367 protein-coding genes, 2 tRNA genes, 2 other RNA genes, 6 pseudogenes and 1 riboswitch (1 of these 378 running past the window's edge) are annotated in these 383,227 nt (G+C 60.9%); of the genes and pseudogenes, 168 read left to right on the plus strand and 209 right to left on the minus strand.

All coding sequences use genetic code 11. The annotated features are described in order from the left end of the window. On the minus strand, nt 1-17 hold the start of the coding sequence (locus GGR20_RS04865) for a peroxidase family protein (RefSeq protein WP_183310128.1). The gene continues 8,632 nt to the left of window position 1, outside the view; only the first 17 of its 8,649 coding nucleotides appear in the window; the start codon lies at nt 15-17; the stop codon falls past the left edge of the window. Between the two features lie 159 nt (nt 18-176). On the opposite strand from GGR20_RS04865, the gene GGR20_RS04870 reads away from it, so the two are divergent. Beyond that, nucleotides 177-1,607: a sensor histidine kinase gene (locus GGR20_RS04870; protein WP_183310129.1), complete on the plus strand. Its 1,431-nt coding sequence runs from the start codon at nt 177-179 to the stop codon at nt 1,605-1,607. Between the two features lie 89 nt (nt 1,608-1,696). On the opposite strand, the gene GGR20_RS04875 is transcribed toward GGR20_RS04870, so the two are convergent. Together GGR20_RS04875 and GGR20_RS18640 are read right to left on the minus strand one after the other, a co-directional pair. Beyond that, complete coding sequence (locus tag GGR20_RS04875; protein ID WP_183310130.1) at nt 1,697-2,347, minus strand: response regulator transcription factor; 651 nt, start codon at nt 2,345-2,347, stop codon at nt 1,697-1,699. A gap of 356 nt (nt 2,348-2,703) precedes the next feature. Continuing rightward, nucleotides 2,704-2,880 (minus strand): annotated as a pseudogene (locus GGR20_RS18640) (response regulator); the annotation flags it as partial. Between the two features lie 96 nt (nt 2,881-2,976). Between GGR20_RS18640 and GGR20_RS04880 the strand changes: the two are divergent. The 6 genes and pseudogenes from GGR20_RS04880 to GGR20_RS04905 all read left to right on the plus strand — a co-directional run bounded on the left by GGR20_RS04880 (nt 2,977) and on the right by GGR20_RS04905 (nt 9,324). Then, nucleotides 2,977-4,011, plus strand: coding sequence for a LacI family DNA-binding transcriptional regulator (locus GGR20_RS04880; RefSeq protein ID WP_183310131.1), 1,035 nt, complete (start codon nt 2,977-2,979; stop codon nt 4,009-4,011). Next, nucleotides 4,008-4,853, plus strand: a pseudogene (locus tag GGR20_RS04885) (FAD-dependent oxidoreductase); the annotation flags it as partial. The gene GGR20_RS04880 and the pseudogene GGR20_RS04885, both read left to right, overlap by 4 nt. A 1,232-nt stretch (nt 4,854-6,085) precedes the next feature. Then, nucleotides 6,086-6,463 (plus strand): TniQ family protein, encoded by a 378-nt coding sequence (locus tag GGR20_RS04890; protein WP_183310132.1) that lies wholly within the window; start codon nt 6,086-6,088, stop codon nt 6,461-6,463. A 15-nt stretch (nt 6,464-6,478) separates the two neighbouring features. Next, nucleotides 6,479-7,006, plus strand: a complete 528-nt coding sequence (locus GGR20_RS04895) for a hypothetical protein (protein ID WP_183310133.1) — start codon at nt 6,479-6,481, stop codon at nt 7,004-7,006. Nucleotides 7,007-7,079: 73 nt separating this feature from the next. Continuing rightward, the gene (locus GGR20_RS04900) at nt 7,080-7,907 is read left to right on the plus strand and encodes a hypothetical protein (RefSeq protein ID WP_183310134.1); all 828 of its coding nucleotides are present in this window, start codon (nt 7,080-7,082) and stop codon (nt 7,905-7,907) included. A 139-nt stretch (nt 7,908-8,046) separates the two neighbouring features. Next, nucleotides 8,047-9,324 (plus strand): FAD-binding protein, encoded by a 1,278-nt coding sequence (locus GGR20_RS04905; RefSeq protein WP_210283087.1) that lies wholly within the window; start codon nt 8,047-8,049, stop codon nt 9,322-9,324. On the opposite strand, the gene GGR20_RS04910 is transcribed toward GGR20_RS04905, so the two are convergent. From GGR20_RS04910 to xylF, 8 genes are all read right to left on the minus strand, one after another. After that, nucleotides 9,325-10,026, minus strand: coding sequence for a polysaccharide deacetylase family protein (locus GGR20_RS04910; protein WP_183310135.1), 702 nt, complete (start codon nt 10,024-10,026; stop codon nt 9,325-9,327). It abuts the gene before it with no gap. A gap of 248 nt (nt 10,027-10,274) precedes the next feature. Then, nucleotides 10,275-10,739 carry a YaiI/YqxD family protein gene (locus tag GGR20_RS04915; protein ID WP_183310136.1) on the minus strand — a complete coding sequence of 155 codons (465 nt, stop codon included), beginning with the start codon at nt 10,737-10,739 and terminating at the stop codon, nt 10,275-10,277. Next, nucleotides 10,732-11,283, minus strand: a complete 552-nt coding sequence (locus GGR20_RS04920) for an AAA family ATPase (protein WP_183310137.1) — start codon at nt 11,281-11,283, stop codon at nt 10,732-10,734. Before GGR20_RS04920 ends, GGR20_RS04915 begins: the two co-directional genes overlap by 8 nt. A gap of 72 nt (nt 11,284-11,355) precedes the next feature. After that, a complete protein-coding gene (locus tag GGR20_RS04925) occupies nt 11,356-12,483 on the minus strand; it encodes an S-(hydroxymethyl)glutathione dehydrogenase/class III alcohol dehydrogenase (RefSeq protein ID WP_183310138.1) in 1,128 nt (375 codons plus the stop codon). Between the two features lie 62 nt (nt 12,484-12,545). Then, nucleotides 12,546-13,241, minus strand: coding sequence for a DUF1345 domain-containing protein (locus GGR20_RS04930; RefSeq protein WP_183310139.1), 696 nt, complete (start codon nt 13,239-13,241; stop codon nt 12,546-12,548). A gap of 49 nt (nt 13,242-13,290) precedes the next feature. Further along, nucleotides 13,291-14,073, minus strand: coding sequence for an ATP-binding cassette domain-containing protein (locus GGR20_RS04935; protein ID WP_183310140.1), 783 nt, complete (start codon nt 14,071-14,073; stop codon nt 13,291-13,293). A 10-nt stretch (nt 14,074-14,083) separates the two neighbouring features. Further along, nucleotides 14,084-15,403 carry a sugar ABC transporter permease gene (locus tag GGR20_RS04940; RefSeq protein ID WP_183310141.1) on the minus strand — a complete coding sequence of 440 codons (1,320 nt, stop codon included), beginning with the start codon at nt 15,401-15,403 and terminating at the stop codon, nt 14,084-14,086. 112 nt (nt 15,404-15,515) lie between these two features. Further along, on the minus strand, nt 15,516-16,550 hold the full coding sequence (xylF, locus tag GGR20_RS04945; RefSeq protein ID WP_183310142.1) for a D-xylose ABC transporter substrate-binding protein: 1,035 nt from the start codon (nt 16,548-16,550) through the stop codon (nt 15,516-15,518). 228 nt (nt 16,551-16,778) lie between these two features. Here xylF and GGR20_RS04950 point away from each other — a divergent pair, with 228 nt between their 5' ends. After that, nucleotides 16,779-18,023, plus strand: a complete 1,245-nt coding sequence (locus GGR20_RS04950; protein ID WP_183310143.1) for an ROK family protein — start codon at nt 16,779-16,781, stop codon at nt 18,021-18,023. A 56-nt stretch (nt 18,024-18,079) separates the two neighbouring features. Here GGR20_RS04950 and cysN read toward each other — a convergent pair whose 3' ends face one another. The 4 genes from cysN to GGR20_RS04970 form a co-directional block, all read right to left on the minus strand. After that, nucleotides 18,080-19,966 carry a sulfate adenylyltransferase subunit CysN gene (gene cysN, locus GGR20_RS04955; RefSeq protein ID WP_183310144.1) on the minus strand — a complete coding sequence of 629 codons (1,887 nt, stop codon included), beginning with the start codon at nt 19,964-19,966 and terminating at the stop codon, nt 18,080-18,082. A gap of 2 nt (nt 19,967-19,968) precedes the next feature. After that, a complete protein-coding gene (gene cysD, locus GGR20_RS04960; RefSeq protein WP_183310145.1) occupies nt 19,969-20,877 on the minus strand; it encodes a sulfate adenylyltransferase subunit CysD in 909 nt (302 codons plus the stop codon). 442 nt (nt 20,878-21,319) lie between these two features. Beyond that, complete coding sequence (locus GGR20_RS04965; protein ID WP_183310146.1) at nt 21,320-22,525, minus strand: DUF2336 domain-containing protein; 1,206 nt, start codon at nt 22,523-22,525, stop codon at nt 21,320-21,322. Between the two features lie 370 nt (nt 22,526-22,895). Continuing rightward, nucleotides 22,896-23,705, minus strand: a complete 810-nt coding sequence (locus GGR20_RS04970; protein WP_183310147.1) for a transglycosylase SLT domain-containing protein — start codon at nt 23,703-23,705, stop codon at nt 22,896-22,898. Between the two features lie 288 nt (nt 23,706-23,993). Here GGR20_RS04970 and GGR20_RS04975 point away from each other — a divergent pair, with 288 nt between their 5' ends. Continuing rightward, nucleotides 23,994-24,956 (plus strand): RgsD C-terminal domain-containing protein, encoded by a 963-nt coding sequence (locus GGR20_RS04975; RefSeq protein ID WP_183310148.1) that lies wholly within the window; start codon nt 23,994-23,996, stop codon nt 24,954-24,956. Nucleotides 24,957-25,091: 135 nt separating this feature from the next. Next, on the plus strand, nt 25,092-26,882 hold the full coding sequence (locus tag GGR20_RS04980) for an aq_1923 C-terminal domain (RefSeq protein WP_183310149.1): 1,791 nt from the start codon (nt 25,092-25,094) through the stop codon (nt 26,880-26,882). 136 nt (nt 26,883-27,018) lie between these two features. On the opposite strand, the gene GGR20_RS04985 is transcribed toward GGR20_RS04980, so the two are convergent. From GGR20_RS04985 to GGR20_RS05020, 8 genes are all read right to left on the minus strand, one after another. Further along, nucleotides 27,019-28,020, minus strand: a complete 1,002-nt coding sequence (locus tag GGR20_RS04985) for an NAD-dependent epimerase/dehydratase family protein (protein ID WP_183310150.1) — start codon at nt 28,018-28,020, stop codon at nt 27,019-27,021. Nucleotides 28,021-28,038: 18 nt separating this feature from the next. Next, nucleotides 28,039-29,382 (minus strand): nucleotide sugar dehydrogenase, encoded by a 1,344-nt coding sequence (locus tag GGR20_RS04990; protein WP_183310151.1) that lies wholly within the window; start codon nt 29,380-29,382, stop codon nt 28,039-28,041. 143 nt (nt 29,383-29,525) lie between these two features. Further along, a complete protein-coding gene (gene arfB / locus GGR20_RS04995; protein ID WP_183310152.1) occupies nt 29,526-29,957 on the minus strand; it encodes an alternative ribosome rescue aminoacyl-tRNA hydrolase ArfB in 432 nt (143 codons plus the stop codon). A gap of 23 nt (nt 29,958-29,980) precedes the next feature. Next, entirely contained in the window at nt 29,981-30,205 is a 225-nt protein-coding gene (locus tag GGR20_RS05000) for a hypothetical protein (RefSeq protein ID WP_183310153.1), read from the minus strand. Next, nucleotides 30,205-32,196, minus strand: a complete 1,992-nt coding sequence (gene thrS / locus GGR20_RS05005) for a threonine--tRNA ligase (protein ID WP_183310154.1) — start codon at nt 32,194-32,196, stop codon at nt 30,205-30,207. Before thrS ends, GGR20_RS05000 begins: the two co-directional genes overlap by 1 nt. A gap of 97 nt (nt 32,197-32,293) precedes the next feature. Then, complete coding sequence (locus GGR20_RS05010) at nt 32,294-32,782, minus strand: GFA family protein (RefSeq protein ID WP_338084716.1); 489 nt, start codon at nt 32,780-32,782, stop codon at nt 32,294-32,296. Continuing rightward, nucleotides 32,676-33,014 carry a membrane protein insertion efficiency factor YidD gene (gene yidD, locus GGR20_RS05015; protein ID WP_183310156.1) on the minus strand — a complete coding sequence of 113 codons (339 nt, stop codon included), beginning with the start codon at nt 33,012-33,014 and terminating at the stop codon, nt 32,676-32,678. Before yidD ends, GGR20_RS05010 begins: the two co-directional genes overlap by 107 nt. Further along, the gene (locus GGR20_RS05020) at nt 33,014-33,466 is read right to left on the minus strand and encodes an iron-sulfur cluster assembly scaffold protein (protein WP_183310157.1); all 453 of its coding nucleotides are present in this window, start codon (nt 33,464-33,466) and stop codon (nt 33,014-33,016) included. Before GGR20_RS05020 ends, yidD begins: the two co-directional genes overlap by 1 nt. A gap of 151 nt (nt 33,467-33,617) precedes the next feature. Here GGR20_RS05020 and folE point away from each other — a divergent pair, with 151 nt between their 5' ends. From folE to hisI, 3 genes are all read left to right on the plus strand, one after another. Continuing rightward, nucleotides 33,618-34,238: a GTP cyclohydrolase I FolE gene (folE, locus tag GGR20_RS05025; protein ID WP_183310158.1), complete on the plus strand. Its 621-nt coding sequence runs from the start codon at nt 33,618-33,620 to the stop codon at nt 34,236-34,238. Between the two features lie 82 nt (nt 34,239-34,320). Then, nucleotides 34,321-35,154, plus strand: coding sequence for a helix-turn-helix domain-containing protein (locus GGR20_RS05030; RefSeq protein WP_183310159.1), 834 nt, complete (start codon nt 34,321-34,323; stop codon nt 35,152-35,154). Between the two features lie 64 nt (nt 35,155-35,218). Next, on the plus strand, nt 35,219-35,671 hold the full coding sequence (gene hisI / locus GGR20_RS05035; RefSeq protein WP_183310160.1) for a phosphoribosyl-AMP cyclohydrolase: 453 nt from the start codon (nt 35,219-35,221) through the stop codon (nt 35,669-35,671). Here the strand turns inward: hisI and GGR20_RS05040 are convergent. After that, entirely contained in the window at nt 35,668-36,402 is a 735-nt protein-coding gene (locus GGR20_RS05040) for a rhomboid family intramembrane serine protease (protein WP_183310161.1), read from the minus strand. The genes hisI and GGR20_RS05040 overlap by 4 nt on opposite strands. Before the next feature lie 188 nt (nt 36,403-36,590). Between GGR20_RS05040 and GGR20_RS05045 the strand changes: the two genes are divergently transcribed. From GGR20_RS05045 to GGR20_RS05055, 3 genes are all read left to right on the plus strand, one after another. Then, complete coding sequence (locus tag GGR20_RS05045; RefSeq protein ID WP_183310162.1) at nt 36,591-37,238, plus strand: PAS domain-containing protein; 648 nt, start codon at nt 36,591-36,593, stop codon at nt 37,236-37,238. Between the two features lie 104 nt (nt 37,239-37,342). Beyond that, on the plus strand, nt 37,343-37,975 hold the full coding sequence (locus GGR20_RS05050) for a PilZ domain-containing protein (RefSeq protein WP_183310163.1): 633 nt from the start codon (nt 37,343-37,345) through the stop codon (nt 37,973-37,975). A 199-nt stretch (nt 37,976-38,174) separates the two neighbouring features. Then, a complete protein-coding gene (locus GGR20_RS05055) occupies nt 38,175-38,798 on the plus strand; it encodes a transglutaminase-like cysteine peptidase (RefSeq protein ID WP_183310164.1) in 624 nt (207 codons plus the stop codon). A gap of 107 nt (nt 38,799-38,905) precedes the next feature. Here GGR20_RS05055 and GGR20_RS05060 read toward each other — a convergent pair whose 3' ends face one another. Continuing rightward, on the minus strand, nt 38,906-39,226 hold the full coding sequence (locus GGR20_RS05060) for a DUF6949 family protein (protein ID WP_183310165.1): 321 nt from the start codon (nt 39,224-39,226) through the stop codon (nt 38,906-38,908). Between the two features lie 68 nt (nt 39,227-39,294). Here GGR20_RS05060 and GGR20_RS05065 point away from each other — a divergent pair, with 68 nt between their 5' ends. Beyond that, nucleotides 39,295-40,023, plus strand: a complete 729-nt coding sequence (locus GGR20_RS05065) for a hypothetical protein (protein WP_183310166.1) — start codon at nt 39,295-39,297, stop codon at nt 40,021-40,023. On the opposite strand, the gene GGR20_RS05070 is transcribed toward GGR20_RS05065, so the two are convergent. The 3 genes from GGR20_RS05070 to GGR20_RS05080 form a co-directional block, all read right to left on the minus strand. After that, on the minus strand, nt 40,020-40,238 hold the full coding sequence (locus tag GGR20_RS05070) for a DUF3126 family protein (RefSeq protein ID WP_104894041.1): 219 nt from the start codon (nt 40,236-40,238) through the stop codon (nt 40,020-40,022). The genes GGR20_RS05065 and GGR20_RS05070 overlap by 4 nt on opposite strands. Nucleotides 40,239-40,354: 116 nt before the next feature. Beyond that, nucleotides 40,355-41,182, minus strand: a complete 828-nt coding sequence (gene cysE, locus GGR20_RS05075; protein ID WP_183310167.1) for a serine O-acetyltransferase — start codon at nt 41,180-41,182, stop codon at nt 40,355-40,357. A gap of 81 nt (nt 41,183-41,263) precedes the next feature. Then, entirely contained in the window at nt 41,264-42,034 is a 771-nt protein-coding gene (locus tag GGR20_RS05080; protein ID WP_183310168.1) for an alpha/beta fold hydrolase, read from the minus strand. A gap of 129 nt (nt 42,035-42,163) precedes the next feature. On the opposite strand from GGR20_RS05080, the gene GGR20_RS05085 reads away from it, so the two are divergent. The 4 genes from GGR20_RS05085 to GGR20_RS05100 all read left to right on the plus strand — a co-directional run bounded on the left by GGR20_RS05085 (nt 42,164) and on the right by GGR20_RS05100 (nt 45,481). Then, entirely contained in the window at nt 42,164-42,409 is a 246-nt protein-coding gene (locus tag GGR20_RS05085; protein ID WP_183310169.1) for a zinc-finger domain-containing protein, read from the plus strand. Between the two features lie 8 nt (nt 42,410-42,417). Next, nucleotides 42,418-43,596 carry an FAD-dependent monooxygenase gene (locus tag GGR20_RS05090; RefSeq protein WP_183310170.1) on the plus strand — a complete coding sequence of 393 codons (1,179 nt, stop codon included), beginning with the start codon at nt 42,418-42,420 and terminating at the stop codon, nt 43,594-43,596. 87 nt (nt 43,597-43,683) lie between these two features. Then, nucleotides 43,684-45,021, plus strand: coding sequence for an MFS transporter (locus GGR20_RS05095; protein WP_183310171.1), 1,338 nt, complete (start codon nt 43,684-43,686; stop codon nt 45,019-45,021). Further along, nucleotides 44,999-45,481, plus strand: coding sequence for a GNAT family N-acetyltransferase (locus GGR20_RS05100; protein ID WP_183310468.1), 483 nt, complete (start codon nt 44,999-45,001; stop codon nt 45,479-45,481). Before GGR20_RS05095 ends, GGR20_RS05100 begins: the two co-directional genes overlap by 23 nt. 73 nt (nt 45,482-45,554) lie before the next feature. Here the strand turns inward: GGR20_RS05100 and gndA are convergent, their stop codons facing one another. Next, nucleotides 45,555-46,973 carry an NADP-dependent phosphogluconate dehydrogenase gene (gene gndA, locus GGR20_RS05105; RefSeq protein ID WP_183310172.1) on the minus strand — a complete coding sequence of 473 codons (1,419 nt, stop codon included), beginning with the start codon at nt 46,971-46,973 and terminating at the stop codon, nt 45,555-45,557. 340 nt (nt 46,974-47,313) lie between these two features. On the opposite strand from gndA, the gene GGR20_RS05110 reads away from it, so the two are divergent. Then, complete coding sequence (locus GGR20_RS05110) at nt 47,314-48,087, plus strand: SDR family oxidoreductase (RefSeq protein WP_183310173.1); 774 nt, start codon at nt 47,314-47,316, stop codon at nt 48,085-48,087. 22 nt (nt 48,088-48,109) lie between these two features. Next, nucleotides 48,110-48,619, plus strand: coding sequence for a gluconokinase (locus GGR20_RS05115; protein WP_246349467.1), 510 nt, complete (start codon nt 48,110-48,112; stop codon nt 48,617-48,619). On the opposite strand, the gene GGR20_RS05120 is transcribed toward GGR20_RS05115, so the two are convergent. The 4 genes from GGR20_RS05120 to GGR20_RS05135 form a co-directional block, all read right to left on the minus strand. Further along, nucleotides 48,620-48,988: a DUF1622 domain-containing protein gene (locus GGR20_RS05120; protein WP_183310175.1), complete on the minus strand. Its 369-nt coding sequence runs from the start codon at nt 48,986-48,988 to the stop codon at nt 48,620-48,622. A 268-nt stretch (nt 48,989-49,256) separates the two neighbouring features. Further along, nucleotides 49,257-49,742, minus strand: coding sequence for a CYTH domain-containing protein (locus tag GGR20_RS05125; protein ID WP_183310176.1), 486 nt, complete (start codon nt 49,740-49,742; stop codon nt 49,257-49,259). 6 nt (nt 49,743-49,748) lie between these two features. Further along, nucleotides 49,749-50,636, minus strand: coding sequence for a CHAD domain-containing protein (locus GGR20_RS05130; protein ID WP_183310177.1), 888 nt, complete (start codon nt 50,634-50,636; stop codon nt 49,749-49,751). A gap of 16 nt (nt 50,637-50,652) precedes the next feature. Beyond that, complete coding sequence (locus tag GGR20_RS05135) at nt 50,653-51,189, minus strand: methylated-DNA--[protein]-cysteine S-methyltransferase (protein ID WP_183310178.1); 537 nt, start codon at nt 51,187-51,189, stop codon at nt 50,653-50,655. A gap of 123 nt (nt 51,190-51,312) precedes the next feature. On the opposite strand from GGR20_RS05135, the gene GGR20_RS05140 reads away from it, so the two are divergent. Further along, nucleotides 51,313-51,837 (plus strand): dihydrofolate reductase family protein, encoded by a 525-nt coding sequence (locus GGR20_RS05140; RefSeq protein ID WP_183310179.1) that lies wholly within the window; start codon nt 51,313-51,315, stop codon nt 51,835-51,837. 47 nt (nt 51,838-51,884) lie between these two features. On the opposite strand, the gene GGR20_RS05145 is transcribed toward GGR20_RS05140, so the two are convergent. Continuing rightward, nucleotides 51,885-52,328 carry a MarR family winged helix-turn-helix transcriptional regulator gene (locus tag GGR20_RS05145; protein WP_183310180.1) on the minus strand — a complete coding sequence of 148 codons (444 nt, stop codon included), beginning with the start codon at nt 52,326-52,328 and terminating at the stop codon, nt 51,885-51,887. Nucleotides 52,329-52,426: 98 nt separating this feature from the next. Here GGR20_RS05145 and GGR20_RS05150 point away from each other — a divergent pair, with 98 nt between their 5' ends. After that, nucleotides 52,427-52,753 (plus strand): rhodanese-like domain-containing protein, encoded by a 327-nt coding sequence (locus GGR20_RS05150; RefSeq protein ID WP_183310181.1) that lies wholly within the window; start codon nt 52,427-52,429, stop codon nt 52,751-52,753. Nucleotides 52,754-52,913: 160 nt separating this feature from the next. Continuing rightward, nucleotides 52,914-53,603, plus strand: a complete 690-nt coding sequence (locus tag GGR20_RS05155; protein WP_246349453.1) for an RluA family pseudouridine synthase — start codon at nt 52,914-52,916, stop codon at nt 53,601-53,603. 3 nt (nt 53,604-53,606) lie between these two features. Here GGR20_RS05155 and GGR20_RS05160 read toward each other — a convergent pair whose 3' ends face one another. Together GGR20_RS05160 and GGR20_RS05165 are read right to left on the minus strand one after the other, a co-directional pair. Further along, complete coding sequence (locus tag GGR20_RS05160) at nt 53,607-53,891, minus strand: ASCH domain-containing protein (RefSeq protein ID WP_183310182.1); 285 nt, start codon at nt 53,889-53,891, stop codon at nt 53,607-53,609. Further along, complete coding sequence (locus GGR20_RS05165) at nt 53,891-54,271, minus strand: RidA family protein (RefSeq protein ID WP_183310183.1); 381 nt, start codon at nt 54,269-54,271, stop codon at nt 53,891-53,893. Before GGR20_RS05165 ends, GGR20_RS05160 begins: the two co-directional genes overlap by 1 nt. Nucleotides 54,272-54,348: 77 nt before the next feature. On the opposite strand from GGR20_RS05165, the gene GGR20_RS05170 reads away from it, so the two are divergent. Both GGR20_RS05170 and GGR20_RS05175 read left to right on the plus strand, forming a co-directional pair. Next, nucleotides 54,349-54,433, plus strand: a tRNA-Leu gene (locus GGR20_RS05170). Nucleotides 54,434-54,516: 83 nt separating this feature from the next. After that, complete coding sequence (locus tag GGR20_RS05175; protein WP_183310184.1) at nt 54,517-55,116, plus strand: chemotaxis protein CheW; 600 nt, start codon at nt 54,517-54,519, stop codon at nt 55,114-55,116. A gap of 26 nt (nt 55,117-55,142) precedes the next feature. On the opposite strand, the gene GGR20_RS05180 is transcribed toward GGR20_RS05175, so the two are convergent. The 4 genes and pseudogenes from GGR20_RS05180 to GGR20_RS05195 form a co-directional block, all read right to left on the minus strand. Continuing rightward, nucleotides 55,143-55,862 carry a hypothetical protein gene (locus tag GGR20_RS05180; protein WP_183310185.1) on the minus strand — a complete coding sequence of 240 codons (720 nt, stop codon included), beginning with the start codon at nt 55,860-55,862 and terminating at the stop codon, nt 55,143-55,145. After that, nucleotides 55,859-57,223: pseudogene (locus GGR20_RS05185) on the minus strand (phage minor head protein); the annotation flags it as partial. The pseudogene GGR20_RS05185 and the gene GGR20_RS05180, both read right to left, overlap by 4 nt. A 61-nt stretch (nt 57,224-57,284) precedes the next feature. Further along, the gene (gene gpt / locus GGR20_RS05190) at nt 57,285-57,782 is read right to left on the minus strand and encodes a xanthine phosphoribosyltransferase (RefSeq protein WP_183310187.1); all 498 of its coding nucleotides are present in this window, start codon (nt 57,780-57,782) and stop codon (nt 57,285-57,287) included. Between the two features lie 75 nt (nt 57,783-57,857). After that, on the minus strand, nt 57,858-58,631 hold the full coding sequence (locus GGR20_RS05195) for a competence/damage-inducible protein A (RefSeq protein WP_183310188.1): 774 nt from the start codon (nt 58,629-58,631) through the stop codon (nt 57,858-57,860). Nucleotides 58,632-58,746: 115 nt separating this feature from the next. On the opposite strand from GGR20_RS05195, the gene map reads away from it, so the two are divergent. Continuing rightward, nucleotides 58,747-59,580: a type I methionyl aminopeptidase gene (gene map / locus GGR20_RS05200; protein ID WP_183310189.1), complete on the plus strand. Its 834-nt coding sequence runs from the start codon at nt 58,747-58,749 to the stop codon at nt 59,578-59,580. Then, nucleotides 59,580-60,308: a RadC family protein gene (radC, locus tag GGR20_RS05205; protein WP_183310190.1), complete on the plus strand. Its 729-nt coding sequence runs from the start codon at nt 59,580-59,582 to the stop codon at nt 60,306-60,308. Before map ends, radC begins: the two co-directional genes overlap by 1 nt. Here radC and GGR20_RS05210 read toward each other — a convergent pair. From GGR20_RS05210 to GGR20_RS05220, 3 genes are all read right to left on the minus strand, one after another. Further along, complete coding sequence (locus tag GGR20_RS05210; protein ID WP_183310191.1) at nt 60,294-61,532, minus strand: GNAT family N-acetyltransferase; 1,239 nt, start codon at nt 61,530-61,532, stop codon at nt 60,294-60,296. The two genes, radC and GGR20_RS05210, sit on opposite strands and share 15 nt — an antisense overlap. A gap of 158 nt (nt 61,533-61,690) precedes the next feature. Further along, a complete protein-coding gene (locus tag GGR20_RS05215) occupies nt 61,691-62,431 on the minus strand; it encodes a cytochrome c biogenesis protein CcdA (RefSeq protein ID WP_183310192.1) in 741 nt (246 codons plus the stop codon). Nucleotides 62,432-62,726: 295 nt separating this feature from the next. Further along, nucleotides 62,727-65,642, minus strand: coding sequence for a PAS domain-containing hybrid sensor histidine kinase/response regulator family protein (locus GGR20_RS05220; RefSeq protein ID WP_183310193.1), 2,916 nt, complete (start codon nt 65,640-65,642; stop codon nt 62,727-62,729). Nucleotides 65,643-66,205: 563 nt separating this feature from the next. On the opposite strand from GGR20_RS05220, the gene GGR20_RS05225 reads away from it, so the two are divergent. Genes GGR20_RS05225 through GGR20_RS05240 form a run of 4 tightly spaced genes read left to right on the plus strand, consistent with a single transcriptional unit; the run spans nt 66,206 to nt 67,257 of the window. Continuing rightward, complete coding sequence (locus tag GGR20_RS05225) at nt 66,206-66,412, plus strand: cold-shock protein (RefSeq protein WP_183310194.1); 207 nt, start codon at nt 66,206-66,208, stop codon at nt 66,410-66,412. Nucleotides 66,413-66,471: 59 nt separating this feature from the next. Next, a complete protein-coding gene (locus GGR20_RS05230) occupies nt 66,472-66,726 on the plus strand; it encodes a hypothetical protein (RefSeq protein ID WP_183310195.1) in 255 nt (84 codons plus the stop codon). Beyond that, a complete protein-coding gene (locus GGR20_RS05235) occupies nt 66,723-66,971 on the plus strand; it encodes a hypothetical protein (RefSeq protein WP_183310196.1) in 249 nt (82 codons plus the stop codon). The genes GGR20_RS05230 and GGR20_RS05235 overlap by 4 nt, the downstream gene beginning before the upstream one ends. A 34-nt stretch (nt 66,972-67,005) precedes the next feature. Then, nucleotides 67,006-67,257, plus strand: coding sequence for a hypothetical protein (locus GGR20_RS05240; RefSeq protein ID WP_116588427.1), 252 nt, complete (start codon nt 67,006-67,008; stop codon nt 67,255-67,257). Nucleotides 67,258-67,263: 6 nt separating this feature from the next. Here the strand turns inward: GGR20_RS05240 and rpsU are convergent, their stop codons facing one another. After that, nucleotides 67,264-67,530 carry a 30S ribosomal protein S21 gene (gene rpsU, locus GGR20_RS05245; protein WP_183310197.1) on the minus strand — a complete coding sequence of 89 codons (267 nt, stop codon included), beginning with the start codon at nt 67,528-67,530 and terminating at the stop codon, nt 67,264-67,266. A gap of 194 nt (nt 67,531-67,724) precedes the next feature. On the opposite strand from rpsU, the gene rpe reads away from it, so the two are divergent. From rpe to GGR20_RS05265, 3 genes are all read left to right on the plus strand, one after another. Continuing rightward, nucleotides 67,725-68,402: a ribulose-phosphate 3-epimerase gene (rpe, locus tag GGR20_RS05255; RefSeq protein ID WP_183310199.1), complete on the plus strand. Its 678-nt coding sequence runs from the start codon at nt 67,725-67,727 to the stop codon at nt 68,400-68,402. 68 nt (nt 68,403-68,470) lie between these two features. Continuing rightward, nucleotides 68,471-69,802 carry an adenylosuccinate lyase gene (purB, locus tag GGR20_RS05260; RefSeq protein ID WP_183310200.1) on the plus strand — a complete coding sequence of 444 codons (1,332 nt, stop codon included), beginning with the start codon at nt 68,471-68,473 and terminating at the stop codon, nt 69,800-69,802. Next, the gene (locus tag GGR20_RS05265; protein ID WP_183310201.1) at nt 69,799-70,350 is read left to right on the plus strand and encodes an RBBP9/YdeN family alpha/beta hydrolase; all 552 of its coding nucleotides are present in this window, start codon (nt 69,799-69,801) and stop codon (nt 70,348-70,350) included. The genes purB and GGR20_RS05265 overlap by 4 nt, the downstream gene beginning before the upstream one ends. 64 nt (nt 70,351-70,414) lie before the next feature. Here the strand turns inward: GGR20_RS05265 and GGR20_RS05270 are convergent, their stop codons facing one another. Further along, nucleotides 70,415-70,738: a DUF1476 domain-containing protein gene (locus tag GGR20_RS05270; RefSeq protein ID WP_183310202.1), complete on the minus strand. Its 324-nt coding sequence runs from the start codon at nt 70,736-70,738 to the stop codon at nt 70,415-70,417. Nucleotides 70,739-70,946: 208 nt separating this feature from the next. Between GGR20_RS05270 and purC the strand changes: the two genes are divergently transcribed. The 3 genes from purC to GGR20_RS05285 all read left to right on the plus strand — a co-directional run bounded on the left by purC (nt 70,947) and on the right by GGR20_RS05285 (nt 73,298). Continuing rightward, on the plus strand, nt 70,947-71,711 hold the full coding sequence (gene purC, locus GGR20_RS05275) for a phosphoribosylaminoimidazolesuccinocarboxamide synthase (protein WP_183310203.1): 765 nt from the start codon (nt 70,947-70,949) through the stop codon (nt 71,709-71,711). 16 nt (nt 71,712-71,727) lie between these two features. Next, on the plus strand, nt 71,728-71,970 hold the full coding sequence (gene purS, locus GGR20_RS05280; RefSeq protein WP_183310204.1) for a phosphoribosylformylglycinamidine synthase subunit PurS: 243 nt from the start codon (nt 71,728-71,730) through the stop codon (nt 71,968-71,970). Nucleotides 71,971-72,233: 263 nt separating this feature from the next. Then, the gene (locus GGR20_RS05285; RefSeq protein WP_183310205.1) at nt 72,234-73,298 is read left to right on the plus strand and encodes an acyltransferase family protein; all 1,065 of its coding nucleotides are present in this window, start codon (nt 72,234-72,236) and stop codon (nt 73,296-73,298) included. 45 nt (nt 73,299-73,343) lie between these two features. On the opposite strand, the gene GGR20_RS05290 is transcribed toward GGR20_RS05285, so the two are convergent. Beyond that, on the minus strand, nt 73,344-73,502 hold the full coding sequence (locus GGR20_RS05290; RefSeq protein WP_183310206.1) for a hypothetical protein: 159 nt from the start codon (nt 73,500-73,502) through the stop codon (nt 73,344-73,346). Nucleotides 73,503-73,677: 175 nt separating this feature from the next. Here GGR20_RS05290 and purQ point away from each other — a divergent pair, with 175 nt between their 5' ends. The 10 genes from purQ to GGR20_RS05340 all read left to right on the plus strand — a co-directional run bounded on the left by purQ (nt 73,678) and on the right by GGR20_RS05340 (nt 82,423). Next, nucleotides 73,678-74,346, plus strand: coding sequence for a phosphoribosylformylglycinamidine synthase subunit PurQ (gene purQ, locus GGR20_RS05295; RefSeq protein WP_183310207.1), 669 nt, complete (start codon nt 73,678-73,680; stop codon nt 74,344-74,346). Beyond that, nucleotides 74,343-74,990: a Pr6Pr family membrane protein gene (locus GGR20_RS05300; RefSeq protein WP_183310208.1), complete on the plus strand. Its 648-nt coding sequence runs from the start codon at nt 74,343-74,345 to the stop codon at nt 74,988-74,990. The genes purQ and GGR20_RS05300 overlap by 4 nt, the downstream gene beginning before the upstream one ends. Nucleotides 74,991-75,012: 22 nt before the next feature. Further along, entirely contained in the window at nt 75,013-77,250 is a 2,238-nt protein-coding gene (gene purL, locus GGR20_RS05305; protein ID WP_183310209.1) for a phosphoribosylformylglycinamidine synthase subunit PurL, read from the plus strand. A 75-nt stretch (nt 77,251-77,325) separates the two neighbouring features. Next, the gene (locus tag GGR20_RS05310) at nt 77,326-77,922 is read left to right on the plus strand and encodes a hypothetical protein (protein WP_183310210.1); all 597 of its coding nucleotides are present in this window, start codon (nt 77,326-77,328) and stop codon (nt 77,920-77,922) included. A 91-nt stretch (nt 77,923-78,013) separates the two neighbouring features. Next, nucleotides 78,014-78,247: a BolA/IbaG family iron-sulfur metabolism protein gene (locus tag GGR20_RS05315; RefSeq protein WP_183310211.1), complete on the plus strand. Its 234-nt coding sequence runs from the start codon at nt 78,014-78,016 to the stop codon at nt 78,245-78,247. 4 nt (nt 78,248-78,251) lie between these two features. Continuing rightward, nucleotides 78,252-78,572, plus strand: coding sequence for a DUF6665 family protein (locus GGR20_RS05320; protein WP_253560105.1), 321 nt, complete (start codon nt 78,252-78,254; stop codon nt 78,570-78,572). Then, nucleotides 78,569-79,195 carry an HAD-IA family hydrolase gene (locus GGR20_RS19075; protein WP_183310212.1) on the plus strand — a complete coding sequence of 209 codons (627 nt, stop codon included), beginning with the start codon at nt 78,569-78,571 and terminating at the stop codon, nt 79,193-79,195. Before GGR20_RS05320 ends, GGR20_RS19075 begins: the two co-directional genes overlap by 4 nt. Nucleotides 79,196-79,290: 95 nt before the next feature. Beyond that, nucleotides 79,291-79,626 carry a Grx4 family monothiol glutaredoxin gene (gene grxD / locus GGR20_RS05330; RefSeq protein ID WP_183310213.1) on the plus strand — a complete coding sequence of 112 codons (336 nt, stop codon included), beginning with the start codon at nt 79,291-79,293 and terminating at the stop codon, nt 79,624-79,626. Nucleotides 79,627-79,841: 215 nt separating this feature from the next. Continuing rightward, nucleotides 79,842-81,059 carry an MFS transporter gene (locus GGR20_RS05335; RefSeq protein ID WP_183310214.1) on the plus strand — a complete coding sequence of 406 codons (1,218 nt, stop codon included), beginning with the start codon at nt 79,842-79,844 and terminating at the stop codon, nt 81,057-81,059. A 107-nt stretch (nt 81,060-81,166) separates the two neighbouring features. Beyond that, a complete protein-coding gene (locus GGR20_RS05340; RefSeq protein WP_183310215.1) occupies nt 81,167-82,423 on the plus strand; it encodes a multidrug effflux MFS transporter in 1,257 nt (418 codons plus the stop codon). Between the two features lie 125 nt (nt 82,424-82,548). On the opposite strand, the gene GGR20_RS05345 is transcribed toward GGR20_RS05340, so the two are convergent. Together GGR20_RS05345 and ttcA are read right to left on the minus strand one after the other, a co-directional pair. Continuing rightward, a complete protein-coding gene (locus GGR20_RS05345) occupies nt 82,549-83,361 on the minus strand; it encodes an inositol monophosphatase family protein (RefSeq protein ID WP_183310216.1) in 813 nt (270 codons plus the stop codon). A gap of 4 nt (nt 83,362-83,365) precedes the next feature. Further along, a complete protein-coding gene (gene ttcA / locus GGR20_RS05350; RefSeq protein WP_420827430.1) occupies nt 83,366-84,226 on the minus strand; it encodes a tRNA 2-thiocytidine(32) synthetase TtcA in 861 nt (286 codons plus the stop codon). Nucleotides 84,227-84,403: 177 nt separating this feature from the next. Between ttcA and sbmA the strand changes: the two genes are divergently transcribed. Continuing rightward, nucleotides 84,404-85,702, plus strand: a complete 1,299-nt coding sequence (sbmA, locus tag GGR20_RS05355; RefSeq protein ID WP_183310217.1) for a peptide antibiotic transporter SbmA — start codon at nt 84,404-84,406, stop codon at nt 85,700-85,702. Between the two features lie 162 nt (nt 85,703-85,864). Here the strand turns inward: sbmA and rpsD are convergent, their stop codons facing one another. From rpsD to GGR20_RS05385, 6 genes are all read right to left on the minus strand, one after another. Next, the gene (gene rpsD / locus GGR20_RS05360; RefSeq protein WP_183310218.1) at nt 85,865-86,482 is read right to left on the minus strand and encodes a 30S ribosomal protein S4; all 618 of its coding nucleotides are present in this window, start codon (nt 86,480-86,482) and stop codon (nt 85,865-85,867) included. Between the two features lie 153 nt (nt 86,483-86,635). Then, a complete protein-coding gene (locus GGR20_RS05365) occupies nt 86,636-87,553 on the minus strand; it encodes a DMT family transporter (RefSeq protein WP_183310219.1) in 918 nt (305 codons plus the stop codon). 20 nt (nt 87,554-87,573) lie between these two features. After that, nucleotides 87,574-88,812 (minus strand): MFS transporter, encoded by a 1,239-nt coding sequence (locus GGR20_RS05370; RefSeq protein ID WP_183310220.1) that lies wholly within the window; start codon nt 88,810-88,812, stop codon nt 87,574-87,576. Between the two features lie 79 nt (nt 88,813-88,891). Continuing rightward, complete coding sequence (locus tag GGR20_RS05375; protein WP_183310221.1) at nt 88,892-89,698, minus strand: RNA methyltransferase; 807 nt, start codon at nt 89,696-89,698, stop codon at nt 88,892-88,894. Between the two features lie 59 nt (nt 89,699-89,757). After that, a complete protein-coding gene (locus tag GGR20_RS05380) occupies nt 89,758-90,354 on the minus strand; it encodes a GNAT family N-acetyltransferase (RefSeq protein WP_183310222.1) in 597 nt (198 codons plus the stop codon). 118 nt (nt 90,355-90,472) lie between these two features. After that, nucleotides 90,473-91,042, minus strand: coding sequence for a GNAT family N-acetyltransferase (locus GGR20_RS05385; protein ID WP_183310223.1), 570 nt, complete (start codon nt 91,040-91,042; stop codon nt 90,473-90,475). 90 nt (nt 91,043-91,132) lie between these two features. Between GGR20_RS05385 and GGR20_RS05390 the strand changes: the two genes are divergently transcribed. The 3 genes from GGR20_RS05390 to GGR20_RS05400 all read left to right on the plus strand — a co-directional run bounded on the left by GGR20_RS05390 (nt 91,133) and on the right by GGR20_RS05400 (nt 93,237). Beyond that, a complete protein-coding gene (locus tag GGR20_RS05390) occupies nt 91,133-91,570 on the plus strand; it encodes a GFA family protein (RefSeq protein ID WP_183310224.1) in 438 nt (145 codons plus the stop codon). Next, the gene (locus GGR20_RS05395; RefSeq protein WP_183310225.1) at nt 91,567-91,902 is read left to right on the plus strand and encodes a TfoX/Sxy family protein; all 336 of its coding nucleotides are present in this window, start codon (nt 91,567-91,569) and stop codon (nt 91,900-91,902) included. The genes GGR20_RS05390 and GGR20_RS05395 overlap by 4 nt, the downstream gene beginning before the upstream one ends. A gap of 120 nt (nt 91,903-92,022) precedes the next feature. Beyond that, entirely contained in the window at nt 92,023-93,237 is a 1,215-nt protein-coding gene (locus tag GGR20_RS05400) for an NADP-dependent isocitrate dehydrogenase (RefSeq protein ID WP_183310226.1), read from the plus strand. A 123-nt stretch (nt 93,238-93,360) separates the two neighbouring features. Here GGR20_RS05400 and GGR20_RS05405 read toward each other — a convergent pair whose 3' ends face one another. After that, nucleotides 93,361-95,022 carry a vWA domain-containing protein gene (locus GGR20_RS05405; RefSeq protein WP_183310227.1) on the minus strand — a complete coding sequence of 554 codons (1,662 nt, stop codon included), beginning with the start codon at nt 95,020-95,022 and terminating at the stop codon, nt 93,361-93,363. A gap of 263 nt (nt 95,023-95,285) precedes the next feature. Between GGR20_RS05405 and GGR20_RS05410 the strand changes: the two genes are divergently transcribed. Beyond that, nucleotides 95,286-96,170 (plus strand): DMT family transporter, encoded by an 885-nt coding sequence (locus tag GGR20_RS05410; RefSeq protein ID WP_183310228.1) that lies wholly within the window; start codon nt 95,286-95,288, stop codon nt 96,168-96,170. A 57-nt stretch (nt 96,171-96,227) separates the two neighbouring features. On the opposite strand, the gene alaS is transcribed toward GGR20_RS05410, so the two are convergent. Together alaS and recA are read right to left on the minus strand one after the other, a co-directional pair. Then, entirely contained in the window at nt 96,228-98,867 is a 2,640-nt protein-coding gene (alaS, locus tag GGR20_RS05415; protein ID WP_183310229.1) for an alanine--tRNA ligase, read from the minus strand. 162 nt (nt 98,868-99,029) lie between these two features. Next, complete coding sequence (gene recA, locus GGR20_RS05420; protein ID WP_183310230.1) at nt 99,030-100,097, minus strand: recombinase RecA; 1,068 nt, start codon at nt 100,095-100,097, stop codon at nt 99,030-99,032. Between the two features lie 272 nt (nt 100,098-100,369). Here recA and araD1 point away from each other — a divergent pair, with 272 nt between their 5' ends. Continuing rightward, a complete protein-coding gene (gene araD1, locus GGR20_RS05425; protein ID WP_183310231.1) occupies nt 100,370-101,365 on the plus strand; it encodes an AraD1 family protein in 996 nt (331 codons plus the stop codon). A 142-nt stretch (nt 101,366-101,507) separates the two neighbouring features. Continuing rightward, on the plus strand, nt 101,508-102,527 hold the full coding sequence (locus GGR20_RS05430; protein WP_183310232.1) for an aldo/keto reductase: 1,020 nt from the start codon (nt 101,508-101,510) through the stop codon (nt 102,525-102,527). Nucleotides 102,528-102,707: 180 nt separating this feature from the next. On the opposite strand, the gene GGR20_RS05435 is transcribed toward GGR20_RS05430, so the two are convergent. The 8 genes from GGR20_RS05435 to flgB all read right to left on the minus strand — a co-directional run bounded on the left by GGR20_RS05435 (nt 102,708) and on the right by flgB (nt 109,341). Continuing rightward, nucleotides 102,708-103,091, minus strand: coding sequence for a DUF2237 family protein (locus tag GGR20_RS05435; protein WP_420827431.1), 384 nt, complete (start codon nt 103,089-103,091; stop codon nt 102,708-102,710). Between the two features lie 70 nt (nt 103,092-103,161). Continuing rightward, on the minus strand, nt 103,162-105,732 hold the full coding sequence (gene cckA / locus GGR20_RS05440) for a cell cycle histidine kinase CckA (protein WP_183310234.1): 2,571 nt from the start codon (nt 105,730-105,732) through the stop codon (nt 103,162-103,164). Nucleotides 105,733-105,906: 174 nt separating this feature from the next. Next, nucleotides 105,907-106,995: a flagellar biosynthesis protein FlhB gene (gene flhB / locus GGR20_RS05445; protein WP_183310235.1), complete on the minus strand. Its 1,089-nt coding sequence runs from the start codon at nt 106,993-106,995 to the stop codon at nt 105,907-105,909. A 3-nt stretch (nt 106,996-106,998) separates the two neighbouring features. Beyond that, on the minus strand, nt 106,999-107,766 hold the full coding sequence (fliR, locus tag GGR20_RS05450) for a flagellar biosynthetic protein FliR (RefSeq protein ID WP_253560108.1): 768 nt from the start codon (nt 107,764-107,766) through the stop codon (nt 106,999-107,001). A 3-nt stretch (nt 107,767-107,769) separates the two neighbouring features. Next, nucleotides 107,770-108,036: a flagellar biosynthesis protein FliQ gene (gene fliQ, locus GGR20_RS05455; protein ID WP_183310236.1), complete on the minus strand. Its 267-nt coding sequence runs from the start codon at nt 108,034-108,036 to the stop codon at nt 107,770-107,772. A 123-nt stretch (nt 108,037-108,159) separates the two neighbouring features. Then, a complete protein-coding gene (fliE, locus tag GGR20_RS05460) occupies nt 108,160-108,495 on the minus strand; it encodes a flagellar hook-basal body complex protein FliE (protein ID WP_183310237.1) in 336 nt (111 codons plus the stop codon). A 21-nt stretch (nt 108,496-108,516) separates the two neighbouring features. Beyond that, nucleotides 108,517-108,927 (minus strand): flagellar basal body rod protein FlgC, encoded by a 411-nt coding sequence (gene flgC, locus GGR20_RS05465; RefSeq protein WP_183310238.1) that lies wholly within the window; start codon nt 108,925-108,927, stop codon nt 108,517-108,519. A gap of 9 nt (nt 108,928-108,936) precedes the next feature. Beyond that, nucleotides 108,937-109,341 (minus strand): flagellar basal body rod protein FlgB, encoded by a 405-nt coding sequence (gene flgB / locus GGR20_RS05470; RefSeq protein WP_183310239.1) that lies wholly within the window; start codon nt 109,339-109,341, stop codon nt 108,937-108,939. A gap of 223 nt (nt 109,342-109,564) precedes the next feature. Here flgB and GGR20_RS05475 point away from each other — a divergent pair, with 223 nt between their 5' ends. Both GGR20_RS05475 and fliP read left to right on the plus strand, forming a co-directional pair. Beyond that, the gene (locus GGR20_RS05475; protein WP_183310240.1) at nt 109,565-110,194 is read left to right on the plus strand and encodes a FliO/MopB family protein; all 630 of its coding nucleotides are present in this window, start codon (nt 109,565-109,567) and stop codon (nt 110,192-110,194) included. Beyond that, the gene (gene fliP, locus GGR20_RS05480) at nt 110,163-110,948 is read left to right on the plus strand and encodes a flagellar type III secretion system pore protein FliP (RefSeq protein ID WP_183310241.1); all 786 of its coding nucleotides are present in this window, start codon (nt 110,163-110,165) and stop codon (nt 110,946-110,948) included. Before GGR20_RS05475 ends, fliP begins: the two co-directional genes overlap by 32 nt. Here fliP and GGR20_RS05485 read toward each other — a convergent pair. Continuing rightward, a complete protein-coding gene (locus GGR20_RS05485; protein WP_183310242.1) occupies nt 110,945-111,205 on the minus strand; it encodes a hypothetical protein in 261 nt (86 codons plus the stop codon). The genes fliP and GGR20_RS05485 overlap by 4 nt on opposite strands. Nucleotides 111,206-111,778: 573 nt before the next feature. Between GGR20_RS05485 and GGR20_RS05490 the strand changes: the two are divergent. Next, nucleotides 111,779-112,222: pseudogene (locus GGR20_RS05490) on the plus strand (DUF4386 family protein); the annotation flags it as partial. 39 nt (nt 112,223-112,261) lie between these two features. On the opposite strand, the gene GGR20_RS05495 reads toward GGR20_RS05490, so the two are convergent. The 5 genes from GGR20_RS05495 to GGR20_RS05515 form a co-directional block, all read right to left on the minus strand. After that, nucleotides 112,262-115,603: a tetratricopeptide repeat protein gene (locus tag GGR20_RS05495; protein WP_183310243.1), complete on the minus strand. Its 3,342-nt coding sequence runs from the start codon at nt 115,601-115,603 to the stop codon at nt 112,262-112,264. A gap of 189 nt (nt 115,604-115,792) precedes the next feature. After that, nucleotides 115,793-116,746, minus strand: a complete 954-nt coding sequence (locus tag GGR20_RS05500; protein ID WP_183310244.1) for a MotE family protein — start codon at nt 116,744-116,746, stop codon at nt 115,793-115,795. Further along, on the minus strand, nt 116,743-117,174 hold the full coding sequence (locus GGR20_RS05505) for a DUF6468 domain-containing protein (RefSeq protein ID WP_183310245.1): 432 nt from the start codon (nt 117,172-117,174) through the stop codon (nt 116,743-116,745). Before GGR20_RS05505 ends, GGR20_RS05500 begins: the two co-directional genes overlap by 4 nt. Continuing rightward, nucleotides 117,171-118,361 (minus strand): flagellar motor switch protein FliM, encoded by a 1,191-nt coding sequence (fliM, locus tag GGR20_RS05510; protein ID WP_183310246.1) that lies wholly within the window; start codon nt 118,359-118,361, stop codon nt 117,171-117,173. Before fliM ends, GGR20_RS05505 begins: the two co-directional genes overlap by 4 nt. Next, entirely contained in the window at nt 118,361-118,858 is a 498-nt protein-coding gene (locus GGR20_RS05515; RefSeq protein ID WP_183310247.1) for a flagellar basal body-associated FliL family protein, read from the minus strand. Before GGR20_RS05515 ends, fliM begins: the two co-directional genes overlap by 1 nt. A gap of 286 nt (nt 118,859-119,144) precedes the next feature. Here GGR20_RS05515 and flgF point away from each other — a divergent pair, with 286 nt between their 5' ends. The 10 genes from flgF to GGR20_RS05565 all read left to right on the plus strand — a co-directional run bounded on the left by flgF (nt 119,145) and on the right by GGR20_RS05565 (nt 126,582). Continuing rightward, the gene (flgF, locus tag GGR20_RS05520; protein ID WP_183310474.1) at nt 119,145-119,882 is read left to right on the plus strand and encodes a flagellar basal-body rod protein FlgF; all 738 of its coding nucleotides are present in this window, start codon (nt 119,145-119,147) and stop codon (nt 119,880-119,882) included. Nucleotides 119,883-119,900: 18 nt separating this feature from the next. Beyond that, a complete protein-coding gene (gene flgG / locus GGR20_RS05525; protein ID WP_116588378.1) occupies nt 119,901-120,686 on the plus strand; it encodes a flagellar basal-body rod protein FlgG in 786 nt (261 codons plus the stop codon). Between the two features lie 11 nt (nt 120,687-120,697). Next, the gene (gene flgA, locus GGR20_RS05530; protein ID WP_183310248.1) at nt 120,698-121,645 is read left to right on the plus strand and encodes a flagellar basal body P-ring formation chaperone FlgA; all 948 of its coding nucleotides are present in this window, start codon (nt 120,698-120,700) and stop codon (nt 121,643-121,645) included. Nucleotides 121,646-121,661: 16 nt separating this feature from the next. Continuing rightward, the gene (gene flgH / locus GGR20_RS05535) at nt 121,662-122,408 is read left to right on the plus strand and encodes a flagellar basal body L-ring protein FlgH (RefSeq protein ID WP_183310249.1); all 747 of its coding nucleotides are present in this window, start codon (nt 121,662-121,664) and stop codon (nt 122,406-122,408) included. 231 nt (nt 122,409-122,639) lie between these two features. After that, nucleotides 122,640-122,804, plus strand: coding sequence for a glycine zipper domain-containing protein (locus tag GGR20_RS05540; protein ID WP_183310250.1), 165 nt, complete (start codon nt 122,640-122,642; stop codon nt 122,802-122,804). 52 nt (nt 122,805-122,856) lie between these two features. After that, nucleotides 122,857-124,353 carry a carboxypeptidase M32 gene (locus tag GGR20_RS05545; protein ID WP_183310251.1) on the plus strand — a complete coding sequence of 499 codons (1,497 nt, stop codon included), beginning with the start codon at nt 122,857-122,859 and terminating at the stop codon, nt 124,351-124,353. 176 nt (nt 124,354-124,529) lie between these two features. Continuing rightward, on the plus strand, nt 124,530-124,964 hold the full coding sequence (locus GGR20_RS05550; RefSeq protein ID WP_183310252.1) for a curlin: 435 nt from the start codon (nt 124,530-124,532) through the stop codon (nt 124,962-124,964). Between the two features lie 57 nt (nt 124,965-125,021). After that, complete coding sequence (gene csgH, locus GGR20_RS05555; protein WP_183310253.1) at nt 125,022-125,402, plus strand: curli-like amyloid fiber formation chaperone CsgH; 381 nt, start codon at nt 125,022-125,024, stop codon at nt 125,400-125,402. A 183-nt stretch (nt 125,403-125,585) separates the two neighbouring features. After that, nucleotides 125,586-125,999 carry a curlin gene (locus GGR20_RS05560; RefSeq protein ID WP_183310254.1) on the plus strand — a complete coding sequence of 138 codons (414 nt, stop codon included), beginning with the start codon at nt 125,586-125,588 and terminating at the stop codon, nt 125,997-125,999. A 160-nt stretch (nt 126,000-126,159) separates the two neighbouring features. Next, nucleotides 126,160-126,582 carry a YciI family protein gene (locus tag GGR20_RS05565; protein ID WP_183310255.1) on the plus strand — a complete coding sequence of 141 codons (423 nt, stop codon included), beginning with the start codon at nt 126,160-126,162 and terminating at the stop codon, nt 126,580-126,582. 62 nt (nt 126,583-126,644) lie between these two features. Here the strand turns inward: GGR20_RS05565 and dksA are convergent, their stop codons facing one another. Beyond that, nucleotides 126,645-127,061 (minus strand): RNA polymerase-binding protein DksA, encoded by a 417-nt coding sequence (dksA, locus tag GGR20_RS05570; RefSeq protein WP_086469818.1) that lies wholly within the window; start codon nt 127,059-127,061, stop codon nt 126,645-126,647. A 166-nt stretch (nt 127,062-127,227) separates the two neighbouring features. After that, the gene (locus GGR20_RS05575; RefSeq protein ID WP_183310256.1) at nt 127,228-127,647 is read right to left on the minus strand and encodes a flagellar assembly protein FliX; all 420 of its coding nucleotides are present in this window, start codon (nt 127,645-127,647) and stop codon (nt 127,228-127,230) included. A 298-nt stretch (nt 127,648-127,945) separates the two neighbouring features. Between GGR20_RS05575 and GGR20_RS05580 the strand changes: the two genes are divergently transcribed. From GGR20_RS05580 to flaF, 8 genes are all read left to right on the plus strand, one after another. Continuing rightward, nucleotides 127,946-129,004: a flagellar basal body P-ring protein FlgI gene (locus GGR20_RS05580; protein ID WP_246349471.1), complete on the plus strand. Its 1,059-nt coding sequence runs from the start codon at nt 127,946-127,948 to the stop codon at nt 129,002-129,004. Then, nucleotides 129,004-129,345, plus strand: coding sequence for a rod-binding protein (locus tag GGR20_RS05585; RefSeq protein ID WP_183310258.1), 342 nt, complete (start codon nt 129,004-129,006; stop codon nt 129,343-129,345). The genes GGR20_RS05580 and GGR20_RS05585 overlap by 1 nt, the downstream gene beginning before the upstream one ends. Further along, nucleotides 129,342-129,809 (plus strand): flagellar protein FlgN, encoded by a 468-nt coding sequence (locus tag GGR20_RS05590; protein WP_183310259.1) that lies wholly within the window; start codon nt 129,342-129,344, stop codon nt 129,807-129,809. Before GGR20_RS05585 ends, GGR20_RS05590 begins: the two co-directional genes overlap by 4 nt. A gap of 99 nt (nt 129,810-129,908) precedes the next feature. Next, nucleotides 129,909-130,259 carry a hypothetical protein gene (locus GGR20_RS05595; protein WP_183310260.1) on the plus strand — a complete coding sequence of 117 codons (351 nt, stop codon included), beginning with the start codon at nt 129,909-129,911 and terminating at the stop codon, nt 130,257-130,259. A 212-nt stretch (nt 130,260-130,471) separates the two neighbouring features. Further along, nucleotides 130,472-131,938 (plus strand): flagellin N-terminal helical domain-containing protein, encoded by a 1,467-nt coding sequence (locus GGR20_RS05600; RefSeq protein ID WP_183310261.1) that lies wholly within the window; start codon nt 130,472-130,474, stop codon nt 131,936-131,938. Between the two features lie 188 nt (nt 131,939-132,126). Then, complete coding sequence (locus GGR20_RS05605) at nt 132,127-133,593, plus strand: flagellin N-terminal helical domain-containing protein (RefSeq protein WP_183310262.1); 1,467 nt, start codon at nt 132,127-132,129, stop codon at nt 133,591-133,593. A gap of 114 nt (nt 133,594-133,707) precedes the next feature. Continuing rightward, nucleotides 133,708-134,133 carry a flagellar biosynthesis repressor FlbT gene (gene flbT, locus GGR20_RS05610; RefSeq protein WP_183310263.1) on the plus strand — a complete coding sequence of 142 codons (426 nt, stop codon included), beginning with the start codon at nt 133,708-133,710 and terminating at the stop codon, nt 134,131-134,133. Beyond that, the gene (flaF, locus tag GGR20_RS05615; protein ID WP_183310264.1) at nt 134,084-134,458 is read left to right on the plus strand and encodes a flagellar biosynthesis regulator FlaF; all 375 of its coding nucleotides are present in this window, start codon (nt 134,084-134,086) and stop codon (nt 134,456-134,458) included. The genes flbT and flaF overlap by 50 nt, the downstream gene beginning before the upstream one ends. Nucleotides 134,459-134,558: 100 nt before the next feature. On the opposite strand, the gene GGR20_RS05620 is transcribed toward flaF, so the two are convergent. The 3 genes from GGR20_RS05620 to GGR20_RS05630 form a co-directional block, all read right to left on the minus strand. Next, nucleotides 134,559-136,541 (minus strand): hypothetical protein, encoded by a 1,983-nt coding sequence (locus GGR20_RS05620; protein ID WP_183310265.1) that lies wholly within the window; start codon nt 136,539-136,541, stop codon nt 134,559-134,561. A 14-nt stretch (nt 136,542-136,555) separates the two neighbouring features. After that, a complete protein-coding gene (gene flgK, locus GGR20_RS05625) occupies nt 136,556-138,403 on the minus strand; it encodes a flagellar hook-associated protein FlgK (protein WP_183310266.1) in 1,848 nt (615 codons plus the stop codon). A 67-nt stretch (nt 138,404-138,470) separates the two neighbouring features. Then, on the minus strand, nt 138,471-140,246 hold the full coding sequence (locus tag GGR20_RS05630) for a flagellar hook protein FlgE (RefSeq protein WP_183310267.1): 1,776 nt from the start codon (nt 140,244-140,246) through the stop codon (nt 138,471-138,473). A 247-nt stretch (nt 140,247-140,493) separates the two neighbouring features. Between GGR20_RS05630 and GGR20_RS05635 the strand changes: the two genes are divergently transcribed. Together GGR20_RS05635 and GGR20_RS05640 are read left to right on the plus strand one after the other, a co-directional pair. Beyond that, on the plus strand, nt 140,494-141,360 hold the full coding sequence (locus GGR20_RS05635) for an ATPase (RefSeq protein ID WP_183310268.1): 867 nt from the start codon (nt 140,494-140,496) through the stop codon (nt 141,358-141,360). A gap of 71 nt (nt 141,361-141,431) precedes the next feature. Next, nucleotides 141,432-142,340 (plus strand): homoserine O-succinyltransferase, encoded by a 909-nt coding sequence (locus GGR20_RS05640; RefSeq protein WP_183310269.1) that lies wholly within the window; start codon nt 141,432-141,434, stop codon nt 142,338-142,340. Nucleotides 142,341-142,394: 54 nt separating this feature from the next. Here the strand turns inward: GGR20_RS05640 and GGR20_RS05645 are convergent, their stop codons facing one another. Further along, nucleotides 142,395-144,377, minus strand: coding sequence for a PhoX family protein (locus GGR20_RS05645; RefSeq protein WP_183310270.1), 1,983 nt, complete (start codon nt 144,375-144,377; stop codon nt 142,395-142,397). A 171-nt stretch (nt 144,378-144,548) separates the two neighbouring features. On the opposite strand from GGR20_RS05645, the gene GGR20_RS05650 reads away from it, so the two are divergent. Genes GGR20_RS05650 through arsH form a run of 4 tightly spaced genes read left to right on the plus strand, consistent with a single transcriptional unit; the run spans nt 144,549 to nt 148,128 of the window. Further along, the gene (locus GGR20_RS05650) at nt 144,549-145,997 is read left to right on the plus strand and encodes a YcjX family GTP-binding protein (protein WP_183310271.1); all 1,449 of its coding nucleotides are present in this window, start codon (nt 144,549-144,551) and stop codon (nt 145,995-145,997) included. Further along, on the plus strand, nt 145,994-147,013 hold the full coding sequence (locus tag GGR20_RS05655; protein ID WP_183310272.1) for a YcjF family protein: 1,020 nt from the start codon (nt 145,994-145,996) through the stop codon (nt 147,011-147,013). Before GGR20_RS05650 ends, GGR20_RS05655 begins: the two co-directional genes overlap by 4 nt. Before the next feature lie 32 nt (nt 147,014-147,045). Further along, the gene (locus GGR20_RS05660; RefSeq protein ID WP_183310273.1) at nt 147,046-147,402 is read left to right on the plus strand and encodes an ArsR/SmtB family transcription factor; all 357 of its coding nucleotides are present in this window, start codon (nt 147,046-147,048) and stop codon (nt 147,400-147,402) included. Between the two features lie 21 nt (nt 147,403-147,423). Further along, entirely contained in the window at nt 147,424-148,128 is a 705-nt protein-coding gene (gene arsH / locus GGR20_RS05665) for an arsenical resistance protein ArsH (protein ID WP_476699184.1), read from the plus strand. On the opposite strand, the gene GGR20_RS05670 is transcribed toward arsH, so the two are convergent. The 7 genes from GGR20_RS05670 to GGR20_RS18445 form a co-directional block, all read right to left on the minus strand. Next, nucleotides 148,125-148,445: a 2Fe-2S iron-sulfur cluster-binding protein gene (locus GGR20_RS05670; protein WP_183310275.1), complete on the minus strand. Its 321-nt coding sequence runs from the start codon at nt 148,443-148,445 to the stop codon at nt 148,125-148,127. The two genes, arsH and GGR20_RS05670, sit on opposite strands and share 4 nt — an antisense overlap. 78 nt (nt 148,446-148,523) lie before the next feature. Continuing rightward, entirely contained in the window at nt 148,524-149,549 is a 1,026-nt protein-coding gene (locus tag GGR20_RS05675) for an NAD(P)/FAD-dependent oxidoreductase (RefSeq protein WP_183310276.1), read from the minus strand. Nucleotides 149,550-149,704: 155 nt separating this feature from the next. Then, nucleotides 149,705-150,985: a phosphoadenylyl-sulfate reductase gene (locus tag GGR20_RS05680; protein ID WP_183310277.1), complete on the minus strand. Its 1,281-nt coding sequence runs from the start codon at nt 150,983-150,985 to the stop codon at nt 149,705-149,707. Then, nucleotides 150,972-152,630 carry a nitrite/sulfite reductase gene (locus GGR20_RS05685; RefSeq protein ID WP_183310278.1) on the minus strand — a complete coding sequence of 553 codons (1,659 nt, stop codon included), beginning with the start codon at nt 152,628-152,630 and terminating at the stop codon, nt 150,972-150,974. Before GGR20_RS05685 ends, GGR20_RS05680 begins: the two co-directional genes overlap by 14 nt. Continuing rightward, nucleotides 152,617-152,940, minus strand: a complete 324-nt coding sequence (locus GGR20_RS05690; protein WP_210283094.1) for a DUF2849 domain-containing protein — start codon at nt 152,938-152,940, stop codon at nt 152,617-152,619. The genes GGR20_RS05685 and GGR20_RS05690 overlap by 14 nt, the downstream gene beginning before the upstream one ends. 2 nt (nt 152,941-152,942) lie before the next feature. Beyond that, nucleotides 152,943-154,313: a siroheme synthase CysG gene (gene cysG / locus GGR20_RS05695; protein ID WP_183310280.1), complete on the minus strand. Its 1,371-nt coding sequence runs from the start codon at nt 154,311-154,313 to the stop codon at nt 152,943-152,945. 463 nt (nt 154,314-154,776) lie between these two features. Further along, on the minus strand, nt 154,777-155,004 hold the full coding sequence (locus GGR20_RS18445) for a hypothetical protein (protein WP_210283096.1): 228 nt from the start codon (nt 155,002-155,004) through the stop codon (nt 154,777-154,779). 8 nt (nt 155,005-155,012) lie between these two features. On the opposite strand from GGR20_RS18445, the gene GGR20_RS18450 reads away from it, so the two are divergent. Both GGR20_RS18450 and GGR20_RS18455 read left to right on the plus strand, forming a co-directional pair. Continuing rightward, the gene (locus tag GGR20_RS18450; RefSeq protein ID WP_210283097.1) at nt 155,013-155,654 is read left to right on the plus strand and encodes a metallophosphoesterase; all 642 of its coding nucleotides are present in this window, start codon (nt 155,013-155,015) and stop codon (nt 155,652-155,654) included. 13 nt (nt 155,655-155,667) lie between these two features. Next, nucleotides 155,668-156,477: a metallophosphoesterase gene (locus GGR20_RS18455; RefSeq protein ID WP_210283098.1), complete on the plus strand. Its 810-nt coding sequence runs from the start codon at nt 155,668-155,670 to the stop codon at nt 156,475-156,477. Nucleotides 156,478-156,534: 57 nt separating this feature from the next. Here the strand turns inward: GGR20_RS18455 and GGR20_RS05705 are convergent, their stop codons facing one another. Genes GGR20_RS05705 through GGR20_RS05715 form a run of 3 tightly spaced genes read right to left on the minus strand, consistent with a single transcriptional unit; the run spans nt 156,535 to nt 159,648 of the window. Beyond that, nucleotides 156,535-156,855, minus strand: coding sequence for a 2Fe-2S iron-sulfur cluster-binding protein (locus tag GGR20_RS05705; protein ID WP_183310281.1), 321 nt, complete (start codon nt 156,853-156,855; stop codon nt 156,535-156,537). A 22-nt stretch (nt 156,856-156,877) separates the two neighbouring features. Next, nucleotides 156,878-158,047: a class I SAM-dependent methyltransferase gene (locus GGR20_RS05710; protein ID WP_183310282.1), complete on the minus strand. Its 1,170-nt coding sequence runs from the start codon at nt 158,045-158,047 to the stop codon at nt 156,878-156,880. Beyond that, on the minus strand, nt 158,044-159,648 hold the full coding sequence (locus tag GGR20_RS05715; RefSeq protein ID WP_183310283.1) for a peptide chain release factor 3: 1,605 nt from the start codon (nt 159,646-159,648) through the stop codon (nt 158,044-158,046). The genes GGR20_RS05710 and GGR20_RS05715 overlap by 4 nt, the downstream gene beginning before the upstream one ends. On the opposite strand from GGR20_RS05715, the gene GGR20_RS05720 reads away from it, so the two are divergent. Beyond that, complete coding sequence (locus GGR20_RS05720) at nt 159,647-160,576, plus strand: outer membrane protein (RefSeq protein WP_183310284.1); 930 nt, start codon at nt 159,647-159,649, stop codon at nt 160,574-160,576. The two genes, GGR20_RS05715 and GGR20_RS05720, sit on opposite strands and share 2 nt — an antisense overlap. 46 nt (nt 160,577-160,622) lie before the next feature. On the opposite strand, the gene GGR20_RS05725 is transcribed toward GGR20_RS05720, so the two are convergent. Then, entirely contained in the window at nt 160,623-161,015 is a 393-nt protein-coding gene (locus tag GGR20_RS05725) for an Hpt domain-containing protein (protein WP_183310285.1), read from the minus strand. Between the two features lie 356 nt (nt 161,016-161,371). Between GGR20_RS05725 and GGR20_RS05730 the strand changes: the two genes are divergently transcribed. After that, nucleotides 161,372-167,110 carry an apolipoprotein A-IV repeat region-like domain-containing protein gene (locus tag GGR20_RS05730; protein ID WP_183310286.1) on the plus strand — a complete coding sequence of 1,913 codons (5,739 nt, stop codon included), beginning with the start codon at nt 161,372-161,374 and terminating at the stop codon, nt 167,108-167,110. A gap of 100 nt (nt 167,111-167,210) precedes the next feature. Here GGR20_RS05730 and GGR20_RS05735 read toward each other — a convergent pair whose 3' ends face one another. The 6 genes from GGR20_RS05735 to acs form a co-directional block, all read right to left on the minus strand. Beyond that, a complete protein-coding gene (locus tag GGR20_RS05735; protein ID WP_183310287.1) occupies nt 167,211-167,783 on the minus strand; it encodes a superoxide dismutase family protein in 573 nt (190 codons plus the stop codon). A 98-nt stretch (nt 167,784-167,881) separates the two neighbouring features. Then, nucleotides 167,882-169,081, minus strand: a complete 1,200-nt coding sequence (locus GGR20_RS05740; RefSeq protein WP_183310288.1) for an MFS transporter — start codon at nt 169,079-169,081, stop codon at nt 167,882-167,884. Nucleotides 169,082-169,195: 114 nt separating this feature from the next. After that, entirely contained in the window at nt 169,196-170,251 is a 1,056-nt protein-coding gene (locus GGR20_RS05745; protein ID WP_183310289.1) for a glycosyltransferase family 4 protein, read from the minus strand. A gap of 88 nt (nt 170,252-170,339) precedes the next feature. Then, nucleotides 170,340-171,140: a UDP-2,3-diacylglucosamine diphosphatase gene (locus GGR20_RS05750; RefSeq protein WP_183310290.1), complete on the minus strand. Its 801-nt coding sequence runs from the start codon at nt 171,138-171,140 to the stop codon at nt 170,340-170,342. Between the two features lie 92 nt (nt 171,141-171,232). After that, nucleotides 171,233-172,315 (minus strand): glycoside hydrolase family 3 N-terminal domain-containing protein, encoded by a 1,083-nt coding sequence (locus GGR20_RS05755; protein WP_183310291.1) that lies wholly within the window; start codon nt 172,313-172,315, stop codon nt 171,233-171,235. Between the two features lie 211 nt (nt 172,316-172,526). After that, entirely contained in the window at nt 172,527-174,479 is a 1,953-nt protein-coding gene (acs, locus tag GGR20_RS05760; RefSeq protein WP_183310292.1) for an acetate--CoA ligase, read from the minus strand. Nucleotides 174,480-174,657: 178 nt separating this feature from the next. On the opposite strand from acs, the gene GGR20_RS05765 reads away from it, so the two are divergent. Next, complete coding sequence (locus tag GGR20_RS05765) at nt 174,658-175,221, plus strand: hypothetical protein (RefSeq protein ID WP_183310293.1); 564 nt, start codon at nt 174,658-174,660, stop codon at nt 175,219-175,221. A gap of 3 nt (nt 175,222-175,224) precedes the next feature. Here the strand turns inward: GGR20_RS05765 and GGR20_RS05770 are convergent, their stop codons facing one another. Continuing rightward, on the minus strand, nt 175,225-176,547 hold the full coding sequence (locus GGR20_RS05770) for a lipopolysaccharide biosynthesis protein (RefSeq protein WP_183310294.1): 1,323 nt from the start codon (nt 176,545-176,547) through the stop codon (nt 175,225-175,227). Continuing rightward, entirely contained in the window at nt 176,544-177,716 is a 1,173-nt protein-coding gene (locus GGR20_RS05775; RefSeq protein ID WP_183310295.1) for a lipid II:glycine glycyltransferase FemX, read from the minus strand. The genes GGR20_RS05770 and GGR20_RS05775 overlap by 4 nt, the downstream gene beginning before the upstream one ends. A 487-nt stretch (nt 177,717-178,203) precedes the next feature. On the opposite strand from GGR20_RS05775, the gene GGR20_RS05780 reads away from it, so the two are divergent. Genes GGR20_RS05780 through GGR20_RS05800 form a run of 5 tightly spaced genes read left to right on the plus strand, consistent with a single transcriptional unit; the run spans nt 178,204 to nt 185,483 of the window. Further along, nucleotides 178,204-179,220 (plus strand): LacI family DNA-binding transcriptional regulator, encoded by a 1,017-nt coding sequence (locus GGR20_RS05780; protein WP_183310296.1) that lies wholly within the window; start codon nt 178,204-178,206, stop codon nt 179,218-179,220. Then, on the plus strand, nt 179,217-180,107 hold the full coding sequence (locus GGR20_RS05785) for a carbohydrate ABC transporter permease (RefSeq protein ID WP_183310297.1): 891 nt from the start codon (nt 179,217-179,219) through the stop codon (nt 180,105-180,107). Before GGR20_RS05780 ends, GGR20_RS05785 begins: the two co-directional genes overlap by 4 nt. Beyond that, a complete protein-coding gene (locus GGR20_RS05790; protein WP_183310298.1) occupies nt 180,104-180,970 on the plus strand; it encodes a carbohydrate ABC transporter permease in 867 nt (288 codons plus the stop codon). The genes GGR20_RS05785 and GGR20_RS05790 overlap by 4 nt, the downstream gene beginning before the upstream one ends. Nucleotides 180,971-180,990: 20 nt before the next feature. Further along, nucleotides 180,991-182,226 (plus strand): ABC transporter substrate-binding protein, encoded by a 1,236-nt coding sequence (locus GGR20_RS05795; RefSeq protein WP_183310299.1) that lies wholly within the window; start codon nt 180,991-180,993, stop codon nt 182,224-182,226. Between the two features lie 59 nt (nt 182,227-182,285). Then, nucleotides 182,286-185,483, plus strand: a complete 3,198-nt coding sequence (locus GGR20_RS05800; RefSeq protein ID WP_183310300.1) for a glycoside hydrolase family 31 protein — start codon at nt 182,286-182,288, stop codon at nt 185,481-185,483. Nucleotides 185,484-185,842: 359 nt separating this feature from the next. Here the strand turns inward: GGR20_RS05800 and GGR20_RS05805 are convergent. Continuing rightward, nucleotides 185,843-185,918 (minus strand) — tRNA-Lys (locus GGR20_RS05805). Between the two features lie 699 nt (nt 185,919-186,617). Between GGR20_RS05805 and GGR20_RS05810 the strand changes: the two genes are divergently transcribed. Next, on the plus strand, nt 186,618-187,727 hold the full coding sequence (locus GGR20_RS05810) for a pyridoxal phosphate-dependent aminotransferase (RefSeq protein WP_183310301.1): 1,110 nt from the start codon (nt 186,618-186,620) through the stop codon (nt 187,725-187,727). Here the strand turns inward: GGR20_RS05810 and GGR20_RS05815 are convergent. The 4 genes from GGR20_RS05815 to GGR20_RS05825 all read right to left on the minus strand — a co-directional run bounded on the left by GGR20_RS05815 (nt 187,712) and on the right by GGR20_RS05825 (nt 191,114). Then, nucleotides 187,712-188,656, minus strand: coding sequence for an endonuclease/exonuclease/phosphatase family protein (locus GGR20_RS05815; RefSeq protein WP_183310302.1), 945 nt, complete (start codon nt 188,654-188,656; stop codon nt 187,712-187,714). The two genes, GGR20_RS05810 and GGR20_RS05815, sit on opposite strands and share 16 nt — an antisense overlap. Nucleotides 188,657-188,794: 138 nt before the next feature. Next, nucleotides 188,795-190,348: a 2-isopropylmalate synthase gene (locus GGR20_RS05820; RefSeq protein WP_183310303.1), complete on the minus strand. Its 1,554-nt coding sequence runs from the start codon at nt 190,346-190,348 to the stop codon at nt 188,795-188,797. Between the two features lie 119 nt (nt 190,349-190,467). Beyond that, nucleotides 190,468-190,590, minus strand: coding sequence for a hypothetical protein (locus tag GGR20_RS18940; protein WP_276511891.1), 123 nt, complete (start codon nt 190,588-190,590; stop codon nt 190,468-190,470). 95 nt (nt 190,591-190,685) lie between these two features. Next, nucleotides 190,686-191,114 (minus strand): hypothetical protein, encoded by a 429-nt coding sequence (locus GGR20_RS05825; RefSeq protein ID WP_183310304.1) that lies wholly within the window; start codon nt 191,112-191,114, stop codon nt 190,686-190,688. A gap of 136 nt (nt 191,115-191,250) precedes the next feature. Between GGR20_RS05825 and GGR20_RS05830 the strand changes: the two genes are divergently transcribed. After that, entirely contained in the window at nt 191,251-191,730 is a 480-nt protein-coding gene (locus GGR20_RS05830) for a quercetin 2,3-dioxygenase (protein ID WP_183310305.1), read from the plus strand. Nucleotides 191,731-191,761: 31 nt separating this feature from the next. On the opposite strand, the gene GGR20_RS05835 is transcribed toward GGR20_RS05830, so the two are convergent. From GGR20_RS05835 to GGR20_RS05855, 5 genes are all read right to left on the minus strand, one after another. After that, nucleotides 191,762-192,640 carry a PhzF family protein gene (locus GGR20_RS05835; protein WP_183310306.1) on the minus strand — a complete coding sequence of 293 codons (879 nt, stop codon included), beginning with the start codon at nt 192,638-192,640 and terminating at the stop codon, nt 191,762-191,764. Next, complete coding sequence (locus GGR20_RS05840; RefSeq protein ID WP_183310307.1) at nt 192,637-193,128, minus strand: heme-degrading domain-containing protein; 492 nt, start codon at nt 193,126-193,128, stop codon at nt 192,637-192,639. Before GGR20_RS05840 ends, GGR20_RS05835 begins: the two co-directional genes overlap by 4 nt. 3 nt (nt 193,129-193,131) lie before the next feature. Continuing rightward, nucleotides 193,132-193,596: a GFA family protein gene (locus GGR20_RS05845; RefSeq protein ID WP_183310308.1), complete on the minus strand. Its 465-nt coding sequence runs from the start codon at nt 193,594-193,596 to the stop codon at nt 193,132-193,134. Between the two features lie 115 nt (nt 193,597-193,711). After that, nucleotides 193,712-195,481: a radical SAM protein gene (locus GGR20_RS05850; RefSeq protein WP_253560111.1), complete on the minus strand. Its 1,770-nt coding sequence runs from the start codon at nt 195,479-195,481 to the stop codon at nt 193,712-193,714. Nucleotides 195,482-195,576: 95 nt separating this feature from the next. Next, nucleotides 195,577-196,425, minus strand: coding sequence for a helix-turn-helix domain-containing protein (locus GGR20_RS05855; protein WP_183310309.1), 849 nt, complete (start codon nt 196,423-196,425; stop codon nt 195,577-195,579). A gap of 155 nt (nt 196,426-196,580) precedes the next feature. Between GGR20_RS05855 and GGR20_RS05860 the strand changes: the two genes are divergently transcribed. Beyond that, entirely contained in the window at nt 196,581-196,787 is a 207-nt protein-coding gene (locus GGR20_RS05860) for a DUF2061 domain-containing protein (RefSeq protein WP_183310310.1), read from the plus strand. 53 nt (nt 196,788-196,840) lie between these two features. On the opposite strand, the gene ilvC is transcribed toward GGR20_RS05860, so the two are convergent. The 3 genes from ilvC to GGR20_RS05875 form a co-directional block, all read right to left on the minus strand. Beyond that, the gene (gene ilvC / locus GGR20_RS05865; RefSeq protein WP_183310311.1) at nt 196,841-197,863 is read right to left on the minus strand and encodes a ketol-acid reductoisomerase; all 1,023 of its coding nucleotides are present in this window, start codon (nt 197,861-197,863) and stop codon (nt 196,841-196,843) included. Nucleotides 197,864-197,894: 31 nt separating this feature from the next. Beyond that, nucleotides 197,895-198,542, minus strand: coding sequence for a TetR/AcrR family transcriptional regulator C-terminal domain-containing protein (locus GGR20_RS05870; protein ID WP_183310312.1), 648 nt, complete (start codon nt 198,540-198,542; stop codon nt 197,895-197,897). A 141-nt stretch (nt 198,543-198,683) separates the two neighbouring features. After that, complete coding sequence (locus GGR20_RS05875; protein ID WP_183310313.1) at nt 198,684-199,877, minus strand: GGDEF domain-containing protein; 1,194 nt, start codon at nt 199,875-199,877, stop codon at nt 198,684-198,686. A gap of 188 nt (nt 199,878-200,065) precedes the next feature. On the opposite strand from GGR20_RS05875, the gene GGR20_RS05880 reads away from it, so the two are divergent. Then, nucleotides 200,066-200,254, plus strand: coding sequence for a hypothetical protein (locus GGR20_RS05880; RefSeq protein WP_183310314.1), 189 nt, complete (start codon nt 200,066-200,068; stop codon nt 200,252-200,254). 15 nt (nt 200,255-200,269) lie between these two features. On the opposite strand, the gene GGR20_RS05885 is transcribed toward GGR20_RS05880, so the two are convergent. Beyond that, on the minus strand, nt 200,270-201,154 hold the full coding sequence (locus tag GGR20_RS05885) for an alpha/beta hydrolase family protein (protein ID WP_183310315.1): 885 nt from the start codon (nt 201,152-201,154) through the stop codon (nt 200,270-200,272). A 152-nt stretch (nt 201,155-201,306) separates the two neighbouring features. Between GGR20_RS05885 and GGR20_RS05890 the strand changes: the two genes are divergently transcribed. Together GGR20_RS05890 and GGR20_RS05895 are read left to right on the plus strand one after the other, a co-directional pair. Then, on the plus strand, nt 201,307-202,428 hold the full coding sequence (locus GGR20_RS05890; protein WP_183310316.1) for an NADH:flavin oxidoreductase/NADH oxidase: 1,122 nt from the start codon (nt 201,307-201,309) through the stop codon (nt 202,426-202,428). Nucleotides 202,429-202,536: 108 nt separating this feature from the next. After that, nucleotides 202,537-202,968, plus strand: a complete 432-nt coding sequence (locus GGR20_RS05895) for a hypothetical protein (RefSeq protein ID WP_183310317.1) — start codon at nt 202,537-202,539, stop codon at nt 202,966-202,968. Nucleotides 202,969-202,998: 30 nt separating this feature from the next. On the opposite strand, the gene GGR20_RS05900 is transcribed toward GGR20_RS05895, so the two are convergent. From GGR20_RS05900 to GGR20_RS05920, 5 genes are all read right to left on the minus strand, one after another. Next, nucleotides 202,999-204,921 (minus strand): potassium transporter Kup, encoded by a 1,923-nt coding sequence (locus GGR20_RS05900; protein ID WP_183310318.1) that lies wholly within the window; start codon nt 204,919-204,921, stop codon nt 202,999-203,001. A 157-nt stretch (nt 204,922-205,078) separates the two neighbouring features. Next, nucleotides 205,079-205,693 carry an NADPH-dependent FMN reductase gene (locus tag GGR20_RS05905; protein WP_183310319.1) on the minus strand — a complete coding sequence of 205 codons (615 nt, stop codon included), beginning with the start codon at nt 205,691-205,693 and terminating at the stop codon, nt 205,079-205,081. A 230-nt stretch (nt 205,694-205,923) separates the two neighbouring features. Then, complete coding sequence (locus GGR20_RS05910; RefSeq protein ID WP_183310320.1) at nt 205,924-206,664, minus strand: pyridoxine 5'-phosphate synthase; 741 nt, start codon at nt 206,662-206,664, stop codon at nt 205,924-205,926. Between the two features lie 94 nt (nt 206,665-206,758). Further along, the gene (gene ilvN / locus GGR20_RS05915; protein WP_183310321.1) at nt 206,759-207,313 is read right to left on the minus strand and encodes an acetolactate synthase small subunit; all 555 of its coding nucleotides are present in this window, start codon (nt 207,311-207,313) and stop codon (nt 206,759-206,761) included. A gap of 21 nt (nt 207,314-207,334) precedes the next feature. After that, nucleotides 207,335-209,104 (minus strand): acetolactate synthase 3 large subunit, encoded by a 1,770-nt coding sequence (locus GGR20_RS05920; RefSeq protein WP_183310322.1) that lies wholly within the window; start codon nt 209,102-209,104, stop codon nt 207,335-207,337. Between the two features lie 390 nt (nt 209,105-209,494). Between GGR20_RS05920 and GGR20_RS05925 the strand changes: the two genes are divergently transcribed. Continuing rightward, nucleotides 209,495-210,994 carry an inorganic phosphate transporter gene (locus GGR20_RS05925; protein WP_183310323.1) on the plus strand — a complete coding sequence of 500 codons (1,500 nt, stop codon included), beginning with the start codon at nt 209,495-209,497 and terminating at the stop codon, nt 210,992-210,994. 36 nt (nt 210,995-211,030) lie between these two features. Here GGR20_RS05925 and GGR20_RS05930 read toward each other — a convergent pair whose 3' ends face one another. From GGR20_RS05930 to GGR20_RS05945, 4 genes are all read right to left on the minus strand, one after another. Continuing rightward, nucleotides 211,031-211,489: an NUDIX hydrolase gene (locus GGR20_RS05930; RefSeq protein WP_183310324.1), complete on the minus strand. Its 459-nt coding sequence runs from the start codon at nt 211,487-211,489 to the stop codon at nt 211,031-211,033. 153 nt (nt 211,490-211,642) lie between these two features. Then, nucleotides 211,643-211,858, minus strand: a complete 216-nt coding sequence (locus GGR20_RS05935; protein WP_046104661.1) for a cold-shock protein — start codon at nt 211,856-211,858, stop codon at nt 211,643-211,645. Nucleotides 211,859-212,176: 318 nt separating this feature from the next. Further along, nucleotides 212,177-212,452 carry a YMGG-like glycine zipper-containing protein gene (locus GGR20_RS05940; RefSeq protein WP_183310325.1) on the minus strand — a complete coding sequence of 92 codons (276 nt, stop codon included), beginning with the start codon at nt 212,450-212,452 and terminating at the stop codon, nt 212,177-212,179. Between the two features lie 80 nt (nt 212,453-212,532). Next, on the minus strand, nt 212,533-212,892 hold the full coding sequence (locus tag GGR20_RS05945) for a DUF423 domain-containing protein (RefSeq protein WP_183310326.1): 360 nt from the start codon (nt 212,890-212,892) through the stop codon (nt 212,533-212,535). Between the two features lie 80 nt (nt 212,893-212,972). Between GGR20_RS05945 and GGR20_RS05950 the strand changes: the two genes are divergently transcribed. Continuing rightward, nucleotides 212,973-214,388: an MATE family efflux transporter gene (locus tag GGR20_RS05950; protein WP_183310327.1), complete on the plus strand. Its 1,416-nt coding sequence runs from the start codon at nt 212,973-212,975 to the stop codon at nt 214,386-214,388. Here the strand turns inward: GGR20_RS05950 and miaA are convergent. Then, entirely contained in the window at nt 214,385-215,278 is an 894-nt protein-coding gene (miaA, locus tag GGR20_RS05955) for a tRNA (adenosine(37)-N6)-dimethylallyltransferase MiaA (RefSeq protein WP_183310328.1), read from the minus strand. The genes GGR20_RS05950 and miaA overlap by 4 nt on opposite strands. 27 nt (nt 215,279-215,305) lie before the next feature. Here miaA and serB point away from each other — a divergent pair, with 27 nt between their 5' ends. Next, on the plus strand, nt 215,306-216,178 hold the full coding sequence (serB, locus tag GGR20_RS05960; RefSeq protein ID WP_183310329.1) for a phosphoserine phosphatase SerB: 873 nt from the start codon (nt 215,306-215,308) through the stop codon (nt 216,176-216,178). A 69-nt stretch (nt 216,179-216,247) separates the two neighbouring features. On the opposite strand, the gene hflC is transcribed toward serB, so the two are convergent. From hflC to GGR20_RS06010, 10 genes are all read right to left on the minus strand, one after another. Further along, nucleotides 216,248-217,336, minus strand: coding sequence for a protease modulator HflC (hflC, locus tag GGR20_RS05965; protein WP_183310330.1), 1,089 nt, complete (start codon nt 217,334-217,336; stop codon nt 216,248-216,250). Between the two features lie 3 nt (nt 217,337-217,339). Beyond that, nucleotides 217,340-218,440: an FtsH protease activity modulator HflK gene (gene hflK, locus GGR20_RS05970; RefSeq protein WP_183310331.1), complete on the minus strand. Its 1,101-nt coding sequence runs from the start codon at nt 218,438-218,440 to the stop codon at nt 217,340-217,342. Between the two features lie 63 nt (nt 218,441-218,503). Continuing rightward, nucleotides 218,504-219,025 carry a dihydrofolate reductase gene (locus GGR20_RS05975; protein WP_183310332.1) on the minus strand — a complete coding sequence of 174 codons (522 nt, stop codon included), beginning with the start codon at nt 219,023-219,025 and terminating at the stop codon, nt 218,504-218,506. Nucleotides 219,026-219,177: 152 nt separating this feature from the next. After that, nucleotides 219,178-220,395, minus strand: coding sequence for a PRC-barrel domain-containing protein (locus GGR20_RS05980; protein WP_183310333.1), 1,218 nt, complete (start codon nt 220,393-220,395; stop codon nt 219,178-219,180). Between the two features lie 427 nt (nt 220,396-220,822). Beyond that, entirely contained in the window at nt 220,823-221,305 is a 483-nt protein-coding gene (locus GGR20_RS05985) for a GNAT family N-acetyltransferase (RefSeq protein ID WP_210283099.1), read from the minus strand. A 98-nt stretch (nt 221,306-221,403) separates the two neighbouring features. Next, nucleotides 221,404-222,411, minus strand: a complete 1,008-nt coding sequence (locus GGR20_RS05990) for a DUF4424 domain-containing protein (RefSeq protein WP_183310334.1) — start codon at nt 222,409-222,411, stop codon at nt 221,404-221,406. 59 nt (nt 222,412-222,470) lie between these two features. Then, on the minus strand, nt 222,471-222,797 hold the full coding sequence (locus tag GGR20_RS05995) for a nucleoside triphosphate pyrophosphohydrolase family protein (RefSeq protein WP_183310335.1): 327 nt from the start codon (nt 222,795-222,797) through the stop codon (nt 222,471-222,473). Then, the gene (locus tag GGR20_RS06000) at nt 222,794-223,588 is read right to left on the minus strand and encodes a thymidylate synthase (RefSeq protein WP_183310336.1); all 795 of its coding nucleotides are present in this window, start codon (nt 223,586-223,588) and stop codon (nt 222,794-222,796) included. The genes GGR20_RS05995 and GGR20_RS06000 overlap by 4 nt, the downstream gene beginning before the upstream one ends. Nucleotides 223,589-223,679: 91 nt before the next feature. Then, on the minus strand, nt 223,680-224,318 hold the full coding sequence (locus GGR20_RS06005; protein ID WP_183310337.1) for a YkgJ family cysteine cluster protein: 639 nt from the start codon (nt 224,316-224,318) through the stop codon (nt 223,680-223,682). Continuing rightward, on the minus strand, nt 224,288-224,836 hold the full coding sequence (locus GGR20_RS06010) for a thermonuclease family protein (protein ID WP_246349456.1): 549 nt from the start codon (nt 224,834-224,836) through the stop codon (nt 224,288-224,290). Before GGR20_RS06010 ends, GGR20_RS06005 begins: the two co-directional genes overlap by 31 nt. A 66-nt stretch (nt 224,837-224,902) precedes the next feature. On the opposite strand from GGR20_RS06010, the gene ssrA reads away from it, so the two are divergent. The 3 genes from ssrA (at nt 224,903) to GGR20_RS06025 (ending at nt 226,118) form a co-directional block, all read left to right on the plus strand. After that, nucleotides 224,903-225,262, plus strand: a transfer-messenger RNA (tmRNA) gene (ssrA, locus tag GGR20_RS06015). Between the two features lie 113 nt (nt 225,263-225,375). Continuing rightward, nucleotides 225,376-225,864, plus strand: coding sequence for an SspB family protein (locus GGR20_RS06020; protein ID WP_183310338.1), 489 nt, complete (start codon nt 225,376-225,378; stop codon nt 225,862-225,864). A gap of 14 nt (nt 225,865-225,878) precedes the next feature. Next, nucleotides 225,879-226,118 carry a ribbon-helix-helix domain-containing protein gene (locus GGR20_RS06025; protein WP_183310339.1) on the plus strand — a complete coding sequence of 80 codons (240 nt, stop codon included), beginning with the start codon at nt 225,879-225,881 and terminating at the stop codon, nt 226,116-226,118. On the opposite strand, the gene GGR20_RS06030 is transcribed toward GGR20_RS06025, so the two are convergent. Together GGR20_RS06030 and GGR20_RS06035 are read right to left on the minus strand one after the other, a co-directional pair. Then, nucleotides 226,084-229,725 (minus strand): AsmA family protein, encoded by a 3,642-nt coding sequence (locus GGR20_RS06030; protein WP_183310340.1) that lies wholly within the window; start codon nt 229,723-229,725, stop codon nt 226,084-226,086. The genes GGR20_RS06025 and GGR20_RS06030 overlap by 35 nt on opposite strands. Nucleotides 229,726-229,861: 136 nt before the next feature. Continuing rightward, nucleotides 229,862-232,042, minus strand: coding sequence for an esterase-like activity of phytase family protein (locus GGR20_RS06035; protein WP_183310341.1), 2,181 nt, complete (start codon nt 232,040-232,042; stop codon nt 229,862-229,864). Nucleotides 232,043-232,248: 206 nt separating this feature from the next. On the opposite strand from GGR20_RS06035, the gene GGR20_RS06040 reads away from it, so the two are divergent. Further along, complete coding sequence (locus GGR20_RS06040) at nt 232,249-234,600, plus strand: ATP-dependent helicase (protein WP_183310342.1); 2,352 nt, start codon at nt 232,249-232,251, stop codon at nt 234,598-234,600. A 126-nt stretch (nt 234,601-234,726) separates the two neighbouring features. Here GGR20_RS06040 and GGR20_RS06045 read toward each other — a convergent pair whose 3' ends face one another. Then, nucleotides 234,727-235,017 carry a putative quinol monooxygenase gene (locus GGR20_RS06045; RefSeq protein ID WP_183310343.1) on the minus strand — a complete coding sequence of 97 codons (291 nt, stop codon included), beginning with the start codon at nt 235,015-235,017 and terminating at the stop codon, nt 234,727-234,729. 121 nt (nt 235,018-235,138) lie between these two features. On the opposite strand from GGR20_RS06045, the gene GGR20_RS06050 reads away from it, so the two are divergent. Beyond that, complete coding sequence (locus tag GGR20_RS06050) at nt 235,139-236,008, plus strand: 50S ribosomal protein L11 methyltransferase (protein WP_183310344.1); 870 nt, start codon at nt 235,139-235,141, stop codon at nt 236,006-236,008. Nucleotides 236,009-236,185: 177 nt separating this feature from the next. On the opposite strand, the gene GGR20_RS18945 is transcribed toward GGR20_RS06050, so the two are convergent. Beyond that, nucleotides 236,186-236,317 carry a hypothetical protein gene (locus GGR20_RS18945; protein ID WP_276511894.1) on the minus strand — a complete coding sequence of 44 codons (132 nt, stop codon included), beginning with the start codon at nt 236,315-236,317 and terminating at the stop codon, nt 236,186-236,188. A gap of 119 nt (nt 236,318-236,436) precedes the next feature. Continuing rightward, nucleotides 236,437-236,568 (minus strand): hypothetical protein, encoded by a 132-nt coding sequence (locus tag GGR20_RS18950; protein ID WP_276511895.1) that lies wholly within the window; start codon nt 236,566-236,568, stop codon nt 236,437-236,439. 121 nt (nt 236,569-236,689) lie between these two features. Between GGR20_RS18950 and GGR20_RS06055 the strand changes: the two genes are divergently transcribed. Next, nucleotides 236,690-238,513 carry an aminopeptidase P family protein gene (locus GGR20_RS06055; RefSeq protein ID WP_183310345.1) on the plus strand — a complete coding sequence of 608 codons (1,824 nt, stop codon included), beginning with the start codon at nt 236,690-236,692 and terminating at the stop codon, nt 238,511-238,513. Nucleotides 238,514-238,522: 9 nt separating this feature from the next. On the opposite strand, the gene GGR20_RS06060 is transcribed toward GGR20_RS06055, so the two are convergent. The 18 genes from GGR20_RS06060 to rsmH form a co-directional block, all read right to left on the minus strand. Continuing rightward, nucleotides 238,523-239,773 carry a hypothetical protein gene (locus GGR20_RS06060; protein WP_183310346.1) on the minus strand — a complete coding sequence of 417 codons (1,251 nt, stop codon included), beginning with the start codon at nt 239,771-239,773 and terminating at the stop codon, nt 238,523-238,525. Nucleotides 239,774-239,792: 19 nt separating this feature from the next. Continuing rightward, nucleotides 239,793-241,889 (minus strand): NAD-dependent DNA ligase LigA, encoded by a 2,097-nt coding sequence (ligA, locus tag GGR20_RS06065; protein ID WP_420827432.1) that lies wholly within the window; start codon nt 241,887-241,889, stop codon nt 239,793-239,795. 313 nt (nt 241,890-242,202) lie between these two features. Next, nucleotides 242,203-243,873, minus strand: coding sequence for a DNA repair protein RecN (gene recN / locus GGR20_RS06070; RefSeq protein ID WP_183310348.1), 1,671 nt, complete (start codon nt 243,871-243,873; stop codon nt 242,203-242,205). A gap of 166 nt (nt 243,874-244,039) precedes the next feature. Continuing rightward, nucleotides 244,040-244,885 carry an outer membrane protein assembly factor BamD gene (locus GGR20_RS06075; RefSeq protein WP_183310349.1) on the minus strand — a complete coding sequence of 282 codons (846 nt, stop codon included), beginning with the start codon at nt 244,883-244,885 and terminating at the stop codon, nt 244,040-244,042. Nucleotides 244,886-244,982: 97 nt separating this feature from the next. After that, the gene (gene lpxC, locus GGR20_RS06080) at nt 244,983-245,939 is read right to left on the minus strand and encodes a UDP-3-O-acyl-N-acetylglucosamine deacetylase (protein WP_183310350.1); all 957 of its coding nucleotides are present in this window, start codon (nt 245,937-245,939) and stop codon (nt 244,983-244,985) included. A 109-nt stretch (nt 245,940-246,048) separates the two neighbouring features. Next, nucleotides 246,049-247,713 (minus strand): cell division protein FtsZ, encoded by a 1,665-nt coding sequence (gene ftsZ, locus GGR20_RS06085; RefSeq protein ID WP_183310351.1) that lies wholly within the window; start codon nt 247,711-247,713, stop codon nt 246,049-246,051. Nucleotides 247,714-247,913: 200 nt separating this feature from the next. After that, a riboswitch (ZMP/ZTP riboswitch) is annotated at nt 247,914-247,994 on the plus strand. Between the two features lie 534 nt (nt 247,995-248,528). Continuing rightward, a complete protein-coding gene (gene ftsA, locus GGR20_RS06095) occupies nt 248,529-249,827 on the minus strand; it encodes a cell division protein FtsA (RefSeq protein ID WP_420827429.1) in 1,299 nt (432 codons plus the stop codon). An 11-nt stretch (nt 249,828-249,838) separates the two neighbouring features. Further along, complete coding sequence (locus GGR20_RS06100) at nt 249,839-250,720, minus strand: cell division protein FtsQ/DivIB (protein ID WP_183310353.1); 882 nt, start codon at nt 250,718-250,720, stop codon at nt 249,839-249,841. After that, complete coding sequence (locus GGR20_RS06105; protein ID WP_183310354.1) at nt 250,708-251,628, minus strand: D-alanine--D-alanine ligase; 921 nt, start codon at nt 251,626-251,628, stop codon at nt 250,708-250,710. Before GGR20_RS06105 ends, GGR20_RS06100 begins: the two co-directional genes overlap by 13 nt. Further along, nucleotides 251,625-253,043, minus strand: coding sequence for a UDP-N-acetylmuramate--L-alanine ligase (gene murC / locus GGR20_RS06110; RefSeq protein WP_183310355.1), 1,419 nt, complete (start codon nt 253,041-253,043; stop codon nt 251,625-251,627). Before murC ends, GGR20_RS06105 begins: the two co-directional genes overlap by 4 nt. Beyond that, on the minus strand, nt 253,040-254,158 hold the full coding sequence (gene murG, locus GGR20_RS06115; protein WP_183310356.1) for an undecaprenyldiphospho-muramoylpentapeptide beta-N-acetylglucosaminyltransferase: 1,119 nt from the start codon (nt 254,156-254,158) through the stop codon (nt 253,040-253,042). Before murG ends, murC begins: the two co-directional genes overlap by 4 nt. Then, nucleotides 254,155-255,318, minus strand: a complete 1,164-nt coding sequence (locus GGR20_RS06120) for an FtsW/RodA/SpoVE family cell cycle protein (RefSeq protein WP_338084717.1) — start codon at nt 255,316-255,318, stop codon at nt 254,155-254,157. Before GGR20_RS06120 ends, murG begins: the two co-directional genes overlap by 4 nt. Before the next feature lie 123 nt (nt 255,319-255,441). Beyond that, nucleotides 255,442-256,527: a phospho-N-acetylmuramoyl-pentapeptide-transferase gene (mraY, locus tag GGR20_RS06125; protein ID WP_116588275.1), complete on the minus strand. Its 1,086-nt coding sequence runs from the start codon at nt 256,525-256,527 to the stop codon at nt 255,442-255,444. A gap of 26 nt (nt 256,528-256,553) precedes the next feature. Further along, nucleotides 256,554-257,945, minus strand: a complete 1,392-nt coding sequence (locus GGR20_RS06130; RefSeq protein WP_183310357.1) for a UDP-N-acetylmuramoyl-tripeptide--D-alanyl-D-alanine ligase — start codon at nt 257,943-257,945, stop codon at nt 256,554-256,556. A gap of 36 nt (nt 257,946-257,981) precedes the next feature. Next, entirely contained in the window at nt 257,982-259,418 is a 1,437-nt protein-coding gene (locus GGR20_RS06135) for a UDP-N-acetylmuramoyl-L-alanyl-D-glutamate--2,6-diaminopimelate ligase (protein WP_183310479.1), read from the minus strand. Nucleotides 259,419-259,427: 9 nt separating this feature from the next. Continuing rightward, the gene (locus GGR20_RS06140) at nt 259,428-261,164 is read right to left on the minus strand and encodes a peptidoglycan D,D-transpeptidase FtsI family protein (RefSeq protein WP_183310358.1); all 1,737 of its coding nucleotides are present in this window, start codon (nt 261,162-261,164) and stop codon (nt 259,428-259,430) included. Next, entirely contained in the window at nt 261,164-261,547 is a 384-nt protein-coding gene (ftsL, locus tag GGR20_RS06145; protein WP_183310359.1) for a cell division protein FtsL, read from the minus strand. The genes GGR20_RS06140 and ftsL overlap by 1 nt, the downstream gene beginning before the upstream one ends. Next, complete coding sequence (gene rsmH / locus GGR20_RS06150) at nt 261,544-262,545, minus strand: 16S rRNA (cytosine(1402)-N(4))-methyltransferase RsmH (protein WP_183310360.1); 1,002 nt, start codon at nt 262,543-262,545, stop codon at nt 261,544-261,546. Before rsmH ends, ftsL begins: the two co-directional genes overlap by 4 nt. Before the next feature lie 228 nt (nt 262,546-262,773). Between rsmH and GGR20_RS06155 the strand changes: the two genes are divergently transcribed. Genes GGR20_RS06155 through GGR20_RS06165 form a run of 3 tightly spaced genes read left to right on the plus strand, consistent with a single transcriptional unit; the run spans nt 262,774 to nt 265,721 of the window. Then, entirely contained in the window at nt 262,774-264,246 is a 1,473-nt protein-coding gene (locus GGR20_RS06155; protein WP_338084718.1) for a sensor histidine kinase, read from the plus strand. Beyond that, on the plus strand, nt 264,243-264,686 hold the full coding sequence (locus GGR20_RS06160; protein ID WP_183310362.1) for a response regulator: 444 nt from the start codon (nt 264,243-264,245) through the stop codon (nt 264,684-264,686). The genes GGR20_RS06155 and GGR20_RS06160 overlap by 4 nt, the downstream gene beginning before the upstream one ends. A 3-nt stretch (nt 264,687-264,689) precedes the next feature. Beyond that, entirely contained in the window at nt 264,690-265,721 is a 1,032-nt protein-coding gene (locus GGR20_RS06165; protein WP_183310363.1) for a histidine kinase dimerization/phosphoacceptor domain -containing protein, read from the plus strand. On the opposite strand, the gene GGR20_RS06170 is transcribed toward GGR20_RS06165, so the two are convergent. The 3 genes from GGR20_RS06170 to GGR20_RS06180 all read right to left on the minus strand — a co-directional run bounded on the left by GGR20_RS06170 (nt 265,718) and on the right by GGR20_RS06180 (nt 267,493). Then, the gene (locus GGR20_RS06170; protein WP_183310364.1) at nt 265,718-266,743 is read right to left on the minus strand and encodes an NAD(P)-dependent alcohol dehydrogenase; all 1,026 of its coding nucleotides are present in this window, start codon (nt 266,741-266,743) and stop codon (nt 265,718-265,720) included. The genes GGR20_RS06165 and GGR20_RS06170 overlap by 4 nt on opposite strands. 79 nt (nt 266,744-266,822) lie before the next feature. After that, complete coding sequence (locus GGR20_RS06175) at nt 266,823-267,059, minus strand: helix-turn-helix transcriptional regulator (protein ID WP_183310365.1); 237 nt, start codon at nt 267,057-267,059, stop codon at nt 266,823-266,825. Between the two features lie 5 nt (nt 267,060-267,064). After that, nucleotides 267,065-267,493, minus strand: coding sequence for a hypothetical protein (locus GGR20_RS06180; protein ID WP_183310366.1), 429 nt, complete (start codon nt 267,491-267,493; stop codon nt 267,065-267,067). A gap of 290 nt (nt 267,494-267,783) precedes the next feature. Here GGR20_RS06180 and GGR20_RS06185 point away from each other — a divergent pair, with 290 nt between their 5' ends. The 9 genes from GGR20_RS06185 (at nt 267,784) to GGR20_RS06225 (ending at nt 276,962) form a co-directional block, all read left to right on the plus strand. Continuing rightward, the gene (locus tag GGR20_RS06185) at nt 267,784-268,170 is read left to right on the plus strand and encodes a DUF302 domain-containing protein (protein WP_183310367.1); all 387 of its coding nucleotides are present in this window, start codon (nt 267,784-267,786) and stop codon (nt 268,168-268,170) included. 1,900 nt (nt 268,171-270,070) lie between these two features. Next, nucleotides 270,071-271,030, plus strand: a complete 960-nt coding sequence (locus GGR20_RS06190) for an ArsR/SmtB family transcription factor (protein ID WP_104893824.1) — start codon at nt 270,071-270,073, stop codon at nt 271,028-271,030. 3 nt (nt 271,031-271,033) lie between these two features. Then, nucleotides 271,034-271,927: a methylenetetrahydrofolate reductase [NAD(P)H] gene (gene metF, locus GGR20_RS06195; protein WP_183310368.1), complete on the plus strand. Its 894-nt coding sequence runs from the start codon at nt 271,034-271,036 to the stop codon at nt 271,925-271,927. A gap of 129 nt (nt 271,928-272,056) precedes the next feature. Further along, nucleotides 272,057-272,830 (plus strand): hypothetical protein, encoded by a 774-nt coding sequence (locus tag GGR20_RS06200; protein WP_183310369.1) that lies wholly within the window; start codon nt 272,057-272,059, stop codon nt 272,828-272,830. Nucleotides 272,831-272,923: 93 nt separating this feature from the next. Continuing rightward, the gene (locus GGR20_RS06205; RefSeq protein WP_183310370.1) at nt 272,924-273,670 is read left to right on the plus strand and encodes a J domain-containing protein; all 747 of its coding nucleotides are present in this window, start codon (nt 272,924-272,926) and stop codon (nt 273,668-273,670) included. Between the two features lie 32 nt (nt 273,671-273,702). Continuing rightward, an RNA gene (gene rnpB, locus GGR20_RS06210) (RNase P RNA component class A) lies at nt 273,703-274,086 on the plus strand. Between the two features lie 129 nt (nt 274,087-274,215). Next, nucleotides 274,216-274,365 (plus strand): hypothetical protein, encoded by a 150-nt coding sequence (locus GGR20_RS06215; RefSeq protein ID WP_183310371.1) that lies wholly within the window; start codon nt 274,216-274,218, stop codon nt 274,363-274,365. A gap of 164 nt (nt 274,366-274,529) precedes the next feature. Then, nucleotides 274,530-275,630, plus strand: a complete 1,101-nt coding sequence (locus tag GGR20_RS06220) for a carboxynorspermidine decarboxylase (RefSeq protein ID WP_183310372.1) — start codon at nt 274,530-274,532, stop codon at nt 275,628-275,630. A gap of 45 nt (nt 275,631-275,675) precedes the next feature. Continuing rightward, complete coding sequence (locus GGR20_RS06225) at nt 275,676-276,962, plus strand: saccharopine dehydrogenase family protein (RefSeq protein WP_183310373.1); 1,287 nt, start codon at nt 275,676-275,678, stop codon at nt 276,960-276,962. 563 nt (nt 276,963-277,525) lie between these two features. On the opposite strand, the gene GGR20_RS06230 is transcribed toward GGR20_RS06225, so the two are convergent. From GGR20_RS06230 to katG, 3 genes are all read right to left on the minus strand, one after another. Beyond that, nucleotides 277,526-278,215, minus strand: a complete 690-nt coding sequence (locus GGR20_RS06230) for an HAD family hydrolase (protein ID WP_183310374.1) — start codon at nt 278,213-278,215, stop codon at nt 277,526-277,528. Nucleotides 278,216-278,357: 142 nt separating this feature from the next. Next, entirely contained in the window at nt 278,358-279,482 is a 1,125-nt protein-coding gene (locus GGR20_RS06235; RefSeq protein ID WP_183310375.1) for a DUF2336 domain-containing protein, read from the minus strand. 204 nt (nt 279,483-279,686) lie between these two features. After that, complete coding sequence (gene katG, locus GGR20_RS06240; RefSeq protein ID WP_183310376.1) at nt 279,687-281,873, minus strand: catalase/peroxidase HPI; 2,187 nt, start codon at nt 281,871-281,873, stop codon at nt 279,687-279,689. Nucleotides 281,874-281,970: 97 nt separating this feature from the next. On the opposite strand from katG, the gene GGR20_RS06245 reads away from it, so the two are divergent. Next, nucleotides 281,971-282,873 carry a LysR substrate-binding domain-containing protein gene (locus tag GGR20_RS06245; RefSeq protein WP_183310377.1) on the plus strand — a complete coding sequence of 301 codons (903 nt, stop codon included), beginning with the start codon at nt 281,971-281,973 and terminating at the stop codon, nt 282,871-282,873. On the opposite strand, the gene rarD is transcribed toward GGR20_RS06245, so the two are convergent. After that, nucleotides 282,870-283,814, minus strand: coding sequence for an EamA family transporter RarD (gene rarD, locus GGR20_RS06250; protein WP_183310378.1), 945 nt, complete (start codon nt 283,812-283,814; stop codon nt 282,870-282,872). The genes GGR20_RS06245 and rarD overlap by 4 nt on opposite strands. Before the next feature lie 197 nt (nt 283,815-284,011). Between rarD and GGR20_RS06255 the strand changes: the two genes are divergently transcribed. After that, entirely contained in the window at nt 284,012-284,461 is a 450-nt protein-coding gene (locus tag GGR20_RS06255; RefSeq protein WP_183310379.1) for a host attachment protein, read from the plus strand. 159 nt (nt 284,462-284,620) lie between these two features. On the opposite strand, the gene GGR20_RS06260 is transcribed toward GGR20_RS06255, so the two are convergent. From GGR20_RS06260 to ettA, 5 genes are all read right to left on the minus strand, one after another. After that, nucleotides 284,621-285,463 carry an alpha/beta fold hydrolase gene (locus GGR20_RS06260; RefSeq protein WP_183310380.1) on the minus strand — a complete coding sequence of 281 codons (843 nt, stop codon included), beginning with the start codon at nt 285,461-285,463 and terminating at the stop codon, nt 284,621-284,623. Next, on the minus strand, nt 285,460-285,831 hold the full coding sequence (locus tag GGR20_RS06265) for a hypothetical protein (RefSeq protein ID WP_183310381.1): 372 nt from the start codon (nt 285,829-285,831) through the stop codon (nt 285,460-285,462). The genes GGR20_RS06260 and GGR20_RS06265 overlap by 4 nt, the downstream gene beginning before the upstream one ends. Before the next feature lie 91 nt (nt 285,832-285,922). After that, nucleotides 285,923-286,291: a response regulator gene (locus GGR20_RS06270; protein WP_246349458.1), complete on the minus strand. Its 369-nt coding sequence runs from the start codon at nt 286,289-286,291 to the stop codon at nt 285,923-285,925. Beyond that, entirely contained in the window at nt 286,284-287,726 is a 1,443-nt protein-coding gene (locus GGR20_RS06275) for an HWE histidine kinase domain-containing protein (protein ID WP_183310383.1), read from the minus strand. The genes GGR20_RS06270 and GGR20_RS06275 overlap by 8 nt, the downstream gene beginning before the upstream one ends. A 150-nt stretch (nt 287,727-287,876) precedes the next feature. Next, nucleotides 287,877-289,532, minus strand: coding sequence for an energy-dependent translational throttle protein EttA (ettA, locus tag GGR20_RS06280; protein WP_183310384.1), 1,656 nt, complete (start codon nt 289,530-289,532; stop codon nt 287,877-287,879). Between the two features lie 148 nt (nt 289,533-289,680). Here ettA and GGR20_RS06285 point away from each other — a divergent pair, with 148 nt between their 5' ends. From GGR20_RS06285 to GGR20_RS06295, 3 genes are all read left to right on the plus strand, one after another. Next, nucleotides 289,681-290,502 carry a sugar phosphate isomerase/epimerase family protein gene (locus tag GGR20_RS06285; protein WP_183310385.1) on the plus strand — a complete coding sequence of 274 codons (822 nt, stop codon included), beginning with the start codon at nt 289,681-289,683 and terminating at the stop codon, nt 290,500-290,502. A 61-nt stretch (nt 290,503-290,563) separates the two neighbouring features. After that, nucleotides 290,564-292,195, plus strand: coding sequence for an alpha-amylase family protein (locus GGR20_RS06290; RefSeq protein WP_183310386.1), 1,632 nt, complete (start codon nt 290,564-290,566; stop codon nt 292,193-292,195). A gap of 130 nt (nt 292,196-292,325) precedes the next feature. Continuing rightward, nucleotides 292,326-294,479 carry an AI-2E family transporter gene (locus GGR20_RS06295; RefSeq protein WP_183310387.1) on the plus strand — a complete coding sequence of 718 codons (2,154 nt, stop codon included), beginning with the start codon at nt 292,326-292,328 and terminating at the stop codon, nt 294,477-294,479. Here the strand turns inward: GGR20_RS06295 and GGR20_RS06300 are convergent. From GGR20_RS06300 to GGR20_RS06335, 8 genes are all read right to left on the minus strand, one after another. Next, the gene (locus GGR20_RS06300) at nt 294,476-296,653 is read right to left on the minus strand and encodes an FdhF/YdeP family oxidoreductase (protein ID WP_210283100.1); all 2,178 of its coding nucleotides are present in this window, start codon (nt 296,651-296,653) and stop codon (nt 294,476-294,478) included. The two genes, GGR20_RS06295 and GGR20_RS06300, sit on opposite strands and share 4 nt — an antisense overlap. Before the next feature lie 65 nt (nt 296,654-296,718). Continuing rightward, nucleotides 296,719-297,534 carry an ABC transporter permease gene (locus tag GGR20_RS06305; protein WP_183310388.1) on the minus strand — a complete coding sequence of 272 codons (816 nt, stop codon included), beginning with the start codon at nt 297,532-297,534 and terminating at the stop codon, nt 296,719-296,721. Further along, nucleotides 297,531-298,322, minus strand: a complete 792-nt coding sequence (locus GGR20_RS06310) for an ABC transporter ATP-binding protein (protein WP_246349459.1) — start codon at nt 298,320-298,322, stop codon at nt 297,531-297,533. Before GGR20_RS06310 ends, GGR20_RS06305 begins: the two co-directional genes overlap by 4 nt. Before the next feature lie 117 nt (nt 298,323-298,439). Then, entirely contained in the window at nt 298,440-299,471 is a 1,032-nt protein-coding gene (locus GGR20_RS06315; RefSeq protein WP_183310389.1) for an ABC transporter substrate-binding protein, read from the minus strand. A 141-nt stretch (nt 299,472-299,612) separates the two neighbouring features. After that, nucleotides 299,613-300,077: an Lrp/AsnC family transcriptional regulator gene (locus GGR20_RS06320; RefSeq protein WP_183310390.1), complete on the minus strand. Its 465-nt coding sequence runs from the start codon at nt 300,075-300,077 to the stop codon at nt 299,613-299,615. Between the two features lie 112 nt (nt 300,078-300,189). Then, nucleotides 300,190-300,945: a hypothetical protein gene (locus GGR20_RS06325; protein WP_183310391.1), complete on the minus strand. Its 756-nt coding sequence runs from the start codon at nt 300,943-300,945 to the stop codon at nt 300,190-300,192. Between the two features lie 415 nt (nt 300,946-301,360). Next, nucleotides 301,361-302,290, minus strand: a complete 930-nt coding sequence (locus tag GGR20_RS06330; protein ID WP_183310392.1) for a response regulator transcription factor — start codon at nt 302,288-302,290, stop codon at nt 301,361-301,363. Beyond that, the gene (locus GGR20_RS06335) at nt 302,277-305,645 is read right to left on the minus strand and encodes a hybrid sensor histidine kinase/response regulator (RefSeq protein WP_183310393.1); all 3,369 of its coding nucleotides are present in this window, start codon (nt 305,643-305,645) and stop codon (nt 302,277-302,279) included. Before GGR20_RS06335 ends, GGR20_RS06330 begins: the two co-directional genes overlap by 14 nt. Before the next feature lie 235 nt (nt 305,646-305,880). Between GGR20_RS06335 and urtA the strand changes: the two genes are divergently transcribed. The 5 genes from urtA (at nt 305,881) to urtE (ending at nt 311,586) form a co-directional block, all read left to right on the plus strand. Further along, a complete protein-coding gene (gene urtA / locus GGR20_RS06340) occupies nt 305,881-307,176 on the plus strand; it encodes an urea ABC transporter substrate-binding protein (protein ID WP_183310394.1) in 1,296 nt (431 codons plus the stop codon). A gap of 79 nt (nt 307,177-307,255) precedes the next feature. Beyond that, the gene (gene urtB / locus GGR20_RS06345) at nt 307,256-308,875 is read left to right on the plus strand and encodes an urea ABC transporter permease subunit UrtB (RefSeq protein WP_183310395.1); all 1,620 of its coding nucleotides are present in this window, start codon (nt 307,256-307,258) and stop codon (nt 308,873-308,875) included. A gap of 37 nt (nt 308,876-308,912) precedes the next feature. Further along, nucleotides 308,913-310,124: an urea ABC transporter permease subunit UrtC gene (gene urtC / locus GGR20_RS06350; protein WP_183310396.1), complete on the plus strand. Its 1,212-nt coding sequence runs from the start codon at nt 308,913-308,915 to the stop codon at nt 310,122-310,124. Between the two features lie 5 nt (nt 310,125-310,129). Next, complete coding sequence (gene urtD / locus GGR20_RS06355; protein WP_183310397.1) at nt 310,130-310,879, plus strand: urea ABC transporter ATP-binding protein UrtD; 750 nt, start codon at nt 310,130-310,132, stop codon at nt 310,877-310,879. 2 nt (nt 310,880-310,881) lie between these two features. Beyond that, nucleotides 310,882-311,586: an urea ABC transporter ATP-binding subunit UrtE gene (gene urtE / locus GGR20_RS06360; RefSeq protein ID WP_183310398.1), complete on the plus strand. Its 705-nt coding sequence runs from the start codon at nt 310,882-310,884 to the stop codon at nt 311,584-311,586. A gap of 56 nt (nt 311,587-311,642) precedes the next feature. Here the strand turns inward: urtE and GGR20_RS06365 are convergent, their stop codons facing one another. After that, complete coding sequence (locus tag GGR20_RS06365) at nt 311,643-311,978, minus strand: hypothetical protein (RefSeq protein ID WP_183310399.1); 336 nt, start codon at nt 311,976-311,978, stop codon at nt 311,643-311,645. 78 nt (nt 311,979-312,056) lie between these two features. Between GGR20_RS06365 and GGR20_RS06370 the strand changes: the two genes are divergently transcribed. From GGR20_RS06370 to ureG, 13 genes are all read left to right on the plus strand, one after another. Beyond that, nucleotides 312,057-312,899: an urease accessory protein UreD gene (locus tag GGR20_RS06370; RefSeq protein ID WP_183310400.1), complete on the plus strand. Its 843-nt coding sequence runs from the start codon at nt 312,057-312,059 to the stop codon at nt 312,897-312,899. 9 nt (nt 312,900-312,908) lie between these two features. Then, nucleotides 312,909-313,211 (plus strand): urease subunit gamma, encoded by a 303-nt coding sequence (locus GGR20_RS06375; protein WP_183310401.1) that lies wholly within the window; start codon nt 312,909-312,911, stop codon nt 313,209-313,211. A gap of 11 nt (nt 313,212-313,222) precedes the next feature. Further along, on the plus strand, nt 313,223-313,801 hold the full coding sequence (locus GGR20_RS06380; protein WP_183310402.1) for a HupE/UreJ family protein: 579 nt from the start codon (nt 313,223-313,225) through the stop codon (nt 313,799-313,801). Nucleotides 313,802-313,811: 10 nt separating this feature from the next. Then, nucleotides 313,812-314,117: an urease subunit beta gene (locus GGR20_RS06385; RefSeq protein ID WP_183310403.1), complete on the plus strand. Its 306-nt coding sequence runs from the start codon at nt 313,812-313,814 to the stop codon at nt 314,115-314,117. 93 nt (nt 314,118-314,210) lie between these two features. Continuing rightward, nucleotides 314,211-314,612 carry a hypothetical protein gene (locus GGR20_RS06390; RefSeq protein ID WP_183310404.1) on the plus strand — a complete coding sequence of 134 codons (402 nt, stop codon included), beginning with the start codon at nt 314,211-314,213 and terminating at the stop codon, nt 314,610-314,612. Nucleotides 314,613-314,730: 118 nt separating this feature from the next. Beyond that, complete coding sequence (gene ureC, locus GGR20_RS06395; protein ID WP_183310405.1) at nt 314,731-316,440, plus strand: urease subunit alpha; 1,710 nt, start codon at nt 314,731-314,733, stop codon at nt 316,438-316,440. Between the two features lie 184 nt (nt 316,441-316,624). Continuing rightward, nucleotides 316,625-316,906, plus strand: coding sequence for a YrhK family protein (locus tag GGR20_RS06400; RefSeq protein WP_183310406.1), 282 nt, complete (start codon nt 316,625-316,627; stop codon nt 316,904-316,906). Between the two features lie 91 nt (nt 316,907-316,997). Further along, the gene (locus tag GGR20_RS06405) at nt 316,998-317,420 is read left to right on the plus strand and encodes an MliC family protein (protein WP_183310407.1); all 423 of its coding nucleotides are present in this window, start codon (nt 316,998-317,000) and stop codon (nt 317,418-317,420) included. A gap of 8 nt (nt 317,421-317,428) precedes the next feature. Further along, on the plus strand, nt 317,429-318,016 hold the full coding sequence (locus tag GGR20_RS06410; RefSeq protein ID WP_253560117.1) for a hypothetical protein: 588 nt from the start codon (nt 317,429-317,431) through the stop codon (nt 318,014-318,016). 7 nt (nt 318,017-318,023) lie between these two features. Continuing rightward, entirely contained in the window at nt 318,024-318,497 is a 474-nt protein-coding gene (locus tag GGR20_RS06415) for an urease accessory protein UreE (RefSeq protein ID WP_183310408.1), read from the plus strand. Continuing rightward, nucleotides 318,494-319,150: an urease accessory UreF family protein gene (locus GGR20_RS06420; protein ID WP_253560119.1), complete on the plus strand. Its 657-nt coding sequence runs from the start codon at nt 318,494-318,496 to the stop codon at nt 319,148-319,150. The genes GGR20_RS06415 and GGR20_RS06420 overlap by 4 nt, the downstream gene beginning before the upstream one ends. Beyond that, nucleotides 319,147-319,578, plus strand: a complete 432-nt coding sequence (locus GGR20_RS06425; RefSeq protein ID WP_183310409.1) for a DUF3995 domain-containing protein — start codon at nt 319,147-319,149, stop codon at nt 319,576-319,578. The genes GGR20_RS06420 and GGR20_RS06425 overlap by 4 nt, the downstream gene beginning before the upstream one ends. Nucleotides 319,579-319,598: 20 nt before the next feature. Further along, the gene (gene ureG / locus GGR20_RS06430) at nt 319,599-320,231 is read left to right on the plus strand and encodes an urease accessory protein UreG (RefSeq protein WP_183310410.1); all 633 of its coding nucleotides are present in this window, start codon (nt 319,599-319,601) and stop codon (nt 320,229-320,231) included. Between the two features lie 13 nt (nt 320,232-320,244). Here the strand turns inward: ureG and glgX are convergent, their stop codons facing one another. The 8 genes from glgX to GGR20_RS06470 all read right to left on the minus strand — a co-directional run bounded on the left by glgX (nt 320,245) and on the right by GGR20_RS06470 (nt 334,712). Continuing rightward, nucleotides 320,245-322,248 carry a glycogen debranching protein GlgX gene (gene glgX, locus GGR20_RS06435; RefSeq protein ID WP_183310411.1) on the minus strand — a complete coding sequence of 668 codons (2,004 nt, stop codon included), beginning with the start codon at nt 322,246-322,248 and terminating at the stop codon, nt 320,245-320,247. 13 nt (nt 322,249-322,261) lie between these two features. Next, nucleotides 322,262-323,896, minus strand: coding sequence for an alpha-D-glucose phosphate-specific phosphoglucomutase (locus tag GGR20_RS06440; RefSeq protein ID WP_183310412.1), 1,635 nt, complete (start codon nt 323,894-323,896; stop codon nt 322,262-322,264). After that, nucleotides 323,877-325,337 carry a glycogen synthase GlgA gene (gene glgA, locus GGR20_RS06445; protein ID WP_183310484.1) on the minus strand — a complete coding sequence of 487 codons (1,461 nt, stop codon included), beginning with the start codon at nt 325,335-325,337 and terminating at the stop codon, nt 323,877-323,879. Before glgA ends, GGR20_RS06440 begins: the two co-directional genes overlap by 20 nt. Continuing rightward, a complete protein-coding gene (gene glgC / locus GGR20_RS06450; protein WP_183310413.1) occupies nt 325,337-326,608 on the minus strand; it encodes a glucose-1-phosphate adenylyltransferase in 1,272 nt (423 codons plus the stop codon). The genes glgA and glgC overlap by 1 nt, the downstream gene beginning before the upstream one ends. Before the next feature lie 57 nt (nt 326,609-326,665). Continuing rightward, nucleotides 326,666-328,867 carry a 1,4-alpha-glucan branching protein GlgB gene (glgB, locus tag GGR20_RS06455; protein WP_183310414.1) on the minus strand — a complete coding sequence of 734 codons (2,202 nt, stop codon included), beginning with the start codon at nt 328,865-328,867 and terminating at the stop codon, nt 326,666-326,668. 94 nt (nt 328,868-328,961) lie between these two features. After that, on the minus strand, nt 328,962-331,433 hold the full coding sequence (locus tag GGR20_RS06460; RefSeq protein WP_183310415.1) for a glycogen/starch/alpha-glucan phosphorylase: 2,472 nt from the start codon (nt 331,431-331,433) through the stop codon (nt 328,962-328,964). Between the two features lie 97 nt (nt 331,434-331,530). Then, nucleotides 331,531-333,387 carry a monovalent cation:proton antiporter-2 (CPA2) family protein gene (locus GGR20_RS06465; RefSeq protein WP_183310416.1) on the minus strand — a complete coding sequence of 619 codons (1,857 nt, stop codon included), beginning with the start codon at nt 333,385-333,387 and terminating at the stop codon, nt 331,531-331,533. Between the two features lie 74 nt (nt 333,388-333,461). After that, nucleotides 333,462-334,712, minus strand: coding sequence for an AI-2E family transporter (locus GGR20_RS06470; protein ID WP_183310417.1), 1,251 nt, complete (start codon nt 334,710-334,712; stop codon nt 333,462-333,464). A 142-nt stretch (nt 334,713-334,854) separates the two neighbouring features. On the opposite strand from GGR20_RS06470, the gene GGR20_RS06475 reads away from it, so the two are divergent. Beyond that, nucleotides 334,855-335,796, plus strand: a complete 942-nt coding sequence (locus GGR20_RS06475) for a nucleoside hydrolase (protein ID WP_183310418.1) — start codon at nt 334,855-334,857, stop codon at nt 335,794-335,796. Nucleotides 335,797-335,907: 111 nt separating this feature from the next. Then, nucleotides 335,908-336,459, plus strand: a complete 552-nt coding sequence (locus GGR20_RS06480) for a fasciclin domain-containing protein (RefSeq protein WP_183310419.1) — start codon at nt 335,908-335,910, stop codon at nt 336,457-336,459. A gap of 63 nt (nt 336,460-336,522) precedes the next feature. Here the strand turns inward: GGR20_RS06480 and GGR20_RS06485 are convergent, their stop codons facing one another. Next, a complete protein-coding gene (locus GGR20_RS06485; RefSeq protein WP_183310420.1) occupies nt 336,523-338,100 on the minus strand; it encodes an ABC-F family ATP-binding cassette domain-containing protein in 1,578 nt (525 codons plus the stop codon). Between the two features lie 183 nt (nt 338,101-338,283). Between GGR20_RS06485 and GGR20_RS06490 the strand changes: the two genes are divergently transcribed. From GGR20_RS06490 to GGR20_RS06500, 3 genes are all read left to right on the plus strand, one after another. Continuing rightward, a complete protein-coding gene (locus GGR20_RS06490) occupies nt 338,284-338,895 on the plus strand; it encodes a LysE family translocator (protein ID WP_183310421.1) in 612 nt (203 codons plus the stop codon). A gap of 62 nt (nt 338,896-338,957) precedes the next feature. Further along, nucleotides 338,958-339,179: a hypothetical protein gene (locus GGR20_RS06495; protein WP_183310422.1), complete on the plus strand. Its 222-nt coding sequence runs from the start codon at nt 338,958-338,960 to the stop codon at nt 339,177-339,179. Nucleotides 339,180-339,327: 148 nt separating this feature from the next. Continuing rightward, complete coding sequence (locus GGR20_RS06500) at nt 339,328-339,513, plus strand: hypothetical protein (RefSeq protein WP_183310423.1); 186 nt, start codon at nt 339,328-339,330, stop codon at nt 339,511-339,513. 335 nt (nt 339,514-339,848) lie between these two features. Here the strand turns inward: GGR20_RS06500 and GGR20_RS06505 are convergent, their stop codons facing one another. From GGR20_RS06505 to GGR20_RS06520, 4 genes and pseudogenes are all read right to left on the minus strand, one after another. Then, nucleotides 339,849-340,628 (minus strand): HAD-IIA family hydrolase, encoded by a 780-nt coding sequence (locus tag GGR20_RS06505; RefSeq protein ID WP_183310424.1) that lies wholly within the window; start codon nt 340,626-340,628, stop codon nt 339,849-339,851. Further along, nucleotides 340,625-341,029: pseudogene (locus GGR20_RS06510) on the minus strand (ABC transporter permease); the annotation flags it as partial. The gene GGR20_RS06505 and the pseudogene GGR20_RS06510, both read right to left, overlap by 4 nt. Before the next feature lie 58 nt (nt 341,030-341,087). Beyond that, the gene (locus tag GGR20_RS06515; RefSeq protein WP_183310426.1) at nt 341,088-341,588 is read right to left on the minus strand and encodes a Clp protease N-terminal domain-containing protein; all 501 of its coding nucleotides are present in this window, start codon (nt 341,586-341,588) and stop codon (nt 341,088-341,090) included. Nucleotides 341,589-341,613: 25 nt separating this feature from the next. Beyond that, nucleotides 341,614-341,835: a helix-turn-helix domain-containing protein gene (locus GGR20_RS06520; RefSeq protein ID WP_183310427.1), complete on the minus strand. Its 222-nt coding sequence runs from the start codon at nt 341,833-341,835 to the stop codon at nt 341,614-341,616. A 777-nt stretch (nt 341,836-342,612) separates the two neighbouring features. Between GGR20_RS06520 and GGR20_RS06525 the strand changes: the two genes are divergently transcribed. The 9 genes from GGR20_RS06525 (at nt 342,613) to GGR20_RS06565 (ending at nt 348,867) form a co-directional block, all read left to right on the plus strand. Then, nucleotides 342,613-343,326, plus strand: a complete 714-nt coding sequence (locus GGR20_RS06525; protein ID WP_183310428.1) for a helix-turn-helix transcriptional regulator — start codon at nt 342,613-342,615, stop codon at nt 343,324-343,326. A 125-nt stretch (nt 343,327-343,451) separates the two neighbouring features. Next, on the plus strand, nt 343,452-344,183 hold the full coding sequence (locus GGR20_RS06530) for an ankyrin repeat domain-containing protein (protein ID WP_183310429.1): 732 nt from the start codon (nt 343,452-343,454) through the stop codon (nt 344,181-344,183). Further along, a complete protein-coding gene (locus GGR20_RS06535) occupies nt 344,180-344,533 on the plus strand; it encodes a hypothetical protein (protein WP_183310430.1) in 354 nt (117 codons plus the stop codon). Before GGR20_RS06530 ends, GGR20_RS06535 begins: the two co-directional genes overlap by 4 nt. A gap of 36 nt (nt 344,534-344,569) precedes the next feature. Continuing rightward, complete coding sequence (locus GGR20_RS06540; RefSeq protein ID WP_183310431.1) at nt 344,570-344,767, plus strand: Os1348 family NHLP clan protein; 198 nt, start codon at nt 344,570-344,572, stop codon at nt 344,765-344,767. A gap of 80 nt (nt 344,768-344,847) precedes the next feature. After that, nucleotides 344,848-345,048: an Os1348 family NHLP clan protein gene (locus tag GGR20_RS06545; RefSeq protein ID WP_183310432.1), complete on the plus strand. Its 201-nt coding sequence runs from the start codon at nt 344,848-344,850 to the stop codon at nt 345,046-345,048. 81 nt (nt 345,049-345,129) lie between these two features. Then, nucleotides 345,130-345,330, plus strand: coding sequence for an Os1348 family NHLP clan protein (locus GGR20_RS06550; RefSeq protein ID WP_157289876.1), 201 nt, complete (start codon nt 345,130-345,132; stop codon nt 345,328-345,330). A gap of 24 nt (nt 345,331-345,354) precedes the next feature. Then, a complete protein-coding gene (locus GGR20_RS06555; RefSeq protein WP_183310433.1) occupies nt 345,355-346,386 on the plus strand; it encodes a polyprenyl synthetase family protein in 1,032 nt (343 codons plus the stop codon). Next, nucleotides 346,387-348,333, plus strand: a complete 1,947-nt coding sequence (locus tag GGR20_RS06560) for a PqqD family peptide modification chaperone (protein WP_183310434.1) — start codon at nt 346,387-346,389, stop codon at nt 348,331-348,333. It begins immediately after the preceding gene. Between the two features lie 138 nt (nt 348,334-348,471). Then, the gene (locus GGR20_RS06565; RefSeq protein WP_157289873.1) at nt 348,472-348,867 is read left to right on the plus strand and encodes a DUF805 domain-containing protein; all 396 of its coding nucleotides are present in this window, start codon (nt 348,472-348,474) and stop codon (nt 348,865-348,867) included. Between the two features lie 495 nt (nt 348,868-349,362). Here GGR20_RS06565 and GGR20_RS06570 read toward each other — a convergent pair whose 3' ends face one another. After that, nucleotides 349,363-350,241, minus strand: a complete 879-nt coding sequence (locus tag GGR20_RS06570; RefSeq protein ID WP_183310435.1) for a LysR family transcriptional regulator — start codon at nt 350,239-350,241, stop codon at nt 349,363-349,365. Between the two features lie 146 nt (nt 350,242-350,387). Here GGR20_RS06570 and GGR20_RS06575 point away from each other — a divergent pair, with 146 nt between their 5' ends. Genes GGR20_RS06575 through GGR20_RS06590 form a run of 4 tightly spaced genes read left to right on the plus strand, consistent with a single transcriptional unit; the run spans nt 350,388 to nt 354,020 of the window. Then, on the plus strand, nt 350,388-351,362 hold the full coding sequence (locus tag GGR20_RS06575) for an aldo/keto reductase (protein WP_183310436.1): 975 nt from the start codon (nt 350,388-350,390) through the stop codon (nt 351,360-351,362). 19 nt (nt 351,363-351,381) lie between these two features. Further along, nucleotides 351,382-352,158, plus strand: coding sequence for an SDR family NAD(P)-dependent oxidoreductase (locus GGR20_RS06580; protein WP_183310437.1), 777 nt, complete (start codon nt 351,382-351,384; stop codon nt 352,156-352,158). An 11-nt stretch (nt 352,159-352,169) separates the two neighbouring features. Then, on the plus strand, nt 352,170-353,081 hold the full coding sequence (locus GGR20_RS06585) for an NAD-dependent epimerase/dehydratase family protein (protein WP_183310438.1): 912 nt from the start codon (nt 352,170-352,172) through the stop codon (nt 353,079-353,081). A 9-nt stretch (nt 353,082-353,090) separates the two neighbouring features. After that, complete coding sequence (locus tag GGR20_RS06590) at nt 353,091-354,020, plus strand: aldo/keto reductase (protein WP_183310439.1); 930 nt, start codon at nt 353,091-353,093, stop codon at nt 354,018-354,020. A gap of 209 nt (nt 354,021-354,229) precedes the next feature. Here GGR20_RS06590 and GGR20_RS06595 read toward each other — a convergent pair whose 3' ends face one another. After that, a complete protein-coding gene (locus GGR20_RS06595) occupies nt 354,230-355,108 on the minus strand; it encodes a helix-turn-helix domain-containing protein (RefSeq protein ID WP_246349460.1) in 879 nt (292 codons plus the stop codon). A gap of 129 nt (nt 355,109-355,237) precedes the next feature. On the opposite strand from GGR20_RS06595, the gene GGR20_RS06600 reads away from it, so the two are divergent. From GGR20_RS06600 to GGR20_RS06615, 4 genes are all read left to right on the plus strand, one after another. Further along, the gene (locus GGR20_RS06600) at nt 355,238-356,176 is read left to right on the plus strand and encodes a phytanoyl-CoA dioxygenase family protein (RefSeq protein WP_183310440.1); all 939 of its coding nucleotides are present in this window, start codon (nt 355,238-355,240) and stop codon (nt 356,174-356,176) included. A 183-nt stretch (nt 356,177-356,359) separates the two neighbouring features. Continuing rightward, nucleotides 356,360-357,484, plus strand: coding sequence for a DNA-methyltransferase (locus tag GGR20_RS06605; RefSeq protein WP_183310441.1), 1,125 nt, complete (start codon nt 356,360-356,362; stop codon nt 357,482-357,484). After that, on the plus strand, nt 357,439-357,870 hold the full coding sequence (locus GGR20_RS06610; protein WP_183310442.1) for a DUF5681 domain-containing protein: 432 nt from the start codon (nt 357,439-357,441) through the stop codon (nt 357,868-357,870). The genes GGR20_RS06605 and GGR20_RS06610 overlap by 46 nt, the downstream gene beginning before the upstream one ends. Continuing rightward, the gene (locus GGR20_RS06615) at nt 357,863-358,417 is read left to right on the plus strand and encodes a hypothetical protein (protein ID WP_183310443.1); all 555 of its coding nucleotides are present in this window, start codon (nt 357,863-357,865) and stop codon (nt 358,415-358,417) included. The genes GGR20_RS06610 and GGR20_RS06615 overlap by 8 nt, the downstream gene beginning before the upstream one ends. A gap of 129 nt (nt 358,418-358,546) precedes the next feature. On the opposite strand, the gene GGR20_RS06620 is transcribed toward GGR20_RS06615, so the two are convergent. The 9 genes from GGR20_RS06620 to GGR20_RS06660 all read right to left on the minus strand — a co-directional run bounded on the left by GGR20_RS06620 (nt 358,547) and on the right by GGR20_RS06660 (nt 367,490). Further along, nucleotides 358,547-359,467 (minus strand): LysR family transcriptional regulator, encoded by a 921-nt coding sequence (locus tag GGR20_RS06620; RefSeq protein ID WP_157291759.1) that lies wholly within the window; start codon nt 359,465-359,467, stop codon nt 358,547-358,549. A gap of 50 nt (nt 359,468-359,517) precedes the next feature. Continuing rightward, complete coding sequence (locus GGR20_RS06625; RefSeq protein WP_183310444.1) at nt 359,518-360,948, minus strand: aminobutyraldehyde dehydrogenase; 1,431 nt, start codon at nt 360,946-360,948, stop codon at nt 359,518-359,520. Nucleotides 360,949-360,970: 22 nt separating this feature from the next. Continuing rightward, nucleotides 360,971-362,014 (minus strand): ABC transporter ATP-binding protein, encoded by a 1,044-nt coding sequence (locus GGR20_RS06630; RefSeq protein ID WP_183310445.1) that lies wholly within the window; start codon nt 362,012-362,014, stop codon nt 360,971-360,973. A gap of 3 nt (nt 362,015-362,017) precedes the next feature. Continuing rightward, entirely contained in the window at nt 362,018-362,821 is an 804-nt protein-coding gene (locus tag GGR20_RS06635; protein WP_183310446.1) for an ABC transporter permease, read from the minus strand. Further along, on the minus strand, nt 362,814-363,635 hold the full coding sequence (locus GGR20_RS06640; protein ID WP_183310447.1) for an ABC transporter permease: 822 nt from the start codon (nt 363,633-363,635) through the stop codon (nt 362,814-362,816). Before GGR20_RS06640 ends, GGR20_RS06635 begins: the two co-directional genes overlap by 8 nt. A 299-nt stretch (nt 363,636-363,934) precedes the next feature. Further along, the gene (locus GGR20_RS06645) at nt 363,935-364,969 is read right to left on the minus strand and encodes an ABC transporter substrate-binding protein (RefSeq protein ID WP_183310448.1); all 1,035 of its coding nucleotides are present in this window, start codon (nt 364,967-364,969) and stop codon (nt 363,935-363,937) included. A gap of 168 nt (nt 364,970-365,137) precedes the next feature. Beyond that, nucleotides 365,138-365,611, minus strand: coding sequence for a DUF3830 family protein (locus GGR20_RS06650; RefSeq protein WP_157291754.1), 474 nt, complete (start codon nt 365,609-365,611; stop codon nt 365,138-365,140). An 89-nt stretch (nt 365,612-365,700) separates the two neighbouring features. Next, entirely contained in the window at nt 365,701-366,453 is a 753-nt protein-coding gene (locus GGR20_RS06655; RefSeq protein WP_116588727.1) for a gamma-glutamyl-gamma-aminobutyrate hydrolase family protein, read from the minus strand. Between the two features lie 143 nt (nt 366,454-366,596). Then, the gene (locus GGR20_RS06660; RefSeq protein WP_183310449.1) at nt 366,597-367,490 is read right to left on the minus strand and encodes a LysR substrate-binding domain-containing protein; all 894 of its coding nucleotides are present in this window, start codon (nt 367,488-367,490) and stop codon (nt 366,597-366,599) included. Between the two features lie 105 nt (nt 367,491-367,595). On the opposite strand from GGR20_RS06660, the gene gabT reads away from it, so the two are divergent. Both gabT and GGR20_RS06670 read left to right on the plus strand, forming a co-directional pair. Continuing rightward, nucleotides 367,596-368,873, plus strand: a complete 1,278-nt coding sequence (gene gabT, locus GGR20_RS06665) for a 4-aminobutyrate--2-oxoglutarate transaminase (RefSeq protein ID WP_183310450.1) — start codon at nt 367,596-367,598, stop codon at nt 368,871-368,873. Nucleotides 368,874-368,888: 15 nt separating this feature from the next. Then, nucleotides 368,889-370,340 carry an NAD-dependent succinate-semialdehyde dehydrogenase gene (locus GGR20_RS06670; RefSeq protein ID WP_183310451.1) on the plus strand — a complete coding sequence of 484 codons (1,452 nt, stop codon included), beginning with the start codon at nt 368,889-368,891 and terminating at the stop codon, nt 370,338-370,340. 835 nt (nt 370,341-371,175) lie between these two features. Here the strand turns inward: GGR20_RS06670 and GGR20_RS19080 are convergent. The 11 genes and pseudogenes from GGR20_RS19080 to GGR20_RS06725 all read right to left on the minus strand — a co-directional run bounded on the left by GGR20_RS19080 (nt 371,176) and on the right by GGR20_RS06725 (nt 382,691). Next, a complete protein-coding gene (locus GGR20_RS19080; RefSeq protein ID WP_338084739.1) occupies nt 371,176-371,406 on the minus strand; it encodes a hypothetical protein in 231 nt (76 codons plus the stop codon). Between the two features lie 183 nt (nt 371,407-371,589). Continuing rightward, nucleotides 371,590-371,808 (minus strand): annotated as a pseudogene (locus tag GGR20_RS06680) (PfkB family carbohydrate kinase); the annotation flags it as partial. Nucleotides 371,809-371,823: 15 nt separating this feature from the next. Beyond that, complete coding sequence (locus tag GGR20_RS06685; RefSeq protein WP_183310453.1) at nt 371,824-372,621, minus strand: HpcH/HpaI aldolase/citrate lyase family protein; 798 nt, start codon at nt 372,619-372,621, stop codon at nt 371,824-371,826. Continuing rightward, a complete protein-coding gene (locus GGR20_RS06690) occupies nt 372,621-373,817 on the minus strand; it encodes a CoA transferase (RefSeq protein WP_183310454.1) in 1,197 nt (398 codons plus the stop codon). The genes GGR20_RS06685 and GGR20_RS06690 overlap by 1 nt, the downstream gene beginning before the upstream one ends. Continuing rightward, on the minus strand, nt 373,814-374,881 hold the full coding sequence (locus GGR20_RS06695; protein WP_183310455.1) for an ABC transporter ATP-binding protein: 1,068 nt from the start codon (nt 374,879-374,881) through the stop codon (nt 373,814-373,816). The genes GGR20_RS06690 and GGR20_RS06695 overlap by 4 nt, the downstream gene beginning before the upstream one ends. Nucleotides 374,882-374,891: 10 nt before the next feature. Then, on the minus strand, nt 374,892-376,988 hold the full coding sequence (locus tag GGR20_RS06700; protein ID WP_183310456.1) for an ADP-ribosylglycohydrolase family protein: 2,097 nt from the start codon (nt 376,986-376,988) through the stop codon (nt 374,892-374,894). Nucleotides 376,989-377,005: 17 nt separating this feature from the next. After that, a complete protein-coding gene (locus GGR20_RS06705; protein WP_183310457.1) occupies nt 377,006-378,175 on the minus strand; it encodes an ADP-ribosylglycohydrolase family protein in 1,170 nt (389 codons plus the stop codon). Between the two features lie 80 nt (nt 378,176-378,255). Beyond that, nucleotides 378,256-379,686, minus strand: a complete 1,431-nt coding sequence (locus GGR20_RS06710; protein WP_246349461.1) for an extracellular solute-binding protein — start codon at nt 379,684-379,686, stop codon at nt 378,256-378,258. A 38-nt stretch (nt 379,687-379,724) separates the two neighbouring features. Next, on the minus strand, nt 379,725-380,624 hold the full coding sequence (locus GGR20_RS06715; protein ID WP_183310458.1) for a carbohydrate ABC transporter permease: 900 nt from the start codon (nt 380,622-380,624) through the stop codon (nt 379,725-379,727). After that, nucleotides 380,624-381,541 carry an ABC transporter permease gene (locus GGR20_RS06720; protein ID WP_246349462.1) on the minus strand — a complete coding sequence of 306 codons (918 nt, stop codon included), beginning with the start codon at nt 381,539-381,541 and terminating at the stop codon, nt 380,624-380,626. The genes GGR20_RS06715 and GGR20_RS06720 overlap by 1 nt, the downstream gene beginning before the upstream one ends. 112 nt (nt 381,542-381,653) lie before the next feature. Next, on the minus strand, nt 381,654-382,691 hold the full coding sequence (locus GGR20_RS06725; RefSeq protein WP_246349463.1) for a LacI family DNA-binding transcriptional regulator: 1,038 nt from the start codon (nt 382,689-382,691) through the stop codon (nt 381,654-381,656). Nucleotides 382,692-383,227 lie beyond the last annotated feature (536 nt).

Below are 383,227 nucleotides of genomic sequence, written 5' to 3' on the forward strand. Positions count from 1 at the left end.
TTAAGTTCGATCGCCATCTGTCCCTCCTGTTTCGACAGCCAAACCGCCGAGACTGGGCTCGGGCCGGACACGACTGTGAATTGCTGGGGTTCAGTGTTGCTCTTGTCAGCAATTAAGCGATACTGCACATCGTCAGGTCATTTAATCTGTAAAAGGACCTATCCGGAGTTGAGACCTTGGTCGGTATTGGAACTAGACTTTGGTCTAAAGGGAAAAACCTTTTCAGATCAGTCGCAGCGCAATTTTTCATCGCTTCCGTTGTAACGATCTTTGCATCCATGCTGGTTCTTGGGAGCTGGGTCAGCCACCAGATCAAGCATTCAGTCCTGGTTACGACGGGCGTCCAGACGAGCCTGTTCGCGGAAACCATCTTGGCGCCGTTCGTGCAAGATCTGGAGGCGGGCGGAACCCTTGACGAAGCAAGCATCAATGCGATTGACGCGCTCCTGGGCGAGACGCCCTTTGCGGATCTCTACGTATCGATCAAAATCTGGCGTAGTGACGGCCTTGTACTCTACGCGACCAACCACGACCTGATCGGCCAGCTGTTCGATCCTATCTACGTTCGCGAGGCCGCCGCAGGAAAGATCGTGGCCCAATTCGAGAGCGTCTACCGTTCTGAACACGCTCATGAGCGCCTGGTTCAAGAGAAGCTGGTCGAGGTTTATGCACCTCTTTTTCGGACCGGGTCAGATGAGGTCCTCGCGGTTGCGGAAACCTACGAGCGCGGTAACGCGCTCTCGGACGCGTTGGATCAAAGCCAGCAGATGACCTGGCTCGTAGTCGCAACTGCGGCCACAGGGCTTGTCGGGTGTCTCTATTTGATCGTCTGGCGAGCAAGTCAAACCATCGTGGCCCAGCGGAAGCTTCTGCGGTCTCGAATTGTTCAGCAGAGCCGACTGGCGCAACAAAATAGAGCGTTGCGCCTGGCCGCGGATAGAGCCCGTCTCAATGCAAGCACTCAGACTGAGCACCACTTGAGCCGGATCGGCTCGGACTTGCACGACGGCCCCCTTCAGTTGCTAACGCTTTCTACGCTCAAAATGACCTCTGCAGTGCGCATTCTCCGAACGGCAGGAATAGAAAGAAAGGCCGTAGAGCAACAGATCGAGACAGCCGTAGAGATGACCCAGAATGCCTTGGGTGAACTCCGCGCAATTGCGACAGGACTAAGCTTGCCGGAAATTGCCGGCCTGACTCTTAAAGAAACCATACATCGGGCAGTTGAGCGGCATCAGGCCCATACCGGAAACCATGTAGAACTGTCCGTGGTGGCAGTGCCCGAACCTGTTAGTGAAGCGCTAAAGACATGCGCCTTCAGAGTCGTGCAGGAAGGCTTGAATAACGCCGCCAAACACTCGCCGAACGCCGCCGCCACGGTAAGCGTCGCGCTCTCGGGTGATACGGTCGAGATCCAGGTGCACGACGATGGACCGGGAGATTTGAAGTCGCTTGAGCAACAGAATGGTCGGGCCCAACTTGGGCTATCAGGTCTACGGAACCGTGTGGCAGCGCTGAACGGCCGGGTGAGTTTTTCTTCTACACCGGCAGACGGCACTTTGCTGAAGGTGAACCTGCCCCTTAATCAGCAGACCATGGCTCGATAAAAAGTAGCCCCGCGATACCAATCAGTTGGTTGCCTGAGTCACCACCGATTTTCCGGCAGTTATCAATGCAGGGACAGTCCGCGCCAGCGTTAGCCGTCCAAGCCGCCGCTTTTCTGGGCGGCAAATACGACCTCAAGTCGATTTTTAGCATTCAACTTCGTCATCAGTCCACTCATATAGTATTTTACAGTCTTCTCGCTGATTGACAGATGGGTGGCAATCTCTCGATTGGTTCTGGCCTGCATCAGGTGCCCGATAATTTGCTTCTCTCGCACACTGAGACGAATTGCATTGCTAAGCCGGCTACGAGCCTCCTTGTCGCGCAGACCGCCCAAAACCTGGCTCGCGAACTGTTTGGTGATGTACAGCTCCCCGCGCATCACAGTTTCCACAGCTTCAATTATCTCCTCAACCCGGCCGCCTTTAAGGACAAAGCCAGTCGCACCGGCGTCAAGCGCCTTGAGTACGGAGTCGGCGCTGGAAAAGGCCGTGAGCACGATGACATGAACATCGGGGAAGGTGCGCGACACTCGCGAAATCATCGCGAAGACATCTCCCGGCATGGACAAATCGGTGATCAGAACATCCGGCCTGTGCGTCTCAACGATCTCCAGGGCGGCGTCCGCTGAAGCGCCATCAGCGACGACTTCAAGATTCTGTTCGCTCGCAAAAATCGATGCCATGCCTTTCAACAGGACGGGATGGTCGTCCGCGAAGGCAATTCTAAATGAGTCTTTCATATCGCCCTCGCAGCACGCTATTCAATTGGGACGCTGCAACCAATAGTAGGCCTGAAGAGGTTGCTTGGCTATCGCGTAGTTAAGGGATCGTTAATCGACCCATTAGAACCACCGGACGGTGGCTAAATGCTTCAAATTCAAAGCGCCTGTTGGTTGCTTGGACGTGAGCGATCTTCTTTCGAACGTTGGCCCCGCGAGCCGTGACCAAAGTCAGCGGACGCCGGAACCCAGCTTCTTGGGGCATGGGCGGGACGTCTGCCTCCGGCGTTCAGCTGTCCTGGCGGGCCGATGTGTGGCTGCTTTCGGGTGGCGTAACCGCGGCGTCTTGACCCAGAAGGGGCTCATCACAGTGATGATCACCTATCGAGTAAGTCGCGAACCCTCGCAGCCAGGTCAGCATATCCAAAAGGCTTGGTGATCAACTCCACGCCGGCGTCCAAGCGCCCGTGATGCACGATCGCGTTGCGCGCATATCCTGTGGTGAACAATACCTTCAGGTCCGGACGCATCGTCTTTGCCTTGTCCGCCAGAGCAGTCCTTCTACCCCCATCCAGACAACTTGCAGGCACGCGATTTAGATGCTAATACGTATCAGCGCTAATACGCATTAGCACGTTTGGGAGCACACCATGGCGTCGACGAAACGACTGACACAAAACGACATTGCGCAGCTCGCCGGCGTCAGCCAGGCAACTGTGTCCCTGGTGCTCAATGGGACGCCTGACAGCCGCAATCGCATCCCGACTGAAACGCGCGAGCGTGTCGAGAAAGCCATTCGCGACACCGGCTATGTGGCCGACCCGGTTGCCCGTCGCATGGTCAAAGGCCTGAACCGCATTCTGGGTGTCTTCACCTATGAGCCCGCCTTTCCCTCCGGTCAGGCAGATTTTTTCACCCCGTTCTTGTTTGGCATCGAAGAGGCCGCACAGGACAAAGGCTATGATTTGCTGCTGCTCACTGGGGCCAGCAAAGAGCGCAAGATCTTTGGTGAGAATGCCCGGCTGCGCCTGGCCGACGGCTGCCTGGTCCTGGGTCGCAAGTTCGACAATACCGAGTTAGCGAGATTGGTCGCTGGCGACTTTCCTTTTGTCGCCGTGGGGCGTCGTGACGATGCTGGCGGGCCCGTACCCTATGTAGGGGGTGACTATGCACCGGCCACGGCGGCTCTGGTCGAACGCGCCCGGTCCCTTGGCCACCATCGGCTCGCCTATGTCGGTCTGAACGAGGGGGCCGAATCTACCGTCGATCGCTGGTATGGCCTCAGTCGCAGCGTTGGTGAAGGCGAACTGGTCGCCAGCATTTTCGATGTCGGCAGGCCAGCTGGTGAAACGCTCGATATCCTGACCGCCGCCGGCGCCACCTGCCTATTCTTTACCGAGTTGGCCGATGCCATCCGCGTCGAACAGGCGGCGCGTGAACGCGGGCTGTCGGTGCCCGATGATCTCTCGATCGTCGTTTTGGGCAACCACATACGCGCCGACGAGCCGGGCCGTCGATTCACCTCCTTTGCCATTCCGCGCGAAGCCATGGCGCGCGCTGCCACCGAAATGCTGGTGCGTCGTGTCGAGCATGACGCGCCGGTCGAGCAGCTCCTGCTGCCCTGCGAACCGCTTGAGGGAGACACCCTTGGCGCGCCCTCCTCCAACACCAAGAAGACCCCATGACCAAAGATTACTCTGCCGACCTGCTCGTTGTTGGTGGTGGCCTGGGCGGCGTTGCCGCGGCCCTTGGCGCCCTCCGGGCCGGCCGCACCGTCATCCTGACCGAAGAATTCGACTGGCTGGGTGGCCAGCTCACCAGCCAGGCCGTGCCGCCGGACGAACATAGCTGGGTCGAGCAATTCGGCGTCACCCGCTCCTATCGCCAGCTGCGCGACGGCATCCGGCAATATTACCGCGACAACTATCCGCTGACGGAAGCCAGCCGCGCCTGGGGCGATCTCAATCCCGGCGCCGGTTGGGTGAGCCGGCTCTGCGCCGAACCACGTGTCGGTGTCGCGGTGATCGAAGCCATGCTCGCCCCCTGGCGTGGCGGCGGTCAGTTGACCGTATTGCAGCCCTGGCGGCCGGTAGCGGCCGAAATGGATGGCGACAGCGTCCGCGCTGTCACCTTGCAGCATCGTGACAGCACCGACCGTATCGTGGTGTCGGCGCCCTTCGTCGTTGATGCTACCGAGCTGGGCGATCTGCTGCCGCTGACCGGCACCGAATATGCCACCGGCTTTGAAGCCCAGTCCGATACCGGCGAACCTAGCGCGCCTGCCGAGGCGCAACCGGACAATGTGCAGGCCGTATCGATCTGCTTTGCCATGGACCATGTCGATGGCAATCACGTGATCGACAAGCCGGCCAACTACGACTTCTGGCGCCAGTACCAGCCCGATTTCTGGGGTGGTCCGCTGCTCGGGTTCAAGGCGCCGCATCCACGCACCCTCAAGATCACCGAGCGCAGCTTCACGCCCAATCCCGATGACGATCCGCTGCTGGTCGATGCCGACCAGCGCCGCAATCCCGCCTGATGTGGAACATGCGCCGGAAGATCGATGCCAGTGTCTTTCCGCGTCTTTCCGTGACCTATCTTACCCCCGTAGCAGGGCGCACTCGGGGCTATGGTGGCGCTGCTAAGATATCCTACATGAGCGGGAGCTATGGCGTTCAAACTACGGCGCGCCGACTCGAGCAAAGTCAGCTCGCGCGCCCAGTGGTGTGGAAACAATAGGCGAACTGCGATGTCCGCTTCCGGGAATGCGCCAAAGGTCATCCAATGGCAGGAACGGGGCGCTTGGGAGAATGTCCGCCATACGGGTTTCAGCCGGCGAGCCATGAGACACGCTATGGCAGATCGAAGTACACATCATCAGCGTTTTTGAACTCGCAAGGGTTTCCGTCCGGGTCCGCGAAGATAGCTATCGTACCCCACTCGAACCGCAGGACCTCGAATCGATCCCAAGCCCTTGGAGCCGGTGCCGACGGTCGAAGACGAGATTGTCGAAGCCAAGTTCGAGCGAATAGTCGCCCCCACGGTGTTCACCCAAGCGGCCTTGGCCAGGGAGTTTCTCAAGGGGCTCGGATACCCTGCCACGCGAAAATTGACGTCCGACTTGGCTTGGTCAAAAGTTGAAGACCGCCTTGCGCCTACTGGCTTTACGCACTTTGCAGTAGACGAAGTTCAGTATGCATTCAGTCCTTCTACTCTCGGCCGTCATTCTGCAGAGGGTGAGCGCATCAAGATCCAAGGCGCATTCAGCCGCCTCCTATACCACCCGGTATGGCCCCTGCCCCTCGTTTTGATCGGACTGCCCCAGATCGAAGCGGAATACTCGCACGCCGACTTCACCTTTATGCGTGAGCGATCCGATTTCATCGAGATCAAGGCGATGTCAATTGATGACCGGGCTGAACACACTCGCCTGAAGCGGGGTATAGAGGCGTTATGCGACATCGCTGAGATCGGGTGGACGCTGCACGACAACGATTACCTGTTCGGACGCCTGATCCACGCGGCAGGACGCGCGCGCGGAATGGCAATCCACCTCGCTACGGAAGCAGTTAGCGAGGCCGTGAGGGTTGGGTCACGCAACCTCCAGCTATCTCATTTCAGGGACATCTACGCGAGCAAGGCAGATTGTGGGCATGAGGCCAACCCGTTCGCAGCAACAAACTGGAGGGGACATAGACCCCGCAAACCTGCCCGGAGACCCGGACGAGAGTATTGGGGCGCGAATGAAGAAGATGAACCATGCAAGGTAAGCTCGCCGAACTCAAATGGCGAGAGCAGGAACCCGCTCATTCCTACGCGTCCCGCTTGGCAGCCCACTATGCGTGCTCTAGTGTAAAAGAGTTTCTCTCAGATTTTGATATCAACAACTACCGCTTTGCAGCCGGAGAGGATTTCGAGGTAGAGGCGCTAGCTACGCTTACCGGCACAGACCAGGATCTCCTCCGGCTCGCAACTCCAAAAACCAAGGCAGGCACTTTTGCATTCGGCTCGGAAAAGTTCAGCCTCTATTATTCGCGCCGCAAGCGCATAGCGGCTTGCGTGGAGTGCATCGGCGAAGACATCAACGGTCACCGAGACACTCTCCCGGAGGCAGCGGCCTACCTCCGCCAACCCTAGGTCCTGTCGCCACTTATGACCTGTGCAAAACATTGTCGGCCGCTCTCCTCTTTGGGCAATACAGGAACGTTCGATCAAAGATATGACTACGCGCTCCGCCTTGATGGCATTGCAGAGCAGCTTCCTCGACTGCTCGCAGGAACGGCGCATCGCGAAGAGTCAGCGTTCGAATGTTACGTCCGCGAGCGTCTATCCGGTTGCCGCAAATCATCCTTGTGGCTGGATGCGCTACCACTCAACGAACTGTTCGGCCTGTGCGCCAACCTTGGCTTGAAGGTGCTGGACCTGAACAAAGGATTTTTGCAGCTGGATGAACCGGAGCAGCAAGCGACGTATCAGGCGGGATTCGCTGTTCTGGTGGGAGGTCAAGAGTCACTTCGCGAATTCTTTTGTCACGTCATTCGAACGCACACCTTGAAGCTTCCACTCGGCCCAGCGTCACCGTTGGGACGAACCTACACCGCGCTCCTCGGCTCTCGAGCAAGCTGGCAAAGATTCGGCCCAGTTCTCGAAGAGCTCGCGCACGCTGTGTGGTCCGGATGATACACCTATATTTGGCGTAAAGATCGACCGGCGGCGACTGTATAGCGTGAGAAGAGCTGGAGCCGAATTCGGCATGACTCCAAAGACGCTGCTTGGATACGCTGAGGCGAACGGCGCCGCAAACATCACCGTTGTTCATACACAGCACGGTCCTCGCAAGTGGATCACTATCGATGCGACCGTCGCCGAACGCCTGTTTCGGGAGCCCTGCGAGACGGGTTGGCGCAAACGCCTTCGTGCAATGGGAATGACCGCCAAGACCTTGAATGCGGTGCTGGCCGCTGGGCTTCTACGGCCGCTTGAGGTGAAGCCGGGACACTCAGGATTCGCACCGTTGCGGGCTGGTGAAGTCGATGCACTCATGGACCAGTTTTTAGGCCGGGCTGAACTGATCGACAAAAAGCCAACCGATTGTGCACGGTTGCTCGACGTGTCGAGATGCTTGGAAGGTACCATTATTCTGCATCAGCAAATAGTGGAGGGAAAAATATGGGTTGGCAGACTGTGTGGCGAGAACAGGCCATATGCGTCGATAGTCGTGAAAAGGTCGGACGTGGACGCAGCGCTGGTTTGGCCCGACCGTTTCTCATTTCGCACAGCTTCGGACCTCACAAACTTGGACAAATCGATCATCTATGCGGCCTGGCGAAACGGCTGGGTGACCAGCGAACAGGAGTGGGAACTACGCAGCGGACAGATGATGCCCGCCCTTACCCGCGCAACCGTGGATAAGCTCTCCAACGATTTTATCGGACTCATGCAACTGGCCGGAGGTAACCCACGGAGAGCTGGGGCACTCCGACGTCTATTGGCGGCAAAGGGGATTAGTCCAGCCATTACCATTGAACGAGGCGCCTGCGCCTATCTTCGCGAACAGGTTCGAGACTGGTTACCCGGCTAGAAGTCTTTCAATTCTCCCCTATCCAGGGCCGCCATTGGCGGCCCTTTTATTTTGCCTGACGAAGAGGGATAATCCAATTGCTGACTTTGGGAAACTTCGATTCCATGGATGCCAAAAAACTCAATGAAATCAATCCAGATTGGAAATTCCGATTCAATCTCTACACAAGCCAAGCAACTGGGCGGGTAATATCGTATTCGCCGCGCGCACTGTCGAACGACCCCGCACGATCGCTGAACTCCAGGACATAGTGCGCTGGTCAGGCAAGATACGCGTACTGGGCTCCGGCCATTCGTTCAACACCATTGCCGATACCGACGACACACTCCTCATTCTGTCCGACCTTGAGCGCAGGATAGAGATAGACCCTGCCGCCCGGACAGTGAACGTAGATGGTGGCGCCACCTATGCCGATCTGGCGCCAATTCTGCATGCATCCGGTTTCGCCCTACACAATGTTGCGTCCTTGCCCAACATCACGATTGCCGGCGCGGTCGCGACTGCCACGCACGGTTCGGGCGACGCCAACAAGAACCTCGCCGCCGCCGTCTCTGGGATCAAGCTGGTTACGGCCAATGGCGAAATACTGAATCTGAGCCGTGGAGACGCCGATTTCGATGGCGCCGTCGTCAGCCTCGGAGCGCTCGGGGTCATCTGTGAACTGACGCTGGATATCGTCCCCAGTTTCGAGATACGCCAGAACGTCTATCTGGACTTGCCGGTATCGGCCGTTATCGACAACTTCGATGCGCTGATGTCCCGTGCCTATAGCGTCAGCCTTTTTACGCGCTGGCAGGGCGCGGCCACTGACCAGATCTGGGTAAAGGCGCTGACGAGTGCCGGGGAACCGCCGGCTGACGTGCTCGGAGCTCGTGCAGCGACAAAGGCCTGCCACCCCATTCCTGATATGGATGGAACCAATTGCACCGCTCAATTCGGCGTGGCCGGTCCGTGGCACGAGCGGCTGTTTCACTTCGCCATTGGCAACACCGCCTCTGCGGGGGCGGAGCTGCAGTCGGAGTTCTTTGTAAAGCGCAGCGATGCCCCCGCCGCCATCGCAGCACTGCACGCGGCCCAGGAGCATTTCTCAAAGGCATTGTTCATCTCGGAAGTCCGCTCGGTGGCCGCCGACGCGCTGTGGCTCAGTTCCGCCTATGAACAGGACACGATTGGCTTTCACTTCACCTGGCACCCAGAATGGAAGCCAACACTTGCTGCCGTGAAGGCGGTAGAAGCGGCCCTAACCCCATTCAATCCGCGTCCGCATTGGGCCAAGCTCTTCACCCTGCCCGCTGCCACGATTGAAGCTGCATTCCCACGCCTTCCGGACTTCCGCGAGCTCGCCAAGCGCCATGATCCGGAAGGGAAATTCCGCAACAGGTTTGTTACCGAACTCTTCTTCAGCCAACCGGCTTAGCTACAGGCTACTGGCGTCTGCCGTGATGACGCTGCGGCCGAACACTCCGTCTGCCTTGGGCACCAGACGGACCACCGAGTAACCGCGCGCCTTCAGCTCGGCCAGAAAGCCCGGGAGCAGGTCGACGGTACGCTGATGTATGTCGTGGAATAGAACGATGCCACTGCCGCGCGCTTCCAGCCGATCAAGCGTCCGGTTGGCTACCGTCTGCGCACTTTGCTTGTAATAGTCCTTGCTGTCGATATCGACGTCCAGCACCACCATGTCTCCGTGCAGGAGACTGGTCCGAAGAAAGCCGGTTTGCGCCAGGTAGGGGAAGCGGAAGAACGGTGCAAGCTGCCCTGCTCCACCTAGGGCTTCGGCAACTGCCGCCTCCCCGCGAGCAATTTCCGCAAGCGCCGCTCGGCGAGGCAGATTGGCCAGATTGCTGTGATCGAAGGTGTGGCTGCCCACGCTATGGCCGCGCCGGGCCACTTCCTGGGCCAGCGCCGGATTGGATTTGGCCGCTGAACCGAGCATGAGGAACGTCCCCTTCACGCCGTATCGGTCGAGCGCATCGAGAATTTTCGGCGTCTTGCCCGGCCGTGGACCATCATCGAAAGTCAGGATGACTTCACCCGGGCGCAAAATGATATCGGTGGTCGAAGCGACTTCAAGCGTTCGGCCGGCAAGCTGGCTGGTGCCGAATATTCGGCGCGGCATCGCCTGTTCCAACCGAGCCGACGCGCTGCGCGCTGCGCTGCCCGTAATTACTTCGTCGCTGCCTGCGGAAGGTGAGTTGGCAAGAGAATTTTGGCTGATTGGCTTGGCGCAGCCAGCCAAGGTTAAAGCAAGCAGGCCCGAACACAAAAGCGCTGAAAACAACCGCAAGACTGAGCCCACCCGTCCAAATCAAGTGGGTCTACTTTTCGCGATTTATGGTTAACAATCCCCTCGCAAGACCTTAAGATTTACTTACTCGCCAGAATTTTGGCCCGACGCCCCAAAGTATCGAGGGCACTCAGAAACAACGATCGATCCGCAGGACGAAAGCTCGCATTGTGGCCGGAAATCTCACCGGTCTCGCGCAGATGCTGCTTGAGATCACGCATGGCCAGCGCCATGCCGATCGAGGCCGGCGTAAACGGCTTTCCCGTGAAGCCGAGCACATGGCAGCCCTTGTCGATGGCCCGGCTGGCCAGCGGAATATCGGCTGTCAGCACGATGTCATTGGCCTTGGCGTGCTCAACGATCCAGTCATCAGCCGCATCGGCACCCGCCGCAACAACTACAACCTGCACCATCGGATCACGCGATGGCCTGATCCCGCCATTGCTGACAATGATGATGACCAGCCCCAATCGCTCGGCGACCTTCTTGGCCTCCTCCTTTACCGGACAGGCATCGGCATCAACGAAGATAGTCGGTTCAGGCATGCGCGATTTCGTCCAGCACAAAGGTCAAGCGATCTTCCACGGACACTTTGGGAAGCTCGACCACGCGATACCCGATTTCCGCATAGGCGTCACGTATCGGCCCATAAATGCGCTGCGCGTGCTCCCAACCCTCTGTGCGTTCGGCATCGTCGGCGTAAATTTCGCGCCAGGGCGGCGCAAGGAAGACGGTAGAATTATAGCGATAGAGGCGCGCGGCCCGCGCAAAATGCTCGGTCTCCGCCAACCCCATGATCCGGCCATAGGCCAGGAGATCGGGAATACCCCGGTCACACAGGGCCGGTCCTTTGCCCGCGCAAAGCGCTTCAAAAGTCTGAATGTCCCGGTCGAGCATCAATTCGGCAAACCGGGCCGGATCGCGCCATTGTAGCGCCGGTCCATCAATGGCGGTCTGCACCTGGATTACGGCCCGAGCCGCCTCGCGTCCGATGCGAATGCCTCGCGCAGCCGCCGCATTGAGCAGTGTTGTCTTGCCCGCGCCGGGTGCACCGGTCAGCACGAACAGGCTTTCGCCAGCATGGGTCATGCTGTTGCCTCGTAAACAATGTCGGGGAAGCGGCGATAACGCCGCTCCTCCAACCTAGGCGAGGCGTGCCGATCAGTAAACCACCACCGACCGAATGCTTTCGCCCGAATGCATCATGTCAAAGCCCTTGTTGATGTCTTCGAGCCGCAGCGTATGCGTGATCATGGGATCGATATCGATCTTGCCGTCCAGATACCAGTCGACAATCTTGGGCACATCCGTCCGCCCCTTGGCGCCACCAAAGGCCGTGCCCATCCAGGTGCGCCCGGTAACCAGCTGGAATGGCCGTGTCGAAATCTCCTGGCCTGCCCCGGCCACGCCGATCACCACCGACTTGCCCCAGCCGCGATGCGCACATTCGAGCGCCTGACGCATAACCTTGGTGTTACCGGTGCAATCGAATGTGTAATCGGCACCGCCGATCAGATCGCCACGGCGCTTGGTCAGATTGACGAGATAGGGAACGATATCCTCACCGATTTCGGTGGGATTGACGAAATGGGTCATGCCAAAACGCTCGCCCCATTCCTTCTTTCCATTATTGATATCGACGCCAATGATCATGTCCGCACCGGCCAGGCGCAGACCCTGAATGACATTGAGCCCGATACCGCCCAGACCGAACACCACGGCAGTTGCGCCGATTTCCACCTTGGCCGTGTTGATTACCGCCCCGATGCCGGTCGTCACCCCACAGCCGACATAGCAAACCTTGTCGAACGCCGCCGCCGGATCAATCTTGGCGACCGCAATCTCGGGCATGACGGTGTAGTTCGAGAAGGTCGAGCAGCCCATATAGTGGTAGATCGGCTTGCCCTCGAGGGAGAAGCGCGAGGTTCCGTCGGGCATGAGCCCCTGCCCCTGGGTCGCGCGGATGGCGGTGCACAGATTGGTCTTGCCCGACCGGCACGAATAGCACTCACGGCATTCGGGCGTGTAGAGCGGGATGACATGGTCGCCCTTCTTCACGCTGGTAACACCGGCACCAACATCCACCACGACGCCGGCCCCCTCGTGCCCAAGGATAGAGGGGAACAGCCCCTCAGGGTCAGCCCCTGAAAGCGTGAAATCATCAGTGTGACAAAGCCCGGTGGCCTTGATCTCGATCAGAACTTCGCCCGCCTTGGGGCCCTCCAGATCCACTTCGACAATCTCAAGCGGCTTTCCTGCGGCAAGGGCGACGGCGGCACGGGTCTTCATAGCTCAACAACTCCAGTCTGATGCGCCGGACCATGCCACGCGCCGCCCTCCGACCGCAACCGCTAGCCACCGCCCCCTCCGCCGCCAAGGGACAACATGACGTTGACCGCGGACGCCAATAGCAGCGTGTTGTAGAGGTGAGAAAAGACCAGATGGACAACAACGCGCCGTCGCATTGTATTGCTGGCGATCTTGACGTCTGACGTCGCAACCGAAGTGCCTACCGTGTAGGAGAAATACATGAAGGCGACAGCGTCTGGTTTCTCGTCGCCGGGGAACTGCAGTCCACCCGCGTTTTCTTGCTTCTCGTCATGCCCTTCTTCCGGAGCCTGATAGTATTCGTAAGCGTAATGCAAGGCACCAAGCGCCTGCACGGTAAACCACCCCAGAACAACAGAGGCAACGCCGAGCGTGACTGCAATTGGGTCGGGCTTGCCACCATTGGCAAGCGCCAGTGTCAGGGACACCACCGAGGCCAGAACGACGAGCGAGACAATAGCGAAAATACCGGCGGCGGGAGTGTCTTCCGCCCGCGCATTCTCTTGTAGATAGTCCGCCGTCAGCATCGGCACTTTGAGAAAAGTCAGCGCCAGAAACACCGCGAACAATGCATTGGAGCTGAAACCGATCGCATATTTGGGCGCCAGCCAAAGAGATAGAGTCAGAACGGCACTCCCCGCGATCAGTCCGGCGTAGGACTGGGCGTGGCGCGGCAAGATCCGCCTGCGCAGCAAGGAATGTGACTGGAGGTCATTCATGGCGTTCCGTCCCGGCGCAACCTTGTGGGGCCGCGCCGGATCAACGCCCTTAGCCCGGAATGGCTCCCGGCCCTGGCTGTGCGCCCGGCGGCACCTTGCCCATGATGATCATGCCCAGCACTTCATCCTTGGTGACATCGGAGGTTTTCGCCTGCCCCACGACTTGCCCGTTTTTCATCACCACGACCCGATCCGCCAGATCGAACACATCGTGGATATCGTGGCTGATCAGGAAAATGCCGATCCCCTCGGTCTTGAGTTGCTTGATCAACTCACCCACCTGCGCGGTTTCCTGCGGTCCCAAGGCGGCCGTGGGCTCGTCCATGATCAGTATGCGTGCATTGAACAGGATCGCCCTGGCAATTGCCACGGACTGGCGCTGCCCCCCCGAAAGTGCCTTCACCGGCTCCTTGAAGCGGCGGAAGTTAGGGTTAAGCCGCCCCATGACTTCACGCGCCTTGGACTCCATTGCAGCATCGTCCAGCGTTCCGAGCGAAGTGACCATCTCACGGCCAAGGAACAGATTTGCCGCCGCATCGACATTGTCTGCAACAGCGAGCTGCTGGTAGATCGTTTCAATGCCATAGGCTTTGGCGTCGCGCGGATTGTTGATCGTCGCCGTCTCGCCATTGATGCGGATTTCGCCCTCGTCGCGCTTGTAGGCGCCTGAGAGAATCTTGATCAGCGTCGACTTGCCCGCGCCATTGTGGCCAAGCAGGCCGACCACTTCCCCGCTATGCAGATCGATCGAGGCGCGATCCACTGCGTGAATGCCGCCGAAGGAGATCGAGATGTCGGTCATTTCGACCAGAGGCTTGCCGGTATCCAGCATAACGCAACTCCTAATGCTTGTTCCGGCGGTAGAGCGTGTCGAGCCACACCGCAAAGACCAGAACCGCGCCAACCACGATGGACTGCAGCGGACTGTCGATCCCCATCAACACCATGCCCGACTGCAGCGACTGCATAACCACGGCCCCCAGCAACGCCCCGGCAATCGTGCCCACGCCACCAGCAAGGGAAGTGCCCCCGATAACCGCCGCGGCGATGACGTATAGTTCGTCTAGTGTACCCAAGGCATTCGTCGCTGCGTTCAGGCGGGCGGTCGAAATGGCGGCGGCGATGGCGCAGAGCGCGCCCATCAGCATGAAAATCTTGACGGTAACCCAGCGCGTGTTGATGCCGGCCAGTTCCGCCGCCTCGGGGTTACCGCCCATGGCATAGACATAGCGGCCAAAACGCGTGCGCGTCGTCAGAAACGTCATGACCACACCCACGCCAACCGCGATCAGAACCGGAATGGCAATCCCGTGAGAGATAAACAGCCCACCCTCAGGCACCGGGATTCCATTGGCCTCGGCGAACCGCTCGGCAATGCGCACCGGCCAGGGATAGGCGTTGGCGACCCAGACTGCTGCAATGGTCGCGCCGCAACCGATCACGGCCAGCGAGACTTCGGCCCAGACCGGGCGCTGCGGGAAATTGAACCGCTGGCGCTGGCGTCGACCAAAATATAACCCGATGATTATCGCAGCACAGGCCACGGCCGCGATCACCCAACTCCAGAGGGCGCCGATCGACCCATCCGGACCGCCCCCCATCAACTGGAAGGTCGAGTCCATCGGCGCGACCGTCCGGCCAGCGGTGACCCACCAGGCCGCCCCGCGCCAGACCAGATATCCGCCCAGCGTCACGATGAAGGCTGGCACGCGCAGATAGGCGATGATCGCCCCCTGCACGCCACCAATCCCCACGCCGACGGCCAGACCCGTGCCGAGGGACAACACCCAGATCAATGGATGCCCCAGACCCAATCCAAACTGGGTCGGCAGAATTTGCGTCTGCATCACGCCCATCACCATGCCCACCACGCCCAGTATCGAGCCGACGGACAGGTCGATATTGCGGGTCACGATAACCAGCACCATGCCAGTGACCATCACCGCCACCGACGCGGTTTGCACCGACAGGTTCCACAGATTGCGCGGGGTCAGAAACAGCCCGCCCGAGAAGAAGTTGAAACCAATCCAGATGATGGCCAGCGCACCGATCATGCCCAGCAGGCGCGTGTCGATTTCGGTCGCGATCAAGAACCGCTGCAACGGATTTTGCACCGTCTGGCTCGGATGCGTGGTGCTTGCTATGGCGCGCAGTTCGGCCATCAATATCCCCCATGGAAGAAGCGCTCCGGCGAGCCGGGACGCGGTCTGATCACGCAAGTGCCGCAGCGCGTCACGCCGCGGCACTTGCTGGTCAGTCTAGTACAAGATGACCTCAGTCACACGCAGCGACGGAACCGGCCGCAACACCCTGGCAAACGACGTCCTTGGACACCCAGCCGGCATCGATCACGACGTTGAGGTTGTCCTGCGTCACAGGCACGGGCGCCAGCAACACTGCATTCATCTCGACGCCGTTCGGGCCGTCGGAGAATTTGGTCGCGTCTGTCACTTCGTCGAGGGCAGCACCGTCGGCCAGCTCAACCGCAATTTCAGCGGCTTTCTTGCCGAGCTCGCGCGCATCCTTCCACACCGACACCGTCTGGGTGCCCAGCGCGATGCGATTGAGGGCGGCATGATCGCCATCCTGCCCGGAAACCGGCACTGAACCGGCAAGTCCCTGTGCGCTGAGTGCTGCGATTGCACCGCCGGCAGTACCGTCATTGGAAGCGACCACTGCGTCGACCTCGTTGTTGTTGGCGGTGAGGAACTGTTCCATGTTCCCCTGGGCGACTTCCGGGTTCCAGTTGTCGGTATAGGCCTCGCCAACATTGACGATGGCACCGGAATCGATCGCGTCCTGAAGCACTTCCATCTGACCGGCAAACAGGAAATCGGCGTTCGGATCGGCCGAGTTGCCCTTGATGAAGACATAGTTGCCTTCAGGCTGGACTTCGAACACGCCGCGGGCCTGCATGCGACCCACTTCCTTGTTGTCGAAAGTCAGATAGAAGGCGTCCGGATTCTCGATCAGGCGGTCATAACCGACGACCGGGATACCTTCTGCGACGGCCGCAGCCACGGCGGGGCCAATGGCATCGCTGTCCTGAGCGAGGACGATCAGCGCATCTGCACCCTGGCTGATCAGGCTTTCAATATCGGTCAGCTGCTTGGAGGCGGACGATTGGGCGTCAGCCGAAATATATTCCGCGCCAGCGGCCTCAAGCGCGGCCTTGATGGCGGCTTCGTCGGTTTTCCAGCGCTCTTCCTGGAAGTTATTCCAGGACACACCAACGACAATCTGGTCCTGCGCGACAGCCGAGCCGAAAAGCACGGTGGACGCCAGCAGAACTGCTGCAAATTTCTTCATATCTGTCCTCCCATGGGCAGATTTGCTGCCCGCAATGCAAGTTGGCGGTTTAACCCCAACCGGGCACCGCCTCCCTGCGCCCTGAGCATTAATTTTACTGCTCGAAAAAAGGTCTCGCATGTGCGGCCGCGACATGTCAACTTCATTTTCGGGCCTCGAAGAAATTCGAGTGTTGCGATAAGGCGTGCACAATGCTGTCTTGAATATCGGGGTTGGGGAGAAGGCCGCTTGACGCGAAACGTCAGCGATAGTGATAGCGTCCGGCGGCAAAATCGCGGATTGATCCTGAGTGCGCTGCGCTCAGGCGGCCCTCAGTCGCGCACTGGTTTGGCAGGCGTTACAGGCCTTAGCCACGCCAGCGTCACAGCCATCATGCAGGACCTTTTGGCGCAACGGATCGTCGAGGAACTTACCAGTTCCGAGCGCACCGATGGGCGCATGCGAGGCAGACCGGCGACCCTGGTAGGATTCCATCGCGGGGCCGCATATGTGGCGCTGCTTGAAGTCGACGTGAATCGGCTGCGCGCTTCGCTTGTCGATTATTCTGGTGTGCTGGTGGACCGGATTGAAACGGCCATCTCACCATCAACCTTTGCCCAAACAACGCCCAGCGAATTTTTCACCTTGCACTTGGAAAGCCTTCGCGAACGGACGCCGCAGGCGGCCCAGACCCTTCGCCGTGTCGCGATCAGCGTTCAAGGCATTCTCAGCTCAGATAGTAGTGGCCTTAAATGGTCCCCCATTGCCGGGCTGGCCGGATCTTCCTTTGCGCATGATCTTGCCGAGAATTCTGGACTGCCGGTCTCACTCTACAAACGCGGCAGGCTGTTGGCCGAGGGCACGCGCTGGCTCGATCCAGCACTGCACGACTCTAGTGTGGCAACGGTCTTTGTCGGCTCAACGGTCGCGATGGGCCTCAGTCTGCACGGGCACATCACCGGTCGAAGCGAAGGCGGCGCCACCGAGTTCGGCCATATGAACCACGTGCCCAATGGCGCCCTTTGCCGTTGCGGCATGCGTGGATGCATCGAAGCCTATGCGGCCGATTATGGCATCTTGCGTACCAGCTACTCGGTGCCCGAAACCACACCCCCTGCCCCCGCTGTTCCGGCGCAGCAGTTCGAAGCACTGATCCAGCGCGCAGAGGCCGGCGACAGAGACGCGACGCATGGCTTCAACTTGGCCGGCCGCGCCATCGGCTATGGCTTGAGCCGCATGTTGGCGATGTTCGACCCCACCCATATCCTGATTGTCGGGCCAGGCGCGCGCGCTTTGGACCTGTTCCGACCCGAAATCGAGGCCGCGCTGTCCTCGTCCCTGGTTTGTAACATCAACGGACTACCCAAAATCCTCGCTCACCCCGACGAGCGCGAACCCATTTTCAGAGGCCTGATGATGAAGACCTTGTCGGCGCTCGACCAAACCGATTTTGCGGCGCTGGAATCGGGCAGCAGCGTTCAGCGCCGCGCCTGACCCTCCCGGGCGAGACCGACGAGCCAAAAGCGTCGGCCCCTGAAGGACCTTGGCTTTCAGAGTTTGAGAAAATCGTGGAGCTGATCCGCAAGGACGACCGGTTCAGCTTCAGCGCCATGCAGCACCAATTCGGCGTTTTCCGGCGGTTCGAAGGGTGAATCGATGCCGGTGAAATTCTTGATCTCGCCAGCTCGAGCCCGTTTGTAGAGTCCCTTGGGGTCGCGTGCCTCGCACACCTCAAGCGGGGTATCCACATAGACCTCTGTAAAGGCAGTATCCCCAGCGATCTCGCGTGCCAGCCGCCGCTCCTTTTCGAAGGGAGAGATGAATGACACCAGCACAATCAACCCGGCATCGGCCATCAGCCGCGCCACTTCGGCCACGCGACGAATGTTTTCGACACGCGCCGCTTCGGTAAAGCCTAGATCTTTGTTCAGGCCATGCCGGACATTGTCGCCATCCAGAATATAGGCGTGCCGCCCCTCGGCAGTCAGCCGCTTCTCGAGAAGATTGGCGACCGAGGACTTGCCCGAACCCGAAAGCCCTGTGAACCAGATAATACGAGGCGATTGCCCCTTCATCTGCGCCCGTACTTCCCGGTTCACATCAAAGGATTGGTAGGTCAGGTTCTGGGCGCGCCGCAGGCCGAAATCGATCGTCCCCGCTCCGAGCGTGGCATTAGAAATCCGGTCAACCAGAATGAATCCGCCAGTCAGCCCATTGCTCGCATAAGGATCGAAAGCAATCGGCTTGTCGGTGTTGAGCGTGACCGTGGCAACCTCATTAAGGTCGATTTTAGTAGCCGCCGTCTGTTCCAGCGTATTCACATTGGTTCGGAACTTGAGATCGGTGATAGTCGCCGGCACCGTCTGCGTGCCAATCTTGAGCAGATAAGATCGCCCCGGATAGGCCGGCTCCTCGTTCATCCAGACCACCCTGGCCTGAAACTGGTTGGAATACTCCGGCGTCTCACCGGGCCGTGAAAGCACGTCACCACGCGAGATATCCACCTCGCGATCGAGCACCAACGTCACCGCCTGACCGGCAATCGCGCGGTCAAGATCGCCACCCATAGTGACAATGCGGCTAACGACGGCCGGTTTGCGGGAGGCCGCGATCAGCACCTCGTCGCCCACAGCCACGGCCCCCGATGCCACGGTGCCCGAGAAGCCGCGGAAGTCGAGGTTGGGCCGGTTAACCCATTGCACCGGAAAGCGGAACTTCTCAGCAGTGCGGTCCTCTGCAACGTCAATGGCTTCAAGATAAGGCACCAGGGCCGCGCCCTCATACCAGGGCGTTTTCTCGCTGGGCCGCAGGATATTATCGCCTCGCAGCGCCGAAACCGGAACGGCGGCAAGCGTTTTGAAGCCCAACGGTGCCGCGAAAGCACGATATTCGGCAACGATCCGGTCAAAGGCCTCTTGGTCGTAGTCCACCAGATCAATCTTGTTGACCACTAGAACCACATGCTTCACCCCGATCAGCGACAGGATGAAACTGTGCCGCCTGGTCTGGGTGAGCACGCCCTTGCGCGCATCGATCAACACCAGCGCCAGTTCGGCATTGGAGGCGCCCGTCGCCATGTTGCGAGTGTACTGCTCATGGCCCGGCGTGTCGGCCACGATGAACTTGCGCTTGTCGGTCGAGAAGAACCGGTAGGCAACATCGATCGTGATGCCTTGTTCCCGCTCGGCAACGAGGCCATCTACCAGCAGGGAAAAATCGATTCCCTCGTCACCCACCGTGCGGTTGTGGCTTTCTTTCTTGAGACTCGCCAACTGGTCATCAAGGATGAGCTGGCTGTCATAAAGCAGCCGCCCGATCAGGGTGGACTTGCCGTCATCGACGCTGCCGCAGGTAAGAAAACGTAACAGCGATTTTTCCGTCTGCTGGGCAAGCCACAGATCAAGATTGGTGTCGGCGGTAGCAGGAACTGCGGACATGACTAGAAATACCCTTCCTGCTTCTTCTTCTCCATCGAGCCGACGCTGTCGCTGTCGATCAGCCGCCCTTCGCGCTCCGAAGTCCGGCTCGCCTGCATTTCCATGATGATGGAGGGCAGGTCGGCGGCTTCGGAACGGATCGCGCCCGTCAGCGGGTAGCAACCCAGCGTGCGGAACCGCACCACTTCCTCCTTGGGCGTTTCGCCCGGATTGAGCGGCAGGCGCTCGTCGTCGACCATGATGAGCGTGCCGGAACGCTCGACCACCGGCCGCGGACGAGCGAAATAAAGCGGCACAATCGGAATTTGTTCGGAATAGATATAGGTCCAGACATCGAGCTCGGTCCAATTCGAGATTGGAAACACCCGCATGCTCTCGCCCGGATTGAGCCGCGTGTTAAACGTCCGCCACAGCTCGGGCCGCTGGTTCTTGGGGTCCCAGGCATGGCTGGCATTGCGATGCGAGAACACTCGTTCTTTGGCTCGCGACTTTTCTTCATCTCGGCGCGCCCCGCCAATGGCCGCGTCATAGCGCCCCGCTGTCAGCGCCTGGCGCAAAGCCGCGGTCTTCATAATGTCGGTGTAGCGTGAGGACCCATGGTCAAACGGGTTGATGCCGTCACGCACGCCATCCTGATTGGTGTGGGTGATCAGGTCGAACCCATATTCTTCAGCTGTCCTGTCGCGGAAAGCGATCATCTCGCGAAACTTGAACGTCGTGTCGACATGCAAGAGCGGGAACGGGATCTTGCTCGGAAAGAACGCCTTGCGCGCTAGATGCAGCAATACGCTCGAATCCTTGCCGATCGAATACATCATCACTGGCCGCTCAAAGCTTGCGGCAACTTCGCGCAGAATCTCGATGCTCTCGGCCTCAAGGGTCTGCAAATGCGTCAGTCGTTTCTGGTCCAACACTCGTATCCGGATATGGGGCCTGTCGGCGGAGATTTGCCTAGGTTTCGTACCCTCCCACGCCCTTGACCATCAACCCAAAAACTGCCCGAAACCCTTGTGCTACAGGGCCTTGAGGCAAATTAGTGCACCAATGGGGCAGCGCGTATGAAAGCCCACCCCAAGCGCCTTGCCCGCCGCATTGCGCAATGCGTACGCTCCCCAATTGGCAGAAAAAAAGTTCACGGGCCGCGGGTCTACGCACGAGCGTAGCAGTCCATGTTTTTACCTGCTGTGCGGCCGCGTAGAGCGTCATTCGGATCATGATGAACACGTACTGTGAAGACGCACTCATGAGCGGCTCCAGGCAAGGAACCTGCATCTATCCGCTCTCCAGCGCGTGTTGAGCGAACAGTTCCGCTTCTGGATTTGTTTCTGGTTCAGCGTTCGCTGGGCGCTGGCGCTAAGCGGCCGGCAATTGCATCTGCGCCGGCTCTGCGCTCGAGGGCAGCGACATGACGGATTGGGTCGATCGTGCAAACGCAGCCATGACACCACGTGCAGCCTTGCGAGCCAGTATGATATTCTGCTCGTTGAGGTAGCAGAACACTTCTTCCAGCTCGGGCGGGATATCACCCTCATTCTCGCTGATCAGTTCCTCCGTCAGCGCCGTAATCACATAATGGCGCGCCGCCGCGTCGTCGGCGAGATCGGCAGAACGGGCATGCATTACCAGCCGGACCAGCAGGCCGCCGATCGCGGCAGATAGTCCGCAGCGGGCGAACAACGCCATGAGGACCGCGCGACTACCGCTTTCAAGCAGGGTGAACACCTTGTCCGCGCTGGTATTAGCCAGCCCACCGATGCAGGCCGCAAAGAACAACACCCGCCCGGTCACGACCGCATGCAGCAGCAATCGCGCACTAACTTGATCTGCGCCCAGCAAATCATCGACAAACGCCGATCGACCCGCTTCGGCGATACGCTCTCCGATCACCGCCACCGCTGTATCGGTGCCATTGCGGAGCACCCGACCCAGACGGTCAGCATTGAGCGCACCCTTGACGATACGACATCCGCGCAGGCTCTCGGCAACTTGGTGCACCAGAGCCAGTCGCGTCGGTCCCGGCAGGTCCTTCCGGGCAAGCAAGGCGCCACGATATGCAGCGTCGGCGCCAAAGCTCCTGGCCAACTGGTCCAGGGTGGACGCCTCAATGTAGACGTCGTCGCGGCGCAGCAGGCGCAAGGTAATGCGCTGGTCATGCCGGCCAATCAGCGCCGACGCCAGCCTTGGACTGACACGGGAGCGCTGCGCAATGGCCAGCAAGACATCGTGGTCGCCTCGAGCCACGTTCGGCAGGAGATCGGCATCCACCAATACGGGTGAATATTGCAGCACGGCACGCGATATCACTGCACTGTCCTGCAGCAACGAAAGGATAATCGGACGAGGTGCCTGACGCGAATGCAAGAGGCCATAGGCCAGAGCCGCCCGAACCTTTACCGAGTTGTCATCGAGAAACCCGATCAACGCGGCATAAAGCGCCGCGTGCTCGTCGGCGGGCCCGCTGTGGTCGAGATAGGCGAGTGCCGCAAGATGAGCTGCATGCCCTCGCGCGTCACTGTCCTTGGACTGTGACAGTTCTGCAAATGCCTCGTAGCCGACCATTACGCACTCCACTCCGATGGAGCGAAGCTAGCGATCAAACTTTAAGGAACGGTTCACCATAACCGACTGCACTCGGCTCGGTATGGGCCCCAGGTCAGGCTGACTGTCAAATGCCTGCAGATACGGCGAAAAGTCGCGACAGCGCGTCCCAGAACACGAACACCATCACCCAGGACACAGGACCAGAGCCAGAACAATCAACGCCCCTGGGCAAAGCACCTCCGAGCTCGCGCCCGCCTCGCGCGATGGGTGTGCCATCACTTTCCTCCACAAGGCCCTGATGCTCTTCGGCAGCCAAGGTTAGCCTCACTAGAGGGGGCATTGCCAGGATCGCCAACCCACACATTCGATCTAGATCGCCCTGTCCGGCTTATTGGGCGTACAGTTGAGTAAAGAATGCTGCCCCCTCCTGGCCGGCCTCCACCTCACCTTCAGGTTCATTCTTGAACAGGCCGGTGAAGGACATGTTTGCCGGCGAAAATCTTGAAGGCAAAGGGGGATCGGAGACTTGTTGCGCGGACTGATCGCCCCCGCCTGTCATCTGCTGCACGGCGAACCCGGCACTGTCGCCCGTTCCGTGTTTGGCCACCAGCACCTGGTAAACCTGCCGAATGGTCCGGGCCTGACCGTCACCATCGAAAAATATGGCCCGATTGGCAGCTGCTTGCCGCGGAAAGAGTTGAACGGCGATCTGATCGGGGTTCTGCAGCCCGGCCTTGAACATCCGCTCCGCGCCCTGCGCCCCCAGAAAATGCGCTATGTAAAGTTCACCAGCACTTGGCATCCGCCCAAAATGGTTGCGCAGATACTCGCCATTGGTTCGGGTGAATGCCGCAGCGAGGTCTGCGGCGACCTGCGGATTTTCGCGCAATTGCAGGATCTGTTCCCGCCTGGCCTTATCGGCCACCACATAGTCGCCATCAGATGTGCGGGTGATTGCTTCGGCATAGGAATGATAACCCAATCGCGGGCCCTCTTCCTTCATCACCTGCAGCCAGGTCCCCTCAAGAAACTGGAACAGCCCCACAGCTGAAGAGGTGCTGGCCCGCGCCTGGGGATTAAGGCTGCTTTCCCGCATTGCCGTTTGCAGCAGATAGTCGAAATCCACCCCGCTGCGGTTGCCCGCAGCGTTCAGAGCATTGGCCAGGCTCTGCGAAATGGAAATGGACTGCACGCCCATGGCAGATTGTCTCGACGGGAATCACTGCCCAACACTAGCACTCAATCTCGTTAACGCCCTGTTAACCAAAACCTCCCTCGCGTCGTGCAACGTTAGATGAAGTAGTTTCTGGCGGTTTGATGTTCGATCGGCCGTCAGCGAGATCAATTGAAAGGCAATGTAAATTTCATGTCAGCAGCCATTGGGCGGTTTATAATCCCGACCGATTGTGACACAGCTTTTCCCCAATTGGGGTCTAGGCGAAAACCGGATTCGGCCCTGCAAGCGGTGCCGCAAGCTGGAGAGCACATGCGTTCGGCAAGACTATTGGCAACCCTGATCGCCGTGCTGCTGGCGCTAGGTCCACTGGCTGCGGCCCAACCCGCCATCGCCCAGCAATCGGCGGAGATCCCTCCCCTGCCGCGTCCACGGCCTGACCGCGACGCTTCGCCCGCGACAACCGCGCCGGACGACACCACAGCGGCCGAAGCGATAGCCGCGGTGTCTAACGTGCCGCAACCAGTTACGCTCACCGCGCGCATCACCGCCGATGGCGCCCCCATACCTGAAGGGCTGGTTTGGCGGATCTTCGAGGGGAGCCCTGGCGAGGATGGCGAAATGGCTCTCGTTGCGAAGGCCGACACCGGCAGCGCGCAGCTCGACCTGCCCCCCGGAGACTACGTCGTCCACGTCGCCTATGGACAGGCCCAGCTCAGTGAACCATTCACCGTCATGCCCGGCACGAACAGCCATGACGTCAACCTTGAAGCCGGTGCATTGCGGTTGAATTCAGCGGTAACGGGAGACATTCCGATCTCCCCGGCTCTGCTGCATTTTGACATATTCACCGCCAACGACGAAGCCGGCCGAGCACTTATCGCGGATGACCTTCCCCCCAACGAGATCATCACGCTGAACGCCGGCACCTATGAGATTGTCTCGCGTTTCGGCGCAATCAATGCCGTGGTCCGCGCCGATCTGAGGGTCGAGCCAGGTCAGCTGACCGATGCCACGCTCTTTCATCATGCGGCCGAAATATCGTTCAAGCTTGTCTCGGAAGAAGCGGGTGAAGCCATCGCGGACGTTGAATGGACGGTCAAAACCGCTGAAGGTGCAACCATATTCAGCGATCGTGGGGCCTTCCCGTCCACGGTCCTGTCCGAAGGCGAATATCTGGTGCTCGCCAAGCTCGGGGATCAGGTCTACAACCGCCAAATTCAGGTCCAGGCTGGCGGCCCGCGAGAAATTGAAGTTCTGACGACCGTCTATTAGTCAGATCACCACCAGAGAAGTGTCTTTCGCGGGTAGGTGTTGTCTCAATTGCGCAACAAGTTGCAGGCAGACAGTACTTCGACTTGAATGGTGCTTGGATGCAGCCCAGATGCATGGGACAAACGGGAGAAGACCATGTCGATGAACGTGCTTATTCGCGGCCGCCTGCCGGCCATAGCCACTGCCTGCCTTCTCAGCGCGGCCTTGCCCACTACCGTCGGCATGGCCAAAGACAAAGTAAAATCAGGCGGGGACAGTCCTGCTGCGCTGGAAATGGACTATTCAGTTTCCATTCCGACCGTTGACGCCAACGGGTCAAATCTCGACAACGCCGTCATTACCGAAATCCTGCGCGGGAACATCGCCGAAAACGCCGATGCGCTCGCCAATCTCGATGCCACCAGCATCGCCGTGCCGGAGATCACGCTCAGCGTCTCCTCGCAGTCGAATGACCAGACACATGATGCGACCGTGACTCTCACCGATCTGCTCCTGGAAAATGTGGTGGACGGAAAGGCGGCTGGCATCAGTCTCGCGGGGGTCACCGTGGTCGCTGACGATGCAAACTTCGCCTTTGGCGCCATGTCCGCGGCCAATCTCGATATTGCCGGTATTCTGGGCATCTACGGTCTGGTCGACATTGCTGATCGGACCGGGCTCGAGACCATTTACACCGACCTCGTGTCAGAGGGCGGCACGCTTGAATCCGAAGATGTTTCATGTAGCTTCGGTGGCGTCACAGGGGCCGAGTTCAAGGCACGGCCGCTCAACACTCCACTTGTCGAAATGATGGCCGTTGGCCAGGCCATGGAAGATCAGGGCGACGATGTGGATCCAGCAACCATGGGCCGGTTCCTCAAGATCTACGCGGACATCCTGACAGCCTTCGAAACCTCTGAGGTGAGCTTTGAAGGCTTCGACTGCAGCGGGGTAGACGAGGATGGCCGCCCCATGACCTTCTCTGTCGCCGGCATGACAATGGGCGGCATGTCGCCAGGCATCTACCCCTCCCTTGCCATGGACGGCCTTGATATCGTGGTGGAAGGCGACGGCTCCTTTTCCCTCGACAATCTGACTATCAAGCCGATGGACCTGACCTCGACCATTGCCGCACTGGAAGGGGCACCAGCCGAGGTGGATGAAGCCTGGCTGGAAGAGAATGCGCGGGCATTAATTCCGGCAATGGAAGGGCTTTCGCTTTCCGGACTCGATATCGATATTCCGGAGCCTGACACCGAAGGTGCCCGCATTCAGGCCAAGCTTGGCGCGTTCGACGTGTCTCTTGCCCGTTACGTCAACGGCATCCCGACCGATCTTGATGTCTCGGCGACCAATCTCCAGGCGGCCATCCCGGAGGGGACCGGCGAGGATGGACTGGAGCAAATGCTTGCGCTCGGGATCACCGATGTCGATGTCGGCTTCCGCGTCGCCGCCGCCTGGGATGCTGATAGCCAAACCGTCGCGATCGAGGAAATGTCTCTCACTGGCGCCGATCTCGCCACCGTACTGATCGCCGGGACCCTCGCCAACGCGACCGAAGATCTCTTTGCCCTCGACATGAGTGCCGCAATGGCGGCCAGCATGGCCGTTGCCGTCAAGAATCTTGATCTGACGGTAACCGATGCCGGTCTTTCCGACGTGATTCTGGCCGTGGTCGCCGCCGAGCAAGGGGCTGACCCTGCCACCCTTCGCCCGGTCTTCGCCGGATTGGCCCAGGGCAGTGTCATTGGCATGATGGCAGGGGCCGCTGACGCGGCAAAGCTGGGCGAAGCGATCAACAGCTTTGTAGCCGGCAACGCCAAGACACTGATGATCGGCCTTGAGGCCAAATCTGCCCCAGGACTTGGCATGATGGATTTCATGCAGGCCGAAGAGGATCCGACATCGCTGATCGGCAAGGTCAATATCAGCGCTGAAGCGAAATAGCCGTCCAAGCGTCGAAAATCATTCCTGGCCGTCACCAGTAAAACGCCGGCCAGGAATGAACCGGACGGGTCAGCGGCTGCATGCGCCCCGTGGCACCGCGCAGGCTTGACCGCAAGAAACGCGGCCGCGCCCCGCCCTACTTCTTTTCCTGATAGTCGCGAAACCAGGCCACGAACTTCTCGATCCCGACCTCGAGTGGCGTCGCAGGCAATTTGCCCACCAGAGCCTGCAACAGCGCCGTATCGGCCTCCGTCGCAACGACATCTCCTGGTTGCATCGGCAGCATGTTGAGCCGTGCCGTGGTGCCCATCGCACGCTCCAGCGCGCCAATGAAGTCCATCAATTGCACGGGGCGTCCTCCACCGACATTGAGCAGGCGGAACGGAGCGACTGCCGAAAGACTGTCACCCTCGACCGGTTGGCCCACAACGGGGGCCCGCGACATGATGGCCACAAGCGACGCCACCAGATCCTCGACGTAAGTGAAGTCGCGCCGCATCTTGCCCTGACCGTAAACGTCGATCGGCTTGCCGGCGGAAATCGCCGTGGCGAACTTCAGAAGAGCCATATCAGGGCGGCCGTAGGGGCCATAAACCGTGAAGAAACGCACGCAGGTCGACGGGATCGACCAGAGATGCGCGTAGGAATGGACCAGCGCCTCGCCCGATTTTTTCGTGGCGGCATAAAGTGAGAGGGGGAAGTCAGCCCTGTCTGTCTCACCATAGGGCATCTCTTCATTGCCGCCATAAACCGAGCTGGTCGAAGCAAAAATCAGATGCTTGGGCGCATGTCTGCGCAGCGCTTCTAGCAGGTTTGCCGTACCGACAACGTTCGACTGGACATAGCTCTGCGGGTTTTCAATGCTGTAACGCACGCCTGGCTGGGCACCGAGGTGATAGACGATTTCGGCTCCCGCCGCCCCGACGAAGTCCTCAAGTGCATTCGCATCGGTCAAGTCGATCTTGCCAAAGCTGAACCTCGGCTGCTCCATCAGGATATCGAGCCGGGTCTGCTTGAGAGCCGGATCATAATAGCTCGTCAGGGCATCGAGACCGACAACTTCATGCCCAAGGGCAATCAGTTTCTGGCCCAAATGGAAGCCAATGAAACCGGCCGCACCGGTAACCAGAATTTTCACGCGACGGGACCTTCGGTGCTATTCTGCTGCATTCGAGACACGCTCACCGATGTCCTCGTCAAACCTGCCGATGCTGACATAGGAAAAGCCATGGCGAGCCATCTCGTGCGGGCGATAGACATTGCGCAGATCAACGAAGACTGGAGTCTTCATCAATGATTTCAGCCGCTCAAGATCGAGCGACCGGAACTCGTTCCATTCGGTCACCAGAACCAACGCGTCAGCGCCTTGGGCGACGTCATAGGCACTGTCGGCAAAATCAACATCTTCTACCAGCAGCCTCGCTGCCTTCATGCCCTGCGGGTCGAAGGCAACGATCTTGGCGCCACGATCCTGCAGGCCACGGATGATGTCGAGCGAAGGCGCTTCGCGCATGTCGTCTGTATTGGGTTTGAAGGTCAGTCCCAGGACGCCAATGGTCTTGCCGCGCACTTCTCCGCCACAGGCTGCGATAACCTTGCGTGACATCGCGCGCTTGCGCTGATCGTTGATCGAGACCGTGGTCTCCACCAGCCGCATCGGGCTACCGAAATCCTGGCCGATCTTGACCAGAGCCGTGGTGTCCTTAGGGAAACACGAACCGCCATAGCCGGGACCGGCATGGAGGAACTCGGCGCCAATGCGATTGTCCAGGCCGATGCCGCGCGCCACTTCCTGCACATTGGCCCCAGCGGCCTCACAGAGATCGGCCACCTCGTTGATGAAGGTAATCTTCATGGCAAGGAAGGCGTTGGCGGCGTATTTGATGAGTTCAGACGTACGGCGATCGGTGAACAGCAGCGGCGCCTGGTTGAGATAGAGCGGACGATAGACTTCCGCCATCACCTCTCGCGCCCGCTCGTCGTCAATGCCAACAACGATACGGTCGGGCCGCTTGAAATCCTCGATAGCGGCCCCTTCACGGAGGAATTCGGGATTAGAGACGACCGCAACATCCGCCTCCGGATTGACCGTCCCGATGATATGCGCAACCTCGTCACCTGTGCCGACCGGAACCGTGGACTTTGTCACCACCACGGTAAAGCCGGTCACGGCCTCTGCCACTTCGCGCGCAACAGCGTAGACATAGCTCAGATCTGCATGGCCATCGCCGCGCCGGCTAGGCGTGCCCACGGCTATGAAGACCACCTCAGCCTGTCCAACCGCACTCGGCAGATCGGTCGTGAAGGTCAGGCGTCCGGCCGCGACATTGGCGTTGACCAGTTCGGACAGGCCCGGCTCGTAGATCGGCACGACACCGCGCTCAAGCTCCAGGATCTTACTCTGGTCCTTGTCGATGCAGGTCACTTCATGCCCGAAATCGGCAAGGCACACCCCCGTAACCAGGCCGACATAACCAGATCCAACTATTGCGATCTTCACCGGGCCACTCTCCCTGCAGCAGTTCTCACCCGAAAAAAACCGGGACCTGAACGAGCGCCGACTGATGTTTCATGAAAGCACTATACTCAAAACAAATCCATGAAAGTTAAGGCAAATCTGCACGTCGACTACAGTAAACGCGGCTACTCGCCGTCGCTCGGCCGCGAGCGCATGCGTTTGACGGCGCTGCGATTGGTCTTCTTGTCCAGCCGGCGCTTTTTGGACGCCAATGTTGGGCGCGTGGCAATACGTGGCTTAGGGACATGAACCCCTGCTCGTATGAGCGCCACCAACTTCTCGAGCGCGTCGGCTCTATTGAGGGGCTGGTCGCGGTGACTATTGGCCGTGATGACGATGACACCGTCCTTGGTGAGACGGCTCCCGGCCAGGTTGGCCACCCGCCGCTTTACCGGCTCAGGCAGGCTGGTATTGGCCGCAAGATCGAAACGCAACTGCACGGCACTTGCAACCTTGTTGACGTTCTGGCCGCCTGGTCCCGAGGCGCGCACAAAGCTTTCCTCGATCTCGGTTGGATCGATGCTGAGAGAACGGGTGATTTGAATTGGCTCAGCCATGCCTCACCCATTCCCTGGTGTCTTCAGCGCTTCGAGCGGCCCGCGAACCACACTTCCTCGTCATGGGTCACGCGGCCCTTTTCAGTAGTGCGGAACTTGCCCGGCTCCACCTCTTCGACCCATTTCTTTCTGAGCATACCGGCGAAGACCTTTTCGCCGATATCCTTGAAGTCATCCGGGCCAAGCACATTGGCCTCGCCCAGATGATACAGGGCCTTCATCTCGCGGTTGGACGGACGCTGCGGCATTAGAGGGCCTTTTCGGCTGCGTCCTTGAGATCAGGCGGGGTCGCTTCGGCCATAAGGGCCACCAGCGCATCCATGAACGGCTCGACCTTCTGGCCTTCCGTGCCCAGACGGCGCACCGAAACGGTACCCTCCTCGGCCTCTCGCCGTCCTACAACGAACATCAGCGGCACTTTCTGTACCGAGTGCTCACGCACCTTGTAGTTGATCTTTTCGTTGCGAGTATCGATCTCGGCCCGGATACCGGCGTCGCGCAGCTGGCGCACCAGCTTTTGAGCGTATTCATCCGCTTCCGAGACGATTGTGGCCACCACCACCTGGGTCGGCGCCAACCACATCGGCATCTTGCCGGCATAGTTTTCGATCAGAATACCGATGAACCGCTCCAGCGACCCGAGGATCGCCCGGTGCAGCATGACCGCATATTGGCGCGAACCATCCTCGGCCACATAGGTCGCATCCAGTCGCTCAGGCAGCACATAGTCGAGCTGTAGCGTACCCACCTGCCAGGACCGGCCGATGGCGTCCTTGAGATGGAACTCCAGCTTGGGCGCGTAGAAGGCCCCTTCGCCCTCGGCGATCTCAAAGTCATAGCCGGTAGCGCGCAGTGCATCGCCCAACGCCTTTTCCGCTGCGTCCCAACGCTCAATGGTGCCACCGAACTTCTCGGGACGCGTGGCGAGCTTGATCACGACATTGTCGAAGCCCATGTGGCCATAGACCGAATAGAGCAGATGTACGAAGTGCTCGGTCTCGGACTGGATCTGATCCTCGCGACAGAAGATATGCGCATCGTCCTGCGTCATCTGCCGCACGCGCATCAGCCCATGCAGCGCTCCATGCGCCTCATTGCGGTGACAACAGCCAAATTCGGCCATGCGCAAAGGCAGATCGCGGTAGGACTTGATGCCCTGGTTGAAGATCTGCACGTGGGCCGGGCAGTTCATCGGCTTGAGCGCAAGATAATCGACATCGCCCGAGACGACCGGACCTTCTTCCTCTGTATTCGGGATTTCGTCCGGCACCACGAACATGTTTTCGCGGTACTTGCCCCAGTGGCCTGACTGCTCCCAGAACTTGGCATGCATCAGCTGAGGCGTCTTGACCTCCTGATAGCCCGACTTGTCGAGGCGCCGTCGAATATAGGCTTCCATCTGGTTGTAGATGACAAAGCCGCGCGGATGCCAGAACACCGAACCCTGCGCTTCTTCCTGCAGATGGAACAGGTCGAGGTCGCGGCCAATCTTGCGATGGTCGCGCTTTTCGGCCTCCTCCATCATCGTGAGATAGGCTGCAAGCTCGTCCTTGGTCGCAAAGGCCGTGCCATAGATGCGGCTGAGTACTTCGCGATTGCTGTCGCCACGCCAATAAGCACCGGCCACCTTGGTCAGCTTGAAGGCCTGGCCGACATCCTTGACCGTGCGCATATGCGGGCCGCGGCAAAGGTCCTTCCACTGCCCCTGGGCATACATCTTGATCGACTGGTCGGCGGGAATGGCGTCAACCAGTTCCACCTTGAAAGCTTCGCCCCGGGTCTCGAACCAGTCCTTGGCCTGATCGCGGCTCCACACTTCCTTGGTGAAAGCAGCACCACGCTCGATGATCTCGCCCATCTTCTTTTCGATGATACGAAGTTCGTCTTCCGTGAACGGCCCGGCGGGACGATAGAAGTCGTAGTAGAAGCCGCTCTCGATCACGGGGCCGATTGTCACCTGGGTATCGGGCCACAGCTCCTGCACGGCCTCGGCCAGAACGTGCGCCGCATCGTGCCGGATCAGCTCCAGCACATCCTGTGAGCCGCTGTCGCGCGTGACGAACTCGATACTGCCGTCGGCCTCCAGCGCGTCGGAAAGGTCCGAGAGCACGCCGTTCCAGCGCATCGCGACCGTCTTCTTGGCCAGCGACTTGGAGATTCCTTCTACGATCTCGGTGCCGGTAGTGCCGCGCGAATAGTCGCGAGCAGCACCATCGGGGAAAGTCACCTTGATCGACATTTTAGATCTCCATGAAATTGGGTTGTCACGCATTCCACGATGCGCGCGGTCGCTGCCTTAGCATGAAAAGAGCCATATGCCAGCCTCAAGCTGGCGTTCAAACCGGCAAACCCTCGAACTGCGGCAGGCTATCAGTGATCTCATGCCAGGGCGCCTTGGAGCCGACAAACATGTGAAACGATGGCCGAACCTTGGGATCATCGACCAGGGTACCCATGGCGACATGCGTGTTTCCATTCTGCGCGATCACCGAATAGAGAAAAGAACCACATTGGCTGCAATGGACATCGTGGGTCGCAGCAAGATCGCCGTAGATCAGCACATTCGTCTCGCCACGCGTCAGCCGCAGCCTGCCCGTCTTGATGGATGCCATTGGCTTGAATGCCGATCCCGTCGCGCGCCGGCACCGCGAACAATGGCAATAGAAGGCTGCTTGAAACGCGTCCTCGACTTCGTAAGACACGGTCCCGCATAGGCAACTACCCTTGAGCATGGTCATGCTTGTCTCCTCGCCAGCGCCCATACCGCCATGGCAGATACCACCGCCCCTCTGCCGGCAGCGCCTCGGGCACCGGATCATAGCCATGCGTCCCGCCGGGGCGGCATCGCGAGAACCGTGCCAAGCCCATCCAGCCGCCGGGCCAGAAACCGAATTTCCAGATGGCATTGCTTGTGTATTCCGAGCATGTCGGCAGGTGCCGGCATGTGCGTCCCACAAATGCCGAGAGCGTATAGCGGTATAGCGCAATCAGGAAGACCGCCGCGACCTTGAACGGCAGGTCGATGACTCGCCACATCAAGGCGATGAATCGATCCATCAGCCCGTCACCGCAACCGACTGGTTCGACTCTAACTTTTCAAGCGCCGCCGCGACCGCATCAAACACCAGAAGGGTCGACATATGACGGGCCGGATAGCCGCGGACCGGCTCGAGATATTTGAGATCTTCCCATTTCCCCGCGGGCGGCGCTCCATCGGCCTTGAGCATGTCGTGCATGGTCTGTCGCAACGCAAGAAAGTCAGTGACCGGCGTCCCGACGATTTCCCGCGCCACTACAGCCGCTGACGTCTGGCCCAGCGCGCAGGCTGAAATCTCGTGGCCATAGCCGACAATCACCCCGTCGCGCACAATCAGGTCAACCTCGACTACCGAGCCACACACGCGGCTGACCTTGCGCGCAGACGCGTCCGCAGCGGTCAACCGTCCCGGTTGGGGGGCATTGCCCGCAAGATCAAGAATCTTTTCGGAATAGAGATCGCTTAGCTCCATGATCGCGACAATTCTGTTCCTTGTTCCGGTGACGTTCCGCTTCTATATAGGGGTTCTCCCTCCGACTGTCAGGGGTTTGTGCTCCTGTCGAAAACTGACGCGTCGTTCGTCGCGTAGTGAGCAACGGTCGCAACGCAAGGAGCCGGACCCCATGGACGCTCAGGTCAAGCCGCTCAAGCCTGTCCCCTCTGACATACCCGTGACGCGTCCCAGTCGTGAGGAGGCGGAAGCAGCCGTCCGTACACTCATTGCCTGGGCCGGTGACAATCCCAACCGCGAAGGCCTGCTCGAGACGCCCGCCCGCGTGGCCAAGGCCTATGGCGAACTTTTTGCTGGGTACGATCAGGACGCTGGCGAGGTCTTGTCCAAGACCTTCAAGGAGGTCGGCGGCTATGACGATCTGGTGCTGGTCAAGGGTATCCCCTTCTATGCCCATTGCGAACACCACATGGTGCCATTTTACGGGCAGGCCCACATTGCCTATCTCCCCCATGATGGGGTCGTCGGCCTTTCAAAGCTGGCTCGGCTGGTCGAAGTTTTCGCCCGTCGCCTGCAGACCCAGGAAACGATGACGGCGCAGATCATCGATGCCATCAACGAAAATCTGGGGCCGCGCGGCGCCGCAGTCCTGCTCGAAGCCGAGCACATGTGCATGACCATGCGCGGCGTGAAGGCCCATGACGTAAAGACAGTCACGCATCGCTTCACCGGGGTTTTCGCCGAAGACCGCCAGGAGCAGGATCGCTTCTTTGCCATGGTCGGCCATCGCTGAGGCGGGCGTAGAAGGACAAGCGCGATCAAATGCGCTCGTCAACATTGTGGCATAGACTGTCTGTCTCAAACGGGTCTGTGCCATGTCAGTTGTTTCCAAAATGCTCTGGGTTCTGGAAAGCCGTTCGCGTGAACCGCTGAGCCTTGATGACTTGGCTTCTGTCACCGGCAAGTCGAGAAGCTATCTCTCGCGCGTCTTCCCCCTGGTCACCGGACACTCGGTAACCGCCTATCTCAGGGCGAGGCGGCTGAGTGATGCCGCTCGTCAACTGGCTGGAGGCGCACCCGACATCCTGTCGGTGGCGCTCGATGCCGGCTATGGCTCGCATGAGGCATTCACCCGCGCTTTTCGTGATCAGTTCGGCATCACGCCGCAACATGTCCGCCAGCAGCGCAATCTCGATGGGATCACCCTAGTGGAGCCTCTTAGAATGGATATAGCAGCCCCCGTCATCATTGAACCGCCCCGGTTCGAAAATCGCCCCGAGATGGTCTTTGCCGGCATTGCCGAACGCCATCCCATGAACAACCCGGCAGGTCTGCCCGCCCAGTGGCAACGCTTTCAGCCCCATATCGGCAGTATCGATGGCGCCATTGCCGGGGTGGCATATGGCCTTGTCGGCGAAATCGCCGACAACCACTTTGAATATGTTGTCGCTGTGGAGATGCGTCATGGCGCAGAAATATCGTCCGAGCTCGAGCGTCTGGTGGTTCCGGCATTAAAATGGGCGCGGTTTACCCATGGCGGCGACCTATCCACCATTCGGCAGAGCATCGGCGCCGCCGAACAGTGGCTAAGTGACAACGGACACGAACCGAGCGAAGCCAGCTATAGCTTCTTGGAGTATTATGGGCCGGCCTTTGACGCTCGTAGCGGTAGCGGTGACATAGAGATCTGGTTTGGCTTGAAGTCCTGAACTCTTCCATTCCGCCATGATGCGCGCTAGAGCCTCGGCATCCGCACGAGCAATGGCGCGCATCATGACCATTTCATTCGCTGACCCTAAAAGCTTCGATCATACCGAACTGGAAGAAGGCACGACCTTCGCCCCACGCTTTGATGCCAACGGCCTGCTGACCGTGGTCACCACCGAGGATGGCACCAACGACATTCTCATGGTCGCGCATATGAATGCGGAAACCCTGTCGCTGACCCTGGAAACCGGCATCGCCCATTATTGGTCCCGCTCGCGCAAGGCGGTCTGGAAGAAGGGCGAAACCTCGGGCGAATTGCAGGAAGTGGTCGAGTTGCGCACCGATTGCGACCAGGATTGCCTGGTGATGGTGGTGCGCCAGACCGGGCGCGGCGCCGCCTGTCACACCGGCCGCAAATCCTGTTTCTACCGACGGGTGTTGAACGAACAGGGCCAGGCCCGGCTTGAAGACACCGGCCTGCCCCGCCTGTTTGACCCCAAGGATGTTTATGGCGGTTAGGATTTCCGCTCGAACAGCGGAACCAGCAGGAAACCAGCGGCAAACCCGCCAAGATGGGCCTGCCAGGCAATGGATAGCGCGCTGCCCGTCAGCAACGGCACCAGTGGCACCGCCGCATTCAATGCCAGCCAGATCAACGTGAAAAAACGCGAGCGCGGATTGACGAACACCTCCCGCAGGCTCGCCAGCCGCCGCCCCAGCACTACCGGCTCGCCAGTTTCCGCGTCGCGCGCCATCAGCACGGGTTGGAACATGAAGCGAATGGCCGCGCCAGTCAGGCCCGCAACGCCACCGGATGCCCCGATCAGGTAGACCTGGCTATACAATGTGGTTGCCGCAAACAGAGCCGCGCCAGCAAAGGCCGAAATCAGGAACAGGAACAGCATCGGCCCGGCCCCATACCGACGCACTACGGGGGTCGCGAAGATCGCCAACCAGGCAACATTGATCAATAAATGCTCCCAACCGGCATGCAGGAGCGCATGTGTGAAGGGCGTCCAGATCAAGGGAATGGCGATACTCGGATCAACCCCCGCAACCACGATTCGATAAGGCTGGAATGCGAACCAAAACAGCAGATCCACCTGGCCATCAGGGTTAAGAACCAGGGTTGATGCCAGATGAATGGCGATCAATACACCCGCCAGGGCCGTTATCGATAGCGGCAACAGAAACACCGGCTCACGCCCCTCAGGCTCCTGGGATACCGGCGCGCTCTCTTGTTCATTCATCGGCAAGTCCCCAAGGTACCGGTAGGCTGCCGCACTGCTCGCGCTTTTCCACACTTGGCCACAGACGTTAACCTTAACTAATCTTTAAGCGCGCCACGAGCGCTGCATTTTGCGATTGTTCCTGAAGCGCGGCCCACTCCTTGCGGAGAGGGTCTCAACGCCTCAAATTGCGGGTCCGAACGATGCAGATGCCGAGCACCAAGACACTTTATACATATTGGAACACGATTCGGGGTTCCCGCAGCGCGCCGGACCGTCGCGACATCGATCCGACACGTATTCGTGAGGCGCTGGCCAACACCTTCATTCTCGAGCTCGACAGCGCCGACAAATTCTCCTTCCGCCTGGCCGGTTCGCATTTGTGCACCAGCTACTGCCGTGAATTGAAGGGCCGCTCCTTCTCCGCGCTCTGGCACGACCGCGACAGCGATGCCATGGACACCCTGATCCGCGCCGTCACAGAAGACCACGCCGTGGCCTTGGTGACATTCCAGGGCACCACCGCCCTGCACACCAAGGTGAGCTTTGAGACCATTCTCATGCCCCTGCGCCACAATGGTTCGACCCACACCCGCATCCTGGGCGCCATGTCGGCTGTCGAAGAGCCCTATTGGCTCGGCGTGCAGCCAGTCCTCGAACAGCGGATCACCGGCCTCCGGCTGATCTGGCCGGACGAAGTCCCAGCCGAGGAATCCGTAAGCGAAGTCCTGGCTAGTGTGGTCAACGACTCCGAGTATGGTTCATCGGTGCAGCCCTCTGCCATGCCAACCACGGTTTATGGCCGGACCGCCCGCCGTTACGCTCATCTTGCCGTTATCGACGGTGGCCGGAACTGATTGGTCGCCTTTAAGCGACCTATTCGGCCCAATTCTCATTAAGCGTTAACCAAGCACAGCTAAGTTTGCTGTGGTTTTCCCCAGTGCGCGGAACAGGTTGACGCATGCTCAGTGACGACATTTCTGCTCCACGGCCCATTGCCAGCCTGCACGCAGGTGCGGGAGACCGCCGTTTTCAGCGCGTCAACGTTTCGATTTTGGGCCGCTATATGTTGGCGGACCGTCGTGAATTTCCGTGCCAGGTTTTGTCCATGTCCCCCGGCGACGCCGTGGTGATTGCTCCGGTTCCCGGCATCGTCGGCGAACGGATTATCGCTTATCTCGACCATTTGGGCCGGGTCGAAGGAACGATCCTGTCTCAGGTCGATGGCGGCTTTATCATGGATATTGCGGCATCGTCCCGCAAGCGCGACAAGATGGCAGCACAGCTCACCTGGCTGGCCAACAAGGATATTCTCAATCTTCCCGAGGATCGCCGCCACGAGCGCGTTGTCCCCGATATCCGCCACTCAACCGTCGTGCTGGATGATGGTCGGCGCTACAACTGCAAGATCATCGACATCTCGCTTTCGGGCGCTGCCGTCGAGCTCGATGTGCGCCCGGCCATGGGCACTCCTATCACGTTGGGCCGCATGCGCGCCCGCGTCGTCCGCCATTTCCAAAATGGCGTCGCCGTGGAATTCGCGGCCGCTCAGGAAATGCTCACCGTGGTGCAGCAGAACCTGCGCATGAACTGAGCCCGACCGGGCTGGCAACTACGCGACCCGTTCCGCTCGACCCAGGTGGCATGCACCAGCGCACCAGTGCGTTCACCACCGCATCATGGTCAACAAATCCCTATAAGTATCGATAAAACACGCATAAAAACTGCGTGGCACTTTTCGGATCGGGGCAATCGGCCGTCCCTAGTGTGGTCTCCATCAGGGAGACGACACCATGACATTGATCAAGAAGGGACTGCTAGCAGGGCTACTTACCGCTCTCTTCGCAATCGCCCAGGCTGCTCCGAGCGCCGCACTCGACCTTACCAACGTGGCCTATGTCCAGACCAATTCTGGCACAACCTCGATCCCAGTCGGACACCTGGAGTTCTGCAACTCCAACCCGGCTGAATGCCGCGGCTATGACCGCGTTGAGCCCGCGACTGTGCTGGACGATCGCAATTGGCAGCAGCTCGTTTCCGTCAACGCCTACTACAACCAGAACGTCATTCCGGTCACCGACCAGGATCTCTACAAGGTCGCCGAGTTCTGGACCTACCCGAACGGCTATGGCGACTGCGAGGATTTCGCGCTCGCCAAGCGCCGCGACCTGATCAACTCAGGCTGGCACCCCTCGACGCTGATGATCGCCGTCGTCAAGGAAGCCAATGGCAATGGCCACGCCGTGCTGATCGCTCGAACAGATCGCGGGGACCTCGTCCTCGACAACCAGGCCGGCACCATTCGTCTCTGGAGCGAAACCCCCTACAAGTTCATCAAGCGCCAGTCGCAGGCCCATGCCGGCCAATGGGTCGACATGATCGACAACCGGGTGCTGGTCGTCGCTGCCGCCAACTGACAAGTTTCCGGACCCCGCCCCAAGCCTATCCCTGATAGGGGTCTGAAGAGCCAGGCCGGTCATGCGCAAGCGTGGCCGGCCTCGCTGTATCTAGCGCAAACCGGAAATTACGGGCGGAAAGCCACGTAGATGCTCATGAAGAAGAGCCCGGTGATAAAGGCCCAACCAAAAGCCACCAGGGCCGAGATCAGGACAGACGGCATCGAGATCGTGCCGTCCTCCTCATGGCTCCAGCCTACCTGCAACAGGATATAGGGACCGCACACAAAGCTCATCGCCAGATTGCCCAGCGAGGCCAGGTAAGACCGGCCGTCCCACCGCAGCATGGCCTGCTGGCGCGTGATCCATTGGTACAGGTGCGTCCCGGCCCCCGCCATGCAAAGGCCCACACCTATGATGAATGCCGCAAGCAAAAGTTCTCTGGTCATGCCCATCCCCTGCCATCTGCCTACGCAGCGCGAATATTTACCCTTTGTTAAGCATATTGCGCCCCCTAATGGATGTCACCCCGAAGCGAGAATTCTGGTTAATTTCCACCATGGCGGCCTCAGGCACTGACGAGAACGCTGCGGCAGGTAGCAAGGGCCAGCTCGCCTACAACCTTGCCGGAATTGCTCTGATTGTCCTGCTAGTGGCGGTGGGCGTGGCCTATCTGATTGACCAGACGGCTCGAAACGCGCAGCGCCCCCTACCGAGCCTGCTCGATGCAGACCCGATCACGCAGACCGTCGCCGGGCGGGAACTGCACATTCCCACGGCCTGGTTCCGCTTTGGCGAGTCCATCACGCCCGGCTTTGTCAGCCAGGTCGATCTGGTCTTCGCGCTTCCGCTGATCGCCGGCCAGCAGCCTACACTGGTCGAGGTGACGCTGATCTCACGCGGCGGCGCGCGCGCCAGCAGTGCACTGCTAGATGCGGTTTATCTGCACCAATTTGCCGAGAACTCTGTGGGCGGCATTCCCGGACTGGTGGGCAAGCCGCTGCTCGCGATCGATGGATATGCCGACGAAACGGTCTGGTACGACCCACTCTCGCCTGCGCCTTTCGTCGCCAAATGCGCCGCAGCGCCCGATCCGAGCCGTTCGGATCGTTGTCTGAGGACGATCCATCTGCCCAACGGGCTGGCCGCCATCCTCAGTTTCGACGCCGAGGCGCTTGTCGCCTGGCGTCAGTTCGACGCCGAGCTCGCCCAGTGGCTGGGCAAGATCGGCGCGTTGGATACCTAGTCGATATCGTCCAGGTCGATGTCCAGGATCGACATGGAGAACATATAGGACTTGTCGCCATCTTCATCGTCGAGGTGGATCAACCCGATCGACTCCTCGCCGATGAACACTTCAACGGAATCGTTCAGCTTTGGCCGCGGGCGGACATCAATGTTGCGGTTGTTGAAGGTGCGTTGCAGAAATTTCTGCAGCTTGATGATCTCGGGGTGGTTCACGGAAACATGTCCTGCTGGTTGCGTTGAGGCGGCAATCTAGTGTCTCGATGAAGCCTGACAACCCCCACACGGACCAATTTACCGGTAACAACCGGCCCGAGCAGCTTGCCCCGGCGCTATTTTGACCCGTCGTGAACCAGCACCATTTGATCCATCACAAGTGCGGGCTGTGCGCAACCAGCCTCACCAATCACTTTCGCTGGCACACCAGCCACAGTCGTGCGCGGCGGCACTTCCTTGAGTACGACGGACCCTGCGCCGATGCGGCTGCAATCACCGACCTTGATATTGCCCAAAACCTTGGCTCCGGCGCCGATCAACACGCCATTGCCGATCTTGGGGTGACGATCCTGATCCGCCTTGCCGGTGCCGCCCAGCGTGACATTTTGCAGGATGGAAACATTGTCCCCCACAACGGCAGTTTCGCCGATCACCAATCCGGTGCCATGATCGAGCATGACGCCCCTGCCCATGGGCACGGCCGGGTTGACATCGACCTGGAACACCTGGCTCGACCGGCTTTGCAAGTAGAGCGCAAAATCCCGACGCCCCGATTTGAGCATCGCGTGGGCAAAACGATGGGTCTGGATCGCCTGATAGCCCTTGAAATAGAGCAGCGGCTCGATGGCTCGGTGACAGGCCGGATCCCGCTCCAGCGTGGCCGCAAGATCCACCCGGGCAGCCTGACCGATTTCGGGATGGTCGCGCAGGGTTTCTGCGAAGCCCTGGCGGATCATGTCCGCTGACACATCCTCATGGTCGAGACGCGTCGCCAGACGGTGCGCCAGCGCCTCTTCCAAAGTGTCGTGATTGAGAATGGTGGAGAGAACTAGATTGGCCAGGAAAGGCTCATTGTCGAGCACCTGACGAGCGCCAGCACGAACAGCCTCCCAGACCGGGTCAACCGCCTGGATCTGGGGGGAAATCTTGGCATTTCCGCTCATGTCGCGAGTCTCCGCTTCATCGATAGATGCCGATATAGGCTACATCATTTCACTGTTCAAAGCCAAAGGTGCCCAATTGGTTCACGAAATCGGCACGCTGGAGCAATGTTTGCTCAGAAACTCCAGTGCCGCTGCCTTGAACACCTTGTCGCCGGTCGCCCGCATATGATCGCGCCTGGGGATAACGAGTGCCTCACCCTGCGGCAGTAATGCCGCCAGTGCCTCAGGACCACCCGCCATTTCGTCTTCCTCGCCTACTGCCACCAACGCCGGCACTTCGATACGCCGAACATCGGCGCGCGCCATGGGCTGCCGTGAGGTCTCCATGCAAGCGGCCAGTGCTTCTCGATCCGAGCCGGTATGGTCGGCGAAGATGCGGAACTGCCGAGCCGTTGGATGGGTCAGATCTGACAGATCCGGGGCCCGCAGTCCGGCAATGATGTCATTGCCGTCACTCAACCCGTTGATCAGGTTCATGGCCATGCCCCCGAGGATTGCGGCAACCACCCGCTCGGGATGATGAAACGCCAGGAAGGCGCAAATCCGGGCGCCCATGGAATAACCCAGCACCGCCGCCTTCTCGATTCCTAGATGATCGAGCAGCGCGAGGGCGTCCTCGGCCATCTGCGTCGGATAATAAAGCTCGGGATCATGCGGCCTGTCCGACCGGCCATGGCCACGATTGTCCAGCGTGATCGCCTGATAACCGGCTTCGGTCAGCGTCTCCACCCAGCCGGTATCGACCCAATTGACCTTGCCGCTGGAGGCAAAGCCGTGGATGAGCAGGACCGGCGGCCCCTGTCCGGCAACCTCATAGGCGATCGACAGGCCGGATGTGGTGAAGCTGGGCATAGGCATCCTCTTTTCAGTCCCTCGGGTGTTGCGGCTTCAGGACGCAAAATCAAGCTCCCTTTGCCCTTTTCTTGAATGAGGCCTTTGGCTATGGTCGCGCCAAATCAAACACACTCCAGGTTCCCGACCATGGCACACGGCTCGACCCCGCATTTTCACAACACCGAAGGCCTGCGCAGCATCGAGATCGGGTCCAAGGAATTTCAGTGCGTCGGCGCCCTCCCCCCGTTTGATCATCCTCATGTCTTCCTCGACATGGGCAAGGACGACGAAATCGTCTGTCCCTATTGCTCCACGCTCTATATCTACAAGGCTGAGCTGGGCGAAGGTCTCGCCAACCCGGCCACGGCCATCTTCAAGGCCAACGCCGCCTGAGTAGCCTCATGGCCAGTTCGGGCCGCAGCTATATCATTGCGGGCGCCGGCATTTCCGGCATGACCCTGGCGCTCGCGCTGGCCAAGTTCGGCGCGACGGTGGTGGTGCTTGAACGCAGCCCGACGATCCAGGAGTTTGGCGCGGGGCTGCAAATCAGCCCCAATGCCCGCCGCGTGCTTGATCGGCTCGGGCTGGACGACGCGATTGATAAGACCAGCCTCGAACCCGCCGCGCTCGATGTCTTTGCGCAGGGCGGCCGGCACCCATTGGTCAGCATGGAACTCGGAGCGATCATCCGCGAGCGCTTCGGCGCGCCTTATGCCGTCATGCATCGGGCGGACCTCGCCAGCCTGCTTTACAGAGCTTGCCGACGTTTCGCCAATATCGATATTCTATTCGGCGTGCGCGATTGGGACGTAGTGTCCCACGCCCGCGGCGTGACGGTGGCCATCGATGAAGCCAGCGGGCAAAGCCGCAACGCCCGCGCCGATGGGTTCATCGGGGCAGATGGCGTCCATTCCCAGACCCGCCTTGGCGTGCTGGACGGCCCCGCTGCCCAATATCGTAACCGCATTGCCTGGCGCACGCTTGTGCCAGCCGATTCGATCGGCGGACAGATCGCCCTGGACCGCGTTTCGGTCTTTTTCGGCAGCGGCTTTCACCTGGTCTGCTACCCCCTGCCCCATCGCGGTCAGGTCAATCTGGCCCTGTTCACGCCCGGCGCCATTCCACCAGAAGGCGCGCAGCCCCGGCCAAAGCACCCCGGCCCAAGGGTCGAAGCGCTGCTGGCCGCGGCGGCAGAAAACTGGACCGCCTGGCCCATGTACACCGTGGAAACCTCGCTCTGGCATCTGGGCAATATCGGTATCATCGGTGATGCCGCCCACGCCATGGTGCCTTTCCAGGCGCAGGGCGCGGCCATGGGCATCGAGGACGCTGCAACACTGGCGCCACTGCTGATGGGAACTGAATCGGCCGAAGCGGCCTTTTCCCGATATGCCGGCATCCGGCAGCCCCGCGCCCGTCGCATTGCCGCACTTTCGGCGGAGAATGGGCGTATCTTTCATATGGCCTGGCCGTTCAGCCTGGCACGGAACATTGTCATGCGGCTGCAGGGACCAAAAGCCCATCTCAAGCGGCTCGCATGGGTCTATTCTCACGACGTTGGCGACAGTCCCACGCCGTGATCGGCTCCGGCCTTGCCTTGTCGGCTTCTGCCGTGTCAATTGCGTCGCACCATTCCGGTGGATCAAAGAAAAGGTAATACCCACCGCATGCAAGCCGCGACTCGCTCTCGCCTGACCCTGGCCTGTATCCTGATCACCATCCTGATCGACATGATCGGTGTGGGCATTATCGTACCGGTCCTGCCCGAACTGCTTGAGGACCTGACCGGCGGTAGCGTTGCGCAGGCCGCAGTGATTGGCGGCTATCTGGTGTTTGCCTACGCCTTCATGCAATTCGTCTTCTCCCCGGTCCTGGGCAATCTTTCCGACCGCTTCGGGCGCCGTCCGGTGCTACTGCTTTCGCTGCTGGGGCTGACCTTCGACTATCTTATGATGTCGATCGCCCCCTTCGTCTGGTATCTGTTCATCGGCCGCATCATTGCCGGCATTGCCGGGGCGGCACTGGCCACAGCCACCGCCTATATGGCCGATATAACCCCGCCACATAAGCGCACTCACCGCTTCGGCCTGATCGGGGCCGCCTTTGGGCTGGGTTTCATCATCGGCCCGGTGCTCGGTGGCGAACTGGGTGAATTCGGACCGAGGGTTCCCTTCTTTGCCGCCGCAGGCCTGGCCTTTGCCAATTTCCTGTTCGGCCTGTTTGTCTTGCCTGAGAGCCTGCCCAAATCATCGCGCCGCAAATTTGATATCCGTCGCGCCAATCCGCTCGGCGCGGTGCTGGCCCTCAAGAAATATCCTTCTGTACTCTGGCTGCTGGCCGTCTTGTTCTTCTTTCAGCTTTCGGCCCAGGCCCTGCCGACAGTGTTCAGCTATTTCACCGTGGAAGTGTTCAATTTCACCTCCTCGATCATTGGCCGCACTCTGGGAGCGTTCGGTCTGGGCTTTGCCATCAGCCAGGCCGTTCTGGCCGGGCCGATGTCGCGCGGTATTGGCGAACCAGCCGTCGCCATGATCGGCCTTCTCGCGGCAATCGCGGCCTTTGCCGGCGTCGCCTTCTCGACCGAAGAATATATGCTCTACCTCGCCATTCTGGTCGGAACTATCAGTGGCCTTGCCCCCCCTGCCATCAACGGCGTGCTATCCCGGCAGGTGCCGGACAATAGCCAGGGCGAGTTGCAGGGCGCGGTCAATGCCGCCAGCTCGCTCGCCACGATCATCGGCCCGCTCGCGGCGACACAGATTTTCTCCTATTACACCACCACCCCCGGTACCCATGGCTATTTCCCCGGCGCACCCTTCATCGCCGCCAGCGCCAGCGTAGCGGTCGCGTTGATTATCTTTGCGATTGCCGCGTGGCGCTTTGAGCTGGGAAGCCGTCCGAGCATTGCCGATCATCCGCATGCACCCGAGATTCCACCGCCGGGCCAGGTGCGCGTGGCGCCGCTTGAGGACGATGATGACAATAACGATCCGCCCCGCCGTTGAGGCCGACTGGCCAGCCTTGCTGCGCGTTGTCAAACCGGTGCTGGATGCTGGCGAGACCTATGCCATTGACACCAATCTGAGCGACGAAGGCGTCCGGGCCTATTGGCTGATGTCGGCCCATGACGTCTTTGCCGCCGAGATCGACGGGCAGATCGTTGGCACCTACTACCTCATGGCCAATCAGGCTGGTGGTGGTGCCCATGTGGCCAATTGCGGTTACATGACCGCACCCGAGGCACGCGGCAAGGGGGTAGCCCGCACCATGTGCCTGCATTCACTCGAACAGGCTCGTGAACGCGGGTTTCGTGCCATGCAGTTCAATCACGTGGTTTCGACCAACACCGGCGCCGTAGCGCTATGGCAGAAGCTGGGCTTTGAAATCGTCGGGACGTTGCCCAAGGCCTTCAACCATCCCGTGCATGGTTATGTAGATAGCTATGTGATGTTCCGCACGCTCTGAGGATACGCCGTTCGTGCGGACAGATACGAAAAAGCCCCGCCGAGGCGGGGCTTTTGCAGCGCGATGACGACGCTCAATTGCCGAGCGTAGACGGCCAGTCGCCGTGCAGGTCGGTGCCGCGGCCTTCGATCTCGAAGCCATGCGCGCCGAAGAAGTCGCGCTGGCCCTGGATGAGATTGGCGGTGCCCTGCGCCTGGCGGTAGCTGTCGAAATAGCTCAGCGCCGCCGAAAGACAGATCATGGGGAATTCGCCCACGGCAGCGGCAGCCACCACCTTGCGCAGGCTCGGGTGGCTGTCCTTCATGATCTCGACGAAGTCGGGCACGACCAGCAGGTTGACCGCTTCGCCCTTGTCATAGGCGGACGCCATCTGATCGAGGAAGCGCGAGCGGATGATACAACCGGCACGCCAGATTTTGGCGATGGTCGCCAGCGGCAATGCCCAGCCATTTTCTTCCGAAGCCTTGGCGATAACGGCAAAACCCTGGGCGTAAGAGACGATCTTGCCAGCGAGCAACGCCTTCTCGAGATCGGCCAGGGTCACCTCAGTCTTCGCGCGGTTCGGCTTGCCATAAATGCCTTCGGCAGCAACGCGCTCGGACTTGCGCGACGAGATCGAGCGGGCCGCTACGGCACCCTCGATGGCAGTGGCCGGCACGCCCATCTGCTGGGCGGCAATGGCAGACCAGACGCCAGTGCCCTTCTGGCCGGCCTTGTCCAGGATCAATTCGACCAGCGGCTTGCCGGTCTGGTCATCGACGGCATCCAGCACATGGCCGGTGATCTCGATGAGGTAGGAATTGAGCGGGCCCTTGTTCCACTCCTTGAAGACGTCTGCGCATTCCTTCGGCGACATTCCCAGGCCATCGCGCATCACGCCATAGACCTCGGCGATCATCTGCATGTCGCCATATTCGATGCCGTTGTGGATGGTCTTGACGAAGTGGCCAGCGCCGCCTTCGCCGAGATAGGCGCAGCAGCTTTCACCGTTGAACTTTGCGGCAATGGCGGTCAGCACCGCTTCGGCATTGTGCCACTGCTCCTTGGAGCCGCCGACCATGATTGAGGGACCATGGCGGGCACCCTCTTCACCGCCGGAGACGCCGACGCCGAGATAGCCGATATTCTTGGGCTTGAGATAGTCGAAGCGGCGCTGGGTATCGGTGAACAGCGAATTGCCACATTCGATGATGGCATCGCCCGCTTCCAGATGGGGCAGAAGCTGCTCGATCATATCGTCGACCGGTTTGCCGGCCTTGACCATGATGATGATCGAGCGCGGCGCCTTTACCGTCCGGACGAATTCGGCCAGGTCATATTTGGGGATGGTATTGCCATCCAGGCCCTGGGCCTTGGCGTCGGCCATATGCTCGTCAATACGGCCCGCTGACCGGTTGTGAACGGCAACAGTGTAGCCCTTCTCGGCAATGTTCAGGGCCAGATTGGAACCCATGACCGCCAGGCCGATAAGGCCGATATCTGCTGTCGACATACAAACAGTCCTTCTAAATTTCTTCCGTGTTCACTTCATGCGCTTGAGGGCACGACACGCGGGCGGGAAATGACCACAATCCGCGCCTTGAAGGAAGGGCGGATTGCACAATTTCCGGCCAGATCGCACACCTTGTATGGAAGATCAAGTCAATCGCCTCCCAAGCTCCACCTCGCCAAGACCTCGCAATATGAGGTCTCGATCAGCTCAACCACCCTGCTGCGCGGCAGGTCGATGACAATCGATGTGTCCGGCGCCGCGCCCCCCAACCTTGCATCGCATCGGTGCGTCCTCTAACACCCGAAGGGGACGGTGCCATACTGGGAGGATAAGGCCAACAATGAAGCGGGGCATAGCGCAATTTGACCTCACCGGCCGGCGGGCCCTGGTGACCGGGTCCAGCCGCGGGTTGGGCTTCGCCATGGCAACTGCCCTGGCTGACGCCGGAGCAGAACTGGTGCTCAACGGTCGAGACGAAGTGGCATTGGGCAAGGCCGCAGCCGATCTGGCCGCAAGCGGGGCCAAGGTCTCGGCACTGGCCTTCGATGTAACCAGTCCCGACAGTGTCGCCGAGGCCATCGGCCATTGTGAGGAACAGATTGGCCCCATCGACATTCTGGTCAACAATGCCGGCATGCAGATCCGCGGGCCGCTGGAAACGTATGGCCACGAGAACTTCGAGGCCATGCTGAGCGCCCATGTGGTTTCCACCTTCTCGGTCAGCAAGGCTGTTGCCCAGCACATGCTGGAGCGCGGCACGGGCAAGATCATCAATATCTGCTCGATCCTGACCAATCACGCCCGCCCCACGGCCGCGCCTTACGGCGCCGCAAAAGCGGCAATTGCCAACCTCACGCGTGGCATGGCAGCTGACTGGGCACCGCGCGGGCTGAACATCAACGCCATTGCACCGGGCTATTTCAAGACCGATCTTAACACCACGCTCATGGCCGACCCGGCATTTGATGGCTGGGTGAAGCAGCGCACCCCCATGGGCCGTTGGGGCGAGGTCGAGGAACTGGGCCCCGCCGCAATCTTTCTCGCATCCGACGCTTCCAGTTTCGTAAATGGACACATTCTCTATGTCGACGGCGCCTTCACAGCCACGGTCTGAACCGGCCCGCATCATCGTCGTGATGGGCGTCAGCTCATCGGGAAAATCTACTGTGGGAGCAGCACTCGCGCGCACCCTGCATGCGCCATTCCTCGATGGCGACCAGTTTCATCCCGAGGCCAATGTCGAGAAAATGCGTGCCGGTACGCCGCTGACCGACGAAGATCGCTGGCCCTGGTTGGAAGCACACACGGCGGCCCTCACCCAGGCAGCAGCGAAAAAGGACGTAGCTATCGGCGCCAGTTCGGCCCTCAGGCGCATCTATCGCGACTTCATTACCGAAAAGGCCGGCGAACCAGTGTTGTTTGTCTACCTCGACGGCACCAGGGAGGTCATCGGCGAGCGCATGGCCAAGCGCAGCCATGAATATATGCCGACGAGCCTGCTCGATAGCCAGTTCGCCACGCTCGAAGTGCCTGATCCGGCGACCGAGAACACCTTGCACGTGCCCGTAACCGACAGCGTCGACAAGATCGTGCGCACCATCACCGGCGAGCTCGATCACCTAAAGAGTTTCAAGCGCTGGCAATAATCATCGCGAATTCTGCCGCTCAGCGACTTCACGTGAGGTTTGCTGCCACGGCCAGCGGCCGCTGACTTCCACTTCCAGTGACAGGCTGAGGAATGTCCGGATCGCCACAATGCCGGCTAGCACGGCAAGGCTGTCTAACGTCGGCTCGATTGCCACGGTGGCGATGATGTCGGCCGCGACGAGAACCTCTAACCCAACCAGAATGCCCCGGCCGATATCGGCCCGGTAGGCGCGAAACCGGTCATGGGCATCCCGATTGCGCAATTGCATCAGGAACCGCGCGGTTCCGGTAATCAAGCCGACGACGATTATGGCAATACCGAACCATTCCACCGTGCGCACAATGATAAGCAGCAGATCCCCGGTCATGTTTCCCCCTTGCCTGACATGTTGGTCCAACGCACCAGCCGCCAGAGCGATCCACCGAGTTGGACCGGCTATTGTGCCAGCCTAGCTCTGGCGGCGCGACCAGGACCGCATTGCGGCAACCACGTAAGTCGGCAAACCCTGTTTCAATCGCCTCGTAGCGGGCGCTAAAATCAGCGCGCACCGAAACGCCGGCAAGCCGGGCAAGCTGATTGCCGGCATAGGTCTTGTTCATGGTCCCGCATCCTCCGCGAGACGACGCACTAGTCCCTTACGCTGCGTCAGGGTCAATAGAGGGGACACCGGGCACCCGCGCCAGGCTCGCATTGGCGTATCGGTCATCATGGCTGACCTCTAGGCCTGCCCAGGCCGGCGTGTCGATCGCCTGATCGACCGCCTCCAACTCCACTTCAGCCACGATCAGGCCACCATGAGCGCCGGCAAAGACATCAATTTCCCAGGTCAACCCGCCATGCGGCACCAGATATCGCGTCTTCTCGACCACGTTTGGCTGCGCCAGGGCGAGCATTTGCCGGGCATCGTCCAGCGGCACCTCATATTCGAACTCGGCGCGGCTGATCCCATCAGCCGGACCCTTGAGGGTCAGGACTGCCTTCTGATCGTCCGCGATGCGGATGCGCACAGTGGCCTTGGCATTGCTTGACAGATAGCCCTGCAAGAGACGTTTCTGGCCCGTGACTGCCTGTCGCCACCCATCCCCGACAACCAGAAATTTCCGCTCGATTTCCTCGGCCATCTCGCTCTATTCCAGAAGCTGCCAATAAGCATCGAACCGCTCAGACGCCGCGCCCGGGCGTTCGGCAGCCAGCTGCTCGCCGAGATCGAAGGCCCTGTCACTCAGCGACGCCTGCTTTTCGGCGATGATCGTCAACAAGGAATCGGCAGCGCTGTCACCAGGGGCGCGCGTGGAGACAATCCAGTCCGCCAGCACCATCAGATTGTGGTGATCCCCCAGGGTTTCGCCCAATTCATCGAGCCTCACACAGAGATTTTCCATGATTGCCGGCGCGGTGCGCTCGTAGAGGCGCATGTGATACCACCAGACCTTGGTGGCCTTGCGCCACTCATGCACCACCTCCCCCTCGGGCGTCTTGCGTGCCTTAGCCAACCGCTTGCGAAAACGGCGATATCCTGCCTTGAGACCCGGCTGTACGATGCCAATGCCCGAGGCGTCAAACTGCCAGGCCGGCACCCGCGTGCGCGCATCATTGAAATCGGCGGCCGCCAGCGTCAGCAATTCCTCTTCGCCCATTTGCTGGCGCAGATGCCGGGCGCGCTCCCGCAGCCGGTCAAGTAGCGCAACCGAGCCCGCCTTATCGAGACTGAGCTGCCCGCCGGAGTTGTCCACTAGCCCCGACATGGTCTGGACCATCGCGGCTGCATCCCGGGCCACCGAGAATCGATCGGCGATGGCGCGAAAGGCATCGTTCTCTACTTCATACTCGGCAAAGACCGGCCGCACGAGCTTGAGCAGAGCGCGCAGCTTCTTGCACGATTTGCGCAACGTATGGACGGTCTGATCAAAGTCCTCATTGGCAGCAATCGCCTCCAGGGCCTTATCGATCTGCTCAATGGCGATGTCACGCACCTGGCCGGCAACACCACTGGACTGCTTGAAGGCGTAGGCCATGACTGGAACCCGAAGACTAGAACCCGAAACTCATCTGACCGGCCGGTGTGCCGACATTGACACCTTCCATCGCCAGCATCTTCACCTTGGTGACCGTGCCACCCGGCGCCGAAAATCCGCCCGGCTTGCCATTGCTGGCCAGCACCCGATGGCACGGGATAACCAGCGGGATGGGATTGGCACCCATGGCCTGCCCCACGGCACGTGACAGGCCGGGATCGCCCAGCTCATGCGCCAGCGCGCCATAGGTGATGGTCTGCCCCCAAGGCACCTGCACCAGACGCGCATAGGCCCTGCGGTGAAAGCCGGTGACCCCGGCCAGATCCAGCGGGACGTCACTAAAATGCACTTCGAGCCCTTCGGCATAATCCTCGATCTGGTTCATCAAACTGACGATCATCCGCGTCGGCTCCCCCGGCTGCGCCCCGTCCCGCCCAAGACGCTCCAACATCGCCTTTTGCGAGGTATCGGGCAGCAACACCCTGGCCAGTCCGCGCTCGGTCCAGCCAAGGCCGAACAATCCCAGTGCTGTCTCGAAAGTTACAGTTTCCATGGCCAAAGCATATGCGCCTGCTCAAGCGGACGCCAGATGGGCATGCGCCCTGCCCTGACCTTTGCTGACAACTTCTGTCGCGCACTCAGGCCAAACCGGCGCAGACCACCAAACGAGGACCGCATGGCACGCATTCTGGGATATATCGCAGCCAGTCTGGATGGCTTCATTGTCGATGCTAAGGGCAGCCTGGACTGGTTGTTCAAATATGACGGCATGGATTTGGGCGAGCACGACTACCGCACATTCATCAAGTCGATCCGGACCGTGGCGATGGGCCGCGCTACCTATGACTGGCTGGCCGCACAAGAAGCCCCCTGGGCATATGCTGACCAGCGCTGCATCGTTGTGACCTCGCGCCCCATCGAAGACCCGAAGGGGCCGCTCGAGACCCGGTCCGATATTGGCGCGCTAATCACCGAATTGCGTGGGCTTGATGATGGTGATGTCTGGATGCTTGGCGGCGGTCGCCTGCAGATGGCGTTCATGGAGCGCGGTGCGCTGGATGAATTGGAGATCTATGTGATGCCCGAAATTCTGGGCGGCGGGACGCCGCTGTTTCCTGCCACCGGGTACCAGGCATCGCCCAAACTGGTGTCGGCAAAGCCGATGAGCAAGGGTTGCGTGCGACTGCACTATCGCTTCTGAGATTGGTCCACCGGCAAACTGTGGACCAGCCCCAGGCCCACAAGTCGCTAATCCCGCTTTAGATGCGCTTTCACCTTGCGCAAGGTTGCCGCCAGCGCCGCCGCCTCCACACCAGTCAGCGCGTCGGAAAAGGCTTCGTCGATTGCCGTCCGGTAATGTGGCCACATATCGGCGCGCCGCGCCATGCCCGCCGGCGTGATGACAGCCAGCGCCCCCCGCCGGTCCGTCGGGTCCGGCCTTCGTTCGACGAGCCCGTCGTCCGACATGCGATCCAGCAGCCGCGTCATGTTGTAACGCTCTACCACCAACCGCTCGGCGAGGTCGCCAATCCGCATCTCGCCCCCTGCGCGCTCGAGTTCGAGTAGCAGATCGTACCAGGCCAGAGGTGGTTGCCCTGCCGCTTTGAGCTTCCCCTCAATGACCCGCAAGGTCAGCGCATGGGTGCTCAATAGCTGGCTCCAGGCCGAACGTTGCCGCTCATTGTCCGTCATCGTCGCCTCTCTTCATATTTAATTGCACTTGCAATCACTTTTCGTTTCTGTATATTTGCACATGCAACAATTGCAATTCCTACCAAAAGGAGAGCCAAATGACAAAGGAAGTATCGCGTTCGGACCTCGCGCAGGCCATGCTGAGCAAGAATCCACCGATTGTGTTTGAGGCGCTGGACAAGAAATATTTCGACCACGGGCACCTGCCCGGCGCCATCATGATGCCACCGGCGGAAGTCGCGGCCACTGCGCAGTCGCACGTCGCTCGCAGGGATGCGCCGGTCGTTATCTATTGTGCTTCCGACACCTGCGCTAACTCGCACGAAGCCGCCAGCGAGCTTTCAAATCTTGGCTATTCCAATATCGCCATCTTTACCGGCGGCAAAAAGGATTGGGCCGACGCGGGCCTCAAGCTTGAGCGCTAAGCGTCGCCCCTGAACAGCAAAATAGCCCGGCGCAACGCGTCCTTGCTCATTGCGCCGGGCATCAGATGCATGATGGCCGCTTCAGTCCTCCGCCACAATGCGCGGGAAAGTCAGGTGCCCTATATGTTCAATTGTCGTACAGGCGATTGGAAAATGTCTCATGTCTCTGCTACAGGGCCTGATGCCCGCCATGCCCACACTCAAAGACTATTTCCCGCCCACTGATCCCTACCTGAACATCATCCATGTCGATGACGACATATTGGTGGTGGACAAGCAATCGGGCCTCCTCAGCGTGCCGGGCAAAGACCCGAGCCTGTGGGACTGTGTCGAATATCGTGCCCGCCAGACCTACCCCAGCGCAGGCATGTGCCATCGGCTCGACAAGGACACTTCGGGCGTTCTGGTACTGGCGCTCAACAAGCGCGCCCATGGCCGCATTGGCAGCCAGTTCGAGCACCGCAAGACCACCAAGAGCTATATCGCGCGGGTATCGGGCGTCATCAAAGAGGACAGTGGTCTGATTGACCTGCCCTTGGCCACCGACTGGCTCAACAAGCCGCGTCAGAGGGTCGACCACGACCATGGCCGCGCCTCGCAGACCGAATGGCACGTGATCGAGCGCGAAAATAACGCCACGCGAGTACGCCTGATACCGCTCACCGGGCGCACGCATCAGCTCAGGGTTCACATGAAGGCCATCGGCCATGTGATTCTGGGCGATGCGTTTTATTCCGAAGGCGCTGACCTGGCGGCCGCCGACCGGTTGCAATTGCATGCCGCAGAACTTGGCTTCGCCCACCCCACGACCGAGGTCTCTACCACATTCGTGGCGCCGACGCCGTTCTAGGCTCTACGCCTCGCCCAGATACCCCACCTCGATACGCTGGAACAGTTCGCCCTGCTTCATGGTGTCGAGCCAGCGGCGGAAATCGGCGACGTCCTTGAAGCCGGCACGTTGGGCTTCCGCTTGGGTCACATCCTCGGGCGTCATATCGGTGATCGACTTGATAGCGAGCAAGCCCACCTTGGTCTTTAGCGTCCCGCCAGCCTTCACCGTCGGCCGGTTCCAGCGGCGGAAGATGAGATCGACCTTTCCGGCCTTGATGTCTTCGAGCAGATCGCGCTTGAGCAGCATCAGTCGAGCACCCCCGTGGCGGTCATTTCGATTTTGAGCCCTGCGGCCAGCAATTCCTTGACCACCACGGTGGCGCGGACGGGATAAGGCTGCTCGGTGAAATATTCGCGATAGACCGCATTCATGCCGGCAGCATCGGCGCTGTCGGTGAGAAAAATTTGCACCATGACAAGATTGCGCAGACTCCCGCCGGCGGCCCCCAGCGCAAGTGCAAGATTGTCGATACAGCGCCGCGTCTGCGCTTCAATGCCGCCCTCAACGATCTCGCCGCTGACAGGATCTTCGGCAATGGCGACCAGCCACAGGTGCTTACCCGCACGCACAGCGTCATTGATAGGCGCCGAGGACGGCGCAATGCCGGTTTCAATGCGTTCGATCATGTGGCCTCCGGGGAAGAATCGCATGAGTACAATTGTCTTGGTGAAAAGCTTGTGACAAACACGAGGCACCGAGCCAAGCGGGCGTGGTGGAATTGGTAGACACAAGGGACTTAAAATCCCTCGGCGATAGCCTTGCGGGTTCGATTCCCGCCGCCCGCACCAGCGCTAAGCTTGCCGAAACCTTTCTCGACAATGATGACCATGGGGCCAGTTGTCTGCCCCAAATTATCGAGTAAGGCGTAGCGATGTCGGCCCTGCCAAAGAATTTGGAAGACGAATTTGAGACCCCGCCCGGCGCGGAGGTCAACGCCGATACGCGGCAATTCATCACCTTCGCCTGTGCGGGGCAGAATTTCGGCGTCGATATCATGTCCATGCGCGAAATCCGCAATTGGAGCCCGGTGACGCCCTTGCCCGGGCGGAAACCGGATGTGCTCGGGGTGATCGAAATACGCGGGCGGGTGGTGCCGATCCACGATATGGCCCTGCGCATCGGCTGCTCTTCCGAGCGAAGCACCCAGCACGAGGGCCAGGTGATCCTGGTGCTCAAGGTTGCGGGCCACGACATGGGCCTGCTCGTCGACAGCGTCTCTGACATTATCGACATCAAAGCCGACGACATTCTGCCGGTGCCGCAGATCGAAGGCTCGGCAGCCCGGTTCCTGGGCGGCATTGCCCGTCAGGGCGACACGCTGGTGGCGATCCTGGACGAGGAAACAGTGCTGCGCGAAGCGGTGGAAATCGCTGGTGCCAAGACTGTCCTGTCCCACGAAACAACGGACGATGATAGCGGCTCGGATGTCGATGAGGCCGAGTTCGTCTTTGTAGACGAAATTCAGGCCTAGTCACACCGCGCCCAGAAGTGCCGCGCTCATGCGAACTCGAACGGAAACGGCGATGGGTCCCAATAGCGCTCTATGCCACGCATCCTGGCACCGATGGCTTCCCATTCGTTTAGCAAGGCCGCGATTGGTCCGGGGTCGCCCGCTGCCAGCAGTCCGTGCAGTTTCTCCACATGGGCCAGATGTTCAGAGACCCTGTCGTGTGAATCCTGTTGCCGGTGCCAAGACTTGCTGCCCTTGCGATAGTGCTTTCGGATAATACCTTCATTCATTTTGAGCCAGCCACGCTCCCCTGGAATCCAAGGGGCCAGGAGGCTGGCTGCCTCTTCAAACCTGCCAAGGGTCGCAAGAAGAGTGGACCGAGTGATGCGATCCATTTCCTTGCCCGGAAATGGGATGGGTGGATAGTCCATGACGTCTTGAAGGGTTTGAAAGCGCACCAGAACTTCTCGATTGGCGCGCTCCAGTTCTTCTGTGAACTCAGCGACGAAATTTGGTCCGTCACGAAAGCCCGACGCGCGATCCAATGTGTGGCCAATCCCGCCACGAGACCAAGGTGGCGGACAGCACATCAACGACGCGCCGCACGTTGTCCGGATTTCCATCGGCAGCGACGTCCGATCGAAAGAAAATTTTACAAGGACATGGCGAACAGGCAAACGAATAAGCGCCCGTTGATGGAAGATAAATTCAGTATGCCGGCCCAAAAATTGCTGGGACAAGAACTTCATCTGCGCGGCCGTGGTCATTCGAAAGGTCGCACTTCCATAATGTAGACGAGCACTCCTTTGGGCAACTTATCCAAGAGCTGGAGCAAACGTTTTTGTGTCAGGCCCGATTTTCCAGTTTTCACGTCATAGACGCAATAAGTAGAAGCACTGACCTTCTCGAGAATATCTAGGCGGCTAGTTTTAGCTTGCCCATACTTAGGACCATCGTCCTCAGAGCTATCCTGTCTGCTCTCGTCCACCGTGATCTCGGGAAACACATTCGCGAACGCTGCAGGGTGGGCCACCTTGAGTGCCCGAATGCGATTGTAGATCGCCCAATGCACCAAATTGCCCCACTCTGTAGGAGTCATAGTCGCCATTTGAGGCAGGTTTTCAGTCGCAGCTTCATTGGTCTGGGCCTGAACATCTGGCAGGAATTCGCAGACCTCGGCCACCTGCTCTTGCGTCAACGTTTCCTGGTTGAGGCTCACGACCTCCCCATTTGTCCCCCCAGTCCAAATCTTGAAAGCGACGACCGATCGGTCGCCTTCGCCCACGCCCAGGGCATCTGGTGCCGCCACCGCCGCATTATAGAGCTCAAGAACTCCGCGAAGCATGGTTGCCCAAGGCGCGGCAGTGATCTCCACCAGAGACGGATTGCCCGGATCGTTGGGAGTTGCCGTCGGCAATGGCCCCAGCGCAGGCAAGGGTGGGAGGAGGTTTGGCGCCAGAGCCCGCCGCAGCCACGCCACCCGCAAACGGGTCTCCCCATCCTGGCGGACCGTGACCTCGCGGGCCTCGTCAAGTCTTAGAGACTGGTAGGACGCCCCATCGGGAAAAGAGACCAGTTGCGAAACACTTGATCCTTGGAAGACGGCACTGATGCCGGTGCCATCGACCATCCTAATCGTCGATGCGGCAATGCTGCCATCCGGTCGGGTCAGCGTCTCGATGCTGGCTACACTCTTCGCCGGGTCAGTGACCACGTGGCGGTTGCGCGTTAGGGCGAGAAGCGAATCCGGCACCGCCGGATCGCCAAAGTATGGCTCGGCCCAGCAGCGGCAATTGTGGTCCGTGCCGGGATGGCCGCTCGGAGGTGGCGACGACCAGGAAAAGACCTGCCCCGCGAGCGCTGCATGCGCATCGCGCACTTTGCCATCGCCGACCGTGCGCCAAGTGTAGCGCGTGGTCGCCTTGCCGTTGCTCAGCGCTTTGGTCGAGAGGCCAGCGCATAGCGAGAGGAATTTTCGTTCATCGGATGCTGCCGCGGAAAGTGCAGCGAGCGTCTTGGGGACACGACCGCGACGTATGTAACTTTCAAAGGCCCTTCGCTCGGCAATGCGTGCCAGCGCCTTGCGGCCTGATTGAAGTCTTGCGGAAAGTTTCCCCATGCCCTGCCCTCGCGTAACTGCGAAGGCAGGGTCTCATGGGTTCAGAAGGCGGGGATAAGCGGGCTGGCGATCAGTCCGTGCCGCCTGAAATCGGCGCCACATAGGCGACGTCGAGATCCCAGGGGAAGAAGATCCAGGTATCCTGGCTGACTTCGGTAATGAAGGTGTCAACCAGTTCGCGCCCCTTGGGCTTGGCATAGACCGTGGCGAAATGGGCGCCGGGGAGCATGTCGCGGACGACGCGGGCGGTGGCGCCAGTGTCGACCAGATCGTCAACTATCAGGACCTTGCCGCCGTTGCGCGCGATGTCGAGCACGGGCTGGCTGATTTCCTTGAGCACCTTGATACCGCCCTGGTTCTGGTGATCGTAGCTTTTGACGGCCACCGTTTCTACGGTACGAATATTGAGCTCGCGCGCGACAATGGCAGCCGGCACGAGGCCACCACGGGCAATGGCCACAACGGCATCGAAAGGACCGATGCTGGCCAGCCGCCAGGCAAGGGCCCGGCTGTCGCGATGGAATTGATCCCAGGTGACGGGGAAGGATTTCTCGTTGGGGTTGCTCACGCTGCTCTCCTGGCGGGGCACGGCCCCAGTATCGATATTTGACCTGTCCTTAGCAAAGCGAAGCGAAAACGCCAATCATTCCGCGTCGGGCGGAGCGATGCCGGCTTTTTCATGGGCAGCGGCGACCATTGCGCGCACCTTCTCCGCCGCTTCGGCCAGCCGGGCTTCGTCGGAGGCACGCAGCACCAGCTCAGTCATCACCCGATCTTTGCCCATTTGCGGGTAAGAGCCCATTTTGACGTCCGGATATTCGGCCTGCAGCACGCCGAGCGGACCACCCAGGGTTCCCTCGCCGACCGCAGCCCGGATGGCGAGGGATGAAACCTTCTTGCCGCCCTTGAGCGTCGGCGCCAGCGCCTCCAGCATGGAGCGCATGATGATCGGCACCCCCGCCATGACATGCACATTGCCAATGCGGAATCCGGGTGCGGCGGACACCGAATTGACAATTAGGTCCGCGCCCTCGGGAATGCGCGCCATGCGCAATCGGGCTTCGTTGACCTCGGTGCCGGTCTGCTTCCAGCGCGTCTCCAGCATGGCGCGTGCCTGGGCATTGATCGGCAGGGCAACGCCGAAAGCTTTGGCGATTGCGTCCGCCGTGATGTCGTCATGGGTCGGGCCGATCCCACCGGAGGTAAATACATAGGTATATCGAGCGCGCAGCGCGTTCACCGCCTCGACAATGGCGTCCATCTCGTCGGACACCACCCGCACCTCGGTGAGATCGATACCCAGATCGGTGCAGAAATCAGCGACCGCGCCGATATTGACGTCCTTGGTGCGCCCGGAAAGGATCTCATCACCGATCACGATCATGCCGGCGGTAATACGGGATTCTGACTGGGTCATCGCTGCTTTTTCCTCGAGGCAGTTGTGGATGCCTCTACGCCCGCGACGAGTCAACGGTTCACCGCCCTTCCCTTCGCCGGTTTAAGACCTTATTTTGTCTCTAGGAGAGACATGCATGATCACTTACGTCGACGCCACCGCCAAAGCCCGCCGCACGGCCGGCGTGATTCCGCTGCATGGCTCGGAAGGCTTTGAGGGCATGCGTCGCGCAGGCACGCTGACCGCGCGGGCGCTGGACGAGATCACCCCATTTGTTGAAGCCGGCGTGCCCACCTCGACCATAGACCGCGTCGCCTATGAATTTGCCCGAGACCACGGCGCTGTTCCGGCGACGATCTTCTACAAGGGCTACCGGCACTCAGTCTGCACCTCGATCAACCATGTGGTTTGCCACGGCATCCCCGATGAAAGGCCGCTGCGCGAGGGCGATATCGTCAATGTGGATCTCACTCTGGTGCTCGATGGCTGGCACGGAGATTCCAGCCGCATGTATCCGGTCGGCGAAATTTCCCGCAAGGCCGAGCGACTGATCGAAGTGACCTATGCCGGGCTTGAAGCAGGCATCGCTGCAGCCAGGCCGGGCAACACCACCGGCGATATCGGCGCGGCCATTCAGGCGGTGGCGGAAGCCGAACGCATGAGCGTGGTGCGCGATTTTGTCGGGCATGGGCTGGGGCGGCTGTTCCATGACGAGCCCAATATCCTGCATTTCGGCACGCCCGGCTCCGGCGCCGAACTCAAACCCGGCATGATCTTCACCATCGAACCGATGATCAATCTGGGGCGTCCGCACGTCAAAATCCTCTCCGATGGCTGGACCGCCGTGACCCGCGACAGGACGCTCTCGGCGCAATGCGAGCATTCCATAGGCATCACCGAAACCGGCTGTGAGATCTTCACGCTCTCGCCGGCGGGTCTGTTCAACCCCCTGGCCAGCCGGAGCGCCTGATGAGCGACCGGCCCGACGATTTCGCCGAGGCCACTCATCCGGCGCCCGCCGTCTCCAACGACCACGCCGGCCATCGCCAGCGCGTTCGGGAGCGCTTCCTCAAGCTGGGTGGCGATGCCCTGGCGGACTACGAACTGCTCGAGCTGGCGCTGCAACTAGCCATTCCGCGCAAGGACACCAAGGCGCTCGCCAAGACCCTGCTGCGCGAATTTGGCTCGTTCTCGGCCGTGTTCAACGCCAGCGAAACCCGGCTCGCCAAGATCAACGGGCTGGGTCCCACCTCAATCGCCCATCTCAAGGTCATCCAGGCGGTTGCCGCGCGCTTTGGGCGCGACCGCATCGACCACGACATGCCCATCCTTTCGTCCTGGAACCAGTTGATCGATTATTGCCGCAGCCAGATGGCATACCAGCCGATCGAGCAGTTCCGCATTCTGTTTCTCGACAAGAAGAACCGGCTGATTGCCGATGAGGTGCAGCAGACAGGGACGGTCGACCACACGCCTGTCTATCCGCGCGAAGTCATCAAACGCTCATTGGAACTCTCGGCCACCGCATTGATCCTGGTGCATAATCACCCTTCCGGTGATCCAGCTCCCTCTTCTGCCGATATTCGCATGACCCGGGAGATCGGGGACATCGCCAAGCCGCTGGGCATCGTGCTGCACGACCACATCATCATCGGCAAGTCGGGACATGCATCCCTGCGCAGCTTAAAGTTGATCTGACCGGCCCCTGCCGATTACGGATTCGCGGAACTGTTGGACCGAACGCAGCGCCGACTTGACGCTCGCATTGGCCTTGGCCCAGGCACGTAGGCGCTGGAAATTGCTGTGGCCCAGCACCACCAGATGGCCCAGCGGTGTGAGCGGGATGTAATGCTGCCGCAACGGCACCCGCTCATTGCACCAATGGCGCTTTTCATCGGTAAAGCCGGCGCCCATGTCGAAAACTGACATGCCCTGGTCGAACACGCTCTGCATCACCCGCAACAGGCACTGCTTGCCCGGTGAACCGGACTGGATGCGGCTGCAATCACTCATCGACGAGATCAGGCAGAACATGCGGTCCCCAATGACGATGTTGTAACGCGCAGCCACGATCTGGCCCTCGAGCCGCAGCACATGTAGCCGCACATCGATACCGGATTCGGGCTCCAGCGCAGCGTGGTAGAAGCTCGTCATGTTCTCGCACACGAAAATGTCACGAATGCCCTGGGCGCGAAAACGGGCGGAACGCTGGGCAAACATGGTGTCGAGCACCGCATGGGCTTCAGTCGGATCGCTGACCACCTCGAAGCCGACTTCGCCCAATGCAGACAGTCGATCGCCTTGCTGCCGGTCATGCTTGCGGCGGGAACGGCTCCTCTGCTCGCGATCGCATTGCTCCCAGGAGGAGAACCGGGCGCGGTAGAGCGTCTCAACGGAGAGGGCTTCGCCCAATTCATCGAACAGCCCTTCGGCCTCCCCGATCCGGTCGGGAATGGAGCGCAGATAGACGAGATCGGCGCCCTTGAGCGCCCCGATCATGGAGCGCCACAGGGCCGACCGGCCCGATGCGCCCAACGCTTCGAGGCGCGGCGTGTCGGTCAGTGGGGCATAGCAGCCGGCATGCGGACCGGGAAACCAGGTGTAAAGGCGCACGCCATGGACACGCTTGAACTGCAACGGCAGCAACGCAACCGGAAACCCATCGACCTCGCCCACGACAAAATGCTGGTCTGAAACCGGAATCTGGCGATCGGCCGCCCAGAGCCGAATGAAATCGTAGCTTTGGCCCGGCGATTCCAAACCCGCGGTGGAAAGGCTTCGCCAGATTGCCTCGACATCCTCGATCCGGTTGGTCACGCGCACCGAAATGCCGGCATGCGCGCCCATGGCAGCGCCCGCCATGCTGCCTTGGCTCGCAACGTCGTTCATCGCCCGGGCGATAGTTTGGGTGTTCGCGCTCAAAATGCTGCCCTTGGCCAAGTACGCCGCTAGTCTGCCCCTCGAGGGTAAACTGCGCCACAATATGGGCTCAGGAAAACAGGTCTCGCTCTCGATTTCGTGAACAGGGTTAATCCCGGACTACAAATTCCCCCGGACATTGGGAAAAGTCCCAAGGCCAATCATCCGAAATTGGCCAGGACCGGGAAGGTCTCCAGGAACCAATAGGAGATGCGGGTGAAATTGCCGGTGATGAAGAGCAGGCCTGTGGCCACCAGAAGGCCGCCCATGATCTTTTCCACCAGGCCCAGATGCTTCTTGAAGCCGTTGAAGAAGGTGAGGAACGGTCCCACGGCAATGCCGGCGAGGAAAAAGGGGATGCCCAGACCCAGCGAATATAGCCCGAGTAGCGAGGCGCCTTCCCAGGCAGTATCGCGGCTGGCGGCCACCGAAAGAATGGCGGCCAGCACCGGGCCGATGCAAGGCGTCCAGCCAATGGCAAAGGCCAGGCCCAGGAGGAACCCGCCCAGGGGACCGGAGGCCGCGCTGGGACCATTATGGCGCAATTGCCGATCGAGAATGCCGATGCGGTACACGCCCAGGAAATGCAGGCCCATGGCGATGATGACGATGCCGGCGATGGGCGTAAGGATCGGCAGAAGCTGGCGGAACACCTGGCCAAAGGCGGTGGCGGTTGCGCCCAGCGCGATGAAGACGACGGAAAAGCCGAGAATGAAGAAGATGGCGGTCAGGGCGACGCGGCCGGTCAGACGCCCCGGCGAGCCGGACACCGCCTCGGCGCGCAACTGGTCATAGCTCGCCCCGCTCATATAGGTGAGATAGGGTGGCACCAGGGGCAGCACGCAGGGGCTGAGAAAGCTCAGCACGCCGGCGCCGATCACCAAAGGCAGGGAAAATTCCACGTCTGACGCTCCTTAGTCGCGTCCCTGTTTAGCGCGGTGCGGGCCAAAGGCAATGAGCCCCAGTGCCGCATCGCGCGGATGTGAGGGCCCGACAGGCCTTGGGTCCGGCATACGCATCCGGCCTAACGAGCGTTTCCAAGAACAAGCTTTGGCCGACAAGTCTGCTCTGCAAACTCCCCTTGGCACCGACCTGGCAGTTTCGTTCGCCTGCTGGCCAAAGCTGGCTTACAGCGTGTTCGCCACGTGAGAACAGGCACCGGCACGTTCTCCGGCGCTCCGGCCAAGGATGCCCTGGTCAGGCAGGTGTCCCGATGGATTGCCTGCCGTCCAGTAGCTCAGCAACACGCCTACCTAGTTCTGCCATTCGGAAGGGTTTTGCGAGCACCACAAGCCCGCTTGCTTGCTCAGGTTTGAGGTCCGCATAGCCAGTGATCATCAAAATGGGCAGCTCTGGCATGACGCCGCGCAGTTCGCTCGCGAGCTGAGCCCCGGTCATGCCAGGCATCATGTGATCGGTAACGAGCAGATCGGGGACAATGCCCGAGCTGACATGCTCCAGAGCCTCAGCTGCTGAGCCCGCTTCGACAACCTCGTAGCCAAGCTCGATGAGATTGTCTGCCACGCTCATCCGAATAAGAGCCTCATCATCAACGAGGAGCACTTTTTTCGTCTTCTCTGGGAGCGGAATATCCGCATTCTGAACCGGATCCGGCTTTGTCTGGCAGGGCGCGAACGGCAGCCATATCTCGGCCGTCGTCCCCTGGCCTTGTACTGAGCGCACGCTCAGAGCACCGCCTGACTGCGCGGCCAGGCCATGCACCATTGATAGACCAAGGCCAGTGCCGTGTCCCACTTCCTTGGTGGTAAAAAACGGCTCGATCGCATGAGATAGCGTCTCGGCATCCATTCCGGTACCTGTGTCGATGACACTGACGCGGACGTAGTCACCGCTGTCCAAGGTGTCATGAGGTGCCGACGGGGTAACGGTCACTGTATCAACTGAAATGGTCAGCGTGCCACCATCCGGCATGGCGTCACGAGCGTTGACGGCCAGATTGAGGACTGCCAGCTCCAGTTGGTTTGGATCCACCAAGGCCGCACATCCAGCGTCCTGTGTCTCTAGCCGAAACTCAATCTGCGGGCCCAGGGTGCGCTCCAGCAGCTCGCGCATGTCCCTGGCCAGTGCGCAGACATCGGTGTCCTTCGGCAACAGGGTCTGGCGGCGGGCAAAGGCCAGGAGGCGCTGGACGAGCGTTTTGGCGCGTTCAGACGCCTGCAGCCCCCCCGCAATGATCCGATGAGACTTCTCGTCGTCACTATGCCGGCGGCTCAAAATATCCAGGCCACTCATAATCGGGGTGAGCAGATTGTTGAAGTCATGCGCCACCCCACCGGTGAGTTGCCCCAAGGTCTCAACCTTCCGCGCCTCGTGCAAAAGGGCCAGGGCGTCCTCGCGCTCCTTGATTGCCTCCTTGACGCGCTCTTCAAGCGAGGCATTCAGGCGCCGCAACTCTTCCCGGCTGGCCTCTAGTGCAGCTTCTGCCTCCTTGCGCGCCGTAATATCCAGCGATGACCCGACGAGGCCGATCACCGAACCATCTGTGTCCCGCCAGGGTGATTTGGTCGATAGCCATATCGCCGGGCTGCCGTCTGGCCGATGCACCGTCTCTTCGATCTGCCGCAAAACCCCGGATTCCATGACAGCGCGGTCGTTCGCCATCACGGCTTCCCCCTGCGCCGTGTTTTCGAGAAATTCCGCATCTGTCTTGCCCAGATACTCCTGGGGCGGTTTCCCGATTAATTCAGTTGCGCCGCGATTGGCGACCAGCATGCGCCCCTGCCGATCTTTTGCGTACACAACACCGGGCACTGCCTCAATGAAGGCAGCGAGCATCGCCGCCGAGCGATCCCGCTCGATCCTCGCTTTGCGCTCCTCCTCGATGTCAATGAGAACGCCAGGAAAGCGCTGTGCAGTGCCGTTGGCATCCAGCTCCACCAATCCGTTCGCTTCAACCCAGCGATACTCGCCGTCGGTCTGGCGAACTCGATATTCGCAGCTATAGGCTCCCCCGCCCTGCAATGCTTTCTCTATTGCATCCGAAACCCTGTCCACGTCCTCCGGATGGATCGACGCCGTCACCATATCCAGCGGAAGCCCCTTCCGGCAAAGCTCGGGATCGAGCGCGAACGAGCGAGCAAACCGTTCATCGGCGATGAAACGATCTTCCTGAACCGCCCACACCCAGGTGCCCACGATTGCACCAGCATCGAGCGCGAGCCGCACGCGCTCGGCCTCAGAGCGCACGCGTTCCTCACTTTCCTCAAGCCGGGCCCGTGTCCGGACTTGCTCGGTCACCTCGTAGCCACCGACGAAGATACCGGTCACCGCACCGGAGTCATCGCGAACGGGCTCATAGAGAAAGTCGACATAGCGGGGCTCTGCTTCTCCGGCCAGCAGCACCGGTGCAGCGTGTGCTGAATAGGATTCCCCCGTCGCATAGACTTTGTCGAGAAACTCGAAATATCCCTGATTCTCGATCTCCGGAAAGACCTCTCGGACTGTTCGACCTTCATAATTTCTCTCTCCCGCGATTTCTCGATACGCGTCATTGACGTATTCAAAGCAATGGTTTGGACCAACCAGCAGCGCCACGAATCCCGGCATCTGTTTGAGCATGAGCCGTTGGCGCGCACGCTCCCGCTCGGCCTGACGCTCCGCCTCGATCTGTCCGGTAATTTCGGTGCAGGCGCAGAACAATCCTACCGTGGTACCGCGGTCATCCCTGATAGGAGAGTAGAAGAACGAGAAATGAGTTTCCTCAGGATATCCACGTCGTTGCATGACGAGCATGATGTCGTCCATCTGGACGGGCTCGCCCGAGTATGTTCGCTCTACGATCGGGCTTAGATCCGCTCTTATCTCGTGCCACACCTCCAGGAAATCACCGCCAAGTGCCTCAGGGTGCTTGTCGGCCATTATCTGCGCATACTGCTCATTGTATATAAGAGTTCGCGACGCGCCCCAGGCCACGAACATGGGCTGACTTGAGCTCAACATCACCGAAACCAATGTCTTGAGCGATGCTGGCCATCCCTCAGGCGCGCCGATCGGGCTGCTGGCCCAGTCATAATCACGGATCAATGCACCGGTGGCGCCTCCACCGCTCAAAAACGACAGGATAGTCTCGGGACTTACGGAACTCTCGTTCATTATTCTTCTTTTGCTTCCGTGGCTTGGCCACGCGTTACGCCTGTAAATGTCAGAAACTTGTTGGCCATCGTCACGCCACGCACAGCAATGGCTTTCCTGCCCTCTGCTCGCAGGGGCTGACTATCATACAATGGCAAATGTGGGTCTGGTCGCAGAAGAGACCGCCGGAAGCCTGTCGGCGGATGCGGTAACGCGGCAGTTGCGGAAGCCAAATACACGTAAATGCATGTTCGTCGGGATACCTTGTTGCCGATCTATCGTGAAATTTGCCGCTTCCAAGCCAATTGTCGCAGACCTTGATCAGACCCAGAACGAAGCTGAGCGACTGCCAGTTCCATCGGCCTCCAAATATTTCAAGAGAGCGTCCTGCCTTGACTTCATGCCAATTGAGGTAGATGGTGCACCCATACGTTTCTGCCCACTGTTGGCGAACTCGGCCGGCTGGCTATGCTGGTTGCTTGGCTTTCCTTCCGAAATGCGAACGTTCTTAGGCTCCTGATGCGCAATGCACGGGAGAAACCTGCTCGTTTGCTTCGCTTCGAGCCAAACTGAAAGGCGCCAACATGATCAACGGCACCGTTAAATTCTATAACGCAACCAAGGGCTTCGGCTTCATCACTCCCGACACTGGTGGCAAGGATGCCTTCGTGCACGTCTCGGCTATCGAGCGCGCCGGCCTCTCGACCCTGGCCGATGGCCAGAAGGTCACCTACGACCTCGAAAGCGGCCGTGACGGTCGCGAGTCCGCGGTCAATATCGCTCTGGCCTAAGGCCATATCCGTGGGGGCGCCCTCGGGTGCCCCCATTTTCACGTTCGCAAGGAGCGCACATGTCGCACCGCTACAAAGTCGGTCAAATGCTGGAATTGCGTTCAGCGCCTCGGCACAGCAACCGCCCTGCCGGCCCCTGTGAGGTGATGAGCTGCCTGCCGCACGACAAGGGTCCAGTGCTTTACCGGGTCAAGTCCTGGGGCGAAAGCAATGAACGCGTGGTCGAAGAAATCGACCTTTCGCCCAGCTCGGTCGTCAAGACCGTGTTCGAAGATAGCGAAAGTGTCTTCACCATCGCCGTCAACAAGCGGTGAATGCGGCCCTCGACTGGGCCGAACCTGCAGAACTCTACGCGGTGCTTGGCGCATTTCATGCGCGCAGCGCGCAATATTTCAGATTTTCCTCTGCCGCAGAAGCGATCCGCTTCGCCATCGAGGACATGCCTGCCGCAGCCTTGCGCGGCATGGCCGTGGAAAGCGGCGACAACCGATATGAGGGACAACAGATCCGCGCGCTTTATGACGCGCAGGACTATCCCCTCGAGCGCGCAAAGCGCTGATACCCCGGCCAAGAGCCGGTAGAAAGACAGACTAATGAACATCGATATGCTGAATATGCCGGGGCAGCTTTTCCTCGGCACCAGTGCTGAATCAGCACGTGCCGCTGGCGCCAGGCGCTTCAACTCGGCCGCCAAGGCCATCCGCTTTGCCATGGAACAGGCCGCGCCTGTCAGCCTGCACGGAGCGCAATTGTGTGTGGGTAATCGCCGCTATGGCTCACGCCAGATTCGCAATCTGCATCGGCAATTGGCCGATATCGGCCAAGCCCGGGGGCCCGGCCGGTAGGGCGTATCAGTTCCGCGCTGGCGCTGCGCCGGGGCGGCCAGTGGGGCGCGCGGGGCGCTTGGGGCCGGCAATCAAACCTTCACGAATAGCCTGCTTACGTGCCAGCTTGCGGCTGCGGCGGATGGCCTCGGCCTTCTTGCGCACACGGGCTTCGGAGGGCTTTTCGTAATATTTCCGGAGTTTCATCTCACGGAACACGCCTTCGCGCTGAAGACGCTTCTTGAGCACGCGAAGTGCCTGATCGACATTGTTGTCGCGGACTTGAACCTGCAAAAACTATCCTAACTTTAGGTTGGCCTCACCAGATATGGGTGGGAATGGATGGCCGCTCGGCCATCCGGGGGCTGGGTTATCACCATTTGCCCGGATGACCAAATCGGGATGTGGACAGCGCCCTGCCCTTGCCCAAAACCCATCTGCGCGCTAGAGCAGCCGCTATTCCCCCTCCGGCCGAGGTGCCCATGACCGTGACCCGTCCGCTTCGCATAGCGCCCTCCATTCTTTCTGCCGACTTTGCGCGGCTGGGCGCGGAGGTGCAGGCGATTGCCGAAGCAGGCGCGGACTATATCCATGTCGATGTGATGGACGGCCATTTCGTGCCCAATATATCGTTTGGCGCGCCGGTGATGAACGCAGTGCGCGGAGCGACCGACAAAATTTTCGACGTGCACCTGATGATCGCACCGACCGACCCCTATCTGAGCGACTTCGCCAAGGGCGGCGCCGATATCATCACCGTGCATGCCGAGGCGGGCCCACATCTGCACCGTTCGCTGCAGGCGATCCGGGCGCTGGGCAAGAAGGCGGGCGTGGCGCTCAACCCGGCAACCCCGGTCTCGGCGATCGAGCATGTGATCGACGATTGCGACCTGGTACTGGTGATGAGCGTCAATCCCGGCTTTGGCGGGCAGAGCTTTATCCCCGAGAGCCTGAACAAGATCGCCCAGGCCAGGGCGCTAATTGGCGGCCGGGATATCGATCTTGAAGTCGATGGCGGTGTCACCGCTGACAATGCCCGCGCCATCGTCCAGGCCGGCGCCAATGTGCTGGTGGCCGGCTCAGCCATCTATGCCGGCAATGACCCGACAACTTATGCGGAACGGATCAGGACGATCCGCCACGCGGCAACGGGGATGGTGGTCTAGTCGCGGCGTTGCGCGCGGCTTCCGCCCCTCATGACCTGAATCAACTCTGACCAATCAAGGCTAAACCCATGATCCCGCGCTATTCCCGTCCCGAAATGGTGGCCAATTGGTCGGCCGAGAACCGTTTTGCCATCTGGTTCGAAATTGAAGCCCACGCCACCTCCAAGCTGGCCGAGCTGGGCGTGGTGCCCAAAGAGAGCGCCGACAAGATCTGGGAAGTGATGAATGCGCGCAAGGCCGAACGCGGCGATTATGGCTTCGACGTCGCCCGGATCGACGAGATCGAGCGCACCACCAAGCATGACGTCATCGCCTTCCTCACGCACTTGAGCGAAATCGTTGGGCCTGACGCGCGCTTCGTGCACCAGGGCATGACCTCGTCCGACATTCTGGACACCACCTTGTCGGTGCAATTGAAGAACGCCGCCGACATCCTGCTCACCGATATCGACGCGCTGCTGGCCGCGCTCAAGAAGCGGGCGCTGGAGCACAAGCACACCATCACCATCGGCCGCAGCCACGGCATTCATGCAGAACCGACTACCTTTGGGGTCAAACTTGCTGAAGCCTATGCCGAGTTCTCGCGCAACCGGGCGCGGCTGGTTGCGGCGCGCGACGAAATCGCGACAGCGGCGATTTCCGGCGCCATCGGCACTTTTGCCAATATCGATCCGTCGGTGGAGGAATATGTCGCCGAACAGCTTGGTCTGTCGATCGAGCCGGTCTCGACCCAGGTGATCCCGCGCGACCGCCACGCCATGTTCTTTGCTACGCTGGGCGTCATTGCGTCTTCGGTCGAGCGCGTCGCCGTTGAAATCCGCCACTTGCAGCGCACCGAAGTGCTGGAAGCCGAAGAGTTCTTCTCGCCCGGCCAGAAGGGTAGCTCGGCCATGCCGCACAAGCGTAACCCGGTGTTGACGGAAAACCTCACCGGCCTTGCCCGCCTCGTGCGTGGCATGGTGACCCCGGCGCTGGAAAACGTCGCTCTCTGGCATGAGCGCGACATCTCGCACTCTTCGGTCGAACGCATGATCGGCCCGGATGCAACCGTAACGCTGGACTTTGCATTGGCACGGCTGACCGGGGTGCTCGACAAGCTGGTGGTGTATCCCGAAAACATGCGCAAGAATCTCGACCTGCTCGGCGGCCTGCACAACTCCCAGCGCGTACTGCTGGCGCTGACCCAGGCCGGTTACAGCCGCGAAGACTCCTACGCCGCCGTGCAGCGCAATGCCATGAAGGTCTGGGAACATCGCGGTGACCGTGCTGGCCTGTTCGCTCAAAACCTCAAGGGCGATCCCGAAGTGACTCTGAACGAAGAGCAAATCGATGCCATGTTCGATGACGGCTATCATTTGAAACATGTCGATACGATCTTCGCGCGCGTGTTTGGCCCATGAGGATTGCCGAAGCCGATATTCTGATCCTGCCGGGGCTGGGTGGTTCCGGCGAGGGCCATTGGCAGCTTCGATGGGCCGAGAAAATGTCCACGGCCGGAATTGTCGAACAGGCCGATTGGGACGAACCCGACCCCGACGACTGGACCGACACCATGGTTCAGGCCGTGGAGCTGGCCGAACGGCCAGTCGTGCTGGTTGCCCATTCGCTGGCCTGCATTGCCCTGGTGCAGGCCGCAGGGCGCTTCCCGGAGGGCAAGGTCAAAGGGGCCTTTCTGGTCTCGCCGCCCGACATCGAGGGCAGCAAGGACGTGTCCAAGGAGGCGCGCGCCTTCGGCCTCGTGCCGCGCGATCCCCTGCCCTTCCCGTCCTTATTGGTGGTTTCGGACAACGATCCCTATTGCTCGTTGGAAGCCGCGGCTGACTTTGCCGGCGCCTGGGGCTCGGACTTCCACCAGGCCGGCAGTGCCGGTCACATCAATGTTCATTCGGGGCACGGACCCTGGCCCGAGGGCCTGCTGATGTTCACCCGTCTGATGCAGCGGCTGTAAGACGACAAAAACCCCGCCGGTAATCCGACGGGGTCGTTGCGATTTCGCAGGGAGGCGCTTGGCCTTATCCCTCGGCGGCGATCTGCTCGCTGGCGACAGCGACAAGGGTGAGCATCTTTTCCCGAATCACGGTTTCGGAGATGTCTACGCCCTTGGCCTTGAGATCGCCGGACACCTTGCGGAAGACGTCTTCGTCGCCGGCTTCTTCAAAGTCGGCGGCAACCACTTCGGCTGCATAGGCCTTGGCGGCCTCGGCCTCCAGGCTCATCAGCTCTGCAGCCCACAGGCCCAGCAGCTTGTTGCGGCGCGCTTCGGCCCTGAACTTCTTTTCTGCGTCGAAGGCGAACTTGGCTTCCTGGCCCTTCTTGCGTTCTTCGAACCCGCTCATGGTCTCTCCCGTTCGGTCTGAGGGCCGCTCCGGCGGCCGTTATCCTTGGACATAGGCGGTTCAGCGACGCAAATCAACGCTGGCGCGCGCGCCTGCGACCCGATGCCCATGATCGGTCGGCCTGACGGAAAGCGCTTGCTTTTTTGTGCCGTTCTGGCGCATGAAACGCCCCATTCCACCCTCGTTTTTTCCAGCAGCGGATTCGTCCATGAACCGTCGACGCAAAATCTATGAAGGCAAGGCCAAGATCCTGTTTGAGGGTCCCGAGCCGGGCACCTTGGTGCAGTACTTCAAGGACGACGCCACCGCCGGCAACGGCGCCAAGCATGAAGTGATCGACGGCAAGGGTGTGCTGAACAACCGCATTTCCGAATTCGTCTTCTCCAAGCTCAACGATCTGGGCATTCCGACCCACTTCATCCGCCGCGTCAACATGCGCGAGCAGTTGATCAAGGAAGTCGAAATCATCCCGCTTGAAGTGATCGTGCGCAATGTGGCCGCCGGTTCACTGGCCAAGCGCCTTGGTCTCGAGCCCGGGACGCGCCTCCCCCGCTCGATCATCGAATTCTGCTATAAGGACGATGCGCTGGGCGACCCCATGGTCTCCGAAGAGCACATCACGGCCTTCGGCTGGGCCACCCCCGCCGAACTCGACGACATCATGAGCCTGGCCGTTCGCATCAACGACTTCCTGACCGGCCTGTTCATGGGCGTCGGCATCCAGCTCATCGATTTCAAGATCGAATGTGGCCGCCTTTACGAAGGCGACATGATGCGCATCGTGCTTGCCGACGAGATCAGCCCGGATAATTGCCGTCTGTGGGACATCAAGACCCGCACCAAGATGGACAAGGATCGGTTCCGTGAGGGCCTTGGCGGTCTGGTGGAAAATTATCGCGAAGTCGCCCAACGCCTGGGCATTCTGGTTGAGAACGACAATGCGCTGACCACCGGTCCGCGCCTGGTCCAATAGGTTTTTGGAGCGAACCATGAAAGCGCGCGTCATTGTCACGCTCAAGAACGGCGTTCTCGACCCCCAGGGACAGGCCATAGAAGGGTCTTTGGCCGGCCTCGGTTTTGCCGGGGTTGCCGGTGTGCGCCAGGGCAAGGTGTTTGATCTCGAAGTGTCGGGAACCGATGAGGAAGCCGCACGTTCTCAAATCAAAGAGATGTGTGAAAAGCTCCTCGCCAACACTGTGATCGAAAACTACGCGATCGAAATCTCACCTTAACGCCTAACGGCTATAACTAACTCAATTCGCGCCGATCAATGGCGCAGGACCGTATGACTATGCGCAAGACCCAGATCGCTCTCACCGTCATGTTCTTCTCCTCGCTCGGCCTCCTGTTTGCCGCCTATGCCTCCGTGCCGGTCTGATCCGTTAGCCAAAATCTAACCATCAAGCATTTTCCTTAAGCCTGTTCCCAAGCCTTTATGGGACTGGTGAGGACTTGTCCCTATGCTGGCCTGCAATATGATTGCGAGGGCTCAGCGATGGAAAAGACAAGGTTGAATTGGGTGGACATGGCCAAGGGCCTGTCCATCTTCCTGGTGGTGACCATGTATTGCGCGGCCAGTGTGGGCGAGGATACCGGCCAGACCGGCTTCCTGCACTGGACAATCGCCTTTGCCATGCCATTCCGCATGCCCGAGTTCTTCCTGCTTTCGGGGCTGTTTCTTACCCAGGTGATCGGCCGCCCGTGGGCGGCCTTCGCCGACCGCCGCGTGGTGCACTACGCCTATTTCTATGCGCTCTGGGCACTGATCCACATTCTGTTCAAGGAAGCGCTGATCGGTCGCGATCCGACTGGCGCGGCTGCATCCCTCGCTATGGCGGTGGTGGAGCCATATGGCGTGTTGTGGTTCATCTACATGCTGGCCGTGTTCGGCCTGGTCGCCAAGTTCCTGCACGAGATCAAGGCGCCACAATGGGGCGTTCTAGGTGTGGCGGCCATTTTGCAGATGGCCAGCATTCATACCGGCAGCTATCTCGTGGACCAGTTCGCCGAGTATTTCGTCTATTTCTACGCCGGGGCCGTCTTCGCGCCACGCCTGTTCGCACTGGCCGACTGGACCGCGTCCCATGTCACAGCGGCACTCGGCATGTTGGTGGTCTGGGCGGTCGTCAATGCGGCTATGGTATTTTCGCCCGGCTTCCGCATGGACCCGGTCCATATCGAAATGGGCTGGGGCGCCCTGCCCGGCGTTCACCTGATTCTAGCGCTGGCCGGCGCGGCGGCGATCTGCATGTTGGCAGCTCTCCTTTCGCGCCTGCCCTTCATGGACTGGCTGCGCTGGATGGGCACCAGGTCGTTGGTGATTTATGTCGCCTTCGTGCTGCCCATGGGTATTGCCCGCATAATTCTGCTGCGGCTGGGTATTGAAGAGGCCAATGTGCTGAGCCTGCTCACCATGGCGGTCGCGATAATATCGCCGCTGGTTCTTTGGTGGGTGGTGCAGAAAATCGGCCGTGGCAAATTTCTGTTCGAGCGGCCGGCCTGGGCCCACCTGCCGGGAAGCCGAATCCGACCCGGCGCAAGCGCAGCCCCTGCCGAATAAAAGAAGGGCCGGTTCAGCACCGGCCCTTTTCTTGTCGTTTGCCGGTCAATCCGGCGCCTTGAAGATCGAAGGCACGATGGGTCGAACGCGTGGCAGCTTGACCGGTCGCGTTTGCGGCTTCATGTCGGTTGCCAGATGCGGCTTGCCATCCTCGCCCCGGATGGTCATCGGCTTGTCTGCGGACGACGAAGACTGTGTCTGCATGTTCATTCCTCCCAATGTTGCCATGCTGTTCCAACGCCCATAATGTGGCAAAGTTCCAACCAATCGCCACATTGTGCGGGCATTTCGCCACCTGCCCGCGTGCGGGCCCTTGCCTTTTCGGGCCAGAGACACCACAAGGGCCTCGCGCATCCCTGACAGATATAAGGATTGACCGATGAAGGCCGCTGTCATCGTGTTTCCGGGCCTCAATCGTGACCGCGACATGATCGCGGCGCTGACCAAGATCGGAGGCGAAAAGCCGTCCGTGGTCTGGCATCAGGATACCGATATTCCCGATGCCGACCTGATCGTGATCCCCGGCGGCTTCTCTTATGGCGACTATCTGCGCTGCGGCGCCATCGCCGCCCGCTCGCCCATCATGGACAAGCTGCGCGAGCGCGCGGCCAAGGGCACCAGGGTGCTCGGCGTCTGCAATGGCTTTCAGATCCTGATCGAGGCCGGGCTGCTGCCAGGCGCGCTGATGCGCAATAATTCGCTCAAATTCGTCTGCCGCGAGGTCAAGCTCGAGGTCACCAATGCAGACACCGACTTTACCCGCGGCTACACCAAGGGCCAGATCATCCGCTGCCCGGTGGCCCATCACGATGGCAATTACTTCGCCGACGCCGAGACCCTGAAGATCCTGGAAGGCGACGGGCGCGTGGCCTTCCGCTATGCCGAGGGCACCAATCCCAATGGCTCGATCAACGACATTGCCGGTATCCTGAACGAGCAGAAGAACGTACTTGGCCTGATGCCGCACCCGGAAAACCTGATCGAAAGCGCCCATGGCGGCGATGATGGACGCGCCCTGTTCGCCTCGGCGCTCAGGCAGGTGGCGTGATCCAGTCGATGCTGAACCGCGCGCTGACATGGGCGGGCCTGATTCTCGGGCTGGTCGCGCTCGGCCTGCAATTCTCCATCTCCATTCCGGCCTATATGGCCAATGGCATGAGCCTGCCGGCGGCGCTGGTGCAGTTCTTCAGCTTTTTCACCATTCTGACCAATATCGCGATCACGCTGATCTATCTGTCGGCGCTGGCTGGATGGTCCTGGCTCAACTGGTTCCGCACGCCGAAAACCCGGGCGATGATGACCGGGGTGATGATGCTGGTGATGATCTTCTATCACGTGCTGCTGCGGCCGGTCTGGGAACCCCAGGGGCTGTTTCTGGTCTGCGACTACCTGTTGCACTACGCCACGCCGATCCTGTTCGCGCTGTGGTGGGGCCTGACGCAAAGACATGGGACCGTCGACTATCCAGATGCCCCCTCCATGCTGGTGCCGCCGCTGATCTATCTCGCCTATGTCATGGCGCGCGGCGCCCTGACCAACGCCTATCCATACCCTACGCTCAACGCCTTCGAGCTGGGCTATGGGCAGGTCGCCATCAATGTGGTGCTGGTCGCTGTCGGCCTTTCCATCCTCTACCTGATCACCATCGGCATCGACCGCGCCCTGGCGCGGCGCCGGGCCGCCATTTCCTGACCCCTCCCGCAGGACCGTCCTGATGACTCTTCGCAACGACATCGCCATCACCCCCGACCTGGTCGCCAGCCATGGGCTCAAGCCGGACGAGTATCAGAAGATACTCGACCTGATCGGCCGCGAGCCCAGCTATACCGAATTGGGCATCTTCTCGGCGATGTGGAACGAGCATTGCTCCTACAAGAGCTCGAAGAAATGGCTGCGCACCCTGCCGACCAAGGGCCCGCGCGTGATCCAGGGGCCGGGCGAGAATGCCGGCGTGGTCGATATCGGCGACGGTCAGGCGGTGGTGTTCAAGATGGAATCCCACAATCACCCAAGCTACATCGAGCCTTATCAGGGCGCAGCGACTGGCGTCGGCGGCATTCTGCGCGACGTGTTCACCATGGGCGCGCGGCCCGTCGCCGCGATGAACGCACTGCGCTTTGGCGCACCGGACCATGAAAAAACCCGGCATCTGGTGGCTGGCGTGGTGGCAGGGGTCGGCGGCTATGGCAATAGCTTCGGTGTGCCGACCGTGGGTGGTGAGGTCGAGTTCGACGCCCGCTACAATGGCAATAACCTGGTCAATGCCTTCGCGGCGGGTCTGGCTGACACCGACAAGATTTTCTATTCCGAAGCCAAGGGCGTTGGCCTGCCGGTGGTATATCTGGGCGCCAAAACCGGCCGCGACGGGGTGGGCGGCGCTACCATGGCCTCGGCCGAATTCGGTGACGATATCGAAGAAAAGCGCCCCACCGTGCAGGTCGGCGATCCGTTCACCGAAAAGCGCCTGCTCGAAGCCTGTCTTGAGCTGATGCAGACCGGCGCCGTGATTGCCATTCAGGACATGGGCGCCGCAGGCCTCACCTGTTCGGCGGTGGAAATGGGCGCCAAGGGCGACCTCGGCATTGAACTGGATCTCGATAAGGTGCCGGTGCGCGAAGAGCGCATGACCGCCTATGAGATGATGCTAAGCGAAAGCCAGGAGCGCATGCTCATGGTGCTGCATCCCGAAAAGGAAGCAGCAGCGCGCAAGGTATTTGAAAAGTGGCAGCTGGATTTCGCCACGGTCGGCAAGACCACCGACGATCTGCGGTTCCGCGTGCTCTGGCAGGGCGATGAAGTCGCCAATCTGCCGATCAAGGAACTGGGCGACGAAGCCCCCGAATATGACCGCCCCTGGACCGAACCCAAAATTCCGGCGCAGCTCGCCAAATCCGACGTGCCGCAGATGGATGTGGCCGAGGCGCTGCTGGCACTGGTGGGCGGGCATCAATGTTCGTCGCGCCGCTGGGTCTATGAGCAGTATGACACGCTGATCCAGGGCAATTCGATGCAGCGCCCGGGTGGCGATGCGGGAGTGATCCGCGTTGACGGGCACGAGACCAAGGGCCTCGCCTTCTCTTCGGACGTCAATCCGCGCTACTGCGAAGCCAACCCCTTCGAAGGCGGCAAGCAGGCCGTGGCCGAATGCTGGCGTAACCTGTCGGCTACCGGTGCCGAGCCGCTGGCGGCCACCGACAACCTAAATTTCGGCAATCCCGAGCGCCCTGAAATCATGGGCCAGCTCGTCAAGGCCATTGAAGGCATCGGCGAAGCCTGCCGGGTGCTGGAATTTCCGATCGTCTCGGGCAATGTCTCACTCTACAACGAAACCAATGGCCGTGGCATCCTGCCCACCCCGACCATCGGCGGCGTCGGCTTGTTACCCGAATGGGAGCAGAGCGTCGGCATCGGCTTTGTTGCCGAGAACCAGCCGATCCTGCTGATTGGTGGACCGGCCGAGCGCGGCACCCATCTGGGACAGTCGATCTATCTGCGCGACCTGTTCGACCGCCGCGATGGCGATGCGCCGCATGTTGATCTTGCAGCGGAAAAGAAGACCGGCGATTTTGTGCGCAAGCTGATCCGCTCGGGCATTGTCACTGCTTGCCACGACCTTTCTGATGGCGGACTGGGCGTAGCACTGGCCGAAATGGCGATGGCCGGTGACATGGGCGCGACCGTGACCGATGTCGAAGGCAATGATCCGATCCTGACCTTCTTTGGCGAGGATCAGGGCCGCTATCTGGTGACGCTCAATCTCGACCCGCAGGGGCCGGAAATTGCCGCACTTTGGGAAGAGGCCGAGGCCTCGGGCATTTTCGCTCCCTGGATCGGTACGACCGGCGGCACGACGCTGACCCTGGGCGGGGCCAAGCCGGTTTCGGTGGCAACCCTCAAGGACGCGCATGAAAGCTGGTTCCCCAGCTTCATGGAGGGCGAACCCAGCCTTTAGGCGGGTCCGCCATATCATCGCCTTTGTTTGGAGCGCTTTGCTCACACAGGCGCAGACGAACAGCAGGAGCAGACGATGAAACACTTAACGGTGGCGACACTTGCAACCCTGGGCCTTGTCCTTGCTCCGAGCCTGTCCGCAGCGCAGAGCGTCAACGTTACGCGCTCCATTCTGCCCACCCTGCCCTATACGGTGATCTTCCCCGATATCATGGTGGCCAGCGGTGGTGGCGCCGACCCGCTGACCATCAACCATCCCGCAGCGCCGCTGCAATGCGACCTGACAGTGGTGCCGGTCGAGAACACCGGCTGGACCGCCGAGGCAGCGCTGGGTGCGCTGGACGATGCCGAAGTCGCGGCCTCCTGGTCCGAAATCATGCCCGGCTTTGCCTTGGGCAACAAAGGCACCACACCCTATCAGGACGCCACGGCGCTGATCTATGACGGTTCAAGCCCGGAATCGAGCATGGGCATGCCATTGACTGTCGTGCACACCGAGACGGTCTCCAATGGCCGGGGCTATGTGCTCGATTGCCTCTATGCCACAGCCGAAGCGGAACAGGCCCGGCCCATCGTTGACTTCATCATTGCCAACTTCGCCACGCGTTCGGACGCCGAATGCTGCATCGGGGCCGAGGTGGCGCCTGTAGAAGAGACGGCTCCGGCGCAATAGGACCGGTTGAAGCCGGTCTTTGTGCATGCCATATCAATGACATCGGCGTCGGCACCAACCGCGCCGCAGTTACACCAGCGGGAGAGTGCACATGGCCATGGACGCAAGCGAAATCGAGCGCCGCATCAAGGCCGCCCTGCCCGATGCGGAAATCGAAATCCGCGACCTTGCCGGAGACGGCGACCACTGGGCCGCCTCGGTGAAATCCGAGCAGTTCCGGGGCAAGACCCGCGTACAGCAGCACAAACTGGTCTATGACAGCCTGCAGGGTGACATGGGCGGCGCCTTGCACGCCCTCGCCTTGCAGACCAGCGTCCCGGACTAACCGCGTGTCGGGGCTGCGCGACTCGCTCGACCTGATCCGCATGGTGCGGCCCGAGGCCGGCACCGCAGCAATCGACCATGAAATCCAGGCAGAACGTGCCAGTTCGCTGAGCGCGGCCGAGCGGCGAGTCATCAAGGCCGTTGCGGGTTTGAAAGCGGGCACGGAGCGCGAGCACTGGCTGGCCGAAGCGCGCGAGGCCGTCTGGGGCTATTTTGTGCAGCGCGAACTGATCGGCTTTCGCCGCCACACCGAAGTGATTGCTGATCTGGGCATTCCGGGCGAAGTGCTGAATGGGCTGGGTGCGGCTCCGGTGAAACGCAAGTGACCCGTGCCGTCGTTTTCGATGTTGATGGCGTACTTGTGCATGGCTACCACGCCCGGCCGGAACGGCAGCGCCGGTGGGACGAGAACTTGCTTGCCGACCTGGGTGTCGATCCGGACCGCTTTCGTGAGGAGTTCATTTTCGACATCTTCATCAAGAAGGTGATCATAGGTGAAATGGCGCTGATCGAAGCACTGGACAAGCGACTCCCCGGGCTTGGATATGCTGGCTCTCCCATGGCATTTGCCCAATATTGGCTCGCCAACGACAGCAGGGTGAACTCTGAACTGCTCGATGCCATCCGAGTGCTCAAGGCCCGTGACGATGTTCGATTATACGTCGCTACAAACCAGGACCACATGCGGGCTCAGTGGCTTTGGCAGACACTGGGGTTTGGCGATTTGTTCGAGGACATTTTCTACTCGGCGCGCATCGGCATGACCAAGGCACACAAGGGTTTCTTCTCCTTCGCCGATGACCGGATGGGCAAGTCTGACGAACCGCCGCTGTTCTTCGACGATACCCAGAAGGTCATTGACGTCGCCCGTTCCTGTGGTTGGGACGCGGTGCTGTTCGACACCAACAGGCAATTCTTCGATCACCCATGGGTGAAAGCGCGGCTCTAGCCGAGGCGCCCCACTCGACAGCAAAGCCCGCCTGCCCTATTTAGAAGCCAGCTTTAACCGGCCCTTGAACCCGGACTTTTCGAAAGGCTCCTCCCATGACCGACATCAACGCCTTTATCGACGACAAGGTGAAGAACAACGACGTGTTCCTGTTTATGAAGGGCTCGCCGGACTTTCCGCAGTGCGGCTTTTCCGGTCAGGTCGTGCAGATCCTGAACTATCTCGGCGTCGATTATTCCAGCGCCAACGTGCTTGAAAGCGACGAACTGCGCGAAGGCGTCAAGACCTATACCAACTGGCCGACTATCCCCCAGCTTTACGTGAAGGGCGAATTCGTCGGCGGCGCAGACATCGTGCGCGAAATGTTCCAGTCGGGTGAGTTGCAGACCCATTTCCAGCAGGCCGGTCTCGAGGTCAAGCAGAGCGCCTGATCGCGTTCTTCGCGGAATCAGTTTCGGAAGGCCTAGTCTTAACTGACTGGGCCTTTTGCGTTTTTGTCGCATCTGCGAACAGCGCATCGGGATGAAAAGTTCAAAAATAGCGCTGAGCACATCACCAAAGCTGATCACACCCATCAGCTATTATCGCTTTGCGTGATAACAGGCCGGGCGTAGATTGGCGGAACGTTCTATTTGAGACTCCCGCCATGACCGTCACCGCCGCGCGCCCCGCCGTTCCCCTGCCGCTTGTGATTATTGCAGGCTGCATTATCGCCGCCATCGGCTTTGGCACGCGCGGCTCGTTCGGACTGTTCACCCTGCCGGTGACTGAAGACCTGGGCCTCAGCCGCGAGCAATGGGGCATGGCCATGGCCGTGCAGAACCTGGTCTGGGGCATTGCCCAGCCCTTCGCCGGAGGCATGGCGGACAAATACGGTTCAGGGCGCGTGCTGGCGGTGGGCGGCCTCGTCTATGCGCTGGGCGTGCTCGGCATGGCCTTCTCCCCTGACACGCTGACCATGACCCTGACGGCGGGCGTGGTCACCGGTGTCGGCATTGCCATCGCTTCGTTCGGCGTCGTCATGGCCGCCTTCGGGCGAGTCGTGCCGGCGGAAAAGCGCAGCTTCGTCTTCGGCGTCGCCACGGCGGCCTCCTCGGCCGGCCAATTCATCTTTGCGCCGCTCGGCCAGGGCTTTATCTCGGCCTTTGGCTGGCAAATGGCGCTGGTCTGGATCGCGCTGATCCTGCTGCTGGTCATCCCACTGTCGGCAGCCCTGCGCGGCCGCACCGAGTCCGTACCGGGCGAGGCTGATTTGCCTTTCATGCAGGCGCTGTCGCGGGCTTGGGGCTATGGATCCTACAGATTGCTGGTGATCGGCTTCTTCGTCTGCGGCTTCCACCTGGCCTTCATCAATGTGCACATGCCTGCCTATCTGGTGCAATGCGGCCTGTCGCCCGAGGTTGGGAGCTGGACCATTGCCGTGATCGGCCTGTTCAATATCGTCGGCTCGCTGCTCTCAGGCTGGCTGGGTAGCCGCCTGCCCAAGCAGATGTTGCTGGCCAGCATCTACCTTCTGCGGGCGCTGCTGATTGCCGCATTCCTGCTCATCCCTGTGAGCGAGATTACGGCCTATACCTTCGCCGCAGGCATGGGTCTGCTCTGGCTGTCCACGGTGCCGTTGACCGCAGGGCTCGTGACCCTGTTCTTCGGCCCTCGCTATATGGGCATGCTCTATGGCATCGCTTTTCTGAGCCACCAGATCGGTTCTTTCGTCGGTGTCTGGCTGGGCGGCGTGGTCTATGACCAGACCGGCGCCTATGATCTGGTGTGGTATCTGGGTATTCTGCTCGGCCTTGGCTCGGCGGCCATCCACATCCCGATCAATGAACGCAACGCCGCCAATTTTGGCCTGAAAGCGGCTTAGCCATCCATCGGCTCTTGCCGATTGAAGGCTTGCCAAACTGGACTAACGGGTTCATGGTCCGCACCATTCCTTCGGCCGTTTCCCTCCGGCTTTGACGAGTTTCAATTATGTCTGATCATTACACGCGGGTCCTTTCCCGCCCAGAATTCATTGCCCTTATGGCCGCGTTGATGGCGCTCAACGCCCTCGCCATCGACGTCATGCTGCCTGCGCTGCCCTATATGGGCGAAGCGCTAGGCGTCAGCCATGAGAACGAGCGCCAGTTTGTCATCACTGCCTATATGATAGGGATGGGCGTCGCCCAACTCGCCTTCGGACCGCTGACCGATCGGTTTGGACGCCGCGCGCCGCTTTTGGCCGGCATCGGCGTTTATATCGTCGCCGTGATCATTGCTGCCTTTGCGCCCAGCTTCACCATGCTGCTGGTGCTGCGCTTCATCCAGGGACTGGGTGCGGCCAGCGTGCGCGTGATCACCACCGCCGTGGTGCGCGACCGGTATTCCGGCCGCGAAATGGCCGAAGTGATGTCGCTGGTCTTCATGGTGTTCATGGCCATCCCGGTGATCGCGCCGAGTATCGGCCAGGTGCTGCTACTGACCGGACCATGGCAGACCATCTTCCTGTTCATGGGCGGGCTGGCGTTGGTGTTCTGGCTCTGGACCTTTGCCCGCCTGCCCGAAACCCTGCCGCTCGACAAGCGCCGCCCACTCAGCCTCAAGGGTGTGACCGAAGGCTTCCATATCGTCTTCACCAATCGCGTCGCGATTTCCTATGGCCTGGCCGGCATGTTCCTGTTCGGCGCGCTGTTCGGCTTCATCAGCTCATCCCAGCAGATCTATGTCGATATCTATGGGCTCGGGGTCTATTTTCCGGTCGCTTTCGCCCTTGTGGCGGGGCTGATGGCAGTGTCTTCGTTCACCAATTCCAAGGTCGTGCGGCGCGTGGGCATGCGCCGCCTCTCGCACGGCGCCATGCTGACCTTCACCCTGTTTTCGGGCATCTGGCTGGCCTTCGCCATGAGCGGTTTCCTGCCCCTCTGGCTGTTCTTCAGCCTGCTGTGCATCATCATGTTCTCGTTTGGCTGGTCCGCCTCGAACATGAATTCGCTCTCCATGGAGCCGCTGGGCGCCGTCGCCGGTACCGCCGCGTCGGTGTTCGGCTTCATCCAGACCGTGGGTGGCGCACTGATCGGTGGCTATATCGGCCAGTTGTTCGACGGCACCACCGTCCCGGCCGCCGCGGGGTATTTCACCATGGGCATCATGTCGCTGGTGTTCATCCTTATCGCCGAAAAGGGCCGCCTCTTCGGCGTTGGCGAACAATATGCCGACACCAAGGCTGAGCCGGTGGTGGAAGCGCACTGACGCCTCATACTCGCTAGAGTGCTCAAACAGACAACGGGGATTTCCAGCGCTGGAAGTCCCCGTTTTGCGTAGTATGGTCGGTATAGACGTGGTTGACCAATCCCCACGCCTTGGCATCATCCGTCTTAGATAGCAAAAACTTCGCGCCGCAAAGTGGTCCAGCTCTCCTCGTCCGATGCGACGAGCAGACCGCCCGATAGGTCGGTTGGGCGATAGGGCGTGCCGTCGAACTTGGCGACATGGGCCCCCGCCTCGCGCATGATCAGCGCGCCACCGACATGGTCCCAGGGCATGAGCTTGGCGTACATCATGAAATGCACATTGCCGCCAGCGGCATAGCGATATTCGTGGCCGGCGCAGCGGTAATTGGCCAGCATCTTGACCTTGGCCAGATTGGCCATGACCGTTGTGCGCTGCTCCATCGGCAGGAACATGGTGGACGCCAACCCGCCCATATCTTCGAGCGGCACCGGATCGGCAAATTTCTGGCGGATGGTGCGGCCATCGGGGAAAACCTGGAACGCGCCGCAGCCCTTTTCGGCCATCAGCACGTCATCGCCCACCGGGTCGTAGATGACGCCGGCCACTGGCTCGCCATTCTGCACCACAGCCGCCATGACCGCGAACAGCGGCAGGCCACCAGCAAAATTTGCCGTGCCATCAACGGGATCGACGTAAATCACGATTCGATCCTCGAGGTCGGTATCGAGCAGTTTTGGATTGGCTGCCACGGCCTCCTCGCCAATCACCAGCACATCGGGGCGATGCGCATTGATGGCGGCAGTGATCACCTTTTCGGCGCCCACATCGGCTTCGGTGACCAGGTCGAAGGCGCCCGACTTGGTCTGCACCGTCCCCTCATCGAGCCGCCGGAAGCGCGGCATGATCTCCTCCTGTGCAGCCTGTTTCAGTATGGCGGCGAGGCGATCAACATTCATGGTGTCAGACGTCCTTGGGCTGGATGGAAAGGCCTGCGAAATCGAACAGGCGCGGGTCTAGCATATGGCTTGGATTGATATTGCCCAGCGCACGGATCATCACATCCTTGCGGCCGGGCATGGCCTTCTCCATGTCATTGAGCATGGCCTTGGTGACATTGCGCTGCAAGCCGTCCTGCGAGCCACAAAGATCACAAGGGATAATGGGGAACTGCATGGCATCGGAAAACCGCTGCAGATCCTCTTCGGCGCAGTAGATCAGCGGCCGCAGCACTTCGAGATCGCCCTCGTCATTGACCAGCTTGGGCGGCATGGCCGCCAGCTTGCCGCCATGGAACAGGTTCATGAAGAAGGTTTCGAGGCTGTCGTCGCGGTGGTGGCCCAGCACCAGCGCCGTGCACCCCTCCTCCCGCGCGATGCGGTAGAGATTGCCGCGCCGCAAGCGCGAGCAAAGCGAACAATAGGTCGCGCCCTCCGGCAGCTTGTCGGTAACGATGGAATAGGTGTCCTGGTATTCGATGCGGTGTTCCAACCCCAGCCCGGTCAGGAACTCGGGCAGAATATGCTTGGGAAAATTGGGCTGCCCCTGATCAAGATTGCAGGCCAGCAGCTCCACCGGCAAGAGCCCGCGCCATTTGAGGTCCAGCAACAGCGCCAACAGACCATAGCTGTCCTTGCCGCCCGACAGCGCGATCAGCCACTTCTCGCCCGGCCTCACCATGCCGAACTTCTCCAACGCCTCCCGCGTATTGCGGATCAGCCGCTTGCGCAGCTTGTTGAACTCCACCGAGCGCGGCGCATTGGCGAAAATCGGATGCGCGCCGATATCGGCGTCATCGGCAGCAGGCGTGGCGGGGGAATCCATCACCGCGGACATGGCGAAACTCTCTTCAGATCGGTCGCGTAGCTGATAACGCGTCAGACGCAGGATGGAAAGGTCGGCCAAGCAGGCCAAACCTTACCAAAGCTTAACTTCGCGTCCTTGTTTAATGCCATTTGTCACAGTTAGATGACACATGTTTCCGACACCCTGGAGTCCCCGGTGTTCCGTTCCTTCTTTCCCGAACCCAAGATCTTTTTCCCTGCCGCGCTACTCTGGATCGCCTTCGCCATGGTGGCCTGGTTCCTCGTGGGGGCACAATTGCAGTCGGCAATCAGTCTGGGCCCATGGCTCGGCCTGGCCCCAACCGAGGCCGACCCGGACCCATTCTTCTCCTCGGACAAGGTGTGGCTGTACCAGTACGTGCTGATGTCGGGTTATCTGTTCTGCATCCCCTGGTACTGGGCCGGCAATCGGCGCTGGTACTGGTGGAGCGTCGTTGGAAGCGTGACGATAATCGAGATCGTATACTTCAATGTGCAGATCAGTGCCTGGCTCAACGACTGGTACGGCTCGTTCTACAATCTCATTCAGTCTGCCCTGACCACACCGGGGTCGGTGACCATCGAGCAGTTTTTTGGCGAGATAATCACGGTCGCCTATGTGCTGATCCCCAACATCACCGTACTGGTCATCAATGCGTTCTTCATCGCGCATTACCTGTTCCGTTGGCGCCGGGCGATGACTTTCTTCTACATGAGCCACTGGCAGCATCTACGGCACATTGAGGGTGCCTCGCAGCGAATCCAGGAAGACACCCAGAGGTTTGCCAGCATCGTCGAAGGGCTGGCCGTTTCCCTTGTTGCTTCGGTGATGACCCTGATCGTGTTCCTACCTCTGCTATGGACGTTATCCTCAAACATCACTGAGCTACCCTTTTTCGGGAGCGTGGACGGGGGACTCGTCTGGGTCGCTCTGGTGTCATCGGCCTTCGGCACCGTGCTACTGGCTGCCGTGGGCTGGAAGCTACCGGGCCTCGAATTTGACAACCAACGTGTCGAGGCGGCATTCCGAAAGGAACTGGTTTACGGAGAAGACAATCACGAGCGGGCTGAACCTGTAACCGTGCGGCAGCTGTTCATTAACATGCAGCACAACTACTTCCGCCTCTATCGCCACTACCTCTACTTCAACATTGCCCGTTACGCTTATCTGCAGGGCTCAAACTTCGTGCCGTTCATCGCGATGGGACCGTCGATCGTGGCGGGCTCTCTGACGCTGGGCCTGTTCCAGCAAATCAGCAATGCCTTCGGCCAGGTCGAGGATTCCTTCAAGTTCCTCGCCAGTTCCTGGACAACGATCATTTCGCTCATTTCGGTGTTCAAGCGCCTTCGTGCCTTCGAGGCCAATATCCCGGCCGACGCCATTGCCGCAAACGACTATGACGATCCGGTCTTCCTCAATCAGCTCGCCGTGGGTGAAACCAGCGACGACATCCCCCGGCAGCCCGCACAGTTTTAGGGCACTCGACCGCTATCGGCCAGCATCACCTCTCCCTCCGGGGGGAGGTGTGTGAAGGTCGCGAAAATGGTGCGGGGATAGCGAAAGACGCACTGGCCGGACAACAAGAAAGGGCCGCTCCCGAGGAGCGGCCCTTTCCAAATCGGTGATCTGTCGTCGCGATTAACGCGAGTAGAATTCGACGACCAGGTTCGGTTCCATCTGCACCGGGTACGGCACATCCGAAAGAGCCGGGACGCGGACAAAGGTCGCGGTCTGCTTGCTGTGATCGACGTCGATATAGTCAGGCACGTCGCGCTCGGCGAGCTGGTTGGCTTCAAGAACCACGGTGAGCTGCTTGGAGCGCTCACGCACTTCGATCTTGTCGCCGACCTTGACCTGGTAGGACGGAATGTTGACGCGCTGGCCGTTGACCATGACATGGCCATGGTTGACGAACTGGCGGGCCGCAAACACGGTCGGGACGAACTTGGCGCGATAGACGATGGCGTCCAGGCGCGACTCGAGCAGGCCGATCAGGTTCTCGCCGGTGTCGCCCTTGCGGCGGTTGGCCTCGGCATAAAGACGCAGAAAGGCCTTTTCCGTGATCGAGCCGTAATAGCCCTTGAGCTTCTGCTTGGCGCGCAGCTGCAGACCAAAGTCGCTCAGCTTGCCCTTGCGGCGCTGACCGTGCTGACCGGGGCCATAGGCACGGGCATTGAGCGGGGACTTGGGACGGCCCCAGATGTTTTCGCCGAGACGGCGGTCAATTTTGTACTTTGCTGAATGACGCTTCGACATCGCGTATCCTTTTTCAATCGTTGAATGGATCGCGCCCTCCTCTGCCCTCGCTCACACGAGGACCGACAGACTCCCAACAGAGAATCCCGGGTGCGCCTATGGGCCGGTTGGCCGGAATAGGTGGGCGGGTCTTAGAGGGGTAGACCCGGCGAGTCAAGCGCTGCGGCGCGAGGCCTGCCTTTCGCGGTGAAACACATAGAGCCCGGAGGCCAGAATGATCGCCGTACCCACCCAGGTCCAGAAATCGGGAAAATCCCCAAAGGCGACATAGCCGACCAGCGTGGCCCCGACGATTTCGATATACTGGAACGGCGCCAGGGTGGAGGCAGGCGTGCGCCGGAAGGCCTCGGTGAACAGAAAGAAGGTAAAGGCCGACAGCGCGCCCATCAGCACGAATTGCGCCCAGGGGCCGGACAGATCTATGCCCGAGGCGGACACCAGCTCCATCCGGCCAAAGGCGAGAAGCCCTGCCCCGAGCAGGACGACCGCAACCAGGGTGAACCAGAACTGGATGGAGAGCGATCCCATGCGCGTCGAGAGCTTGCGCATGGCAATTGCATTGGTCGCAAAGGCCAGCGCGGCTAGAAGCGGCAGGAGCGAGGCCCAGCCAAAGATATCCCAGCTCGGTCGGATCACCACGAGCACGCCAAACAGACCCACGGCGACCGCCAAATAGCGCCGCCAACCGGTCTGCTCCTTGAGGAACAGGGCCGAGAGCACGGTCAGCATCAGCGGCTCGACGAAGAAGATCGCAATGGCCGTAGCAATAGGCATGGTTACAAAAGCACCGATCAACGCGCTCAACGTGATCGCCGAGGTCGCGCCGCCTAAAAGGATCAAGCCCCATGGTCCGGCCTCCAGCCGGCGCCGTAGAACGACCAGCACCAGTCCGAGCACAGCCAGTTGGAAACCGAATCGCCAAAAGGCGATTTCGAACGGGTTGAGCTGAGAGGTGAGTGACTTTGACAGCGCATCGCCAATGGGGACGATGGTGACCGCCAGGACCATAATCGCCATGCCACTGCGCGACAGGGCGTGATTGCTGGCAGATTGTAGAGCCGAATCCGTCATGGCACCTGTTTAGCGCAAACTCAGGCCATGCGCTTGTCGATATGCCGCTGATTGCTCAGCTGGGGGAAGATGCGGCTCCAGATCACGGCTACGGCCATGGCACCGAAGCCCCCGATGACCACCGCGGGCACCGGCCCGATCAGATGTGCCACCGTCCCGGCGCGGAATTCGCCCAGCTCGTTCGAGGCGCCGATGAACACCGAATTGACTGCGTTGACCCGGCCGCGCACCTCTTCGGGCGTCCAGAGCTGCATGATGGTTTCGCGAATGGTGACGCTGACCATGTCGGCCGCCCCCACCAGCGCCAGCGCCGGAATGGATACCCAGACCGTGGTGGAAAAGCCGAAAATGACGGTGAAGGCACCGAACAGGCCAACGAACAGAAACAGCACCTTGCCTGCGTGGTCGCGCACCGGAAAACGCGTGAGGTAGAGCGCCATGACGATGGCGCCCAACCCCGGCGCCGCACGCAGCAGACCCAGCTCGGTCGGTCCGGCATTGAGAATATCCTTGGCATAGATCGGCAGCAGCGCCACCGCCCCGCCCATCAACACGGCGAACATGTCGAGCGATATGGCGCCCAGCACCACCTTGTTGGAGAAAATGTAGCGAAAGCCACCAAACATGGTTTCCATACTCGTCGCCTGATGTGACTGGCGCTTGGCCGGCTTGGGGATCAACATCACGGTGACGACGGCACAGACCAGCAGCACAGCCGCCGTGCCGAAAGCAAAGCCCGGAGCAATGCCATAGAGCAGGCCGCCGACCGCCGGCCCGGTGATAGAGGCGAACTGCCAGGCTGAAGCATTGACGGTGATGGCGTTGCTGAGCGCTTCGGACGGCACCAGATTGGGCGCCAGCGATTGCGCCGCCGGCCCCCAGAAGGCGCGCGCCGTACCCAGCACAACGAGGATGACGAAAATCGGCCAGACCTCGTGCGCCTCGACATTGACCAGGGTCAGGAAAGCCAGCGCGCATCCGAGCTCGACGGTGAGGCAAACGGCCATGATACCGCGCCGGTTGAACCGGTCGGCGGTCAGCCCGGTGACCAGAATGAGCAGCAGCGCCGGCAGGAACAGGCAGAGCCCCACTAGCCCCAGCAGGAAGGCATTGCCGGTGACGTCATAGATCTGCCAGGCAATCGAGACCGACATGATCTGCACCGCAAAGCTGACCAGCAGGGTGGTCAGCCAGAAGAAGCGGAAACCGATATAGGTGAAAGCGAGTTTGGACGGCTCGGAGGGGGCGTGTACGCTCATGGTGCACTGCTCATCGCATTTCGGCGATGAACGGTCAAAGGACTTCTCACCTCTCCTTTCGGGGGCGAGAGGCGCATCGCTACTCCTCGGTCTTCTCCGCCTTTTTCATCCGGTTGGGGTTGGGCCGCTCATGGCGGCGGTCGATGGAAGAGATCACACCGCGCAAGGTGCGGATTTCCTGGGAGGTGAAGCGGCCGCGGGTGAGCGCCGTGCGCAGATTGTTGATCATGCTCGGGCGCTTGTCCGGCGTGGTAAAAAAGCCGGACTGGTCCAGCACACCTTCGAGATGCTCGAACAGCCCCACCAATTCGCCGCGCGGTGCGGCCTCGGCCAGATTGTCGCCAAAGGGCAATGCCCGGCCCGCTTCGCTGGTCCGGCGCCATTCATAGGACATCAACAGCACAGCCTGGGCGATGTTTAGCGAGGCAAAGGCGGCCTCGACCGGTAGCGTGACGATGGCGTCGGCCATGGCCACTTCTTCGTTGAGCAGGCCCCAGCGCTCGCGACCGAACAGGAGGCCGGCCTTCTGGCCGCCAGCAATGTGCCCCGCCATGGCAGACGAAGCTTCTTCGGGGCCGAACACCTCCTTTTGCATGTCGCGCGAGCGAGCCGTGGTGGCATAGACCAGGGTAAGGTCCGCTATCGCCTCTTCCAGCGTCTCGAACACGCGGACACGCTCCAGCACATGGTCGGCGCGCGAGGCGGCGGCGACCGCTTTTTCATTGGGCCAGCCATCCCGTGGCCGTACCAACCGCATGTCCCAGAGACCGAAATTGGCCATGGCGCGCGCGGCTGAACCGATATTCTCGCCTAGCTGCGGTTCACACAGAATGATTGCAGGACAAGATGCCAGTTTGAGTGGTTGTGAGCTGTCTGTGCCGGCCATGTGACTTCGATCCGCGGGAAAGTTGCGGCGACATAGCCCAAATGGCCGGTTTCAGCAAATCAGGCGACGCGCGCGCGCGCGTGCAGCTCTTGCACCTTTGCATTGGGCCGCCACTCACGGTCGAGCACAGCGAAATGCAACTCCTCGTCCCATTCGCCCTGGAACAGCGCATGCTCGCGGTAATGCGCTTCGAGCCGCATGCCCAGCTTCTGCATCAGCTTGATCGAATGATGGCTGCGCCCATCGCAACGCACCATGAGGCGGTGGATGCGGAAGTGATCGAATGCCAGGTCGATCATCGCAGTGAGCGCCTGGGTGAGATAACCCTTGCCACTGTGTGCGGGATCGATGGCGAAGCGCAACTCGCCCTGCCCGGCCGTCGCATCGGACCATTTCAGGCTCACATGCCCAACCAATACGGCATCGTCCTTGCGCACCATGGCCAGGGTCAGCGTTTCGCCGGGCCGGTGGAGGTCCACCTGCGAACACATGATGGCAATGGCGGCAGCAACATCTTCTTCGTAACGGGTCGGACGCTCGACATAGCGCTGTACCGATGGGAGGATATGGTATCGTCTGACAGCGTCCAGATCACAGCGTTTAAAGGGTCGCAAGACCAGGTTATCGGTCCCGATCGGCAGGCGCAAAGACGACATTGTTCAGATTCCTCCGCAAGGATAGAGCAGCCCTGCTTCGGCAATGCCCGGAACGCGTCCCGGTTCCCGTCCTGAGCGAGCAAATCTTTTTAATCCGGAGGCTTGCTATCCCGGAACATCAGGCGTGGCGCAGGGACAGCCATTCATCGCGCAAAATTGCGTAGTAAAATTCCTCGTCCCACAGGCCCTTGAACAGCCCATGCTCACGAAAATGCGCCTCCCGGCGCATACCCAGGCGCTCCATCAGGCGCCAGGAGGGTTCGTTGCGCGCATCGCAGCGGGCATAGATGCGGTGCATGTCCGCAGCTCCGAAACCGAGTTCAAGCAGGGCATTGGTGGCTTCGGTGGCATAGCCGCGACCGTGGTGATCGGGATGAAAAATCCAGCCCAACTCGCCCTGCCGCGCCTCCACCGAGCGCCAGATCAGCGAAACCTCGCCGACAAGATTTCCGTCTTCTGCGGTCTCAACCGCAAGGACAATGCGGTCGCCCTCTTCGAGAAACCCGGTCTGGTTCGTCCGCTGCTGGATGGCGAGGGCACACTCTTCGCGGCTGAGCGGAGGATCGAACAGGTACCGCGCCACATCGTCCCGGCCACGATAGGCAAAAACCCCGTCGACATCGCCCCGCGTGAACGGGCGCAGGCGCAATCGCTCTGTGGAAAGCGGAAAGTCAGGGTACAGCGCCATGGTTTCTCCCGGAGGGCGGCACCATTGCCCCTGTCGAGCGCCTTGGCAAGAACACTTGCCGCCACATGCCGCCCGTGCCAGCCTGCGCAGATGTCCAGCAATACCGAGATCGAGCAAGAAACCAGTTGCGATTGCGGCGCCGTGCGGTTGCACGCCAAGGGCCGCGTGGTCTCGATGTTTCAGTGCGGGTGCCAGAACTGCCAGAAGGTATCAGGCAGCGGTCATTCCAGCGTCGTGCTGATGCCGGTCGATGCGGTCCGGGTGACAGGCGCAACCAAAAGCTTCACACGGCCAGCGGAGTCCGGGGCGGCCTTCACGCGGCATTTCTGCCCCGAGTGCGGCACCACCCTCTACGCCGAATCATCACGCGCACCGGCATTTCATATTCTGCTGGCGGGGCTGTTTGCCGGCCACAACGAATGGTACGCGCCCACCCAGTTGATCTTTTCGCGGAGCCACCCGGACTGGGATCTGATCGAAAGCACCCTGCCTCGACACGAGACCTATCGCCCGGAGAAAACGGCATGAGCATGGCATCGGAAGAACTGGCCGACCGCATCCGCGACCTGCTGACGCCGGGAGAGAACATCCGCGAGCAGAAGATGTTCGGGGCCAATGCCTTCATGTCCAACGGCCACATGCTGGTCGCCCCGATGAAGGACGGTTCGCTTCTGGTGCGGGTGGGCAAGGACGGTGTCGACGAGGCCCTGAATCAGGATGGCGCCACAGTGATGGAAATGGGCGGCCGCACAATGGGCGGTTTCGTGGTCGTCAGCGGCGACGCCCTGGAGGAAGATTTTGCGCTGGGCGAATGGCTCGACCGTGCCCGGAACTTTGTGAAGACCCTGCCGCCCAAATAGCTCTCCCCCATCCGGCAAGCCCCCTTGCCGAGCCTGTCTTTGCGCTTTGCTCAGGCGGTGCTATACGGACCGCCGAACAGGGCCGAGAGCCACTATCAGCATTTGCAAGGGAGCAATTCGATGAGCAAGATCAAAGTCGCCAATCCGGTCGTGGACCTCGACGGCGATGAGATGACCCGGATCATCTGGCAGGCGATCAAGGACAAGCTCATCCACCCCTATCTCGACCTGCCGATCGAATATTACGATCTGTCGGTGGAAAATCGCGACGCCACCGACGACCAGGTGACCGTGGACGCCGCCAACGCCATCAAGAAACATGGCGTCGGCATTAAATGCGCCACCATCACCCCCGACGAAGCCCGCGTCGAAGAGTTCGGCCTCAAGAAGATGTGGCGCTCGCCCAACGGCACCATCCGTAACATTCTGGGTGGCGTGATCTTCCGTGAGCCGATTATCTGCCAGAACGTGCCGCGTCTTGTGCCGGGCTGGACCCAGCCGATCATCGTCGGCCGTCATGCCTTTGGCGACCAGTATCGCGCCACCGACTTCAAGTTCCCCGGCAAGGGCAAGCTGACCATGAAGTTTGTCGGTGAAGACGGCACCGAGATCGAACATGAAGTGTTTGACGCACCGGGCGCCGGCATTGCCATGGGCATGTATAACCTCGATGCCTCGATCACCGATTTCGCCCGCGCCTCGATGAACTACGCGCTCAACCGTGGCGTGCCCTGCTATCTCTCGACCAAGAACACTATTCTCAAGGTCTATGACGGTCGCTTCAAGGACATCTTCCAGGAGATCTACGAGGCCGAGTTCAAGGAGAAGTTCGAAGCCAAGAAGATCTGGTACGAGCACCGCCTGATCGACGACATGGTGGCCGCAGCTCTCAAGTGGTCCGGCGGCTATGTCTGGGCCTGTAAGAACTATGATGGCGACGTGCAGTCCGATACCGTTGCCCAGGGCTTCGGTTCGCTGGGCCTGATGACCTCTGTGCTGATGACCCCCGATGGGTCGGTTGTCGAGGCTGAAGCTGCCCACGGCACGGTGACCCGTCACTATCGCCAGCATCAGCAGGGCAAGGAAACCTCGACCAACTCGACCGCCTCCATCTTCGCCTGGACGCGTGGCCTGGCGCACCGGGCCAAGCTCGACAACAATGCGGATCTGGCCAAGTTTGCCGATACCCTGGAAAAGGTCACTGTCGACACCATCCAGGAAGGCAAGATGACCAAGGACCTGGCGCTTCTGGTCGGCCCGGACCAGCCCTGGCTGACCACCATGGGCTTCCTCGACGCGATCGATGCGAACCTGCAAAAGGCCATGGCCGCCTGAGCCTGACACCAGACACAGATTCGAAAAGCCGGGGTTCCGCCCCGGCTTTTTTTGTATTCGGTCAACCCTGACGAAAAAAAGGGACGCTGTCGAGCGCCCCTTTTATGCGCTGGCAGTCAGAGCCTATTTCGTCTTGCTCTTGCTCGCGCCTTTTTCGACCGTGAGCTCGGTCCGCTCACCCGGCGTGACCGAGAAACTGGCCTCAGTCTCGCTATCATCGTCATAGGTGACGACCACCACATAGTCGCCGCCCGGCAGGGTCGTCTGATGTTCCGCATCATAGCCAAAACCGACCTTCTGCCGATTGCCCTGCAGATCGGTCTTGGCGGAGAACATCTCGAACGAATACGCACCCGGCATGGTGATCGCGGCAACCCCGGCACCGAGCACTACGTTCACTTCGGTCCGCTCGCCGCTCTCAATAGTGAAAGGCGCTTCGGCGATTGCCTCGCCCATCTTGACCATGGCCACATAGTCCCCGGGCACCAGTTGATATTCATCGCCCGGACCATAGCCAAACCCGACCTTTTCCCGTGAGCCGTCGATTGCCTTGGTTGCTTTGAAAAGATTGACGGCCATGCCGCTGTCCTCAACCGTCATGCCCTCGACATAGCTGGCATTGATGACGGCGAGCCCGACCCCGGCGACCAGTTCCTTTTCTACCGTCTCCCCGGCGGCCAGTGTGAAGCTTTCCGATACCTCGCCCTGCCCCACCTTAGCGGTCACGGTAATCTCGCCAGCCGGAACAATGAATTCCGCCTCCGTATATGCCCGCTCGTCCCCGCCTGGATAGGCGACGTCGATTGTAGCCCCATTGGCGACCGGTTCACCTTCGTCCGCGTAGGCTCGCACGATCACCTTGCCTGCGTTGAGTACAAAATAGGGGGCGGCAAGCGTGTCGGCGGTGATTGTGACCGGCTGGCTCTGCTCAATGGGCCCATAGCGGACGAAAAGCTCATAATCGCCGGGCGCGATCTGCTTGGTGGGGACGCCATAGCCGAATTCGACCCGCTCCCCGGCCTGCCGCAGTTCCCAGGCAAGACCCTTGCCCGTTCCAGAGTTGAGCAATTCACCGCCCTCAGCCAGCGCTGCCTCAATGGTGAAGTTCTCATCCAGAATGGCGGGCTCCGGTTCCGGCTCTGGTGCCGGGTCTGCCTGGGCAACTTCTGCGACCGCGGCTGTCAGGGCATCCACCAGATCATCGCCGTCCTGTGCCGAGAGATACTTTCCGCCTGTATTTTCGGCCAGGCACGCCACCGCTCGCCCATCTTCATCCGAAAGACCGAAGCCAAGCACATGGGCGGTGAAATCAATTCCCTGGTTCTCGAGCTCGCTACCCAGGGCGCATGGATCGACCTCACAGGTTTCCAGCCCGTCAGTGATCAGGATCACCGTTGCCTTCTGCTCAGTGAAACGCAGATTCTCCGCCGCCAGCCGTACCGCATCGCTCAACGGCGTCATGCCCTTGGGATTGATCTTGTTGGCCGCTGCGGCAATTGCCGCTCCTGTTCCTGCCGCCGGCTCCACCAACATCTCGATATCACCGCAGTTTCCCTTCTCGCGGTGACCATAACTCATCAGCCCCAGCTCAAGGTCGCCGGGCAGTTCCGCCAGTACCGACGACAGCGTCTCGCGCGCAATCGAAATACGCGCGTCACCCTCGATCTGGGCCCACATCGATCCTGAGCCATCCAGCACGATGATTGCCCGCTCCGCGGCCAGCGCCGGAGCCGCCAGACCAAACGCAGCCACTGCGCCGATTAGAATCTTCTTCAGTTTCCTCATGCGTCGCCCTCCGATCAGAAGTGTTTACCGCCACGACCCGGCGGCCTCTGCCCTAAAAGCCTCGCGATGGATGAAGCTGGAATGAACAGGCAGTTCAGATTTTACGCTATCCTAGGCTAGGCGCGCTTGCCTTCCGAAGGCAACGCCGGCCATCCGGCGCACCAATTGGCGATAGCCGCTGTAGTATTCCAGATGACCGCTCAACATCGCGGGCGTATGGTGGGTCGTCTCTTTCGATTCCTCCCATCCCGGACCCTTTCAAAATGCCCGTCGGCGTCCTGCTGGCCTTTCTGGCTTATGCCAGCTTTTCCGTGGCCGATGCGCTGATCAAGGCAACGGGGCCCGGTCTTTCCGTCTTCGAGATCGCGTTCTTCACCACCAGCTTTTCCATCATTCCCGCCATATTGACCAAGCGCGGCGAGCGCTGGCGCGACATCTATCGGCTGCACCACCCCTGGCTTGTGCACCTGCGCTGTCTGACCGCCATTTTAGGCACAGCCTGCGTGATGTATGCCTTCACCCACATTCCCTTTGCCGAGGTATACGCCATCGGCTTCACCACCCCGCTCTTCGTGACCGTCTTGTCCGTGCTGGTGCTGCGCGAGCATGTCGCGCTGCATCGCTGGGTACTGTTGTTCATCAGCTTTCTGGGCGTTCTTCTGGTTATCCGTCCCGGGCTCAAGGCCCTCGACACCGGCCATTTCATCATGATGTTTGGCGCCGTGCTGGGTGCGATCACGACTACCGTGCTGCGTCACATCGCTCAAAAGGAAAGGCGCGTGAGCCTTGTAGGGCTTCAAGTGCTCTATTCGGCCGTGGTCAACGCCGTTTTGATGATACCGAGCTTTGTGCTGCCCACGCTTGGCCAAATGGCCATCCTGCTGGGGATCGGACTGCTCGGCGGCATTGGCGGGCTGCTGGTGATCCAGGCTTGCAAGCAGACACCCGCCAACCTGATTGCTCCCGTGCAGTATAGCCAACTCATCTGGGCAATATTGTTCGGTGCGCTGTTTTTCAACGAATATCCCGACTGGATCGCCATTGTTGGCATGGTGGTTGTGGTCGGTGCCGGACTGACCAATGTCCTGAGCGAACGCCCACGCATCCGCTGGAAACCACGCATCTTCTTTTTCCGTATCGGACAATAGATCAGCAAAAAGCCCCGGCCACTGGCCGGGGCTGTGCATACCCAGGAAAGCCGCCGATCAGATCAAAGCGCGGATCGCGGCAATCGCCTCATCGGCCTTCGAGCCGTCTGGCCCGCCGCCCTGCGCCATGTCGGGACGGCCCCCACCGCCCTTTCCGCCAAGCGCCGCCGTTGCAGACTTGATCAGCGTGCCAGCGGCATAGCGGCTGGTGAGGTCCTCCGTGACGCCAATTGCGACCGTGCCCTTACCGTCTTCGCCCTTGAGCACCATGACAACTACGCCCGAGCCGACGCGCTTCTTTTCCGCGTCGACAACCGATTTGATGTCCTTGGCGGAAACGCCCTCCACGACACGGCCCACAAAGGTCACGCCATTGACCGTTTCGCTGGCGCTCGCCCCTTCGCCACCGCCACCCAGGGCCAGTTTCTGGCGAGCATCCGCCAGCGCCTTTTCTGCACTTTTGACTTGGCTCTGCAAAGCTTCGATGCGCTCGAGCACATCGTTCGGACCTGAGCGCAACAGGCCGGCCGCCGAGGCGACGATATTGGTATTGGCATTGCCGCGGTGCCGCGCAGCATGACCGGTCAGGGCCTCGATACGGCGAACGCCGGCCGCTACCGCGCCTTCAGCGACTACAGAAACCAGACCGATATCGCCGGTGCGGCGCACATGCGTACCGCCGCAGAGCTCGACCGACCAGCCAAGCCCGTTGCCGGTCGGTTCGCCCATGGAAACCACGCGCACCTCATCGCCGTATTTTTCGCCGAACAGCGCACGCGCGCCTGATTCCTTGGCTTCCTCGACGCCCATCAGCCGGGTTTCCACCGGGGTGTTCTGCAAGATAATGGCATTGGCGATATCCTCGATCTCGGCCATTTCCTGCGCCGTCATCGGCTTGGTATGGACAAAGTCGAAGCGCAGGCGATCCGCCGAGACCAGCGATCCCTTCTGAGCAACATGATCGCCGAGCACCAGGCGCAGCGCCTCATGCAGCAAATGGGTGGCCGAGTGATTGGCGCGGATCGATGAACGGCGGTCATGATCGACCAGCAGCTCAACCGCCTGGCCGCGCTTGAGCGTCCCTTCAGTGACCTTGACCTTGTGGGCAAAGACCCCGTGATGCTTGCCCGTGTCGAGGACATCGGCCGCAATGCCTTCGCCCTTGATCACGCCGCTATCGCCCACCTGTCCGCCGCTTTCCCCATAGAACGGGGTCTGGTTGACAACCACGATACCGTCCTGGCCCGCGGCAATGGCATCGACCTCTGCCCCGTCAACAAGCAGCGCCGTGATTTCACCTTCGGCGGTCTCGGTTTCATAGCCCAGAAACTCGGTGGGGCCGAGCTTGTCGGCCAGCCCATACCAGACGGTGTCCGTGGCCGCTTCGCCCGAACCGGCCCAGTTCTTGCGAGCCTCGGCCTTTTGCTGCGCCATCGCCGCATCAAAACCGGCCTGGTCTACGCTGATATTGCGCGAACGCAGCGCGTCCTGGGTCAGATCGAGCGGGAACCCATAGGTATCGTAGAGCTTGAAGGCGGTGGCGCCGTCTAGCACTGCGCCTTCGCCCAACTCTGCCGTTTCGGATTCAAGGATTTGCAGGCCGCGCCCAAGCGTCTTGAGAAAGCGACCTTCTTCCAGGCGCACCGTCTCGGCAATCATCGCCTCGCCGCGCGACAATTCGGGATAGGCTTGGCCCATTTCCCGCACCAAGGTCGGCACCAGCTTGTGGATCACGGGCTCATTGGCGCCGAGCAGAGTAGCGTGACGCATCGCACGGCGCATGATGCGGCGCAGCACATAGCCGCGGCCTTCATTCGATGGCAGCACGCCCTCGGCAATCAGAAAACTCATCGAGCGCAAATGATCGGCAATGACCCGCAGGCTGCGATTGCCCGGCCCGTCCACTTCGGCATTGGTGGCATTGGCCGTCGCGCCGGTCAGCGCCTTGAAAAGATCGATATCGTAATTGTCGTGTACGCCCTGCATGACGGCAGCGATGCGCTCGAGCCCCATGCCGGTGTCGATCGAAGGACGCGGCAAGCCGGTGCGCGAGCCATCGGAGTGCTGCTCATATTGCATGAACACCAGATTCCAGATCTCGATCCAGCGGTCACCATCTTCCTCGGGCGAACCCGGAGGGCCGCCCCAGATTTTGTCGCCATGATCGTAGAAAATCTCCGAACTTGGGCCACATGGGCCGGTATCGCCCATCTGCCAGAAGTTCGACTTGGCTCCCAGGCGAACGATCCGGTCCTCGGAAAGGCCGGCGATCTTCTTCCAGAGCTCCATCGCCTCGTCATCGTCCTCATAGACGGTGACCATGAGCTTGTGCTTGGGCAGCGCCCAATCCTTGGTGAGCAGGTTCCAGGCCAGTTCGATGGCCTGGTCCTTGAAATAATCGCCGAAGGAGAAATTCCCCAGCATTTCAAAGAAAGTGTGGTGGCGCGCGGTGAACCCGACATTGTCCAGGTCATTATGCTTGCCACCGGCACGCACGCATTTCTGCGCGGTCGTGGCCGTGGAATAGGGACGCTTTTCGACGCCGGTGAACACGTTCTTGAACTGCACCATGCCCGCATTGGTGAACATCAGCGTGGGGTCGTTGCGCGGCACCAGGGGGCTCGAAGCCACGGGCTCGTGTCCGTTGCTGGCAAAGTAACCCACAAAACTGGAACGAAGGTCGTTTACGCTGGTCATGCAGAGGCTTTCATGGCGAGCGGACGCGGGCGCGTCCAATAGGAAAATCGGGGCTTTTTATCTTGCCAGCGCAAGCTGTGTCCAGCGCCGGGGCTGGACTTCTTCAAGACAGACAAAAACCCCCGCCGAAGCGGGGGTGAATGCATGAGATCGCAAAGGCCGTTAGTCGTCGCTGCTTTCCTCGCCACCCGCGACCAGCAGGACCTCGCCAAGCAGGCCTGAGCTTTCGCGCACACCGTGTTCGATGGTGGCGGCAATCTCGGGATTGTCCTTGAGGAATTGACGCGAATTTTCACGCCCCTGCCCCAGACGCTGGCTATCCCAGGAGAACCAGGCGCCGGCCTTCTCGACAATGCCGGACTTCACACCCAGATCGAGCAATTCGCCGGTCTTGGAGATGCCTTCGCCATACATGATGTCGAACTCGACCTGACGGAATGGCGGGGCAAGCTTGTTCTTGACCACCTTGACGCGGGTCTGGTTGCCCACGACTTCGTCGCGATCCTTGATCGCGCCAATGCGGCGAATATCCAGACGCACCGATGCGTAGAACTTGAGTGCATTGCCACCCGTCGTGGTTTCGGGCGAGCCATACATCACGCCGATCTTCATGCGGATCTGGTTGATGAAGATGACCAGGCACTTGGACTTGGAAATCGAGCCGGTGAGCTTGCGCATGGCCTGGCTCATCAGGCGCGCCTGCTGGCCGGGAAGGCTGTCGCCCATCTCACCTTCAAGTTCTGCGCGCGGGGTGAGCGCGGCAACGGAGTCGACCACCAGCACATCGATGGCGCCGGAGCGCACCAGCGTATCGGTGATTTCAAGGGCCTGCTCGCCAGCATCGGGCTGTGAGATCAGCAGATCGTCAACATTGACGCCCAACTTGCGGGCATAGACCGGATCGAGTGCATGCTCGGCATCGACAAAGGCACAAATGCCACCCTTACGCTGCGCCTCGGCAATGACATGCAGCGCCAGAGTGGTCTTGCCCGAGCTTTCCGGTCCGAAAATCTCGACAATGCGGCCCTTTGGCAGTCCGCCAATGCCCAGCGCAATGTCGAGCCCGAGCGAACCGGTGGAGATCGATTCGACCTCGATCGCCGAGTTCTCGCCCAGGCGCATGATCGAGCCCTTGCCGAAATTCCGCTCAATCTGGCTCAATGCGGCCGAGAGAGCCTTATCCTTATCCATCGATCCACCTTCAACAACGCGAAGCGGCGAAGCTGCCATAATGCTCTCTCCTTATTTCATGCTCTCGGAACCCATGCAACGAGAGCCGCCAATGGCTGATGTCTGCTATTCGTGCTATATTTGTTCTCATTTTGTTTCGAAAACGTCAAGAGACAAAATAGGAACATTATATGCTGGCAGGAGAGGCCGCCTGGCCCTTCAGATAGGCCGATTCTGCGTCGCCGTCTGCCTCGGCAAAAAAGTATGATTTTTGACTGGACAGTTTGGCCGGGGATCAGTTTTATGCGCCAAAGGCAAACCGGGGACCTCTGATGCACCTGATCCAGTATATCGACGACAAGGGCGATCGCGCCGTCGGCGTCACGCGCGACGGCCAGACCCGGCAACTCAAGGGTGTCAGCAGCGTCTATGCGCTCGTGCAGGAAGCCCTCAACGGCGTCGGCGGCCTGCCCGCTGCCGCCGAGGCACATGGGCTGGGCGATCTCATCGACAAGGACGTGCTGGCGCGCGAGGGCCGCGTGCTGGCGCCAATCGATCATCCCGACCCGGCCCATCTGCACGTCACCGGCACGGGCCTGACCCATCTCGGCTCTGCCGCCACACGCGACGCCATGCACAAGGCCAATGGCGAAAAGCCGGCCGGTGAGCTGACCGACAGCATGAAGATGTTCCGCATGGGGCTCGAGAACGGCAAGCCGGCGGCGGGCGAGAAGGGCGTGCAGCCCGAATGGTTCTACAAGGGCAATGGCCATATCGTGGTCAATCCGGGCCAGGCCATCCCCTCCCCATCCTTTGCGCTCGACGCTGGCGAGGAGCCCGAAATCGCCGGCATCTACGTGATTGACGCCGAAGGCCGACCGCGCCGGCTCGGCTTTGCCCTGGGCAATGAATTTTCCGACCACGTGACCGAGCGGATCAACTATCTCTATCTGGCCCACTCCAAGCTGCGGGCCTGTTCCTTTGGGCCTGAATTGCGCGTGGGCGACCTGCCGCGCCATATCGAGGGTATGTCGCGCATTCTGCGGGACGGCGAAGTGTTGTGGGAAAAGCCATTCCTGAGCGGCGAGGACAATATGAGCCACACCATCGCCAATCTGGAATATCACCACTTCAAATATGATCTGTTCTGCCAGCCGGGCGACGTGCATGTGCACATGTTCGGCACGGCGACATTGAGTTTTGCCGATGGCATTTCCACCAAGCCCGACGATGTCTTTGAGATCGAGGAAGACCAGTTTGGCCTGGCCCTGCGCAATCCTGTGCAGGTGGAGGAGGAAAAGCCGGTGGTGGTCGGCGGGCTCTACTAAGTTCGGCATTCATCCTGCCGATGCCATTGTCGCCGGGCTCGTCCCGGCGGCTGGTGCCCGATGACCGGCCGCAGGGGCCACGCCGTCTTTACTCCAAACCACTAACATGTCAGTTATGCCGCCACCCTGAGGGAGGACGCCCATGACAGCTCGCCACTTCGAAAAACGCCGCATTGCCCAGACCGATATCGAGGTCACCACCCTCGGCCTTGGCGGCGCAAGTCTGGCCGGAATCTTTTCGGCGGTCCCTGGCGAACAGGCCCGTGCAACGGTCTCTCATGCTTTGGAGCAGGGCCTCAACTATGTCGACACCGCCCCACAATATGGGCTGGGGCGGTCTGAGCATCTAATGGGTGATGTGGTGCGGTCCGCCCATCCACGCCCGATCATTTCCTCCAAGGTTGGTCGCCTGCTCAAGCCCGTCGATCCAGCGGTGCAGGACAAGGGCAATTGGGTCGATCCCCTCCCTTTCGACCAGGTCTACGACTACTCCTATGACGGGATCATGCGCTCGCATGCCGACAGCCTGCAGCGGCTGGGGCTGAACCAGGTCGATATCCTCTACGTCCACGATATCGGCGTTGCCACCCATGGCGCCGAAGCCAACAAGCCGCTTTGGAACCAGCTGGCCTCAGGCGGCTACAAGGCCTTGCGCGAACTGCGTGACAGCGGTGTGGTGAAAGCCATCGGTCTGGGTGTCAATGAGTGGGAAGTGTGCATGGATGCACTCGCCTTGGGCGATTGGGACGTATTCCTGTTGGCCGGCCGCTATACTCTGCTCGAACAGACCGCGCTGGCCCCCTTCATGACCACCTGCATTGAGCGCAAGGCCTCGGTTGTGGTCGGCGGTCCGTTCAATTCCGGCATTCTGGTTGGCGGCGACAAGTTCAACTATGCCAAGGCCCCGGACGATATTGTCCAGCGCGTGCGGGCCATCGAGGCCGTGTGCAAATCCTTCAACGTGCCCCTGCCCGCCGCCGCCCTGCAATTCCCCCTGACCCATCCGGCCGTATGCAATGTGCTGCCCGGCCCCCGCTCGCCGCAGGAACTGGACGGAATTCTGGACTGGTGGGACACGAAAATTCCCGACGCCCTTTGGTCCACCCTGGCTGATGAAGGCCTCCTCGCGCCCGGCACGCCCATTCCCGGCAGCACAGCGTGACGCGATCCGCCCTCAGACCACGGCAGTCGGCCAGCGGTTCAGCAACTCTGGTACTTAGCCACGATTAAGGGCGGCGCATCTCGACGCACTGTCACGCACTTTCCGGCTGGCTTGAGGCATAGGCCGCCTCCTAAATTGATAGTAGCGGACGAGCATGGAGAATTGCGACTGCCGGAATAATCAGTTCAGGTCGAGCGCACAAGCCTTTAGAAACTCGAACGGAATCAAATCCAGAACCCGCTTGTTGGTCGAGCGCAGATAGACCCGTGGCGCCTTGCCGGCATTATGCGCCTGAGCCCAGCGCGCCGCCACCAGACACCAGCGGTTACCTGCCACCAGCCCTGGAAAATTGAACTCGGGCCGCGGGGTGGAGAGGTCATTGCCCACGCTTGCGGAATAGCCAAGGAACTCATCCGTAGCCGCAATGCAAACCAGGTGCACCGCGCCGCCATCGGGCCCGGCCGAGCAGTGACCATTGCGGAAATAGCCGGTCAACGGGTCGTGCGAGCATGGCTGCAACGGCTCACCCAGCACATTGAGCTCCGCCGGATCTTCGATACGCACGTTCAAATTCATGCTCCCGGCAAGAGGAGCCCGAGCGGAAGGGCTCCTTGATTGACGCTCCGTTGTGGGCCTAGCTGTCGCCCTTGTCCATCCGGCGCAGCACTTCCTTGACCTTGGAATTGATCTGGTCGAGCGAATAGGGCTTGGGCAGGAAGTCCACGCTCTGGTCGTCCTCGATATCGCGGCGCACGCTTTCCTCGGCATAGCCGGACACGAAGATGATCTTGAGCTTGGTCATCTTGTCGCGAATGACCTTGAGCATGGTCGGCCCATCCATCTCGGGCATCACCACGTCGGAGATAATCAGATCGACCTCATAGTCGAGCTCTTCGAGCACCTCGATGGCCTCTTCGCCTCCATCGGCCTCAAACACCTCATAGCCAGTGGCTCGCAGGGCCCGGGCCGAGAACGCACGCACGCTTTCCTCGTCCTCGACCAGCAGGATGCGTTCGTGGCCTGTAAGGTCCTTGGCCGGCGCCGAGGCAATGGCGGCCTTGGCGGCGGCTTCTTCCGGCGTTGGCACATAGCGCGGCAGGAAGATCTTGAAGGTGGTGCCCACCCCCACGGTCGACACCGGATAGATGAAACCCTCGGTCTGCTTGACGATGCCGTAAACCGTCGAAAGACCCAGACCCGTGCCCTTGCCCAATTCCTTGGTGGTGAAGAACGGCTCGAAGATCTTGGCGAGAACCTCTGAGCTCATACCCGTGCCGGTATCTTCCACATCGATCAGCACGTAGTCGGCCGCCACCATGCCCTCGAATTTCATGCCTGCGGCCTCGGCCTGGGTGACATTGGACGTCCGCAGGGTGATCGACCCGCCATTGGGCATAGCATCGCGCGCATTGACCACCAGGTTGATGATCACCTGTTCGAGCTGCACCACGTCGGCACGCACCGGCCAGATATTGCGGCCATGTTCGACCGTGAGGTTGTTTTTCTCGCCGATCATGCGCTTGAGGAGTACCGTGAGATCGTCGACGATCAACGGCAGCTCCAGCACTTGCGGACGCAGTGTCTGGCGGCGCGAAAAGGCCAGCAGCTGGCGAGTCAAGCCGGCTGCGCGATTGGCATTCTGCTTGATCTGCATCAGCTCGTTGAACGAGGGGTCGCCCGGCTTGTGCTTCAGGAGCAAAAGGTCGGAAAAGCCGATAATGGCGGTGAGCAGATTGTTGAAATCATGCGCGACGCCACCGGCCAGTTGCCCTACGGCCTGCATTTTCTGGCTCTGGGCAAATTGCGCCTCGAGCTTGCGCTGGTCGGTCATATCCAGGGCATAGACATTGACCTGCTCAGGTGAGCCGGCACTGACCTCGGAGGCCGAAATATAAAGCCGGACGGCGTGATCGCCCTCGGCGCTGAGCGCGGCGTCGACCGGCTCGACTTCCGAGCGTTGCGCCGTCGCGTCGCTCAGGGCCTTGGCCAGTTTCTCGCGGCTACCCTCGCCGATGAGATCGCTGAGCGGCTGCAATTCCAGGCTCTTGTCCTCGCCCGACCAATGGAAGATGCGCCCGAATGGCGCATTGGTCCGCACGATCCGCCCTTCGGCGTCGAGGGTGGCGATGGCAAAGGGCGTGTCGTTGAAGAAGCGCGAGAAGCGCACTTCGGCAGCACGGAGCTCTTCCTCAGTATCCGGGGCGCTCGACATATCGAGCACCAGCGTGCGGGTTTCCCCCAATTCGCCATCGGCCAGGCGGGCGGCACGATGCAGCAGGCGCACGGGCAGCGAAGTGCCATTGCGGCGCACCAGATCGATATCGATGATCTCGGTGCGAATTTCTCCGTCACCCCTGCCCCGCATCAGTAGCGAGGCGCCGTCGCCGCGCACGATATCGCCCAGGGCAAGCTGCCCGGCATTGAATTCGGCCAGATCGTAACCGAGCCAGTCGGCCAGGGTGGAGTTGAGATACTGGATCTGCCCATGCGCATCGGCCGAGAAGAAGCCGGAAGGCGAATGATCGAGATAATCGATGGCGCGCTGCAGATCGCGGAACGCGGTCTCGTTGTTTTCCCGGTCGCGGGTGATGTCCTCCACCGACCAGGCGACCAGCGGCTTGCGACTATCGGCAAAATCGGGCAGCGGCCGCACCGAAACCCGATACCAGAACACGCGACCGGCCTCGGACTGGGACCCGCCCAAACCGCCCGGCACGCGGATATCCTCAATCGCCGTGCGTCCGTCGCGCGCCGCCCTCGATACCCGGTAGATCGCCTCGCCCGCATCGGCATAGCCGGAAAACAGCCTTGGCACGCCTACCGGAACGCCATTGTTCACCGCACCCGGGAAACTGCCATAGTGCTGATTTACATAGCTGATCTTGCCTTCGCGATCGGCAATCACCGCACCGAAAGGCAGGCTGTCGACCACAGCATGGCTCAGGGTCCGCCGATCTTCACTGGCTGCGAAACGAAACAACCCCGCCGCCAGCCCGAACAGGAAGAACACACCGGCCACCGTCAGCAGGCCGACAAAGCTCATCACCAGTTCAGGCGGAATGCGATCTCCGAACAGCGAGAAGGCCACGGCCACTCCCACCAGCACGATGGCCAGCACCACCACCCGCCAAATCCCGGCGCCGCCACGCCCCGAATCCAGCACCGGTTCGGGATAGCTGTCCTCGCCAAGCGGGGTCGCTGCCATGGGGTTCTGCTCCAGTACTGCACGCGTCCCGAATCGGGACATCAGAAAAGGTCTAGCAAAAGGACCGCCCGCATGGGAGGGCGAAGCCCCGATTTGCCGTGGATGGCGGCACAATGATGCCGACTTGCACCGACGCGCGCTTTCTTACTTGCGGGAACTGACCTCTTCGGCAGCTTACGCACTCGGCCGCCATCCTCCGCCCGGCTTCTTGAGGCGCATCACGAAGCCGATCACTTCGGCCACCGCCTTGAAGTGCTCGCCCGGAATCGTCTCATCGATCTCCACCGAGGCAAACAAAGCACGCGCCAATGGCGGATTTTCGACAATGGGCACGTCATTGTCCTTGGCTACTTCACGGATGCGGAGTGCGACCGCGTCCGCACCCTTGGCCACGCATTTGGGGGCCGCCATGTCCTTGTCGTATTTGAGGGCCACCGCAAAGTGGGTCGGGTTGGTAATGACCACCGTGGCGTCAGGCACGGACGACATCATGCGCTTGCGAGCCCGGTCCTGGCGCAGTTGCCGGATGCGTCCCTTCACATGCGGGTCGCCTTCCATCTGCTTGTATTCTTCGCGCGTCTCCTGAACCGTCATCATCTGCCGCTTCCACCATTTCTGGCGCACGTAGAAAAAATCTGCCGCGGCGATTGCGGTAATCAGAGCCAGGACGGCGGCAAAGATCTTGATGCCGATCTCCTGGAAATCGAGCAGGATCATGATCGGATCGGCGGTCATCATGGTGTCGAGCCTGTCGCGCTCGGGCCAGCACACCACGATCACGATCACGCCCACCAAAACGATCTTGACCAGTCCCTTGGCGAAATTGACCAGCGCATCGGGCGAGAACAGCCGCTTGGCGCCGCTGATCGGTGAAATCTTGGAAAGCTTGGGCTTGATCGGATCGAGCGACCAGACCAGCCTGTGTTGCACCAGATTGGCAAGGATGCCGCACACCATCAGCACGGCGAGTGGAATCAGGACCACGCCGATCATCGCCAGGGCCAGCCCGTTGAAGAAGTCGGCAAAGCCGGCGCCTTCCAGATCGAACTGGTCGGCATTCATGAAAATCAGGCTCAGTGGCTCACTCAGTTCGTTGCTGATCCACGGGGACAACAGGGCAAAAACAATGCCCGAGCCCATCAGCATGAACCAGGTCGTCACCTCCTGGCTCTTGGCAACATCGCCTTTTTTGTGAGCGTCCTCGAGCTTTTTCTGGGAGGGGTCTTCTGTTTTGGAGTCTTGATCAGGAGCTTCGCTCGACATCGGCTAGCCCCTCCACATCGCAAGATGATTTTCGAAAGCGGTGATGTACCAGCCCATCATCATCACAAGCAGGATTGCAAAGAGCAGCAGGCCGACGATGATATTGGCCGGCATCAGGATAAAATAGACCTGCAATTGCGGCATCAACCGCGCCAGGATGCCGGCGCCCAGGTTGAACACCAGACCGAAAACGATAAAGGGCGCCGACATCTGCACCCCCACCATGAAAGCGCCACTGACTGTGCGCACCGCCAGTTGCATGGCATCCTCGAACATCAGCGGGTCAGTGGGTGAGAACACCATATAGCTGTCATAGATGGCCGCCAGCGCCATGTGGTGCAGGTCGGTGGCAAAGATCAGCGTGATACCGAGAAAAGACAGGAAGCTCGAAAACACGGCGCTCTGCTGACCCATCTGGGTCGGATCGGCAGCCAGCGCACCGGACAGGCCGGTCTGGAAGGCCACAATGGTACCGGCCACCTGCGTTGCCATCACGGTGATGCGCACAATGGCCCCGATCATGAGGCCCACGGCCAGTTCATGGAACAGCAACCCCACCATGCCCGCCAGGTCGGGCGGAATGGCCGGGATCACCTCACCAATCAGGGGAAACAGCACCAGGGTAAAGGCCAGCGCAAAGCTCAGCCGCATCCGCGACGGTATGGTCTGCTCACCCAGTGCGGGCATCAGCATCAGCATGGCGCCAATGCGCGCAAACATGATGATATACGTAAACGCCGTCGCCGGGAGCCAGTCGAGGCTGATGGTCACCGTCTACCCACCCACGATGATCATGTCGACCACCCGGTCCATATAGCTGGCCATGGTGGCGCCCAGGAACGGCAGGGAGATCAGCATGGTGATGAAGATGGCGATGATCTTGGGCACGAAGACCAGCGTCATTTCCTGAATCTGCGTCAGCGCCTGGAACAGCGCGATCACCACACCAACGATCAGCCCAACCAGCATCATCGGCATCGAGACGATGATGAGCGTCCAGATTCCTTGGCTGGCAATGTCGAGCACTTCAGCGCCGCTCATGGCTCCAACCCTTCTCGATTCGCAGCCCAGCCTATCATCGGCTGTTACCCCGGCGAAGGCCGAGGGCCATCTCGGTGTGGTTTATCCCGGCCCGCTCGACTGCCATTCACCTGCAAGTTGAGGCTAGATCGGCATCCGCATGATTTCTTCATACGCCGAGATCACCTTGTCGCGCAGGGTGACCATGCTCTCGATGGCCATTTCGGTTTCGCTCAGAGCGGTGACCATGTCGACCACATTGGCCTTGCCGCTGACCATGTCGAGCGCCATCTGGTCGGACACCTTGCCCTGATCGACCACGCCCTGGACATTTTGCGCCAGAAGATCAGCGAAATTGCCGCCGGCGGCCGGTGCAGTTGCGGTCAGGTCAGCCTGCGGCTTGGCGGCCTGGTTGATCAGGCGGCTGGCATTGGAATAGGCGGCAGTTGCCGCATTGAACGGGGTATTGCTGACGACCATTTGTGATGTCTTTCTCGCTTATCAGCCGCGCAGGATGTCGAGCGTACGCCCGAGCATCTGCCGGGTAACAGTGACCACGTTGAGATTGGCCTCGTAGCTGCGCTGGGCCTGACGCATATCGACGGTCTCCACCAGCGTGTTCACATTGGGATATTGCACAAAGCCGCTCTCGTCGGCTGCTGGGTGCCCAGGCTCGTAGCGCGAGGAAAAATCGCTCATGTCGTAGGCGAGGCGCCCGACCTCCACGATGCGACCGCCGACCTCGGCGTCGTAATTGGCCTGAAACGTCGGAATGCGCCGACGATAGGGCTCGTCTCCAGGTGCCTTGCCCGCTGAATCGGCATTGGCGATGTTTTCTGCAATGACCCGCATGCGCGCCGTCTGCGCGTGCAGTCCCGTGGCCGCGATGCGAAGCGAAGAATTGAAGTCCATGCGTTACCCCTAGACGTTCTTGCCCAGCGCGACGCGCAGGATGCGGACGGATTTCTGGTAGAGCGAGGTCGCCGCCTGATAATCCATCATATTGGTGGTGACTTTCATCATCTCGTCTTCGAGCGTGACGCCATTGCCTTCCGGCGTCACTTCGAAATTGGCCATGCGCTGCGCATTGAACGCGCCCTCGCCCGAGGAGGCGGAAAAATGCATGGGCTGGGTGACCGAGGTGACGACAGCCGACGAGCTCATCATTCCCTGCCGGTCGGCAAATTCATATTGCTTGAGATCCCGCCCTCGATAGCCGGGCGTCTCCGCGTTGGCGACATTCTCGGCCAACAGACCTTGACGGGTCTGGTGCCAGCGCATCTTGTCGGTCAGCGCCGAAAAGACTGGCATATCCATAAGGCCCATGGGCCAAGCTCCCCGGAAACGAATTCAGTTAGGCAATTCTTGCCGGGTGAATGGTTAACCAAGTGTTAAGTGGCTCCGTCGTCGGCCTGAAACGACGTGCATTTTGCAATAATGATGGGCGAGCCAGGCAGGAATTGCCGCCCCAAGTCGACCAGCACCTATTGCCCCGCCCGGAATCGCGCTATGTGCGTGGTCCGACCTGAAACGCTGTGGAGGCGTCCTCTTGCAATTCATTACCGGACTGTTCGGCGGCAGCGGCAATACCATCCTCACCATGATTCTGGCGCTCGGCATCGTGCTGGTGCTGATCGTGCTGGCCGTCTGGTTCCTCAAGCTGATCTCCAATGTCTCGGGAAGTGCGGCGCGCGGCCGCAACCGGCGCCTGGCCGTGGTGGATACCCTGGCCCTCGACCAGAAGCGGCAATTGGTGATCGTACGGCGCGACGATGTCGAGCATCTGATCCTGACCGGCGGTCCGCATGATGTGGTTGTGGAGTCCGGCATCCCGGTGCCCGAGACTGCCAAGCCCGAGCCGGCACGGCGCGGCCTGCCTTCTCTCGCGACCAGGCGACCGGCAGTAAGCAAACCGGCACCGGCCCCCACGCAGCCCACCCCCGCCGAGCCCGATGCAGACGCGCCACCGGCACCCGAACCGGCAAAGCGCCCCACACGCTCACTGCGCCACACCGGCCTGCTCCGGCCAGTCAGCGTGCAGGACCCTACGCTATCCGTTGATAACCCCGACGCGCCGAGCGAGACACCTGCCGACTCAGATAGAGAGGTCGATGGTGACACGGCGAGCGAAGGCACAGCGGCTGAGCATGACAATAGCGAGCAGGCCAACCGGAACTGATCCGGCGCGCAAGGCGCGCTGGCGCTTCCTGCTGCCGCTTCTAACAGCCGTTGGCCTTCTGCTGCTCTGGTCCCAGGGCGCGTTCGCGCAAGATCTCTCCATTGATTTCGGCGACGAAACCACGTTGACCGAGCGGGCCGTCCAGCTCATCGGGCTGATCACCCTGCTCTCGTTGGCCCCATCGATCCTGGTGATGGTGACCAGTTTCACCCGCATCGTGGTGGTGCTCTCGCTGCTGCGTACCGCCATCGGCCTGCAGACCGCGCCACCCAACACCGTCATGGTGTCGCTGGCACTGTTCCTGACCCTGTTCATCATGCAGCCGACACTGCAACAGAGCTATGAACAGGGCATCGCCCCGTTGATGGCCGGCGAAATAGAGTTCGCCCAGGCGTTCGACGCCGGCGCCGCCCCGATCCACGAATTCATGCGCGCCAATGTCCGCGATCGCGATCTCGAACTATTCTACGACCTCTCGGACACGGCGCTGCCCGATGAGCCGGAAGCCATTCCTCTGCAGCTTCTCGTTCCGGCCTTCATGATCTCCGAATTGCGCCGCGCCTTCGAGATCGGTTTCCTGCTCTTCCTGCCCTTCGTCGTCATCGACATGGTCGTAGCCTCGGTGCTGATGAGCATGGGCATGATGATGCTGCCCCCGGTGGTGATCTCCCTGCCCTTCAAGTTGATCTTCTTCGTGCTGGTTGATGGCTGGTATCTGGTGGCCGGATCGCTGGTCCGAAGTTTCACCAGTTAGCGATGTACCGGCTCAAACCCGGCATCAAGCAGGACATGGTGCGGCGCTGGACCCTGCCCGACCGCATCTTTTTCGGCCACGGCGCCTGCCACATCCTGGCTGGAGTCTATCTCGCCGAGTGCCCCCTGGCCGGATTTCACGCCGAACGGATCATTCCCAAAGGCGATGTGCCGGGCGGCCACATGTACGTCACCGATGGCCTGGTTGCTTTCGACGATCATTGCTACAGCCTGCGCGAGCGCCTGCTGGCGCATCATCGCCGCTCTCAGGCAACCGACCGCCCCCGGCTGGGACTACGACATCGAAATCGTCGACTTCCCCATACTCGGCGCCCATGCGCTCAATTCCCGCAAGATGTTGGGGCCGGATCAATATCTGGACAACGCCATCGCGCGCGCCCGCGCCTTTGTCGCCCATGCAGAACGGGCCGCGAAGGTTCGGGCCTCGCCGGAAAGGGATCGGCCCCTGCGCCATCCGGCCATAACCACCTACATGTCCAGCAACATAGACATGATGTATGAATTACTATACCATATGTCATGTAATGCGGACACCATGCAGGTGCGTCAGAATGAAATCGGATATTCAAAGGTGGCAGGCGGCGTCGCTGGGAGGGTTGATACTCGCAGCTATCGCTTGCGGCGTCCTGAGTTCAGTGCCGGAAATCGATGCTTCGGACTATTTCGAACATCTCGCATCCATCGACACCAGAATTGTCGTTGCTGCAGTGTTTCAGGCCACCATGGCGCTCGCCTATACGGGCGTTGTTGCACTGACGTTTCCATTGGTCAGAAGCGCGTCCCAGACGGCCGCAAACGGCCTACCTAGCGCTCCGAACAATCGGCATCACCTTCCTGTTCATGGGTGTTGTCGCGTTGCTGCTGTTCACCGTTATCGGAGATGGGCTGCGGACAGCGACCGCCGCCGCAGAGCGTGCTAACTACGTTGTCGCGGCCGAGCTGCTGCGACAGGGACGGGATTGGCTCAATCATGGCGGAATGATCCTGCCCTGGGCCACCGGTGGCGCTATTCTCTACTGGGCGCTGTGGCGCATCCAAGCCGTGCCAAGATGGCTCTCGTGGGCCGGACTGGCCGGGGCCGCACTGACGCTTGCAGCAACCGTCCTCTATCTGTCTGGTCTAGTAGACGTCGTGTCTGTTCCCTACCTCGCCCTCAATGCGCCCGCAGCGCTGGCGGAGATCGCGTTGGCGCTCCTCCTGATTGTGCGAGGATACAATCCCGGCTTCGTATCGCAGCCAGAGACCGCCGTGTAATTGGCAAGGGAACATCTGCGATGGTTCGGATCTGACCCGCTACAATGACGCCAGGCCTGCATCGGGCCGGCTGGCCTTGATAGGCGTCAGGGCGCCCTCACCGGAATAGGCCTCTCGATAGGACGAGAGGAAGGCTGTAAGGCTGTCGAGAGCCGCGACCTCGGCGGCCACCTGCTTGAACTCAAGGCTGGTGGCCTGGATCGGTCCGGTGACGAAATCGAACATCGGCCATTCGGGTGAGGCCACCATGCGTTCACCGAACTTGGCCCGAAGCCGGGCCAGGCCGAACTTGTCGCCGGCCAGCACATAGCCGACCGCTGCCTTGATCAGGCCCATACGACCCGAGCGATCCAGCGGCCGTCCTTCGGGCTCATTGCCATAGATGACCTCGATCATCTCACCGGCCTGGCTGTAGCGGCGCGCAGTCCAGTGCGCATCGATGCGCATCAGCTCGACATCCTTGCCATCCATATTGCTGATCAGGTCGAGCGCGAGCTGGTCGCGTCCGCCATCGATCATGGCGCGCGCCTCAAGCAGGCGCCGCTGGCGCTGCAGGGAATCCGGAAGGCCGGGTAATTGCGTCTCATTGAGCACGCGCAATGCGTCCTGTGGCTTGCGATCGGCGAGGTAAATCACCGCGAGATCGGCGGCGATCTGCGTGCGCGCCACGCCCCGCAGGCGATTATCGAGCTGGTATTGCAGCAGGTCCGCAGCCTGGGTGAGCAGATCCACCCGCACCAGCCGGCGGGCCAGGTTGCGGATCATCTCATCGCCACGTGCACCGGGCGGGGTCAGGTGGCGGAAATCGTAGTAGATCGCCAGCGCCTCGACCGGACCGATGGAATCGGCGACCCCATTGAGGAACAGATCGGCAAACATCGCCTGCGCCTGATCGCGCAAGCCATTGACCGCCGGGCTCTCGGGATAATTGGCGACGGCCGCTTTCACGGTCTCGAAGCCCGGGCGATATTCCCCATTGCGGAAATAGAGCTTGGCCAGGAGGGTCTGCATATCGGCTTCCAGCGCATCGCCGCGCCAAAGCAGCGTTTCAGCCGCCAGCGTCTGCGTGCCCTTGGCCAGATCCAGCCGCCCTTCCTGATCGAGCAATTGCAGGGTCCGATAGACTGCTTCAGCCCGGGTGGGACGAATTTCCGCTGCAATCACTTGTCCATAAGTGTCCAGCGCTTCCTGATTGCGGCCCTCGGCCTCATCGATGCGCGCGGCCAGCAAATGGTGCAGCGAGGCGTCCTCGACGCTCAGGCTGACGAAATCCACATCGTCCAGCATGCGTTGCGCCAGCGTCGGATCATCCGCCTCCACAGCCGCCCGCGCGGCCGCCAGGCGGAAGCGATTGCGCGCCCATTCCGGATAGCTGTCGGCTACCGAACGCGCTTCGAGCGCATCGAAGCGGGCGCCGCGGTAGTCGTGACTTTCGGCACGGGCGATGGTGCGCCAGAACAGCGAATCCACATCCTGGTCGAGCGACGGCGCGTTTAGCGTCTGCAAGGCGTCCCGCGGACGCCCGGCCAGCACATCGGCGATGGCGGTCGTCGTGCGAATCTTGCGCGTCAGATCCTCAGCCCGCAGGTCACTCTCGAGCACACGCAACACCCCCAGGGCCTCAAAGGCCAACCGATTGGCGACCAGGAACTGGGCGTAGTCGAGCCGTGCAATGTCACGTTCACGCCCTTCATTTGTTGCGGCGGCGCGCTCCATCTCTTCCCGCCTGTCGGCAAGGGCAACCGGGTCACGTTCTTCCAGGCCCTTAAGGTCCAGATAACCGGCGCGGGCTGCCTCCTGCGCTACCGAACCGGAATTGCGCAGGCTATCGATGGCCGAGACCGTCAGTCCACTGGTCGATGAAATAACAGCGACCGGGCTTTCGACATCGACGTCCAGATTGGTCGATTTGGGTTTGACCACCAGTCCATGCACGCTGCGGAGCGCCGTGAAATCCACATAGTCCAGCGACCGCGTCAGCCCACGGGCTGGCGGGAAGGCCGTGACCACCTTGAGCACGTCGCCGACCAGCGGATCGCGGAATTCGTGCAGCCGGCCGGGCCGGACCATGTCGGCCACCATTTCGAACGAGCCCTCGACGTCACGCCGCCGTGACAGCGCCATCGGCTCGGTGGGACTCAGCATCATGTCGCCAAGCGAAAGCACCCAGGCCATGCCCTCCGAGCCCAATGTCGCCAGGCGATCCTGAGACAGATCCAACCGAACAACTTGCGTATCGCCCGAGGACAACACGGTGAACTCGTGGGCGACCGCATCCAGATCCATTGAGCTGCGGGGCGCTTCGATGCCGCTGACCGTATCGAAGATCATCCATACCGTATCGCCGCGCCGGAACACCGCGGCAGGCGTATCCTGCTCGAATGGAAAGACCACGCGCACCGTGTTGCCAAGCACATTGATGAACGGAGTAATGGTTTCAGGACTATCCGCCTGCAGGGCCGAGATCGTTGGTTCCTGATGCGCTTCAGCCTCATCATTGGCGGCCTGTTGCGCGGCCTCGGCCGCGAGATCGGCCGGTGTCAGCGCCGGTAGCGTTTCGCCCGCAATGTCAATGTCGAGCACATATTGCGACGGAGAGATCGCATAAAACCGCGGCTCGACGCCCTCGGCAAAAATGAAGGTCGCAGCCGCGCCATCAGCGGAGTACCCGGACTGCATCGAGACGATCTCTTCAGGCAGGCTGGCAAGCAGACCGGTCAGGTCCATCTCTACCGGCCATTCAAATGTCGCGGCGCCCACATCGCCCTTCTTGTTGAACGCCCCTTCGGTTGGCACAGTCCAGTCGAACTGCAGGCGCATGAAGGTGGCATTGCGTCCGATGCGAACATCCACCTGTGGATCGAGCTCGGCGGCAAGGCGGGCCTTGCGGTCCCGCTCGGCCTGAATGGCGGCAAGGCGGGCCCGTTCGGCCAACTCGTCGATGATGTCCTGCGGCAGCGCCGGCGGCATGCCCTGCCAATCGGGCGGCATCAGATCGACAAACAGCTTCTCGCCCGCTTCGATGCGATTGAAATTGAAGCTCCCCTTGAGCCCGATGCGCAGGCCGCGCCGATCCGGATCGATCCGCGCCACCGAGAGATAGTTCCGCATGGTCGTCGCAACATCCGGGATCAGGATATCGACAGGCTCGGCAAATTCCACCGATAGCACGCCATTGTCGATGCGGAACTCGTATTCCGGCAGGGTGTCGCGGGAGGGAAAGCTGAGGATCAGCCGGGCATAGCCCTCTTCCTCGGTGGCAAACAGCTGCCCCTGTTCCTGCGCCAGCGCGGACGTAACCGTCATCATGGCGCAGGCCAGAGCTGCCGCCGCGATAACGCGAGACAGGGCTCGCAAACCTGAACTGATTGCAGTCTTCACCGGCTTTCTGCCCGCCCGACGCATACAAGTCGCGAATACGGGGGACGGGCTGAAAAGCCCAGAATCCTCAGGAGACGCGAGGGTTACAACACTCAAAAGGGCGCCGCCTTCTGGACGGCAAGCCACTTCTTCGCTCCAACCCTATCGTCCGGTACTTAACGTGCCCCTAAAGGGAAGGCTGGCAATTGCCTATTGCCCGACGATCTGGGGTAGCTCCGCCAGGGTTTCTGGCGCCATTTGGTCCAGCGGGTCGGTCGTGGCCGAGGCCATGCGCACCGTCAGTTCCTGAGCCCGCATGGTGTCCATCTCGGCCAGGATCGGGGCCATTTTGCGTGGGCTCATCATTTTGGCCACGCGCAGCAGCACTTCAATGTCCAGGGCATTGAAGATCTTGGCAGCATCCTTGGGCTTCATGGTCTCATACATGGCCACGATGCCGGCAAACTGCCCCTCTTCCATTTCCTTGCGCTGCTCGACCAGCGAGGCAATTTCGTCCTCGATCGACTGCAGGGTCTGTTGACGCTCGTCGATGCGCTTTTCAGCCGCCTCGACCAGCGAGGCGCGCATGGCCAGTTCCTGTTCGTAGCTTTCCAGCTCTGTGCGGCGTGTCGAGAGGCGCTCCAAGAGGGCCTGCTCGGTCACCGTGGTCTCACCGCCGCCCAGAGGCATCACACCATTGGGCGTCAGCACCTGCGGCAGGGCATCGGCCAGCGGCGGGCAATCGCCCGGGATGACCATCAATTCGCCTTCGCTGGTATCCGCCTCGCCAACCTCGGCACTCGGCCGCGGATCACAGGCATTTTCGGCGGCAATCACATTGCTGACGAGCTCGCCATGAGCTGTCGCTGCAGCCTCGCCATGCCCGGAGGCTGGCGCACCATGACCATCATCGCCTGCTTTCCCCAGGGTCGGGGCGGCATCCCTCATGGTGGGACTGCCATCCTCAATAGTCGGCTCACTGGGCAGGGTGACGGTATCGCCCGTAGCTGCCGCGCCACCACCATCGCCGCCGCCGCCCGCGGCCTGCGCCGTGCTCACACCGGTCAGTACGTAGCCGCCATTGGTCACCAGCCCCACGGTCTTGAGGACCAGCAGGGCCGCGACGGCCAGGATAACAACGGGGAGCAGGCGGATATTGGTCACGCGGCGGCCCCACGGCTGCGCACGCGCTCGGACAATTGCTGCAGCGCCGTCTGCACCTTGTTGGGCGCTTCAACCGGTTCAATGGCCTGGCTTTGACGTGCCACACTGGTGATCTTGGCGATGCGCTCCATGAGCACGGTACCGGCCGTGACGTGATTGGCCAGTTCCACGCCAAACCGCTCGGCTTCTTCCATGCGCGCGCTCAGGGTCAGGTCTGCCTCGACAGCAGTGCCCTTGAGCTCCTTGATCGCCTGATTGGCCAGATTGGTCGCGCTGACCAGGTCGGCCACCATTTTGGCCATGGCATCCTTGTCCTGATGCAGGCGTTTGAGGCGCTGGTTGAGCAAAACGCAATATCCAATGGTCAGGGCCAGCAGAATTGCTACGGCGCCTTCCACAATCAGTCCAAGCGGCAGCCCCAACATCATCGTCCTTCCATCGTATCGTCGATTGCCTCAAAGGCCTCCATGGTGACCTTGGGCGGGTTGAGCGGGTTGGTGACCCGCACGGAAACATTATTGCCGATATGGCCCATGATGGCCTCGGTCAGCTCGACATCGCCACAGCGCAGCCGCACCGGGTCGCTGGGACCGCGTTCAAACATCAGCGTCTGGCCTGGCTTGAGATCAAGCAAGCGCGAGAGCGGCAATTGCTGTTCATGCAGCACCGCCTCGACCTCGACATCGGCCTGATAGATCTCGGTGGCCAAATGCCCTTCCCAGATCGGATCGCGGCCGAACTTTTCGCCCATGAACATCTGCAGGAGCTGTTCACGGATCGGCTCGATCGTCGCGTAGGGCAAGAGGATTTCGATCTTGCCACCGCGCTCATCCATTTCAATGCGCAGTTCGATCAGAATGGCCGCATTGCCCGGGCGCGAAATGGCGGCGAAGCGCGGATTGGTCTCCATCCGCTCGAGCTTGAAATTTATCGGCGTCACCGGCTCGAAAGCGCGATGGGTATCCTCGAGAATGATCTCGATCATCTTGCGCGCCAGCGCCATCTCGATGGTGGTATAGGGCCGGCCCTCGACCCGGATATTACCGCCGATGCGGCGCCCACCGAGCAACACGTCGATCATCGAATAGATCAGGTTGGAATCGACGGTAAGCAGGCCATAATTTTCCCATTCCTCGGCCTTGATGACCGAAAGAATGGCCGGCAGCGGAATAGAATTGAGATAGTCGCCGAAACGCACGGACGAAATGGAGTCCATGGTCACCTCGACATTGTCCGAGGTGAAATTGCGCAGCGAGGTCGTCGCCAGCCGCACCAGGCGGTCGAAGACGATTTCCAGCATCGGCAGGCGTTCGTAAGACACCAGCGCTGAGTTGATGAGCGCCTGAACGCCGGTCAGCTCGACATTGCCGCCCGCATTGGAATCAAAGCCGAGCAGGCTGTCGATCTCGTCCTGATTGAGAACGCGATCCGCCCCGCCCTCGCCGTCGCCATCGCCGCCTTCGAGCATGGCAGCCCATTCGGCGGCAGCCGCGGCAGCGCGCTCTTCCTCGCTCATTTCGCTTTCGTCGACTGGTGCAGCAGGCGTCTCGGCGGCCCCGATATCCTCGATCCCCCAATCGTCGGCCAGCTTGTCCTGTTCGCTCGGTCCGGCCATTACTGCACCAGGATTTCCTTGAAGAGCACGCTCTCCACATGGGCGGGATAGATCGCCAGGTTGACCCGGCGCAGCAGTTCTTCCTTGAGCCGGTAGATCCCGGCAGAACCTTCAAGGTCGCTTTTGCGCAATTCACGCATATAGACCTGGAAGGCGTCGATCACCTTGGCCAGCCGCGGCTGGATTTCGGTCATCATTTCCTCGTCCGCCACCTCAAGCGCAATGGTCAGCTTCATGAAACCCTGATTGCCCCCTTCCGAGGACAGATTCACCATCATTGGCGGCAGGTTGAAAATGAAGGTGTCATGCACCTCGGTCGACGCCGCGGCACCATGCGCGTCGCTCGCTTCTTCAGAACCACCCGAGGAGGACAGGAAGAAGAACAGGCCACCCCCCGCAAGTAGCAGGGCCACCACCGCAGCCCCCACGATGATGAAGAGCTTGGGAATGCCCTTCTTGGTCGGCGCTTCGGTTCCGGCTTCGGCTTCGGCAGTCATAAAGTGGCCCTGTCAAACGCCCGCATTTCCGGACGATTCCGGTTTCCCACTCAGCTAAGGCCCAGTTGGTTAACGAAAGGTTACAAACTCACCAAAGCCGGCAGTTTTTGCCGGGCAACTTTTACCCAATGCACCGACGCAACCTACCGAGAGCGAGCCACCCCAACCGTCTAAGCTATTGATTTTATTGAGCCAGTAGCTCTGGCATGGTTTCTGCAAAGTAAATGGCGAGGCGACCGGCTTGGGGAAGCGGGCCGTCTCGGGGACCAAATCGGGGAATGCCATGATCGAGAACGCGCAACTCATCGGCCTCAGCCGGCAGATCGCGCTGCAGCGCCAGATGGATGTGGTGGCGAACAATATCGCCAACCTCAACACCACCGGCTTCAAGGCAGAACAGATCCTGTTTGAAGAATATGTCATGCCGGAAGCCCGGCACAATGATTTCCCCTCGCTCGATCAGCCGCTCTCCTATGTGCAGGATTGGGCGACCGTTCACGACCTGGCTGGCGGCGCCATCGTCCAGACAGGCAACGAGCTGGACGTTGCGCTCAATGGCGACGGCTTCTTTGCCGTGCAAACCGCAGCTGGCGAACGCTGGACCCGCGCTGGCGCTTTCGGGCTGAACAATCAGGGCACCCTGGTCGACCAGTCGGGCAATCCGGTACTCGGCAATGGCGGCCCGATCCAGTTCGGCCCTGAGGAAACCGGCATCACCATTGCTGCCGATGGCACGGTCTCTTCAAGCGCTGGCGCCAAGGGCCAGTTGCGCATCGTCGAATTCGCCAATGCCCAGGAGCTGGTGCGTGAAGGCGCCAATCTGTTCTCGGGCGGCACACCCGGCTTCAACACCAATACCCGCGTCATGCAGGGCCATATCGAGCGCTCAAACGTCTCGGGCGTCACCGAGATGGCCGAAATGATCCGCGTGCAGCGCGCCTATGAATCCGTCGCATCCCTCGCCCAGAAACAGGACGAGATGCGCCGCAACGCCATCCAGCGCCTGGGCGACACCAACGCCTGAACCTGAGGAGCAATCGCCATGAAAGCACTTTATATCGCATCGACCGGCATGGGCGCCCAGGAACGCAATGTCGAAGTCATCTCCAACAATATCGCGAACATGCGCACCACCGGCTACAAGCGGCAGCGTGCAGAGTTCCAGGATCTGCTCTACCAGCAGATCACCCGCGCCGGTTCGCAGACCTCGGACCAGGGCACCATGGTCCCTGCGGGCCTGGAAATCGGTTCGGGTGTGCGCACCATCTCGACCCCCCGGGTGATGAGCCAGGGTTCGGTCAACCTCACCGAAGGCGAACTCGACGTCGCCATTCGCGGCGAAGGCTTTTTCATGGTGCAACTACCCGATGGCCGCACGGGATACACCCGCGACGGTTCCTTCGAGCGCAATCCCGAAGGCACACTGGTGACCTCCAGCGGCCACCCGCTCGACCCCGGCATCACCATTCCGGGCAATGCCCGCGGCGTGGCGATTTCGCCCGACGGCACGGTCGAGGCCTATATCGGCACCGATACCGCGCCGACCCAGCTCGGCCAGTTGCAGCTTGCCCGTTTCGTCAACAAGTCGGGCCTCGAATCGATGGGCGACAATCTCTTCCTCGAAACCGCCGCAAGCGGCCCGGCTCAGGTCAATGTGCCCAATACCGATGGCACCGGCGACCTGCTGCAGAACTATCTGGAAATGGCCAATGTCAATTCGGTCACCGAAATCGCCGACCTGATCGCCGCCCAGCGCGCCTATGAAATGAACGCCCGTGTCATCTCTGGCGCCGACCAGATGATGCAGGCCACCAGCCAGCTTAGCTAAGGAGATTGACCATGAAATCGCTCCGCGCCGTCAGCCTGACCCTGGCCCTGCTTCTTTCCTCCGGCCTTGCTTCGGCCGCGCCGGTCCTACGGGCGGAAATCACCGTCAGCGCACCTGTGGTCACCGTCGGCGACATGTTCGACGATGCCGGCGTCCTGGCCGAACAGCCCCTGTTCCGCTCGCCCCTTCCGGGCACCACCGGCAATGTTGACCTGACCGCTGTTCGATCGGCCACCGCCCGGATTGGCCTCACCCACTTCGACATCAACGGCCTCTCGCAGGTGCGGGTCTCTCGCGCCGCTTCAATTGTCGACCAGACCTTGCTGGCGGATCTCATTACTCAAGATCTACGCCAGCGCGGTATACTGGGCGACCGCATGACGGCCAACATGCTGTTCAACAATCCGCCCGACACCATCACGGTCGCGGCCAGCGACACGCCTGCCCGGCTCGAAAACTTGCGCTACCTGCCCGGCAACGGCACCTTCTCCGCCCGGTTTTCGCTGGCAGGCCTGAGCCAGCCACTCGACCTCAACGGCTCCATTGAGATCAGCATCGAAGCTCCGCATCTTGCCGCAGGCCTGCCGGCCGGCACCGTATTGCGCCCGGACCATATCGTCATGCGCCCGCTGCCTGTACAGCAGGCCGACGCCCAGGGGGTCGCCTCGCTCGACCAGCTTGTGGGCATGGCGCTCAACCGCCAGAGCCGCGACGGCATGCTGCTGCGGGTCAGTGATGTCAGCACCCCGCTTTCCGTCTCCAAGAACGATCTGGTGACCATCTATTATCGCCAGGGCCTGATGACCCTGACCGTCAAGGGTCAGGCGATCACCGGCGCTGCCGAGGGCGCCCCCCTGCAGGTCCTGAACCTGATCTCCAAACGGGTCATCAGCGCCACGGCCATCGCTCCGGGTGCCGTGGAAGTCTCCACCGCCCCCATCACCCTTGCCGGCCTCTAATTCGGGACAGATGAAAATGAACATCGCCAAGATTGCCACCATCCTGACCCTGACCGCGGCCCTGGGCGCCTGCAACACCATGGATCGCCTGGCCAGTGTCGGCCAGGCACCCGTTCTGACCGCCATTGCCGATCCGACCACCACGGCCGGCTACCAGCCAGTACGCATGCCCATGCCCGAGCCCATTGCTGACACCTATCAGGCCAACTCGCTTTACCGCACCTCGGCCAAGGGGTTCTTCAAGGACGAACGCGCCCACCGCATTGGTGACATTCTGACCGTGGTCGTCACCATCGACGACACGGCCCAGATCAACAACAACACCCAGCGCTCGCGCAATTCGACCAACAGTGCCGGCATGGGCGGCCTGTTCGGCGCGGCGTTCTCCAATGCCACCAACGCGGCCGAACTTAATGTCGACCCGCAGGCGGCTATCGACTTTACCTCCGGCATCAAGGACGCAGGCAACGGTTCGGTCAATCGCAGCGAGGCTCTGGAAACCTCGGTTGCCGCTGTCGTCACCCAGGTCCTGCCCAATGGCAATCTGGTGATCGAAGGGCGCCAGGAAGTGCGTGTGAACTTCGAGGTCCGCGACTTGATCGTGGCCGGCATTGTCCGTCCCTCCGATATTCAGGCCAACAACACCATCCCTTCAACAAAGATCGCAGAAGCCCGCATCTCCTATGGCGGCCGCGGCCAGATCACCGACGTGCAGCAGCCCCGCTACGGCCAGCAGGCCATGGATGCAATCCTGCCCTTTTAAGAAAGTTTCGGTGGCGCAATCCCCATTGCGCCGCCGTTTTCCCCCGGCCAGTCCAGAACGGAGTGGCACGGCCCCAAGCGCAGAAGGCGCCGGGCCATTCATGACGGCTCCTGCTTCCCCAGGCGAGGAGTCCCATCCCCACGAGGCGCAGCTTCCCCGGCTGCGCCTCTCCCTTTTTCAAGCACCGATCCATGCCTATATGAGCCGTCATATGACACGGGGAGTGAGCAGATGAACCTGGCTACAGGCGTTGCGGTAGGAATTGCCATTGGCGCCGGGATCGGCGCGGCCCTGGACGATATCGCCCTGGGCGTCGGTGTTGGAGTCGCCATCGGCGTCGCACTTGGCACCGCCGGGGCCAATCGCTCCGACGAGGACCCACCAGACAAACCTTGATCCACCCGGAGAGCTGTGGAACACATTTGCCGTCCCACCTCCGGAGCCTGCCATGTCCTTCCAAAAACTCGATGAACTCGGTCGCAAGCTCGAGTCGCTCGAACACGCCTTGTCCATTCTCGGGGCCGATGAAGCCACCCATATGGCGGTCGGCGGCGGCGAGAAACGAGCCGAGGCCATGGCCAACCTTGCCGGCATGTACCACACCCAGGCTACTGCGCCCCAGATCGCCGACTGGATCGACGCCGCCAGGAACGAAGACCTCACCGACATGCAGAAGGCTGCGCTGGGCGAGTTCGAGCGGTCCTATGTCAACGCCACCTGCCTGCCGACCGAATTTGTCGAGCGGCGCACGGCGGCGACCATGCGCTCCGAACAGCTTTGGCGTGAACTGCGCGCCAAGGGCGATTGGGACAGCTTTCTGCCGGCCCTCGAAGGCGTGATTGCGCTGGTACGCGAGGAGGCGGCCTTGCGCTCGGCCGCAACAGGCCTGGCCCCCTATGACGCGCTGATGGACCAATACGATCCGGGCAATCGCACCGCTGAAATCGACACGGTCTTTGCAGACTTGAAGACCTTCCTCAAGGACTTCGTGCCACATGCCCTCTCCGTTCAGGAGCAGCGCCTCAACCAGCGCCCGCGCAAGCCGTTGAACGCGCCCTACCCGATCGAAAAGCAGCGCGAGCTGGGCCTGGCAGCCATGCGCGCCGTCGGCTTCGATTTCACCCATGGCTCGCTGGCAGTGTCGCACCATCCCTTCTGCGGTGGCGTGCCGACCGATGTGCGCATGACCACGCGCTATCGCACCGACCAATTTCTGTCCTCGCTGATGGGCGTGCTGCACGAAACCGGCCACGCGCTTTACGAGCAAGGCCTGCCCAAGGACTGGTCGCACTGGCCGCTGGGCAAGGCACGCGGCATGGGCATGCATGAAAGCCAGAGCCTGTTCGTGGAAATGCAGCTCGCCCGCAGCCCGGAGTTCTGGGACTTCATGCTGCCGCTGGTGCATCAGCACCTGGGCGATACCGCGATTCCCGGCTGGGAAATTGCCGATGTCCTCAACGAGGTCAATTTTGTCGAACGTGGCTACATCCGCGTTGACGCCGACGAAGTGACCTATCCCCTCCACGTAATCCTGCGCTACGAACTGGAACAGGACCTCGTTTCGGGCAAGCTTGAGGCAAGCCAGATTCCGGAGGCCTGGGACACCAAGATGATCGAATATCTCGGCATTTCGACCATCAACGATCCCAAGGACGGCCCGATGCAGGATGTGCACTGGCCCGGCGGCGCCTTTGGCTATTTCCCCAGCTATACGCTGGGCGCCATGATCGCCGCGCAATTGTCCGCCGCCATGGAAAAGGACTTGCCCGACATGCGCGAGCAGATCCGCAAGGGCGAATTCGGCGCCATCAATCAATGGCGGGCCGACAAGGTATGGACCAAGGCCTCCCGCTATTCGACGCCGGAGTTGATTACTCGCGCCACCGGTGAGCCGCTCAATGCCGACTACTTCAAGGCTCATCTCAAGCAGCGCTACGGCGGGTAATGCTCTGCCAACAGTTTCAGACACTTACACGAGGCGGCGGAATCATTTTCCGTCGCCTTTTTGATGAACGCTATCTGAACCCGTGCTTCACGGAGCGTTCCAAATCACTCCCCTAAAACAGTCTCCATCAACGACGCGGTCGGAGGGACCGCAGCCCCAACCCAAGGAGACCACCAATGATCCGCAAGCTTCTCATCACCACCCTGGCCGCCACTGTCATCGCCGGTGCCGCCGCCCCCGCCATGGCCAACAGCCTGATCATCGAGCAATACGGCTTCGGCAATGCCGTCGGCGGAGGCCAGGCTGGCTGGAACAACACCTTCGGCGCTTACCAGAACGGCAAGTGGAACACCGGCATTTCCAACCAGAACGGCGGTAACAACACCTCCGCTATCGGTCAGGACGGCGACAACAATTATGGCGATGTCTGGCAGGATGGTTGGAACAATCAGGGCGGTGTCGGACAGTTCGGCGACAACCACAACGCCATTCTGACCCAGGACGGCAATGGCAACACCGCCGCTGGCGTTCAGGTGGGCAATGGCTGCAATGCCAATATGGTCCAGCACGGCTCGAACAATGTCAGCGCCTTCGTTCAGGTTTGCCCGTAACCAGAACGCCCCGGGGCCGGCCGTAGCCGGCCCCACCCGTTTCAAGAGGAGGACATAATGGTTCACTCCACACTTCGCATCGGCGTTCTGGCTTTCGGCGCTCTGGCCTTGGCCGGGGCCGCCGCTCACGCCACCAGCAATGACAGCGACCTCAATTGCGGCATCTCCACCCAGACCGAACGCGGTCTGCTGGCTATTGAAGGCATTGTCGAAAGCCCCACAGCGCTCACTGGCGAATATCGTTTCGCGCTCAAGAGCCAGGGCGCTGGCGGTACCAGCAATATCAGCCAGGGCGGTCAGTTCTCGGTGGCGCCCGGCGCGCCCGTCTCGCTCGGCAAGGTGATGGTCAACGCCGGAGCATCCGTCGACATCGATTTCACCATCTCTGCCGATGGCAAGCGGCTCGATTGCTCCGCACCGCTTCTCACTCACACCTGAGAGCCCCCGTTCCTTCCCCACTGCCCCGCTTCGGCGGGGCTTTTTTTGTTGCCGGGCCCCATCGGCTGAACGCTGTCTGAATGGCCTGCTCCGGTCCAGTTCAGTGTCGGGAAACTAGGGTGATCTCAAGCGCTGGGAGGACCAGCCGCAAGGGAACGCAAACATCGTTTTAGGAGAACACCAATGACCACCCGCTTCACCCGCACCATCGTCGCCACTCTCACCGCAGCCATTCTCGGCCTTTCCGCCGCCCCCGCCATGGCTGGCGGCCAGATTGCCATCGGCTTTGCCCCCAGTGATCCCGATCAGGCGCAGGCTCTTGGCATGGGGCTGCAGATGTTCTCGCTGATGCAGGGCCTGTCGGCCAGCGGCGCCAACGGCTACCAGAACGGCTCGGGCAATTCGGCCGGCTTCAACCAGAACGGCTCGGGCAATCACGGCCTGATCTGGCAGGAAGGCGATGGCCATAACGGCACCATCAACCAGAACGGCAACAACAATTCCTGCGGGCTGTTCCAGTTTGGCGAAGCAACCAACGCGCAATGTCTGCAGAACGGCGACAATCAGAGCGGGGTGACCACCGTCATCGGCTTTTGATCCAGAAGCATCGCACCACGAAAAGCGGGGTCTTCGGGCCCCGCTTTTGCTTTTTCCTGTCCTTCTCGAACAATCTGCAAGAAAATCTGTCGAAACCTTCCGACACCACTCGTCGGCTTCAGACAGGCAATCTGGCCTGCGGCAAAAACAGGAGAGAAAAATGCGTGTTGTCGTATTCGTCAAAGCCACCGCTGACAGTGAAAATGACGTCATGCCCACCACCGAGTTGCTGGAGGCCATGGGCAAATACAATGAGGAACTGATCAACGCCGGCGTCATGCTGGCGGGCGAGGGCCTCAAGGCGACCAGGCACGCAAAGCGGGTGCATTTCTCCGGTTCGGATCGCTCGGTGATCGACGGACCCTTCGCCGAAACCAAGGAAATCGTCGCCGGTTACTGGATCTGGGAAGTGCGCGACATGGACGAGGCCGTCGAATGGGTCAAGCGTTGCCCCAACCCCATGGCCACGGAAAGCGATATCGATATCCGTCCTGTGTTCGAAATGGCCGACTTCGCCAACGAAATGACGCCTGACGTAGAGGCCATTCACGACCGCAATGCCGAACGCACGCCGGGGAGCTGAAGGGCGAAAGGCAGAAAAGAAAAAGCCCGCTTCGCTGCGGGCTTTTTCAGTTCACTCTCCGACTACTCGTCGCGATAGACCTTTTCGCGGCGCTCGTGCAGTTCCTGGGCTTCCAGGCTCAACGTCGCGGTCGGACGGGCATCGAGCCGCGCCAGGCCGATCGGATCACCGGTTTCCTCGCAATAGCCGTAGGTCCCATCGTCAATGCGCTTGAGCGCCGCATCGATCTTGGAAATCAGCTTGCGTTGACGATCCCGCGTCCGCAGTTCCAACGAACGATCGCTTTCCGAACTGGCACGATCGGCCATGTCCGGATGATTCTGGCTTTCTTCCTGGAGATTTTCGAGAGTCAGGCGGCTTTCGCGCAAAATCTCGTCCTTCCAGGCGTGCAGCTTGTTCCTGAAATATTCCCGCTGGCGCGGGTTCATAAACGGCTCGTCCTCGCTGGGTCGATAATCCGTAAGTTCAACCGAAGACATCAGCAGACTCAACCTCCAATGCGCCCTTGGCGGCCTATATATGCGCCTCGCCGTTCCCCCGCAAGCACACAAGTTACCACTCGTTAACGCAGGAAACCGGGGCACGTCAGGCCCATAGCCCAAAACCGGCTACAACTTGATGACGGATAGGCAAAAACGCGCTGGCTCAAATCTGGGGATATCGTCCCAGCTTGGCCAACTCAACCAGGACCCGCAGTTCGATTTCATCGAGGACCGCGTCCAATTCCGGCTCCACGCGTTCGCGCAGATTTCCCAATTGCGTGGCCATGGTGTCGAGGCGCTCCGGCGCCACCCTGCCGATCAGCAGGTCGGCCTTCATGTCCTCAAGCAGATCCAGCAGCCGGGTCCCCTTCTTCAAAGCCTTGCGGCGGCTCTCGGAATAATCACCATTGGCCTGCAGCGCCAGAATGGCATCGATCCCGGTGGTCGGCGTCGAGGGGGCGGTCGCATTGACCCGCTGGGGGCCCTGCTCCCCGACCGGCACAAAAGCAGGGCCATTGCCCGCCTTGCCCGTCGATGACCGGCCGGAAACGCTGCTGCTGCGATTGGGTGCGTCGATGCGCAAAAGGCCTGACTCACTTGGCTAATCGAATACCGGCAAAATCTGCCCACTCAGGTTAACAAGCCCTTAACAAGCCCGGCAAGAATTGCTTGGCGACGAACGGCCACCCAACCACGGAAATTGCAAAACCCTTCAAAATCAACACCCTACATAACGAACAGCGATCTGGCACGGTTCTGGCATTTATCCCTGTGAAGGTCGCGCCATGGGGATGGAGCGGCATCAATCGGGGAAATTGACCATGCGCCTGATCCGAACCATAACCGCCGTCACGCTGAGCCTGGCGCTCATCCTGTCGTCCATGACGTCCTTGCAGGCCGCGCCTGCCCGTATCAAGGACATTGTGGACATGGAAGGCGTCCGCGAGAACCAACTCGTGGGCTATGGTCTTGTGGTTGGCCTCAACGGCACCGGCGACAGCCTCAACAATTCACCCTTCACCAAGCAGTCGCTGCAATCCATGCTCGAGCGGCTCGGCGTGAATACCCAGGGCGAAAACGTCCGCACGGCAAATGTTGCCGCCGTCATGGTCACCGCCAATCTGCCGCCCTTCTCGACCCAGGGCTCGCGCATGGATGTGTCGGTCGCAGCCCTGGGCGACGCCGACAGCCTGCAGGGCGGCACGCTGCTGGTAACGCCGTTGCTGGGCGCCGATGGCGAAGTCTATGCCATCGCCCAGGGTCCGGTGCTGATCAATGGTTTCAGCGCTCAGGGCGATGCAGCCAGCGTCATCTCGGGCGTTCCGACCACGGGCCGGATTTCCTCCGGCGCCCTGATCGAACGCGAGATCGACTTCCATCTCGGCTCGCAGCACTCCCTGCGCCTGGCCCTGCGCAATCCCGACCTGACCACCGCACGTCGCATCGCTCTGGCGGTCAACGACTTCATCGGCGCGCCCACGGCCGTGCCGGAAGATCCGGCCACAGTGCGCCTCACCCTGCCCCGCAATTTCAACGGCAACATTGTCGACCTGCTCACCGATATCGAGCAGTTGATCGTCCAGACGGACCAGACCGCCAAGATTGTCATCGACGAAAATTCCGGCATCATCGTCATGGGTAAGGATGTGCGCGTGTCCAGCGTGGCCGTAGCCCAGTCCAACCTCACTGTCACGATTGCCGAAAACCCCGAAGTGGTGCAGCCCAATCCGCTGACCCTCGGGCAAACTGCGGTCGAACCCAACACCAATCTCAACGTCAACCAGTCCGACACCGCCCTGCAGGTGGTCAACGAGTCGGTGACGCTGCAGCAGCTTGTTGACGGGCTCAACGCGCTCGGCATCTCGCCGCGCGATCTGATCGCCATTCTCCAGGCCATCAAAGCCACCGGCGCGCTGCAGGCCGAAATCGAGGTGCTGTGATGAATACGATCAGCGAAACCGGCGCCACCATCACCCCGGCCCAGATGCAGCGCATGCGCGCCCAGGCGGAGGAACTCGAAGGCGTCTTTCTCAACATGCTGACCAAGGAAATGTTCGCCACCGTCAAAAGCGATGAGAATTTCGGCGGCGGCGGCTTCGGCGAGGAAACCTGGCGCTCCATGCAGGCCGAACAGCTTGCCAATTCCATCGCCAGCAGCGGCGGCGTCGGCATCGCCGACGATCTGATGAGCCAGATGATCGCCTCGCAGGAAGCGGCCAATGCCAGCCGCGCTGCCAATAGCTACAACAATATCCCCAGTGCCGGAGTGTACGGAAAATGACCGCAGCCGCCCGCCTTGCCGCCCTTGACGCCCTGCCGGCCGAAGAGCTGTGCAATCACGCCGAACAAGCCCTTGCGGCCCTGGTCGACGTGATGAATCAGGAAACCACCCTGCTGCGCGCCGGGCATCTTCGTCAGGCCGGGCAGTTGACGCCGGACAAGACGCGCCTGGCGCAGGACTATGTCGGCTTTGCCCGCTCCATCCAACGCCAGGCCGCGCGCCTCACCGTCGAAGCCCCCCAATCCATGGAGCGGCTCCGCGCCGGCCACGAAAGTCTCGCCACGCAGATGGCGGAAAATCTGAGGGTTCTTGCCACCGCCAAGACCGTCACCGAAGACGTACTGACAGACGTGGCGCGCATGGTTGGCCAGCAGAACCGCGCCCGGGCTTACGGCACAGCCGGCACGGTCACCGCAGACCCCAATGCATCAGCCAAGGGCATCGCGATCAATCGCGCCCTATAACAGGTGTCATTTGACTAAAATGCGCAACGCGATGGTTACGTGAGAGCAAGGCCTGCGCCTTAGTGTTTCCGCGAATAGGTGTATTCGAGGGACAAGGTTATGGTTGCGAACCTCGCCGTCGAGCCCGTCTCTCCGGGCTCTGCTAATGTAGGCGAATATCGCTATCGCCCGGCCATGGGCGAGCGCACATTGCTGCAGGACAGCACCCAGAAGTCACCAACCAGCGCCAAGCCGGGTGACAGGGAAGGTAAGCTGCCGCTCCAGCGTGACCAGCAGAGGCAGGAGCGTGCGGCAGAACCGGAGCGGGATCGGACAGCCGATTTCGCCGCCGCCGTCATTGCCGGGGCCCTGCCCCCGACCCCGAAATCGATGGAAGAGTTGATCCGCCGCATCGGCACAGCCGAAATCCCGCACGAGTCACAGGCGCGGCTTCGGGATCTGCTCGCCTAAGTTAACGCTTTCCTATCTCCAACCCACCATCGAAAGACACAAGAGCCTCGGATTCCGGGGCTTTTCTACGTCCAGATCGATAAACTCCAGACCACTACTTGCCCAAATTTTCGGCATCGGCTTAACGCTTCTTTATAGCCTGCCAGATGAGGATCAGCCTGCCTCAGGAGAGGCGTCTTAGTTTGCGTAATCCTAGAAAAGGACCCGCCAAAATGGCCGATATCTCTCTCTCCAAAGCCGTTCGCTCGAACCTGTACTCACTCAAGGGTACTGCCGACATGATGTCCGAGACGCAGAACCGTCTCGCCACCGGCAACAAGGTCAACTCGGCTCTGGATAACCCGTCAAACTGGTTCACTGCCAAGGGCCTGACCAACCGCGCAAGCGACCTGGGTGGCCTGCTGGACTCCATGGCCAACGGCATCAAGACCCTTGAAGCCGCTGACAATGGTCTCTCGGCCATGACCAAGACCCTCGAATCGATGCAGTCGACCCTGCGTCAGGCACGTCAGGACAAGTCCTTCCAGACTGCTTCCTACACCCTGCCGGCTTCGGGCCTCACCAACACCTCGACCCTGTCCTTCGATGCAGGCGCGGTGGGCGATACCGCAGTCAGCATCAACCTGACCTCGCAGACCAACACCGCAACGGCTGTTTCAACAGCTTCAACGGCAACCGGCCTGACCGGCGCCTCGACCCTGGCATCGCTGGGTATGGCGGACGGTGAAACCATCACTGTCAGTGACGGCTCCGAGACCCACACCTACACCATCACCACGGCAGCTACCGAAGATCTCGACGACCTGATCGCGGGCATCAACGGCGAAGCCAACCTCGACGTGACTGCAGCCATCAATGCCGATGGTCAGTTTGAGTTGACCGCCGACAACAACGAAGTTGGCATCACCGTTGGTGGCACTGGCTCGATCGCTGGTCTGGCGACCCAGGCCGCTCCAGCTGCCGTCTACGTTGCCAAGACCCTCGATGAGCTGGTCTCGGAGATCAACTCCAACACTGATCTCGATGGCAAGATCCGTGCGTCGAACGACAACGGCAAGCTGCGCATCGAGAACCAGTCCACGCAGGAACTCAATGTCGACGGCGTTACCTCCGCTGGCGTCATCGACGGCTCCACCTCCGACGTCTCGACCATCGATGGCAACTCGGTCCGCGCTGGCCTGGCCGATCAGTTCAACGAACTGCGCGACCAGCTCGACAAGCTCGCAGATGATGCCTCCTTCAACGGTATCAACCTGCTGCGCGGCGACAAGCTGGCTATCACCTTCAACGAAACTGGCACGTCGTCCATCGACATCCAGACCGAGAACGGTGACACCATCAACTCGGCAAATCTGGGTGTCTCGACCACGCTTCAGGAATCGGATCTCGACAGCGATACCAACATCGACTCCGAGCTGGGCAAGCTGAAGGCCGCTCTGAACGAAGTTCGCTCGCAGGCTTCGACCTTCGGTTCGAACCTCTCCATCGTTGAGAACCGCCAGACCTTCACCGAATCCATGATCAACACCCTGGAAGACGGTGCTGGCGACCTGACCCTGGCCGACATGAACACGGAAGCTGCGAACCTGCTGGCTCTGCAGACCCGTCAGTCTCTGTCGCAGAACTCGCTCTCGCTGGCGAGCCAGGCCGATCAGTCGATCCTGCAGCTCATCCGTTAATCGGTTCAGCTACAGCACAAATCACGAAGGGCGGGTCGCAAGACCCGCCCTTTTTGCGTCTCGCCCGCAAAACCTCGAAAAATTATGGTTTATAAGCCGTCAACTCGCATGGTTAACGACCCTTTAAGAAAAGGCGGTTAACACTTTGGGCAAGGGGCCAAGCTGGCCTGAGGCAAGGATTGCATTAGATGGCGGATATCTCACTTTCGAAGGCCGTTCGGGCCAACCTACTCTCCCTCAAGGGTACAGCCGACATGATGGCGACGACGCAGAATCGTCTCGCCACCGGCAACAAGGTCAATTCGGCCCTGGATAACCCGTCAAACTGGTTCACCGCCAAGGGCCTGACCAATCGCGCCAGCGATCTGGGCGCCTTGATCGATTCGATGGCCAATGGCATCCAGACCCTGGAAGCCGCGGACAATGGTCTCTCGGCCATGACCAAGACCCTCGAATCGATGCAGTCCACGCTCCGCCAGGCGCGCCAGGACAAGTCGTTCCAGACTGCCTCCTACACCCTGCCGGCTTCGGGCCTCACCAACACCTCGACCCTGTCCTTTGACGCAGGCGCGGTGGGCGACACGCCAGTCAGCATCAACCTGACCTCGCAGACCAACACCGCAACGGCTGTTTCGACCGCTTCGACGGCAACCGGTCTGACCGGCGCCACGACTTTGGACACTCTGGGCTTGGCCGACGGTGAAACCATCACTGTCAGCGACGGCACCGAGACCCACACCTACACCATCACCACTGCGGCTACCGAAGATCTCGACGACCTGATCGCGGGCATCAACGGTGAAACCGACCTCGATGTGACCGCATCCATCAATGCCGACGGTCAGTTCGTTCTGACCGCCGACAACAACGAAGTTGGCATCACCGTCGGTGGCACTGGCTCGATTGCTGGTCTGGCGACCCAGGCCGCTCCTGCGGCCATCTACGTTGCCAAGACACTTGATGAGCTGGTTTCGGAGATCAACTCCAACACTAGTCTCGATGGCAAGATCCGTGCGTCCAACGACAACGGCAAGCTGCGCCTGGAGAATCAGTCCACGCAGAAGCTCAATGTCGACGGCGTTACCTCCGCTGGCGTGATCGACGGTTCCACCGCCGACGTCTCGACCATCGCTGGCAACTCGGTCCGCGCCGGACTCACCGGCCAGTTCAACGAACTGCGCGATCAGCTCGACAAGCTCTCGGACGATGCCTCCTTCAACGGTATCAACCTGCTGCGCGGCGACAAGCTGACCATCACCTTCAACGAGACCGGCACATCGGCGATCGACATTCAGACCAAAGAAGGCGAGACTATCAACGCCTTCAACCTGGGCGTGCCGACCCAACTTGAGGAAGAAAAGCTCGACAGTGACGTCACCATCGATGGACTGTTGACCGATGTTAAGGCCGCCCTGGACGAAGTCCGTTCGCAGGCCTCGACCTTCGGCTCGAACCTCTCGATCGTGCAGAACCGCAAGTCGTTCACCGAGGCGATGATCAACACGCTCGAAACCGGCGCCGGCAACCTCACCCTGGCAGACATGAACACTGAAGCGGCAAACCTGCTGGCACTCCAGACCCGGCAGCAGCTATCTCAGAACTCGCTGTCGCTGGCCAGCCAGGCCGATCAGTCGATCCTGCAGCTTCTGCAGTAAATCGCTTACCAAGCGCACTTTAAGAAGGCGGGCCCCAAGCCCGCCTTCGTTGTTTTTGCCGCAATCTGGGGCTAGACAGTTCAAGTATCCCCCGAGTCTGCGGAGATTGGTCTCATGGCCCTGAAGGTCGAACTGAAGCCTGGCGAGAAATTGCTGGTGGGCAATTGCATCATCACCAATTCAGACCAGCGCACGCGCCTGTTTATCAATGGCAATGCACCCATCCTCCGCGAGAAGGATATCCTGACAGCCGAAACGGCCAATACACCAGCCAAGCGCATCTATCTGGCGGTGCAGCTGATGTATATCGAGGAAAATTCCGAGCGGGCGACCGAATCCTACAACGAGATGTCCAGAGACTTTGTGGCGGCAGTGCCCAGTTCTCTACCGATAATCGACCAAATCAATAACGAGATATTAACCGGGTCTCTTTACAAAGCTCTCAAGGCCTCTCAACGGCTTATTGAATACGAACAGGACCTGCTCAAACATGCATCAGCACGGCGCCCAGGCGTACCAACAGACGGCGAAAGTCGTTGAAAATCCCCGCCAGCGTGAATCAGCTCTGCTTATGAAGGCAGCAGCAGGCCTGCAGAAGGTCAAGGATGAATGGGACATCTCGACCACCGAGGAACTCCGCTCAGCTCTGACCTTTAATCGCAAGCTCTGGACCATCTTCATGTCGGCCGTCACTCAGGATGACAGCCCCCTGCCCCAGGAAATTCGCCAGAACATCGCAAATCTGGGCATGTTCGTAATGAACCAGACCCGCGAAATCCTCTATGAGGGCGTTCCCCAGGCCGAGCAGCTCACCGTGCTCGTGCAACTCAACCGACAGATTGCGGCGGGCCTGCGCGGCATGTAAGCCGCTGGACCGTTCACCAAAGAAAAGCCCCGCAGCGATGCGGGGCTTTTCGTTTGTCGGTAGATGGCAGGAGTAGAGAGGGGCCAAGCCCGTCTCCTGACTACAGATAGTTCACCAGGCTCAACTTGCTGACCATCGAGGTCATCTGGTAGCTCGCCGTGAGGCGTGTCTGCAGCGCGAGGATCTCCATCGCCACATCCTCCTTGCTGACCGTCTCAACGTCGCTCAGCAGGTTCTCTAGCTGCGCGGTGTAATTGGTGTGTCGCTCGCCGGCGGCTTGCAAGGCGGCGCGGGCCACACCCAATTCCATGGTGATGAGTTCGATCGAACCGCGCTCTGAATTGCGCCCCTCGGACAATTCAAGCTGCTGCCGGCGCGCCATGGCATCGAACCGCGCTTTTGAAGGGTTCAAATCCACCGAATTGGGGTCCGCCGCATTAGTGATCTCTGGATAGGTCTCAACCGTCATCGCCGCCATCGAGCGGATCATGCGCAGATAGCCGCTTTCATTGGCCTGCATGCCATAGGCGACGCGTCCAGAATCCTCGACAGCCGCCGTGACCGACTGGCGCGGATTGCCCTCCGCAGCTGTGGCTGCTTCGGACACCGAGCGGATCATCGCCTTTTCAAAGTTCTCGGCCGAGGCCGCTTCATCCGCGCCAATGGTGAACTGTCCCGGCCCGGCGCGCCCGGTTACCGCTGTCAACGTCACCTCACGCGTCTTGCCGCTCGGCTCGGTCAGTGTCACCGTGACGCTGTCGCCCGCCGTCAAGGCAACCGCATCGTCGAAGACGACCGACATCGAGGCAGGGTCGCCCGGCGTGTGGGTCGCCGTCAGTGCACCTGCATTGGTGACATTGGATGTCACGGCCGAAATCTGGAAGCCATGCGCCGAAGACACTGGGATGTTTTCGGTCAGTGCCACGGTTTCGGCGGCGCGCGCCGCGGTCAGCCGGCCCATACCGATGGCCGAGACCGCCGCAGTCTCGCCGCTATACCACATCACCGTATCATTCTTGGTGGCCACGCGCAGGCCGGTCGAGGTGTACGGATCCGCCCCCTCGACCCGCAGCACCGGCTCACCTGCTGCATTGAAGAAGTTCTGCCCCGCCGCATATGTGGAAGCGGCCTTCAGTTCGCCCTCCGCAGTCTTTTTCAGCGCCGCCTTGAGCGCATTGTCGAAATTGGTGGCCGTGGTGATGGTCGCCGTCGTCGGGTCGTCCCCGATGACAAACTCACCCGTGGCGCCCGATGCATTGGCCGCGCTCACGGCCTTGAGGGTGATCTGCGTCTCGGTGCCATCGGGCAAGGTGAACCCCAGGGTTACACTATCCCCTTCTGACACCGTCCCAGGATCGCCCGGAAAGGTGAAGTCGACATCTGCAGGCGAGGCCGCGAAGTCCGAGACGATGCCGATATTGGCGCCAATGGCAGACACGGTTGACAGCTTGTAGCCGAACGGGTGGTTTCCATCCTCGGCCAGTGACACTGTCACCGGGTCGGTTTGCAGAGCAGGCACGGCGGGGGTAATCGTCGTCCCGAGCCGTCCCAGTCCCGCAGACCCAAGATCGGCCATTTGCCGCTCGGTAACGACGGTCTTGTAGCCGGCTCGTCCACCCGCGCCTTCGAGCAGCTCGGTTGTGGTGGGCAAGGGTGCCTTGTCGGTCGTTGAGCCGCCGAACAGATAGCGCCCTGCTATGTCGGAATTGAGCAGCGTGACCATTTCGTCCAGCCGCGCCTTGGACAGGCCCGAAATGGTGGCCATATTGATGTTGTTCGAGCCGTATTGACCCTGCTTTGCCGAGTTGCGAGCTTCGCCCTCAATGGCGTCAAGCCGCGTCAGCGCATTGTCATAAAAGCTCATGCGCAGATCGACCTGCTCGATGCTGGCATTGTAGCCGGCCATCGTGGTGAGACGCGAGCGCACAGAGAGCGAGACAGGCAGGTCCCGACCCATTTCCGAAAGCGTTTGTGCCTTGACGCCGGTGCCAAGCTGCATCTGCAACTGCGCGAACTTGTCCTGCATCTTGGAGATGATGGAAAAGCCCGTAGTGAGCGGATACATGGACTTGTTGACGATCATGTCAGGCTACTCCCTCAGGTCGAGGCAAACAGGGTATCGAGCAGTTCCTTGACCACCGAAACCACGCGGGCATTGGCGGCATAGGCACTCTGCAGTTCAGTCAGGCGCGCCATCTCCTCGTCGAGATTGACGCCATATTCGCTCTCCATCTGGGTGGTGATGGTATCGAGCGTAAGCTGGCGGTTACTCTGCGCGCTGAGCGCCGAGCCAATCGTGGTGCCCTGATAGTTCAGCACCTGCTCGATCAACTGCTCCACCGTGCCGTTGAGCTGATGTCGCCCGGCATTGGCTGCCGGGGTGCTGCCGGAAACAAAGCTCATCGAACCGAGCTGATTGAGAATGTATTCGGGCCGAGAGGCGTCGCCCAACGTCTGGTCGATATCGAATTGCACCAGCAGGCGATTGTCTGAAATCACCGCCGGATTGACCGAAATGCGCGAGGCAAAACCGACGATCTGCGGCGGATCGGTATCGAGATTGTCGGTAAAGGCCGAATTGCCCTGGTCCACGAACAGCGCCATGGCCAGTTCGCCCTGTTGCGTCCCGGTGGCCGTGCCCCGCGTGGTCAGGGCAGTTACGTCCCGCACGCCGCCCGCACCATCGTCCAGAACCCGCAACATGCCTGCGCCAGGGTTGGTAATCGCCAGTCCAGGCAGTTCAGTCTGCAGCGCTGCCGCCACGGCGGTCGCGTTGGGAGGATCGCCAAAATCCACCGAGATCACGCGCTGACCGCTGGCGTCGACAAAGTCCTCGCCATTGGTGCTGTTGATGATGCGAACGCGCTGCTCGGCTCCATTGACGGTGTAGTTGAGCAGAATGTCGTTGCCGGGCTTGAGGTGCGAGATGTCGGCCGAAAGACCGGCTGCGCCGGCGCCATCATCGGCAGCCGTGCCCGGGGTGGTGATCGTGGAAAAGATCGCAGCCATCCCCGCCGCAATTTCGTCGAGCTGGTTCTGAGCCTCGACAAGGATCTTGTCCCGGAGGTTGACCAGGCCGGCCAGTTCACCGCCCTGCAACACACCCTGCTGCACCAGATCGATGGTCAGGCCTGACGGCGTGGTCAGCGTCAGTTTGCCGACCTTGCTCTGCGAGGTGACCACATTGGTCTGCGAGGTCGCCGACAGCGCCCCGGCGGTGGTGAATTTGAAGGTCGAAAAGCCATTGTCGAGTAGGCCGACACCGGAGCGCGTCATCAACGCCACCGTACCATCGGCGCGATATTCGGCCTGCACGTCAATGACTTCCGCCACCGACGCGACCAGCCGGTCGCGCTGGTCATAAAGCTGAGCGCGCGCGGTATCGGTCATGCCCAGGTCAAGCATGCGGTTGTTCACCTCATCGAGCGAGATGAGCATGGCATTGACCTCGGACACGTCGTTGGAGATGCGTGTCTCGGTCTCCTGCCTGAGCTGCTGGATGGAGTTGGACAGTGAGTTGAGCTGCCGCGCCATGGCCTGCGCTTCGGCCACCACACTGGCGCGGGTCGAATAGTCGTCAGGGCTGGTCGCCAGCGCCTGCAGCGAATTCCGGAACGAGCCGAACATGGTATCGAGCGACCCGGCATCGCCCGGCTTGCCCAGATAGCCTTGCAGCTTGCTCAGATAATTGCCGGTGACGTTGGACATGGACGTGTCCGACACCTGGCGATTGTAATAGGTCTGCAAGCTTTGGTTAAAGGCGCGATCGACACCGGCCGTGCGGGCATAGGTGCTGTTGATCGACGAATAGTCGATGATGTTCAGCGACTGCCGATGGTACCCGGGGGTTCCGGAATTGGCGATGTTGCGGCTCAGGATCGAGATTGAATCCTGGCTGGTCCGCAGACCCGAAACGGCATTTGAAAGCGAAGAAACCAGACCCATGCAAGCGGCCCTCAAACTGGACTGCGGCCCGGGACACCCTGCCCCGGACCCTTATTCAATTTCCGCCCTAGCGGATCATATTCAGGGCTTCCTGCAGCATCTCGTCGGCAGTCGAGACGATGCGTGTACCGGCCGAATAAGCCTGCTGGGTGATGATCAGCTTGGTGAACTCGTCGGAAATGTCGGTATTGGACGCTTCAAGCGCCCCACCGATGACGCCGGAACCGGACAGGTCGAAAATCGGTTCGCCCGATTCCGAGGTTGCCGCGTAGACGCCACCATCCAGACGCTTGAGCGAATTGACGCCATTGAACTGGGCCGTCACCACCTGCGCCATTTCGATGCGCTCGCCATTGGAATAGGTAGCGACCACGCGGCCGGAGTCGGTGATGGCCACCGAGAGAAATTCACCCGCGCCATAACCGTTCTGATTAAGCGTGGAGACAGTCACCGTGCCGTTGACGTCGGCGAACTGGGAGACGCCATTGGTCTCGTGCTGCAACACCACATCGCCGATCAGCACGCCATTTACGCGCAGATTGCTGATGGTGGCCTGCGGCACGCTGGTGGCCAGCGAACCATTGCTGTTGAACTCGTATTCCTGGCCAATATTGGTCCAGGCCGTTGACCCACCGACAGCCTTGCTGTCGGAAAGGTAGAACATGTTCCACTTGTCCGCTCCACCCGAGGCGGCGCTATCCACTTTGGCCCAGCGCACCTGAACGTTAACCGGCGCACCATTGCTGGCATAGACAGTGATGGCACCACCGGAGATCGAGTTGGCCACGAAGTCATCGGCATCATCTGCCGTGATGGTGTTGACCGTACCCAGAGTCGGCGCCGAGGACGCCTGGGGCTCCGTCAGTCCGAGTGTGGTCGCAAGGGCCGGTGTTGTGCCGCTGATCGAGAAGGACGCATGATAGTCGGTTCCCAGCGAGGCAGCGAACTGATTGCTACCATTGAGACCCACCGTTGCCGATGCCGCTGCGCCGCCACCGAAGTCGCGCAGCCCCGCCTGCATCTCGTCGAGCACATTCTGGACAGTCTTGGGTGCATCGAGATTGATCGCCACGCCTCCGCCAGTGGGCGGCGTCGCACCGGTGTAATAGCGGAACCGCACCGGCGCGCCGTTGACGGTCACCGTCATTTCCTGCCCATCGGCAAACACGGTTGTGGCGAGGTTTGCACCAGCGCCGGCACCCAGATCGGCCGTACCATTGGCAGCCGCGGTCGTGGCCGTGGCACCAAAATTCTCCGCGCCCAGCAGCTCGCTATTGTACACGGTCGAATTGTAGTTCGCTGTTTTGGGAAGCTGCGGCAGGTTGGACTGGTAGTTGATCGTGGTCGTCACATTGGCCGGCAGAAAGGCGTTCGAGAGCTCGATCACCTCGGGCACCGAACCCGATATGTTTCCGGTCGCCGGATCGATGGGCAGACCCTTGAGATAATAGCCGGCGCCATTGACCAGCAGACCATCCTTGTCGATTTCGAAGTCACCGCGACGGGTAAAATAGTTCGAGCCGGCGAACACCGAATTGCCGTCCGACTGCCCGACCTTGGGCTCCACAACAAAGAAACCGCCGGAGTTCAGTGCGATATAAGTCTCGTTTGAACTGGTCTGGATGTCGCCCTGGATATTGTTGGTGGCACGCGACTGGGCCAGCACCGCGCCCGGCACCTGCGAACGCAGCGGCGCGTCGGGAATGAGGTCGACAAAACTCGTCTCCATCCGCTTGTAGCCAGTGGTCTGCGAATTGGCGATGTTGCCCGAAATGTTCTCCAGCGCATGCGACTGTGCCCGCAGGCCGGTCACTGCACTGGAAAGAGCCCCATAGATACCCATCTGTAACTCCGTAATCCCCGTTGCGCCGCACGGCGCGCTCGCAAGCATTCAATGCAAGGCCGGTGCCAACTGGGTCAGCCCTTGAATTTGCTGGCTTTTCTGGGAATTCGCGACCAGATCATGGCGGCAGAGCGGCAAATGAGTCCGGGCCCACGGCAGATTTTGCCGGTTGCTTGAGATCGCCGCCGGCTTGCGTTAAACGCAAGCCATGCAGTTTGGCCGCTTCCGGCCATCGGAGCGTCTGACTATGCTGTTTTCCAGCGTTGATGAGTTCGTCAAGGCCCCGCGGCGCGCGGTCACCGTGTTCGGCATGGCCGGTGTGGGCAAGACGCGTCTATCCAATATGCTGCGCGCCAATCACTGGTTCCACTACTCTGCCGACTATCGCATCGGCACGCGCTATATGGGCGAGTTCATCATCGACAATTTCAAGCGCGAAGCCATGAAGGTGCCCTTCCTGGCGCAACTCCTGCGCACGGATTCGATCTACATCTCGTCGAATATCACCTTCAATAATCTCGACCCGCTCTCGACCTATCTGGGCACCCCTGGCAATGTTGATCAGGGTGGATTGCCGCTGGACGAATATCAACGCCGCCAGGAACAGCACCGCGTCGCTGAGGTGGCAGCGCTGTGCGACGTCCCCTATTTCATCGACCGCGCCAAGGACCTTTACGGCTATGACGATTTCATCGCCGATACCGGCGGCTCGCTGATCGAGGTCGTTGACCCCAGCGATCCTGAAGACCCGGTGATCAAGACCCTTGCGGCCCATACCGCGCTGGTCTTTATCCGCGGCACCGGCAAGGACGCCAGCGAGCTGGTCAAGCGCTTCAAGAAATCACCCAAGCCGATGTATTATCCCCCCGAATTTCTCGTCGAGAAATGGGCGGAGTACAAGCTGATCAACGGCATACTGAACGATGAAGATGTCGACCCGGCCGGTTTCGGCGCCTGGGGTTTCGAAGCTCTGCTGCATGACCGCCTGCCCCGCTATGAAGCGCTGGCCAGCAATTTCGGCTATGTCGTGGACGCCTCCGATCTCGCCACGGCGCGCGATGGCGATGAATTTGTCGATCTGATTGCCGCCGCAATCGAGAAGCGAATGCGCTAGCGCGCGACTCCTCCGGGAAGTCGTGCGCCAGTCTGAATCGTTTTCTCATTGCAACTCGCCAAGAGGCTGACATGCCTATCAGAATCCCCGACGACCTACCGGCTCGCAAGACGCTTGAAGAAGAGGGCGTCAACGTTATGGATTCCAGCCGCGCCGCGCGGCAGGACATCCGCCCGCTCGAATTCGGCCTGCTCAATCTGATGCCCAACAAGGAGCGGACCGAAACCCAGTTCGCCCGGCTGATCGGCGCCACACCGCTGCAGATCAATCTGAGCCTGGTGCGGGTGACCGACCACCAATCAAAGAACACTCCGGAAGACTATCTCAATTCCTTCTATCAGACCTGGGAGGAGGTGAAGGAGCGCAAGTTCGACGGCTTCATCGTCACCGGCGCCCCCATCGCCAACATGCCCTTCGAGGACGTGCGCTATTGGCCTGAAATGCTCGAAATCATGGAATGGACCCGCACGAATGTGCACCACACCATGTTCATTTGCTGGGGCGCCCAGGCCGCCCTGCACCATTTCCATGGCGCGCGGCGCTACCGCATGGACAAGAAAGCGTTCGGTGTGTTTCGTCACAAGGTGACCGGTCCGCGTTCGCCTTTCCTGCGCGGCATGTCAGACAGCCCGATGATCCCGGTCTCGCGCTATAATGATATCGACCGCGACAGCTTGGGGGATGGCCTCGAGGTACTGATCGACAACGATCAGATCGGCCTTTGCATGCTCGGTGACCGCAATGAGCGGGCTGTCTATTTCCTGAACCACCTGGAGTATGACAACCGCTCGCTGGCCGATGAATATGAGCGCGACATCGCCGCCGGTCTCGACACGCCGCCTCCGGCGAATCTCTTCCCTAATGGCGATACCAGCGCGGTTCCCGAGAATCGCTGGCGCAGTCACGCCCATCTCCTGTTCCAGAACTGGATCAACGAGATCTACCAGACGACGCCATTCGATCTGGAAGAGATCGGGTAGTAGGCAAAGAAGGGGGCCGTCCAGGCGGCCCCCTCGCGCTTTACTTTTGAGCAATCAGACAGCGATTTTGCCGCCGCCCTGCTTTGTCACCACGACCACAGCTGGACGCACGGGCATGTCGTCCTGGAAATCGGGCCAACGCGTCGCTGGATCCTCGTAATAGGAGGGGCGCCCGTGGCCGTCCCAATCCTCGCCGCCATCGCCGGGATGCTGAATGGCCAGGAACAGCGACTCGCCGTTCTCGGTAAAGACCGGACCACACATCTCCGCACCGACTGGCACGCGGTAGAACAGACGCGACGTGCCACGGGCAGCGCCCTCCGTATCCACGGCCCACAGGCCGTCGGCACGCCCCGTGTCGGTAGGATTATTGCCGTCGGTGGAGACCCAGAGACGACCGTCGGAATCGACGGCAGCGTTATCTGGCATGCCGAACCAGCCGTTTTCCGTGGTGTCGGTGGTGAAGGTGGCACCGACTTCGGCAATCGAGGGGTCACCGCACTTGAGCAGGATTTCCCAGGTGCCCGATGTGGCGGCGAAGTCGCCATCAGCCTCAGCGATCTCGATGATATGGCCGAAGACATTGTCCGGACGGGGGTTCGCGACGTTGACGTCTTCCTCCGTGCGACGGGAATTGTTCGTCAGCATCACATAGACCTTGCCATTGGTGGCGTTGGGCTGAATGTCTTCCGGACGGTCCATCTTGGTTGCACCGAGCAGGTCGGCCGCGCGCCGGGTCTCGATGACAATGTCGGCCTGGCTCGCAAAGCCGTTTTCTGCCGTCAGCGGACCTTCGCCATGCACCAGCGGCATCCATTCCATTGAACCGTCTTCGTCGAAACGCGCCACGTAGAGCGTACCCTCATCGAGCAGGTCCATGTTCGCGGCACGATCATCGGCGTCATAGGTACCGGCGGTGACGAACTTGTAGACATAGTCGAAGCGTTCGTCGTCGCCCGAGTAGAGCACGACCTGGCCATTCGGTGCGACGATGGATTCAGCACCTTCATGCTTGAAGCGACCCATTGCGGTGCGTTTCTTGGGAACCGAAGTGGGATCCATCGGATCGACCTCGACGATGTAGCCGAAGCGGTTCATTTCGTTCGGCTCCTTGGAGACGTCGAAACGATCGTGGAAATTGTGCCACTGGTACCAGCCGCCGGGTGCACCAAGGCGGGCATAATTTTCGCTTTCGGCATGATCGGCGGGGAGTTCGCCGGAGAAATAGCCGTGGAAGTTCTCCTCAGCCATCAGGTAAGTGCCCCAGGGAGTCACGCCGCCAGCACAATTGTTCAATGTGCCCTGGGCCTTGGTTCCGGTCTCATCAGCACTGGTCTTGAGGCGATCATGCCCCGCTGCGGGACCGGTGATCAGGGTTTCGGTGGTGCCGGTAATGCGGCGGTTATACTTGCTGTCGGCAACCCGGCGCCATTCGCCGTCGACCTTTTCGATCTCGATGATCGAACCGCCATGCGCGGCGATCTCGATATTGACCTGCTCTTCGCTAAGGTCCCCCTGCTCCAGTTCGCCGTCGACGATTTGGACCAGACCAGGGAACATCAGATGGGGGTTGGTGTACTCGTGATTGACGACAAGCAGACCATGCTCATCCGAACCATCAAGGGGGATGTAGCCAACATAGTCGTTGTTGTAACCGAACTGACCAGCCTGGGCTTCGGCGGTCTGGTTGTTTGGATCGAATTCCGGAGCGTCATTGGTGACCGGATCGCCCCAGCGCATCAGCACCTTCACATCGTAGCCTTCGGCAACATGATGATCGGCATCAACACCGGCGGTTACTTCCGGGAACGAAAAGGCTGAGCCGCCTTCCTGGGCTTCTGCGCGCAGCGCGCTTAGCAGCGCGGCAGGGCCCACGGTGGCGGCAATGGCCGAAACGGCCAGCGAGCCCTGCAGAAACCCGCGACGCGAGAACCGCGCGGCAATAACCTCGCCCATTGTGCGGTTGGTGGAATGGTTGGTCGGGTCAAACTCGGCAGATTCCAGACCCTGGGTGGGAAAAGTCGGTTTCTCGTTCATCTTTGCTCCTCACAGCAAAAAGCGGGCCCTCTTCGGGCCGGGGCACGGTCCGATCCTTAGGCCAGCCGATTGACGGATCGAATACATCTCCAAGACAGTTGGATGACACCTTGAGGGTCCTTGCATTCGCCGCGTCAGCCCCTACCTTGCCAGAACACGGAGCCACGATCTTTGCCGCAGCCGCCGACCACCATCACCGACGAACTGGGCATTGCCCTGTCCAATCTGGCGGATTCCGCGACCGGAGTGCTGACGCCCACATTGCGACTGGGAGTCACCGGCCTTAGCCGGGCCGGCAAAACCATTTTCATCACGGCACTTGTGCACAATCTGCTCACGCAAGGGCGCTTGCCCGGCTTCGGGCCGCTGGCCGATGGTCGCTTCATCGGCGCGCGGCTGGCTGAATACCCCGATGCGACCATTCCCCGCTTCGCCTATGAGCAGCATCTTGCTGCGCTCTCGGCCAATCCCCCGATCTGGCCGGAGAGCACCCGCCGCATTTCCCAGCTTCGCCTGGTGCTCAAATTCCAGTCGGCGAAATGGTGGGGCGGCATGACCGGACCGGCCACGCTCAACCTCGATATCGTGGACTACCCCGGTGAGTGGCTGCTCGACCTGCCCCTGCTCGGCCTCGGCTTTGCCGAATGGAGCACTGAGGCCCTCGAGCGAGCCCGCCAGCCGGGCCACGCGGACGAGGCCGCAGAATTTCTCGCCGCTCTGGACCAGACCGACATTTCCAAAGACGCGAATGACCCGGACGCCGAGCGTCTGGCTAGCACCTTCACCACCTATCTCCGGCGCAGTCGCGAACACGGTGCGCTCTCGACCCTGCCGCCGGGGCGTTTTCTACTGCCGGGCGATCTCGAAGGCTCACCAGCGCTAACTTTTGCGCCCTTGCCGCCACTGGCAGGCAAGCGCACCGGCAGTCTCCATGCGATGCTGGAAAACCGCTACGAAGCCTATAAGGCCCAGGTGGTGCGCCCCTTCTTTCGCGACCACTTCGCCCGGCTCGACCGGCAGGTGGTGCTGGTCGACACCTTGCGCGCGCTCAATACCGGCCCGGCCGCCGTCAATGATCTGGAGACAGCACTGACATCGGTATTGTCCTGTTTCCGCCAGGGAGATGCCAATCCGCTGCTGCGCCCCTTCTCGCGCCGTATCGACCGCATCCTGTTTGCCGCCACCAAGGCCGACCACGTGCATCACACCAGCCACGACCGGCTGGAAGCCATCCTCAATCGCCTGGTTGCCAATGCCCGCAAGCGGGCGATTTTTGCCGGGGCAGAGACAAAGTCCATCGCCATGGCCGGCATCCGCGCCACCAGCGAGGGCACCATTCGCGAGGGGGCAGACACCTTGCCCACGCTCGTCGGCACCCCGATTGATGGCGAAGTTCTCGATGGCGCCACCTATGACGGCAAAACCGAAATCGCCTTGTTTCCCGGTGACTTGCCGGCGCGGCCGGATTCACTTTTTGAGAATGGCAGCCCCGTCGCTCTCAATTTCTTGCGCTTCACGCCACCGCAGAAGCTGGAGCGCAACGCCTCTGGCGATGTCGTGCTGCCCCATATTCGCCTTGACCGGGCGCTCGACTATCTCATCGGAGACTGGATGGCATGAAGCGACCCGTGGCCCATACCGTCACCAAGAACGAGACGTCTGCTGAACGCACCCGTGCGCCCCGCGCCTTCACACCCGACCGCGCCGAGATCGTTGAAGTCGCCTTCACGCCTGAGGCGCAGCCCGATCTCATCGCGCCAGCCCCCCGCCGCATGGGCTGGCGGGGCCGATTGGCCTGGACCACGGGAGGTATCCTGATATCCGCCGGACTTGGTCTGGCCGCCGACCGGCTGATCCGCGACCTCTTCGCGCGACACGAATGGCTCGGCTGGGCAGGCCTCGGCATCCTCGGCGCCTTCCTCGTGGCGGTTATTGCCCTGATCATCCGAGAAATGGCTGCCCTGCGGCGTCTGTCCGTCCTCGACGCGGTTCGTGCTGAAGCTGCCCGCGCCCATGCCGACAACGACCGCAAGCGCGCTGGCTCGGTGCTCGACCACCTCAACGGCGTCTATTCTGCCCGGCCCGATCTGGCTCGTGCCCGCAAAAGTCTCAACGATCAGACCGGCGATCTCTTTGATGGAGCAGAAGTCATCGCCCTGGCCGAACGCAGCCTGATGACGCCACTCGATGCCCGTTCGCGCGCGCTCGTCGCCGCCTCGGCCCGCCGCGTCGCGCTGGTCACTGCCGTCTCGCCACGCGCGCTTATCGATGTTGCCTTTGTCATCTATGAAAGCATCCGCCTCGCCGGCGCCATTGCCGCGCTTTATGGCGCACGCCCTGGCCTGTTCGGCTTCTGGCGGCTGGCAGGCGCGGTATTGACCCATCTCGCCGTCACAGGCGGCCTCGTCCTCACCGATGGCGTGGTCGAACAACTGGTCGGCCAGGGCCTCGCCGCCAAGCTTTCTGCGAGACTGGGCGAAGGCGTGGTCAACGGGCTGATGACGGTACGCGTCGGCATTGCCGCCATGCGCGTCGTTCGGCCCCTGCCCTTCGAAACACTCTCCCAGCCTACAGTGCGTGACTTCATCCCCGAACTGGTCAAAGTCACAACCGATGCGGGCAAACCAGCGGCTTGACGCGCTCGAGTTAAATCAATATATCATGATATATGGATACGAATGAAGCAATAGAGGCATTCGGCGCTCTCTCTCACCCGGGGCGCATTGCCATCTTCAGATTGCTGGTGGCTGCAGGACCCGAAGGGCTCGCTGCTGGACGCATCGGTGAGCAACTGGGCCAGAAGCAGAACACGACCTCGGTCAATTTGTCGGTGCTGGAGCGCTCCGGCCTCGTAAGCAGTCAGCGCGACGGTCGACAGGTGATCTATTGGGCCAATTTTGAGGCTGTCGGCGGGCTGGTTGCCTTCCTGCTTGAAGATTGCTGTGGTAGCCGCAGCGAGGCATGCGCGCCAGTAGCAGAGATCCTGGCCCGACCTTCCATTCCCCAGACCGAACCCGTGTGTTGAATGTCCCACTCTGACGAAACCATGCCTGCCCTTGCGGCAGACCAATTCATGCTGCCCGAAGCCGGTCGCCTGCTGACGCCGAAACTGTCAACGCATAAGCCACGCATCCTGATGCTCTACGGCTCCCTGCGCGAGCGATCCTATAGCCGCTTCGCGACGCTGGAGGCTGCCCGCATTCTGGAGGCCCTTGGAGCCGAAGTGCGTATCTTCCATGCCAACGGCCTGCCCCTGCCCGATGACGCGACCGCCGAACACCCCAAGGTGCAGGAATTGCGCGCCCTGTCGCTTTGGTCTGAAGGACAGGTCTGGTGCTCCCCCGAGCGCCATGGTGCAATGACCGGCGTGATGAAGTCCCAGATTGACTGGCTTCCGCTCAACTCCGGCTCAATCCGGCCGACCCAGGGGCGCACGCTGGCCGTTATGCAGGTCAGCGGCGGGTCGCAGAGCTTCAATGCCGTCAATCAACTGCGGCAACTGGGCCGCTGGATGCGGATGATCACCATCCCCAACCAGTCCTCAGTCCCCAAGGCTTTCCAGCAGTTTGATGCCGAAGGGCGGATGCTGCCCTCGTCCTTCTATGACCGCATCGTCGATGTGATGGAGGAGCTGATGAAGTTCACCCTGCTCACCCGCGATCGTGCCGACTATCTGGTCGACCGCTATTCCGAGCGCGTTGAAAGTGCAGCAGCCCTCAACAAGCGCGTCAACCTGAGCGCAGCAACCTAGTCCTTCGCCGCGCTCGGCGCCAAGGTGAGCTTCAATCCGTCCAGTTCATCCGAACACAGGATCTGGCAGCTGAGGCGCGAGTTCGGCTTCACGTCGCCCACGCTGTCGAGCATGTCTTCTTCTTCCTCGCTCGGCGCGCCAACGGCGTCGAGCCAGTCACCGTCGACATAGCAATGACAGGTTGCGCAGCTCAGGGCCCCGCCGCATTCAGCCTTGATGTTGAGACCCCAGTCGCGAATGACTTCCATCACGCGCCAGCCCTCGAGCCCTTCGAGCTCGTGCACGTCGCCTGCCTGGTCGGTAACATTGATCTTCATGGGGCGCTCCTCAACAGCGGGGCGTCCATACCCCTCAAAAGGCCCCGCCGCAAGAGCGAGGCCGCTGGGCAATACGGCTTAGGCCACGCCCAGCTTCTTCTGCAACTTGGTTGAGCTGGTGGTGTACTGGAACACCACGCGCTCGCCAGGCGAGACAATGGCCTTGGCCGCCTGGGCCATCAATGCCGCTTCGTGGAAGCCGGAAAGGATCAGCTTGAGCTTGCCAGGGTAGTAGTTGATGTCGCCAATGGCGAAGATGCCGGGCACCGAGGTCTCGAACTTCTCGGTATCGACCACGATGGTGTTGTCGTTCAGCTCAAGGCCCCAATCGGCCACCGGACCAAGCTTCATTGTCAGGCCGAAAAACGGCAGCAACCGCGTTGCCGGGATCGACAGATCGCCCGCTGCGGTAGTCAGGTGAACATGGTTGATCATGCCATCCTCACCGTCGAGCTTGGCAATCTGTCCAAGCTGAAAATTCACCTTCCCGTCGGCCACCAGTTCGCGCATCTTGTTGACTGAAGCCGGTGCCGCCTTGAAGGCATCGCGGCGGTGTACCAGGGTCAGCGTGCGCACGATCGGTGCCAGGTTCAAGGTCCAGTCCAGCGCGGAGTCACCACCACCGACAATCACCACGTCCTGGTCGCGGAAATCTTCCATGCGACGCACCGCATAGAACACCGACTTGTTCTCGAATTCCTCAATCCCCGGCACCGGCGGACGCTTCGGCTGGAACGAGCCGCCACCGGCCGCGATTACGACGACTTTGGTGAAGAAGGTCTCGTCGGCATCCGTCGTGAGTTTGAACGAACCGTCTTCCAGCTTCTCGATGGAATTGACCATGCGCGAGAAATGGAATTCCGGCGAAAACGGCGCGATCTGCGCCATCAGATTGTCGGTCAACTCCTGCCCGGTCACCACCGGGAATGCCGGAATGTCATAGATCGGCTTTTCGGGATAGAGCTCTGCGCACTGCCCGCCGGGCCGGTCCAGAATGTCGATGAAGTGGCATTTGATGTCGAGCAGCCCGAGTTCGAAGGCCGCAAACAGCCCACATGGGCCCGCGCCAATGACAACAACATCGGTGGTAATTTCAGTGCTCATGCTTATCTCAAGTCCATTCAGACCGGTGCTGCGGCGCAACTCCGGAATTTAGGTCCCATCGGGGCGCATTGCCCCGCATTGCTCTCATGGGAACCGCCGCTGTCACCAGCGGCCCCGGCTCTTGCCTCAAAGGCGAGTAACATGCTCCACTTATCTCAGGAGACGCGACGAAGGAAGGGGCGCGTACCCAATGGCACTTCGGAGCGGCCAACGGGCTGGTAGAACAGCGCCATTTCCGGCAAGCGGTTTTCCTTGAGAGCCTCGCGGGTCGGCTCGTGGGTCACCACCAGCGCATTGAGGCCGCAGCGCCACATATGCGGAATCTGATCTTGCAGAACATCGCCTACAGCCCTGATTTCACCGGCATAATTCAGCCGCTCGACAAGAAGGCGAGCAGTGGAATAGCCGCGTCCATCGGAAAAGGCCGGAAAGCTAATGGCGATGGAAGCAAAGCGCGCGAGGTCCTCGGCCACCTCTTCAATTGCGTCGCCCGGCGAGACCTTGAGGCCCAGCGGATGCGGATTGGTCAAATAAGCGTCGCGATTGGCAAGGAATTCGGCCAGTGGGACGTGAAGATAGCGCGCTTCGGACGGATTGGTGCCCTCTGCCCAGTCCTTGAACGGATCGGCAATAAAGGCCCCGTCCTTCCATAGCGTGTGGCGTGTAGCGGCACTCATCGGGGAGGCAATAGCTCCATTAAAATCGTAGTGGATGCCGCACTCTTTCTTGTTGAGGCCACGCCACCGTCCGGCGCGCGGGTCCTCACCATCGGCAACCGCCGAAGTACAAGGCGCGCAGCCAATGGACTTGTAGCCTTTGGCATAGAGCGGATGCTCGGGCAAGCCGTGCGCCTGCCGATACTCGATGACATCGGCATCGGAGAAATAGGCCAGCGGATTGACCTTGATCCGGTCATCGCTGGTCAATTCAAAATGCGGCAACACTCCGCGCTCTGAGGTCTGGTAGCGCTTCCGGCCAGTGACCCAGCCACCATATTGCTCGGTAATAGGCTCCAGTGGCTCGGTCTTGCGAATATGGCAGCACGAATCCGGGTCGTTTTCCCATAGGTCGCCATTTGGATCGAAACGCTTCACATCATCCTGGTTTGGATGGATGGCGTGAACATTCAGCAGGCCGAGCTGCTTTTTGAGCGTCTCGACATAGTCCAGCGTCTCAGGGAAGTGTTTGCCGGTCTCGAGGAAATACACCGGCAGTGACGGATCGACCTGCGCCACCATATGCAGCAGCACCGCCGAATCCGCGCCAAACGACGACACAATCGCCATGTCGCCCGGCAGCACTTCGGTGATGGCGTAGCGCAGCACGCTGACCGCATCCATCTCATCGAACATGCCGTTGAGCGCCAGAATGCCGAGCGCCTTCAGCTTCTCATGTGCGGCCGGCGCCACTGCCGGTGCGAGATTAGACTGTGCCATACAGCGCCTCCTTGAACGGGGCCTCACCCAGTCGACGGTAGGCATCCAGGAACGGCTCATCCGCGCTGGTGCGGTTCGCGATGTAGAAATCCACCAGCTTCTCAATGGCATCAGGCACCTGCTCAGCCTGGAAGCCCGGCCCGATGATCTTGCCCACAGACGCGCCTTCCGTGGCATCGCCACCCAGCGTGATCTGATAGAGCTCGCCGCCCTTCTTTTCGACGCCCAGAATGCCGATATGGCCGACATGGTGGTGCCCGCAGGCATTGATGCAGCCGGAAATCTTGATCTTGAGATCGCCGATGTCCTTTTGCCGCTCAGGCGCGGCAAAGGTCTTGCTGATCTCCTGCGCAATCGGAATCGAGCGGGCGTTGGCCAGCGCACAGAAATCCAGGCCCGGGCAGCAGATCATGTCGGTGATCAGGTTGTTGTTGCCCTCGGCCAGGCCGTTGGCGACCAGCACATCGAACACGGCGCGCAGATCGGCCACCGCCACATGGGGCAGAACCAGGTTCTGCTCATGGGTCACCCGCAGTTCGTCGAACGAGTATCTCTCCGCCAGATCCGCAACCACATCGATCTGCGTATCGGTCGCATCGCCCGGCGCGCCACCAACCGGCTTGAGCGAAATAGTCACAGACGCGTAGCCCGGCACCCGGTGCGGATGAAGATTATTGTCGAGCCAGCGCCCATAGGCCGGATCGATAATCGACTCATAGGCCACGTCCACCTTGTCGCCCGAACGGTCGGCGAAGTCCGGCGGCGCAAAATAGGCAGTAATCCGGTCGAGCTCTTCCTGCGGCAGGGTCAATACCCCGCCGCGCACCTCGGCAAATTCGGCCTCGACCTGCCCCTTGATGCTTTCAAGGCCTTCTTCGTGCACCAGTATCTTGATGCGCGCCTTGTACTTGTTGTCGCGGCGTCCATAGCGGTTGTAAACGCGCATGATGGATTCAAGATAAGCCAACAAATGCTCATTGGGCACGAAGCTGTTGATCAGCTTGGCGACCATGGGCGTACGCCCCAGCCCGCCGCCTACCCAGACTTCCCAACCGATCTCGCCGGCTGCGTTCACTGCGGCCTGCAAACCGATGTCATGGAAACGGATGGCCGCCCGGTCGTTCGGCGAGCCGGTCATCGCAATCTTGAACTTGCGCGGCAGATAGGAGAATTCCGGATGCAGGCTCGACCACTGACGGATAATCTCGGCCACCGGACGCGGATCGATAATCTCGTCTGCGGCGGCACCGGCGAACTGGTCAGTGGTCACATTGCGAATGCAATTGCCGGAGGTCTGGATGGCGTGCATTTCCACGCTCGCCAGCTCTTCCAGGATCACCGGAATGTCCTTGAGCTTGGGCCAGTTGAACTGGATGTTCTGGCGCGTGGTGAAGTGCCCGTAGCCACGGTCATAAGTGCGCGCGATATGCGCCAGTTTCCGCATCTGCCTGGACGACAGCGTGCCATAGGGCACCGCAATGCGCAGCATATAGGCGTGGAGTTGCAGGTAGAGCCCGTTCATCAGCCGCAGGGGCCGGAACTGGTCCTCGGAAAGCTCGCCCGAAAGACGGCGCTTCACCTGGTCTGCAAACTGTGCTGTGCGACCCGCTACGAAAGCGGCGTCGAATTCGTCATATCGATACATGCCCGTCTTCACCTAAGTGCTGGCGATCATACGCCTGCCCATTGAGAGTCAGGGGAGCGGTGGGGCCCGCCGCCCTAATGCGTTCGCGCAGGCGCTTGGGCACGAGTTGGCCCTCTACCTGCTCAACCTCTTCAGCTTCAACGCTGATTACCCGACCGGTCGCCTTGGTCGCGACGATCGCGCTGTCGAGTTCTGCCTTATCCTCCTTGGAGAACAGGCGTGCTGCCTGCAAATCTTCGACCCAGTTGCCCTGCCCGTCCAGATAGACGGTCGCTCCCGAAATCAGTTCATTGCCCGTCAAGATGTCCATAGTCACGCTACCTTGAAACTGCTTGCGGCCGCATCGGCGGCGTTCGCCCAATCGCTTTCGGCCACTGCCCGGCCGACGAGGATGACTGCCGGTCCATCGACAAAATCCACCGCGCCTGCCGCCAACTGCCCCAGCGTTGCCGCATAGAGCGTTCTGTTCGCGCGGCCGGCATTGACCACAATGCCCACCGGCAGGTCCTGCGCCGCGCCGTACGACAACAACCGCCCGGCGACATCGGCGGCAATCGCCTTGCCCATATAGAGCGCCAAGGTGAGACCGGACTGCGACAAGGCCGCCCAGTGGGCCAGGTCACCGTCATCGGCACCATGCGCTGTCGCCATCACAAAACCGCTCGATACTTTGCGCAGTGTCACCGGCGTCGCGCTATCCGCGGCAGCAGCCAGGGCCGCGCTGACACCCGGCACGATTTGATAGGCAATGCCCGCCTTGCGCAGCGCCGCGATTTCCTCGCCCGCGCGTCCGAACACCATCGGATCGCCCGATTTGAGACGCGCGACGCGCTTACCTTCACCCGCGAGCCGCACGATCAGTGTATTGATCTGCGCCTGGCTGAAAGAATGATGCCCACGCGCCTTGCCAACACAGATCTGCTCGGCGTCGCGGCGGCCCATCTCAACCACAGCCGCCGGCACGAGCTGGTCATGCACGATCACGTCGGCCTGCTGCAGCAGGCGTTGCGCCCGCAAGGTCAGCAAGTCTTCCGACCCCGGACCAGCCCCGATCAGCCAGACCACACCCTGCCCCGCACCATTGGCGGCATGGTCGGCCAGCAGTTCTTCTGCGACCGTGATGTCCGCATCCGGTCGCGTCACCAGATCCTCATAGTAGCGCCGACGCGCAGCACCATCGTGAATCAGACTTTCAACCTTGCCCCGCAAACCACCGGCCAGACTCGCGATTTTCCCGATGCCAGGCGCCAGCAGCGCTTCAACCTGTGCCCGCACCAGCCGCGCCAAGACAGGCGCTTCGCCTTCGGTGGAAATCGCCACCGTCAGCGGCGCACGATCGACAATAGAGGGGGTATAGAAGTCGCAATTGGCGGGAACATCGACCTCATTCACTGGAATGCCGGCGGCTCGCGCCATGTTCAGCGCACGCGCTCCGGCCGGGCCGTGGTCGGCCACGAAAACTAAGGCGGTATTTGCAAGGTCGCCCACCTCAAGCGGGCGCGACACAAGGCGAACATCCAGCCCCGCGAAATCGGCGGTGAAGCGCTCGGCGAAGAGCACAACCTCGGCACTCGTCTTTGCCGCCAGCCGCGCCTTGGCCAGGGCTTCGCCGTCACCGCCAATGATGACGATGCGCTTTCCCCTGACGGCGAACGAGACTGGAAATGTGTTGAGCCGTGCCACGCGTGGCGTCTCCTGCTGCGACAAACCGGTTGAGCTGCTCATTCCGCGCGAGTCGCGACCAACATTTTCGCCACTCTGAAACTGAGCGGAAAATATGGGTATTCCGGGCCTCCAGCAAGCGCGCTCTGTCGCTTGGGTGATCTATTTCCGGCGGGCCCCGCGCCGCAAAACATACGCCATGGCGGCTTGACCAAAGTGCGAATAAAATTCCGTCATTCCGGATGCTCGAAAAACTGCCTCAAGCGAGACTGGCGCGCATCCCGCTTGTCATTCGGCTGACATCTGCATGTCATTGGGGCTTGAAACTCACCACTTAAGGCAGGGTCCGTCTTTCCACTCAAAGAGGATGCCTGTCGCGATGACCTCCCTCCGGCGCGCGCTGATAATGGCTGGCCTTATGGCTGGCTCCGCCCTGTCTGCTCCACTCCCCGCCCTTGCTCAGGCGACTGAATCCAACCTGCGGCTACTGTCCGACCCGTTCCTGCAATTGCCTACGGAAAATGGCGTACATGTCGTCTGGTTTACCGAGTTCGCCGGCAGCCAACATGAGGTGATCGTAAACGATCAGACTTTCACCGCCCAATCTTCCAAGATGACCCGGCTGGCCGAAGACCAGCAGTCCTGGGTCGGCGATCAGCAGGGAGATGGATCGCTCTTTTCGGCGCCCACCGCGCGTGACGTCTGGCGGCATGAGATGGCTTGGCTGCCGGTGAGCGGCTGCAATATTTCGTCCGCTCGATCAATGACGGCGGCGAAGCTGTCGAAAGTGACACCTTCTCGCTTGCCGCGCTGCCAGCCCAGGAACAGCCACTGCGCATCTTGCTGACCTCGGACCATCAGCTCAAGCCGATGACCCCCGCCAATATGCAGAAGATTGCCGAAACCGTCGGCGCGCTCGACGCCGTGTTCTTTTCAGGTGACCTGCAGAATATTCCCGACCGCGCTTCGGAATGGTTCGACGACAATCGTGGTTCCGCCTTCTTCCCCGGGCTTCAGGGCAACGCCGATTACGATCTTGCCCAGTCGCGGCAGCAGGGCGACAGCACCTACGACACCACCACGACCTATCGTGGCGGCGCGCTGATCCAGAATGCGCCTCTCTTTCCGGTGATCGGCAACCACGAAGTCATGGGTCGCTACAATCCGGGCAAGTCGCTTGGCAGCCAGTTCAACGATCCGCGACCGCGCGCCGTCGCCGAAGCGCTCTACGAAGCCAACGCCGATCTCTACAATCCGTCCGGCGACCCCGAAATCCGCGCCCAGTGGATAGAGGACAACTCGTTCAACACCACCACTTACGAGGAGATCTTCACCCTCCCCCGAAGACGGCCCTGCCGGTGAGCGGTACTACGCCTTGCGCTTCGGCGACGTCTTTCTGATCGGCCTTCATGGCACACGCATCTGGCGTTCGCCTTCGCAGGCCGAGGGTACACGCGGGAAATACCGTGAGGCAGCGACCGATCTGAACACACCCGACATTTGGGGCTGGGGCGAGTTCATCTTCGAGGACATGGCCGCCGGCAGCGAACAGCACGATTGGCTGATTTCGGTGCTCGAAAGCGACGCGTTCAAGTCCGCACCGGTCAAGGTCGCCTTGATGCATCATCCGGCCCACGGCATGGGCGACAATTCCGTGCCCGCCTTCGCCCACCCCGAGCAAATCCTCGACTATGACGATGACGGGCGCCTCGTGGGCATTCGCTACGACTATCCGTTGGAAAAGGACATCTTCGTCAACGACGTTGAACCGCTGCTATCCGAGGCGGGCGTGCAACTCGTCCATACAGGTCACAGCCACGTCTGGTATCGTTTCGTGAATCCTGAAGGGATGAACATTCTCGAAACGTCCAATGTCGGCAACAACTACGGGTGCTACATCGAGGGACACAAGGCGCGCGGCAATGGCGCCTCCGGTTTCGACTATGACAGCGCCGATTATGCGGTGACCGGCGACCCGCATGGCTATCAGCCTGTCATGCCCACCGAGTTCTCGCCCATGAGCAATGCCGACGGCCAGCCGCTGCCCTGCGTCGCCAGCAACGAGATGACGGCCTTCTCGATCCTGGAGACGGGCCCCCAGGGCGCAAGCGTCAACCCTTATGTATTTGACGCCACTATCCCTGACAGCGAAGTGCGGATGTTTGACCGCTTCGCCCTCAACTAGAAAGCTAGCCGGGCCCGCTGCATGATGAGCGGGCCCGGCTTGACCGAAGCTTGATGATCAGCCCTGACGGCTTGGCACCTGTACCACCAGCCCGTCGATCTCGTCCCGCACCTTGATCTGGCAGCTCAGGCGACTGTTGTCCCGCACATCGAAGGCGAAATCGAGCATATCTTCTTCCATGTGAGACGGACCGCCAACCACTTCGCGCCAGGCCTCGTCGACATAGACGTGGCAGGTGGCGCAGGTGCAAGCTCCGCCGCACTCCGCAACAATACCCGGCACCGTATTGATGATCGCGGTTTCCATGACGGTCGAACCGTTTTCCCCCTCGGTTTCAATGCGTTCGCCGTCGTTGGTGATGTAGGTAATCTTGGTCATGGGATGCCTGTGGGACGTCGGGTTAAAGGCCGAGAAGGCCCTCAAGGTAATGTTTGTCGATACCGAACATAGCCTTGACCGCCGTGATCCGGTCAAGCACCGACTGGCGGGAAGCTGCCTTGCCTTTTTGTGCAACGATCAGATTGTTCTTGGGCGTATGGGCGTCAGAGACAAACTCGAACACCCTGGTGCGATAGCCGTGCGCCTCCAGCAGCAGCGCGCGTAGCCCATCCGTCACCATCTCCGCCTGCTTTTCCATGAAGGTGCCGTGGCGCAACAGGAAATCGAGCCGATCATCGGCGGTGCCCGCACTCATTTCGCGCCGAATCTGTTTGTGACAACAGGGGGCCACGGCAATCAGCCCTGCCCCCGCCTCGATACCGCGAAAAATCGCGTCGTCGGTCGCCGTATCGCACGCATGCAGCGCAATCACCGCATCGGCGTTGCTGGCGTCAAAATCAAGGATTGACCCGGTCTCGAACCGCAACCCGGCAAAGCCGCTCTTCTGCGCCAGTGCATTGCCGGATGCCACCAGGGCCGGCCGCAACTCGACACCGATGATCTGCGCGTTTCGCCCCTGCGCCTGGAGATGGTCATAAAGCGCGAAGTCCAAATAACCCTTGCCCGCGCCCATATCGAGGATGGTCGGTTTCTCTGCCTTAAGCCCCTGAATCAGAGGCGCAAAGATCTCCACCATCTTGTTGATCTGGCGGAACTTGTCCTGTGCGTCATTGCGCACCTGCCCGTCCTTGCCAGTGATGCCGAGCGCATGCAGCCACACCGCAGAAATATCCGAAAGCGGTCGGTTCTTGGCCCGGTCATGGCTACCCTCGGGAGCGGCACGACCATCCGCCTCCGTTCGCTTCAGCCGCTGCTTGTCACCCTGCCGCTCAAACTGCAGATCAAAGCCAGTCGTTTCCAACCGGGCAGAGCGCCATGCATTTGCCAGCCCGTACTCGCAAAAGCCCGCGGCTTCATCCAGCGTCAAATTCTTGGTGATGTCGCGCGTCTTATAGCGGAAAACAAAGCTCAACCGCTCGCCGGCCTTGATCGAGACCTTGCGCGCCTCGACCGATTTCAGCTCGGCTTCATCGCCGTGATAGCCACCGCATTTCAAGCGGATCAGCGAACCGTCGGCAAAGGCATCGCGAAGCGCGGAAACAAACTCGGCAATGCGATCTGGCGGGTTCAATGCCGTTCCTTGGTGGTGAGGAACTCGATCTTGGGCCAATCCTGCTTGGCCCGATCCGCCCACCAGGCGTTCTGCGCCAGGAATACTGGCGCACCATTGCGATCTTCCACCATGTTGGTCTTTTGGGCCGCGATGAAGCGCTTGAGCTCCTCACCATCTTCAGACTCGACCCAGCGCGCCACTTCAAAGCCCAGGCTCTCAAAGGTGATCGGCACCCCATATTCCTTGGCCACGCGCGCCGATAGTACCTCGAGCTGCAACTGGCCGACGACGCCCACAATCCAGTCGGCGCCCATCATCCGACGGAAGACCTGGGTAACCCCCTCTTCTGCCAGATCGTTCAACGCCTTGGACATCTGCTTGGTCTTCATCGCATCGGTCAGGCGGACGCGGCGAATGATCTCGGGCGCGAAATTCGGGATGCCGGTGACATTGATATTGGCCCCCTCGGTCAGCGTATCGCCCACCGACAGCGTGCCATGATTGGGAATGCCGACAATGTCGCCCGCAACGGCCTCTTCAGCCAGCTCCCGGTTGCTGCCAAAGAAGAACATCGGATTGGAAACGGCCATGTCCTTGCCCGAGCGGACATTCTTCAGGCGCATGCCGCGCGCGAACTTGCCCGAGCACAGTCGCACAAAGGCAATGCGGTCGCGGTGGTTGGCGTCCATATTTGCCTGAACCTTGAAAACGAAACCGCTCACTTTCTTGTCCGAGGGCGGAATCGGCGCGGGCAGAGCTGGCTGCGGTCTCGGCTCCGGCCCCCAATCACCCAGCGTGCGCAGCAATTCGGCAACTGACACACCCTTGAGTGCCGAGCCGAACAGCACCGGGCTCAGATGTCCCTCGTGAAAGGTCTTGAGCTCGAAACCCGGCAGCATCGCCTGCGCCATTTCCAGTGTTTCCAGCGCATTCGTGAACACTGGATTGTCGATCAGTTCCTCGACATCGAGCAGATCTTCGAGTGCCCCGTATTCGGCCAGGATCTTGCCCTGCGGATTGAGCACACGCTTCTCGACGAGATCGATATAGCCGCCGAAATCCACGCCCTGCCCGATTGGCCACAACACCGGGGTCAGGTCGAGCGCCAGCTTGCCCTGGATTTCGTCGATCAGCTCGAGCGGGCTGAGGCCCTCGCGGTCGACCTTGTTGATGAAGGTGATGATCGGGATGTCGCGCAGCCGGCACACTTCGAACAGCTTCAGCGTCTGGCTTTCAATGCCCTTGGCCGCATCGATCACCATGATCGCCGCATCGACCGCGGTCAGCGTGCGATAGGTGTCCTCGGAAAAGTCCGAGTGGCCCGGCGTATCGAGCAGGTTCAGCGTCAGCCCGTCATATTCAAACGTCATCACCGACGAGGTGATGGAGATGCCGCGCTGCTGCTCCATTTCCATCCAGTCAGAACGGGTCGAACGCGCCCCGGCCTTGCCGCGCACCATGCCGGCCGACTGAATCGCCCCGGCCGCCGCCAGCAGGCGCTCGGTCAGCGTGGTCTTGCCCGCGTCCGGGTGCGAAATGATCGCAAAGGTCCGGCGGGTCTGGAACGGTTCGAGATCGGTTCGAGGCGTGGCCTCGACGGCAAGGGACTGTGTCGACATGGGAACTTTTGGGCATGGGGTGCCGGAAAACCGGCACGCGCGTCACTTTGGCCTGCTCTATAGAGAATGGCCGTTGCCCGGTCAAATGACGGGACCGGGAGGCCGCTGCGTCAACCAAGCTAGCAGATGGCCACCGGCTCTGGCGTTGCCCCCGGACCTGGAGCGCCCGCTAGGCCAGGTGCATGGCGAGGCACATCGTTGTTCGCTGCCCATTAAGCCGGTATTAAGCATAATCGCCGACCATAAGTTTTCGACGCAGGAGGTATTTATGCGCACACTCATGGTGGCTTCAGCCGCATTGCTATTGGCATCGCCAGCGCTCGCTGCGGATAAATTCCTTCCTTACCAACCCGAGCCCTATTACCCCATGTCAACTGGCGGCTGGGGCGGCCAGTATCTCGGCGCCACGCTTGGCGGGCAACGCACGCGTATCGACGTCCCCAGCGAAGGGACCTTCGAAGACAATGGCTTCATCGGCGGGCTGTTCGCCGGCTACAATGTCCATCAGGAAAATCTGGTCTATGGCGCCGAAGCGGATGCTGAATGGTCAAATTATGATCAGTCGGTCGCCTGCGGCACGCGCGCTGCCTGGACTTGCCGGGGCTATGTGAATTTCCAGGGCTCACTGCGCGCCCGGCTTGGTGTCGCAACCGACAGTTTCCTTCTTTACGGCACCGCCGGACTTGCCGTTGCCCATGCCGGCGGTTTGACCACCAGCCCGGCCAACGTCAGCTACCACGACTCGTCTTTCCGCTTCGGCTGGACCGTCGGAGCCGGTGCAGAGCTCGCCTTCAATGAAAATTGGTTCGGTCGCGCGGAATACCGCTACACCGATCTGGGGGTGCGCGACATAACCTTCGACATCGTTCATTCGAACGTCAAAGTCACCTCACACGCCCTGCGCGCTGGTATCGGCTACCGCTTCTGAAAAAGTTCGAGGGAGTGCGCACCCTCTTCTGCCCTGATGGTTGAGATCAGTCGTCTGTACTATTGGCTAGCATCTGCGCGATGAAGTCGCGCACCTCTTCCACCGCCATGCCCAGATCATCAATCTGCTCGGCGCGAAGGGGGCGACCACCCTTGAGGTCTTTCTCTAGTTGCAGCGCCAGGTCGGCAACGCACCGGGCGCCGACGCCTGCGGACGCTCCTTTTATGGAATGCAGGTTGATGGCGAGATCGTCATAGGCCGAAGCGAGCTTGAGGCGTTCGAAATAAGTAGCCAGCGTTGTATCGAACAGCCGCAGCACTTCGAGTTCGAGATTTTCATCGCCCAGGCACTGCTTGGCCAGATGCACCAGATCGACGGGTCGGACCGGTCGATGCTGGGACTGAGGAAGCGTTTCCGCGACAATCGCTCTTTGCGCCATTCTGGCTACTCCTGACTACACCGGAAGGCGCCGCAGCCCCTGCCTTGTGCACAAGCCTAAAGCGCAGGGCGTGAACAGGGGCTTAAGCCACATCTTCGCCTTTGTTTGATCCTCAAGTCCTTAACGTTTCCCACCCAAAAATTAACCTTTGGGTAAGAAACCGTTCGGTTTGCATAAAATTGAATGTATGAATGAGCTTGAACCAGCGCGCGGCGGCGAGGGTTTGTGGGGACGATGCGGGGCATTTGCATCGAATTGTTCCGGTTTGGCGACCGGCCCGGAAAGGGGCAGTGTGCCATGACGACTCCTATTGTCCGCCGTGATGCTGTTGTGCCGACGCGAGAGTTGTAAAGAGTATGGCGAAAAATCCGACCCCCCAGAACGATCCGGCCGCGCTGGCCTTCTCGGCCGTCGAAGATGCCCTCAAGGACTCCGTGTTCAATCTGGACCCACCGGCCCAGCCCAGTCAGGAAAAGAAGGCCGACAAGAAGCCTGATCCGGCGCGTTCCGAGCGCCTGCGCGCCGCCGACCGCATTGCCCAGCAGGCCGGCACCGTGGCCAATGACGACCGCGTCTCAGCTTCCAAGCTTCTCTACAGCCTGCAAAGCCGTTCATCGGCCGCACCGACCTGGCTGGCTCTTTTGCTCTCGTTGATCTGGATCGCCGCTGTCGCGACAGTGGCCTGGATGCGTTTTGGCGCACAGATGCTCGATTTCGGCACTTTTGCCGGCACGATAGAATTTGTCGCCACCCTGGCCATCATGGTCGTGCCCGTTCTCGGCTTCTTTGCCGTGGCGACCCTGATGCGTCGCGCGGCCGACTTGCGCAACGCCGCATCCTCCATCACCCAGGCCGCCATTCGGCTGGCTGAACCCGAGGTGACGGCTGCTGACAAGGTGGCGTCTGTCGGTCAGGCCGTCCGTCGCGAGGTCAACGCACTCGGCGATGGCCTTGAGCGCGCCCTGTCGCGTGCCGGCGAACTTGAAGTGATGATCCACAACGAGGTCACTGCGCTCGAACGCACCTATTCGGACAATGAATCGCGCATGCGCGCGCTGATCGCCGAACTGGCCAGCCAGCGCGAAAGCGTTTTGACCAATACCGAGCGTGTGCGCGAGGCCATCACCGAAAGCCACACCGGTCTCGTCTTCGACCTCGACATGATCAGCCAGCGCATTGCCGGCACCATTGTGGAAAGCGGCGGCAATCTTACCCGTGCTCTCGAAACCGCCGGCAACACGCTGACGACAGGCTTCTCTGAACGCGCCGACGGCTTCGTTGCCTTGGTCGACAACCGCACCTCGGATTTCCTCGGCGCCCTGGACGACAGCACCGGCCGGCTTTCGCTCGGCTTTGAAGACAATGCCGCCGCCATCGGTAAGTCGCTGGACGAACGCGCTGCCGAAATCAATGCCGGCATCGAAAGCCGCATCAGCAAGCTCAGCCAGGCGCTTGATCACCATGTCGACAGCATTGCGCTGGCCATGGATTCGCGCACCCAGCAGCTCGAAGAACGCACCGAGACGCTAACGGGCACTTTCGAGGACCGGACCCGTACCATTGCCGGCCTGATCGAGTCGGGCACCGGCAACTTGTCGACGGCCCTCGATGAACGCACCGCTGCACTCTCCAATCTCCTGACCGATGGCGGCACGTCGCTGCTCGATCAGCTCCGCACCCGCGGCGAGGAAGTCAGCGAGGCCCTCGCCTCAATCGGCGCCCGCGTCTCCGGCGATATCAGCGGCCGCGCCACCGAGGCCGAACTGCTGCTGGCAACCCTGACCCGACAGCTCGATGAATCTGTGTCGATCCAGCTCAACGCGCTCGACAGCCGCCTGCAATCAGCCATCATCGAGATCAATGGCGCGCTGGACGACACCTCGGAGCGCGCGCGCGAAACGCTATCCACCGCCGGTCAGGATTCGCTCAGCCTGTTCGACACCCGCCTGACCGAAATCACCGGCCTGCTCGACGAAAAACTCCGCGCCCTCGACAATGTCATTGGCGACAAGGGCGAAAATCTGGTGCAGCGCCTCGACCAGCAGGGCGTCAATTTTGCCGCCCGCGCCAATGTGCTGGAGATGGCGCTCAACGAGGAATCGGGCCGATTCAACGACATCGTTTCGGATCGCACCCGCGAAATGAGCGACGTGATCGGCGCCAAAACCAAGGCCATCACGGAAGCTCTGAACAACCGTAGCCAGGAGATTTCCGATAGCCTGGACGGCCACGCCGATATGCTCACCGAAGCGCTCGACAGCCGCACTGGCAAGCTCGACGAAATGCTCGCCAGCCGCACCATTGAAGTCAGCGAGGCCATTCTCGCCCGCACCGGCGAACTGGAACAGACCCTGGCTGGCCGCGGCGCCGAGGTAAACGAGGCTATCCGCATGCGCTCCCAGGAGCTGGGCGAGACCCTCGCTACCGGGACACAGGCCTTCGACAGGGCCATTGCAGGCCGCACGCAGCGCATGGCCGACACGCTCACGGGCCAGACCGAGCGCCTTGAGCAGACCCTGAACCAGACAACAGAAACACTGAGCGAAACCATCTCCGAGCGTACCAATGCGCTCTCGCTCGAACTGGAAACCCGCACCGGCGACTTCGCAAGCCAGATCGACGAACGCACTGGCACCCTGGTGTCCCGTCTGGACGAACGCACCGGCTCGCTCGCCGCGCAGCTCGACCAAAGCACGGCCACGCTAGCTTCCGAATTCGACCAGCGCGCCAGCACCCTGGTCTCTGGGCTCGACCAGCGCACCTCCGCGCTCACCACCGAACTCGAGCAACGCACGGCCGCACTCAATTCGGGCCTCGACCAACGCACTTACGCGCTCACCACTGAATTTGATCAACGCGCCGACACCCTGGTTTCCGAACTCGACCAACGCACGTCCGCATTCAATTCGGGCCTCGCCCAGCGCACTTACACGCTCACCACTGAACTTGATCAGCGCGCCGACACGCTGGTTTCCGGCCTCGATCAGCGCACCGCCACGCTCACCACCGAGCTCGACCAGCGCACGGCGGCGTTCAATTCGGGCCTTGATGAACGCACCGGCACCTTCACCGCGCAGCTCGATGAACGTGCCGATGGCCTCATCTCGCGCCTCGACGAACGCACCCAGGACATGGCTGGTGCGGTCAACACCCGCACCCAGCAGCTCTCCGACGCGCTCAACGCCCGCACCCAGGCGCTTTCCGATACGCTCTCGACCCATACTGCCTCGATTGGCGAAACCATCAGCCTGCACACCGCCGAACTTGCTGAAACGCTCGATCAGCACGGCGCCAAGGCCCGCGACAGCATCGACGGCTCGCTGCGTCAGGTAACCCAGACCATGGAAACCCGGCTCGACGACATGTCGGTGCGCGTGGCCGGCAAGGTCGCGGAAGTCAACGACACCCTCGGGGTCGGCCTCGACAACGCCATTGCCCGCATCTCCGATGCAGAAGCCGGTGTTGCCGCGCGCATTGAAAGCGCCAGCGAGACCGTGGGCGAAAGTGCCCGCCGGGCCGCCGAACTCATCGAAACCGGCGTCACCTCGGCCCGCCAGGCGGTCATCGAGATGGTCGACCAGCGCCTGGGCACCCTGCCCGAGGCAATCACCGCCCGCGCCGATATCACGGCCGAGCGTCTGGCTTCGCTCAACGCCTCGATCAGCACCTCGATCACCCAGTCCATGGCCGATCTTGAAGCCGGCGCCGACCGCATCGAGGAAACCATCGCTACCCGCATCACCGCGGCGACAAGCACTATCTCGGCCGATGTCGAGAATACGGCAAACCGCATGGACTCGGCGGTGCGCGGTGCGCTCGAACAGATCCGCATGGCCGCCAGCAATATCGATCAACTGGTATCGGTGAAGGCCGTAGATGCCGCCGACGCCATCGAAGGGCGCCTCACCACCATCAATCAGTCCGTCGAACAGCATACCAACGCCTTCGCCAACCTGGTCACCGAGAAGTCGGCGGAACTGGAAACGGCCCTGGCCAGCCACGGCAATCTGCTGCGCGATGCCTTGGGCGAAAATGCCCGCGAGGCCGAAGAGATCATGTCGGTCTCCACCTCGCGTATCCTGGGCGACGTTACCAACGCCCTCAACAAGCTCAACGACTCCAACCTGCTGCTGCAGCGCGTGCTGGACGCCTCCACCGCCAATCTGGCGAGCCTGGAAACCAGCGTCGCCCAGCAGACCGCGAACTACTCCAACACCATGCGCGAAGCCATGGGCCAGACCGAGCAGGCCGGCACCATGGTCACCCAGCATGTCGGCGCCCTGCAGGCCACTATTGCCGGCATGGTCGAGCAGTTCTCCTCCATCCTCGGCCGTCTCGACACCGAGGCCTCCGGCCTCACCCAGGCCGCCCAGACGCTCGATGCATCCAGCTCCAATGCGCTGGAAAATCTCGAGGATCGTCGCGGTGCCATGGATGCGCTGGCGCAGAGCTTTGCCGCCCGCGCCGACGACATCGACGGCCGCATGCGCCTGTTCGCCCAGTCCATAGCCGACACCGTCAACGACACCGAACGCCGCCTGATCGGCGCCCGCCGCGCCATGGACGAAGCCCTCAATGGCACCACCCATGCGGTCACCGAAGCCCTGAGCCAGACCACGGCCACCGTCACCCAGGCGCTCGAGCAGAATGCCAACAGCGTCAACGATGCGCTCTATGCCAATAATGAGCGCTTCTCGACCACGCTGCAGAGCAATGTTTCGGAGATGGACAACGCGGTGCAGCGCGCCGCCGAAGCCGCCGCCGCCGCGCTCAACCAGACCTCTCAGTCGGTGCGCATGGCCCTGTCCGAACAGTCCAGCCAGGTCAATTCGGCCCTCGAGGACAATGCCGGCCGCGTCAATTCCGTTCTCGAGGACAATGCGGGCCGCGTAAACTCGGCTTTGGACGAGAATGCCAGCCGCGTCAGCGACGTGCTGTCCTCCACCGCCGGCAGCGTCACCGACGTGCTCACCTCCACCACCAGCACCCTGGCCGACACCATCTCGGATTCGACCAGTTCCGTGCGCAACGCCATTGCGTCCAACACCGGTCAGCTGCGCCGCGCGCTGGACGAAACCGCGGGCGAAGTCACCGGCAAGCTGGGCGAATTCCACGAGGTTGCCGACAGCGAAGGCCGCCGCGCCAACCAGGCCCTGCAGGAAGCCCAGCAGCGCATGGCCACCGAAATGCAGCGCGCCATCGAGGAAGCCACCCAGCGCTTCGCCGAAACCGCTCGCGCCATGCGCGAAACGGCACGCGAAGTGGGTACCGAGCTCGAATCCACCCGCGCCGAACTGGCCCGTGGCGTCAACGAGCTGCCCGAGGAAACCCGTGCCAGCGCCGCTGCCATGCGTCGCGTCGTGGCCGAGCAGATCGAGGCCCTGTCCGAGCTCAACGCCATTGTGCGCAGCCAGCCGGCCAGCCACGACCTAACCGACCGCCGCGCGCCGCAGCGGGCCCCGCGTGCGCCCGAACCGCCGGCCTATCAGCCGCCGCCGCGCCAGCCCGAGCCACCGCGTGAGACCTATCGCGCCGAGGCCCCGCGCCAGACGCTGGTCGATCCGATCCGCCCGGCCGCCATTGTCGAACAGCCCGCACCGGCTCCAGCTCCGGCACCTGCCGCCCCCGCGCCGCAACAGGCGGCACCTGCTCCTGCGCAGGGACCCGCGCCTCGCCAGGCCACCGAAGCCGAAGGCGGTGGCTGGCTGCGCGACGTGCTGCGCAATGCCTCGGCCAAGCAGGCCGGTGGGTCCGCCCCGCAGGCTCTGTCCGGCCTCAGCGAAGAAATCGCCCGCGCCATCGACGATGCCGCCCTGGGCGAAGCCTGGGCCCGCTATCAGGCTGGCGAAAGCAATGTGTTCACCCGGCGCATCTACACGCTTACCGGCCAGGGCACCTATGACGAAGTGCGCAAGCGCATCCAGCGCGACGCCGACTTCGCCAAGACCGCCCAGGCCTATATGAGCGAGTTCGAACAGCTCCTCAAACGCGCCGCCGCCGGCCCCAACCCCGCCGCCGAAACCCGCGAATATCTGCTCTCGGACAAGGGCAAGGTCTACACCACCCTCGCCCATGCCAGCGGCCGCCTCGGCTGAGGCTGTTGAAAGCCAGGACAAGCAAAAGGCCCCGGAGCAATCCGGGGCCTTTGTCTTTTGCACAGTGCAGCGCTTCAAGAATCAGCGTGCCGCGCAGGATCTACTCAACGGCCGCACCTGGCTCTACTACGGCACAGGCAATCCGATCTCCAGAATCACCCGACGGATCGGTTGTCTGATCATCGGGACCTGAATGGATGATTATTGCCGTACCATCGTCATCAAACAGGCTGCCCTCCTGACCTTCTTCGAGAGTCACGAGATCAGAGGTCAACTCGACCCTGACCACGCCGTCCTCGCCAGCAGTTACATTGGGCATGTCGCCAAGGTGTGGCCCCTCGGGATTATCCAGCCCATGCTGCGCGTCAGTGGGATTGAAGTGTGAACCGGCACTCTCGAAATTGGTCGACGGATCGCATTCTCCGGTCTGATGGAAGTGGAAGCCATGGTCTCCCGGGGCCATGCCCTGGATGCCGCCCGAAAGGGTGACACTGCCATCATCGTTTGGCGTCAAGGTCACCGTCCCAACCTCGCTGCCATCGGCGGCAACAAACACTGCCAGGGCGCTCGGGCCTCCTAAGGCGTCTGCTCCGCTCTGAGGAGCATCCTGCGCCATCGCAGGAGCAGCAATCATCAAGGCGACGAGAGAGGCGGCGTGTATCTTGGTTCGCATGTGAAGGTCCTTTCGTATAACGCGAAGTGACGCTTCCTGCGCAACGGTGTGGATAGCCAGTGGTTCCGGCACCCGCATCGGTCAGCCCGGTGCCGGCCCTACCCCACCAGCGATTTTGGCGGCCGCATCTTGAGCGACCACAGCACGCAGCCAATCGCCAGCGACGAGGTCACCGTCGAATAGAAGAACGCATAGGCGCCAAAAAACTCGACCAGCACGCCGAACACGGTCAGCGCCAACATGGCCATGGCCATGTTGAGCATGTTGAAAAAGCCCTGCGCCTCTGCCGCATTGGCTTCATTGGTCCAGTTGGCAATGAAGTGCACCACCCCGAAATAGCCCATGCCAAAGCTGAAGGCATGCAGCGACTGGGTGAGAAACAGCACCTCCACCGGCGGATTGAACGCCATGATGGTAAAGCGGATCAAGCCGGCAACCGCGCCCGCCAGGATCATGTTACGTGCCGTCACCCGGCCACCGAAGCGCCGCCAGACAAACATCAGCACCGCCTCGCCGACGGCTGCAAAGCCCAGCAATGGGCCCAGGAAATAGCTCGGAATACCGTTTTCGTGCCAGAGCAGCGCCCCAAATCCGCCGATGACCGCGTTGGACGAATTGACCAGCGCAAAGGCCAGCAGCGGCAGCACGAACCAGGGCTGCAGCGCATCCTTGAGCCGGCTGGGCGGCGCCACCGCTTCGGGTGCTGCATCGGCCAGGGTCACCTGCGGTTTTGGCGCCCGGAAGCGCGGCAAAAGGAACGCCAGCCCGGCCCGTGCCACCACCATCAGCACGAAGAGCGTCACGAATGCGCCCGACCCCAGCACATTGAGAAACAGTCCGAATCCGCCCGCACCGACGACATAGCCGACCGTGGCCCAGGCCCGGATGACCCCGAAATCGGTGCCATTGCGGCGCGTCATGCGCACCGTCGCCGCATCGATCACCGGCGCCACCAGGCCATTGCTGGAGGCGCACAGCCCCCAGACCAGCAGGATGCCCCAGAACTCGGAGACGAAATACATTGGTATCGCCGTCAGCGCCGAAATGAGGGAGATGCCGATCAGCGCCGTTCGCCAGTCGTCGGCCCGGTCAGCTACACGCCCCACGATCATGTTGAGGCCCAGCAAAATCAGGGTCGGCAGCGCGTTGATCACCCCGATCTGATCAGCAGGAATGCCATGTTCGCTCAGCCAGATGCCCAAGAACACCGACGCAATGCCGCCCGGCAGATAGACGGTAAACTGATAAATGGATGCACGCAGCTCGGGCGAATCCCAGCGCGAAAAGGCCGATGGCATGGAAATGAACTCCCGGCGCAGAGGCGCGCCGCGTTCCCTCAACTGACTCGGATGCGCGTGCGAAGCAAGGGCATTTCTGCGCAAATTGTCCGCAAATCCGGTCTCTGGAACGTTCTAGATGGCTTTTGCCAGTCTTGAGGCCGCATGGGCCGGCGTCAGCGCGGAAAGAAATTGCCGGGCGCTGGCTGCCCAGGTGAACTGTTCACCCAATGCCCGCGCATCAGCCCGCCGCAAGGTCAGAGACCGCCGGACCGCCGCGCCCAGATCCTCCGACAGCGTCCCTGCCCTTGGGTCGGTCACCACATCGCGCGGCCCGGTTACCGGATAGGCGGCCACCGGCGTGCCCGACGCCAGGGCTTCGGTCACCACATTGCCGAATGTATCCGTGCGGCTTGGAAAGACGAACACATCGGCACTGCGATAGGCGGCAGCCAGCGCCTCGCCATGCAGATAGCCGATAAAATGTACCTGCGGATAGTGCCGCTCCAGATGCGCACGGTCCGGCCCATCGCCGACCACGATCTTGCTGCCCGGCACGTCGAGATCGAGAAACGCCGTCACGTTCTTCTCTGCCGAAACTCGCCCGACATAGAGCAGATGCGGACCCGGCAGGTCCGTGAACAGACTCTTCTCGCCGGGATGGAAGCGCGCCCCGTCCACACCCCGCCCCCACAGCGTCAGATGCGAGAACCCGCGGCCCCTCAATTCCGTGCGCAGCGACGGCGTCGGCACCATGGTCGCCACCGCCGGGTCATGGAACCAGCGCAGATAGCCATAGCTCCACTCCTCCGGCAACGGCAGCCGCGCCGCCGCATATTCGGGAAAGCGGGTGTGAAAGCTGGTGGTGAAAGCCTTGCCACGATCCAGGCAATAGCGCCGCGCCAAAAGGCCCAGCGGGCCTTCAGTCGCAATATGAATGTGATGTGCTCGCGAGCGCGCCATGGTCATGAACACAGCTCTGCGCGAGGCGAGCGACAGCCTGATTTCGGGATAGGTTGGGACTGGCACGGTCCAGAACGGCTCCGGAGTGAGGAAGCTGACCTCATGCCCCCAGGCCCGCAATTGTTTGGCGACGCTTTCGAGCGTGCGCACCACGCCATTGATTTGCGGGCGCCACGCATCGGTGACAATCAGGATACGGCGGCGGGAAAGCTTGGGATCAATGTACATGGCGACACCACGATTGCTCGCAATGCCATCATGGTGCGCGCGCCTTGCGTCGCTTGCGTGACGGGCACGTGACGTTCACTTGACGGGCTTACAGCCCGGAACTCTGGCGCAATTTCACTTTGCGTGCGTCGCCGGTCACCATTTCGGTCCACTTGATGAGTTCGAACGCCCCATCGTGATTCTCGACAATGGCCGTGCAACTCTCCACCCAGTCGCCGGTATTGATATACTGAATGCCCAGCCGGTCGTGGATGTCGGCGAAATGGATATGGCCGCAGATCACGCCATCGACGCCGCTTTCCTTGGCTTCGTGCACCAGCGCCTCCTCGAACTGGCCGATTACCGACACAGCGTTCTTCACCTTCTGCTTGGCCCAGGCACTGAGCGACCAGTATTGCAGCCCCAACCGCCGCCGCACCCAGTTAATGGCGATGTTGACGCGCAGCGCCGCGTTATAAGCCCAGTCCCCGACATGGGCGAGCCACTTGGCATTCATCACCACCACGTCGAACTGGTCGCCATGGATCACCAGATAGGTCTTGCCCGTTGCTGAGGTGTGGATGGTGCGATCCACCAGCTCGATTTCGCCGAAATAGGTGCCGAGATACTCGCGCAGAAATTCGTCGTGGTTGCCCGGCAGGTAGACGATCCGCGTCCCCGCAGTCGCCTTGTCGAGCATGATCTGGATCACCTCATTGTACTGCGCCGGCCAGTGCCACTGCTTGGCCAGCCGCCAGCCATCGAGAATATCCCCGACCAGGTAAATCGTCTCGGCATCATGTGCGCGCAGGAAATCGGCCAGTTGCGCACTGCGGATCGGCTTCATGCCCAGATGCACATCGGACAGGAAAAGCGCCCGAACGCGCCTGATCTCGCGGTCTTCCGACATCAGTCTCGGGCCTCCTCAATACGGGACGGTATCTTATCGGCTGCACCCCGCGCTGCAAACAACGCTTGCCAAGAAAGCCGGGGAAAGCCTTTTCACTGCAACCGCGCCTTCAGCGCCACGATGCGCCGGTAGCTCTCCTCGATTCGCGCGGCAAAGGCCGGGTCAGCCCCAGCCTCGCTCATCAGAATGTCGAGCACTTCCCGGGCCAGGCCGGGGCGATAATCGGCCGTGTTGGAGAACAGCAGAACATCCATTCCCGCGTTCACTGCATTGACCACCGTTTCATCCAGCAAAAAATGATCGCGAATGGCGCCCATTTCCAGATCATCGCTGATCACTACGCCGTCGAAGCCAAGCTCGCCCCGCAACACGCCATCGATCCAGCGCGGCGAAAGCGAGGAAGGGGTCTCCCCGTCGCCACCGGCAAAATCGGCGTGATAGAGGTGCCCAACCATAACCATGTCGACCATGTTTTCGGCGATAAGCACCCGGTACGGCTCCAACTCGTCCGGCGACCAACTCCGCGTGATGTCCACGAAACCTTCATGGCTGTCGGCTGTAGACGAGCCATGCCCCGGAAAGTGCTTTAACGCCGTCACAAGCCCTGCGGCGCGATGGGCGCGCACAAAGGCCATATTATAGTCGATGACCACCATGGGATCGGCAGAATAGGCCCGACCGAAGCGGGCGATGATCTGGTTGTCGGGATTGGTGTTCAGGTCCGCAACCGGACCGAAATTGACCGAGAAACCCTGCTCAGCAACGCCTTCGGCCATGCGAGCGTAGATCGCTTCGGCCTGCTCAGGCGTATTGTTGGCAGCAATTTTTTTCGCATTGGGAATTTCGGCAAAACCCACTTCGCGGGTCAGCCGCTCTACTGCTCCACCTTCCTGGTCAAGCGTGATGAAGGGGGGCAAGTCGGGCGACGCAGCACGAAAAAGGGCATTCATATCGCGCACTGTCTGCAGGCTCGATACATTCTTCTTGAGATACATCACCCCGCCCAACCGGCCGTCCTCAAGGTCGCTGACGACGGCCTTGATGCCGGCATCGGCAGGTTCGTCGCCCTCAAAACCGACAATAATCATCTGCCCCGCCATTTCTTCCAGCGTCGCGGCCGCCACCGGCTGCGCCAGAAGCGGCAGAACAAACAGGGCATGGAGAAATCGAAGCACTGGCATCACCTGCTGAGGAATCGGAGCCGCAGAGTGCCCAGCAAATGGCGGCAAGACAATGGTCTCCCCTGAATAGGGGATGCCGGAGGGTTGTTGGCTATGCCACCTGTGCGGATGGTGGACGCAGGACCGGTGGTTTCAACCTTCCAGCCGGCCCCCGCCGAACTGGAAGGGCGGTGGATTGTGTTTCCACCGCCCGCTTTTTCTGGCCTTACGCCGGTTTGTTCTGGCGATTGGCGATCAGGTCATCCACGACGGAGGGATCTGCCAGGGTCGAGGTGTCCCCAAGCGAGCCAAACTCGTTCTCCGCGACCTTTCGCAGAATGCGGCGCATGATCTTGCCCGAACGCGTCTTGGGTAGTCCCGGCGCCCACTGAATGAAATCGGGCGAAGCGATAGGACCGATTTCCTTGCGCACCCAGTTGCGCAGCTCCAGCCGCAGCTCGTCGCTGCTCTCCTCGCCCGCCATCAGCGTGACATAGCAATATATGCCCTGCCCCTTGATGTCGTGCGGGAAGCCAACCACGGCCGCCTCGGAAACCTTTGGGTGAGCAACCAGGGCGCTCTCCACCTCGGCCGTACCCAGCCGGTGGCCTGAAACATTGAGCACGTCGTCGACACGCCCTGTGATCCAGTAGTAGCCATCACTGTCACGACGGCAGCCGTCACCTGTGAAGTAGTTGCCCTTATAGGTCTCGAAATAGGTCGAGACGAAACGGCCATGATCGCCCCAGATGGTTCGGGCCTGACTGGGCCAGCTATCCTTGATGACCAGCACGCCTTCAGCCTTGGTCTGCTCCTGCACCTTGCCCTCGGGCGAAAGCACTTCGGGCTGAATGCCGAAGAACGGCTTGGTCGCCGAACCGGGTTTGGTTGCGATAGCACCGGGGAATGGCGCGATCATATGCCCGCCGGTTTCCGTCTGCCACCAGGCGTCCACGATCTCGCACCGGCCCTTGCCGACCTTGTTGTAATACCACATCCAGGCTTCGGGATTGATCGGCTCGCCTACAGTGCCGAGCAGCCGCAGCGAGGACATCTCGTGCTTCTCGACAAATTCAGCACCTGCACCCATCAGGGCGCGGATGGCAGTCGGCGCCGTATGGAAAATATTGACCTGGTGACGTTCCACCACTTGCCAGAAGCGGCTGGCATCGGGCCAGGACGGAATGCCCTCGAACATCACTGTCGTCGCGCCATTGGCCAGCGGACCATAGACGATATAGCTGTGTCCGGTGACCCAGCCGACATCGGCCGTGCACCAGAACACGTCGCCCTTGTTATAGTCGAAGCTCAACTCGTGAGTCATCGATGTGTAGAGCAGATACCCGCCCTGGGTATGCAGCACGCCCTTGGGCTTGCCGGTCGAGCCTGAGGTATAGAGGATGAACAGCGGATCTTCGGCGTTCATCGGCTCGGGGTCGTTGAACGGCTCGACGCCAGCAGCGGCTTCGTGCCACCACACATCGCGTGAACCCTTCATGGCGACGTCGGCGCCGGTATTGTTCACCACCAGCACCTTGGAGACGCCCGGACAGTCTTCCAGAGCCTTATCGACATTGGCCTTGAGCGGCACGGTCTTGCCACCCCGACGGCCTTCGTCGGCAGTGATGACCACCGCCGAGTCGCAGTCATTGATGCGACCCGCCAACGCGTCGGGCGAGAAGCCGCCGAACACCACCGAGTGCACGGCTCCGATGCGGGCGCAGGCCAGCATCGCATAGGCAGCCTGCGGGATCATCGGCAGGTAAATGGTGACGCGATCACCCTTCTTGACGCCCAGAGACTTCAGCACATTTGCGCAGCGGCACACTTCTTCATGGAGTGTGCGATAGGAAATATGCGCTGCCTGGTCATTCGGATTATCCGGCTCCCAGATAATGGCGATGTCATCACCGCGCTCAGCCAGGTGCCGGTCGATGCAATTGGCGGCGACGTTGAGCACGCCATCCTCGAACCATTTGATTGACACGTCGGGGTATTCGAACGTGGTGTTCTTGATCTTGGTGGGGAAAGTTACCCAGTCGAGGCGCTTGGCCTGTTCCGCCCAGAAACCGTCCGGGTCCTGGATCGAACGCTGATACAGCGCATCATACTGCTCGGCCGTGGTGTGGGTGCGCGCGATCGCGGCCGCGCTTGGCTGGAATACGAGCTGGTCGCTCATCGTCATCCTCCCTTGTCTCTCCCGGCATCCGTTCTAATGTTCCACCCCCATGGCGGCAAGGCCTAGTACCTGCGACTTAATGGGTTTTTCCGGCAAGGGTGTTTGCCCAAAGGGCACGGCACCTGCCGTTAACCAGAGCCGACTACACTCTTTCGCACCATTAGCGCGGAGCAGCATCATGGCAGAAATGACCATTCGGGCCGCCACCCATGCGGACCTTGACCTTGTGTATCGCGAACTGGCCGATGTCATCGAGACCTCGCCGCACTACAATGACCGCTTCAAGCAACATGAGGCCGGCAGGCTGGATCGCACCTTTCTCAAGGGACTGATGGCCATCGACCCCTGGCATATCATGCTGATGTGCGCCGACGGCGTCCCGGGCGGCGCGATGGTGTCCGGACCGGAATGCGGCTCGATCTTTCGCTACTGGAGCTGGGTATTTCCCAGCCACCGCCAGACCAAGCTGGGCATGTTCGGCATGCGCGAATTCGATGCTCATTGGGACAATACCCGCTTTCACAAGGCCTACACCTTTGTCCGTCCGGAAAACGAAATCGCGCGCATGCTGCTCAAGCGCTACGGCTACAAGGAAACCGCCCTGCTCGAGCAACACATCTTCGGCCAGGACTACCTGTTGATCGAAAAGTTCTATACGCGCCCCGATGTCCCCTATGACAGCGGCTATGTCGGACGCCTGGGGCGCCTCAAGAACCGGATCAAGGGGCTGGTGGGGGCCTAGAACCTATTCCGCAGCCACCACGCGACGCGCCTTGAACCACTGCAATATCGACACGTCGATCTGTGCGGTTCTGAGCGCGATCAGCCAGAGAGCCACCGACCAGACCGAAATGGCGATTATGGCGGCAAGTGCTGCGCCAACCAGATGGAACGTCGGCACCAGCACCAAATTTCCGGCAAAAAGAGTGCCCATGCCGAGCAGCACAGCGGGTAGGCTGGCCCAGGGCCGGTCGTGGATGGATAGCACCATCGACGCCGGGCCCATGACCGAGCGAACCACCAGCCCCAGGCACAATATGGCCAGGGGCAGTGCCCCGGCGGTGAATGCAGGGCCGAACAGCAGCAAGGCGAACGGCGCCCCGACGATCACGAGGCCAAACAGCACCAGCGAAACCACACTCGCCGCCAAATTAGCCTCGCCCACCTTGCGATGGAAGGCCGCGCGATCCGCATTGGCCTCGCTTTCGAACATGTCCGGCAGGATCACGGCATAGACTGCGGCCACGCCGAACGACACCAGAGCAAAAATCCGCGTGCAGACACCAAAAATGGCGAGTTCCTCGCGGTCGAGCAGATTGGCAAGCAACAGCAGGTCGATATCGAAGAAGAAGTCCGTTGCCAGCGTGATAAGCACCCACGGCGCGGCAAACCGCCACCAGCGCGGCGCGTCGGCACCTCGCGTCTCGGCGGTCTCGCCGACGCGCGGCAGCGTCACGATGACAAATCCCATATGCACGAGGGCGATCAGCACATAGCCGAAGGCGGTGCCCCACAGCATGGCACCGAAAGCCTCGGTGGGCGCGTTCAAGATCGCAGCACTGGCAAGCACTGTTCCCAACACCATCAAGGGGCGGAAAATCCCGTCCGCGAAGAAGCCGGCAAAGGGACGTTTGAGCCCGACAAGCACGGCGCCGTTGACATAGACCAGCGCTGTCGCCAGTGCGAGCAAGGCCACCGGCGTGTAATGCACGGCAACAACATGTTGCCCCAGCCCGAGCCAGCCCAGCACAAACGGCCCCGCCAGCATCAGCACCAGAAAGGTCAGGCCGACATGACTATAGGCGCGAATGACGAAGGCGATGAGCTGGCGTCGATCGTTTCGCGCACGGTACTCGGCAGCGAAATAGGTGCCGATGGTTTGAAAACCCAATGGCATGGTCACCGCGATCAGGTTAACCGCAGCGATCACCACCAGATAGTCACCCAGGATGGCGGCGCCCCAGACCTGGGCGATGAAAGCCTGCACCAGAAATATCAGGCCGGCACCGAACAATCGTCCGCCGAAAATGATCGTCGATTGCGATGCCAGCCGGCGCGCGAGGCTCATTGGAACTCTTCAGGCATTGGCGAGGGTGTCTGATCAGGCCGGGCCCGCGAGGGTCGCACCGCCTCGATCTGACGGCGCAGCTCATTATAGGCCTCACGGGCTGCAAAGGCTCCGGCGCCCAGCGCATAGGCCAGAGGTCGCGTTGCAAAATTGGCCACCGGCGGCACCGGCCGGATCAGGCCAGCATCGCCCACCATGCCTTTCTTGAATTGGTGCAGCCCATGGAAACCATCGGTGCCGCCCAGATCGTACCAGCTTGCACGGGTGTGGTCGCGCAACCAGCGAATTACATGCCAATGCAGGAAATAGCCGGCGCGCAGTGGCAGCGCCCTGTCGCTCGTGGCTCCATAGAGATAGACGGCCCGATCTCCCGACTTGAAGATCAGCGCGCCCGCAACCAGTTCGCCGGCCTGCCGCACGAAAAACAATTCGGGCCGCAAGGGCTGGTCCAGCGCCATCAGCGCATCCAGCGTGTCGAAAGCCGAATAGTCAGGAAATTGCTTGCGATCGCTCATTGCCGCATAGAGCGCCTTGAACGCATCGAGTTGATTGGCGCCAGCATGCTCGAAGACCAGCTCGGATTTCTCTGACTTGTTGAGCTGACGCCGCCAGGTCTGGCCAAAGCTCTTGCGTTGCGCCTCGTCCGAGAGGCGCAGATTGACCAGATAGCGATCCGGAAACCGCAGGGTCGCGCCTCGTTTGAAGCCGCGCGCGCGCAGACTGCGATATTCGACGTGGCTATCCTGCGTGCTGGCATGGGGCAGGATGGAGAGCATCATGCCGCGCTTGTCGGCATATTCAGCTACCAACGCCTCGATCATGCCCTGGTAAAGCAGCGCGCCGTCCTGGGCGTTTGTGTCTGCCAGCATCGGGCCCCATTTGATGATGGCAATGTGGCTCAGGCCAAGCGGCAGACGCTGTACCATGACCAGCGAACCGCCTACGATGCGCCCCAGGCGCTCGAAGAGGCGGGGTTCAACCTTTACACCGGGCCAGCGGATCGAGGCGAACGCGAAAAGCTGCTCCTGGCAAACACCATCGAAGCCGCCAACGACCGTGTCCCATTCCTGCCCATCGACGGGACGCGCAATTACACCCGCCGCCATCCGGGTCGGCGAAGACACCATGGCCTCGGCGTCATTTTGGGCGGCTCCTGCGGATAGTGACATGGCTCTGCTTCCAACTGATGCGCATTCAGCCAGACGCTAGACCCATCAGGTATGCAAATCCCTATCCCGTCGCAACAAATGTCCCATTATTGCGGCCTTGGTTACTAAAGCCTACCGCCTCAATGTGCCGCGCCAGTGGCCCCAACCTCATGCGGCGTGTAAAGCGGCACGACCCACAAAGCCAGCGCGATACTCAGGATAATGGGAATAGCGCACGCGGCAGCTCGAAGATGTGGCGTGCGATTTTAGCAGCCACCCAGCCCACAACCTGAACATCTTACATTTGGCGTATGAACAGCATCACCCCGCGGCCGCATCGCTAGGCCGTCTCTGAAACGCCTGCTCCCCCGGCATTCAGAGGTACAATTGACAGCCGAAGCAGTTAGTGCAAAGCTACATTAGTTTAACGCAAAACCGCTGATTAGTTGGGTGTAAATTTCCACTTTATTGGCGCCTATAGGTTTAGCGATATACCGAGGATTTGCAGTTGGCACGCGTTACGATCAAGGACATTGCGATAGCGGCCAACGTGTCGGCGATGACCGTTTCAAACGTCATCAACGCGCGCACTTCCAAGGCGTCGCCGGACACAGTCGAACGCATCAATGAAGCGATCCGGACGCTGGGCTACCAGCCGAACCTCTCCGCCCGAGCGCTCGCCTCGAAGGCATCGCGGCTCATAGGGGTTGTGGTTCCCTTTACTGAAGACCAGAACCAGCTGCTGCTCGACAATCCCTTTTATGCGGAGGTGATCTCCGGCATAGAAAGCGCTCTGCGCGCGCGCGGCTATTTCATGATGCTGTCCGGTCTTGGCGAGACGTCCAATGAAGTCGACGTCTTGGCGCAGTGGAATGTGGATGCGCTGATCGCGATAGGCATCTATCGCGAAGGCCTGTTCGAACGCCTGCGCAAGCGCCACCTTCCTACCCTGCTCGTCGATTCCTACCTGACCGACGACCACGTGCATCATTTGCGGATCGCTGACGATCAGGCCGCGCGCCGCGCCACGGAGCACCTTATTGCCCATGGGCACCGGCGCATCGCGCTTGTCACCGGCGCAGTCCGCGATGGCGGGGTCATCGAGCAGCGCCTTGCGGGTTACCGGCTTGCCCTTGACGCAGCTGATATCCCGTTCGATCCGGACTTGGTGCTGGCCGGATCGGTCACCTTTGACTGGGGTATCGATGCCGCCGAACAATTGATCGCGCGGCGGGCGACGGCGGCCTTCTGTACAGCCGACCTCATTGCAGCCGGTGTGCTCAGCGGCCTGCACCAGCGCGATATCGACATTCCGGGAGATATCAGCGTGCTGGGCTTCGACAATTTGCCGGTGTCGCAGATGGTTTACCCGGCGCTCAGTACCGTCGACCAGGCCATCCTCGACAAGGGAAAGCTGGCGGGGAACCTGGTTCTGGATCTGCTCGAAGGCCGCAAACCGCCTCGTGAAACCCGCCTCGAGGCCCGCATCATTGAACGCCAGAGCGTCGGGCCGGTGCGTAAATGAGCGCCGCATCCTTTTCCCGTGGCTGGCCAAAATATGGGGCCCTGGCAGTTCTACTGGCACCGAGCCTTGCCGGCATGGCCATCTTCGTCATGGGGCCGATCCTAGGCTCCTTGGCCCTGAGCTTCTCTAGCTGGGACATGTTTGCCGACATCGAGTGGATCGGCATTGAGAACTACACCAAGGCAGTCGCGGACCCGGCGGTCCGCACGGCACTTGGCAATACGCTGCTCTTTATCCTGGGCTACCTGCCGCCGGTCGTGAGCATCGGACTTGGCCTTGCGCTGATGCTCAACCGGACATTTCCCGGCCGCACGCTGTTTCGCGCCATCTATTTCGTCCCGGTGGTGACCTCCTGGGTTGCGGTATCGCTGGTCTGGAAGTGGCTCCTCAATCCCGAATTCGGACTGATCAACTATGGTCTTTCCCTACTGGGCGTGGACGGACCAGGTTGGCTCTACGACCCGCAATGGGCCATGGCCGGCATCGTCCTGACGTCCATCTGGAAGGATGTCGGCTTCATCATGGTCATATACCTGGCGGGCCTGCAGGAGATACCTAACAATCTTTACGAAGCCGCAGAAATCGACGGTATCCACCCGCTGCAGGTCTTCTGGCGGATCACCTTGCCACTGCTCGCACCCACAACCTTTTTTGTCACCACGATCTCGCTGATCAATTCCTTCCAGGTGTTTGATCAGGTCTGGATCATGACCGAAGGCGGGCCGGCCGGCGCCACCAGCGTGATCATGGAACTGATCTACAAAAATGCCTTCCGCTACTACCAGATGGGCTACGCCTCGGCGATATCGTGGCTCCTGTTCGCCATCATCTTTGCGGTAACCATCGCGCAACACCTGCTGCAACGCCGGTGGGGGGCGACGGAATGACCACTCTTGCCGTACCCGTGGCACGCCAGTCCGCACCCCGACTTCCGCGCCTCAGTCTGGTGGGCATAGCCTTTGGCGCGGTGATGGTCCTAGGTGCAGCGGTGATGCTGCTGCCCTTTGCCTGGATGATCTCGACATCGCTCAAGACCGCTGGCGCCACCTTCGTCATGCCGCCGCAACTCATCCCCGCCGAACCAACGCTGGACAACTACGCTGCTGCCTTCACCACCCTGCCCATGGGGCGGTTTTTGCTCAACAGCCTGTTGGTCTCGCTGGCGAGCACGGTGCTGATGGTCCTGAACTGCGCCATGGCTGGCTATGCCTTTGCGCGCATACCCTTCCGCGGCCGCACTCTGCTGTTCTACACCTATCTCGCCACGCTGATGGTGCCGCAGCAGGTGACGCTGACGCCCCTCTTCGTGCTGATGACGCAACTGGGCTGGACCAATACCTACCAGGCCCTCATTCTGCCCGGCAGCTTCGGTGCCTTCGGCACCTTCCTGATGCGCCAGTTCTTTCAAAAATTGCCGCGCGAAGTGGAAGAAGCGGCCTTCATCGACGGCGCCGGCTATATTCGTATCTTCTTCGGCATCGCCATCCACCTGGCCCGCCCGGCCCTGGCGACGCTGTTCATCTTTGCCTTCATGCAGAGCTGGAACAACTTTCTCTGGCCCCTGATCATCACCAGCGACACCCAGATGATGACCCTGCCGCTGGGCCTTTCAGCCCTCCAGGGGCGCTACACCACCAATTGGAACGTGCTGATGGCCGGCACGGTGATCAGCACCCTGCCGGTGCTGGCCGTCTACGTCTTCGCGCAGAAATACATCATCCGGGGCCTGTCCCATACCGGCCTCAAATAACGACTCAAAGGGAGGAAACCATGAGTAAGACGACAAAGCTGCTGGCGGGCTTAGCCGCTACTGCCCTTCTGGCCAATATGGCCAACGCGCAGGAAACCACGATCAAGTATATGACGTTCTCCGCGGCGCCCAACTACATTGCCCAACTCGAGGAAACGATCGCCGCCTTCGAAGCCCAACACCCCGAGATCAATGTTGAATACGAGACTGCTGCCTTCAGTGACTATTTCACCAAACTGCAGACGCTGGTGGCCTCGCGCAGCCTCCCCGACACCTTCGAGCTCAACTACGAGAACTTCGTCACCTATGCCGAGCGTGATGCCCTGCTCGATCTCAATCCACTGATCGCGGCCGACGAGAGTTTCGATGTCGGGGTCTACAACCCCACCGCACTCGCTGCCTTTGCGCTGGATGGCAAGCAATATGGTCTGGTGGAGAGCTTCTCCAACGTCGTGCTCTACTACAACAAGGACCTGTTTGACGCCGCCGGCCTCGACTACCCGAGTGCTGATTGGACCTGGGACGACGAACTGGCCGCCGCACAGGCGTTGACCAATACAGAAACCGGCGTCTGGGGCACTTTCTCGCCCATCCAGTTCTGGGAATTTTACAAGACCATCGCTCAGAATGGTGGCGCAGTTCTCAATGCCGACAAGACCGAGGTAACCCTGGCGACACCCGAGAATGTCGAGGCGCTGACCTGGATGATCGACAAGGTCAACACCCACAAGGTGACCCCGACCGATGCGGAGATGGGCGGCCAGTCGCCTGAGGACCTCTTCAAGGCCGGCAAGATCGCCATGCTGCGCACAGGCATCTGGATGCTGGGTGCCTTCGCCGATGCGCCGTTTAACTGGGATATCGAGCTCGAGCCCGGCAAGACGCAGAAGGCTCACCACTTTTTTGCCAATGGGGTGGCCGTTTCGGCCCAGTCGCAGAATGCCGAAGCGGCCTATGAATGGGTGAAATTCCTGACCTCGTCCAAGGAGGCTGTCGAGATCCGCATCGCCGCAGGCTGGGAACTGCCCGCCGTCACAGACGAGGCCGCACTTGAAGGCTACCTGGCCCAGCCCATCCCCGAAAGCCGCGAAGTCGTGTTTGAGGCGCTGGACTCGGCGGTCGTGCCGCCTGTCATCGGCAATTGGAACCAGTTGACCGACGCCGTCGGCAAGGAACTCGATGAAGCAAAGCTCGGCCGCAAGACACCCGAACAGGCGCTGACCGACGCTGCAGCGATCGTTCAAGGCCTCCTTTAGTCTCCTCCCGGGCCGGGGTGCCACCTGGCACCCCGGCTTTCTCGTGCCCGGATTTCGCCATGACCGCCCTTTTGACCGACCCCGGCCTCGGCTGGCTCCTCGACGCTCTCGATACGAGCCCCGCTGAAGAGGACACCGAAAAGCGCCTGCAAAGTGCAGACCCCGAAATTGCCGGGCCGGCCGCCTACTGGGCCCTCTGCGCGGGATGGAAAGTCCCAAAGAGTACACTGTCCACCATCGCCTCAGCGCTGGCGCAGGAGCTGGACGGCGCGGCCAATCGCCCCTGCCCGCTCTGGCTCCTTGCACTCTGGGCGGCGGTACTGCGGCTGGCCGACCGGCAGGCGGAATCGACGCGCCATGCCAGCCTCCTCGCCCGCGTGAAAAATCAAGCCTATCTCAACTTTACGCGGGGCGGCACGCTTATGGCGGACAGCCACAAGAGCGGCCTGGACTACTCGATTGTCCTTGCATCTGTGCCTTTCGGCCTGTTCGAGCCAGAAGACCTCGCCCTGGTCGCGGCCATCAACGAGATGACGGCCGACGGCCGCCAGATGAGCGCCGATGAGCGCATGATGCTGGCCTGGTACTATTCCGAACAGGGCAGCTACGCCAGAAGCCGCGCCCTTCTCGGTGCGTCACCCGAGGCGCGGCTCGGTAACGTGGTTCGCCGAACCCTCGGCAAACACGGACAATTGGCGGACAGCTTCATTCGCCATCAGCCCATGGGCAATGGCAACCGCTACGAGCCGCTCTATGAGGAACGCTTCCCAAAGCTGGTTACGGATAGAGACGGGGTAAGCCTTTTCGTGCGAGCCGCCCCACTCGGCCCCGACAAACCGGTTGTGCTGCATCTGGGTGACGACATTCTTCCCGGCGTTCTGGAGGCCGAGGGCTGGCGGTTCGACTTGCCGCCATATCCGGCCGGAACCCTGGTGCGCTATCGGTTCGGCTTTGCTGACGGCCCGCCGCATGACGAGCATTTCGCTTATGAGGTCCTGGTCAGCCGGATCGCAGGACCGATCATCGGGGTGACGGCAGAGGCAGAACGCCTGTCTTTCGCAACCGCCACCGCCACCATCTCGGCATCGCTCAGGAACGGTCAGCCGCGCCTGCGCGTGACCCCTGGCGGCGGCGAAGCAAGCGACCTCTCACCCAAACAGTGGGTGCTTGGACCCGCCCGGTTTGCTCTCGAGGAAACGGGAAGGCTCCGGATTACCCTTGGTCGAGCAAGCCTCACCCTCGATCATCTGGGCTGGCTCGAAGACGCTACAGGAACCGTCCTCGAGCTCGACGCCCGCCTGGGCACGCCAAACTGCGGAATTTTTGGGCTGGGCGAGCGCTACAACGCGCTGGACCAATGGGGCCAGCACGTCGACCAGTTCGTTTATAACCAATACAAGAACCAGGGGCTGCGCACCTATATTCCGATGCCGGTCTTCTACACCGATGCCGACTTTGGGCTCTGGCTGGCGACCGATAGCTATTCCTGGTTCGATTTCGGTCGCAGTGCCCCCAATACGGTTGCACTGGGCGTTGAGGCTGACAGCCTCGACCTGGCCCTGCTGTCCGGCACCATTGCCGAACAGATCACCCAGTTTATCGACCAGACCGGTACTCCAGCCAATGTGCCCGACTGGGCCCTGGGCCCGTGGATGAGCTCGAACAATTGGGACAACCAGCGCGAAGTGGAAAAGCAGCTGGCGCTCACGCGTGAACATGGCATTCCCGCGACCGTACTGGTCATCGAAGCCTGGAGCGATGAGGCCACTTTTTACATCTTCAACGACGCCAGCTATGCGCTGCGCCCAGGCAGCGAGGCATTTTCCTATGCCGACTTCACCTTCCCGGAATGGGGCCGCTGGCCCGACCCCGAGAGCATGATTGACGCGCTGCACGCGGAGGGCATCAAGCTCATCCTCTGGCAAATCCCGGTCATCAAGCATGTGGCCAGTCTCGATCACCCACAAAAAAACCGGGACGAAACCCATTTCCTTGAGCGCGGCTATGGTGTCCGTCACCCCGATGGGACCCCGCTCCGCCTGCCGGAGGGCTGGTTCAAGGATGCCCTGCTGATGGACTTCACCCACGAGGAAGGGCGTAAGTGGTGGTTCGACAAGCGGCGCTACCTGCTGGAGCTAGGGGTGGACGGCTTCAAGACCGATGGTGGCGAGATGGTCTGGGGGCAGGACCTGGTCTTTGCCGATGGCAGCAGCGGTCTTGAACAGCGCAACCGCTATCCCGGCGATTACGTCTCGGCCTACTACCAGTTCGCCCAGGCCAATGGCGGCATCACCTTTTCCCGCGCCGGCTACACGGGCGCACAGACCTATCCCGCTCACTGGGCCGGCGACGAGCGCTCCACCTGGGATGCCTTCAAGCGCTCAATGCTGGCCGGGCTTTCCGCCGGCATGTCCGGCATTATCTTCTGGGGTTGGGACATGGCTGGCTTTTCCGGTGAAGTGCCCAGCGCTGAGCTCTACGTCCGCTCCGCCCAGATGGCCGCCTTCTGTCCAATCATGCAGTATCACGCCGAGAGCAAGGCCGAATTCAACCAGGATCGCACCCCTTGGAACATTGCCGAGCGCAGCGGCGATCCGCGAGCGCTGACGCTCTATGCTTTCTATGCGCGCCTGCGCATGGCCCTGCTGCCCTATTTCGTCGCTGAAGCCGCTCATTGCGTCGCAGCCCGCACGCCACTTATGCGGCCCATGTTACTGGACCACGCAGACGACCCTGCGGCATGTAGGCTCTGGGACCAATATCGCCTGGGACGAGACCTTTTGGTTGCACCCGTCATCACGGAAGGGGCGACCGAGCGTCAGGTGTACCTGCCTGATGGCCGGTGGTGGCACCTGCTGGAGGAGCGCTGGTACACTGGTGGCACCAGTGTCCAGGTCCAGGCACCGCTCGGCTCAATCCCCGTGTTTGTCCGGGACGGTGCGCTCGTCCCCCTGGCATTCACGGGTGAACCACGAATTGGAGCACCTCTGCCCGCCGGCCTGGTCTCTCCGGATTACCTTGCCCTGTTGCTTGTGGCCAAGGGCGCGATGAGCGCCGAGGTCCAATTGCACGGATGGCATGTGCGCGTCTCCAGGGCGGTCGACGGAGCACTCGATATCCGAACCACCGGAGCCGGTCCAAAACTGATAATGGTCCTCTGCGACCCATCAAAGGAAGCGCGGCTCAATGGCGAGACCATCCCGCTCGAACCCAAGGTGATACTTGGCAAACCCCTGCCTACCGTAGCGCTGGGATAGACGAGGCCACTTGACGGACGACGCGTGCATTATGGCCACCGAGGCTTCGCTCATTGCAGTGCGCGCGAAATAGTCGAACACTTCGCGTAGGCCCGCCGCGCACACCTTCGAAGATGGGCCAATAGGTTGTTTCCGGGCGAGGCTAAAATAGCGTAGAGGCGGACGCTGCTGAAGGAGATGCTGGAAAGACTTCTGAAGCCGGTGCAAGGCGGAGAGCCGTGGACTGGGCAGAGAAGAATTACCACCAGTGGCGGACCTGCCCCCGAGGACCCAGAGCCCCCTGGTGGTCGCAGCGCCAAGAACGACGAAGGCGGCCCGGAGGCCGCCTGTCATAAACCCTTATGTGATAAGGGAAGCTTTGGTGGGTGCACAAGGGCTCGAACCTTGGACCCGCTGATTAAGAGTCAGCTGCTCTACCAACTGAGCTATGCACCCGGGGGCTTCTTGAAGCGCCTCAGCACCAAAGTGGCGCCTATCTATCAAAGGGATTCAGGGCTGTCCAGCACCCAAATTCAGATTGTGTGCAAAACTGTCATGCAGAACACCGGAGCGACAACCCGGCCGCATCGGGCCGGGTTGGTCGAGGTCATTGTTGCAGGTGCCGGTAATCGTTCAACTCGACCACATTGCTGGCCGGTTGGTGTGATTCCGGCCGCGTTTCGTCAAGGAGTCCGATCGTTCTTTCGATGATGTGTCGAAGCTGCCGCGACCGCTGGTCCGCCCCCTCGAGAATGGTGGCGGCCCTCTGCAGGTGGTCACGCGCAAGCACGTAGGTTGGAGGCAATCGCTCTCTCCCTCTGACTGAAATTTGACTGAAGAATCACCGTTTCCGGCGTGTCCAAAGGGTGGACTTCCATAGTTCTTGACTTATTGCCCGCCTGCATCGCATTCGATTAAAATGCTGCGCACCAGGTCAGCGCCACGCCAACCAAGGGCAACCGGGACTTTGCTGGCCGTGAAGACTTTGGGGGCCTGTGTAAAACAACGAGGCATCCGGAGGCCGGGCTCCTATGCGTCGTATTTTATCCTTCTCCCCTCCACGGAATCGCCCGATTCGAGCAGCTTGCACTGCACGCTGGAAAGCGCGGTCGGTCTGGCTAGAATGGGCGCGTAACCGCCGCCAAGGACCCCATCGTGCCCCTGCCCCCATTCACGCCCATCGTCGAGGCGCTACCGGAAGCTGTGCCGTTCGTCGGCCCCGAAGCGATTGAACGTCACACCGGCATAGCCACCCGGGCCCGCATCGGTGCCAATGAATCCGGCTTCGGCCCAAGCCCGCGCGTGATCGCCACCCTTCGCAATGCTGCGCCCGATGTCTGGACCTATCCTGATTCGGAAAACTATGCCCTGCGGACCGCGCTGGCCGCACAGCTCGGGATTGCCAGCGATGAGATTGCCGTCAGCGAAGGCATTGACGGGCTGATGGGCCTGTTGGTCCGTCTCTTCATTACGCCCGGCGATATCGTCGTCACCTCGCTGGGCGCCTATCCTACATTCAACTATCACGTGGCCGGCTTTGGCGGCGATCTGCGCTTCGTGCCCTATCGGGATTCTCACGAAGACCCCGAAGCCCTGGCCGCAATGGCTCGCCAGACCAATGCGCGCATGGTCTATCTGGCCAATCCCGACAACCCGATGGGCTCTTTCTGGCCCGCCAGTGACATCGAACGCTTCGTCGATGCAGTGCCCGAGACCTGCCTGATCGTTCTTGATGAAGCCTATCTCGAGACCGCGTCGGACCAGGGCCCGCCGCTGGACACCGACCGGCCCAATCTGCTGCGCCTGCGCACCTTCTCCAAGGCCTATGGATTGGCCGGTATGCGGTGTGGCTATGCCATCGGCAGTCGCCGGCTCGCAGGTGCCTTCAATCGCGTTCGCAATCATTTTGGCGTCAACAAGCTGGCTCAGATCGCCGCCCTGGCGGCGCTGGATGACCAGCCCTACTTGCATGACGCGGTCACCGCGATTGCCGCAGCACGCAGCCGCATAGCCCAGATCGCCGGCGACAATGGACTGGCTGCCCTGCCCTCGGCGACCAATTTCGTCGCCATCGACTGCGGGAGCGATGGGCCCTTTGCCGTACGGGTCCTTGAAGCCCTGGGGCAACAGGGAGTCTTCGTGCGCAAGCCCACAGCACCGGGACTGGACCATCACATCCGCATCAGCGCCGCGCCACAGCGGGAACTGGACCTTCTCTCAGAAGCCCTGCCACTGGCTCTCAGGCAGGCTCACTCAGCCGCGTAGAGCCCGATGCTGGCCCAGAGCGGGCGATGGTTGGAGCCATAACTCTCTCCCGACTCCAGTGTCAGGATACGGGCATTGTCGCGCGTGAGCATATTGTCGATTGGCACCCCAAAGGCACCAAGACGCACCGGCCAAGTGGCCGGCGTCGACGGCCCGGGCGTCAGTCGGGCCCGTTCCATGAGCGTGCCCAAGGACTCCGTCCAGATCGTCGAGTTGAAATCCCCGGCAAGCACCACCGGCCCTTCAATGCCGTCAAGCAACCGCCGGAGTACCACCATCTCCTGCCAGACCACCAACTCGTCATAGGGCTTGGTTAGATGCGCCCCAACAATGGTAACCGGCTGTCCATCGACCCTCACCCGCGCTGTAACCAATCTCTCCCGATTGAACGGCTGGAAGATCTGAATACCGCCTTCTTCGATAGGCAGTTGCGAGAACAGCGAAATATCGCAGCTCTCGGTCCTCTCGCAGCCCAGACGATAGGGATAGACCTTTGCCATCTGCGCCAGATGGGACTCGATCCCAGGGGTCTCCATCACCAGAACGATCTCAGGCTGATCGGCAAGGATCGCAGCAACCAGCTCTTCTGCATGGCGATTGCCGGCGAGCACGTTGAAGCTGAGAAAGCGAAACTGGGCCACCGGCGCCTCTTCCGGCATCGTGCGACTGGCATAGAGCTCGCCGACCAGCCAATAGCCGTGCAGTCCCGCCGCCAGTAGCGGCACCAGCGCAAACGCCCCGCGCCAACGCCCTCCGAGCAGAATCAGGGCCAGCGCCAGAACGACACCCGCCGCCACCATGTGAAACCGCAGGCTTTGCAGCAGAACGAGGCCAGGCAGGTGCCGGCCCAAAACAACGACGGCCAGCACGACAATTAGCGCGCCAAGGAGCACGAGGAGGCCGCCCCTGAATTCTGCCTTGCCCCACATCTATCGTTCACTCCCAGATAGCCAGATCATGGCTAGACCAGCTTGGGCGCTGGTACGCAAGCGTTGCGCGCGCAAGTGATTAAGCAATGGGGCGCGGCCTGTCGACCGCGCCCCAAGAAATTCCGAGAGTCTTTTAACTCAGCCCGCCAGCGCGCCCTGCGCCGAAGCGCCGCGCTCAATCATCACGCGATTGAGCGCGTTGAGATAGGCACGGGCCGAGGCCACCAGCGTATCGGGCTCAGCCGCATTGCCCGACGCGATGCGGCCGTTCATTTCAAGACGCACATGGGCCGAAGCTTGCGCGTCAGTGCCGCCGGTCACACCGTCTACGGCGTAGAGCACCAGGTGCGGATTCTGCCCTGAGGCCGCCTTGATGGCATTGAAGATCGCGTCCACCGACCCAGTGCCTTCGAGCGAAACACTGTTCTTTTCGCCATCGATGGTGACGGTCAGATCGCAGCGATGCGTGCCCCCGGTCTTGCTGACAACTTCCATGTCGACCAGCCGGATGCGATCGCCCACCGAGCCGACTTCGTCATCGACCAGCGCGACGATATCGGCGTCATAGACATGCTTTTTGCGGTCCGCCAGGTCCTTGAAACGCTGGAAAGCCTCTTGGAAAGCATTATCGCCCAGGTCATAACCCAGCTCCTTGAGCTTGTCCTTGAACGCCGCGCGGCCCGAATGCTTGCCCATCACCAGGGTGGTTTCTTTGATGCCGACACTGGCCGGGGTCATGATCTCGTAGGTTTCGGCATTCTTGAGCATACCATCCTGGTGGATGCCGCTCTCATGGGCAAAGGCGTTCTTGCCCACAATCGCCTTGTTGTACTGCACCGGGAAATTCGACGCAGCTGAGACAATCCTGCTGACGCGCGAGAGCTGGGTGCTGTCGATTTCGGTGTAATACGGCATGGCGTCACCGCGCGTGCGCAGCGCCATCACCACTTCTTCCAGCGCCGCATTGCCAGCCCGCTCACCCAGCCCGTTGATCGTGCATTCGATCTGCCGCGCGCCCCCGGCCACACCGGCCAGGGAATTGGCAACGGCCATGCCCAGATCGTCATGGCAATGCACCGAGAAGATCGCCTTGTCGGCGCCCGGCACCGTCTCGATGATCTCCTTGAACATGGCGAAATGCTCTTCCGGCACCGCATAGCCCACGGTATCGGGCAGGTTGATCGTGGTCGCACCGGCCTTGATCGCTGTCTCGACACAGCGCTTGAGGAATTCCATCGGCGTGCGCGTGGCGTCCATCGCTGACCATTCCACATCATCGATCAGATTGCGCGCCTGGGACACCGTGCGGGCGATAATTTCGATGACCTCGTCCTCGGTCTTCTTCATCTGGTGCGCCAGATGGATCGGCGAGGTGGAGACAAAGGTGTGGATACGGCCCTTTTGGGCGTGCCGCACAGCCTCGCCGGCCCGATCGATATCGGCGCTGATGGCGCGGGCGAGACCGGCCACGGTCGAATTCTTGACCTGTTTCGCCACCGCCACAACGGCCTCGAAGTCGCCATTGGAGGCGATGGGAAATCCGGCCTCGATAATGTCGACGCCCATTTCATCAAGCGACTCGGCGACCTGGAGTTTCTCCTCCAGAGTCATGGTGGCGCCGGGCGATTGCTCGCCATCACGCAGGGTGGTGTCGAAGATGAAGACGCGTTCTTTGTTGCTGTCGACGGACATTGACTTCTCTTGGTTTCCTATCGGCCCCGAGGCAAACACTCGCAGGACCGCACATATGTTGATGTTCGGTTTTTGCGCAATCCCCTGACGACCCGCTCGCTATGGCGAGCTGCCGGTGATCAGGGGCTGATAAGAAGGAGAAGCAGCGCAGGAAGCAGCAGCAGGCCTGCGGCCATCAGCAAACGGGCCTGAAAGGCCTGGGTTTGTGCGATGGCGATGGCGATGGCGCGACGGCGCTGCATGAGTACGCTCTGGTACGGCTTCAATTGCCAAGACAATGCGCCAAGCCGTCCCGCCGTGCAAGGGTAGCAGGCTGAATTATGTTACTTTTTTACCGTCACCCGAAAGCGAACACCGCCGAGAGCAGCACGCCAAGGAATGCCAGCGCCGTAATCTTATGTGCGGTATCGGCCAGCTTTGCCGCCTCCGCATCGCCGCCCTGCGATTTCTTGAACTGGATGCCGCCATAAATGATCGCTGCCAGCATCACGGCCACAAGCACCATCTTGATCCAGAACCAGACCGAGGCGCCGCCCAGCCCGCCATACTTCATGAACAGGATCAACGGCCCGGTGATGAGCAGCGCAACCATGGCCACCTTGCCCACCTGCGAGAGCGTATTCATCACCCCGTAATAGCCCGCGCGCTGATCCGGCGTGGCCGAAGCCAGGCGCGCACCAATCACCGGCCCCACGACCGAGTTCGAACCACCCGCGATGAACGCGATGATATGTAGCCAGATAAGAAGATTGACGATGACTTCCATAGCTCTCCCCCACTAATCTATGAAAGTCTAGCACGTTACCTCGATAGCCCAAGAGCCTTTGCTAGATTTCGTAGTGTTCCGCACAACAGTGGTAACGGTGCCCAATTGGCTAGGGCTGATTATGGGAGGATCTGCCATGAATGCGTCAGAGGAATCGCTTGCGCCTTTCGCCCGGCAGTCCGGTGAAGGCGAAGCATGGTGGTGGCTGGGGTCGTTGGCGATCATAAAGGCTGCACGCAAGGAAACCGGCGGCCGCTTTACCCTGGTGGAGGTCACGGAGAATGAAGGAGAAACACCCCTTCACGTGCACCACCGCGAGGACGAGACCTTCTTCGTGCTGGAGGGGGAGATCGAATTCGAGGTGGACGGCAAGCCCATCAAGGCGGGGCCAGGCATGACAATATTTGGACCGCGCGGCATTCCACATAGCTATAGGGTACGAAAGGGCCCGGCGCGCATGCTCTTTCTGCTTACCCCGGGCGGGTTCGAGGATCTGATCCGCGCCAGCAGCGTGCCTGCCAAAGCTCTTAGAATACCGACCGAGCAAGACGCCATCGCTGACTTTGAGGCGCTTCCAGCCATTGCCCTGCGCTATGGATGCGAAATGCTCGGCTAGGCAGAAGGGCCCGGCACAAAAGCCCTGCTTGTCAGAAGTCCAATTCTCCCTCACCGACCACAACCGCCTCCCCTCCAATGGCGCCGTGAACCAATGCGTCATTCTCCTTGCGCAATTGCAGGGTGATGCGGCAGGGGCGCCCCATTTCATGGCCCTGACGCAGGATATACTCGGTCTGGCCTGTCCCCATCGCCTGCTCCGCCAGCAGCCCAATCAACGCGGCAGCCGCCGACCCCGTGCCAGGATCTTCTCCAAGACCCATCCCGAACATGCGTGCCGCGATGTCGTTCTCTTTTTCCTCTGGGGTCAGAGTAAAAACATAGGCCGAGTGATGATCATGATGGAACACCTCATTCCACGCCGTGCGATTGAGCGCGATGCGCTTGAGCACGGTCGCATTGCGGACCGGCACCAGGTGGAAAGTCACACCCGCCGAAAATACTGCAGGCCTGAAGACGTCACAGCCGATCTCTTCCACCTCGATACCGAGCGCTTGGGCTATTGCGAGTTTCTCAGGCAACTCCGCGATCCGTTCTGGAAGACGCGGCAAGGTGAAGCGCGCTTCACCCGTTCGCCGGTCGATACGATCGAACAATGCGGTGACCAGCCCGACCTTTTCTTCCATGCGTATTGCTGAGGCGCGGCTGTTCAATCCCAGGGTGACGGCCGCGCCGACGGTCGGATGCCCCGCAAACGGTAACTCCTGGTAGGGCGTGAAGATGCGCAGGCAGGCCGAGTTGCGTTCATTCTGCGGCTTACAGATGAAAACCGTCTCGCTGAGATTGAATTCGCGGGCAATAGCCTGCATCTCGTTGTCCATCAGGCCGTCGGCCTTGGGCACGACCGCCAGCGCGTTGCCCTTGAGAGGTGTCCGAGTGAACACGTCGAGGATGAGATAGGGCAGATTCAACTGGTGATCTCCGGCAGGGCATAGTCCGACCTCGATTTGCCGAGGTGGTCACACAAGGCGTCCACCGCGACACCGTGGTCGTCGCGCCCGGGCAAACCGGAAATGGTCAGCGCGCCGACAATGCCAGCACCGGTGACACGAATGGGAAATCCACCCCCGGCAATAACGAAATCAGCGGGGTCGGCCCCCGACTGCGGCGAAAACGGCGCCTCGCCTCGCTCTAGCACCAGACGATAGCTGGCACGCTGAAAGCGACGCACGGAGTTGATCTTGCGGCGCACCCATTCGGCATTGTCTGCACTGGTGCCCGGTGTGGCGGAGAAGAACAACTGCCGGTCCCAGGTCCGCAGATCCACCACGAGCGAAAGTCCATCCTGTAGGGCCCGAGACCGAATGGCTGAACCAATCTCGAACGCTATGGCTTCATCGAAGCTGGGCAGCATCAGCTCATTTTCCTGGCGCTGCACGCGCCCGATATCGTCATTCATGTCTTATTCCTGGTGTGACCGGGCCCAGGCGTCGAACAGAGGCGTGCGATCCGTGGCGCCCTTGGCAAAACTGACATGCGAGGAATCAAGCTGCACCCAGGCGGCCTTGCTATCGGTCCAGATATCTCCGACCGGCGCAGCCCAGTCCATGTTGTCGAGCGATCCTGCCCGCGCGACCTTGAAACTTCCGGCCGGCGGCACGTTCCAAAGCCAGGTGTGGCAATTGGCACAGAAATGCATAGCGATGACATTGCCGCTGTCGGCCTTGCGGTCATAACTTTCCGTCTCGCCGGCCAACACCTCAAAATCGTCGTCCTTGACGATCATCGACATCGACCAGGCCGCCCCCGAATAGCGCTGGCAGTCCTTGCAATGACAATTATAGACCGAAAGCGGGGATGCATTGAGCCGATAACGCACCGCTCCACAGGAACACCCTCCCTCGACCGGAAAATCTGGCAACGCCATTATTCGCCTCCCCACTATGGTGCGATGGTTCTAAAGCGTTCCCTGCAAAACTGGCAATGGCCTAAGGTTCGGCAGTGCGACAAACAATGACCTTCGGGTCTTGATCCGAAACCGCTTACTCGGCTGCCGGCGCCTTGATGCCGTGCTGGGCGTCGTTGATCCGCTTCTGCTGGTCGAGCCAGGCAACCGCATCGCTGGTTTTGAGCAGTTCCAGATCTTCAGCGTCGGTTTCGGAGACCGGTGTCATCGACAGGTCCGTATAGGCCTTGCGATTGGGGTCGCGCTCGACCTTCAATTGCTTGAGGCCAAAGCGGAAGTAGAGCCAGGCCCAGCGACTAAGCTTCCAGCCCAGTTCAAGATAATATTTCGGGTAGAACAGGATCGCGGGTTCGATCTTCATGCCATGTCGCCGGTTCAGCCGGGACTTTTTGCGGATCCAGCCAACTTCAAGCGGATGCACTCCCTCGATCTTGAGCGCGCCCATAAACCAGGTGCACAGCAGCAATACCTGCGCGGTGGACACACCCGAAGCTGCGGCCCGCCGCATGATGGTCTCGACATGGTCAAGCGAGTAGTAGCGGCTCCAGGCGTCGGCATAGACCTTCTCGAACTCCGCCTTGCTCATATTGGGATGGCCGGTGGTGCAGTGATTCAGGTCGTATTTGTTGAGATCGGGGTCCATCTCCACCCCGGCGCGATGCAATTTCTGGTGGTCCTCCGACCCTGGCAGCGGCGTAAGAAAGAAGAACTCGAGGATATCAACCGGCAACTCGCGCTTGACCACGTCGATATCGTGCATGATCCGCTCGGGGGTATCGGTAGGAAAGCCCAGAATATAGCCGGCATAGGTAATGACGCGCCATTGCTTCCAGGCCTGTAGCATCACCCGGTACTCAGTGATCTTGTTCTGCCGCTTCTTGGCGTCCTTGAGATTGGCCGGGTTGACGTTCTCCAGCCCGATAAACACCCGCGTGACCCCGGCGCGTGAACATTTCTCGATGAACCTGGGGATCCGGTGGCAAAGTGTGTCGACCTGGATAATGAAATTGAAATTCAGGCCCTCGACCTCGCGCATGTGAATGAGGCGATCCAGGATCGCCTCCCAGTCCTTGTTGCGCGCGAAATTGTCGTCGGTGATGAAATAGCGATGCACACCCTGACTCATATTGAGCCGGATGATCTTCTCGATATCGTCAGGCGAGCGCCGACGAGACTTGCGCCCCTGCACATTGATGATGGTGCAGAACGAGCACTGGTAGGGACACCCCCTGCCCGCATCGAAACTGGTGAGATTGTAGGCGGTGCGCGACACATGCTCGGCCGGCATGAAGGGCACGGGCGTATCCTCGATTCCCGGCAAATCGTGCATGAAATTGTAGAGCGGCTGCAGCGTTCCGGCGATGGCATCGGCCAGCACCGCATCGGTCCTGCCCTCCATTTCCCCGGCAAACAGGGAAATGCCCATCTTCTGCGCCGTTTTGAAGTCGGCATCCTCGCCATTGAGCATCGAGATGACGCCCGAGACATGAAATCCGCCGATTGCCACCTGCACACCGGCGGCTCTCAGCGGCCGGGCGATATCGAGCGCCCTGGGAAACTGGTTGGACTGCACCCCGATCAACATGACCAGCGCCGCATCCGCCCCCTGGCAGTCGGCAATTATCGTCTTTAGGTGGATTTCTTTGTTGGTCTCGTCGATGGTCTCGACATCGACGTTCCAGTCGGCTCCCAACGCCTTGCGGTCGATCACATCGCGCACCAACCCGTGCACTGAGGCGAGCGAATTTGACGGGATAGGCGAGAGTTTCCACTGAATGACATAGCCGTCATCATCATAGTGAGACGGCTTGATCAGATAGAGTACGAAACGCTTGCTCAAAGTCACAATAGTCCCCCCGTTGGGTAGCCAGAAGACTGACAACGCTGCTGGCTAGCCTAACAGAATGAAATCGAGACGAAAGGCCTCTTCGCCGCCCCCCTTTAGCGCACCTGACGCGCCAGATCGGCCACCCAGGCGGCCGCTTCATGTCCGTGCACACTCGCAGCGCGCACAAGATCATCGAAATGCCGGGCCATCATGCGGATATAGGTCGGCGCGGTGAAGGCGAGATAGCGCTGCCCTACATAAATAGCCACGCGCTGCTGGCCGTACACTGAAAACGGCACCGAATAGAGCTCTCGGGCGTCGAAGGCGTATAGTCGCGCCGAGGGATAGAATTCCTCAAGCGACCCAGCCATGGCCTCCAACTGCCGCTTGCGAATCTTGGCGGACAGGCCCCGCCATTGCCACTCGCCAGCGGCGAAACTCTCAAGCGTCTGAACTGGTACAGCGATCTCCATATCCGTCTCCAGCCGGCGCAAAAGCGCCAGTTGGGCCTCCGAATCGCTGATTGCCTGCTGAGGCGTGCGGCGCACCGCGGCCTGATACTCGAAGACATGAACTTCATCGGTCTTGAAGATATCCGGCAGTCCAGCCGGTACATGCCGAATTTTTGCGCCCAGCACCTCGGAAGTCCACTTGAGCACCTGTTCGTCAACCGGATGACGAGCCGCCTCGGTGACCTGCACAGCCTGGTCCAGAATTTCGCTGGCCGCGCCGCGGTGATTGGACAGGCCCAGCAACCAGTCGGAAGAGACCTGCAAGGCCGCAGCGATTTCTGCCAGCGCCTGGCCGCTGGGCAGGCGGGGTTCTTCAACCGCAAGCAGCTGCGACACCGTGGACCTATCCAGCCCCGCGGCGTTGGCGAGACGCGTTTGGGTCCATCCCGCCCGCTCGACAGCATCCAGCAGGCGCGTTCTGAAAATGGCGGCGCGGTCTCTCTTGTCCATGTGAGGTCATCTTCCACAACTCGTGACGATAATCAACAAAAGACGGAATTTTGCCGTCATTGTCGACACTCGTCACCAATCCCTCATTGCGTGTCGCCCGCATCCCTGCGATCAGCGCGGCACCCACAAACCATTCTGATTACAGGAGCAATAAGTTGGAGACCCCGGTCCGTTCAGTCGTCAAAGCCATTACCTGGCAGGTGCTCGGGCTATTCACCATGACCACCCTGGCGTGGTTCGCCACCGGCGACCTCGTTGCGTCAGGCAGCCTGGCGCTCTCCGCCGCATTCACCGGCCTGATCTGCTTCTTTTTCCACGAACGTATCTGGGCCCGAATTCGCTGGGGCCGCATTGGGCAATAGAAAAAAGGCGGGCCCGAAGACCCGCCTTTTCAGAACGTAACGACTGAATCGAACTAGTTTTTCGCCTTGTCGACCAGAGCGCCGGCTTTGATCCACGGCATCATGTCGCGCAGCTTGGTGCCGACTTCCTCGATGGGATGCTCGTCGGCCAGACGACGGGTCGCCTTGAAGCGGGCGCCGCCGCCGGACTTGATTTCCTGCATCCACTCGGAGGTGAACTTGCCCGACTGGATGTCGTGCAGCACACGCTTCATCTCAGCCTTGGTCTCCGAGGTGATGATGCGCGGGCCGGTGACATATTCGCCCCACTCGGCCGTGTTCGAGATCGAGTAGTTCATGTTGGCGATGCCGCCCTGATAGATCAGGTCAACGATCAGCTTCACTTCGTGCAGGCACTCGAAATAGGCCATTTCCGGTGCGTAGCCGGCTTCCACCAGCGTCTCGAAACCGGCGCGGATCAGTTCAACCAGACCGCCGCAAAGCACGACCTGCTCACCGAATAGGTCGGTTTCACATTCTTCGCGGAAATTGGTCTCGATGACGCCCGAACGGCCGCCACCCACACCCGAGGCGTAGGCCAGCGCGATATCATGGGCATTGCCGGAGGCATCTTGGTGCACGGCGATCAGGCACGGCACGCCGCCGCCCTGCTGGTACTCACCACGCACGGTGTGGCCCGGGCCCTTGGGGGCGATCATGATCACGTCGACGGTGGACTTGGGCTCGATCAGGTTGAAATGCACGTTGAGGCCGTGCGCGAATGCCAGCGCAGCGCCATCGCGAATATTGGGCTCGATGTGCTCCTTGTAGATATCGGCCTGCAACTCATCGGGGGTCAGCAGCATGATGACATCGGCCCAGGCCGAAGCTTCACCAACGCTCATCACCTTGAGACCTTCGCCCTCGGCCTTCTTGGCCGAAGCGGAACCGGGACGCAGACCCACGGCAACGTCGGTGACGCCGGAGTCGCGCAGGTTGAGCACATGGGCATGGCCCTGCGAACCGTAGCCGATGATGGCCACTTTCTTGGACTTGATGATGTTCAGATCGGCATCACGATCGTAATAGACGCGCATTGGGGGTCTCCCTGAAAATATGCGATTTGTTTCAGCTATTTGCCTTGACCCCGTAAAGGGTCAGGAACTGGTCCGCCGCAGCCTTCACATCGGATTCGATGTTCGCCTCGACATTGGATTGGGTGAGCGCCTTGTCGCCAAGCAGCAGACGGATCTGCACGTCGCGTACAACAAGGCCATAAAAAGTACGATAGGCTTCCTCGCTATTGGGGAAGCGCAAAAGGCGCGCATCGCGGGCCGCTTCGAGGATCGGCTTCAACCGCCGGCGAATGGCCATGGGGCCGTTCTCCAGGACAATATTGCCCAGATCGTCCTTCTCCTGCGCGGCATGGGTAATGGCCGTGCGATTGAGAGTAATCGAGACTTCGCCGATAATGGTGGTCAGCAGGTCCCGCGCGAATTGCTCAAGGCTCGAACGCAACGCCTTGACGCTGAGATGGCTGCGATCAACGAACGGCATGCGCACCTTGGCCGCCTGCCACTGCACTGTCGCAGTCAGCAGGCCATCGCGATCACCGAACCATTTATAGAGGGTTTCCTTCGAGCAGGAGGCGCGCCGCGCCACCGCCGTCATCGTCAGCCCGTCGCCGTTCTCGACGAGCAAATCCAACGCCGCGGTCAGCACTGCCTGCTGCCGGGGTGTGAATGTCTCTTCGTTGACCTTGATGGCCAGGGCCACGGGACCGTACCTCTTTTTGCGCACGTCTCGAGCCGCCGAACGCTTCGGCGGCTTTTCGTTCGTGAGGCGTACCGTACGGTACGGTTCGATGCAAGCGATTTTTGCGGATTGATCAGAGTGCGATCGCCGCCGGAGGCGGGCCTAGCTGGCAACAGTCAGATATTTCGTGTTCTGAGGCGGAAAACCAGATCGATGCTCGCTGTTCCAGGATCGATTCTGCCCGGCCCTGCACACGTTGCGCCCACTGGCCTTGGCGCGATAAAGCGCCTGATCCGCGCAGTCGAGCAAGGCATCGGCCGTCTGCCCAGCATAGTCGACATGCGAGACACCAAGGCTGGCCGTCACGGCAATGCGATGATTGCCGTACCGCACCACGCAATCCTGCACGGCCTGCCGGGCTGCCTCGGCAACGGTACCAGTGCAGGCGGCGTCGACAGCGTTGAGCACCAATGCGAATTCTTCACCCCCGATACGGGCAACTTCACCGCGCGTGCCAACGGCCTGTAACAATGCCTGCGACACAACCTTGAGCACCGTATCCCCCACTGCATGGCCATAGTTGTCATTGATTGACTTGAAGAAGTCGATATCCACCACCGCCAGACCGACATCATCGCGCCCGAGCTTGTCGGCCAGCAGAGCATCGAACGCACGGCGGTTCAGCAACCCGGTCAGGGGGTCACGCCGGGCCGCTTCACGCAGGGCATTGGCTGAAATCTCCGAGGCCAGAGAGAGAACGAACAGACTTCCGGCAATCACGTGGATCAGCGCCACCAACAGGTGAATTTCCAGAAGCACGTCGTAGGGAATGTAGGACTGGATCTGATCGCCTACGAACAGCCCCTGCCCCGCCCGGGCAGCAAACGACGCAGCCATGAGCGTATAGACGATCACGAGGCCGGCACGGGAGAACAGCCTGTCAGCGTAGTCGCGCCAGAACTGCCAGCCCACCGCAACTGCCAGCCCAGTAAGCACGACATTGGTCAGCCCGAATGTAGCCGCCGGATTGTTGATCAAATTTGCCGCGACAACCAGCAGCAAGGGTAAGGCGAATAATTCCAGCCTTATGGACCGATCCGCAAAGCTGCGCGCTGCAGCGTGACGCAGTACAAAACCCAACACCAGCAGGGCATCAGGAACGACAGCCAGATGTACCGGCAGGTCCGGCCAAACCAGATAGGCAAGCAGGGCCGCCGCCAACACCAGATTGGCGCCGATCCAGTACAGCCAGTAGCGGTCTATTTGATTGCGCGCGAATACCGACACATATGCCAGTGAAGAAATAACCAGCACCAATATGTTGGCGACAAAAAGTGTCGATACATCCAGACCCATGCCGGTCCTCCGATTGCGGCAAGCCCCAATCTGATCCAGAAAACTTCTATATTGAGTTACGCCAACGGGTTAACGGAAATCCACCCAGTGGGCTCGAGCATCGACTTCAGTCGTGCGCTTCACTCAATGCCACAATCTCGGCGTGTCAGGCGCTTAATTATGCCGGCCCAACTTGAGACGAGACGCACTTGCCCCACGATTATCCGACCCTGGTCATCCTCGGCATCGGAGCCGCGATACTGCTCTGGCTGATCTTTTCGGTGATGAAGAAACTGTTCGGTCTGGCGCTGATCGCCGCGCTGGTGTTTGGCGGTTACATGCTCTGGACCAATCCGGACCTCCAGCAGCGAGCCCTCGATCTCATCGGCATCGGCTAGCCATAGCCCAAGCCTCTACCCCAAATAGCGCTCGAAAAATCTTAGAACTGCTGCACGCATGCTCGGCGTCTCCTCGTGCCCGACCCCTGGCTCGCTGATGAATTCGAGCTTGTCCGGGGCGGACGCATAGGAGGGGCGTAATTCGTCCATGGCGCGTGCCACTGCTTGCGGCGGGCTGAGGTGATCGGCCTCGCCAACGCAGACGAGTTGCGGGCGCGGCGCAATCAATGCGGCGATCGATCCGCCATCGGCTTCCTTGAGCAGTCCTGGCACGGTCAGATAGATGCCGTGTCCATCATGGGCGCCCAATTCGACCATGGTGCGGAAATCGGCAAAGCAGCACAGATGCGCCACCGCGGCAATGCGCTTGTCCAGCGCTGCCAGCCAATAGCTCAACACGCACCCCATGGAGAGGCCAAACGCCCCGATGCGCGAGGCATCCACATCGTCGCGGCCCGAGAGATAGGTCAGCGCCGCGGCATGATCGGACAGCATTTCGCCGAACAAGGATTGGCCATACCAAAGCAGTGCCTTGGCGGCAGCGCTCTCCGTGACATCTGCCCGCTCGCCGAAGACCGGCATGTCGATGCACAGCGTCACGTAGCCGGCGCGGGCAAAGACCGGGCCCAAGGGGCTGATCAGATATTCGCGCCCATCAAGCAGCTCGCGGGCGCCAACGTCATAACGGCCACCATGGGAATGTCCGTAAAGAATGGCCGGCAACGGCGCGGCTATCTCGGCGGGACGCGTCAGGATACCCCGCACTTCTGCATCACCGATGCGAAACTGCAAATGCTCGACGACATAGTCGCCTATTGGCTCAACGCGCTTGTCCAGACGCGTGATACCGCGATCTTCAAACCCGAGAAGTTCACGAAAACGGTGTGCAGTGATGGACATGGCGATTCCCGCTTCGGCGCTTAGGAAAGGAGCTATTCATAAAAAACATGTCATTCGCAACACAGCTTTCAATCATCGGCACTTGCCGATGAAGAGAGGAAGGCCCATGTATCTAACTCTTTCCAGCCTCCAGCCGGCCAAGGACTTTGCTAATGTCGAAATTGCTTTCCCCTGTCACCCTGCGCGGCCTGACCCTGCGCAACCGCACGGTCGTCGCGCCGATGTGCCAGTATTCGGCCATCGACGGCTTCACCAATGACTGGCATTTCGTCCATCTTGGCCGCTTCGCCCTGGGCGGCTTCGGGCTGGTGATCGTGGAAGCGACGGGCGTCGTGCCCGAAGGGCGCATTTCCTACGCAGATCTGGGTCTTTGGAAGGATGAGCAGATCGCGCCCCTGGCCCGCATTGTCGACTTCCTGCACAGCCAGGGTGCTGCCGCTGGCATTCAGCTTGCCCATGCCGGACGCAAGGCCTCGACCCCGGTCTCCTGGCACACCGCCGAAGATCTTGCCAGCGAAGAACGGCGGCGCGCTGTTGGCTATGAGTACTGGCAGCCGGTTGCCCCCAGCGCGGAGTCTCATGATCCCAAGAATCCTGATTTCCAGGTACCCATCGAACTCGACAAGGCCGGTATCCAGCGCGTCAAGGACGGTTTTGTCGCCGCCGCCATTCGGGCCGAAAAGGCTGGTTTTGATACGGTCGAAATTCATGCCGCGCACGGCTATCTGCTCAACCAGTTCCTCTCCCCGCTCTCCAACCACCGCACCGACGAATATGGCGGCAGCCGGGAAAACCGTATGCGTCTCGCGCTCGAAGTCACTGAAGCGGTGCGGGCCGTCTGGCCAGACGACAAGCCACTCCTGGTCCGCCTCTCCGTCAGCGACAACGCGCCGGGCGGCTGGACCCCAGAGGATAGCGTGGCCCTGGCCATCGAACTTAAGGCACGCGGTGTCGATGTCGTTGATTGCTCCAGCGGCGGCTTGGCCCAGGGTCGCATCACCTCGACCGCGGCCTATCAGGTGCCTTTCGCCCAGACCGTGCGGCAGGGCGCCGACATCCCCACAATGGCCGTCGGGCTTCTGGGCGACATAGAGGCGGCCGAAGCCATTCTGCAGCGTGGGGAAGCCGATTTCATCGCCTTGGCGCGTGGCGCTCTCGATGATCCGAACTGGGCGGTGCATGCGGCCCGCGTGCTCGACCAGGATTACGACCTCTGGCCGGTTCAGACCCAGCGCGTCTCCGGGCGCGATCAGGTGCTCGGCCTGCGCGCATAAGACCTTCACAAGGTCACCGCGCGGACCAAATTCCGCCGTCTTGGGACGATCACTCTTGTCGCACACAAGAGTGATGCCCAAGTGTGGTGCATTGCAGGGAGCGATTTCATGGATACCAAGGCCGCCATTTTTGCGCTGATGACCGTGTGGGGCGTTGGTACCTGTTCTGCTATTCCCGCAATTGCCCAGGAAAAGGAGCCGTCCGCCGAAAAGACCGAAGCGAGCGAGGACAATGCTCTGATCAACCGGGTCTGGGTGCGGCAGGACAGCAGCGACGCCCTGCCCGGCGTAATGCATATCTTCCTCGCAGACGGCACCATGGTGTCCGACAGCTGTTGGGAAACCTACCGCCTTTCCAATTGGCAGCAACTGTCTGAAACCGAGATTGCGTGGGACGAGGACGGCATGACCATCAACGCCGACATCGCCTCGCTCACCAGCGAGGAATTGGTGCTCAGCCTCAGGCTCGTGGGCGGCGTCGAAGAGCAGCGATTCGCACCGGCCAGCGTGCCCTATCTCTGTCCTGACATGAAAAAATGAGGCCCGGCGGGCCTCATTTGCATTCCACTATCAGATGATGAGCTGAGTCCCTATTTCCACCACACGACCGGTGGGAATGTGGAAATACTCCGTCGCATCGCTGGCATTGCGCGCAAGCCGGATGAACAGCCGGTCCTGCCAGAACCGGATCGGACCGGACTTCTGCCCAAGCTTGAGCGAACGGCGCGAGAGGAAGAACGAGGTCGACATGATGTCGAACTTCCATCCCAGCTTGCGGGCCAGCGCCAGCGCCTTGGGGATGTTCGGCTCCTCCATGAATCCGAATGTCACCACCACGCGGAAGAACAAATTGTTATAAGCGTCGATGGTCACCTTTTCATCGTCCGGCACGCGCGGCGAGGTCGAGGTCCGCACGGTCAGGATGACGTTTTGCTCATGCAGCACCTTGTAGTGCTTGAGGCTGTGCAGGAGTGCCGTGGGTGCGCCTTCAACATCACTGGTAAGGAAAACGGCCGTACCCGGCACCACGGTTGGCTTCTTCTTGGCCAGGTTTTCGACGAGGAACTCAAGTGGCACTTCATCGCGACGGGTCTTTTCCGCCAGGCGATTCCGCCCCGTCATCCAACTGACCATGAGCAGGGATACAAACAGGGCAACGGCGACGGGTACCCAGCCGCCCTGGACGATCTTGGCAGAATTGACGGCAAAGAAACCGCCATCAATTACCGCATAGAGCAAGCCAAACGCGATGACCCCGCCCAGCGGCCACTTCCAGTTGCGACGCATCACCACCAGCAGCAGTGCCAGGGTCACGACCATGATGCCGGAGACCGCAATACCATAAGCGCTCGAGATCGCTGTCGAGCTGCCGAAACTGACTACCATGATCAGCACCATGATCATGATGAACGTGTTGATCTGGGGCATGTAGATTTGCCCGCGCTGATCCTGCGAGGTGTGCTGCACGATCATGCGCGGTAGAAGATTGAGGGCAATAGCCTGCTGGGTAAGGCTGAAGACGCCCGAAATCACCGCCTGGCTGGCAATGATGGTTGCCATCGTGGCCAGCGCGACGAATGGGCCCAGGGCCCAGTCCGGATGCATCTCGAAGAACGGGCTGACCACATTCTCCGGGCCTACATTGAGCACAAAAGCACCCTGCCCGAAATAGTTCAGCAAGAGGCACGGAAATACCAGGCCGAACCAGGCCAGCACGATCGGCTTGCGCCCGAAATGACCCAGATCGACATAGAGCGCCTCGGCGCCTGTCACGGCCAGGAACACGGCCCCCATCACCACAAAGGCGATATTGGCATGTATCACGAGAAATTCGACCGCGTGGTACGGGTTTAGCGCCCACAGCACAAAGGGGTTCTGCACGATGTGATAAAGGCCGATTGTCCCCATCACCAGGAACCACACGGCGGTGATCGGGCCGAAGACCACCCCCACCTTGCCCGTGCCGAAGCGCTGTACGAAGAAGACACCGAGAATGATTACCAGGGTGATCGGAACCACCCAGCGGGTCATGTTGGGCGCCACCAGTTCCAGGCCTTCCACGGCCGAGAGCACCGAAATCGCCGGCGTGATCATGGCATCACCATAGAACATGGCTGCGCCGGCCACGCCCAGGGCGGTAATCCAAACCGGCGGTTTCTCGAATGTCTTGCGCGCCAGTGCCATCAGCGAAAGCGTGCCGCCTTCGCCATTGTTGTCGGCCCTGGTGACAAAGAACACGTATTTGAACGCCACGGTCAGCGTCAGGGCCCAGACAATCAGCGACAGCAGCCCGAGCACCTCGACCTCGGTCGCGCCAACGCCCGGACGGACCGACATGGCTTCGCGGAAGGCGTAGATCGGGCTTGTCCCAATGTCGCCATAGACAACGCCGATCGCCCCAACAGTGAGGAGTGGTAGACTGGATTTTCCGTGGCTGGCCTGTTCGGTCGCTACGTCACCGGCTTGGGCGCCGGCATTTTCCGTATGCGTCATGAGCTTTACGGCTCTCGCTGTTTCAAGGCGGGCGCCGCTATACACCCGTCCCCCATCACAAACAACACCCGGTGATCTGAATAGTTCATATGCGAAAAGGGGCTGCCCGGATAGGACAACCCCTTTTACCTAGTAAACGCTGGTAAAGTCCGCGTTCTTACTCGGCCGCTGCGGCAACCGAATTTTCTTCCTCGCGGGCGGCCTTGGCGGCTTCGCCCCACCAAATCAGCTGGTCGAGCATGTCATTGGCCGAATTGCCGATTGAGCCTTCGATCTCGCTCAACGGCTTGTTCTGCTGACCCATCGGGTGCACGGCAAAGAAGTCGGCGCCGGCGATATGAACAGCGGAACGGGTCGAAACCATCTGCAATTCGATACCGATGGTCCGCAGGTTCTCGACAGCGCGTGCCGCACCCAAGGCGCCATAACCCACCGCACCGAATGCCTTCTTGTTCCAGTTCACATAGGCCTGGTCGATCGCGTTCTTCAGAACACCGGTAATGGCGCGATTGTACTCGGCCACGACGAAGATGAAGCCATCAAATTCAGAGATCTTGTTCTGCCAGCGAACGGCTTCGGGGTTTTGCGAGGGCATCCAGGCATTGGAAGCCGCTTCATCGAAGAACGGCAGGTCGAAATCGCGCAGGTCGATCAGCTCGGCGTCGATTTCCGGGCGTTCATTCGCCTTGTCCAGGATCCACTTGGCCGGCACTTCGCCGAAACGGGTGGGACGGGTGGACGAGATGATGACGCCGATCTTGAGCTTGGACATGTGATGCCTCCTAAGTAACAAATCGTAACTGAGGCGATATATGTGCCTGTCGCGAAAAGTCTCAAGAGGGCACGAATTTGTCAGCCGGGGACATTGCCGTGCCCCGGTTACACTCATGTAAGCATAGGAATTACCGACTATTTCTTCTCTCGGGACAACCTGGCTGCCCCAAATCCGGCTCATTACCTTTATTGGACGCACGCAGTGTTCTTTTTAAGCGAACAATCGGTTCAGGCCAAAACGGCGAGGTAGCGCCGGGTCGCCTCGGCGAACCCCATCAAGAGCGCATCCGCCGTGATTCCATGTCCGATGGACACCTCCGCCACGCCAGGAACGGCCTTCTGAAAATCCGGCAGATTGACCAGCGTCAGGTCATGCCCTGCATTGACACCCAGCCCAGCATCTAGCGCGGCCCGGCAGGTCACCGCCAGCGCCGACAATTGCCGCTCGGCCTCTGCCGCATCATCAAAACAGGCGCCATAGGGACCGGTGAACAGCTCGACGCGATCCGCCCCGGTAGCCTTTGCCGCCGCAATGCCAGCCTCTCCGGCATCCGGATCGCAAAACAGCGAAATTCGCCGGTCCGGCCGCTTCAATCGCTGCACAACCGACCGGAGAAAATTGCCTTTGCCGACAAAATCCCAGCCATGGTCGGATGTGGCCTGCGCCGGATCGTCTGGCACCAGGGTGACCTGCTGCGGGTTCACCTGTTCAATCAGCTCGAGGAAATCCTCGCTCGGATATCCCTCGATGTTGAACTCTGTCTCCGAATATTCTGAGCGCAGCACATCCGACAATTCGAACACATCGCTGCGCCGGATATGCCGTTCGTCCGGGCGTGGGTGCACGGTGATCCCGCTCGCCCCCGCATCGAGCACCACGCGCGCGGTTCCCGTCACGCTCGGCCAGGGCAGATCGCGGCGATTGCGCAATTGCGCGACGGCATTGAGATTGACGGAAAGCAAAGTCATGGCAGAAACCCATAAGAACAGGCCCCTGCCATACACCAGACTGGGCGCCGCGCCCAATCGAACCTTTTGATGAGTGCAATCAGCGTCTTGCTGACTACATGCCCTCAGGACCGCGATTGATCGCGGCTAGGCCCGTGCGGACCACTTCGACCAGCCCCAGCGGCTGCATCAGGGCGATGAAGCTGTCGATCTTGGACGGTTTGCCGGTCACCTCAAAGACGAAGCTTTCCACCGTCGCATCGACGATCTGCGCCCGGAATGCGTCGGCCAGACGCAGCGTTTCGGCCCGGTGATCGCCCGTGCCATTGACCTTGATCAACGCCAGCTCGCGCTCGAGATAAGCGCCCTCCGCCGTCAAATCGTGCACGCGGTGCACCGGCACCAGCCGCTCGAGCTGGGTCTTGATCTGCACTAGCACCTTGGGCGTGGCGATAACCACAACAGTGATGCGACTAAGTCGCTTGTCATGCTCGGTCTCGCTGACAGTCAGACTTTCGATATTGAAGCCACGCGCCGAAAACAGGCCGACGACCCGGGCGAGAATGCCGGGCTCGTTATCGACCAGCACGGAAAGGGTGTGACGTTCGGTCTGCTGGGTTTCCTGGGTCAGGAAATAGGCCGAGCCGGTGGGCTGCAAATGTGCGTTCATTTTCGTGTCCTCCGCAGCGCTCTAAACGAGCGCCCGTCCCTTCTCGTCGATGATATCCCCGATATTGGCCGTATCGGGCAGGATGATCTCATTGTGCGGCTTGCCCGACGGAATCATGGGCAGGCAGTTCTCGTCCTTCTCGACCAACACGTCGAACAGCACCGGGCCGTCATATTCGAGCATGTCGGCAATGGCTGCATCGAGTTCGGCCGGCGTGTCGCATTTGATACCCTTGGCCCCATAGGCTTCGGCGAGCTTGACGAAATCGGGCAACGATTCCGAATAGGAATGTGCATAGCGCGAGCCGTGCAGCAGGTCCTGCCATTGGCGAACCATGCCCATGCGCTCATTGTTGAGAATGAAGATCTTGACCGGCAGGCGATATTGCACCGCCGTCGAGAGCTCCTGCATGGTCATCTGCACCGAGGCCTCGCCGGCAATGTCGATCACCAGCGCATCGGGATGGGCCACTTGCACGCCGACCGCCGCCGGCAGCCCGTAACCCATCGTCCCCAGGCCACCCGAAGTCATCCAGTGGTTCGGCTTGTCGAAATGGAAGTGCTGCGCCGCCCACATCTGGTGCTGACCCACCTCGGTGGTGATATAGACTTCCTTGGACTGTTTCCTGGTCGCCTCATAGAGCCGTTGAATGGCCCATTGCGGCTTGATGACCGTATCTGAGTTCTTGAAGTTGAGCGACCCGACGTCGCGCCATTTCCCGATCTGGGTCCACCAGCCGGCAATCGCTTCCGTGCGCGGCTCATTGGTCCGGCTGCGCCAGATGCGGATCATTTCCTCGAGCACGCGATTACAGTCGCCGACGATCGGGACATGCACCTGCACCACCTTGTTGATGGAGGCCGGATCGATATCGACATGAATCTTGGTGCTGTTTGGAGAGAAGGCATCGATGCGGCCGGTGATGCGATCATCGAAGCGCGCGCCGATATTGATCATCACGTCGCAATCATGCATCGCCATGTTTGCTTCATAGGTGCCGTGCATGCCCAACATGCCCATCCACTGCGGATTGGAGGCAGGGAAGGCCCCCAGACCCATCAAGGTCGAAGTCACGGGAAAGCCGGTCAATTCCGCAAGCTCGCGCAGGTTTTCCGAGGCTTCCGGTCCTGCATTGATGACGCCGCCACCCGTATAGAAAATCGGGCGTTCTGCCTTCAGCATGAGATCGACCGCGGCCTCAATCGAAGCCAGGTCACCATCGACCTGCGGGCGATAGGACTGGTGACGCAGCGTGTCTGCCTCTGGCTTGAAATATTCGCCCACGGCGAACTGGATATCTTTGGGAATATCGATGACGACCGGACCCGGGCGGCCCGTGGTAGCGATCAGGAAAGCCTCATGCAGTATGCGCGGCAAATCCTCGATCGATTTGACCAGATAGTTGTGTTTCGTGCAGGAGCGGGTGATGCCGACCGTGTCGCATTCCTGGAACGCATCGGTGCCGATCAGCGTCGTTGGAACCTGGGCGGTGATGCAGACGAGCGGGATGGAATCGAGCAGCGCGTCCGTAAGGCCGGTGACCGCATTGGTCGCGCCCGGACCGGAGGTGACCAGGACTACGCCAGCCTTGCCGGTCGAACGGGCATAGCCCTCCGCCATATGGGTGGCCCCCTGCTCATGGCGCACCAGGACGTGCTTGACGAAATCCTGCTGGAACATGGCGTCATAGATCGGCAGGGCTGCACCGCCGGGATACCCGAAAATATGTTCGACCCCCTGATCGGTCAGCGCCTGGATCACCATTTCCGCCCCGGTCATCTTCTCGGCCATTGCTCAGCCCTTCCTAACTCTTTCGCCCCTCCCAGCGGGGCCTCTATCTCACCTGCCGCCTGTGTCCCCGCTCAGCGGAAAAAAGGCAATAAAAAAGGCCCCGTTCGGGACCTGTGTTCGGCGCACCAGCTATCGCGCGGGGTCTTACCCCACGTTGCCGATGCGCCTGCGTACTACGAGAATGAGTGCCCGCACTGGACCGCTCCAAAAATTCTAGACGGCGCATTGATAGAAGCACCGTCACGCCAAAGTCAAGTCGCCATGCCTCTCTTGACCCCCGATGCGGCAGAATTCTCGTGCACAGGCACACTTCTGCCGCGAATGGGGGCTGGCACCATGTGCTTGAGATGTTAAGCCGGAACCAACAACGAAATAAGACAGTTCGGTGACATGGGCAAAAGCGCGCTCGACAAGGATCTGCAGCGGTTTTCGGGCCTCGAAAACGCAACCCACAATCTGAGCCGCTCGCTGGCCGCACCCGGCATTGCGCTGGTCTTTTTGCTGCTTGTCGGTGTCTGGGCCGCTTTCGCCATGGGCCAGGGCCCCGGTACCTATGTGGTGGTCATTGCTGCGCTGATCGCCGGCTACATGGCCCTCAATGTCGGCGCCAATGACGTGGCCAACAACATGGGTCCCGCCGTTGGCTCCCGCGCGCTGACCATGGTGGGCGCCCTGGTCATCGCCGGTATCTTCGAGGCGGCAGGAGCCTTGCTGGCCGGCGGCGACGTGGTCAACACGGTGGCGCGCGACCTGTTGATCTCCCCCGAAATGGAAAGCCGCACCTTCATCATGGTGATGATGGCGGCCCTTCTGGCCTCGGCCCTTTGGGTCAATCTGGCCACCTTTGTCGGCGCCCCCGTTTCCACGACCCACGCCGTCGTCGGCGGCGTTGTCGGATCCGGCATTGCCTCGGCCGGCTTTGCCATCGTCAATTGGCCCACCATCGCCGCCGTCGCCGCGAGTTGGGTCATCTCTCCGGTCCTGGGCGGCCTGATCGCAGCCGTATTCCTGGTCATCGTCCGCATGACCATCACGACGCGCCTCGACAAGATCACCTCAGCCCGCGTCTGGGTGCCCATTTTCGTGGCGGTGATGACGGGCATCTTCACCATGTACCTGACCACAAAGGGCCTGAGCCGTGTCTGGAAGCCCGGCTGGGGCGTGACCATTCCGCTCGGCATTGCCTTCGGCGCCCTTGGCTGGGTTGCCGCTATGCCTTGGGTTCGCCACCAGTCGCGTCACATGGAAAACCGCAAGAAGCACGTGGCGGCGCTGTTCCGCCTACCGCTGATTGTGGCGGCCGCGCTGCTGTCCTTCGCTCACGGCGCCAATGACGTGGCCAACGCCATCGGTCCCTTTGCCGCCATCGTCACCGCCATCCAGACCGGCCATGGCGAAGTTGCAGGCATCACTTTGCCGCTTTGGGTCCTGGCCATCGGCGCCATTGGCATCTCGCTGGGACTGGCCTTGTTCGGTCCGCGCCTCATCCGCACTGTGGGCGAGCAGATAACCAAGCTCAATGAGATCCGCGCCTTTTGCGCCGCCCTTTCGGCCGCCGTTACCGTGCTGATCGCTTCGGCGCTGGGCATGCCCGTGTCGTCCACCCACATTGCCGTGGGCGCGGTGTTCGGCGTCGGCTTTCTGCGCGAATACATCTCGCGGCGCGACATGCAGGGCACCGCCGTGCCGATCAATGCGCGCTTTGTCGATCCCAGCCAGCTCAATGCCACGCCTGAAGAGGCGCTGGCCAACGCGCGCCGCGCCGAGACCCGCATGCTGGTGCGGCGTCAGCACGTTTATTCCATCGCAGCGGCATGGGTAATCACCGTGCCCGCCTCGGCCCTGGTGTCGGCTTCGCTCTATTTTGGCTTGAGCCTTTTGGTCCCCTAAGGCGTAGGCCTTCGGCCATCGGGGCGCTTGGCCGCTCTAGCTTGAGATCATCCGGTTGTGCAGGGTCAGTGCCAGCCGCCCTAGTGACTGGTCGGCCAGAAGCCGCCGGGCCTCGGGCAGCGTCGCCCAATGGCGCATGCGCTGGCCCTTTTCCTTGTAGTCGTCGAACTGCTGCGTCACACGCAGCGGGTAGAGCTCAACATCGACCAGCCCGACATTGTCCCCGCCCGCACCGGTCCGGTAGGTCCCAATGACTTCGCTCGAAATTTCTCCGGCAACGCCCGCCTCCTCCTTTGCCTCGACGGCAGCGCTCTCCCAAGGTGTCATATCGGTTTCGACGGCGCCTTTGGGAAAGATCCACTTGCCGCTCCGGCGCGACGTGATCAGCAGGAACGCCATGCGCCCCTCAACGATCGCATAGGGCATCGCCCCGGACTGGCGCAGGCTAGCTGCGGTTTCAACCCGCGGGCTCCAATGTTTCAGTATTTCGCGCATATCGTCCAACGGCACATATTCGAGTCGTCACTTTTCCTAGCCGGACAGTTCGTCTGAACATTTACAAGCAAAAGGGGCCCACAGGGCCCCTTCCATTCCCGTTCTTCACCGTTTCCTTGAAAAACCGGTGAAATCCCGAGCTGCGTCTGGCGCTTAGCTGAGCAGGGTGAGGTCGGTTGCCGAAACCTTGCCGTCGCGACCAGTCTGCAGCTCGAAGCTCACCTTGTCACCTTCATAAAGGCCCTGCAGGCCCGAGCGCTGAACGGCGGAAATGTGGACGAATGCGTCCTTCTCCCCGTTGTCGGGCGAGATGAAACCATAGCCCTTGGTAGTGTTGAAGAATTTCACGGTCCCGGTGATGGCGGCCATGTCTTGGTCCTCTAGGTCTGTTGTGCCGCAACGTGCGGCGGAAGGGTTTGTCCGGGAGTGTGCAACTTTTCCGGACTTACGGTTCACGAGATCAGGAGGTAGCCAAGTTTCCGGCAAGCCGGTCGTTCAGATAGCGCAAGACAAGTGGCACGTATGCACTAATTATCTCTGTTTGCTGTGACATTTTCAAGGCCACCCAGAGCGTTCAATAGACAAACCGCGCTTGATCACAAGAACACCCGGTCGGGGGGCCAACCGGGTGTCTGGCGCTTGGGGGCGCTTGACCGCAGGGGGCGCTGCGGCTTGAGAAGCCGCGCGTTAGCCGCGCGGGCAGGTGTCGATGTAGCGGGTGCCGTTCGGGCGCTCGTAAACGCAGCGGTCGCGGCTGGTTCCGTAGTAACCAAGCAACTCGCCAGCAGCCGCACCAGCAACGGCACCGATACCGGCACCAACCGCCGTACCGACAACATTGCCGCCAGTTGCGGTCGCACCAACAATGCCACCGCCAATGGCACCCACGGTCGCACCCTGCTGGGTGGTCGTACAGGCGGCCAGGGACAAGACGGTTGCGACGATGATCAGGATCTTGTGCATTAATTCCTCCAACGAAACACTCGGACGAAGGAATGCACGGCTCCGTGAATGGTTCCGGCTGGGTTTTAAACTTTATTAATTCAATACCGTCCCTTGCGCCCTAGCCCGGCCAGGGACAATCCCAGCCAGCCCAGCATCATCAGGCCGCCGCCCAGCGGTGCGGCTCCGCCGAACAGTCCCTGCCCCAACAAAGCGCGCATTGTCAGGTCGCCGCCAAACAGCAGCGTGCCACCGGCCAACACCAACCCGGCCCCAAGGAGCAATCGCCCCTGCCCGAACAATCCGACCGCCACCAGCACCGGCGCATGAGACAGAAACATCGTCGCCAGGGCGCTCAGATTCCGGCTCTCGCCATGTGATGCGGCAGCAGCGGCAGCAACACCGATTGCACCCATCAGGCCAGCAAGAACCAGGAAATGTCTCGGCACCAGTCTGGGCATCTCATGCTCCCGGCATCGGTCCCGCTTTCGCGCCGGACCGGATTGGACTACAGCATGAACTGCGAGTGAGAGACATGACAATGAGCGACAACGTCGCGGCGGCCCGTGCAACGCCGCAAAGCCCCAAGGCCGGAACCGGCTGGAGCGCTGAGTTGCGCGCCACCTTCGCTCTGGCCTGGCCTTTGGTCATTGCCCAGGTGGCCCAGAACGCCCTGCAGGCCACCGATGTCCTGATGATGGGTTGGCTGGGGCCGGAAGCGCTTGCCGCAGGCACCTTGGCCAGCAGCTTCCTCATGCCCCTGTTCCTGTTCGGCGTTGGCGCGGTTGGTGCCGTGGCGCCATTGACGGCCCAGGCGCGCGGTCGCCGCGATATCAAGGCCATTCGCCGTGTCGTCCGCCAGGGCTTCTGGGCCGCCATCGCCCTGGCCCTGTTGCTCACCCCGATCCTCTTGCAAATTCGCACCGTCTATGGCTGGCTCGGGCAGGACCCGGTTCTGGCCGCAAGGGCCGAAGAATATATCCAGATCGCGGTATTGATGCTGGTGCCCGCCATGGGTGTCATCGTCCTGCGTTCCTTTCTCTCCACCTTCGATTCCACGCGTATCATTCTCGTCATCACCCTGGGCGGCGTCATCGTCAACGCCATCACCAACTACCTGCTGATGTTCGGCAATTTCGGCCTGCCACGACTGGAACTGCGTGGCGCAGCCATTGCAACGGTCCTGACCAACCTGTTCATGCTCGGCGCCATGCTGACCTATGTGCTGCGCCATCGTCGCTTCAAGCGCTTCAACATTCTCATCCGCTTCTGGAAACCCGATTGGCCTCGCTTCCGCGAAATTTTCCGCATCGGCACGCCGATCGGCCTGACTGTGCTGGCCGAAGTTGGCCTGTTCGCCGCTGCCGCCATTCTGATGGGCCGGCTGGGCACCGATGAATTGGCCGCTCACGCCGTAGCGCTGCAATGCGCCTCGCTGGCCTTTATGGTCCCGCTCGGGCTGGGCATCGCCGCCACCGTGCGCGTTGGCGTCGCCTGTGGCCGCAAGGACCAGGAAGGAATCCGCAAAGCCGGTTGGACCAGCTTCATGCTCGGCACGGGCTTCATGGCGGTCTCTGCCCTCGCCTTTATCCTGTTCGGCCCGGTCATCGTCTCCCTGTTCCTCGACCCCAGCCTGCCGCAGAACCAGAACGCATTGATGTTCGCTGCCACATATCTCGCCATCGCCGGTCTGTTTCAGATCGTCGACGGCGCCCAGGTGGTTGCCGCCCATGCGCTGCGCGGACTGAGCGACACCAAGGTACCCATGGTGATGGCTATTTTCGGCTATTGGCTGGTTGGCCTGCCCGTGGCCTGGCTGTTGGGATATGTGCTCGATATGCGCGGCGTGGGCATCTGGCTCGGCCTTGCCGCCGGCCTCGCCTTCGTCGCCGTGCTGCTGGTTGGCCGTTTCGCGCTCCGCGAGCGCCTGGGCCTGCTTCGCAACATCGACGCCTAGAGAGCCTTGCCCTCGAGACCCAAACGAGGCCAGTCGCCCATGCGGTTGCGGAACCAGGTGCGCTGCCGCTTCGCATATTGGTGCGTGGCGATGGTGGCCAAGGTGATCGCTTCGCCCTGGCTGTGCACCCCGTCGAGCCAGTCGGAAATCTCGCGCACGCCTATGGCCTTCATCACCGGCAGGCTTGGGTCGAGATTCAGCGCCCGCAGCGCCTTCACCTCCTCCACAGCCCCGCTGGCGAACATGGTCTCAAAGCGCCGCGCAATGCGTCCGCGCAGCACATCGCGGTCCGGGGATAGCACAAAGCGCTCGACCAACCAGCCCTCCAGCAGCCCCGGCCGCTGATCGTCCTGAAAACTCGACAATGCCCGCCCCGTGGCACGTTTCACCGCTATGGCCCGCGTCACCCGCTGCGGATCGGCTACCTTTAGGCGCTGGGCCGTCACCGGGTCCTCCATCGCCAGCAACGCCATCCGTTCTGGCTCGTCCAGCGCTTGAATCTCTTGCTGAACTTCAAACGTCAGCGCGGAGGAAATTTCCGGAACGTCGGCGAATCCATTTGTCAGCGCCTCAAAGTAAAGCCCTGTTCCACCGACGAAAATCAGCTCGCGCGCGGGATCGACCTCATTCAGGATTGCCTGCGTCGCCCGCACCCATTGCCCCGTCGAAAACCGCTCGGCAGCCGGCACCACGCCATAGAGTCGGTGTTCGGCCTCGGCCTCATCTGCGACGCTTGGGCGGGCCGTCACAATCCGCAGCGTGTCATATACCTGCATGGCATCGGCATTGATGATGACGCCGCCGCCGGCGCGTGCACGTCCCAGCGCCAGCGCCGACTTGCCGCTGGCAGTCGGACCCGCTATCAGCACAGCGCGCCTTTGGCTCGTCACCGAACTCTCCCGAAAGTTTTGCCCGCCATGCCGGTTCTTTCTCTCATCGCCAATCCCGCTGACCCCGAGTTGAGCGCACCGCTGGCGCAGGCTGTGGTGGCCCAAACCGGCGGAGAACTCAACTGGCTAAACCACGGCGTGGCCTGCGACATTCTCGAGCCCAATGCTCCAGATGCGTTACGGATCGCCCGTGACATCATCGGCACCAAGTCCGTGGATGCCAATTTGGTGCCCACTGATGGCCGCCGCAAGCTTCTCCTCGTCGCCGACATGGATTCCACCATGATCGAGCAGGAATGCATCGACGAGCTAGCCGCCGCCCTCGATCTCAAGCCGCAGGTTGCCGAAATCACCGACCGCGCCATGCGCGGCGAACTCGACTTTGCCCAGGCGCTGGACACCCGCGTTGCGCTGCTCAAGGGGTTGGAGCGCAAGGTGATCGAGGAAGTGCGCCGCGAGGCCATCACCCTTGCTCCCGGTGGCCGCGCCCTGGTCCAGACCATGAAGGCGTATGGCGCCTATACCTCACTGGTCTCGGGCGGCTTCACCTTCTTTGCCGACTACTACGCCAAGCGCATCGGCTTTGATGAAGCCATTGCCAATGTGCTCGAATTCGATGGCGACCGCCTGACGGGAACGGTGGCCAAGCCCATTGTCGACAAGAACACCAAGCGTGAGCGACTGCTGACACTGGCCGGTGAACGCAATCTTGACCTGGCCCGCACTTTGGCGGTGGGAGATGGCGCCAACGACCTCGACATGATCGGGGTGGCCGGTTTTGGCGTGGCCCTGCACGCCAAGCCAGCGGTTGCCGAAGCGGCCGGCATCCGCATCGACCATGGCGACCTCACCGCCCTGCTCTACCTGCAAGGCTATTACGACGACGAATTCGTCCGCTAGCTTGATAACTTCAATAACAAAGGCCCGCGCAGTTTCCTGCGCGGGCCTTTAATCTGTCTGCCATAAGACTTACTGGCTGGATGCCGGCGCCGTCTCTTCGGCCGGAGGCGGGGCCTCGGTGCCCACTGTGGGCTGCAGTTCCGAACCATCGTCCAGCGTCATGGTCGGCGCCACGGTTTCTTCGATGCCCAGGCCATCCAGTGCCGGCTCATCCGAGCTGGTGCTGGGGGTCTGAGGCGCCGATTGCTGCGGCAGCGGCGTTGCAAAGCTTGTGCTGGCCGCCGGGATTTCGCCGTCCGAACCAAAGTAGCGGAAGAAGGCGCTATCAGGCGAGAGGACCATGGTGGTGCCGGTATTCCCCAGCGCGGTCCGATAGGATTCCATCGAGCGATAGAACTCGAAGAATTCCGCGTCCTGCCCGTAGGCCGAGGCGAAGATACGGTTCCGATCGGCATCACCCGTACCACGGATGATTTCGGCATCGCGTGTCGCTGCGGCGACGATTTCCACGGCCTGACGTTCGGCAATGGCGCGCAGGCTCTGTGCCTGCTCCTGACCACGGGCCCGCAGCAGCGCGGCCTCGGCCAGACGTTCAGCACGCATGCGCTCATAGGTCCGCTCTGAGACTTCATCCGCCAGATCAGTACGCAGAATACGCACATCAACGATCTCGATACCCAGTGCAGCCATTTCCGGCCGGATCAGATCGCGCGCTTCAGTCATCATCTGCGGGCGTTGCTCGGAGAGAGCGGCGTTGAACTCACGCAGACCATAGACCTGGCGCAAGGCAGCGTCGAAACGCGTGGCGATACGATCCTGCGCGACAGACAATTGACCCAGCGCCCGCTGACGGAACAGCACCGGATCAACGATCTTGTAGGTCAGGAAAGCGTCCACCTCGTAGAAGGCACCGCCCGAGACCTGCACGGTCATGTCGGCGATATCCTGACGCAGCAGACGATCTTCGATGATCTGTACGCTATCGACGATGTCGGTCGGGATCTTGAAGTACAGACCCGGCTCGGTGCGGACATCAGTGATCTGACCGAAACGCAGCACGATAGCCTGTTCACGCTCGTTGACCACATAGATCGAGGAGAACAGCACATAAAGGGCCGCCACCAGGACGCCGCCAATGATGAAGAGACGATTGCTCATGGCTTACTCCCCCGAACCGGTGTTTGTGTTGGCGCGGGAGCGCAATTCAGGCAACGGCAAGTACGGCACAACGCCTGAACCACCGGCACCATTCTCGACCAGAACCTTCTCCGAGGAGCTTAGCACCTGTTCCATGGTTTCCAGGAACAGACGCTTGCGGGTCACTTCGGGTGCATTGACATATTCGGCATACACCGCGTTGAAGCGCTCGGCCTCACCGGTTGCTTCCTGCACCACACGGTTGGAGTAAGCAGCAGCTTCTTCGCGCAGCGCTGCGGCCTGACCGCGGGCGTCACCCAGAAGGGTGTTTGCGTAGGAGCGGGCTTCTTCCTGCAGACGATCCTCATCCTGCTCGGCGCGCTGCACTTCGTTAAACGCGTCGGCCACTTCGGCTGGCGGAGCGGCGTTCTCGATCGAGATCTGCTGCACCGAAACACCCATGCCATAGGAGTCGAGAATGTCCTGGGTGATCTGCTGCACCTCAATGGCGATCCCGGCGCGGTCGTCGCGGAAAATATCCTGTGCCGGACGGCGGCCGACGATTTCGCGCATCGCGCTTTCCGCAGCGTTGCGCACCATCTCTTCCGGATCGCGGACATTGATCACATAGTCGACTGGATTGCCCACCGACCAAAGCACGGCAAAGCGCACATCAACGATGTTCTGGTCGCCAGAAAGCATCAACCCGTCATCGGCATTGGCGCGCGAACCTGAGCCAGTCGCCGTACCGATGGAAGTCTGGTTCTGAGAGGTGTTGACCTTCTCGACCGTTTCGATGGGCCAGAGGTGGAAATGCAGACCCGCAGTGGACAATTCCTGCTTGGGCGCACCCAGACGGAATTCGACGCCGACTTCGGCTTCTTCAACGGTATAGACCGAGTTGAGCAGCCAGAAAGCGCCCAATACCAGCACAGCACCGACCAATAGCCAGCGACCACCCGGCAATCCGCCGCCAAACTGAGCGCGTCCGCGGTTCAGAATGTCTTCGAGATTGGGAGTATTGTTGCTCGGACGGCGTGGACCGCCCCCGCCTCCCCCTGGCGCCTGGCCCCACGGTCCGCCATTATTGCGGCCGCCTCCGCCACCATTATTCTCCCAAGGCATCGCATTCCTTTCGGTGTCTTCGAGAAATCATTGCTGCCATATATAGGCAAGGCGCCCGCACGATCAATGCGCGCTCCCATGAATGCGTTGGTAAACCCGTATCGTGTAGGTGGCCGCATCGCGCTCGGATCGCGGCATGCCCGGCTCATCGACCACCCGCCATTCGGCCGGGTCAATCGGCGGAAAATGCACATCTCCATCCGGCTCAAGGTCGACATGGCTGATATAGAGCCGGTCGGCGAGCGGCAACGCCTGCGCGTATATGTCGCCGCCGCCAATCACCATGATTTCATCCTGCTCGCTCGCCTCGGCCAGCCGCCGCGCAGCGGCCAAGGCTTCCTGCAGGCTGTGGCGCACCAGCACGCCATCGGGCCGATAATCATGCTGCCGCGTCACCACAATATGCGGACGCCCGGGCAATGGCTTGGCAAAGGTCTCGAACTGCTTGCGGCCCATGACCATGGGCTTGCCCATTGTGGTCTGCTTGAACCAGGCGAAATCCGATGGGATGCGCCAGGGAATGGACTGGTCCGCACCAATCACATTGTTGCGCGCCACCGCGGCGATAAGGGAGATTTTGGACATAGAGGAGGATTAGCGCGTTCGGCGCGAGAAGGTAAGGCCGAAATGCTATAGGCGTCGTGCCCCTATGGGCAAAGCGCCAATCGCTGTCCAGCGCAAAACAAAAAGGCCGGCCCCAGTGGGGTCGGCCTGATGATTGAAGCACATGTCGGTGTTTACGGGGTGCCGATCTGTACCCGCCCGTCGACGGGCTCTGCATTCTGGCTGTCAATATTCGGCATCGCGTCGATATCCTGCTGGGTCATGCCCCGCATGACGAGCCGGCCGTCAATAACGGAAACCGTCTCGAGCGGGATGGAGACCTCTCGCTCACCGAAGCCCAGGAAAGTGCCTTCGGCCAGCACCAGATAGTGCCGATTTCCTAGGAGGATGACGCGGTCTACCGTGCCAAGCTCGATTCCGCGAGCATTGCGCAGGTCCCGGCCCTCAAGGTCCGCGACATTGTATTCCAGTGCACGACCAGCTTCCATCTGCTGATCTTCGCGCAATAGCTGGTTTACCCGATCTCTGTCAGCCTGGGCGTTGGCAGTAGCAGCATTATCGCGTTCGGACGCATCCTCGCCGGAAACCTGCCCCTGTTCGAAGCGGATCTGAGGTTCGCCGGTCTGGTTGAAGCGAATCTCGGGCTCGCCTTCCTGCTGAACCTCAATATTGGGCTCGGCGGCTTCATACTGGATGCTAGGATCCTGACGCTGCACATCGATCTGTGCCTCGCCGGAGCTCTGAACCTCAACCTGCGCATCCTGGCGCTGAAGGTCGACTTCGGCGCCTTCGCCGTCGCCTTGCGTTGCCTGCTCTGCCTGGACCGAGACCTGAGGTTCTGGCTGATTGACGCTGACCTCCGGCGGCTGCTGACGAACCTCGATCTGCGGTTCGGGATTAGTCACCGCCACGTCCGGATCTGGCATGCGAACGATGATTTCGGGCTGCGGCATGTCAATGGTGATCACCGGCTGCGGGACCTGAACGCGCACGTTTGGCGCCGCCTGGCGAACGATGATCTCCGGCTGGCCCTGATTGACCCGGACCTGCGGTTCACGCTGCGTTACCGAGACCAGCGGGGCGCGCTGCTGCACATCGACCTCGGGATCGGGCTGGGTCACAACGATTTGAGCGGCAGCGTCCCTGTCGACCTCCTGCCCATTCGACCCCAACGCCCTGTTGGCCTGGTCGACATAGGTCAGGCAGCGCTCTTCATCGCCAGCCTGAACAGCGCTACGGCTCTGCTCGATCCATTCGGGCCGCAGATTGTCACCCTGGTCGCGCGTCAGGTCAGTCAGCGCCTGGCAGTGCTGGTCCCCTTGTGCGGGATCGGCCGGAGCCTGCGCCATAGCAACCGGCGTAAGCATCGTTGCACCGATGGCGGTGGCCATTATTGTTCTTTTGAAGTTTCTGGTCATCTTCCACGTTCCCTTTCTCTATTCGGAACCGACGTGAGGAGGCTCCGGATTTTGAATGAGCGGAATAATCGGCGCGCTGGACGCCGGCAGCCGGGTGGTCATTTTGCAACCCGGATACGGTTGAGAATCCTGCTCTGTCGTGTCGCAGTCGCGAAGCAACAAGCGCCATTGATGACGCGGGTCTTCATATGCGCGACCGTGCGTTGCGCTGAGGCAAAGCTTGCGTTGCCCTCAGGCTGCTCGTCCAACGGGTGCAGCCAAGATGAGTTCCCGGCAAATCACTGCGAACCGGAATTGTGACATCCGATGGTCGCACTCAATCTGGATGTGATCCGGGTATATGCCCGACGGGCAGATATGGCGAAGGCAGAGTTCTGTCGGATCTGAGACCGGCGACCGCCTAGCTCGTCCCCAGTTTCAATAGCGCCTCGCCATCGATGCGCACCTTGGTCCACTCGTCCTGCATCTCGCCCCCCTGCCTCTTGTAGAATGCAATCGAAGGTTCGTTCCAGTCGAGCACCCACCACTCGAACCGTCCCAGTTCTTCCCTTACGCAGCGCTGCGCCAGATGGACCAGCAGGGCCTTGCCAATCCCCTGCCCGCGCAACGCCGGATCGACATAGAGGTCTTCGAGCCAAATGCCATGCCGACCCTGAAAGGTCGAATAGGTATAGAACCAGAGCGCAAAGCCGACTGGTTTGCCCTCCCACTCCGCTATCGCGCAGAAAACCTTGGGTTCGGCTCCGAACAGATCGCGCGCGATGTCGGCCTCGCTGGCCTGCACCTCGTCTTCGAGCTTCTCGTAGACAGCCAGCGCGCGGATAAAGGCAATGATCTGGCCGGCGTCGGCTGGCACGGCTGGGCGGATAGTAAGCTTGGTCAAGGTCTTGATATCTTCCCCGCTAAGGAGAAATCTCCATTTGTCACGATATCGGCGACATCCGCGGAAGCGGACACTATCCTGCCTGTACAGTGCTGGCGCTATTGCGCCTCGTAGCGCTCCAGGATCAGAATGTTCAGCTCTTCCTGCGGCCAGAAGTTCTGCTTGACCATCTCGAAGGTCGTGGGCCCGATCTTGGTCACGCCTTCACCGCAGAATGACACCAGATTGTCGGTGCTGCCCTTGTCGATGACGAGCCGGAAATTCTCGATACCGCCACCGGCCCAATTGCCGCCGGTCGTCAGGATGTAGGAAATCCAGCTCTCGGTGAACGGGGCGCCCCAGGGCTCGTCCGGATCAGGCAGCGTCTTGCGCACCGCAGCGATGAAGCTTTCGTCCGTGCAATATTTCCGGCGATATTCCGCCGCTGGGTCATATCCGTCGTCATAGGGTTCGGACAGAAACGCCACGCCAGTCGTGCCGCCAACACTGGGTGTATACCGATGCTCGACGATAACTGTTTCGCCCGCCGGAAATGTCGCCTCCCAGGTGTAGGTCGCACGATAGATCCAGTTGGGCCAAGAATGGGTTTCCCACCCCGACCCCGCGTCAAATCCATCCGGCGCGGCCAATCCCAGATGCAGAAAATCGTCGATTGTTTCGGCGTCTAATTCCTTGATCGCATCGATAGCTTCCTGGCTGATCGATACGAGAGGAATATCCAGCTTTTGCAGAAATTTCGTCCTGTCGACGCCGGCGGCGTAAGCATACTCATGCAGCTTTGCCTCAACTGGCTCCCCATCGAACAGGGTCCTAAATTCGAACAAATTGTCCGACGGCCCCATCGGGAAGGCCACTGGAGAGTAGTGGTCCGGGACGATATCGGGCATGGGAAAGGCCACCAGCAATTGATGGTCTTCGTCGCTGTCATTGCGGAACCGATAGACGACACGGATCTCTTCGCGCGAGATAAACAACTCCTCGCTCTCCATGGCGATTTCGCCATGCGAAACGAATTCCAGCCCCCCGGTGGTCAGAACAGCAGCCGTGTCATTGCCGAAAACCGGCCCGGTCATCAGCACCAGCAGAGTTGCAGCACAAGCCCTCATCTTGGCCTCCCTATCCTCGACGCCAGCATCACTAGCATGCCACGTCCGGCCGGAAACGGTTAAACCGCTGGAGAGTGACCAAGATATTTGAACCACTTCCGCTCGAGCGCTGCATCGAGGTCGATGTCACTGTTGCGCGCAAACAGCAGCAGCATGGCGAGCACATCTGCGGCCTCATCCTCCAAGGCCTCCCGCACAGCGACGGCATCCGCCCCCTTCATCCGCCCGCGACCGGTCCCGCGCAGATATTCGGCGACCAGTTCACCCAGTTCTTCCTGCATTTTGAGCAGATACCAGTCGTCGTCGCGGGAAATGTCATTGCGCGAGGCGTAGATATCGGACACTTCCGACACCAGCGCGCTAAGCTCGGCCAGCGACCGACTCATACCGCAATTGGTGCCGCAATGCGTGGATGCGGATCGTAGCCTTCAAAGGCAAAATCCTCGAAGACGAAATCTTCCAGCCGTTTGCGTTCGGCGTTCATCACCAGCTTAGGCAAGGGTCGCGGTTCACGCGAGAGCTGCAAACGCGCCTGATCGAAATGATTGCTGTAAAGATGCGCGTCCCCCAGCGTATGCACGAAGTCCCCGACCTCGAGGTCGCACACCTGCGCTACCATATGGGTCAAGAGTGCATAGGACGCGATGTTGAACGGAACGCCCAGAAAGCTGTCGGCCGATCGCTGATAGAGCTGGCAGCTCAATTTGCCGTTGGCAACATAGAACTGGAAGAGCGCGTGACATGGCGGCAACGCCATATTGTCGACCTCCGCAGGGTTCCAGGCGGACACGATATGCCGGCGGCTATCGGGCTTGCTGCGGATTTGATCCACGACAGCTTGCAACTGGTCGATCTTGCGCCCATCCGGCGCTGGCCAGCTCCGCCATTGTGACCCATAGACGGGGCCCAGATCACCATTCTCGTCGGCCCACTCGTCCCAAATGGAAACGCCGCGTTCCTGCAACCAGCGCACATTGGTTTCGCCACGGATGAACCAGAGCAACTCATAGATGATGGATTTGAGATGCAGCTTCTTGGTCGTGACCAGCGGAAAGCCCTTCGACAGGTCAAACCGCATCTGGTAGCCAAACAGGCTCCGTGTACCGGTGCCGGTCCGGTCCGATTTGTCGGTGCCGTTTTCGAGAATGTCGGAAAGAAGCTGAAGATAGGGCTGCATGATGCATATCTAGCGCGATTCGGGTGCGTTTCACCGCTACTCGAGCCATCACTGCTATTGCCTATCCACAACCCAGCAAGCGACGTCTAAATCAGCCCAGCGCGCTGCGCAGCACCGTCTCATCGAGCTCCCACTGATGGGACTTATCGATATGCGCCAGGGACCAGGCAAATATAGTCTGCATCTCCCGCAGATCGCGCTTGGCAACGGCCTCTTCGAGCAATTCGTTCATGCGCATCTTGGCCGGCAGGTGTCCCGGCGGTCCAAGCCGCTCGAACTCGACGCCAAATCCTTCTGCCACCCAGCCGCCGACCATGCCGGCAAATTCTTCGGACACAAGGAAGGCGCTCAATTCCAAAACGAGCAGCGTGACCGTGTCATTGTCGAAGCTCTCGGAACGGATCACCACTCCGCTCTGATTGGGGTGCCATTCCGGCCCCAGTTCTTCGAGAAAGAACCAGCCGCAGAAGAAGCCCCTGCATACGCTGGGCCGCTGCGCATAGACGGTGCACCCTTGCCCCTCGGCACAATGCAGGCACATCGTATTGGCTGGCTTCTGCAATGTTTCGCTGTGGATTGGCGGGAAGGAACAGCAGGCCGTGCAGCCGTTGCAATCCCTGCCGCTCAACGGCTCCATCGACATGGTGATGTTCTCCTCGCGCTCAGCAGAGCGCATGGCGGTTTGCATGTCAAAGGCGGTCAGCACCAGCTGCGACGATAGCCTTCCCATTCGTGCGCCAGTCCCTCGGCGACCAATTGGGCGCCGAGGGAATGTCCATCACGCATCGCCACGCGCAGCTTACGGCCATATCGGTCCTCGTCCCTGCCGTCCCGCACAAGTGCGAAGGGCGCGGCACTCAGCAATTCCCTCAGGCGCTCAGTCGCCCGCCGGCCAAGCGCGGCCTCATGCGAACACTGCGGCGAACTCACTTCAGGGGTATTGATGTCGGCAATGCGGATTTTGGTACCTTCGAGCCAGAACGTGTCGCCATCCACCACACAGGTGACGCGCACAGAACCCGAACAAATCCCGAATTGCCCAGAATAGAGCTGACTTACTGCCAGTGCCGCACCCTGGCGCGCGCCGAGCAACCAGTCACTAAGGCCGAAACCATCCAGCATGGTGGTAACGCCCCCGCCCACACCGACGGCAATAAGGGCCAGCGGCAGGAGCGGCAAAGTATCCAGCAACCTGTTGCGCCGCCTGCGTCCGCCGTTGCGGGTCAGTCCCTGTCTCGTCGTGTTCATGCGTTTCCCTCTGGCGGGCGGCCAGCATGATCACGAGTTGTTAAACAGAGCTGAATCGGTTCATCCGGATTTGCATCCGTCTGGGCCCTCACCTATATAGGGAGGGCCCGCAAGGGCTATGGCAATAAACTGTCATTGTAATAAACCCATCGGACCCGGGGGCAGTACCCGGCGTCTCCACCATCTCCCCTCCTAGCGGGGAGGAGCCAATGGGGACGAAACAGGATCGACGAGGGCGTAAAGAGTGTGCTTTTGCTCGGTGAGGTACCACCGTTATCGGTCCGAAACTTATAGTTGCTAATGACAACAATAAGGCTCCGGTCGCTCTCGCCGCGTAAGCGGTGCTAGCACTGGGAATTTAAGTCCTCCGCCCCTAGCCGGGCGTCAGGCGGGGTTCGCAGGCACCTGGCAACAGAAGCCTGCACTCATTTCCATTTGCTTGCAGTTCCTGCCGCCTTTGTTCTTGAATTTCATGGGAACGTAGGGCTGATATGGGCCGTTCGGGATTCGATCCGAACTCAAGAGGAGATTAGGGCACTATGGCCGAAGACCACATGCGATACGACATTCTCGCCCAGGAAGCCCTGCGCGGCGTCGTGCGCAAGGTATTGGCCGAGGTGTCGCGGACCGGCCTGCCCGGCGAGCATCATTTCTTCATTTCCTTTGCCACGCGCGCGCCGGGCACCCGCATTAGCGAGGAATTGCTCAAGCAGTACGACAAGGAAATGACCATCGTGCTGCAGAACCAGTATTGGGACCTCAAGGTCACAGAAAGCGCTTTCGAGGTCGGCTTGAGCTTCAACGGCCAGCCCGAAATGCTGCATATTCCTTTCGCCGCAATCAAAAGCTTTTTTGACCCCTCCGTGCAGTTCGCCCTGCAATTCGATCCTGCCACCGTCCCCGATGAACGTGAGGCGGACGAAGCCAATGCCGACGCTGCAACCGAGGCGGCATCTGGCGAGGCTGCATCCGAGGAAGGCAGCGGCGAAAAAGTGGTCAGCCTCGACGCCTTCCGCAAAAAACCCTGACAACGGGTAGAGGCATGGAAAAGCGATCCTTCTCCATCGCCGGCCACCGCACTTCCATCGCGCTCGAGCCGGAATTCTGGCACGGCCTTGAGGACATGGCGTCAACCCGCCAGCTGAGCCTTGCCGGCCTGGTGCGCGATATCGACGAGAACCGCCGGACCACAAACCTGTCGTCCGCAGTGCGGTTGGCCGTTCTGGCCTGGTACCGGGACCGCCCCCCTACTGATCTGGAGAACGCGGAATCGGCTGATTAACGCCATTACCAATGGGCTGGTTCACCCCGGGCTGAAAGCCGAGATTGAGCGGTCCCGTAATCGGTTCTTCTCCGGCCTCCTCAGACAGTTGCTCCTGCAGCAACTGCTCTTCCTCGAGCCGCTGCGCTTCTTCCTCCGCAGCCTGCCGCGCGGCTTCCTCGGCTGCGCGCCGACGCTGTTCCTCGATCAGCCTGTTGCGTTCCTGGGCCGCTGCGCGCTGCCGCGCCTCGTCCTCGAGACGCAAGGTTTCGAGCCGCTCGACTTCCAGCTCATTGGCCCGGACCTGGATTGCCGCCACCATCTCGCTGAGATCGACGCGGATTACCGGCGCCAACAGCGTCCCGCTCACCCGCGCAATAATCCTTGCCGTGTCAACCTCCACCAGTCCCTCCGGATCGCTGTAGTCGCGCGGTGTCAGCACATAATTACCGTCCAGCCCAAGCGTATCGAGCGCGAGATTAAGACTGCCCGCCAACCGCCCGCCAACCCCTTCGATGATCAGATTGGCCACGCGCACCGTGCCCCCGGCAATGGTAAATGCGCCCCGCGCTTCCTCGGCCCTGAAATCCCCTTGTGAGAGGGCAATACCGATCAGGGTCTCAAGAGTATCGGCCTCCATATCCAGCACGTTCTCCAGGCCCGCAAGGGCCGGGAAGACCGATGGCGCCAGGCCCTGCGCGACGAAATCGGCAAACGCGAAATTGCCTTCTCCGGTCATGCTGCGTACCGTCTCGCCCAGGCTCTCGCCCGTGCCTTCAAACTGCAGTCCGGCAAACAGCTCGCCTGAAAGGCCCCAGTCGACAGCTACAGGCATCAGGCTATCCAGCACCGCGCCATCCAATGTGACTTGGCCGGACACCGTTCGTGCAGATAGCGAACCGGCGCAGCATTGCTCGATGGACAGGCGCAGCGTGCCATCGCCGATTGCGCCCACGAGCCGGCTGATCGACACCGCCTCCGGGCTCCACACAAAAGTGAAATTGGTTTCACCCAACAGGTCCAGCCCGTTGTGGGTCATGGCTCCGATGGATACCGCGATTTCCCCACGCGTCGGGCGCGGCGCAATATTGGCCGCCAAAGGCCCCTCGGGCCACATCGCCGACGCATCTCCGATCAACGCATCGCGTCCGAACAGGGCAGCAGCCAGTCCGGCAAGCTCCAGGCTATCGGTATTGAGCTGCCCGCTAAAGCTCAGCAACTGACCCAGTCGCTGCATTTCCAGATAGCCGTCAAATCCGGCATCCCCGCTCGCTCCGGCAATATTGTCCAGGGTCAGCCGCCGCACGCCTTCAAACGACATCGCCGCGCTGGCCTCCACTTCGGGCAGGCTGGCGCCCCGCGCACCGACAAGGCTGGCCAATCCGCTTGCGTCATCGAGCAATACATCAAGCGTGCCATCACCGCTGATCTCGCCGCTCTGCGCCACGCGCAGACCCCCGAAGTAGCTCAAGGTCTCACCGCCCTGATTCAGCGACACGCGCCCATCAAAGCCGTCCGGACCACTGCCCTCAATAAACAGGCTCCCGACCAGCGCTCCGTCTCCCGAAAACAGCGGGATGTCGGCCAGACCGAGACGGCCAAGTGTCGCCTCGCCATCCTCGCTCTCCAGCGAGGCCGCCAGCCGCAGTTCTCCCGTGGACAGACCCGACAGGCCGCCGCTCATTTCAGCGCGCAGATCGATAGCCGCCGCCGCCAGATCGCCGCTCAGCGTCAACACCTGACCCGCGCCTTCTTCGCCTTGCTCCGCATCGGCAAGCAGAAACTGCAGATCCGCCGGCCAGGTACCTGCAAGACCCTCCTGCCAACCAAACGGAACACCGGCCATTTCATAAAGCGCCAGCAGCCCCGGCGCATCGCTGTCGGTCACTCCCAATTGCCCCGATCCCGTGACATGGGGATCGCTCAAACTCCCCGACAGGCGCAGCGCCGCGCTCAGCATAAGGCCGCCCCAGTCCGAGCTCGAAAGCCGCGAGAAACGCACCGCCTCAGGCGACCATTGCGCTTCGGCTACAAGGTCGGAGGCAATCAGGCCCATGACATCGGCCTTTTCGGCCGTGATGGAAAAGCTGCCATCTGGGAAACTGATCGAGAAATTGGCGTCACCGACCACTTCGGGGAACAGCGCAAGCAAGGCCGCAGTCTCGCGTTCATTCAAGCTGGCCAGTTCCAATACCGTATCAAGCCGCGGCTCATCGCCAAAACCCAACCGCAATTCTAGGTCGTGGCTCTTGCCGTCGACAACCAACCGGCCGTGGCTGAGCCCGAACGCATCGCCCGCCAGCATTAGCTGCCCCTCAAGGCTCCCCGGTGTGTTGAACAGCGGGCTGTCCTCGCTCGGCCGCTTCCACAATTGCGACAGCGCCTCCAGCCGGGCAGCCACAATGCTTACATCGCCCTGCAGGCCCACCACGCCATTGTCATTGGATGCAACGCCGGAAAAACGCAGTTCCGTTTCGCCCGGCAATCGGCCAACCGCCTGTTCAATGGTCCAATCGGTGCCATCGCTGGTGGCATCGATGCGCAACTCGCGCACGGAAAAACCGCGCAGACCAATTTCCGCCAGATCTACACCCAGTCGACCAGGCATGGGCGGAATAGGCGGCGCAGGCAATTCGGATAACATGCGCACAAATTCATAGGGCAGTTCGCTGGCCACCTCGGTGGCATCGCGCGGCGGCAGGGAAAACACCCCGCCTGAGACCACGGCGTCGAAACTGCGCCGCAGCCCCAATTGCACGCTGGCCGCTCCGGTCAGCCGCATGCCCGTCCGGTTTTCATCGAGTTGCAGCGTATAGCCCGAGAGCACCACGCGGTCTGTCGACACTGTAACCGCGCTTTCCAGCACCAGATCGCCGCGAATATCGTCGGCCCGCTCAGCTTCGGGCGGTGCCTGCCGATAGGCAAGGCTTCCCTCGAATCGAGGCGCGGCGCTCGCCGACAGTATCCCCTCCAATGTTACGGAGAATGCACCCCCTGCCTCGCGAACAAAGCTCGATACGCGCGCATTGCCCTGGGCATCTGCAGCACCGGAATTGAAACGGACCTCATAGCGCGCGTCGTCATAATCGGCCCGCCCCTGAAACTGGAATGGCCCGACAAAACTCGAGAGCCGCAAGTCGCCATCGATGCGCTGCGCGACAAAGGTCTCGGCCGAGCGCAGATCTTCCAGCCGGATGCTCCCATTGGAGATGCGCGCATGCTCGAGCGCAACACCACTGCCCGCCCCGCTCAGATCCACGCCGCTGCCAAACAGCCCGTTCTCATCCACGGTCAGGTGCACGACCGGACTTTCGAGAGTAAGCGCGGTGACGTTGTAGATGTCGCGCAGAAAATCCATCAGCACGAACTCGGCCTCGACGGCACCAACCGTTGCGGCCGGGGCTTCGGCGTCGCCAACGATCACATCGGAAAAGGCCAGGCGCGGGCTGGGTAGCAGCGAAAACGAAATATCGCCACGAATCGAAACCTCGGCGCCCAGAACATTGGTCGCCAGCACTTCCATGCGGTCGCGATAATCGCCCCATTGGATGAAGCGCGGCGCAAGGAAAGCGCCGGCCAGCACCACAATGGCAAAGAGGCCGACCACGATATAGATGCGATTAAGCACTGTGCCTGTTCTGCCCCGGCTGAAACTGGCGTGAGTGTAGGCACTTGCCGCGCACAAGCAAGTCGCCTGAACCCTTTTTAAGCAAACGAAAACGGCCGGGCACTTGCCCGGCCGCCGTTAACGTCTGGCAGAATGCTTAGAGAGAGCCGATGGACCAGAACATCGTCTCACCGGAGCTGTCGTCCACGCCGTCATTGTCGGTGACCACAAAGCCTTCGCCATTGGCATCAATGGCAAAGCCTTCGACCTTATCCAGCACATAGCCACCGGTTGAGGTGAGGTCGGGAATAAAGTCACGGACCAGCGTCTTGGTGACGGTCGGCAATTCGCCGCCCAGTTCGCCCGGCACCAGTTCGGCAACCGGCACGCTGTAGAGCGATTTGAGCTTGGCCTTGGAGCCGATCTGGTTGTCCCGTTCCACAATGTAGACCAGGTCGCCATGCGCGGTGATTTCCGAAAGGCCGACCCAGGCCCCTTCGGCAGGTGCTTCGAGCGGATAGTTCACCGCACCCCAGTCGCCGCTGGCGATATTGTAGGAGACGAGCTTGACCGTGCCTTTGGCGTCGTTTTGCCACTCGCGCTGAATGGCGATCCAGAGCGTTGCGTCGTCGCCTTCACCAATCATGGTGACGCCTTCCGAACCAAAGCGGATTTCTTCGCCCAGCAATTCAGCCGGGAACGGCACTTCCTCTGCGATCTCCCCCGACGCATCGACGCGATACAGAGCATGCGGGATCAGACGGTCGGTGCGGCCTTCCGAAGCCAGCCAGAAGCCACCTTCGCCGTCGAGGGTGATACCCTCCAGGTCAAGCTTCTGAGCCGGATGGCCATTACGGGTCACCACGGTCTTGGCGGTGATACGGGCCGGCTGGGCAGTCGCATCGATCGTATAGATCGAAGGCTGTGCCCCCAGGAAGCTGTCCGAAACACCATAGAGCATGCCCGCCCTTTCGGCATCGGCGACGAGGCCTGACAAGGCAACCCAGCCCAGTGGACGGCCAGCCGCATCGAGGTCCGACATGATGTGCGGGTAGACCGGTGCATCTGCTTCGGCCAGTTCATACACCATCACATGCGAGCGAGCGGCGCCATCGGCTCCCAGATCGGTTTCATTGGCCGTAATCAGCAGGTTACGAGCCGGAATGGCAACGGCACCTTCCGGACCAACACCCGATGGAATGGCCTGAACGAACTCGGGCTCTGCGCCGGTATCTTTGTAGATGGCAACCAGCGAGGCACGCTCAAGACCAATCATCAGATAGGTGTCGTCGCCGAACTTGGCCACGTCCACGCCTTCCGGCTCGACGCCCTTGGCGTCCGAACGCCCATCGGGATAATGGCCGTACTGCGCAGCCAGATGATCGAGCGATGCGCCGCTGTCGAACAGCACCTCACCGGCCTTGTTGAAGATCGAGAAGCTGCGCGAACCGCCATTATAGTCGCCTTCATTGGCCACCACAAAGCGCTCGTCGTCGATCCACTTCACCGCATCAGGCTCGCGCGGGCGTTCAGCCTGTGCGCCGGTGAAGTCGAGCGAACCATTATCCTCGGTGTCGATGTTCTCGAGATTGACCGAACCCGCGGAAAAATGCGCGGTCACTTCACCCGAATTGCCGTCAACGATCACGAAGTGATTGTTTTCCTGCAGCGACACCACAACCTCGTTGAGGCTGTTGATCGACACATATTCGGGTTCCGGATCGTCACCGGCCACTTCGGCCAGCCCGGTCAGGTCAACAATCTTGAGGCTATCGCAATCGACTGTGCCATCCGTCACATTGACCAGCGCCAGCGCCCCAGCCGGCAACTGTGGAAGCTCGCCGTCATTGAGATCTTCGTCACGCTCATTCTCGATGGCGACGACGATCAGCGAACCATCGGCATTGCGCGCCACCGAATCCGGCTGGCCGCCCAACTCGCACGAGGCCTCTACACTTTGGCTGGCCATATCGATGGTCGCCAGATTGCCCGAAGGCTCGGTGTAGCTCTCCGACGTGTTGACGCCGACGAAGATCTTCCCGCCATCGACAACCACGGTCGTCGGTTCGCCATCCAGCGCCAGAAAGCCGGCGGCCTTGGGCATTTTGGCATCAGCGATATCGATAAAGCCGATGCCACCTGCGGGGCTGTCGGAATAGATCAGCGTCATGCCGTCATCCGAAACGGTGATGATTTCCGAAGAGGTTTCTTCGGCCTCGGGCGCGTTCAGCGCGACCGGAAAGCTGGCAATGCGATTGAAATATTGGGCGGCCTGCACGCCGGCCGTGGAAAGGAGCAGAGCTGCGCTTAAGGCAGCGAGGCGCTTTTGAGCAATCATGGTTTGGGTCCCCCGGAATGATGCGGGCCCGGCTTAGGGACGCAGGGAAACAGATCAATGACGCTGGCATGACGTTCCTGTGACGCCCCGGACTTCTATACAGGACCGGCCGCCATCCCTATATTGGCCAGTAGAACAAAATGAGATTCGTCAAGGCTCGGCCGCGCACCTGCCCTGGATCGCGCGGACCTTGGAACAGAGTACGCATGGCCGACACCGCACCCCTGCCCCGCCCCCAGGGCGGCCCGATCACCAGCCAGCTCAAGAGCCGGCAGCCTAAGTTTCGCGCCGCTGTCGATTACATGGCGGGACTTAATCCAGAACAGCGCGAAGCTGTCCTACTCACTGATGGGCCCCTGCTCGTTCTGGCTGGTGCGGGCACCGGCAAAACACGCGTACTCATTACTCGGATAGCGCATATCCTTCTCCAAGGCAGGGCATGGCCCTCTGAAATTCTCGCTGTGACGTTCACGAATAAAGCTGCGCGCGAGATGAAGGAACGAGTCAATACCTTCGTTACGCCGTTGCCGGAGCTTCAGTGGATGGGGACATTTCATTCCATTTCCGCAAAGATTCTTAGGCGTCATGCCGAGCTAGTCGACCTTAATCCGAATTTCACAATCCTTGACACCGACGACCAGATCCGCCTGATCAAGCAATTGCTCGCGGCTGAAAACATCGACGAGAAGCGCTGGCCCGCCCGCCAGTTCGCCGGCATGCTCGACGCATGGAAAAACCGCGGTCTCCTGCCCAAGGATGTGCCACCGGCCGATAGCGGATTTTTCGCCAACGGCAAGGGCGGCAAGCTCTATTACGACTATCAGGCGCGCCTGAAGACTGTCAATGCCGCCGACTTCGGCGACCTGCTGCTCGAATGCATCCGCCTGTTCCGCGAGAACCCCGAAGTCCTCGCCGAATATCATCGCCGCTTCAAATATATGCTGGTCGACGAATATCAGGACAGCAACACCGCCCAATATCTCTGGCTGCGCCTGCTCGCCCAGGGCAAGCCGGCACCCGAAGCCAATATCTGCGTGGTGGGCGACGACGACCAGTCCATCTATGGCTGGCGCGGTGCCGAGGTGGACAACATCCTGCGCTTCGAGACCGATTTCCCCGGCGCCAAGGTCATCAAGCTTGAGCGCAATTACCGCTCCACCGCCAATATCCTCAAAGCCGCCTCGACCCTGATCGCCTACAACGAAGGCCGTCTGGGCAAGACGCTGTTCACCGACATTGCCGAGGGTGGCGAGGCGATCTCCTTCACCCAGGTTTACGACAGCGAAGAAGAAGCCCGCACCATCGGCGAGGAAATCGAGCAATATCAGCGCCAGGGCGATGCGCTGAACTCCATGGCCATCCTGGTCCGCGCCTCCTACCAGATGCGCGAGTTCGAAGAGCGCTTCATCACCCTGGGCCTCAACTATCGCGTCGTCGGCGGCCCGCGCTTTTATGAGCGCAAGGAAATCCGCGACGCCCTGGCCTATCTCCGGCTCGTGGCGCAGCCTTCAGACGATCTGGCCTTCGAACGCATCATCAACGTGCCCAAGCGCGGGCTCGGCGACGCCACCGTGAAGATGCTGATGGAAACCGCCCGCCACCAGCGCATACCGCTGCTGCAAGCGGTCCGCCTGATGGTCCAAACCGAAGATCTCAAGCCCAAGCAGCGCAGCACCCTTCGCGCCCTCGTCGCCCAGTTCGATGACTGGGCCTATCGGGCCGACAGTCTGCCGCCCTATCAACTCGTTGAGCACATCCTCGAAGAGAGCGGCTATATGGACATGCTGACCGCCGACAAGTCGGTCGAGAGCCAGGGCCGCAAGGAAAACCTCAAGGAGCTCAGCCGCTCCATGGAGGACTTCGAGTCCCTCGGCGGTTTCCTGGAACACATCTCCCTCGTCATGGACCGCGACAGCGCCGATTCCGGCGATGCCGTCACCATCATGACCCTGCACTCGGCCAAAGGGCTGGAATTCGACACGGTGTTCTTGCCCGGCTGGGAAGACGGCACCTTCCCCAGCCAGCGCTCCATGGACGAGTCAGGCCGCGCCGGTCTCGAAGAAGAGCGCCGCCTCGGCTATGTCGGCATCACCCGCGGCCGCAAACGCGTGCGCATCTCCGCCGCGCAGAATCGGCGCATCCACGGGCTCTGGCAATCCGCCATCCCCTCCCGCTTCATCGACGAATTGCCGCCCGATGTGGTGGAAGTCACCGATCGCGGCTCGGCCTATGGCGGCTATGGTTATGGCGGCGGCGCATCGAGCCGCTTCAACAAGGCCGACCCGTTCGAAAGCGTCTATGAAACCCCCGGCTGGCAGCGCGCCCGCGCCAACCAGGCCAACCGCAGGGGTTCAGGTCCCCTCACCATCGAAGGCGACCTCGTCGCCCGCTCGGTGGACCTCGGCAACCAGTCCAGCGGCTACGCCCTCGGCGAACGCGTCTTTCACCTCAAATTCGGCTATGGCGAAGTCATCCAGATCGAGGGCAACAAGCTCACCATCGACTTCGAAAAAGCCGGCACCAAGAAGGTGCTGGAGAGTTTTATCAAGAAGGGATAACGGGCCCGGGATTGAAACCTCATCCGCTGCCGGAGGGATGCATCAAAGGCGCTCTTTGCCCGAAAATGCCCCTGTCGAGGCGAGATCCCTGCGACCGGTACAAGTCGCCGATCTGCTCTGAAACGCCTAAATCCCGATCCCGCCCAGCGGCTCAGTTTCAAATCGCTGATCGAAGCCAGCGATCATTGACCGGGCCCTGGCGATGGTCGCCTGAACATGCGGCAGGTGCAGCGAGGCTTGATGCTGTTCGCGGCTGTCCCACACCTCATTGATCCAGATGCCATTATCGCTGCCCGGATCGCGTGCGATCACGTAGGAGCGGCACCCCGGCATGGGTGCGCTCCCCTCCAGCAAAACCGCTAGCAGTTCCTCGCGCCGGCCGTCCACGACCAGCATGCGTCCGATCAATCCATACATATCGCGTCCCTCAATTCAGAACAAATAATGAACATAATGAACCAGTGCGTCAAGCCCCGTCCTTGACTTCGCCCCCGCCCCTGACGCAAGGAAAGCCACTCTATCAGCGCAAGGCCATCCCATGTCCGTCGACCAGCTTTCCGTCTCCCTGACCAAGGAGCAGGCCTATGCCCTGGTCGATGCCGTCTCCGAACGCGACGACCTGGCACTGACCGCTTCGGCGCACGAAAATGAGGAAACTGGCGAATGGGTGTTCGAAGCCACCTGCGACAGCCCACCTGACGTCGCCGCCTTTTCTGAACTGGCCCGCCATGTCCTGGGCGGCGATGTGGCCTTCTCGGTCGCCCCGATCGATCCGGAAATCAACTGGGTTGCCAAATCGCTTGAAGGTCTGGCACCGGTCATTGCCGGCGGCTTCTACGTCTATGGCAGCCACGAAACTGCGCCCGTGCCCGAAGGCCTGACGCCGATGAAGATCGACGCCGCCCAAGCGTTTGGCACCGGTCATCACGAAACCACCACCGGGTGCCTTGAGGCCATCGAGACCCGGCTGACCGAGCGTACGCCCACCCGCATGATCGATATTGGCACCGGCACCGGCGTCCTCGCCATTGCGCTGGCCAAGCGGCTCGAGGCGGTCATCCTCGCCACCGATATCGACCCCATCGCGGTGACCACCACCATCGACAACGCGATCGAAAACGGTGTTGGCGAGCAGATCGATGCCATCGAGGCCACCGGGCTCGATCACGAAGAGATCACCGCCCGGGCGCCCTATGATCTGGTGGTCGCCAATATTCTGGCCGGTCCATTGACCGAGCTTGCCCCTGGCGTCGGCACCATCACCCAACCGGGCGGCACCGCTATCCTTTCAGGCATCCTCAACACCCAGGCCGATGGTGTGATCGCCGCCTACGAGACAGCTGGCTTTACACTCAAGGACCACCTCAAGCGCAAGGAATGGACCACGCTGGTGTTGGAGAAGAATTAGCTAAGGCGCGCCTCCACCCAGCCTCCCGCAGATGGCGGGAGCAATTCCAAGAGCGCGCAGCCCGGGCCACTCAAGCGCGGCGCCACTACCTCTTTCGGAACAGTCCGAACAAAACAAAATCCCCGAAGCAGGCTTCGGGGATCGGCATTGATCGTCAGCTTGTTTTAAGCAGCGGCCTCAGGGGCGCTTGGTAACCGCGCCGATCAACTGGTGCTGCATGCGGTAGCTGACCTGGCGAGTAGCTTCGCGACCACGAGCGTCGATAAGACCACCCAATGCGTTGCGGAAACCAGTCTTACTCTCAGTCATCTTTCATCTCCATGCGGCGGAAGGTCTCTTGCCATCCGACGCTGCTTATCTAGGCTGTTCGCACCGCCCCGGGAAGGGCCCTGCCGGCAAGTCAGCCATGCCGAATTTGCAAGGCCCGCTTAACGGTCGTTTACCTTGCGGCCCAGATCATGTTCGCGCTCGAAACGGGCGACGAAACGCTCGGCCTGACGAGTGCGGCCATCCACAATGGCGTTGAAGGCGCGTTGGAAGAGATTGTTCTGCTTGCTCATTCTATGTGCTCCTGTTCTCTTGCACACAAGATAAGCTTCCCCCGGCGCGAAACCAGAGACAAGATAACAAGACAGCCATGCCGGAAATGCATCGCATGCCTTCCAGCGGCTAGGACCAAAAATGACCGAATACCAGATCAAACCCGCTATATTTCAAAGCTTTGAGGAAAAAGCAGACCCCTCAGACGTAGCTCCACGCATCGCTGCGTTGAGGGCAGCTATGCAAAAAGTGGGTATCGATGCCTTCCTTATCCCCCGAGCCGACGCTCATCGCGGCGAGTCGGTCCCTGCCAGCGAAGCGCGCCTGGCTTACGTCACCGGCTTCACTGGCTCGGCCGGCATGGCGGTGATCGGCAGGGACAAGGCAGGCTTGTTCGTGGACAGCCGCTACACCCTGCAAGCGCCTTCCCAGACCGACACCGATATTGTCACCGTGCACGAGGTCGGCCAGGGCGGCGTCAGCCCCGAAATTCGCCTCTACGTGCCAAAGGGCGGCAAGCTGGCCTATGACCCCTGGCTGCACACGCCGGGCGAAATCCGCGATCTGAACGAAAAGCTCTCCGGCCATGCCGAAGCCGTGCCACACGCCAATCTGGTCGATGCGATCTGGGCCGACCGCCCGGCTCCGCCGGTCAGCGTCATCGAGTTTCTCGGCCACAATCGGGCCGGCCAGTCGGCCGCCGACAAGATTGAGGCCGTGCGCGAAACCCTCGCCAATGACATGGCCGAGGCTGTCGTGCTCACCCTGCCCGAATCCATCTGCTGGCTGTTCAACATGCGCGGGCGCGATGTTCCCAACACCCCCTTCGTCCTCGGTTTTGCAATTGTCCCAGCCACCGGTCTGCCCACACTCTTTCTGGACGCGGCCAAAATTACCCCGGAGCTGAGTGCAGCATTGGCGGATATCGCGACTGTCGCGGAGGCCGCGACCCTGACCGACGCGCTTGCAGCGCTGGGCAAGTCTGGCAAATCAGTGCTCATCGATCCGCAAACGGCCCCAGCCGCCATTGCCGAGACCTTGCGCCAAACCGGCGCAAAACTCATCGAGAAACGCGATCCCGTTCTGGGACCCAAATCGCGCAAGAACGAGGCTGAACTGGCGGGCATGCGCGAAGCGCACAAGCTCGACGGTGCCGCCTTGGCCAAGTTCCTGAGCTGGTTTGACGCCGAAGCGCCCAAGGGCGAGTTGACCGAGATCGGTATCGTCACCGCGCTCGAGAGCTTCCGCCGGGAGGAAGAAAGCTGCATCGACGCCAGCTTCGACACCATCTCCGGCGCCGGGCCCAACGGCGCCATCGTCCACTACCGTGTCACCACCAAGACCGACCGCAAGCTCAACCCCGGTGAGATCATGCTGGTCGATTCCGGCGCACAGTATCTGTCCGGCACCACCGACATCACCCGAACCCTCTCCACCGGTTCGGCCACAGCCGAACAGAAAGACCGCTATACCCGCGTGCTCAAAGGCATGATCGCCATTTCAACGGCGCGGTTTCCCGCCGGCACGACCGGCGCCCAGCTCGACATTCTGGCACGCCAGTTTCTCTGGCAAGACGGCGTTACCTATAATCACGGAACCGGCCATGGCGTCGGTGCCTTTCTGGGCGTGCATGAAGGTCCGATTGGCATCTCGCCGCGCACTACCACCCCCCTCGAGACTGGCAATATCCTCTCCAACGAGCCGGGTTACTACAAGGCCGGCGAATATGGCATTCGCATCGAAAATCTGGTCACCGTCCACGAGGCGGCCGACCATCCGGGCTTCCTTGAGTTCGAGACGATCACCCTGGCGCCAATCGATACCCGCCTGATCGATCTGGACCTGCTGACCGCCGCCGAACGCGATTGGCTCAATGCATACCATTCCCGCGTCTGGAGCGAGATTGGCCCACTCGTCAGCGGCGCGGTGAAGGATTGGCTGCAACACGCGACGGCGGCAATCTAGCCGCTGCCGCTAGTTGAACCAGATCGCAAAATTGGGCCAGTTTTCGCCAAAAACCCGGTTGCCCTCGGCAAAGCTTTCGGCATCGGCTATTGGCCCCTCTTTGAGAAAGGGCAACGCTCCCTGCCCGGCCAGCAGCATCACGATATCGGTTTCGGTCGCCGTCGCGAAATAGGCGTTGAGGTCAAAGCCCCGGCGAAACCGCCAATGCGGCAGAAGCAACTCGCCCGCGAGTATCTCATCGAGCCGGTCCAGCGTCGCCATCCATGCCTCGACAATTTCCTCGGTTACCGGCTGGCCCGGTACCAGCGAGGTCTGGCGCGGCGATGGCACCAGTTCGCGATTGTCGTCTGTCTCCTGCAGAATGGCGGCCCAATTCTGCCGCGACAGCGCCGTCACCGCCTGCATCCGCGCCTGCACGCCCGCAAAGCGGTCCTTGTCGACAATCGGAAAATTGCTGGTGTGCAACCCGGCGATCAAATCGGCCAGAAATGTATCGGTCTCCGGATCCATCATCAGCGTGCCGCCGCGTGAATAATCCTGCATCGGCAGGCCGGCCTCGGGAAACAGCCTGTGTCCCACCGCCTCAAACAGACGCGAAAAATCATGCGCCAGCAGCATGTCGAAAGGGATGGCACTGATCTGGCTATAGCCGGCCAGCCAGATCGCGTCGGCCCGGTCAAACCCGATGCTGAGATCAGGCGCGACCATCTTGTCGCCCTTGCTCCTGCCCTGCGGCAGCGCCAATTGCTCGCCGAACAGCATCGCCAGTGTTTCGCGCTCGCCTACGTCGCCATCGCCATTGATATCGAGACGCACGCGTAATGGATCGAGGGTGATCACATAATCACCCTCGGCACCCGCCTTCTCAAAACTGGCCTGCGCCCGGTCCAGCCCAGTGACGAAGTCACTCAGAATTTGCCGCAGCCCAGCATAATCCAGGGCTTCGGGACTGGCATTCGGCGGGCCGGACGACAAATCCGCATCAAGTCCCAACATCATGGCGGCGGCCGGCAATCGCGGCGTCACCGCCCCATGACGATAAAAACCCTGCGACAGCCCTTCAACGGCGCCAATCAGGTGGATCAGTCCTAGCCCAAAACAGGCATCGGTGTGCGGCACCGCGCATTGTTCTTCAAAATAGGGGCGTTGGCCGGCCGCCTCTCCGGCATAAAGCACTTCGGCAAGTCGATCGCCGGCCTCACTGGCAATCGCGATGCCCGGCAGCATCATGGCACTTAGCGCCACCCCGATCAGTCGCATCGCGCCCTGCCCTTTCAGCTCACTGCCCCACCCGCTCGAACCACTCGTCCTCGCTGATGACTTCTACGCCCAGCTCCTCGGCCTTTTTCAGTTTCGAACCGGCGCCTGGCCCCGCTATCAGAATATCGGTCGCGCCTGACACCGAACCGGCCACCTTGGCACCCAGACGCTCGGCCATCGCCTTTGCCTCAGTCCGCGTCATCTTTTCCAGCGATCCGGTGAACACCACCGTCTTGCCCGCCACCACACTATCGGCCGAAATCGTGACGACATAGGGCTGAGGTCGCACCTCATCCAGCAGATCGTCCAGCGCCTGCACATTTCGTTCATTGGCGAAAAACGCCATCACAGACGAGCGAACGGTTTCGCCAATCCCGCCAATTTCGGGAAACACAGAATGTCCGTCCTCATGCTGCGCGGCCGCGATGGCCGTTTCCCGAAACCGCTCCACCGTCCCGAACTCTTTGGCCAGCAGCGCCGCTGTCGTCTCGCCGACATGACGAATGCCCAGCGCGAAGATGAACCGGTCCAGCTCCGGCTCGCGCCGCGCATCAATCGCGTCAAACAGTTTCTTGACGGACACCGGACCGAACCCGTCGGCATCCTTGAGCTTTTTCATCGCTCGCTCGTCGCGCGTCCTGAGCGTGAAGATGTCGGCGGGTCGGGCAATGCGGCCTTCCGCATAAAACTGGGCCACCTGCTTGTCGCCCAGCCCATCGATGTCCAAAGCATTCCTCGATACAAAATGCTTCAGATTTTCAACGACCTGCGCGGGGCAAATCAATTCGCCCGTGCAGCGGCGGACCGAGTCCAGCTTGCCGGTCTTCTCGTTCAACTCGCGCACTGCTTCCGAGCCGCAGGCCGGGCAGATATGCGGAAATTGGAACGGCTCGGCCCCTTCCGGTCGCTTGTCCAGCAACACATCGACAATCTGCGGAATGACGTCGCCCGCCCGCTGCACGGTCACCGTATCGCCCACCCGCAGGTCGATACCGTTGCGGATCGGCTCGCCATTATTACCGATGCCCTTGATGTAGTCCTCATTGTGCAGCGTGGCGTTCTCCACCACCACGCCACCCACCGTCACTGGTTTCAGCCGCGCCACCGGCGTCAGCGCCCCGGTGCGCCCCACCTGAATGTCGATGCCCGTCAGAACAGTCGTCGCCTGCTCGGCCGGAAACTTGTGCGCAATGGCCCAGCGCGGCGCCCGAGCGACAAAGCCCCAGCGCTGCTGCAGATCGAGCCGGTCGAGCTTGTAGACCACCCCATCAATGTCGTAGCCCAGTGTCGCGCGCTGCTCTTCTATCTTACGGTAATGCGCGATCAGATCGTCGGCACTCTGCGTGCGCAGCATCAGCGGATTGGTGGCAAAGCCCCATTGCTTGAACTTCTGCACCACCTCGGTCTGCGTCGCTGCCGGCGGCGTCGAAACGCCGTCCGCATCCTCGGCAATGCCCCAGGCATAAGCGAAGAAATTCAGATTGCGACTGGCCGTGATTTTGGGGTCCTTCTGGCGCAGCGACCCGGCCGCCGTATTGCGCGGATTGACGTAATCCTGTCCGCCGAACTTGGCCGAATGGGCTTTCAGGCGCTGGAACTCGGCATGGGTCATATAGACCTCGCCGCGAACTTCGATCGCCGCCGGCCAGCCCGATCCCTTGAGCCGGTGCGGAATATCCCCGATGGTCTTCAAATTCTCGGTGATGTCCTCACCCTCGGTGCCGTCGCCACGCGTCGCCCCGCGCACAAACACGCCATTTTCATAGCGCAGCGAGGCCGACAGGCCGTCAATCTTGGGTTCGGCGGTAAAGGCCAGCACGAAATCGGAATCGCGCAGGATATCGGCCATGAAAAACTTCTTGGCCCGCGCCACGAACTCAGTGACATCCTCGTCCGAAAACGCATTGGCGAGGCTGAGCATCGGCACGCCATGGCGCACCTTGGCAAAGCCTTCCGCCGGCGCCGCGCCGACTTCAGTATACTCGTCTTTAGCGCTAGCGGGCGATATATCGTAGAGCGCAAGGAGGATGTCTTTGAGGGCATCAAATTCTGCATCACTTAGCGCCCCTCCCCCACGGTCGTATGCGAGATCAGAGCTTCGAATGATTGACTTGATACTCTCGTAAGAACTGGAAAACGCACCGGAACGCACATTCTTCTGAATCTTATCTACCGTGTCTTGGACATCTTCGCCCTCTAGGACACCCGAGAAAGTTGAGCAGAGACTAGAAATCAGGCTGTTGGGTAGTTTAGAAAATGCACTAGCCAGTAGCTGAGCAGACCGATGCCGCACTAGGTTGTTAGCAACCAACGATAGCTTTCGAATAGACGTATCGCGGTTCCGATCATCAACGCGATGTACTGAGACGCCTTCTGGTTCAAAAAGCCATAGACTGTCACTCATAGATACCTCCAAGGCACAGCAGAGGCTATCCCACTGCCGCCAGCAATTTCTTGGCTGCAGCGCGCGCTTCCTTGGTGATTTCCGCGCCAGCCAACATGCGCGCCACCTCTTCTTGTCGCGCGGCCTTGTCGAGTGGACGGACATGGGTTCGCACAAAGGCTCCCTCTTCCACCATCTGCTTTTCGATCAGCAGATGCCGGTTGGCCCCGGCCGCCACCTGCGGCGCATGGGTCACCGTAAGCACTTGGACCTTCTTGGCCAGTCGCGACAGCCGCCGCCCAATGGCATCGGCCACGGCCCCGCCGACACCGGTGTCGATTTCGTCGAAAATCAGTACCGGCGCCGAGCCACGATCGGCCAGCACCACCTTGAGCGCCAGCAAGAACCGGCTCAACTCGCCGCCCGAGGCCACTTTGAGCAGCGGACCAGCCGCTGTGCCGGGATTGGTCTGCACGTGAAACGCGATCTGATCATAGCCGGCCGCCGACACCCGCTTTCCGTCGGCCTGATGGTCGACAATGAACCGCGCCGCGCCCAGCTTCAGATCCGGCAATTCCGCCTCCACGGCCTTGCTCAGCGCACTAGCCGCGTTTTGCCGTCCGGCGCTCAGAATGTCCGCCGCCTCACGATAACGCGCCCGCGCCGCCGCTTCCTCGGCCTCCAGCGCTTTGAGCCTTGTTTCGCCACTCTGCAGTGTTTCAAGATCGCCGGCATATTTGGCAAGCACATCGGCCAACCCGTCACAATCGGTCTGATGCTTGCGCGCAGCCGCCCGCAGGGCGAACAGACGTTCCTCGACATCTTCCAGCTCGGCCGGATCGAACGCCATTTCGCGCTTGAGGTCTTCCAGCGCGTCGCCAGTGCGATCCAGGGTGGTCAACGACGCATCGAGCGCATCCACAATAGGCTGGAACAGCTCTGCACCACCATCGATCTTGCGCATCAGCCGCCGCATCAGCGACGCCAAAGCGGGCGACGGTGCGTTCGGGCCATTGAGAATTTCGTCGATCTCGACCACGTCGGAGGCGGCCTTTTCGGCCTGCTGCAACTGCTGCCGGCGTTCGGCCAGTTCCTCTTCCTCACCAGCGACCGGATTGAGCTTGCTCAACTCTTCCACGGTGTGGCGGGCATAATCTTCTGCTGCCACTGCTTCGGCGACCAGCGCCCGCTGCTCGGTCACCGCCTGCTGTGCCTCGACCAATGCGGCCCAGCAATCGCGCACCGCATCGGCCTCGGCACTCAACTCGCCAAAAGCATCGAGTGCGGCCCGATGTGTCGCCACATCCACCAGCGCCCGGTCATCATGCTGGCCGTGAATTTCTACCACCTGGCTGCCGACCTTTTGCAGCAGCGAGGCCGAGACGGGCTGGTCATTGATAAAGGCGCGCGTCCGCCCATCGGCAAATTGCACGCGCCGCAGGATCACATCCTCATCGTCGGGAATGGCATTATCGCGCAACAGGGCCCGCGCCGGATGATCGGCCGCCAGCTCGACCACCGCCACAACCTGCCCGCTTTCCTGCCCCTGCCGCACCAGCGAGGCATCACCCCGCCCTCCCAAAGCCAGGGTCAGCGCATCGAGCAGGATCGATTTGCCGGCACCGGTTTCACCGGTCAGCACGGTCATGCCGGCATCCAGGGCCAGATCGAGTTGATCGATCAGAACGATATTTCGGACTGACAGCGCGTTGAGCATGCGCGAACTTCCCGTGGCTGCACCACCAATGCTTCGCTTCTACCACTTCCGCCCCGCGAACCCGCACCTCCCCGGCGCTCATCCACAGCTAAGACGCAGCAACAAACGAAACCGGGACGCATGATAGCGCCCCGGAACAAAATAGCAACATCGATCTTTGAGCAGGTTAGGCCCGCACGCCGGCGAGCCAACTCCCCGAATTGAGCTGCGGCGCGAGGCCCTGCTTGCCCAAGAGCTCGAACGCCCGCTTGTACCAGTCGCTGGACGGATAATTATGGCCCAGGACAGCAGCTGCGGACTTCGCTTCGGTGGTCAGCCCCAGCAGCAGATAGGTCTCGGTCAGTCGATAGAGAGCTTCTTCGATATGGGTCGAAGTCTGCCAGCGTTCCACCACTTCACGGAAGCGGTTGATGGCGGCGGCATATTGTCCATTGCCCTGATAGTAGCGCCCCACCGACATTTCCTTGCCGGCAAGCTGGTCATAGGCCACCAGCAGCTTCTCGCGCGCATCCACGGCGTGCTCGGAATTGGGGTAGTTGCTGATCAGCAGATTATAGGTGTCGATCGCATCGCGCGACAATTGCTGGTCACGAGTGATGTCCTTGATCTGCGCGTAATAGGCGGTTCCCTTGAGCCAAAGCACATAGGGCACTTCCGAGCTGGACGGATAAAGGGCCAGATAGCGGTCCGAGGCCAGGATCGCCTCATCGAATCGACCGATGCGATAATTCGCATAGACCTGCATCAGCTTGCCTTTTTCGGTCAGCGGATCGCGCGGATGCTGGCGCTCCAGCTTTTCGAGCTTGGTAATGGCGGTCTGGTAATATTGCCGATCCATATCGTCCAGCGCGCCCTGGTAGAGCGCCTGGGCCGGGACAATCGGCTCTTCCTTGATCTTGGGCGGCCCGAACAGGTTCATCCCCGAGCAAGCGGTCAAAACCACGGCCATCAGGCCCATGGCAGCGAACCGGACAGCCCGGCTGGAAAACTGGCTCAAAACGTCAAACTTCACGGACGGCCCCGTTCAAAATCATTCCGCAGCAGGACTGCGGGCCTAGTCGGCAAATGGATCAAAACTGTGGCGCGGCTGCTTGGACCCGGGGGCCCCCTCAGCGCACGGACCGCAAGTAGTGATGGACTTCGAGACCCTCTGGCTGGTCTTCGAAACTTTCGAATTCCAGCGGCAGGTCTTCTGCATTGACTATTTCATAGTTGGCGTCGCTGGAAAAGAGCGAGGCCAGCACATGCGCGTTGAGCGCGTGCCCACCCTTGTAGGAGCGGAACTTGCCCCAGATCGCCAGCCCACCCAGCGACAGGTCGCCAATGGCATCGAGCAGCTTGTGGCGGACGAACTCGTCCTCGAAGCGCAGCCCGCCCGGATTGAGGACGCGATCTTCATGCACGGTAATCGAATTATCCAGGCTTGACCCCAGCGCATAGCCGGCCTGGCGCAGGATCTTGGCGTCGCGCACGAATCCGAAGGTGCGCGCCTGCGCCACATCCTCGAAATAGCGGCGCGGCGTCCAGTCGAAGATCATTCGCTGGCGCCCGATCACCTTGGAATCGAAGTCAATCTCCAGGTCCAGCGCGCGCCCATTATAGGGCTCAAGCGCCGCAAAGGCGTCATTATTGCGCACCGTCACCGCACGCACGATCTTGAGAAATTTCTTCTGCGCCGGTTGAATTTCGAGACCGATCGCCAGAATGGCCTCGGCAAAGGGATGGGCCGACCCATCCATGATCGGGCATTCCGGCGCATCCAGCGTGATCAGCGCGTTATCGACGCCCATGCCCGAGAGCGCGGAAACCACATGCTCGACAGTCGCCACGCTGACGCTGTCGCCCAGATCCAGAGTGGTGCACAAAGTGGTCCGCGTCACGCGCGAATGATGAACCGGCACTGGCTTGGTGAATTGGCCATCCCCAGTTTCGCGGCGGATCGTATAGCCGCTGTCGGGAGCCCCTGGCCCCATGGTCAGCGTGACCGGCTGCGCACTGTGCACGCCATAACCGGCAAAGCTGATCTCGCCGGCTAGCGTGCGCTGGCGCTGGGAAAGTTTGTTCATGCCTGGATGTGCTCCGCCCGACGTTCACGCTCAGTTGAGACTGTTAGCCAAAAAAAACTCGGTGCGGAACCCGCACCGAGTGAGCTTTTGATCGATGACCGCAAATGGATCACCCGTGCTTGCGTAGGAAGGCTGGAATTTCCAGATGCTCCTTGGCAGCTGGCGCCGCCGGGGTCCGCCCCTGATTGTCCAACTGGCCGCGCGCACCCTCACTGGCGGGGGCGACGCGGGAAGTCCTTGCCACACCGGCCTCAATGGCGCTGCGGGCCGCTGCATCGTCGGCAACCGGAGCCTTCGGCTCGACGTGACCTTCGGTCTGCTGCTGACCCAGATTGAGGCCCACATTGGAGGCCAGGCGCTTGAACAAGGCGCGCGCATTGCGCGGCTCGGCGTCATGACGATCCTGCACTTCCTGTGACCGGCGCGCAACAGCTGGAAGCTCCTCGGTGCGCGGCATGCGACGCTGCCCATCGGGACGGGCGGCATGAGATGGCACATAGACGCTCGGAATCGGCTGCTCCTGCATGGCCGGCGCCTCGTCGGTCTCGGTCAGGCTTTCGGCTTCAGGCGTATAGGGCTCGACCACGATGCCGTCGTCTTCGTCGGCATGCGCCTGCTGAGGCTGATGTGCAGCAAAGGCTTCGGCAACGGCGGCTTCCACCTGGTGACCGATCTCCTCGGCCTCGACCTCGGCGACGACCGGCTGGGCCGCCTGCGGCACAACCGAATGCTCGGCCGGCACGTGGCGCTTGACCGAAAGCGGGGTGCGCGAGGCATGCGGCTTGGCCGGTTCCATCGCCTGCACCATGGTCGCATCGGTACCGGTCGCAACAACCGACACGCGGATCGTGCCATTCAGGTTCGGATCGTAAGTGGCGCCCAGAATGATATTGGCGTCTGTGTCCACTTCCTCGCGAATGCGGCTGGCCGCTTCATCGACCTCATAAAGGGTGAGGTCCGGACCACCGGTGATCGAGATCAGGAGGCCTCTTGCGCCCTGCATCGAAACATCGTCGAGCAGCGGATTGGCAATGGCAGCTTCGGCAGCATGGCGGGCACGATCTTCGCCCGACGCCTCGCCGGTACCCATCATCGCCTTGCCCATGCCGCGCATCACGGCGCGCACGTCGGCGAAGTCGAGGTTGATCAGGCCTTCCTTGACCATCAGATCGGTGATGCAGGCCACGCCCGAGAACAGCACCTGGTCGGCCATCGCGAAGGCGTCGGCGAAGGTGGTCTTTTCATTGGCCACCCGGAACAGGTTCTGGTTCGGAATGACGATCAGCGTATCAACATGGCGATGCAATTCATCAATGCCGTCTTCCGCCAGGCGGGCACGACGATTGCCTTCGAAATTGAACGGCTTGGTGACCACGCCAACCGTCAGAATGCCCTGCTCACGCGCCGCACGCGCAATCACCGGCGCCGCGCCGGTACCGGTGCCGCCACCCATGCCGGCGGTGATGAACACCATGTGCGAGCCGGAGAGGTGATCGTTGATTTCATCCCAGCTCTCTTCGGCGGCCGCACGGCCCACCTCGGGGTGCGAACCGGCGCCCAGGCCTTCGGTCACGCCGACGCCCAGCTGGATGATGCGCTGCGCCTTGCTCAGGGCCAGCGCCTGCGCGTCGGTGTTGGCGACGACAAAATCGACGCCGTCCAGACCGGACTCGATCATGTTATTGACGGCGTTGCCGCCGGCACCGCCCGCACCGAATACGGTGATGCGGGGCTTCAGTTCCTGGATATCCGGGATAGTCAGATTGATGGTCATTGGTGGCCCCATAGTGGCGTGGTTGGTTAAGATTTACCCATCCATTCGTTAACTCCGCCCTAACAAGTGAGTCGGTCCGGTTAACTTTCGCGCAATTTGCGACACGCTGTGGTTACGCGTTGATAGCGCGTTAACCACGACACTCGCGAAAGACGGATTGCAGCTTCAGCTTGACCTGCGCCCGCCTCCGGAAAACACTGCCTTGTCCGTGTGACTGGCGCTTGCAGGTGGAGGACCACTGGGGAGCACGGGGACCGTTGTCGTGCGCCTGGGCATTTTCCACCAGGTGAAGGAATAGGCCGTAGCTCACGAGAAATTGGCGTTTGCCGCCAGCGGAGATCCTGCAGGAATTCTCAACTGGCGCAGGTTCAACGCTCGACTGACGACCTCCGGCCAGCCGACAATGACCCAACTCGCAAAGCTCAGTGAGCTTGGCGGGACGCATGTGATCAATTTGGGTCTGCATAGCCACGAGAACGCCTTGCCGGACGAGCGGGGAGCGCTCGCGGCGCTGGACATTGACTACACTTACATCCCTGTCGATTTCTCGGCGCCGACAGAAGCCGATTTCCAGCGGTTCCAGACCGCTATGTCAGATGCAGAACACGCGGTGCTACACATTCACTGTATCTACAATGCGCGCGTCACGGCCTTTCTGTACCGTGACAATATTGACGGCCCGGACGCTCCACTTGCAGCGTCGATTATGGAAAGCGTGTGGCGGCCAGGTGGTGTTTGGGCACAGTTCATAGGCAAGGGCGACTGGGCGCAGGAGTCCCATCGCTATGCGCACACCGGGACTACTTGCCAGCACCCTAGAAACTCGTTCGCAGCCAGTTGCCCACCCGGGCAATATACCCATCCGTGCCCGTCAGCTTGCGTACGCTCCGCGGCTCGACATATTCCTGGGCGCAGACCTGCGGATACACCAGCATGCCGGCCATGGTGGCAAAAGCCGCGCCCTTGGCAATGTCCGGCAGGCCGGAAATGCCCATCGGCCGGCCATTACGCACGTTCCGCGCCAGAATGCGCCGCGCCACTTCGGGCAGACCGGTCATTTCGCTGGCGCCCCCGGTCAGCACAAAGCGGCGACCACACACATCCATCATGCCGGTCGCCTGCATGCGGTCACGAATGGCCGTCAGGATTTCTTCGATGCGCGGCCGCATGATGCGGGTCAGGACGGCGCGCGGAATCTGCCCCGGCGCTTCGTCATGGCTGGCCCCGACCGGCTGGATCGAGATCATCTCGCGTTCGTCCGCCTGCCCCGGCAACACCGAGCCATGGAACGTCTTGAGGCGCTCAGCATCGGCCACGCTGACAGAAAGCTGCCGCGCAATATCGAGCGTCAGATGATGCCCGCCAATGGCGATAGCATCTGCATAGACCATATGCCCGTCATTGAAGACCGACACCGTTGTCGTCGCACCGCCAAAATCGACGCAAGCCACGCCGAGCTGCGCTTCATCGTCGACCAGCGTGGCCAACCCGGACGCATATGGCGTCGCCACCAGCGCCTCGATCTGCAAATGGCAGCGATGCAGCACCAGCTCGAGATTGCGCATGGCCAACGTTTCCGCGCTCACCACCGCAACATCCACGCCCAGCTTTTCCCCGACCATTCCCTTGGGGTCGCGAATGCCCTTCTGTCCATCCAAGGCGTAACCGATCGGCAACGCATGAACAATTGAGCGCTCTGGCCGCACCGAACGCGAATTGACCGCCTTGAGCACGCGGAAAATATCGCTCTTTTCGACCTCCTGCCCATCCAGCGACACGGCCGCAGAGAAGGTCTCCGAGCCCAGCCGCCCGGCCGTCACATTTACCAGCACGCTTTCCAGCGTCAGGCCCGCGGCGCGTTCCGCCATGCCAACGACATTGCGGATGGCCTGTTCGGCCTTGTCGATATCGGTGACGACCCCACTCTTGACCCCGGCCGCCGGACCATAGCCGAAGCCGACGACCTCAGCCTGATGCGTGCGGCCCTTGAGCGCCTTGCCTTCGGCCCGAGGCACCAGCCTGGCAATCACGCAGCAGATCTTGGTCGAACCAATATCGAGCACCGCCACCAGCGTAGCCCTGCCCGGCTGAACCGGCCGCAGCCGGGATGTCATCGCATCGCTCATCATGATTTGTCGGTGTCTTCGTCTGTCTTGTTGGGGCGCACGGCAACCACGCTGTCGACGCGCAGATCGATCACCGATACGTCGCGATCGAGAAGCTGGTAGTCCTGCTGATAAGTCACCAGGCGCGCCATCGCCTGTGCCACACCCTGCTCCGGCAATTGCACCCTCAGGCCCGTGTCAAAAATCATGTCCCACCGCCGGTCGGCAATGCGCGAGAGAGCCACCAACCCGTCCTGCAGCAGCGGAAATCCATTGAGCGCCCGGATCATCACCAGCGCATCGTCCGCCGCGCCATCCCCGATCACCAGCGGCAGGCCCGAGTAAGCCGGAGAGGCTTCGGCGATCTGCTCGCCGCGCCCGTCGATCAGAAAGGTGACGCCATCCACGGCCCAACGCGCCACAGGGGCCTTTTCGGTAATGAGCACATCGACATCACCCGGATAGGTCTTGCGCACGATGACCTCTTCAACGGCAGGCAGTTCCGCCACGCGCTGCCGGGCCGCTTCGACATCGAAACCCAGTGTGGACGTATGCGGCTGGATGCCCAGCGCATCGAAAATGTCCTGCTCGGCGGTCAGGGTCTGACCCGAAATCGAGATTTCGCCAATCGCGAGACCCGCTTGGGCAAAATTACCCTGGGCGATGCCGCCCAGCGTATTGCCCAGCTGTCCGATTGGTTCCCGCATTTGAAAAAGGGCAAAACCGGCTGCGAGCACCATGGCGATCATCGCACCTCGACGGATCAGTCCGCCATGCAACACCAGGGCACGATTGATATGGTTGGCAAGTTTGTGGCGCGGACGATGGATAAGAACAGGCAGCGCGCGGGGGTCCACCACCCGAGCGCCGGCGAGAAGGGTCTCGCTTTTTACCTGTTGCAACTCGCGTCCTCCACCATCCAGGCGACCAGCTCTTCGTAGGAATGCCCGGCGTGAGCCGCCTGCTCGGGCACCAGTGAGGTCGGCGTCATGCCCGGCTGGGTGTTGATTTCCAGACAGACCAGTTCGCCATCTTCGCCCGCCGCATCGTTGTACCGGAAATCGGAACGGGTCACGCCGCGGCAGCCGAGAGCCGCATGGGCGGCCAATGCCATCTTCTGCACTTTGTCGTAAATTTTCGGTTTCAGATCGGCCGGAATGACGTGGACAGAACCGCCTTCGGCGTATTTCGCCTCGAAATTGTAGAAGTTCAGTTCGGTGACGATCTCGGTGACCCCGAGCGCCACGTCGCCCATCACCGAGCATGTCAGCTCGCGCCCGGGGATATAGCGCTCCACCATCACCTCTTCGCCCGAGTTCCAGTCCTCGCGCAGGATCTCCTGCGGCGGATGACTAGTGTCACCTTTGACAATGAAGACGCCAAAGCTCGAGCCATCGGCAATGGGCTTGATCACATAGGGCGGCGGCATCACATGCGCCTTGCCCGCATCGGCACGGGGCACGATCACATGATCGGTCACCGGCACCCCGGCGGACTTGAGCATGATCTTGGCCTGATGCTTGTCCATCGCCAGCGCCGAAGCCAGTACGCCCGAATGGGTATAGGGGATCTGCATGAGTTCGAGCAGCCCTTGGATCATCCCGCTTTCGCCAAACGGGCCGTGCAGCGCATTGAAGGCTACATCGGGCTTAAGCTCCGCCAGGACATTGGCAATGTCGCGCCCGACATCGACCTCGGTCACCCGATAGCCCGCCCGCCGCAAAGCCGCCGCGCATTCTGTCCCCGAACTCAGCGAAACGGGCCGCTCATTGGACCACCCGCCCATCAGGACAGCGACATGCTTGCTCATGGGGCATCCGCCCCCATCAGTGCTTCAAGTTCGCCCGGCAGGGCCGCGGCCCATTGCGTGATATTACCCGCACCGAGACAGACCACGTAATCCCCCTCCTCGACCCGCGAAGTCAGGAGCGGCGCCAGCGCTTCGGGCCGGTCGATTACCCGTGCATCGCGATGCCCGCGCGCCCGGATGCGGTTGACCAGTTCCTCATGCGTCACCCCCGGCATCGGCTGTTCACCAGCCGCATAGATCGGCGCCACGATGACCGTGTCGGCGTCGTTGAAACAGGCCGCGAAATCATCGAACAGATCATGCACCCGGCTATAGCGATGCGGCTGCACCACCGCGATCACATCGCGCCGCGCCGATTGCCGCGCAGCCCTGAGCGCGGCAGAGATTTCCACCGGATGATGCCCATAGTCATCGATCACGGTCACCCCGCCCACTTCGCCAGTCTTGGTGAAGCGCCGCTTCACGCCGGTAAATTCGCGTAACCCCTTGCGGATCGCCTCGGCCGGCACATGCAACTGATCGGCCACAGCAATGGCAGCCGTCGCGTTAAGCGCGTTGTGTATCCCTGGCATAGGCAGTTCCAGCCCGTCGATGCGCAGCTGCGTCTGGCGGATGCGATCCCGGATCTCGACGGAGAAATGTTGCACCCCGTCACGGTTCTCAAGATCAGTCAGCCGCACATCGGCCTGCGGGTTCAGGCCATAGGTGATGACCCGGCGGTCGCGAATATCGCCCACCAGCGCCTGCACCTCAGGGTGATCCAGGCACATCACCGCAAAGCCATAGAATGGCACATTCTCCACAAACTGGCGAAAGGCCTTCTTCACACCTTCGAAGCTGCCATAGTGATCCAGATGCTCGGCATCGATATTGGTCACCACCGCCACATCGGCCGGCAGCTTGACGAAAGTGCCATCGCTTTCATCAGCTTCGACAACCATCCACTCACCGCCGCCCAGCCGCGCATTGGTGCCATAGGCGTTGATAATGCCGCCATTGATCACAGTTGGATCGAGATTGCCCGCATCGAGCAAAGTCGCCACCAGCGTCGTTGTCGTGGTCTTGCCATGCGTGCCGCCAATGGCGATGGCGGTCTTGAAGCGCATGATTTCGGCCAGCATTTCGGCCCGGCGCACCACTGGCAGTGCCCGCGCCCGCGCCGCCATCAATTCGGGATTATCCTTTTTGATCGCGGACGACACCACGACCACCTCGGCCTTGCCCAGATTGTCGCCGCTCTGGCCGATCTCCACTGTAATCCCCATGTCGCGCAAGCGCTGCACATTGGGATTGAGCGTCAGGTCCGAGCCCTGCACCACGTAACCCTGGTTGTGCAGGATTTCGGCGATACCGCTCATGCCGATGCCGCCAATGCCGATGAAATGAACCGGCCCGATATTGCGGGGCATCTTCATGGTGTGGGTCTCCCTTCGATCCGGCTATGTTTGCCCGCCAGCATCTCTGCGATGTCAGCCAGTTTTTCGACCGCGCGGGGTTGCCCCAGCGCGCGAGCAGCAGCAGCCGCGCCTGTCAGCGTATCCGGATCAGTCAACAAATCCTGCAGTCGAGTGGCAAGCGATTGCGGTGAAAGCGTGGCCTGTTCAGCCACCCAGCCGCCGCCGCCCTCTTGCAGGAACAGCGCATTGTGCTTCTGGTCCGAATCCAGCGCACCCGGCAGCGGAATGAGAATAGCCGGACGCCCGATGACGCAAAGCTCGGTCACCGTGGAAGCCCCTGCGCGCCCGATCACCAGATGGGCATCGGCGATCCGCTCGGGTAGGTCGGTAATGAAACTTGCCAATTCCACACTGGTGCGCGATTGCCGATAGCTCTCTGCCACCCGCTCGATATCCTCGGCCCGTGCCTGCTGCAGGATATGCAACCGATGCCGCAGATCATCGGGCAACAGCGCAATGGCCGCCGGAACGATCTCGGACAAGGCCCGCGCCCCCTGGCTGCCGCCGGTCACCACCAGGCGAATGGTCCCCTTCTGGTTCAGCCCCGGATAAGGCTTGCCCGCCAAGGGCCGCACGCGATCACGTACGGGATTGCCGGTCACAACCTTTTCCAGCGTCTGGTTTTCGGCAAAACGTGTCACTGGAAAGCTCATTGCCAGGACATCGGCAAACCGGGCCAGCGCCCGATTGGCCCGTCCCATCACCGCGTTCTGTTCATGCAACACGCCGGGAATGCCCAATAAATTGGCCGCGACGAAGGGCGGAAATGTCGGATAGCCCCCAAAGCCGATCACCGCATCGGGGCGCAGCTTGCGCAACACGTTCCAAGCCGTACCGATCCCGCGCAGAATGGTCATGCCTGCCCCGATCAGCTTGAGCGGATTGCGGCCCGACGGTGTGGCTGCCGGCACGATATGGATGCGCCGGGCCGGAAAATCTGCGCCGTAGCTCTCCACCCTGTGGTCGGTCATCAATTCGACCGCGTGGCCGCGCCGGATCAACTCCTGCGCCAGGGCCATGGCCGGAAACAGATGGCCGCCCGTGCCGCCGGCAATAAGTACAAATGTTTTCATTCGGCGGGAGCTACCACGGCGCTGCGGTAGGTGGGAAGGCCGGTCACCATGCGCTCCTCAGGCTTGGTCCGCGTCAGCGCCAGCATCAACCCCATGCCGAAGGCCACGGCGATCATCGAGGTGCCGCCATAGGACACGAATGGCAGCGTCATGCCCTTGGCTGGCATCAGATTGAGGTTCACCGCCAAGTTGATGCCCGATTGCATTGCGAACTGCGCTGCCAGGGTCGAAGCGGCCAGCCTTGCGAACAGGCTCGCCTGGCGCTGCGCCGCCAGCATGGCGCGAATGGCGATGAAACCGATCAGACCAACCAGCCCCATGCAGAACACGATGCCGAATTCCCCGGCCGCTGCCGAAAACACGAAGTCGGCATGGGCGTCCGGGATGAGCCGGTTGGCCACGGATTCACCCGGCCCCCGCCCAAACCAACCGCCCTCCATCAGCGACTGCAACGCCCGGTCCACCTGGTAGGTATTGCCCTCTTCCGGGTTGATGAAGGAGTCGATGCGGCGCGCAAAGTGCGGAAAAAACGCATAGCCGCCGACAAGCAATCCCCCGGCCACCCCACCAAGCCCGACGATCACCCACCAGGAAATACCCGAGAAAAACAGCAACACCGCCCAGGTCGCCATCACCAGCGCCGTTTGCCCCAGGTCGGGCTGCAGCAACAGCGCGCCAACGAGCAGCCCCATGATCAGCGTGGCAATCGCGCGCCCAGGAACATTGCGGTGGATCATATACTCGGAAAACAGCCAGGCTCCGATTACGGCAAAGGCAGGTTTCACGAATTCAGTCGGCTGCACCGTCCAGCCCGCAAGGGAAATCCAGCGCTTGGCGCCCTTGACCTCGGTCCCGAAATGCAGCGTCGCCCAGAGCAGAATAGTCATCGCCACCAGCGTGCCCAGCGCCACGAAACGGGCCTGACGATGGCCCAGAAGAGACGTCGCCAGCATCACCGGCACAGCCAGCAGGCAGAAGAATGCGTGGCGGATCACGAAATGCCATTCATCCAGGCCGATACGCTCGGCCACCGCCGGGCTGGCGCCGAAACTGAGCACCATGCCCACGGCGAGCAGCATGATGAGCGCCCCGAGCAGTTCGCGGTCAATCGACCACCACCACTCGGCCAGGGGCGTTTTTTCGGCGCGGGAGAACATCATCGGGAAAACCGGGCTACGCAATACGAATTGTATCGAGTGTATCAACCAGTTGGTTACCGATTTGCCAAAGCCTTTGCGTTTTGCGAATCCAATGCGTGGCTATTGTGTCGCGGCGAGCCGGCGTCAGCGCAGTTTCAAACTCGACAGCCCGATCAGCGCCAGCACGAAGGAAATGATCCAGAACCGGATCACCACCTGGCTCTCGGTCCAGCCCAGATGCTCGAAATGGTGATGGATCGGCGCCATGCGGAACACTCGTTTGCCGGTCAGCCGGAATGAGGTCACCTGCACGATCACCGAAACGGTTTCGAGCACGAACAGCCCGCCAATGATCGCCAGCACGATCTCATGCTTGGTCGCCACGGCAATGGTGCCCAGCGCCCCGCCCAGGGCCAGCGAACCGGTATCGCCCATAAAGATCTGTGCCGGTGGTGCATTGAACCACAAAAAGCCAAGACCCGCCCCGATCAGCGCCCCGCAGACCACAGCAAGTTCAGCCGTTCCCGGCACACCATTAAGCAGCAGATAGTCGGCATAGGTCTGTGATCCGACGAGATAGGCGATCAACCCGAAACAGGCCGCTGCCACCATCACCGGCACAATCGCCAGGCCATCCAGACCATCGGTCAGATTGACCGAGTTGCCGGCCGCGACGACGACGAAGCCGCCAAACAGAATGTAGAAATAGCCAAGATTGAGCGCCAGATCCTTGACGAAGGGAAACAGCAGCGAGGTTCCGTACGACCCCGAGGCCAGTTGCGAGATGAAGAAGGCTGCAATGCCCCCGATCAGCGCTTCGAGTATGAGCCGCTGCTTGGAGCCAAAGCCGGTATGGCTCATCCGCTTGACCTTGAGATAGTCGTCGTAAAACCCGATGGCGCCGAACCCGATGGTGACGAACAGCACCACCCAGACATAGCCATTGGTCAGGTTCGACCACAGCAAGGTCGAGATCACCGCGCCCGACAGGATCATCAGACCGCCCATTGTGGGCGTGCCCTTCTTGGTCAGCAAATGCCCGGCCGGACCATCCTCACGGATCGGCTGGCCGCGCCCCTGCTTGACACGCAGCAGCGCAATCATCCCCGGCCCAAACATGAAGACAAAGAACAGGGCCGTTACCACCGCGCCCGCCGTGCGGAAGGTGATATAGCGGAACACATTGAAGGCGGCGAACTGCTCACCCAATTGGCCAAGGAAATAGAGCATTCTTGTCTACTACACTTTCGGGTGTATCAGCTGCGCGCGAATCGCGATTTGATTTCGGTGACGACGCGCGACAGGCCTACGCCGTTGGACCCTTTGACCATAACTGCGTCGCCATAGGCAAGGTCGGCCATGATCACGTCCAGGCCTTCTTCGACCGAGCCATGATGGCTGGCCAACAGGGCCCTTGGCAGGGCAGCGGCGAGTGCCGCCATGCTTTTGCCCACCAGATGCACCCGCTCCGCCCCGCTATTGTGTACAGCGTCGACCAGCCCGGCATGCATCGCCGCGCCCGCTTCGCCCAGCTCCAGCATGTCCCCGAGCACCGCGATCTTGCGCCCCCCCGGCGCCTCCAGCGTCGAAAACACCTCCAACGCCGCTCCCATCGAGGCGGTATTGGCGTTGTAGCTCTCATCGATCAGCAGCAGCGGCTTGTCTTCCGGCCCAAGCATCACGCGCTGCCCGCGCCCTGGTTGCGCACCGAACCCGGCCAGTGCGCGCAATGCCGTGTTCGCTTCAATCCCGGCCAGATACGCCACCGCCAGCGCCGCCGTCGCATTGGACAACATGTGCCGCCCGGTCACGCCCAGCCTCAACGCATGGCTCTCATCGCCATGCACAATTGTCGCGAAACTGCGGTCCGCAGCCATTTCCGGCGCCGTGATCTGCCAGTCGACGCCCCGCGCAAACCCATAGGTCACAATACGCCCGACATCGGCCGCCGCCGCGAGTTCGAGCAGCAGATTGATCTGCGGATGGTCGGCATTGAGAACCGCCGTGCCGCCCGGCTCCAGACCCTCGAAAATCTCGGCCTTGGCCCGCGCGATGTTGTCGAGACTGCCCAGCCTCTCCAGATGCGCCGGCGCAATATTGGTAATCACCGCCACATGCGGCCGCACCAATTGGCTCAATGGCCGGATCTCGTCGGGTGCGTTCATGCCCATTTCGAACACGCCAAACTGCGCCGTTTCGGGCATCCGCGCCAGCATCAGCGGCACACCCCAGTGATTGTTGAAGCTCTTGATCGAAGCATGGGTTTTCCCCGCCGCTTCGAACACCAGCCGCAGGGCTTCCTTCGTGGTTGTCTTGCCCACGCTTCCCGTCACACCGACGACAAATGCCCGGCTGCGTTCGCGCGCAGCAATTGCCAGATCGCGCAATCCGCCCAGCGCGTCGGGCACGACAATCCGGCCATCCCCCTCGCCGCGGCTGACCAGCGCCGCAACCGCACCATTCTCAAGCGCTTTATCGACGAAGTCATGTCCGTCAAACCGGTCGCCCTTGATCGCTACAAACAGCGCGTCGGCCCCCAGCTCACGCGAGTCGATGGAGATCGAGTTGATTTCCCTGGCCGACACCATGGTCGCTTCGCCACCGGTGGCCGCCAGAACAGCATCGAGAGTAAACAGTGGTGGTGTCATGTCATGTGCCGCATCGCGCCTGGAACGAAACCGGCATCACCCCTTGATCGCCGCCAAGACCACTTCATGGTCCGAGAAATGCGACTTGGTGGTACCCACGATCTGATAGGTCTCATGCCCCTTGCCGGCCACCAGCAGCACGTCGCCCGGTTTGAGCGATTTGACAGCATCTTCAATGGCCTGCTTGCGGTCGGCAATTTCGATCGCCCCCTTGGCTCCGGCGAGGACTTCGGCGCGGATCGCGGCCGGGTCCTCGGTGCGAGGATTGTCATCCGTAACAATCACCACATCGGCAAGCTCGCTGGCAATTTCGCCCATTTGAGGGCGCTTGCCCTTGTCGCGATCCCCGCCGCAGCCAAACACCACCTGCAGCTTGTTCTTGGCATAGGGACGCAGGGTCTGCAGCGCCACGCGCAGCGCTTCGGGCTTGTGCGAGTAATCCACGAAAATCGCCGCGCCATTATACTCTGCCACCAGCTCCAGTCGACCGCGCGCGCCCACTAGCTCCGGCAATGCCGCAAAGGCATCGGCCTTGTCCACGCCCGCCGACATCGCCAGCGCCGCCGCAACCAGCGCGTTGGACACCTGAAATTCTCCGGGGAGCTTGAGATGGAAGTTCACCTTCTCGCCGATATGGCGCACGACCACGCGCTGGCCATAACCCTCGGGCTCGATCGAGAGAATTTCCATGTAGGCGCCTTCGCGGCCCACCGTCAGCAGCGTCGCGCTGGCCGAGAGTGCAGCGAACATGAACTGCTCATGCTCGGGATCATCGACATTGACGACGGCCGCGCCCCCGTCCACCAGCAAGTCGGTGAACAGCCGCAATTTGGCGTTGCGGTATTCGTCCATGTCCTGGTGATAGTCGAGGTGATCGCGGCTGAGATTGGTGAAAGCCACCGCCTCGAAATGCACGCCGTCCAGCCGATGCTGGTCCAGCCCATGGCTTGAGGCCTCGAGCGCCACATGGTCGATCCCCTGCGCCTTGAGCGCCCGCATCGCCTGATGCAGCGTGCGCGAATCCGGCGTGGTCAGCGCACCCTCGATAACGCGCTTGGAAGTCTCGATGCCCAGCGTACCAATGCTGGCGCCAGGCACCCCGGCGTGATCCCAGATCTGGCGCACGAAGGAGGCAACGGAAGTCTTGCCATTGGTGCCCGTCACCGCCACCAGGATTTCCGGCTGCGGTTCGAACACCCGGCTGGCCGCCCGCGCATAAGAGGCCCGCACATCCTTGACGATGATCACCGGCACACCGGGGTCACCCGGCGGGGCGGTATCGGTCACGACAGCCAGCGCGCCACGCTGGACCGCATCTGCCACGAATTGATTGCCATGCACCTTGGCGCCCGGCAGTGCAAAAAAGATATCGCCCGGTTCGATCCGGCGGCTATCCGAATTCAGCCCGAAGACCGCGCCGAGACCCTTTTTGGGACGGGCGCCGGACCCTTCGAGCAACTGGGTTACGCTGATAGACACCGATCAGAATCCTTCTGGATAGAGTTGTCTGACTTCCGCAGGCACGATCTGCTGATCGACCGCTTCGCTGAAGTCCGGGGCAATTCCGAGCATGGGAGCGACGCGCTGAACAACGCGGCCCGTCAACATGCCGGCATTCCAGCCGGCCGTCGTGCCCGATTGGGCGTTTTCCGCCGTGGGTTCGTCCACCAGGATCACCATGGCATAGCGAGGATTGTCGAGCGGAAATGCCGAGGCGAAAAAATTGGTGACCTTGCTGGATGAATAGCGCCCATCCACCACCTTCTCCGCCGTGCCGGTCTTGCCGCCAACGCGATAGCCCTGCGCCGTCATGTTCATCTTCGAACCCGAACCGCCCGTCGAAATTGCATTCAAGCGCATCAGATAGCGCAGATAGCCGCTGGTCTCTGGGCGCAGCACCCGTTCATAAAGCGGCTCGGCCTCGGCGATATCGCGCTTGTAAAGCGTGGGTGCAATGTAGTTGCCGCCATTCACAAAGGCCGCATAAGCGGTGGCCATGTGCAGCGGTGACACCGAAAGACCGTGACCGAATGAGGCTGTCGCCGCGCCCACCTCGGAAAAACTGTCCGGTACTGTCGGCACGCGCATTTCGGGCAATTCGAACTCCACGCGTTCATCGAATTTCATGCGAGACAGGAAGGCCCGGTAATTGTCTTTGCCCATTGCCTGCATGATGCGGATCGTGCCGATATTGGACGAGTATTTATAGACCTCGGGCAGCGCCAGAATGCGGTGCTTACCGTGAAAGTCGTCGATCGTATAGCGGCCGAATCGAATGCCATAGCGCGCATCGAACTCGTCCGTGATGCTCACCGCGCCGCTATCGAGGGCCCCCGCCATGGTGACCGTCTTGAAGATCGAACCCGGCTCGAAAATACCCGAGGTGATCCGGTTGAACGTGTCCTTGACCAGTGCCGTGGCAGGCTCGTTGGGATTGAAGTCCGGCACCGAGGCGAGCGCAATCACTTCGCCGGTGTAGATGTCCAGCATGACACCGGCCGCCGCGATGGCCTGATAGCGGGTCATTGCATCCATCAACTGCTCATGCAGCACATGCTGCACGCGCATGTCGACGCTGAGCTCCACCGGTGTCAGTGCATTGCCGCGGGCCAGCCCGAGTTCCTGCAGCAGCGCCACCGATTCACTGTCCATGTGCCGCTCGATGCCGGCAATGCCCTGATTGTCCACATTGGTAGAACCCAGGATATGCGCGGCTTCATTCATCCCGGGATAGAAGCGCTTGGATTCGGTGATGAAGTCGATACCGGGGATGCCGAGGCGCATCACCGCCTCCTGGATGGCCGGGGTCAGCTCGCGCTTGACCCAGACAAAGCCCTGATCACCGGTCAGCCTGTCGCGCAGCCAGTCTTCGTCGATATCGGGCAACACGGTGCGCAACTCACGCACCGCCTCTTCCACATCGATAATCCGGCGCGGTTCGGCATACAGCGAGGGAACGCGGATATCGACCGCCATTTCCAGCCCGTTCCGATCCAGGATTGGCGGCCGAGTCGCTGTGATGGCATCGCGCGTCTGCCCCTCGATGCTCTGGTCGGTTTCGGCCAGGCCCAACTGCACCAGCCGGCCACCGACCAGCCCCAGGCCCAACACGACAGCAAGTACCATCCAGCGAATACGCGCCTGCGTCAGGTTCCCCCGCTGCTTGCGCGCACCGTCAATGGCGATGGTCTGCACATGGCCTTCAGTGATGGCAGCCATTATTCAATGCCCTCCATCTCGAGAATGGCGTCAATGGGATCGATGCCCGCGGAAATGGCAGAAAACAGGGCATCCATCGCCGCAGTATCGGGTTTGGCCGGGCGCATTGGCAGCGCCGTAAAGGCGCCGAACTGCTCCTGCTGCACCGGAATGATCGCGAGCTCATCCTGATGACGCTTAATGATAGGATCGATATGGCCCGGCTGGTTCAGCACCGCCCAATCGGCTTTAAGCAGAGAAAGCTGCCCTTCCTGATCTTCAATCTGGGCCGCCAGCGCCGTGCGTTCGGACGCTGTCCCCTCGATGGAAAACTTCAGCGCATAGACACCGGCCAGCATCACCACCGACACGACCAACAAGAAGATATTGAGATTGCGGATCATGCGGCGCCCCTGATTCGAGGAACACCCAGCCCGGAAAGATCGACGGCGCGCGCGGCCTCGCTGGTGCGCACACCGCTGCGCAACACAGCCGACCGGGCACGCGGATTGCGAGCCAGTTCGCTCTTGCCTGATTTGACCGCCTTGGACACTGGTTGCCAGCGGCGCGGCGCCATCTCGACCTGAGGCAGATGACGCGAGGCCGTCGGCCCACCCTTGTCGGGATCAAAGAAGCGTTTGACGATACGATCCTCAAGCGAATGAAAGCTGACCACGGCCAGCCGCCCGCCTTCGGCAAGCAACCGCTCGGCGGCGAACAACCCTTCGACCAATTGGTCGAACTCACCATTGACCGCAATACGCAGGGCCTGAAACGAGCGCGTCGCCGGGTGGGCATCGCCGGGCTTGCGGCCAATGGCCTTTTCGATGATACGCGCCAGCTCCAGCGTAGTGGTGATCGGCGTCTCCTGCCGCGCCGCCACGATGAACTGGGCAATGCGGCGCGACTTGCGCTCCTCGCCATAAGCATAGAGCAGATTGGCCAGTTGCTCGGCCTCCAGCTCATTGACCAGGTCCGCCGCACTGGTTCCCGACTTGCTCATACGCATGTCAAGCGGGCCCTCCCGCATGAAGGAGAAACCGCGTTCCGCCTGGTCGAGCTGCATCGAGGAAACGCCGATATCGAGCACCACCGCGTCCACCGGATCGAGCTGGGCAACAAGCGTATCCAGCTCGGAAAATGTACCGGCAACAAAGGTGAAGCGATCCGGAAAATCGGCCTTGAGCGCGTCGACATGCGGCGCGACCGAAGGATCGCGATCAATACCTATCACCTCGGCACCGGCTTCCAGCATGGCCCGCGAATAGCCCCCTGCGCCGAAGGTGCCATCGACGATGCGGCGGCCCGCCACCGGCTCCAGCGCCGCCAGCACCTCCGCAAGCAGCACGGGCACATGCGGACCACCCGGCTCTTCGGTTTCGGGCAGGGAAGGCTTGCCCATATCCGCTATACTCCACTCCGGTCGCCACAGACCGGTTACTTAAACTGTTGGCCGATCTTGCACGGCGACGCTTAAGATTCTGTTTCCCATTCGCGCTGTCGTTGAGGCCTGTGATTGCTCACAAATTTCGCCCGGACTTAATTTATGCATATTGCCCTGTGCGCCACTTCGCGCGATGTAGGGAAAAGCCACTCCGGGAACGTTATGCCGATCACCAGCAAAACATTTGTGCGGTCCACTGCTGCGCTGCTGCTCGTTGGCCTGCTGGCGCTTATGGGCATCGTGGGCACCACGCTTTGGCTGGTTGAGCGGACCCAGATCTATTTCAATGAAGTCGTGGAAGCACGTGAAGCACGCGGCGCAGCCGTAGACCTGCGCGCCCTCTTGCAGGACGCCGAGACCAGCCAGCGCGGCTATGTCATCACCGGCGACCCGATTTATCTTGACCCTTATAATGACGCCCAACCCCTCATTGCGGAGGCACGGGCGCGTCTCGACGCCGTTTTGGCCCCATATCCACAGGCCGCTGAACCACTGGCCCAGCTTCACACCGATATCGACTTCAAACTGTCCGAATTGAACCGAACCATCGATTTGGTCGCCGCGGGCCAGCGCGACCAGGCCATCGAGATTGTCGGCACCGATGCTGGCAACCAGGCCATGGAGCGGGCCCGAACATTCTTCGAGATGCTGATCGAGGCAGCAGACCAACGGATCGAGAGCGGCGTCAAGGATCAGCGCGATACTGCCAACCTGCTGCGTATCGTGTCCATTGTCGGCGCACTCGCCATCTTCGCAGTGATCGCTGGCGCCATATGGGCAGTCCTGAGCTACACCCAGGCACTGGCCAATGCCCGCAAGGCAGTCGAGGAAGCCAACGCCGGACTTGAAGAGCGCGTGCGCGAGCGCACCGTCGACCTAGGCAAGGCCAATGAGGAAATCCAGCGCTTCGCCTACATCGTCACCCACGATCTGCGCGCTCCGCTAGTGAACATCATGGGGTTTACCGCCGAGCTCGAAACCAGCATCGATGAGGTCAAGGCCTATATGGAGGGCCAGGAAGCTGACGAAAATGATCCGGTTTCCAGCCAGGCCCGCCTCGCTGCCACCGAGGACCTGCCCGAGGCCCTCACCTTTATCCGTGCCGCCACGCGCAAGATGGACGGGCTGATCAACGCCATCCTCAAGATTTCCCGCGAAGGCCGCCGCCAGCTCAAACCCGAGCCGGTCGAACTCGCCGATCTCGTGGAGGCCACCGCCGCCGCCGTTCACCACCAGGTGGCCGAAAGCGACGGCACCATCGAGACCGATATTCGCGTCGGCCAGCTGATAACCGACCGCCTCTCGCTCGAGCAGATTCTGGGCAACATGCTGGACAATGCCGTCAAGTACCAGGAACCCGAGCGCCCCTTGCGGGTTATTATTCGCGCCCGGCATGTCCCAGGCAATCGCGTGGTGATCGAGATACAAGATAATGGCCGGGGAATTGCTGATACCGATCACGAGCGCGTCTTCGAGCTGTTCCGCCGCTCAGGTTCTCAGAAGAATCCAGGAGAAGGCATCGGTCTGGCTCATGTCCGCACCATGGTGCGCAGCTTAGGCGGCGATGTAACATTGACCTCGCAACTGGGCGAGGGCACCACATTCATCATCAATCTGCCGCGCGATTCCCGCGGCTTTCTGGGGAGACTAGGCGCATGAACAATGCACGGCCCGTCACCATCATCATGGTCGAGGACGATGAAGGCCACGCCCGGCTCATCGAAAAGAACATCCGGCGCGCCGGCGTCGCCAACGAGATCGTGCCCTTTGGCAACGGCACTGACGCGCTCGCCTATCTGATGGGACCGGACGGGTCGGGCCTCGTCAACAAGGGCCGTCAATTGCTGGTGCTGCTCGACCTCAACCTGCCCGACATGACCGGCATCGACATTCTCGAAAAGGTCAAGAGCAACGAGCACACCAGGCGCTCGCCGGTCGTGGTGCTCACCACCACCGATGACCAGGGCGAAATTCAGCGCTGCTATGACCTCGGCGCCAACGTCTACATCACCAAGCCGGTGGATTATGAGGGCTTCGCCAACGCCATCAAGCAGCTCGGCCTGTTCTTCTCCGTGATGCAGGTCCCCGAAGCAGAATAGACGATGCCGAACCGCACGCCGCACGTACTCTATATCGATGACGATCCGGGCCTGATCCGCCTGGTTGAAAAGGCCATGCAGCGGCGCGGCTACATCTTTTCGCACGCCCAGTCCGGCGAAGAGGGCCTCGACATGATCCGCCAGGGCGGCATCGATGTCGTCGCGCTCGACCACTATCTGCCCACCGGCACCGGCCTCGAAGTCCTCGCCGGCATGGAGGGCCTGGAGGATCATCCGGCCACCGTCTATGTCACTGGCTCCTCGGAAATGGCGATCGCCGTCAACGCGCTCAAGGCCGGCGCCACCGATTTCGTGCCCAAATCGGGCTCGGAAGACTTCATGCCCCTGCTCCTGGCGGCAATCGACCACGCCATCGAGCATGTGCGCCTCACCCGCGCCAAGGCCAAGGCCGAGCGCGAAACTGAAGAGGCCCGCGACCGCGCCGAAATGCTGCTCGGCGAAGTCAATCACCGCGTCGGCAATTCGCTGGCCATGGTCGCGGCCCTGGTCGGCCTGCAAGCCAACGCCGTCGAGGATCCCGAGGCCAAACGCGCCCTGGCTGAAACCCAGATGCGGATCCAGGCCATCGCTGGCGTACACCGCCACCTCTACACCTCCGACGACGTGCGCACTGTCCAGATGGGCGAGTACATCAACAGCCTGATCGGCGAGCTGGAAAATTCCCTGCAGGCCGAAGGCAGCACCGCCAGCATCCGCGTCGATGTCGAAGGCTTCCCCCTCCCCACCGAAAAGGTGGCTTCTCTCGGCGTGATCGTCACCGAGCTGGTCACCAACGCCCTCAAATATGCCTATGCCGACAGCGAGCCGGGCGAAGTGCGCATTGCCATGCGCCGCGACGGCAGCCAGGTGCATCTGGTGGTCGAGGATGACGGCATCGGCTGGAACGGCAGCGGCAAGCCGCAGGGCACCGGCCTTGGCAGTCGCATCGTCAAGGCCATGGCCGTCAGCCTCAATGCCAGCGTCGCCTATGGCGATGGTCCCGGCACCCAGGTCAAGGTCAGCTTCGAAGGCTAGGCGCCCACACTTGCCGCCGTGGCCGCCAGCAACAATGGTCCCTGCGCCACCGGCATGGTCACCACCACATCACCTGCTTTCACCTCCCGCTCGACATAGCGATGCGCCTCGACGATTTTGTGCAGCGGAAACACCCGGTCGGTCACCGCCCTGATCGCCCCCTGCTCCAATAGCCGGTTGAGCACATGCAAATCCTTGAGCTTGTCGCCGTCTGACCTGAGCCCCGTCGTCGCCAGCTTGCCGCGCTTGCCGCCCCGCTGCCCGCCGCTCAGCATCAGCCCGAAAATCCCCCAGCTCGGCACGGTGGTCAGATAAATCCCGCCCGGCTTCAACGTCGGCGCAGCCTGCGCAAAGCTCGATTTCCCCACGGCATCGAACACCACATCATAGGCGCCGCGCGCCGCCGTGAAATCGGCCACCTGGCGGTCGATGACATGATCTGCCCCCAGCCGCTCCAGCAGCGCCCGATGCCGCCCCGACGCCACCGCCGTCACCTCGGCGCCAAAATGCTTGGCCAGTTGCAGCGCGATTGCCCCCACGCTGCTCGCTGCGCCATTGATCAGCACATGGTCGCCCGGCTTCACCCTGCCCTCGTCCCGAATGAAAGGCATCGCCGTGAGATAGGAATAGCTCATGCCACCGAGCGGAATGAGGTCCACCCCCTCGGGCACTTTCACCAGCGCCGCGGTTTCCTTGACGCACACATATTCCGCCATGCCCCCCAGCGCCGCCCCGGTGCAGCCATGCACCCGGTCCCCGACGGCAAACCGGCTCACCCCTGCCCCGATGGCCACCACCACCCCGGCGATATCGTCTCCCAACACATCGAGCTTGGGCCGGAACAACCCGCCGAAGAGCCGCACGATGAACGGCTCGGCCTTGCGGAAGGCGCAATCGGCTAGCGTCACCGTGCTCGCACGCACCTCCACCAACACCTCGCCCGGCCCCGGCATCGGCTTGGGGCGCTCGACAATTTCGATCACGTCAGGTCCACCATAACGTTGTTGTGCAGCAACTTTCATTGGTCCGTTCTCCATGCGTGTTGGTCCGCGCGGCGCTCTGCCGCGTGCTCAAAATTTCTCGTCGTCAGTTCAGTTCAGCTCAGTCGGCGTCCGGCCCCGGCGGGGTCCATTGGAACACCTCGTCCAGCGGCACCCCGAACGCATGGGCAATCCGGAACGCCACCTCCAGCGAAGGTGAATAGCGCCCCTGCTCGATGGCCACGATGGTCTGGCGCGTCACGCCCACCTGCTTGGCCAGCGCCGCCTGGGTCATTTCCCCGGCATGAAAGCGCAGCGTGCGGATGGAATTGCTGACATTGGCCTGTCCCTTGCCCATAACGCTCACATCGTCCGGTAATAGTAGAGTTCGGAGGCCGCATTGATCGTCCCGCCGATCACCGGCGCCACGAACAGCGCATAGATCGCCAGATTGGCATCAACCCCCAGCGCCAGCGGAATTAGCGCCAGCGCCGCCACGATCGACGTGACGATCCCGCTATTGCGCAGGCTCCTGGCCGCCACCGCATGGTCGCGCTCATCGGCCGGCTCGTCCTTGAGTTCCTCGCGCTGGGCGATCGACACCAGAATGGTCCCGATAATCGCCCCCACGATATTGAACCCGACCATCGCCCCCACCGCCCAAAGCAGCTTTTGCGCAATCGCGGCGGTCGTACCCACCGCCCCGCCATTCAACGCATCCCAGGCCAGCCAGCCACACACCACCACCACGCCCAGCAACTGCACCCAGGCCATCATTTCCTTCGAAGTCATCTCATACATCCGTGTCTCATCATCTGGACACAAGGTATGCAAAACGAGACACCGTGTCAATTATTTCATACACCGTGTCGCGCAAAAACGACAAACGCCACGCTCCAGCAGCATATGGGGATCGGCATCAAGCAGCCGCAGTGCCATGTGCCGTCGGGCCCGATGGTCGTTCTACGCCCGGCCGTGATGGCTCTGCCCTGGTGGCACTTTTTTGCGAATTTGCAGCGACCGACGCGATCCATCTTGCCGCCCAGGCGTTCATTTCACTCAATCCCAATAGGAGACCGAACGTGTATACTTTCGACAAGCAACTGCCTGACACCACATTTGCCGACGCCGTAACGCGCACCAAGCAGGTCCTGGCCGACAACGGCTTCGGCGTTTTGAGCGAGATAGACGTTCAGAAGACCATGAAGTCCAAGCTGGACGCCGACCTGCCCGGATACCTGATCCTTGGCGCCTGCAACCCGAAAATGGCATTCGAGGCATTAAAGCTCGAACCCCGGGTCGGCGCCATGCTGCCGTGCAACGTAATCGTCCGCGAGCAGGAAAACGGCGTGGTCGAAGTCAGCGCCATTGACCCTGTCGCCTCAATGCAGGCCATCGGCAATGCGGAACTGCAAGCCGTGGCTGGCAAAGTTCAGGCCATGCTCTCCGATGTCGTAAAGGCGCTCTAGCGGCGGAGAACGAGTTCCTCGTGGCTGGCTTGGGGTGGTTTGCAGACTGGCGGCTTTTGGCCGGGATGAGCAGAATCCAGACTTTAGGTTCCCCAGCCGAAGTGCAGCTTCAACAAATGGAATGGCAGATATAGCAAAGCGATTGCGATGAGTATTATGTGCGTAAGGTACCAGCCCGATATCTTGCTGATATCCGTGTCCTTAGGCAGAGACCTCAGTATCAGAATTGCCAGCGGAAGCGGCACCAAAACGAAGAACGCGCAGAAATAGACAACGTCGAACAGCTTCATCGCATCCTCTGGCCGAAACCTCGGCTTAGCACTTGGGTCAGGGGGTCTTCTTCTACGCAGATGCAAGCATGTTGGAAATCCGACCGTTTAAGCAGCTAGCTGCAGCGTCCATACCCGCCAGCCAACGGCCATTCCAAGGCACACTATTCCGACGCTACATAGCGGCTTTCGGGAAAGCGCCAAAACCCTCGGCACGTCGTGAATGGGGTCGACGTTAGACTGACCGCTACTGCGGGTCGCAGGCCGTCCGGTCAAAGAGCCGATTGCACCAAAGGACGTACTACAGCCGGATGTCATCCAACTTCGAGAATACGACAGCGGCCACTGCACCCGCGAGCATGAAAACCGCGCTGAACTCGATAGCCACATATGTTGAGCCGGATGCTTTCGAGACAAAGTATATCGGCAGGAAGACAATCAGGCCACTTGCCAAGCCAAGAAGCCAAACCCATGCAGTGTCCAACCCTGAATAACGTCGTCGAAGCCACATCCCAACCACCATTCCCGGAAGCGCCAGAAGCGCACCCGGAATAGTTCCAAGAATGACTGCCATAACGACAAAATAGCTTGCCGAAGCCGGAGTACTCCCCCCGGCAAACACGTCGACTAGGCCGATCGCCACCCCCACAATGCCGCATCCAACGGCGACGCTTGCAAGGTACCTTAGGACCAACGCCGAAATTCCTCGTTCGTTCGCACTCTTCACTTTGCCACCATGCCGTTCGTCAAGGACACGCGCCCCCGACCGCATTACTTGTCTGCTATCGGGCATCAGCCAACAAGCCTTTGGTGTCTCGAAAGGGGTCGAAACCCGTCTTCTCGTTTTACCCTAGTTTCTCCACCGTCACCCGCTGTCACCCCGGGCTTGACCCGGGGCCCATCCTGAGACGGCGCCGCGCGTGCTAAACGCCTGTCAGGGCCGATGGGAAGCCGTCGGGATGAGCCCCGGCTTTCGCCGGGGTGACAGTCCGCAGATCAGGGATGTCGCTGCGGCAAATCTCGAGCATTTGGCTGGCGACTATTATAGGTCGGCACCTACCTCTGAACAAAAGTAATCCCCGCTCCAAAGTCCTCCCCCATACTCCTCCCATCCCCGTCACACACGCGGCCCCGACGCAGGGCCGGGCGGGGAGGCCGGGAAGAGGGGCGCCTCTTTACGCGGGTAGAAGCTCGGCAGCCGGACCTGCAATAACGGTACCGCCTGAATCCGGACCCGTGGAAAATCCGTGTTTCCGTGACGAACGGCCAGTGGCTCGTTCTACCTTGTTTCGGAAGGGCCACTGGCCGTTCGTTACCGTGCAACCGCGACGCCTCAGGGCCGGGCGGCTTCGAACCATGCCCGAAGGGCAAAATCTCCCCGGTGGGGAGATTTTAGGTGACTTCGCAGACGATCCGCGACGCGGATGGGTGGCTCCTGTGGAGCCGCACAAGTCAAGAAGGCCATAAGAGCTATGCTCGAATGGCGGGTGGCATGTCCGAACGAAGGGCACATCGCGCCAGTGGCGCAACATGAGCGAACAAGGCTCGAATGGCGGGTGCCACGCCCGCAAGAATGCGCTGGACCTCAAGCCGGAAATAGATATAAAGATATCTTTATATCTGAGGGCGTGATGAGCGGATTGAACAAACTGGTCGGGGTGTTGAAGGCAGCGGGGGAAAGCACCCGGCTGCGCCTGCTTGCGCTTCTGGCCGATGGCGACCATTCGGTCAAGGATCTCACCGAGATCCTCGATCAGAGCCAGCCCCGCGTTTCCCGCCATCTCAAGCTCCTGGCCGATGCCGGTCTCGTCCAGCGCCATGCCGAAGGGGCCTGGGCCTATTATCGGCTCGCGCCCGAGGGACAAGGCGCCGATCTCGCGCGCTGGTTGACCGCGCGGGTCGATCCCGATGCACCCGAGCGCCAGCGCGACAAGGCCCGCCAGGCCGAGGCGCGCGCCGCCCAGCAGGCCCAGGCCGCCGATTATTTCGCCAAGGTCGCGGAAAGCTGGGACTTGCTGAAAACCCTGCATGTGCCCGAGGCCGCCGTGGAAGCGGCGGTATTGGCTGAGCTGGGCGGGCGCAAGGTCGATCTGCTGGTTGATCTGGGCACCGGCACCGGTCGCATGCTCGAAGTGCTCGCCCCCGCCTATGCGCGCGGCATTGGCGTCGATTCCAGCCGCGAAATGCTGGCCGTGGCGCGTTCGCGCCTGGCCGCCGCCGGCATCAGCCATGCCCAGGTGCGCCTGGGCGATATTGGCGGACTGGACCCGGCCATTGGCCTGGCCGATGTCATCGTCATCCACCAGGTGCTGCACTATTTCGACGATCCGGGCCGCATGCTGGCCCAGGCCCGTCGCCTGCTCAAGCCGGGCGGGGAAATCCTCATTGTGGATTTTGCCCCCCATGAACTCGAATTCCTGCGCACCGAGCACGCCCATCGCCGGCTCGGCCTGTCGCGGGAGCAAATGAATGACTGGGCGGCCCTGGCCGGGCTCGATGTGCGCGCCGCTCGCGAATTTCCCAGTGACAGCAAGGATCGCGGCCTGACCGTGTGCCTTTGGCACCTCGGCGACCGCAGCAAGACGGAATAGACCATGATCGACGATAATCTGCGCGCCAGCCGCAAGACGGCTGACCAGCGCCCCGACCTGCAGCTTTCCTTCGAGTTCTTCCCGCCCAAGACCGACGCCATGGAGCAGCGGTTCTGGGACAGCATTGCCAAGCTCGCCCCGCTCAGCCCCCGTTTCGTCTCGGTAACCTATGGCGCCGGTGGCTCGACCCGCGAACGCACCCTGCGCATGGTGCGCCGCATCACCACCGATACCGGCGTGCCCGCCGCCGCGCATCTGACCTGCGTCGGCGCCACTCGCGATGAGGTCGACGAAGTGGTACGCGGCTATGCCGAAGCCGGCGTCAACAAGATCGTGGCCCTGCGCGGCGATCCGCCCGAAGGCGTCGGCCAGCCTTTCACCCCACATCCGGAAGGTTATCAGAACGCCGCCGATCTGGTCGCAGGCATCCGTCGCTTGGGCAATTTCGACATTTCGGTTGCCGCCTACCCCGAAAAGCATCCGCAAAGCGCCGATTGGGATGCCGATATCGACAATCTCAAGCGCAAGATCGATGCCGGTGCCGACCGCGCCATCACCCAGATGTTCTTCTCCAACACCGATTTCCTGCGCTATCTCGACCGCGCCCGCAAGGCCGGCATCACCGCGCCCATCGTGCCGGGCATTCAGCCCATCCACTCCTTTAAACAGATCTCCGGCTTTGCCACCCGCTGCGGCGCTTCCATCCCCGATTGGCTGGCCGAGCGTTTCGAGGGACTGGAGGACGATCCGGAAACCCACGCGCTCGTGGCCGCCGCCGTCGCCGCCGAACAGGTCACCGAACTGCTCGATGAGGGTGTCACCGAGTTCCACTTCTATACCCTCAATCGCTCCAACCTGGTCCTCGCCCTGGCACGGCTCCTGGGGCGGCGCACCTAGCGCCGACCTTGTTCAGCCTGCGTTCAGACAGCGCGGCTCAAGCTCACGGCAAACTGGCCTTTCATATTGTGGCCATGAAAAGGGACGATGTCCCCGCGCTCGAGCCGAGCATGTTGGAAGACGTATTCGATGCAGATTGATCGCCGTATCACCAATGGCCTGGCCTGGGCTGGCGCCGTACTCATTGTCGCCATCCCGGCCGCCGACGTAGCCCTGCGCCAGTTCGGCCCCGCCGACACCCCGCAGATCGCCGTGGTCGAAGAGCAGACTGCGCCTGCCGTGGAACCGGAACCCGTGGGCAAGCCTGCCCCGAAGCCCGAGCCCGAACCAGTTGCCGAGCCCGAACCAGTTGCCGAGCCCGATCCTGCCGACAGCAATGCCGTGGACAGCTACCTTCAATCCGGAAAGAAGTTGCCCAGCTATATCAGCGACGGCAGCCCGACCGAGCGCACCCAGACCGCAGCCCTCGCGCCAGCCGAGGAAGAAGTGACCAAGCCTGCACCCACGCCCGAACCGGCCCCAGATCCGGTTGCCACGCCGCAACCAACGCCAGAGCCCGTTGCTACGCCCGAGCCCGAGCCGGAACCTGTTGCTGCTGCGCCAGCCAAGGCGGTGAGCTTACCGACACCGGTTTCCCAGCGCCCCGCCTCTGTCCCCCGCAGCGCGGCCATCACGCCTCCACCACTGGTGATCGACCAGCCGAACACCGTTGTGACGGCCGAAGACCTGGAAGAGTGGGAAAGCGGCCCGCTCTCGGACTTTCTCGCCCGCCGGCAGGCTGGATCGGCCCCGGTCTCGCCCGAATACGATCCGGACGGGTTTTTCCTCGACGAGGGCCCGAACTCCAGCGCCCGGGTCAACCGCTTTCCGCGCGCCTATGGAAGTGACGACTATGCCTTTTAGTGGTCAGCAGACCCGCTATGCCGCCGCGGCCATGGACCCTGATGGCAAGTCGGGGTAATTCTGATGGCCAGGCGGGAAAGGGAAACCCCGAAAATGCTGTGTTGCGTCCGCAAGGCTGAAGACAATCGTGATATCTGGCAGAAACTGGCTGCCTTCCTGGGATCGTTTTCCCAGCGCACCGGCGTGGCCGGCCATGTTGCCAATATTCTGGACCCCGACACCTGGCTCCCGGGCGGCCGCGACGCCGCGTTTACCCTGGCGCTGATCGCCCTTTCCGCCAAAATGGCGGTGGCTGATGGCGCCGTCACGGCCTCTGAAGTGCGTGCCTTCAACGCGACGGTGGAAGTCACCAAGGGCAATGAACAGCAGGTGGAAAAGCTGTTTAATCTCGCCAAGCAGGATGTGGCCGGCTACGACGCCTATGCCCGCAAGGTGGCGCGGTTCTTTGCCGATACTCCCGACACGCTTGAGCATGTGCTCGACAGCCTGTTCTTCATCGCCACCGCCGACGGTCTCGTCCACGAAGCAGAGCTGGACTATCTGCGGGACGTCAGCGGAATTTTCGGCTTTGACGAGGCGCGGTTCGAACAGATCGCCGCCCAGCATGTCATGCTTGAGGAAGGCGTTGACCCATATACTGTGCTCGGCCTCAGCCACGACGCCCCGCCCGAAGAGGTACGCCGGGTCTATCGCCTTCTGGTTGCCGAACACCATCCCGACCGGCTGATTGCCAAGGGCGTGCCCGAAGAGCTCGTCGATGTGGCCACCGCGCGCATGTCGGCGATCAATCTGGCCTACCAGGCCATCACCCGGCCCCAGCCGCAGCCACTGCTGGCTTGACGGCGACGCGCCGCTCCCGCACATAGGCGGCGCCAGTTGACCGGGTGACCGCTGACGGACGGGTAACTGTCCGCCGGAGGAAAGTCCGGGCTCCATCGAAACACGGTGACGGCTAGCAGCCGCCGGGGGCGACCCCAGGGAAAGTGCCACAGAAAGCAAACCGCCCCGGCATGCCGGGGTAAGGATGAAAGGGTGCGGTAAGGGCGCACCGGGTGCCTGGTGACAGGGACCGCACGGTAAACCCCACCGGGAGCAAGACCAAATAGGGATGACGCGGGCTTCGGCCCAGCCTGTTTCGAGGCCATGTTGTCCGGGTTGGTTGCACGAGCGCGCTGGCAACAGCCGCCTCAGATGAATGGTCACCACGTCGCGGCAACGCGGCCCTACAGAACCCGGCTTACAGGTCAACTGGCGTTGCCTTCCTTGCTTTCCGTCTGATGACCGTAGTTTAACGCGGCAGCAAGCAACGGATAGCTGGCGGCAATGATGCCGCAATGTGGGTGATGACAAGTTCTCTCCTGTTCACGACAACAAGGAGCCCCACAATGAATAAGATCGTCTCTGCCCTCATCGCCCTGACCATCGTCGCAGGCATTGCCGCCCCGGCCTTTGCCTGGACCGGCGACACCTGCCCGTTCACCGATAAGTCGATGTGCGACGTGGTGTCGCTGACCGACGATACCTCCGACGATTGATTGCTTCGATCTGAGCTTACGATCGCTCTGCCTGCCCCTGTCCCCGAGGCGTCGCCTCGGGGACAGCTTGTTTTGAGGGGTATTGATCATGACGGGCGAGGCCGTTACACCGTGCGGCTTTCTGCCGAACTGTTCCGGCGCCTATGGAGCTTGACGTCAGCGCGATGCCTTTGACGACCCCTTATTATCTGATCGACGAAACCGCGCTGGCCCGGAACCTTGAGCGGGTTGATGCGCTGCGTGCCGCGTCGGGCGCAAAGTGCCTGTTGGCACTCAAATGTTTTGCCACCTGGTCGACCTTTCCGCAAATCGCTCCGCATATGGATGGCACCACCTCGTCCTCGCTGAACGAACTGAAGCTGGGCCGGGAGAAGTTCGGCGGCGAAACCCATGCCTATTCGGTGGCCTGGTCCGATGGCGAAATCGATGAGGCGATCGCCAATGCCGACAAGATCATCTTCAATTCGGTGAACCAGCTCGACCGCTTCGGCACCAAGGCCGCGCACCTGCCGGTCGGTCTGCGGGTCAATCCCGGCGTCAGCCATTCCCATTTCGACCTCGCCGATCCGGCGCGAAAGTTCAGCCGACTGGGCGAAAGCGACCGCGCCAAGGTGGAAGCGGCGATGGATCGGGTGTCCGGTTTCATGCTGCACTGCAATTGCGAAAACGACTCGGTGGAGGCGTTTGCTTCCCTGCTCGATCAGATCGAGGATAAGATTGGCGACCTCTTGTCGCGGCTCGAATGGGTGAGCCTTGGTGGGGGCATCCACTTCACCAAGGAAGGTTACGACCTTGACGGTCTGGCGGCCCGATTGAAGGCCTTTGCCGACAAATTCGGGGTGCAGGTCTATCTCGAGCCGGGCGATACGGTGGTGACCGATACCACCACGCTCGAAGTGTCCGTGCTTGATATTATCGAGAATGAAATGTCGGTGGCCATTGTCGACAGCGCAGTGGAAGCCCATATGCTGGATTTGCTGGTCTATCGCGAAAGCGGGGCCGTGGCGCCAGACACGGGGCCGTATCGTTATCAAATTGCCGGGAAGTCCTGCCTTGCCGGTGATGTCTTCGGCACCTTCGACTTCCCCAGTCCGCTGGAGATAGGGGACCGTATTTCCCTATTGAATGCGGGGGGATATACCATGGTGAAGAAAAACTGGTTTAACGGCGTGGCAATGCCCGCTATAGCCATCCGCAGAAAAAACGGCGCTGTTGAGGTTGTGCAAAGCTTCGATTATGCCGACTATGTCGCCAGTCTGTCATAAGGGCAGGCTGATCCCGTCCACCGTGAAAAAGGTGTTTCGTGCCAATTGAAAAAGAACCTGTTGATCATCGGCGCCGGAGGTGTCGCGCAAGTCGCTGCGTTTAAGGCAGCAATGCACAATGATGTGCTCGGAGACATTCACATTGCCTCCCGCACGGTTTCGAAATGCGAGGCGCTGGTCGCCGGCATTCTCGAGAAAAAGGCGCTCAAGCGCCCGGGTATTCTGGCCGCCCACCAGCTCGACGCCATGGATGTCGAAGCGACCAAGGCCCTGATCCGGCAGACCAAATGCCAGATCGTTCTCAATGCAGGATCGGCTTTCCTCAATATGAGCGTGCTCAGCGCCTGTATCGACATGGGCGTGGCCTATATCGACACGGCCATCCACGAGGATCCCAAAAAGATCTGCGAGACGCCGCCCTGGTACGGCAATTACGAGTGGAAGCGCCGCGAGGCCTGCGAGCGCAAGGGCGTGACCGCCATTCTGGGCGCCGGGTTCGACCCCGGTGTGGTCAATGCCTATGCGGCGCTGGCCGCCAATGCCTATTTCGACCGGATCGACAGCATCGACATCATCGATGTCAATGCGGGCAGTCATGGCCGCTACTTCGCCACCAATTTCGACCCCGAGATCAACTTCCGGGAATTCACCGGCACGGTGTGGAGCTGGCAGCAGAGCCAGTGGACCGCGAACAAGATGTTCGAGGTCAAGCGCACCGACGATCTGCCGGTGGTGGGCGAGCACACCACCTATCTGACCGGCCATGACGAAATCCATTCGCTCTCGGCCAATCTCGGCGTGCCCGATATCCGCTTCTGGATGGGCTTTGGCGAGCACTACATCAACGTCTTCACGGTCCTGAACAAGCTCGGCCTGCTTTCCGAGCAACCTGTGACGACGGCCGAGGGGCTTGAAGTGGTGCCGCTCAAAGTGGTCAAGGCCGTCTTGCCCGACCCGATGTCGCTGGCGCCCGATTATTCGGGCAAGACCTTTATCGGCGATCTGATCAAGGGCGAGCGCAACGGGATCGAGACCGAATTGCTGGTCTATAACATTTCGGACCATGAAGACGCCTTTGCCGAGACCAACAGCCAGGCGATCTCCTACACGGCTGGCGTGCCGGCCATTGCTGCCGCCATGCTGATCGCCAAGGGCGATTGGGACTGCCACCGCATGGCCAATGTCGAGGAACTGCCGCCCGTGCCGTTCCTGGACTTGTTGGGCAAGATCGGCCTGCCGACCCGCGTGCGCGACGAGAAGGGGGATCGTGCCTTCGATCCCGCCGAATTCGGCGAAAGCCGCGACGCGCGGCCCAAAGTGCGCCAAGCCTAAACCGCCTACCGAGCGGCCGGGGTTCGCCCCGGCCGTTTGCATTTCGGCATGAATTCGACGAGCGTTCCGCAAGGCGCGAAGGCATGCTGCCCTAACCACACGGCCTCGCGGTTGCACAGTGAAAAGCGGCCTTCGCTCCTGAATAAATAAGGTTGAAGCTATACGCCTCTGCTGCCCTCTGATTCAGGGGGAAGTCGGGTGGGGGCGACAAATGGCACCAGCGAGTGACGGCTTCCGACCCCATTGCGGTCGGCATAGCCTCTCAAGAGGCCTCCTGACAGCTGTCATTTTGGTCGGGTCGCTAACCAGAGCGTCAGACGACCCAACAGGGCCAAAAATACTGACACTGCGACTATGGCGACAATGGCCGCCGCCGACTCGAACTGCGTGTGCCCTCGTCCAAACAAAGCGTTGCCCCAGTAGGGCGTCGAAAGCACACTCCCAACCAGACATCCGCCAAAGACGGCGAGAAAATTTGCTTTCATCGAAATTCTCCGATGTCTTGGCACTTACCGAAATTGGCTTGGGGCTTCCGACCCCATCCCAGACGTTCCGAACATAAGTCAGAATGCCTGGAAGCTGCCATTCTCCCTCCCACGGCCCTCAAGTAGCGCACAAACGTCATGTAGATCGCGCACGACTTGAACCGCCAGTTCGTGCATCTCTTGGGTGGCTTCAAGCAGGTCGGGAGCCATGATGGTGATCATTCCGGCGGCAGCAGCGGAGCGAACCCCGTTATAAGAGTCCTCAAGAGCCAGACAACGAGCAGGGTCCACATCGAGCCGTCTTGCCGCTGCAGCATAGGGCGCGGGATGAGGCTTCCCTTGGGCGTAATCGCCATAGGCGACGATGACGCCGAAGCGCTCGGCGATACCAGCCTTGGTAAGATGATGGTCGACCGTTGCCCGACCAGACGATGTTGCAATCGCACAGGGCAGGTTCAAATTGGCGAGCAGATCGAGCAATTCGATGGCGCCTGCTTTCAACGTGAGCTGTGTTTCGGCCAGCGTTTTGAAATTGGCAGACGACGCTGACCAGAAAGCACCCACATCGAAGCCAGGAGGAAGATGCTCGGCCCAGATGGCGGTGCAGTCCGCTGCTGGTAGCCCGATCGTGCGATGGATCGCTGCAGGCGAGAGTGAAGCACCCATTTCGGTGACCGCCATCATCATGGCGTCTGAGTATAGCCGCTCCGTATCGAACAGAAGACCGTCCATATCAAAGATGACCGCCGCGACTCTCCGGAAAGACATTCCGTGTCCCCATCTACCATGTCCGCCTGTCAGGTTCCTACGCCAATAGCCGACAGTCAGCAAACCACCCCATAGCCGACACAAAACACCCCCGGAAAACTCCCGAGGGTGTCGCAACTTTTGAGCTGTGAACTGCCCTGCCCTAGGCGGACTGGCGGTCTTCGGCCATGGCCCGCTTGCGGAAGGAGTGGGCGCGCCAGAGTTCGAAAATGTGCATGGCATCGTCCCGGTCGAGCGCGTCGAAGCGCGAGAGGACCATTTTCTTGTCCGCGTCGCTGGGCAGGTCGCGCCAGGGGAGCGTGGCGACAATGGCCGCGAAGAGGTCCGGTGCCATGCCGGAGGCTCGCAGAGCCACGATAACCGCCACATAGTCCTGACCAGCCAGCCATTTGACGACGATTTCCGGAGCCACCTGCAGCATGACGGCCATGGCGGCGGCAGCGTGGTGGCCGTAGCCGAAGCGGGCGAAACGGGCCAGCGCACGATCGTCGAGCTGTTTGCGGTCGGCCAGGCCCTTGACCTGGTTATAGGCCACCTTCCACTCCTGCGCATTGAAGCCAGCGCGGTTGCGGATGCGGTTGTAGACCACGGTATTGATCTTGCCGGCAGCGACCGGATCGACCTGACGGTCAAGATTGCCCAGGGTTTGCAGCACCTTGCCGGCGACCTGATCGATTTCACCCCGCAACGACTTCCAGTCGATATCGCTGCGGCCACGCAGATCGGAGGCGATCTCGGCATCCTCGGTGGCGCGCTTGACCAGTTTCTCCAGCGTCGCGCGGTCAAATTCGGCCTTGGGGTTGCGGACCAATCGCACCACGGAAGCGGTCTTGCCATGATCGACCAGCGCATCGCCCACCCGTTCGGTGAGCATGGAGCGGCCGGCAATGGCCACCCGATGATCCTCGGTCTGGTTGGAAATGATATCGATCAGGTCGTCATCGCTGAGCACATTGGAGAATTCGAGCAGCGGCCGGGCCACCTCGATGACATCATTGGCCAGCTTGACGACAACTGTGCCGGGCGCCCGCTCGAGCGGGGCCAGCAGCTTGGCCACATGCACCCTTGCCTCAACCTCCACCAGCTCTGCGAGCTGGCACAGCACCTCGTCATATTGGGCAACCTGATCGTCGTCGCAACGGTCCGAAACGTAGCTGAACAGCTGCGCCGTCGTGCGAAACAGTTGCTCGCGTTCCATCTGGTTATCATCGCCGTTGAGAACGCGGAAATTTGCGAACGCACGGTGGCTTTCATCGAGCTCTGTCATAGTCGATCTCCCGGCTTCTGCCGCTTGGTTCGGGTCAGACTGACCGCCACATGCTTGTAGGGCCTGAAGGTGGGAGATCGGATTTGATTCAAACTTTAGACATTGGCCGCTTCTGTCCTCTGGACCGGGGTCCTGGCGGATACGCGAGACAAAAAAGCCCCGGGGAAAATTCCCCGGGGCCGGCAGAACTGTCCCTGAACGCGTTTAGCGCAGGTCGAAGCGATCCGCGTTCATCACCTTGGTCCAGGCAGCGACGAAATCCCGCGTGAACTTCGGCGCTGAATCGGCCTGGGCATAGACTTCGCCGAGCGCACGGAGCTGGGAGTGCGAGCCAAAGATCAGATCGACGCGGGTGCCGGTCCACTTCAACTCGCCGCTCTTGCGGTCACGGCCCTCATAAACGCCCTCTTCATCAGCCTTGGGCGCCCAGGCAGTGTCCATGGTCAAGAGATTGAGGAAGAAGTCATTGCTCAGCGTTTCCGGCCGATTGGTGAACACACCATGCTCGTTGAGCCCGGTCTTGAGCACGCGCAGGCCACCGAGCAGAACGGTCATCTCCGGACCGGTCAGCCCCAGGAGCCGGGCACGATCGACCATGGCCTCTTCGGGCTGCATGAAGGCGCGCTGGCTGTAGTAGTTGCGGAAGGCATCGGCGCGCGGTTCGAGCGCGGCGAAGGAAGCCACATCAGTCTGTTCTTCCGATGCGTCCGTGCGGCCCGGGGTGAACGGCACGGTGATGGCCTGGCCACCGGCATGCGCGGCCCGCTCGATCGCGGCACAGCCCGCCAGCACGATCAGGTCGGCCAGCGAGGTCTTCTTGCCCCCGGTAGCCGAAGCGTTGAACTCGGCCTGGATAGATTCGAGCTGTGCCAAAACCTTGGCGAGCTGATCGGGCTGATTGACCTCCCAGTCCTTCTGCGGAGCCAGTCGAATGCGCGCCCCATTGGCGCCGCCGCGCTTGTCCGACTTGCGGAAGGTCGAAGCGGAGGCCCAGGCAGTCGAGACCAGCTCGGACACCGACAGACCAGACGCCAGCACCTTGGCCTTGAGATCGGCAATATCGGCGTCGTCGACCAATGGGTGATCGACCGGCGGAACGACGTCCTGCCAGATCAGGTCCTCGGCCGGCACTTCCTTGCCCAGGTAACGGACCTTGGGGCCCATATCGCGGTGGGTCAGCTTGAACCAGGCGCGGGCGAAGGCGTCGGCAAACTGATCCGGGTTTTCCAGGAAGCGGCGCGAGATCTTTTCGTAGATCGGATCGAAGCGCAGCGACAGGTCGGTGGTCAGCATGGTCGGGCGATGCTTCTTTGCTGCATCGAACGCGTCCGGGATAACGGCATCGTCGGTCTTGGCGACCCACTGCTTGGCGCCGGCCGGGCTTCCGGTGAGCTCCCATTCATATCCGAACAGGTTCTCGAAGAAGAAATTGGACCACTGAACCGGGGTCTGCGTCCAGGTGACTTCCGGACCGCCGGTGATGGCATCAGCGCCAAAGCCGGTGCCGTGGGTGGATTTCCAGCCCAGGCCCTGATCTTCGAGGTCCGCGCCTTCAGGATCGGCGCCCACCAGCGACGGATCGCCGGCGCCATGGGTCTTGCCGAAGGTGTGGCCGCCGGCGATCAGCGCCACGGTCTCCTCGTCATTCATCGCCATGCGAGAAAAGGTCTCGCGAATGTCGCGCGCCGCCAGCACCGGATCGGGATTGCCGTTGGGGCCCTCGGGATTGACGTAGATCAGGCCCATCTGGACGGCGGCCAGGGGCTCTTCGAGCTGGCGTTCGCCCGAGTAGCGGCTGTCGCCCAGCCAGGTGCCCTCCGGGCCCCAATAGAGCTCTTCGGGCTCCCAGACGTCAGCACGGCCACCGGCGAAACCGAAGGTCTTGAAGCCCATGGATTCGAGCGCGACATTGCCGGTCAGGATCATCAGGTCGGCCCAGGAAATGGCGTTGCCATATTTCTGCTTGATCGGCCAGATCAGGCGTCGGGCCTTGTCCAGATTGGCATTGTCCGGCCAGGAATTGAGCGGGGCGAAACGCTGTTGGCCCATGCCGGCGCCACCGCGGCCATCGGTGATGCGATAGGTGCCGGCGCTGTGCCAGGCCATGCGGATGAACAGGCCGCCATAATGTCCGAAATCGGCTGGCCACCAGTCCTGGCTGTCGGTCATCAAGGCGCGCAGGTCTGCCTTGACGGCATCCAGGTCCAGTTTCTTGAATTCTTCGGCATAGTCAAAATCCGGGCCCATCGGGTCGGACAGCGGGGAATTGGTGTGCAGCACCTGCACATCGAGTGCCTCGGGCCACCAGTCGCTATTCTTCCGGCCGCGCCCTGCACCACCGTGCGGGAACGGGCACTTGCCGGCTTCGGGTTTGGGATTGGGGTCGGTCATGGCGGGGGCCTCCTTAACAGATATGGACGCGTTATAGGGGGGTGACAACCATTAGGCCAATCGATAATTCTTCCTTCTCCAATAGGAAAAACTAATCGTGTCGATCACTCTGAAACAGATGCGCTATGCGATCGCCCTGGCAGAGGCCGGTCACTTCGGCCGCGCCGCCGAGGCATCTTCTGTCACCCAACCGGCATTGTCCCAGCAAATTCTGACGCTTGAAAGACTTTGCGGCACGCCGCTGTTCGACCGGCTCAAGTCCGGGGTGCGCCCCACCCCGTTTGGCCGGGAATTCATCACCATGGCGCGCGAAACCCTCAAAAGCGCAGAAGCGCTCGATGCCTTCGCCATTGGCCGCACTGGCACACCAGCGCGTGCCTTGCGCTTTGGCCTGATCCCGACAGTCGCACCCTATTTGCTGCCGGAAATCTTTCCCGCCCTCACCCGCGATCTGCCCGGGCTCAAATTCACCATCAGCGAAAGCCGCACCGAGGCCTTGGTCGATAGCTTGCGCGATGGAAGCCTGGACATTGCGCTGATTGCCACCGAACCTGCCGGGACAGGGCCGCGCCTGGTGGACACACCGCTGTTCGAGGACAATTTCGTGCTGGCAACGCCCAGCGGCGAAACAACCAAGCTTCCGGTCTCTCTGGCCGCCCTACCCCCGGAACGCATCTTGCTGCTTGATGAAGGCCACTGTTTTCGCGACCAGACGATTTCAGCCTGCCGGCTGGATGCCGAGCGTGGTGCCAAGACCTTTGCGGCGACCTCCCTGTCGACCATCGTGGAGTTCGTCGCCAATGGCCAGGGGGTGACCCTGCTGCCCCAGATCGCCCTGCGCAAGGAGGCCAGCGACCCGCGCATCGCCGTGCATCCCCTCAACGACCCGGCGGCGGGACGACAGTTGCGGCTGGTTTGGCGCGATGCGACGCCCTTCGCCGCGACCTTCCAGCAGATCGCCGATGTAATCCGCGGCTTGCGCAACGGATCGGCGGTCTAGGCGACCATGCGCCGGCGCTGGCTGTAGCTGTCCCAGGAAAACACGATCAGCGAGACCCAGATCAGTGCAAAGCTCAGCAGGCGCAATGAATTGAGTTCCTCGCCGAACATCAGGATCGCCAGAAGGAACTGGATCGAGGGCGCCAGATATTGGAACATGCCGATGGTTGTCAGCCGCAACCGCCGGACGCCAAAGGCAAATAGCAGAAGCGGCACCGCCGTTGCCGGGCCGGTGGCGATCAACAGCAGCATCAGGGTAGGATCAGCGTGAACGCCCACACCGTTGCGCACGATATCGAAAATCACATAGCCCATGGCCAGCGGCGCAACCACCAGGGTTTCAGCGAACAGTCCCGTCGCCGGGCCGGTTTGCGCGGTCTTGCGAATGAAGCCGTAAAAGCCGAACGAGAAGGCCAGACCCAGTGCAATCAGCGGTACGCGCCCGATGCCGGCGGCCTGGATCAGGATGGCCACGATGGCGATAGCGATGGCGAATGTCTGCACGCGGTTCTGCCGCTCGCCCAGGAACACCATGCCGATGGCGACACTGACCAACGGATTGATGAAATAGCCGAAGCTGGCCTCAAGAACCTGCTCGGTCTCCACTGCCCAGACATAGAGTAGCCAGTTGCACAACAGCAGCACTGCCGAAACGGCAATAACCCGCATGCGGCGGAAATCCGCCAATACGGATCGGATTTCTGAAAAGCCGGCAGTGAAGGCAATGAAAGCGGCGAGCAGAACCAGGGACCAAAGTGTGCGCTCAGCTACGATCAGGACGGATCCGGCCTGATCGAGCAGGTGAAACAGGATCGGCAGAAAGCCCCAGAGCAGATAGGCTGACAGGGCAGCAACAACGCCCTTGCGCGTTTCAGCAGCATCGGCCCTTCGCTGCGTAACGCTCTCTGCAGCCAGCTCGGGCGCTTGTTCTGGAAGGGTCATGGCGGGACTCCGCACCGCGCTGCGGGTGCCCACTCCCATACCAACCCCAACCCGCCATGGGCAATCAGAGTTTGTGATCGCCCACCCTTGCAAAGCTGATGGCCAGGTCCCAACCTTTATCTGTGTCGGACGTTGGCCATGAGGAGCGCCGGCAATGCTCGTGCGCTTCGGACCCGTCCCAATACGAGGAGCAGCAGATGAAAAAGACAGTGACCTGGATCCTGATCGCCGATGGTACACAGGCCCGCGTGGTTGAGCACGTCGGCCCCGGCAAGGGTCTCACGACCGTCAAGGGCCTCGACTGGTCCATTCCGCCGCTTCAGACCCAGGATATCAATGCCGACCGACCCGGCCGCAGCCATTCCTCGGTTGGCCATGGCCGCAGCGCCATGGAGCCCAAGACCGATCCGGCCGACCACCGGGAAGCCGAATTCATGCGTTCGGTCGCTCATGTGCTGCAGGAAAAAGCCACGTCGGGCGCCTATGACCGTCTGATCATCGCCGCCGCGCCAATTGCGCTGGGCAATCTGCGAAAGTTGCTGTCCGATCATGTCAAGAAAACCGTGGTAGCCGAACTCGACAAGGATTTGACCAATGTGCCCACGCCGCAATTGGACAAGCATCTGGACGGCATCATCGCCGTCTAGTTCCGCGATCAGAATTTGCTACCGCACTTCAGAGACTTAGCGCGACTTCTGGAATCCATCCCGACAGGCGTTGAATCAGATTATCAGTGCCAGGAAACACTCTCTGAAGTTCTTGATTCAAAATCAGAAGCAAGCGGCGCGATCTCTTCTATCGCGCCGCTAGTCGTCTGTTTCGTCGTCGTTTTCCTCGCCCGAAAACGCATCGAGGAACTGCAGCAGCACCGAATTGACCAGCCCCGGCTTCTCGATGCTGGGAATGTGCGCCGCCCCTTCCAGAACCACCCCGATGGCGTTGGGCATGGTCTCGGATAAGGTCTCGTGCCGGTCGACCAGCGCGGTAAAATCCTCATCACCGACGATCAACAGGGTGGGTGCTGCCACGGACTCGACCCGGTCCCAGGCATCGGGCGAAAGCTCTTCCTGAGTCAATTCCGGTTTGCTGAGCACGGCGGCATTCATGTCCAGAAACAGCTCGCGCACCGCGCCGCCGACCCGGCCGCTCTGGCTGCGGGGGCCGTCGAGCCATTCATGGGCTTGCACGCGATTGAGCAGATCGAGGTCGCCGCGTTCCCACGCGTCTTCTTCCGCCATTTCGATGGCGCTTTCTTCCGCGGTCGTACTCCAGGGCGCCCCGTTGATCGAGGTGCCCATCAGTACGAGCCCGATCACACGACCGGGATAGGCAAGTGCGAAATCGACTGCCAGACCGCCACCCATGGAACACCCCACCAGAATGGCGGCATGGATATCCATTGCGTCGAGCAGGGCTTCGAGATCATCGAGATGGCTGAACGGCTCGTCTTCGGTGACTGTCTCGCCATAGCCGCGACGGTCATAGGCAATGGCATGCCAACCCTTGGCGGCAACCGCGTCCATCTGGTCGAGCCACATACGCTTGTCGCAGACCCCGGCATGCAGGAACACAACGGGAAGCCCCTCCCCCTGTTCAAGACCGCTCAGCGTGCCGCCGCCAATCTCCAGGGCAAATGGCTCGGCGCTCATTGCACCAGCGCCGCGCAGAATTTCATGCCATCCTTGTCGCCCAGCCAGCAGCCCGGCTCACTCTCGACGGGAACAAACCGGCCCAGTTCCTCGGGGTAGCGGCCCGGTTGCGGTTCGGCGGGGATCAGATAGCCCAGACCTTCGCCATCGGCTTCATGCGCAAACACGAACGTTTCTCCACTCGGCAGGGCGAAGGTGATGCCACCGCCATCGACAGTCACGTCGCAATCAAACGGGTCCAAACCCGTGATCGAACATTGTCCCGGCGCAGCAATTGCCGGAACGGCGAGGGCAAAGCTGACCAGCAGCACCGCCCCCGTCACGAAATACTTCATACAGTCCCCCAAGAACCGATCTGCGAGGAGCATGGCTCCGTCCCGCCCAGTCTATTGCAGAAAGCGCAACAAACCCAACGCTTTTCACACGTCAATGGAGGATTGGTAAAGGCCGGCCGGCAAGTTAGACGCTCGCACCGAGCAGACGATCCAGCGCCTGTTCTACCTCGGTCTGGCTGTAAGGCTTGACGATGACCGCGTGGTCGTCCCATTCCGGCGGCAAGCCGTCCCGCCCATACCCCGTAGCAAACAGGATAGGCACGCCACGCTCGCGCAGTATCTGCGCCACAGGAAAAACCCTGGCGCCGCCAAGATTGACATCCAGAATGGCGACGTCGATCGCCTCGACACTGGTGGCCAACTGCTCTGCCTCGGATAGGCGCATGGCTTGTGCCGCGACATTCCAGCCGAGCTGTTCCAGAATATCTTCGAGATTAATCAGAACCAGCGCTTCGTCCTCGACGACAAAAACGCGGCGTCCCGCACTAGTCAAAACGCGCCTCCTGTTCAGCATAGGCTGCCGCAGGGATAAGCACCTGTGCCCGAAGTCCATCCTGATCGTAGTTCAAATCTAAACCGCCGCCCAATTCGCCCGTTACCACCATGCGTAATAGCCGCGCACCAAACCCCTGCCGCACCGGCTCGGTTGGCGTCGGCCCATTGCGCTCCACCCAGTCAACGACCAATTGCCCCTCTCCATCCCTACGCCATTTGACGGACAGGTTACCCTCAGGCACCGACAGGGCGCCGTGCCGAGCCGCGTTTGCCGCCATTTCGTGCAGTACCAAAGCAAGGGCCACGGTTGTCTTGGCATTCACCATCAGCGTTGGGCCGCCATAGTCAACCTGTTCGTCGCCAAAGGCGCTCAGTTCCTGGTGCACAAGATTTCCAACCTCTGCATCACGCCAATGACGGTCGCTGAGCATCGTATGGGCATTGGACAACGCCATGATGCGGGCCTCAAGCGCCCGCCTGGCCTGCGCGAAATCGCTGGTGTTCCGTAGGGTTTGGCTGGCAATCGACTGCACGGTGGCCAGCGTGTTCTTCACCCGATGGTTCAATTCGTCGATCATCAGCCGCTGTCGACGGACGGCCCGCACGGACTCGGTGCGATCCATGCCCTGCACGAAGACGCCAGTAATATTACCGGCTCCATCGCGGATTGGATTGTAGGAAAAATCGAGAAAGGTTTCTTCGGCTGGTCGGCCAGGCTCGTTTTCCAGCATCACGCGGGCCCCCTCGGCCGCATGCACATGGCCTTCACGATAAACCTTGTCCAATACCTCAATAAACCCCTGATCGATGACCTCAGGGAGAGCCTGCGCAACAGTCTGCCCAATGACGTCCCGCCCGCCGATCAGCTTGGTGTAGGAATCGGAGGTGAAGGTAAAAACGTGGTTGGGGCCAGAGAGCACGGCGACGAACGCAGGCGCCTGCTGAAACAGCCGGCGGAACTCGGCGCTGGAAGCCTCGGTCTCGCGTGTGCGCTCGATCAGGCGCGTCGCCGCCGAAATCGATCCATAGGGCAGTGTTGTCGCCTCGCGCATCCGCACCAATTCGGTGACGTCCACCGTGTTCTGCATCACATGTTGAACGGTGCCGTCGGGACCGGTGAGCGGCACATGCACGGCGGTCCAATACCGATTGGTAACCGTGCCATCGGCCTCGGTAATGGGGTAGTTGATATAGGCCAGCGTGTCCGGCTCGCCAGTTGCCAGAACGCGCTCAAAGGATTGACGCAATCGCACTCCGGCTTCGCCTTCATTGGGAAACAGCGAGAAGAGGTTTTGTCCCTGAAGCTGGGCAAACGGCGTTCCGACCACCGCCTCATAGGCCGGATTGGCAGCTACATAGCAGAGTTCGCGATCCAGGATCATGAAGGGGCTGGGCAGCGCTTGAAATATGCGCGCAAAATCCAGCTCAGTCATTGATTAGCGGTCCCCAAAAGCGTCGGGAACATGACCCCGATCAGACAGACGAACGTGATGGAACCCAACCGGTTCCATACCGAGAAAGTTTTTTTCGTGCGGCACGGAGGCCGAAAAAGGGCGCAACTCTCGCCGCGCCCTCTTTGTTGGTTACCGCGTCAGCGGCTTGTAGGTTGCCCGCCGTGGATTGACGGCGTCGGCGCCAAGGCGCCGGACCTTGTCGGCCTCATAATCCTGGAAATTGCCTTCGAACCATTCGACGTGGCTGTCGCCTTCAAAGGCCAGCATGTGGGTGGCAAGGCGGTCAAGGAACATGCGATCGTGGCTGATGATGACGGCGCAGCCGGCAAATTCCTCGAGCGCTTCTTCCAGCGCAGCCAGGGTTTCGGTGTCCAGATCGTTGGTCGGTTCGTCGAGTAGCAGCACGTTGGCGCCGGATTTGAGCATCTTGGCCAGGTGTACGCGATTGCGCTGCCCGCCCGAGAGATTGCCCACTTTCTGCTGCTGATCGCCGCCCTTGAAATTGAACGCCGAGGTATAGGCGCGCGAGTTCATTTCGCGCTTGCCCAGCATCAGGATGTCGTCACCCTCGGAGATTTCCTCCCACACGGTCTTGTTGGGGTCGAGCGCGTCGCGGCTCTGGTCGACATAGCCCAGATTCACGTTGTCGGCCACGGTGACCGTCCCGCTATCGGGCGTCTCTTGACCGGTCAGCATCTTGAACAGCGTCGTCTTGCCCGCGCCGTTGGGACCAATGATGCCCACAATGCCACCGGGTGGCAGCTTGAACGACAGATCGTCGATCAGCAGGCGGTCGCCAAAGGACTTGCTCAGGTTTTCGACCGTGATGACATTCTGTCCAAGGCGCTCGCCGGGCGGAATGATGATCTGGGCGGTCTGTGACTGGGTGCGGGCCTCGTTGAGCTTGACCAACTCGTCATACGCCTTGATACGCGCCTTGGACTTGGACTGGCGCGCCTGCGGAGACTGGCCCATCCATTCGCGCTCTCGCTCAAGCACCTTGGCGCGAGCAGCATCCTCGCTCTTTTCCTGCGCGAAGCGCTTTGCCTTGGCGTCGAGATAGGCGGTGTAATTGCCTTCATAGGGCACGCCGCGGCCACGATCGAGCTCGAGAATCCAGCCTGTGACATTGTCGAGGAAGTAGCGGTCGTGGGTAATGATCAGCACGGCGCCTTCAAATTCGCGCAGGTGCCGTTCCAGCCAGGCCGTGGTCTCGGCGTCCAGATGGTTGGTCGGTTCGTCGAGCAGCAGCAGGTCGGGCTTGGAGAGCAGCAGCGCGCAGAGCGCTACGCGGCGCTTTTCACCGCCCGAGAGATTGGTGACATCGGCGTCGCCAGGAGGGCAGCCGAGCGCCTCCATGGCCACCTCAACCTGGGATTCGAGATCCCACAGATTCTGTGCGTCGATGACGTCCTGGAGCTGGGTCGCCTCGTCCGCGGTTTCATCCGAATAGTTCATCATCAACTCGTTGTAGCGGTCGACAATGTCCTTCTTTTCCTTCACCCCGGTCATCACATTGCCCAGCACGTTGAGTGCCGGGTCGAGCTGCGGCTCCTGGGGCAGATAGCCCACCTTTGCGCCTTCGGCGGCCCAGGCTTCGCCCGAAAATTCGGTCTCGATGCCGGCCATGATCTTGAGCAGGGTCGACTTGCCCGAGCCATTGGGGCCGAGAATGCCGATCTTGGCGTCGGGGTAGAAGGAGAGATGGATATTATCCAGCACCTTCTTGCCGCCGGCATAGGCCTTACTCATTCCGTGCATGTGATAGATGAACTGGCGCGCCATGGGCGATGAACCTCTTAAAGGGTGTTCGGGGATTGGCGCCTATGTAGGGCATAGGGCAACGCGGAGCAACGGGGGGCCGGCGGTCACGCAGCCGTCATCTGCTCTCACTAAGCAGGGCCCGCCTGCCATAGTACCCAAGAGCCTTGCCATGACCCACCCGCTGCCCACCATCGGCGCCGCCCTTCTCATCGACGATCTTGAGACGCTCGCACCCTGGCTGATCGATGGGCAGCGCGATGTCGAAATCCAGGACTTCATCTCCCCCAAGCGGCTGGATGGCGACTGGCAGGTTCAGGTCGAGCGCGCCCGCACCCTGCTTGATGGCCACACCGGGCGCCTGGGCATGCATGGACCGTTCATGGGCTTTTCCATTGCCACGCCCGACCCCGCCATCCGCGAGGCGGTGAAGCTCCGCCTGCGCCGGGGGCTCGACATCGCCGTGGCACTGGGCGCCACGCAGATGGTGGTCCACAGCCCCTACACCACCTGGAGCTACAACAATCTGGACAAGGATGCCGGCGCCCGCACGCGGATGATCGAATATGGCCATGCCACCATGGGCGATGCGGTCAAGCAGGCCGAGGACCACGGCATCACGTTGGTCATTGAGAATATCGAGGACAAGGATCCGACCGACCGGCTGCACCTGGCCAATAGCTTCAACTCCGACGCGGTTGCCGTGTCCATCGACACCGGCCATGCGCACTACGCCCATGGCACCACCAATGCGCCGCCGGTCGATTACTTCGTGACCGCAGCGGGCGACCGGCTGGCTCATATCCATGTGCAGGATGCCGATGGCTATGCCGATCGTCACTGGCGGCCGGGCATGGGCACGATCAATTGGCAGGCAGTCTTTGCGGCTATCGCTGCCCTGCCCCAGTCTCCGCATCTCGTGCTCGAACTGGCCGACAACAGCCAGTTGCGGGCCGGGGCCGATTGGCTGATCACGCAAGGGCTCGCGCGCTGAGAAGCAGGTGGAACGAAGTCGCAGGAGATTGAGTTTGTCCTGAAAGCGTCAGGACTGTCATATGGCCAACCTCTGGTACAAGAACGCAATAATCTATTGCGTCGATGTCAAAAGCTTCATGGACGCTGATGGCGATGGAACCGGGGACTTCACCGGTCTCGCAGATCGTCTCGACCACTTGGAACGACTGGGCGTCACCTGCATCTGGCTCAACCCATTCTATCCGTCACCCCGCCAGGACAATGGCTACGACATCTCCGACTATTACGGCATCGACCCTGCACTGGGCACGCTGGGCGATTTCGTCGAATTCATGCAGGCCGCCAGGGATCGCGGCATGCGGGTCATCATTGATCTGGTGGTCAACCACACCTCCGATCAACATCCCTGGTTTCAAGCCTCGCGGGCCGACCCGAATTCGCCTTACCGCGACTGGTATGTCTGGCGCGACGAGAAGCCGGACAACATCACCGAGGGCATTGTCTTTCCCGGCGTGCAAAAGGCCACGTGGACCTATGACCGGACCGCCAAGGCCTGGTACATGCACCGCTTCTACAAGTTCCAGCCGGACCTCAATACCACCAACCCGATCGTGCGGCAGGAAATCCTGAAAATCATGGGATTCTGGCTGGCACTGGGTGTATCCGGATTCCGGGTCGATGCCGTGCCTTTCCTCATCGAGCCGCGTGGCGTCCAGACCGACAAGCCGCTGGGCGATCCCCATGCCATGTTAACCGAGATCCATGACTTTCTCTCCTGGCGCAAGGCAGAGGCCATTCTGCTGGCCGAGGCCAATATCAGCTACGAGGAAGCCCCCGAATACTTCGCCGCCGGAGACCGCATGACCATGGTGTTCGACTTTGTCGGCAACCAGCAATTGTTTCTCTCCCTGGCCCGAAAAACGGCATCACCACTCCGCCGCGCCCTGGCGGCACGTCCCGAGCCTGAAGGGATGGGACAGTGGGCGGTCTTTCTGCGCAACCACGATGAACTCAATCTGGGCAACCTTACCGAACAGGAGCGCGGTGAATGCTTTGCCGCGTTTGGGCCGGACCCCGACATGCAAATCTATGATCGTGGCTTGAGACGACGGCTTGCCAGCATGTTCGATGGGGACGAGACGCGGCTCAAGATGGCGTTCTCGCTGCTGTTGGCCCTGCCCGGCACACCGGTCATCTGGTATGGCGACGAGATCGGCATGGGCGAAAATCTCGCATTGCCCGAACGCGAGGCCGTTCGCACGCCGATGCAGTGGTCACCCCGGCACAATGGTGGGTTCTCCGAGGCGCCCCAAGAGCAACTCGTTCGGCCGGCAGTTGATAAGGGCAAGTTCAGCTATCATCAAATCAACGCCGCGATGCAGACCCAGCATCGCGACTCTTTCTTCCACGCCATCGCCGACATGGTCTCAGCGCGCCGCTCGTCCCCCGAGATCGGCTGGGGTGGTGTCGATGTCATAGATGTGGGCGACGATGAACTGCTGGTACTCTCCAGTAGCTGGCGCGGCAATCGTATCGTCACCGGGCATAATTTCACCGGCAAACCAAAATCGTTTCACCTGGCGGACGAGGGCATCGACGAGCTCATGCCGATGCTCACCGACTCCCCTACCGGCCCGATCCCGGGCGACGGTGAAATCGCGCTTTCTGCCTATGGTTATTGCTGGCTGCGCTGCAATGGTGAGCGCCGTTAACTTCAGCAGCACGACCCGGGACTGGCAGATGATACGCCACTGACTTGCGAGCATTCGTTTCCGTGAGCACGGGGCGTACATCGGAACATTTCTGATTGCTCCGCATTTAGACCGGGAACGAGGGCGTGCCTTGCCAGACCATCCTGCTCCTCCTGCTGTCTCTACTCGGCGACCCAAAGCATTCGAAAGCATTGCTGCTTTCGGGATTGTCGCGGTCTTGCTCTATTTTGGTGCGGGGATTTTCGTTCCATTGGTCCTGGCGACCTTGCTGGCCTTCGCGCTCAATCCGCTGGTGTCCTGGATGAACCGGCGCCTGGGCTTACCTGATGCAATCGCCGTCATCCTCGCTGTGATGCTCGCGATCGCAATAATAGGCAGCTTTGCTGCCCTCGCCGGCTCCCAGATCACCAATCTCGTTCAGGAACTGCCTCGCTACCGCCTGATCATTCAAGACAAGGTCAGCTTGCTTCAGGAGCAATTCGGCGGTCTCGTCTGGCTGGATCAGATCAGCGCCATGCTCAGTAATGCTCAAGAGAACCTTGGCGAGAGTCCAACACCGGGCGAAAGACAACCGGTACCGGTCACCATATCCAACGAGTTGGGGCCGCTAAACATACTGACATCGATCATGGGATCTATCGTGGGGCCCATTGCCACGATTGCCATCATCGTCGTTTTTCTGATTTTCCTATTGCTCGGTCGCGCTGACCTGCAGGATCGCTTCATTCGTCTGGTGAGCGCCGGCCGCTATTCCCTGACCAACCTCGCGATCTCCGATGCCAGTCGCCGGGTGGGCCGGTACCTGATCGTCCAACTCATGGTCAACATCACCTATGGGACCATATTCGGCGTCGGCCTCTGGCTGATTGGCGTTCCCAGCGCCCCACTCTGGGGCCTTCTGATTGTGCTCTTTCGTTATATCCCGTTTGTCGGCGCACTTATCATCGCAGTCGTGCCATTTGCCTTGGCTTTTGCGGTCGACCCGGGCTGGAACATGCTGTTGCTGTCCATTGCACTCTTCCTGGTTATCGACCTCACCACTGCCAACGTCATCGAGCCTCGCCTCTACGGTTCCAGCACCGGCGTCTCGCCGCTCGCAATCCTTCTCTCGGCCATGTTCTGGGCGACACTCTGGGGGCCGGTGGGCTTGATACTGGCCACCCCCATGACGGTTTGCCTTGTGGTGATTGGGCGGCACCTCCCCCAATTCCAGTTCCTTGAGACACTTCTGGGTAGCGAGCCCGTGCTGACCCCGCCCGAGCGACTGTATCAGCGTATGCTCAAGGGCGACGCAGAAGATGCTCTGGATACGAGCGAAGAGTTCCTGGAAAAGCACGGGCGGCAGTCACTGATCCGAGATCTGATGTTGCCATCTCTTCGCCTTGGCACGTCCGAACTGTCGGACCGTCCGGATTCCGTACCTCAGCGCCGAAAGCTCATTGAGGCGTTTGAAATGGTTCTGGAAGTTGTCCTGGAACCCGTCTGGGTTGACTCGGCGCCGATCCTGATCGTTGGCGGTCGCACGGAAATTGACGAGGCGGCAGCGCGTCTCATCGCGCTTGAGCTGGCCGATTTCGAGGTGAACGCCCACGTATTGCCGCCTGGAGCGGTTCGTCAGGAAGCAATCGGCCGGCTTGACCTGGAAAACGTTCGCACCCTGGTGCTGGTGTTCATGGGCGCAGATCTGCGAGCTCAATGCCGCTATGTTTCGCGCCGGATCAGGAGAATGGCACCGGACGTCCACATCGCCGTCTGCGTTCTGAATGAGCTTGCGGCCACGGAGAGCGCCGATACGCTGCACGTTGATACGGTGCTGCGCGACTTCGACAGTGCTGTTGAACGCATCGCCTCGCTACACAAACCCGCCCTGTCACTTGAAAGGCGCAAGAAGAGACCGTTCTCCGGGCTCGGACGGGGGGATGATGAACTGGGTCAGCAACTCGACGCGATTGCGGAACGATTCAACGTCCCGGCAGCGTTGATCAATCTTCTGGACGACGATCGACATCGTGAAGACGAGGATTCGTACCGTCTTACCAGGCTGGTGGTCGACCATGATAAACCGCTGATCGTTCACTCCGCCTCGCCTCACGACGGAGCCCGCGACAACACCTACCTCGTGACCAACGGCATCGACTTCTACGCCGGCGTACCTTTGGCATCCCCGGAGATAGGCAAGGCGGGTGCGCTTGTACTGCTCGATTACGAGCCGCACGAGTTCTCCGAAGAAGACATTGAACGGCTCCAGAATGAAGCGGACGAGCTGGTAAAGCGCTTTGCCTAGTCCTTTGCAGGCGAAACACTCACCGGCACGGACTTAAAGGCAGGCGTCTTGCTGCGCGGATCGACCGCTTGCCCCACCAGCACATTGGCTTCTGGATAGTAGGCCAGCACAGAGCCTGGCGGCAGATCGAAACGCGTCGCAATGCCACTCATCTCTCCGGCGTCGGACCGGACCACCACGGCCTGCCCCTCGACCAGTCCGCGCGCGGCCATGTCGTCTGCATTGAGAAAAACCGACTCTCGACCGGCCTTGCCGCGATAGCTGTCAGTTTCCTCGTAGATGATCGAATTGAACTGCCCCTCGCTGCGCATGCTGGCCAGCATCAGCCGACCGGGTGCCTGTTCGGGGACGGGTGTCACCACGAAATGCGCTTTTCCGTCCGCCGTGCCGAATGTCGGCGCATGCAGCACGCGATTGCGAATATGGAACTCACGCTTGGCTACATCGATGTCGGCCAATTGCTCCATTCCCGGCACAGTCGCAGCGATGGCATCGCGCAGCTTTGCATGGCCAGAGAAGGCGGCGAAATCGATGGGCGATTGCGGCAGCATCCGCTCGCCCAACTGCCCCAGGATCCAGCTTTCAGGACGCACGGTCTCGATGCGTCGAATCCCGCCGTCGGACAGACGCACGAAATTGAACATGGATTCCTGCGTGGTCGGCTCCCATTCCTCGTCGCGCGCGGTGACCGGCAGGATCATCATCTCGCCCTCCCCCACGCCATGCACATGCCCCTGATTGAGCGTGGTGGTGAGAAACAGCTTGAAGCCGATACTGGCCATGGCGCGGGATGAAAATGCAGTATCCGGCGTCGCAGCCCAAAGATTGCCCCCCATGATCACGGCGGCGTCGATGTCGCCAGCTCCCGCCCTTTGCATACACGCCATGGTGTCGAGCCCCTGCTCTTCGGGGAACGTCACGCCGAACGCTTCTTGCATGCGATCGAGCACATCTCGCGCCAGCACCGGTTTGACGCCGATGGTGCCGATGCCCTGGACGTTGGAATGGCCACGCAAGGGCAACAGCCCCGCGAAACGGCGGCCGATCATGCCGCGCAGCAGCGCCAGATTGGCGATCGCCTCGACATTGGCCACGCCATGGACATGGTGAGTCATGCCCATTCCCCAGGCGAAGACGGCGTTCTTCGCGCGGCCATAGGCGGCAGCCACCCGTTCGATGTCGGACCGGGCGAGACCACAGGCGGCGGTGATGGCGTCCCAGCTCAGTGCATCAAGATCGGCCTTGAAGCTCTCAAAACCGGCGGCGTGTGATGCGATGAAGTCGCGGTCTGCCGTCCCCTGTTCGAGGACCGCCTTTGCGAGGCCCTTGAACAGCGCAATGTCGCTGCCGATGCGTGGCTGCAGATAGTCCGAAGCAATCTCGCTGCCGCCCTTGAACATGGACATCGGTGATTTCGGCACGGCGAACTTCACCAGCCCGGGCTCCCTGGCCGGATTGATGACGATAACCTGCCCGCCCCGCTCGCGGCAGTTCTTGAGCATGTGGATGAAGCGGGGATGGTTGGACGAGGGATTGGCGCCAATGACGAAGATCAGGTCGGCACCGGTCAGGTCGTCGAGCTCAATGGTCGCCGTGCCGGTGCCGATGGTCGTCTTCAGCCCCTCGCTGGTCGCCTGATGGCAGTAGTAGGAGCAATTGTTGACGTTATTGGTGCCATAGGCTCGTGCCAGAAGCTGGAACAGAAATCCCGCCTCATTGGACGAACGCCCAGAGGAATAGAAAAAGCTGCGCTGCGGGTCGGTCTCGGCGAGGCGATGGGCGGCATGGTCGAGCGCCGCATCCCAGTCCAATGGCTCGAATCGGCTGGCACCGGCCCGCCGGAACAACGGCGTGCTTAGCCGGCCCAGGGATTCTATTTCCTTGCCGGATAACTCGGCCAGATCGTTGATCGTGTGCTCAAAAATCTGCGTGGGAATGGGGGGCTGGATATCGGTGGATTGGGCCTGCACCGACTTGTTACAGACCGAAGGGAATTCGCCGAGCTCATTGGTCATGCCGCCCTGCTGACCGCCCATGCCATAGGCACAGGCCTTGCAGGTATTCTTGGCTGTCAACGCCTTGGCGGCCTTGCCCACCCCGATCCGGTTGATGGTCGAAAGGGTATAGAGGACCTTTTTCGGGCCGCCGCCCACGATATGGCTGGTCTCGGTCAAATCATCTCTCCTCGCCCCATTGTCCGCCAAGGGCGGGCTCTGGGGCAAGGGGAATGCTTGCGTGATCAGTTCGACATTGTCGAGCGGTGCGCCCAGCCGGTCATGCGTTTTTCAACCCAGGCCATCAGCGCGTACATGGCGATGCCCTCGACGGCCAGCATCAGCAGGCCCGCAAAGACCAGCGGCACGTTGAAGTTGGACTGCGCCGAAGCCATCATCTGCCCCAGCCCCGAGTTCGACGCGACGGTTTCGCTCACCACCGAGCCGACAAAGGCCAGGGTAATGGCAACTTTCAGCGAGCCGAAAAAATATGGCATGGAGCGCGGAATACCGACCTTGAGCATGATATCGAGCTTCTTGGCGCCCAGCGCCCGCAACACGTCCTCGGTTTCCGGCTCGATGGTGGCAAGACCCGTGGCGACATTGACCACGATGGGGAAGAAGGAAATCAGGAAGGCGGTCAACACCGCCGGTACCGTTCCGATGCCGAACCAGATCACCAGGATCGGCACCAGCGCCACTTTGGGAATGGCGTTGAACCCCACCATGATGGGGTAGAGCCCGGCATAGATGGTCTTGGACCAGCCAATGAACAGGCCAATGCCGAGCCCGGCCACGATGGCGATGAGGAACCCCAGTACCGTGGTGTAGAGCGTCTGCACCGAATTCTTCCAGATCGGCGACCAATATTGGAAGATGGCTTCGAACACCCGCGTGGGCGTGGGCAGGATGGTGTGCGGCAGGCCGGAAATGCGCGCACCCAGCTCCCAGAGCACGAACAGCCCAATGGTGTAGAGCACCGGCGACAACCGCACCCAGTTGACCTTGAGCGCCGGTTTCGGTGCTGCAGCGACAGGCGTAGTGGTTTGGGTGGTGCTCATGCTGCAGCCCTCGCGGTGGCGATTTCCCCGTGCAGCTTCTGCACCATGTCGTTGAAGGCCGGCTCATAGAGCAGTTCAAGTTGGCGCGGCCGCTCGAAGGGCACGATATGCTCGGAAACAATCCGGCCCGGCCGAGCACTCATCACCACGACCTTGTCGGCCAGGAACACGCTTTCGCGCAGATCATGGGTCACCAAGGCAATAGTGACGTCTTGGGTCGCGTGAAGGTCACGGATGACGCACCAGAGCTCCTCGCGGGTGAATGCGTCCAGCGCACCGAACGGTTCATCGAGCATCAGCAGTTCAGGTTCATGAATCAGCGCGCGACAAAGATTTGCCCGCTGCTGCATGCCGCCGGACAATTGCCAAGGAAATTTCTCGCCGAACCCCTTGAGGCCGACGGTTTCGAGAAGCTTTTCCGCCTTGGCGACATATTCGGCCTTGTGGGCACGCAGCCGGTGGCGATGGCGCTCAACGATCTCGAGCGGCAACAGGACGTTGTCCAGCGTCGTCCGCCAGGGCAGCATGGTGGGGTTCTGAAATGCCATACCTACTATCGAAACCGGCTTGGTCACCTGGCTGTTGGCCACAACCACCGAGCCCGACTGCGGAATATGCAGCCCCGTCGTCAGCTTCATCAGGGTGGATTTCCCGCAGCCCGAGGGGCCGACGACAGCGACGAACTCGCCGCGTTGAATCTTGAGATTTAGCCCACTCACCGCGAGCGTGCCATCAGGTCCGCCATAGCGCATGTCGACATTTTCGATTGAAACCAGGGGCGAGGCCATAGGCGTCTCCAGTCAAGGCAGAACAGGACCGCCCCGAAACCATTCCCGTTCCCTCGGAAGAATGGCTCGGGGCGGATGACCCCGGGCGTCCCTTATCGCCCGGGAATGCAGCCGCTATCAGGGCAGCATGCGCTCCTCTGCCGGAGGCAAATACTGCGCATCGAAGACATCGGCGGCAGTCACATTGCCCTCCAGGCCCATCGAGATCTTGAGCGTTTCGATGGACGCGTTCAGCCGCTCCTCATCGATACCGCCAAAGCCGTTCTCGACCACGTACGGGGTCTTGATGTTCATCTCATTGGCCATTTCCAGGCGCTCGGTCTCGGTGTTGAGGTCGAGAATTTCGTTGCGCGCCAATACGGCGGCAGCCCCGGCCTCCGGATCGGCCACGGCATCGGCGAAACCCTTGGCCAGCGCGCGGAGGAATCCTTCGACCGCTTCCGGATTTTCTTCAGCAAAGCCCTCATTGACCATGATGGCATTGCCGTAAAGGTTCAGACCGTGATCCGCGAAGAGCAGCGGAACGATGTCGTCTTCCGGAACGCCATTGGCCTTGAGGTTAAGGATCACCGAAAAGGCAAACCCAAACACGCCATCCACATCGCCGGAGGCCAGCATCGGCTCGCGCACCGGGAAGCCGATGGATTCAAGGGTGATGCCGCTATCATCAATCCCGGCCACTTCCTTGAAGGCAGGCCATTGAGCAAAGGCGCCATCCGGTGGCGGCGCGCCCAGCGTCTTGCCCTCAAGGGACTTCGGGTCTTCGGTGATACCGAGCGACTTGCGACCGACAACGGAAAACACCGGCTTGTCATAGACCATCATCACGGCTTTGACCGGCTGGGACGGGTCTTCGTCCAGGAACTTGATCAGCGAATTGATGTCGCCAAAGCCAAGCTGATAGGCGCCGGTGGCGACACGTGGAATGGCCTCGACCGAGCCATTGCCGACATCAATGGTCACGTTAAGCCCTTCATCGGCGAAATAGCCATTGTCCTGGGCCAGGAGGAAGCCGGCGGCAGGCCCTTCAAATCGCCAGTCGAGGGTGAGCTTGATGTCGGTCTGTGCAAGAGCAGGCAACGCCAGACCGGAAACGGACAGACCCGTTGCCAAAGCCAGAGCTGCGGTAAAGTGGCGGCGAGAAAGCATGGTTTTGACGTCCCCAGTTTTTGTTATGGGAGAAATCAAGCGCAGCCGCTGTCGGCGCGCAAGCACTTTCTGACTATTTTGACATCAGACAGCATTGCTGCCCAATTTCTCGGCAGCCTGCTATCTCTTTGTCATCCACGCTCAGATCGGCAAGCCCGAACGTGCCTTGACCCGTCTTATGCTCATATTGGAGTGGATGCGCGCTACCCCGGGCAACCGCGCGCTCAAACGGCGATGCAGATGTTCGAAGTCCTCATGGTCGCGGCAGATCACCCGCAGGATATAGTCGGACTGCCCGGCCATCAGATGGCATTCGAGCACTTCAGGAATATCCTGCACGGCAGTCTCAAAGGCATCGAGCGCCGCTTCGCTCTGGCTGGTTAACCCCACCTCAATGAAGAATTGCATGGCAAAACCCAGCCGGCCGGCATCAAGCTCGGCGCGGTAGCCCTGCACGAACCCAGCATCTTCCAGCGCCTTGATACGCCGGTGGCAGGCAGAGGGCGACAAGCCGACCGTGTCACCAAGAACCTGAACACTGCGATGGGAATCGCGCTGCAGCTCACGCAACAACTTCCGGTCTGTGGCATCAGGCTGCAGGGGCAAGGATTCGGGTCTCCGGAAAATTTATCAGTTGACTGACAAATGCGCTCCCGCGGGATGCGTTGACAAGCATCCCGCGGGATATCTCCCACACAATCCTCGGCGTGATACGAACTTAGTAAACGTAGAGTACCAGGTTTCGTCCACTTTGACGCGCAGCGAACACGCGCTCAGTCCCATAGGGCATCCGGCTCAGGGTAGCGGCAACCAGCGGATCACCGGTAATCGCCGAGCGCAATGAATTGTTCAGCCCTGTCTGTCGCAGCGCCGCAGCCAAATGCGAACGTAGTTCAGGGCACACCTTAACGCGTCGCACATTTACATTGGTCGCCCGGCTCCAGGAGGCGTCGACCCGTGTGGACTGGATCAACCGTTGCAGTTCGGCTGGCGAGATGCCCTGACATCCCTGGAAATCGGATGAGCCGGTGCCTGCAAGTTGGCCACCACCGTTTCCACCCCCGCCGCTTCCGCCGCCGCCGGTGGTGCCGCCGCCGCCACTATCGTTTCCCGGTGTCGAGCCGCCGCCTATGCCGACATCGACATCGGCGAGATTGTCTCCTCCGACTTGGGCGCGGACCCTTACACCGTCGTTTAAAAGCCCGACATTGGCGTCGACCACAGACGAGCCTCCGGCACCAACGGTCGCATTGGCCACACTGCCATTGCCGACCTTTGCATCAAGAACCTGGTTGCCCCCCCCCCCGACCCCGACATTGACAAGACCGGAGTCGCCGGCATCGCCCTTTCCGAGGGTGACGAGTGCCTTGTCGTCCTTGCAACCGACAATACCGAGCAAGGAGCCCGCCTGCGCTGGAAGTGAAACGCTTGCAAGCAACGCAACAGAAAGAAAAGCAACCTTAGAAAAACTCATACTGCACCTCCTTTGTCGACGACATGTCGCCAAAGAATAATGCACCAAAAAAATTTGGAGTCTTACCAACAGTTTGGCAAGAGTTTCTGCCTTTTTGATTACTACAATTGAATCGTATAGAAATTTCTATATATTTGTAACCAAGTTAACAATCTACGGATAAATCAGTATTTATAAGTCCCAATATAAAAACAGGGCGCGAAACCGAAGTTTCGCGCCCCTCCGGGGCGACCTGCAAAGGAGCGTCAACCTCTGCGGCCGACCGCCGATCGGATGGTGGAGGCTCTGTTGGCGTCCCACCATAGATTGGTCCGGCTCAATGCGTCCGGTTCGCTTGCTCAACGACCGGACACGCAGGCGGTTCCCGCCATTGGGGCTCACATTGATTTTGTGATCGGAGAAGGGCGTCGCGTGCCTAAAGCTCGAATGGAGCCTGCAGTGCCTGGATTGCCTTGATCGCCGCCGAAGCTCGGTTCTCTACACCCAGCTTGGCATAGACCTGCTCAAGATGCTTGTTCACCGTGCGCGGGCTGAGCCCCAGAATTTCCCCAATGTCCTTGTTGGACTTGCCGCGGCCAATCCAGAGCAGCACTTCGCTTTCGCGTGCCGTCAGGCCGAATTGTTGGCGCAGGATTTCTTCTTGCCCCTCAACCTGAGCCCGGGCGATGCGGAATAGATATTCGTCCCCACCCACCACGCCCAGAAAGGCAAAATGCAGACCCGTGCCGTCGCCCGTTTTGAGGTCGAACCCTCCCCCCGGCGTCGGCCGCTCGCCTTCGGCCAGGCGCCAGTCGACAAAGCACCGCGACATGATGAGTTGGACCTCCTGCCCCAGACCGGAGCGATCCAGCAGTCGATTGGCCTGCGGCGTCGACCAAAGCACCAGCCCGTCGGCAGCAAAGGCCACCAGGTGCCGTCCGGCGGCATCCAGTGCGATGCGGGCACTTTGCGCCCGCCGCGCATTTGCCAGATGCACCCGTATCCTGGCACGCAGTTCATCCACGTTGATGGGCTTTGAAAGATAGTCCACCCCGCCGCTTTCCAGTGCATGCACAACGTGCTCGGTCTCGGTCAGTCCGGTCATGAAGATGATCGGAACGTGAACCAGCGGCGGCAAGGCTTTCATCTGCCGGCAGGTTTCAAAACCATCCAGGCCCGGCATGACGGCATCCATCAGCACGACGTCGGGCGTGACTCGTTCAACGATCTTGAGTGCGGCCTCGCCGCTACGGGCGACCAGCACGGTCACGCCTGCTTCTTCGAGCGCGGTGGTCAGAAACCCCAGCGACTCCGGCGAGTCGTCGACCAGAAGAACGATATCCTGCTCCCGCTCAATCCGGCTCATGGCCCACCCGCTCCAGCGTTGCGGCGAAGCCGTCGAAATCAAAGTTCTGCATATGCTGCCTTAGCGCCTCGACAAGCGGCAGATTGGCCGGGTCGGCCGCCAGCTCGCCCAACTTGTCATCAATGCCCCTGACATGACCGATTTGACCGAGCGCGGCCAGGTCACGCAAGTGCTCTGCGCCTGGAGAACGCATTTGCCTTTCCTGAGGCACGGCAGTACCAGGCGCTTCATGGATCCACTCCAGCCCCAGATGCGTACCCAGCCGGTCGACAAGCTGGTTAAGGTCGAAGGGCTTGGCCAGCGAATCACTGTGTCCGGAATCAGAACTGGTAGGATTGGCGCCATCCCCGATATTGGCCGAGAGCATGATCATCGGCGCCACGACCCCGCGGGCGCGCATGGTCTGCACCAGATCCCAGCCGCTCATGCCAGGCATCCGGATATCGACAAAGTACAGGTCCGGTTTTGCCGTCTCTATGGCGGCAAGACAGGATTGGCCATCGACCGCGGCGAGCACAGTAAAGCCGAGCGGCGCAAGCATCTCATGCATCAACTGGCGGTGGTCGGCATTGTCATCGACAACCATGATGGTGCGTCGACTGCCCTGATACCCGATAATCTGCTGTGCCGGGGCCACACGTTTGGTCGGGCGCTCAACCTTGGACAACATCAGCCGCACCTGGAAGCGTGTCCCTTCGCCCACTGCGCTCGTGACAGTGATTTCCCCACCCAGTGTCTCCGTCAGTAGCTTGGTGATGGTGAGCCCCAATCCCAGCCCCGGCGTAAAGCGGTTGCGCTCTGCCTCCCCCCGCACAAAGGGCTCGAAGATATGATCCAGATCGGCTGCCGCTATGCCGCTGCCACTATCTTCAACAGTGAAAGTGGCAACCTGCATGCGATAGCCGACGCTGAAACTGACATGGCCTGAACTGGTGAACTTGATGGCATTGGACAGCAGATTGACGAGAACCTGCCGCAACCGTTTCTCGTCCGTACGCACATAATCGGGCAGCGCCCGGGCACGCTCATGGCGGAACTCGAGTCCCTTGGCCCGCGCCTGCAGGCGGAACATGTCGACGATCTGATCCAGGAAGTCCTGGATATTGACCTCGCTGGTATAGACCTGCAGCCGCCCCGCCTCGATCTTGGAAATGTCGAGTAGCCCATCGATTAGTCCGGACAGATGCTCGGCGCTGCGACGAATAACCTGTGCCGAGCCGCGCCGGTTCTCCGGCAGTTGGCCATCGCGCTCGAGAATTTGCGCATAGCCCATCACCGCATTGAGCGGCGTGCGCAATTCGTGGCTTAGGCCCACAACATAGCGGCTCTTGGCCTGATTGGCAGCCTCGGCCTTTTCCTTGGCGCGCTGCAATTCGGCGTCGGTCTTCGAGTGCGCATCGATTTCTTTCAGGAGCAGCGTGTTCTGGCGCGAGCTTTCCTCCTCTGCCACCAGACGACTGTCATGCGCCAGTACCAGGAACCAGGTCATCACCCCCGCAGCCGCTGCAAAGACGAAGAACACGACCAGCAGCGTGCCACCGACGACGTCGGCCGTATTGGGCGCAGAGCGACCCGCAAAATAATAGATCAGCCCCAGAACGCCGCCCAGGATCGCCGTGGCAATGACCATGGAAATGCCATAGCGCCCCAGCCGGGTCTGCAGTTTGTCGATGGCCCATTGCGGCAGGATGCTCGCGGCCACCGCATGGGTCTGCGCGCGGAAATGCGCGTGCGGCTTGCACATGTCGTGACAGCGCGCGTCGAGCGAGCAGCACAGCGAGCAGATCGGCGCAGCATAGGCTGGGCACCAGGCCATATCCTCAGGCTCGAACGGATGCTCGCAGATCGAGCAGGTGAGCGTCTGCCTCGACTGCCACTGCTTGCGCGGTTTGCGTGCGAGATAATATTTGCCCTTGGTGGCCCAGGCGATGGCGGGCGAGGCAATCAGGCACACGATAAGGGCGATATAGGGCGAGAGCGCTGAGGCCATCTCGCCAAAGGCCCCGAAATGGGCGGTGAGCGCGATGACCACCGACAGGGACATCGAGCCGACGCCGACCGGGTTGATGTCATAAAGATGGGCACGCTTGAACTCGATCCCCGGCGGCGCCAGGCCCAGCGGCTTGTTGATGAACAGATCTGCCGAGATCGAGCAAAGCCAGGCCATCGCGATGATGGAGAATATGCCCAGCGTCTCTTCGAGCAGCCGATAGATGCCCAACTCCATCAGCAAAAGCGCAATGGCCACATTGAACAGCAGCCAGACCACGCGCCCCGGATGGCTGTGGGTCAGGCGCGAAAAGAAATTCGACCAGGCCAGCGAGCCGGCATAGGCGTTCATTACGTTGATCTTGAGCTGGCTGACGACAACGAACACCGCCATCAGCATCAGCGCCACGAACTCATTGGGGATCATGTAGCCAAACGCCACGGCATACATATGACCCGGTTCGGAGGCGTGTTCGGGCGACACCCCTGCGGAAAGCGCGAGGAAAGCGAGAAATGAGCCGGCGATCAGCTTGGGCGCGCCGACCACCACCCAGCCGGCACCTGCGAGAAAGATCCCCAGCTTGTGCCGCCATTTTGGCGCCCCTCCGGCGGGCAGGAAGCGCAGGAAGTCGACCTGCTCGCCGATCTGGGTCATCAGCGCCAGAATGACCGCCGAGGCCGCGCCGAATTTGGCGATGTCGAACGGCGCGATACCGCCCGCAATGCCTTCCGGCTGCCCCAACCCTGCAAAGGCGCGCCAGAGATCGAACTTTTCCCAATCCATGAAGGCGATGAAGAAGAAGGGCAGGACGTTAAGCAAGATCCAGATCGGCTGGGTCAGCATCTGGAACGACGAGATCATGCGGATGCCATGCGTCACCAGCGGAATCACCACCAGCGCCGAAATGATATGGCCGATCCAGAGCGGAATGCCGAACGCCAGCTCCAGCGCGCTCGACATGATCGAAGCTTCGATGGCGAATAGAATGAAGGTGAAGCTGGCATAGATCAGCGAGGTGATCGTCGAGCCAATATAGCCAAAGCTGGCTCCGCGCGTCAGCAGATCAACATCGACGCCATGCCGGGTCGCATAACGCGAGATCGGCACGCCAACCAGAAGGATGGCGACTGACGCGACGAGAATCGCGATCAGCGCATTGGTTGTGCCGTACGAAAGCGTAATGGCCCCGCCGATTGCCTCCAATGCGAGGAAGGAAATGGCCCCGATCGCGGTTTGGGAAATCCGGTCATTGGAGAAGCGCCGGGCCGACTTGGCGGTAAAGCGCAGGGCATAGTCTTCCAGGGTCTGGTTGGCCACCCAGCGATTGTACTCGCGCCTGACCGGGATGATCCGTTGCCGTGCCATGCAAGCCTAAACCTTAACCAGTTCGCCGCGCTGCCCAAAAAATCGCCAGCTCTTCAATAGCACGGAATCCGGAATAATCACGCGGTTTTTCAGGGCGTTCCGCCAATATCCGGAATCAACGCGACAGGCAGTTACGTCAATCGACGTATAGGGCGAACCTTAAGTTCTGTCCCAGTGTGCCTCCAGGACGCCTCCCGGTGTCTTGAGGGACTCAACAGGTCTAGAGGGACAACACATGAAGAATTTCAGCGCGAAAAGCGCTCTGCTCGCCGCCGCTCTTGCTGGCAGCGTCTCGCTGTCTGCGGTGCCGGTCATGGCGCAGGACGACACCATCAAGGTCGGCATTCTGCACTCGCTTTCGGGCACCATGGCGATCTCGGAAACCACGCTCAAGGATACCATGCTGTTCCTGATCGAACAGCAGAATGCCAAGGGCGGTGTGATGGGCAAGATGCTCGAACCCGTCGTGGTCGACATTGCCTCGGACTGGCCGCTGGCCGCCGAGCTGGCCCGTCAGCTCATCGAAGTCGATGAAGTTGATGCGGTGTTTGGTTGCTGGACTTCCGTCTGCCGCAAGTCGGTGCTGCCGGTCTTTGAAGAACTCAATTCGCTGCTGTTCTACCCGGTGCAGTACGAGGGTGAAGAATCCCAGCGCAACGTGTTCTACACCGGTGCCTCCCCCAACCAGCAGGCCATTCCCGCCGTCGACTATCTGATGAACGAAGAGGGCGTCGAGCGCTGGGTTCTGGCCGGCACTGACTATGTCTACCCCCAGACCACCAACAAGATCCTCGAGCAATACCTGCTCGACCAGGGTGTGGCCGCCGAAGACATCATGATCAACTACACGCCTTTCGGTCATTCCGATTGGCAGACCATCGTCTCCGACATCGTCGCCTTCGGTTCGGAAGGCAAGAAGACCGCCGTGGTCTCCACCATTAATGGTGACGCCAACGTGCCGTTCTACCGCGAACTGGGCAATCAGGGCGTTGCTGCCGAGGACATCCCCGTGGTGGCCTTCTCGGTCGGTGAAGAAGAACTTTCCGGCTTCGACACCACCCCGCTGGTGGGTCACCTGGCCGCCTGGAACTACTTCATGTCCGTGGATACCCCGGAAAACGAGCAGTTCATCGCTGACTGGCAGGAATTCATCGGCTCGGAAGACCGCGTCACCAATGACCCGATGGAAGCCCACCTGATCGGCTTCAACCTCTGGGTCAAGGCCGTGGAAGCGGCCGGCACCACCGATGCTGACGCCGTCATCGATGCCATTGTCGGTCTCGAAACCCCGAACCTGACCGGCGGCATGGCCACCATGCTCCCCAACCACCACATCACCAAGCCCGTGCTGATCGGTGAAATCCAGGATGACGGCCAGTTCTTCGTGGTCTGGGAAACCGAAGACCTCGTACCGGGCGATGCTTGGTCCGACTTCCTGCCAGAAAGCGCCATGCTCGAGGCCGATTGGACCGCCCCAATCAACTGCGGCAACTACAACACCGAAACCGAGAGCTGCGGCTCGGCAATGTAAGGCAGCTTGCCTGACCTGGGCAGGGGCGTCGTCGCCCCTGCCGACTCGACTTTCCCGAACGACAAGGACTTGCCCCGCGATGCTGAACCTCCGCGCTCTCCGCCTGGTGCTCCTGGCCCTGCCGTTCCTGCTGCTGTCTGCAAACTCGCTCCGCGCACAAGATGCAGCAACAGACATTCCCGCCGCGATCCAGGCTATGGGCGAGGCGAACCTGCGCGAACTCAAACAGATTGTCGCCGCTCTCACCGCGACCGGTAGCGACACGGTTGTTCCGGTTCTGACCGCCCTGGGCGATGGCAATCTATATCTCGAAGAAACCTCGGGCGTCGTCCTGATCGAACGCGGCCCGGCCTATCTCGACCCACTTACGGGCGAGACCGTCGATCTGCGGGCCGATGCAGATCTCTCCAAGGTCCGCGTCAATAATGGCTTGCGGCGCGATATCGCAGCCGCCCTGGCCGGCATGACGCTGATGAGTGACAATCCGGCCCGCCGCCTCACCGCCGCGCAGGGTTTTCTCGCCAATCCCGATCCGGCCAATGTTGCCTTGCTCGACGAAGCCATCGCTGCCGAAGCCGACGCCAAAGTGCTTGCCGCCATGCAGGCCGCCCGTGCCGTCACTATTTTGGGCGATGAGGAGCAAAGCATAGAGGATCGTCGGGCCGCCGTGCCGTTAGTCGCCTCGGGCGCCGGCCGCAATGCGCTGACCGTCCTCAATGCGGCGCTCAATGACGCGCCCGGAGAACTGGCGCCGGCGATCCAGTCGGCCATTGCTGGCCTCGAACAGGAACGCGCCATCTGGGGTGCGCTGCAAAATGTCTGGTTTGGCCTCTCGCTCGGCTCGGTCCTGCTGCTGGCCGCCATTGGTCTGGCCATAACATTCGGGGTCATGGGCGTCATCAACATGGCACATGGCGAAATGGTCATGTTGGGTGCCTACACCACCTTTATCGTTCAGTTGGTCATTCGCCAGAACTTTCCCGGCCTGCTCGACTATTCCCTGCTCATCGCCCTGCCCTGCGCCTTCCTGGTCACCGGTGCGATCGGGGTCGGCATCGAGCGCGGCATCATCCGCTGGCTCTATGGCCGTCCGCTTGAAACCCTGCTCGCCACCTGGGGCCTGTCGCTGATCCTGCAGCAGACCGTGCGCTCGATTTTTGGTCCGACCAACCAGATGGTCATCGCCCCAACATGGATGTCCGGCTCGACCGAGTTCTTCGGGCTCTCGATCACCTATGGACGGTTCTGGATCGTCATCTTCGCGCTGATCGTATTCTTCATGTTGCTGCTGATCCTCAACCGCACGCCACTCGGCCTGCAGATGCGCGCAGTCACACAAAACCGCCGTATGGCCTCTGCCATGGGCATTCGCACGCCCTTTGTCGATGCCATGACCTTTGGTCTCGGCTCCGGCATTGCCGGCCTCGCCGGCGTAGCGCTGACTCAGATCGACAACATCTCCCCCAATCTGGGCCAAAACTACATCATCGACAGCTTCATGGTCGTGGTCTTTGGCGGAGTCGGTAATCTCTGGGGCACGCTGGTCGGCGCGCTGACCCTGGGCATCGCCAACAAGTTCCTCGAACCCTATGCAGGGGCCGTGCTGGGCAAGATCCTGATCCTGGTACTGATCATCCTGTTCATCCAGCGACGTCCTCGGGGTCTGTTCGCTCTCAAAGGAAGGGCAGTGGAACAATGATCGTCTTGCCTCCCCTCCCGACCTCCGGAGACCTTGCATGCTGACCCAAGCCCTGTTCCGTGCGCTCGACAAGAAGGCCATCTGGGTCATCGCCATCTTCATGGCCGTCGCGGTGCTCGTGCCCATGGCCAACCTTCTGATCCCGCCGGGTCAGTTCGGCCATGTTCCGACCTACCTTGTCTCGCTCATGGGCAAATATCTCGCCTATGCCATTCTCGCCCTCGCCCTCGACCTTGTCTGGGGTTATTGCGGCATTCTCTCGCTTGGCCACGGCGCCTTCTTCGCCCTGGGCGGCTACGCCATGGGCATGTACCTCATGCGCCAGATCGGCAGCCGGGGCGTCTATGGCAATCCGATTCTGCCCGACTTCATGGTGTTCCTGAACTATTCCGAACTGCCATGGTTCTGGCAGGGCATGGACAATTTCTGGTTCGCCATGCTCATGGTGGTCCTCGTGCCGGGGCTGCTGGCTTTCGTATTTGGCTTTTTCGCCTTCCGCAGCCGCGTCACCGGCGTCTATCTCTCCATCATTACGCAGGCGGTGACTTTTGCCCTTCTGCTGGCCTTTTTCCGCAACGATATGGGCTTTGGCGGCAATAACGGGCTGACTGACTTCAAGGATATTCTGGGTGTTTCGGTGCAGGCGCAAAGCACACGCGCCACGCTTTTCGCAGCAACCGCAATTACCTTGGCGCTCTCGGTGCTGGTCTGCTCGATGATCGTCAATTCCAAGCTGGGCAAGGTGATGATCGCGGTGCGCGACGCAGAAAGCCGCACCCGCTTCCTCGGTTATCGAGTGGAATATGTGAAGCTCTTCGCCTTCACCGTCTCGGCCATCATGGCCGGCATCGCCGGGGCGCTTTACGTCCCGCAGGTGGGGATTATCAATCCATCCGAGTTTGACCCGGCCAATTCCATCGAGGTGGTGATCTGGACGGCCGTGGGCGGGCGCGGCACGTTGATCGGCCCGATCATCGGCGCCATCGTGGTCAATCTGGGCAAGTCCTGGTTCACCACCACCCTGCCCGAGCTTTGGCTGTTTGCCTTGGGCGCGCTGTTCGTCTTCACCACGCTATTCCTGCCCAAGGGCATTGTGGGCCTGTGGAACCAGGCGCAGGGCAGAATGCGCCGCAGAACCGAGCCCGTAGCGCGGCCCGAGCCCCCCACGCCAGCTCAGTCTACAGATATCGAGCGCGGTGAAGACCCCGCCAGCTTCGGCCACGGCCCCCAACCCAAACCGGCGGAGTAAAGGCCATGAGCGCGCACACCGATACCATGCTCTATCTTGACGGCGTCTCGGTTGCCTTTGACGGCTTCAAGGCGATCAACAACCTTGCCATCATTGTTCAGCCAGCCGAGATGCTGGCGATCATCGGGCCCAACGGTGCCGGCAAGACCACCATGATGGACATTATCACGGGCAAGACCCGGCCCGACACTGGCCAGGTGCTGTTCGACGGTCGGACCGACCTGACCAGGTTGGACGAGGCCGCCATCGCCAATCTGGGCATTGGCCGAAAATTCCAGAAGCCGACCGTATTCGAGAGTCACACCGTCTGGGACAATCTGGAGATGGCGCTGAAAAAGCCGCGCGGCATCTTTTCGACGCTGTTCTACGCCGCCAGTGACAACGATGTGGCGCGGATCACCGAAATTCTCGAGACAGTCAGGCTTATCAGCCGGAAGGACGAACTCGCAGCCAATCTCAGCCATGGACAAAAACAGTGGCTCGAAATCGGCATGCTGTTAGCTCAGGACCCCAAACTTCTGTTGGTCGACGAGCCGGTGGCCGGGATGACCGACAGCGAAACCGAAGAAACCGCCAAGCTGCTGCGCAAGATTTCACAGACCCGCTCGGTGGTGGTGGTTGAGCATGACATGAGCTTTGTCCGTGAACTGGGTTCGCGCGTCGTCTGCCTTGCGGAGGGATCGGTGCTCGCCGAAGGCTCGCTCGACCAGGTCAGCGCCAACCCTGTCGTAATTGAACGCTATCTGGGGAGGTGAGAATGGCAGCTGCACTCTCAATCAATTCCATCGACCTGCACTACGGTGCCGCACAGGCGCTCAAGGGCATCTCCCTCACCTGCCAGCCGGGAAAGATCACGGCCGTGCTGGGGCGCAATGGCGTGGGCAAGTCGTCCACCTTGCGGGCCATCACCGGTATCAATCACCTATCTGCTGGTGACATCACCTTCGGCGAGGAAGTGCTCAAAAGAACCCCGCCCTATAAGCGCGCCCGCATGGGCATCGGCTATGTGCCGCAGGGCCGCGAAATCTTCCCCCTGCTCACCGTCAAAGAAAATCTTGAGACCGGCTATGCCGGCCTGGCCCGGTCCGAGCGTAACGTGCCCGAATACATTTTCGAGCTGTTCCCGGTGCTCAAATCCATGCTTGGCCGCAGGGGCGGCGATCTTTCGGGCGGTCAGCAGCAGCAATTGGCCATCGGCCGTGCGCTGGTTACCCGGCCCAAGGTTCTGGTGCTGGACGAGCCCACCGAGGGCATCCAGCCTTCGATCATCAAGGATATCGGTCGCGCCCTGCAATTTCTACGCGACGAAAAGGGCATGACCATCCTGTTGGTGGAACAGTTTCTCGATTTCTGCCGGGAGATTGCCGACGACATCTATGTGATGGACCGCGGCGAGATCATGCATACCGGACCGGCGAGCGATCTCGACCTGCCCGACGTGCGCAAACATCTGATGGTATGAACAAAAACAGGCGCCCGACCGAAGTCGAACGCCTTTTGGAAGCCGGATGAACCCGATTACATGTGGTCTTCAAGCCAGTCGCCTTCCATGCACTGTTCCAGCGTGATCAGATCGAGATCAACAGAAACAGCGGTTTCAGCCTGTGCATCGGGGACATCGACAATGTCAGCATCGCCCACGACCGAAGCTTCGTTCTCGTTTTCGGCGTCCTCGGTGCTTGAGAGCGACTGGCTTTCATCGGCCAGTTTCAGACGTTCGCAGCGAGCCTTGACGGCACCGACATCGGTTTCGGCTACGGTCTGGGTACCGATCATCATGGTCTGGGCGAAAGCCGGGGCAGCCATCAGGCCAGCGGAAAGAGCGATAGCGGAAAGTGCAGATTTAATGGTCATTTGGTACAACCTTTTGAAAATTATCTCTGAAAGAGCGTTTGCTCACCCCCTCAACGACAAGGCCAGCGGATCGTTGCAATGAAGTTTGCCGAGGCAGAAATTGTGAACGGCGCCATACTGCAGCGCGCCCGCGGCATCGGCCGCGTCGCGGCCAAGCAGGTCGGCGACCGCACGCGCCTTGCCACTTTGTTCCAGGAGGGGTGTGGCAAGATCCGCCTGCCCAACACCCATTCTAGCAGTTTAGAGGCCGTGCTGATTAACACGGCGGGCGGCATAACGGGTGGCGACTATCTGCAATGGGGTGCCGACCTGGGGGCGGGCGGTCACATGGTCCTGACCACCCAGGCCTGCGAGCGAAGCTATCGCTCCACCGGCGGTTTCGGGCGCGTCGAGACCAGCTTGAAAGTAGGCGCTGGCGGCCATCTCGACTGGCTACCCCAGGAAACCATTCTCTTTGCTGCCAGCAAGCTCGACCGCCGGTTGGAAGTCGACCTGGAAGAAGGCGCCACTCTGACCGCAATCGAGGCGGTGCTGCTGGGCCGGGACGCCATGGGCGAGGATGCCGCCGACGCCCTGCTGCGTGACAATTGGCGTATCCGTCGCAATGGTCAACTCATCCATGCTGAAGCCACCCGGTTGCACGCATCCGCTGAGGAGCGGCAGAGCCTTTCGCTGCTGAATGGAAACCGGGCCTTTGCCAGCGTACTGCACGTTGCCGCAACGCCGGACCGCGCCAGCAGCATCGGCAAACAGATCCGCGCCCTGCTGCCGGCGGACCAGACAATCGGCCTCAGCGTCAATCAATCACGCCTGGTCATACGCGCCATGGCCCAAACCGGGCTTGCCCTGCGCCGAATGATCGTACCAGTCTTGCTCGAACTCACCGCCGCGGGCAGCCTGCCCCGCCTCTGGCATCTCTAGGACCGGAAGATGAATCTCACGCCTCGCGAAAAAGACAAACTGCTCATCTCGATGGCCGCCATGGTCGCGCGTCGGCGCCTTGAGCGTGGCGTCAAGCTCAACCACCCCGAAGCTATCGCGCTGATCACCGACTTCGTAGTGGAAGGGGCGCGGGACGGCCGCGCCGTCTCCGAACTCATGGAGGCCGGCGCCCATGTTATCAGCCGCGATCAAGTCATGGAGGGCGTTGCCGAAATGATCCACGACGTTCAGGTCGAAGCCACTTTCCCCGACGGCACTAAGCTCGTCACCGTCCATCAGCCGATCCGATAACGAGGCCTCAAATGCTCAAGCGCAGCCTGTTGACCCTGGCAATCTCCATCACCGCAACCTTGCCGGCCTTTGCCCATCTTGACCCAACAGAACATGGTTCGATTGCCGCCGGCCTCAGCCACCCCCTGTTCGGCCTGGACCATGCTCTGGCCATGGTCGCTGTCGGCCTCTGGGCAGCCATGCAGGGCGGGCGCGCGCTTTGGTTGGTACCGGCCGCCTTTGTCGGCACCATGGCGCTGGGATTTATCGCTGCCATTGCCGGCATTCCCTTGCCCTTTGTCGAGCCAGTGATCCTGGCCTCGGTGATTTTCATCGGCATTGCCGTCGCACTGGCCCTGCCTGTCCCTGCCTCGACAGTTGCCGCCATGGTCGGGTTCTTTGCTTTCTTCCACGGCCATGCCCATGGCGGTGAACTGGGCGGGGCAGCTGCCTGGGAATTCGCCATTGGCTTCGTCATGGCCACGGCCGGCCTGCATGCAGCGAGCATTGGCGCCGGCCTAGCACTGGCGCGGTTCAGCGGCAAGGTGCTGACCCGCCTCGCAGGCGCGGCAACATCGTTGGGCGGCCTCTACCTGACAATCGGCGGTTGAGGATATGGCCATGATCCCCGGAGAAATCATCCCCGTCCACGGCGACATCGAGCTCAATGCCGGAGCTGAACAGATCGTGCTGGAAGTCGCCAATGCCGGCGACCGCCCGATCCAGGTCGGTTCGCACTATCATTTCTTCGAAGCCAATGCCGGTCTGCGCTTTGATCGCGGCCGGGCGCGCGGCATGCGTCTTGATATCGCAGCGGGCACGGCGGTGCGATTTGAGCCGGGGCAATCACGCGAAGTTCGGCTGGTGCCGATCTCGGGCGACCGCCGCATTTTCGGATTCCGGCAACAGATCATGGGAGATCTCTGAACCCTGTGGGCGGCGCGATATTGTCCCGGCGGGCCATGGCATCGCCGGGTGAAAGCTGGTTAAAGGGCACGTCTCGAAAAAGAGGATCGTGCCATGACCATCGAACCCAGCAAGGAAGCCCAGTTCAAGCAACGCTTCATTTCCGTCGTGGCGGATCTGCGGCAGAACGGCCTCAATGACCCGGAGGCCATGGCGCATATCGGTGGTCTGGCAGTCGAATTGTCCGATGCGCTGAACCAGAAGAGCTGGGTCGCGGTCAAGCAGAGCATGACCCCTGCGACCTATGACGAGTTGCTCGCGACTTTCCAGAAGCGCGGCACCGAGTACCACAAGGATGGCCGCACCAAACTGGCCTACGCCATCCAGCTACTAAGCGTTTCGCTGGTCGCCTTTACCCAGCGCAGCGATGCCGACATCGCGGCCGGTGAAAACCTGGTGGACCAGTTGATCGACCAGGCCGCCACGCGATACCGCCAAGTCCGTCCCAAACACTGATTGGGCTGGGGCGAGACTGGCTTGAACGACGTGTTCCGGGCCCTTGCCAGTCCGGACACCATAGGCCAAAGTCACGCCCGGGAAGCCTTTGTTCCGGGCCATTCGAACGGGACACGACATGCCAGCACGGATTTCTCGCGCCACTTACGCCGATATGTACGGCCCCACTACGGGTGACCGCGTCCGCCTCGCCGATACCGAACTCTTCATCGAGGTGGAGAAGGACTTCACCACCTATGGCGAAGAGGTCAAATTTGGTGGCGGCAAGGTCATTCGCGACGGCATGGGCCAGTCTCAACGCACCCGCACAGAGGGCGCCGTCGACACGGTTATCACCAACGCGCTGATCGTCGATCATACCGGAATCTACAAGGCTGATATCGGTCTCAAGAATGGGCTGATCGCCGGCATCGGCAAGGCCGGCAATCCCGATACCCAGCCCAATATCGACATCATCATCGGGCCCTCGACCGAGGCCATTGCCGCCGAAGGCAAGATAGTTACAGCCGGCGGCATGGACGCTCACATCCACTTCATCTGCCCCCAGCAGATCGAGGAAGCGCTGATGAGCGGGGTGACCACCATGCTCGGCGGCGGTTCCGGTCCCGCCCAGGGGACCCTGGCCACCACCTGCACCGGCGCCTGGCATATCGAGCGCATGATCGAAAGCTTCGACGCTTTCCCGATGAACCTGGCGCTCGCCGGCAAGGGCAATGCCGCAGTCGCTGCGCCGCTCGAAGAAATGATCCTTTCCGGCGCCTCATGCCTCAAACTGCATGAAGACTGGGGCACCACCCCGGCGGCCATCGACAACTGCCTCTCGGTCGCGGACGACTACGATGTGCAGGTGATGATCCACACCGATACGCTCAATGAAAGCGGCTTCGTCGAAGACACTGTCGGCGCCTTCAAGAACCGCACCATCCATGCCTTCCACACCGAAGGCGCAGGGGGCGGGCATGCGCCGGACATTCTCAAGGTTGCGGGCCTGCCCAATGTCATCCCCTCTTCGACCAATCCGACGCGGCCCTACACGGTCAACACCATTGCCGAGCATCTCGACATGCTCATGGTGTGCCACCACCTCGATCAGTCGATCCCCGAGGACGTGGCCTTCGCTGAATCGCGCATCCGCAAGGAAACCATCGCCGCCGAGGACATCCTGCACGATATGGGCGCGCTTTCGATCATTGCTTCGGACAGCCAGGCCATGGGCCGCGTCGGCGAAGTGCTGATCCGCACCTGGCAGACGGCCGACAAGATGAAACGCCAGCGCGGCCGCCTGCCGCAGGAAGCCGGCGACAACGATAATCTCCGCGTCAGGCGCTATGTAGCCAAATACACCATCAACCCGGCCATCGCCCATGGCATGAGCCAGCACATCGGCTCGATCGAAGTGGGCAAGCGGGCGGACCTTGTGCTCTGGAACCCCGCCTTCTTTGGCGTAAAGCCGGAAGTGGTGTTGCTCGGCGGCTCCATTGCGGCCGCCCCGATGGGCGACCCCAATGCCTCGATCCCGACGCCCCAGCCCATGCACTACCGCCCCATGTTCGGTGCCTATGGCAAGCTCGTAAGCCGCTCCTCTGTCGTGTTCATTTCCCAGGCCGCGCATGATGCAGGCCTGCGCAATCGCCTTGGCGTCGATAAGCAATTGCTGCCCGTATCCAACACCCGTGGCGGCATTGGCAAGGCGGCCATGAAGCTCAATACAGCGACCCCGAAAATCGACGTGCACCCCGAAACCTACGAGGTCCGCGCCGACGGCGAACTGCTCACCTGCGAGCCCGCAACGGTACTGCCCATGGCGCAGCGCTATTTCCTGTTCTGATGGGAATGGCATCCGGTGCGGAGCCGAGCGGAAAGCCATCCGCACGCCCCGCGCCTAAGGCAGGCTGATCGTTGTACCGCCTGGGGTTGAGACAAAATGGTGGAACCCTGTCTTCTCGTGAGAATTTCACTCTGTCGTTCCCCCTCCGACAAGATAAACCATGCAAGGACCAAGGAGCCAGAACATGCCCTATTTCCAGCGTGATCTCGGGACCCGGCCCCCCTCGCAGCGCAAGCTCTATGCGCTTTACGAACTGACCTACACGCTGATCGATGTGTCGGCCGCTCTGCTCTTCCTGGTAGGGTCGATCATGTTCTTCTACGATTCGCTCGAAATCCCCGCGATCTGGTGTTTTGTAATTGGATCGGCCTTATTCGCCTTCAAGCCAATTCTGCGGATTATCCGGGAAATTCACCTTGCCTCGCGAGGAGACTTCGAAGGTCTGGCACAGCGGTTCAATGGATGATTGGTCAGCAGAGATTGTCTCTCCCCGCAAACGCCATGATTATGGGGGTGCAATGATTGCCCTGCGTCCCCTGCCGCCAAAGGACACGTCCATGCTCTCGCCAAAAGCCCTGCTTGCCGCCGGATTTTCTTTCCTCGCCCCTTTGGCGGCCGTCGCCCAAGGCGATGTCACCACACTCGCCACAGTGCCGACGACGCCTGCAGCTTCCGCTGCGCTGACCCTGACACTGGAAAGCGTCAGCAATATCGAGCGCCGCACAATCAGCTATCTCTGCGACGACGATTCTGCGTTGAGCGTGCAATACATCAACGCTGCCCCCAATTTCCTGGCCATCGTACCGGTTGACGGCCAGAGTCTGGTCTTCGCCACGACGCTTTCAGCATCGGGTGCGCGCTATGTCTCCGGGCCCTATGAATGGTGGAGCCATCAAGACGAAGCCACCTTGCGCGATCTCATGCAGGACGAGGATGCCGCACCGCTGGCGACCTGCACAGAAGCCAGCAACACGCCCTGAGTGTTGCTGTGGACCCCGACGTTTCGGCTGAACTGTTTCCGCATGTGCGCATCGTCATGGGCACGGTTATCGGCCTGGCCATTACCCGGCTGCTGATGACAATAGCTGGCATCATCCAGCATCCGCATCGTGGCAAAGTCTCGGCCCTGCATATGCTTTGGATCGGCTCCTTGCTGCTTGAGCTGGTGCTGTTTTGGTGGTGGGAATTTGCACTGCATAGGATGCAGATCTGGAATTTCGGCATTGTCCTGTTCATCCTGACCTATGCCATTACCCTCTTCCTGATCGCGGCCCTGCTCTCCCCCGATAGCGTCTCCGAGTACAAAGGCTATGAGGACTTCTTCCTTAAGCGTCGCCATTGGTTCTTTGGCCTCCTGGGCGCAACCTTTGTCCTCGACACCATCGACACCCTGATCAAGGGACAGGCCCATTGGAGCCGGTTCGATTGGAGCTATTTTGGCCAGGTCCCGGTAGGACTGGCGCTGTGTATCTTCGCCTGGCGCCATGCAGACCGACGCTTGCACCTGGGCATCGTCGCAGTGCACATCACCTATCAGCTCTTCCTCATCTTCCGTTTCTTTACCACGATCAGTTAGTTCCCCCATGCTCCGTGCCACTGCCCATTTGCCCGCCGATCACGGCAAGTCCCCAATCATCGACACCATCACGTTGGCTCATGACGAGCGGCGGCTGCGACGCAAATTGCTGACCGGCGCCAAAGGCACTGAAGTCATGGTGGATTTCCCCAGCACGGTGACGCTGGATCATAACGGGGCGCTGGAACTGGAGAGCGGCGAACTGGTCTGCGTGCTGGCGGCCCAAGAGCCTCTTTATGAAATTCGCGCCCGGGATGCCGGCCATTTGCTGCGCCTCGCCTGGCATATCGGTAATCGCCACACTCCGGCGCAACTGGAGCCCGACCGCATCCTGATCAAGCGCGATCATGTGCTCAAGACCATGCTGGAAGGCCTGGGCGCCAGCGTGACCAATATCACCGAACCCTTCTTCGCCGAACATGGCGCCTATCACAGCCATGCCCACGGCGATGGCGGCCACGCGCTGTTGAACCGCAAGTGAGCGCCGATCTGCAAAAACTGCTGACTTGGATGTCGCCAGCGTTTCCCGTGGGGGCCTTTGCCTGGTCTGCTGGCCTCGAGACTGCCATAGCGCAGGGTGCCGTGTCCGACCGCGTGACCACGCAGGACTGGATTTCCGGCGTCTTGCATCACGGCAGTCTCAAGACAGATGCGATCTTGCTCGCCCATGCCCATAAAGCCCATGCAGACAAAGCAAAGCTGGCCGAACTGGCCGATCTCTGCCTGGCCCTGACCGCCGCCCAGGAGCGGCACGCCGAAACCACCATCACCGGCAAGGCTTTCGCGCTGGCCAGCGCCGCCTGGCCGACCGCTGCGCCGGTGCCCCTGCCCGAGCCCAGCCCCTACCCCATCACTGTCGGCGCATTGGCCGGCGCGCATGGCATCGACCGCCGCGACACGCTGATCGCCTTCCTCACCACCTCAATCCATAGCCAGGTGTCCGTCGCCGTGCGCCTCGTTCCCATTGGGCAGAATGACGGTCTGGCGACCATGGCCGCGCTGGAGCCGGCCATCGCGCAAGCAGCCGATCTGTGCCTTCATGCCGCACTGGATGATATTGGCAGCGTGGCCTATGGCGCAGATATTGCCCAGATGCAGCACGAGACCCTGACAACGAGGATTTTCCGGTCATGAACATGCTTTTCGCCTCCCTCATGTTCATCGGCCTGTTCGCTGTCTCGATAGCCCATCTGATGTGGGCCTTCGGACGAACCTGGCCCATCCGCGACGAGAAACTGCTGGCTCAGACCGTCGTGGGCTTCAAGAATATCGAACGTATGCCGCCAAGACTGGCCTCGCTGGCCGTCGCCGCGGCCACTTTCACCGCCGGTTGTTTTGCCCTGGCCTTGGCGGATCAGGACAGCGGCGGCTGGCCACTCAATCTGGCCGGGCTTGGCTTCGCCGCCGTGTTTCTCGCCCGCGGCATCATCGGCTATACGTCGTGGTGGGCCGGACTGACGCCCGAACCCAATTTCCGCGTCAATGACCGCCGGGTCTATTCCCCGCTCTGCCTGTTCCTGGGGCTCGGCTTTCTGGTACTCATCTATCTGCGTCTCACCTGACCACACACACGGAGCAAGTCATGTCCAAGAGCCTCAACGGACCCCTGCGTATCGGCATTGGCGGGCCTGTCGGCTCGGGCAAGACCACCCTGTGTGAAATGCTGCTCAAGGCCATGCGCGAACGCTATTCCATGGCCGTGGTCACCAACGACATCTACACCCAGGAAGACGCGCTGATCCTCTCGCGCGTTCAGGCGATTTCCGAGGATCGCATTGTCGGCGTGGAAACTGGCGGCTGCCCGCATACGGCAATCCGCGAGGACGCCTCGCTGAACCTGGCCGCGATTGACGATCTCAACCGCAAATTTCCCGATCTCGACATTATCCTGATCGAGAGTGGCGGCGACAATCTGGCGGCCACCTTCTCGCCCGATCTGGCCGACCTGACCATTTATGTGATTTCAGTCGCCCAGGGCGAAAAGATCCCGCGCAAGGGCGGCCCGGCGATTTCCCGCTCGGACCTGCTGGTCGTCACCCACACGGACCTGGCGCCCTATGTCGGCGCCAGCCTCGAAGTGATGGAAAGCGATACCCAGAAGGTGCGCGACGGCCGGCCCTACGTGTTCACCGACTTGTTGCGCCGCGAAAGCCTCGACCAGATCATCGGTTTTATCGAAAAGCACGGCGGTTTCGTTGCCGAGGCGGCGGAATAGGGTCGAATTAGCCCTAACTCTCCGGCCGCGTCAGCGCCACGACAGACCTCGGCGGCAGTGTTGCCGTGCCTTCAGTGAAGGCCACTTCGAACGACTGGTCAGACTGGATGCCGACGGCCCAGTCTCCTTCCGGCAGGCGCGCCACCACCGGCTCGACGCGGCGGTTGAACCAGACCAGCACGTCATCGTCCTTGTGGCGCAAATGCATGCCCAGCACCGAGGCGCCGCCTTCGTTCCAGTCGGCCTCAGTCATTTCGCGCCCGTCGGGATGCAACCACACCACGTCGCGAACGCCGTTGCGTTCCTGACCGGTTAGCCAGTGATCATGACTCACTGCTGGATGCGTCTTGCGGAAACTCTTCAGCGCTCTGACGAAATCCACCAGCGCCCCGTCTCCACTTTCCCAATCGACCCAAGTGATCTCGTTGTCCTGGGCATAGGCATTGTTATTGCCCAACTGGGTTCGATACATCTCGTCACCCTGCTGAATCAGGGGCGTGCCGCGGGAGAAGAACAAGGTCGCCAGCAATGCCCGCACGTCGCGCCTGCGGGCATGATTGATCGCTTCGTCGTCCGTTTCGCCCTCAACCCCGCAATTCCATGAGGAATTGTGGTTGTGTCCGTCGCGATTGTTCTCGCCATTCGCCTCATTGTGCTTGTCGTGATAGCTGACCAGATCGCGCAGGGTGAAGCCGTCATGCACTGCCAGCATGTTGACGCCGGCACTGGGCTTGCGCCCCTCCACATCGAAGATCTCCGCCGATCCGGCAACCTTGCTGGCCAGCGCCCCGATCTTGCCGTTTTCGCCCCTCCAAAAGGCGCGAACCTCGTCGCGATAAGTGTCGTTGTGCTCCGCAAATTCCTTGCCGAACTTGCCCAGGCCGTAGCCGCCTGGACCCGGATCCCACGGCTCAGCCACCAGGATCGCCTTTTTCAGCACCGGATCGGCCTTGATCTTCTTCAGCATCTCGGCTTCCGGGTTGAACCCCGGATCGCGGCCCAGAATGGTTGCCAGGTCAAAGCGGAATCCGGAAACCCCCAGCTCTTCGACATAATAGCGCAGACTTTCGATCACCAGCCGTTGCACGGCAGGATGATCGCAGCGCAGCGTGTTGCCGGTGCCGGTATCGTTCACCAACTGCTTTTTGCCATCCACCTCGACCCAGCGATAATAGGTCTGCGGGTCGAGCCCCATCATGGAGAGGATCGGGCCCTCGCTGTCGCCCTCGCCGGTGTGGTTATAGACGACGTCCAGGATCACCGAGATGCCGGCCTTGCGATAGACGTCCGTCATCACCCGCATCTCCTGCGGTCCGCGCGGCGCCAGGCGCGGGTCCACCGCGAAATACGCCACCGGGTTGTAACCCCACGCATTGGTGAGCCCGAGCTGGGGCAGATGCCCCTCATCGATCCAGGCCGCCGTCGGCATGAGTTGGATGGTGTCGACGCCCAGATGCTTGAAATGATCAATCACCCGCCGTGTCGTTAACCCAGCCATTGTGCCGCGCAGCGGCCCCTGCACGCTCGGATGGCGCATGGTAAAACCACGCACATTGAGTTCGTAGTAGAGGCTTGGCGACTTCTTGCGCGGCAGCGCCGGGTCATTGCCGCCGCCCGGCACAATGGCCTTGGGCACCAGCTCGGCGGTATCCACCGCATCCTCGCGCGCCAGCCGCAGGCGCGGCGAACGCACGAACACCCGGTCGAGATGGCGCGCATAAGGATCAACCAAGAGCTTGTTGGGATCGAAAAAGAGCCCCTGATCGGGATCATAGGGGCCATCGGCCCGCAGCCCATAACGCGCGCCGGGCCTGACATTGGCAATCAGCCCCGCATGCACATTGTCTTCATGTACGTCGAGTTCGAAGCGCTCAATCTCCTTGTCCTGCTCGTCGAACAGGCACACCCAAATTGCGCTGGCGCCCTCTGAGTAGACGGCAAAATTGACACCCTCCGCAGTCGCGACGGCGCCAAGCTGATCCGCGCGCCCGCGATGGGGCACCAGTTCCGGTTTCATCGACAGAGCCTGTCTAGGTGATAACGCTGGGCGCATCCCGCCCGGTCCTGGATTTGACCCCGGCAAGGGCCTCGGCGATCCCGATAAGCGGCTCAAGGGCAAGCTGGGTATCGAGATCATGGCGTCCATCGGCAGCCTCATATCTTTCAAGGTAGAGCCGCAACGTGGCGCCCACTGTGCCGGTGCCCGAGAGCCTGAGCACTATTCGCGAGCCATCGGTGAAGCCGATGCGAATACCCTGCTTGGCGCTGGTCGAGCCATCGATCGGGTCGTGATAGGTGAAGTCGTCCGCGAAGGCGACCTGCAGATCATCCTCGAATGTTTTCCCTGGCAGGCCAGGCAATTGTGCCCGCAGATCGTCGACCAGCTGGCCGGCTATGGCAGCGTCGACTTCTTCATAGTCGTGCCGCGTATAGTAGTTGCGGCCATAGATCTTCCAATGCTCGCGCACAATCTCATCGACGCCCTGCTTGCGAACCGCCAGGATGTTGAGCCACAGCAGCACCGCCCACAGGCCGTCCTTCTCGCGCACATGGCTTGAGCCGGTGCCCGCGCTTTCTTCGCCGCAAATGGTGACGCGGCCGGCATCGAGCAAATTGCCGAAGAACTTCCAACCGGTCGGCGTTTCGTGCATCTCGATGCCGAGCTTTTCAGCCACCCGATCCGCCGCCGCGCTGGTTGGCATGGAGCGGGCAATGCCGGCGATCCCATCCTTGTAGCCCGGCGCCAGATGCACATTGGCCGCCAGCAGCGCCAGCGAATCCGAAGGTGTCACAAACCGGTTCTTGCCGATGATCAGGTTGCGGTCGCCGTCGCCGTCAGAAGCCGCACCGAAATCGGGACCATCCGGGGTCATCAGCAGGTCGTGCATTTCCTTGCAGTAGACCAGATTGGGGTCCGGGTGCCCATTGTTGAAGGTGGGCGACGGGGTGCCGTTGATGACTGTGCCCTTGGGTGCGCCGAGCATGCCTTCAAGGATTGCGTGAGCGTAGGGACCAGTCACGGCATGCATGGCGTCGAACGTCATGCGGAAGCCGCTGACGAACAGCGCGCGGATGGCGTCGAAGTCGAACAGGCTCTGCATCAGCGCCGCATAGTCGGCCACTGGATCGATTACCTCGACCACCATGCCGCCGACCTGCTGCGTCCCAATAAGATTGAGGTCGATGTCGGGCGTGTCGAGCGTCTTGTAGCTGTCAATTACCTGGGTGCGCGCATAGACAGCATCGGTGATCCGCTCGGGCGCAGGCCCACCATTGCTCACATTGTATTTGATGCCGAAATCGCCATCCGGCCCGCCCGGATTGTGGCTGGCCGACAGCACCAGACCACCAAAGGCCTTATAGTGGCGGATGATATTGCTGGCCGCCGGGGTGGAGAGAATACCACCCTGCCCCACCAGCACCTTGCCAAAGCCATTTGCCGCCGCGATGCGTATGGCCTTCTGGATGGCAACATCATTATAAAACCGGCCATCCCCGCCGATGACAAGCGTCTGACCGCCAAAACCCTCCAGGCTGTCAAAGATCGACTGGATGAAATTCTCGACATAATTGGGCTGGCTAAAGACCGGCACCCGTTTCCTCAGGCCAGAGGTGCCCGGCTTCTGGTCCGAATAGGGGGTGGTCTCAATCGTCTTGGCTGTCATCTGTCGAATATCCGATCAATGAGGCATAGAGCTGGGCATAGCGGTTGGCGCTGGTTTCCCAGCTCACATCCGACTTCATCCCTCGCCTCTGCATTTTTTTCCATGATTTTTCATCGGCATAGAGCACCAGCATGCGCCGGATCGCATCGGCCAGTGCCGACTGGCTGGGCGGCGCGAACTGCACGCCAGTCGCCACCTCCGCCTGGATCGCCACTACATTGGCGTCGATGATCGTGTCGTTGAGCCCGCCGACCCGGCTGACCAGCGGCACGCAGCCATAGCGCAGCGCATAAAGTTGGGTCAGCCCGCACGGTTCGAACCGGGAGGGCACCATCATCACATCGGCCCCACCCTGCACCAGATGGCTGAGTTTTTCGTTGTAGCCGGTGACCAGGCCCACCTTGCCCGGATGATCCTTCGCGGCACTTCGAACGGCGTTTTCAAGCTCCGCATCGCCAGAACCGAGAACCGCCAATTGGGCCCCCGAGTCCACTATGAGTTCGATATTGGCGGCGAGCAGGTCGATACCTTTCTGCCAGGTCAGTCGACTGACCACCGCAAAGAGTGGGCCGTCCAGAGCTTCGAGCCCGAACGCCTCCTGCACGGCGCGCTTGTTGACCAGACGCCCCTGCATGGTGCCGGCCGTGTAGGTCTGCGCCAGCGCCGGATCGGTAGCCGGGTTCCAGGCATTCATGTCGATGCCGTTGAGCACCCCATGCACCGTGCTCGAACGATTATTGAGCAGACCGTCGAGCCCCATGCCAAATTCCGGCGTGCGGATTTCAGCGGCATAGGTGGGCGACACCGTGGTCACCACATCGGCGCATTCCACACCGGCCTTGAGATACCCCACACCGCCATAATACTCGACCCCTTCCATGGAGAAGGCATGCGCCGGCAGTTTGAGCTGCGCAAAAATCTCGGCTCCGAACGTGCCCTGAAACGCCATGTTGTGAACGGTCATCACCGTCTTGATATTGGAGGACGGACCGAATTTGACATAGGCGGGCGCCAGTCCGGCCTGCCAGTCATGGGCGTGGATGATTTGCGGCCGATAGCCGTCCACCAGCCCCAGGCCCAATTCGGACGCCACCCAACTCAACGCCGCGTAGCGCTTCCAATTGTCCGGCCAGTCCCAGCCTTCCGGGCCCATATAGGGGTTACCCGGCCGCTCATAGAGCGAGGGGGCGTCGAGCACAATCAGATCGAGACCTTCGACCCGCCCCGCAATCAACCGCGCTGACACGCCGAACAGATCATCGAACCGCGCCACCTCCCGTCCACCGGACATCTTGCCGATGACCGCCGGATAACCGGGCACCAAGGTGCGCATGGTCACCCCGGATTCACTCAGGGCACCAGGCAGGGCACCGGCCACGTCGGCCAGGCCGCCAGTCTTGATCAGCGGATAGATTTCGGAAGCGACCGAGAGAACTTCGATCATCGATCCGCCAGATATTTGTTGATCATGGCCTGGGTTATCAGCGTCACGCCCTCGTCGGACCGGCGGAACCACGTCGCATCGAATTCCGGATCTTCACCCACCACCAGGCCTTCGGGGATGTTAACGCCGCGATCGATAACAACCTTTTTCAGCCGAGCATTGCGACCGACATCGCAATAAGGCAGCACCACCGCCTCCTCGAGCATGGAATAGGAATGTACCCGGCTGCCAGTTGAAAGCAGTGTGCGCTGCAGATGCCCTCCCGAGATGATGCAATCGCCCGATACCAGAGAATTGACAGCCGAGCCGCGGCGCCCGTCGAAATCGTGCACGAACTTGGCTGGCGGCGTAATCTCGGCATAGGTCCAGATCGGCCAGTCGCGATCGTAAAGATCAAGCTGTGGCTTGATATCGGTGAGGTCGATAGACGCTTTCCAATAGGCGTCGATCGTGCCCACATCGCGCCAGTAACTGACCTCTTCATTACTCGAGCGCACGCAGGAGCGTGGGAAACGATGCGCCCAGGCGGTGCCGTTCTTGACGATATAGGGGATGATATCCTTGCCGAAGTCGCGATTGGACCCTTCGGTCGCCGCGTCGCGCTTTAGTTGCTCCATCAAAAAGCGCGTCTCGAACACATAGATGCCCATCGATGCCAGCGCCATGTCCGGCTTGTCGGGAATGCCCGGAGGGTCCTTGGGCTTTTCAACGAAATCGACCACACGATCACGGCCATCGACATGCATCACGCCGAACCCGACGGCTTCCATGCGCGGCACTTCGAGACACCCGATGGTCACGTCCGCGCCTGTATCCACATGCTGGCGGAGCATGATCTCGTAGTCCATCTTGTAGATGTGGTCGCCCGCCAGGATGACGATATAACGAGCCCCTGAGTCCTCGATAATGTCCATGTTCTGGTACACCGCATCGGCGGTGCCGGCATACCACATGTCCTCGCGCACCCGCTGGCTGGCGGGCAGCACATCAAAGCTCTCATTGCGCTCGGGACGCAGGAAGTTCCACCCGCGCGACAAATGGCGGATCAGGGAATGCGCCTGATATTGCGTCGCCACTGAAATGCGGCGAATGCCCGAATTGATGGCATTGGACAGCGCAAAGTCGATGATGCGCGACTTGCCGCCAAAATACACCGCCGGCTTGGCACGCCGGTCGGTCAGCTCCATCAGGCGCGTGCCGCGCCCTCCCGCCAGCACATAGGCCATTGCCTCACGCGCCAGGGGCGACGGTACTCGATAATCAGCCATGTTATTTCCCTCCGCTTGAGCCCGGCTTCTGCCGGGTCTTATCTCACCCGAGCCGCGTCAAGCTGGCTCATATTTCAGAAACAGTGTCGCCAATGGCGGCAGGTAGACTTCGGCCTCTGCCGGCCAGTGCTGTCCCTCGACGGCCTTGGCGATAACGGCGCCCTGATTGCCTGTGTTCCCACCAGAGTACCAACCGGCATCGGTATTTATCCTCTCTACCCAGCGCCCGGCCTTGGGCAGTGGCACCTTGTAATGACTACGTGGCACTGGCGTGAAATTGGAGATCACCAGCACCGGATCGGCATCGGGCGCCTTGCGCAGCCAGGCCAGCACGGAATTGGCCTGGTCATTGCCGATTACCCATTCGAAGCCCTCGGGCTCGCAATCGCGGTCATAAAGCGCCGGCAGGCTGCGATAGGCCGCGTTGAGGTCGGCCACCAGGCGCCGCATGCCTTCATGGCTCGGTGCATCGAGCAGATACCAGTCGAGCGCCCGGCTTTCGGACCACTCTTCGCGCTGCGCGAATTCCTGACCCATGAACAACAATTTCTTTCCCGGATGTCCCCACATGAAGGCCAGATACGCGCGCAGATTTGCAAATTGCTGCCAGTCGTCTCCGGGCATTTTCGAGAGCAATGCGCCCTTGCCGTGCACCACCTCGTCATGGCTCAGCGGCAGGACAAAATTTTCGCTGAACGCATACACCAGCCCGAAAGTCATATCGTTGTGGTGGAACCGACGATGGATGGTCTCCCGGCTCATGAAGCGCAGCGTGTCGTTCATGAACCCCATGTTCCACTTGAACCCGAAACCAAGGCCGCCGGCATAGGTCGGTGCGCTGACGCCCGGCCACGACGTTGATTCCTCGGCGATCATGAAGGCGCCGGGAAATTGCCGATACACCTCGGCATTGACCCGCTGCAAAAAGGCGACCGCTTCCAGGTTCTGGTTGCCACCATGCTGATTGGGCACCCATTCGCCGGGCTGCCGCGAATAGTCGAGGTACAGCATCGAGGCGACCGCATCGACGCGCAGCCCGTCGATGTGAAACTGTTCAAACCAGAACAGCGCATTGTTCGTCAGGAAAGCCGAAACCTCCTTGCGCCCGAAATTGAAGATCGCGGTGTTCCAATCGGGATGAAAGCCCTGACGCGGGTCTTCATGCTCGTAGAGCGCGGTGCCGTCGAAATGCGCAAGGCCATGCTCATCGGTCGGGAAATGTGCCGGCACCCAGTCCAGGATGACCCCGAGCCCGGCCTCATGCGCGGCGTTGACCAGCCGCGCGAACCCGGCAGGATCGCCAAATCGCGCCGTCGGGGCATAAAGCCCGGTTGGCTGATAACCCCAACTCGGGTCGAATGGATGCTCTGAAATGGGCATGAATTCGAGATGGGTATAGCCCATATCGGCTGCATAGGGCACGAGCTGCTCGGCAAGCTGGTCATAGGACATGAAGCTGCCATCGGGCCGCCGCCGCCAGGACCCCAGATGCACCTCGTAAATGGACATAGGCGTGCGGCGCCAGTCGCGCGTGGCACGTTCTTCCATATATTTCTGGTCGGTCCAGGTGAACGGGGTCGGATCGGGCACCACCGAAGCCGTGCGGGGACGCATTTCCGCCTGCCGGGCATAGGGGTCAGCTTTCAAAGGCAGAACCTGCCCGTTCGGCCCAACGATCTCGTATTTATAGATCGTACCAGTCCCCAGCACCGGGATGAACACTTCCCAAATGCCTTGCCGATTGCGCATCGGGTTGCGCCGGCCATCCCATTCATTCCATGGCCCCACTACGGACACCCGCTGCGCATTGGGCGCCCAGACCGCGAAGTGGGTGCCGTGAATGCCCTCGAATTCCATTTCGTGGGCGCCCATCTTGTCGAACAGCCGCAGATGGCTGCCTTCACCGATGTAATAGTCGTCCATCGGCCCCAACACCGGCCCGAAGGAATAGGGGTCATAAACCGTCCAGCTACCGCCGGCATTTTTGGCCTCGTAGCGGATCGGTTGCCGCTCGGTAATATCCACCTTGGCTTCAAAGAAGCCCGCCTTGTGGCGCGGGATCATGTGACCAAGTGGCGTGCCCCCGAGTGTGAAAGCGTTCAGCGTATCAGCATGGGGAACGAAGGCCCGCAGAACCCAGTGTCCCGCCACTTCATGCAAGCCCAGAAAGGCAAAGGCATTGCTGTGGCGGCCCGCCACGATGGCTTCGATTTCCCGCTCATCGGCCTGCCAACTTTCCTTGCTCACACTCACTCTCACGCTCCCCCAATGGCCTGCCAATCATCCTGGCCGGCCCAACAAAACTCTGCGCCCAATCCTGATCTTGCGTCAGGTATGACCGCGCGCTTGCGCTCTAGGACGTCGAAACGCCCCAGATATCTTCTGCATATTGCCGGATCGTCCTGTCCGACGAGAAAAAGCCCACGCTGGCGGTGTTGCGGATGGCCATCGCCGTCCACTTCTTCTTGTCGCGCCAGATGGCATCGACCTTGGCTTGTGCAGCCACATAGGCATCGAAGTCCCGCGCCACCATGAACCAGTCATGGTCATAGAGCCCGCCAATCAGATCGCGATAACGATGCGGATCATCCGGCGAGAACACACCAGTGGCGATCGATTCCAGAGCCTCGCGCAAGCGTGGCGAACCATCGATCGCAGCACGCGGCACTTCCGAACGGGCCCGCTTGTCTTCCACCTGATCTGTGGTCAGACCGAAGATGACGATGTTCTTGTCGCCCACCTCCTTGTGCATCTCCACATTGGCCCCATCCATGGTGCCGATGGTGATGGCGCCATTGGCCATGAACTTCATGTTGCCGGTGCCCGAGGCTTCCATGCCCGCGGTCGAAATCTGTTCTGACAGATCCGCAGCAGGCACGATCACTTCGGCCAGGCTCACATTGTAATTGGGAAGGAAGACCACCTTGAGCAGACCGCGCACCGCCGGATCATTATTGATCACCCGCGCCACATCGTTGATCAACTTGATGATCAGCTTGGCGTTCCAGTAGCTCGGCGCCGCCTTGCCTGCGAAGATCTTCACCCGCGGCACCCATTCTTTTTCCGGATGGGCACGGATTTCATCATAAAGCGCCACGGCATGGATAATGTTGAGCAATTGCCGCTTGTATTCGTGGATGCGCTTGATCTGCACATCGAACATGGCATCGGGCGACACCGTGACGTTCAGCCGGTCCTTGATCAGTTTGGCCAGCACCTTCTTGTTCTTGAGCTTTACCTCGGCGAACTGCTTCTGGAAGCTGGGATCTTCGGCATGCGGCAAAAGCTGGTGCAGCTTGTCGATATCATCGAGGAATTCGGGGCCGATCCGGTCCGACACCAACCGAGTCAGCGTCGGATTGCATTGCATCAGCCACCGCCGTGGGGTGATACCATTGGTCTTGTTGTTGATGCGCTCGGGATAGAGCTTGTGCAGGTCGGCAAACACCGTCTGCTTCATCAGTTCCGTATGCAGCGCCGAGACGCCATTGATCGAGTGCGATCCGACAAAGGCCAGTTGGCCCATCCGCACACGGCGCCCGCCATGTTCGTCAATCAGCGACACATTGGCGATCTGCTGATCGGAGAACTTGGCCTTGGTCCGCGCTTCGGCCAGCACATCGGCATTGATCTGATAAACGATCTGCATGTGGCGTGGCAGCAGGCGTTCGAGCAGGGCCACCGGCCAGCTTTCCAGCGCTTCGGGCAGCAGTGTGTGATTGGTATAGCCAAACGTACCCTTGGTGATCTGCCAGGCTTTGGCCCATTTTATCCCGTTATCATCGACCAGAATGCGCATCAGCTCGGCCACCGAAATGGCCGGATGCGTATCGTTGAGCTGAATGGCCACCTTGTCGGCCAGCGAACCCAGATCACCATATTGCTGGAGATGGCGCCGCACGATGTCCTGAAGGGAAGCCGATGAGAAGAAGAACTCCTGACGCAAGCGCAGCTCCTGCCCCGCCGCCGTGGAATCAGCCGGGTAGAGCACACGGGTAATTGCTTCGGCCTTGGCGCTTTCTTCGAGCGCCCCGATATGGTCGCCGGAATTGAATTTGTCGAGCAGGATCGGGTCGATGGGCTGCGCGCTCCAGAGCCGGAGCGTGTTCACCCTTGCCCCGCGCCAGCCGACAATCGGCGTATCAAAGGCTACGGCCAGCAGATGCTCGTTTGGCCGCCATTCCTGGCGTATCTCTCCGTCCGGATCAGTGACCGGTTCAACGTGCCCGCCAAACCCGACTTCATAGGCGCTCTCGCGGCGCTCGAATTCCCAGGGGTTGCCGTGTGCCAGCCACTCCTCGGGCAGCTCGACCTGCCAGCCCTCGCTCATTTCCTGCCGGAACAGGCCATGCACATAGCGAATGCCATAGCCATAGGCTGGGATTTGCACCGAGGACATCGATTCAAGGAAACAGGCAGCCAGGCGACCCAGGCCGCCATTGCCCAGCGCTGCATCTGGTTCGAGATTGATCAGGTCGCCCAGATCGACATCGAGGTTTTTCAGCGCCTGCGCAACGGGCTCCATCAGCCCGACATTGCTCATCGCATCGCGCATCAGCCGCCCGATGAGAAACTCAAGGCTGAGGTAATAGACCCGCTTGTTCGAGGTTCGCCAGGTATCGCGCGAACTCTCCATCCAGCGGTCCATGATCCGGTCGCGCACGGCCAGAATGGTGGCGCGCAGCCAATCATGTGGTCGGGCGACAATCGGATCCTTGCCGACCGAATAGATCAGCTTTTCAAGAATCTCGGCCTGAATGGCCTCAACTGTTATCGCGCGGGGTTCGGGCGTGGGCGCATCGTAAACGATCGGCTTTTGCGGCATCTCGCAATCCAGTGTTCATATCGATGTTCCCCTCAGAATACATGCAGTGTTGCACTTAATTTATGCAGGGGAAAGCCCCCGAGTATTTCATCGGAAACTAGCTGCCTCGCGTCTGGTCGGCGGACTGGCTCGCGGCGGCGTCGGCGGTCTCCTCGGCAATCGAAACGCCACCTTCGCGCGCCTGATCCCGCGCATTGCTGATCAGCAACTGGGTCAGGTTACGCCAGTCTTCGCCACCCAGTTGCAACTCGAAACGCTGCCGGTCACGGCCACGCACGCCCTCGATGACCTCATCAGCCTCCTCATCGGTTGCACCGAGCAATCGAATCGCGGCGCCACCAAAGTTGATTGCCGACTCAAAGGTCTCGCGAAGTTGATATTCGACGCCTGCCCGCACCAATTCGATGCCATGCGACCGATCGAAGGCCCGCGCCATCACACGTGCCAGTGGAAACTCGTCCCGCAGCAATTCGGCAATCCGCGTGGTCTGTTCCCGCTGATCGGTGCAGATCAGTATCAGATCCGCCGTAGACGCGCCTGCCGCGCGCAGGATATCGAGCCGCGTCCCATCGCCGTAATAGACCTTGAAGCCGATCTGAGCCGCAGCCCTGATCATGTCCGTGTCGTTATCGATGATCGACACTGTGTGCTTGAGCGCAAGCAGCGGCTGACTGACGATTTGCCCGAAACGGCCAAAGCCGATGATCAGCACCTTGCCGCTCATCTCGTGCGCCTCTTCCACACCGTCCATGGACTGCGCAGCCTTCGGCATCAGATAGCGCATGCCGATGATTGCAAAGGGCGTAATGACCATCGAGATGATCACAGTCGCGGTAAAGATCGCATTGGTCGGCCCGTCGATCAGTCCGCTGGTCGCGGCGGTTGTGTAGAGCACGAAGGCGAACTCACCGCCCTGCCCCATGAGCACTGCGCGCTCCAGCGCCTCGCCATGATCCGACTTCAGCAGCCGCGCAATGACATAGATCGCCACCGCCTTGACCAGCATGTAAACCGCGACACTGATGGCGATAAGACCCCAGTTCTCGCCCACGACAGCCAGATCGAGCGACATGCCGACGGCCAGAAAGAACAGGCCCAGCAACAACCCCCTGAAGGGTTCGACATCAGCCTCGAGCTGATGCTTGAAAGCGGAGGTGGAGAGCAACACGCCGGCCAGGAATGCGCCCATCGCCATGGACAGCCCGCTGACCTGGAACAACAGGGCCGCGCCCAGCACCACCAGCAGCGCTGCCGCGGTCATCACCTCGCGCACCTTTGCCTGAGCCAAGAGCCCGAAGAACGGGTTCATGATCCGTCGCCCGAGAAAGATCAGCAGCAAGATCGCCCCGGCGGCGACACCGAAGGACGTCAGCCGGGCGGTCATGCTGACATCGTCGGTCGAGGGCGCCAGCAAAGTGACCACCGCGAGCAGCGGGACAATGGCGAGATCCTCGAGCAGCAACACCGAGACCATTTTCTGCCCACCGGGCGTCGCCAGTTCACCCCGTTCGCCCAGGATTTGCATCACGATCGCGGTCGAGGTCAGCACAAAACCCATGCCGAAGACGAAGGCAACAACGGGCGCAAAGCCCAGCAACACACCGATACCGGTCAACAGCGCGCCAGAGACTGCAACCTGGATGACGCCAAGCCCGAAAATCTGCTTGCGCAGGGACCAAAGCCGGCTGGGCTCCATTTCCAGCCCGATGATGAAGAGAAACAGCACCACGCCCAGTTCGGCAGCGTGCAGGACGGACGCAGGATCAGAGATCAGGCCGATGCCCGAGGGGCCCAGCAGCAGACCCGCCGCCAGATAGCCAAGCACCGAGCCAAGTCCGATTCGCCGGAATATCGGCACCGCGATGGTTCCGGCTGCGAGCAGGGCGACAACGGGCACAAGGTCGAGACCGCCATGCGCTGCTTCGGCTGCATGGGTTACAACGTCACCAGCCATCCGCGCAGTCTCCAAACCAATCGGCGTAAAGACTGGTGTGAGCGCGCGCCTCCGTCAAGAGATCAATGCCCGGTTCAGCTGGTGCTGGGTTCAACCCCCGTAGGCCTGGTGCCCAAGGGCGGCTCCACCCGATCCCGGTTGAAACCTTCGCCACCTTCTTCGCGGCGCTTCTCAGCTATCGCCTGGGCGGCATTGGCCAGCAATTCATCACGATCGCTCATCTGGTGCGTGCGGCGGACGGGCTTGCGCGGCGCCAAAGGCTTGCTGGGTAGGGCATGGACGATTACCGACTGGGCAATCAACAGGGTCGGTACGGCAACCAGCCCGCCCACCGGGCCCCAAGCCCAAATCCAGAAGGTGATCGAAAGAAAGATGATGAAGGGATTGAGCGTTAGCGAGCGGCCGATGAAATGCGGCGTGAATATCTGCCCTTCGACGAAATTGATCCCGGCATAGCACGCCACCGGCAACAGGATCTGCCAGAGCTCAGTCTGTGTCCCCAGACCCACTGCCACCAGCACCGTGATCATGATGGCCTGCCCCACATAGGGAATATAATTTAGCACGGCCGCCATGGCGCCCCAGAGCAATGGTGAGGGCATTCCGATGACCCACATGGCGATCGACACTGCAGTGCCAACACACAGATTGATCAGGGTTACCGAGAGCAGGAAGCGGCTGACCTTGGTTTCCACATCGCGAAACACGTGTGCCGTACGCCAACGCATGCGCCGGGTGACGCACATGGAGAGCACCGACATCCGGATGTGATCGCGGGTGGCCACGAAGAAATAGAGACTAGCCAGGAAGATCGCCACTTGCGCCAAGGCCGCAGGGGCCAGCATCGCCACCCCCGCTACCGTACTGGTATCTTCCACCTGCACGGACATCGCGCCCTCTGTGCCAAGCACAGAGGTCAACTGTTCCTGGAACTGGCCAATCGATTCCAGCGGTTCTCGAAGGTTGGCCAATTGCACCTGCAATTTCTCCCAGATCAAGGGAGCCCGCGCGACCCATTCGCTAAGCGGCACTGCAAACATTGTTGCAAATCCGGCGATGACCGTAAGCAACAGCAAGACCACGACGCCGGCCGAAAGCGCCGGCGGCACACCCCAGCTTTCCAACCTGTCGGCCACCGGCCCGAACATCAGCCCCACGACAATGGCCAGGGTCACCGGCGCGAGAAACACCTGCCCCGCCTGAAGCGCCGTCAAGAACACGGCAAAGCCGATGCCCACCACGGCCAGACGCGCAGCGTTGCTCAACACGCGCTCGAACTGGCTTTGGTCGACATCGGCGGGCAGGCCAGAGGGGAGTTGGCGCATTTGGTGTTCCGCACTTGGAGGCGCGTCGAAAACGCGGCGGCGACGGCTTTCGTTCCGCCGCGACCAGTTGGTGCATCGACCGCGCCCGCCGCCTTGGATAAGCTCCGCCCAAATTCAACTCCTGAGTCTTTTGGAAGCCTTTATGTCCCGCAAGATCATCATCGACACCGACCCCGGCCAGGACGACGCTGTTGCCATTCTGCTTGCGCTGGCGTCGCCCGAAGAGCTGGATGTGCTGGGCATTGTTGCCGTGGCCGGCAATGTCGGCCTGGCGCAGAATGCGATCAATGCCCGCAAGGTCGTCGAGCTCTCCGGCCGGACCGACATTCCAGTCTATGCCGGCTGCTCGCGCCCAATGCGCCGCCAACTGGTTACCGCTGAGCACGTGCATGGCGAGACAGGCCTGAACGGCCCCGATCTGCCCGAGCCCACCATCCCGCTGCAGGCCCAGCATGGTGTCGACTACATCATCGACACGCTGATGAACGCCGAGCCGAAAACCATCACCCTGTGCACGCTGGGGCCCCTGACCAATATCGCCATGGCGCTGGTCAAGCAGCCAGCCATTGCCGAGCGCATCCAGGAAATCGTGATGATGGGCGGGGCCTATTTCGAGGTCGGAAACATCACCCCGGCGGCCGAATTCAACATCTATGTCGACCCCGAAGCTGCCGATGTGGTGATGCGCTGCGGCGCGCCGATCACCATCCTGTCGCTCGACGTCACCCATATGATCCAGTCAACCCCAGCCCGCCTCGAGAGGATCAAGGCTATGGGCAACAAATCCGGCGAAGCCGTGCATGCCATGCTGACCTTCTCCGAGACCTTCGACCTCGAAAAGTATGGCTGGGATGGCGCGCCCCTCCACGACCCGACGGTCATCGCCTATCTGCTGCAGCCCAAGCTGTTTGAGGGACGCCACTGTAATGTGACCATCGAAACGGCAAGCGAGCTGACCATGGGCATGACCGTGGCCGATTTCTGGCATGTTACCGGCCGCAGTTATAACGCCACCTGGATTCGCACTGGCGATGCAGACGGCTTCTATACCCTGCTCAATGATCGCCTCGCCCGCTTGCCCTGACCTCACGCGAGCGTGATGCGCTCGCTGAAACTGCATTCGCAAGCCTCCCGTAGCTCCCCGTGATCTGACCGGCGAACAAAAATCGCTGGTCGCCACAAAGAGAGAAAAATCATGTCGCTTGCCAAGACCACTATCGCCGCTGCTGTATTTGCCCTCGCTTCGAGCGTCGCCATTGCCCAGGACAATCCCATGGTCGGCGGCGCGGCCATGCTGGCCGAAAAAAACATTGTCGAAAACGCCGTGAACTCGGCCGATCACACGACCCTTGTGGCGGCCGTGAAAGCGGCGGGCTTGGTCGATACGCTCCAAAGCCCTGGTCCGTTTACCGTATTCGCGCCCACCAACGATGCGTTCGGCAAGCTGCCCGATGGCACCGTCGACACGCTGTTGATGGAAGAAAACAAGGACCAGCTGGTCAAGGTGCTGACCGCCCATGTCGTGTCCGGCAAGCTCTCCGCGAGCGATCTGGTCAGCCGCGCCCGCGCCAATGGCGGCCGCTACAACATGCAGACTGTCAGCGGCGACGCCCTAACCGCCGAAGTCCGCGGCTCGCATGTCTATATCTATGACGAAGCCGGCGGCGCTGCCCTGGTGACCATCGCCGATGTCAATCAGTCCAATGGAGTGATCCACGTCGTGGACGAGGTCTTGCTGCCGCGATAATCCTTCGTCCCGGCGCGAGAACAGGCCCTGCCCCCTCCGCAGGGCCTGTTTTTACGGCCGCACCTAGCCCAGAGCGATCTCGCGGCTCACCCCGACATTCTCAAGAAATGAACGATCGTGGCTGATCACCAGCAGCGCACCGTCATAGGCGCGTAAGCCGGCCTCCACGATCTCGATGGCCTCGATGTCGAAATGGTTGGTCGGTTCATCCAGAACCACCAGCATGGGCGGGGTATTGCCGCCCAGCACGCAGGCCAGTCCCGCGCGCAGCATTTCCCCGCCGCTCAGCGTTTCCACGCTCTGCAACGCTGCTTCATTGCGAAATTTGAACGCCGCCAACACGGCGCGGCAGTCATTGATTGTACTGTCAGAACTGAGCCGCTTAAAATTGCCCAGGATGCTATCGGACCGATCGAGTAACCCAACCTGCTGATCCATTAGGGCCATCGGCCCCCCGATCTGCACCGTGCCGCCAATCGGCTGCAGGGCGCCGGTCAGCAGCTTGAGCAGCGTTGTCTTGCCCGACCCGTTCGGACCTGTGATGGCGACGCGCTCCGGTCCAACGATCTCAAGACTGGCATTCTTGATGATTGGCAACTCCGGGTCATGGCCGCCTGTCAACTCGCTGGCCCGCAGGACCACTTTTCCTGCCGGCAGTCCACTCGGCGCCAGCTTCACTGCAAATGGCGCCAGCACTTCGATTCTCGCGCGCGCCTCGGCTGCTTGAATTTGTGCCGCATCCGCCTGCTTCTCAGCCAGTCGATCCAGCCCGCCCGCTGTCGCCTCGGCGCGCCGTTTCATGCCGCCGAGCAGGATCCTGGGCATGTCGCCCTTGGCAGCTTTTCTGCGCCCGCCGGCATCGCGCCGAGCCTGACGTTCCCGCGCCTCCTGTCCCGCCCGAGCGGCATCGCGCACCTGGCGATCGGCGTGGCTGAGGTCACGCTGCACCGCCGTCAGTTCCAGCGCCTTGCGCTCCCGATAGTGGCTGAAATTGCCGCCATATGCGGTAGCGCCGAAACTGGTGAGTTCGACGATGGCATCCATCCGCTCGAGCAGATCGCGGTCATGACTGATGACGATGGCAGCGCCGCGCCAATGATCCAGCATCGCAGCGACGGCTGCGCGCCCATCGGCATCCAGATTGTTCGTCGGCTCGTCGAGCAGGATCAGATCGGGCGCATCAAACACCAGAGCCGCCAGCGCCGCTCGCGTGCGCTGCCCACCGGAAAGCGTGGAGAGACGGGTAGCTGGGACAGCATCCAATGCCAGCGTTTCGAGCGCAGCTTCCAGCCGCGCCTCAAGAGTCCAGTCGGCCTCTGCAAGTTCATCACCCGTCGCTTCACCGCTCATTGCGCGTTTGAGCAGGTCCAGCCCAGCTCGCACGCCAAACAGATCGGCAATGGTTTCATCAGGCTCCGGCTGCACGGACTGGCGCAGCACACCGACCCGGCCAATCACTTCAACGGAACCCGAAGCGGGTGCTAGCTCGCCCGTCATCAGGCGCAGCAGCGTCGTCTTGCCCACGCCATTGCGGCCAACAAGCCCGCTGCGGCCGATGCCAAAGCTCAGATCGAGATTGGAGAAAAGGGGTTGGCCGTCAGGGCCGGTATAGGTCAGTCGCGAAAGGGTCACGGAAGGCATGGTTCGTCAATTCCTCAGGGGCAAGGCAGGTGGGCATTGCTGTGAGGATGCGATCCATTGGGAAACGTCCGGTCGAATTGCGATAGCTGATAAATAGCCCTGGCAGCGCCCGCGTCAACTCCTGCTGGTCAATCACCCGGCGCAGGCGTAGTGTCCGCCACCAGAATTTGCCGGATGCCCGCCATGGACCTGTTCACCCTTTCCGCCTTCACCATCGCCTATGCCATAGCCGTTCTGGTGCCCGGGCCTGGTGTTGCTGCCGTGGTCGCCCGGGCTCTCGGTGGTGGTTTCAAGGGCGCCTTCCCCATGGTGTTGGGAATTTTGGTCGGCGATCTGGTCTATTTCTTCTTTGCGGTCTTTGGCCTGGCCGCCATCGCCACCTGGTTCGGCCCGGTGTTCACTATCGTGCGTTGGGCCGGCGCCGCCTATCTGCTCTATATTGCGTACAAGTTCTGGACCGCCCGCCCCGGCTCCGAGCAGATGAAGCCGAAGAACGAGGGCCGCTGGAAGACTTTCCTTGCCGGATTTTCGCTGACCATGGGCAATCCCAAGACGATCGTCTTCTATCTGGCGATCCTGCCGACCGTGGTACCGTTGGGCGAAATGAACCCCGTCGCCTTTATCGAATTGACCGCTATCGTAGTGGTGGTGCTGCTTCTGATCGGCTGTGGCTATGCCTGGCTGGCATCGGCTGCACGCGACATGTTCCGCAGCGAAAAGGCTCTTGGCCGCCTCAACAAGACGGCCGGCGCCTTGATGGCCGGCGCGGCGGGGCTGGTCGTCACCCAACACTGAGGCCTTTAACTGGTCGATAACCATTTAACGCCCGATTAACCATAATCGGCGAAGCTTCCTGCATGGCCTACGGCAGCACCAAGATCAACCGATTTAACATGCATCAGCTCTCTCCTTACGAGCGGATTCAGTATCAGCGCGAGCGCCGGGCCGCGGCCGCTGAGATCGCCCAGAAAAATGCCAACACGGCGAACAGCTTCGCTTCGATCCAGAGCAATAGCGCGGTGGAGACCGGCAATCTGTTTTCCAGGATCGCCATGCAGCGCATCTCCAAGACCGCCTAAAACACACATCGGTTTTTCTTGAAATTTTGTTTGGACGGACGAAGCACTTATCGGCCGAGAAAAACAGGACGAACAAGTTTACTTGTCGTAAAGTGCTGGCGTTCAGTCTCTGGACATGATCCGCACAAGCAAAATAACGCGCTTCAACATGCATCAGCTAACCGCTTACGAGCGGCTGCAATACCAGCGCGGTCGCCGGGCCGAGGCTCTGGCCATGGCGCAAAAGCAGGCTGCCCTCGCCAACAGCCTTGCGGCAATCCAGAAGGATCAGGCCGCAGCAATCGGCAATCTTGTCGCCAGGGTCGCCATGCAGCGCGTTTCCAAACGCGCCTAGCGCGCCCGGAGGCTAACCGACGGACGGCGACGGCGCCCCCCGGATCCTTGCTGCCGAGCTTTGCCAGTGATCACCAACTTGGCGACAGCGGGTTAACAAACGAAATGGCGGGGTCTTTCAGATAGGTGCCCAAGGGCACAAGGCGATGCAGCAAGTTGACCGGCGAGCAGTCTATCAGATCGGGTGGACCACTTTGCTCCGGCGTCCTGCAATGTTGAGCTGCGAGAAATGACGGCTGCCCCCTGCCGAAATCGGCGCCGGCCCGCCTCGCGAGAATGACCTCCTAGCGGCTAGGGCGGAGCGAGGGGCCGGGATGGGGCGCATCTCTGCTTCCCCTAGAGAGACGCTAGTATGTAATCCGGCGTCACCACTGCCCGTGCATCCAGCGGCACACCGGTTTCCACGAAGACTGATGTGACGCCGGCGCGTTGACCGGCGAGAATATCAGTTTCCAGTTGGTCGCCGATCATGATGGCCTGGCTCGGGGCGAAGCCGAGACGGGACAGTGCCGTCTCAATGATTGCCGCTTCAGGCTTGCCCATGAATATCGGAGTTGCTCCAGAAGCTGCCGCAATGGATTGCGTGATGGCGCCTGCCCCGGGCTCGAAGCCGTTGGACAGTGGCCGGACAAGATCAGGATTGGTGCCAATCAACTGGGCGCCACCAAGTATATTGGTCAGCGCAGTGGCCATCATGGCGTAGTTGAAGTTTCGGTCAAGCGCCACCAGCACTGCGGCAGCACCTTTCTCGACGATATCATATCCGGCCTCAACTACGCTGTCCTTGAAGGCCTGGGTGCCAATGACATAGAGCCCGACGCCCTTTGGAAACGTCCTTCTAACATATTCGAGTGCGATCTCGCCCGAGGTGACGACCTGATCAGGGACGCAGTCTATGCCCAGCCTGCGGATCTTGTCGGCGAAGGCGGCAGGTGCCTTTTCTGCATTATTGGTGACAAAACAATAAGGCAGCCCCGTCTCGCGCCAGCGGTTGAACCGGGCAATCGCGCCGGGCACGGGCTCCTCCCCGCGATAAACCACACCATCGAGATCGGAAAGCACCGCGGAAAATTGCAATTCGTCGATCGAGCTGAGACGCCTGGGTTTCGAGGTCATTCGCCCCTATCCCCCAGGTTGGGGTCGAACATATCACGCAACCAGTCACCGATCAGGCTTATGGCCAGCGTGGTCAAGAAGATCACTGTGCCCGCCGGAATGCCCATCCACCAGGCGGTGGTCAGATAGTTGCGGCCCTCACCGAGCATCAGCCCGAGGCTGGTGCCCGGCGGCTGCACGCCGAGTCCCAAGAAGGAAAGCGAGGTTTCCAGAAGGATGATTTCAGGGAAGTTGAGGGTGATCTGCACCATGATGACGCCCAGCATATTGGGCAGAACGTGGCGAATATAGACCTTGGCCGGGTGAACCCCGAGGGTGCGAATGGCAAAAGCGTAGCCCTGGCCATTGGTCGAGAGCACGAGGCCACGGGCAATGCGAGCATACCCGTCCCAGCCGAACAACCTGCACGACTATCTTCCTGATCTTACGGACTTATCTCTCATCTCAATCGGCCAATGTTCACGCTCGCTTCCGCTCACGAGAGACCGCTTCAGCACTGAGCCGCAAGTCATCCAGGTCAACGCCCATGCTCCGAAGCGCCCGCGCTGCCACGCCATGGGGCATGCTGGCCACGATGGCAACGATATGGCTCCCTAAGAGTGGCGAGTGCCGGGCGCGGGTCTTCGCCAGTTCCTGCATGACGTCCTGCCCTGAAACGGAAGCAGAGAAGACACCGTTAGGGGCGGGGCTGGCAACGGAAACTGTTGGCCGGTCAGTGACGCCGATAGGCAATCCTAGCGAACTCAACGCTTCGCTGTATTGCTGCTCAATGGCACTGTGCAGACCGTCCGGGATCGCTCCTGCTCTTGAAAACGCCAGGCGAGCCGTGTCGTCCTCCAATTCGAGTGCAGCCAGGAGAAAGTGTTCGGCGCCTGGCTCTTGCTGCTGATCGCGCAGCGCGTGCGCTTCGGCACGCTCGCATAGAGTTTTGATGGTTTGGGCATTCCGGAACTTGGTCATGAACGAATTTAACATTGCGATGCTTTCACTGGGGAGTGTTTAGGGGAGCAAAAACGGAAAGGCGCTTATGGGCAGCTTGCTTGCTGATCCCGAGGGCTTGCGCGATCCTGGACCAGGTCCAACCTTGCCTCAGGGCGTTAGAGACCGCTTCTGCCTCGACCTTGTCCGCGAGGCGGCGCAGCGCCACGACAGCGGCCAGAGCCTGCTCGGGATCCTTGGGTACGGAGAGTTTGTCGAGATTATCCATGCGTCAACATTAGTTGACATAGTTGCTTTTGTCAACATTAGTTGACGATACCGATGGTCGTCAGGTTGCGGCAGCTAACTGGAAACGGAAAAGGTGGCTGCAATGGCCGTTGTGGGGCGCCGCACCTGCCCGGCGGGTCATGCCCCCTGCCCCACAATCCTCCACGCCAGCGCCTTAAGCGGGGCCGCTTGCTGACTGGCAACTGTGTAGCGCTGACGGGCGGATAGCTGCCCTTGATCTAGATTGCATCGCAGACGTTGTCGGGCGGGGACGGTGATACGAATGGGCCAAATCCGGCCACCGGCATGGGCAGGCTTCGCCCGTAAGTGCTTCCGCGGCAAAGTCAGGGGAACGAAGGGGGCCAAGCTTGGGCGGCACGGTAGCTGGGCAGGGCAAAGAGCCGGTTTTCGCCAGCGGTCTTGCTAACCTGGACCACCCGCCGTCGACGCCAAAAATGTGAAGCTCTACGCGCGATTCCGATCCGAACGAGAGGACGGAATACAGGCAATGGTTCTGGCGAGAATCCGTTTTGCTTTCATGTCCGAATGTTCGGTCACACTGCCGAACCCGCTCCAACGCCCCCTGCGCCGGGCAGACCGTTCAGCCCTACATCCGCAGCGATGATCCGTGCTGCGCGGTTGTTCCAAATGGCCTGGGTAACCAAGGGCGCTGATCGCCACGCTCGGCATCCTTAAGCATGACTGGAATCAGTATATATAGCTATGCGATAGATCTGTTAGCGCGGTGGCGCTTTTATTATGGATAAGTCAGGCGAAATTGATCGAGAAATTCTTCTGCGAGATCCGCGCGGCGTCAGATCAAAGCGCGCTTGAGGCGAAGTTCGCAGCGGCCATGAAGTCGCTGCATGTTGGGACATACAATTATGGTGCTGGTCGCATGGTGGCTGGCGAAGGTCCAACAGTAGAGCGCTTCTGGACCAATATGGATCCCGCCTGGTTGCAGCGCTATGTCGAACGCGGATATCACCGCACCGACAGGTTGGTGACTGCTGGGCTGGTTCGCGTCACGCCGTTCTTTTTCGAGGATGTGTTCTGCACACCCCCGCTGCTGCCCGAGCAGCAGGAAATGGAAACGATGTTCCCATTCAAGAAAGGTATCGTGGTGCCGATGCACTCGCCCTTTGGGCGGTTTGGCATGGTGAGTGCTGCCACCACGCTTCCCGCTCACCTGTGGGAACAAACAAAGTTCAGCGTCATGGCCAGCATTTCGCTCGTCGCGCTTCTCGCCCATCAGCGGTCCGAAGAACTTGCTGCTCAGGAACTGGCAGCGGATGCGCCCCTGAGCGAGCGTGAACTTGAGACGCTTCGCTGGTCCGCCTATGGCAAGACGTCCGAGGAGATCGCCCTCATATTAGGGATAACCGAGCGGACCGTTCGCAAACATGTCGGTTCCGCAATGGCAAAACTCGACGTCAAGACGCGGGTGCAGGCCGTTGCCAAGGCAATCGCTGCGGGCCTGCTGAAGATCTAGGATCGCACTCGGTGCGCGCCCAAACTCAGGTGTCGCAAACGACACTTTCGAGACAGGTTTCACCATGCTTCGATAGCTCAGGGGCCTAGCTGCCCACAAGGTCAACGACACGTAGCATTGGGGGGATGGTGCGGCTGGTACTTGGCGTGCTGACAACGATGGCCCTGGCAATCATGATCATGGTTGTCCCGGCCCGGTCGGCAACAATCGAAGAAATGCAATTGCTGGACGCTGCGCGGTCCTGTGACAACGTTACGACGCTGGAACTGCTGAACCGCGGCGTGAGCATAGAAGCGCGCAGCACCGGAGGCCATACGCCGCTCATCAACGCGGCATTTGCAGAGTGCCTGCAAACAGTTCAGCTGCTGTTGCAGCTGGGTGCCGACCGCAACGCGGTTGACGACAGTGGATATACCGCGGCGGACCTTGCCCGCCTCTATGGCTACGAAGATATCGAATACGCGCTGACGGGTACAGTTGCCTCGACACAGGACGCGGTGACCGACATTGGCGCCGCCCCCACTTGCCCCTATGTGAATGACGGGGAGTGCGACGAGCCCGAGATCGGAACCGGGTTGTGTGAACCGAGCACCGATGTCGCCGATTGCCAGGCAATCTCTGAATTCTTCTCCAGCGGGCAGGATACCACAGCGTGGGAAGCGGCGACCTCCGAAGCACCAAAGACCTGCGAGCAGATGTATACATCCTGCCAGAGCACCTGCGGCTATTTCACCGGAAACTTCCAGTGGGTGACCGACTACAGCTGCATGACGCAGTGCTCCATGTGCCACGAAAGCTGCGTCAATGGCCACGTGACCGCCTGCACCAACGACTTCCGGCCGTGGGGCGGGCAATGAACAGTGCTGTCAAGATTGTCGTCGCGGTGGCGAGCGCGGTGATCGGAATCGCGGCCATGATCCAGATTGCCAGCGGCCTCTTTGGTGGCGTTCAGTTACCCCAATGCGAGAGCGAGGACGCCGCCAGGCTTGTCAAGCAGATCATCGACGAGAACTTTGATGTGCAACTCGATCAGCTCGATGGCGTCGAGGAGATCAGCTTTGACGAGGCTGCCCAGCAGCGCCATTGCAGCGCACTTATCGACACCGGTGCCGAGGGAGTTTTTCAGATCGCCTATTCGCTGAGCTGGCAAGACCGCGATCTCCGCATGGTCGCCGCAGATCTCAAGATAGTTGACCAGAAATCCTGACCGGAAAGCCGGCACAAGCAAGGAGGAAGGACCGTCATGGCGAGCCAGCAGATAGAAGCACTGATCGCAAGATGGATGGAGGACGAGGCATTTCGCGACCGTATGCGCCAGGCGCCGGTTCAGACCGCTCAGGAAGAGGGGTTCGTTCTCGATGACGAAGAGCAGCGGGCCTTGGCTGCCCTCGACCTCAACCAGTCGGATGACGAACTAGCCGCTATGGCCAATTTCGCCTGAATGCGGTGTTGAGCCAAGCACAGCTGGACCCGAGAAATACTGGCGCGACCGATAAGACCCGGACCCTGGGAGGGGCGACAATGAGCCAAGCGCAGATCGAGACCATAATTGAGCGTTGGATGAGCGACGCCGCATTCCGCGAAAGAATGCGGGCCGCCCCCAAGGCGACGGTGGCGGAAGAAGGGTATGAACTGTCGGATGAGGAATTGCAGGCTCTGGATCGGCTCGACCTTTCGGGAAGCGATGAAGACCTCGTTCGTCAGGCTAATTTCGCGGGCTAATCGCTCAAAAGCGAGTGTTGCACAGCCTGCTCGAGCAGGCGAAGACCCCGGTTCGTGGGGATGGATGAGAGGAACCACAAAATGAGCCAAGCGCAGATCGAAACCATAATTGAGCGTTGGATGAGCGACGCCGAGTTCCGAGCAAGAATGCAGACCGCGCCACAAGCGACGCTCGCGGAGGAAGGATATGAGCTGTCGGACGAGGAAATGCAGGCCCTCGACAAGCTCGACCTGACCGCTGGCGACGAAGAGCTCCTGCGCCAGGCCAGCTTTGGTGGCTAGGCACATGGGGCGGCGCCGATCACCATGACCGCTGCTGCCCTCTGCGACCGCGCTCGCCCTGACGTCGCCGAACAGGTCCGCGCAAGCATGGACCAGAGCGTCAGGCAGTTGAGAGATTTGCTACAAGACTGCAACCTCGGCCAAGGGTTGAAGCCGTTGCTTGGTTGTCTGGAAGGGGCGCTGGATCAACATCTCCAGCCGGCTCGGCCGCCACATCTGCCTTTGCTCATTCCGCTTCTCGTTCACGGCGCCAATGGCGGGGATCCGGCCGATGCTGTACCCATCAGCGTCGTGGCGGGGCTTCTCTTTCTTTGTTTCGACCTGCTGGATGATCTGCAGGATGGCGACCAACGCTCCTGGTGGGGTGAGGCGAGCAAGAGCTCTCTCATGCTTGCTGCTGCCGCGTTCCCATCGGCATTGCCCCAGAAATTGCTGCTTCAAGCAGCCGGCGGCGCGGAACGCGGCGCCACCTTGATCAATGCCTTGGGCGACGGGCTGCTGAACATCGCCGAAGGGCAGGCCTTGGATCTTCAAAATATCGGTGGCACCAATGTCAATCTCGACGTTGTCGAGGAATCGGTTGCGGGCAAAAGCGGCGCTCAAATGGCGCTTTATGCACGCCTTGCAGCCCTGCATGCCGGCTGCGACTTGTCCCGCGCTGAACTCTGGGCAGGCTGGGCGCACGGTATCGGTGTTGCCGGCCAATTGGGCTCCGACATGCAGGACCTGCTCGATCCGGACTGGTCGCGGGACCTCGCGGCTGGAGCGCGAACCCTCCCCGTCGGCTTCGCGCTAAAGCACTCCAGGATCGGCCGCGAAGAACTGTTGCGCTTGCTCGATCACGCCCGAACGGACCGTGCCGCGCAACTGGCTGCAAGAGACTGCATCGTAGACTCCGGAGCTTTACTGTTCGCTGGTTTCCGCTCCCAGGTTCACCTGGCGCGCAGCGAAGAAGCTCTGAGGCAGCTTCCTTGTTCGGATGCTTGGCGGAGGATGTGTGCAAGGCTTTCCGAAAGCAGAACGACCGCAGATCTCTTGCGTCCCGGAGCCGGCTGAATGTTTCAGGAAGAACGGGTCAACCTGCTCCGCGAAAGCTATCTCTTCGGCACCTTGCCGATTGCGACACTCAAGGTCCTCGCCGAACTGACCGTGGTGCGCGGCCACGATACGGGCGCGGTGATTTTTTCTCAGGGAGAGCCAGCAAATCTTGTGCATCTGCCGATCTGGGGGACGATCGAAGAAAGCGTGCTGGTTGAAGATGATCGCGTCCCCATCGCGCTTTTGACTTTTGCCGACGTCGCCGGTGAGGAGTGTCTGCGAACCGAGGGCGCTGGGCGATACGCCTCGACTGCTGTTGCGCTCGAAGAATGCGCCACCCTGTGCGTCCCCACGGCCGCGTTGGCCGATCCGGCCATTGCCTCTGCGCTCGCCCCCGCGCTCAAGCTGGATGAGGGATTGCGTGAGCGCATGTTGTTGCTCAGGCGCGCGGCCCCGTTTGCCGGGGTCGGCCCCGCAGCCCTTCAGGAATTGGCGGGCAAGATTCAGCAGCGCAAGATCACAGCCGGCACAGCCCTGGTAGAAGAAGGCCGCCCAGGCGACACCTGCTATCTGATCCACTCTGGAACCTACTCGGTCCACAAGGGCCCGGTACCTGCGGCCGAACGACAGCTCGCGGTGCTTGGTCCGGGATCTCTCGTTGGAGAAGTTTCACTGCTGGCTGGTGAGCCGCGCCGTGCGACAGTGACCGCGCTGGAAGACGGTGAAGTTTTGGCCATATCGCGCTCCCAACTGGAGCGTGTCGCGCGGGCGCCGGGAACCGAACATCTTCAGTCTCAGGTCGCCTTGCGAATCCGCCCGCGACAGTCGCTGAACGTGGAGTTGCACCACAGGAAGGGTGACGATGGAGAAGCCATCGCTGTTCTCAAGCATACCGCGCTGCGCAAATACTTCCAACTATCCGAGTTCGGAACCTTCATCTGGGAACAATTGGATGGCTCTACGCGCCTGACAACCATTATTGCCCGCGCCGTGAGCCGGTTTGGCACTTTTTCTCCCCAGGGCGTGATCAACGTCGTGCAGCAATTGCTCGCTTCGGGGTTCGCAACCCTGGGCCATGACAGTCAATCCGATAGCACTCTTGAGGGCCAGGCCGAACGCAGAGGTCGCGGTTATCTAACTTTCGATCTCCTCCGCGGCCAGGCCGCAGATGATTTCAGCGAAAGCCTCTATCGAGCTTTCGCAATAGTTACCCGACCCGTTGCGGTGATTGTGGCGACTGCCTTGGGCTTCGCTGGACTGGTGACTGGCTTGAGCACCCTCACCCAGGCAAGCATTCCCACCGGTATAAATCTCTCATACTTTGCGATTGGCATTCTGGCTTTCGCCATGTCATTGGCGTTGCACGAGGCCGCTCATATCCTGGCCATGAAGGCGTTCGGCCTGTCAATCCACGGCATCGGCATCGGGGTGTTCTGGTTCTATCCCATTGCCTATGTGGACACGTCCGACACCTGGATAGCCTCGTCGGGACAGCGGGTGATGGTGGCACTGGCCGGTCCACTGGCAAATATTGTCTTCGGGGGCATCGCCGCTCTCGTCGCGGCGAACGCGCCTCTAGGCCCCCTCCAGCCTTTCATTTGGGTCTGGTCGGCAGTCAATTTCGGAACGGCGCTGTTGGCCTTGGCGCCAAATGGGCAGAACGATGGTGCTCAGGCACTTCGGAACCTGCTGGCGCTGCCGCCAGAGCTCTGCCTGAGGCAAGTCCTGGTTGATTGCAGGAACAGACAGGCACGAGCTGCAGCGCATTTGCGCGGTTTGGCAATTCTGTTCAGCCTCTCACTGCTTCATCTCATGCTCACCTCGGCCTTCTTCTATCTGGTCATTGCGGTGACAGCCGGTAGCTGGTTCTCCAGCCAACTCGGCACTTCGACCGCCCCTTGGATCGTCGCCGGCATGGCGTTGGCTCTGGGCTCGGTGCTGTCCAGGGGCATAGCCAGTTCATGATGCCTTTAGCAAGATCGGCGGGCACGCCCTTTTTGATGCGATCGCTCGCACCGCGCCCGCACTGGTTTGCCCCAATACACCTAACCTGCAACTGCCAGTGGTTTCGGCGGCAATAATCCCACACAATCTGGAGGAACAATGTTTAAGGGTCGAATTGGACGATTTTTCTTCGCCTTTGCGGTCGTCGGTCTGCTGATTGCGGGAACCGCAGTCAATGTGGTGGTCGCCTTGCTGTCCGGCATAGGCGTCCCGGAATTCTGGCTCTACGCCGCTCTTTTTCTGTGGGCCGCGCTATCTTTGCTAGTCGCAATGTCCTTTACGGTGCGCAGATGGCATGATCTGGGACGTAGCGGCTGGTGGGCCCTGCTCAGTCTGGTCCCAATCGTGAATCTGTTCTGCCTGTTCATCTTGCTGTTTTGGCCAGGGCAGTCTGCCCGGGAACGCGTTTCGCACCGCTCGTCGGATGGACCACACTTTGACAAGTCCTTTGACAGATCCTTCGACGACCGTGACTTCGGCTATGACCCGGATTGAGGTGTCTCGTCGCAATCTGTGAGGCGATGTTCAATCTTGGCCGCACATCAAGATTGGATTAGCCGAAGCATTCGGCGGGGTCGCGATAGTGAACGGCGTGCCTGGTCCACGCTAGAACGCCGAGACGAATGAGCCGACCAATGTGCCCAACGGCCCATAGAGAACGGTGATTGAAGTCGAACAGAGCGGACCGACGGCAACAGGCAGGGCGCAAGGACTGTATAAATGACCAGTTTGGGGCGCGCACCTGCCCGGCGGGTCATGGAAGCCCCTGCCCCACAATCCTCCACGCCAGCGCCTTAAGCGGGGCCGGAGGCGGACAGTCTGGTTTTGACGAGGACATGACCAAATTCAGCCGTTCACGTGGCGGCCATCTGCGCTGCAGTATCGATCGTACAGGGGAATAAGGTGCCCACACTGGTCTCGATGGCCCATGCCGATGTCATGCCGAAGATTGAAGATAATGTATCGGCAGCATCACCTTGAAACCTTGGTCTAACGGTCCGTTGGCATTTGATCGAGAAACCGAGCGATTGATGCTGTGCGAGAAGTGTTTGCACGGGTGGCCACGACGATCTCCCAACACAGATCAACATTGGAGACGGCGTAACTTTTGAGCGTGTCCCTTCGGCTGTGTGCGACCGAGTACGGAACCAAGGCAACGCCGAGGCCCTGCTCGACCAAATTAAGCAACGTCTCCAGATCGCTCACCTCGAAGATGACCCGGCGATCCATCAACGCCCGGGCAAAGACTCTGTCGATCAGTGTGCGAGTGCCAAGATCGGTCTCGAAGTCAACGAATGGCACAGCGCAAAGATCATGCAGGCGCACGTCGTGGCCCGAAAAAAGAACAGCCGACCGTGAACAGACCAGTACAAGCTCCTCGCACGCTATCATTTTAGTTTCGACACCCCGCCGCGCCTCAAATGCGGGAAGAAACGCAATATCGAGGTCGCCCCGTTCCAGTTTATCAAGCAGGTTCAGAGCGCTCGCTTGCAAAAGACTGATCTCGACCTTGGAATATAGCGCATGAAATTTGGCTAGGATGCTTGGCAGCTGCAAAAATGCTGGCAGGCTCTGAACGGAGCCGATCGTCAGTCTCCCCGCCTCTCCTTGTTCGACGGCATGCACAGCTTCTCGCGCCTCCTCGACCGAGAAGAGAACTTTTTCGGCCTTGGACAACAAGGTACGCCCTGCAGCGGTCAGCCGAACCCTGCGGGTTGTCCGAAGGAATAGTTGTGCCGACAGCTCTTCCTCCAGGGACCGGATAGAGGCAGACAGCGCAGATTGGGCGATATTGAGCTTTCTGGCCGCGCGGGTGAAGTGTTCCATCCGCGCCGCAGCGACAAAGTGGTGCAGTTGTCGCAGTTCCATGACGGACCATTCATCTCAGATTCTGAATAATCGTATCGTTATAATCTATTTGCATGATTGACGAAAGCTGCTCAAGGTACGCCACGTTTTCGTCGGGCACTGCCCTGGGCGTGCAACGGCGGCATCATGACATTGAGGAGATTGCTATGCGCACCAACAGGCTTGGTCGTACGGGGCTAGAAGTCAGCCGTATTTGTTTTGGCTGCATGTCCTTTGGCAAAGTCACTGATGAACGCCCCTGGGTTCTTGGCCTGGAAGAGGCGCGCCCCATGTTCCGGGCGGCCTGGGACGCGGGCATCAATTTCTTCGATACAGCAAATGTTTACGCACAAGGCACAAGTGAGGAAATTACCGGAGCGTTGATAAAGGAACTGGCGCCGCGCGAGGAAATTGTGCTGGCGACCAAAGTGTTTGGCCGCATGCGCCCCGGCCCCAATGGTCAGGGCCTGTCGCGCAAAGCTATTCTGGACGAGATTGACAATAGCCTGCGCCGTCTTGGCACTGACTATATCGACCTCTATCAGATCCACCGTTTCGACCCGTTCACGCCGGTCGAAGAAACCATGGAGGCTCTCCATGATGTCGTGCGCGCCGGCAAGGCCCGCTATATCGGCGCGTCTTCTATGTGGGCCTGGCAATTCGCCAAGCTGCAAAACGCGGCGCGATCAAATGAATGGACGCCCTTCGTGTCGATGCAGGACCAGATCAGTCTCGCCTACCGCGAGGAAGAGCGGGAAATGATCCCGCTTTGCCTCGATCAGGGCATCGCTCTTCTGCCCTGGAGCCCCCTGGGTGGCGGCAAACTGACCCGTCCCTGGGGCACACAAACCAAGCGAGCCACCACCGATCGGTACAACAAGACCATGTATGAACAGACCGACGGCAACGCAAAGGCCGTTGTCGAAGCCGTTGAAACCGTGGCCAAGGCGCGCGGGGTGTCCATGGCGCAGGTCGCCTTGGCCTGGGTCCTGCAAAAGCAAGGTGTGACCGCACCAATTGTCGGCGTCAGCAAGCTCTCGCATCTGAAAGACGCCATTGCTGCGGAAGAACTGACTTTGAGCGACGACGAAATCGCCCAGCTCGAAGCACCCTATCGCCCCATCGCCGTGACCGGCTTTTAAGGTGTTAGGAGAGACGACCATGACTTCACTCGTTGTCCCGGATCTTGCCGGCAAGAGCGTGTTGATCACGGGCGCATCAACCGGCATCGGCGCGGCACTAGCCACCGCATTTGCCGCGCAGGGTGCGTTGGTAGGGCTGCATTTCAATTCCAGCAGCGCAGCGGCCGAGACTCTCGCAGCCAAAATCGCAGCTGGTGGCGGCAGGGCTGCACTGGTAAAGGCCGATGCAACCAAGTCAGACGAAATGGAGCGCGCGGTCGAGGAGACCGTGGCTGCGTTTGGCCGCCTCGACGGACTGATCAACAATGCCGGGGGCATGGTTGCCAGACTGGCCTATAGCGAGATGACCGACGAGCATTATGACGCGGTCATGGACCTCAACGGCCGCTCGGTTCTGGCCGCCAGCCGTGCCGCAATCCCACACTTGAAGGCCGCGGGCTGTGGCTTCATCATCAACACCACCTCCATCGCCGCGCGCAACGGAGCGAGCAATGGGGCCGGCATCTATGGTTCATCAAAGGCGTTCATTGCCAACGTCACGCGGGGCATGGCCAAGGAGCTCATCCCCTTTGGCATTCGCGTCAATGCCGTGGCGCCGGGCGTGATCACCACACCCTTCCACGAACGCTATTCCACCGCCGAACAGATGCAGGCCGCGCTCAACGCCATTCCGCAAGGCCGCCACGGCACACCCGAGGATTGCGTGGGCGTCTACCTGTTCCTCGCCTCCAATTTGCTCTCACCCTACATCATCGGGCAGGAGATCGAGGTCAATGGCGGCCAATTGATGACTTAAGGAGACCGGACATGGGCAAACGTATTATCTTTACCGGCGGCAGCGGCAAGGCCGGTCGCCACGCCGTCGCCTATCTGGTGGCGCAAGGGCACACGGTGCTCAATCTTGATCTGAAGCCGCTCGACATCGAGGGCGTCAACACCCTGATCACCGACCTGACCGATAGCGGCCAGGTGTTCAATGCGCTCTCCATACACTTTGGTTTTGAGGGCTTTGAAACCGGCAAGGGCCCGGCCCCGGTCGACGCAGTGGTCCATTTCGCGGCCATTCCCCGCGTGCTGATCCACCCCGACAATGAGACCTTCAAGGCCAATGTGACCTCGACCTACAATGTGATCGAGGCGGCGACCAAACTCGGAATCCGCAAGATTGTCATTGCATCGAGCGAAACCACCTATGGCGTCTGTTTTGCCGAAGGCGATAAGGACTACCAGAAGTTTCCGCTCGAAGAAGACTATGACGTCGACCCGATGGACAGCTATGGCCTGTCCAAACTGGTCAATGAAAAGACCGCCCGGGCCTTTGCCATGCGCACGGGTGCGGACATTTACGCTTTGCGGATCGGCAATGTGGTCGAACCGGAAGACTATGCCCGCTTCCCGACCTTCCTGGCTGATCCGCCGTCCCGCAAACGCAACGCCTGGAGCTATATCGACGCGCGCGATCTGGGTCAGATTGTCGCTCTCTGTATCGCCAAAGATGGCTTGGGTTTCCAGGTGTTCAACGCGGTCAATGACGAGATCACAGCGAACGAGCCGAGCGAGGCTTTCCTGGCTAGGTGGGCTCCCAATACACCCATTGCGCGGCCCATAGAGGCGTTCGAGGCCCCCATTTCAAATCGAAAGGTCCGGGACGTTCTCGGGTTCAAGGAAAACCACAACTGGCGTCAATATGTCCCCGGCGCCGAGCGAAAGAGGCAGTAAGGCCCACTGATGAAAACCTACAAAGCCCCCCATAGCGATAGTGAAGTGTCCAGTGTCGTATTGGGCCTTATGCGTATCGCGCAAATGGACAATTCCGAAATCCGCGCCCTGTTTGATACCGCCCGCGAGGCCGGCATCACGGTCTTCGACCATGCCGACATATATGGTGGCGCACGCCATCGCTGTGAGGAGCGCTTCGGGGAAGCGGTGACCCTCACGCCTTCCGAACGCGAGTCGATCGTTATTCAGAGCAAAGTCGGCATTCGGCATGGCTGGTTCGACTTTTCCCGCGACCACATCCTGAAGACCGTCGATGAGTCTCTGGCCGCGCTGAAGACGGATTATCTCGACGTCCTGCTGCTGCACCGCCCCGACGCTCTGGTTGAACCTGAAGAGGTTGCCAAGGCGTTCGACACGCTTGAAGCGTCTGGAAAGGTGCGCCAGTTCGGTGTTTCCAATCACACGCCGGGCCAGATCGAACTGCTCAAGAGTGCCGTCAAACAGCCGCTGCGCTACAACCAGGTCCAGTTGAGCATCACTCACGCCAATCTGATCGCGCAGGGTGTGGCGGCCAACATGGATGGCAGCGATCAGTCGATTTCTCGCGATATTGGATTGCTCGACTATTCCCGCCTTAACGGCATGATGCTGCAGGCCTGGTCTCCCTTCCAGAAGGGGTTCTTTGACGGGGTGTTTGTCGGTGATCGCGAGAGCCATCCCGAACTCAATGACGAACTCGATCGTCTGGCCAAGGCCTATGGCGTGACACCAACCGGTGTCGCCGTCGCCTGGATTACCCGCCACCCCGCCAATATCCAGGTCGTCTTAGGCACCACCAAGCCGCAGCGCGTACGCGAATGTGCGGCCGGGTCAGACATCAACCTAACGCGCGAAGAATGGTACAGCCTGTTCCGCGCGGCCGGCCACATCGTACCCTGATCAAAAAGGCTCGGCAGGTCGTCGCTGACGATCTGCCGAGGCGCTATTACGACGTACCGACCGGATAGGCCACATAGGCCAGGCGCTTGCTGTCTGGCGCCCAGCCCATTGCGGCCGCCGCGACGATTTGGTGATCGCCCGAAACCTGCCGTTCCGCAACCAAGACGTAAATCCGTTTGGACAGAGTGCAGGCATGAGTTTCCTGCAAGCTAACTTAGCCGGGTTTGTGTTGATGCGTGACGGAATATGGCCCTGTAGGCCCGGGGCGTCATTCCACGCTGGGCTTTAAACTGGCGGTTGAAGTTGGCAACCGAGGGATAGCCGACGGCTTCGGCGATGAAGCCGATGGGTTCGTTGGTGGAGGAGAGACGGGAGCAGGCGTCGCCGATGCGGAGGCCGGCGACGTAGTCGGTGATGCTGACCTGCGTGTGCTTGACGAACATGCGGTGGAGGCCCGAAACGCTGAGCGCGGCGATTTCGGCCAGTTCTGGCATGCTGGTCGGGCCGACGTAGTGTTGGTGGAGGTGCGCCAGGATCCGATCCAACCGCGAGCGGCCGCCTTCAACCTCCTGGGGCACTGCATGGGAAAGCGGGTGCGCGCTGCTGTCTTCGGCGAGGCGATCGAGGATCGAGAACAGGGCAAGCAGTCGTTGGACCGGTGGCAGGTCGAACATAGCGCTGAATTCAGGGGCTAGGGCAAGGCCGGTCTCCCGGGCAAAGGCGAGGCCGCCGAGCGAGCGGTTCATCAGGTCCTTTACCGGTTGCAACTCGACCGAACCGGCGATCATGCCTTCGATCCATTCCTTGCGGAACCAAAAGACCAGGGCAATGTGCGGCTCGGTATGGTCGAGCTTTTTGCGCGAGGCCCAGGTATGGGGCAGGTTCGGTCCGACGAGGACAAGGTCGGCATCGCCGTAGCTGCCGACATGGTCGCCGATGAAGCGTTGGCCCTGTGAATTGAGCGTCAGGGTTAGTTCGAATTCGGGGTGATGATGCCATTGGAACGGTATGGCGTCGTCCAACCGCCGGTTGAGCATGGTCCACGAGGCGGTGTTCGGCGTCGACAGATGTTCACGATAGGCGCGCATCGGGCATGATGATCCCACTAGACGCCAGAATAGTACCAAAACACGCATGACCAGCACAACATGGGCGCTGCGTGGCCGCTAACCTCACAATCATCCGCCTTCGAGGGGAGTTCGACATGGGAGAGTTAAATGCAGCAGGCCACGCAGTTGAAGCGCGACAGCCATCCGACCACCGTTGCCACGACGCAGCTCAAGGACATCGAGAAGACCTTGCCGCTGCGCGTTTTGTCGAGGGACGATTGGGAGCATTGGACGACGAAGGGCTACGTGATTGTCCGGCAGGCGGTGCCTGCGGCCAATGTGGAGCGGCTCGTCGACTTGCTCTGGAAATTTGACGAGAAGGATCCGAACGATCCTTCCACCTGGTATGCGCCGCAACGGCGCGAGCACAAGATGAAGGAGCTCAACAATACCGGGATGCTGGAGATCTATAATCACCAGTATCTGTGGGACAATCGCATGGAGCAGCGAATCTACGACGCGTTCGTGGATATCTGGGATCGGGAAGACCTCTGGGTCACCATTGACCGGGCCAATCTTAATCCGCCCAAAAAGGTCAAGGGCAACCCCAATGGCTTCATCCACTGGGATGTGGATACGTCGATCCGGCCGCTGCCGATCGGCGTGCAGGCCGTGCTCAGCCTCAAGAAGCAGGACGGCGATGTCGGCGGCTTCCAGTGCGTGCCGTATCTGTTCGAGCACTTTGAGGACTGGGTGCAGACCCAGCCGGACGATCGCGACCCGATGCATCCCGAGATGACGGGGCAGAGCGCCGTCAATATCGACATGGAGCAGGGCGATCTGATGATCTTCAACTCCCTGCTGGCGCATGGGGTGCGCCCCAACCATTCCGACGGCCGCGTGCGCATGGCGCAGTATATCTCCATGCATCCGGCGGAATGGGACAATGAGGTCGAGCGGCAGGAGCGTATCCGGCTCTGGCGCGACCTTGATCATCCGCAGCGCGATGCCTTTCCGGGTGATCCGCGCGACTGGGAGAAGCACAATGCGACGACAGCGGAGCTGACGCCGCTTGGTGAAAAGCTGCTTGGCTTGAGCCGCTGGTAAACGTGCGAGCCCCGCTAATGCATAGCGGGGCTCGACAGCTTTTCAGCTATTTCGTCCATAACCTGCCAGTTTACCACCCTGTCGCCGCCGCCTGGGTGGTAAGCAGACTGGCAGCTCTCGGGAAGTCTTGGTTGCAGCCTGAACGGCAGGAATGGTGAAGGGTTTGGGAACAAGCTCGCCGAATTGTCCCACTGGGACGACAGCCTGCTCGCGATCGAATTCAACGACATGCTGGAGTTGGAGCTTTCTATCGAGCTCAATTTCGATTTTAGTATCACCGGCTTCACGTCTCCCGAAGTTGACCAGTTGATCTCCAACGCCGAATGCCCGCCGGGGAATGACCCGGGTGCTGCGCTGTCGACTGGGGAGCCGGTGATCTCTGAGCTTGGCGACCTCTGGCTGCTTGGTGACCATCGCCTGATCTGCGGCAACTCGCTCGAGGAGGAAACCTACAAGTCCCTCTTTGGGAGCGAGCGCGCCCACATGGGCATCCACGATGCTCCGTATGACGTCAAGATCGAGGGCCACGTGTCGAGCTCAGGCCGGCACACTGAGTTCGTGATGGGCTCGGGCGAATTGGGTGACGAGTTCGTCCCGTTCTTGAGCCGCTTCTTGAAGGCCAGCAAAGACTTCAGTCTTCCCGGGGCCTACCAGTATTGCTTCATGGACTGGCGCCACATGTTGGAGATGAGTACGGCCGGTCAGAACGCCGGGCTCGTCCTGAAGAATCTGTGCGTCTGGGATAAGGGCGTGGGGGGCATGGGCTCGCTCTATCGCTCCCAGCACGAACTTGTCTTTGCGTTTGCCGACCCCAAGGCGTCGGGCACTAACAATGTCCAGTTGGGCAAGTTTGGTCGTAACCGCACCAATGTCTGGTCTTATCCTGGTTCGTTCGCCATGCGCGACGAGCTGGCGCTCCACCCTACACCCAAGAATGTCGCCATGATCGCAGATGCGATCCGCGATGTGTCACCCCGGAATGGCATTGTGCTCGACGCCTTCTCTGGCTCAGGCACGACGATCATCTCTGCTGCAAAGACGGGCCGCCGCGCCTACGCCATCGAACTCGACCCCAAGTTTGTCGACGTGGGTGTCAAGCGTTGGCAGGAGTGGTCGGGTGAAACCGCGCATCACGCTGAGACCGGCCTGAGTTTTGCCAAGTTGTCCGACCTTCGCCAAGAGAACCGCGGCCAGTCTGGCTCTTCTGGCTCCGCTCCCTCGCGCGCGCGCCGCCGCGTCCGCATCGGCGAAGGAGATGAGCCATGTCGGGCAAGAAGAGCAAAAGCGGTTCCGGTGACTACACCGTAGGTCGCGGAAAACCACAAGTCGCAAGCCGCTTCAAGCCGGGTCAGTCCGGCAACCCTGGGGGGCGCAAGAAGGGCTGCCGAAACTACAAAACCATTTTGGCAGCGGTCATGGAGTCGGAGATCGCAGTGACCGAGAATGGCCGCAAGCTCAAGGTTTCGAGGTTCGAGGCATTGGTCTTGTGCGCTTTTAAGGACGCCCAGCACGACGCAAAAGTTCGTAGCGACCTGTTTGACCGGTATGAGCGTTGCGATGACGGCGCCAGCGAGATTCAGGAAGAACTACCTGAGGAGGATCGGGCAATTATCGACCGCGGTCGTCAACGCGCTGGCCCCAAGAAAGCTTCGAACGCCCCAGGTGGCGATGAAGGCGCATTGGACGATGACTAGTTTGATTACGCCGGAGCGCGAGCTACGTGCCTACCTCCGACAGGATCTGAGCTGCTTTGTCGAAAAGGCCTTCGACACCCTTGAGCCCAGCACGACCTACGAGCACAACTGGCATATCGACCATCTCTGCTGGCACTTGTCCCGCGTGGCTGCCGGTGACTGCACCAGGTTGCTCATAAATGTGCCACCGCGGTCCATGAAATCGATCACGGCATCCATCGCCTTCCCCGCTTGGCTGCTCGGGCATGAACCATCCAAACGCATCATGTGCGTGTCCTTTTCGGATGACTTCGCCCGCAAGCTGTCAGTTGACACACGCACACTGTTGCAAACTGAGTGGTATCAGCGGACGTTCCCTCGCATGCGGTTGGCGTCAAAACGCCCCCGCAATACAGAACTCACTACGACCGAGCATGGCTATCGCTTCGCTGCAGGCAATGGTGGCTCGGTACTTGGCCGAGGTGCAGACCTGATCATCGTTGACGACCCGATCAAACGCATTGTCCGGCATCAGCGCCCGTGGCACAGAATCGGGTTTGATCGTTAAGGAGAGTTCGGGTCTCGTCTGAAGGACGAAAGACCCAGAATGACGACGGACACCTAATGCACTACCAAATAGAGTGCAGAGACGCCGCAAAACGAATAAGCCATCGATTTATCAATAATTCCCATCCATTTAATCCACCCAAGCCATACTCGGGTCTGCAGTTGAGCAATACAATGCCGCGCTGCGACGCGCCTGTTCTACGACGCTAATAATCAGTTCTTTTTCGGTGATCGCCTGGTAGGTGCCAATGATCGGCATTGCGGGAAAGTGCTTGGTCACTCTAATGGGATGCAACAAGCCGGTCTTGAGTTCACGCTTGATAGTGACGCTTGGAATGGCACCTACCCCAAACCCGTCAATTAGCAGACTGATGATTGAGTACAGTGAATTGGAACTCGTCAGCTTGCTGGCCAGCACCTGTTCGTCCTGAAAGTACGGCGCGATCATTCGATAGGGCGGTGTGTCCTTGGGAAAGGTGATGATGGGCAGGCTGGCCAGGTCATCCACGCTATAGGTACGGTCCGGATTGATGATCTTCGGCGATCCCGCCCACGTCATCTGCAGCACACAGGAGGTGAAGCTGCGGAAATTGTCGCCAATGGCCGGATCGAGCGCAAAGATCACATCGAATTCGCCCTTGTTCATACCGTCGACCAGGCTCTTTGTGCCTTCGACAGTCAGCTCGATTTTCAGCGTTGGCGCCGCTTCATGGAGCGCTTCGACAAAGGGTGTCATCCAGGTTGAGGACACCGAGTCGATCGCCCCGATCCGCACCACCTTGGGCGCGAGACTGGTTTCGTCGCTCAGCTCATGCTTGAGTCCGTCATAGGCACTTAAGATCGACTGGAAGGCTTCCAGCGCCCGTTGTCCGCTTGGCGTCAGCGAGAAATTGCGTCCGGTGCGGTGCATGAGACGACAGCCAAACTCCTCCTCCATCGCGGCAAGGCGAATGGAGATGGCTGGCTGCGTCGTATGCAGTTCTTCAGCGGCACGGCCAAAATGGCGGTGCCGCGCCAACGCGACAAAGGTGATCATGTCGAGGATGCGCATGGCGCTTCCTCTATCAGATTTACCCATCCCTGCGCGCCTTTTTCAGCGAGCTAGGAGGCAACCATGATGTGGCGTACCTGCGTGTAGTCCATCAGAGACTGCATGGAGAGATCGGAGCCATAGCCCGAATTCTTCATGCCCCCATGGGGCATTTCGGTGGCGAACACGCCGTGGGTGTTCACCCAGGTGATGCCGTATTGCAACGCATTGGCGATGTTCATCGCCTGCAAGCTGTCGCGCGACCACACCGAAGAAGCCAGACCGTATTCCGAGGTATTGGCCCATTCCAGCGCCGTGGCTGGTTCGTCGAATGCGGTGATGGTGAGCACCGGTCCAAACACTTCCTTCTGCACGATTTCAGCCTCGATCGGCGCCGAGACCAGCGTTGGCTGGTAGTAATAGCCCGGCTGATCCGGTGTCGCGCCGCCAGCGACGATATCAGCGCCGTCGGCGCGTGCCCGCTCTACAAAACCGGCGACGCGGTCGCGCTGCGACCCGGTGATCAATGGGCCAAACTCGACATCATTGCGTTCGGGCGCGCCATAAACCAGAGAGTCGATCATTCCCGAGAGCTTGTCGGTCACCTCCTGGACGATGGACTTGTCAACAAAGATCCGGCAGGCCGCCGTACAGTCCTGCCCGGCATTGTAGAAGCTGGCTTCGCGCAGCGTTTCCACCAGCCTTTCGATATCCGCATCGGCACACACGATCAGCGGGGCCTTGCCACCCAGTTCAAGATGGGTGCGCTTGATGCTTTCTCCAGCGGCAGCCTTTAGGACCGCGCGCCCGGTACGCACATCGCCTGTCAGCGAGATCATGCGCACCAGTGGATGGGTAATCAGTGTCTGGCCCACTTCAGGGCCATCACCACACACCACATTGACGACGCCTGGCGGCAGGAATTCGGCCAGGATCGACGCCAGCAACAACAGGCTCAGCGGGGTGTTTTCCGATGGCTTGATCACCACGGCATTGCCGGCGGCAACGGCTGGAGCGATTTTCCAAGCAGCCATCAGCAGTGGATAATTCCACGGGGCAATCGAGGCAATCACGCCCAGCGGATCGCGGCGCATCATGCTGGTGTGCCGGCTCGAGCGGAAACCGTTCGCTGCTGTCCCCGGCACATTGCGCACCGCCGTGCCGAAGAACCGAAACACGTCGGCTACATTGGCCAGTTCGCCCGCCTGCACATAGCGCCAGGGTTTGCCGGCGTTGACCGATTCCACATCGGCCAGACTGTGCGAGCGCGCCTCAATGGCGTCAGCAATGCGCAGTAGTGCCAGACTGCGCTCCTTGGGCGTGGTCTGGCTCCATTTCGCGAAGGCTGCATGGGCGCTGGCAACAGCCGCATCGACCTGGGCGCGGTCCGCCGACGCGACTTCAGCGAGCACCTTGCCGGTCGCGGGTTCATGGCTCGCCAGCGCCGGGCCCTGCCCCTGAACGTAGTCGCCATTGATAAAAAGGCGTGTTTCAAAACTCATGATGCAAATTCCGATACAGGGGTCAGTCGGCGATCACGCGAATGCGTGCCGGATCAATGGTCAGCGCAATTTCCTGGCCATTGGCGAAGTCGAGATCATTGGCGGTCAGGGCGCGCAGCGGATGGCCCGCTAGTGTCATGACGTAGCGATTGCGCGCGCCCAGGAACACGCGGGTGCGCACCTTGGCTTTGGGGCCGGCGCCCTCTGCGCTCAGTGTCAGGTCTTCCTGTCGCAGCGCCAGGGTGGCCTTGCCGCGGATGGGCTCGTTGGGGTCAAGCACCAGCATCTGACCGTCCTCAAGCTTGGCCACCGGGCCCTTCGGGCCATCGGTGATTTCGGCGGGCACCAGATTGGCCGACCCGATGAAGTTCGAGGCAAAGCTGGTGGCGGGCTGGTTGTAAATCTCGTCTGGCGTGCCCTGTTGTTCCACTCGCCCCGCATTGAGCAGGACGATCCGATCCGACAGGCTCAGCGCCTCTTCCTGATCATGGGTCACAAAGATCGTCGTCAGACCCAGCCGCTGATGGATTTCGATCAGTTCCACCTGCATGTCTTCGCGCAGCCGAGCGTCGAGATTGCTCAATGGTTCATCGAGCAGCAGCACCTTGGGCTGGGAGACAATGGCGCGCGCCAGCGCCACACGCTGCTGCTGGCCGCCCGAGAGCTGGCGTGGCTTGCGCTCGCTCAAATGGCCCAACTGCACGGTCTCGAGCGCGGCGGCGACCTTTTCCTGCTGCTCCTCACGACTACCGATGCCGCGCATGCGCAGTGGGAACCGCACGTTCTCGCTGACGCTGAGATGCGGCAACAGCGCATAAGACTGAAACATCATTGCGATGTCGCGCTTTTCGGGTGGCAGGCTAGTGACGTCGCGGTCATCGATTTCGATGCCGCCAGCCGTGACGCTTTCCAGCCCGGCGACCATGCGCAGCAGTGTGGTCTTGCCACAGCCCGAGGAGCCCAGCAGCGAGATGAACTCACCCGAGGCGATATCAAGCGAGATGCCATGCAGCACTTGGGTCTTGGCAAAGGATTTGCGGATATTGGTCAGTCGAACATTAGCCATGGGTCAGGCGCTCGCGAAACGGGTGAGGCCCAGCATCCTGTCGATCACGAAGATCAGCACAATGGTCAAGGCAATCATGATGGTGGACACGGCGGCCACCGATGGGTCGGGCGAGAACTCCAGCTGGCTGTAGATCTGCACCGGTAGGGTCGTCAGCGTCGGCCCCCGCAGGAACAACGACAGCACTGCTTCGTCAAACGAGATATTGAAGGCAAAGAACGCCCCGGCAGCCAGGCCCGGAAAACACTGGGGCACCACCACGAACCACAGCCGCTGCAGGCGGTTCGCACCCATGGTGCGTGCGGCCTCTTCGAGATAGGGGTCCGACTCCGCCAGCACCGCCAGCGTGGTACGCACCACATAGGGCAGCGCGATCGCCGTATGACTGAGCGCCAGCGTAAGCGGCGTGACCGGTCCGAACACCGAACTCCAGAACATCAGCATGCCGATGGCGTAGATAATGGTGGGCAGCACTAGCGGCGACAGGAATATCGTGGCCAGCGTATCCGAGAACGGCAATTGCCGGCGATGAATGGCGATGGCCGCCGCACCGCCGATGGCCGTGGCCATCAGGGTGACCAGCAAGGCGATCTGGATGCTGATCCAGGCTGCGTTGAGATAGGCGTTGGACGACAACACTTCCTGATACCAGCGCAGGCTCAACCCATTGGGCGGGAACGCGATGAACTGGCTTTCCGATACTGACACCCCGATCACTACGATCAGCGGCGCCAACAGAATGAGCGCGGTCAGCGCGACGAAGATAATACCGACTACATGCAGCCAGCCCGGAACAGCCCTAACCATTCTTGGCCCCCGTGAGTTTGATATAGGGCACCAGCACCAGCAGGATGCCGACGAACAGGATGACGGCCTGCGCCGCTGCAAAGGGCCAGTCCGGCGTCGCCGTAACGGACTTGTAAATCGAGGCGGCCAAGACCTGAATGCGCGTGCCGCCGAGCAGGTTGGGGGTAACGAACGAGCTGGCCGACAGCGTAAAACATAGCAGCGATCCGGCAACAATACCGGGCAGGGCCAGCGGCAGCACCACCGTACGGATCGTCTGCAGGAAGGAGCACCCCATAGTACGCGCGGCCTCTTCGAGCCTCCCGTCGATGCGGGCGAGCACGCCCAGAATAGACAATGTCATGAACGGCAGCAGCACCTGCACCATGCCGATCACGATGGCGGCTTCGGTCTGCATCAGGGCGAAGGTGCGGCCCACCAGACCCATATCACGCAGAATTTCGGGGACTAAGCCGCTGCGGCTGAGCAATACCATCCAGCCAAAGGTGCGCACCACGACGCTGGTCATCAGCGGCAAAATCACGATTACCACCAGCCACAACCGTAGCTTGGGACCCACCTTGGTCATGATATAGGCCAGTGGAAAACCGATCAACGCGCAGATCACGGTGATCAGCACCGATAGCCGCACGGTGCGCCACAGGATGTTGAGATAGTAGGGGTCGGACAGAAAACGCACGAAATGCGCTAGAGTAAAACCTTCAGGCCCGGATATGCTCAGCAGCAACATCTGCGCAATGGGCAGGAAGAAGGCGAGCCCCAGCAGCAGAATTCCGGGCAAGGCCAGCATCAGGTTCTCTGTGCGGTCGTTCATGCGTTGCGTCTTCCTTGCTTCACGCAGCCCTAAAAAGTTGGGCATCCCATCTATGTGTAGACTTCATGGCGCGCGAGTCGAACCATGAGATTGCGCCCTTTTGCTCAGGACGCCGCTAGGCCACAGATTGCTGAATAGGTCGTCTGTCCATCTTGGGCGGGAGAACTGCGCAGTTCGGGCGGCAAAGAAGTGGCGCCCGGAATGCTATCATGATTTTTCTGAGGGGCGGACGGCCCTGCCCTGTTCCGGCTTCACCCAGGGGCAAGTGGAACAGAGCAGCGCCTTGCAAATCGGCCGCCTTAGCGAGCGATCGTCTTGTTCCACTCTTCAACCCACGCGGCACGATTGGCTTCAATCACGGCTGGGTCAAAGCGGATCAGACCGGCAACACCTTCTTCGCCATAGGCGACGTCAGCAGCGATCTCAGCGTCCAGTTCAGCCTTGGAATTGGTGGGCGAGTAGCGCAGAGCCTCAGCAAAGCACTCCTGTGCCTCTGGCGAGATGGACATGTCGATGAACTTCAGCGCCAGGTCGGTATTGGGACGGCCGGCCACGACATTGGCGGTGATGTAGCTGGCTGGTGTGCCTTCAGCGCCCTGTGCGAAGCCCGATGGCAGGCCGGCCTTGCGCAGCGTGAACGCGTAGTCCGAAGCATAAGGAGCGATCCACGCGTCATTCTGCGCGAATTCCTGCTGGATTTCGGGCGAGGTCGACACGATCAGCGCGCCGGCGTCGAGCAACTTGGCAACCGCATCAAGGCCGGGCTGGATGTTGTCCAGATCGCCGCCCTGTGACTGGTTCAGCATCAGGAAGCCGAGCATGCCATAGCCATTGGAGATGTCGGTGAGAACCAGATGTTCGCTGTATTCTGGATTGAGCAGATCGGCCCACTGGGTCGGCGCCGGCGAGACAGCGTCGGTGTTGTAGATCAGGCCGATGGCCGCGATCGAATAGGCTGGACCTTCACCCTTGGCCAGATTGGCCTTGGCGAAGTCATATAAGTCTGCTGCATTGGTCAGGCTTGCCGCGTCGATTGGTGCCAGCAGCCCCTCAGCTGCGCCAACGATTTCCTGGCCACCCGAGAAGTGGATCACGTCAAACTGCGGCGCATCCTTCTGGGCGCGCAACTGGGCAAAGGCATCTGCCGAGTAAGCGGTGACAACATTGACGCTCACACCGGTTTCTTCTTCGAACGGGGTGATGATGCAGGCGCGATGGGCCGTCTCATAGGCGCCACCGAACGAATTGATCGTAAAGGTGGTGTCCTGCGCGAAGGCGGTGGTGCCGAGCAGAACCGAAAGGCTCAGAGCGGTTGTACCGAAAATAGCTTTCATTGGTCGTCTCCCTTGCTGAATTGATGGCGACAGCGCCAGTACTGCGAGTGTCCGGCGCTGGAGTGGACCTCATCCCGGGTCTGTCGAGAGACGAGGTCATTGTATTGTGGCCCGAAGAGGCGACCGGTGAAGCAACAGCCGCCACCCAGTCAATTTGGGCCAGCGTCTCTACAGGCGACCCAGCTCAACGGTCTTGGCGCCTTCGATCCGGATCAGGCGGCACTGCTCCGCCACAGCATCCAGATTTTCGGTCATCTTGCCGATATAAGTGCAGGGAATCCAACCCGTGGGGCCAAAGGTGCGGCCGCCAACGCCGTAGAACATACCAATTTCCCAGAACTCGCTGGGGTCAATCTTGAAGAAGTTCTTGGGCTGATAGAACCACAGCAGTTCGCCCGGCTCGGGCAGCACTGTCTGGTTTTCCGGCGGCAGGGCGGTTGGATCGAAAGTGCGGTGGGTCTCAGGCAGGCCCATCATGATTTCGGGACCCGAAAAGATGGCGTGGGTCGCATCCCACTGGATCGGCGTTTCCAGCGCGTTCCACAGGGCTTCACAGGTCTTGGGCGCGTTATCCCAATAAAGCGTGATGATACCTTGAACGTTGGCCTTGACGAATTTGAGATAGAATTTCTTGTCGGTCATGGATCGCCTAAGTTGGTTTACGCCAATAATCAAAGGCCTTTCAGCGCCGCTGTCCAATTCCTAATCAATATTCACCCTATAATGAATTCTTATCGCATTGCGTCGCCGCGCGTGATTTCGCCCAGCGCCTGCCAGAACGCCAGATCGTGCGACCGGGTCTCTGGTCGCCACTCCGGATGCCATTGCACCGCCAGGATTTTCGCCAGTCCCTGGACCGAGGAAACCGCTTCCACTACGCCATCTTTAGCACGCGCATTTACCACCAGTCCGGCGCCCAGTGTCCCGATCGTCTGGAAGTGAACGCTGTTGATGGTGAGCTTCGGCTCGCCAGTAATCGCAGCTAAGGGCGTGTCCGCCACCACGTCAATGGGGTGGCTATGGCCAAACATCTGCTCAAGCGGCGCATCGTCGGGCGCATGATGCGGCAATTCCGGCGGCTCTGCGCCGTCCCGCTGGTCCACCAGGGTACCGCCCAGAGCCACATTGATTTCCTGCAGTCCCCGGCAAATCCCGAACACCGGTTTGCTCGCCGCTACCGCTGCCTTGATCAGCAAGGCCGACATCGTGTCACGTCCCGGATCGTAGGGCGCGCGCCCACTGGCGGCCCCATAGTGGTGCGGTTCAATATTGGAGTTGCTGCCGGTCAGCAGAATGGCGTCGAGCCGCGCAAGCATGGCGTCCGCATCGTCTCGCGTCGTGATGGCAGGGCAGATCAGTGGCACCGCATCAGCATGCTTGGTGAGGGCATCCACATAGCGGGTTTTGACGATATAGGCGTCTTCGCCCTCGACGGTACGGGTGCAGGAAATGACCCCGATAACAGGTTTGCGGGTGCTGGGCATAATGGGACGGGTGTTGTTGACAAAGGACCCCTTTAAAGTCGGGTTGCTCCCCTGTCGCGTCAAGCAGGACAATTGTCGAAAACGCTCTAGACAGCGGCGCTGCGCGGCCCAAAATCATGCGCGCTCGCGTAGGTGCGCAACGCTCACTCACGCGGCAGGTTGTCCTCAAGCCAACGCTCGAACCGGGTCAGCATGGGGTCCCCCTGACGCTGCGGTGCCGCCAGCAGATAATAGCCGCCCAGTTGCACTTTGCTGTCCAGGATTTCCACCAGCCTGCCATCGTCGATCTCGCTGCCAGCCGTTAGTCGGGTCACCAGCGCAATACCTTGGCCCGCCAGTGCAGCGTCAAAGCCCAGATTGGCGTCCCACAGGCGCGGCCCGCGCAATTGCGCGCTTAGCCTAGTGCCCATCGCCTCAAACCAGTCCGTCCATTGCTGGCGGCTTTCCTCATGGATCAGCGGGGCCTGTGCCAGGGCCAAGAGATCCGCTGGTGCGCCATTGCTGGCAATCCATGCCGGACTGGCGACCGGAAACATGCGCGGCAGAATCAGTCGCCGGGCGCCAGTCGGCAGGTCCTCAAAACGGCCAAACCCGATCATGAGATCGGCCTCGTGCGCGGCAAAGTCGGGCAGGCGATCAATCGCCCGCAGACTGATCTCGACCGATCCCATTGCCGCTTCGATATCCGACAGGCGCGGCGTCAACCAGCGGGTGGCCAGTCCCGGCATGCACCAGATACGCAGACCGGCGCGCGGCGAGGCGGGGCGCAACTCAGCCGTGGTATTGTCAATGATCCGGAAGGCGCGGGTAACCGATGCGAACAGCGTTTCACCAGCTGCTGTCAACGCTACCCCGCGCGGCGTCGCCGTCACCAGTTTCTGGCCCATCCAATGCTCGAGATTGCGCACATGGCGGCTGACCACCGTGTGGCTGACTCCAATATCGTCCGCTGCCTTACGCATGCTACCCATCCGCGCCACCGCTTCGAAGGCGCGCAGCATGATCAATGGGGGGAGGTTGAATCCGTCAACATTCATGAGTGGAAGCTCTAATGCACCACTGTATGCAAATCAATCTGCTACGGGTGTGAAGCAGCGCACGGTAACAATGGGGGACCAGATCCTGCTCCCAGAGTGCGTCCCATGTCTCACAATTCCGATCTCCGTGACCGTCACATTGTCGCCATCCCGCGCGGGCTCGCCAGTGCCTTCCCGGTCTATGCCCAGCGCGCTGAAAATTCGGAAATCTGGGACATTGACGGCAATCGCTATATCGATTTTGCGGGGGGTATCGCGGTGCTCAATACGGGTCACCGTCACCCCAAGGTGATGGCGGCGGTGCGCGATCAACTCGATCACTTCACCCACACTGCGTTCCAGATCTTGCCCTACGAACCCTATGTGGCGCTGTGCGAGCGGCTCAATGGGTTGGCACCGTTCAGCGCACCAGCCAAGTCAGTGCTGTTTTCCACCGGAGCCGAGGCCGTTGAGAACGCCATCAAGATTGCCCGGGCTTCCACCGGACGGCCCGGCGTGATCGCCTTTAGCGGTGGTTTTCATGGTCGTACCACGCTGACCATGGCGCTAACTGGCAAGGTCGCCCCCTACAAGGTTAAATTCGGTGTCGCGCCACCAGCCATTTACCACGTGCCGTTCCCAGCACCGAGCCATGGTGTCAGTGTAGCTGACACGCTGCGCGCGCTCGACACATTGTTTAGGGCCGACATCGCGCCCACTGATGTGGCCGCCATCATTATCGAGCCTGTACAGGGTGAAGGGGGATTCCTGCCTGCCCCGACCGAACTGCTGCAGGCATTGCGCCAGACCTGCGACACCCATGGCATCGTGCTGATCGCCGATGAAGTCCAGACCGGCTTTGCCCGCACTGGCAAGATGTTCGGCATCGAGCATTCCGGGGTGGAACCCGATCTGCTGACCGTCGCCAAATCCCTGGCGGGTGGGTTTCCCCTCTCGGGCGTCATCGGGCGGGCTGACATCATGGATGCCGCCGAACCCGGTGGCTTGGGCGGCACCTATGCCGGCAGCCCCATGGCCTGTGCCGCCGCGCTGGCTGTGCTCGATGTGATTGGCGAAGAAGGCCTGCCGTCCCGCGCCGATGCGCTTGGTGCCACCATCCGTGGCGCGCTGGAAGAGCTGGCTCTTCGCAATGACGGCGTGCCCATTTCGGCTATTCGCGGCCCCGGGGCCATGATTGCTTTTGATATCGTCACCGACAGTGGCGAACCCGATGCGGCAACCACCAAACGCGTCATTCAGACAGCGCTGGCCGATGGGCTCGTGCTGCTCTCGTGCGGTATCTACAGCAACACCATCCGCATTCTCTGCCCACTGACCATCTCCGATGCACTGCTCGAAGAAGGGCTCGCCAAGCTCGGTCGCGCTCTTGTTGCAACGCACTAGGTTCAGGAACCAAATATGCGCACTCTCACCGATCCCACCCTGCTGCGGACGCAAAGCCTGATCAATGGGCAGTTCATCGGCGAGGCCACGACAGCGGTCCTCAATCCGGCCAATGGCGAGCTTATCGCCAAGGTCCCTCATCACGGTGCTGCCGAGGCGACAGAAGCCGTCGCGGCGGCTCAGGCCGCCTTCCACCCATGGGCGGCGCGCACCGCCAAGGATCGGGGCGCTACCCTGCGCAAATGGTTTGAACTGATTATCGCCAATCGCGATGATCTAGCGACCATACTGACCAGCGAACAAGGAAAGCCTTTCGCCGAGGCTCTGGGCGAGATCGACTATGCCGCTTCCTATGTCGAGTTCTATGCTGAAGAGGCCAAACGTATTGCGGGCGAACTGTTGCCTGCCCATCGCGCCGACGCGCGCATCATGGTATTGCGTCAGCCCATTGGTGTGGTGGCCGCGATCACCCCCTGGAATTTTCCCGCAGCCATGATCACGCGCAAGGTCGGCCCGGCCCTGGCCGCTGGCTGCACCGTGGTGCTCAAGCCTGCGCCGGAGACTCCGCTGACCGCATTCGCCCTGGCCGAGCTGGCGCAGCGCGCCGGGTTTCCGGCGGGTACGCTCAATGTGATCACCGGCGACGCCATTGCCATTGGCGGCGTGTTGACCTCTCATCCCAAGGTGCGCCTTGTCAGTTTCACAGGGTCCACCAACGTGGGCAGAATTCTGATGGGTCAGGCCGCTGGCACCGTCAAGAAAGTGGCGCTTGAACTGGGAGGAAACGCCCCCTTCATCGTCTTCGAAGATGCCGATCTTGATGCGGCGGTAGACGGCGCCATTCTCTCCAAGTTCCGCAATATGGGCCAGACCTGTGTCTGTACCAATCGCATCTATGTGCAGGACAAGGTCCACGATGCCTTCGTTGCCAAGCTGATCGAACGGGTCCGGGCACTACAGGTCGGCGACGGCTTTGCCGACGGGGTTGTCCAGGGACCCTTGATCACCGAGGAAGCGGTGGCCAAGGTTCAGTCCCACGTCGCCGATGCGCTCGCCAAAGGCGCCAGGGTTGAACTGGGTGGCAAGCGCCATGGTTTGGGGCAGACCTTTTTCGAGCCCACCGTGCTGACCGGCGTCAACGCCACAATGCTAGTGGCCAACGAAGAGACCTTTGGCCCCCTCGCGCCGGTCTTCCGCTTTACCGAGGAAGATGAGGTTATCGCTGCAGCCAATGACACTGAGACCGGGCTTGCAGCTTATTTTTATACTCAGAATGTTTCCCGTATGTTTTCAGTAATGGAACGTCTTGAATATGGCATGGTCGGGGTGAATACCGGCGTCATCTCGACCGAATTGGCGCCCTTCGGCGGCGTCAAGCAGAGCGGCAATTCGCGTGAAGGATCACACCACGGAATTTTGGAGTTCACCGAACTCAAATATACCTGCGTTGGATTAATCGTGCATTGATCTCTCGCTAGTCACTCAGTGAGTTTGCGCATTGAAATATTGGTGCGACCTAGCCAAAAATGGAAATCTCTTAAACACCTTCGCTAAATAGTGACGAAGTGATATTTCTTTTTTTTCTGATTTATATCTCATTGCACCGCCAGGAAAATCTTCGGCACAATCCTCGTTTCTTGGAAATGATACCATTCCATCCAGCACCACATACTGCGTGGCGCTATCAAGAGGGATTATAGGGGATTTTGACATTGTGGTTGATGACCCGTTGTTTTGCTACTGATATTGAGCGCTTTTTGGGGTATTGCCCAGCCTTCATTCACCTTAGATCCTCGAATTTAGGCTAGCAATACCGATAACGTTGCGTCCACGCCGTTTTGCCAGGCTGATCAGGTTTGTGTGATTTCGGGTAGGTTAAAAGGCACAGCTAGGTTTTGTGGCAGCGCAAACAGACCGACACGGCTAGGGCACGCAGCTTACGCAGTTGCGCCATCTCGTCGCGCACTTCCGATGTCCAGTTCGCCGGCCGCCGCCAAGTTGGTCGAGATCCTCGCCAACCCACCGGCTGAGCTGCTCGAGGCTGTCCAGCAGCTTGAGGCCACGGCCGAATACGCCAATCAGGAACACGGTCATCATTGCTCCGGGTTTTGGCCTTCCGGTGAGTGGCCGGCTGGTCACCGACCAGCAGATCGTCGATCTTTGCATCGCTCGCGACGGCCTGGATTCCAGGTCTTCGCGGTCGATGACGGGATCACTGCCGATGAATCCACTGCGGAGTTTCTCGCCAAGGAGGCCCGCACCCCCGATTACGCCTCCCATCTCCTAGCAAGAAGCGCCCATCTTAGCGCGCGTCTCGGCGCTTATTGCGCAAAGCCCAATTGATGTCTGCTTCGCCGGTATCGGCGAAAACGGTCACCTGGCCTTCAACGATCCTCCAGCCGACTTCGAGACGGAAGCGCCCTATGTCAATGTCGAGCTGGATGCGGCCTGTCGCCAGCAGCAGTACGGCGAAGGTTGGTTCGAAAGCCTGGATGCGGTGCCGCGCCGCGCCGTGTCGATGCCGGTGCGGCAAATCCTGAAGTCCAAATCCATTATCTTGACGGTGCCTGATACACGTAAGTCCGCAGCCGTTGCTCGTTGCCTGGAAGGCCCCGTCGACATCATGGCCCCAGCGTCCATCGTGCAAACCCACGCTTCCACGTCTGTGCATTTGGACAAAGCGGCAGCGTCTAAGCTAAAAAGCACTACTACCGTGTAGGCCAACCCCGTTGTCGCGCAGCAGTTCGGTTGCCGGATCGGCAAAGACGTCGTCGCCCACGGTCGAAACATGCAGCACCTTCGCGCCCGCACGCCGTGCGGCCAGCGCCTGATTGGCCCCCTTGCCGCCCGACGCCATCGAGAATGTGCCGCCGGCACGGGCTCGCCCGGCAGTGCCGATCTGATCGAGATTGGTGGAGCCGAAAATGGTGATCATGATGCGCCTTGAAGACTACGATGAAATACCCGCCGCACGCAGGATAGCGGTAGCCCGCCCGCGCAGCGGCTTGTCGATCATCTGGCCGTTGAGGCTCACTGTACCGGTCGTAGCCAGAACCGCTCGCGCCCAAGCGAGGTCCGCCGGGCTTGGGGCAAAGGCCGTGTTGAGAATGGGAATGGCCGAGGGATGTACACAGGTCGCGCCGTCAAAACCGTGGCGCCGGGCCTCGGCGGCGGCTGCTTCTATTGCGGGAAGGTCCGAATAGTCGGCAATGGAGCGCAGCAGGCCAAGCGAGAGTTTTCCAGCCGCTTTGGCAGCATAGTGGACCATGAGTTTGGGCTGGCGTAGCACGTCGGGGTCCGGTACGCCCCCCAGTGTAAGAGCAAAGTCTTCGCTCCCGAGACTGAGCGCCGTGACATTGGAATGGCGGGCAATGCCCGCTACGTCCAGTAGGGCTGCCGGGTCTTCAATTGTGGCCAGGACTGGCATTTCCGACGCTCCCGCGGCTGTCAGCTTTGACGCCAGTTCGTCGAGCGCGGTGCAATCGGCCTTGGGCAGGACCAGTAAATCAATGCCGGCATCCACAGCCACTCTGACATCCACTTCCAATCCGGCATTGACCCTGACCGCCACCAAGCCACTACCCTGACGGAGGCTGCGCACAGAAGCCCGCAGACTTGCGCGGGCCAGATCCTTGCGCTCATCGGACACGGCATCCTCCAGATCGAGAATGATGCCATCGGCGCCCCGCAGATGTGCCTTGGCGATGAAGCGATCCTGATCGGCCGGCACGTACAGCAGTGAACGCATCACGCCACCTTGCGAAACTGGCTATCGAAGCCCAGTTCCTTCAGCAATTCGTTGCTATGTTCGTTCAGTCCGGGAGCCGGACGGCGGAAGGAGCCGGGGGTGCCGGACAGCCGAGGCACGACATTGTGCATAGGCATGGACTGCAGGGTTGGGTCGTCTAATTCGACCACGACCTCGCGCTCCTGGAAATGCGGATCACTCAACGCGTCGCCGATATTGTAGACTGGTCCAACCGTCGCCCCCGACGCGCGCATCTCAGCCAGGGCGTTGTCGCGGGTGCGCGTTGCGAACCAGGCCGAAATGGCACCGTCCACCAGGCCGCGATGCCGGACACGGTCGGAATTGGTGGCAAAGCGGGGATCCTCGTTCATGTCGGATCGGCCGATAATCTCGAAGATGCGACGTGCGACAGCCGGGGTGGAACCGGAGAGCGCGACATAGGCCCCATCCTTGCACTGATAGACATTGCGCGGAGAGGCGGTGTTGGAGGCGCTGCCCACACGTTGCTTGATCCGCCCGGTCTTGCTGAAAATGCCGGCCTCGGGTCCAAGCACGGAAAACATGGATTCGAGCAGCGATAGATCGATGACCTGCCCTGCCCCACCCCGCATGTCGCGGGCGTAGAGCGCAGTCATCGTGGCCGAGGCGCCATAAAGGCCGGCAATCATGTCGGCCAGAGCTAGGGGTGGCAACACGGGCTCCCGATCGGGAAAGCCGGTGCGGTCGGCAAAGCCGCTCATGGCTTCAACAATGGTGCCGAAGCCTGGCAGATGCGCATAGGGTCCGGTCTGTCCGAAGCCGGAAATGCGCACGACGATGAGTTCGGGATTGCGCAGCAGCAGTTTTTCGGGTGCCAGTCCCATTCTTTCCAGCGTGCCGGGGCGAAAATTCTCGATGAAGACGTCGGCCGTGTCGATCAGCGTCCAGAGCACAGCCATCTGATCGATCTCGCGCAGATTAAGGCATATCGAGCGCTTGTTGCGGCCATAGGCCTTCCAGAAGAAGGACTCGCCATCCTCTTTCCAGTCACGCAGCGGATCACCCTCAGGCGGCTCGACCTTGATGACATCAGCACCAAAGTCGGCCAGTTGCAGACTAAGCATATTTCCGGCCATCAGCCGCGACAGGTCGATCACCCGCAGCCCGGCGAGGGGACCATTGGCATGTGCATCGAAATGATGTCGCCTCAGAGTCACGGACGGAGCCTTTCGCCGCTCGCCTTGTCGAAGAGCAGGACCTGTGCTGGATCGACGCCCAGGGCAATGGCCTGGCCGGGCGACAGCAGCGCAGCATCGCGGATAACGACGCTGACCTCGGTTCCGCCGGCCCGGGCCCGCACCTCCTGGGCCTCGCCCGTAGGCTCCACAACCACGGCCTCGGCCGGAACGCCATCGGCGGCAAGGCTCATGTGCTGAGGCCGGATGCCATAAACGATGGCCGTCCCAGCAGGCAGGTCCAGCGGCCTGGCTATGGGCAGATTTGTCCCGTCCGGCAAGGCCACGCCGGTCTCATTCGGCCCCAGCGTGGTCACATCAAGCAGGTTCATTTCCGGGGATCCGATAAACCCCGCCACGAATAGATTGGCGGGGTTGTTGTAGAGCTCGAGCGGCGCCCCCGCCTGTTCGATGCGACCACCATTGAGCACCACGATCGTGTCGGCCATGGTCATGGCCTCAGTCTGGTCGTGGGTCACATAAATGGTGGTCTTGCCCAGGCGCTGGTGCAGGGCCTTGATCTCGCCTCGCATGCGCACACGCAATTTGGCATCGAGATTGCTCAAGGGCTCATCGAAGAGGAAAGCACGCGGATCGCGCACGATGGCGCGGCCCATGGCAACACGCTGCCGCTGACCGCCCGAGAGCTCACGCGGCAGGCGGCCGAGCAGGTCTTCCAGCCCCAGAATGCGCGCAGCCTCGGCCACCCGCTTGTCGCGCTCGATCTTGGGCACGCCACCCAGCCTGAGGGCGAAGCTCATATTGTCGGCGACCTTCATATGCGGATAGAGCGCATAGGACTGAAACACCATGGCCAGGTCGCGTTCCTTGGCCGGCATGGTGTTCACCACCCTGCCGCCAATGACGATCTCCCCGCCGGAAATTTCCTCAAGCCCAGCAATCATGCGTAGGAGGGTCGACTTGCCGCAGCCAGACGGGCCTACCAGCACGACGAACTCGCCAGGCTGCATTTCCAGCGAGAGGTCCTCAATGACCGTGACGCTGCCATAGCGCTTGCTGACACGGCGCAGTTCGATCTCGGCCATGATGGTCCTCCTAGTTTTCGGCGACGCTGAAGCGTGAAATGGCCATGCGCCCGGGCTGGCCGAGGCGCAGGCCGCTCATGCCATAGGCAAAGGTGTCGTCTGACGCGGTGAGCAGCGCCTTCCCATCCACGCTGAGCGTCAGCGTTGTGCCATGGGCCTCCAGCGCAATCGCATAGGTCTGCCCCGGCTCCGGCGTGAACTGCGCCCGTGCCAGAACGGTCTTGCCGAAATCCTGCCTGAGGATGACTACCTCACCATTCTCGAAGCCCGCGGCATAGAAGCGGCCCGTGCCCTGGACGCGGGCGGTGACCATATGCGATGCCCCCGCCAGCGGCTCGATATCGGCGCTGACCACAAGGTCGCGGGCGTAGTAGTGGCCGGTCCAGATGTCGGCATCGTTGGCGGCATGGCCGTGAATGCGGCCGAACTGCTTGGTCCAATGGCCCCGGTTCCAGGTGAATCGGGAGATCGCGCCCCATTCCTGGGTTTCCACCTTGGGGTCGATCTCGAGGTGGCCAGGGCCGGAGACCGTGAAATCGGCGAGGAACAGGCGGCCTAGGAACTTCAGGCGGCCAAAATACTCAATGGAGATCCCCACCTCGTCGATCGCTTCGACCCCGTCAGGCACGACGAACTCAAACTCCTGCCAACCCTCGCTCGATGGCACCACCCAGGCGCCGGTTTCCTCGATCGCGCCGCTCACGGTGCGGCGCACATAGGGGGCGACTCGCAGATGCCCGTCACCGTTCCAGGGATCGAGCCAGAGCTTGAACCGCACTGTCTGCCCCGCATCCACGACCGGCGAGAACATCGGGCGATAGCGCTCGTCGTCGAAATCGCTGCGGCGATAGAAGGGCTTCCAGAAGACACGCGCGCCCTGGCCCCGTTCCAGGCGGTCGAGCAGAATTTCGAGCGAACCGCGCGAGCCCTCGACATGGCGCTCCGCCGAGTGCTTGAGGCTGACCTGGTTGAAGCCTTCGGTGCGGAAACCATGGGTCGAGCCGGGCAGGTCGAAGTCGAAGCGCAGGCCGCGGCGTGTCATGTCCTCGCGCCAGAGCTCGGGCACGTCGCGGCCGGCCAGTTGCAGCGCCAGCACCGTCAGCTCGCGCGCGAAGCTCGGGATATCGACGATGTTGATCGAGCCGACAATGCCGGAGGCCACGAGGAAGTCATTGATCGGCTTGCGATACTTGTCCCAGCTCGGATCGAGCCCTTGGAAAGTGCCGACGATGGCGGCGGCATTGCCGGCATTGCAGTCGGTGTCCCAGCTGGCCATGGTGGCGATTTCCGCGGTGCGAGGCACCGATCCCTGGCCGTAGAGGATGGACATGATGGTCACCCCGGCATTGGGAATGATGTGGCAGACGCCCGGATAGCGGTCATAGCCCCATTCGGCATTGAGCATGTCGCGGCAGGCCCGCCAGTCATCGGGATTGGCCTTGTGGAAGGCGATCACGGCGCTGCACACTTTGGCGTAGGTCGAGTTCGGGTCGATAGTTCCAAGTGCAATCTCGACGATCTCTTCGATCGAGCCGGCCTCGAAGGCGGCCGCAATGGCGGCAGCGCAAAAGCGGGCGCCGTTGAGCCCATCGCCGTCATGGGCGACGCTGGCCGCCATGGCCGACATGTCGGCGGCGCGCTGTGGATTGCCAGGGTTCACCCACCCCCAGCTGTCGATGAAGATCTGCCCGCCGATCTGCTCGGCGACGGTGGTGCCATTAGTGGCGATGGCGCCGGACATGGGTGCGGTAATGCCGGCCTGCAGGTTCTTGTAGGCGGTATGCTCGGTGGAGATGCCGAAGCCGCCCCACCAATACATGCCATGCTCTTCGGCGGCATAGTTTAACCAGATCTTGCCGACATCCTCGGCCGTGCATTGAAGGCCGTAGTCGCGCAGCGCGCGGATAAAATAGACCGGACCGTTGGTGTCGTCGTCGGCGGCAAAATTCTTAAAGTCCCGCAGATACTCAGTTACCTCGCCATAGGTGTCGCGGACCCGCTCATAGCTCCAGATCGTGGGTTCCACCGGCGCGCCCAGGCGTACGCCGATCGCCTTGGCGATGAACCCGGCATAGATTTTTTCGAGGATTTGCGTTTCAGAAATCATAGGTCAGGTCCGTGGCGTCAGGGAAGGTCTAAAAGGGTGAGGGCGAGGGCGCGCTGCTGCGCTGCGGCGCGGTCGGCGGCGATGATCCGCCCGGCCGTGGCGGCAAACTCATCGGCCTCTGCCATCAGGTCGAGGCGATTGGCAGAGTTGATACGGTCAAGATCGGTCCGGTCGATCACCGCTTCGCCATGCATTGCGCCCAGGACAGCGCCGGCCATCACACCGATGGAATCGGTATCACGGCCCGAGTTGATGCCATCGACGATGGCGTTTCGAAAATCGCCGCCACTGAGCAGGCAGAAGCCCAGGGCCAGGGGCAATTCCTCGATGGCGCGCAGCCGCGAGGGTTGGTAGGCGTCGGTCAGCCGCCCGGCCTTGGAAGGGCTGTGATTGACGTCGTCTCCCATAGGGGAATAGGGCGCGATGGCGCGGTGAAACTTGTCGACAATGGTGGCGTGGTCGGTGTCCTTTCCGCGTTCGGCGTGGGCGATTTCGCAGACTTCGGCAATAGCTTTGCGGGTACCGTCCTTCGCCAGCGCCAGGACCGTTTCGACGATAGCGTCAATGGTCGTATCAGGTACAAATGCAGCAGCCACGGCAGCAGCAAGCACGCCGGCCGCCTCGAGCCCGTAGCTCTCCTGGTGGCCCGACGCGAAAGCGATGGCCTCGTCATAGGCGGCTTTGGGGTCGGTGGCATTGGCCACGCCGATGGGCGCCACATACATGGCGGCGCCGCAATTGACCATATTGCCGATACCGCCTTGGCGCGGGTCGCATGAGGCCAGCTGATGCCGCTGAAATATCCACTTCTCGGGATAGAATAGCCGGTCGAGCAATACTGTCTCACGCTGCAATTCCGGGATCCAGCGCGGTTCCCAGGCGATCTGGCGGACCATTCCGTCGGCCATGTCCCAGGCGTCCAGATGCCGGCCAGCTTCGGCATAGACATTGCACAGCGCCAGGGTCATCAAGGTGTCGTCGGTGACGATCCCATTGCCGCGGACGCGGCCATTGCGCAGTTCGGGGGCCAGGTCCATCTTGTGCCAGCGCGTCATGACGCTGTCGACGCGGCCATAGCGGGAACGGATGTCAGCCGCCGACAGCTTTTCGACTGGCGCGCCGAGCGCGTCGCCCAGCGCCACGCCATAGATCATGGCTCGAACCCGGCCGCGGAAATTCTTGGTCATTTCTATCCTCTGGGGGCAGTGTCCCGCCCGATCTGGGTGCGGCCCGCCTCGGGAGGGCGAGGCAGGCCACAGTGCCAGGCCTATTCGCCCAGCACAGTTCGCGCGTATTCGGCCATGCGCTCGCCGCCGGCAGCGTTGTATTCGGCGACGAAATCGCCCCACTGGTCGATGCTGGCCTCGCCGGTGATGAACTTGGCGACCCAGGCACGATAGACCTGTTCCGTGGCGTCAACGTCGGCAGCGAATTCGGCCGGCCAGACGAAGGTGTTGTCGGCAGTGAAGTCGGCCTTAATATTGTCGAGAGCCGTCTGAGCCGTCGGGCTCAGCAAGGGTGTCGGCGGGGCCCAGTTGGCGGCGTTGAAGAAGCGGGCGTACCAGGTGGAGATCTGGTCGGTGAAAGTCACAGCACCGCTTGCGTCCTTCGTATATTGGGTACCCTCAAAACCCATGCGGTCAATGTCCTGGCCCTCCTTGGAGGCCATGAAATCGAGCACCGCGAAGGCCGCTTCCTTATTCTCGGACAGCGCGGAAATGGCAAAGCCACGCGCCTCTTTTGCGACGTCGACCGCGGCGAGACCTTGGCCGCCGGGGCCCGACGGTGCTGGCAACACGGTGAGCGTGATGTCCTCGCCCGGATGGGCCTGGCGCATCTTGCCACCATAGATATCGATGACTTCGGGCGAGGAGCCGAAGATCACACCGGCTTTGCCGGTATAGAACTTGTCTTCCTTCACGTCGTAAGTGTTGGTGACATATTCCTTGTCGTAGAGGCCCTTGGCGGCAAGGTCAGCATAGAAACCGATCTTGGCCTTCTCCGCGTCGGTGATGCGCGAATTGACCCACTGGCCCTCGGCATTCTTCATCCAGGTGCCGGTCACGCCAAAGGCCTGGTTGAAGACCGAGTCCAGCTCGGCGGTGGTGCCGAAACCGGTCAGGCCCAAGGTATTGCCAGGGGTGCCGTCGCCGTCGAGATCGGCGTCGTGAATGGCCCGGAACAGCGCCTCGTATTCTTCCACCGTAGTCGGGGGTTCCATGCCGAGCTGATCTAGCCAGTCTTGGCGGATCACCGGCTGGGGTGCCCGCGGCGGGTAGATATAGAGCAGGTAGGGATAGTTAGCGAGGCGCTCGACATTATGCGGCCAGAGCGCGTCCTTGATATGCGCGGAGCCCTCGATCCAGGGGCTGAGATCCTCCAGGATATCCTGTTCGGCCATCTTCTGGTCGCCACCCTGGAAGTAGATGATGTCGGGAATGTCGCCCGACAGCAGCATAATGCCCAGCGCCTCCACATAGGCGGCTGTGCCGCCGGGCAGATCGACGGTCTGGATGTCGATATCGTGGCCTTGGGCCTTGAGACCGGCCTCTATTGCCTCGATTTCCTTCATGTCGTCGGAATTGGTGGTGAGCAGGTCCTTGCTGACCAGTCGTACCACGGTCTGCGACAGGGCCGGTGCTGCGGCAGCGCCGAGCATGGCCACGGCCGTAGTGGCCAAGAGTAAAGTACGAAGCATGGTTTTCCTCCCTTTTGCTTTCGTTTTCGGTTGATCGCTCATCCCTTCACAGCCCCGGACATGGTGCCCTTGGTGAAGAATTTGAGGATGAGTGGATAGATGGCCAGGATCGGCAGGATGGTGATGAAGATCATGCCGGCCTTGAGCGCTCTGATATCGATCTGGGCGATGCCGATATTGTTGTTGGCATTGGTGGCGCCGACGATGGCGATCTTGTCGCCCTCGATGACGAATTGGCGCAGCACCACCTGCAGCGGCCACTTGCTCTGGTCGTTAAGGTAGATCATCGCCCGGAAGAATTCGTTCCAGTGCAGGACGAAGTAGAAGAGGGCGATGGTAGCCAAGGCTGGTTTGGCCAAAGGCAGCACCACCAGGAAGAAGGTCTGGAACGGATTGGCGCCGTCCAGTTCGGCCGCTTCCAAGAGTTCCTTGGGAATCTCCTCGAAGAAGCGGATGAGGATGATCAGGTACCAGGCGCTGATCGCTTTATAGAGAATGACCGACCAGGGCGTGTTGAGCAGGCCCATGCGCTTCATCAGGAAGTAATCTGGGATGATGCCGGGCTCGAAGACGATCGTGATCAGCACCATCATGAAGATAATGCGCCGGCCCGGCAGGCCGGGGCGCGACATGCCCCAGGCCATCAGCGCGGTGAAGAACACCCCGATCACCACGCTGGTTGCGGTCATCCAGATTGAATTGAACATGCCCCGTTGCACATTGGGGTGCTGCAACAACAGCAGCCAGACATCGAGGGAGAACCCATCGGGAAAGATGGTCAGGCCCGAGAAGCCGGCGACATTTTCTGGCGCAGTGAACGACAGCGCCAGCAGGTTCAGCAGCGGCTGGATGGTGAAGACCGTCAGCAGCAGCAGGGTCGAGAGGATGAGCACATATTCCATGCGCTCGAGTGGGGTGCGGCGGGCGTTCATGGACATTACCATACTCCCTTGCCGGTCAGGCGCTTGCTGACCAGATGCGACACCAGGATCAGCGCCATGCCGATCAGGGCCTTAAAGAGGCCTGCGGCGGTGGCCAGAGCGTATTCGCCCGTCGAGAGGCCGAGCCGGTACACGTAGGTGTCGAGAATATCGATGGTCGAAGCGTTGACCGCGTTCTGCATGTTGATGACCTGGTTGAGGTCAGCGCTAAGAAACATGCCCATATTTAGGATGAAGAGCGTCGCGATGGTCGGTACGATGCCCGGAATGGTGACGTACCAGATTTTCTGCCAGCGATTGGCTCCATCCATCTCGGCGGCGTCGTATAGCTGCGGATCGATGGCAAAGATGGCGGCCAGATAGAGCAGGCTGTCCCAGCCGGCCGAGCGCCAGATTTCGGAAATCACCAGCACCCAGCGGATGGTACCGGTATTGGTCATGTAGTTGACCGGCTCGAAGCCCATGGCTTGGGTTATCTGGCCGACGGCCCCGTCGGTTGGCGAAAGCAGCGCGATGAAGACGCCAGCGATCACCACCCAACTCAAAAAATGCGGCAGGTAGATTGCTGACTGGATGACCCCGCGCAGCTTGCCATTGCGAATTTCGTTGAGCAGCAGTGCCACGATGATCGGCACGGGAAAAACGAAGAGAATTTTCATCCCTGAAATGATCAGGGTGTTGGCCAGCACTTGGTAAAATATGGGCGACACGAAGAGGGTCTGGAAATTCTTCCAGCCCACCCAGATATTGGGCGGGATGATGCGCACCTGCTCGAAGGCCATCTTGGCCTCCCAGATCGGCACATAGTGCCAGATGAAGAAGAACAGCAGCCCCGGCGCCATCATGGCGTAGTAGGGCCACCACTGCCGGAAGCCGTTCAGAAACCAGTCATGAAAGCGGACCTGATCCGACAAAGACCCTCCCGGCGCATCCCCCGTTCCGGCCGCCGGAGTAATGGGAACGTTCCCACTGCTGAGTGCAGAAGCACGCGCTTGCAGCGACTGGTTGCTCATTCTCGAACTCCCCCTACCCCACCATCTGGCGGGGCTCGCGCGACAGATCGGCCAGGGATCCCCGGTCGATCAAGCGGCACGGCATGTAGACGCGGCCGTGTTCCGGCCGCCCTTCTATTTCGTCAAACAGGCTCTCCACTGCCCGCGCGCCGATATCACGGCCCGGCTTGGCAATGGTGGTGAGACCCGGAAAGGTGAAGGCCCCCGAAGGGATGCCATCAAAGCCGAGGATGGATACATCTTCGGGACAGCTCAAGCCGCGCTCGCGCACTGCAAGCATGGCGCCAATGGCCATCATGTCATTGGCCGCAAAGACGCAGACATGCCCAAAATGCGGGCGGTCGAGCACCTGCAGCATGGCCTCGCGCCCGCCCTCGAGCGTATATTCTCCATCAACGATCAGCAGTGGCGCGGGGTCAACATCGCGCTCGATGCAGTGCCGATTGACAGCATTGAGGAAACGGGTGCGCGCCAGGCGCGACTTGGGACCGACAATCAGCACCGGAGCCTGATGGCCCTTGGCGACCAGATGATCGAGCCCCAGGGTGACCGCTTGGGTAATATTGGAACCGACACTGGAAACATCGGCAAAACGCTCAGCGCTGGAGCCGATCAGCACAAAAGGCAGCCCGAACCGGTCAAGGTCATCGAGGGTGTCCGAGACCGGGTTGACGATCGCGCCATCGACCCGCGCCCGGCGCAGTGCGCGCAGATGGTTTTCTTCCTTCTGGGGGTCCCAGTCCGAGGAAAATACCAAGAGCGACACCCCGACTTCGGCGGCGCGATCCTGCGCGCCCCGAGCCACTTCAGCCCAAAAGGGGTTGGCAATGTCGGGGATGACCAAGCCAAGCATACCGGAGCGCCCCGAACGCATGCCCACCGCAAGATGGTTGGGTTCATAGCCGACAGCCTGGGCCGCCGTCAGCACCCGCCCGCGGGTTTCGGGCAGGATGTTTTCGCCGCCCGCCAAAGCGCGCGCCGCTGTGCTCTTGGACACACCGGCTCGATCAGCAACATCGATGATGGTTGGCCGGCGCTTACGCAACGACATCCTCCCTACCGGCTCTCCAGGCGGAGCATGGGAACGTTACCATGCCACATCTGTGAGTCAAGTGACGTCGACTACTCACGGTCACCTTTTTCGCTGGCCTTAGCATTTTGCCGCATAGCCAGTAGTTGACCGTCGACAGCCACTGGCCGAAATAGCGAATGGACGGTTTTTCGGAAATCGCCGATGTCGCTCTAGCGGCTTGAATGGGGCGATTGCCGAATTTCCAGTCCAGTGACCAAAGCTTGAGCTTTCTTTGGCATTCTACGGGCTTTGTCACGTTGAGCTCCCGCGGGCAAAGCCCATTTGGCGGAAAGCTCCTCTTAAGCGGCTTTGGTCGCGACCTTATGCGTTCGCGTCATCTGCTCGGAACAGGCGCAGCGTGCGACGAGAGATGAGATGGCTGAAGATTGAAGGTGTTGTAAACGGCGGAGGGGCAAGCAAGGTCGTGTCCCCGGTCGTGGTGTAGCTGAGCGCGGTAGTCATCGGCGCTTTCCGGTAGGGTCTGGTTGCTTACACCAACCTGATACCGGAAGGAC

It is taken from the genome of Devosia subaequoris (genome assembly GCF_014197055.1).
Classification (GTDB): domain Bacteria; phylum Pseudomonadota; class Alphaproteobacteria; order Rhizobiales; family Devosiaceae; genus Devosia; species Devosia subaequoris.

Coding starts and splice junctions, on each gene's coding strand:
- GGR20_RS04875 (WP_183310130.1), bottom strand. CDS start 2,347: ATGAAAGACTCATTTAGAATTGCCTTCGCGGACGACCATCCCGTCCTG.
- GGR20_RS04880 (WP_183310131.1), top strand. CDS start 2,977: ATGGCGTCGACGAAACGACTGACACAAAACGACATTGCGCAGCTCGCC.
- GGR20_RS04890 (WP_183310132.1), top strand. CDS start 6,086: ATGCAAGGTAAGCTCGCCGAACTCAAATGGCGAGAGCAGGAACCCGCT.
- GGR20_RS04895 (WP_183310133.1), top strand. CDS start 6,479: ATGACCTGTGCAAAACATTGTCGGCCGCTCTCCTCTTTGGGCAATACA.
- GGR20_RS04900 (WP_183310134.1), top strand. CDS start 7,080: ATGACTCCAAAGACGCTGCTTGGATACGCTGAGGCGAACGGCGCCGCA.
- GGR20_RS04910 (WP_183310135.1), bottom strand. CDS start 10,026: ATGCCGCGCCGAATATTCGGCACCAGCCAGCTTGCCGGCCGAACGCTT.
- GGR20_RS04915 (WP_183310136.1), bottom strand. CDS start 10,739: ATGCCTGAACCGACTATCTTCGTTGATGCCGATGCCTGTCCGGTAAAG.
- GGR20_RS04920 (WP_183310137.1), bottom strand. CDS start 11,283: ATGACCCATGCTGGCGAAAGCCTGTTCGTGCTGACCGGTGCACCCGGC.
- GGR20_RS04925 (WP_183310138.1), bottom strand. CDS start 12,483: ATGAAGACCCGTGCCGCCGTCGCCCTTGCCGCAGGAAAGCCGCTTGAG.
- GGR20_RS04930 (WP_183310139.1), bottom strand. CDS start 13,241: ATGAATGACCTCCAGTCACATTCCTTGCTGCGCAGGCGGATCTTGCCG.
- GGR20_RS04935 (WP_183310140.1), bottom strand. CDS start 14,073: ATGCTGGATACCGGCAAGCCTCTGGTCGAAATGACCGACATCTCGATC.
- GGR20_RS04940 (WP_183310141.1), bottom strand. CDS start 15,403: ATGGCCGAACTGCGCGCCATAGCAAGCACCACGCATCCGAGCCAGACG.
- xylF (WP_183310142.1), bottom strand. CDS start 16,550: ATGAAGAAATTTGCAGCAGTTCTGCTGGCGTCCACCGTGCTTTTCGGC.
- cysN (WP_183310144.1), bottom strand. CDS start 19,966: ATGTCCGCAGTTCCTGCTACCGCCGACACCAATCTTGATCTGTGGCTT.
- GGR20_RS04965 (WP_183310146.1), bottom strand. CDS start 22,525: ATGGTCGGCTACGAGGCATTTGCAGAACTGTCACAGTCCAAGGACAGT.
- GGR20_RS04970 (WP_183310147.1), bottom strand. CDS start 23,705: ATGGGCGTGCAGTCCATTTCCATTTCGCAGAGCCTGGCCAATGCTCTG.
- GGR20_RS04975 (WP_183310148.1), top strand. CDS start 23,994: ATGCGTTCGGCAAGACTATTGGCAACCCTGATCGCCGTGCTGCTGGCG.
- GGR20_RS04980 (WP_183310149.1), top strand. CDS start 25,092: ATGTCGATGAACGTGCTTATTCGCGGCCGCCTGCCGGCCATAGCCACT.
- arfB (WP_183310152.1), bottom strand. CDS start 29,957: ATGGCTGAGCCAATTCAAATCACCCGTTCTCTCAGCATCGATCCAACC.
- GGR20_RS05000 (WP_183310153.1), bottom strand. CDS start 30,205: ATGCCGCAGCGTCCGTCCAACCGCGAGATGAAGGCCCTGTATCATCTG.
- thrS (WP_183310154.1), bottom strand. CDS start 32,196: ATGTCGATCAAGGTGACTTTCCCCGATGGTGCTGCTCGCGACTATTCG.
- GGR20_RS05010 (WP_338084716.1), bottom strand. CDS start 32,782: ATGGCTATGATCCGGTGCCCGAGGCGCTGCCGGCAGAGGGGCGGTGGT.
- yidD (WP_183310156.1), bottom strand. CDS start 33,014: ATGGATCGATTCATCGCCTTGATGTGGCGAGTCATCGACCTGCCGTTC.
- GGR20_RS05020 (WP_183310157.1), bottom strand. CDS start 33,466: ATGGAGCTAAGCGATCTCTATTCCGAAAAGATTCTTGATCTTGCGGGC.
- folE (WP_183310158.1), top strand. CDS start 33,618: ATGGACGCTCAGGTCAAGCCGCTCAAGCCTGTCCCCTCTGACATACCC.
- GGR20_RS05030 (WP_183310159.1), top strand. CDS start 34,321: ATGTCAGTTGTTTCCAAAATGCTCTGGGTTCTGGAAAGCCGTTCGCGT.
- hisI (WP_183310160.1), top strand. CDS start 35,219: ATGACCATTTCATTCGCTGACCCTAAAAGCTTCGATCATACCGAACTG.
- GGR20_RS05040 (WP_183310161.1), bottom strand. CDS start 36,402: ATGAATGAACAAGAGAGCGCGCCGGTATCCCAGGAGCCTGAGGGGCGT.
- GGR20_RS05045 (WP_183310162.1), top strand. CDS start 36,591: ATGCCGAGCACCAAGACACTTTATACATATTGGAACACGATTCGGGGT.
- GGR20_RS05050 (WP_183310163.1), top strand. CDS start 37,343: ATGCTCAGTGACGACATTTCTGCTCCACGGCCCATTGCCAGCCTGCAC.
- GGR20_RS05055 (WP_183310164.1), top strand. CDS start 38,175: ATGACATTGATCAAGAAGGGACTGCTAGCAGGGCTACTTACCGCTCTC.
- GGR20_RS05060 (WP_183310165.1), bottom strand. CDS start 39,226: ATGACCAGAGAACTTTTGCTTGCGGCATTCATCATAGGTGTGGGCCTT.
- GGR20_RS05065 (WP_183310166.1), top strand. CDS start 39,295: ATGGATGTCACCCCGAAGCGAGAATTCTGGTTAATTTCCACCATGGCG.
- cysE (WP_183310167.1), bottom strand. CDS start 41,182: ATGAGCGGAAATGCCAAGATTTCCCCCCAGATCCAGGCGGTTGACCCG.
- GGR20_RS05080 (WP_183310168.1), bottom strand. CDS start 42,034: ATGCCCAGCTTCACCACATCCGGCCTGTCGATCGCCTATGAGGTTGCC.
- GGR20_RS05085 (WP_183310169.1), top strand. CDS start 42,164: ATGGCACACGGCTCGACCCCGCATTTTCACAACACCGAAGGCCTGCGC.
- GGR20_RS05090 (WP_183310170.1), top strand. CDS start 42,418: ATGGCCAGTTCGGGCCGCAGCTATATCATTGCGGGCGCCGGCATTTCC.
- GGR20_RS05095 (WP_183310171.1), top strand. CDS start 43,684: ATGCAAGCCGCGACTCGCTCTCGCCTGACCCTGGCCTGTATCCTGATC.
- gndA (WP_183310172.1), bottom strand. CDS start 46,973: ATGTCGACAGCAGATATCGGCCTTATCGGCCTGGCGGTCATGGGTTCC.
- GGR20_RS05110 (WP_183310173.1), top strand. CDS start 47,314: ATGAAGCGGGGCATAGCGCAATTTGACCTCACCGGCCGGCGGGCCCTG.
- GGR20_RS05115 (WP_246349467.1), top strand. CDS start 48,110: ATGGGCGTCAGCTCATCGGGAAAATCTACTGTGGGAGCAGCACTCGCG.
- GGR20_RS05120 (WP_183310175.1), bottom strand. CDS start 48,988: ATGACCGGGGATCTGCTGCTTATCATTGTGCGCACGGTGGAATGGTTC.
- GGR20_RS05125 (WP_183310176.1), bottom strand. CDS start 49,742: ATGGCCGAGGAAATCGAGCGGAAATTTCTGGTTGTCGGGGATGGGTGG.
- GGR20_RS05130 (WP_183310177.1), bottom strand. CDS start 50,636: ATGGCCTACGCCTTCAAGCAGTCCAGTGGTGTTGCCGGCCAGGTGCGT.
- GGR20_RS05135 (WP_183310178.1), bottom strand. CDS start 51,189: ATGGAAACTGTAACTTTCGAGACAGCACTGGGATTGTTCGGCCTTGGC.
- GGR20_RS05140 (WP_183310179.1), top strand. CDS start 51,313: ATGGCACGCATTCTGGGATATATCGCAGCCAGTCTGGATGGCTTCATT.
- GGR20_RS05145 (WP_183310180.1), bottom strand. CDS start 52,328: ATGACGGACAATGAGCGGCAACGTTCGGCCTGGAGCCAGCTATTGAGC.
- GGR20_RS05150 (WP_183310181.1), top strand. CDS start 52,427: ATGACAAAGGAAGTATCGCGTTCGGACCTCGCGCAGGCCATGCTGAGC.
- GGR20_RS05155 (WP_246349453.1), top strand. CDS start 52,914: ATGTCTCTGCTACAGGGCCTGATGCCCGCCATGCCCACACTCAAAGAC.
- GGR20_RS05160 (WP_183310182.1), bottom strand. CDS start 53,891: ATGCTGCTCAAGCGCGATCTGCTCGAAGACATCAAGGCCGGAAAGGTC.
- GGR20_RS05165 (WP_183310183.1), bottom strand. CDS start 54,271: ATGATCGAACGCATTGAAACCGGCATTGCGCCGTCCTCGGCGCCTATC.
- GGR20_RS05175 (WP_183310184.1), top strand. CDS start 54,517: ATGTCGGCCCTGCCAAAGAATTTGGAAGACGAATTTGAGACCCCGCCC.
- GGR20_RS05180 (WP_183310185.1), bottom strand. CDS start 55,862: ATGACCACGGCCGCGCAGATGAAGTTCTTGTCCCAGCAATTTTTGGGC.
- GGR20_RS05195 (WP_183310188.1), bottom strand. CDS start 58,631: ATGACCCAGTCAGAATCCCGTATTACCGCCGGCATGATCGTGATCGGT.
- map (WP_183310189.1), top strand. CDS start 58,747: ATGATCACTTACGTCGACGCCACCGCCAAAGCCCGCCGCACGGCCGGC.
- radC (WP_183310190.1), top strand. CDS start 59,580: ATGAGCGACCGGCCCGACGATTTCGCCGAGGCCACTCATCCGGCGCCC.
- GGR20_RS05220 (WP_183310193.1), bottom strand. CDS start 65,642: ATGAACGAGAGTTCCGTAAGTCCCGAGACTATCCTGTCGTTTTTGAGC.
- GGR20_RS05225 (WP_183310194.1), top strand. CDS start 66,206: ATGATCAACGGCACCGTTAAATTCTATAACGCAACCAAGGGCTTCGGC.
- GGR20_RS05230 (WP_183310195.1), top strand. CDS start 66,472: ATGTCGCACCGCTACAAAGTCGGTCAAATGCTGGAATTGCGTTCAGCG.
- GGR20_RS05240 (WP_116588427.1), top strand. CDS start 67,006: ATGAACATCGATATGCTGAATATGCCGGGGCAGCTTTTCCTCGGCACC.
- purB (WP_183310200.1), top strand. CDS start 68,471: ATGATCCCGCGCTATTCCCGTCCCGAAATGGTGGCCAATTGGTCGGCC.
- GGR20_RS05265 (WP_183310201.1), top strand. CDS start 69,799: ATGAGGATTGCCGAAGCCGATATTCTGATCCTGCCGGGGCTGGGTGGT.
- GGR20_RS05270 (WP_183310202.1), bottom strand. CDS start 70,738: ATGAGCGGGTTCGAAGAACGCAAGAAGGGCCAGGAAGCCAAGTTCGCC.
- purC (WP_183310203.1), top strand. CDS start 70,947: ATGAACCGTCGACGCAAAATCTATGAAGGCAAGGCCAAGATCCTGTTT.
- purS (WP_183310204.1), top strand. CDS start 71,728: ATGAAAGCGCGCGTCATTGTCACGCTCAAGAACGGCGTTCTCGACCCC.
- GGR20_RS05285 (WP_183310205.1), top strand. CDS start 72,234: ATGGAAAAGACAAGGTTGAATTGGGTGGACATGGCCAAGGGCCTGTCC.
- GGR20_RS05290 (WP_183310206.1), bottom strand. CDS start 73,502: ATGCAGACACAGTCTTCGTCGTCCGCAGACAAGCCGATGACCATCCGG.
- purQ (WP_183310207.1), top strand. CDS start 73,678: ATGAAGGCCGCTGTCATCGTGTTTCCGGGCCTCAATCGTGACCGCGAC.
- purL (WP_183310209.1), top strand. CDS start 75,013: ATGACTCTTCGCAACGACATCGCCATCACCCCCGACCTGGTCGCCAGC.
- GGR20_RS05310 (WP_183310210.1), top strand. CDS start 77,326: ATGAAACACTTAACGGTGGCGACACTTGCAACCCTGGGCCTTGTCCTT.
- GGR20_RS05315 (WP_183310211.1), top strand. CDS start 78,014: ATGGCCATGGACGCAAGCGAAATCGAGCGCCGCATCAAGGCCGCCCTG.
- grxD (WP_183310213.1), top strand. CDS start 79,291: ATGACCGACATCAACGCCTTTATCGACGACAAGGTGAAGAACAACGAC.
- GGR20_RS05335 (WP_183310214.1), top strand. CDS start 79,842: ATGACCGTCACCGCCGCGCGCCCCGCCGTTCCCCTGCCGCTTGTGATT.
- GGR20_RS05340 (WP_183310215.1), top strand. CDS start 81,167: ATGTCTGATCATTACACGCGGGTCCTTTCCCGCCCAGAATTCATTGCC.
- GGR20_RS05345 (WP_183310216.1), bottom strand. CDS start 83,361: ATGAATGTTGATCGCCTCGCCGCCATACTGAAACAGGCTGCACAGGAG.
- ttcA (WP_420827430.1), bottom strand. CDS start 84,226: ATGGATTCCCCCGCCACGCCTGCTGCCGATGACGCCGATATCGGCGCG.
- rpsD (WP_183310218.1), bottom strand. CDS start 86,482: ATGTCGAAGCGTCATTCAGCAAAGTACAAAATTGACCGCCGTCTCGGC.
- GGR20_RS05365 (WP_183310219.1), bottom strand. CDS start 87,553: ATGACGGATTCGGCTCTACAATCTGCCAGCAATCACGCCCTGTCGCGC.
- GGR20_RS05370 (WP_183310220.1), bottom strand. CDS start 88,812: ATGAGCGTACACGCCCCCTCCGAGCCGTCCAAACTCGCTTTCACCTAT.
- GGR20_RS05375 (WP_183310221.1), bottom strand. CDS start 89,698: ATGGCCGGCACAGACAGCTCACAACCACTCAAACTGGCATCTTGTCCT.
- GGR20_RS05380 (WP_183310222.1), bottom strand. CDS start 90,354: ATGTCGTCTTTGCGCCTGCCGATCGGGACCGATAACCTGGTCTTGCGA.
- GGR20_RS05385 (WP_183310223.1), bottom strand. CDS start 91,042: ATGGCGCTGTACCCTGACTTTCCGCTTTCCACAGAGCGATTGCGCCTG.
- GGR20_RS05390 (WP_183310224.1), top strand. CDS start 91,133: ATGTCCAGCAATACCGAGATCGAGCAAGAAACCAGTTGCGATTGCGGC.
- GGR20_RS05395 (WP_183310225.1), top strand. CDS start 91,567: ATGAGCATGGCATCGGAAGAACTGGCCGACCGCATCCGCGACCTGCTG.
- GGR20_RS05400 (WP_183310226.1), top strand. CDS start 92,023: ATGAGCAAGATCAAAGTCGCCAATCCGGTCGTGGACCTCGACGGCGAT.
- GGR20_RS05405 (WP_183310227.1), bottom strand. CDS start 95,022: ATGAGGAAACTGAAGAAGATTCTAATCGGCGCAGTGGCTGCGTTTGGT.
- GGR20_RS05410 (WP_183310228.1), top strand. CDS start 95,286: ATGCCCGTCGGCGTCCTGCTGGCCTTTCTGGCTTATGCCAGCTTTTCC.
- alaS (WP_183310229.1), bottom strand. CDS start 98,867: ATGACCAGCGTAAACGACCTTCGTTCCAGTTTTGTGGGTTACTTTGCC.
- recA (WP_183310230.1), bottom strand. CDS start 100,097: ATGGCAGCTTCGCCGCTTCGCGTTGTTGAAGGTGGATCGATGGATAAG.
- araD1 (WP_183310231.1), top strand. CDS start 100,370: ATGCACCTGATCCAGTATATCGACGACAAGGGCGATCGCGCCGTCGGC.
- GGR20_RS05430 (WP_183310232.1), top strand. CDS start 101,508: ATGACAGCTCGCCACTTCGAAAAACGCCGCATTGCCCAGACCGATATC.
- cckA (WP_183310234.1), bottom strand. CDS start 105,732: ATGGCAGCGACCCCGCTTGGCGAGGACAGCTATCCCGAACCGGTGCTG.
- flhB (WP_183310235.1), bottom strand. CDS start 106,995: ATGTCGAGCGAAGCTCCTGATCAAGACTCCAAAACAGAAGACCCCTCC.
- fliQ (WP_183310236.1), bottom strand. CDS start 108,036: ATGAGCGGCGCTGAAGTGCTCGACATTGCCAGCCAAGGAATCTGGACG.
- fliE (WP_183310237.1), bottom strand. CDS start 108,495: ATGGTCGTCAGCAATACCCCGTTCAATGCGGCAACTGCCGCCTATTCC.
- flgC (WP_183310238.1), bottom strand. CDS start 108,927: ATGGACTTCAATTCTTCGCTTCGCATCGCGGCCACGGGACTGCACGCG.
- flgB (WP_183310239.1), bottom strand. CDS start 109,341: ATGGGCCTTATGGATATGCCAGTCTTTTCGGCGCTGACCGACAAGATG.
- fliP (WP_183310241.1), top strand. CDS start 110,163: ATGACAATAGCGAGCAGGCCAACCGGAACTGATCCGGCGCGCAAGGCG.
- GGR20_RS05485 (WP_183310242.1), bottom strand. CDS start 111,205: ATGATGCGCCAGCAGGCGCTCGCGCAGGCTGTAGCAATGATCGTCGAA.
- GGR20_RS05505 (WP_183310245.1), bottom strand. CDS start 117,174: ATGATGTTGGGGCTGCCGCTTGGACTGATTGTGGAAGGCGCCGTAGCA.
- fliM (WP_183310246.1), bottom strand. CDS start 118,361: ATGGCCGGACCGAGCGAACAGGACAAGCTGGCCGACGATTGGGGGATC.
- GGR20_RS05515 (WP_183310247.1), bottom strand. CDS start 118,858: ATGACTGCCGAAGCCGAAGCCGGAACCGAAGCGCCGACCAAGAAGGGC.
- flgG (WP_116588378.1), top strand. CDS start 119,901: ATGAAAGCACTTTATATCGCATCGACCGGCATGGGCGCCCAGGAACGC.
- flgA (WP_183310248.1), top strand. CDS start 120,698: ATGAAATCGCTCCGCGCCGTCAGCCTGACCCTGGCCCTGCTTCTTTCC.
- flgH (WP_183310249.1), top strand. CDS start 121,662: ATGAACATCGCCAAGATTGCCACCATCCTGACCCTGACCGCGGCCCTG.
- GGR20_RS05540 (WP_183310250.1), top strand. CDS start 122,640: ATGAACCTGGCTACAGGCGTTGCGGTAGGAATTGCCATTGGCGCCGGG.
- GGR20_RS05545 (WP_183310251.1), top strand. CDS start 122,857: ATGTCCTTCCAAAAACTCGATGAACTCGGTCGCAAGCTCGAGTCGCTC.
- GGR20_RS05550 (WP_183310252.1), top strand. CDS start 124,530: ATGATCCGCAAGCTTCTCATCACCACCCTGGCCGCCACTGTCATCGCC.
- csgH (WP_183310253.1), top strand. CDS start 125,022: ATGGTTCACTCCACACTTCGCATCGGCGTTCTGGCTTTCGGCGCTCTG.
- GGR20_RS05560 (WP_183310254.1), top strand. CDS start 125,586: ATGACCACCCGCTTCACCCGCACCATCGTCGCCACTCTCACCGCAGCC.
- GGR20_RS05565 (WP_183310255.1), top strand. CDS start 126,160: ATGCGTGTTGTCGTATTCGTCAAAGCCACCGCTGACAGTGAAAATGAC.
- dksA (WP_086469818.1), bottom strand. CDS start 127,061: ATGTCTTCGGTTGAACTTACGGATTATCGACCCAGCGAGGACGAGCCG.
- GGR20_RS05580 (WP_246349471.1), top strand. CDS start 127,946: ATGACGTCCTTGCAGGCCGCGCCTGCCCGTATCAAGGACATTGTGGAC.
- GGR20_RS05585 (WP_183310258.1), top strand. CDS start 129,004: ATGAATACGATCAGCGAAACCGGCGCCACCATCACCCCGGCCCAGATG.
- GGR20_RS05590 (WP_183310259.1), top strand. CDS start 129,342: ATGACCGCAGCCGCCCGCCTTGCCGCCCTTGACGCCCTGCCGGCCGAA.
- GGR20_RS05595 (WP_183310260.1), top strand. CDS start 129,909: ATGGTTGCGAACCTCGCCGTCGAGCCCGTCTCTCCGGGCTCTGCTAAT.
- GGR20_RS05600 (WP_183310261.1), top strand. CDS start 130,472: ATGGCCGATATCTCTCTCTCCAAAGCCGTTCGCTCGAACCTGTACTCA.
- GGR20_RS05605 (WP_183310262.1), top strand. CDS start 132,127: ATGGCGGATATCTCACTTTCGAAGGCCGTTCGGGCCAACCTACTCTCC.
- flbT (WP_183310263.1), top strand. CDS start 133,708: ATGGCCCTGAAGGTCGAACTGAAGCCTGGCGAGAAATTGCTGGTGGGC.
- flaF (WP_183310264.1), top strand. CDS start 134,084: ATGCATCAGCACGGCGCCCAGGCGTACCAACAGACGGCGAAAGTCGTT.
- GGR20_RS05620 (WP_183310265.1), bottom strand. CDS start 136,541: ATGATCGTCAACAAGTCCATGTATCCGCTCACTACGGGCTTTTCCATC.
- flgK (WP_183310266.1), bottom strand. CDS start 138,403: ATGGGTCTGGTTTCTTCGCTTTCAAATGCCGTTTCGGGTCTGCGGACC.
- GGR20_RS05630 (WP_183310267.1), bottom strand. CDS start 140,246: ATGGGTATCTATGGGGCTCTTTCCAGTGCAGTGACCGGCCTGCGGGCA.
- GGR20_RS05635 (WP_183310268.1), top strand. CDS start 140,494: ATGCTGTTTTCCAGCGTTGATGAGTTCGTCAAGGCCCCGCGGCGCGCG.
- GGR20_RS05640 (WP_183310269.1), top strand. CDS start 141,432: ATGCCTATCAGAATCCCCGACGACCTACCGGCTCGCAAGACGCTTGAA.
- GGR20_RS05645 (WP_183310270.1), bottom strand. CDS start 144,377: ATGAACGAGAAACCGACTTTTCCCACCCAGGGTCTGGAATCTGCCGAG.
- GGR20_RS05655 (WP_183310272.1), top strand. CDS start 145,994: ATGAAGCGACCCGTGGCCCATACCGTCACCAAGAACGAGACGTCTGCT.
- GGR20_RS05660 (WP_183310273.1), top strand. CDS start 147,046: ATGGATACGAATGAAGCAATAGAGGCATTCGGCGCTCTCTCTCACCCG.
- arsH (WP_476699184.1), top strand. CDS start 147,424: ATGCCTGCCCTTGCGGCAGACCAATTCATGCTGCCCGAAGCCGGTCGC.
- GGR20_RS05670 (WP_183310275.1), bottom strand. CDS start 148,445: ATGAAGATCAATGTTACCGACCAGGCAGGCGACGTGCACGAGCTCGAA.
- GGR20_RS05675 (WP_183310276.1), bottom strand. CDS start 149,549: ATGAGCACTGAAATTACCACCGATGTTGTTGTCATTGGCGCGGGCCCA.
- GGR20_RS05680 (WP_183310277.1), bottom strand. CDS start 150,985: ATGGCACAGTCTAATCTCGCACCGGCAGTGGCGCCGGCCGCACATGAG.
- GGR20_RS05685 (WP_183310278.1), bottom strand. CDS start 152,630: ATGTATCGATATGACGAATTCGACGCCGCTTTCGTAGCGGGTCGCACA.
- GGR20_RS05690 (WP_210283094.1), bottom strand. CDS start 152,940: ATGGACATCTTGACGGGCAATGAACTGATTTCGGGAGCGACCGTCTAT.
- GGR20_RS18445 (WP_210283096.1), bottom strand. CDS start 155,004: ATGCCGCCAGACGTCACGCGCGGTGGGCGCCGAAAAGAGCGATCCATC.
- GGR20_RS05705 (WP_183310281.1), bottom strand. CDS start 156,855: ATGACCAAGATTACCTACATCACCAACGACGGCGAACGCATTGAAACC.
- GGR20_RS05720 (WP_183310284.1), top strand. CDS start 159,647: ATGGGAACTTTTGGGCATGGGGTGCCGGAAAACCGGCACGCGCGTCAC.
- GGR20_RS05715 (WP_183310283.1), bottom strand. CDS start 159,648: ATGTCGACACAGTCCCTTGCCGTCGAGGCCACGCCTCGAACCGATCTC.
- GGR20_RS05725 (WP_183310285.1), bottom strand. CDS start 161,015: ATGGCGCAAAGAGCGATTGTCGCGGAAACGCTTCCTCAGTCCCAGCAT.
- GGR20_RS05730 (WP_183310286.1), top strand. CDS start 161,372: ATGGCGAAAAATCCGACCCCCCAGAACGATCCGGCCGCGCTGGCCTTC.
- GGR20_RS05735 (WP_183310287.1), bottom strand. CDS start 167,783: ATGCGAACCAAGATACACGCCGCCTCTCTCGTCGCCTTGATGATTGCT.
- GGR20_RS05740 (WP_183310288.1), bottom strand. CDS start 169,081: ATGCCATCGGCCTTTTCGCGCTGGGATTCGCCCGAGCTGCGTGCATCC.
- GGR20_RS05745 (WP_183310289.1), bottom strand. CDS start 170,251: ATGTACATTGATCCCAAGCTTTCCCGCCGCCGTATCCTGATTGTCACC.
- GGR20_RS05750 (WP_183310290.1), bottom strand. CDS start 171,140: ATGTCGGAAGACCGCGAGATCAGGCGCGTTCGGGCGCTTTTCCTGTCC.
- acs (WP_183310292.1), bottom strand. CDS start 174,479: ATGAGCGACCAGCTCGTATTCCAGCCAAGCGCGGCCGCGATCGCGCGC.
- GGR20_RS05765 (WP_183310293.1), top strand. CDS start 174,658: ATGGCAGAAATGACCATTCGGGCCGCCACCCATGCGGACCTTGACCTT.
- GGR20_RS05770 (WP_183310294.1), bottom strand. CDS start 176,547: ATGAGCCTCGCGCGCCGGCTGGCATCGCAATCGACGATCATTTTCGGC.
- GGR20_RS05775 (WP_183310295.1), bottom strand. CDS start 177,716: ATGTCACTATCCGCAGGAGCCGCCCAAAATGACGCCGAGGCCATGGTG.
- GGR20_RS05785 (WP_183310297.1), top strand. CDS start 179,217: ATGAGCGCCGCATCCTTTTCCCGTGGCTGGCCAAAATATGGGGCCCTG.
- GGR20_RS05790 (WP_183310298.1), top strand. CDS start 180,104: ATGACCACTCTTGCCGTACCCGTGGCACGCCAGTCCGCACCCCGACTT.
- GGR20_RS05795 (WP_183310299.1), top strand. CDS start 180,991: ATGAGTAAGACGACAAAGCTGCTGGCGGGCTTAGCCGCTACTGCCCTT.
- GGR20_RS05800 (WP_183310300.1), top strand. CDS start 182,286: ATGACCGCCCTTTTGACCGACCCCGGCCTCGGCTGGCTCCTCGACGCT.
- GGR20_RS05815 (WP_183310302.1), bottom strand. CDS start 188,656: ATGTGGGGCAAGGCAGAATTCAGGGGCGGCCTCCTCGTGCTCCTTGGC.
- GGR20_RS05820 (WP_183310303.1), bottom strand. CDS start 190,348: ATGTCCGTCGACAGCAACAAAGAACGCGTCTTCATCTTCGACACCACC.
- GGR20_RS18940 (WP_276511891.1), bottom strand. CDS start 190,590: ATGCAGCGCCGTCGCGCCATCGCCATCGCCATCGCACAAACCCAGGCC.
- GGR20_RS05825 (WP_183310304.1), bottom strand. CDS start 191,114: ATGGAAGTCATCGTCAATCTTCTTATCTGGCTACATATCATCGCGTTC.
- GGR20_RS05830 (WP_183310305.1), top strand. CDS start 191,251: ATGAATGCGTCAGAGGAATCGCTTGCGCCTTTCGCCCGGCAGTCCGGT.
- GGR20_RS05840 (WP_183310307.1), bottom strand. CDS start 193,128: ATGAATGACGATATCGGGCGCGTGCAGCGCCAGGAAAATGAGCTGATG.
- GGR20_RS05845 (WP_183310308.1), bottom strand. CDS start 193,596: ATGGCGTTGCCAGATTTTCCGGTCGAGGGAGGGTGTTCCTGTGGAGCG.
- GGR20_RS05855 (WP_183310309.1), bottom strand. CDS start 196,425: ATGGACAAGAGAGACCGCGCCGCCATTTTCAGAACGCGCCTGCTGGAT.
- ilvC (WP_183310311.1), bottom strand. CDS start 197,863: ATGCGCGTCTATTACGATCGTGATGCCGATCTGAACATCATCAAGTCC.
- GGR20_RS05875 (WP_183310313.1), bottom strand. CDS start 199,877: ATGGGTCTGGATGTATCGACACTTTTTGTCGCCAACATATTGGTGCTG.
- GGR20_RS05885 (WP_183310315.1), bottom strand. CDS start 201,154: ATGTCCATCACTGCACACCGTTTTCGTGAACTTCTCGGGTTTGAAGAT.
- GGR20_RS05890 (WP_183310316.1), top strand. CDS start 201,307: ATGTCGAAATTGCTTTCCCCTGTCACCCTGCGCGGCCTGACCCTGCGC.
- GGR20_RS05895 (WP_183310317.1), top strand. CDS start 202,537: ATGGATACCAAGGCCGCCATTTTTGCGCTGATGACCGTGTGGGGCGTT.
- GGR20_RS05900 (WP_183310318.1), bottom strand. CDS start 204,921: ATGACGCATACGGAAAATGCCGGCGCCCAAGCCGGTGACGTAGCGACC.
- GGR20_RS05905 (WP_183310319.1), bottom strand. CDS start 205,693: ATGTCCAAGCTCAAGATCGGCGTCATCATCTCGTCCACCCGTCCCACC.
- GGR20_RS05910 (WP_183310320.1), bottom strand. CDS start 206,664: ATGACTTTGCTTTCCGTCAATCTCAATGCCGTCGCGCAATTGCGCAAT.
- ilvN (WP_183310321.1), bottom strand. CDS start 207,313: ATGAACGCACATTTGCAGCCCACCGGCTCGGCCTATTTCCTGACCCAG.
- GGR20_RS05920 (WP_183310322.1), bottom strand. CDS start 209,104: ATGGCCGAGAAGATGACCGGGGCGGAAATGGTGATCCAGGCGCTGACC.
- GGR20_RS05925 (WP_183310323.1), top strand. CDS start 209,495: ATGGGCAAAAGCGCGCTCGACAAGGATCTGCAGCGGTTTTCGGGCCTC.
- GGR20_RS05930 (WP_183310324.1), bottom strand. CDS start 211,489: ATGCGCGAAATACTGAAACATTGGAGCCCGCGGGTTGAAACCGCAGCT.
- GGR20_RS05935 (WP_046104661.1), bottom strand. CDS start 211,858: ATGGCCGCCATCACCGGGACCGTGAAATTCTTCAACACTACCAAGGGC.
- GGR20_RS05940 (WP_183310325.1), bottom strand. CDS start 212,452: ATGCACAAGATCCTGATCATCGTCGCAACCGTCTTGTCCCTGGCCGCC.
- GGR20_RS05945 (WP_183310326.1), bottom strand. CDS start 212,892: ATGCCCAGACTGGTGCCGAGACATTTCCTGGTTCTTGCTGGCCTGATG.
- GGR20_RS05950 (WP_183310327.1), top strand. CDS start 212,973: ATGAGCGACAACGTCGCGGCGGCCCGTGCAACGCCGCAAAGCCCCAAG.
- serB (WP_183310329.1), top strand. CDS start 215,306: ATGCCGGTTCTTTCTCTCATCGCCAATCCCGCTGACCCCGAGTTGAGC.
- hflC (WP_183310330.1), bottom strand. CDS start 217,336: ATGAGCAATCGTCTCTTCATCATTGGCGGCGTCCTGGTGGCGGCCCTT.
- hflK (WP_183310331.1), bottom strand. CDS start 218,440: ATGCCTTGGGAGAATAATGGTGGCGGAGGCGGCCGCAATAATGGCGGA.
- GGR20_RS05975 (WP_183310332.1), bottom strand. CDS start 219,025: ATGTCCAAAATCTCCCTTATCGCCGCGGTGGCGCGCAACAATGTGATT.
- GGR20_RS05980 (WP_183310333.1), bottom strand. CDS start 220,395: ATGGCCACCGCCATCGGTGCAACGATGCTTACGCCGGTTGCTATGGCG.
- GGR20_RS05990 (WP_183310334.1), bottom strand. CDS start 222,411: ATGAGGGCTTGTGCTGCAACTCTGCTGGTGCTGATGACCGGGCCGGTT.
- GGR20_RS05995 (WP_183310335.1), bottom strand. CDS start 222,797: ATGAGTCGGTCGCTGGCCGAGCTTAGCGCGCTGGTGTCGGAAGTGTCC.
- GGR20_RS06000 (WP_183310336.1), bottom strand. CDS start 223,588: ATGCAGCCCTATCTTCAGCTTCTTTCCGACATTCTCGAAAACGGCACC.
- GGR20_RS06005 (WP_183310337.1), bottom strand. CDS start 224,318: ATGGGAAGGCTATCGTCGCAGCTGGTGCTGACCGCCTTTGACATGCAA.
- GGR20_RS06010 (WP_246349456.1), bottom strand. CDS start 224,836: ATGAACACGACGAGACAGGGACTGACCCGCAACGGCGGACGCAGGCGG.
- GGR20_RS06020 (WP_183310338.1), top strand. CDS start 225,376: ATGGCCGAAGACCACATGCGATACGACATTCTCGCCCAGGAAGCCCTG.
- GGR20_RS06025 (WP_183310339.1), top strand. CDS start 225,879: ATGGAAAAGCGATCCTTCTCCATCGCCGGCCACCGCACTTCCATCGCG.
- GGR20_RS06035 (WP_183310341.1), bottom strand. CDS start 232,042: ATGATTGCTCAAAAGCGCCTCGCTGCCTTAAGCGCAGCTCTGCTCCTT.
- GGR20_RS06040 (WP_183310342.1), top strand. CDS start 232,249: ATGGCCGACACCGCACCCCTGCCCCGCCCCCAGGGCGGCCCGATCACC.
- GGR20_RS06045 (WP_183310343.1), bottom strand. CDS start 235,017: ATGTATGGATTGATCGGACGCATGCTGGTCGTGGACGGCCGGCGCGAG.
- GGR20_RS06050 (WP_183310344.1), top strand. CDS start 235,139: ATGTCCGTCGACCAGCTTTCCGTCTCCCTGACCAAGGAGCAGGCCTAT.
- GGR20_RS18945 (WP_276511894.1), bottom strand. CDS start 236,317: ATGACTGAGAGTAAGACTGGTTTCCGCAACGCATTGGGTGGTCTTATC.
- GGR20_RS18950 (WP_276511895.1), bottom strand. CDS start 236,568: ATGAGCAAGCAGAACAATCTCTTCCAACGCGCCTTCAACGCCATTGTG.
- GGR20_RS06055 (WP_183310345.1), top strand. CDS start 236,690: ATGACCGAATACCAGATCAAACCCGCTATATTTCAAAGCTTTGAGGAA.
- GGR20_RS06060 (WP_183310346.1), bottom strand. CDS start 239,773: ATGCGACTGATCGGGGTGGCGCTAAGTGCCATGATGCTGCCGGGCATC.
- recN (WP_183310348.1), bottom strand. CDS start 243,873: ATGCTCAACGCGCTGTCAGTCCGAAATATCGTTCTGATCGATCAACTC.
- lpxC (WP_183310350.1), bottom strand. CDS start 245,939: ATGAACAAACTTTCCCAGCGCCAGCGCACGCTAGCCGGCGAGATCAGC.
- ftsZ (WP_183310351.1), bottom strand. CDS start 247,713: ATGACCATCAATCTGACTATCCCGGATATCCAGGAACTGAAGCCCCGC.
- ftsA (WP_420827429.1), bottom strand. CDS start 249,827: ATGACATCCCGGCTGCGGCCGGTTCAGCCGGGCAGGGCTACGCTGGTG.
- GGR20_RS06105 (WP_183310354.1), bottom strand. CDS start 251,628: ATGAGCAAGCATGTCGCTGTCCTGATGGGCGGGTGGTCCAATGAGCGG.
- murC (WP_183310355.1), bottom strand. CDS start 253,043: ATGAAGATGCCCCGCAATATCGGGCCGGTTCATTTCATCGGCATTGGC.
- murG (WP_183310356.1), bottom strand. CDS start 254,158: ATGAAAACATTTGTACTTATTGCCGGCGGCACGGGCGGCCATCTGTTT.
- GGR20_RS06120 (WP_338084717.1), bottom strand. CDS start 255,318: ATGATGTTCTCCCGCGCCGAAAAAACGCCCCTGGCCGAGTGGTGGTGG.
- mraY (WP_116588275.1), bottom strand. CDS start 256,527: ATGCTCTATTTCCTTGGCCAATTGGGTGAGCAGTTCGCCGCCTTCAAT.
- GGR20_RS06130 (WP_183310357.1), bottom strand. CDS start 257,945: ATGACACCACCACTGTTTACTCTCGATGCTGTTCTGGCGGCCACCGGT.
- GGR20_RS06140 (WP_183310358.1), bottom strand. CDS start 261,164: ATGGCTGCCATCACTGAAGGCCATGTGCAGACCATCGCCATTGACGGT.
- ftsL (WP_183310359.1), bottom strand. CDS start 261,547: ATGATCCGCAATCTCAATATCTTCTTGTTGGTCGTGTCGGTGGTGATG.
- rsmH (WP_183310360.1), bottom strand. CDS start 262,545: ATGGGCAAGCCTTCCCTGCCCGAAACCGAAGAGCCGGGTGGTCCGCAT.
- GGR20_RS06160 (WP_183310362.1), top strand. CDS start 264,243: ATGAACAATGCACGGCCCGTCACCATCATCATGGTCGAGGACGATGAA.
- GGR20_RS06165 (WP_183310363.1), top strand. CDS start 264,690: ATGCCGAACCGCACGCCGCACGTACTCTATATCGATGACGATCCGGGC.
- GGR20_RS06170 (WP_183310364.1), bottom strand. CDS start 266,743: ATGAAAGTTGCTGCACAACAACGTTATGGTGGACCTGACGTGATCGAA.
- GGR20_RS06175 (WP_183310365.1), bottom strand. CDS start 267,059: ATGGGCAAGGGACAGGCCAATGTCAGCAATTCCATCCGCACGCTGCGC.
- GGR20_RS06180 (WP_183310366.1), bottom strand. CDS start 267,493: ATGACTTCGAAGGAAATGATGGCCTGGGTGCAGTTGCTGGGCGTGGTG.
- GGR20_RS06190 (WP_104893824.1), top strand. CDS start 270,071: ATGAGCGGATTGAACAAACTGGTCGGGGTGTTGAAGGCAGCGGGGGAA.
- metF (WP_183310368.1), top strand. CDS start 271,034: ATGATCGACGATAATCTGCGCGCCAGCCGCAAGACGGCTGACCAGCGC.
- GGR20_RS06200 (WP_183310369.1), top strand. CDS start 272,057: ATGCAGATTGATCGCCGTATCACCAATGGCCTGGCCTGGGCTGGCGCC.
- GGR20_RS06205 (WP_183310370.1), top strand. CDS start 272,924: ATGCTGTGTTGCGTCCGCAAGGCTGAAGACAATCGTGATATCTGGCAG.
- GGR20_RS06215 (WP_183310371.1), top strand. CDS start 274,216: ATGAATAAGATCGTCTCTGCCCTCATCGCCCTGACCATCGTCGCAGGC.
- GGR20_RS06220 (WP_183310372.1), top strand. CDS start 274,530: ATGCCTTTGACGACCCCTTATTATCTGATCGACGAAACCGCGCTGGCC.
- GGR20_RS06230 (WP_183310374.1), bottom strand. CDS start 278,215: ATGTCTTTCCGGAGAGTCGCGGCGGTCATCTTTGATATGGACGGTCTT.
- GGR20_RS06235 (WP_183310375.1), bottom strand. CDS start 279,482: ATGACAGAGCTCGATGAAAGCCACCGTGCGTTCGCAAATTTCCGCGTT.
- katG (WP_183310376.1), bottom strand. CDS start 281,873: ATGACCGACCCCAATCCCAAACCCGAAGCCGGCAAGTGCCCGTTCCCG.
- rarD (WP_183310378.1), bottom strand. CDS start 283,814: ATGACCCTTCCAGAACAAGCGCCCGAGCTGGCTGCAGAGAGCGTTACG.
- GGR20_RS06255 (WP_183310379.1), top strand. CDS start 284,012: ATGAAAAAGACAGTGACCTGGATCCTGATCGCCGATGGTACACAGGCC.
- GGR20_RS06260 (WP_183310380.1), bottom strand. CDS start 285,463: ATGAGCGCCGAGCCATTTGCCCTGGAGATTGGCGGCGGCACGCTGAGC.
- GGR20_RS06265 (WP_183310381.1), bottom strand. CDS start 285,831: ATGCTCCTCGCAGATCGGTTCTTGGGGGACTGTATGAAGTATTTCGTG.
- GGR20_RS06275 (WP_183310383.1), bottom strand. CDS start 287,726: ATGACTGAGCTGGATTTTGCGCGCATATTTCAAGCGCTGCCCAGCCCC.
- ettA (WP_183310384.1), bottom strand. CDS start 289,532: ATGGCGCGCCAGTTCATCTATCACATGCACGGAATGAGTAAGGCCTAT.
- GGR20_RS06285 (WP_183310385.1), top strand. CDS start 289,681: ATGACCCACCCGCTGCCCACCATCGGCGCCGCCCTTCTCATCGACGAT.
- GGR20_RS06290 (WP_183310386.1), top strand. CDS start 290,564: ATGGCCAACCTCTGGTACAAGAACGCAATAATCTATTGCGTCGATGTC.
- GGR20_RS06305 (WP_183310388.1), bottom strand. CDS start 297,534: ATGAGCACCACCCAAACCACTACGCCTGTCGCTGCAGCACCGAAACCG.
- GGR20_RS06310 (WP_246349459.1), bottom strand. CDS start 298,322: ATGGCCTCGCCCCTGGTTTCAATCGAAAATGTCGACATGCGCTATGGC.
- GGR20_RS06315 (WP_183310389.1), bottom strand. CDS start 299,471: ATGCTTTCTCGCCGCCACTTTACCGCAGCTCTGGCTTTGGCAACGGGT.
- GGR20_RS06325 (WP_183310391.1), bottom strand. CDS start 300,945: ATGAGTTTTTCTAAGGTTGCTTTTCTTTCTGTTGCGTTGCTTGCAAGC.
- GGR20_RS06330 (WP_183310392.1), bottom strand. CDS start 302,290: ATGAGCCGGATTGAGCGGGAGCAGGATATCGTTCTTCTGGTCGACGAC.
- GGR20_RS06335 (WP_183310393.1), bottom strand. CDS start 305,645: ATGGCACGGCAACGGATCATCCCGGTCAGGCGCGAGTACAATCGCTGG.
- urtA (WP_183310394.1), top strand. CDS start 305,881: ATGAAGAATTTCAGCGCGAAAAGCGCTCTGCTCGCCGCCGCTCTTGCT.
- urtB (WP_183310395.1), top strand. CDS start 307,256: ATGCTGAACCTCCGCGCTCTCCGCCTGGTGCTCCTGGCCCTGCCGTTC.
- urtC (WP_183310396.1), top strand. CDS start 308,913: ATGCTGACCCAAGCCCTGTTCCGTGCGCTCGACAAGAAGGCCATCTGG.
- urtD (WP_183310397.1), top strand. CDS start 310,130: ATGAGCGCGCACACCGATACCATGCTCTATCTTGACGGCGTCTCGGTT.
- urtE (WP_183310398.1), top strand. CDS start 310,882: ATGGCAGCTGCACTCTCAATCAATTCCATCGACCTGCACTACGGTGCC.
- GGR20_RS06365 (WP_183310399.1), bottom strand. CDS start 311,978: ATGACCATTAAATCTGCACTTTCCGCTATCGCTCTTTCCGCTGGCCTG.
- GGR20_RS06370 (WP_183310400.1), top strand. CDS start 312,057: ATGAAGTTTGCCGAGGCAGAAATTGTGAACGGCGCCATACTGCAGCGC.
- GGR20_RS06375 (WP_183310401.1), top strand. CDS start 312,909: ATGAATCTCACGCCTCGCGAAAAAGACAAACTGCTCATCTCGATGGCC.
- GGR20_RS06380 (WP_183310402.1), top strand. CDS start 313,223: ATGCTCAAGCGCAGCCTGTTGACCCTGGCAATCTCCATCACCGCAACC.
- GGR20_RS06385 (WP_183310403.1), top strand. CDS start 313,812: ATGATCCCCGGAGAAATCATCCCCGTCCACGGCGACATCGAGCTCAAT.
- GGR20_RS06390 (WP_183310404.1), top strand. CDS start 314,211: ATGACCATCGAACCCAGCAAGGAAGCCCAGTTCAAGCAACGCTTCATT.
- ureC (WP_183310405.1), top strand. CDS start 314,731: ATGCCAGCACGGATTTCTCGCGCCACTTACGCCGATATGTACGGCCCC.
- GGR20_RS06400 (WP_183310406.1), top strand. CDS start 316,625: ATGCCCTATTTCCAGCGTGATCTCGGGACCCGGCCCCCCTCGCAGCGC.
- GGR20_RS06405 (WP_183310407.1), top strand. CDS start 316,998: ATGCTCTCGCCAAAAGCCCTGCTTGCCGCCGGATTTTCTTTCCTCGCC.
- GGR20_RS06415 (WP_183310408.1), top strand. CDS start 318,024: ATGCTCCGTGCCACTGCCCATTTGCCCGCCGATCACGGCAAGTCCCCA.
- GGR20_RS06425 (WP_183310409.1), top strand. CDS start 319,147: ATGAACATGCTTTTCGCCTCCCTCATGTTCATCGGCCTGTTCGCTGTC.
- ureG (WP_183310410.1), top strand. CDS start 319,599: ATGTCCAAGAGCCTCAACGGACCCCTGCGTATCGGCATTGGCGGGCCT.
- glgX (WP_183310411.1), bottom strand. CDS start 322,248: ATGAAACCGGAACTGGTGCCCCATCGCGGGCGCGCGGATCAGCTTGGC.
- GGR20_RS06440 (WP_183310412.1), bottom strand. CDS start 323,896: ATGACAGCCAAGACGATTGAGACCACCCCCTATTCGGACCAGAAGCCG.
- glgC (WP_183310413.1), bottom strand. CDS start 326,608: ATGGCTGATTATCGAGTACCGTCGCCCCTGGCGCGTGAGGCAATGGCC.
- GGR20_RS06460 (WP_183310415.1), bottom strand. CDS start 331,433: ATGCCGCAAAAGCCGATCGTTTACGATGCGCCCACGCCCGAACCCCGC.
- GGR20_RS06465 (WP_183310416.1), bottom strand. CDS start 333,387: ATGGCTGGTGACGTTGTAACCCATGCAGCCGAAGCAGCGCATGGCGGT.
- GGR20_RS06470 (WP_183310417.1), bottom strand. CDS start 334,712: ATGCGCCAACTCCCCTCTGGCCTGCCCGCCGATGTCGACCAAAGCCAG.
- GGR20_RS06475 (WP_183310418.1), top strand. CDS start 334,855: ATGTCCCGCAAGATCATCATCGACACCGACCCCGGCCAGGACGACGCT.
- GGR20_RS06480 (WP_183310419.1), top strand. CDS start 335,908: ATGTCGCTTGCCAAGACCACTATCGCCGCTGCTGTATTTGCCCTCGCT.
- GGR20_RS06485 (WP_183310420.1), bottom strand. CDS start 338,100: ATGCCTTCCGTGACCCTTTCGCGACTGACCTATACCGGCCCTGACGGC.
- GGR20_RS06490 (WP_183310421.1), top strand. CDS start 338,284: ATGGACCTGTTCACCCTTTCCGCCTTCACCATCGCCTATGCCATAGCC.
- GGR20_RS06495 (WP_183310422.1), top strand. CDS start 338,958: ATGGCCTACGGCAGCACCAAGATCAACCGATTTAACATGCATCAGCTC.
- GGR20_RS06500 (WP_183310423.1), top strand. CDS start 339,328: ATGCATCAGCTAACCGCTTACGAGCGGCTGCAATACCAGCGCGGTCGC.
- GGR20_RS06505 (WP_183310424.1), bottom strand. CDS start 340,628: ATGACCTCGAAACCCAGGCGTCTCAGCTCGATCGACGAATTGCAATTT.
- GGR20_RS06515 (WP_183310426.1), bottom strand. CDS start 341,588: ATGACCAAGTTCCGGAATGCCCAAACCATCAAAACTCTATGCGAGCGT.
- GGR20_RS06520 (WP_183310427.1), bottom strand. CDS start 341,835: ATGGATAATCTCGACAAACTCTCCGTACCCAAGGATCCCGAGCAGGCT.
- GGR20_RS06530 (WP_183310429.1), top strand. CDS start 343,452: ATGGTGCGGCTGGTACTTGGCGTGCTGACAACGATGGCCCTGGCAATC.
- GGR20_RS06535 (WP_183310430.1), top strand. CDS start 344,180: ATGAACAGTGCTGTCAAGATTGTCGTCGCGGTGGCGAGCGCGGTGATC.
- GGR20_RS06540 (WP_183310431.1), top strand. CDS start 344,570: ATGGCGAGCCAGCAGATAGAAGCACTGATCGCAAGATGGATGGAGGAC.
- GGR20_RS06545 (WP_183310432.1), top strand. CDS start 344,848: ATGAGCCAAGCGCAGATCGAGACCATAATTGAGCGTTGGATGAGCGAC.
- GGR20_RS06550 (WP_157289876.1), top strand. CDS start 345,130: ATGAGCCAAGCGCAGATCGAAACCATAATTGAGCGTTGGATGAGCGAC.
- GGR20_RS06555 (WP_183310433.1), top strand. CDS start 345,355: ATGACCGCTGCTGCCCTCTGCGACCGCGCTCGCCCTGACGTCGCCGAA.
- GGR20_RS06560 (WP_183310434.1), top strand. CDS start 346,387: ATGTTTCAGGAAGAACGGGTCAACCTGCTCCGCGAAAGCTATCTCTTC.
- GGR20_RS06565 (WP_157289873.1), top strand. CDS start 348,472: ATGTTTAAGGGTCGAATTGGACGATTTTTCTTCGCCTTTGCGGTCGTC.
- GGR20_RS06570 (WP_183310435.1), bottom strand. CDS start 350,241: ATGGAACTGCGACAACTGCACCACTTTGTCGCTGCGGCGCGGATGGAA.
- GGR20_RS06575 (WP_183310436.1), top strand. CDS start 350,388: ATGCGCACCAACAGGCTTGGTCGTACGGGGCTAGAAGTCAGCCGTATT.
- GGR20_RS06580 (WP_183310437.1), top strand. CDS start 351,382: ATGACTTCACTCGTTGTCCCGGATCTTGCCGGCAAGAGCGTGTTGATC.
- GGR20_RS06585 (WP_183310438.1), top strand. CDS start 352,170: ATGGGCAAACGTATTATCTTTACCGGCGGCAGCGGCAAGGCCGGTCGC.
- GGR20_RS06590 (WP_183310439.1), top strand. CDS start 353,091: ATGAAAACCTACAAAGCCCCCCATAGCGATAGTGAAGTGTCCAGTGTC.
- GGR20_RS06595 (WP_246349460.1), bottom strand. CDS start 355,108: ATGCGCGCCTATCGTGAACATCTGTCGACGCCGAACACCGCCTCGTGG.
- GGR20_RS06600 (WP_183310440.1), top strand. CDS start 355,238: ATGCAGCAGGCCACGCAGTTGAAGCGCGACAGCCATCCGACCACCGTT.
- GGR20_RS06610 (WP_183310442.1), top strand. CDS start 357,439: ATGTCGGGCAAGAAGAGCAAAAGCGGTTCCGGTGACTACACCGTAGGT.
- GGR20_RS06615 (WP_183310443.1), top strand. CDS start 357,863: ATGACTAGTTTGATTACGCCGGAGCGCGAGCTACGTGCCTACCTCCGA.
- GGR20_RS06620 (WP_157291759.1), bottom strand. CDS start 359,467: ATGCGCATCCTCGACATGATCACCTTTGTCGCGTTGGCGCGGCACCGC.
- GGR20_RS06625 (WP_183310444.1), bottom strand. CDS start 360,948: ATGAGTTTTGAAACACGCCTTTTTATCAATGGCGACTACGTTCAGGGG.
- GGR20_RS06630 (WP_183310445.1), bottom strand. CDS start 362,014: ATGGCTAATGTTCGACTGACCAATATCCGCAAATCCTTTGCCAAGACC.
- GGR20_RS06635 (WP_183310446.1), bottom strand. CDS start 362,821: ATGGTTAGGGCTGTTCCGGGCTGGCTGCATGTAGTCGGTATTATCTTC.
- GGR20_RS06640 (WP_183310447.1), bottom strand. CDS start 363,635: ATGAACGACCGCACAGAGAACCTGATGCTGGCCTTGCCCGGAATTCTG.
- GGR20_RS06645 (WP_183310448.1), bottom strand. CDS start 364,969: ATGAAAGCTATTTTCGGTACAACCGCTCTGAGCCTTTCGGTTCTGCTC.
- GGR20_RS06650 (WP_157291754.1), bottom strand. CDS start 365,611: ATGACCGACAAGAAATTCTATCTCAAATTCGTCAAGGCCAACGTTCAA.
- GGR20_RS06655 (WP_116588727.1), bottom strand. CDS start 366,453: ATGCCCAGCACCCGCAAACCTGTTATCGGGGTCATTTCCTGCACCCGT.
- GGR20_RS06660 (WP_183310449.1), bottom strand. CDS start 367,490: ATGAATGTTGACGGATTCAACCTCCCCCCATTGATCATGCTGCGCGCC.
- gabT (WP_183310450.1), top strand. CDS start 367,596: ATGTCTCACAATTCCGATCTCCGTGACCGTCACATTGTCGCCATCCCG.
- GGR20_RS06670 (WP_183310451.1), top strand. CDS start 368,889: ATGCGCACTCTCACCGATCCCACCCTGCTGCGGACGCAAAGCCTGATC.
- GGR20_RS06685 (WP_183310453.1), bottom strand. CDS start 372,621: ATGCGTTCACTGCTGTACGTGCCGGCCGATCAGGATCGCTTCATCGCC.
- GGR20_RS06695 (WP_183310455.1), bottom strand. CDS start 374,881: ATGGCCGAGATCGAACTGCGCCGTGTCAGCAAGCGCTATGGCAGCGTC.
- GGR20_RS06700 (WP_183310456.1), bottom strand. CDS start 376,988: ATGATTTCTGAAACGCAAATCCTCGAAAAAATCTATGCCGGGTTCATC.
- GGR20_RS06705 (WP_183310457.1), bottom strand. CDS start 378,175: ATGACCAAGAATTTCCGCGGCCGGGTTCGAGCCATGATCTATGGCGTG.
- GGR20_RS06710 (WP_246349461.1), bottom strand. CDS start 379,686: ATGCTTCGTACTTTACTCTTGGCCACTACGGCCGTGGCCATGCTCGGC.
- GGR20_RS06715 (WP_183310458.1), bottom strand. CDS start 380,624: ATGTCCATGAACGCCCGCCGCACCCCACTCGAGCGCATGGAATATGTG.
- GGR20_RS06725 (WP_246349463.1), bottom strand. CDS start 382,691: ATGTCGTTGCGTAAGCGCCGGCCAACCATCATCGATGTTGCTGATCGA.